This is a genomic window from Qipengyuania sp. Mu-71 (assembly GCF_036867055.1).
Taxonomy (GTDB): domain Bacteria; phylum Pseudomonadota; class Alphaproteobacteria; order Sphingomonadales; family Sphingomonadaceae; genus Qipengyuania; species Qipengyuania profunda.
The window spans coordinates 942,442-1,389,996 of the sequence record NZ_JBAJHR010000001.1; the positions used below are offsets into that span (position 1 = coordinate 942,442).

Annotated in this window: 435 protein-coding genes, 6 tRNA genes and 1 pseudogene (2 of these 442 cut by a window edge); 254 read left to right on the plus strand and 188 right to left on the minus strand. The window is 64.7% G+C overall.

What is annotated here, in order from left to right; translation table 11 throughout:
• On the minus strand, positions 1 to 855 hold the 5' portion of the coding sequence (locus V6B15_RS04700) for an ATP-dependent helicase (RefSeq protein WP_334200214.1). It extends 1,458 nt beyond the left edge of the window; the window shows 855 of its 2,313 coding nt (coding positions 1–855); the start codon lies at positions 853 to 855; the stop codon falls past the left edge of the window.
• Positions 856 to 981: 126 nt separating this feature from the next.
• Between V6B15_RS04700 and V6B15_RS04705 the strand changes: the two genes are divergently transcribed.
• Both V6B15_RS04705 and V6B15_RS04710 read left to right on the plus strand, forming a co-directional pair.
• Entirely contained in the window at positions 982 to 1,560 is a 579-nt protein-coding gene (locus V6B15_RS04705; protein WP_334200215.1) for a hypothetical protein, read from the plus strand.
• 263 nt (positions 1,561 to 1,823) lie between these two features.
• Complete coding sequence (locus tag V6B15_RS04710) at positions 1,824 to 2,255, plus strand: hypothetical protein (RefSeq protein ID WP_334200216.1); 432 nt, start codon at positions 1,824 to 1,826, stop codon at positions 2,253 to 2,255.
• 12 nt (positions 2,256 to 2,267) lie between these two features.
• Here the strand turns inward: V6B15_RS04710 and rsmD are convergent, their stop codons facing one another.
• From rsmD to V6B15_RS04725, 3 genes are read right to left on the minus strand one after another with little or no spacing between them, the layout of a single operon-like run.
• Positions 2,268 to 2,813, minus strand: coding sequence for a 16S rRNA (guanine(966)-N(2))-methyltransferase RsmD (gene rsmD / locus V6B15_RS04715; protein WP_334200217.1), 546 nt, complete (start codon positions 2,811 to 2,813; stop codon positions 2,268 to 2,270).
• On the minus strand, positions 2,810 to 3,577 hold the full coding sequence (locus V6B15_RS04720) for a pseudouridine synthase (RefSeq protein ID WP_253515283.1): 768 nt from the start codon (positions 3,575 to 3,577) through the stop codon (positions 2,810 to 2,812). The genes rsmD and V6B15_RS04720 overlap by 4 nt, the downstream gene beginning before the upstream one ends.
• A gap of 54 nt (positions 3,578 to 3,631) precedes the next feature.
• Positions 3,632 to 4,795: an aromatic ring-hydroxylating oxygenase subunit alpha gene (locus V6B15_RS04725; RefSeq protein ID WP_334200218.1), complete on the minus strand. Its 1,164-nt coding sequence runs from the start codon at positions 4,793 to 4,795 to the stop codon at positions 3,632 to 3,634.
• A 71-nt stretch (positions 4,796 to 4,866) separates the two neighbouring features.
• On the opposite strand from V6B15_RS04725, the gene V6B15_RS04730 reads away from it, so the two are divergent.
• Positions 4,867 to 6,594, plus strand: a complete 1,728-nt coding sequence (locus V6B15_RS04730; RefSeq protein ID WP_334200219.1) for an AmpG family muropeptide MFS transporter — start codon at positions 4,867 to 4,869, stop codon at positions 6,592 to 6,594.
• Positions 6,595 to 6,601: 7 nt separating this feature from the next.
• Here the strand turns inward: V6B15_RS04730 and V6B15_RS04735 are convergent, their stop codons facing one another.
• The 9 genes from V6B15_RS04735 to purB form a co-directional block, all read right to left on the minus strand.
• Positions 6,602 to 7,894, minus strand: coding sequence for a bifunctional folylpolyglutamate synthase/dihydrofolate synthase (locus V6B15_RS04735; RefSeq protein ID WP_334200220.1), 1,293 nt, complete (start codon positions 7,892 to 7,894; stop codon positions 6,602 to 6,604).
• Between the two features lie 8 nt (positions 7,895 to 7,902).
• Positions 7,903 to 8,751 carry an acetyl-CoA carboxylase, carboxyltransferase subunit beta gene (accD, locus tag V6B15_RS04740; RefSeq protein WP_334200221.1) on the minus strand — a complete coding sequence of 283 codons (849 nt, stop codon included), beginning with the start codon at positions 8,749 to 8,751 and terminating at the stop codon, positions 7,903 to 7,905.
• Positions 8,752 to 8,900: 149 nt separating this feature from the next.
• A complete protein-coding gene (gene trpA / locus V6B15_RS04745; RefSeq protein WP_334200222.1) occupies positions 8,901 to 9,680 on the minus strand; it encodes a tryptophan synthase subunit alpha in 780 nt (259 codons plus the stop codon).
• Positions 9,677 to 9,883 (minus strand): hypothetical protein, encoded by a 207-nt coding sequence (locus tag V6B15_RS04750; protein WP_334200223.1) that lies wholly within the window; start codon positions 9,881 to 9,883, stop codon positions 9,677 to 9,679. The genes trpA and V6B15_RS04750 overlap by 4 nt, the downstream gene beginning before the upstream one ends.
• On the minus strand, positions 9,880 to 11,097 hold the full coding sequence (gene trpB, locus V6B15_RS04755) for a tryptophan synthase subunit beta (RefSeq protein WP_334200224.1): 1,218 nt from the start codon (positions 11,095 to 11,097) through the stop codon (positions 9,880 to 9,882). Before trpB ends, V6B15_RS04750 begins: the two co-directional genes overlap by 4 nt.
• Positions 11,098 to 11,193: 96 nt before the next feature.
• The gene (locus V6B15_RS04760) at positions 11,194 to 11,826 is read right to left on the minus strand and encodes a phosphoribosylanthranilate isomerase (RefSeq protein WP_334200225.1); all 633 of its coding nucleotides are present in this window, start codon (positions 11,824 to 11,826) and stop codon (positions 11,194 to 11,196) included.
• Positions 11,827 to 11,834: 8 nt separating this feature from the next.
• Positions 11,835 to 12,509, minus strand: coding sequence for an orotidine-5'-phosphate decarboxylase (gene pyrF, locus V6B15_RS04765; protein WP_253515292.1), 675 nt, complete (start codon positions 12,507 to 12,509; stop codon positions 11,835 to 11,837).
• Positions 12,506 to 12,871 carry a LapA family protein gene (locus tag V6B15_RS04770; protein ID WP_253515293.1) on the minus strand — a complete coding sequence of 122 codons (366 nt, stop codon included), beginning with the start codon at positions 12,869 to 12,871 and terminating at the stop codon, positions 12,506 to 12,508. Before V6B15_RS04770 ends, pyrF begins: the two co-directional genes overlap by 4 nt.
• A 58-nt stretch (positions 12,872 to 12,929) precedes the next feature.
• Complete coding sequence (gene purB, locus V6B15_RS04775; protein ID WP_334200226.1) at positions 12,930 to 14,240, minus strand: adenylosuccinate lyase; 1,311 nt, start codon at positions 14,238 to 14,240, stop codon at positions 12,930 to 12,932.
• A 227-nt stretch (positions 14,241 to 14,467) separates the two neighbouring features.
• On the opposite strand from purB, the gene V6B15_RS04780 reads away from it, so the two are divergent.
• Positions 14,468 to 17,218, plus strand: a complete 2,751-nt coding sequence (locus tag V6B15_RS04780) for a DUF3857 domain-containing protein (protein ID WP_334200227.1) — start codon at positions 14,468 to 14,470, stop codon at positions 17,216 to 17,218.
• On the opposite strand, the gene radC is transcribed toward V6B15_RS04780, so the two are convergent.
• On the minus strand, positions 17,219 to 17,929 hold the full coding sequence (radC, locus tag V6B15_RS04785) for a RadC family protein (RefSeq protein ID WP_334201326.1): 711 nt from the start codon (positions 17,927 to 17,929) through the stop codon (positions 17,219 to 17,221).
• 60 nt (positions 17,930 to 17,989) lie between these two features.
• On the opposite strand from radC, the gene V6B15_RS04790 reads away from it, so the two are divergent.
• From V6B15_RS04790 to V6B15_RS04825, 8 genes are all read left to right on the plus strand, one after another.
• Entirely contained in the window at positions 17,990 to 21,214 is a 3,225-nt protein-coding gene (locus tag V6B15_RS04790; protein WP_334200228.1) for an intermembrane phospholipid transport protein YdbH family protein, read from the plus strand.
• 5 nt (positions 21,215 to 21,219) lie between these two features.
• Entirely contained in the window at positions 21,220 to 21,414 is a 195-nt protein-coding gene (locus tag V6B15_RS04795) for a YnbE family lipoprotein (protein WP_334200229.1), read from the plus strand.
• Between the two features lie 20 nt (positions 21,415 to 21,434).
• Positions 21,435 to 21,815 (plus strand): YdbL family protein, encoded by a 381-nt coding sequence (locus V6B15_RS04800; RefSeq protein WP_334200230.1) that lies wholly within the window; start codon positions 21,435 to 21,437, stop codon positions 21,813 to 21,815.
• A gap of 142 nt (positions 21,816 to 21,957) precedes the next feature.
• On the plus strand, positions 21,958 to 22,278 hold the full coding sequence (locus V6B15_RS04805) for an AtpZ/AtpI family protein (protein ID WP_253515299.1): 321 nt from the start codon (positions 21,958 to 21,960) through the stop codon (positions 22,276 to 22,278).
• Positions 22,279 to 22,332: 54 nt separating this feature from the next.
• Positions 22,333 to 23,121, plus strand: a complete 789-nt coding sequence (locus tag V6B15_RS04810) for a F0F1 ATP synthase subunit A (protein WP_320180020.1) — start codon at positions 22,333 to 22,335, stop codon at positions 23,119 to 23,121.
• Positions 23,122 to 23,157: 36 nt separating this feature from the next.
• The gene (locus V6B15_RS04815; protein WP_160726388.1) at positions 23,158 to 23,385 is read left to right on the plus strand and encodes a F0F1 ATP synthase subunit C; all 228 of its coding nucleotides are present in this window, start codon (positions 23,158 to 23,160) and stop codon (positions 23,383 to 23,385) included.
• A gap of 83 nt (positions 23,386 to 23,468) precedes the next feature.
• Positions 23,469 to 23,963 carry a F0F1 ATP synthase subunit B family protein gene (locus V6B15_RS04820; protein ID WP_334200231.1) on the plus strand — a complete coding sequence of 165 codons (495 nt, stop codon included), beginning with the start codon at positions 23,469 to 23,471 and terminating at the stop codon, positions 23,961 to 23,963.
• On the plus strand, positions 23,956 to 24,528 hold the full coding sequence (locus tag V6B15_RS04825; protein ID WP_334200232.1) for a F0F1 ATP synthase subunit B family protein: 573 nt from the start codon (positions 23,956 to 23,958) through the stop codon (positions 24,526 to 24,528). The genes V6B15_RS04820 and V6B15_RS04825 overlap by 8 nt, the downstream gene beginning before the upstream one ends.
• Before the next feature lie 70 nt (positions 24,529 to 24,598).
• Here the strand turns inward: V6B15_RS04825 and V6B15_RS04830 are convergent, their stop codons facing one another.
• From V6B15_RS04830 to aroA, 6 genes are all read right to left on the minus strand, one after another.
• On the minus strand, positions 24,599 to 25,564 hold the full coding sequence (locus V6B15_RS04830; protein ID WP_334200233.1) for an NADPH:quinone oxidoreductase family protein: 966 nt from the start codon (positions 25,562 to 25,564) through the stop codon (positions 24,599 to 24,601).
• 5 nt (positions 25,565 to 25,569) lie between these two features.
• Positions 25,570 to 26,325: a hydroxyacylglutathione hydrolase gene (gene gloB / locus V6B15_RS04835; protein WP_334200234.1), complete on the minus strand. Its 756-nt coding sequence runs from the start codon at positions 26,323 to 26,325 to the stop codon at positions 25,570 to 25,572.
• Positions 26,326 to 26,422: 97 nt separating this feature from the next.
• A complete protein-coding gene (rpsA, locus tag V6B15_RS04840) occupies positions 26,423 to 28,126 on the minus strand; it encodes a 30S ribosomal protein S1 (protein ID WP_253515304.1) in 1,704 nt (567 codons plus the stop codon).
• Positions 28,127 to 28,434: 308 nt separating this feature from the next.
• Positions 28,435 to 29,055: a (d)CMP kinase gene (locus V6B15_RS04845; RefSeq protein WP_334200235.1), complete on the minus strand. Its 621-nt coding sequence runs from the start codon at positions 29,053 to 29,055 to the stop codon at positions 28,435 to 28,437.
• A complete protein-coding gene (locus tag V6B15_RS04850; protein ID WP_334200236.1) occupies positions 29,052 to 29,309 on the minus strand; it encodes a CBU_0592 family membrane protein in 258 nt (85 codons plus the stop codon). The genes V6B15_RS04845 and V6B15_RS04850 overlap by 4 nt, the downstream gene beginning before the upstream one ends.
• On the minus strand, positions 29,306 to 30,640 hold the full coding sequence (gene aroA / locus V6B15_RS04855; protein WP_334200237.1) for a 3-phosphoshikimate 1-carboxyvinyltransferase: 1,335 nt from the start codon (positions 30,638 to 30,640) through the stop codon (positions 29,306 to 29,308). Before aroA ends, V6B15_RS04850 begins: the two co-directional genes overlap by 4 nt.
• 145 nt (positions 30,641 to 30,785) lie before the next feature.
• On the opposite strand from aroA, the gene V6B15_RS04860 reads away from it, so the two are divergent.
• The 5 genes from V6B15_RS04860 (at position 30,786) to rimM (ending at position 34,005) form a co-directional block, all read left to right on the plus strand.
• Positions 30,786 to 31,133, plus strand: a complete 348-nt coding sequence (locus tag V6B15_RS04860) for a TIGR02300 family protein (protein WP_253515313.1) — start codon at positions 30,786 to 30,788, stop codon at positions 31,131 to 31,133.
• Between the two features lie 91 nt (positions 31,134 to 31,224).
• Positions 31,225 to 31,300, plus strand: a tRNA-Ala gene (locus V6B15_RS04865).
• Between the two features lie 179 nt (positions 31,301 to 31,479).
• A complete protein-coding gene (ffh, locus tag V6B15_RS04870; protein ID WP_334200238.1) occupies positions 31,480 to 32,961 on the plus strand; it encodes a signal recognition particle protein in 1,482 nt (493 codons plus the stop codon).
• A 34-nt stretch (positions 32,962 to 32,995) separates the two neighbouring features.
• A complete protein-coding gene (gene rpsP / locus V6B15_RS04875) occupies positions 32,996 to 33,496 on the plus strand; it encodes a 30S ribosomal protein S16 (RefSeq protein ID WP_334200239.1) in 501 nt (166 codons plus the stop codon).
• 8 nt (positions 33,497 to 33,504) lie between these two features.
• Positions 33,505 to 34,005 (plus strand): ribosome maturation factor RimM, encoded by a 501-nt coding sequence (rimM, locus tag V6B15_RS04880; RefSeq protein WP_334200240.1) that lies wholly within the window; start codon positions 33,505 to 33,507, stop codon positions 34,003 to 34,005.
• A 23-nt stretch (positions 34,006 to 34,028) separates the two neighbouring features.
• Here the strand turns inward: rimM and V6B15_RS04885 are convergent, their stop codons facing one another.
• Positions 34,029 to 34,943: an NAD(P)/FAD-dependent oxidoreductase gene (locus V6B15_RS04885; RefSeq protein WP_334200241.1), complete on the minus strand. Its 915-nt coding sequence runs from the start codon at positions 34,941 to 34,943 to the stop codon at positions 34,029 to 34,031.
• A 131-nt stretch (positions 34,944 to 35,074) separates the two neighbouring features.
• On the opposite strand from V6B15_RS04885, the gene V6B15_RS04890 reads away from it, so the two are divergent.
• The 14 genes from V6B15_RS04890 to V6B15_RS04955 all read left to right on the plus strand — a co-directional run bounded on the left by V6B15_RS04890 (position 35,075) and on the right by V6B15_RS04955 (position 48,238).
• Positions 35,075 to 35,389: a hypothetical protein gene (locus V6B15_RS04890; protein ID WP_334200242.1), complete on the plus strand. Its 315-nt coding sequence runs from the start codon at positions 35,075 to 35,077 to the stop codon at positions 35,387 to 35,389.
• 51 nt (positions 35,390 to 35,440) lie between these two features.
• Positions 35,441 to 36,304 carry a tRNA (guanosine(37)-N1)-methyltransferase TrmD gene (gene trmD / locus V6B15_RS04895; RefSeq protein WP_334200243.1) on the plus strand — a complete coding sequence of 288 codons (864 nt, stop codon included), beginning with the start codon at positions 35,441 to 35,443 and terminating at the stop codon, positions 36,302 to 36,304.
• Complete coding sequence (rplS, locus tag V6B15_RS04900; protein ID WP_301298458.1) at positions 36,301 to 36,669, plus strand: 50S ribosomal protein L19; 369 nt, start codon at positions 36,301 to 36,303, stop codon at positions 36,667 to 36,669. Before trmD ends, rplS begins: the two co-directional genes overlap by 4 nt.
• Positions 36,670 to 36,975: 306 nt before the next feature.
• Positions 36,976 to 39,222 carry a S9 family peptidase gene (locus V6B15_RS04905; RefSeq protein ID WP_334200244.1) on the plus strand — a complete coding sequence of 749 codons (2,247 nt, stop codon included), beginning with the start codon at positions 36,976 to 36,978 and terminating at the stop codon, positions 39,220 to 39,222.
• Positions 39,223 to 39,307: 85 nt separating this feature from the next.
• A complete protein-coding gene (locus tag V6B15_RS04910; protein ID WP_334200245.1) occupies positions 39,308 to 40,333 on the plus strand; it encodes an aspartate-semialdehyde dehydrogenase in 1,026 nt (341 codons plus the stop codon).
• The gene (locus V6B15_RS04915; RefSeq protein WP_334200246.1) at positions 40,330 to 40,887 is read left to right on the plus strand and encodes a hypothetical protein; all 558 of its coding nucleotides are present in this window, start codon (positions 40,330 to 40,332) and stop codon (positions 40,885 to 40,887) included. The genes V6B15_RS04910 and V6B15_RS04915 overlap by 4 nt, the downstream gene beginning before the upstream one ends.
• 98 nt (positions 40,888 to 40,985) lie before the next feature.
• Positions 40,986 to 41,633 (plus strand): 2-hydroxychromene-2-carboxylate isomerase, encoded by a 648-nt coding sequence (locus V6B15_RS04920; protein WP_334200247.1) that lies wholly within the window; start codon positions 40,986 to 40,988, stop codon positions 41,631 to 41,633.
• Entirely contained in the window at positions 41,630 to 42,385 is a 756-nt protein-coding gene (locus tag V6B15_RS04925) for an alpha/beta fold hydrolase (protein WP_334200248.1), read from the plus strand. The genes V6B15_RS04920 and V6B15_RS04925 overlap by 4 nt, the downstream gene beginning before the upstream one ends.
• Positions 42,382 to 42,897: a hypothetical protein gene (locus tag V6B15_RS04930; protein ID WP_334200249.1), complete on the plus strand. Its 516-nt coding sequence runs from the start codon at positions 42,382 to 42,384 to the stop codon at positions 42,895 to 42,897. The genes V6B15_RS04925 and V6B15_RS04930 overlap by 4 nt, the downstream gene beginning before the upstream one ends.
• 69 nt (positions 42,898 to 42,966) lie before the next feature.
• Positions 42,967 to 44,814 (plus strand): M2 family metallopeptidase, encoded by a 1,848-nt coding sequence (locus V6B15_RS04935; protein WP_334200250.1) that lies wholly within the window; start codon positions 42,967 to 42,969, stop codon positions 44,812 to 44,814.
• Positions 44,808 to 45,824: a YncE family protein gene (locus V6B15_RS04940; RefSeq protein WP_334200251.1), complete on the plus strand. Its 1,017-nt coding sequence runs from the start codon at positions 44,808 to 44,810 to the stop codon at positions 45,822 to 45,824. The genes V6B15_RS04935 and V6B15_RS04940 overlap by 7 nt, the downstream gene beginning before the upstream one ends.
• The gene (locus tag V6B15_RS04945; RefSeq protein ID WP_253515332.1) at positions 45,821 to 46,285 is read left to right on the plus strand and encodes an ATP-dependent zinc protease family protein; all 465 of its coding nucleotides are present in this window, start codon (positions 45,821 to 45,823) and stop codon (positions 46,283 to 46,285) included. The genes V6B15_RS04940 and V6B15_RS04945 overlap by 4 nt, the downstream gene beginning before the upstream one ends.
• 10 nt (positions 46,286 to 46,295) lie before the next feature.
• On the plus strand, positions 46,296 to 47,201 hold the full coding sequence (gene rimK, locus V6B15_RS04950) for a 30S ribosomal protein S6--L-glutamate ligase (protein ID WP_253515334.1): 906 nt from the start codon (positions 46,296 to 46,298) through the stop codon (positions 47,199 to 47,201).
• 71 nt (positions 47,202 to 47,272) lie between these two features.
• Entirely contained in the window at positions 47,273 to 48,238 is a 966-nt protein-coding gene (locus V6B15_RS04955; protein WP_334200252.1) for a sensor histidine kinase, read from the plus strand.
• Positions 48,239 to 48,252: 14 nt separating this feature from the next.
• On the opposite strand, the gene V6B15_RS04960 is transcribed toward V6B15_RS04955, so the two are convergent.
• From V6B15_RS04960 to rpsF, 5 genes are all read right to left on the minus strand, one after another.
• Complete coding sequence (locus V6B15_RS04960; protein WP_334200253.1) at positions 48,253 to 49,026, minus strand: SDR family NAD(P)-dependent oxidoreductase; 774 nt, start codon at positions 49,024 to 49,026, stop codon at positions 48,253 to 48,255.
• A 26-nt stretch (positions 49,027 to 49,052) separates the two neighbouring features.
• Positions 49,053 to 50,492 (minus strand): AMP nucleosidase, encoded by a 1,440-nt coding sequence (locus tag V6B15_RS04965; RefSeq protein ID WP_334200254.1) that lies wholly within the window; start codon positions 50,490 to 50,492, stop codon positions 49,053 to 49,055.
• Between the two features lie 132 nt (positions 50,493 to 50,624).
• Positions 50,625 to 51,293: a 50S ribosomal protein L9 gene (rplI, locus tag V6B15_RS04970; RefSeq protein ID WP_334200255.1), complete on the minus strand. Its 669-nt coding sequence runs from the start codon at positions 51,291 to 51,293 to the stop codon at positions 50,625 to 50,627.
• A gap of 10 nt (positions 51,294 to 51,303) precedes the next feature.
• Positions 51,304 to 51,528, minus strand: coding sequence for a 30S ribosomal protein S18 (gene rpsR, locus V6B15_RS04975; RefSeq protein ID WP_094062939.1), 225 nt, complete (start codon positions 51,526 to 51,528; stop codon positions 51,304 to 51,306).
• Positions 51,528 to 51,893, minus strand: coding sequence for a 30S ribosomal protein S6 (gene rpsF / locus V6B15_RS04980; RefSeq protein ID WP_253515345.1), 366 nt, complete (start codon positions 51,891 to 51,893; stop codon positions 51,528 to 51,530). The genes rpsR and rpsF overlap by 1 nt, the downstream gene beginning before the upstream one ends.
• 214 nt (positions 51,894 to 52,107) lie before the next feature.
• Between rpsF and V6B15_RS04985 the strand changes: the two genes are divergently transcribed.
• Positions 52,108 to 53,058, plus strand: coding sequence for a DUF808 domain-containing protein (locus V6B15_RS04985; protein WP_334200256.1), 951 nt, complete (start codon positions 52,108 to 52,110; stop codon positions 53,056 to 53,058).
• Positions 53,051 to 53,689 carry a glutathione S-transferase family protein gene (locus V6B15_RS04990; protein ID WP_334200257.1) on the plus strand — a complete coding sequence of 213 codons (639 nt, stop codon included), beginning with the start codon at positions 53,051 to 53,053 and terminating at the stop codon, positions 53,687 to 53,689. Before V6B15_RS04985 ends, V6B15_RS04990 begins: the two co-directional genes overlap by 8 nt.
• Here V6B15_RS04990 and V6B15_RS04995 read toward each other — a convergent pair.
• The gene (locus V6B15_RS04995) at positions 53,686 to 55,113 is read right to left on the minus strand and encodes a glutamate ligase domain-containing protein (protein ID WP_334200258.1); all 1,428 of its coding nucleotides are present in this window, start codon (positions 55,111 to 55,113) and stop codon (positions 53,686 to 53,688) included. The two genes, V6B15_RS04990 and V6B15_RS04995, sit on opposite strands and share 4 nt — an antisense overlap.
• A 53-nt stretch (positions 55,114 to 55,166) precedes the next feature.
• On the opposite strand from V6B15_RS04995, the gene V6B15_RS05000 reads away from it, so the two are divergent.
• From V6B15_RS05000 to V6B15_RS05020, 5 genes are all read left to right on the plus strand, one after another.
• Entirely contained in the window at positions 55,167 to 55,991 is an 825-nt protein-coding gene (locus V6B15_RS05000) for an LD-carboxypeptidase (RefSeq protein ID WP_334200259.1), read from the plus strand.
• A 22-nt stretch (positions 55,992 to 56,013) separates the two neighbouring features.
• Positions 56,014 to 56,952 carry an ACP S-malonyltransferase gene (fabD, locus tag V6B15_RS05005; protein WP_334200260.1) on the plus strand — a complete coding sequence of 313 codons (939 nt, stop codon included), beginning with the start codon at positions 56,014 to 56,016 and terminating at the stop codon, positions 56,950 to 56,952.
• Positions 56,952 to 57,704, plus strand: coding sequence for a 3-oxoacyl-[acyl-carrier-protein] reductase (gene fabG, locus V6B15_RS05010; RefSeq protein WP_334200261.1), 753 nt, complete (start codon positions 56,952 to 56,954; stop codon positions 57,702 to 57,704). Before fabD ends, fabG begins: the two co-directional genes overlap by 1 nt.
• Positions 57,705 to 57,851: 147 nt before the next feature.
• On the plus strand, positions 57,852 to 58,976 hold the full coding sequence (gene dnaN / locus V6B15_RS05015) for a DNA polymerase III subunit beta (protein ID WP_334200262.1): 1,125 nt from the start codon (positions 57,852 to 57,854) through the stop codon (positions 58,974 to 58,976).
• A 54-nt stretch (positions 58,977 to 59,030) separates the two neighbouring features.
• Entirely contained in the window at positions 59,031 to 60,101 is a 1,071-nt protein-coding gene (locus tag V6B15_RS05020; RefSeq protein ID WP_334200263.1) for a DUF2855 family protein, read from the plus strand.
• Here V6B15_RS05020 and V6B15_RS05025 read toward each other — a convergent pair.
• From V6B15_RS05025 to V6B15_RS05040, 4 genes are all read right to left on the minus strand, one after another.
• Positions 60,098 to 61,108, minus strand: a complete 1,011-nt coding sequence (locus tag V6B15_RS05025) for a zinc-dependent alcohol dehydrogenase family protein (protein WP_334200264.1) — start codon at positions 61,106 to 61,108, stop codon at positions 60,098 to 60,100. The two genes, V6B15_RS05020 and V6B15_RS05025, sit on opposite strands and share 4 nt — an antisense overlap.
• Before the next feature lie 274 nt (positions 61,109 to 61,382).
• A complete protein-coding gene (locus V6B15_RS05030) occupies positions 61,383 to 63,134 on the minus strand; it encodes an N-acyl-D-amino-acid deacylase family protein (protein WP_334200265.1) in 1,752 nt (583 codons plus the stop codon).
• Positions 63,135 to 63,195: 61 nt separating this feature from the next.
• Positions 63,196 to 64,683, minus strand: coding sequence for an MFS transporter (locus V6B15_RS05035; protein ID WP_334200266.1), 1,488 nt, complete (start codon positions 64,681 to 64,683; stop codon positions 63,196 to 63,198).
• Between the two features lie 212 nt (positions 64,684 to 64,895).
• Entirely contained in the window at positions 64,896 to 66,206 is a 1,311-nt protein-coding gene (locus V6B15_RS05040; protein WP_334200267.1) for an FAD-dependent oxidoreductase, read from the minus strand.
• A 183-nt stretch (positions 66,207 to 66,389) separates the two neighbouring features.
• On the opposite strand from V6B15_RS05040, the gene V6B15_RS05045 reads away from it, so the two are divergent.
• The 7 genes and pseudogenes from V6B15_RS05045 (at position 66,390) to V6B15_RS05075 (ending at position 74,314) form a co-directional block, all read left to right on the plus strand.
• A complete protein-coding gene (locus tag V6B15_RS05045) occupies positions 66,390 to 68,609 on the plus strand; it encodes an EAL domain-containing protein (protein WP_334200268.1) in 2,220 nt (739 codons plus the stop codon).
• Between the two features lie 95 nt (positions 68,610 to 68,704).
• Positions 68,705 to 70,540 (plus strand): translation elongation factor 4, encoded by a 1,836-nt coding sequence (gene lepA / locus V6B15_RS05050; RefSeq protein ID WP_334200269.1) that lies wholly within the window; start codon positions 68,705 to 68,707, stop codon positions 70,538 to 70,540.
• 83 nt (positions 70,541 to 70,623) lie between these two features.
• Positions 70,624 to 70,950, plus strand: coding sequence for a DUF6481 family protein (locus V6B15_RS05055; protein ID WP_320180054.1), 327 nt, complete (start codon positions 70,624 to 70,626; stop codon positions 70,948 to 70,950).
• Between the two features lie 22 nt (positions 70,951 to 70,972).
• Positions 70,973 to 71,137: pseudogene (locus V6B15_RS05060) on the plus strand (hypothetical protein); the annotation flags it as partial.
• Between the two features lie 58 nt (positions 71,138 to 71,195).
• On the plus strand, positions 71,196 to 72,554 hold the full coding sequence (locus tag V6B15_RS05065) for a hypothetical protein (RefSeq protein ID WP_334200270.1): 1,359 nt from the start codon (positions 71,196 to 71,198) through the stop codon (positions 72,552 to 72,554).
• Positions 72,551 to 73,405 carry a DNA adenine methylase gene (locus V6B15_RS05070; protein WP_334200271.1) on the plus strand — a complete coding sequence of 285 codons (855 nt, stop codon included), beginning with the start codon at positions 72,551 to 72,553 and terminating at the stop codon, positions 73,403 to 73,405. Before V6B15_RS05065 ends, V6B15_RS05070 begins: the two co-directional genes overlap by 4 nt.
• Positions 73,406 to 73,435: 30 nt before the next feature.
• Positions 73,436 to 74,314, plus strand: a complete 879-nt coding sequence (locus V6B15_RS05075; RefSeq protein WP_334200272.1) for an HNH endonuclease — start codon at positions 73,436 to 73,438, stop codon at positions 74,312 to 74,314.
• Positions 74,315 to 74,515: 201 nt separating this feature from the next.
• Here V6B15_RS05075 and V6B15_RS05080 read toward each other — a convergent pair whose 3' ends face one another.
• On the minus strand, positions 74,516 to 75,370 hold the full coding sequence (locus V6B15_RS05080) for a hypothetical protein (protein ID WP_334200273.1): 855 nt from the start codon (positions 75,368 to 75,370) through the stop codon (positions 74,516 to 74,518).
• A gap of 443 nt (positions 75,371 to 75,813) precedes the next feature.
• Here V6B15_RS05080 and V6B15_RS05085 point away from each other — a divergent pair, with 443 nt between their 5' ends.
• From V6B15_RS05085 to V6B15_RS05100, 4 genes are read left to right on the plus strand one after another with little or no spacing between them, the layout of a single operon-like run.
• A complete protein-coding gene (locus V6B15_RS05085) occupies positions 75,814 to 77,754 on the plus strand; it encodes a TadE/TadG family type IV pilus assembly protein (protein ID WP_334200274.1) in 1,941 nt (646 codons plus the stop codon).
• Entirely contained in the window at positions 77,751 to 78,356 is a 606-nt protein-coding gene (locus tag V6B15_RS05090; RefSeq protein ID WP_320180060.1) for a TadE/TadG family type IV pilus assembly protein, read from the plus strand. Before V6B15_RS05085 ends, V6B15_RS05090 begins: the two co-directional genes overlap by 4 nt.
• Positions 78,353 to 79,003 (plus strand): TadE/TadG family type IV pilus assembly protein, encoded by a 651-nt coding sequence (locus V6B15_RS05095; protein ID WP_334200275.1) that lies wholly within the window; start codon positions 78,353 to 78,355, stop codon positions 79,001 to 79,003. The genes V6B15_RS05090 and V6B15_RS05095 overlap by 4 nt, the downstream gene beginning before the upstream one ends.
• A 32-nt stretch (positions 79,004 to 79,035) precedes the next feature.
• The gene (locus V6B15_RS05100; RefSeq protein ID WP_334200276.1) at positions 79,036 to 79,350 is read left to right on the plus strand and encodes a hypothetical protein; all 315 of its coding nucleotides are present in this window, start codon (positions 79,036 to 79,038) and stop codon (positions 79,348 to 79,350) included.
• 86 nt (positions 79,351 to 79,436) lie between these two features.
• Here the strand turns inward: V6B15_RS05100 and V6B15_RS05105 are convergent, their stop codons facing one another.
• Together V6B15_RS05105 and V6B15_RS05110 are read right to left on the minus strand one after the other, a co-directional pair.
• Positions 79,437 to 80,702, minus strand: a complete 1,266-nt coding sequence (locus V6B15_RS05105; RefSeq protein ID WP_334200277.1) for a glutamate-5-semialdehyde dehydrogenase — start codon at positions 80,700 to 80,702, stop codon at positions 79,437 to 79,439.
• Positions 80,703 to 80,746: 44 nt separating this feature from the next.
• Positions 80,747 to 81,541 carry a pyrroline-5-carboxylate reductase family protein gene (locus V6B15_RS05110; protein ID WP_334201327.1) on the minus strand — a complete coding sequence of 265 codons (795 nt, stop codon included), beginning with the start codon at positions 81,539 to 81,541 and terminating at the stop codon, positions 80,747 to 80,749.
• Between the two features lie 203 nt (positions 81,542 to 81,744).
• Between V6B15_RS05110 and proB the strand changes: the two genes are divergently transcribed.
• On the plus strand, positions 81,745 to 82,893 hold the full coding sequence (proB, locus tag V6B15_RS05115; RefSeq protein WP_334200278.1) for a glutamate 5-kinase: 1,149 nt from the start codon (positions 81,745 to 81,747) through the stop codon (positions 82,891 to 82,893).
• 67 nt (positions 82,894 to 82,960) lie between these two features.
• The gene (locus V6B15_RS05120; protein WP_334200279.1) at positions 82,961 to 83,764 is read left to right on the plus strand and encodes an outer membrane protein assembly factor BamD; all 804 of its coding nucleotides are present in this window, start codon (positions 82,961 to 82,963) and stop codon (positions 83,762 to 83,764) included.
• 15 nt (positions 83,765 to 83,779) lie between these two features.
• On the opposite strand, the gene V6B15_RS05125 is transcribed toward V6B15_RS05120, so the two are convergent.
• A complete protein-coding gene (locus tag V6B15_RS05125) occupies positions 83,780 to 84,940 on the minus strand; it encodes a GGDEF domain-containing protein (protein WP_334200280.1) in 1,161 nt (386 codons plus the stop codon).
• Between the two features lie 130 nt (positions 84,941 to 85,070).
• Between V6B15_RS05125 and recN the strand changes: the two genes are divergently transcribed.
• The 4 genes from recN (at position 85,071) to V6B15_RS05145 (ending at position 89,874) form a co-directional block, all read left to right on the plus strand.
• The gene (recN, locus tag V6B15_RS05130) at positions 85,071 to 86,735 is read left to right on the plus strand and encodes a DNA repair protein RecN (protein ID WP_334200281.1); all 1,665 of its coding nucleotides are present in this window, start codon (positions 85,071 to 85,073) and stop codon (positions 86,733 to 86,735) included.
• Between the two features lie 101 nt (positions 86,736 to 86,836).
• Positions 86,837 to 87,196 (plus strand): endonuclease domain-containing protein, encoded by a 360-nt coding sequence (locus V6B15_RS05135; RefSeq protein ID WP_442969005.1) that lies wholly within the window; start codon positions 86,837 to 86,839, stop codon positions 87,194 to 87,196.
• A gap of 1 nt (position 87,197) precedes the next feature.
• Positions 87,198 to 89,381: an NAD-dependent DNA ligase LigA gene (gene ligA, locus V6B15_RS05140; RefSeq protein ID WP_334200283.1), complete on the plus strand. Its 2,184-nt coding sequence runs from the start codon at positions 87,198 to 87,200 to the stop codon at positions 89,379 to 89,381.
• A gap of 1 nt (position 89,382) precedes the next feature.
• Positions 89,383 to 89,874, plus strand: coding sequence for a CinA family protein (locus V6B15_RS05145; protein ID WP_334200284.1), 492 nt, complete (start codon positions 89,383 to 89,385; stop codon positions 89,872 to 89,874).
• Here the strand turns inward: V6B15_RS05145 and V6B15_RS05150 are convergent, their stop codons facing one another.
• The gene (locus V6B15_RS05150; RefSeq protein WP_334200285.1) at positions 89,875 to 90,546 is read right to left on the minus strand and encodes an SDR family oxidoreductase; all 672 of its coding nucleotides are present in this window, start codon (positions 90,544 to 90,546) and stop codon (positions 89,875 to 89,877) included.
• 140 nt (positions 90,547 to 90,686) lie between these two features.
• Here V6B15_RS05150 and V6B15_RS05155 point away from each other — a divergent pair, with 140 nt between their 5' ends.
• Positions 90,687 to 92,156, plus strand: coding sequence for an FAD-binding protein (locus V6B15_RS05155; protein ID WP_334200286.1), 1,470 nt, complete (start codon positions 90,687 to 90,689; stop codon positions 92,154 to 92,156).
• A gap of 9 nt (positions 92,157 to 92,165) precedes the next feature.
• On the opposite strand, the gene V6B15_RS05160 is transcribed toward V6B15_RS05155, so the two are convergent.
• From V6B15_RS05160 to V6B15_RS05180, 5 genes are read right to left on the minus strand one after another with little or no spacing between them, the layout of a single operon-like run.
• Positions 92,166 to 92,762: a DUF2061 domain-containing protein gene (locus V6B15_RS05160; protein ID WP_253515393.1), complete on the minus strand. Its 597-nt coding sequence runs from the start codon at positions 92,760 to 92,762 to the stop codon at positions 92,166 to 92,168.
• Between the two features lie 19 nt (positions 92,763 to 92,781).
• On the minus strand, positions 92,782 to 93,489 hold the full coding sequence (locus tag V6B15_RS05165; RefSeq protein WP_334200287.1) for a DUF2459 domain-containing protein: 708 nt from the start codon (positions 93,487 to 93,489) through the stop codon (positions 92,782 to 92,784).
• Positions 93,462 to 94,412 carry a 50S ribosomal protein L11 methyltransferase gene (locus V6B15_RS05170; RefSeq protein ID WP_334200288.1) on the minus strand — a complete coding sequence of 317 codons (951 nt, stop codon included), beginning with the start codon at positions 94,410 to 94,412 and terminating at the stop codon, positions 93,462 to 93,464. The genes V6B15_RS05165 and V6B15_RS05170 overlap by 28 nt, the downstream gene beginning before the upstream one ends.
• The gene (gene bla / locus V6B15_RS05175) at positions 94,360 to 95,268 is read right to left on the minus strand and encodes a subclass B3 metallo-beta-lactamase (protein WP_334200289.1); all 909 of its coding nucleotides are present in this window, start codon (positions 95,266 to 95,268) and stop codon (positions 94,360 to 94,362) included. Before bla ends, V6B15_RS05170 begins: the two co-directional genes overlap by 53 nt.
• Positions 95,258 to 95,968: an SDR family NAD(P)-dependent oxidoreductase gene (locus V6B15_RS05180; RefSeq protein ID WP_334200290.1), complete on the minus strand. Its 711-nt coding sequence runs from the start codon at positions 95,966 to 95,968 to the stop codon at positions 95,258 to 95,260. Before V6B15_RS05180 ends, bla begins: the two co-directional genes overlap by 11 nt.
• 108 nt (positions 95,969 to 96,076) lie before the next feature.
• On the opposite strand from V6B15_RS05180, the gene sdhC reads away from it, so the two are divergent.
• Genes sdhC through sdhA form a run of 3 tightly spaced genes read left to right on the plus strand, consistent with a single transcriptional unit; the run spans position 96,077 to position 98,685 of the window.
• Positions 96,077 to 96,457, plus strand: a complete 381-nt coding sequence (gene sdhC, locus V6B15_RS05185) for a succinate dehydrogenase, cytochrome b556 subunit (RefSeq protein ID WP_334201328.1) — start codon at positions 96,077 to 96,079, stop codon at positions 96,455 to 96,457.
• Between the two features lie 12 nt (positions 96,458 to 96,469).
• Positions 96,470 to 96,856: a succinate dehydrogenase, hydrophobic membrane anchor protein gene (sdhD, locus tag V6B15_RS05190; RefSeq protein WP_334200291.1), complete on the plus strand. Its 387-nt coding sequence runs from the start codon at positions 96,470 to 96,472 to the stop codon at positions 96,854 to 96,856.
• Positions 96,856 to 98,685, plus strand: a complete 1,830-nt coding sequence (sdhA, locus tag V6B15_RS05195) for a succinate dehydrogenase flavoprotein subunit (protein WP_334200292.1) — start codon at positions 96,856 to 96,858, stop codon at positions 98,683 to 98,685. The genes sdhD and sdhA overlap by 1 nt, the downstream gene beginning before the upstream one ends.
• A 61-nt stretch (positions 98,686 to 98,746) precedes the next feature.
• On the opposite strand, the gene V6B15_RS05200 is transcribed toward sdhA, so the two are convergent.
• Both V6B15_RS05200 and V6B15_RS05205 read right to left on the minus strand, forming a co-directional pair.
• Positions 98,747 to 99,034 carry a type II toxin-antitoxin system RelE/ParE family toxin gene (locus tag V6B15_RS05200; protein ID WP_334200293.1) on the minus strand — a complete coding sequence of 96 codons (288 nt, stop codon included), beginning with the start codon at positions 99,032 to 99,034 and terminating at the stop codon, positions 98,747 to 98,749.
• Entirely contained in the window at positions 99,034 to 99,285 is a 252-nt protein-coding gene (locus V6B15_RS05205; protein ID WP_334200294.1) for a type II toxin-antitoxin system ParD family antitoxin, read from the minus strand. Before V6B15_RS05205 ends, V6B15_RS05200 begins: the two co-directional genes overlap by 1 nt.
• Positions 99,286 to 99,361: 76 nt before the next feature.
• Between V6B15_RS05205 and V6B15_RS05210 the strand changes: the two genes are divergently transcribed.
• Both V6B15_RS05210 and V6B15_RS05215 read left to right on the plus strand, forming a co-directional pair.
• Complete coding sequence (locus V6B15_RS05210; protein ID WP_334200295.1) at positions 99,362 to 100,663, plus strand: M20/M25/M40 family metallo-hydrolase; 1,302 nt, start codon at positions 99,362 to 99,364, stop codon at positions 100,661 to 100,663.
• A 108-nt stretch (positions 100,664 to 100,771) separates the two neighbouring features.
• Positions 100,772 to 102,040, plus strand: coding sequence for an adenylate/guanylate cyclase domain-containing protein (locus tag V6B15_RS05215; protein ID WP_334200296.1), 1,269 nt, complete (start codon positions 100,772 to 100,774; stop codon positions 102,038 to 102,040).
• A 15-nt stretch (positions 102,041 to 102,055) separates the two neighbouring features.
• Here the strand turns inward: V6B15_RS05215 and V6B15_RS05220 are convergent, their stop codons facing one another.
• Positions 102,056 to 102,706 (minus strand): peptidylprolyl isomerase, encoded by a 651-nt coding sequence (locus tag V6B15_RS05220; RefSeq protein ID WP_334200297.1) that lies wholly within the window; start codon positions 102,704 to 102,706, stop codon positions 102,056 to 102,058.
• A 147-nt stretch (positions 102,707 to 102,853) separates the two neighbouring features.
• Here V6B15_RS05220 and V6B15_RS05225 point away from each other — a divergent pair, with 147 nt between their 5' ends.
• Both V6B15_RS05225 and V6B15_RS05230 read left to right on the plus strand, forming a co-directional pair.
• Positions 102,854 to 103,243, plus strand: a complete 390-nt coding sequence (locus V6B15_RS05225; RefSeq protein WP_253515408.1) for a BlaI/MecI/CopY family transcriptional regulator — start codon at positions 102,854 to 102,856, stop codon at positions 103,241 to 103,243.
• Positions 103,240 to 104,973, plus strand: coding sequence for a M56 family metallopeptidase (locus V6B15_RS05230; RefSeq protein ID WP_334200298.1), 1,734 nt, complete (start codon positions 103,240 to 103,242; stop codon positions 104,971 to 104,973). The genes V6B15_RS05225 and V6B15_RS05230 overlap by 4 nt, the downstream gene beginning before the upstream one ends.
• Before the next feature lie 72 nt (positions 104,974 to 105,045).
• Here the strand turns inward: V6B15_RS05230 and ypfJ are convergent, their stop codons facing one another.
• Positions 105,046 to 105,903 carry a KPN_02809 family neutral zinc metallopeptidase gene (gene ypfJ / locus V6B15_RS05235; RefSeq protein WP_253515410.1) on the minus strand — a complete coding sequence of 286 codons (858 nt, stop codon included), beginning with the start codon at positions 105,901 to 105,903 and terminating at the stop codon, positions 105,046 to 105,048.
• Between the two features lie 88 nt (positions 105,904 to 105,991).
• On the opposite strand from ypfJ, the gene V6B15_RS05240 reads away from it, so the two are divergent.
• The 6 genes from V6B15_RS05240 (at position 105,992) to V6B15_RS05265 (ending at position 111,007) form a co-directional block, all read left to right on the plus strand.
• A complete protein-coding gene (locus V6B15_RS05240; protein ID WP_334200299.1) occupies positions 105,992 to 106,759 on the plus strand; it encodes a 3-hydroxybutyrate dehydrogenase in 768 nt (255 codons plus the stop codon).
• A gap of 6 nt (positions 106,760 to 106,765) precedes the next feature.
• On the plus strand, positions 106,766 to 107,098 hold the full coding sequence (locus V6B15_RS05245; protein WP_334200300.1) for a hypothetical protein: 333 nt from the start codon (positions 106,766 to 106,768) through the stop codon (positions 107,096 to 107,098).
• 146 nt (positions 107,099 to 107,244) lie between these two features.
• Complete coding sequence (guaB, locus tag V6B15_RS05250; protein WP_334200301.1) at positions 107,245 to 108,708, plus strand: IMP dehydrogenase; 1,464 nt, start codon at positions 107,245 to 107,247, stop codon at positions 108,706 to 108,708.
• 3 nt (positions 108,709 to 108,711) lie between these two features.
• A complete protein-coding gene (locus V6B15_RS05255) occupies positions 108,712 to 109,902 on the plus strand; it encodes an RsmB/NOP family class I SAM-dependent RNA methyltransferase (RefSeq protein ID WP_334200302.1) in 1,191 nt (396 codons plus the stop codon).
• Positions 109,903 to 110,005: 103 nt separating this feature from the next.
• Positions 110,006 to 110,512, plus strand: a complete 507-nt coding sequence (locus tag V6B15_RS05260; RefSeq protein WP_253515417.1) for a tetratricopeptide repeat protein — start codon at positions 110,006 to 110,008, stop codon at positions 110,510 to 110,512.
• Between the two features lie 18 nt (positions 110,513 to 110,530).
• Positions 110,531 to 111,007, plus strand: coding sequence for a hypothetical protein (locus tag V6B15_RS05265; protein WP_334200303.1), 477 nt, complete (start codon positions 110,531 to 110,533; stop codon positions 111,005 to 111,007).
• On the opposite strand, the gene V6B15_RS05270 is transcribed toward V6B15_RS05265, so the two are convergent.
• Both V6B15_RS05270 and V6B15_RS05275 read right to left on the minus strand, forming a co-directional pair.
• A complete protein-coding gene (locus tag V6B15_RS05270) occupies positions 110,968 to 111,405 on the minus strand; it encodes an RNA pyrophosphohydrolase (protein WP_334201329.1) in 438 nt (145 codons plus the stop codon). The genes V6B15_RS05265 and V6B15_RS05270 overlap by 40 nt on opposite strands.
• 35 nt (positions 111,406 to 111,440) lie before the next feature.
• The gene (locus V6B15_RS05275) at positions 111,441 to 112,391 is read right to left on the minus strand and encodes an alpha/beta hydrolase (protein ID WP_334200304.1); all 951 of its coding nucleotides are present in this window, start codon (positions 112,389 to 112,391) and stop codon (positions 111,441 to 111,443) included.
• Between the two features lie 175 nt (positions 112,392 to 112,566).
• On the opposite strand from V6B15_RS05275, the gene V6B15_RS05280 reads away from it, so the two are divergent.
• The 7 genes from V6B15_RS05280 to V6B15_RS05310 all read left to right on the plus strand — a co-directional run bounded on the left by V6B15_RS05280 (position 112,567) and on the right by V6B15_RS05310 (position 121,249).
• Positions 112,567 to 114,570, plus strand: coding sequence for a 2-oxoacid:acceptor oxidoreductase subunit alpha (locus V6B15_RS05280; protein WP_253515420.1), 2,004 nt, complete (start codon positions 112,567 to 112,569; stop codon positions 114,568 to 114,570).
• A complete protein-coding gene (locus V6B15_RS05285; protein WP_253515421.1) occupies positions 114,567 to 115,601 on the plus strand; it encodes a 2-oxoacid:ferredoxin oxidoreductase subunit beta in 1,035 nt (344 codons plus the stop codon). The genes V6B15_RS05280 and V6B15_RS05285 overlap by 4 nt, the downstream gene beginning before the upstream one ends.
• A gap of 103 nt (positions 115,602 to 115,704) precedes the next feature.
• On the plus strand, positions 115,705 to 116,319 hold the full coding sequence (locus V6B15_RS05290; protein WP_334200305.1) for a hypothetical protein: 615 nt from the start codon (positions 115,705 to 115,707) through the stop codon (positions 116,317 to 116,319).
• Between the two features lie 84 nt (positions 116,320 to 116,403).
• Positions 116,404 to 117,348: a metal-dependent hydrolase gene (locus V6B15_RS05295; protein ID WP_334200306.1), complete on the plus strand. Its 945-nt coding sequence runs from the start codon at positions 116,404 to 116,406 to the stop codon at positions 117,346 to 117,348.
• Positions 117,349 to 117,354: 6 nt separating this feature from the next.
• On the plus strand, positions 117,355 to 118,761 hold the full coding sequence (locus V6B15_RS05300) for a cryptochrome/photolyase family protein (protein ID WP_334200307.1): 1,407 nt from the start codon (positions 117,355 to 117,357) through the stop codon (positions 118,759 to 118,761).
• A 38-nt stretch (positions 118,762 to 118,799) separates the two neighbouring features.
• Entirely contained in the window at positions 118,800 to 120,047 is a 1,248-nt protein-coding gene (locus V6B15_RS05305; protein ID WP_442969006.1) for a class I SAM-dependent methyltransferase, read from the plus strand.
• A complete protein-coding gene (locus V6B15_RS05310) occupies positions 120,047 to 121,249 on the plus strand; it encodes a serine hydrolase domain-containing protein (RefSeq protein WP_334200309.1) in 1,203 nt (400 codons plus the stop codon). The genes V6B15_RS05305 and V6B15_RS05310 overlap by 1 nt, the downstream gene beginning before the upstream one ends.
• Positions 121,250 to 121,308: 59 nt before the next feature.
• On the opposite strand, the gene V6B15_RS05315 is transcribed toward V6B15_RS05310, so the two are convergent.
• The 3 genes from V6B15_RS05315 to purF all read right to left on the minus strand — a co-directional run bounded on the left by V6B15_RS05315 (position 121,309) and on the right by purF (position 123,955).
• A complete protein-coding gene (locus V6B15_RS05315; RefSeq protein ID WP_253515427.1) occupies positions 121,309 to 121,659 on the minus strand; it encodes a PilZ domain-containing protein in 351 nt (116 codons plus the stop codon).
• Between the two features lie 113 nt (positions 121,660 to 121,772).
• The gene (locus V6B15_RS05320; protein WP_334200310.1) at positions 121,773 to 122,483 is read right to left on the minus strand and encodes an SDR family NAD(P)-dependent oxidoreductase; all 711 of its coding nucleotides are present in this window, start codon (positions 122,481 to 122,483) and stop codon (positions 121,773 to 121,775) included.
• A complete protein-coding gene (gene purF, locus V6B15_RS05325; protein ID WP_334200311.1) occupies positions 122,483 to 123,955 on the minus strand; it encodes an amidophosphoribosyltransferase in 1,473 nt (490 codons plus the stop codon). Before purF ends, V6B15_RS05320 begins: the two co-directional genes overlap by 1 nt.
• A 169-nt stretch (positions 123,956 to 124,124) precedes the next feature.
• Here purF and V6B15_RS05330 point away from each other — a divergent pair, with 169 nt between their 5' ends.
• The 7 genes from V6B15_RS05330 to V6B15_RS05360 all read left to right on the plus strand — a co-directional run bounded on the left by V6B15_RS05330 (position 124,125) and on the right by V6B15_RS05360 (position 132,705).
• Positions 124,125 to 125,366 carry a lipoprotein-releasing ABC transporter permease subunit gene (locus tag V6B15_RS05330; RefSeq protein WP_334200312.1) on the plus strand — a complete coding sequence of 414 codons (1,242 nt, stop codon included), beginning with the start codon at positions 124,125 to 124,127 and terminating at the stop codon, positions 125,364 to 125,366.
• On the plus strand, positions 125,359 to 126,045 hold the full coding sequence (locus V6B15_RS05335; protein WP_334200313.1) for an ABC transporter ATP-binding protein: 687 nt from the start codon (positions 125,359 to 125,361) through the stop codon (positions 126,043 to 126,045). Before V6B15_RS05330 ends, V6B15_RS05335 begins: the two co-directional genes overlap by 8 nt.
• 47 nt (positions 126,046 to 126,092) lie before the next feature.
• Positions 126,093 to 126,371 (plus strand): hypothetical protein, encoded by a 279-nt coding sequence (locus tag V6B15_RS05340; protein WP_334200314.1) that lies wholly within the window; start codon positions 126,093 to 126,095, stop codon positions 126,369 to 126,371.
• A 99-nt stretch (positions 126,372 to 126,470) separates the two neighbouring features.
• Complete coding sequence (locus tag V6B15_RS05345) at positions 126,471 to 126,950, plus strand: glutathione peroxidase (protein WP_253515433.1); 480 nt, start codon at positions 126,471 to 126,473, stop codon at positions 126,948 to 126,950.
• Positions 126,951 to 127,048: 98 nt separating this feature from the next.
• On the plus strand, positions 127,049 to 130,540 hold the full coding sequence (gene dnaE / locus V6B15_RS05350; RefSeq protein ID WP_334200315.1) for a DNA polymerase III subunit alpha: 3,492 nt from the start codon (positions 127,049 to 127,051) through the stop codon (positions 130,538 to 130,540).
• A gap of 129 nt (positions 130,541 to 130,669) precedes the next feature.
• Positions 130,670 to 132,271, plus strand: a complete 1,602-nt coding sequence (locus V6B15_RS05355) for a long-chain fatty acid--CoA ligase (protein ID WP_334200316.1) — start codon at positions 130,670 to 130,672, stop codon at positions 132,269 to 132,271.
• 2 nt (positions 132,272 to 132,273) lie between these two features.
• Entirely contained in the window at positions 132,274 to 132,705 is a 432-nt protein-coding gene (locus tag V6B15_RS05360) for a DUF1330 domain-containing protein (protein WP_334200317.1), read from the plus strand.
• Between the two features lie 47 nt (positions 132,706 to 132,752).
• Here V6B15_RS05360 and V6B15_RS05365 read toward each other — a convergent pair whose 3' ends face one another.
• From V6B15_RS05365 to V6B15_RS05385, 5 genes are all read right to left on the minus strand, one after another.
• Positions 132,753 to 133,127, minus strand: a complete 375-nt coding sequence (locus V6B15_RS05365) for an endonuclease domain-containing protein (protein WP_334200318.1) — start codon at positions 133,125 to 133,127, stop codon at positions 132,753 to 132,755.
• A 55-nt stretch (positions 133,128 to 133,182) separates the two neighbouring features.
• Positions 133,183 to 134,292 (minus strand): PA0069 family radical SAM protein, encoded by a 1,110-nt coding sequence (locus V6B15_RS05370; protein WP_442969007.1) that lies wholly within the window; start codon positions 134,290 to 134,292, stop codon positions 133,183 to 133,185.
• Positions 134,293 to 134,428: 136 nt separating this feature from the next.
• The gene (gene moaB, locus V6B15_RS05375) at positions 134,429 to 134,956 is read right to left on the minus strand and encodes a molybdenum cofactor biosynthesis protein B (protein ID WP_334200320.1); all 528 of its coding nucleotides are present in this window, start codon (positions 134,954 to 134,956) and stop codon (positions 134,429 to 134,431) included.
• Positions 134,956 to 136,680, minus strand: a complete 1,725-nt coding sequence (locus tag V6B15_RS05380; protein WP_334200321.1) for a lytic transglycosylase domain-containing protein — start codon at positions 136,678 to 136,680, stop codon at positions 134,956 to 134,958. Before V6B15_RS05380 ends, moaB begins: the two co-directional genes overlap by 1 nt.
• Positions 136,677 to 137,462: a hypothetical protein gene (locus V6B15_RS05385; RefSeq protein WP_334200322.1), complete on the minus strand. Its 786-nt coding sequence runs from the start codon at positions 137,460 to 137,462 to the stop codon at positions 136,677 to 136,679. Before V6B15_RS05385 ends, V6B15_RS05380 begins: the two co-directional genes overlap by 4 nt.
• 80 nt (positions 137,463 to 137,542) lie before the next feature.
• Here V6B15_RS05385 and V6B15_RS05390 point away from each other — a divergent pair, with 80 nt between their 5' ends.
• The 7 genes from V6B15_RS05390 to V6B15_RS05420 all read left to right on the plus strand — a co-directional run bounded on the left by V6B15_RS05390 (position 137,543) and on the right by V6B15_RS05420 (position 145,960).
• A complete protein-coding gene (locus tag V6B15_RS05390; RefSeq protein ID WP_334200323.1) occupies positions 137,543 to 139,192 on the plus strand; it encodes an electron transfer flavoprotein-ubiquinone oxidoreductase in 1,650 nt (549 codons plus the stop codon).
• A 107-nt stretch (positions 139,193 to 139,299) separates the two neighbouring features.
• Entirely contained in the window at positions 139,300 to 140,112 is an 813-nt protein-coding gene (locus V6B15_RS05395; RefSeq protein ID WP_334200324.1) for a 4-(cytidine 5'-diphospho)-2-C-methyl-D-erythritol kinase, read from the plus strand.
• Positions 140,112 to 140,837, plus strand: a complete 726-nt coding sequence (locus V6B15_RS05400) for an N-formylglutamate amidohydrolase (RefSeq protein ID WP_334201330.1) — start codon at positions 140,112 to 140,114, stop codon at positions 140,835 to 140,837. Before V6B15_RS05395 ends, V6B15_RS05400 begins: the two co-directional genes overlap by 1 nt.
• A gap of 309 nt (positions 140,838 to 141,146) precedes the next feature.
• Positions 141,147 to 142,994 (plus strand): dihydroxy-acid dehydratase, encoded by a 1,848-nt coding sequence (gene ilvD, locus V6B15_RS05405; protein ID WP_334200325.1) that lies wholly within the window; start codon positions 141,147 to 141,149, stop codon positions 142,992 to 142,994.
• A gap of 38 nt (positions 142,995 to 143,032) precedes the next feature.
• Positions 143,033 to 143,389, plus strand: coding sequence for a hypothetical protein (locus V6B15_RS05410; protein WP_334200326.1), 357 nt, complete (start codon positions 143,033 to 143,035; stop codon positions 143,387 to 143,389).
• The gene (locus tag V6B15_RS05415) at positions 143,382 to 144,767 is read left to right on the plus strand and encodes an NAD(P)H-hydrate dehydratase (RefSeq protein WP_334200327.1); all 1,386 of its coding nucleotides are present in this window, start codon (positions 143,382 to 143,384) and stop codon (positions 144,765 to 144,767) included. The genes V6B15_RS05410 and V6B15_RS05415 overlap by 8 nt, the downstream gene beginning before the upstream one ends.
• Entirely contained in the window at positions 144,764 to 145,960 is a 1,197-nt protein-coding gene (locus tag V6B15_RS05420; RefSeq protein WP_334200328.1) for a class I SAM-dependent RNA methyltransferase, read from the plus strand. The genes V6B15_RS05415 and V6B15_RS05420 overlap by 4 nt, the downstream gene beginning before the upstream one ends.
• Here the strand turns inward: V6B15_RS05420 and V6B15_RS05425 are convergent.
• Genes V6B15_RS05425 through V6B15_RS05440 form a run of 4 tightly spaced genes read right to left on the minus strand, consistent with a single transcriptional unit; the run spans position 145,957 to position 148,745 of the window.
• Positions 145,957 to 146,733: a hydrolase 1, exosortase A system-associated gene (locus tag V6B15_RS05425; protein ID WP_334200329.1), complete on the minus strand. Its 777-nt coding sequence runs from the start codon at positions 146,731 to 146,733 to the stop codon at positions 145,957 to 145,959. The two genes, V6B15_RS05420 and V6B15_RS05425, sit on opposite strands and share 4 nt — an antisense overlap.
• A complete protein-coding gene (locus tag V6B15_RS05430; RefSeq protein ID WP_334200330.1) occupies positions 146,730 to 147,410 on the minus strand; it encodes a hypothetical protein in 681 nt (226 codons plus the stop codon). The genes V6B15_RS05425 and V6B15_RS05430 overlap by 4 nt, the downstream gene beginning before the upstream one ends.
• An 8-nt stretch (positions 147,411 to 147,418) precedes the next feature.
• A complete protein-coding gene (locus V6B15_RS05435; RefSeq protein ID WP_253515457.1) occupies positions 147,419 to 147,721 on the minus strand; it encodes a phosphopantetheine-binding protein in 303 nt (100 codons plus the stop codon).
• A 46-nt stretch (positions 147,722 to 147,767) separates the two neighbouring features.
• Positions 147,768 to 148,745: a GNAT family N-acetyltransferase gene (locus tag V6B15_RS05440; RefSeq protein WP_334200331.1), complete on the minus strand. Its 978-nt coding sequence runs from the start codon at positions 148,743 to 148,745 to the stop codon at positions 147,768 to 147,770.
• Between the two features lie 26 nt (positions 148,746 to 148,771).
• Between V6B15_RS05440 and V6B15_RS05445 the strand changes: the two genes are divergently transcribed.
• From V6B15_RS05445 to V6B15_RS05500, 12 genes are all read left to right on the plus strand, one after another.
• Entirely contained in the window at positions 148,772 to 150,286 is a 1,515-nt protein-coding gene (locus V6B15_RS05445; protein ID WP_334200332.1) for an acyl-CoA ligase (AMP-forming), exosortase A system-associated, read from the plus strand.
• On the plus strand, positions 150,283 to 151,509 hold the full coding sequence (locus V6B15_RS05450; protein WP_334200333.1) for a pyridoxal-dependent decarboxylase, exosortase A system-associated: 1,227 nt from the start codon (positions 150,283 to 150,285) through the stop codon (positions 151,507 to 151,509). The genes V6B15_RS05445 and V6B15_RS05450 overlap by 4 nt, the downstream gene beginning before the upstream one ends.
• Before the next feature lie 162 nt (positions 151,510 to 151,671).
• On the plus strand, positions 151,672 to 152,316 hold the full coding sequence (locus tag V6B15_RS05455; RefSeq protein ID WP_334200334.1) for an XrtA/PEP-CTERM system exopolysaccharide export protein: 645 nt from the start codon (positions 151,672 to 151,674) through the stop codon (positions 152,314 to 152,316).
• 14 nt (positions 152,317 to 152,330) lie between these two features.
• Complete coding sequence (locus tag V6B15_RS05460) at positions 152,331 to 153,848, plus strand: XrtA system polysaccharide chain length determinant (RefSeq protein ID WP_334200335.1); 1,518 nt, start codon at positions 152,331 to 152,333, stop codon at positions 153,846 to 153,848.
• Positions 153,849 to 153,863: 15 nt separating this feature from the next.
• Positions 153,864 to 154,904 (plus strand): capsular biosynthesis protein, encoded by a 1,041-nt coding sequence (locus tag V6B15_RS05465; protein WP_334200336.1) that lies wholly within the window; start codon positions 153,864 to 153,866, stop codon positions 154,902 to 154,904.
• Between the two features lie 4 nt (positions 154,905 to 154,908).
• Complete coding sequence (locus tag V6B15_RS05470; protein ID WP_334200337.1) at positions 154,909 to 156,579, plus strand: preprotein translocase subunit YajC; 1,671 nt, start codon at positions 154,909 to 154,911, stop codon at positions 156,577 to 156,579.
• Between the two features lie 13 nt (positions 156,580 to 156,592).
• A complete protein-coding gene (locus tag V6B15_RS05475) occupies positions 156,593 to 157,822 on the plus strand; it encodes an XrtA/PEP-CTERM system-associated ATPase (RefSeq protein WP_334200338.1) in 1,230 nt (409 codons plus the stop codon).
• A 16-nt stretch (positions 157,823 to 157,838) separates the two neighbouring features.
• Positions 157,839 to 158,708, plus strand: coding sequence for an XrtA system polysaccharide deacetylase (locus V6B15_RS05480; RefSeq protein ID WP_334200339.1), 870 nt, complete (start codon positions 157,839 to 157,841; stop codon positions 158,706 to 158,708).
• Positions 158,705 to 159,766: a FemAB family XrtA/PEP-CTERM system-associated protein gene (locus V6B15_RS05485; RefSeq protein ID WP_334200340.1), complete on the plus strand. Its 1,062-nt coding sequence runs from the start codon at positions 158,705 to 158,707 to the stop codon at positions 159,764 to 159,766. The genes V6B15_RS05480 and V6B15_RS05485 overlap by 4 nt, the downstream gene beginning before the upstream one ends.
• A 1-nt stretch (position 159,767) precedes the next feature.
• Positions 159,768 to 160,991 (plus strand): TIGR03087 family PEP-CTERM/XrtA system glycosyltransferase, encoded by a 1,224-nt coding sequence (locus tag V6B15_RS05490; RefSeq protein ID WP_334200341.1) that lies wholly within the window; start codon positions 159,768 to 159,770, stop codon positions 160,989 to 160,991.
• A complete protein-coding gene (gene xrtA / locus V6B15_RS05495) occupies positions 160,981 to 161,964 on the plus strand; it encodes an exosortase A (RefSeq protein WP_334200342.1) in 984 nt (327 codons plus the stop codon). The genes V6B15_RS05490 and xrtA overlap by 11 nt, the downstream gene beginning before the upstream one ends.
• 12 nt (positions 161,965 to 161,976) lie before the next feature.
• Positions 161,977 to 163,875, plus strand: a complete 1,899-nt coding sequence (locus V6B15_RS05500; RefSeq protein ID WP_334200343.1) for an XrtA/PEP-CTERM system amidotransferase — start codon at positions 161,977 to 161,979, stop codon at positions 163,873 to 163,875.
• Here V6B15_RS05500 and V6B15_RS05505 read toward each other — a convergent pair.
• From V6B15_RS05505 to V6B15_RS05520, 4 genes are all read right to left on the minus strand, one after another.
• Entirely contained in the window at positions 163,872 to 164,570 is a 699-nt protein-coding gene (locus V6B15_RS05505; RefSeq protein ID WP_334200344.1) for a pirin family protein, read from the minus strand. The two genes, V6B15_RS05500 and V6B15_RS05505, sit on opposite strands and share 4 nt — an antisense overlap.
• Positions 164,571 to 164,673: 103 nt before the next feature.
• The gene (zapE, locus tag V6B15_RS05510) at positions 164,674 to 165,786 is read right to left on the minus strand and encodes a cell division protein ZapE (RefSeq protein ID WP_334200345.1); all 1,113 of its coding nucleotides are present in this window, start codon (positions 165,784 to 165,786) and stop codon (positions 164,674 to 164,676) included.
• Complete coding sequence (locus V6B15_RS05515) at positions 165,783 to 166,250, minus strand: PaaI family thioesterase (RefSeq protein WP_063511146.1); 468 nt, start codon at positions 166,248 to 166,250, stop codon at positions 165,783 to 165,785. The genes zapE and V6B15_RS05515 overlap by 4 nt, the downstream gene beginning before the upstream one ends.
• Positions 166,250 to 167,032 (minus strand): succinate dehydrogenase iron-sulfur subunit, encoded by a 783-nt coding sequence (locus V6B15_RS05520; protein WP_301298487.1) that lies wholly within the window; start codon positions 167,030 to 167,032, stop codon positions 166,250 to 166,252. The genes V6B15_RS05515 and V6B15_RS05520 overlap by 1 nt, the downstream gene beginning before the upstream one ends.
• A gap of 213 nt (positions 167,033 to 167,245) precedes the next feature.
• Between V6B15_RS05520 and V6B15_RS05525 the strand changes: the two genes are divergently transcribed.
• A complete protein-coding gene (locus V6B15_RS05525; RefSeq protein WP_334200346.1) occupies positions 167,246 to 167,971 on the plus strand; it encodes an SDR family NAD(P)-dependent oxidoreductase in 726 nt (241 codons plus the stop codon).
• Here V6B15_RS05525 and V6B15_RS05530 read toward each other — a convergent pair.
• Positions 167,968 to 169,155 (minus strand): sugar-transfer associated ATP-grasp domain-containing protein, encoded by a 1,188-nt coding sequence (locus tag V6B15_RS05530; protein ID WP_334200347.1) that lies wholly within the window; start codon positions 169,153 to 169,155, stop codon positions 167,968 to 167,970. The genes V6B15_RS05525 and V6B15_RS05530 overlap by 4 nt on opposite strands.
• Before the next feature lie 6 nt (positions 169,156 to 169,161).
• Complete coding sequence (locus V6B15_RS05535) at positions 169,162 to 170,232, minus strand: phosphoribosylglycinamide synthetase (protein WP_334200348.1); 1,071 nt, start codon at positions 170,230 to 170,232, stop codon at positions 169,162 to 169,164.
• A 106-nt stretch (positions 170,233 to 170,338) separates the two neighbouring features.
• Here V6B15_RS05535 and V6B15_RS05540 point away from each other — a divergent pair, with 106 nt between their 5' ends.
• The gene (locus V6B15_RS05540; RefSeq protein WP_334200349.1) at positions 170,339 to 170,968 is read left to right on the plus strand and encodes a class I SAM-dependent methyltransferase; all 630 of its coding nucleotides are present in this window, start codon (positions 170,339 to 170,341) and stop codon (positions 170,966 to 170,968) included.
• Positions 170,969 to 171,007: 39 nt separating this feature from the next.
• Here V6B15_RS05540 and V6B15_RS05545 read toward each other — a convergent pair whose 3' ends face one another.
• Positions 171,008 to 173,779 (minus strand): Rne/Rng family ribonuclease, encoded by a 2,772-nt coding sequence (locus V6B15_RS05545; RefSeq protein ID WP_334200350.1) that lies wholly within the window; start codon positions 173,777 to 173,779, stop codon positions 171,008 to 171,010.
• 449 nt (positions 173,780 to 174,228) lie between these two features.
• On the opposite strand from V6B15_RS05545, the gene V6B15_RS05550 reads away from it, so the two are divergent.
• The 9 genes from V6B15_RS05550 to V6B15_RS05590 all read left to right on the plus strand — a co-directional run bounded on the left by V6B15_RS05550 (position 174,229) and on the right by V6B15_RS05590 (position 184,035).
• The gene (locus V6B15_RS05550; protein WP_334200351.1) at positions 174,229 to 175,092 is read left to right on the plus strand and encodes an N-acetylmuramoyl-L-alanine amidase family protein; all 864 of its coding nucleotides are present in this window, start codon (positions 174,229 to 174,231) and stop codon (positions 175,090 to 175,092) included.
• A 63-nt stretch (positions 175,093 to 175,155) separates the two neighbouring features.
• On the plus strand, positions 175,156 to 177,654 hold the full coding sequence (locus V6B15_RS05555) for a penicillin-binding protein 1A (RefSeq protein WP_334200352.1): 2,499 nt from the start codon (positions 175,156 to 175,158) through the stop codon (positions 177,652 to 177,654).
• A 43-nt stretch (positions 177,655 to 177,697) separates the two neighbouring features.
• Positions 177,698 to 178,243 (plus strand): peroxiredoxin, encoded by a 546-nt coding sequence (locus V6B15_RS05560; protein ID WP_334200353.1) that lies wholly within the window; start codon positions 177,698 to 177,700, stop codon positions 178,241 to 178,243.
• A gap of 77 nt (positions 178,244 to 178,320) precedes the next feature.
• Positions 178,321 to 179,448: a peptide chain release factor 2 gene (gene prfB / locus V6B15_RS05565; protein WP_334200354.1), complete on the plus strand. Its 1,128-nt coding sequence runs from the start codon at positions 178,321 to 178,323 to the stop codon at positions 179,446 to 179,448.
• A 1-nt stretch (position 179,449) separates the two neighbouring features.
• Positions 179,450 to 180,484 carry a hypothetical protein gene (locus V6B15_RS05570; protein ID WP_334200355.1) on the plus strand — a complete coding sequence of 345 codons (1,035 nt, stop codon included), beginning with the start codon at positions 179,450 to 179,452 and terminating at the stop codon, positions 180,482 to 180,484.
• A gap of 17 nt (positions 180,485 to 180,501) precedes the next feature.
• On the plus strand, positions 180,502 to 181,332 hold the full coding sequence (locus tag V6B15_RS05575; RefSeq protein ID WP_320180143.1) for a caspase family protein: 831 nt from the start codon (positions 180,502 to 180,504) through the stop codon (positions 181,330 to 181,332).
• 20 nt (positions 181,333 to 181,352) lie between these two features.
• On the plus strand, positions 181,353 to 182,099 hold the full coding sequence (locus V6B15_RS05580) for a class I SAM-dependent methyltransferase (RefSeq protein ID WP_320180144.1): 747 nt from the start codon (positions 181,353 to 181,355) through the stop codon (positions 182,097 to 182,099).
• Between the two features lie 5 nt (positions 182,100 to 182,104).
• Positions 182,105 to 183,511, plus strand: a complete 1,407-nt coding sequence (locus V6B15_RS05585; protein ID WP_253515495.1) for an NAD(P)H-dependent flavin oxidoreductase — start codon at positions 182,105 to 182,107, stop codon at positions 183,509 to 183,511.
• Between the two features lie 65 nt (positions 183,512 to 183,576).
• Positions 183,577 to 184,035 (plus strand): GNAT family N-acetyltransferase, encoded by a 459-nt coding sequence (locus V6B15_RS05590; RefSeq protein WP_334200356.1) that lies wholly within the window; start codon positions 183,577 to 183,579, stop codon positions 184,033 to 184,035.
• A 4-nt stretch (positions 184,036 to 184,039) separates the two neighbouring features.
• On the opposite strand, the gene V6B15_RS05595 is transcribed toward V6B15_RS05590, so the two are convergent.
• Complete coding sequence (locus tag V6B15_RS05595; RefSeq protein WP_334200357.1) at positions 184,040 to 185,056, minus strand: 2-hydroxyacid dehydrogenase; 1,017 nt, start codon at positions 185,054 to 185,056, stop codon at positions 184,040 to 184,042.
• Between the two features lie 108 nt (positions 185,057 to 185,164).
• Here V6B15_RS05595 and V6B15_RS05600 point away from each other — a divergent pair, with 108 nt between their 5' ends.
• Complete coding sequence (locus V6B15_RS05600; RefSeq protein WP_334200358.1) at positions 185,165 to 185,632, plus strand: SH3 domain-containing protein; 468 nt, start codon at positions 185,165 to 185,167, stop codon at positions 185,630 to 185,632.
• Between the two features lie 65 nt (positions 185,633 to 185,697).
• Here V6B15_RS05600 and V6B15_RS05605 read toward each other — a convergent pair whose 3' ends face one another.
• Both V6B15_RS05605 and V6B15_RS05610 read right to left on the minus strand, forming a co-directional pair.
• Positions 185,698 to 186,126, minus strand: coding sequence for a hypothetical protein (locus V6B15_RS05605; protein WP_334200359.1), 429 nt, complete (start codon positions 186,124 to 186,126; stop codon positions 185,698 to 185,700).
• A gap of 70 nt (positions 186,127 to 186,196) precedes the next feature.
• Positions 186,197 to 187,393: a thiolase family protein gene (locus V6B15_RS05610; RefSeq protein ID WP_334200360.1), complete on the minus strand. Its 1,197-nt coding sequence runs from the start codon at positions 187,391 to 187,393 to the stop codon at positions 186,197 to 186,199.
• Positions 187,394 to 187,497: 104 nt separating this feature from the next.
• On the opposite strand from V6B15_RS05610, the gene V6B15_RS05615 reads away from it, so the two are divergent.
• From V6B15_RS05615 to V6B15_RS05715, 21 genes are all read left to right on the plus strand, one after another.
• Positions 187,498 to 188,928 (plus strand): coniferyl aldehyde dehydrogenase, encoded by a 1,431-nt coding sequence (locus V6B15_RS05615; protein WP_334200361.1) that lies wholly within the window; start codon positions 187,498 to 187,500, stop codon positions 188,926 to 188,928.
• Positions 188,929 to 189,059: 131 nt separating this feature from the next.
• On the plus strand, positions 189,060 to 189,434 hold the full coding sequence (locus tag V6B15_RS05620) for an NADH-quinone oxidoreductase subunit A (protein ID WP_253515502.1): 375 nt from the start codon (positions 189,060 to 189,062) through the stop codon (positions 189,432 to 189,434).
• Positions 189,435 to 189,499: 65 nt separating this feature from the next.
• Positions 189,500 to 190,042, plus strand: a complete 543-nt coding sequence (locus V6B15_RS05625; protein ID WP_253522875.1) for a NuoB/complex I 20 kDa subunit family protein — start codon at positions 189,500 to 189,502, stop codon at positions 190,040 to 190,042.
• Between the two features lie 6 nt (positions 190,043 to 190,048).
• Entirely contained in the window at positions 190,049 to 190,936 is an 888-nt protein-coding gene (locus V6B15_RS05630; protein ID WP_334200362.1) for an NADH-quinone oxidoreductase subunit C, read from the plus strand.
• On the plus strand, positions 190,936 to 191,469 hold the full coding sequence (locus tag V6B15_RS05635) for a hypothetical protein (protein ID WP_334200363.1): 534 nt from the start codon (positions 190,936 to 190,938) through the stop codon (positions 191,467 to 191,469). The genes V6B15_RS05630 and V6B15_RS05635 overlap by 1 nt, the downstream gene beginning before the upstream one ends.
• Positions 191,466 to 192,683: an NADH-quinone oxidoreductase subunit D gene (locus V6B15_RS05640; RefSeq protein ID WP_253515505.1), complete on the plus strand. Its 1,218-nt coding sequence runs from the start codon at positions 191,466 to 191,468 to the stop codon at positions 192,681 to 192,683. Before V6B15_RS05635 ends, V6B15_RS05640 begins: the two co-directional genes overlap by 4 nt.
• Complete coding sequence (locus tag V6B15_RS05645; RefSeq protein WP_334200364.1) at positions 192,683 to 193,351, plus strand: complex I 24 kDa subunit family protein; 669 nt, start codon at positions 192,683 to 192,685, stop codon at positions 193,349 to 193,351. Before V6B15_RS05640 ends, V6B15_RS05645 begins: the two co-directional genes overlap by 1 nt.
• Positions 193,351 to 193,491 carry a hypothetical protein gene (locus V6B15_RS05650; RefSeq protein WP_320180154.1) on the plus strand — a complete coding sequence of 47 codons (141 nt, stop codon included), beginning with the start codon at positions 193,351 to 193,353 and terminating at the stop codon, positions 193,489 to 193,491. The genes V6B15_RS05645 and V6B15_RS05650 overlap by 1 nt, the downstream gene beginning before the upstream one ends.
• Positions 193,492 to 193,609: 118 nt before the next feature.
• Positions 193,610 to 194,905, plus strand: coding sequence for an NADH-quinone oxidoreductase subunit NuoF (nuoF, locus tag V6B15_RS05655; RefSeq protein ID WP_253515511.1), 1,296 nt, complete (start codon positions 193,610 to 193,612; stop codon positions 194,903 to 194,905).
• Entirely contained in the window at positions 194,905 to 196,914 is a 2,010-nt protein-coding gene (gene nuoG, locus V6B15_RS05660; RefSeq protein ID WP_334200365.1) for an NADH-quinone oxidoreductase subunit NuoG, read from the plus strand. The genes nuoF and nuoG overlap by 1 nt, the downstream gene beginning before the upstream one ends.
• Entirely contained in the window at positions 196,911 to 197,957 is a 1,047-nt protein-coding gene (gene nuoH, locus V6B15_RS05665) for an NADH-quinone oxidoreductase subunit NuoH (RefSeq protein WP_253515515.1), read from the plus strand. Before nuoG ends, nuoH begins: the two co-directional genes overlap by 4 nt.
• A complete protein-coding gene (gene nuoI, locus V6B15_RS05670; protein WP_050601230.1) occupies positions 197,954 to 198,439 on the plus strand; it encodes an NADH-quinone oxidoreductase subunit NuoI in 486 nt (161 codons plus the stop codon). The genes nuoH and nuoI overlap by 4 nt, the downstream gene beginning before the upstream one ends.
• A 145-nt stretch (positions 198,440 to 198,584) precedes the next feature.
• Complete coding sequence (locus V6B15_RS05675; RefSeq protein WP_334200366.1) at positions 198,585 to 199,208, plus strand: NADH-quinone oxidoreductase subunit J; 624 nt, start codon at positions 198,585 to 198,587, stop codon at positions 199,206 to 199,208.
• The gene (nuoK, locus tag V6B15_RS05680) at positions 199,205 to 199,510 is read left to right on the plus strand and encodes an NADH-quinone oxidoreductase subunit NuoK (protein ID WP_253515517.1); all 306 of its coding nucleotides are present in this window, start codon (positions 199,205 to 199,207) and stop codon (positions 199,508 to 199,510) included. Before V6B15_RS05675 ends, nuoK begins: the two co-directional genes overlap by 4 nt.
• A 6-nt stretch (positions 199,511 to 199,516) precedes the next feature.
• Positions 199,517 to 201,505, plus strand: a complete 1,989-nt coding sequence (gene nuoL / locus V6B15_RS05685) for an NADH-quinone oxidoreductase subunit L (protein WP_334200367.1) — start codon at positions 199,517 to 199,519, stop codon at positions 201,503 to 201,505.
• On the plus strand, positions 201,505 to 203,061 hold the full coding sequence (locus tag V6B15_RS05690; protein ID WP_334200368.1) for an NADH-quinone oxidoreductase subunit M: 1,557 nt from the start codon (positions 201,505 to 201,507) through the stop codon (positions 203,059 to 203,061). The genes nuoL and V6B15_RS05690 overlap by 1 nt, the downstream gene beginning before the upstream one ends.
• Positions 203,061 to 204,524, plus strand: a complete 1,464-nt coding sequence (nuoN, locus tag V6B15_RS05695; protein WP_334200369.1) for an NADH-quinone oxidoreductase subunit NuoN — start codon at positions 203,061 to 203,063, stop codon at positions 204,522 to 204,524. The genes V6B15_RS05690 and nuoN overlap by 1 nt, the downstream gene beginning before the upstream one ends.
• Positions 204,521 to 205,243, plus strand: a complete 723-nt coding sequence (locus V6B15_RS05700; protein WP_334201331.1) for a biotin--[acetyl-CoA-carboxylase] ligase — start codon at positions 204,521 to 204,523, stop codon at positions 205,241 to 205,243. The genes nuoN and V6B15_RS05700 overlap by 4 nt, the downstream gene beginning before the upstream one ends.
• Before the next feature lie 3 nt (positions 205,244 to 205,246).
• On the plus strand, positions 205,247 to 206,020 hold the full coding sequence (locus tag V6B15_RS05705; RefSeq protein ID WP_334200370.1) for a type III pantothenate kinase: 774 nt from the start codon (positions 205,247 to 205,249) through the stop codon (positions 206,018 to 206,020).
• The gene (locus tag V6B15_RS05710; RefSeq protein ID WP_334200371.1) at positions 206,017 to 207,666 is read left to right on the plus strand and encodes a ribonuclease J; all 1,650 of its coding nucleotides are present in this window, start codon (positions 206,017 to 206,019) and stop codon (positions 207,664 to 207,666) included. Before V6B15_RS05705 ends, V6B15_RS05710 begins: the two co-directional genes overlap by 4 nt.
• An 11-nt stretch (positions 207,667 to 207,677) precedes the next feature.
• Positions 207,678 to 207,950: a DUF1467 family protein gene (locus V6B15_RS05715; protein ID WP_320180165.1), complete on the plus strand. Its 273-nt coding sequence runs from the start codon at positions 207,678 to 207,680 to the stop codon at positions 207,948 to 207,950.
• Here V6B15_RS05715 and V6B15_RS05720 read toward each other — a convergent pair whose 3' ends face one another.
• A complete protein-coding gene (locus V6B15_RS05720; RefSeq protein ID WP_334200372.1) occupies positions 207,951 to 210,575 on the minus strand; it encodes an ATPase in 2,625 nt (874 codons plus the stop codon). It lies immediately after the preceding gene.
• 266 nt (positions 210,576 to 210,841) lie between these two features.
• Between V6B15_RS05720 and V6B15_RS05725 the strand changes: the two genes are divergently transcribed.
• Genes V6B15_RS05725 through V6B15_RS05735 form a run of 3 tightly spaced genes read left to right on the plus strand, consistent with a single transcriptional unit; the run spans position 210,842 to position 214,421 of the window.
• A complete protein-coding gene (locus V6B15_RS05725; protein WP_334200373.1) occupies positions 210,842 to 212,020 on the plus strand; it encodes a hypothetical protein in 1,179 nt (392 codons plus the stop codon).
• A 41-nt stretch (positions 212,021 to 212,061) separates the two neighbouring features.
• Positions 212,062 to 213,018: a hypothetical protein gene (locus V6B15_RS05730; RefSeq protein ID WP_334200374.1), complete on the plus strand. Its 957-nt coding sequence runs from the start codon at positions 212,062 to 212,064 to the stop codon at positions 213,016 to 213,018.
• Between the two features lie 2 nt (positions 213,019 to 213,020).
• Positions 213,021 to 214,421 (plus strand): sensor histidine kinase, encoded by a 1,401-nt coding sequence (locus tag V6B15_RS05735; RefSeq protein WP_334200375.1) that lies wholly within the window; start codon positions 213,021 to 213,023, stop codon positions 214,419 to 214,421.
• 194 nt (positions 214,422 to 214,615) lie between these two features.
• On the opposite strand, the gene V6B15_RS05740 is transcribed toward V6B15_RS05735, so the two are convergent.
• Positions 214,616 to 215,902 carry a citrate synthase gene (locus V6B15_RS05740; RefSeq protein ID WP_253515533.1) on the minus strand — a complete coding sequence of 429 codons (1,287 nt, stop codon included), beginning with the start codon at positions 215,900 to 215,902 and terminating at the stop codon, positions 214,616 to 214,618.
• Positions 215,903 to 215,912: 10 nt separating this feature from the next.
• Positions 215,913 to 217,364 carry a glutamate--tRNA ligase gene (gltX, locus tag V6B15_RS05745; protein ID WP_334200376.1) on the minus strand — a complete coding sequence of 484 codons (1,452 nt, stop codon included), beginning with the start codon at positions 217,362 to 217,364 and terminating at the stop codon, positions 215,913 to 215,915.
• 28 nt (positions 217,365 to 217,392) lie between these two features.
• On the opposite strand from gltX, the gene V6B15_RS05750 reads away from it, so the two are divergent.
• Positions 217,393 to 219,597, plus strand: a complete 2,205-nt coding sequence (locus V6B15_RS05750; RefSeq protein ID WP_334200377.1) for a ComEC/Rec2 family competence protein — start codon at positions 217,393 to 217,395, stop codon at positions 219,595 to 219,597.
• On the opposite strand, the gene lexA is transcribed toward V6B15_RS05750, so the two are convergent.
• The 8 genes from lexA to V6B15_RS05790 form a co-directional block, all read right to left on the minus strand.
• Positions 219,591 to 220,280: a transcriptional repressor LexA gene (lexA, locus tag V6B15_RS05755; RefSeq protein ID WP_253515538.1), complete on the minus strand. Its 690-nt coding sequence runs from the start codon at positions 220,278 to 220,280 to the stop codon at positions 219,591 to 219,593. The genes V6B15_RS05750 and lexA overlap by 7 nt on opposite strands.
• 147 nt (positions 220,281 to 220,427) lie before the next feature.
• Positions 220,428 to 221,213, minus strand: coding sequence for an indole-3-glycerol phosphate synthase TrpC (gene trpC, locus V6B15_RS05760; protein WP_334200378.1), 786 nt, complete (start codon positions 221,211 to 221,213; stop codon positions 220,428 to 220,430).
• A 1-nt stretch (position 221,214) separates the two neighbouring features.
• Positions 221,215 to 222,207, minus strand: coding sequence for an anthranilate phosphoribosyltransferase (gene trpD / locus V6B15_RS05765; protein ID WP_334200379.1), 993 nt, complete (start codon positions 222,205 to 222,207; stop codon positions 221,215 to 221,217).
• Positions 222,204 to 222,818 carry an anthranilate synthase component II gene (locus V6B15_RS05770; protein ID WP_334200380.1) on the minus strand — a complete coding sequence of 205 codons (615 nt, stop codon included), beginning with the start codon at positions 222,816 to 222,818 and terminating at the stop codon, positions 222,204 to 222,206. Before V6B15_RS05770 ends, trpD begins: the two co-directional genes overlap by 4 nt.
• 75 nt (positions 222,819 to 222,893) lie before the next feature.
• Positions 222,894 to 223,856, minus strand: coding sequence for a prolyl aminopeptidase (gene pip, locus V6B15_RS05775; protein WP_334200381.1), 963 nt, complete (start codon positions 223,854 to 223,856; stop codon positions 222,894 to 222,896).
• Positions 223,853 to 224,686, minus strand: a complete 834-nt coding sequence (locus V6B15_RS05780; protein WP_334200382.1) for a phosphodiester glycosidase family protein — start codon at positions 224,684 to 224,686, stop codon at positions 223,853 to 223,855. The genes pip and V6B15_RS05780 overlap by 4 nt, the downstream gene beginning before the upstream one ends.
• A complete protein-coding gene (gene trpE, locus V6B15_RS05785; RefSeq protein WP_334200383.1) occupies positions 224,683 to 226,182 on the minus strand; it encodes an anthranilate synthase component I in 1,500 nt (499 codons plus the stop codon). The genes V6B15_RS05780 and trpE overlap by 4 nt, the downstream gene beginning before the upstream one ends.
• A gap of 7 nt (positions 226,183 to 226,189) precedes the next feature.
• A complete protein-coding gene (locus V6B15_RS05790) occupies positions 226,190 to 228,124 on the minus strand; it encodes a peptidylprolyl isomerase (protein WP_334200384.1) in 1,935 nt (644 codons plus the stop codon).
• 194 nt (positions 228,125 to 228,318) lie between these two features.
• Between V6B15_RS05790 and tpiA the strand changes: the two genes are divergently transcribed.
• The 3 genes from tpiA to V6B15_RS05805 all read left to right on the plus strand — a co-directional run bounded on the left by tpiA (position 228,319) and on the right by V6B15_RS05805 (position 231,254).
• Positions 228,319 to 229,080, plus strand: coding sequence for a triose-phosphate isomerase (tpiA, locus tag V6B15_RS05795; protein WP_253515547.1), 762 nt, complete (start codon positions 228,319 to 228,321; stop codon positions 229,078 to 229,080).
• 78 nt (positions 229,081 to 229,158) lie between these two features.
• Entirely contained in the window at positions 229,159 to 229,515 is a 357-nt protein-coding gene (gene secG / locus V6B15_RS05800; RefSeq protein ID WP_334200385.1) for a preprotein translocase subunit SecG, read from the plus strand.
• A 104-nt stretch (positions 229,516 to 229,619) separates the two neighbouring features.
• Positions 229,620 to 231,254 (plus strand): CTP synthase, encoded by a 1,635-nt coding sequence (locus V6B15_RS05805; protein ID WP_334200386.1) that lies wholly within the window; start codon positions 229,620 to 229,622, stop codon positions 231,252 to 231,254.
• A gap of 329 nt (positions 231,255 to 231,583) precedes the next feature.
• Here the strand turns inward: V6B15_RS05805 and V6B15_RS05810 are convergent, their stop codons facing one another.
• Positions 231,584 to 232,057 carry an Hsp20 family protein gene (locus V6B15_RS05810; protein ID WP_320180182.1) on the minus strand — a complete coding sequence of 158 codons (474 nt, stop codon included), beginning with the start codon at positions 232,055 to 232,057 and terminating at the stop codon, positions 231,584 to 231,586.
• Between the two features lie 165 nt (positions 232,058 to 232,222).
• Here V6B15_RS05810 and grxC point away from each other — a divergent pair, with 165 nt between their 5' ends.
• The 4 genes from grxC to V6B15_RS05830 all read left to right on the plus strand — a co-directional run bounded on the left by grxC (position 232,223) and on the right by V6B15_RS05830 (position 233,890).
• Positions 232,223 to 232,486: a glutaredoxin 3 gene (gene grxC / locus V6B15_RS05815; RefSeq protein ID WP_334200387.1), complete on the plus strand. Its 264-nt coding sequence runs from the start codon at positions 232,223 to 232,225 to the stop codon at positions 232,484 to 232,486.
• Positions 232,486 to 233,304 (plus strand): carbon-nitrogen hydrolase family protein, encoded by an 819-nt coding sequence (locus tag V6B15_RS05820; protein WP_334200388.1) that lies wholly within the window; start codon positions 232,486 to 232,488, stop codon positions 233,302 to 233,304. The genes grxC and V6B15_RS05820 overlap by 1 nt, the downstream gene beginning before the upstream one ends.
• Before the next feature lie 9 nt (positions 233,305 to 233,313).
• Positions 233,314 to 233,775 carry a DUF1178 family protein gene (locus V6B15_RS05825; RefSeq protein ID WP_334200389.1) on the plus strand — a complete coding sequence of 154 codons (462 nt, stop codon included), beginning with the start codon at positions 233,314 to 233,316 and terminating at the stop codon, positions 233,773 to 233,775.
• A gap of 38 nt (positions 233,776 to 233,813) precedes the next feature.
• Positions 233,814 to 233,890: transfer RNA gene (locus V6B15_RS05830), tRNA-Arg, on the plus strand.
• 119 nt (positions 233,891 to 234,009) lie between these two features.
• Here the strand turns inward: V6B15_RS05830 and V6B15_RS05835 are convergent.
• From V6B15_RS05835 to hppD, 5 genes are all read right to left on the minus strand, one after another.
• Positions 234,010 to 235,188 carry an MFS transporter gene (locus V6B15_RS05835; protein ID WP_334200390.1) on the minus strand — a complete coding sequence of 393 codons (1,179 nt, stop codon included), beginning with the start codon at positions 235,186 to 235,188 and terminating at the stop codon, positions 234,010 to 234,012.
• A complete protein-coding gene (locus V6B15_RS05840; RefSeq protein ID WP_334200391.1) occupies positions 235,185 to 236,099 on the minus strand; it encodes a haloalkane dehalogenase in 915 nt (304 codons plus the stop codon). The genes V6B15_RS05835 and V6B15_RS05840 overlap by 4 nt, the downstream gene beginning before the upstream one ends.
• Positions 236,100 to 236,147: 48 nt before the next feature.
• Positions 236,148 to 237,026 carry a mechanosensitive ion channel family protein gene (locus V6B15_RS05845; protein WP_253515559.1) on the minus strand — a complete coding sequence of 293 codons (879 nt, stop codon included), beginning with the start codon at positions 237,024 to 237,026 and terminating at the stop codon, positions 236,148 to 236,150.
• A gap of 63 nt (positions 237,027 to 237,089) precedes the next feature.
• Positions 237,090 to 237,662 (minus strand): VOC family protein, encoded by a 573-nt coding sequence (locus V6B15_RS05850; protein ID WP_253515560.1) that lies wholly within the window; start codon positions 237,660 to 237,662, stop codon positions 237,090 to 237,092.
• Positions 237,659 to 238,780: a 4-hydroxyphenylpyruvate dioxygenase gene (gene hppD / locus V6B15_RS05855; RefSeq protein WP_334200392.1), complete on the minus strand. Its 1,122-nt coding sequence runs from the start codon at positions 238,778 to 238,780 to the stop codon at positions 237,659 to 237,661. Before hppD ends, V6B15_RS05850 begins: the two co-directional genes overlap by 4 nt.
• 190 nt (positions 238,781 to 238,970) lie before the next feature.
• Here hppD and V6B15_RS05860 point away from each other — a divergent pair, with 190 nt between their 5' ends.
• The 5 genes from V6B15_RS05860 (at position 238,971) to V6B15_RS05880 (ending at position 243,030) form a co-directional block, all read left to right on the plus strand.
• A complete protein-coding gene (locus V6B15_RS05860; RefSeq protein WP_253515562.1) occupies positions 238,971 to 239,267 on the plus strand; it encodes an FtsB family cell division protein in 297 nt (98 codons plus the stop codon).
• Positions 239,268 to 239,393: 126 nt separating this feature from the next.
• Entirely contained in the window at positions 239,394 to 240,470 is a 1,077-nt protein-coding gene (gene pdhA, locus V6B15_RS05865; RefSeq protein WP_334200393.1) for a pyruvate dehydrogenase (acetyl-transferring) E1 component subunit alpha, read from the plus strand.
• 3 nt (positions 240,471 to 240,473) lie between these two features.
• Positions 240,474 to 241,859, plus strand: coding sequence for a pyruvate dehydrogenase complex E1 component subunit beta (locus V6B15_RS05870; RefSeq protein ID WP_334200394.1), 1,386 nt, complete (start codon positions 240,474 to 240,476; stop codon positions 241,857 to 241,859).
• A gap of 1 nt (position 241,860) precedes the next feature.
• A complete protein-coding gene (locus tag V6B15_RS05875) occupies positions 241,861 to 242,538 on the plus strand; it encodes a hypothetical protein (RefSeq protein ID WP_334200395.1) in 678 nt (225 codons plus the stop codon).
• Between the two features lie 33 nt (positions 242,539 to 242,571).
• Positions 242,572 to 243,030, plus strand: a complete 459-nt coding sequence (locus tag V6B15_RS05880; RefSeq protein ID WP_334200396.1) for an EF-hand domain-containing protein — start codon at positions 242,572 to 242,574, stop codon at positions 243,028 to 243,030.
• Here the strand turns inward: V6B15_RS05880 and trmFO are convergent.
• Positions 243,027 to 244,394 carry a methylenetetrahydrofolate--tRNA-(uracil(54)-C(5))-methyltransferase (FADH(2)-oxidizing) TrmFO gene (gene trmFO, locus V6B15_RS05885; protein ID WP_334200397.1) on the minus strand — a complete coding sequence of 456 codons (1,368 nt, stop codon included), beginning with the start codon at positions 244,392 to 244,394 and terminating at the stop codon, positions 243,027 to 243,029. The genes V6B15_RS05880 and trmFO overlap by 4 nt on opposite strands.
• 53 nt (positions 244,395 to 244,447) lie before the next feature.
• On the opposite strand from trmFO, the gene V6B15_RS05890 reads away from it, so the two are divergent.
• Positions 244,448 to 245,116 (plus strand): lysoplasmalogenase, encoded by a 669-nt coding sequence (locus tag V6B15_RS05890; protein ID WP_334200398.1) that lies wholly within the window; start codon positions 244,448 to 244,450, stop codon positions 245,114 to 245,116.
• A 77-nt stretch (positions 245,117 to 245,193) separates the two neighbouring features.
• Here the strand turns inward: V6B15_RS05890 and gyrA are convergent, their stop codons facing one another.
• On the minus strand, positions 245,194 to 248,031 hold the full coding sequence (gyrA, locus tag V6B15_RS05895; protein WP_334200399.1) for a DNA gyrase subunit A: 2,838 nt from the start codon (positions 248,029 to 248,031) through the stop codon (positions 245,194 to 245,196).
• A gap of 303 nt (positions 248,032 to 248,334) precedes the next feature.
• Between gyrA and V6B15_RS05900 the strand changes: the two genes are divergently transcribed.
• Complete coding sequence (locus V6B15_RS05900) at positions 248,335 to 249,615, plus strand: hypothetical protein (RefSeq protein WP_334200400.1); 1,281 nt, start codon at positions 248,335 to 248,337, stop codon at positions 249,613 to 249,615.
• 59 nt (positions 249,616 to 249,674) lie between these two features.
• On the opposite strand, the gene V6B15_RS05905 is transcribed toward V6B15_RS05900, so the two are convergent.
• Together V6B15_RS05905 and V6B15_RS05910 are read right to left on the minus strand one after the other, a co-directional pair.
• Entirely contained in the window at positions 249,675 to 250,394 is a 720-nt protein-coding gene (locus tag V6B15_RS05905) for an NYN domain-containing protein (protein ID WP_253515577.1), read from the minus strand.
• A 36-nt stretch (positions 250,395 to 250,430) separates the two neighbouring features.
• Positions 250,431 to 251,069, minus strand: a complete 639-nt coding sequence (locus V6B15_RS05910) for a carbonic anhydrase (protein ID WP_253515578.1) — start codon at positions 251,067 to 251,069, stop codon at positions 250,431 to 250,433.
• Positions 251,070 to 251,166: 97 nt separating this feature from the next.
• On the opposite strand from V6B15_RS05910, the gene lipA reads away from it, so the two are divergent.
• Both lipA and V6B15_RS05920 read left to right on the plus strand, forming a co-directional pair.
• Positions 251,167 to 252,108 (plus strand): lipoyl synthase, encoded by a 942-nt coding sequence (gene lipA, locus V6B15_RS05915; RefSeq protein WP_253515579.1) that lies wholly within the window; start codon positions 251,167 to 251,169, stop codon positions 252,106 to 252,108.
• Entirely contained in the window at positions 252,108 to 252,563 is a 456-nt protein-coding gene (locus tag V6B15_RS05920) for a type II toxin-antitoxin system RatA family toxin (protein ID WP_253515580.1), read from the plus strand. The genes lipA and V6B15_RS05920 overlap by 1 nt, the downstream gene beginning before the upstream one ends.
• Here V6B15_RS05920 and V6B15_RS05925 read toward each other — a convergent pair.
• Genes V6B15_RS05925 through V6B15_RS05935 form a run of 3 tightly spaced genes read right to left on the minus strand, consistent with a single transcriptional unit; the run spans position 252,560 to position 254,751 of the window.
• On the minus strand, positions 252,560 to 253,060 hold the full coding sequence (locus tag V6B15_RS05925) for a CinA family protein (protein WP_334200401.1): 501 nt from the start codon (positions 253,058 to 253,060) through the stop codon (positions 252,560 to 252,562). The two genes, V6B15_RS05920 and V6B15_RS05925, sit on opposite strands and share 4 nt — an antisense overlap.
• The gene (locus tag V6B15_RS05930; RefSeq protein WP_334200402.1) at positions 253,057 to 253,605 is read right to left on the minus strand and encodes a hypothetical protein; all 549 of its coding nucleotides are present in this window, start codon (positions 253,603 to 253,605) and stop codon (positions 253,057 to 253,059) included. The genes V6B15_RS05925 and V6B15_RS05930 overlap by 4 nt, the downstream gene beginning before the upstream one ends.
• A 3-nt stretch (positions 253,606 to 253,608) precedes the next feature.
• The gene (locus V6B15_RS05935) at positions 253,609 to 254,751 is read right to left on the minus strand and encodes a bifunctional 2-C-methyl-D-erythritol 4-phosphate cytidylyltransferase/2-C-methyl-D-erythritol 2,4-cyclodiphosphate synthase (RefSeq protein WP_334200403.1); all 1,143 of its coding nucleotides are present in this window, start codon (positions 254,749 to 254,751) and stop codon (positions 253,609 to 253,611) included.
• 82 nt (positions 254,752 to 254,833) lie between these two features.
• On the opposite strand from V6B15_RS05935, the gene dusB reads away from it, so the two are divergent.
• The 7 genes from dusB to hflX all read left to right on the plus strand — a co-directional run bounded on the left by dusB (position 254,834) and on the right by hflX (position 264,059).
• On the plus strand, positions 254,834 to 255,853 hold the full coding sequence (dusB, locus tag V6B15_RS05940; RefSeq protein ID WP_334200404.1) for a tRNA dihydrouridine synthase DusB: 1,020 nt from the start codon (positions 254,834 to 254,836) through the stop codon (positions 255,851 to 255,853).
• Positions 255,850 to 256,911, plus strand: a complete 1,062-nt coding sequence (locus tag V6B15_RS05945; RefSeq protein ID WP_334200405.1) for a two-component system sensor histidine kinase NtrB — start codon at positions 255,850 to 255,852, stop codon at positions 256,909 to 256,911. The genes dusB and V6B15_RS05945 overlap by 4 nt, the downstream gene beginning before the upstream one ends.
• An 8-nt stretch (positions 256,912 to 256,919) precedes the next feature.
• Positions 256,920 to 258,332 (plus strand): sigma-54-dependent transcriptional regulator, encoded by a 1,413-nt coding sequence (locus V6B15_RS05950; RefSeq protein ID WP_334200406.1) that lies wholly within the window; start codon positions 256,920 to 256,922, stop codon positions 258,330 to 258,332.
• An 83-nt stretch (positions 258,333 to 258,415) separates the two neighbouring features.
• Positions 258,416 to 260,647 (plus strand): sensor histidine kinase, encoded by a 2,232-nt coding sequence (locus V6B15_RS05955; RefSeq protein WP_334200407.1) that lies wholly within the window; start codon positions 258,416 to 258,418, stop codon positions 260,645 to 260,647.
• Positions 260,648 to 260,653: 6 nt separating this feature from the next.
• A complete protein-coding gene (gene ntrX, locus V6B15_RS05960) occupies positions 260,654 to 262,039 on the plus strand; it encodes a nitrogen assimilation response regulator NtrX (protein WP_334200408.1) in 1,386 nt (461 codons plus the stop codon).
• 167 nt (positions 262,040 to 262,206) lie between these two features.
• Complete coding sequence (hfq, locus tag V6B15_RS05965) at positions 262,207 to 262,746, plus strand: RNA chaperone Hfq (protein ID WP_334200409.1); 540 nt, start codon at positions 262,207 to 262,209, stop codon at positions 262,744 to 262,746.
• A gap of 17 nt (positions 262,747 to 262,763) precedes the next feature.
• Positions 262,764 to 264,059, plus strand: coding sequence for a GTPase HflX (gene hflX / locus V6B15_RS05970; protein WP_334201332.1), 1,296 nt, complete (start codon positions 262,764 to 262,766; stop codon positions 264,057 to 264,059).
• Here the strand turns inward: hflX and mazG are convergent.
• From mazG to V6B15_RS06020, 10 genes are all read right to left on the minus strand, one after another.
• Complete coding sequence (gene mazG / locus V6B15_RS05975) at positions 264,056 to 264,820, minus strand: nucleoside triphosphate pyrophosphohydrolase (protein ID WP_334200410.1); 765 nt, start codon at positions 264,818 to 264,820, stop codon at positions 264,056 to 264,058. The two genes, hflX and mazG, sit on opposite strands and share 4 nt — an antisense overlap.
• Positions 264,821 to 264,926: 106 nt before the next feature.
• Positions 264,927 to 265,094 carry a hypothetical protein gene (locus tag V6B15_RS05980; protein ID WP_320180208.1) on the minus strand — a complete coding sequence of 56 codons (168 nt, stop codon included), beginning with the start codon at positions 265,092 to 265,094 and terminating at the stop codon, positions 264,927 to 264,929.
• Entirely contained in the window at positions 265,091 to 265,858 is a 768-nt protein-coding gene (locus tag V6B15_RS05985; RefSeq protein ID WP_334200411.1) for an MBL fold metallo-hydrolase, read from the minus strand. Before V6B15_RS05985 ends, V6B15_RS05980 begins: the two co-directional genes overlap by 4 nt.
• The gene (locus V6B15_RS05990; protein ID WP_334200412.1) at positions 265,855 to 266,631 is read right to left on the minus strand and encodes a TatD family hydrolase; all 777 of its coding nucleotides are present in this window, start codon (positions 266,629 to 266,631) and stop codon (positions 265,855 to 265,857) included. The genes V6B15_RS05985 and V6B15_RS05990 overlap by 4 nt, the downstream gene beginning before the upstream one ends.
• Positions 266,631 to 268,190, minus strand: a complete 1,560-nt coding sequence (gene metG / locus V6B15_RS05995; RefSeq protein WP_334200413.1) for a methionine--tRNA ligase — start codon at positions 268,188 to 268,190, stop codon at positions 266,631 to 266,633. The genes V6B15_RS05990 and metG overlap by 1 nt, the downstream gene beginning before the upstream one ends.
• Positions 268,183 to 269,133 carry a DNA polymerase III subunit delta' gene (locus V6B15_RS06000; RefSeq protein ID WP_334200414.1) on the minus strand — a complete coding sequence of 317 codons (951 nt, stop codon included), beginning with the start codon at positions 269,131 to 269,133 and terminating at the stop codon, positions 268,183 to 268,185. Before V6B15_RS06000 ends, metG begins: the two co-directional genes overlap by 8 nt.
• A complete protein-coding gene (gene tmk / locus V6B15_RS06005; protein WP_334200415.1) occupies positions 269,133 to 269,771 on the minus strand; it encodes a dTMP kinase in 639 nt (212 codons plus the stop codon). The genes V6B15_RS06000 and tmk overlap by 1 nt, the downstream gene beginning before the upstream one ends.
• Positions 269,768 to 270,898 (minus strand): D-alanyl-D-alanine carboxypeptidase family protein, encoded by a 1,131-nt coding sequence (locus V6B15_RS06010; protein WP_334200416.1) that lies wholly within the window; start codon positions 270,896 to 270,898, stop codon positions 269,768 to 269,770. Before V6B15_RS06010 ends, tmk begins: the two co-directional genes overlap by 4 nt.
• A gap of 64 nt (positions 270,899 to 270,962) precedes the next feature.
• The gene (locus V6B15_RS06015; RefSeq protein WP_334200417.1) at positions 270,963 to 271,958 is read right to left on the minus strand and encodes an SPOR domain-containing protein; all 996 of its coding nucleotides are present in this window, start codon (positions 271,956 to 271,958) and stop codon (positions 270,963 to 270,965) included.
• Positions 271,942 to 272,964, minus strand: coding sequence for a lytic murein transglycosylase (locus V6B15_RS06020; protein ID WP_334200418.1), 1,023 nt, complete (start codon positions 272,962 to 272,964; stop codon positions 271,942 to 271,944). Before V6B15_RS06020 ends, V6B15_RS06015 begins: the two co-directional genes overlap by 17 nt.
• Positions 272,965 to 273,090: 126 nt before the next feature.
• Here V6B15_RS06020 and V6B15_RS06025 point away from each other — a divergent pair.
• Positions 273,091 to 273,180, plus strand: a tRNA-Ser gene (locus V6B15_RS06025).
• A gap of 10 nt (positions 273,181 to 273,190) precedes the next feature.
• Here V6B15_RS06025 and V6B15_RS06030 read toward each other — a convergent pair.
• The 6 genes from V6B15_RS06030 to V6B15_RS06055 all read right to left on the minus strand — a co-directional run bounded on the left by V6B15_RS06030 (position 273,191) and on the right by V6B15_RS06055 (position 279,510).
• Positions 273,191 to 273,373, minus strand: a complete 183-nt coding sequence (locus tag V6B15_RS06030) for a hypothetical protein (protein ID WP_334200419.1) — start codon at positions 273,371 to 273,373, stop codon at positions 273,191 to 273,193.
• Between the two features lie 47 nt (positions 273,374 to 273,420).
• Positions 273,421 to 275,280 carry a cation:proton antiporter domain-containing protein gene (locus tag V6B15_RS06035; protein WP_334200420.1) on the minus strand — a complete coding sequence of 620 codons (1,860 nt, stop codon included), beginning with the start codon at positions 275,278 to 275,280 and terminating at the stop codon, positions 273,421 to 273,423.
• Between the two features lie 37 nt (positions 275,281 to 275,317).
• Positions 275,318 to 276,733: a dihydrolipoyl dehydrogenase gene (lpdA, locus tag V6B15_RS06040; protein ID WP_334200421.1), complete on the minus strand. Its 1,416-nt coding sequence runs from the start codon at positions 276,731 to 276,733 to the stop codon at positions 275,318 to 275,320.
• Positions 276,734 to 276,904: 171 nt separating this feature from the next.
• Positions 276,905 to 277,246 carry an endonuclease domain-containing protein gene (locus V6B15_RS06045; RefSeq protein ID WP_334200422.1) on the minus strand — a complete coding sequence of 114 codons (342 nt, stop codon included), beginning with the start codon at positions 277,244 to 277,246 and terminating at the stop codon, positions 276,905 to 276,907.
• A 152-nt stretch (positions 277,247 to 277,398) separates the two neighbouring features.
• Complete coding sequence (locus tag V6B15_RS06050) at positions 277,399 to 277,776, minus strand: acyl-CoA thioesterase (protein WP_334200423.1); 378 nt, start codon at positions 277,774 to 277,776, stop codon at positions 277,399 to 277,401.
• 411 nt (positions 277,777 to 278,187) lie between these two features.
• Entirely contained in the window at positions 278,188 to 279,510 is a 1,323-nt protein-coding gene (locus V6B15_RS06055) for a pyruvate dehydrogenase complex dihydrolipoamide acetyltransferase (RefSeq protein WP_334200424.1), read from the minus strand.
• Positions 279,511 to 279,641: 131 nt separating this feature from the next.
• Between V6B15_RS06055 and V6B15_RS06060 the strand changes: the two genes are divergently transcribed.
• Positions 279,642 to 280,094 (plus strand): universal stress protein, encoded by a 453-nt coding sequence (locus V6B15_RS06060; RefSeq protein ID WP_334200425.1) that lies wholly within the window; start codon positions 279,642 to 279,644, stop codon positions 280,092 to 280,094.
• A 4-nt stretch (positions 280,095 to 280,098) separates the two neighbouring features.
• Here V6B15_RS06060 and V6B15_RS06065 read toward each other — a convergent pair whose 3' ends face one another.
• The 9 genes from V6B15_RS06065 to radA form a co-directional block, all read right to left on the minus strand.
• A complete protein-coding gene (locus V6B15_RS06065) occupies positions 280,099 to 280,620 on the minus strand; it encodes a peroxiredoxin-like family protein (protein ID WP_334200426.1) in 522 nt (173 codons plus the stop codon).
• Positions 280,621 to 280,666: 46 nt separating this feature from the next.
• Positions 280,667 to 282,985, minus strand: coding sequence for a ribonuclease R (rnr, locus tag V6B15_RS06070; protein WP_334200427.1), 2,319 nt, complete (start codon positions 282,983 to 282,985; stop codon positions 280,667 to 280,669).
• Positions 282,986 to 283,018: 33 nt separating this feature from the next.
• Complete coding sequence (gene proS, locus V6B15_RS06075) at positions 283,019 to 284,560, minus strand: proline--tRNA ligase (RefSeq protein ID WP_334200428.1); 1,542 nt, start codon at positions 284,558 to 284,560, stop codon at positions 283,019 to 283,021.
• A gap of 49 nt (positions 284,561 to 284,609) precedes the next feature.
• Positions 284,610 to 285,152, minus strand: a complete 543-nt coding sequence (phaR, locus tag V6B15_RS06080) for a polyhydroxyalkanoate synthesis repressor PhaR (protein ID WP_334200429.1) — start codon at positions 285,150 to 285,152, stop codon at positions 284,610 to 284,612.
• Positions 285,153 to 285,227: 75 nt separating this feature from the next.
• Entirely contained in the window at positions 285,228 to 286,262 is a 1,035-nt protein-coding gene (locus V6B15_RS06085) for an alanine racemase (protein ID WP_334200430.1), read from the minus strand.
• A 7-nt stretch (positions 286,263 to 286,269) separates the two neighbouring features.
• Positions 286,270 to 287,916, minus strand: a complete 1,647-nt coding sequence (locus V6B15_RS06090) for an MFS transporter (RefSeq protein ID WP_334200431.1) — start codon at positions 287,914 to 287,916, stop codon at positions 286,270 to 286,272.
• A gap of 44 nt (positions 287,917 to 287,960) precedes the next feature.
• Positions 287,961 to 288,395: an iron-sulfur cluster assembly scaffold protein gene (locus V6B15_RS06095; protein ID WP_334200432.1), complete on the minus strand. Its 435-nt coding sequence runs from the start codon at positions 288,393 to 288,395 to the stop codon at positions 287,961 to 287,963.
• Positions 288,395 to 288,916, minus strand: coding sequence for a CvpA family protein (locus tag V6B15_RS06100; RefSeq protein WP_334200433.1), 522 nt, complete (start codon positions 288,914 to 288,916; stop codon positions 288,395 to 288,397). Before V6B15_RS06100 ends, V6B15_RS06095 begins: the two co-directional genes overlap by 1 nt.
• Positions 288,917 to 288,937: 21 nt before the next feature.
• Positions 288,938 to 290,305: a DNA repair protein RadA gene (gene radA / locus V6B15_RS06105; RefSeq protein ID WP_334200434.1), complete on the minus strand. Its 1,368-nt coding sequence runs from the start codon at positions 290,303 to 290,305 to the stop codon at positions 288,938 to 288,940.
• A gap of 72 nt (positions 290,306 to 290,377) precedes the next feature.
• Between radA and V6B15_RS06110 the strand changes: the two genes are divergently transcribed.
• Positions 290,378 to 292,690 carry a patatin-like protein gene (locus tag V6B15_RS06110; protein ID WP_334200435.1) on the plus strand — a complete coding sequence of 771 codons (2,313 nt, stop codon included), beginning with the start codon at positions 290,378 to 290,380 and terminating at the stop codon, positions 292,688 to 292,690.
• Here the strand turns inward: V6B15_RS06110 and V6B15_RS06115 are convergent.
• From V6B15_RS06115 to dnaK, 3 genes are all read right to left on the minus strand, one after another.
• Positions 292,687 to 293,310, minus strand: a complete 624-nt coding sequence (locus tag V6B15_RS06115; protein WP_334200436.1) for a DUF6445 family protein — start codon at positions 293,308 to 293,310, stop codon at positions 292,687 to 292,689. The genes V6B15_RS06110 and V6B15_RS06115 overlap by 4 nt on opposite strands.
• Before the next feature lie 37 nt (positions 293,311 to 293,347).
• The gene (dnaJ, locus tag V6B15_RS06120) at positions 293,348 to 294,469 is read right to left on the minus strand and encodes a molecular chaperone DnaJ (protein WP_334200437.1); all 1,122 of its coding nucleotides are present in this window, start codon (positions 294,467 to 294,469) and stop codon (positions 293,348 to 293,350) included.
• Positions 294,470 to 294,537: 68 nt separating this feature from the next.
• Positions 294,538 to 296,466, minus strand: a complete 1,929-nt coding sequence (gene dnaK / locus V6B15_RS06125; protein ID WP_334200438.1) for a molecular chaperone DnaK — start codon at positions 296,464 to 296,466, stop codon at positions 294,538 to 294,540.
• A gap of 177 nt (positions 296,467 to 296,643) precedes the next feature.
• Here dnaK and V6B15_RS06130 point away from each other — a divergent pair, with 177 nt between their 5' ends.
• On the plus strand, positions 296,644 to 297,123 hold the full coding sequence (locus V6B15_RS06130) for a copper chaperone PCu(A)C (protein ID WP_334200439.1): 480 nt from the start codon (positions 296,644 to 296,646) through the stop codon (positions 297,121 to 297,123).
• 17 nt (positions 297,124 to 297,140) lie between these two features.
• Positions 297,141 to 297,659, plus strand: a complete 519-nt coding sequence (locus V6B15_RS06135; RefSeq protein WP_334201333.1) for a vgr related protein — start codon at positions 297,141 to 297,143, stop codon at positions 297,657 to 297,659.
• 85 nt (positions 297,660 to 297,744) lie between these two features.
• Here V6B15_RS06135 and V6B15_RS06140 read toward each other — a convergent pair whose 3' ends face one another.
• Genes V6B15_RS06140 through hrcA form a run of 4 tightly spaced genes read right to left on the minus strand, consistent with a single transcriptional unit; the run spans position 297,745 to position 301,525 of the window.
• Positions 297,745 to 298,038 (minus strand): YMGG-like glycine zipper-containing protein, encoded by a 294-nt coding sequence (locus tag V6B15_RS06140; protein ID WP_050600536.1) that lies wholly within the window; start codon positions 298,036 to 298,038, stop codon positions 297,745 to 297,747.
• A 59-nt stretch (positions 298,039 to 298,097) separates the two neighbouring features.
• Complete coding sequence (locus V6B15_RS06145) at positions 298,098 to 299,849, minus strand: DUF885 domain-containing protein (RefSeq protein WP_442969008.1); 1,752 nt, start codon at positions 299,847 to 299,849, stop codon at positions 298,098 to 298,100.
• 23 nt (positions 299,850 to 299,872) lie between these two features.
• Positions 299,873 to 300,469, minus strand: coding sequence for a nucleotide exchange factor GrpE (gene grpE / locus V6B15_RS06150; protein ID WP_320180238.1), 597 nt, complete (start codon positions 300,467 to 300,469; stop codon positions 299,873 to 299,875).
• A gap of 12 nt (positions 300,470 to 300,481) precedes the next feature.
• Positions 300,482 to 301,525 (minus strand): heat-inducible transcriptional repressor HrcA, encoded by a 1,044-nt coding sequence (hrcA, locus tag V6B15_RS06155; RefSeq protein ID WP_334200441.1) that lies wholly within the window; start codon positions 301,523 to 301,525, stop codon positions 300,482 to 300,484.
• 84 nt (positions 301,526 to 301,609) lie between these two features.
• Between hrcA and rph the strand changes: the two genes are divergently transcribed.
• Both rph and rdgB read left to right on the plus strand, forming a co-directional pair.
• On the plus strand, positions 301,610 to 302,326 hold the full coding sequence (rph, locus tag V6B15_RS06160; RefSeq protein ID WP_067466735.1) for a ribonuclease PH: 717 nt from the start codon (positions 301,610 to 301,612) through the stop codon (positions 302,324 to 302,326).
• Positions 302,323 to 302,949 carry an RdgB/HAM1 family non-canonical purine NTP pyrophosphatase gene (rdgB, locus tag V6B15_RS06165; RefSeq protein ID WP_334200442.1) on the plus strand — a complete coding sequence of 209 codons (627 nt, stop codon included), beginning with the start codon at positions 302,323 to 302,325 and terminating at the stop codon, positions 302,947 to 302,949. The genes rph and rdgB overlap by 4 nt, the downstream gene beginning before the upstream one ends.
• 4 nt (positions 302,950 to 302,953) lie before the next feature.
• Here the strand turns inward: rdgB and V6B15_RS06170 are convergent, their stop codons facing one another.
• Positions 302,954 to 303,550, minus strand: a complete 597-nt coding sequence (locus V6B15_RS06170) for a CAP domain-containing protein (RefSeq protein WP_334200443.1) — start codon at positions 303,548 to 303,550, stop codon at positions 302,954 to 302,956.
• Between the two features lie 47 nt (positions 303,551 to 303,597).
• Here V6B15_RS06170 and hemW point away from each other — a divergent pair, with 47 nt between their 5' ends.
• Together hemW and V6B15_RS06180 are read left to right on the plus strand one after the other, a co-directional pair.
• A complete protein-coding gene (gene hemW, locus V6B15_RS06175; protein WP_334200444.1) occupies positions 303,598 to 304,752 on the plus strand; it encodes a radical SAM family heme chaperone HemW in 1,155 nt (384 codons plus the stop codon).
• Complete coding sequence (locus V6B15_RS06180) at positions 304,749 to 305,645, plus strand: tyrosine recombinase XerC (protein WP_334200445.1); 897 nt, start codon at positions 304,749 to 304,751, stop codon at positions 305,643 to 305,645. The genes hemW and V6B15_RS06180 overlap by 4 nt, the downstream gene beginning before the upstream one ends.
• On the opposite strand, the gene V6B15_RS06185 is transcribed toward V6B15_RS06180, so the two are convergent.
• The 4 genes from V6B15_RS06185 to rsmI are packed head-to-tail and all read right to left on the minus strand — an operon-like array spanning position 305,642 to position 308,490.
• Entirely contained in the window at positions 305,642 to 306,247 is a 606-nt protein-coding gene (locus V6B15_RS06185) for a DedA family protein (RefSeq protein ID WP_253515658.1), read from the minus strand. The genes V6B15_RS06180 and V6B15_RS06185 overlap by 4 nt on opposite strands.
• Before the next feature lie 32 nt (positions 306,248 to 306,279).
• A complete protein-coding gene (gene gshB / locus V6B15_RS06190) occupies positions 306,280 to 307,248 on the minus strand; it encodes a glutathione synthase (RefSeq protein ID WP_334200446.1) in 969 nt (322 codons plus the stop codon).
• 43 nt (positions 307,249 to 307,291) lie between these two features.
• On the minus strand, positions 307,292 to 307,642 hold the full coding sequence (locus V6B15_RS06195; protein ID WP_320180245.1) for a YraN family protein: 351 nt from the start codon (positions 307,640 to 307,642) through the stop codon (positions 307,292 to 307,294).
• Complete coding sequence (gene rsmI / locus V6B15_RS06200; protein ID WP_334200447.1) at positions 307,639 to 308,490, minus strand: 16S rRNA (cytidine(1402)-2'-O)-methyltransferase; 852 nt, start codon at positions 308,488 to 308,490, stop codon at positions 307,639 to 307,641. The genes V6B15_RS06195 and rsmI overlap by 4 nt, the downstream gene beginning before the upstream one ends.
• A gap of 37 nt (positions 308,491 to 308,527) precedes the next feature.
• Between rsmI and V6B15_RS06205 the strand changes: the two genes are divergently transcribed.
• The 3 genes from V6B15_RS06205 (at position 308,528) to V6B15_RS06215 (ending at position 312,927) form a co-directional block, all read left to right on the plus strand.
• The gene (locus V6B15_RS06205) at positions 308,528 to 309,685 is read left to right on the plus strand and encodes a penicillin-binding protein activator (protein WP_334200448.1); all 1,158 of its coding nucleotides are present in this window, start codon (positions 308,528 to 308,530) and stop codon (positions 309,683 to 309,685) included.
• A 63-nt stretch (positions 309,686 to 309,748) separates the two neighbouring features.
• The gene (gene parE / locus V6B15_RS06210; RefSeq protein WP_334200449.1) at positions 309,749 to 311,725 is read left to right on the plus strand and encodes a DNA topoisomerase IV subunit B; all 1,977 of its coding nucleotides are present in this window, start codon (positions 309,749 to 309,751) and stop codon (positions 311,723 to 311,725) included.
• Positions 311,726 to 311,796: 71 nt separating this feature from the next.
• Positions 311,797 to 312,927, plus strand: coding sequence for an alpha/beta hydrolase (locus V6B15_RS06215; RefSeq protein WP_334200450.1), 1,131 nt, complete (start codon positions 311,797 to 311,799; stop codon positions 312,925 to 312,927).
• Here the strand turns inward: V6B15_RS06215 and V6B15_RS06220 are convergent.
• Positions 312,924 to 314,141 carry a bifunctional alpha/beta hydrolase/OsmC family protein gene (locus V6B15_RS06220; protein ID WP_334200451.1) on the minus strand — a complete coding sequence of 406 codons (1,218 nt, stop codon included), beginning with the start codon at positions 314,139 to 314,141 and terminating at the stop codon, positions 312,924 to 312,926. The two genes, V6B15_RS06215 and V6B15_RS06220, sit on opposite strands and share 4 nt — an antisense overlap.
• Before the next feature lie 90 nt (positions 314,142 to 314,231).
• Between V6B15_RS06220 and V6B15_RS06225 the strand changes: the two genes are divergently transcribed.
• Positions 314,232 to 315,086 (plus strand): AAA family ATPase, encoded by an 855-nt coding sequence (locus V6B15_RS06225; protein WP_253515678.1) that lies wholly within the window; start codon positions 314,232 to 314,234, stop codon positions 315,084 to 315,086.
• Positions 315,087 to 315,166: 80 nt separating this feature from the next.
• Here V6B15_RS06225 and V6B15_RS06230 read toward each other — a convergent pair whose 3' ends face one another.
• Positions 315,167 to 316,567 (minus strand): methyl-accepting chemotaxis protein, encoded by a 1,401-nt coding sequence (locus V6B15_RS06230; RefSeq protein WP_334200452.1) that lies wholly within the window; start codon positions 316,565 to 316,567, stop codon positions 315,167 to 315,169.
• A 125-nt stretch (positions 316,568 to 316,692) separates the two neighbouring features.
• Between V6B15_RS06230 and V6B15_RS06235 the strand changes: the two genes are divergently transcribed.
• Entirely contained in the window at positions 316,693 to 317,877 is a 1,185-nt protein-coding gene (locus tag V6B15_RS06235) for a vWA domain-containing protein (RefSeq protein ID WP_334200453.1), read from the plus strand.
• Between the two features lies 1 nt (position 317,878).
• Entirely contained in the window at positions 317,879 to 318,712 is an 834-nt protein-coding gene (locus V6B15_RS06240; RefSeq protein ID WP_334200454.1) for a DUF817 domain-containing protein, read from the plus strand.
• On the opposite strand, the gene V6B15_RS06245 is transcribed toward V6B15_RS06240, so the two are convergent.
• The 5 genes from V6B15_RS06245 to V6B15_RS06265 all read right to left on the minus strand — a co-directional run bounded on the left by V6B15_RS06245 (position 318,709) and on the right by V6B15_RS06265 (position 324,377).
• Positions 318,709 to 319,995: a spinster family MFS transporter gene (locus tag V6B15_RS06245; protein WP_334200455.1), complete on the minus strand. Its 1,287-nt coding sequence runs from the start codon at positions 319,993 to 319,995 to the stop codon at positions 318,709 to 318,711. The two genes, V6B15_RS06240 and V6B15_RS06245, sit on opposite strands and share 4 nt — an antisense overlap.
• A gap of 68 nt (positions 319,996 to 320,063) precedes the next feature.
• Positions 320,064 to 321,104, minus strand: a complete 1,041-nt coding sequence (locus V6B15_RS06250) for an aspartyl/asparaginyl beta-hydroxylase domain-containing protein (protein ID WP_334200456.1) — start codon at positions 321,102 to 321,104, stop codon at positions 320,064 to 320,066.
• Positions 321,105 to 321,181: 77 nt separating this feature from the next.
• On the minus strand, positions 321,182 to 322,636 hold the full coding sequence (locus V6B15_RS06255; RefSeq protein WP_334200457.1) for a tetratricopeptide repeat-containing sulfotransferase family protein: 1,455 nt from the start codon (positions 322,634 to 322,636) through the stop codon (positions 321,182 to 321,184).
• On the minus strand, positions 322,636 to 323,838 hold the full coding sequence (locus V6B15_RS06260) for an exo-beta-N-acetylmuramidase NamZ family protein (RefSeq protein ID WP_334200458.1): 1,203 nt from the start codon (positions 323,836 to 323,838) through the stop codon (positions 322,636 to 322,638). The genes V6B15_RS06255 and V6B15_RS06260 overlap by 1 nt, the downstream gene beginning before the upstream one ends.
• Positions 323,835 to 324,377 (minus strand): DOMON-like domain-containing protein, encoded by a 543-nt coding sequence (locus tag V6B15_RS06265; protein WP_334200459.1) that lies wholly within the window; start codon positions 324,375 to 324,377, stop codon positions 323,835 to 323,837. Before V6B15_RS06265 ends, V6B15_RS06260 begins: the two co-directional genes overlap by 4 nt.
• A 32-nt stretch (positions 324,378 to 324,409) precedes the next feature.
• Here V6B15_RS06265 and tyrS point away from each other — a divergent pair, with 32 nt between their 5' ends.
• The 5 genes from tyrS to V6B15_RS06290 all read left to right on the plus strand — a co-directional run bounded on the left by tyrS (position 324,410) and on the right by V6B15_RS06290 (position 329,104).
• Positions 324,410 to 325,639: a tyrosine--tRNA ligase gene (gene tyrS / locus V6B15_RS06270; protein ID WP_334200460.1), complete on the plus strand. Its 1,230-nt coding sequence runs from the start codon at positions 324,410 to 324,412 to the stop codon at positions 325,637 to 325,639.
• A 135-nt stretch (positions 325,640 to 325,774) separates the two neighbouring features.
• The gene (locus V6B15_RS06275) at positions 325,775 to 326,113 is read left to right on the plus strand and encodes a PilZ domain-containing protein (protein ID WP_334201334.1); all 339 of its coding nucleotides are present in this window, start codon (positions 325,775 to 325,777) and stop codon (positions 326,111 to 326,113) included.
• Between the two features lie 74 nt (positions 326,114 to 326,187).
• On the plus strand, positions 326,188 to 327,498 hold the full coding sequence (locus V6B15_RS06280; RefSeq protein WP_320180260.1) for an MFS transporter: 1,311 nt from the start codon (positions 326,188 to 326,190) through the stop codon (positions 327,496 to 327,498).
• Positions 327,495 to 328,412: a cysteine synthase A gene (gene cysK, locus V6B15_RS06285; RefSeq protein ID WP_334200461.1), complete on the plus strand. Its 918-nt coding sequence runs from the start codon at positions 327,495 to 327,497 to the stop codon at positions 328,410 to 328,412. The genes V6B15_RS06280 and cysK overlap by 4 nt, the downstream gene beginning before the upstream one ends.
• On the plus strand, positions 328,409 to 329,104 hold the full coding sequence (locus V6B15_RS06290; RefSeq protein ID WP_334200462.1) for a dienelactone hydrolase family protein: 696 nt from the start codon (positions 328,409 to 328,411) through the stop codon (positions 329,102 to 329,104). Before cysK ends, V6B15_RS06290 begins: the two co-directional genes overlap by 4 nt.
• Positions 329,105 to 329,158: 54 nt before the next feature.
• On the opposite strand, the gene V6B15_RS06295 is transcribed toward V6B15_RS06290, so the two are convergent.
• The 4 genes from V6B15_RS06295 to V6B15_RS06310 form a co-directional block, all read right to left on the minus strand.
• Entirely contained in the window at positions 329,159 to 330,964 is a 1,806-nt protein-coding gene (locus tag V6B15_RS06295; RefSeq protein ID WP_334200463.1) for an acyl-CoA dehydrogenase C-terminal domain-containing protein, read from the minus strand.
• Between the two features lie 51 nt (positions 330,965 to 331,015).
• Positions 331,016 to 331,480, minus strand: coding sequence for a MerR family transcriptional regulator (locus V6B15_RS06300; protein WP_253515716.1), 465 nt, complete (start codon positions 331,478 to 331,480; stop codon positions 331,016 to 331,018).
• Positions 331,481 to 331,513: 33 nt separating this feature from the next.
• Complete coding sequence (gene hisI, locus V6B15_RS06305) at positions 331,514 to 331,885, minus strand: phosphoribosyl-AMP cyclohydrolase (protein WP_334200464.1); 372 nt, start codon at positions 331,883 to 331,885, stop codon at positions 331,514 to 331,516.
• A 453-nt stretch (positions 331,886 to 332,338) separates the two neighbouring features.
• A complete protein-coding gene (locus tag V6B15_RS06310) occupies positions 332,339 to 333,091 on the minus strand; it encodes a ComF family protein (RefSeq protein WP_334200465.1) in 753 nt (250 codons plus the stop codon).
• 55 nt (positions 333,092 to 333,146) lie between these two features.
• On the opposite strand from V6B15_RS06310, the gene V6B15_RS06315 reads away from it, so the two are divergent.
• Entirely contained in the window at positions 333,147 to 333,905 is a 759-nt protein-coding gene (locus tag V6B15_RS06315) for a methyltransferase domain-containing protein (RefSeq protein ID WP_334200466.1), read from the plus strand.
• Here V6B15_RS06315 and ppdK read toward each other — a convergent pair.
• The 3 genes from ppdK to V6B15_RS06330 form a co-directional block, all read right to left on the minus strand.
• Positions 333,902 to 336,574, minus strand: a complete 2,673-nt coding sequence (gene ppdK / locus V6B15_RS06320) for a pyruvate, phosphate dikinase (RefSeq protein WP_334200467.1) — start codon at positions 336,572 to 336,574, stop codon at positions 333,902 to 333,904. The genes V6B15_RS06315 and ppdK overlap by 4 nt on opposite strands.
• 57 nt (positions 336,575 to 336,631) lie before the next feature.
• A complete protein-coding gene (gene glyS / locus V6B15_RS06325) occupies positions 336,632 to 339,067 on the minus strand; it encodes a glycine--tRNA ligase subunit beta (RefSeq protein WP_334200468.1) in 2,436 nt (811 codons plus the stop codon).
• A 123-nt stretch (positions 339,068 to 339,190) separates the two neighbouring features.
• Positions 339,191 to 340,090: a glycine--tRNA ligase subunit alpha gene (locus V6B15_RS06330; protein ID WP_263606786.1), complete on the minus strand. Its 900-nt coding sequence runs from the start codon at positions 340,088 to 340,090 to the stop codon at positions 339,191 to 339,193.
• A 139-nt stretch (positions 340,091 to 340,229) separates the two neighbouring features.
• On the opposite strand from V6B15_RS06330, the gene V6B15_RS06335 reads away from it, so the two are divergent.
• The 11 genes from V6B15_RS06335 (at position 340,230) to V6B15_RS06385 (ending at position 349,675) form a co-directional block, all read left to right on the plus strand.
• Positions 340,230 to 341,159: a TraB/GumN family protein gene (locus tag V6B15_RS06335; RefSeq protein WP_334200469.1), complete on the plus strand. Its 930-nt coding sequence runs from the start codon at positions 340,230 to 340,232 to the stop codon at positions 341,157 to 341,159.
• 67 nt (positions 341,160 to 341,226) lie between these two features.
• The gene (locus tag V6B15_RS06340; RefSeq protein ID WP_334200470.1) at positions 341,227 to 342,114 is read left to right on the plus strand and encodes a TraB/GumN family protein; all 888 of its coding nucleotides are present in this window, start codon (positions 341,227 to 341,229) and stop codon (positions 342,112 to 342,114) included.
• Positions 342,115 to 342,244: 130 nt separating this feature from the next.
• Complete coding sequence (locus tag V6B15_RS06345; protein ID WP_334200471.1) at positions 342,245 to 342,934, plus strand: 50S ribosomal protein L25/general stress protein Ctc; 690 nt, start codon at positions 342,245 to 342,247, stop codon at positions 342,932 to 342,934.
• 87 nt (positions 342,935 to 343,021) lie between these two features.
• Positions 343,022 to 343,591, plus strand: a complete 570-nt coding sequence (pth, locus tag V6B15_RS06350; RefSeq protein WP_334200472.1) for an aminoacyl-tRNA hydrolase — start codon at positions 343,022 to 343,024, stop codon at positions 343,589 to 343,591.
• 16 nt (positions 343,592 to 343,607) lie between these two features.
• Positions 343,608 to 344,102, plus strand: a complete 495-nt coding sequence (locus V6B15_RS06355) for a topology modulation protein (RefSeq protein ID WP_334201335.1) — start codon at positions 343,608 to 343,610, stop codon at positions 344,100 to 344,102.
• Positions 344,103 to 344,132: 30 nt separating this feature from the next.
• Positions 344,133 to 345,128 (plus strand): SDR family oxidoreductase, encoded by a 996-nt coding sequence (locus V6B15_RS06360; RefSeq protein ID WP_334200473.1) that lies wholly within the window; start codon positions 344,133 to 344,135, stop codon positions 345,126 to 345,128.
• A 64-nt stretch (positions 345,129 to 345,192) separates the two neighbouring features.
• A complete protein-coding gene (gene ychF / locus V6B15_RS06365) occupies positions 345,193 to 346,293 on the plus strand; it encodes a redox-regulated ATPase YchF (protein WP_334200474.1) in 1,101 nt (366 codons plus the stop codon).
• Positions 346,294 to 346,303: 10 nt separating this feature from the next.
• Positions 346,304 to 347,575 (plus strand): alkaline phosphatase family protein, encoded by a 1,272-nt coding sequence (locus tag V6B15_RS06370; protein WP_334200475.1) that lies wholly within the window; start codon positions 346,304 to 346,306, stop codon positions 347,573 to 347,575.
• A 63-nt stretch (positions 347,576 to 347,638) separates the two neighbouring features.
• The gene (locus V6B15_RS06375; protein WP_334200476.1) at positions 347,639 to 348,436 is read left to right on the plus strand and encodes a DUF1206 domain-containing protein; all 798 of its coding nucleotides are present in this window, start codon (positions 347,639 to 347,641) and stop codon (positions 348,434 to 348,436) included.
• A complete protein-coding gene (locus V6B15_RS06380; RefSeq protein WP_334200477.1) occupies positions 348,433 to 349,200 on the plus strand; it encodes a glutaredoxin in 768 nt (255 codons plus the stop codon). Before V6B15_RS06375 ends, V6B15_RS06380 begins: the two co-directional genes overlap by 4 nt.
• Before the next feature lie 16 nt (positions 349,201 to 349,216).
• Positions 349,217 to 349,675 (plus strand): MaoC family dehydratase, encoded by a 459-nt coding sequence (locus V6B15_RS06385; RefSeq protein ID WP_253515788.1) that lies wholly within the window; start codon positions 349,217 to 349,219, stop codon positions 349,673 to 349,675.
• A 1-nt stretch (position 349,676) separates the two neighbouring features.
• Here the strand turns inward: V6B15_RS06385 and V6B15_RS06390 are convergent, their stop codons facing one another.
• Together V6B15_RS06390 and mutL are read right to left on the minus strand one after the other, a co-directional pair.
• On the minus strand, positions 349,677 to 350,162 hold the full coding sequence (locus tag V6B15_RS06390; RefSeq protein ID WP_334200478.1) for a hypothetical protein: 486 nt from the start codon (positions 350,160 to 350,162) through the stop codon (positions 349,677 to 349,679).
• Between the two features lie 602 nt (positions 350,163 to 350,764).
• The gene (gene mutL, locus V6B15_RS06395; protein ID WP_334201336.1) at positions 350,765 to 352,567 is read right to left on the minus strand and encodes a DNA mismatch repair endonuclease MutL; all 1,803 of its coding nucleotides are present in this window, start codon (positions 352,565 to 352,567) and stop codon (positions 350,765 to 350,767) included.
• A gap of 195 nt (positions 352,568 to 352,762) precedes the next feature.
• Here mutL and V6B15_RS06400 point away from each other — a divergent pair, with 195 nt between their 5' ends.
• From V6B15_RS06400 to rodA, 5 genes are read left to right on the plus strand one after another with little or no spacing between them, the layout of a single operon-like run.
• On the plus strand, positions 352,763 to 353,806 hold the full coding sequence (locus V6B15_RS06400; protein WP_253515794.1) for a rod shape-determining protein: 1,044 nt from the start codon (positions 352,763 to 352,765) through the stop codon (positions 353,804 to 353,806).
• Positions 353,807 to 353,819: 13 nt separating this feature from the next.
• On the plus strand, positions 353,820 to 354,710 hold the full coding sequence (gene mreC, locus V6B15_RS06405) for a rod shape-determining protein MreC (protein ID WP_334200479.1): 891 nt from the start codon (positions 353,820 to 353,822) through the stop codon (positions 354,708 to 354,710).
• A complete protein-coding gene (locus tag V6B15_RS06410; RefSeq protein ID WP_334200480.1) occupies positions 354,710 to 355,261 on the plus strand; it encodes a rod shape-determining protein MreD in 552 nt (183 codons plus the stop codon). The genes mreC and V6B15_RS06410 overlap by 1 nt, the downstream gene beginning before the upstream one ends.
• Positions 355,261 to 357,378, plus strand: coding sequence for a penicillin-binding protein 2 (gene mrdA / locus V6B15_RS06415; protein WP_320180285.1), 2,118 nt, complete (start codon positions 355,261 to 355,263; stop codon positions 357,376 to 357,378). The genes V6B15_RS06410 and mrdA overlap by 1 nt, the downstream gene beginning before the upstream one ends.
• Positions 357,375 to 358,493, plus strand: a complete 1,119-nt coding sequence (gene rodA, locus V6B15_RS06420; protein ID WP_334200481.1) for a rod shape-determining protein RodA — start codon at positions 357,375 to 357,377, stop codon at positions 358,491 to 358,493. Before mrdA ends, rodA begins: the two co-directional genes overlap by 4 nt.
• Here the strand turns inward: rodA and V6B15_RS06425 are convergent.
• Positions 358,490 to 359,200, minus strand: a complete 711-nt coding sequence (locus V6B15_RS06425) for a helix-turn-helix transcriptional regulator (protein ID WP_334200482.1) — start codon at positions 359,198 to 359,200, stop codon at positions 358,490 to 358,492. The two genes, rodA and V6B15_RS06425, sit on opposite strands and share 4 nt — an antisense overlap.
• 132 nt (positions 359,201 to 359,332) lie before the next feature.
• Between V6B15_RS06425 and V6B15_RS06430 the strand changes: the two genes are divergently transcribed.
• Both V6B15_RS06430 and V6B15_RS06435 read left to right on the plus strand, forming a co-directional pair.
• The gene (locus V6B15_RS06430; RefSeq protein WP_334200483.1) at positions 359,333 to 359,653 is read left to right on the plus strand and encodes a hypothetical protein; all 321 of its coding nucleotides are present in this window, start codon (positions 359,333 to 359,335) and stop codon (positions 359,651 to 359,653) included.
• A gap of 98 nt (positions 359,654 to 359,751) precedes the next feature.
• Positions 359,752 to 359,827: transfer RNA gene (locus V6B15_RS06435), tRNA-Lys, on the plus strand.
• A 272-nt stretch (positions 359,828 to 360,099) separates the two neighbouring features.
• On the opposite strand, the gene V6B15_RS06440 is transcribed toward V6B15_RS06435, so the two are convergent.
• From V6B15_RS06440 to V6B15_RS06460, 5 genes are all read right to left on the minus strand, one after another.
• Positions 360,100 to 360,525 carry a hypothetical protein gene (locus V6B15_RS06440; RefSeq protein ID WP_334200484.1) on the minus strand — a complete coding sequence of 142 codons (426 nt, stop codon included), beginning with the start codon at positions 360,523 to 360,525 and terminating at the stop codon, positions 360,100 to 360,102.
• A 66-nt stretch (positions 360,526 to 360,591) separates the two neighbouring features.
• Positions 360,592 to 360,918: a hypothetical protein gene (locus tag V6B15_RS06445; RefSeq protein ID WP_334200485.1), complete on the minus strand. Its 327-nt coding sequence runs from the start codon at positions 360,916 to 360,918 to the stop codon at positions 360,592 to 360,594.
• Entirely contained in the window at positions 360,915 to 361,343 is a 429-nt protein-coding gene (locus tag V6B15_RS06450; RefSeq protein WP_334200486.1) for a hypothetical protein, read from the minus strand. Before V6B15_RS06450 ends, V6B15_RS06445 begins: the two co-directional genes overlap by 4 nt.
• Positions 361,340 to 361,582, minus strand: a complete 243-nt coding sequence (locus tag V6B15_RS06455; protein WP_334200487.1) for a hypothetical protein — start codon at positions 361,580 to 361,582, stop codon at positions 361,340 to 361,342. The genes V6B15_RS06450 and V6B15_RS06455 overlap by 4 nt, the downstream gene beginning before the upstream one ends.
• Entirely contained in the window at positions 361,579 to 362,343 is a 765-nt protein-coding gene (locus V6B15_RS06460) for a hypothetical protein (protein ID WP_334200488.1), read from the minus strand. Before V6B15_RS06460 ends, V6B15_RS06455 begins: the two co-directional genes overlap by 4 nt.
• Positions 362,344 to 362,498: 155 nt before the next feature.
• On the opposite strand from V6B15_RS06460, the gene V6B15_RS06465 reads away from it, so the two are divergent.
• A complete protein-coding gene (locus tag V6B15_RS06465) occupies positions 362,499 to 363,155 on the plus strand; it encodes a DUF3800 domain-containing protein (RefSeq protein WP_334200489.1) in 657 nt (218 codons plus the stop codon).
• A gap of 264 nt (positions 363,156 to 363,419) precedes the next feature.
• On the opposite strand, the gene V6B15_RS06470 is transcribed toward V6B15_RS06465, so the two are convergent.
• The 4 genes from V6B15_RS06470 to V6B15_RS06485 all read right to left on the minus strand — a co-directional run bounded on the left by V6B15_RS06470 (position 363,420) and on the right by V6B15_RS06485 (position 367,036).
• Positions 363,420 to 364,925 (minus strand): DUF3987 domain-containing protein, encoded by a 1,506-nt coding sequence (locus tag V6B15_RS06470; protein ID WP_334200490.1) that lies wholly within the window; start codon positions 364,923 to 364,925, stop codon positions 363,420 to 363,422.
• Positions 364,926 to 364,984: 59 nt separating this feature from the next.
• Positions 364,985 to 365,167 carry a helix-turn-helix transcriptional regulator gene (locus V6B15_RS06475; protein ID WP_334200491.1) on the minus strand — a complete coding sequence of 61 codons (183 nt, stop codon included), beginning with the start codon at positions 365,165 to 365,167 and terminating at the stop codon, positions 364,985 to 364,987.
• A gap of 91 nt (positions 365,168 to 365,258) precedes the next feature.
• Positions 365,259 to 365,633 carry a hypothetical protein gene (locus V6B15_RS06480; protein ID WP_334200492.1) on the minus strand — a complete coding sequence of 125 codons (375 nt, stop codon included), beginning with the start codon at positions 365,631 to 365,633 and terminating at the stop codon, positions 365,259 to 365,261.
• Positions 365,630 to 367,036 carry a tyrosine-type recombinase/integrase gene (locus tag V6B15_RS06485; RefSeq protein ID WP_334200493.1) on the minus strand — a complete coding sequence of 469 codons (1,407 nt, stop codon included), beginning with the start codon at positions 367,034 to 367,036 and terminating at the stop codon, positions 365,630 to 365,632. Before V6B15_RS06485 ends, V6B15_RS06480 begins: the two co-directional genes overlap by 4 nt.
• A gap of 323 nt (positions 367,037 to 367,359) precedes the next feature.
• On the opposite strand from V6B15_RS06485, the gene ribB reads away from it, so the two are divergent.
• Together ribB and ribH are read left to right on the plus strand one after the other, a co-directional pair.
• Positions 367,360 to 368,604: a 3,4-dihydroxy-2-butanone-4-phosphate synthase gene (gene ribB, locus V6B15_RS06490; RefSeq protein WP_253515824.1), complete on the plus strand. Its 1,245-nt coding sequence runs from the start codon at positions 367,360 to 367,362 to the stop codon at positions 368,602 to 368,604.
• Positions 368,605 to 368,609: 5 nt separating this feature from the next.
• Positions 368,610 to 369,032: a 6,7-dimethyl-8-ribityllumazine synthase gene (gene ribH, locus V6B15_RS06495; RefSeq protein WP_320180289.1), complete on the plus strand. Its 423-nt coding sequence runs from the start codon at positions 368,610 to 368,612 to the stop codon at positions 369,030 to 369,032.
• Here the strand turns inward: ribH and V6B15_RS06500 are convergent.
• Together V6B15_RS06500 and V6B15_RS06505 are read right to left on the minus strand one after the other, a co-directional pair.
• Positions 369,029 to 370,117, minus strand: coding sequence for a hypothetical protein (locus V6B15_RS06500; protein ID WP_334200494.1), 1,089 nt, complete (start codon positions 370,115 to 370,117; stop codon positions 369,029 to 369,031). The two genes, ribH and V6B15_RS06500, sit on opposite strands and share 4 nt — an antisense overlap.
• Positions 370,117 to 371,166, minus strand: a complete 1,050-nt coding sequence (locus V6B15_RS06505) for a phosphotransferase family protein (RefSeq protein ID WP_334200495.1) — start codon at positions 371,164 to 371,166, stop codon at positions 370,117 to 370,119. The genes V6B15_RS06500 and V6B15_RS06505 overlap by 1 nt, the downstream gene beginning before the upstream one ends.
• A gap of 78 nt (positions 371,167 to 371,244) precedes the next feature.
• Between V6B15_RS06505 and V6B15_RS06510 the strand changes: the two genes are divergently transcribed.
• Positions 371,245 to 371,490, plus strand: a complete 246-nt coding sequence (locus tag V6B15_RS06510; RefSeq protein WP_253515836.1) for a hypothetical protein — start codon at positions 371,245 to 371,247, stop codon at positions 371,488 to 371,490.
• Positions 371,491 to 371,548: 58 nt separating this feature from the next.
• Here the strand turns inward: V6B15_RS06510 and eno are convergent, their stop codons facing one another.
• Entirely contained in the window at positions 371,549 to 372,838 is a 1,290-nt protein-coding gene (gene eno / locus V6B15_RS06515; protein WP_334200496.1) for a phosphopyruvate hydratase, read from the minus strand.
• Positions 372,839 to 372,998: 160 nt separating this feature from the next.
• On the opposite strand from eno, the gene V6B15_RS06520 reads away from it, so the two are divergent.
• From V6B15_RS06520 to V6B15_RS06545, 6 genes are all read left to right on the plus strand, one after another.
• Complete coding sequence (locus V6B15_RS06520; protein ID WP_334200497.1) at positions 372,999 to 373,646, plus strand: hypothetical protein; 648 nt, start codon at positions 372,999 to 373,001, stop codon at positions 373,644 to 373,646.
• Positions 373,647 to 373,668: 22 nt separating this feature from the next.
• Positions 373,669 to 374,103: a phage holin family protein gene (locus V6B15_RS06525; RefSeq protein WP_334200498.1), complete on the plus strand. Its 435-nt coding sequence runs from the start codon at positions 373,669 to 373,671 to the stop codon at positions 374,101 to 374,103.
• Positions 374,100 to 374,423 (plus strand): hypothetical protein, encoded by a 324-nt coding sequence (locus tag V6B15_RS06530; protein ID WP_334200499.1) that lies wholly within the window; start codon positions 374,100 to 374,102, stop codon positions 374,421 to 374,423. The genes V6B15_RS06525 and V6B15_RS06530 overlap by 4 nt, the downstream gene beginning before the upstream one ends.
• A 48-nt stretch (positions 374,424 to 374,471) precedes the next feature.
• On the plus strand, positions 374,472 to 375,002 hold the full coding sequence (locus tag V6B15_RS06535; RefSeq protein ID WP_253515863.1) for a hypothetical protein: 531 nt from the start codon (positions 374,472 to 374,474) through the stop codon (positions 375,000 to 375,002).
• Positions 375,003 to 375,112: 110 nt separating this feature from the next.
• On the plus strand, positions 375,113 to 375,343 hold the full coding sequence (locus V6B15_RS06540) for a DUF4170 domain-containing protein (protein ID WP_253515866.1): 231 nt from the start codon (positions 375,113 to 375,115) through the stop codon (positions 375,341 to 375,343).
• 7 nt (positions 375,344 to 375,350) lie between these two features.
• Positions 375,351 to 375,839 carry a GNAT family N-acetyltransferase gene (locus V6B15_RS06545; RefSeq protein ID WP_334200500.1) on the plus strand — a complete coding sequence of 163 codons (489 nt, stop codon included), beginning with the start codon at positions 375,351 to 375,353 and terminating at the stop codon, positions 375,837 to 375,839.
• Positions 375,840 to 375,866: 27 nt separating this feature from the next.
• On the opposite strand, the gene greA is transcribed toward V6B15_RS06545, so the two are convergent.
• The 4 genes from greA to carA form a co-directional block, all read right to left on the minus strand.
• The gene (greA, locus tag V6B15_RS06550) at positions 375,867 to 376,334 is read right to left on the minus strand and encodes a transcription elongation factor GreA (protein WP_253515871.1); all 468 of its coding nucleotides are present in this window, start codon (positions 376,332 to 376,334) and stop codon (positions 375,867 to 375,869) included.
• Positions 376,335 to 376,446: 112 nt separating this feature from the next.
• Entirely contained in the window at positions 376,447 to 379,770 is a 3,324-nt protein-coding gene (gene carB, locus V6B15_RS06555) for a carbamoyl-phosphate synthase large subunit (protein WP_334200501.1), read from the minus strand.
• Positions 379,771 to 380,418, minus strand: a complete 648-nt coding sequence (locus V6B15_RS06560; RefSeq protein ID WP_219148766.1) for a hypothetical protein — start codon at positions 380,416 to 380,418, stop codon at positions 379,771 to 379,773.
• The gene (gene carA, locus V6B15_RS06565) at positions 380,418 to 381,593 is read right to left on the minus strand and encodes a glutamine-hydrolyzing carbamoyl-phosphate synthase small subunit (RefSeq protein WP_334200502.1); all 1,176 of its coding nucleotides are present in this window, start codon (positions 381,591 to 381,593) and stop codon (positions 380,418 to 380,420) included. Before carA ends, V6B15_RS06560 begins: the two co-directional genes overlap by 1 nt.
• A gap of 149 nt (positions 381,594 to 381,742) precedes the next feature.
• Here carA and V6B15_RS06570 point away from each other — a divergent pair, with 149 nt between their 5' ends.
• The 14 genes from V6B15_RS06570 (at position 381,743) to V6B15_RS06635 (ending at position 393,646) form a co-directional block, all read left to right on the plus strand.
• Complete coding sequence (locus V6B15_RS06570) at positions 381,743 to 382,264, plus strand: GatB/YqeY domain-containing protein (RefSeq protein WP_334200503.1); 522 nt, start codon at positions 381,743 to 381,745, stop codon at positions 382,262 to 382,264.
• Positions 382,261 to 383,004 carry a hypothetical protein gene (locus V6B15_RS06575; protein ID WP_334200504.1) on the plus strand — a complete coding sequence of 248 codons (744 nt, stop codon included), beginning with the start codon at positions 382,261 to 382,263 and terminating at the stop codon, positions 383,002 to 383,004. Before V6B15_RS06570 ends, V6B15_RS06575 begins: the two co-directional genes overlap by 4 nt.
• A gap of 4 nt (positions 383,005 to 383,008) precedes the next feature.
• Complete coding sequence (locus tag V6B15_RS06580; protein WP_334200505.1) at positions 383,009 to 383,710, plus strand: hypothetical protein; 702 nt, start codon at positions 383,009 to 383,011, stop codon at positions 383,708 to 383,710.
• Between the two features lie 36 nt (positions 383,711 to 383,746).
• Positions 383,747 to 385,603 carry a DNA primase gene (gene dnaG / locus V6B15_RS06585; RefSeq protein ID WP_334200506.1) on the plus strand — a complete coding sequence of 619 codons (1,857 nt, stop codon included), beginning with the start codon at positions 383,747 to 383,749 and terminating at the stop codon, positions 385,601 to 385,603.
• A 52-nt stretch (positions 385,604 to 385,655) separates the two neighbouring features.
• Positions 385,656 to 387,674 carry an RNA polymerase sigma factor RpoD gene (gene rpoD / locus V6B15_RS06590; RefSeq protein ID WP_334200507.1) on the plus strand — a complete coding sequence of 673 codons (2,019 nt, stop codon included), beginning with the start codon at positions 385,656 to 385,658 and terminating at the stop codon, positions 387,672 to 387,674.
• A gap of 161 nt (positions 387,675 to 387,835) precedes the next feature.
• Entirely contained in the window at positions 387,836 to 389,248 is a 1,413-nt protein-coding gene (locus V6B15_RS06595) for a sensor histidine kinase (protein ID WP_334200508.1), read from the plus strand.
• Positions 389,239 to 389,586, plus strand: coding sequence for a response regulator (locus V6B15_RS06600; RefSeq protein ID WP_334200509.1), 348 nt, complete (start codon positions 389,239 to 389,241; stop codon positions 389,584 to 389,586). Before V6B15_RS06595 ends, V6B15_RS06600 begins: the two co-directional genes overlap by 10 nt.
• Before the next feature lie 72 nt (positions 389,587 to 389,658).
• Entirely contained in the window at positions 389,659 to 390,096 is a 438-nt protein-coding gene (rpiB, locus tag V6B15_RS06605) for a ribose 5-phosphate isomerase B (protein ID WP_320180309.1), read from the plus strand.
• A gap of 3 nt (positions 390,097 to 390,099) precedes the next feature.
• The gene (glyA, locus tag V6B15_RS06610; RefSeq protein ID WP_334200510.1) at positions 390,100 to 391,413 is read left to right on the plus strand and encodes a serine hydroxymethyltransferase; all 1,314 of its coding nucleotides are present in this window, start codon (positions 390,100 to 390,102) and stop codon (positions 391,411 to 391,413) included.
• Between the two features lie 11 nt (positions 391,414 to 391,424).
• Complete coding sequence (locus V6B15_RS06615; protein WP_334200511.1) at positions 391,425 to 391,649, plus strand: hypothetical protein; 225 nt, start codon at positions 391,425 to 391,427, stop codon at positions 391,647 to 391,649.
• Positions 391,650 to 392,120, plus strand: a complete 471-nt coding sequence (gene nrdR / locus V6B15_RS06620) for a transcriptional regulator NrdR (RefSeq protein WP_253515924.1) — start codon at positions 391,650 to 391,652, stop codon at positions 392,118 to 392,120.
• Positions 392,107 to 392,835, plus strand: coding sequence for an RNA methyltransferase (locus V6B15_RS06625; protein ID WP_334200512.1), 729 nt, complete (start codon positions 392,107 to 392,109; stop codon positions 392,833 to 392,835). The genes nrdR and V6B15_RS06625 overlap by 14 nt, the downstream gene beginning before the upstream one ends.
• An 85-nt stretch (positions 392,836 to 392,920) precedes the next feature.
• Positions 392,921 to 393,229 carry a hypothetical protein gene (locus V6B15_RS06630; RefSeq protein ID WP_334200513.1) on the plus strand — a complete coding sequence of 103 codons (309 nt, stop codon included), beginning with the start codon at positions 392,921 to 392,923 and terminating at the stop codon, positions 393,227 to 393,229.
• Between the two features lie 123 nt (positions 393,230 to 393,352).
• The gene (locus V6B15_RS06635; protein ID WP_334200514.1) at positions 393,353 to 393,646 is read left to right on the plus strand and encodes a hypothetical protein; all 294 of its coding nucleotides are present in this window, start codon (positions 393,353 to 393,355) and stop codon (positions 393,644 to 393,646) included.
• Here V6B15_RS06635 and V6B15_RS06640 read toward each other — a convergent pair.
• A complete protein-coding gene (locus V6B15_RS06640; protein ID WP_334200515.1) occupies positions 393,643 to 393,960 on the minus strand; it encodes a chorismate mutase in 318 nt (105 codons plus the stop codon). The genes V6B15_RS06635 and V6B15_RS06640 overlap by 4 nt on opposite strands.
• A gap of 205 nt (positions 393,961 to 394,165) precedes the next feature.
• Here V6B15_RS06640 and rpsD point away from each other — a divergent pair, with 205 nt between their 5' ends.
• The gene (rpsD, locus tag V6B15_RS06645; protein WP_253515954.1) at positions 394,166 to 394,780 is read left to right on the plus strand and encodes a 30S ribosomal protein S4; all 615 of its coding nucleotides are present in this window, start codon (positions 394,166 to 394,168) and stop codon (positions 394,778 to 394,780) included.
• Positions 394,781 to 394,857: 77 nt separating this feature from the next.
• Here the strand turns inward: rpsD and V6B15_RS06650 are convergent, their stop codons facing one another.
• The 7 genes from V6B15_RS06650 to V6B15_RS06680 all read right to left on the minus strand — a co-directional run bounded on the left by V6B15_RS06650 (position 394,858) and on the right by V6B15_RS06680 (position 403,021).
• Positions 394,858 to 396,852 (minus strand): alpha/beta hydrolase family protein, encoded by a 1,995-nt coding sequence (locus tag V6B15_RS06650; RefSeq protein WP_334200516.1) that lies wholly within the window; start codon positions 396,850 to 396,852, stop codon positions 394,858 to 394,860.
• A gap of 114 nt (positions 396,853 to 396,966) precedes the next feature.
• Positions 396,967 to 397,728: a M50 family metallopeptidase gene (locus tag V6B15_RS06655; protein ID WP_334200517.1), complete on the minus strand. Its 762-nt coding sequence runs from the start codon at positions 397,726 to 397,728 to the stop codon at positions 396,967 to 396,969.
• A gap of 25 nt (positions 397,729 to 397,753) precedes the next feature.
• Positions 397,754 to 398,878, minus strand: coding sequence for a tRNA guanosine(34) transglycosylase Tgt (gene tgt, locus V6B15_RS06660; RefSeq protein WP_334200518.1), 1,125 nt, complete (start codon positions 398,876 to 398,878; stop codon positions 397,754 to 397,756).
• Between the two features lie 2 nt (positions 398,879 to 398,880).
• Positions 398,881 to 399,828 (minus strand): DUF481 domain-containing protein, encoded by a 948-nt coding sequence (locus tag V6B15_RS06665; RefSeq protein WP_334200519.1) that lies wholly within the window; start codon positions 399,826 to 399,828, stop codon positions 398,881 to 398,883.
• Positions 399,829 to 399,884: 56 nt separating this feature from the next.
• The gene (locus V6B15_RS06670) at positions 399,885 to 400,649 is read right to left on the minus strand and encodes an ABC transporter permease (protein ID WP_253515970.1); all 765 of its coding nucleotides are present in this window, start codon (positions 400,647 to 400,649) and stop codon (positions 399,885 to 399,887) included.
• On the minus strand, positions 400,646 to 401,584 hold the full coding sequence (locus V6B15_RS06675; RefSeq protein ID WP_334200520.1) for an ABC transporter ATP-binding protein: 939 nt from the start codon (positions 401,582 to 401,584) through the stop codon (positions 400,646 to 400,648). Before V6B15_RS06675 ends, V6B15_RS06670 begins: the two co-directional genes overlap by 4 nt.
• A 6-nt stretch (positions 401,585 to 401,590) precedes the next feature.
• The gene (locus V6B15_RS06680) at positions 401,591 to 403,021 is read right to left on the minus strand and encodes an 8'-apo-carotenoid 13,14-cleaving dioxygenase (RefSeq protein WP_334200521.1); all 1,431 of its coding nucleotides are present in this window, start codon (positions 403,019 to 403,021) and stop codon (positions 401,591 to 401,593) included.
• Positions 403,022 to 403,066: 45 nt separating this feature from the next.
• Between V6B15_RS06680 and V6B15_RS06685 the strand changes: the two genes are divergently transcribed.
• Positions 403,067 to 403,633 (plus strand): TetR/AcrR family transcriptional regulator, encoded by a 567-nt coding sequence (locus tag V6B15_RS06685; RefSeq protein WP_334200522.1) that lies wholly within the window; start codon positions 403,067 to 403,069, stop codon positions 403,631 to 403,633.
• Position 403,634: 1 nt separating this feature from the next.
• Here the strand turns inward: V6B15_RS06685 and queA are convergent, their stop codons facing one another.
• From queA to V6B15_RS06710, 5 genes are all read right to left on the minus strand, one after another.
• Positions 403,635 to 404,663 carry a tRNA preQ1(34) S-adenosylmethionine ribosyltransferase-isomerase QueA gene (queA, locus tag V6B15_RS06690; protein WP_334200523.1) on the minus strand — a complete coding sequence of 343 codons (1,029 nt, stop codon included), beginning with the start codon at positions 404,661 to 404,663 and terminating at the stop codon, positions 403,635 to 403,637.
• A 37-nt stretch (positions 404,664 to 404,700) separates the two neighbouring features.
• Positions 404,701 to 405,393, minus strand: a complete 693-nt coding sequence (locus V6B15_RS06695) for a peptidylprolyl isomerase (RefSeq protein WP_334200524.1) — start codon at positions 405,391 to 405,393, stop codon at positions 404,701 to 404,703.
• Between the two features lie 83 nt (positions 405,394 to 405,476).
• Positions 405,477 to 405,986 carry a pantetheine-phosphate adenylyltransferase gene (gene coaD, locus V6B15_RS06700; RefSeq protein WP_253516010.1) on the minus strand — a complete coding sequence of 170 codons (510 nt, stop codon included), beginning with the start codon at positions 405,984 to 405,986 and terminating at the stop codon, positions 405,477 to 405,479.
• Complete coding sequence (locus V6B15_RS06705; protein WP_334200525.1) at positions 405,986 to 406,894, minus strand: polyprenyl synthetase family protein; 909 nt, start codon at positions 406,892 to 406,894, stop codon at positions 405,986 to 405,988. Before V6B15_RS06705 ends, coaD begins: the two co-directional genes overlap by 1 nt.
• A complete protein-coding gene (locus V6B15_RS06710; RefSeq protein WP_253516016.1) occupies positions 406,891 to 407,148 on the minus strand; it encodes an exodeoxyribonuclease VII small subunit in 258 nt (85 codons plus the stop codon). The genes V6B15_RS06705 and V6B15_RS06710 overlap by 4 nt, the downstream gene beginning before the upstream one ends.
• Positions 407,149 to 407,210: 62 nt before the next feature.
• Between V6B15_RS06710 and V6B15_RS06715 the strand changes: the two genes are divergently transcribed.
• The 5 genes from V6B15_RS06715 to V6B15_RS06735 are packed head-to-tail and all read left to right on the plus strand — an operon-like array spanning position 407,211 to position 411,657.
• Positions 407,211 to 407,606 carry a DUF2177 family protein gene (locus V6B15_RS06715; RefSeq protein ID WP_334200526.1) on the plus strand — a complete coding sequence of 132 codons (396 nt, stop codon included), beginning with the start codon at positions 407,211 to 407,213 and terminating at the stop codon, positions 407,604 to 407,606.
• 3 nt (positions 407,607 to 407,609) lie between these two features.
• Positions 407,610 to 408,281 carry a hypothetical protein gene (locus V6B15_RS06720; RefSeq protein ID WP_334200527.1) on the plus strand — a complete coding sequence of 224 codons (672 nt, stop codon included), beginning with the start codon at positions 407,610 to 407,612 and terminating at the stop codon, positions 408,279 to 408,281.
• A 19-nt stretch (positions 408,282 to 408,300) separates the two neighbouring features.
• Complete coding sequence (purL, locus tag V6B15_RS06725; RefSeq protein ID WP_334200528.1) at positions 408,301 to 410,547, plus strand: phosphoribosylformylglycinamidine synthase subunit PurL; 2,247 nt, start codon at positions 408,301 to 408,303, stop codon at positions 410,545 to 410,547.
• A gap of 4 nt (positions 410,548 to 410,551) precedes the next feature.
• Positions 410,552 to 410,959, plus strand: coding sequence for a DUF3052 family protein (locus V6B15_RS06730; protein ID WP_334200529.1), 408 nt, complete (start codon positions 410,552 to 410,554; stop codon positions 410,957 to 410,959).
• A 26-nt stretch (positions 410,960 to 410,985) separates the two neighbouring features.
• The gene (locus V6B15_RS06735) at positions 410,986 to 411,657 is read left to right on the plus strand and encodes a nitroreductase family protein (protein ID WP_334200530.1); all 672 of its coding nucleotides are present in this window, start codon (positions 410,986 to 410,988) and stop codon (positions 411,655 to 411,657) included.
• A 2-nt stretch (positions 411,658 to 411,659) separates the two neighbouring features.
• Here V6B15_RS06735 and V6B15_RS06740 read toward each other — a convergent pair whose 3' ends face one another.
• The gene (locus tag V6B15_RS06740) at positions 411,660 to 412,295 is read right to left on the minus strand and encodes a Coq4 family protein (RefSeq protein ID WP_334200531.1); all 636 of its coding nucleotides are present in this window, start codon (positions 412,293 to 412,295) and stop codon (positions 411,660 to 411,662) included.
• Between the two features lie 267 nt (positions 412,296 to 412,562).
• A complete protein-coding gene (serB, locus tag V6B15_RS06745) occupies positions 412,563 to 413,495 on the minus strand; it encodes a phosphoserine phosphatase SerB (RefSeq protein WP_334200532.1) in 933 nt (310 codons plus the stop codon).
• Here serB and miaA point away from each other — a divergent pair.
• The 8 genes from miaA to V6B15_RS06785 all read left to right on the plus strand — a co-directional run bounded on the left by miaA (position 413,452) and on the right by V6B15_RS06785 (position 420,771).
• Positions 413,452 to 414,405, plus strand: coding sequence for a tRNA (adenosine(37)-N6)-dimethylallyltransferase MiaA (miaA, locus tag V6B15_RS06750; protein ID WP_334200533.1), 954 nt, complete (start codon positions 413,452 to 413,454; stop codon positions 414,403 to 414,405). The genes serB and miaA overlap by 44 nt on opposite strands.
• Before the next feature lie 107 nt (positions 414,406 to 414,512).
• Positions 414,513 to 416,264, plus strand: a complete 1,752-nt coding sequence (gene ilvB, locus V6B15_RS06755) for a biosynthetic-type acetolactate synthase large subunit (RefSeq protein WP_334200534.1) — start codon at positions 414,513 to 414,515, stop codon at positions 416,262 to 416,264.
• A gap of 5 nt (positions 416,265 to 416,269) precedes the next feature.
• Positions 416,270 to 416,563 carry a hypothetical protein gene (locus tag V6B15_RS06760; protein ID WP_334200535.1) on the plus strand — a complete coding sequence of 98 codons (294 nt, stop codon included), beginning with the start codon at positions 416,270 to 416,272 and terminating at the stop codon, positions 416,561 to 416,563.
• The gene (gene ilvN / locus V6B15_RS06765) at positions 416,560 to 417,075 is read left to right on the plus strand and encodes an acetolactate synthase small subunit (protein ID WP_334200536.1); all 516 of its coding nucleotides are present in this window, start codon (positions 416,560 to 416,562) and stop codon (positions 417,073 to 417,075) included. The genes V6B15_RS06760 and ilvN overlap by 4 nt, the downstream gene beginning before the upstream one ends.
• 109 nt (positions 417,076 to 417,184) lie before the next feature.
• Positions 417,185 to 418,219 carry a ketol-acid reductoisomerase gene (gene ilvC, locus V6B15_RS06770; RefSeq protein ID WP_334200537.1) on the plus strand — a complete coding sequence of 345 codons (1,035 nt, stop codon included), beginning with the start codon at positions 417,185 to 417,187 and terminating at the stop codon, positions 418,217 to 418,219.
• Between the two features lie 37 nt (positions 418,220 to 418,256).
• Positions 418,257 to 418,856 (plus strand): DUF6151 family protein, encoded by a 600-nt coding sequence (locus V6B15_RS06775; protein WP_334200538.1) that lies wholly within the window; start codon positions 418,257 to 418,259, stop codon positions 418,854 to 418,856.
• 78 nt (positions 418,857 to 418,934) lie between these two features.
• Complete coding sequence (locus tag V6B15_RS06780) at positions 418,935 to 419,579, plus strand: YceI family protein (RefSeq protein WP_334200539.1); 645 nt, start codon at positions 418,935 to 418,937, stop codon at positions 419,577 to 419,579.
• A gap of 43 nt (positions 419,580 to 419,622) precedes the next feature.
• Positions 419,623 to 420,771, plus strand: a complete 1,149-nt coding sequence (locus V6B15_RS06785) for an alpha-hydroxy acid oxidase (RefSeq protein ID WP_334200540.1) — start codon at positions 419,623 to 419,625, stop codon at positions 420,769 to 420,771.
• Positions 420,772 to 420,890: 119 nt separating this feature from the next.
• Here V6B15_RS06785 and V6B15_RS06790 read toward each other — a convergent pair whose 3' ends face one another.
• Together V6B15_RS06790 and V6B15_RS06795 are read right to left on the minus strand one after the other, a co-directional pair.
• On the minus strand, positions 420,891 to 422,018 hold the full coding sequence (locus tag V6B15_RS06790; RefSeq protein ID WP_334200541.1) for an epoxide hydrolase family protein: 1,128 nt from the start codon (positions 422,016 to 422,018) through the stop codon (positions 420,891 to 420,893).
• Positions 422,015 to 422,443, minus strand: coding sequence for a PaaI family thioesterase (locus tag V6B15_RS06795; protein ID WP_253516076.1), 429 nt, complete (start codon positions 422,441 to 422,443; stop codon positions 422,015 to 422,017). Before V6B15_RS06795 ends, V6B15_RS06790 begins: the two co-directional genes overlap by 4 nt.
• A gap of 227 nt (positions 422,444 to 422,670) precedes the next feature.
• On the opposite strand from V6B15_RS06795, the gene leuA reads away from it, so the two are divergent.
• Positions 422,671 to 424,353 (plus strand): 2-isopropylmalate synthase, encoded by a 1,683-nt coding sequence (gene leuA, locus V6B15_RS06800; RefSeq protein WP_334200542.1) that lies wholly within the window; start codon positions 422,671 to 422,673, stop codon positions 424,351 to 424,353.
• Here leuA and V6B15_RS06805 read toward each other — a convergent pair.
• Entirely contained in the window at positions 424,350 to 426,185 is a 1,836-nt protein-coding gene (locus tag V6B15_RS06805) for a sensor domain-containing diguanylate cyclase (RefSeq protein ID WP_334200543.1), read from the minus strand. The two genes, leuA and V6B15_RS06805, sit on opposite strands and share 4 nt — an antisense overlap.
• A gap of 211 nt (positions 426,186 to 426,396) precedes the next feature.
• On the opposite strand from V6B15_RS06805, the gene V6B15_RS06810 reads away from it, so the two are divergent.
• Both V6B15_RS06810 and V6B15_RS06815 read left to right on the plus strand, forming a co-directional pair.
• On the plus strand, positions 426,397 to 427,446 hold the full coding sequence (locus V6B15_RS06810; RefSeq protein ID WP_334200544.1) for an amidohydrolase family protein: 1,050 nt from the start codon (positions 426,397 to 426,399) through the stop codon (positions 427,444 to 427,446).
• Between the two features lie 83 nt (positions 427,447 to 427,529).
• On the plus strand, positions 427,530 to 428,498 hold the full coding sequence (locus tag V6B15_RS06815) for an NAD(P)H-dependent flavin oxidoreductase (protein ID WP_334200545.1): 969 nt from the start codon (positions 427,530 to 427,532) through the stop codon (positions 428,496 to 428,498).
• Here the strand turns inward: V6B15_RS06815 and V6B15_RS06820 are convergent.
• The 3 genes from V6B15_RS06820 to V6B15_RS06830 form a co-directional block, all read right to left on the minus strand.
• A complete protein-coding gene (locus V6B15_RS06820) occupies positions 428,495 to 428,995 on the minus strand; it encodes an AHH domain-containing protein (protein WP_334200546.1) in 501 nt (166 codons plus the stop codon). The two genes, V6B15_RS06815 and V6B15_RS06820, sit on opposite strands and share 4 nt — an antisense overlap.
• 40 nt (positions 428,996 to 429,035) lie before the next feature.
• Entirely contained in the window at positions 429,036 to 429,842 is an 807-nt protein-coding gene (locus tag V6B15_RS06825; RefSeq protein ID WP_334200547.1) for a hypothetical protein, read from the minus strand.
• Positions 429,843 to 429,938: 96 nt separating this feature from the next.
• Positions 429,939 to 430,424: a flavodoxin family protein gene (locus tag V6B15_RS06830; protein ID WP_334200548.1), complete on the minus strand. Its 486-nt coding sequence runs from the start codon at positions 430,422 to 430,424 to the stop codon at positions 429,939 to 429,941.
• A 79-nt stretch (positions 430,425 to 430,503) separates the two neighbouring features.
• Between V6B15_RS06830 and recJ the strand changes: the two genes are divergently transcribed.
• The 11 genes from recJ to phoB all read left to right on the plus strand — a co-directional run bounded on the left by recJ (position 430,504) and on the right by phoB (position 441,288).
• Entirely contained in the window at positions 430,504 to 432,282 is a 1,779-nt protein-coding gene (gene recJ, locus V6B15_RS06835; protein ID WP_330768328.1) for a single-stranded-DNA-specific exonuclease RecJ, read from the plus strand.
• Positions 432,283 to 432,366: 84 nt separating this feature from the next.
• Positions 432,367 to 432,441 (plus strand) — tRNA-Glu (locus V6B15_RS06840).
• A 45-nt stretch (positions 432,442 to 432,486) separates the two neighbouring features.
• Positions 432,487 to 432,561 (plus strand) — tRNA-Glu (locus tag V6B15_RS06845).
• 64 nt (positions 432,562 to 432,625) lie between these two features.
• The gene (locus V6B15_RS06850) at positions 432,626 to 433,813 is read left to right on the plus strand and encodes a sensor histidine kinase (protein ID WP_253516107.1); all 1,188 of its coding nucleotides are present in this window, start codon (positions 432,626 to 432,628) and stop codon (positions 433,811 to 433,813) included.
• 194 nt (positions 433,814 to 434,007) lie between these two features.
• Positions 434,008 to 435,255, plus strand: coding sequence for an OprO/OprP family phosphate-selective porin (locus V6B15_RS06855; RefSeq protein WP_334200549.1), 1,248 nt, complete (start codon positions 434,008 to 434,010; stop codon positions 435,253 to 435,255).
• A 114-nt stretch (positions 435,256 to 435,369) separates the two neighbouring features.
• Positions 435,370 to 436,416 (plus strand): substrate-binding domain-containing protein, encoded by a 1,047-nt coding sequence (locus V6B15_RS06860; protein WP_253516113.1) that lies wholly within the window; start codon positions 435,370 to 435,372, stop codon positions 436,414 to 436,416.
• Positions 436,417 to 436,432: 16 nt separating this feature from the next.
• Positions 436,433 to 437,818, plus strand: coding sequence for a phosphate ABC transporter permease subunit PstC (gene pstC, locus V6B15_RS06865; RefSeq protein WP_334200550.1), 1,386 nt, complete (start codon positions 436,433 to 436,435; stop codon positions 437,816 to 437,818).
• Positions 437,811 to 439,061, plus strand: a complete 1,251-nt coding sequence (gene pstA / locus V6B15_RS06870) for a phosphate ABC transporter permease PstA (protein WP_334200551.1) — start codon at positions 437,811 to 437,813, stop codon at positions 439,059 to 439,061. The genes pstC and pstA overlap by 8 nt, the downstream gene beginning before the upstream one ends.
• A 38-nt stretch (positions 439,062 to 439,099) precedes the next feature.
• A complete protein-coding gene (gene pstB / locus V6B15_RS06875) occupies positions 439,100 to 439,846 on the plus strand; it encodes a phosphate ABC transporter ATP-binding protein PstB (protein ID WP_253522903.1) in 747 nt (248 codons plus the stop codon).
• Positions 439,847 to 439,859: 13 nt separating this feature from the next.
• Entirely contained in the window at positions 439,860 to 440,531 is a 672-nt protein-coding gene (phoU, locus tag V6B15_RS06880) for a phosphate signaling complex protein PhoU (protein WP_253516140.1), read from the plus strand.
• 70 nt (positions 440,532 to 440,601) lie between these two features.
• On the plus strand, positions 440,602 to 441,288 hold the full coding sequence (gene phoB, locus V6B15_RS06885) for a phosphate regulon transcriptional regulator PhoB (protein WP_253522905.1): 687 nt from the start codon (positions 440,602 to 440,604) through the stop codon (positions 441,286 to 441,288).
• Position 441,289: 1 nt separating this feature from the next.
• Here phoB and V6B15_RS06890 read toward each other — a convergent pair whose 3' ends face one another.
• The 4 genes from V6B15_RS06890 to V6B15_RS06905 form a co-directional block, all read right to left on the minus strand.
• Complete coding sequence (locus V6B15_RS06890; protein ID WP_334200552.1) at positions 441,290 to 442,006, minus strand: extensin-like domain-containing protein; 717 nt, start codon at positions 442,004 to 442,006, stop codon at positions 441,290 to 441,292.
• Positions 442,007 to 442,011: 5 nt separating this feature from the next.
• Positions 442,012 to 442,647, minus strand: a complete 636-nt coding sequence (locus V6B15_RS06895; protein WP_334200553.1) for a LysE family translocator — start codon at positions 442,645 to 442,647, stop codon at positions 442,012 to 442,014.
• 9 nt (positions 442,648 to 442,656) lie between these two features.
• Positions 442,657 to 446,241: an error-prone DNA polymerase gene (locus V6B15_RS06900; protein ID WP_334200554.1), complete on the minus strand. Its 3,585-nt coding sequence runs from the start codon at positions 446,239 to 446,241 to the stop codon at positions 442,657 to 442,659.
• Positions 446,242 to 446,363: 122 nt separating this feature from the next.
• A protein-coding gene (locus V6B15_RS06905) for a UdgX family uracil-DNA binding protein (RefSeq protein WP_334200555.1) crosses the window boundary here: on the minus strand, positions 446,364 to 447,555 show its 3' portion. Its footprint extends 278 nt past the window's final position; only the last 1,192 of its 1,470 coding nucleotides appear in the window; the start codon falls outside the window, past its right edge — the gene reads right to left on this strand; the stop codon is at positions 446,364 to 446,366.

Consider the following 447,555-nt stretch of genomic DNA (forward strand, 5'->3'; position numbering starts at 1 on the left):
CTTTTCGAACTTGAGGATATTGGCGACTTCTGCGCCGCGCCATGAATAGATCGACTGGTCGTCGTCGCCCACCACGCAGATGTTCTTGCGGGCCTGGGCAAGCAGGCGCAGCCACAGATACTGGACCTGGTTGGTGTCCTGATATTCGTCGACGAGGATGTATTTGAAGCGCTGCTGATACTGCGCAAGTACATCGTGATGCTCGCGGAAGATGTTGAGCATATGCAGCAGCAGATCGCCGAAGTCGCAGGCGTTGAGCGCTTTCAGGCGGTCCTGGTAGAGATTGTAGAACTGCGCGCCGCGGCCATTGGCGTAGCTTTCATTCTCCACCGCATCGAGATCGCCGGGATTGAGCCCGCGGTTCTTCCAGCGGTCGAGCAGGCCGGCGAGCTGGCGCGCAGGCCAGCGCTTCTCGTCGAGATCGTTTTCCTGGATCAGCTGCTTGAGCAGCCGCAGCTGGTCGTCGGGATCGATGATCGTGTAATTGCTCTTAAGCCCGACCAGTTCGGCATGACGGCGCAGCATGCGCGCGCCGATCGAGTGGAAGGTGCCGAGCCAGGGCATGCTCTCGACCGCATCACCGATATGCCGGCCCACGCGCTCGCGCATTTCGCGTGCGGCCTTGTTGGTAAAGGTGACGCAGAGGATTTCGCTGGGCCATGCGCGGCGCGTTGCGATGAGATGTGCCAGCCGTGCGGTCAGTGCCGCGGTCTTGCCGGTGCCGGCTCCAGCCAGCATCAGCACAGGCCCTTCAGTGGTTAGAACGGCTTCGCGCTGGGGGGCGTTCAAGCGCGCTGCATAGGCGGGAAGCTGCGCATTCTCGGGCGCGTCGGACGGGGTGGGGAGATCGGTCATGAGGGTTCGGAACAGCTAGGGAACGCAGGGTCGCAAGACAAGCCCCGCGCGCAGGCATCCACCGGAACCGATAACCCTTTCGCTGCGTAAATTGGACGATGACAACGACGAATGGAGCAATCTCCGATGCGTAATCTTATCCTTGCCGGCGCCGCTGCGCTGGCCTTCACCGCCGCTCCGGCGCTGGCAGATCACCATATGGATGGCGAGGCCTATGCATGGTCGGCAGACCAGCAAGCCATGTACGATGCCTGGCCTGCCGACCGCCAAAGCGCCTATGATCGCTGGCCCGGCGATGTGCAGCAATATTACTGGACCCTCACCCCCGCGCAGACCGAGGGCTGGTGGGTGCTCACCGATGCCCAGCGTGTGAGCATTTACGAAATGACGCCCGAAGCGCGCGCACAGGCTTGGGCACAAGTGGCCGCGCAGATCGGTCCCGACGCCACGCCGGTGGCCCCTAGCGCAAGCGCCTCGGCCTCGACCGCACCGCGGTTCGTGAGCAAGGAAGTCAGTCAGTCCACCCCGGCCGGATACACCGCCGCCTCGGGAGAAAATTTGCCCGTGTGCGACAGCATGCAGCAGGACGGCTGCATCAACAGCTGGGCCAAGAATAAGACGGGCAATCGCCCGCTTGAATACTGGCCGGGTCAGCCCGCGAGCGAGATTCCTGGCAAGCTGCCGGCCAAAAAGCCGGGTTCGTAAACGCATTCAAAGTCCGCGCAGCGATCGAAATTGCCGCGCACAATGCTTGGAAGGGGCGGGACTGCCGAGGCGGTCCCGCCCCTTTTTGCGTGCGTGCTCGCAGGTTGCCGCATTTTGGGCACATTTGGCGACCGGACGTGTCGGGGACGGGTCTGGCGCCGGGGCGGTCCAGCGGGAGCGGCGTTGGTTCGGTATCCGGCGAGCGCATCTTCCGATGTGCCGGTGGACGGGCCTCGTCACGCCCCCACGTGAAAGGACTTATGATGCGTAAGACATTCTATTTTATCGCTGGCGGCGCGCTCGCCTCGCTGTCGATCCCCGCGATTGCCCAAGACGTGTCGGCCGACGCGGCTGCCGATGAAGCGGTGACTGCAGAGGCGGACCTTGGTCTCTCCGCGGAGCAACAGGCATCCTACGATTCCTGGCCGGCCGAGATGCAGGGACAGTTCGACGCCTGGCCCGCCGAAGTGCAGACCTACTACTGGTCGCTCACTCCCGAACGCCGGGAACTGTTCTGGCGCGTCTCGGACGCCAACAAGCTGACCCTGAGCGGGTTGCCTGCCGAGCAGCAGGCGCAAGCCTGGATGCAGATCGAGGCCCAAGCCGCGACCCAGGTGGCACCGAGCGCAGGTGAACCGATGGCGGAGCCCGATCCGGCGACCGATATGGACTCCGGTGCCGCCGATCCGATGTAATCGTGTCGTGAACTATCCGGCGAGGCGGAACAGCGAAATCTTCGCCTTGCCGGTCTTTCGCTCGGCAACCAGTTCGAGCGTGCGCATGGCGCTGGCTTCCTTCGCGCCAGTTTCCAGCGCAATCCATGTCGCGGATCCGATCCAGCCAAGCCGGGTGAGGCGCTCGAGCGCGACATAGCCGGCTCCCGTTTCATAGGGCGGATCGAGCAGGATCAAATCATGTGGTGCCTTGGCAGGGCCCAGGCTCATGACCGAGGCTTGCTGCACCACACAGCGCGACCGTGCATCGAAGGTGTCGATATTCGTGCGGATGGCTTTCACCGCCTGGGCGTCCTGTTCGACGAACAGGCAGGATGCAGCGCCGCGCGACAGCGCTTCGAGCCCCAATGCGCCAGAACCGGCGAACAGGTCGAGCACCGCCAGGCCTTCGAAACTGCCGATGCGGCTGGCGAGCATATTGAACAGCGTCTCGCGCGTCCGGTCGGCGGTCGGGCGGGTCAGGTCTCCCGGCGGCGCAACCAGTTTGCGTCCGCGCCATTCGCCCGCGATGATCCTCAAAGCTGGCCCCCGCGCTTGAGCTGCTTGCGGAACCGTTCGACGTCGGCCTGGCGGATTTCGACCGCCTGGCCGCGCGGCAGATCGGCGAGTTCGAACGGGCCATAGGCGGTGCGCAGCAAGCGGTTCACCTTGAGGCCGAGATGTTCGAGCACGCGCCGGACTTCGCGGTTCTTGCCTTCGGTCAGCGTCAGCTGAATCCAGCGGTTCTTGCCCGATCCGCGCTCGAGATCGGCTTCGATCCGGCCATAGCGCAGGCCGTCGACCTCGACGCCTTCGATCAGATCGTCGAGCTGCGCCTGCGTCACATCGCCAAAGGCCCGCGCACGATAGGTCCGCGGGATCGCAGATGAGGGCAGTTCCATCGCCCGCTTCAACTCGCCATCATTGGTCAGCAGCAGCAGGCCTTCGGTGGTGAAGTCGAGACGACCGACCGGCATTACGCGGCCCGTTTCGCGGGGCAGGGCATTGCGCAAGGCGGTGTAGATCGTCGGGCGGCCGGCAGGATCGCGCTCGGCGGTGATCAGGCCGGACGGTTTGTGGAAGGCGAACAGCCGCGCTGCTTCGGCCTGTCCGACCGGCTTGCCGTCGACGGTAACGCCGTTGAGATTCGCCAGCTTGACCGCCGGCGTGTCGAGCACCTTGCCCGCGATTGCGATGCGTCCGTCGGCGATCATCCGCTCGATCTCTCGGCGACTGGCGATGCCCGCACGGGCGAGCAGTTTGGCGATCCGGTCGCCTTCTTCGGGTAGTCGATTGTCGGCCATGGCCGCGCCAATACACACAAGTGCAATGCAGCGGAAGCGCTAGCTGTCCGGCACCTAGGTCGCGGCGCGCAGGGCGTCCTCGACGGTCTCGTGATAGCGCCGGATGCCGCCTTCCATCGTGCCCAGCGTCAGCTGGGGTACGGCGCCCGTCGCAAGACCCTGCTGGCCCAGTTCCGCAGCGCGGAAATCCTCGCCCGCGAAGACCCCGCCATCGAGCAGCGCCCAGCTGCGTTCCCAGTGATCGCGCGCCTTGTCGGTCGAGGGATGTTCGGGGATCAGCATGAAATCCTCGACCAGCGTGCGATCATGCGCCTGCGGCATCATCACCATGACATTGATATAGTCGGGGCTGGGGATGATCAGCGCGCCGGGCAGCAGTTGGTAGGCATAGGTCACCACGCGGCGCAGCGCGGCCATGTCCTCGAGGTCGACATCGGCCATTTCCTCCAGCCGCCCCACCGCGCTGCGCGCATGCGGGCCGATCATGTCGCCGCTGGTTGCGCCATCCTTGAAGAAAGGTCCGATGGTCTTCGCGTGCAGGCGGGTGACATGATAGCTTTCGAGGAAGGCATCCATGATGAGCTTCCAGTTCCCCGCGACCTCATGCGTCTTGCGGCGGAACAGCACCTGTTCGCCCATACCCAGCGCGTCGAAGTCCTTGCCGATGGTTTCGGCCACCGCGAAGTCGGCGGTCTCTTCCTGCGGGCAGAACCAGATCAGCCCGCCGGTCTCCCTGCTGGGCAATTCGACAAGGCCGTATTCGCCCTTGTCGAGACCAGGAAAGGTATCGGGCCGGGGCAGGGCGAGCAGCCTTCCGTCTACCGCATAAGTCCAGGCATGGTAGGGGCAGACGAGCTTCTTGGTGCACTGCACCTCGCTGCCTTCGACCAGCCGCGTACCCCGGTGGCGGCAAACGTTGAGGAAGACATGCGCTTCGCCTGCGGCATCGCGCGTGATCAGCAGCGGGCGTCCGGTGGCATCATGCGGCACTGCCATGCCCGGATCGGGTAGCAGCGCGGAGGGGCACAGGATCTGCGGCAGGCGGTCGTATATCGCGGCCTTTTCGCGGGCCCAGTAATCAGGATCGATATAGACGCTTGCAGGGACGGTGGTCGCCTCCGACGCATCGCGCTTGCAGCCCGCGGCGATATCCTTCGCCAGCGCCAGCATCCCTTCGGTCGGACGGCGCTGCGAATGTTTGGTGTCGACATCGTTCATGACGCCTGTTCCTCGCTCTCTCTCGTCGCTAGTGTCGCAAAAAATACGTCGAATTGGAAGGACGCTAGGGAATGGCCGCGGTCGCCGAAGAAACAAAGAAAATCTCCGCCTGGCGCGCGCTGGGCATGGCCCTGGGCAATCGCAAGACCGGTTTCATGCTGCTGTTCGGCTTCGCCAGCGGGCTTCCCTTTGCGCTGTTCCTCGGCACGTTGTTCGCCTGGCTGACCGAGGCCGAGGTAGATCTCGAGACGATGGGCATCTTCTCGCTCATCGGGCTGGCCTATGCCTTCCAGTTCCTGTGGTCGCCGCTGATCGACAAGGTCGACATCCCGCTGCTGCGCCGGCTCGGCAAACGCAAGCAATGGATCGTCCCGATGCAATTGCTGCTCGGGGCGATACTGGTCACTATGAGCCTGCTCGAACCGCGCACCCAGCTGGGCATGTTTTCGCTGCTGGCGGGGATCGGCGCCTTCGCCAGTGCGACGCAGGACATCGCGATCAATGCGTGGCGTATCGACGTGGCGGACGAGGTGGCGACGATCGATATTCTCTCGACCGTCTATCAGATGGGCTATCGGCTGTCGTCGCTGGTTGGCGGCGCGCTGGGCCTGATCATCGCCGCGCGGATCGGCTGGCCCGAAACCTATATGATGATGGGCGGGATCCTGCTGGCAGTGGGCGCCGTCGGCCTGTTCGCTCCCAATGCCGAGGGCGCGGCCGAACTCACGGAGAACGACGAACAGGTTCGCGCGCTGCGCATGGCGGGCGAGCTTGCTCCGGAAATCCGCAACCGGGCATTGGCAGCGGTCGGTCTGCTGTGGGCCGCCGCAATCGGCGCAGTGCTGGCCTTTATGATCATGTCGATGACCTATGCGCCCGCAGACCGTCCCAATCCGACCGAGTTCACCCTCACCTGGGGGCCGTGGATCATTGTCGCGACGATCATCCTCCCCTCGCTCATCGCGGGGTGGCTGTCGGGGCAGAAGAAAACCGGCAAGCACCTGCTGACCCGGGATGCGCCTCCCGTTAGCGGAGGGTCCTATGTGCTCGATCACCTCTACCGCGCGCTGGTGCTGCCGCTCGTGGAACTGGTCGGGCGAATGGGTTGGTCGCTGGTGCTGATCTTTGCGGTCGTGCTCACCTATCGCATCTGCGATGCGATCTGGGGGACGTTCGCCTATCCCTTCTATCTGGGCGAGCTCGAATACACGAATGACGACGTGGCGTTTGCGTCCAAGTTCTTCGGCATCGGGGCAATCATCGCAGGGCTCGCGCTGGGCGGGCTGCTGCTCACCACGATCGGGCGTATGGCGACGCTGCTGATCGGCGGGATCCTCGCGGCGCTGACGAACCTGCTCTATGCCGACATGGCGATCGGCGGACACGCCATGCAGGCGTTCAGCGATGCGGTCGGTTTCACCTATCTCATCGAACAGGTCCCGGGCATCGGCGACGCTGCGCTTGCCAAGTTGACGATCACGATCGGCTTCGAAAACCTCGCCATCGGGATTGCGGGTGCGGCCTATATCGCGTGGCTGTCTTCGATCGTGTCGAAGAAGTTCAGCGCGGTACAATATGCGCTGCTGTCCTCGCTTACCCTGCTGGTCGGCACGCTGGGCCGCGGGGCATTGGGCGAGATGATCGAGAACCAGGGCTATTACGACGTCTTCATCCTGACCACCTGGATCGGGCTTGGTGCGGCGGTGCTGGTGTGCGTCGAATGGTACCGCGAAAGCCGCGGGAAGGCTTCGGCCGGGATCGTCGCGCCCGAAGCGGGCGAAGCCGTTCCCGCCGAATGACGCGGCGCTAGTCGGGCAGTTCGGCGTTGAACCGGAGGACCTCGCCCGCGAGATAGAGCGAGCCTGCGATCAGCACGGGCAGGCCGTCTGCAGGCAGGTCGGCAAGCGCGGTCGTGATGTCCGGCTTGCTCACTGCCCGTGCCCCGAAAGCCGCCGCCGCGTGCCACTCATGACCGGGGACGGGGACAACCGAAAGGCTGACGATATTGGACGCGAGCGGTTCGGTCAGTGCCGCGGGGTCCTTGGCGTCGAGCATGCCGATGACGAGGTGGAGCCGTCGTCCGGCGAAATGCTCGCCCAGCATCCTGCCCGCGTCGGGATTGTGCCCGCCGTCGAGCCAGACTTCGCGCATTCCCGCCAGGGGGCCATCCGCCAGCCGCTGGAGCCGCGCGGGCCAGCGCGCACGCGCCAAGCCCTGCGCAATGGCAGGGGGCGAGACGGGAAGCCTGTCCTGATGGCGGAGCAGGGCCACTGCAAGCGCCGCATTCTGCGTCTGGTGCAGGCCTGGCAGCGCGGGGAGCGGCAGGATGAGTTCGCCGCGCTCGTCGCGGTAGCGAAGCGCTTCGGCGACCTCGGTGTCCCATTCCTCGCCGTGCATCGCCAGCGGCGCCCCAACGCGCGCAGCGGCGGCCATAACCTCGCCGCGTGCGTCGCCCGGATAGGACAGGCACACCAGCGGGGTGCCCGGCTTGGCAATACCCGCTTTCTCGAAGGCAATCCGCGCCAGTGGCTCTGCCGGTACACCAGCCTCGGGCACCAGCAGGAAGCGCTCGTGATCGATCCCCAGCGCGGCAATTCCGCACGCGGCAAGCACTTCCGGCCCCAGCACATTGGTGGCATCGAAACGCCCGCCGAGCCCCACCTCGACCACGCAGGCATCGGCGGGTACCCGCGCGAATTCGGTGAAGGCGGCGGCGATGGTCACTTCAAAGAAACTGGGATTGAGGTCTTCGCCGCTGTCGAGGACCTCGCCCAGCAGCTCGGCCAGCCGCCCGTCCTCGATCAGCTTCCCGGCCAGCCGGATACGTTCGTTATAGCGCACCAGATGCGGGCTGGTGGTGACATGGACGCGGTACCCTTGCGCCTCCAGCATCGCGCGCAGGAAGGCACAGGTCGAGCCTTTGCCATTGGTCCCGGCGACGTGGAACACCGGGGGCAGCCGCAAATGCGGATTCCCAAGCCGGTCGAGCAGCGCGCGGATCGTCTCGAGGCCGAGCCGGCCGTCGGGCACGGACAGGCGGCCCAGCCGGTCGAGCTGGCGCTGCACTGCGGGGCTGTCGGAGCGGGCGAAATCCCGCATGCCGCGCGTCAGGCTGCCTCGGCGGGCGCCAGGTAATCGAGCAGCGTCGCCAGCGTATCGGTCAGGTCGTGACGGTGCACCACCATGTCGACCATGCCGTGCTTGTGCAGGTATTCGGCGCGCTGGAAGCCATCGGGGAGCTGTTCGCGAATCGTGTCCTGGATCACGCGCTGGCCGGCAAAACCGATCAGTGCGCCGGGTTCGGCGATATGCACGTCGCCCAGCATCGCATAGCTGGCAGTGACGCCGCCCGTCGTCGGATCGGTCAGCACCACGATATAGGGCAGTCTGGCTTCCTTCAGCCGCCGCGTCATCACGGTCGCCTTGGGCATCTGCATCAGGCTGAGAATGCCTTCCTGCATCCGCGCGCCGCCGGCAGCGGTAACGACGATATAGGGGCAGTGCCGCGACAGCGCGCGCTCGGCGCCCTGGCAGAAGGCCGTGCCCACCGCCATGCCCATCGATCCGCCCATGAAGCCGAAATCCTGCACACCGACGACCGCGGGCTTGCCCTCGATCGCGCCCGAACCGACGAGGAAGGCATCCTTGTGCGGGCTCTTGGCGCGCGCCTTCTTGAGGCGGTCGGTGTATTTCGCCGTATCGCGGAACTTGAGCGGGTCTTCCTTAACCTCGGGGATCGGAAGGACGTCGTAGCCTTCATCGAGCAGCTGGCGCAGGCGCTCGTCGGCGCCGATGCGGCCGTGGTGGTCGCAGCGCGGGCAGACGTAGGAATTTTCCTCATATTCCTGCGCGAACACCATCTGCTGGCAGCTGGGGCACTTGACCCACAGGTCCTTCTCGGTGCTGCGCTTGGACAGCGAGGTGATCGAATTGCGGACGCGCGTGAACCAGTTCATGCGTTGGGCCTATAGTCGGGTTGTCACAAAGCTCAAATAGTCAGCGAACTGCTAGAGCGTCATCCCGCGCAGGCGGGGGGATCCAGCTGAGCGATCGTCGGGCACACCGCATGCCTTATCTGAGCCCCAGCCTGCGCAGGGGCGACGGGTTAGCGGGCGGCGTGAACGGCTTCTGCCAGCGACGCGGTAAGTTCGCGCAGTTTGGCAGGCGCGGCGGTGCCATGCTCGGCCACCAGTTCGACCAGCGCCGAACCCACGACCACGCCATCGGCCACGCGCGCGATCTCGCCAGCCTGCTCGGGCGTGCGCACACCGAAGCCGACCGCAACGGGAATATCGGTCGCCGCCTTGATGCGCGACACATTCGCCTCGATCGATTCGATCGCCGCTTGCTGCATCCCGGTGATCCCCGCGACCGCGACGTAATAGAGGAAGCCCTCGCTCCCCTCGACCACCGCGGGCAGGCGCTTGTCGTCGGTGGTGGGAGTGGCGAGCCGGATGGGGGCGATCCCCGCAGCACGCAGTTGGGGGCCGAGCGCGTCGTCTTCCTCGGGTGGGATATCGACGCAGATCACGCCGTCGACGCCCGCATTCTTCGCGGCTTGCGCGAACCATTCGGGCCCCCGGCGGATCATCGGATTGGCATAGCCCATCAGCACCAGCGGGACGTCGGGGTGGCGCTGGCGAAACCCGGTCGCGATGTGCAGGACATCGGCTGTAGTAGTACCCGCACCGAGCGAGCGGATATTGGCCTTCTGGATCGCAGGCCCGTCGGCCATCGGATCGGTGAAGGGCATGCCCAGTTCGATTACGTCCGCGCCGCCTTCGACCATTGCGTCGAGATTGGCTGCGGTGTCACCGTCGCCCGCCGTGAGGAAGCAGACGAGCGCTGGGTGGGGCTTGGCGAAGGCGGTAGAGAGGCGGGTCATTTTTTCTCGAGATTTCGCGGGGCTAGCGGGATGAAGAACCCAACCAAAAACATCACCGGCGCCGTTTCAATCCAAAAGTCCTGGTTCAAAGTCAGCGGTCGACCTAGCGTCAGCATGAGCATGAGCATGAACTTGAGTGCCAGAGAGAGAATGATGGCGATCAGCCCGGTGAGCACGCAGCGCCGAAGCAGGGTCCACGTCACATCTCCACTCCCAGCCGCTCCGCCACGGTGAAAATGTCCTTGTCGCCGCGTCCGCACAGATTGGCGAGGATCACGCTGTCCTTGGGCATGTCCTTGGCGACCTTCGCCACTGCCGCGATGGCGTGGCTGGGTTCGAGCGCGGGGATGATGCCTTCAGTGCGGCAAAGCAGCTGGAAGGCTTCGAGCGCCTCTTCGTCCGTGACGGCGGTATACTCGACCCGCTCCATGTCCTTGAGCCACGCGTGTTCGGGGCCGATGCCGGGATAGTCGAGACCCGCGCTGATCGAGTGGCCTTCGGTGATCTGGCCGTCCTCGTCCTGCAACAGATAGGTCTTGTTGCCATGGAGCACGCCGGGGAAGCCGCCGAGCAGGCTGGCAGCGTGCTGGTCGCCGTCGAGGCCGTATCCCGCCGCTTCGACGCCGAGCATTTTGACGTCGGGATCGTCGAGGAAGGGGTGGAACAGGCCGAGCGCGTTGGAACCGCCGCCGATCGCCGCGACCAGCAAATCGGGCAGGCGGCCGATACGGTCCTGCATCTGCTGGCGCGCTTCCTTGCCGATCACGCTCTGGAAGTCGCGAACAAGCTCGGGGTAGGGATGCGGCCCCGCGGCGGTACCGATGATGTAGAACGTGTCGTGGACATTGGCGACCCAGTCGCGCAGCCCTTCGTTCATCGCGTCCTTGAGCGTGCCGCGCCCGCTGGTCACGGGTACCACCTCGGCGCCGAGCAGCTTCATGCGGAAGACGTTGGGCGACTGCCGCCGGACATCTTCCGCGCCCATATAGACCACGCAGGGCAGGCCGAAGCGCGCGCAGACGGTGGCGGTGGCAACGCCGTGCTGGCCCGCGCCGGTTTCGGCGATGATGCGCGTCTTGCCCATGCGGATCGCGAGCAGGATCTGCCCGATGCAATTGTTGATCTTGTGCGCGCCGGTATGGTTCAATTCGTCGCGCTTGAACCAGATCTGCGCACCCCCGACCGCCTCGGTCAGCCGCTCGGCGAAATAGAGCGGGCTGGGGCGGCCGACATAATGTTCGAGCAAATCGTCGAATTCGCGCTGGAATTCGGGATCGGCCTGCGCCGCGCGATATTCGCGCTCGAGATCGAGCACCAGCGGCATCAGCGTTTCGGCGACATAGCGCCCGCCGTAATCGCCGAAATGCCCGCGCTCGTCGGGCTGGGTGCGGTAGGAGTTGGGATTGATTTCGGTCATCGCTTTCCCCTTGCCGTTGCCAAGAGGCGAAGTCGAGACAGCTTTGCTATTTTGCAGAGCATCAGGACTGCGGACCGCAGGTATTCAGGCGGTGCGTCAGGCGCTCCGTACGGCGCGGCAGAAGTCGGCGATACGCTGCGGATCCTTGACCCCGGGCGCACTTTCCACCCCGCTCGAGGTATCGACCAGCGGCGCTTGGGTCGCGCGGATCGCCTCGGCGACATTGTCCGCCGTGAGGCCACCCGCCAGCGCCCAGTCGATCTTGTGGTCGTGCCCGGCGAGCAGCGACCAGTCGAAGGCCGTGCCATTGCCACCCGGCAGCTTCTTGGCGGGGGCATCGAACAGCAGGCGATCGACCATGCCGATATATTTCTCGCTGCGGGTCAGCGTGCCCGCGTCTTTCAGCCCGACCGCCTTCCACACTTCATAGGGCAGGCTCCGGCGTATGCCGCCGATCCACTGGGGCGTCTCGGTACCGTGGAACTGGATGACGTCGGGCTGGATCGCGTTGAGCGCGCGCCCGGTCAGCTCGGGATCGGCATTGACCAGCAGCAGCACCGTCTTGGCTTTGCCGCGGGCCCGCTCACGCAGTTCCCGGGCCTGGTCGAGCGCAACATGCCGCGGAGAGGGTTCGTAATGCACGAGCCCGATATGCGTCGCGCCCGCTTCGATCGCGGCGTCCACGGTTTCGGGCGTCGAGAGCCCGCAAATCTTGATCTGAACCGACATGGAGTGTCCTAGAGCGTCGCTTCGATATCGCGCGCGGCCTGCGCGGGATCCTCGGCGCGGCTGATCGGGCGGCCGATCACCAGCACGCTGGCGCCATCGTCGCGCGCCTGACGCGGGGTGACGACGCGTTTCTGGTCGCCCACGGCGCTGCCCGCCGGGCGCAGGCCGGGAACGACGAAGAAACCGTCCTTCCACTGGTCGTGGACCGCCTTCATTTCCTGACCCGAGCAAACGATGCCGTCGAGGCCCGCTTCGTGCGATAGTTCGGCGAGGCGCTTCACATGATCGTGCGCGCTGCCCCTGATGCCGGTGCGTTCGAGGTCGCGATCGTCCATGCTGGTGAGCATCGTGACGCCGACGACCCTGGTATTCTCCCCCGCCGCGGCCTTGGCATCTTCCAGCATCGCGCGCCCGCCGCTGGCATGCACCGTGACGATGCTCGGTTCGAGCACGTGGATCGCCTGCATCGCGCCGGCAACGGTGTTGGGAATGTCGTAGAGCTTGAGGTCGAGGAATATCGGCAGCCCCAGCTGGCCGATCATGTGCACCCCGTGCGCGCCATGTGCGCAGAAGAATTCGAGCCCCAGCTTGATCCCGCCGACATGGCCCTTGACCTTCTTGGCGAGATCGAGACCGTCGCGCAGGTGCGGAACGTCGAGTGCAAGATAGATAGGGTTGGTCATGCGGGCTTCGACGGCTCGGGGTCGACCGGATTGACCGGTTCGGGCGGCAGGTCGCTGGCGGGTGTCTCGGCGGTGGGCGTTTGCGTCGGCGCGGGCGCGGGTGCCGCAGCCGGGGTTGCCAGGCGGGTGGTCGCAGCCTCGAGCGCATTGATGCGGCGCTGCGCGCGCCATTTGCTGGCGCGGTGAACCAGCCACATCGGCACCAGGCCGAGCAGGAAGGAAATGATCACCAGCGCGGGCAGCTTGGTCTCGAGCACGAGGTTCGACCAGATCTGCACTTCGACCGGCTTCCAGTTGAAAAAGCTGAAGGCCAGCAGCGAGAACAGCAGCAGGACCCAACCGATGGTGCGCACGATTTGCATGAAGTGAAGCCCCTCTTGTGTCTTGTCGGGCGATGCTAGGCCGGGACCCGTCCCGCGTCTAGCCGAAGACCCGCGCGAAGATCGTGTCGACGTGCTTGAAGTGGTACTCGAGGTCGAATTTCTCTTCGAGCTGCTGGGCGCCGAGCGCGGCGGTGACATCCTCGTCGCGCTTGAGCAGGTCGAGCAGCGTCAGCTGGCCATCCGATTCCCACACCTTCATCGCGTTGCGCTGGACGAGGCGGTAGGCATCCTCGCGGCTGACCCCGTTCTGGGTCAGCGCCAGCAGCACGCGCTGCGAATGGATCAACCCGCCCATGCGGTCCATGTTCGCCTGCATGCGCTCGGGATAGACCAGCAGCTTGTCGACCACGCCGGTCAGCCGCGCTAGCGCGAAATCGAGCGTGATGCAGGCATCGGGACCGATGAACCGCTCGACCGAGGAATGCGAGATATCGCGCTCGTGCCACAGCGCGACGTTTTCCAGCGCGGGCAGGGCATAGGCGCGGATCATGCGGGCCTGGCCGGTAAGGTTCTCGGTCAGGATCGGGTTACGCTTGTGCGGCATCGCGCTCGACCCCTTCTGGCCGGGCGAGAAATATTCTTCCGCCTCGAGCACTTCGGTGCGCTGGAGGTGGCGAACCTCGACCGCCAGCCGCTCGACCGAACCGGCGATGACGGCCAGCGTCGAGAAGAACATTGCGTGCCGGTCGCGCGGGATAACCTGCGTCGAGACCGGCTCCACGGTCAGGCCGAGCTTGTCGGCGACATGCTCTTCCACCTGCGGGTCGATATTGGCGAAGGTGCCGACAGCACCCGAAATCGCGCAGGTCGCGATTTCCGCGCGCGCCGCGACCAGGCGGGTCTTGCAGCGGTCGAATTCGGCATAGGCCTGCGCCAGCTTGAGCCCGAAGGTCACCGGTTCGGCATGGATACCGTGGCTGCGCCCGATGGTGGGCGTGTATTTGTGTTCTTCCGCGCGGCGCTTGATCGCTTCGAGCAGCGCATCCAGATCGGCCAGCAGGATATCGGCGGAGCGGGCCAGCTGGACCGCCAGCGTCGTGTCGAGCACGTCGCTGCTGGTCATGCCCTGGTGCATGAAGCGCGCCTCGTCGCCGACATTCTCGGCGACCCAGGTAAGGAAGGCGATGACATCGTGCTTGGTGACCGCCTCGATCGCATCGATCGCCTCGACGTCGATCTCGGGATCGGTCGCCCACCAGTCCCACAGCGCCTTGGCCGCGCTCGGCGGGACCACGCCCAGTTCGCCGAGCTTTTCGGTCGCATGCGCCTCGATTTCGAACCAGATGCGATACTTCGCCTCGGCCTCCCACAAAGCGGTCATTTCGGGACGGGCGTAGCGGGGGACCATGGTGAGCTCCGGATGCGATAGGGGCTGAAACGTGGCGCTGCCGCTAGGCGGAGCGCAGCCGAATAGCAAGATTCGCGCGAGCCGGTCCGCAGTGTGGTGCGCGCGGCACGCGCGGCGCGAAACAACAGCTTTCGGGCGGCGAAATATTGGCAGGCCGCCGCTTATCGCATAGATGCGCAGGAATTAGGGGGAGTTCCAAAGACTTGTCGTACCGTTCGCTTGTTGCCGTGCCGCTGTTTGTCCTCGCCGCTCCCGTGTTGGCGGGTGAGGATGTCCGTTATGTCGAACCGCCCGCCTGGGTCGAACCGCTGTATGACGGCGGCCTTGCGGAATCGCGCGACAATATTCCGCTTTACGACCGGCAGGTCCGGCTGGAGGACGGGACCGTCACGCGCTACACCGATATCGCCTATTGGCTCGATACCACGCAGACATTGCAGCAGGCGGGAACGATCCAGCTTGCCTGGCTGCCCGACAAGGGCGACCTGGCGGTGCACCGGCTCGAGATCCTGCGCGATGGCGCGGTCATCGATCTCCTCGCCGGGGGGCTGCGGCCCGAAATCCTGCGCCGCGAACGCGAACTCGAGCGGCGCTCGGTCGATGGTGTCCTGACCGCCGCTTTCGCCATTCCGGGACTGAAGATCGGCGATGTGCTGCGGGTAACGTCGTCGAGCAGCCTGCGCGACCAGGCGCTGGCGGGCGAAATGCAGTTTGCCGAAGGAATTGTTGCCGAGCCGACCAAGATCGGGCTGGGACGCCTGCGGCTGTCATGGCCCGAATCGGCGCCAATCCAGTGGAAGACGCTGGGCGATGTCGCTGCGCCCGAGAGCTGGAACGAGAGCGGGTATACCGTGCTTGATTTCAGCCTGCCGATGGCCGAGCCCGACCCCATGCCCGAGGATGCGCCGGGCCGGTTTACGGTGGGGCCGCAAATCCAGGTCGGCAGCTTTACGGACTGGGCCCACGTCTCGCAGTCGATGAGCCGCTATTTCACGACCGAGGGCACCATTGCGCCCGGCGGCGCGATCGCCAGCGAGGTGGCGCGGATCGAACAGGCCACCGACGTGCCGCTCGAACGCGCGGCGATGGCATTGCGGATGGTGCAGGACGAGGTCAGCTACCTGCTCAATGGCATGGACGGCGGCAATTACCTGCCCCAGGCGCCCGAACTGACCTGGGCGAACCGCTATGGCGACTGCAAGGCCAAGAGCCTGCTGCTGCTGGCCATGCTGCGCGCGATGGGGATCGAGGCCGAAGCGGTACTGGTCGATAGCGACAATGGCGATGCGGTGGCGATTTCGCAGCCGATCCCGGGCGCCTTCGACCATATGATTGTGCGCGCGCATATCGCCGGCACGGACTATTGGCTCGACGGGACCAATGCCGGGTCGCGGCTGGCGACGATCGACGAAGTGCCCGACTTCGGCTGGGCCCTGCCGATCCGCAGCGAAGGCGCCGACCTGATCCCGGTTACGCAGCGCTGGCCCCAAGCGCCCGACCGGCTGCTGAAAGTGACCTATGACATGTCGGCAGGGGTCGACATGCCCGTGCTGTATACCGCCGACATCGAATTTCGCGGCTCGATGGGTGCGCGTTGGCGCACGGAGGCTGCGCTGGACGATCAGATGATCGTGGTCGGGGCGGCGACCAAGTATCTCGAAGACGTCATCGGGGGCGTCGTTTACGACGCGCGCATTACCTATGACGACGAGGCCGGGGTTGCCCGGCTGGTCGCCGAGGGCATGGCCTTCGACCAGTTCGAATTCGATCGCGGCGTCGCCAGCCATTATGTGACCGGGGCGACCACCAATTGGAGCTTCCAGCCAGATCGTGCGCGCTCGGCATGGCGCGAGATCCCCTATCGCACCGGTGGCCCGCTGACGATGGCGGAACAGTGGACCTACCAGCTGCCCGAAAACAGCGACGCTGTTCAACTGAGCGGGATCGACAGACTCGACGAGCTCGCAGCGGGGACACGCTTCACCCGCGCCGCCGAACTGGGCGAGGAGACGTTCGAATTCCGCGATTTCACATCCTATGTTCCCACCGAGATTCCGGCTGCCGAACTCGGCGATGCGCGCCGTGCCATTCGCCGGATCGCCAGCGGGGACCCGGTGCTGCGCATCGAGGGTCCCGTGCGGCTGTGGGAGCTTGACGACAAGACCATCGCCCGGCGGCTCCAGCCGCATATCGACGGCGCGTCGAAACTGATCGAGCTCAAGTCCGATATGGCGGCCTTCCACGCCTTTCGCGGGACCCTGTTGACCCTGGCGCGCGACTACGAGGATGCGATCGCCGATTTGGATCGCGCGATCGATCTGGAAGGCAGCGCAGAGCTGTATCTGCTGCGCGGCGAGGCCTACAACGCCATGGGCGAATACGATTTGGCGCTGGCGGATGCGCAGACCGCTTTCGATTTGCAGGGCGATTTCGAATATGCCTCGAACCTCGCGCTGCGACTGTCGCTGGCGGGCCGCGCGGACGAGGCGCTCGATCTGCTCGACCGGCTTGGGCTGTCGGGGGACGAAGGCGTTGACGTCGACACCGCGTGGGCCGAAATGTCCGGCCATGCGGACCGCGCCGCCGAGGCGTGGGACCGGCTCCAGGTCGCTCTCGACCGCCAGCCCGACGACGTATCACTGCTCAATTCGCAGTGTTGGACCGCGGGTATCTGGAGCTACCAGCTCGAACTGGCCGAGGAGGTCTGCGACCGGGCGGTTGCGGTCTCGGGCAATGCGCCCGGCGTGCTCGATAGCCGCGCGCTTGCCTATTACCGTCTTGGCCGCAAGGACGAGGCGATGGCGGATCTGGAGGCGGCACTGGCGCAGGAGCCAGGGCAAGCGGCGAGCCTGTTCCTGCGCGGCCTGATCCGGCTGGAGAGCGGTGACAAGAGCGGGCGCGAGGATCTGGTTTACGCGCGGCGGATCGAACCGGGTATCGATCGCCAGTACAAGGGCTACGGCCTGGTCCCGCGCTGATCAGATCAGGCCCTTCGCGCGCAGCGAGACATTGCCCTCGCGGCCGATGATCACATGGTCGTGCACGGTCACGCCAAGCAGGCGGCCGGCCTCGGCAATCCGCGCGGTGATCGCGATATCGGCACGGCTGGGTTCGGGATTTCCGCTGGGGTGGTTGTGCACCAGGATCAGCGCGGTCGCGCCAATATCGAACGCCTTGCGGATCACTTCGCGCGGGTGGATCGCCGCCTCGTCGATCGACCCCTCGCCAAGCAGGTGGTCGAGGATCAGCCGGTTCTGCGCATTCAGGTAAAGCACGCGGACGCGCTCGTGAGCGAGATGCGCCATGTCGATTGCGAGATAATCGAGCAGCGCCTGCCAGCTCGCCAGCACCGGCTTGTCCTGGACCGCGCCGCGCGCCATCCGCCGGGCGGCCAGGCTGCAGGCGTAAAGCGCGGCGGCGCTGGCTTCGCCCATGCCCTTGACCCGTTGCAGCGCCTGCGGATCGGCGGCGAGTACGCCCGAGAACGACCCGAAATGGGCAATCAGCGCCTTGGCCAGCGGCTTGGTATCGCCCTGGCGGATCGCGGCGAACAGCAGGAATTCGAGCAATTCGTAATCGGCAAGCGCTTCGGCACCGCCCGACAGCAGGCGTTTGCGCAGACGCTGGCGGTGCCCGGCACCGGCATGCGTCGCCGATTTATTCGTATCCCCCGGCAACCATTCCCCCATGCGCCGCGTTTGACGCACTTGCATTGCCTTTAGCAGGCAATACGCGCAAGTGTGGGATCGATGGAGCGGGCCGCGAGCGACGATGACATGACGGCCGCCGATTCCGTGCGGCGGGCAGGCTGGCGCCGCAAGCGCTGGGCAATTGCGCTTGCCTTCCTTGCGTTGTTGCTGGGCGCCGCGCTGGCGGTCTGGATGTCGCGCGAGCAGATTGTCGACGACATCATCCGTGACCAGCTCGATGCGAATGGTATCCCCGCCAGTTACACGATCGACCGCGTCGGCGGCCAGACGCAGGTGCTGTCGCAGGTCGTGCTCGGCGATCCCGATGCGCCCGATTTTACTGCCGAACGGGTGATCGTGACGCTGCGGCACCGCTTCGGCGTGCCCGAGATCGGCGGGGTCACGCTGGTCGAACCGCGACTCTATGGAACCTATCGTGACGGCAAGTTCAGCCTGGGAAGCCTCGACCCGCTGGTTTTCGGGCCGAGCGAAAGCCCTGCCGGCCTGCCCAACCTCAATCTGACCATCCGCGACGGGCGCGGCTTGATCGAAACCGATTACGGCCCGGTCGGACTCAAGATCGCCGGCGCCGGACTGGTCAGCCATGGCTGGGACGGGACGCTGGCCGCGCTTGCGCCCGGGCTCGCGCTGCCGGGGTGTGAAGCCGGCCGGACGAGCGCCTATGGCAAGCTCACCTCGACCTCGGGCGAACCGCAATTCTCCGGCCCGATGCGTCTCGCCTCGCTGGCGTGCGAAGACCAGGCGCTCACGCTCGACGACTATGCGCTGGACCTCACGATCGCGGCCGACACGCGATTGGCAAACCCCGCGATCGAGGCCCGCCTCGAGGGCGGCGAAACGCATTATGCAGGCAACACCGCTTCCGCCATCATGGGCACGGTACGCGCGCAGATGCGCGACCGGCTGACCACCGCGAAATATTCGCTCGCAGCACGCGGGGTCGATACCCCGCAGGTGCTGGCGGCGGTGCTGACCGCCGAAGGGCAGTTGCGTGCCAACGACGGGGGCGAGCGGCTCCAGCTCGAAGGCAGCCTGGAAGGCAATGGATTGCGGCTCGGGCGCGGATTGGTGGCGACGGTGGAATCGCTCGCGCGGACGGGCGAGGGGACGCTCATTGCACCGCTGACCCGCAAGATGGCGAACGCCTTGCAGGCGGAGACCCGCGGCAGTGCGCTCGATGCCGATATCCGTTTGCGGTTCGATCCCGAGGGGTATTCGCTGCTCACCCCGCGCGCCGAATTGCGCGGCGGCAGCGGCGCACGGCTGGTGTCGCTATCGCGCGTCGAAATCGCCGCGCGTACCGGCGAAATGCCGCGCATCGTTGGCAATATCGCCACCGGCGGCGCGGACATGCCACGGATCAGCGGGCGGATGGAACGCAGCGATTCGGGTGGGTCGATCTTCCGCCTGGCGATGGAACGGTATGCTGCGGGCAGTTCGGTGCTTGCCGTGCCGCAGATCATGATCGCGCAGGGGCCGGGCGGGGCGCTTGGCTTTGCGGGCCGGGTCGAGGCCAGCGGCGCGCTGCCGGGCGGCTCGGCGACCAATCTGCAATTGCCGGTCGAGGGGCGGTACGGCAATGGGCAGCTCGCGCTGTGGCGCTCGTGCACCGATGTCCGCTTTGATCGCCTCGAACTCGCCAATCTCGCCTTCGAGAAGCGCGGCCTGACGCTGTGCCCGCCGCGTGGGCGCGCGATTCTGAACAGCGGGCCCGGCGGCCTGCGGATCGCAGCCGGAACCTCGGCGCTCGATCTCGAGGGATATCTGGGCGAAACGCCGATCCGTATCGCGTCGGGTCCGGTCGGCTTCGCCTATCCGGGCGTGATGACCGCCAAGGCGATCGATGTCGCGCTCGGCCCGGCGGATACCGCCAGCCGGTTCCGCGTGTCGGGGCTGGAAGCGCGGCTGGGCGACGACATCGCGGGGACGTTCAGCGATGCGGATATCGCGCTCGCGGCGGTGCCGATGAACCTGACGCAGGCCAGCGGCCAGTGGCGTTTCGCCAATGGCCAGCTGGCGATCGAGGAAGGCGAGTTCACGCTGGTCGACCGCGACGAACCCGCACGGTTCGAGCCCCTGGTCGCGCGCGGTGCGGTGCTTGCGCTGATCGATAATGTCATCGCTGCGCAGGCCGATTTGCGCCATCCGGCGAGCGACCGGCTCGTCACCGCGGTCGATATTCGCCACGATCTGGCCAGTGGTGCGGGCTTTGCCGATCTTGCGGTGCCCGGCCTGCAATTCGATGCCGGACTGCAGCCGATGGAGCTGTCGAGCCTCACCAAGGGCGTGGTCGCCAATACCGACGGAACCGTCACCGGGCGGGGCCGGATCGACTGGGCAGCAGACGGGACCGTGACCAGTACCGGGCGCTTTACCACCGACGACCTCGATTTCGCGGCTGCTTTTGGCCCGGTGAAGGGCGCCAGCGGGACGATCGAGTTTACCGATCTGCTCAATTTGACGACTGCGCCCGGGCAGACGATTCGTGTCGCCTCGGTCAATCCCGGGGTCGAGGTGTTCGACGGCGAAGTCGGCTTTGCGCTGCAAAACGGCGAATTGCTCGCGGTTTCGGGTGGCACCTGGCCGTTCATGGGCGGGCAGCTGATCCTGCGCGATGTCGATCTCAATCTCGGCGTCAGCGAGGAACGGCGCTACATCTTCGAGATCGTCGGTCTGGATGCCGGGACCTTCGTGACCGAGATGGAACTGGAGAACATCACCGCGACGGGGCTGTTCGACGGGACCGTGCCGATCGTGTTCGACGAACGCGGCAATGGCCGGATCGATACCGGCGTCCTTATCTCGCGCCCGCCGGGCGGCACCGTCTCCTATGTCGGCGGGCTGACCTATGAAGACCTCTCGCCGATCGCGAATTTTGCCTTCGATGCGCTGAAAAGCCTCGATTATTCGCAGATGCGGGTGATCATGGAAGGCCCGCTGACCGGCGAGATCGTCACCCGTGTCCGCTTCGACGGAATCCGGCAGGGGGAGGGCGCCAAGTCCAACTTCGTCACCAAGCGCCTCGCCTCGTTGCCGCTGCAGTTCCGCATCAACATCAAAGCCCAGTTCTACCAGCTATTGAACAATCTCAAATCGCTGTACGATCCGGCATCGGTGCGCGATCCCCGTTCACTGGGATTGCTGTCCGACGATGGCACGCGATTGCTGCGCCGTTCGATCACCGGCGCCGAGGCCGAACCAATTATCGACCCGGACGACATCATTCCGGACGAAATCCCTATTCAGGAGCAGGAAAGCGAGTGAGGGCTATGAATTACCCCAAATTGACCGGGAGGGTGGCGACCGCCATGCTGGCCACAGTCGCGCTGGGCGGATGCATTACCGTAAATGCGCCCGAAGAGCCGATCGTGATCGAGCTGAACGTCAACATCCGCCAGGAAGTGATCTACCGGCTCGCCGAGGATGCGGGCAATACGATCGAGGACAATGCGGATATCTTCTGATGGGTGACATTATGAACAAGATGACGAAACCGGTTCTGGTGGCTGCGGCCATGGCCACCGCGCTGGGCGGCTTCGCCGCGCCGGCCTTCGCGCAGCGCGATCCCGCCTATGCCGCTGCCCGTTCGTCGGGCCAGGTCGGCGAGCGGATGGATGGCTATCTGGGTATCGTGGTCGGCGAAACGCCCACGCTGCGCCGGATCGTCAACGACATCAACATCAAGCGCCGCGCGGTCTATTCCGAACGCGCCAAGGCGAACAATGCGACGATCGAGGAATATGCCCTGACCGCCGGGTGCCAGGCGATCCTCGCCACCGAACCGGGCGAGAAATACCAGGCGCCCGATGGCAGCTGGCAGACCCGCGGTACCGGCGCCCCGCTTCGCGATCCGCGCTGCCCGTAAGGAAAGCGGGTTTTTTGCGATACTTCGGTCGCCGCTAGCTCCGCGCCGTGTTGACTCGCCACGACCCCCCTTCTAAGGGGTCGGCGCCCTCGGCGGGCAAGTCCGTGCCCGTGCCGCGCAACCCCCTTAGAAGGAGCAAGGCATGAGCGACGACGAACCCGCACGGGAACCTATCGAGGAGGATGCGCGGATCGACGCGCTGGAGAAGCGGCTCTCGGCCGCCCAGCAGCGCGAAGAGCAGCGTAACCGTCCCACGGCTTCGGGTGCCGATGCGAATTATCGCAGCGGCAACCGGGTTCTGGCGGACCTTCTCGGCGGGCTTCTTGGCGGTGCGGTCATCGGTTATGCCATCGGCTATTTTACCGGTACCAATCCCTGGGGTCTGTTGATCGGCCTGTTCCTCGGAATAGTGGTCGCCTTCAGAAACATTTTCCGTGCGGCAAACAAGCGCCCCGACGAGTGATCCCCGCGCGGGATTTCCGGGGCGTTCGTTACAGGTTCTAGGGACGAGACAGACGTGGCAGCCGAGCAGGCCAAAGTCGATCCGATGTACCAGTTCACCATCGAACCGCTTGGCGGTTCGGGCGGTTGGGAACTGGCCGGCTACAACATCGCCTTCACCAACAGCGCAATGTGGATGCTGATCACCACCGTGGTGCTCTTCCTCTTCGTGCTGGGCGGGATGAAGCGCGAACTGGTGCCCGGGCGCTGGCAGATGACGGTGGAGACCTTCACCGGGTTCATCGACAACATGCTGGAAGCCAATATCGGCAAGGCGGGGCGCAAATACGTGCCCTATGTCTTCAGCCTGTTCATGTTCATCCTGTTCGCCAACCTCCTCGGCCTGCTGCCGCTGGGCATATTCGGGCTGCACCCGTTCACCTTTACCAGCCACTTCACCGTTACCGGCGTGCTGGCGATCATCAGTTTCTCGATCGTGCTGCTGGTCGGCTTCTGGAAGCACGGCTTCCACTTCTTCAGCCTGTTCGTGCCGCAGGGCACGCCGCTGCCGATGATCCCGATCATCGCGCCGATCGAGTTCATCTCGTTCATGGTGCGTCCGTTCAGCCTCGGCCTGCGCCTGTTCGTCGCCATGATGGCCGGCCACGTCCTGCTCGAAGTGCTGTCGAGCTTCGTGATCGACGGCACCAATGCCGGCGCCACTTTCGGCCTGATGGTCGGCCTGCCCAGCTTTATCCTGATGATCGGCATCTGCGCTCTCGAGCTGCTGGTCGCCGGTATCCAGGCCTATGTTTTTGCTCTTCTGACGTCGCTGTATATCAACGACGCCGAGAACCTTCACTAAGTCATCTATCAATCAGATTTTTCAAAGGAGTTTGTCATGGAAATGGAAGCTGCAAAGCTCATCGGTGCAGGCCTCGCAGCGATCGGTGCCGGTATGGCCGCGATCGGTGTGGGTAACGTCTTCGGTTCGTTCCTCGAAAGCGCGCTGCGCAATCCGGGTGCTGCCGACGGCCAGCAGGGCCGTCTGTTCATCGGCTTCGCCGCTGCCGAACTTCTCGGCCTGCTGGCGTTCGTCGTGTCGATGATCCTGATCTTCGTCGCCTAAACGCGACTGCCGATATCGCACCGGCCGGGGACATGCCCTGGCCGGTGCCGTGAATTTTTCGTACCCGCCTTTCGAGAGCTGCCATGCCCCAGATCGCACAGCTTGCCGAAACATGGTCCAGCCAGGTCTTCTGGCTGCTGGTCTTTTTCGGCATCACCTTCTTCGTCATCGGCCGCGGCATGGTGCCGAGGGTGATGGAAACCGTCGCCCAGCGTGACGGCCAGATCGCCGCCGATCTCGCTGCAGCCAAGGCTGTGCGCGATGCCGCCGACGCCGAGGAAGAAGCCTGGCGGGTCCGCGAGAACGAGAACCGCGCTGCGGCGCAGGCAATCGTCGCCGGGGCCAAGGACGAGGCTGCGGCCAAGTCCGAAAAGAAGCTGAAGGCGGCACAGGCGCGGCTCGACAAGAAACTTGCCGAAGCCGAAGACCGTATCGCCGAAGCCCGCACTGCGGCGCTGACCGAAGTCGAAGCGGTTGCTGCCGAAGCGGCGCAGGACATCGTCTCGCGTCTCGCCGGCGTCAGCGTGACCAAGCCCGTGGCCACTAAGGCCGTCAAGGAGGCCCTAAGCCATGGCTAACGCCGCGCCCGAAGTCTTCGCCACCGAAGCGGCCCAGGTCCTCGTCGAGGACGGCCACGGCGGTGCCGGAACGCATTCCGAACCCGAACTGTGGGGCCTGGCGCCGTTCCAGATCGTCTCGCTTTCGATGCTCGTCCTCCTGTTGATCGCGCTCTTCGGGGCCAAGGTCCACAAGACCATCGCCGGCGGGCTCGACGGCAAGATTGCCGCGATCAAGGATCAGCTCGACGAAGCCAAGCAACTGCGCGCCGAAGCCGAAGCGCTGCGCCAGGAATATACCGCCAAGATTGCCGGTGCCGAAAAGGACGCCGAAGCGATGCTGGTCAATGCCCGGCACGAAGCCGACGCGCTGCTCGAAAAGGCGGAAGCCGACAGCAAGGCCATGATCGAGCGCCGCAAGCGGATGGCCGAAGACAAGATCGCTGCAGCCGAGCGCGAGGCGGTCGATGATGTCCGCAATCGCGCGGTCAATGCCGCGACCGATGCCAGCCGCAAGCTGATTGCCGAAAAGCACGATGCCGCGGCCGACAAGGCGCTGGCCGATACGGTGATCGCCGGGATCTGATTTTGGCTGTCATGGAGATTTCGAAAGGGCGGTCCTGCGGGGCCGCCCTTTTGCGTTTGAGCGGTGAAGCTTACGGTTCGAGGACGAGCTTGCCGATGATCCCGCCGCGCGCCATCGCTTCGAAAGCCTCGCGCCAGGAGGTGAGGGGGAGGGTACGCTCGACATAGGGCGTGATCCGCCCCTCGCTGGCGAGCTGGTCGATCGCCTCTGCGATGCGGGCGCCGCGCTCGGGGAAACGGCGGGCATATTCGCCCGCGCGGACACCCACGACCGAGAACCCCTTGATCAGCGGGATATTGACCGCGATTTCGGGGATGCGCCCGGCGACGAAGCCGACCACAAGCAGCTTGCCGCCGAAAGTGACACAGCGGGTGCTCTCGTCGAACACATCGCCGCCGACGGGATCGAAGACGAGGTCGCACAGGCGCCCGCCGGTCAATTCGCCGACCAAGTCACGGAAGCGGTCGGTGTTGAGGATCGCCGCATCGGGTTTGGCAATCGCGCGCAAGCGGTCGAGCTTGTCCTCGCGGTGCGTGGCAGCGATGACTTTCGCGCCCATGGCCCGCGCCAGGTCGCAGGCGGCAAGACCCACACCGCCGCTGGCGCCATGGACCAGCACCGTCTGTCCGGCCTCCAGCCCGCCGATCTCCACGAGCGCAACATAGGCGGTGTGATAGGCCGCGCCCATCGCGGCAGCGTGCGCGAAGTCCATCGCCTCGGGGACCTTGCGCAGCGCGGCGGCGGGCAGGGCGACATATTCGGCAAAGGCGCCGGTCTTGGCCCCGCCGCGGACCCGGTCGCCCGGGACGAAGCCGCTATCGGCAGGGGCTGCCACCACTTCACCGGCCATCTCGAGGCCGGAAACGAAGGGCGGTTCGGGCTTGAACTGGTAGGTGCCCTGCGTCATCAGCAGGTCGGGATAGTTGAGCGAGGCGGCGCGCACGCGGACCAGCACCTCTCCGTCAGGCTGGGCGATCTCGGCCAGATCGACCCCCGACAGGTCAGGTGACAGTTCGCGGACGAGAACGGCCTTCATCGCGGTTAGAAACTGTCCTTTGCGGCGCGCAATGCGGCGAAGGTGTCCGCCGGGCTCGATCCGCCCCAGCGATCGCGCAGATCGGCATCATCGGCGCGCAGGAAGGGGTTGGTCGCCAGTTCGCGCGACAGCAGCGTGGGGACGGTCGGTTCGCCCTTGGCGCGCTTTTCCTCGATCCGCGCGGCATAGAGCGCGAGCTCGGCATTGTCGGGATCAGCATGAAGCGCGAACTTGGCATTCGCGGCGGTATATTCATGCGCGCAATAGAGCAGCGTATTGTCGGGCAGCTGGCGGATCCGGTCGAGGCTGTTCCAGAACTGCTCGGGCTCGCCTTCGAACATCCGCCCGCAGCCCAGCGCGAAAACGCTGTCGCCGACGAAGGCCATGTCCGCTTCGGCAAGGTGATAGGCGATGTGGCCGTTGGTGTGGCCCGAGACATCGATCACGCGCGCCTGCCACTCGCCCAGCATCACGCTGTCGCCATTGCCGACCACGCGGTCGATCGGCGTAAGCCGTTCGACTTCACGCGGTGCGATGACGGTGGCGCCGGTGGCTTCGACGATGGCCTTGTTCCCACCCGCATGGTCGGGGTGCCAATGCGTGTTCCAGATCTGGGTGATGCGCCAGCCCTTGGCATCGGCCTGCTTGAGATATTCGGCGCCATCGGGCGTGTCGATCGCCGCGGTTTCGCCGCTGGCGGGATCGTGGAGCAGGAAACCGTAATTGTCGGACAGGCAGGGGAACTGGTGGACGTCTAGCATGCCGCGCAGCCTACGCGTCTCGGCCCCTATAGGAAAGGCCCGCCTGCCGGTGTGGCAAGCGGGCCTTCCTGATTACCCTTGAGAAGGGTGGAAGAGCTTAGTCTTCCTTCTTCTTCAGCGCTTCGCCGAGGATGTCGCCAAGCGAGGCACCCGAGTCGGATGAACCGAACTGCTGCACCGCTTCCTTCTCTTCGGCGATTTGACGCGCCTTGATCGAGAAGTTGGGCTTCTTCGAACGGTCGAAACCGGTGACCATCGCGTCGACCTTGCCACCGACCTGGAAGCGGTCGGGGCGCTGTTCGTCGCGGTCGCGACCGAGGTCGCTGCGCTTGATGAAGCCGGTCGCGCCGTCTTCGCCAACCTGCACTTCGAGGCCGCCATCGCGAACTTCGAGAACGGTGACGGTGACGGTTTCGCCCTTGCGGACCGAACCGGCGGCACCGGCTTCGGTCGGAGCGCCCTTTTCGAGCTGCTTCATGCCGAGGCTGATGCGTTCCTTGTCGGTGTCGACATCGAGCACGACGGCTTCGACTTCTTCACCCTTGCGGTGCAGGGCGAGGGCGTCTTCACCCGAGATGCCCCAGGCGATGTCCGACATGTGGACCATGCCGTCGACGTCGCCATCGAGACCGATGAACAGGCCGAATTCGGTGGCGTTCTTGACTTCGCCAGCGACCTTCGAGCCAACCGGATGCTTCTCGGCGAACTCTTCCCACGGATTGCGCTGGGCCTGCTTGAGGCCGAGGCTGATGCGACGCTTTTCGCTGTCGACCTCGAGGACCATGACTTCGACTTCCTGCGAGGTCGAGACGATCTTGCCCGGGTGGACGTTCTTCTTGGTCCAGCTCATTTCCGAAACGTGGACTAGGCCTTCGATGCCCGGCTCGATTTCGACGAAGGCGCCGTATTCGGTGATGTTGGTCACGGTACCGGTCATCTTCATGCCGACCGGGTACTTCGCGGCAACGCCATCCCACGGATCGCTTTCCAGCTGCTTCATGCCGAGGCTGATGCGCTGGGTTTCTTCGTTGATGCGGATGATCTGGACGGTCACCGTGGCGCCGATTTCGATCATTTCGCTGGGGTGGTTGACCCGCTTGTAGCTCATGTCGGTGACGTGCAGCAGGCCGTCGATACCGCCGAGGTCGACGAAGGCGCCGTAATCGGTGATGTTCTTGACCACGCCGTCGATCACCTGGCCTTCGGCCAGCTTGTCGATCAGCTCGCTGCGCTGTTCAGCGCGGGTTTCTTCAAGCACGGCGCGGCGCGACACGACGATATTGCCGCGGCGACGGTCCATCTTGAGGATCTGGAAGGGCTGGGCCATGTCCATCAGCGGGGTGACGTCGCGCACGGGGCGGATGTCGACCTGGCTGCCGGGCAGGAAGGCCACGGCGCCGTCGAGGTCGACGGTGAAGCCGCCCTTGACGCGGCCGAAGATGCGGCCTTCGACGCGCTTGCCTTCACCGAATTCGTTTTCGAGCTTGTCCCAGGCGGCTTCGCGGCGGGCGCGGTCGCGGCTGAGCATCGCTTCGCCTTCGGCGTTTTCGACGCGGTCGACATAGACTTCGACTTCATCGCCGACGCCGGGCGCGGTTTCGGTTTCGGAGCGCTGGAATTCCTTGAGGTCGACGCGGCCTTCGCTTTTGAGGCCGACATCGATGTGCGCCATGCCGTTTTCGATGGCAGTGACGGTGCCCTTGACGACGCGGCCTTCGAAGCCGCCGTCATCGGCGCCACCGAGCTGCTCGTCGAGCATGGCCGCGAAATCGTCGCGGGTGGGATTGGCTGAAGTTGCCATGTGTGAGTAGTCCTAACTTACGTTTGCTACCGGCCACCGGTTTTCCCGGGGTCTTTACCCGTCTCTGCGCACGATTGCGCAGGCCAACGGGGCAAGAGGGCCGCTGTACTCCCGCGAGGCCGGATGCCGCCGCGGAAGTCCTTTCAATCGGGGATTGAGAGAACGGGCGCGCGCCTAGGCGAAACAGGGGCAAAAGGCAAGCGAATTGCGGGGCGCCGCCGGTGTTCGCGAAGCGCGTTGAGCGAAGGCCGGGCAGGCGTATCGATCGCGTGCGGCGCCCAGTTCGCAGGCACACCGCGGCTCACCGGCTAGGACGTGGCCTCCATGACCGCTTCGATTGCCGCCTCGATCGATTGCTCGCGGCTCAGCGGGCTGGTGTCGATGACCATTGCATCGGGGGCGGGGGCCAGCGGGGCGACCGCGCGATTGCGATCGCGTTCGTCGCGACGGCGCAGGTCGTCGGCGATCTCGAGCTTGGTGACATGCACGCCGCGCTCGCGCATTTCGAGGAAGCGGCGCTGCGCGCGCGCTTCGACGCTGGCGATGATGAAGAGCTTGGCATCTGCCTCGGGCGCGATGACGGTGCCGATATCGCGCCCGTCGAGCACGGCGCCGCCAGCCTGCGTGGCGAAGCGGCGCTGGCGGTCATACAGCGCCTGACGCACTGCGGGATGGACCGATACCCGGCTCGCCAGCCCGCCGGTTTCCTCGTTGCGCAGATGCGGATCGAGCAGCAGCGCGTCGGGAAAGGCACAGCCCGCGAGCGCGTCACCGCCATTATCGGGGTCGCCGCCGTCGAGGAAGACCTGCCGCCCGACCGCACGATAGAGCAGCCCGGTATCGAGATGCGGCAGGCCGAAATGTTCGGCCAGCGCTTGCGCAATAGTGCCCTTGCCCGAGGCAGTCGGTCCGTCGACGGCGATAATCATCGTGCCTGTTTGCGCCCGCGGACCGCCTTGGCCAAGCCCCACACCGCAATCGCTGCCCAGAATCCTTCGAGCACGAGACTCGGCCAATTGGTGTGAAACACCAGCGAGACGGTCAGCAGTGCGGCGCCCGCCAGATTGGTGCCATGCAGGATGAAGGGGTTCGGCTTGTCGGTGGAGGTCAAATAGGCATAAGCGCCGATGACGCAGGCGGTGCCGATAAAACCGACCCATGCTGCCCAGTCGAGTTCGGTCATGCCGCCGCGTCCGCCAACAGGCCGACGAAACCGGGGAAGCTGGTCGCGATGGGGTCGACCGTGTCGAGCGCAACACCTTCGCGGCTCGCAAGGCCGGCAATCGCCATGCTCATCGCAATGCGATGATCGAGATGGGTGGTAACCGGTCCGCCGCCCGCCAGCGGTGCGCCGCCAGTGCCTTCGATGATCAGGCCATTGTCGGTTTCTTCCAGCGTGACGCCCGCCGTGCGCAGTGCCTGCGCCATGGCGGACAGGCGGTCGCTTTCTTTGACGCGCAATTCCTCGAGGCCGCTGGTGACTGTGGTGCCTTCGGCCAGCGCGGCGGCGACGAACAGGACGGGGAACTCGTCGATCATGCGCGGGGCAATCGCGGGGTCGACCGTGACACCGGTCAGCGGAGCATGGCGGACACGCAGGTCGGCCACCGGTTCGCCGCCGACTTCGCGCGCGTCCTGGTAATCGATCCGCGCGCCCATCTGCCCGAGCACTTCGAAAATGCCGTTGCGGGTCGGATTGAGACCGACGTTTGCGATCACCAGGTCGCTGCCCGGCACGATGCTGGCCGCAACCGCGAAGAACGCCGCCGAGGACGGATCGCCCGGGACTTCGATATCGCAGGGGTGCAGGTCGGCGGGGCCGTGGATACGGATGATCCGCGCGCCATCGGCCTCTTCGACGCTGAGTTCGGCGCCGAAGCCGCGCAGCATGCGCTCGGTATGGTCGCGCGTCGGGACGGGCTCGATCACCGTGGTGATCCCCGGCGTGTTGAGGCCTGCCAGCAGCACTGCGCTCTTCACCTGCGCGCTGGCGACGGGCAGGCGGTATTCGATCGGCACTGCGGGCTCGATGCCCTCCATCATCAGCGGCAGCGTGCCGCCGGGCGAGGGGGTGAAGCTGGCCCCCATCAGGGACAGCGGATCGATGACCCGCCCCATCGGGCGCTTCGAAAGGCTGGCATCGCCGGTAAAGGCGGCAGTGATCGCGTGGCTTGCGAGCAGGCCCAGCAGCAGGCGGGTGGAGGTGCCCGAATTGCCCATCTCCAGCGCTTCGTCCGGTTGCAGCAGCCCGCCCACACCGACACCGTCGACCACCCAATCGTCGCCATCGCGTTCGATCTGCGCGCCCATCGCGCGCAGCGCGGCGGCGGTGGCGAGCACGTCTTCGCCTTCGAGCAGCCCCGAAATGCGGCTGCGGCCGACCGCCAGCGCACCGAACATCAGCGCACGGTGGCTGATCGATTTGTCGCCGGGCACGCGAATGCGTCCGGTCAGCGGTCCTGCGGGCGTGAAGCGGTGGGCGGTCAAGCGGGGGTTTCCGTATCGGCGGTTCATTCGGATGCGGCGCTTTGACAGTGGCAGGTGCTTCTGGCAAGGCGCGCGCGCTGTTGATTCCTGCGCTGCAGGTTCCCATCAATACGATTACGAATTCACGGCCCCTGCGCAGTTCGCCAGGGGCGGCAAAGCCTAAGGATTACACATGGTCAAACCGGAATGGGGCACCAAGCGGACCTGCCCGAACTGTGGCACCCGCTTCTACGATCTTAACAAGGACGATCCCGTCGCCTGCATCGAATGCGGCGAAGAATGGTCGCCCGAACCCGTGCTGAAGTCGAAGCAGCCGATTCTTGCCGAGGAAGAAAGCAAGAAGAAGAAGGACGCCGAGCCGGATAGCGATCTGAGCGGCGATGACGATGACGACGATCTCGATCTCGACATCGATGAAGATAACGATTCGCCCGACAATGAAGTCGATCTTGGCGGCGACGACGACCTCGGTGTCGAAACCAAGGCCAAGGGCGACGACGACGACGCGGACGAGAGCTGATTTTTTCGCTTGCCTTGCGCGGGGCGGCCTCATAAAGGGCTGCCTCCGCAAGGCTGGCGCGCCTCCCAGGGCGTGCCGAATGAAATGGCTCGGGGCCTTAGCTCAGCTGGGAGAGCGCTACAATGGCATTGTAGAGGTCAGCGGTTCGATCCCGCTAGGCTCCACCATTTCAACCACCGAGTGCGCTGGTAGCAGGCCGTGGCGACGGTTACGGCTTGCTTCCACCTCACCCGGGCACAGGTTTGGGTTTTATCGGGGATTTCCCCACGCTGACCGACGAGTTTTCGTCCGTCGGCGTTTTTCGCGTATTCGGGCCCTGTAGGGTTCGAAAGGAGTTTAGGCCGGTATGTTCGACAATCTGTCCGACCGCCTCGGTAATGTCTTCGACCGCCTGAAGGGGCGCGGCGCGCTGAGCGAAAGCGACGTGCGCGAGGCGATGCGCGAAATCCGCATCGCGCTGCTCGAAGCCGATGTCGCGCTGCCCGTCGTGCGCCGCTTTATCGATGCGGTCACCGAAAAGGCGATCGGCCAGGACGTCCTCAAATCGGTCACTCCGGGCCAGCAGGTCGTCAAGATCGTCGATGACGAGCTGGTCGACATGCTCGGCGGGACCGAGGTCGAGGGGCTCAATTTCGCCGCCAAGCCGCCGGTCGTAATCATGATGGTCGGCCTGCAGGGTTCGGGCAAGACCACCACCACCGCCAAGCTCGGCAAGCTGATCCGCCAGAAGCACGGCAAGAAGGCGCTGATGGCGTCGCTCGACGTCAACCGCCCGGCCGCGCAGGAGCAGCTCAAGGTGCTCGGCGAGCAGGTCGAGGTCGCCACGCTGCCGATCATCGAAGGCCAGCAGCCGGTCGATATCGCGCGCCGCGCGATGGAAAGCGCCAAGCTGCAGGCTGCCGACGTGCTGCTGCTCGATACCGCGGGCCGCCTGCATGTCGATGAAGCGCTGATGGCCGAAATGAAGGCCATCGCGGGTGTCTCGACGCCGACCGAAGTCCTGCTGGTGGTCGACAGCCTGACCGGCCAGGACGCGGTCAATGTCGCGCAGAGCTTTACCGGCGAAGTGCCGCTGACCGGTGTGGTGCTGACCCGCATGGACGGCGATGCGCGCGGCGGTGCGGCGCTGTCGATGCGTTATGTCACCGGCAAGCCGATCAAGTTCGCCGGCACGGGCGAAAAGCTCGACGCGATCGAGGCGTTCGATCCCCGGCGCGTGGCGGGCCGCATTCTCGGCATGGGCGATGTCGTCAGCCTAGTCGAAAAGGCCGCCGAGAGCATCAAGCAGGACGAGGCCGAAGCGCTCGCCAAGAAGATGGCGCAGGGCCAGTTCGACCTCGACGACCTGCGCATGCAATTGAAGCAGATGCAGAACATGGGCGGGCTGGGCATGCTCGCCGGAATGCTGCCGGGCATGAAGAAGGCCAAGGCGGCGATGGCGGCGTCGACCATGGACGACCGGGTGCTGCTGCATATGGATGCGATCATCGGGTCGATGACGCCCAAGGAACGCACCAAGCCCGCGCTGCTCAACGCCAAGCGCAAGAAGCGCGTTGCGGCGGGTTCGGGCACCGACGTGCAGACCGTCAACAAGGTGCTCAAGATGCACCAGGAGATGGGCCGCGCCATGAAGCAGATCAAGAAAATGGGCGGTATGAAGGGCCTCGGCGCGCTGTTCGGCGGAGGCGGCATGGGTGCCGCGATGCCGGGCCTCGGCGGACCGGGAAGCGGCGCTGGCGGCCTGCCCGGAATGGGCGGCGGCAAGGGCCCCGGCGTGGATCCCTCCACGCTTCCCTCCGACCTCCAGAACCTGCTCAAGAAGAAATAAGTTTCAAACGTTTACATTCGAAAGGTAATACACAATGGCAGTTGCAATCCGGCTTTCGCGTGGTGGTGCCAAGAAGCGCCCCTACTACCGCATCGTCGTCGCCGATTCGCGCGCAGCGCGTGACGGCAAATATCTCGAGCAGATCGGCACCTATAACCCGATGCTGCCCAAGGATTCGGGCGAGCGCGTCAAGCTCGACGAAGACCGCGCCCGCCACTGGCTGAGCGTTGGCGCCACGCCGAGCGACCGCGTCCACCGTTTCTTCGACGCCGCGGGCATCCTCGAGCGCGAACAGCGCAACAACCCGAAGAAGGGTGAGCCGGGCGAAGCCGCTAAGGAACGCGCTGAAGAAAAGGCCGCCAAGGTCGCCGAAGCCGAAGAAGCCGCCAAGGCTGCCGAGGAAGAAGCCAAGACCGCTGCTGCAGCGCCTGCTGAAGAAGCCCCCGCTGAAGAAGCACCCGCCGAAGACGCCGCTGCCGCAGACGCTCCCGCCGAGGAAGCTGCGGCAGACGACGCCGAAGCCAAGGCCGAGTAAGCGGCTGCATGTCGGACAAACCCGTCACGCTTGCCGCCGTCACCGGTGCGCATGGGGTGACGGGCGAGGTCCGGCTGAAGCTGTTCGGCGAGGGGGTGGATGCCCTCAAGCCACACAAGCGCTTCAATGCGGGTGATACCGGGGGCACGCTGACCCTCGTGAAAATCCGCAGCGACAACAAGGGCGGTGCCATTGCACGCTTTACCGAGGTTGCGGATCGCACCTCGGCGGAGCGCTTGCGGGGCACCGCCCTGTCCGTCTCGCGCGAGGCGTTGCCCGCGCTGGAAGAGGGCGAATTCTATTTCTCCGACCTGCTCGGGCTTGCGGTGGTTACCGACCAGGGCGAGCCGGTCGGACAGGTCTGCGCGGTCGAGAATTACGGCGCCACCGACATCGTCGAGATCGAACAGGCCGACGGCAAGAAATTCATGGTCCCGCTGACCGAGCAGGCCGTCCTGGGATGGACCGCCGACACGCTGACCATCGCCGACGATTTCTGGGAGCGGTAACGGCCGTCTAAAAACTGGCTTGGCTAGCGCCTGAGCGGTCGCTCCGCCGCGAGGTGGTTGCGGATCGTGGTCGCTGCGACACCCGCCTGGCCCATCGCATGGCTGATCTGGTCGAGCCCGAGCACCACGTCCCCTGCAGCGAACAGCCCCGGCACGCTGGTTTCGAGGTGGTCGTCGACGATGATGCAGTCGCCTTCGGTTACTTCCGCGCCGCATCTCACCGCCAGCCCTGAGCGAACCACCGAGCCAAGCGCGGGATAGACCGTGTCAAAGGTCTTGCGCCCTTCGGCGGTGTCGAAGGCAATCCGCCCGTTCTCGATCGCATAGCCGCCGCAGGGGCCGGCAATCCGCGCGATCCCCGCCTCCTCGAGCGCGCGCGAACACTGCGGCGATAGATCGTGGTCGCCATCCGGCGAAACCAGCGTCAGATCGCTGGTATAGGTGCGGATGAACTGCGCCTCCGCCGTGCCATGGTCGCCGGTGCCGATCACCGCGACGCGCTGGTCGGTGACTTCATAGCCGTCGCACACCGGGCAATAGCGGATCAGCCCGCGCTGCATCGCTTCGGCGTGGAACTGCTCGTCGATTCCCTCGGGCCGGTTGTTGACCACGCCGGTGGCGAGCAGGACGGTGCGCGCGCGAAATTCCTCCTCCTCGCAGCACACCACGAAGTGGCAGTCTTCGCGCTTGAGGTCGGTGACCCGCTTCGGCTCGCGCAATGCGCCATATCGGGCGGCCTGGTCGCGCATCCTCTCGAGCAGGTCATTGCCGTTGATGCCCTCGGGAAAGCCTGCATGGTTGTGGCTGGTCGGGATCCAGCTCGCGCGGCTGGTCCCGCAGTCGAACATGCGGATCGAGAGGTGGTAGCGCGCGAGATAGATCGCGGCGGTCAGCCCGGCGGGCCCCGCACCCACGATGATGCAATCGTCGACATCCATGGCCCACCTACGCACCAAGCCCCGAAGTGTGCCGTTCGCAGAGGGATAATGGCTGCCCGACCGGCCCGCGCTTTGCACCGGGCGACGGTCATGCCACAACGTTGCCCCACCAAACGGAGGGCTGCAGACCAATGATCGACAATGTTGTATTTCTCGCCGGGTCCTATGCTGCGATGGCAGCGGGGCTCAGCGCGGTCGTCGCCAAGGTTTCGCCTTCGATCGGACCGCGCCTGCGCCATCTCTTCGCGGGCGGCGCGCCGCTGGCCGCTGTGCTGGGCGCGCGACTGGCAGAAGCCGATAGCGTCACCCTGCAGGGCATGGACCTGCTCGGCGCCGGAGGACTGGTGGTGCTTGGCGTGGTAACATCGACCATGGTCGGTAAAGTTGTGCCGACAGCCCCGCGCGTGCGCGCCAAACCCGCGGATCAGCGCCTGCCGATCCGCTGATCGCAGTTCGCGCTATGGTGCTGGTCGCGATTGGCCGCTAGGGCGCGCGCCATGGGTTTCGCCGCCACCATCCTGACGCTCTATCCCGAGATGTTTCCGGGGCCCCTCGGGGTCTCGCTGGCAGGCCGTGCGCTCGAGCGCGGCGACTGGTCGTGCGAAACCGTGCAGATCCGTGATTTCGCCACGGACAAGCACCGCACCGTCGACGATACGCCTGCGGGCGGCGGCGCGGGGATGGTGCTCAAGCCCGATGTGCTCGGCGCGGCGCTGGCAAGCATCCTCCCCGGAACGGGGAGGGGGACCGTCGCAGACGGGGGAGGGGCGCCTCCGGTTGATCATGACCGTGCCGAATATTCGACCGTGCCCCTCCACCATCCTGCGGATGGTCCCCCTCCCCCGATGGGGGAGGCCATCCCGATCCTCGCCATGACGCCGCGCGGCAAGCCGATATCGCAGGCGCGCATCCGCGCCATCGCGCAGGGGCCCGGCGTGGCCATTGTGTGCGGGCGTTTCGAAGGCTTCGACGAGCGCATTTTCGAGGCCTATCCGCAGATCGAGCAGATCAGCCTCGCCGATATCGTCCTGTCGGGCGGCGAGACCGCCGCGCTGGCCATTCTCGACGCTTGCATTCGCCTGCTTCCCGGAGTAATGGGCGCGCCCGATAGCGGAGTCGAGGAGTCCTACGAAAACGGGCTCATCGAGTATCCGCAATATACCCGACCTCAACAATGGGAAGGGCGCACGATCCCTGAAGTGCTGCGATCGGGGGATCATGCGAAAATCGCTGCTTGGCGCAAGGCAAGGAGCGAAGACGATACTCGGTTACGCAGGCCGGACCTTTGGGAGCGTTACTGTGACGCTCGGGACCGACCTGCCTCTGGCGCGCGGCGAAAAAACCAGGAAGACCAGGCATGAACCTGATCCAGCAGCTCGAAGCCGAAGCGATTGAAAACCTCGGCAAGGACATTCCCGAATTCCGTGCGGGCGACACCGTTCGCGTCGGCGTGAAGGTTGTCGAAGGCACTCGCGAGCGTGTCCAGAATTTCGAAGGCGTTGTCATTGCCCGCTCGAACCGGGGCATGGGCAGCAACTTCACCGTCCGTAAGATGAGCTTCGGCGAAGGCGTGGAACGCGTGTTCCCGCTCTACTCGCCGATCGTCGACAGCCTCACCGTGGTCCGCCGCGGCATCGTGCGTCGCGCCAAGCTCTATTACCTGCGCGGCCGCACCGGCAAGCGCGCTCGTATCGCCGAGCGCCGCGACAACGCGCCCAAGGCGTAAGAAACACCAAATCGTTTCTCTTCGCGAGAAGATCGAGGGCGGCCTCCCGTTGGGGAAGCCGCCCTTTTTCGTGGGAAGTGTCACGGACGCCGCAAGCGGCCGCCTGTGTTTGACCCCGCGGGGCCGGTGAACCGGAATGGGCCGCCCGGGGTCCTGACCATTGTCGCTTCGAGGTCTTAGCCGAATTTCAACGCTCGCGCTTAAGCTGAAATTAGGTGTGTTTGCGCGGCACGCGCTTGCTTTCGCACCCGGTCGTTGCGAGGAGCCGCAGTCGATGTGTCCCTGCCTGCACCCACCGGAGAGATGATGAGGCCGTTGAAATTCGCCGCCGCGCTGGCGCTGGGCACTTGCCTCGCTGCGCCGCTTGCCGCCCAGACCACCCCGCAAACCACGGAGACCGCGCCGATGGAGCTGAGTTTCGAACGCGTCTTCGCGTCGCCCGACCTCGACGGGCCGAGCCCGCGCAAGGTCAAGCTGTCGCCCGATGGTCGCTATCTCACGTTGCTGCGCAACCGCGAGGAGGATCGCCAGCGCTACGATTTGTGGGCCTATGACCGTGAGAGCGCGGCATGGGCGATGCTGGTCGATAGCGAGGCGCTGGGAACGGGGCGTGAGTTGTCCGAAGATGAGAAGATGCAGCGCGAACGTGCGCGCGTCGGCAACCTTGCGGGCATTATCGACTATCAATGGACCGAGGACGCCGCGGGCGTGCTGGTCCCACTCGACGGCGATCTCTACCTCGCGCGGCTGAGCGGCGAGGTCGTGCGGTTGACCGATACCGAGGAAAGCGAGCTCAATCCCGCGCTGAGCAGCACGGGCACCCATGTCTCCTTCGTCCGCGACCGTCGGCTGTGGGTCGGCGAAGTGGGCGGCGAAGCCCGGCCGGTGACCCCGCAGGAAGGCGAGGCGATCCGTTGGGGCGAAGCCGAGTTCGTCGCGCAGGAGGAAATGGGCCGGATGACCGGCTATTGGTGGGGTCCCGACGACCGCCGCATCGCGGTCGAGCGGTTCGACGAGAGCATGGTCGGCGTGGTGACGCGCGCGGCGATCGGCGCCACCGGCACCAAGGTGTTCGACCAGCGCTACCCGCTTGCGGGCAGCGCCAATGCCGAAGTCGCGCTTTATGTCATGGACCCTGATGGCCAGAACCGCGTGCAGGTCGATCTGGGAGAGGACACCGACATCTATCTCGCCCGGGTCGACTGGGCGCCCGATGGCAGCGCGCTCTATGTCCAGCGCCAGAACCGCGCGCAGACCGTGCTTGATATGCTGAAGGTCGATCCGGCGACGGGGACAAGCGAAGTGCTGTTCACCGAGCGCGCCGCGGTGGACGATTACTGGATCAATCTGTCGGACGATTACAAATGGCTCGATGACGGCAGCCTGATCTGGTGGTCCGAACGCGACGGCTATGGCCATCTCTATCGCTATGCCGATGGCGCATGGACACAGCTGACCCGGGGCGAATGGGTCGTGACCAAGCTGGTCGGGATCGACCAGGAAGCCGGACGGGTGTTTTTCCAGGGCACGAAGGACGATGTCCTCGCGCAGCAGGTCTATGCCTTCGATCTCGCCGATCCGTCGCAAATCACGCGGCTGACCGATCCCGCCTATGCCAATTTGGCGAGCATGGACGGCAAGGCGCAAACGCTGGTCGTCAGCCGTTCGAACGACGACACGCCGCCGCAAAGCTATATCGCCGACCAGCAGGGCCAGCGCCTCGCCTGGATCGAGGAAAACGCGCTCGACGGCGCGCATCCCTATGCGCCTTTCCTCGCCAGCCATCGCCCAGTGCAATATGGCACGCTTCCGGCAGAAGACGGCACGCCGCTCTATTGGGAAATGGTCACGCCCGAACTGGAGCCGGGCAAGCGCTACCCGGTGTATTTCTATCATTATGGCGGACCGGGGCCGCAGATCGTCACCAAGGGCTGGAACGGCGCCCTGCAGCAGGCCATCGTCGACCGGGGCTATATCTGGTTCGCGCTCGACAATCGCGGGTCGGCCAATCGCGGTGTCGCTTTCGAACAGCCGATCTTCCGCGCGATGGGCGGGGTCGAGGTGCGCGACCAGAAGGCGGGGGCGGAGTATCTCAAGACGCTCGACTTCGTCGATCCGGCCAAGATCGCAATCGATGGCTGGTCCTATGGCGGCTATATGACGCTCAAGCAGTTGCAGGCCGATCCGGGGTATTATGCAGCGGGCATCAGCGGCGCGCCGGTGACGCGCTGGGAGCTTTACGATACGCATTATACCGAGCGCTACATGGGCACGCCGCAAGCCGACGGGGCTGCCTATGCCGCGACAAGCGCGATCCCCGACGCGGCCAAGATCACCGATCCGCTGCTGATCATCCATGGCATGGCCGATGACAATGTCGTGTTCGAAAATGCGACCGAGATCATCTCCGCGATGCAGGAAGCCAATGTGCCGTTCGAGATGATGCTCTATCCCGGATACACCCACCGCGTGTCGGGCGAGCGGATTTCGCCGCACCGCTACAACACCGTGTTCCGTTTTCTCGAAAGCCACGGCGTGACCCCGCCCGAATGACGCTTTAGCCCGTGCAATCGAATGTGCGCTTGCGGGTGCGTAGCTAATCGCTATCTCGGCGGCCTAGAGATACTGGAGACGTAATTTGGGTTATCGTGTTGCCGTGGTCGGCGCGACCGGGAATGTCGGGCGTGAAATCATGCAGGTCCTCGCCGAGCGCGGGTTCCCCTGCGACGAGGTGGCGGCTGTCGCCAGTTCGCGTTCGCATGGCACCGAGGTCGAATTCGGCGACACGGGCAAGATGCTCAAATGCAAGAATATCGAGCATTTTGACTGGGCCGGCTGGGACATCGCGCTGTTCGCTGCGGGCAGCGGTCCGGCCAAGGAATTCGCCCCCAAGGCGGCCGCCGCGGGCTGCGTGGTGATCGACAACAGCTCGCTCTACCGCATGGACCCCGACGTGCCGCTGATCGTGCCCGAGGTGAACCCCGAGGCGATCCACGATTATGCCAAGCGCAATATCATCGCCAATCCGAACTGCTCGACCGCGCAGCTCGTCGTGGCGCTCAAGCCGCTGCACGATGCCGCCACGATCAAGCGCGTCGTCGTCTCGACCTACCAGTCGGTTTCGGGCGCGGGGAAGGCGGGGATGGACGAATTGTTCCAGCAGAGCCGCGCGATCTTCGTCGGCGACCAGGTCGAGCCGGTGACGTTTACCAAGCAGATCGCCTTCAACGTGATCCCGCATATCGATGTCTTCCTCGACGATGGGTCGACCAAGGAAGAATGGAAGATGGTGGTCGAGATCAAGAAGATCCTCGACCCGAAGATCAAGCTCACCGCGACCTGCGTGCGCGTGCCGGTCTTCGTCGGGCATTCCGAAGCGGTCAGCATCGAGTTCGAGAACGAGATTTCCGCTGTCGAGGCGCAGGACATCCTGCGCGAGGCGCCGGGCTGCATGCTGGTCGATAAGCGCGAGGACGGCGGCTACATCACCGCGGTCGAAGCCGCGGGCGACAGCGCGACCTATATCAGCCGCGTGCGCGAGGATCCGACAGTCGAAAACGGACTCAACCTGTGGTGCGTATCGGACAATCTGCGCAAGGGCGCGGCGCTCAACGCAGTGCAGATCGCCGAATTGCTGGGCCGCGAATGCCTCAAGAAGGGATGATCCGCCGCGCGCTCCTGCTTGCGCTGCCGCTGGCGCTCGCCGCCTGCGGCCAGTCCGAACCCGCGCCCGAGCCGGTCGAGACCGCGTCGTCTGCTGCGAGCGTCGATCTGAGCGACGTCTTGATCGTCGTCGATGCCAATGGCCTTGGCGCGAAAGACGCGCAACCGCTGCGCTTTGGTGCGCCGCGTGCCGAGGTCGACCAGGCGATCGAGACCGCCTTCGGCGCCGCGCCCGGAACCTCGAGCAATGAGGAATGCGGGGCCGGACCGATGGAGTTCAGCCAGTTCGGTCCGCTCCAGATCGCCTATATGGACGGCAGCTTTGCCGGCTGGTTCCTGCGCGAGGGCGAGGGCATGGCCACGTCGGACGGCGTGCGTCCGGGTGAGACCACCTTCGCGGATCTCAAGCGCGAACGACAGGTCCGCGAACTCGACACCACGCTGCCGGGCGAATTCCAGTATACCACCGCGGATTATGGCACGATCACCGGCTTTGCCGAGGATGGCGAGACGGTGACCGCGCTGCAGGCGGGGATAAGCTGCTTCTTCCGCTGACCGTCCTCCCGGCGCATGCCGGGATCGCTCTCGATCCACCGCAACGCTGATAGCGGTCCCAGCTTCCGCTGGGACGACGGAGATGTATAAGTCTCTGCATGACCCTGACCGCAGAGCTCTATTTCAGCTTCCGTTCGCCCTACAGCTATCTTTCGGTCGGCCGGTACCGCGCCATGGCCGAGGAACACGATCTCGCCATCGCGCTGCGCCCCGTCTGGCCGCTGGCGATCCGCGAACCCGGTTTTTTCGAGCGCAACCATCCCAATTGGCTGGCCTATACGCTGCGCGACATGATGCGCGTGGCGCAGTTCCACGGCATTGCCTTCGGACCGCCGCGTCCCGATCCGATCGTGCAGGATGCGGCGACGCGCAAAATTGCCGCCGAGCAGCCCTATATCCGCCGCGTCACGCGGATGGGTCAGGCTGCGGCACGAAGAGGCAAGGGCCTCGTCTTCGCGCATGAGGCAGGCCAGTTGATCTGGGGCGGGCAGGAAAACTGGCACGAGGGCGACCATCTCGCCGCCGCGCTCGAACGCGCCGGGCTCGACGCGGCGGAGATCGATCGCGAAGTCGCTGCCGAGGAAGACACGCTCGACGCCGAAATCGCCGCCAACCAGGACGCGCTCGAGGCCTCGGGTCACTGGGGCGTTCCGACGCTGGTATTCGAGGGCGAACCGTTCTTCGGCCAGGACCGTATCGAAATGGCGCGCTGGCGGATGGAACAGCAGGGGCTGGCGAAGCGATGACCACCGAGTTTTTCGACAGTTTCGACGGCACGCGGCTGGCGCTGCATCGGCATGGGGCAGGGCGGCCGCTCGTCCTCCTGCACGGCCTGTTTTCCAGCGCGCAGATGAACTGGATCAAATGGGGGCACCACGAGGCGATCGCGGCGCAGGGGTTCGAGGTGCTCATGCTCGATTTCCGCGTGCATGGCGACAGCGCCGCGCCGCATGATCCCGACAGCTATCCGAGCAATGTGCTGGTGCGCGACGTGGCTGCGCTCGTCGATCATCTCGGGCTCGACGATTACGACCTCGGCGGCTTCTCGCTCGGCGCGCGCACATCGCTGCACGGCGCGGCGCACGGCGTGCTGACGCCTGCGCATCTGGTGATCGGCGGGATGGGGACCGCAGGGCTGGGCGAATGGCAGCGCCGCGCGGCCAAGTTCCGCCGCGTGATCGACGAGTTTGATGCCATTCCCAAGGGCGATCCCGACTATTTCTCGATGCAGTTCCTCAAATCGCAGGGGGTCGACCGGGTCGCGGCGCGGCTGCTGCTTGACACCATGCCCGATCTCGATCTCGCCTTGCTCGACAATATCACCATGCCAACGCTGGTGGTCTGCGGTGACGAGGACCGCGACAATGGCTCGGCCGCCGATCTGGCGAGACTGTTGCCCGATGCCGATTTCGCCGAAGTACCCGGGACGCATATGAGCAGTGTGACCAAGCCCGACCTCGGGCAGGCGATCGCCGACTGGCTGGGAGACAAGACATGAGCAGCACGCGCCCCGAATTGGGTTGGTGGATGTGGGGCCTCGTGGCCTTTGCCGTGGTGGTCGCGCTCAGTCTCGCGGTGACCGCTCCTGCAGACGTGACGCTCGGTATTGCCGAACACCAGGCGGCCGCGACGGCCGCGCGGGTCGATGAAATCCATGCGCAATGGCACGCGGGCGGCGTGCGGCCACTGGCGATCTTCGCCATGATCGGCGATCTGGTGTTCATCGCCATCTATGGCTGGGGTAGCTGGCTCGCCGGGCGCAGCTTCGTGGCGATGGGCGGCGTCGTCCGGATCACCGGGGCGGTCGTGGCCGCAGCGGCGGTGGTATTCGTGCTGACCGACTATACCGAAACGCTGCTGCAATTGGCGCAATTGCTGCGCGATGAGGGGTCGGACCAGTTGGCGGGCATTGCTGCCACCGCGCGTCCGGTCAAGGTCGCCGCCTGGATCGTGACCTTCCTTGGCGTAATCGCGGCATGGATCATCCGCCGGTTTGCGCCAACCGCTTGATTAAGCTGCGCGGCAGGTGCAATCCGGTAGCACGTGAATCCACATCATTCCGATCCTGAGAGGACCCGCATGAAATTCGCATCCGTCGCGCTCTCCGCGCTTGCCGTCTCGCTCGCCGCCCCGGCCATGGCCGATCATCATGCGGAGACATCCGAAGCGGCCGTATCCGCCTATCCGATGACGCCGCAGGGCGCCGCCGACTGGGTCGCGATGGTCGAGCAGGACATGTTCGATTTCTCGGTCGAATACGGCCGGGTGCTGTGGCTCAACAACACCTATATCGTCCATGACAGCAACCAGCTGGCAGCGAAATACGGCGCGCAGGCGACCGAGAAATCGGTGACCTACGCCAATGAAGCGGCACAATATGCGCGCGTTGCGGGGCTCGATCCCGAAGTCGCCCGCAAGCTCGATATCCTGCGCAACGGCATCGTCATGCCCGCGCCAGTCCGCGACGGCGCGGCAACCGAACTCAACGAAATCGCGACCAAGCTCGGCGCGGCCTATGGCCAGGGCACGGGCACGCTCAATGGCGAGGAAATCAACGGCAGCGATATCGAAGCCGAGATGGGCAATCTCGAGCGCACGCCTGCCGAACTCGCCGAAATGTGGACCAGCTGGCACGACAATGTCGGTGCACCCATGCGCGGCGATTACCAGCGCATGATCGCCATCGCCAACGAAGGCTCGAAGGAACTCGGCTTTGCCGATCTGGGCGCGATGTGGCGTTCGAACTACGACATGGACCCCGACCAGTTCGCCGGCGAGACCGAGCGGATGTGGCAGGAAGTGAAGCCGCTCTACATGGCGCTGCACACCTATGTCCGCAGCAAGCTCAACGAGAAATACGGCGACGATGTGCAGCCGGCCACCGGCGCGATCCGCGCCGATCTGCTCGGCAATATGTGGGCGCAGGAATGGGGCAATATCTACCCGCTGGTCGCGCCCGAAGGGGCGGGCGACATCGGGTACGACCTCACCGACCTGATTACCGCCAAGGGCCTCGACGAAATCCAGATGGTGCGCACGGGCGAGCAGTTCTTCTCCTCGCTCGGCTTCGACCCGCTGCCGGGCACCTTCTGGGAACGCAGCCAGTTCGTGAAGCCGGAGGACCGCGATGTCGTCTGCCATGCCAGCGCCTGGGACGTCGACAATATCGACGATCTGCGCATCAAGATGTGCATCAAGAAGAATGCCGACGATTTCGTCACCATCCATCACGAGCTCGGCCACAATTACTACCAGCGCGCCTACAACCAGCAAGACTACCTGCACCTCAACGGCGCCAACGACGGCTTCCACGAGGCGATCGGCGACATGATCGCGCTGTCGATCACGCCCGAATATCTCGTCCAGATCGACATGCTCGATGAGGCCGACGTGCCCAGCGCCGACAAGGACATCGGCCTGCTGCTGCGCCAGGCGATGGACAAGGTCGCCTTCCTGCCCTTCGGCCTGATGGTCGACCGCTATCGCTGGGGCCTGTTCGACGGGTCGATCCCCGCCGACCAGCTCAACACCGGCTGGAATGCGCTGCGTCTGGAATACCAGGGCATCACGCCGCCGGTCGCGCGCGACGAAAGCGGGTTCGATGCGGGCGCCAAATACCACATCCCGGGCAATGTGCCTTACACGCGCTACTTCCTCGCCCGGATCCTGCAGTTCCAGTTCTACAAGGCGGCCTGCGACCAGGCGGGCTGGGACGGGCCGCTGCACCGCTGTTCGTTCTACGGCAATGAAGAGGTCGGCAAGAACCTCGATGCAATGCTCGAAATGGGCGCCAGCAAGCCGTGGCCCGATGCGCTCGAAGCCTTTACTGGCGAGCGCCAGATGAGCGGTGCCGCGATGGTCGAATATTTCGCGCCGCTCAAGGCGTGGCTTGACGAGCAGAATGCGGGCAAGACCGAAGGGTGGTAAGCCGCTTCGCCTCGTTCCTCGCGCTCCCGCTGGCGGTCGCCTGTGCGCCCGTCGCGGGGGGCGGGGATGCTCCCTCGCTTCCCACCGCTGCGGATGTCGATGGCGCGCTGTTCGTGGCGGGCAAGTTCGGCAATACGCTGTCGAAGGTCGATCTGGAGAGCGGCGCGGTGGTCGCTTCGGTCGCCAGCTGTGCCAACCCGCATGAACTGGCGACCGCCCCCGGCGGAGCGCATGTCGCGCTTGCCTGTTACGGCGGGCAGACGGTCGATATTTTCCGCACTGCGGATCTCGAACGCGTCACGAGCATCGATCTGGGCGAGAATGCGCGCCCGCACGGGATCGTATGGCACGCCAATGGCGACCTCTACGCCACCGCCGAGGGCCGGCAGTCGATTGTCTGGATTCGCGACCCGCTGGGCGCAGCGCAAACCTTCGAATATGCCTCGAGCCAGCAAGGCACGCATATGCTCGCCATCGCGCCCGATGCCTTGCACGCCTGGACCACCAATCTGGGGTCGCGCACGGTCAGCCTGATCGACCTCAAGACCCGGCGCGCACCGCGTTCGGTCGAGATTGGCGAGGAACCCGAAGGCATCTGGCTGTCTCCGGACGGTGACACGCTGTGGGTGTCCGCGCGCGGCTCCAACGCGGCCTTCGCGCTCGACCCGCAGACGCTCGCGATCCGCCAGCGGGTCGAAACGGGCGCCTTTCCCTTGCGCATCATCCTGCGTCCGCAGGGCGATTACGCGGTCACCTCCGATCTCGCCGATGGCGGGCTGAGCGTGATCGATACCGCCAGCGGTGAAGTCGTGCGCAGTATCGCCGTGTCGAGCCCGGCCGAGGCGGAGGCGCGCACGCAGGTGACGATCCTGTTCTCGCCCGATGGTGAGCGGATATACGTCGCCGAAACCACCGCGAACACGATCGCCGAGGTCGATTTCGCCAGCGGCACAGTGCTGCGCCGGCTGCCGGGCGAAGGCGGCGGTGACGGGATCGCGATCGTCGAATGAGCGCGAAACGCAACGCATTGCCCGTCGTCGGCTGGCGCGAGCTGGTCCACCTGCCCGAATTGGGGCTGCATGCCATGCCGGCCAAGATCGATACCGGCGCGCGCACGTCCTCGCTGCATGGCACGGTGCTGGAGGAATTCGAACGCGACGGCGAGAAATTCGTCCGCTTCGCCGTCGATTTCGACCAGCAGCACGTGCGCCAGGTGTGCGAGGCGGTGCATGTCGATATCCGCGGCATCACCAGCTCCAATGGCGAGACGCAGCGGCGCTATGTCATCAAGACGCCCATGCGGATCGGGGACCTGGAATTCCGCGCCGAAATCAGCCTCGCCGACCGCCGGGATATGAAATTCCCGATGCTGATCGGCCGTTCGTCGCTGCGCCGGCGTTTTGTAGTCGACAGCGGCTATTCCTGGTTGCAGACGCCCGAGCGCAAAACGACGAAGGGGCACAAGCCCTGAGGAGCCTACGATGAAGATCGCCATGCTGGCGCGGAACGCCAATCTCTATTCGCACCAGCGCCTGCAACAGGCGGCGGAGGAACGCGGGCACCAGTTCGATATTCTTAACACGACGCGCTGCACGGTGCATATCGCCAGCCACAAGCCCGAAGTGTTCTACAATGGCGAGCCCTGCATCGGCTACGATGCGGTGATCCCGCGGATCGGGGCGTCGATCACCAATTACGGCCTCGCGATCCTGCGCCAGTTCGAGATGCGCGGCTGCTGGCCGCTCAACGAAAGCGTGGCGATCGGGCGCAGCCGCGACAAGCTGCGCAGCATGCAGATCCTCGCCAAGCACGGGCTGGGCCTGCCGCTGACCGCCTATGCCAACGATCCCAAGGCCGCCGAAGAGATCATCCGTGCGGTAAAGGGGCCGCCGGTGGTGATCAAGCTGCTCGAAGGCACGCAGGGCATCGGGGTGGTGCTGGCCGAAACCATGAGCAGCGCCAAGTCGGTGATCGAGGCCTTCCGCGGTGCCAACGTCAACATATTGGTGCAGGAATTCATCAAGGAAGCGGGCGGCACCGATATCCGCGCGCTGGTGGTCGGGGGCAAGGTGGTCGCGGCGATGAAGCGCACCGGCGCGCCCGACGATTTCCGCAGCAATTTGCACCGTGGTGGCAGCGCGCAGCTGATCAAGATCACTCCCGAGGAACGCAGCACCGCCGTCCGTGCGGCGGGGCGTATGGGTCTCAATGTCTGCGGCGTCGACATGCTGCGGTCCAATCACGGCCCGGTGATCATGGAAGTCAATTCCTCGCCTGGGCTCGAAGGGATCGAGAATGCGACCGGCAAGGATATCGCCGGGATGATCATCGAATTCATCGAGAAGCGCGCGAGGGACGGGAAGACCAAGACCAAGGGGCAGGGGTGATCTTCCCCGCGCCGCATGGCGCTTTGCGAAAAATATTTGGGCGCCGCCCGCAACGTGGATAGATTGGTCGCATGCCCGAGCTTGAGCACCTTGCCGAATCGTCGCTCGATCACCTGAGGCTGGTCCTTGCGGCCGGCCAGATCGGCATTTGGGAGCTCGATCTGGAAACCGGCACCGCATGGCGCAATTTCCGGCATGACGAGATATTCGGTTACGATGAATTACTCCCGCAATGGACCTATGAGCAATTCCTCGACCATGTGATCCCTGCGGATCGGGGGGAGGTCGATGATCGCCAGAAGCAAGCGCTGGAACGCGGCGAGGACTGGGTTTTCCAGTGCCGCATCACCCAGGCCGACGGCGAAGAACGCTGGATCAGCGGCGCGGGGCGGCCGCTGATAGTCGATGGCGCGCCGACCAAGATCATTGGCCATGTGATCGATATCACCGATACCAAGCGCAACGAGACGCGGCTCGAAACCCTTACCGCGGAACTCAACCACCGCGTCCGCAACATGCTCGCCACGATCCGCGCGATGATTTCGATGTCGTCACGCAAGGCAAGCGATGTCGGCCGGTTTGGCAGGGCGCTGGAGGGGCGCGTCGCCGCCTTGTCGCGCACGCATGACCTGCTGGTGGAGAATGCCGACCAGCTGTTCAGCCCGCGAACGATCATCGAAGGCGAACTTGCGGCGTTCGAGGATGTCGCGGACAGGGTGACGGTGAAAGTGAGCGGCAGACCCAGACTGGAGGGGAATGTCGCCGAGGGCTTCACGCTGGTGGTGCACGAGCTCCTGACCAATGCCATCGCCCATGGCGCGCTCGCCAGCCCGGCAGGACGCGTGGCGATGGATATCGAGAAAACCGCTGGCGGGATGCAGCTGGTCTGGGAAGAAAGCGGCGGTCCTCCGGTCGAGCCGGATATACAGCCCGGCTTCGGCACCCGCATGATGTCGATCGTGCTCGGCGGCGCGGGACAGGTCGAGTTCGACTACCGCCCCGAAGGGCTGCGCTGCGTGGTGACTATCACCGGCTGAGCGGGGCGCAGGGCCTACGCGTTGCGCGCCATCAACCCGCCATCGACCGGGATGACCGCCCCGGTGATATAGCTTGCCGCGGGCAGCACCAGCGACAGCGTCATATGCGCGACCTCCTCGGGTTCGCCATAGCGTTTGAGCGCGGTGCGGCGCTTGGCGTAGATCGTCTTGTGTTCGTCGGGCACGGCGGCGGTCATCGCGGTGCGGATCGGGCCGGGGCAGATGCAGTTGACGGTAATACCCTCCGGCCCGAGATCGACCGCAAGGCCACGGGTGAGGCCGGTCACGCCGGTCTTGGCGGCGACATAGGGCGTATCGCCGGGCGTCGCGCCGAGCCCTTCAGTGCTGGCGATATTGACGATCCGCGCGGCATCGCTGGCGCGCAGATGCGGGAGCGCGGCGCGGACCATGCGTTGATGCGCGGTCAGCATGACCGCCAGCGCGCGGTGCCAGACCTCTTCATAGGCATCGCCGTCATCGAGTGGGGCGAAGCTCGACACGCCGGCATTGTTGACGAGGATATCGATCCGCCCGAAATCCGCCGCGATCTGCGCCACGGTACCGGCGATTGCCTGCTTGTCGGCAACATCAAGCGCGTAGGCACGCGCGCCATTGCCGCACTCTGCCGCCAGTTTTTCGCATGACGGCAGATCGAGGTCGGTCACCGCGACCTGCGCGCCTTCGGCGGCGAACAGCCTGGCGGTGGCTGCGCCCATGCCGCTTGCGGCGCCGGTCACCACGGCCACCCGCCCCGCAATCGAGCGCGAGCGGTCCACTGTCTCGGTCATGCATCTCTCCCTTGCCGGGAGCGAGCTTACCTGAACGGCGGTTCGTTGAAAGCGCGCAATTTGCGGCTGTGGAGGCGCGGGCCTTCCGCCTTCAGCAGCTTGCACGCGGTCACGCCGATCTGGAGATGCGCCGCAATGGCTTCCTCGTAGAAGGCATTGGCCTGGCCGGGCAGCTTGATCTCGCCATGCAGCGGCTTGTCGGACACGCACAGCAGCGTGCCATAGGGCACACGGAAGCGGTATCCCTGGCCGGCGATCGTCGCGCTTTCCATATCGACCCCGACCGCTCGGCTCAGGCTCATGCGATGCGCCGAACTGGTATAGCGCAGTTCCCAGTTGCGATCGTCGGTGGTGACGACCGTGCCGGTGCGCATGCGCCGTTTGAGATCGGCGCCATGCGTCCCCGACACCTCTTGCGCGGCGCCGGCGAGCGCCTGCTGGACCTCGGCAATTGCGGGGAGGGGGATTTCCGGCGGCAGCACCGAATCGAGCACGTGATCGTCGCGCAGATAGGCATGGGCGAGCACGTAGTCGCCGATCTTCTGGCTCGGGCGCAGGCCGCCGCAATGGCCGATCATCAGCCACGCTTCGGGACGCAGCACTGCCAGGTGGTCGCAGATCGTCTTCGCATTGCTCGGGCCGACACCGATATTGACCAGCGTGATGCCTTCGCGGTTGGGACCAACCAGGTGATAGGCGGGCATCTGGTGCCGGCGCCATGCAGTGTCGGACAATTGCGCGCGGGCCTTGTCGGTCTGCTCGGTCAGCATCATGCCGCCCGCACCGGCCAGCGCGGTATACCCGTCCTTGCCGAGCTGCGAACCGGCCCAGTCAACGAATTCATCGACATAGCGGTGATAGTTCGTGAACAGGATGAAGCGCTGGAAATGCTCGGTGCTGGTGCCGGTGTAGTGCGCCAGCCGCGCGAGGCTGAAATCGGTCCGTAAACCGTCGAACAGCGACAGCGGGATGGGATCGTCGGCATTCTCGAGCATGATGCCGTCGGCCAGCTCGTCACCGATATCGGCCAGCTCGGTCGAGGGGAAATGCCGCGCGATGAGGTTGGGGTCGACACCGACCAGCTCCGCGCCGGCCTGGCCGTCGAGGACATAGGGGAAGGGGATTTCCTGCTTCGACGATCCGACCTCGATCTCGACTTCGTAATTCTCGTCGATCAGTTCGAGCTGCTCGCGCAGGTAGTCGCGGAACAGCGCGGGGCGGGTGACGGTGGTGGTGTAGAGGCCCGGCGCGTTGAGCCGTCCAAAGGCGCGGTTGCGATCCTCGGGCTGGTCGCCCCCGCGAAAACGCAGCCGCAGTTCGGGATAGGCATAGCTGCCGTCGCTGCGCCGTTCGGGGGCGGGAATCTCGCGTTCGCGGCCGAAGGCGATCACATCCTCGCGCAGCCGTTCCACCGCGGCGTCGTAGATCTTCTCAAGCCGGTCGAGGGTCTGTTCGATCGAATCCATGGGCGTTCCTCCTGCCTCTTGTTGTTTTCGCTTTCGCGTCTCGTGCCTGCACATAGGGTGTGCGGGCGGTACTTACAAAAAGGGCGCGGTGACCGAAGCCGCCGCGCCCTGTTTTGATCGTGATCGCCAGGATCAGCCTTCGTCGCCGTCCGGCGCCGTGGCTTCGATCTTCGCTTCGGTCTCGCTCACGCCGTCTTCAGTGCTGACACCGTCTTCGAGCATGTCGGCGGGAATTTCGCCGGGCTCGAGAGTCGGGTCGGTCCGGTTGGCTTCGGCAGCTTCTTCGATCTCGCGCTGTTCGTCTTCGAACATCTGCGCCATCACGTCGATACCCTGGCTCTGCAGTTCGGCTTCGTCGTCGCTGCGGGCGACGTTGGCCTTCACCGTGACCGAGACTTCGGGGTGGAGGTCGATGCGGACTTCATGCATGCCGATCGCCTTGATCGGATCACCCATGATGACCTGCTTCTTGTCGATCTCGTGGCCCTTTTCGCCCAGCGATGCAGCGATGTCGCGCACGTTGACCGAGCCGTAGAGCTGGCCGGTGTTCGACGCAGCGCGGATCAGGACGATTTCTTCGCCCTGGACCTTTTCGCCGGCCTTCTCGGCTTCGCCGCGACGTTCCGCATTTTCCTTTTCCAGGCGGTCGCGGTTCGCTTCGAAAACCTTCTTGTTCGATTCGTTGGCGCGCAGGGCCTTCTTCTGCGGAAGCAGGAAGTTGCGGGCATAGCCGTCCTTCACGGTGACCACGTCACCGATCGAGCCGAGCTTTTCGATCCTCTGAAGGAGAATGATATCCATGGTTATTCCCCTACTTCACGATGTACGGCAGCAGGCCGATGTGGCGAGCGCGCTTGATGGCCTTGGCCAGTTCACGCTGCTTCTTCGCGCTGACGGCGGTGATGCGGCTGGGGACGATCTTGCCACGCTCGGACATGAAGCCCTGCAGCAGGCGCACATCCTTGTAGTCGATCGCGGGGGCGTTCTTGCCCGAGAAGGGGCAGGACTTGCGGCGGCGGAAAAACGGGCGGGCCATCAGTTACGCTCCTCGCGGTCGCGGCGCTTCTTCGCATCGCGCTCGTTCTTGCGCATCATCACGCTGGGACCTTCTTCGTGCTCTTCGACACGGATGGTCATGTAGCGGATGACGTCTTCATTGATGCGGGTCTGGCGTTCGAGCTCCTGCACGACGGCGCCGGGGCCCTCGATGTTGAGCATCACGAAATGCGCCTTGCGGTTGCGGTCGATCTTGTAGGCGAGGTTCTTGAGGCCCCAGGTCTCCGTCTTGGTGACCTTGCCTTCGTTCTGCTCGACAATCTCGGTAGCGGTGGCGGCGAGCTGGTCGACCTGAGCCTGGCTCAGGTCCTGTCGCGCCAGGAAAACATGCTCGTATAGAGCCATGCCCTTGTCCTTTCACATATGGCCGATCGCTGGCTGATCCGCGGGATTGCGGGGCCCCTCCGGCTTTCTTCGTCATCCCCGAATCCGGTATCGCCGGACATGAGGGATGCGCGCACATAGCGGGATTGGCCGCGAATGCAAGCGACGTTCGGGGCTTGGCAGCGCGGAACCGGGAGGGCAGGGCGGCATTGCGTCTGCAACAAAGGAGTATTGCGTGCCCGGTGGATTAGTAGCCCTGCTCGACGACGTTTCGATCATCGCCCGCGCGGCGGCCGCCTCGGTCGACGATATCGGGGTGGCGGCCAGCCGCGCCGGCACGAAGACGGCGGGCGTCGTGATCGACGATGCGGCGGTCACGCCGAGCTATGTCACCGGCCTCAGCCCCGCGCGCGAGCTGCCGATCATCTGGAACATCACCAAGGGCAGCTTGAAGAACAAGCTGATCATCCTGTTGCCCGGCGCCTTGTTGCTGAGCTGGCTGCTACCCAGCGCGATCATCTTCATCCTCATGCTCGGGGGCGGCTACCTGTCCTACGAAGGGGCGGAAAAGGTAATGGAGAAACTGGGTAGCGAAAAACATGGCCTGACGGTGGACGACGAGATCGCCGATCCCGTCGCCTTCGAGAAACAGCGGGTCGCGGGCGCGATCCGTACCGATCTGATCCTGTCGGCGGAGATCATGGCGATCACGCTCAACGAAGTGGCCTCGGAGGATTTCATCGTCCGCGCGGGCGTGCTGGCGATCGTCGGGATAGCGGTGACGCTGTTCGTCTATGGCGCGGTGGCGCTGATCGTGAAGCTCGACGACATCGGCCTGCACCTGCGCGAAAAGAGCTCCGAGCTGGCGCAGACCTTCGGCCAGTTCCTCGTCACCTCGGTGCCCTATCTGCTGACCACGCTGTCCTTCGTCGGCACGATCGCGATGCTGTGGGTCGGCGGCGGGATCATCCTGCACAGCCTCCACGAGCTCGGCCTGCATGGGCCCTCGGACTGGGCGCATGGCGTGCAGCACATGGTCGAGGGTGTCACTGGCGGCCTTTCGGGCATCCTCGGCTGGACGACCTACGCCGGCCTGTCCGCACTGGCCGGGCTGGGGCTGGGTTTCGTGCTCGCGATCGTGATCCACAAGGTGTTCAAGATCGGGAAGACGCACGGTCATGGCTGAGCGGCCGGTTCTCTACACCTGCGCGGGTTCGCGCGGGCTTCGCGCAACCTGGGCGGCCGAGGAGGCCGAAGTCGATGTCGAGCTGAAGCTGCTGCCGTTCCCGCCGCGCTTTACCGCGCCCGACTATCTCGAGATCAATCCGCTGGGTACGGTGCCCATGCTGGTCGAGGGCGAGGTGCAGATGACCGAAAGCTGCGCCATCGCGCATTATCTGGCGACCAAAGGCGCGGACCAATCGCTGGTCGTGGCACCGGGGGAGCCGGATTATCCCGCCTATCTCGACTTCACCTATCACGCCGATGCAACGATCACCTTCCCGCAGACCGTCTATATGCGCTTTGCCCTGTTCGAGAAGGACAAGGGCTGGGGCGAGGCGGGCGAGGCCTATGCCAAGTGGTTCTGGAAGCGGCTCGTCAAGCTCGAGCAGCGCCTCGAAACGCGCGAATTCCTGTGCGCGGATCGCTTTACCGTGGCGGATATCTGCTGCGGTTATGCGCTGATCCTGGCGGGCCGGGTGGGCTTGGACGAGGGCGTACCGCAATCGCTCAGGGACTACCGCGACCGGTTGACCGCACGCGAGGGATATCGCCGCGCAGTGGCGCGTGAGGCCGCGGGCCCCGCCGCGCTTTAGGGCAGCCGGTCGAACAGGCCGCGGGCAAATCCGCTCAGCGTATCGTCGCGCGCGCCCATGATCACGATCCGGTCCCCCGGCTGCGCGATTTCGGCCAGCCGGTCACCGACCGCCTCGCGTGTGGGGATGTGTTCCGCATGGCCGCCCGCTTCCTCGATCAGCCGCACGATCCGCTCGCTGCCTTCGCTGCGATCGACCGAGCCGCCGAAATAAACCGGATCGCACAGGATCACGCGGTCGCCGTCGCCCAATTCTTGCGCGAAGGTCTGGGCCAGTTCCTCGCCCATCTGGCGCAAGGGCCCGTAGCCATGCGGCTGGAAGAAGGCGAGCACGCGGCCCGGATGCGCCTTGAGCGTGCGCAGCGTGGCGGCGCATTTCTCGGGATTGTGGCCGAAATCGTCGATCACGGTGATGGCCGAGGCGCTGGTGCCGATAATGTCGAAGCGGCGCGCGAGCCCTGCGAAGCCCGCCAGCGCGGCGACCGCCTTGGCCACCGGGATGCCCGCGGCGGCGGCCCCGGCGATGGCCGCCAGCGCATTGGACAGGTTGTGCCGTCCGGGCAGGTCGAGCGTCAGCGCATGCTCGCTCCCGTCATCCCGGTCGATGATCAGAGCGGCCTGGCGCATCGGGCCTTCCGCGATCGAGCCCGGGACGACGCCGATCTGCGCCTTCTCCTGCTCGATGCCGAAGGTGACGACTTCCTTCGCATGCGGCAGCAGCGCCAGTGCCTCGGGGTCGTCGGCATTGATCACCGAAATGCGGCTGCGCGACAGGTAATCGCCGAACAACTGGCGCAGCTCTTCCATGCTCTTGTGGTCGAGGCTGACATTGAGCAGCACGCCGACCGCCGGACGATAGAGCGCGATCGAGCCGTCGCTCTCGTCGACTTCGCTGACATAGAGGCTCTGCCCGCCGACCACCGCGCTGGCGTAGGGACGTTCGGGCGAGACGAAGTTCTTCATCACCGCGCCGTTCATGATCGTCGGTTCGCGTCCGCAGGCGTGGAGAATCCAGCCGAGCATGCCGGTGACGGTCGACTTGCCGCTGGTCCCGGCCACCGCCAGCCCCGCACCGCTGGTGTTGAAGAGGATCGAATTGAGCTCGGCGCGGGTCAGTCGCAGGCAATCCAGTTCGCTGGCGCGCTTGGCATCGGGTACGGTGTCCTCCACCGCCGCGCTGGCAACGAGGATCTGCCCGGCCGAGACGATCCCGCTGCCGTCTTGGGGATGCAGCGTGAAACCCTGTTGTTCGAGCGCGGCGAACTTGTCGGGCGTGCGGCCCTGATCGCGGCTGCGGTCAGATCCTTCGACCGTACAGCCGCGACCTTTGAGGATCTGCGCCAGCGGCAGCATTCCCGATCCGCCGATCCCGCAGAAGAAGAAGGGACGGGCGAACAATTCATCTGGAGTGGGCATATCGCTCATGCGCGTGCAGCTATTGAGTTGTGCCGCGCGATACAAGCACGCTAGCAGGGCGCATGGTCAGAATTGCGATCTGCGCCCCCGGAAAGCGGTTGAAGCGCGAACGGGCAGAGGCGGTCGAAGCGCTGGTGGCGGGGCGCAGCGACGTATCGTTGCAGTTCCACGAACAATGCTTTGCCGAAGACGGGCATTTCGCCGGTAGCGACGCGGTGCGGCTCGCCGCCTTGCTCGATTGCGCCAACGATCCCGGCTTCGATGCGGTGTGGTTCGCGATGGGCGGCTATGGTTCGAACCGCATCGCCCCGCAGGCGGTGGCGCAAATGAACGCGGCAGCGCGGGACAAGTCCTATCTCGGCTATTCCGACACCGGCTTCCTGCTCGCCGCGCTGTACAGGCATGGCATCGGGCGCGTCGCGCACGGGCCGCTGGCGGGCGACGTCCGGCGCGAGGGCGGCGGCAAGGCGATCGAGCGCGCGCTCGGCTGGTTCAAGGGCGGGGAGGACGGTCTCGAACCCGGTCTCGATACGCGCCCCGCGGTGGCTTTCAACCTCGCCACGCTGGCGATGCTGGTCGGGACCGAGCTTGCCCCCGACCTGTCGGGCCATGTCGTCATGGTCGAGGAAGTGGCGGAGCATCTCTATGCGGTGGACCGGCTGCTGTTTCATGTGACGCAGCACCTTGGCGGCATCGCGGGCCTGCGCCTCGGCCGGATCAGCGATATCCCCGACAACGACCGCCCCTTTGGCAGCGACGAGGTCGCGATCGCGCAGGACTGGTGCCGGCGCAGCGGCATACCCTATCTCGGCAGGGCGGATATCGGGCACGATGCTGCCAACAAGATTGTCCCCTTCGGGCTTGAGGCGCGCGCCGCGCGCGACTAGGCGCGGCGGCGAGGAGACTTACATGACTGCATTCATCTTTCCCGGGCAGGGAAGCCAGAAAGTCGGCATGGGCGCCGACCTCGCCGACGCCAGCGCGCATGCCCGTGCGGTGTTCGAAGAGGTTGACGAAGCGCTCAAGCAGAAGCTCTCGGCGCTGATGAAGGACGGGCCGGAGAGCGAGTTGACCATGACTGCCAACGCCCAGCCCGCGATCATGGCCAATTCGGTGGCCACCGCACGCGTACTCGAAAAGGAATTCGGGATCGCTCTCGCCCAGAGCGCCGATTGCGTCGCGGGTCATTCGCTCGGCGAATACAGTGCGCTGTGCGCCGCCGGGGCTTTCTCGCTGACCGACACCGCCAAGCTGCTGCGCCTGCGCGGCATCGCCATGCAGGATGCCGTGCCCATCGGGGTCGGCGCGATGGCCGCGCTGCTCGGCGCGGATATCGAGAAGGCCACCGCGCTGGCCGAAGCGGCTGCCGAAGGCCAGGTCTGCGAAGTCGCCAATGACAACGACCCGACGCAGGTGGTTATCTCGGGCCATGCCGAGGCGATCGACCGCGCGATCGAAATGGCCAAGGATCACGGGATCAAGCGCGGTATCAAGCTGCCCGTCTCGGCGCCGTTCCACTGTTCGCTGATGGGCCCCGCTGCACTGCGCATGAAGAACGCGCTCGAAGCGACGCCGCCGCAGGCTTTCACCGTACCGCTGTTCGCCAATGTCACCGCGGCGCGTGTCACCGATCCGGCGCAAGAACAGGCACTGCTGGTCGAGCAGATCACCGGCCGCGTCCGCTGGCGCGAAAGCGTACTGGCGATGCGCGAAGCCGGCATCGAACGCTTCGTCGAAGTGGGCGGCAAGGTGCTTGCCCCGATGGTGGGCCGCATCGACAAGGAGGCGACCACGGTCAGCCTCGTGACCATGGAAGACCTCGAAAACTTCGCCAAGGAGAACGCGTGATGTTCAGCCTCGAAGGCAAGACCGCCCTTGTCACCGGTGCCAGCGGCGGGATCGGTTCGTCGATCGCCTATGCGCTGGCCAAGCAGGGCGCGCGCCTCGCGCTGTCGGGCTCTAACGGCGACAAGCTGCGTGCCTTTCGCGAACAGCTCAACGACGAATTTGGCCACGACCATGTCGAGATCACCTGCGATCTGTCGAACACGACGCAGGTCGAGGAACTGATCCCGGCCACCGTCGATACGCTCGGGCGCATGGACATCCTCGTCAACAATGCCGGTATCACGCGCGACAATCTGGCGATGCGGATGAAGGATGACGAATGGGACCAGGTCATCCGCATCAATCTCGAGGCGAGCTTCCGCCTGATGCGCGCCAGCGCGCGGCCGATGATGAAGGCCAAGGGCGGTCGGATTATCTCGATCACCAGCGTCGTCGGGCATACCGGCAATCCGGGGCAGATGAACTATGTCGCTGCCAAATCGGGCCTGACCGGCATGTCGAAGAGCCTCGCGCAGGAACTGGCCAGTCGCAACATCACCGTGAACTGCGTCGCTCCGGGGTTCATCCGCACTGCGATGACCGAATCGCTGACCGACGACCAGAAGGCGGCGATCAACGGCCGCATTCCGATGGGCCGGATGGGCGAGGGCGACGAGATCGGCGCCGCGGTCGCCTACCTTGCCAGCGACGAGGCAGCCTATGTCACGGGGCAGACGCTCCATGTGAACGGCGGCATGGCGATGATGGGCTGATCCCGCCCACTTTTCCCCAAGGAATTGCGGCGCCGCGGCGTCCGGCCTTGCCCCCCAAGCCCGCCCCGCTAGGGTGACTATCCGTATTCCGGCGCTGGTGGGGCGATTCCGGCCTGCCAGGCGCCCAAAAGGGACGAAAGTAGGACCATGAAGGCCACCATCGAACGCGCGACGCTGCTGCGTTGTCTCAGCCACGTGCAGTCGGTCGTAGAACGCCGCAATACCATCCCCATCCTCTCCAATGTGCTGATCGAGGCCGAAGGCGACAATTCGCTGAAGGTCATGGCGACCGACCTCGATCTGCAGGTTGTCGAGCATATGGATGCCAGCGTCGACAGCGCGGGCGCGATTACGGTTTCGGCGCATCTGCTGTTCGATATCGCGCGCAAGCTGCCCGAAGGGTCGCAGGTCAGCCTCGAGGCGGCGGATAACCGCATGGCGATCAACGCCGGACGCAGCCGCTTCTCGCTGCCCACGCTGCCGCGCGACGATTTCCCCGTGATCGTGGAAGGCGATCTGCCGACCAGCTTCGAACTGCCCGCCAAGACGCTGTCCGAACTGATCGACCGCACCCGCTTCGCGATCTCGACCGAAGAAACCCGGTACTATCTCAACGGTATCTTCTTCCACGTCTCGGACGACAATGAACCCGTGCTCAGGGCTGCCGCCACCGATGGCCACCGCCTCGCACGCTTCACCCTGCCGCGCCCCGCCGGTGCGGAAGGCATGCCCGATGTCATCGTGCCGCGCAAAGCGGTGGCCGAATTGCGCAAGCTGCTCGACGAATCGCTCGACGGCAATGTCCAGATCGACCTGTCGGCCAGCAAGGTCCGCTTCAAGCTTGGCGGGACGGGCGGGGTGGTCCTGACCAGCAAGCTGATCGACGGCACCTTCCCGGATTATTCGCGCGTTATTCCAACGGGTAACGACAAGCTGTTGAGGCTCGATCCGAAGAGCTTCCACGAAGGCGTGGACCGTGTCGCAACGATCGCCACCGAGAAGACCCGTGCGGTCAAGATGGGGCTCGACAAGGACAAGGTCACGCTGACGGTTACCAGCCCCGACAACGGCACCGCGACCGAGGAAGTGCCCGCCGAATATTCGTCCGACGGGTTCGAGATCGGCTTCAACGCTGGCTATCTCAAGGACATCCTCAACCAGATCGATGCCGACATGGTGGAGATCCACCTGGCCGATGCCGGCGCCCCGACGCTGATCCGCAAGGACGAGAATTCGCCCGCGCTCTACGTCCTCATGCCGATGCGGGTTTAATTGCTCGCATTCGCACCGGCAGGTCGGTAGCCTGCTCCGTAAGGAGAGGTGCGAATGCAGCAGGTTCATGTCCGCAAGGATGCCATTGCCACGGCCGAGCTGGTCGAGTGTGAGCAGGGGGATTTGGCCGCAGGCGCCATTCGCCTCGCGATCGAGAGCTTCTCGGTCACCGCCAACAATGTGACCTACGCCGTCGTTGGCGACGGTTTCGGCTATTGGAACTTCTTCCCCGCTCCCGAAGGCATGGGCATCGTGCCCATGTGGGGGCACGCGCGGGTGATCGAGAGCAATCATCCCGAAATCGCGGTGGGCGAGCGGGTCTATGGCTACCTGCCCATGGCGACGCATCTCGATGTCGTGCCGGGCAAGGTTTCGGCGGGCGGTTTCACCGACATGGCCGACCACCGCCAGCCGATGAGCCCGATCTACAACCAGTATTCGCGGCTCGCCGCCGACACCGAGCATGACCCGGCGCGCGAGGGCGAACGGATGATCTTCGGGCCGCTGTTCAAGACCGGTTTTCTGATCGAATATTTCATGCGCTCGCAAGACTGGTTCGGTGCGCGGCAATTGGTCATCACCAGCGCCTCGTCAAAGACCGCGATGGGGCTGGCGAGCGTGGCCAAGCATCGTTCGCCACAAGTGCGGCGGGTGGGACTAACCTCGGCGGGCAATGTCGCATTTGTCGAGGCGAGCGGGCTGTACGACGAGGTAATCGCCTATGATCGCGTCGCCGAGCTGGAACAGGCACCTAGCGTGGCGGTCGACTTCGCGGGCAATGCGGGGCTCCTGCGCGAGATTCACGAGCGGTTGGACGAGGTGTTGCAGTATTCCTGCCTCGTCGGGGCGACACATATCGACGAACGCGGCGGGGGCACCGCAGAGCTTCCCGGGCCCACCCCGACGCTGTTCTTCGCCCCCGATCACGCGGTCGCGCGGTTCAAGGACCTCGGTCCCGAAGAAGCGGGCAAGCAGATGGCGGCCAGCTGGCGCGCGTTTCTCGCCGATGCGGGCGACAGCGTGACCATCGAACGGCTCGCGGGCCTCGTCGCCGCGCGCGACACCTTTGCCGCCATGGCCGGCGGCAGCGTCGATCCCGCAAGGGGGATCGTGATCGAGCCCTAGATCTCGATCGCGATCTTGCCGAAGTGACCGCCGCTTTCCTGGTGGCGGAAGGCATCGGCCAGGTTTTCCAGCGCGAAGGTATCGCTGATTTCGGGTTTCAGCCCGTTCGCCTCGATCGCGGCGACCATATCCTGCTGCATCTTGCGGCTGCCCACGGTCAGGCCCTGAACCTTGAGGTTCTTGGAGAACAGCAGCGCGGTCTGCACCGGACCGGCAAAACCCGCGAGTACGCCGATCAGCGCGACATGCCCGCCGACGCGGCTTGCCAGCATCGACTGGTCGAGCGTGCCCGCACCGCCGATCTCGACCACGCAATCGACCCCGCGGCCGCCAGTGATCTCCAGCGCCTTTGGCCCCCAGGCCTGCACTTCCCTGTAATTGATCAGATGGTCGGCACCGAGGGCCTTCACCCGCTTGAGCTTCTCGTCCGAGGAAGAGGTGGCAATCACCGTCGCGCCGGCCGCCTTGGCGAATTGCAGCGCGAAGATGGACACGCCGCCGGTGCCCTGGACCAGCACCGTGTCACCCGGCTTGAGCGCGTAATCCACGAACAAGGCGCGCCACGCGGTCAGTCCGGCGCAGGTCAGCGTGGCCGCTTCGGCATGGCTGAAGCCCTTGGGCGCGCGGGTGAACCAATGCGTCGGCGCGGTGACCGCTTCGCGCGCATAGCCATCGATGCCGTCACCCGGCACGCGGGTGAAGGCACTGGTGGGCGGAGAGCCGTCGAGCCAGTCGGGAAAGAAGGTGCTGACGACGTGATCGCCCACGGCGAATTCGGTCACGCCTTCGCCCACCGCGGTGACTACCCCCGCACCATCGGACATCGGGATGCGGCCTGGCGGGGAGGGGATCATGCCTTTGACCACCGCATAGTCGTGATAGTTGAGCGAGCTTGCCTTCAACCCGACCGTAATCTCGCCGGGACCGGGCGCGGCGGCATCGTCGATGTCGCAATATTCCAGCGCGTCGAGCGTGGAGGGCGTCGCGCCCGTACGGATCGCTTTCATTTTAGACCATTCCATTTTGAAAGAGGTTTCTCGGAGCGAAGGCAAGTTCCGCAAAGCTCGACGTCGTTAAACCCTTTGTCTTGCCAAGATCTAGCTCGCTCCAGAGCTCCAACCCAATCCAGCATCTCTGACCACCCAGTAGGGCCACCTTCCGTACGATCTTGCCCGATCTGACCATGACCGTCGTTGCAGTTCCCGCACGAGCCTTTGTGAATACGCGCCCTCCCGATGGGAGGCATGTGCGAGACGTAGAACCCGCGGTGATGAGTTGGATTCATTCGGCTGCCTCCAGCAGTTCGACCCGCTGCGGGCCGCGGATCAGCCCCCCGGGTGCCGCGCCGGTCCATTCGCCTTCGCGGAAAGTCACCTTGCCGTTCTTGATCGTGGCGACATAGCCCTCGGCCTTCTGCAGCAGGCGCTTGCCGCCGGCGGGCAGGTCGAAGGCGAGCCACGGCTTGCCCAGCCTGAGCCGGTCCATGTCGATGATGTTGATGTCCGCGAGATAGCCCGGCGCGAGCACGCCGCGATCCTCCAGCCCGTAGAGCCGCGCAGTATCGTTGCACTGGCGCTTGATCGCGTTTTCCAGGCCGATCGTGCCGCGCGCCCGGTCGCGCACCCAGTGCTGCAGCATGAAGGTGGGTGAGGCGGCATCGCAGATCGTCCCGCAATGCGCGCCGCCATCGGACAGCGAATTCACCGTGTCGTCGGCATGTTGCAGGTCTTTCAGGAAATCGAGATTGCCGTCGGCATAATTAAGGATCGGCAGATAGATGAAGCCCTTGCCCTCGTCGCGGCAGAGCAGGTCGTAGGCATATTCATCGCCCGACAGCCCGGCTGCCTTGGCGCGTTCGAGAATGCTCTCTTCCGCGGTCGGTTCGTAATTGAAGTCGGGGTCCATCTCGAACTGCATGTTCCAGCCGCCGCAGACCACCATGATCAGGCCCATGATGTCCTGATTGACCTCGGAGAAATCATGCTGTTCGGCGATCAGGCGCGCCTTGAACTCGGGATCGAACAGCTTGGCCTTCTGCTCCTCCCACGGCAGGTCCTCGATCTCGCGCCAGCTCGGCTTGAGGCGGAAGGGGTGGACGGTGCCCTGCCACGCCATCACGATGCCGTTGCCGCGTAGCGCGATCTGCGCGACGATATTGGCGCCATTGTCGTTTTCGGCGCGCATGCTTGCGATCTGCTCGTCGAGCGGCATTTCCTTGGCGATCGACTGGAGCGCGGCGAAGGTGACGGGCAGGCCGGTTTCGCGGCTCATCTGCCCCATCCAGCCGAACTCGTCCCATTCGCGCATCATGTCGCTCGCCATTTCGAATACGCCGTGCCCGGCGCGGCCCATCGCGCGGCCGATTTCGACCAGTTCCTCGGCGGTCGCAGTGGTGCCGGGGACGACTTCGCCGCCGATATCGCGGTGCAGCACGGTGCGCGAGGTGGAGAAACCCAGCGCGCCCGCGCGGACGCCGTCTTCGACGATGCGGCTCATGGCGGCAATGTCTTCGGCGGTCGGCACGGCACCGGGACGCTCGCGATCGCCCAGCACATAGGCGCGCACCGAACCGTGGGGCACATGCGTTCCCACATCGACGGTGCGCGGCAGTATCTCGAGCGCGTCGAGATATTCGGGGAAGGTCTCCCAGTCCCAATTCATGCCTTCGGCCAGCGCGGTGCCGGGAATATCCTCGACCCCTTCCATCAGGCCGATCAGCCATTCGTGCTTGTCGGGCTTGGCGGGCGCGAAGCCGACGCCGCAATTGCCCATCACCACGGTGGTGACGCCGTGCCAGCTCGACGGGGCCATTTCCTGGTCCCAGGTGGCCTGGCCGTCATAATGCGTATGGATGTCGACGAAGCCGGGCGTGACCAGATGCCCCTGCGCGTCGATTTCCTCGGCAGCATCACCGCTAACCTCGCCCACCTGGGCGATCAGGCCATCCTTGACGGCGATATCGCCGGTAAAGCGGTCCTGGCCGGTGCCATCGACGATGGTCCCGTTGCGAATGATCAGATCATATGCGGGCATGTTTGTGCTCCTCTCTCCACGGAGGAAGGTTCCACAATGCAACCGATGAGTCCAGCGCAGACTAGGCGGCCCGGTCGGGCATCCTCACTGTCAGCAGTGCAGCGAGGCCGATGACGAACAGCAGGTGGATTGACGTCATCCCGATCCGCTGGTCGCCCGACCACAGCGTGAACTGTTCGACCAGCAGCGGCCCCATCCACACGGTAATCGTCCCGGCGATCGCATAGAGGCCGAAGAATTCACCGCTGCGCCCCGGCGGGGCGAGGGTGACGAGCATGCTCCGGCTCGACGAAATGCTGGCCGTGGCGGTCACCGCGATGACGCTGATCAGCCCGAGATAGACGAGGTCGGACAGCGTGCGGAAGACCAGCCCGTCCCACACCACGACATTCTCGACCAGCCCGAGAAACAGGCTGTCGCGCGTAATGCTGAGCTGGACCAACCCGACGACGATCATCGCGAGGATTTCCAGCGCCAGCGCGCGCTTCACGCCGACCTTGCCCTCGAGCCAGCCGCCGAAAATCCCGCCGCAAAAGGCGCAGGCGCTGGCAAAGATCGCGTAGCAAAGCATTTCGAGGAAATTCCAGCCGAGGAACAGCGCGACATAGACCGCGCCAAGCGCCAGCAGCGCGGCCATGGCATCGGCATAGAACATGCGCGCGACGAGGAATGTCATCAGCTGGCGGTATTGCGCCGCCTCGCGCACCGTGCGCCAGACGCTGCGCGCGCCATCGCGGAACGCCGCGATCCAGCTTGCCCCCGGGACGCCCGTATCGCGGGCGTTGCGGAAGAAGGGGATCGAAAACAGCACCAGCCAGACCGCGCAGATCGGGCCGACCATGCGGGCATGCTCGAAGCTCGCCAGATCGACGCCGAATTGCGGAACCGCGAAGGGCCAGCCGATCATCGCGGGCAGCACGAACAACAGCGCAATCGCGATGAAGATCAACGTCGCGGCGAGATTGCCCAGGCCCAGGCCGAGCCCCGAGATCATGGCCAGCCGCCGCGGCTCCCCGGCGACGCTGAGCATCGCGTTATGGGTGACCTCCGAATAGGTGAAGCTGACATAGGCAATGACCAGCAGCGCCATGATCATCGGCACCGGCAGGCCCGCACCGCCCGGCATGGCGAACCACAGCAGCGCCGAGCAGATTGCGATCGAGCCGAGGAAAATGACCAGTATCGGCTTGAGCCGTCCCCCGCGATCGAGCGCCGCGCCCAGGAAGGGTGCGGTCAGCGCGGCGATGATCCCGGCCCATTTGGTGACCGAGGCGATCGTTGCCTGGCCTTGCGCATTGGCCGCAGCCAGCGCCGCCTCGGGCTCCATCGTGTCGAGCGTCCCGCTGGCCAGCAAATCCGCACCGATGATGTCGCGCGCGAAATAGGGCGCGAAAATGTAGATGACGACGAGGACGTAATAGGGATTGCGGGCCCATTCGAAGACCGCCCACGCAAAGCCGGTTCGGCCCAGTGCGCCGCCTTCGCCGGAGGTCGGGCGAATATGTTGATGCGAGAGCGGATTGGCAGCCAGCGCCGGGTCGCCGGCCACCTAGCTGGGGCTCCCCGACGATCTGTCCTTGGGGCGCAAGGAGACCGAAATCTCCCGCACCGATTGGTCACGGTGGCCGCAGCCGCCGGAGTGCCGGGCAGCTTTGCTGTCGAGCCTGGTCATGTTCGAGGGTCTCTCCGCTGATATTCTTATCGTTATAGTTGCGACCGCGGTGGTTCATGCTGCGGCGAGGTGAATTAGGCAAGCGCGGCTTATTCTCCGCGCGCAGCGATCATACTGGCGATATCGACGAACTTCTCGCGCGGCGCACCGGCACGGGCGGCCGCGATCTCGGCTTCCTCGATCTTCTGCCAGTCGCGGAAGGTCACCACGTCGAGTTCGCGCTCGCGGGCGAGCTGGTCGAACCCGTCGCGTCCGGCTCTGTCCGAGCCAGCGCCGATGTCCGCGTCCACCACATCGATCACCGCATAGCCATCGGGCCGGTTGGTGCCGATCGTGCCGCTGGGTCCGCGCTTGGCCCAGCCGACGCAGTAAAGGCCGGGTCCGATCCGCCCCTCGTCATTGGCGAAGCGGCCGGCGCGCTCGTCGAAGGGCACCCCCGGTATCGGGGAGGTCTGGTAGCCGATACAGGTCACCACCAAATCAGCGGGCAGGCGGTAGGTCTCGCCCGTGCCCACCGCGCGGCCGGCTTCGATCGTCGTCCGCTCGACCTCGACACCGGCGACCTTGCCATCGTCGCTCAGGATCGCCTGCGGGCTGGCATAGAAATCGAACGCGATGGTGAGCGGTTTTTCCTCCGCAGCCTCGGCGGGGAGGGCGGCGAATTCGCGTAGCAGGGTAACCGATTTGCGCTGGCCCGGCTCGAGCACGGCGTCGTCATCGACCGGCGGCAGGTCAGCCTCATCGACCCGCGGCCGCGCGCGCTCGAGATGCAGGAGTTCGCCCAGCTCCTTGGGCGTCATCATGATCTGGTGCGGGCCGCGGCGCCCGAGGATGGTGATCGTCTCGATACTGCTGGTGCGCAGGGTGTCGAGCGCATGGGTGACGATATCCGACCCGGCAAACTCGCTCGCGGTCTTGGCCAGGATCCGCGCGACGTCGAGTGCGACATTGCCCATGCCAATCACGACTGCATGCTTGCCCGATAGCTGCGGGCCGAGCGCGGCGAATTCGGGATGGCCATTGTACCAGCCGACGAAGGCCGCGCTGCCGATAACGTTGTCCGCTTCGGCCCCGGCAATCGGTAGCGCGCGGTCGACCGGCGCGCCGGTGGCCAGCACCACCGCATCGTAAAGCTCGCCCAGTTCGGCAATGGTGATGTCTTCGCCCACCGCGACATTGCCGACAAAACGTACCGTATCGCCGATCGCAGTCTTCTCGTAGCGCCGCGCGACGGCCTTGATCGACTGGTGGTCGGGGGCGACCCCGGTGCGGATCAGTCCGAAGGGCACGGGGAGTTTGTCGAACACATCGATGCGGGCGTCCTCGCCCCATTTCTTGACCGCCGCTTCGGCCGTGTAATAGCCCGCCGGGCCCGACCCCACGATCGCGATGTGCCGCATGTCCTTCTCCCACAAGACCGCCAATCCATGCACGCGCGCCCGCTGGCTGGCAACCCGATGTGGGCGGCCATAATCCCCCGAAAACTATGGTTAGCCGCCTGTTAAGGTACATTTGGTATGATTGACCTTCGCCGGGGGGCGCCGGACTGCACCCGTGGGCAATCAATCGGAGCATCAATACACATGGCAGGGTTCTTCTCGCGATCGGTGCGGGCAACGGCGGATGAGGATGCAGCGTCGGACGAGGCACCGCTGCGCCCAATCGCCGCTTCCGATGCCGTCCGCCGGGTCGAACTGCTCGACAGTTTCGAGGCCGCGGGACTCGGCTGGTTCTGGGCCACCGACGCGCAGGGACGCCTGATCTATCTGTCCGATAATGCCGCCGAGAAGCTCGGCTGGTCCGATGGCGAGGCGATCGGCAAACCGCTGGGCGAATTGTTCATTCCCGAACGGGCCGACGACCCCAACAAGCCCCAGCGCCCGCTCGCCTTCCTGCTGAGCGCGCGCAACTCGATCAGCCAGCTCAATGTCCGCCTGGCCTTTACCAAGGACGAAGTCTGGTGGGAAATCGCCGGTAAACCCCAATTCGACGACAAGGGCCGTTTCACAGGGTACCGCGGCAGCGCCAAGGACATCTCTACCAGTCGCGAAAGCCGGCTCGACGCCGAACGGCTGGCGCAATTCGATCCCGTGACCGGACTGGCCAATCGCCATCGCCTGACCACGCGCCTGACCGAGACGCTCAAGGCCTATCGCAACTCCAAACGCGCTTGTGCGCTGCTGACGCTCGACCTCGACCGGTTCAAGCAGGTCAGCGACACACTGGGCCATCAGGCCGGCGACGAGCTGCTCAAGCAGGTCGCGTCGCGGCTTGAGCGGATTGTCGCTAGCGCGGGTGAAATCGGTCATCTGGGCAGTGACGAATTCCAGATTGTGATGCCCGATGTCGATGATCGCGGCGCGCTCGGCGAACTTGGCCAACGGCTTATCCAGATGCTGTCGCAGCCTTATTCGATCAATGGCGCGCGCGCGATCATCGGGGCCTCGATCGGCATCGCGATCGCGCCCTATGACGGGCTCGATACTGAGGAACTGGTCACCGCGGCCGATCTGGCGCTCTATGCAGCCAAGGGCGGCGGGCGCGGCCAGTACCGGTTCTATTCGAGCGATCTGAAGGATGGGGCGAGACATCGCCGCCAGGTCGAGGAGGATCTGCGCGACGCGATCTCCAATGGCCAGATTTCGATGCACTACCAACCGCTCGTCTGCGCCAAGACCCACAAGGTCGAGAGCTGCGAGGCGCTGATGCGCTGGGATCACCCCGAGCATGGCGATATCCCGCCCGCGGTCTTTATCCCGGTCGCCGAGGATATGGGCATCATCAGGGATATGGGTGAGTGGGCGCTCAACGAGGTTTGCCGCGACGCCAAGCAATGGCCCGTCGATCTGCGTGTCGCAGCGAATGTCTCGGCAATGCAGTTCGCGCATGACGATTTTGCGCAGACCGTCCGGAATGCGCTGACCAACAGCGGACTGGATCCAGCGCGGCTCGAACTCGAGATCACCGAAAGCGTATTCCTCGGCGATACTGGGCGCGTCCAGGCGATGTTCGCCGAACTCAAGGAACTGGGCGTCAAACTCGCGCTCGACGATTTCGGTACCGGCTACAGCTCGCTGAGCTACCTGCGCACTGCGCCGTTCGACAAAATCAAGATCGACCAGAGCTTCGTTCGCGGTGCGACCGAGGAAGGCAACAACAACGCCGCTATCCTGACCGCAATTGTCGGGCTTGCCGATGCGCTGGGTATGGAAACGGTGGCCGAGGGGGTCGAGGCAAAGGACGAGCTCGAACTCGTCACCCAGCGCGGCGCAACGCTGGTCCAGGGCTTTATCTTCGCCCGCGCGATGCCGAACGAGGATTTCCTCGAGCGGCTGGCCGATGGGCAACTGACCTACGAAGCGCGGGGGCCGGCCAAATATCGCGCTGCGCGCAAGACGGTATTCCGCCGGATCGGGCTGATCCATGAAGACAATCGCTACAAGGTCGTGATGCGCAACCTGTCGAAGACGGGGGCGATGATCGAGGGCCTGCTCGACGTCCCGCTGGGCACGCAGGTGGTGCTCGATCTCGGCGGCGGGCAGCTGGCGGTGGCAACGGTGCGGCGTTCGAAGGGAGCGCTGCAGGGCGTCGAGTTCGAGAACCCGCTGATCAGCGACGGGGCCGAGGGGCTATGTACGCGTCACCGCGTGTCGCCCTATCAGATCGAAGCCGCCGGGCGTCCGCTGGCCGCGCTGCCGGACGATCCCTATTCGCTGATCATGGGCGAGCAGGAGGGTGCGGGGACGCCGAAGCAGTTCGTCGAGGTCGAGGTGGGGACTCCCAAACCGGGCACCGGTTACTGACCCCGCGAGGATACGGTGCTTGGCGAGTTAGCCTCCCACGGCTAAGGCGCGCGCAAGGCACTGCGTGTGCCGCCTTTTCCGTTTAAGCAGTTTGTATGACCGATCTCACAAAAATACGCAATTTCAGTATCATCGCCCATATCGACCATGGCAAGTCGACGCTTGCCGACCGGCTGATCCAGCATTGCGGTGGGCTGACCGATCGCGAGATGTCCGAGCAAGTCCTTGATAACATGGACATTGAGAAGGAACGCGGGATCACGATCAAGGCGCAGACGGTGCGCCTCAACTACACCGCCAAGGATGGCGAGACCTATGAGCTCAACCTCATGGACACGCCCGGCCATGTCGATTTCGCCTATGAAGTCTCGCGCAGCCTCGCCGCGTGCGAAGGCGCACTGCTGGTGGTCGACGCGGCGCAAGGGGTCGAGGCGCAGACGCTCGCCAATGTCTACCAGTCGATCGAGCACGACCACGAGATCCTCCCCGTCATCAACAAGATCGACCTCCCCGCCGCCGAACCGCAGCGCGTCGCGGAGGAAATCGAGGAAATCGTCGGCATCGAGGCCACCGGCACCTGGCAGGAGGGCGGCGCGGTGCTCACCAGCGCCAAATCGGGCATCGGCATCGAGGACACGCTCGAGGCGCTCGTCGCGCGCATCCCGCCCCCCACGGGCGACCGCGACGCGCCGCTCAAGGCCATGCTGGTCGACTCCTGGTACGACCCCTATCTCGGCGTGGTCATCCTCGTGCGCGTGATCGACGGCGCGATCAAAAAGGGCCTCAATGTCAAATTCATGCAGGGCGGCACGCAGCACCTGATCGACCGCGTCGGCTGCTTCACCCCCAAGCGCACCGACCTGCCCGAACTGGGTCCGGGCGAGATCGGTTTCATCACCGCGCAGATCAAGGAAGTCGAGCAGGCGCGCGTCGGCGACACGATCACCACGGTGAAGGGCGGGGCGGACAAGGCGCTGCCCGGCTACAAGGAAGTCCAGCCGGTGGTGTTCTGCGGGCTGTTCCCCGTCGATGCCGCCGATTTCGAGAAACTGCGCGAAAGCATCGGCAAGCTGCGGCTCAACGATGCCAGCTTCAGCTTCGAGGCCGAAAGCAGCGCCGCACTTGGCTTCGGTTTCCGCGCGGGCTTCCTCGGTCTGCTGCATCTGGAGATCATCCAGGAACGCCTCACGCGCGAATACGATCTCGACCTGATCACCACCGCCCCTTCGGTGGTCTACCGCATCCAGCTCAACAAGTCGCGGACCGACCCGGCGCAGGAGCTGATGCTGCACAACCCCGCCGACTATCCCGATCCCAGCCGCATCGAGCAGATCGAGGAGCCGTGGATCAAGGCGGTGATCTACACGCCCGACGAATATCTCGGTTCGATCCTCAAGCTGTGCCAGGACCGCCGCGGCATCCAGGTCGACCTGACCTATGTCGGCGGCCGCGCGCAGGTGACCTACGAACTCCCGCTCAACGAAGTGGTGTTCGATTTCTACGACCGCCTCAAGTCGATCAGCCGCGGCTATGCCAGCTTCGACTATGAACAGATCGGCCTGCGCGAGGGCGACCTCGTCAAGATGAGCATCCTGGTGAACAACGAACCGGTCGATGCGCTGTCGATGATCGTCCACCGCGATGTCGCCGAAAGCCGCGGGCGCGGCATGTGCGAACGGCTCAAGGACCTCATCCCGCGGCACCTGTTCAAGGTGCCCATCCAGGCCGCGATCGGCGGCAAGGTGATCGCGCGCGAAACCATCGCCGCGATGCGCAAGGACGTGACCGCCAAATGCTATGGCGGCGACATCAGCCGCAAGAAAAAGCTGCTCGAAAAGCAGAAGAAGGGCAAGGCCCGAATGCGCGAGTATGGCAATGTGAGTATCCCGCAGGAGGCGTTTATCGCCGCGCTGCGCATGGGCGAGGAATAGGCCCGCGCCCCCGGCGCCAGTGCTGTCCAGCCCCCATCAGCTCGCGGCTCACCCCGCCGGCCAACCAGAAAAGATTACCGCTTATGTCCGGATACAAGGACCCCAATCTGCAAGACCGCCTCGCCCTGGCGCAGAAGGCGCGCGAGCAGGCGCTGAAGAAGCTGGCCGACGCGCCCAAGCTCGACGAGGCGACGATTGCCAAGCGCAAGGCCGCGCAGGAAGCGCGCGAAGCCGCCATCGCCGAAAAGAGCGCCGCCAAGCGCGCCGCGATCGCGCAGGCCAAGGCCGACAAGCAGGCCGCCGCCAAGGCCAAGGCCGAAGCCGACGCGGTGCCCGCCCCGACCGAAGCCGAACTGAAGGCCGCGCGCGATGCGAAATATGCGGCGCGGAAGAAGCGGAAGAAGGGGTAGGGTCGGGGGCCTTGCGAGGCCCATCGCCGCGATGCCCAAGGACGTGAGCGCCAAGTGCGACGGCGGCATGCGCAAGAAAAAGCTGCTCGAGAAACAGAAGAAGGGTAAGGTCCGGATGCGCGAGTACGGCAACGTATCGATCTCACAGAAAGCCTTCATCGCCGCGCTGCGGATGGGAGAGAATTGAATGTTTGACTTCACTTGAAATATCTGGACATTGCCTTTGACGGGCGGGGGGTCCAAGAATGTTTTCAAAATTCTCCTATGAACAATTGCCGCTGGCATCCATAGATTTGGATAGTCAGAACCCACGTCTTGTGGGCGACGCTGATTTCACATCTGAAACCGAAATAGTAGACTATCTCTTCGAGCACGAGGCACTTGCGGATTTAATCAGTAAGATCGTCGCTGAGGGGAAAAACCGTGGCGCCGAGCAGCCGTATGTAATCAAAGCAAAATCAAAAAATCGATACATCGTAATCGAAGGCAATAGAAGAGTTGCCTCATACAAGCTCCTGACAGGTGAGCTAACTGCCCCGGCTGAGTATGCCGATAAGGTTCCTGACATCTCAGATGAATTTGCGGATACGTTGCGCGTCGTCGATGTTACGATAGCTCCATCTCGATCATCACTCGACAAGATAGTCGCGCGAGCTCATTTCGGCCGTGGCGAAAAAGAACGCTGGAAGTATCTTGGAAATCGCCAAGCGATATACAAGCGGTGGAAGGACGGAGAGAAACTCCTTTCCCTGTCGCGAACCTTTGAAATATCGAAGTCGGATGTTCGAGACTATCTGATTGAATATTTGATATATCTCGAAGCACTGAAGCTGGACTGGACGCCTTCTGAGCGAGAAAAGCTTACGGACCCAAAGCTACAGTTCAATCCGCCGATCAGGTTTCTCCAGACAAGCGGCCACCGTAGCGCAATCGGAATGACTATCGACCGAACCAACGTTTCCGTTGATTTTAAAGATTCTGAATCGAAGAGCAAATTTAAACATCTAATATGGAAAATGCTTCTAGATGAAGACGCGAATGTGAAAGCCACATCCGATTGGGATGCCGTATTCTCCGACTATCAGTCGAATGATGAGGCAGGTGAAGAGGAGGGAGGACAATCGTCCGATAGTGGTAACGAAGCCTCGGACGAGAATGGTCAGGACAAAGAGGGCGATGACCCTTCCGAAGATTCGAAATCGAAGTATTCACCAAAAAAGTATGCTCTTTTTGAGTACGATGTCACAATCAAGAGCGGCCTTCTTGAGCAGCTAATGTACGAGGCTGGCCGACTAAGTGCAAATTCTTATCCGGCTTCTGCAACATCTCTCCTTCGGAGCGTTGTTGAGGCCTTGTTAAAGCACATAATTGATGAGAACGATGCAAACAAAAACGACGTTCAGCTAAGTTTGGAAAAGTCGCTTGACCTATGTTTGAGTAATGCAGTTCAGCTATCAAAACCAGACAAAAAAATACTCAAAAATTTCAAGAAAGATCATTTGGACTATTTGAACCTCGGCGTACATGGTAACGTAATTCCTCATCGCGACAGAACTCTAGCCGCTCGAAACTCAATTGATCCGTTTGTTAAGAAGCACATATGAAGATCGTCTCCCCACTACGCTATCCTGGCGGAAAGGCGAAATTCTTCACTGCTTTTACAGCACTTATCGAGGATAATAGTTTGCTCGGCTGCGGTTATCGTGAGCCGTTTGCCGGCGGCGCTGGACTGGCAATCTTGCTCCTTTGCCACGGTTACGTCGATAAAATTGTCTTGAACGATATCGATGCTGGTGTTGCCAGCTTTTGGAAGCAGTTGGTTTCGGATCCGGATGATCTGTGCCGTCGAATTGCCAGTTGTTCCATGTCGGTTGAGGAATGGCAGAGACAGCGTCGTATTTATGATGACGCCACAGGCTTTGGAAATCCAGAGCTCGCTTTCGCGACATTCTTCTTAAATCGAACCAGCCGTTCGGGAATTATTGCAGGTGCGGGCCCGATTGGCGGCTATGCTCAAACCGGGAAATGGAAGATCGATGCGCGGTTCAACGCGGATGCGTTGATAGCGAACATCATGCGGCTTGCGCGCTTTTCAGAAAAAATTGAAGTTACGAATGAGGATGCACTTGATTGCCTGACCAAGTCGACTCGGGGAGAACTCATTTACATAGATCCACCATATTACGAAAAAGGTCAGCGGCTTTATAGAAACTTCTATAATCATTCTGATCATGTTGAGATTCAAAATGCGATATTGAAATGTAAGACTAAGAATTGGGTCGTATCATACGATGCTGTTGATGAAATTCGTAACATTTACAAAGATTTTTCGCCACACGTCGTAGAGCTTTTGTATAGTGCAGGTAAGCATCGAACTGCAAAAGAACTTGTTTATCTAAGTGAGAACTTGAATGTACCAAAGCTTTGGGATAGTTCTTCGCAATGTGCCGCTTAGCGTAAATTGAAGGTGGCTTTCGGAGTTTTCATGCACAAGGATGGGTCAATTTATGACGACATCCCAGAAGTGCACTACCAGTTTCCGAAAAGCTATCTCAGCCGAGCACAGCAAATGGTCGGCGACTGGATCGTCTATCGCGAGCCGGTCAAGATTCCGAACTCCAAGGGCTTTTTCGCCGTGGCTAAGGTCGAGCGGATCATTCCTGATCCGGATGAATCAGACCGCTATCGCGCGATTATCGAAGCGGGCAGCTATCTGCCATTCGAGCCGACCGTTCCGCATATCGTGAATGGCGAACAGGTTGAGCAGGGCATTCTTAATGAGGCCGGCAACATCTCTGGTCGCGCCCAAGCAGCCGTCCGACCGCTTTCGCATTCGGACTTTGCGCGCATCTTATCGCTCGGCTTGCCGGATGAGGACTTCCTGCCTCGCAGCGATGACGAGATTGTCGAAGATAAGCTTCTCCATGAGCCGCAAACCCCGTTCGAAATCGAACGGCCCATCGTTCAGTCACTCGTTTCCAAGCCATTCCGCGACCGCGCGTTCCGCCGCGCGGTGATGCACGCCTATGATGGCCGCTGCGCGGTGACTGGCTGGAAGCTGGTCAATGGCGGTGGCCGCTTGGAAGCACAGGCTGCGCATATCCGCCCGGTCGAGCATGGCGGCCCTGATAGCGTGCGCAATGGCCTTGCGCTGTCAGGCACGGCGCATTGGATGTTAGACCGTGGGTTGATTGGTTTCAGGGATGATCTTGAGATCATCGTACACCGCAAGGTCAATGATCGCGAGGGTGTCGAGGCGATCATCAATCCCACGGGCAAGCTCAAGGCGCCGGAGATCGAGTCCTATCGTCCGCATCCTAAGTTCCTGTCGTGGCATCGGGAGTTTCACGGGTTCGATGCGTAGCTTCAGCCCTGTTCCGTGAAGTCATTCCGAGTGACGCGTTTTTTGTTTGCGCCCTCAAGCGCCGGGCGGGGCGCATCCGCGCCCCTTGGCTACGCGGCATAAGCCGCGGCGCGCGGTCACGCTTGCACTCGGCTGCGCCTCGCGTGCTAGCGCAAGGTTGTTAGCACGTGGCGAACCGCAGGAAGTGCGGGATATGCGCCCTCAATCCCACCCTTCATCCTTGATCGACCGACAGCGAGGCCCCGTGTCCTCGGCTGGCTCCTCCGGCGCCTCCCGCGCGCTCCTCTCCGGCGACGGTAACGGCATCGCCTCGTCCACCTCGTCCCACTGCGCCTCGGGGTCCTGGTAGAGCTCGTGCTCGGGGTCGTCGTAGCAGAGGTAGCCTTCCTCGCGGTCGAGCGCCTCCAGCCGCCGGTACTCCTTCCACGCGGCGCGGGTGCGGGGGCTTAGCTGGGCGTACCAGTTCTCGTAGGACGCGTTCAGCTTGGTGTTGAGCGAGCGCAGCGTCTCGGCCTCTTCCTCGCCCGCGGCGGCGTTGCGCTCGGCCTCCCATTCCTTGCGCCATTGCTTCTTGAGCCGCTCGAGCTCCATCTTGCCCACCGCATTGAGGCCCTTGGGCTTGCCTTCGGCAAAACGCTCGGGCGCGCGGTTGCGCAGCATGAACATCAGCAGCCGGTCGTTATGCACCGTGCGGCTGCCGACGAGCTTGCCATAGGAATAGACCGGCACCTCGACCCCGTTCAGCGCGCGGTCCATCGCGACATCCTCGATCCGCTGCATGCCGAGATCGAGCGCGGCCTGCCATGCGGCGCGGAAGCTGGCGGCCTCGGGATGGCGGCGCAGGAGATAGGCGCCGACCTCGGCGCGGCCGACCTGGCGGCAGGCGCTGGCGACGCTGCCGGTATCCGCCAGCGCCTCGATAAAGGCGCGCTGGACCTGCGGCTTCCACCCGTTCGACCGCTCGCGCAGGCGCGGGACGGGGGTGAATGCGGGCAACGTGCCGCGCGCGGTGTGGGGGTGTTGGGTGGGGTTGGGGTCGGGGTTCGGGTCGTCCATCTGCGGGGATGGAGCAGATTTGGCGCGTGTAGGAAAATTCGGGGAGGGGGGAGAGGGGGAGGGGGAGGAGGAGGAGTTTTTGCTTTGCGAACCCGCATCCGCGGGTTCGTCCTCGCTAGATGTGCAGCAAGCTGCACCCGCTGCGGGCGGGCGGTCGCCCTTGCCGCTCGCTGGTCGCGACCGGGACTTGCGCGGTAAGATAGCGGATCGCGATGATCCCGAGCCGCAGGCGAGGCAAGGCCGACTGGCCGCCCGCAGCGATGCGACCTTCAGGTCGCGTGAGCGAGGATAGCCTAAGGCTGCGAATGCAGCCGCCGGCGCCTGAGGCTCAAAAGAAACAAAATCCTCCTCCCGCTTACCGAATCTTAACCTCGTCACGATAACGATCAGGCGGGGGCGGTACATCGGTGCCGGGTCCAACCCCATTTCGAAAGTGTTGACCGATGGCCTTGCTGTGTCGTCTGCTCGCGCAATTGTCGCGGGATACACGGGGTAACGTCCTGCCCATCGTCGGCGCGGCGCTGGTGCCGCTGACCATCATGATCGGCAGCGGGGTCGACCTCAGCCGCGCCTATATGGCCAAGAGCAAGATGCAGAGCGCGTGCGACGCCGCCAGCCTCGCCGCGCGGCGGGTGATGAAGGACGACGCGCTGTCGAGCGAGGTCGAGGCCACCGGCAAGGACTTCTTCGGCTTCAACTTCCCGCAGGGGCTGTACGGCACCGCCGGGTTCACGCCCGTGATCAGCCGCTCGGGCCCCGGCGTGGTCCGCGTGGCGGCGGAGACGACGATCCCGACGGTGGTGATGAACCTGTTCGGCTTCGGCTCGCTCCCCGTCTCGGTCAGCTGCGATGCCTCGCTCAATTTCGTCAACACCGATATCGTGCTGGTGCTCGATGTCACCGGCTCGATGGCCGAAAGCATCAGCGGCTCGACCAAGATCGCGGCGCTGCAGGACGCGGTGCTGGCGCTGTATGACGAACTCGCGCCGACGCAGGCGCAGCTCCAGGCGCAGGGTCTGCGGCTGCGCTACGGCGTGGTGCCCTATTCGAGCACGGTCAATGTCGGCCGGCTCGTCTATGGCCAGAACGCGGGCTACATGCGCTCGAACGTGACTGTCCCCTCGCGCGTGGCGAACTTCAACCAGGCGGTCTATACCAGCAATGCCCCGACGCAGAGCGGGTCGTGGGAGGTCTATAACGGCAGCCTGTCGAACAGCGAATGCCAGAATTACGTGGGTGCGCCCAACACCAGCGGAGGGGGGCCGCCGCCCAGCGCGACGACGGTGACCCGCTACCAGGGGACGTCGTCGAGCAACAGCTACAACCAGTCGCAGAACTGGGGCTGGTCGAATGCGCCCGACACCTCGGGCACCAATCGCAGCTGCCGCCGCTGGAAAAGCGTCGAGACCACGACCTACAAGGACAGCGGCACCAAGGCCTTCAGCAACTGGACCTATCGCCAGGTGGAGTACGACACGTCGGACTATATCCGGCCGGGCGGCAAGCTGACCTTCGCCACCAGCGCGGCGGGCACCGTGCCCGCGCCGGGCGGGAGCTACAATGCGCAGCAGCTCGCCGCAGTGGGTACCGGGGTGAGCACGGCCGATGCGGTGTGGAACGGCTGTATCGAGGAACGCGACACCACCACCGGCATCGACGGCGGGACCAGCATGACGATCCCGTCTGGCGCGAAGGATCTCGACATCGACCTGATCCCCGGCAGCGACGCGACGCGCTGGCGCCCGATGTTGCCCGACCTGATCTTCACCCGCAGTGCGGGCACCGCCTCGACCACTTCCAATGCCGATGCCGCCAACACCACCGGCTGGATCAAGAACTATGCCTATAGCCAGGGCTACTGGGCTTGCCCGACCGAGGCGCGCCGGCTCGCCGAATGGGACCGCACCGCGCTCGACACTTACGTCAAGGGCCTGCAGACCGTCGGCGGGACCTATCACGACATCGGCATGATCTGGGGCGCGCGGTTCATCTCCACCGGCGGCGTGTTCGGCGATGGCTGCGACTATTACAACTCGATGCCCTGCAACCGCCATGTGATCTTCATGACCGATGGCGCGCAGACCGCCTATTGCAACGTCTATACCGCTTATGGGGTCGAGCAGAACGACATGCGCACGACCGGTTCGGGCACTTGTTCGAACCAGCTGGCGCGCCATGAGCAGCGCTTCCGCATGGCCTGCAACGCGGCCAAGAACCTCGGCGCCTCGCTGTGGGTCATCGGTTTCGACACCGCGCTCACTGCCAATCTGAGCGGCTGTGCCAGCAGCCCCGGACAGGCGTCGACCGTCGCCGACCGCGCCGCGCTGATCAGCAAGTTCCGCCAGATCGGCAACCAGATCGGCGCGCTGAGGCTGACCCAATGAGGGGCCTCGTCAAACGCTTGCGGCGGGACGAGCAGGGCGCGGCGATCGTCGAGTTCGCGCTGGTGCTGACGCCGCTGCTGCTGTTCCTGATCGGCGGGCTGGACCTCGGCTACCAGGCCTATCTCCGCTCGGTCATCCAGGGTGCACTCAACGATGTCGCGCGGACCGGTTCGCTCGAGGGGCCGACCTTCAACTGCACGGGCGACACAGTAGAGGAGCAGATCGGCTGCGCGATCCAGACGCGTTCGGACGTGATCGCGCGCGGCGCCACCTACCAGATCACCATGCGCAATTTCTACGATTTCTCAGGCATCGGCCGCAGCGAGAAGCTGGTCACCGATTACAATTCGAACGGCCAATACGACCTGGGCGATTGCTTCGTCGATCTCAATGCCAACGGGGCCTACGATACCAGCGCGGGCCGGACCGGCGTCGGCGGGGCGGACGATGTGGTGTTCTACGAAGTGCGGCTGAGCATGCCCCGGCTGTTCCCGATCCACAAATTCATCGACACGACGCCCGACTATCACATCTATGCCACCGCGGCGGTCCGCAACCAGCCTTATGCGGCGCAGAAAGTGCCTTCGACGGTGTGCGTATGAGCCGGAAAACACCCTCTTCGGCGCGGCGCTTCATCCGCGCCCTGATCCGTTCGCGGCGCGGGATCGCCTTGACCGAATTCGCCTTCGCCCTGCCGATCTTCGTCACGCTGCTGTTCGGCGGGCTCGAGGTAATCAATCTGGTGATGGCCCACATGCGCATCAGCCAGATCGCGATTTCGGTGGCCGACAATGCCGGACGCGTGCGCCAGGGGATCGACGAGGCCGATATCTACGAAGTGTTCGCGGGTGCCGACCAGGTCGGGCGCGGAGTCGATTTCGCCACCAATGGGCGCGTGATCCTGTCCTCGCTCGAACCGAACGGCAGGACCGGCGGCCAGGCAGGCCAGATGATCAACTGGCAGCGCTGCTACGGCTCGCTGTCTGCCGCGCCGCGTTACGGCGCACAGGATGCGGGACGCACCAACGGCTCGCTGCGCGATGGGCTGGGCTCGACGGCGAGCAAGATCAAGGCCGCCGAAGGCAGCGCGGTGATGTTTGCCGAAGTGTCCTACCGCTACACGCCGCGGATCCTCCCGAGCATCGTCGCCAACGGTCTCGAGCTGCGTTACGAAAGCGCGTTCAACGTGCGCGAACGGACCAACCAGAACCTGACCAATACGCAGAATCTGGCGGCCAATTCCTGTTAGGCGAGGGGCAACCCTACGGCTTGAAAGCACCCATGATGGACAAGAAATTCGCGCTGTGCATGGCAGGCGGCATATTGCTGGTCGTCGCTTCGACGATGGGCGAGGACGGGCCGGTCACGCGGCTGGCGGGGATGGATGCAAACGGCGCGCGGCAGGGCCAGCAAATCCTGCGCGAACGGACCGGCGCGGCGCCCGCGGCACCGGCGGCGAACAGCGCTGATTGGTACGCGCCCGACCCGGGACCCGTGCAACCGGCGATCCCCGTTTACCGCTATGAGAATGTCGAGGTGCACGTGCCGCAGGAAGTGTTCGACCCGGCGGTCGCCGCAGCCAGCGAGATCCGGTAGGCGGTCCAAACGCAAACCTCCCCGGATACCGACAAGGGCACCGGGGAGGCTTTAATTCGACGCAGCCGCCGGAGCGGCCGGGATGTTTACGGACGGATCTGGCCGTCGCCGTGGACGAGATATTTGAAGCTGCACAATTGTTCGAGGCCGACCGGCCCGCGCGCGTGCATCTTGCCCGTCGCAATGCCGATTTCCGCGCCCATGCCGAACTCGCCGCCATCGGCGAACTGCGTGCTGGCATTGTGCATCACGATGGCGCTGTCGATGCTGGTCATGAACTTGCGCGCGGCATCATCGTCTTCTGTCAGGATCGCATCGGTATGGTGGCTCGAATGCGCTTCCACCCAGGCGATACCTTCATCGAGCCCATCGACGATCTTCACGCTCGCGATGGGGTCGAGATATTCGGTATTCCAGTCTTCCTCGGTCGCCTGCTTCAAGCGGCCGTCGATTGCCACCGCATCGGCATCGCCGCGCAGTTCGCAATCCGCCCCCATCGTGTCGGCGAATTTGGGAATAAAATCCGCTGCCACGGCACGGTCGACGACCACGCTTTCGGTCGCGCCGCACACGCCGGTCCGGCGCAGCTTGGCATTGCGGATCACCTTGACCGCCTTGTCGAGATCGGCGGCGGCGTGGACATAGCTGTGACAATTGCCGTCGAGGTGGAGCAGCGTGGGCACGCTGGCCTGGTCGCGGACCAGTTCGACCAGCCCGCGTCCGCCGCGCGGGATCACCAGATCAACGAATTCATCGGCCTTGAGCAGCGCGGCGACGGCATTGCGGTCGGTCGTGCCGACCGTCTGCACCGCGTCCTCGGGCAGTCCGGCAGCTTTCAGCCCGGCGCGCATGCAATCGACGATCACGCGCGTCGAATAGCGGCTTTCGCTGCCGCCGCGCAGGATAACCGCATTGCCCGATTTGAGGCAGAGCGCGCTGGCATCGGCGCCGACATTGGGGCGCGATTCGTAAATCATGCCGATCACGCCGATTGGCACGGCGACGCGTTCGATGGTGAGGCCGTTGGGCCGCTCGAACGTCGCCAGCTGGCGACCGACGGGGTCGGGCAGTTCGGCGATTTCCTCGAGCGCGCCGGCCATGCCCGCAATCCGCTCCTCGGTCAGGCGCAGACGGTCGATGAAGCTTTCGGGCTTGCTGCCTTCGACGCTCTTCACATCCTTGGCATTGGCTTCGAGCAGATCGGGCGTGCGGTCGCGCAGCGCCTTGGCGGCTTCGCGCAGCGCGGTGTTTTTCGCCTCGGTGCTGGCCGACAGCAGGCCGCGAGCTGCCTTGCGCGCGCGCTGGCCGAGGTCGTGGATATGCAATTGCGGGTCGAGTGTCTGGTCGGTCATAGTATCTCTCATATATCGCGTTTCGGGGCGGGAGTCGCTGGCGTTCAGCGCAACTCGACCGCCCGGTCGTAGGCTGCCTGCAAGGTATCATGCAGGCGCTTGGAAAGGCCACCATCTGCATTGAGCGCGCCGAGACCGGCGGCAGTGGTGCCACCCTTGCTGGTCACCGAATTGCGCAATTCCTCAAGGCTGGGCGCCGACGGTTCGCTGGCCATGGCGATCGCGCCGCCGATCGTGCCGAGCACCATGTCGCGCGCTTCGTCCTCGTCGAAACCCTGCGCCATGGCCGCTTCGGCATAAGCGCGGGCAATCTCGAAGACGTAGCCGGGGCCCGAACCAGCCACGGCGGTCACCTTGTCGAGCTTGTCTTCGCTGCCGACCGTAATGGTTGCGCCTGCGCGGCGCATGAACGCTTCTGCATGGGTGACATGGATCGAACTGGCATGCGGGCCGGGGCAGATGCCGCTGACGCCGCGGCCGATCGCGGCGGGCAGGTTGGGCATCGTGCGGATGACCGGCGCATCACCCATCAGCTTGGAGAGGCGAGGCCCCGAATAGCCGGCGGCGATCGAGAGGACATATCCTCCCGGCGCCAGATGCTCGATATAATCGGCCATGATGTCATCGATCAGCTGTGGCTTCACCGCGGCAACGATGCAGTCGAATCGCTTGTCGGCGATCTGTTCGCGGTCGGTGACGAGAGTGACCTCTTCGGGCACATCGCTACCCGCTGGATCGACCACGGTGATCCTTTCGGGCCCCTCGACCCATTGCGAAAGTAAAGCGGAGCCCATTTTTCCGCATCCGACAATGCAAACAGTTTTTATAATGACTAAAATCCGTTTCCGAGCGCCATGGCTCTTGTGTAATCTTGTGCTTACTTGACTATAAGAAGAGCTTCCTGGAAGCTTACTGCCTTAACTATACCAAATACGATCTTATTCTTGTTAGGCCGGTATTTTCAAAAAGGCGGTTGTGCAGTGCACAACCACTATCTATATTGTGCTCGAGAAATTTCAAGCCTACGCAACATTCGAAAAATATGACCCAAAAACGAAACATCGTCGTCAAAATCGGTTCGGCCCTCCTCGCCAACCAACAGCTCCTTACTCCGCGTTATGGCTTCCTCCAGCGCCTGCTGGAAGACATTGCCCAGTTGCGCGCCGAAGGTACCAATGTGATCCTGTGCTCGTCGGGCTCGGTCGCACTGGGACTGCGCATCATCGGGGAAACGCCCGAAAGCGCCGGAGTATCCGACAAGCAGGCCGCCGCCGCCTGCGGTATGCCGCTGCTGCTCAATGCCTATAAGCAGGTCGGGCACGAGTTTGGCTTCGAGATTGCCCAGGTGCTGCTCACGCTGGGCGATTTCGAGGATCACCGCCGGTTCCTAAACACGCGCAACACCGTGCACCGCCTGCTCCAGTCCAACGTGGTCCCGATCGTCAACGAGAACGATACCATCACCACCGAGGAAATCCGTGTCGGCGACAACGACCGGCTGGCGGCCAAGGTCGCGCAGATGGTCGGCGCGGACGATTTCGTGATTCTCACTGGCGTCGACGGCCTCTACGACCGCAATCCCGACGATCCCGAGGCGCAATTCGTGCCCGAAGTCGAGGATGTCAGCCTGTATATGGACGCGACCAAAGGCAAGAGTACGCTCGGCACGGGCGGGATGGAGACCAAGCTGCTGGCCGCCAACATGGCGCAGGAAGCGGGCGTCACCACCTGGATCGCGCAGGGCGAGGCGGATCGTCCGGTTTCTAGCGTGCTGGCGCAGACGCGCCGCTCGACCAAGATTCTCCCGCATCCCAATCCGCTGTCGGGCTGGGACAGCTGGATCGCCAACCGCCTGCAGATGGCGGGCAGCCTGGTGATTTCCGACACCACCGCCTCGGGGCTGGGGGGCGATCGCCCGATCCGCCGCGGCGACGTGATCTCGATGACCGGAGATTTCTCGCGCGGCGACGTGCTCCATATCTACGACAGTAAGGGCATCGAACGTGCCCGCGGGCTGAGCGATTTCACCTCGGAGGAATTGCGCGTTCTGACGAGCAATCCCGATACGCAGGCCGAACAATTGCTCGGTTATCGCACCAAGGGCGAAGTGATCCGCAGCGCCAATCTGGTGATGCTCGAAAACCGCCACCTGTTGTGGGATGCGCCCGAAGAAATTTCCAGCGCACAATAGCCCTCGGGGGACAGCGGCGCGAACTTCACTTGGCGTTCATCGGGACGCTGGTTATAGGCTGCTTCCCATGACAACCCAGACCCGCTCCACCCCCAAGCTCATCCTCGGCGCCGCGCTCGCGGGTGCGACGCTCCTCACCGCCGGATGTGCGGGCCGCGACAACGGCCCCCGCGACACCGCCTATGTCGCGCGCGACGTGGAAACGCTGTACTGGGAGGCCAAGCGCCGGCTCGACAACGGCCAGGCCGAAATGGCCGCCGCGCTGTTCGACGAGGTCGAGCGCCAGCATCCCTATTCGCCCTGGGCGCGCCGGGCGCAGCTGATGGGTTCGTTCAGCTATTACGTCGCGCAGGATTACAACAAGGCGATCCAGGCGGCGCAGCGCTTCCTGCAGATCCACCCGGGCAACAAGGACGCGCCTTACGCCTTCTACCTGATCGCGCTCAGCTATTACGAGCAGATCAGCGACGTGCAGCGCGACCAGAAGATCACCGACCAGGCGCTGACCGCGCTCAACGAGATCAACCGCCGTTTCCCCACCAGCGATTACGCCGCCGACGCGCGGCTCAAGATCGACCTCGTGCGCGATCACCTCGCGGGCAAGGAAATGGAGATCGGCCGGCATTACGAACGCTCGGGCAAGTGGATCGCGGCGCAGATCCGCTTCCAGAACGTGGTCGACAATTACGAGACCACCAGCCACGCGCCCGAAGCGCTGTACCGGCTGACCGAAACCAGCCTTGCGCTGGGGATTCCGGCCGAAGCGGTGAAATATGCCGCGGTGCTCGGGGCGAACTATCCGGGCAACGACTGGTACGACAAGGCGTATGAGCTGGTCCAGGACCACGCAGCGGGCGTGAACCCCAGCTGATCGGCGCCCCCCGAGTCAGGCGCGGCGTGCGCGCAAGGCCTCGACCTGGGCGCTGGACGCCGCCTCTGCATCGAATGACATGACCCGGTTGCGGCCTTCGTTCTTGGCGCGATAAAGCGCGCGATCGGCCTCGCCATAGAGCGCGGTCCAGTCCTCGGGACCGGCCACCACCGCATCCGCCACCCCGATGCTCGCAGTGATCTGTTCGCCATGCGGCATGTAGGCGCCGCGGATTTCGCCCAGCACCTGCAGCGCGATCGCCGGGTCGAGCGTGTCGGCGCTGGCGAGCAGCGCGAACTCCTCGCCCCCCAGCCGTGCGGCGCAGATCTCGCCGCGCGCATGAATCGCCAGCAGTTCGGCGAAAGCGCGTAGCACATCGTCGCCCATATCGTGCCCGAAGCGGTCGTTGATATTCTTGAAGCGGTCGATATCGACCACCATCAGCCGCACTGCGCGGCCGCGCTCGGCAAAGCCTTCGAAATGCTCCATCAGCGCGCGGCGATTGGCGAGGCCGGTGAGCGGATCGTGCCGCGCCAGCTCGGCCGATCTGTAGCGTTCCTCGACCAGGCTCAGCAGCAAATGGTGGTGCCGCCGCATCATCAGCAGCTGGAATCCCACCGCGATGACCACTGCGGTGGCCAGCACCGCGTCCATCACCTGACCCGTGCTCGCCAGCGCGGCGGCCACCGGGCCCAGCGTCACCAGCAGCACCGACAGGCCGATGCCGCGCACCGCGGTCAGGCAATAGCCGAGCATCAGCGCGCCGAGCGACATGATCGCGGGGTAGTAGATCCGCGTTTCGACCGGCGCGCTTGCCCAGCTGGCGATGCACCAAACACTGCCGACCGCGGCTGAGAGCAGGCACAGCTTCCACACCGTGGCGATGACCCGCCGCGCATCTTGCGTGGTCGAGGTGTCGAAATCGATCGGGCGCGCCAGCAGGATCAGGCAGAGCGTGGCAAGCGCCAGCACCACCAGCGGCAGCCCGTAGGCGACCAGCGGCCCCGCACCCGGGCTCGCCCCATAGGCGACCACCGGCAGGCTGAGGATGAAGCCGGCGAACAGCAGCCGCGCCTGGCCGATCATGTGGTGGGCAGTGAGCATGGTGAAGTCGTCCCGCAGATGCGCGGGAATGCCCGGCCCGCCAAGGCCGTTCAGGATGCTTCGCCAAAACACCCCTATGCCATAATATAGCATTTGCTAATTCGACGTTTACGGATGCGCCGGATCGTGCGGCTCTCAAGCTTGTCGATTGCGCGCAAAGGCTTGCTGACTTGGCTGGCGGCAGCGGCTAACAGGGCCTGGCATGCTGACCCGGCTATCCATCCGCAATATCGTGCTGATCGAGGCGCTCGACCTCGCCTTCGGGCGCGGGCTCGGCGTGCTCACCGGCGAAACAGGTGCGGGCAAGTCGATCCTGCTCGATGCGCTGGGGCTGGTGCTGGGCAATCGCGCCGACAGCGGGCTGGTGCGCGGCGGTGAGGACAAGGCCAGCGTTTCGGCCACCTTCGACTTCAACACCCTGCCGCGCGGGCTTACCCGATTGCTCGACGATGCGGATATCGAATTGGAGGACGGCGAACCGCTGATCGTGCGGCGCCAGCTCAAACCCGACGGCAAGAGCCGCGCCTTCGTCAACGACCAGCCGGTCAGCGTCGGCCTGCTGCGCGACATGGCGGGCTTCCTCGTCGAACTGCATGGCCAGCATGACGATCGCGGGCTGGTCAATCCGCGCGGACACCGGGCGCTGCTCGACCGGTTCGCCGGGGCGGACACCGCGCGGGTCGCGGAGGCGTGGAGCAAATGGCGCAGCGCCGAGGAGGCGCTGGCCGAAGCGCGCGGCGCGGTGGAAACCGCCAAGGCCGACCAGGATTTGCTGCTCGCGCATCTCGCCGAACTGACCGCGCTCGAACCGCAGGCGGGCGAAGAGGCACGGCTCGCCGCAACCCGCGCGGACATGCAGAAGGGCGAGAAGCTGTCGGGCGATCTCGAGGAACTGCGGCATTTGTGGGAAGGCTCGGATTCGCCGCTCGCCTCGCTGCGCGTGGCGGCGCGGCGGCTCGACCGCATCGCGCCCGAACACCCGCTGCTGGCCGAAGCGCTGGGCGCGCTTGACCGCGCGGTGATCGAGGCGGGCGAGGCGGAAGAGAAGCTGCAGGCCGCCGCCGAGGCGCTGGTCCACGACCCCGCCGCGCTTGATGCCGCCGAAACCCGGCTGTTCGAACTGCGTGCGCTAGCGCGCAAGCACCGCTGCGAGGTCGACGAACTGCCCGAACTGATGCGAACGATGCGCGGCCAGCTCGAAAGCATCGAGGGCGGCGAGGCCGAGCTCGATGCGCTCGAAGCGGCTGCGAAGGATGCCGGCGCGGGCTACCGCGCGGCGGCCGAAGCGCTGCACGCCAGCCGCATTGCCGCCGCGCTGCGGCTCGACGAGGCGGTGACGCGCGAACTGGCGCCGCTCAAGCTCGACGCTGCGCGTTTCCGCACTGCGGTGACGGCCTTGCCCGAGGACAAATGGGGCGCGAGCGGCATGGATGCGGTCGAATTCCTCATCGCCACCAATCCCGGCGCCGATTTCGCGCCGCTCACCAAGATTGCCAGCGGCGGCGAACTGTCGCGCTTCATCCTCGCGCTCAAGGTCGCGCTGGCCGAGCAGGGCGGGGCGGCGACGGTGATCTTCGACGAGATCGACCGCGGCGTCGGCGGAGCGGTCGCCAGCGCGATCGGCGAACGGCTCGCGCGGCTCTCCGCCGACGGGCAATTGCTCGCGGTAACGCACAGCCCGCAGGTCGCCGCACGCGGGCGCATGCATTACATGATCGCCAAATCGAGCGACGGCACGGTGACCAAGACCAGCGTCGCGCTGCTCGACGAAGGCGGGCGGCAGGAAGAGATCGCGCGCATGCTCTCGGGAGCCGAGGTTACGCCTGAAGCGAGGGCGCAGGCCGATCGGCTGCTGGAGGGCGTGTGATGCCCGCGCCAAAAGCCCCCTCTTCTTCAGAGGAGGGGGTTGGGGGTGGTGGCGTCTCGCCAGAGACGCTTCGTGTTCGCGCCGCCCGAATGCGCCGCGATATGCCCGAACCCGAACGGCGGTTGTGGAACGAGGTGCGCGGCAGGCGTCTGGATGGTTTCAAGTTCCGGCGACAGGTCGTGATCGGGCACCGGATCGTGGATTTCTTCTGTCCGGCGAAAGGGCTGGTGGTGGAAGTGGATGGCGATACACATGACCCGGTGACCGATGCGGACCGCGATGGAACGATGCTTCGGGACCATGGATTTACGACCGTGCGTTTCACCAATCACCAGATCATGCGCAATCTGGACGGGGTGCTGGAGAAGTTGACGAGCGTGCTTGAAGAAACAGCGGATCGCTGGCCGAAAGGTCGCGAACACCACCCCCAAACCCCCTCCTCTGAAGAAGAGGGGGCCTAGAATGGCAATCGACATTACCGAAGCCGAAGCCGCCAATGAATTGATGCGGCTGGCGAAGCAGATCGCGCATCATGACCGGCTCTACCATGCCGAAGACGCCCCCGAGATAAGCGATCCGGAATATGACGCGCTGGTGCGGCGCAATGCCGCGCTGGAGGCGGCGTTTCCGCACCTCGTGCGCGAGGATTCGCCCAGCCGCAAGGTTGGGCACACGGCCACCACCTCGCCGCTGAGCAAGGTGACGCACGAGGTTCGCATGATGAGCCTCGACAACGCCTTCAACGCCGAGGAGGTCGAGGAATGGGTCGCGCGCGTGCGACGGTTCCTGTCGCTGGCGGCGGACGATCCGGTGGCATTTACGGCCGAGGACAAGATCGACGGCCTGTCGTGCTCGCTGCGTTACGAAAAGGGCGCTCTGGTGCGCGCGGCGACGCGCGGCGATGGGCAGGTGGGCGAGGACGTGACGCCCAATGTCGCGCATATCGCCGACATTCCGCAGCAGCTTGGCGGCGATGCGCCCGACGTGTTCGAGATCCGCGGCGAGGTCTATATGGGGCGCGCCGATTTCGAGGCGCTCAACGCGCGGTTGATGGATGACGCGCGCGCCGCAGCGGAGGAGAAGGGCGAGGAGCTCGACGCCGCCAAGGTCCGCCAGTTCGCCAACCCGCGCAATGCCGCTGCCGGATCGCTGCGACAGAAGGACGCCGAGGTCACCGCGCAGCGCCCGCTCAAGTTCTGGGCGCATGGCTGGGGTGCGGCCTCCGATGTGCCGGGCGACACGCAGGAAGAGGTGGTCCGCGTGATCGAGCGCTGGGGCGTGCCCGTCTCGCCGCTGTTCGCGCGGTTCGACGATGCCGCCGCGATCCTCGCGCATTACGAGACCATCGCCGCCGCGCGGCCCGACCTGCCGTATGAAATCGACGGCGTGGCCTACAAGGTCGACCGGCTCGACTACCAGCAGCGGCTCGGCTTCGTCGCCAAGGCGCCGCGCTGGGCGCTGGCGCACAAATTCCCCGCCGAACAGGCCGAGACCACGCTCGAGAGCATCGACATCCAGGTCGGGCGGACGGGCAAGTTGACCCCGGTCGGGCGGCTTGCCCCCGTGTTGGTGGGTGGTGTCACCGTGACCAATGTCACGCTGCACAATCGCGACGAGATCGCGCGGCTGGGCGTGCGGCCGGGCGACCGCGTGGTGGTCCAACGCGCGGGCGACGTTATTCCACAGCTTGTGGATAACCTCACGTCCGAGGCGGAGCGCGATGCCTTCCACTTCCCCGACCATTGCCCCGAATGCGGCAGCGAGGCGGTGGCGGAAGAGGGCGAGGTCGATGTGCGCTGCACAGGCGGTCTCATATGTCCTGCACAACGCACGGAAAGGCTTAAGCATTTCGTCAGCCGCGGGGCGCTGGACATCGACGGTCTGGGCGAGAAGACGATCGACCAGTTCTTTGCGCTCGACTGGCTCGAAAGCCCCGCCGACATCTTCCGCCTGAAGCAGCGGCGCGCGGACATTCTCGCGCTCGACGGGTGGAAGGAGCGCTCTGTGGATAATTTGTTGGAATCTGTGGAAGCGCGCCGTGAACCCGATGCCGCGCGGCTGCTGTTCGGACTGGGGATCCGCCATGTCGGCGCGGTCACCGCGCGCGACCTGATGAAGGGGCTGGGCGATATCCGCCTGCTGCCCCGGAAGGCCGCCGAATTCCGGACCTACTGCCTCGAACACCCGCGCGCCGAGGGCGAGAAGGAAAGCCCGTTCAACACGCGCATGGTCGAGGCGGTGAAACGCATTTTCGAAGTCCGCACCGACGGGATCGGCACTGCGGTGGGCCATGCACTGGCCGACTTCTTCCATGAAGAGCACAACCGCAGCGTGTGGAACGATTTGATCGGCGAGGCACCGGGCGAAGGGGTGGTCGAACCGCAGCGCTACGAGGTCGAGACACGCGACAGCCCGGTCAGCGGCAAGACGGTGGTGTTCACCGGCAAGCTCGAGACGATGAGCCGCGACGAGGCCAAGGCGCAGGCCGAACGGCTCGGCGCCAAGGCCAGCGGCTCGGTCAGCGCCAAGACCGATTTGCTGGTCGCGGGGCCGGGCGCGGGCAGCAAGCTGAAGAAGGCCGCCGAACTGGGGATCGAGGTGGTGGACGAGGCCGGCTGGGCCGAAATCGTCAAGGCGGCCGGCTGACATGCTCGAGCAGACCCACGAACAGGCGCTGCGCATTGCCGATCTGCTGCGCCAGCGCGGCGAGAAGGTCGCGGTGGCCGACGGAGCGACCGGCGGGCTGGTCGCGGCATCGCTGCTCACCGTGCCCGGCGCGCTCGATTTCTTCGTCGGGGGCGGGGTGGTCTATTCCTTCCGCGCCCGCGACATCTTGTTCGACCTGCCGCGCGACGCCTATGCCGGCATGCGCGGCGCGAGCGAGGATTACGCGCTGCTGCAGGCGCGCGCGATCCGCGACAATTTCGGCGCGCAATGGGGGCTGGCGGAAAGCGGTTCGGTCGGCGGGTCGAGCCACCCCAGCGGTGCACCCGCGGGGCGCAGCTGCGCGGCGGTGGCGGGGCCCGGCGGGTTCGAATTCACCCGCCGGACCGAGACCGGCAGCGACGACCGCATCGCCAATATGGAAGCCTTTGCGCGCGCCGCCCTCCAGACGCTGGAAGACGCGCTGCGCGGCTGATCAGCCGCCCGGCATGATGTGGATCTCGCGCACATCCGCGCTGCGCGGCTGCGACAGCGCGAAGACCACCGCATTGGCGACATCGTCGGGCTGGATCTTGTCGGGCTTGGGTTCGTCGAAGAACGGCGTGTCGACCATGCCGGGGGTGATCAGCGTGCAGCGGCCGCCCCATTCGCGCATTTCCTCCGCCAGATTGCCCGCGAAGCCCTGCACGAACCATTTGGTCGCGCCATAGACCGAGCCCTTCATGTGGTCGCGTCCGGCCTTCGACCCGGTGACCACGAAATGCCCCCTGGTCTTGCGCAGGTGCGGCAGCGTGGCATGCGCGGTGGTGAGCACCGCGAGCACGTTGAGATGGATCATCGCGTGCCAATCGTCCGGATCGCCCTGCTCGATACCGGGAGTGGAGGTGCCCTTGCCGGCATTGGCATAGACCGCGTCGAGCCCGCCGAAATGCGCCACTGCCTGCGCCACCGCCTCGTCCAGCTCGTCGCGCCTGGTCACATCGCAGGGCAATGCGAGCGCCTGCTCGCCGATGTCCCCGGCAAGGTCTTCCAATGTATCTTTCGAGCGCGCGAGCAGCGCGACGTTCCAGCCCGCCTGTGCCGCAGCGCGGGCGGTGGCGGCGCCGATGCCGGTCGAGGCGCCGGTGATGAGCAGCGTCTTGGTCATGGGGTCTCCTGGTTCCGAATGCTCCTCCAACAGCGGTCCGGCCGGGCGGAGGTTCCGGTGCGTATTGTCGTTCCTGTCCTCGATTCCCGGCGCGCAGCGGGTTATGGCGTGCGCACAAGGGGTTGGCAGGGGGAAACGCCATGATGGGGTATTATCGTCGCTATTGCGAACGGCGCGCGGACGCGCGGGCCGTGGGCACGAATGGCAAACGCTGGATTCGCACGTGGATCAATGTCTTTCGCACCGAAACCGAGGCGCGGGTGCCGCAGGACGAGGCGCAGCTGGCCCAGCTGATCTGCGAGGGCGAGTTCAGCTGCGTGGGCAAGTCGCATTCCTATAACGGCGTGCAGGTGGTCCCCAGCGTCACCGCGATGATGATGCGCGAGGGCGGGCTGACGACGCTGGCCTATGACCCGGCGAGCGAGACCGTGCGCGTGGGCGCCTCGGTCTCGGTGCGCGACCTCAAGGTATATCTGCGCGACGAGCATCGCCGCGGGTTGCACAATGCGGGCAATTACATGGAGCAATCGGTGATCGGCGCGCTGGCGACCGGGACGCATGGCTTCGGCCCGCGCGCGGTGATGGCCGATGCGATCGTCGAGCTGACCTTCCTCGACGGCGGCGGGCAGCGCGTCACGCTGAAGCGCGGCGATCCGGAGTTCGCCTATGTCGCGCTGTCCTTCGGGACGATCGCGCCGATCGTGGAACTGGTGCTCGAGACCAAGCCGCTCGAATCCTACGTCTCGGTGAGCTCGATGAGCCGGCTGTCCAAGCTTGAAGAGCTCAAGCAGGGCGCGCTGGCGGTGAACTGGGCGGTGATGCCCTATACCAACCCCGAAGACCCGGTGATCATGCTCCACGCGCTGGCCGAATGCGACCAGGCGGGGGCCATCGCCACGCACCCTAAGGCCAGCGGCGGCAGCGGCAAGTTCGCCGCCTGGTTCCTGCGGCGCTATTACAAGCTCGACCGGTTCCTGCCCAAGCTGCGCCGCCCGATGCAACGGATCATCGACTGGCTCGACCTGAAGCAGAGCGAGCGGGTGATCACCGATCCCGACGATCTCGACTATCTCTACGATCCGCAGCCGGGGCTGAAGGAAAACCGCGCGCCGAGCATTACGCGCGGGCTGTTCTCGACCACCTATACCGGTTATAATCTCGCCTTCTTCGTCCCGCTCGAGAAAGCGCCCGCGGTGGTCAAGTTCATCATCCGCGAGGCCGACGGGCTGCGCGATCTCGGCTTCTTCCTCAAGGGGATCATCTCGGTGCGCGAGATGCCGGGCGAGGCGGGGCCGCATTTCGCCGCCAATGCCGAGCGCCCGATGGCCGCGATCGACCTGTTCGCTGATCCGCGCGATTATGCCTGGCTCGAACGGCTCCAGCGGCTGGTGATGCATTACGAACCCGACACGCGCCCGCATTTCGGCAAGAGCGCGCTGGGCCCCGAGTTCTGCAAGACGCTGGACACTGCGCATCTGGCCGAGCTGATGCGGATCCACCGCCGCTATTATCCGCAAGGCCAGCTGATGTTCTCCGAACGGGTGCGCGCGATGCTCGATGTCGGGCGCCCGGTGGCGGGTGTGCCCGCGGCGGATGCGGGCCTCGCCTGAGGCGGTGCGCTAGGAGGCGGCGCTTTCGGACAGCCGCGCGTCGAGCGGATCGTTTGCCATGCGGGCCGCTGGCGCGCCTGCGACGATGCCGTAGCCGATGTTCGCCCACACGCGCTCGTGAAAGAAATAGAGCACCAGCTTGGTTGCCACTTCGAGCCCGCCGATCGAGAGCGCGGTGGCCACGCTGCCGGTAAACAGCCACGCCAGCAGCGTCGTGTCGAGCGAGGCAAGTACACGCCATGTCGCGGTTTTCGTCGTGCTGCGGCGGTAGCTTTCGCGGCGCCGGGTCCCCAGCAGCTCGGTGCCCCAGCGGTTCCATTCCCAGAATCGTTCATGGAGATAATAGAGCACCATCTTGGTCGCCACTTCGGTCAGCGCGATCAGGCTGGCCGCACCCATCGCCTCGCGCGGGCTGTGTTCGAGCCCGAACATCGGCCCGAGATAGGTGATCAGCAGGAAGGACAGGAGCAGCGTGTCGAGCGAGCCGACCACGCGCCACGAGACCGCCTTGGCGAGCGAGCGGCGGCGGGTGATCAGCGGATGGACGGGTGAGGCGGAAGAACCGGTCTCGGGCCCGGATATCGAAGGCTCGGGAGCGTCTTGCATGGCGGCCACCTAGCCGCGCCTAGCGGGCGCTGTCGAGCGTTTCATACGGAATCCAGCGCATCACGCCGCCCGCCAGCGGGGTCCAGCGGCCCGTGCGGATACCCGCTTCGGCCAGCGTGTCGCTGGTCCACTGGTTGCAGGTGTTGCCCAGATGATAGGTCCCCGGCGCGTCGTAGAAGACGTCATTGGCGTAATATCCGCGATAGGATCTGCGGACAGCGGGCGGCAGGACCTGGCGCTCGATCGCCGCAACCAGCCGGGCGTATTGCCTCCGCGTTATCCGCAGCGGGCGGATCGTGTAGCTGCGTGCGGGGCGGGTGTAATGCGCGATATGGAGCAGGCTGTCGCCGCCCACTGCCGCGCCCAGGATCGTGGCGGGCGTGATATCGCCCCAAGTCGGCGTGTTGAGGAAAACCTCGCGCTCGCCCCAGCTAACCGACACATGCGTATAGGGGCGATAGGGTGCGCCAAGATCGCCCACGGGAAAGGCGGGCCGCCAATCCTTCTGCGCGGTCACCAGCGGCATGACGATTGCAGTGTGCATGCCGTTGGTTTCGATCATGATCTCGACGCCGGTGGCGGGCTCGACCCAGTCGCCATTGCGCGGGAGCGCGCTGCCGATCCACGCGGCGAGGAGGAACAGCGTCAGCAGGGAAAACGGCACCGCGATCGCCCAGGCGGCCCATTTCGCCGCGCGGTTCACCGCACGCGGCTTTTGCGCAGCCACAGGATCGACCAGTCGCCGCGCACCAGCCGCCGTGCCAGCCGGAAGCCCCGTGCGCGGTAGGCACGGCGCACCCGCGCCTCCTGCGTTTCGAGCAGCCCTGCGAGCAGCAGATTCCCGCCCGGCGCGATGGCGGCGGCGAAGGACGGCGCAAGTTCGACCAGCGGCCCGGCCAGGATGTTGGCGATGAACAGGTCGTAGGGACCGCGCAGCGCCAGCAGCGGATCGTCCATTCCATCGGCGATGACCATGGTCAGTTCGCCGGGACCGTGGCCTTGGCGGACAGCGTTGGTCGCCATGTTGTCGCGCACCACGCCCGCGCAAACCGGGTCGATATCCGATGCGGTGGCCGTGGCGTGCGGCCACAGATGGATCGCGGCAAAGGCGAGCAGGCCGGTGCCGGTGCCGATATCGGCATGGTTGCGCGCGACCACGCCCTCGCGCTTCATCAGGTCGAGCATGGCGAGACAGCCCGCAGTGGTCTGGTGCTGCCCCGTCCCGAAGGCCTGGCTGGCCGGAACGACGAAATCGACCATTGCCGGATCGGCCGGATGTTCGGGCGTGCGGACATGGAACCGGCCCGCACGGATCGGGTCGACGCCTTTTTGGCTTTCGGTCACCCAGTCGGTATCGGGCAACTTCTCGACCACGAAAGCGGGCGGCTTGCCTTCAAATAGCGCCGCCACACGTTGCAGGTCGGAGGATTTCGGCTGGCGATCGAGATAGACTTCGACAGTCCAGTCATCGGGCAAATGGTCGGCGATCTCCATTCCGGTGACCACCCATTCGACCGGCCAGTCGAGCGCGTCCTCATGCGCGACCAGCGCGGCCTTGGCGACGGGCTTCGACACTTCGGCGAGGATCTTCCACGCATCAGCCACCGGCTTCATCCGCCAGCCGCTTGTCGAGCCGGGCTTCGACCGCATCGGCATAGTCGGCGCAGGACATCCCGCCGACCAGCGAACCGCTGGCCGCGCGCGCGACCATGTCGCTGGCCGAGGGATGCGGTGTGAGCAGGAGATCGCATTTCCGGTCGCGCAGGCGTTGCAGGCCCGCGCGATAGGCGGCGACATAATCGGGATGGTCGCCGAAGCGGTAGTCGTCGCGGCTCACCGGCGAAAGCGAATCGGCATAGACGATGCCAATGCACTCGCCTGCCGCATCGCAGGAGTCCCACGCCCAGCTCAGCGCGCCCGGTGTATGCCCCGGCGTGGCGATCGCGGTCAGCGTCGCGGTTTCGCTGCGCACGGTTTCGCCATCATGCACCACGACATCGACTGCGACCGGTTCCATCGGATCGTGCATGCCATATTGCGGGTCGTCGGGATCGTCCTGGCTGCTGCGCAAGACCGCGGCGGCGCGCGGCGAGGCGACGACATGTGCGCCGCTCGCCCGCTTGATCGCCGCATGCCCGCCGACATGGTCGAAATGCTCGTGGCTGTGCAGCAGGCTGGCGATCTCGTTGGGGCGGAAGCCGAGCTTGCCGATATTGTCGAGCACCACCTGCGCGCCCGCCTCGGTGCCGCTGTCGATCAACACGTGTCCCTGCGCCCCCGCGACGAGGATGGCGGAGATACCGCAAGTGCCGACGTAATAGGTCGAACCATGGATGCGATAGGGCGGGGCGGGCTTGTCCCATTCGTCCCATTCGGAACAGGTCGCCGCCCATTGCTGCGGGGTGACCTGTTCGGGCTGAGGCAGTGGGGCCAGCGTCTGGATCGGCGGCGCGCAGGCGGAGGCCAGCAGCACCGGGGCGAGGGCGGACAACAGTCTAGCGGACATAGCTGGCTCCATTGGCATCGAGCGTGGCGCCCGTCATGCTGGGCGGCGCATCGAGTGCGCAGAATTCGACCAGCCTGGCAATCTCTTCGGGCTCGGCCACGCGCCCCAGCGGAATATCCGCGAGCAGGCCGGGCCCGCCGCGGCTGTCGAGGTAATCGCCCGCCATCGAGGTATCGGTAAAGCCGGGGGTAATGGCGAAGCTCAGGATACCCTCGCGCGCATATTGGCGGGCGATGGTCTTGTGCATCGCCAGCATCCCGCCCTTGCTCGCCGCATAATGCCAATGCGCGGGCGAATCGCCGCGGTGCCCGGCGCGGCTGGCGACATGGACGATCCGGCCCGCAGAGCCGCGCTCCTGCCAGTGCCGGACCGCGAACCGGCTGAGCTGTGCTGCGGCGGTCAGGTTGATCCGCATGGTATCCTCCCATGCATCGAGCCAGGCGATATCCGAACGGTCGATCGGATTGGGATCGAACAGCCCGGCATTGTTGACCAGCACGTCGATCTGCCCGCCCGACCGCGCGAGCGCGGCCTGCCACACTTCCTGCGGCGCCCCCGGTTCGCAGAAATCGGCGGGGATGGTGTCGATCGAATTGCTCCGCGTGGCCTGGCCGATGACCTGGGCACCGCGGGCTTCGAGCGCGGTTTTTGCCGCCGCCCCGATTCCGCGGCTGGAGCCGGTAAGAAGAATGCATGTCATGCAAACCCTATTCGAAAAATTTGCGCAACTTGTCGAGGCCGCGCGCCTTGTCACACACGCCCATATCGCTAAGGGAAGCACTCCAATTGTCTCAACCGGAAGATGACCATGGCCAACCGCCCGATGGCGCCGCACCTGCAAATCTGGAAATGGGGTCCGCATATGGCGGTCTCGATCCTCCACCGCGTGACCGGCGACGGCATGGCGTTGGTCGGTCTCGGCGTGCTGCTGTGGTGGCTGGGCGCGATGGCCGCGGGACCCGAAGCCTATGGCCAGTTCGAAACCCTGATGGGTTCGCCGCTGGGCATGGTCGTGCTGGTCGGGCTGAGCTGGGCGTTTTTCAGTCATATGATGAGCGGCCTACGTCATTTCGTGCTCGATATCGGGGCCGGCTACGAGCTCGATACGAACAAGACCTGGTCGATCCTCGCGCCGCTGCTCGGCATTCTTCTCACTGCGGGCTTCTGGGCCCTCATCCTGCTTCGCTAAAGGCTTAGACCCATGGGAAACGGAACCTCGATCGGACGCGTGCGCGGGCTCGGCTCGGCGCATGAAGGCGCGCATCACTGGCTGCTGCAGCGCTTCACCGCCATCGGCAATTTGGTGCTGATGCTGTTTCTCGCGGTCAGTCTCGCACTGCTGCCCGACTATTCCTACGGCACGGTCGCCGGCTGGGCCGCGCAGACGGTTCCCGCCACTGCGCTGGCGCTGCTGATCATTTCGGTCTTCTGGCACGCACGGCTTGGGCTGCAGGTGCTGATCGAAGACTATGTCCACGACGCCGGGACCAAATTCGGTGTCATCGCCCTTCTCAACCTTGCAACCATCGGCGGCGGCGCCTTCGGCCTCGTTTCGATCGCACGTCTCGCCTTTGGAGGAGCCGCCTGATGGCCCGTACCGAAACCTTCAGCATCAATGGCCGCGAATATCCGATCACCGACCATACCTATGACGTGGTCGTCGTCGGCGCCGGCGGTTCGGGCCTGCGCGCCACGATGGGCGCCGCCGAAAGCGGTCTCAAGACCGCCAACATCACCAAGGTTTTCCCGACCCGTTCGCACACCGTCGCGGCGCAGGGCGGTATCGCCGCCAGCCTCGGCAACAACACGCCTGACCACTGGCAGTGGCACATGTACGATACGGTCAAGGGATCCGACTGGCTCGGCGACCAGGACGCGATCGAATATCTGGTACGCGAAGCACCGCAGGCGGTTTACGAGCTGGAGCACGCCGGCGTGCCCTTCAGCCGCAATGACGACGGCACGATCTACCAGCGCCCGTTCGGCGGGCACATGCAGAACATGGGCGAAGGCCCGCCGGTGCAGCGCACCTGCGCCGCGGCCGACCGGACCGGTCACGCCATGCTCCACGCGCTCTACCAGCAGAGCCTGAAGTACGACGCCGACTTCTTCATCGAGTATTTCGCGCTCGACCTGATCATGAAGGACGGTGTCTGCGTCGGCGTCATCGCCATGTGCCTCGACGATGGCACGATCCACCGCTTCCGTTCGAAGGCGGTGGTGCTGGCGACCGGCGGCTATGGCCGCTGCTACTTCACCGCCACCAGCGCCCACACCTGCACCGGCGATGGCGGCGGCATGGTGCTGCGCGCCGGCCTGCCGCTGCAGGACATGGAATTCGTCCAGTTCCACCCCACCGGCATCTACGGCGCGGGCGTGCTCATCACCGAGGGCGCACGCGGCGAGGGCGGCTACCTCACCAATTCGGAAGGTGAGCGGTTCATGGAACGCTATGCGCCGAGCGCGAAGGACCTCGCCAGCCGCGACGTCGTCAGCCGCTCGATGGCGCTGGAAATGCGCGAAGGCCGCGGCGTGGGTCCGGAAAAGGACCACATCTACCTCCATCTCGACCACATCGATCCGACCGTGCTCGGCCAGCGCCTGCCGGGGATCACCGAGAGCGGCAAGATCTTCGCCGGGGTCGACCTGACCCGCGAACCGCTGCCCGTCACCCCGACGGTGCATTACAACATGGGCGGCATCCCCTGTAACTATCACGGCGAAGTGATGGCGGGCGACAAGACCGATCCCGAAAAGATCGTCCCCGGCCTGTTCGCGGTGGGCGAGGCTGCCTGCGTCTCGGTGCACGGTGCCAACCGCCTCGGTTCGAACTCGCTGATCGACCTCGTGGTGTTTGGCCGCGCGACCGGGCACCGGCTCAAGGAACTGATCAAGCCGGGCACCAGCCATGACGAACTGCCCAAGGACAGCGCCGAACTGTCGCTCAGCCGGCTCGACCATTTCCGCTATGCCGATGGCGGCACGCCGACGGCGGAGCTGCGCGCGGACATGCAGAAGACCATGACCCGCCATGCGGCGGTGTTCCGCGACAGCAAGCTGATGGCCGAAGGCGTCGAAAACCTGAAGCAGATCAACAAGCGCATGGAGGACGTGAAGGTCTTCGACCGCTCGCTGATCTGGAACAGCGATTTGATCGAGACGCTCGAGCTCGACAATCTGATGGCGCAGGCCAATGTCACCATGGCTTCGGCAGAAAACCGCAAGGAAAGCCGCGGCGCGCATGCGCATGAGGATTTCCCCGATCGCAACGACGCCGAATGGATGAAGCACACCATCGCCTGGTTCGACGGCTGGGGCGGCAATGGCGGCGGCGTGAAGATCGATTACCGCCCGGTCCACGAATACACGCTGACCGACGACGCGAAGTACATCGAGCCGAAGAAGCGGGTTTACTGATGCGGGCGGGGCGCCCGCCGGTTTGCGGCCGGCGCCTGACGCGTTCCCGACAGGTCCTGCGCTAGAGGCTGTCGTCCGCGTCCATGCGATTGTGCAGGATGCGGACGATGTCGACCATTCGGCCTTCGACCACGTAGAAAATCAGATGCTCGCCGCTCGGGGCCTTGCGGAAGGTGTCCGACGGTCCCTCGTAATCGGAATAGCTTTCCGGGTAGTCGCATATACGCCCGATGCGGGTCTCGATGGCGCGGACATAGGCATCGGCCTGGTCGACACCCCAACGATCCGCCGTATCAAGCCAGATGGTGGCCAGATCGACCTTCGCGGCATCGCGCAGGCGGAACGGCATCAGTCGGCCTTGTAGTTGGCGCGCATCTCGCGAAGGAAATCGTCAAAGTCGAATGGCCGGGCCGGGCCGCTGTCGAGCCCTTCCTTGAGCGCGCGGTCGAGTGCTTCGCGCTTCGCATCCTTCGCAATGTAATGCCGCATGGCTTCGCGCACGACCTCGCTCGTGGTCGCAAAATCGCCGCTTTCCACCTTTTTGCGCGCGAAATCGGTATAGGGTTTGCCGAGGGCGATCGAAGTGTTCTTGCTGGCCATGTGTTTGACGATACCAAAATTTGGTAACCTCGGCAATCGCGTTGACTTTGTCCGTCCGGCTTGGCCAAGTCGGGCAATGCGTTTCGTTCTTCCCGCGCTGGCTTTCGCGGTCGCAATCGCCAGCCCTCTCGCCGCGCAGCTCACTGCGCCCGAACAGGCCATTGTCGCTACCGTCGAGGAAGGGTTCGAGCACGATGTCGCGCTGCTCGAGGAAATCACGCTCATCAATTCGGGTTCGCACAACCATGCGGGCGTGATGGCGGTGGCCGATGTGTTGGCGCCCGAATTCGCGGCGCTCGGCTTTGACGTCGAATGGATCGACCAGTCGGCGCAGGGGCGCGCAGGCCACCTGTTTGCGCGGCACGAGGGCGTGCCGGGCACCACGAAGATGCTGCTGATCGGGCATCTCGATACGGTGTTCGAACCGGACTCTCCCTTCACCGGATTCGTCCGCGATGGCGACAGCGCGACCGGCCCCGGCGTGGTTGATGACAAGGGCGGCATCGTGGTCATCCTCGCTGCGCTGCGCGCAATGCAGGCGGCAGGTACGCTGGAAGGCGCGAATATCGTTGTCGCGCTGACCGGCGACGAGGAAGATGCGGGCGAACCGCTGGACGCCGCGCGCCGCGACCTGGTCGAGGCGGGCAAATGGGCCGATGTCGCGCTCGGCTACGAGGGACTGTCGCAGCTCGATGGCGTGGACGCAGGCGTGATCGCGCGGCGTTCGTCGGGCAGCTGGACGCTGACCACGCGCGCGGGCAGCGGGCACAGCTCGGGCATATTCTCCGACCATGCGGGCTATGGCGCGATCTACGAATTGGCGCGCATACTCGACGCCTTCCGGCGCGAATTGCCCGAGGAAAACCTCACCTACAACGTCGGTTTCATGGCGGGCGGAACCCCGGCGGAGCTGGGCGAAGACGGCCTGTCCGCCACCACCAGCGGCAAGACCAACATCATCCCCTCACAGGCGGTGGCACGCGGCGATTTGCGCGCGTTGACCCCGGCACAGAACGAGGTGACCGCCGAGCGGATGCGCGCCATCGTCGCGCAGCACCTGCCGGGCACCGAGGCGACCATCGCGATCGAGTTCCGCTATCCTCCGATGGCGCCGACCGCGGGCAATGCCGCGCTGCTCGACCGGCTCAATGCGATCAACGCCGATCTCGGGCGCGAGGCGATGCAGCCCTATCCCCCGTCGCGCCGCGGGGCAGCCGATATCAGCTTCGTCGCGCCCTATGTCGACGGGCTGGCCGGGATGGGGCCGGCGGGCAGCGGGAGCCATGCCGAGGGCGAGACGATCGACTTGCGCTCGATCGTGCGGCAGGCGCAGCGCTCGGCCATCCTGATGAGCCGGCTGGCGCGCGAAACCCGCTGATATTCGCACTGCGCCCGGCCGGGCCGGGCACCTGCCTGCGCCAGCCGCTGGTCTTGCCGCGCGGCATTGGGTAGGTTCGCCGATGCAGGGGGCATTGGGGGGCAATCGATGCTGGGGCGTTTCGAAGATCCAAACACTGAGCGCGCCTATGTCGAGGGCGAGCGGCTGGCGCGCATTCCCGGTACGCGCTTCCTTGCCGGGATCGGCATTGTTACGCTGCTTTCCTATATCGGGTTCAATCCGCTGCATTTCCCGCGCGAGGGCGTGATCGCCTACAATCTCGCGGCGGGCATCTTCATCGCCGCGCTGGTCGGGATCATCGCGCTCACCTTCACGCGGTTCTATGTCGAGCGGGGATGGGTCGACATGCTCATCTTCACCGCGCTGGGCGTGGCGATGATCATGCTGATCGACGCGCTGGGCGACCAAGCCGCGATCACCGGCATTTCGCGCTTCGGCATGGCGATCATCAACCTGGGCATATTGATGGTTTTCGCCAGCGTCGGCTTCGTCGCGACCACCCGCTATTACCTGGCCTGGGCCGGGATCGTGCTGGTGATCTATCTCGCCTTCCTGGTGCAGGCCGATCGGGGGATCGTGAACAAGGTCTATACCTTCACCAATTTCACCACCTTCTTCACTTTCGCCACCTTCGTGAACTGGGACATCGACCGCCGCGCGCGCAAGACCTTCGCCGCGGGGCAGGCGCTCGAACTCGAACGCCGCAAGACCGAGGAACTGCTGTTCAACGTGCTCCCGCCCGAAGTCGCCGCACGGCTGCGCGAAGGGCAGGCGGTGGCCGATTCCTTCTCCGACGTATCGGTGATCTTCATCGATATCGTCGGCTTCTCCAAGCTGGCGCGCAGGCTGTCGCCCGGCATGCTGGTCAAGGTACTCAACGAAGTCTTCTCGATCGCCGACGAGTGCGCCGACCGCACCGGGGTGGAGAAGGTCAAGACCATCGGCGATGCCTATCTGGCGGTTTCGGGCGGGCAGGCCTCAGGCGATCGCGGCGCTGGCGAAGCGATCGCCTTTGCCTGCGACGTCATCCGCAGCATCCGCGTCTTCGCGCAGGAAACCGACCTCGACGTCCAGGTCCGCGTCGGCATCCACACCGGCCCGGTGGTTGGCGGCGTGGTTGGCAGCCGCCGCTATGCCTATGATTACTGGGGCGACACGATGAATGTCGCCAGCCGGGTTGAAGGCATTGCCGAACCCGGCGGTATCGCGGTGAGCGAATCCACCTATCTCTCGGCGCGGACCGCGATGCCCTTTTCGGGCGCGGAAGTGCACACGCTGAAAGGGGTGGGGGAGGTCAAGATCTTCCGCATCGACCGAGCCAGCGTATGCGGCGAGGACGAGGGGCCAATCGCCTAGTCGCCGGATCTCCAGTCAGTCCGTGCCAGCCGGCGCATCCACCCGGCGCATATCGATGATTTCGACCGGATCGGCCAGCAATTGCCCCTTCATCCAGCCTTCGCCCTTGTGGGGATCGGGCGGGAGCGCGTGGATCGCATGGACCACGTCCATCCCGGCGACGACTTGGCCGAACACCGCGAAGCCCGCCTGCAGGCTCGGGTCGGACGAGGCCGGGGTCGCATCGAGCCCGGTCTGGTCCTTGATCATGATCGAGAAATCGCCCGTCGCGCTGCCCGGATCGTAACGTGCCATCGACAGCGCGCCATTGGTATGGCTGAGGCCGGTCTGGGTCGTCGGTTCATGCGCGATCGGGTCGAGCACGCGGTCGGGGTGCATCTGCGTGCCGCCCTGCAGCAACCCGTTGGGAGGTTCGCCCCAATCGAGATGCATCGCGCGGTAGAAAGTGGTGCCGTCGAACCGGTCCTCGTCGACGTAGCGCAGGAAATTACCCGCGGTCACCGGCGCGCGCTCGGTCTCGATTTCCACCGTGATATCGCCCATGGTGGTTTCGATCACGACCAGCTGGGTCGCGTAGATATCCGCCTCGGGCAGCGAGTCGTCCTGCGCGGCGATCGGCGTGGCGAAAAGGGTGAGCGGGGCCAGCGCGGCCAGGATCCGTGTCATTGATCCAGAGTGATATGTCGTTGGTCGAGAAGCAAGGACCTTTCCCGCGCATTCATCCACGCTTCAGGTTTACATTCGTAGTCGATGTGGCTACAGACGTAATCGAAGAATTACGCGTGACGATCAGATGACGATCAGGAGGTGGGAATGAGCAAGCGCAAGGACGCCCCGGGCGAGCGGATCAGCGAAGCCGAGCACGCCGTTATGGAAGTGCTGTGGGACCGCAATCCGATCTCCGCCGCCGAAGTGTGCGAGGCGATCTGCGCCCGGCGCGACTGGTCGATCCCGACCGTCAAGACGCTACTCAGCCGTCTCGTCCAGAAACAGGTGGTCAGCACCGAGCCCCAGGGTCGCAAATTCCTGTATCGCCCGCTGATCGAGCGGTCCGACTATGTCGGTGGTGAGAGCCGCCGACTGGTCGACCGGCTGTTCGGCGGCCGCGCCGCCCCGCTTTTTGCCCAACTGGCCGAGAGCGAGGCGCTCACCGACGACGACCTCGTCGAAATCGAAGCGCTCTTGAGGGAGATGCGCAAATGACCGAGCTAATCCGCGAATATTGGAGCCTGTTCCTGCTCGATACGCTGGTGTGGACTGGCGTGCTGATCGGCGTTGCGCTGCTGCTGCGCCGCCCGGTGGCCAAATATCTCGGCGCGGGCGCGGCTTATGCGCTATGGTTCCTGCCGCTTATCCGGATGCTGTTCCCGCCGGTGACACTGCCTGCATGGATGCGTCCCGACCTTTCGGGTGGTGGCGACGCCGGCAGCGAGGTGATTGCCGCCGATCTGGCGTTTGCGCCGAGTGCCGAGAGCGGGTTTTCCTATAGTGAATTCGTCTCCCCCGCCGGGACTGCGCCGCTCGACACACCCATCGACCTGCTCACTCCGCTGGTGATCGTCTGGCTGGTCGGCGCGGCAATCTTCATGGGCCGCCGGTTCTGGCTGTATGGCGAGCTGCGCCGCGAATTGCTCGAGGATGCGCGCCCCGTCGGCGAGGTCGGCCCGATCCGCCTGATCGAGACCACTGCAATCTCGGGTCCGATGGCCTTCGGGGTGTTCGACAAGGTTGTGGCATTGCCCGATGGCTTCATGGCCAGCCGCGAACGCCAGGTGCGCGATCTCGCGATTGCGCATGAGCTAGCCCATCACCGCGGGCACGACATCCTCGTTAATGTGCTGGTCCAGCCGCTGTTCGCGATCCACTGGTTCAACCCGCTGGGCTGGATGGGCTGGTCCGCCATGCGCCGCGACCAGGAAGCCGCCTGCGATGCGCGCGTGGTCGCCAGCCGCAGCCGCGAAGAACGCGCCGCCTATGCCGCGATCATCGCCGATTTCGCCCGCCGTCCGCAGATCGCGCCGCGGCCCGCGCTGGCGGCGCCGATGGCCTGTCCCGTGCTCGGCGACAAGTCGATCATCCATCGGCTGCGCAGCCTGCCGATGACCGACCATTCGCGCCGCCGCCGCTTTGCCGTACGCGGCGCGGTGGCCGCTGCCGTGTTCGCGCTGCCGATGACCGCGAGCATCGGGTATGCCGAAGGGATTGCCGCCCACGTGCCGGGAGAGCCCTTTGCGCTGCAAACGCCCGTCGCGCCGCTGTCGCCGCTCACGCCGGAAGCGCCGGATGCCCCGCAAGCGCCCGAACCGCCCAGCGACCGCGAATTCGTCGCCGCGATGGAGCGCACGATCGAGCGTGAGTTTGACCGCGCCGAACGCGATATCGAGCGCGCCGAACGCGAGCTCGAACGGGCACGCGAATCCATGGCACGGGTCGAGCGCGACCCGGCGCGCCATGCCCGCTGGGACGGCCGCAACTGGGACCAGATGAGCGACAAGGAAAAGCGCGCCTTCAAGAAGGAAATGGCGCAATTGCGCGAGGACCTGGCCGACGGCGGCAAGGTGCAGCGCGAACTGCAGCAGATCGAAGCGCGGCAGGTCGACCGCGCTGAGAGCCGCCGGGAGGTCCAGCTTGCCCTGGCCGAAGCGCATGCCGAAGTGGCACAGGTCCGCGCCGAGGCAGTGGCGGAAAAGGCCATCGCCAGCGCGCCGAAAGTGGTGATGAAATGCCTCGACAAGGACCGCGCGGTCACCACCAAGGTCGATGCCAAGGGCCGCACCACCATGTATGTGTGCGAAAGCTATGGCGATACGGTGGCGCTGAAGGCGCTCAAGCACACGCGCGAGTCGCTCGCAGCGGATCGGAACTGGTCCGATGAGATGCGTGCCGAGATCCTTGCGGATATCGACGCGGAGATCGAGCGGCTGTCGCGCTGAGCCCCTGCAGCGTGAGCCAAACGGACGCGGGCGACGGGAGCGCGCCCTTTTTCGCGCCCGCGGGCGCGCCGATTAGCCGATATTGGTAATCCGGTCGCAGGCGCGGTCATCGCCCTGCAGGCCCAGCCGCAAGGCATCGCTGCGCTGCTGCGACGTGCCGTGGGTGAAGTTCTCCGACGAGACCCGCCCGCCGGTCAGCCGGTCGTCGCCGATCGCGGCGGCGGCCTGCATGCCTTCCTCGATATCCCCCGGCTCGATCAGATTGCGGTTCTTGCCCGCCCAGACCCCGGCATAGCAATCCGCCTGCAATTCCATCAGCACCTGCAGCTGGTTCGCCCGGCTCGGGTTCTGCTGCTGCGCGCTGCGGATCTGGCTAGAAATCCCGGTAATCGTCTGGATGTGGTGGCCATATTCATGCGCGAGCACGTAGTAGCGCGCAAAATCGCCGCCCGCGCCAAGCTGGCGTTCGAGCGTGTCGTAGAAGCTGGTATCGATATAGATCGTCTGGTCGGCGGGGCAGTAGAACGGTCCCATCGCCGAGGTCCCGCTGCCGCAGCCGGTGTTCACCCCGCCGCCGCCGTAAAGGTCGAGCGTGGGCTGGCGGAACTGGTCACCATAACCCTGCGCCTCGAAGGTGCCCGCCCAGGTCTGGTTGAGCGATTGCAGGCCGTTGCACGCCTCGCGCGCGAATTCGCTGCTGGTGCACACTTCCTGTTCGTTGGTGTTCGCCGGGCCCGCCTGCTGCTGGCCCTGCTGCACGCCTTCGACCATGCCCGCGGTCTGCATCGGGTCGAGCCCGAAGACGAAATAGCCCACTGCGGCGATCACGATCGTGCCGCAGCCGATCCCGCCCGCCTTGCCGCCGGGGACACCGCCGCCACCGCTCGATCGTACGTTGATATTGCCGGTATTGAACGGATTGAGCCGCATGTCTTCCCCCGATGTCTGGCCGCTTTACAGCCGCTAGTATGTGCGCGATGGCCGAAATCGACCATTCCTACAATGTCCGGAGAGCCAAATGTTTCACGCCCAATTCCTCGAAGGCAAGCGCGCACTGGTCACCGGATCGACCAGCGGCATCGGCCTCGCCATTGCGCGCGCGCTGGCGGGTGCGGGGGCGCAGGTGGTCCTCAACGGCTTTGGCGATGCGGGTGAGATCGCCGGATTGTGCAAGGAACTGGGCGCGACGCATAGCGGTGCGGATCTGACCGATGTCGCGCAAATCGAGGCGATGATGGCAGAGGCGGGCGAGATCGACGTGCTCGTCAACAATGCCGGGATGCAGCATGTCGCGCCTGTTGAGGATTTCCCGGTCGAAAAATGGGACACGATCATCGCGCTCAACCTGACCGCTGCGTTCCACACCACGCGGCTCGCCGCGCCCGCGATGAAGCGCAAGGGGTGGGGGCGGATCATCAATACCGCCAGCGCGCATTCCAAGGTCGCCAGCCCGTTCAAGTCGGCGTATAATTCGGCCAAGCACGGGCTCGACGGCCTGACCAAGACCGTCGCGCTCGAACTCGCCGAATTCGGCGTAACCGCCAATTGCATCAGCCCGGGCTATGTGTGGACCCCGCTGGTCGAAAACCAGATCCCCGACACGATGGCGGCGCGCGGGCTGACCCGCGAGCAGGTCATCAACGATGTGCTGCTGGTCAAGCAGGCGACCAAGAAGTTCGTCCAGCCCGACGAAATCGGCGCGCTTGCCGTGTTCCTGTGCCGCGACGAGGCGCAGAACGTCAACGGCGCCAACTGGAGCGTCGATGGCGGCTGGACCGCGGAATAAGCGCGTATGCCGGGTTTGCTGGTACCCTTCCTCGTGGCTGCGGCCGCAAGTCTCCTCGTCAGCGTGGGGGTTGCCATTGCGGCGCTGCGCGAACCCGGCCTGGCGCTGAAACCCCTGTGGGTGATCCTCGCCTTCGTCGGCGTGGGCGGTGCGGCGCTGGTCTCGCATGCGCCGGACCATTTGTACTGGTTCCTCGGTGTGGCGGCTCCGACCGTATCGTTCAGCGCCGCGGCGGGGAGCTGGGAACCGGAGGTGATGCGCGCCTTGTTTCCGCTCGGCGCGATCGGAGTGATCGGCCGGATTTACCTGCATCGCAATCGGCGGCGGCCGGTGCGGTGAGCCCGGGATGGCGCGCTGTCCGGAAGGGGGTAGCCGGCCGGTGCAAAAGCGACCAGGCCGCAGAGCGCGGTTATGGGCACTAGCTAGTTTCACCATCCGTCGTTACATGGGCCGCCACATTTCTCCCCCGGCAGGCGATTCTCCACGTGGCACATTTCGACATTCCCCTCGGCCTTACTTTCGACGACGTTCTCCTGCGTCCGGCCGAGAGCGATATCCTGCCGTCGATGGCGCGGACCGCCAGTCGGCTGACGCGCGACATCGGCCTCAGCATCCCGGTGGTGTCCAGCGCGATGGACACGGTAACCGAAGCCGACATGGCGATCGCCATGGCGCAGCTGGGCGGGATCGGCGTACTGCACCGCAATCTCGAAGTCGACGAACAGGTCGCCGCGGTGCGCGCGGTCAAGCGCTATGAAAGCGGCATGGTGGTCAATCCGATCACCATCCACCCCGAAGCCACGCTGGGCGAGGCGCAGGACATCATGTCCGTCAACCGCATCAGCGGCATCCCGGTGACCGATCGCGACGGCAAGCTGGTCGGGATACTGACCAATCGCGACGTCCGCTTTGCCGAGAACCCGCGCCAGCCCATCGGCGAACTGATGACGACCGAGAACCTCGCCACCGTACCGCTCGGCACCGGGCAGGAAGAGGCGCGCCGGCTGCTGCACCAGCGGCGGATCGAAAAGCTGCTGGTGGTCGATGACGCCGGACGCTGCGTCGGGCTGATCACGGTCAAGGATATCGAGAAGGCGGTCGCCTATCCCGATGCCACCAAGGACCCCACCGGGCGCCTGCGCGTCGCTGCCGCGACCACCGTGGGCGACAAGGGCTTCGAACGCACCGAGGCACTGATCGACGCCGAGGTCGATGTGGTGGTGATCGACACCGCGCATGGCCACAACATGGATGTCGCGCGCGCGGTCGAACGGGTGAAGAAGCTGTCGAACAGCGTGCAGGTGATCGCGGGCAATGTCGCCACTGCCGAAGCGACCAAGGCGCTGGCCGGGGCAGGCGCCGATGCGGTCAAGGTCGGGATCGGCCCGGGCTCGATCTGCACCACGCGCGTGGTCGCGGGCGTCGGCGTGCCGCAGCTGACCGCGGTGATGGACAGCGCCGAGGCGGCCGAGGAATATGGCATCCCCGTCATCGCCGATGGCGGCCTGCGCACCAGCGGCGATGCCGCCAAGGCGCTGGCGGCGGGCGCAAGCACGGTGATGATCGGCTCGATGTTGGCCGGGACCGAGGAAGCGCCGGGCGAAACCTTCATCTACCAAGGCCGCAGCTACAAGGCCTATCGCGGCATGGGCAGCGTCAGCGCGATGGCGCGCGGCAGCGCCGACCGCTATTTCCAGGCCGATATCAGCCAGCAGAAACTGGTCCCCGAGGGGATCGAGGGACAGGTGCCCTACAAGGGCCCGGCCAGCGCGGTGGTTCACCAGCTCGTCGGCGGGATCAAGGCGGCGATGGGCTATACCGGCAGCGCCACGATCGAGGATCTGCGCAAGCGCGCGCAATTCGTCCGGATCACCAATGCCGGGCTGGCCGAAAGCCATGTCCATGACGTGGCGATCACCCGCGAAGCGCCCAACTATCCGACGCGTTAGGTCATGACGCCCGCCGCCCGGGTCCAGACTGCGATCGAGCTGCTCGACCGGATCGTCGAGGCCGCGCGCGCGAAAGCCGCGCCCGCCGACCGGATCCTCGCCGAATGGTTCCGCAACAACCGCTTTGCCGGGTCGAAGGACCGGCGCGCGATCCGCGAGCTGGTCTATGCCGCGATCCGCGCTTGCGGTCCGGTGCCCGCCAGCGGCCGCGCGGCGATGCTGCGGCTGGCCGAGACCGATCCGGCGATTGCGCCGCTGTTCGATGGTTCCAATTACGGCGCCGCGCCGATCGCCGAGGGGGAGCCGGTCGCCGAAGGCGGCGTCGCGCCGTCCTGGCTGATCGCGCGCCTGGCGGCGTCGGGTGTCGAAGGCGGCGAGGCCGAGGCCCTGCTCGACCGCGCGCCGCTCGATCTGCGCGTCAACACGCTCAAGGCCGAACGCGCCACGGTGACGCTGCCCGAAACCGCCGAACCCACCGCCGCCCCGCACGGGCTGCGGCTGGCCACCGGTACGCCGGTCGAACAATGGCCGGCATTCCGCGCGGGTGAGATCGAGGTGCAGGACACCGGCTCGCAGCTCGCCTGCCTCGCGGTGGGCGCGCAGCCGGGGGAAACCGTGATCGATTTGTGCGCGGGCGGGGGCGGCAAGACGCTCGCGCTGGCCGCGGCGATGGACAACCAGGGGCGGCTGATCGCCTCGGACACCGATCGTAACCGCCTCTCGCGGCTGGCCCCGCGCGCCGAACGCGCGGGCGCGGCGGATATCGCCACCATCCTGCTCAACCCGCAGCGCGAGATGGAGGCGCTGGCCGCGTTCGCCGACCAGGCCGATGCGGTGCTGGTCGACGCGCCCTGTTCGGGCACCGGCACCTGGCGCCGCAATCCCGAAGCGCGCTGGCGGCTCGACGAACAGGAACTGTCCCGGTTAACCACGCTGCAGGCCTATCTGCTCGATGTGGCGGCGCGTCTGGTCAAGCCCGGCGGGCGGATCGTCTATGTCACCTGCTCGCTGCTCGACGAGGAAGGGGCGGGGCAGTTCGACGCCCTGCTCGCCCGCCACCCCGACCTGCAGCCGCGCGCGCTTGCGCTGCCGCTGGGGCGCCCGCGCGGGCAGGGTATCCGCCTGTCGCCGGGGCCCGATTCCACCGACGGGTTCTTCATTGCCTGTGCAGCGCGGGTTCAGCCCGCCGCGTGAAGACCGGGATTATCACGCTTGGGCCTGACCACTTCCCGTGTTAGCCATAAGAATTATGGCTGACCCGCCACCTATTCGACGGACGACCCCGCTGGAGACGATTATGCGTTTTGCCCCCGCCGCCGCCGCCCTTTCGCTGGCGCTTGCCATGACATCGAGCGTTGGCTGGGCCGGGGACGACGCACCGACGCCGCGCGCGGCCGTGTTGATCGCCGAGGGCGAAGCGGCGCTGGCGCAAGGCGATACGCAGGGCGCAATCGACGCGTTCGAGGCGGCGCTGGCGGTCGATCCGGGGCATACGCCGATCTTCCTGCGGCTCGCCGAAGCCGCCCGTGCCGACAGCCTGCAGGGCAAGGCGATCCGCTATTACCGCGAAGCGCTGACGCGCGAGCCGCGCAACCTGGCCGCGATCGCGGGCGAGGGCGAGGCGCTGGTCGAGAAGGGCGCGATCGAAAAGGCGCGCGGCAGCCTGGCCAAGCTGGAATCGCTGTGCGGCCAGAGCTGCGCCGAAACGCAGCAGCTCAATGCCCGTATCGCCGCCGGACCCCCGGCGCGCGTACAGACGGCCGAGGCAAGTTTACCGAACGGTATTACCTCGCAGGCTAACTGACCTCCGCAAGGAGGTCGCATGCAGCCACAAAGAGTTTCGAAATCCGCCGAGATCATGTGGGTCTTGGCGATTACCGCGGGCGTGTTTAGTAGCATTGGGCTGCTAAGCTTTCTCATCCTTCAGGGAGCATCCGTCGCGGGCTTCGAAAACTCTGTGACGCGCGTGCGTGAATATCAATATCCTTGGTGGCTGTACTGGTTTGTCTCGGTTCTATTATCGGTGATCGGAGCATTGCCGAACATGGTTGCCGCACTGGCGCTGGCCTTGCTCTCCCGGCGCTGGAGCTGGGCTAACCATCCGGTGGTATGGGTGCTGGTGGCTGCAGGCGCAATTCAGGTGCTTTACGTTTTCGTTGGCATTGATGAACGGCGCACTCTGGGCGAGTGGCTGATCATAACCAGTTCCGCAATGATCGCCGGTGTCGCCGGCTGGCACGGGCTGCGTTTGGCGCGGCGTCAGACCAATTCGCGAAACGCGTCCACCACGGCGCGGTAAACGCGTTTCTTGAAGGGCACGATCAGGTCGGGCAGCTGCTCCGCCTCGACCCATTTCCAGTCGCAGAATTCGGGCGGATCATGCGCTTCGAGGTCGATGTCGGTATCCGCGCCGGCAAACCGCGCCAGATACCACACCTGTTCCTGCCCGCGGTACTTGCCGCCCCATAACTTGCCGATCAGTTCTTCGGGAAGGTCGTAGCGGATCGGCTCGTCCATCGCCTTGAGGATGGTTACGTGCTCGGGACGAACCCCGGTTTCCTCGCCCAGCTCGCGCAGCGCGGCGTCACGCAGGTCTTCCCCTTCGTCGACACCGCCCTGCGGCATCTGCCACCAATCGCCTTCCTTATTGTCGATCCGGCGCCCGACGAACACCTTGCCGTCACCGTTAACCAGCATCACACCCACACACGGGCGGTATCCCAGCGTTTCGCTCACCTGTATCGCTCCACCATCAGTTTCGTCGCGTCGAGGAACGCTTCGAGATCCCTCTGACCGCTCGGTATCGCTTTTCTCAGCGTGGTAAACCCGTGAATGATCCCGGGAAACTCGAGATAGACCACTTCCGTGCCGAGTTGCACCAGATGTGCGGCGTATTCCCGGCCGGAATCGCGCAAGGGATCGAGACCCGCGGTGCACACGACGGTCGGCGGGGTGTTCGTGCAATCGCCAACCATCGGCGTGTGGCGCGGATCGCCCGCATCCCCGCCATATTGATCGTTGAACCAGGCCATCGCCGCGCCGGTCAGCAGGAAGCCTTCGGTGAACATCGCGAAGCTGCTGTGCTGCGAGGTGTCGCTGGCGACCGGATAGATGGGGGCCTGCACGATTACCGGTACGTCGGCGGGCTCGTTCATCAGCTGGTTGGTGGTGACGATGGTCAGATTGCCGCCCGCGCTGTCGCCGGTGATGACGAGACCGGTGATCGTCCGGTCAAGCTCGGCGGGCGATGCGGCGAGCCAGCGCGCCACCGCCTCGCAATCGTCGGGCGCGGCGGGGAAGGGGTGTTCGGGCGCGAGCCGGTAGTCGACCGAGATTACCGGGAGGTCGAGATGGTGCGAAATCTCGGTGCACAGCGCGTGATAGACTTCGAGGTCGCCGATCACGAAACCGCCGCCGTGGATGAAAATCACGCAGGGGCCGGGCGCGCGCTCGGCCTTGACGTCGTAGAAGCGCAGCGGGATCGGGCCCGCGGGACCGGGGCACGTCAGATCGCGTTGCACCGCCATCGTCCGCGGCGCGGCCTCGGCCACCGCGCCCATAGCGCGCATCTGCTGGCGTGCTTCTTCGGCACCGACTTCCTCGACCCCCTTGCTGCCCATCGCTTCGAGCATGTCGAGGAACCCGCGTACATCGTCGCGGACATAATGTTCGGTATCGGCCATCGTGTTCTCTCCCATATGCGTTTCTTTTTGGGACTTAGCGTGTTCGCAGCGCTTTTCCATGCGGCTTTTTTGGCCTAGCAGAGAAACTTCATTGCGAGAGGATGGGGCGCGCCCTAGGTGGCGCTTCCCATTGGAAACGGCGCCGCAAGCGATGGCGCAGACAAGGAATATCCGGATGGCAACAGCCGCCACCGCCCCGCAGGACGGCCTCCCCGCAACCCCCGAAAGCGTCGTTGTGCGCTTCGCCGGCGATTCCGGCGATGGCATGCAGCTGACGGGTGGGCAGTTCACCCTGTCGACCGCGCTGGCCGGCAATGACCTGGCCACCTTCCCCGATTTCCCCGCCGAAATCCGCGCGCCGCAGGGCACGCTGTTCGGCGTCTCGGCCTTCCAGATCAATTTCGGTAGCCGCGAAATCAACACCGCGGGCGATGCGCCCGATGTGCTGGTGGCGATGAACCCGGCGGCGCTCAAGACCAATATCGCGGCGTTGAAGCCCGGCGGGCTGGTGATTGCCGACACCGGCGCTTTCACCAAGCGCAATCTCGACAAGGCGCATTACGAGGCCAATCCGCTCGAGGATGACAGCCTCGCCAAGTACGACCTGCTTGCCTTCGACATCAGCGAAAAGACGATCGAGGCGGTCAAGCCCTACGGCCTGGGCAACAAGGATGCGCTGCGGTCCAAGAACATGTGGACGCTGGGCCTCGCGCTGTGGATGTTCGACCGTCCGCGCGAACCGATCCATGACTGGCTCAAGGCCAAGTTCAAGTCCAAGCCCGAAATCGCCGATGCCAATATCGCCGCGCTCGATGCGGGCCATGCCTATGGCGAAACCGCCGAGCTCGCGGGGCCGCTCAAGCAGGTCCATATCGATCCGGTGCCCAGCGCGCCGGGGCTTTATCGCACCGTCACCGGCGCCGAAGCGGTCAGCCTGGGCCTGGTCGCGGGCGCACAGCTGGCGAGCCTGCCGATGTTCTTCGGTGGCTATCCGATCACCCCCGCCAGCGCGATCCTGCACCATCTCGCGCGGCTCAAGGAATTCGACGTCACCACCTTCCAGGCGGAAGACGAAATTGCCGCGATCTGCGCCGCCATCGGTGCCAGCTATGCGGGTAGCCTCGGCATCACCAGTTCTTCGGGTCCGGGCATTGCGCTCAAGGGCGAGGCGATGGGTCTCGCGATCATGACCGAATTGCCACTGGTGATCGTCAACTCGCAGCGCGGGGGCCCCTCGACCGGCCTGCCGACCAAGACCGAGCAGAGCGATCTCTACCAGGCGGTCTATGGCCGCAATGGCGATGCGCCGATGCCGGTGATTGCCGCCAGCAGCCCGGGCGATGCCTTCGAGGTGGCGATCGAGGCCTGCCGCATCGCGGTGCAATACATGACCCCCGTCATGCTGCTCACCGATGGCTATATCGCCAATGCCGCCGAGCCGTGGAAAGTGCCCGATCCGGCCACGTTCGAACCGTTCCCGGCGCAGTTCCTGACCGAGAAGAACGCGGTCGACGATCAGGGGGCCGAGACCTTCCTGCCGTACAAGCGCGACGAGAAGGGCGCGCGGCCCTGGGTCAAGCCCGGGACGCCCGGCCTGATGCACCGCATCGGCGGGATCGAGAAGCACGAGCTGAGCGGCAATATCGACTATTCGCCCGACAACCACCAGCGCATGACCGACCTGCGCAAGGGCAAGATCGACGGCATCGCCGTACCCGACCAGGAAGTGTGTCTCGGCAACACCTCGGGCAAGCTCGCGGTCGTCGGCTGGGGCAGCACGTTCGGCCCGATCCACCGCGCGGTCGACAATGCGCGCCGTCAGGGGCGCGACGTGAGCCACATCCATGTGCGCCACATCTGGCCGCTGCCGAAGAACCTCGGCGACCTGCTGCGCGGGTTCGAGCATGTGCTGGTGCCCGAAATGAACACCGGCCAGTTCAAGACCGTGCTGCGCGACCAGTTCCTCGTCGATGCGACACCGCTGACCAAGACCAGCGGCCAGCCCTTCCAGATCGCCGAGATGGAAGAAGCGATCGGCAAGTATTTCGACGGCGTCGAAGGCAATGAAGGCGGCGAGGTCCCGGTCAATGACGACCAGTTGCCGCATCTGGAATCCGGACATGACGACGGATCGCTCAAGAACCAGTCGTCACCGCAATCGCAGGAGCTCGGCTCGTGAACGCACCCGTAAAGATCGAAACCACGCTCAAGGACTGGGAAACCGACCAGGAGGTCCGCTGGTGCCCGGGTTGCGGCGACTACGCGATCCTCAAGGCGGTGCAGCGCACGCTGCCGCAGCTGGGCGCGGACCCGGCCAACACCGTGTTCATCAGCGGCATCGGCTGTTCGAGCCGCTTCCCCTATTACGTCGAGAGCTACGGCTTCCACACGATCCACGGCCGCGCGCCCGCGTTCGCCACGGGCGCGAAGCTGGCCAATCCCGATCTCGATATCTGGCTGGTGACCGGTGACGGCGATGGTCTGTCGATCGGCGGCAATCACCTGATGCATGTCCTGCGCCGGAACGTGAACATGCAGATCATGCTGTTCAACAACGAGATCTACGGCCTCACCAAGGGCCAGGCCTCGCCCACCAGCCGCGAGGGCACCAAGTCGCCCTCGACCCCGATTGGCAGCTACGACCATCCCGCGCGCCCCGCCGCTTTCGCGCTGGGCGCCGGCGCGCGCTTCGTCGGCCGCGGGTTCGACGTGTCGAAGCACCTGCCCGATGTGCTCAAAGCCGCGCATGCGCACCAGGGTGCCGCCTTCATCGAGATCTTCCAGAACTGCATCGTCTACAACAAGGACGTGTTCAACGATTTCGCTGCGCCCAAGGGCGCCGAGGACCAGCAGCTGTGGCTCGAAAACGGCAAGCCGATGCTGTTCGCGAAGGATGCCAAGGGCATCGCGCTCGACCGCGACAAGCTCGAGCTCAAGGTGGTCGATGTGGTCGATGGCGACTGGGAGGCCGCGGGCGTGATCGTCCACGATGTCACCAACCGCTCGATCGCGCATATGCTCGTCGAAATGCCCTTCGGGCCGTTCCCGATGGCGCTGGGCGTGCTCTATGACGATCCGCGCCCGACCTTCGAAGCCGCCGCGATGGCCGAAAAGGCCGCCGCGAGCCAGGGCAAGGAGGCCAATCTCGCCAAGCTGCTCGGCAAGGGCCAGACCTGGACCGTCGACGGCACCGCGCAGGATCCCGTCTGACGCGCTGACAGCATTTCGCAGTTTTTCGGACCGATCGCGGTTCGGCTCCGTTGGTTGGACATATCCCTGCCGCTGCAGGGTCCGTTCAACCAATGGAGAAGACATGAATATTTCGATCAAGACGACCGCACTGTCCACGCTTGCGCTGGCGCTTGCCGCCTGCGGCGACGACGTGGCCGAGGACCCGGTAGTCGGCAGCGAAATGGCCGATACCGAAACCGCCATAGTGGACGAATACGATCCCATGACGCGCGATTACATGCTGGGCGACGATGCGCAGACGCGCCGCGATGCGTTCGATTCCGACGCCTTCCGCAGCGAATATCGCACCTATCGCGACGAGGTGGTGAACGAGCAGGTCGCACAGGCCGATGCTACCGACGCCTCGCAGGACATGACCGATGACGAGCGCGAGGAAATGGATGCCGCGTCGCAGGAACGCGATGGCGAGACCAATATGCGCCTGCGCCAGAACATGACCTGGGGCTATCTCGACCGTAATGACGACGACCAGCTCTCGGTCGCCGAATATGCGATCTGGGCGATCCCGCTCAATCCGCAGCACGAGGCGATCAACGACCAGGGCGAGCCCGAGCTGAAGGCCGACACGATCAACAAAGCCGCTGACAGCTTCTTCTATTACGACATGGACGGCGACACCTATCTCGACCGCCGCGAATTCACTGCGGCACGCCGCGGCGAGACGTCCGATTCCTGATCGAGGCTGAACCGATGGGACAAGGGCGGCGGGCTGACCTGCCGCCCTTTTCTTTTGGGCGGGGCGAGCTAACACTCGCGCGCAATGGACAATCTCACACACAGCCTCGTCGGGGCATTGATCGGGCAGGCGGGGCTCAAGCGGAAGACCGGGCTGGCGATGCCCGCGCTGATCATCGGCGCGAACCTTCCCGATGTCGATGCGGCCTGCCTGTTCTGGCTCGACGGGGTGGAACACCTCGGCTTCCGCCGCGGGATCACGCATGGACCGATCGCCTGGGTGCTGCTGCCGCTGGTGCTGGCGGGGCTGATCTACGGCTTCGACCGCTGGCAGGCGAGGCGCGGTAAGCGGCCTGCGGACAGGCTACCGGTCAGGTTCAAGTGGCTCTACGCGCTAGCGCTGCTCGGCTGCCTGACGCATCCCGCGCTCGACTGGCTCAATGTCTACGGCATCCGCCTGCTCGAGCCGTTTTCCTCGCGCTGGTTCTACGGCGACACGCTGTTCATCATCGATATCTGGCTGTGGCTGCTGATGGGCTTCGCCACATGGTTCTCGCTCCGGCGGCAAAAGCGGGGTGGGGAGTGGCGCAGGCCGGCACGCGCGGCGCTCGCGGCGGCGCTCGCCTATATCGGGCTCAACGCCGTGATCACCGCAGCCGACCAAAACGCGCTCACGGCCAGCCCGACCGGCACCGCAACCGTGATCGCCAGCCCGGTGCCGTTCAACCCGCTCGCGCGCGAGATGATCAGCGGCGGCAACGGGCTGTACACGCTCGGCGAAAACACCACGCTGCCCGGGGTCCCGCTCGACCGGTGCGATCTGGCAGCGGCGCGGGCAGGCGATAGCGCGGTCGACGCCTTTCTGTTCTGGGCACGCACCCCGCTGATCGAGCCGCGCGAGGATGGCTCGTTGTGGCTGCGTGATGCGCGCTTCTACGATCCGCGGGTAGGCGATCGCTTTTCGGTCGAACTGCCCGCGGGGGTCTGCCCCGGCGTGCAAACGGAACCCACGCCAGCACCCGGCGGTTAGAACGGCATGACTGCACCCCACATCGTCTGGCTGCGGCGCGATTTGCGCATGGCCGATCAGCCCGCGCTTCATGCCGCGGCGCAGGCCGGGCCGGTCATTCCCGTGTTCGTGTATGACGACCAGCGCGGCGGCGATCATGCCTATGGAGGGGCGTCAAAGGTCTGGCTGCATCATTCGCTCGAATGCCTCGGCAAGAGCTACGGCGGCCGCAATTCGCGGATCGTGCTGCGCCGGGGCGACGCCCCGCAGGTGCTCGCCGCGCTCGCCGACGAAACCGGCGCCATCTGCATCCACGCGATGCGCCATTACGAGCCGTGGTGGAAGGAAGCCGAGGACGAATTGCGCGATGCGCTTGCGGGTTCGGGGGGCGAGGAGCGCAGGCTGTGCCTCTACGACGGCAATTACCTGCTTCCGCCCGGCAGCGTGACCACCGGTTCGGGCGATCCGTACAAGATCTACAGCCCGTTTGCGAAATCCATGCTGGAGGTGATGCCCCCGCGCGACCCGCTGCCCGAGCCCGAGACGCTGTCCTCACCCGGTCGCTGGCCCGACAGCGACGACCTTGGCGACTGGGACCTGCTGCCGACCAATCCCGACTGGGCGGACGGCATCCGCGATTTCTGGGACTTCGGCGAGGACGCCGCGCATGACCGGCTCGACTGGTGGGCCGCTGTGGTGGGAGATTACGACGAGGGCCGCAATCTGCCGTCCGAAGACACCACCTCGCGCCTCTCGCCGCATTTGCATTGGGGCGAGATCAGTCCCGCGCAGGTGTGGCACGCATTGAAGGACAAGCGCAGCGACGGCTGGAACACCTTCGCCAAGGAGGTGATCTGGCGCGATTATGCGCAGAATGTGATCGACCAGTTCCCCGACTACCCGCGCGAAAGCTACCGCGACTATGACGAACGCACGCTGTGGCGAAACCCCAATGCGGGCCATCTGATCGCGCAGGACCTCGAATGCTGGCAGAAGGGCATGACCGGCTATCCGGTGGTCGATGCGGGGATGCGCCAGCTATGGCGCACCGGCTGGATGCACAACCGCGTGCGGATGATCTGCGCCAGCTTCCTCGTAAAGCATCTGCTGATCGACTGGCGCTTCGGCGAACAATGGTATTGGGACTGCCTGGTCGATGCCGATTTCGGCAATAACGGCGTCAACTGGCAGTGGATTTCGGGCACCGGGGTCGACAGCAACATGTTCGTGCGGATCATGGCCCCGCTGACGCAGAGCGAGAAGTTCTGCGCCGCCGATTACATCCGCGAATATGTCCCCGAACTGGCCGATCTGGGCGACGATTGCATCCACGACCCGCCCGACGAGAAGCGCGGCGACTATCCGGTCAAGATGATCGGTCATAGGGAAGCGCGCGAGCGGGCACTGGCGGCGTACCGGTCGGCCAAAGGCTAGCTTGCGTCCGCCGCCGCGCCGCGCAATAGGAGCGCGAGATGGATATGCCGACTACCCCCCGCACGCACGACCTTATCGCCGGATCACAGCGCTTTGCGCGCCGGCCCGGTTGGTTCGCGCGGTTGGTGGCACCCGGTTTCGAGAGGATCCTTGGAAGGATCGACGCAGCGCTGACATCGGGGACCATCCACGGTGTCCTGCCCGATGGCAGCCGCCGCACTTTGGGCGGTCATGCACCGGGATTCGAATGCGAGGTCGAGCTGCGCAGCTGGAATGCGCTGATCCGGCTGGCGAGCAATGGCTCGGTCGGCTGGTACCAGGCCTGGGAGGCGGGCGAATGGTGGAGCCCCGACCCGGTCCCGCTGTTCGCGCTGTTCATGCAGCACGCGTCGCGGCTGGGCGATACCGCCCGCGCCAAGGGTCCGTTCCGCCACGCGCTCAAACTGGCGCATCTGGTCAACCGCAACACGCATGAAGGCGCGCGGAAGAATATCAGCGCGCATTACGACCTCGGCAATGATTTCTACGAGGCGTGGCTCGATCCGACGATGAGCTATTCCTCGGCGCTGGAGCCTGGCGAGGATGGCCTCGAGGCGGCGCAGCGGCGCAAGTGGGACGCGCTGGCCGCGCGTATCGGCGCAGCGCCCAAGGTGCTCGAGATCGGCTGCGGCTGGGGCGGGTTGGCAGGCTTCCTCGCCGCGCGCGGGGCAAACGTCACAGCGATCAGCCTGTCCGACGAACAATTGGCCTGGGCCGCCGCGCACCACGGTGCGGGGGCCGATTTCCGCAAGCAGGACTACCGCGATTGCGAAGGCCAGTTCGACGCCATCGTCAGCGTCGAGATGGTCGAGGCGCTGGGGCGCGAATACTGGCCGACCTTCATGGACTGCATCGCGCGCAATCTGAAACCGGGCGGGCGCGCGGCGATCCAGTATATCGCGATGCGCGACGATCTGTTCGATGCCTATGCCAAGAGCGCCGATTTCATCCAGGCTTACATCTTCCCCGGTGGGCTGCTGATCCGCACGAGCGAATTTCGCCGGCTGGCGGAGGAACGCGGGCTCGCGTGGCAGGACCAGCGCGATTTCGGCGGCGACTATGCCGCCACTCTCGAACACTGGCGGCACAATTTCGACGCGGCGGCTGCCGCAGGACACCTGCCCGAAGGATTCGACGAGCAGTTCTGCGATTTATGGCGCTATTACCTGATGTATTGCGAAGGCGGGTTTCGCGGTGGCGGGATCGACGTCCACCAGGTTACACTGGTGAAAGAGGGAGAGATGTAATGCGTGGATTATTGATTTCGGCGGCGGCCTTGGCGCTGGTCGGTTGCGCGACGGCTTATGGCGATGTCGCGACCGCACCCCCGGCACCGCCGGCCGTAACCCAGTCGATGCCCGCGCAAATGGCGAGCCTGGATCCGGGCGATTCGATCCTGTTCTGGAACGACGCGCGCCGCTCGGCTGCGTTCCGCGATATGGAATCTGCCTTCCCCGGGCTCGAAGTGGCACCTGCCAATACGGTCCGCACGCTGCCGCGGCAGGAAGGCCGCGTGCCCGCCGCGCTGCAGGCGGATATCCGTGCCTATATGGCCGAAACGCAGGCGGCCGGTGTCATGGTCCTCAAGGACGGTGCGATCGTGTTCGAGGATTACGGTCTGGGTTTCGGGCCGACCGGGCGGTGGACCAGCTTCTCGGTGGCCAAGAGCTTTACCTCGACCCTGCTGGGGGCGGCAATCGAGGATGGTGCGATCGCCAGCGTCGATACGCCGGTCACCGACATCATTCCCGCGCTGGCAGGCACCGCCTATGACGGGGTGAGCGTCGGCCAGATCGCCACGATGACCTCGGGCGTGGCATGGAACGAGGATTATACCGATCCCGACAGCGATGTCGCGCGGATGCTTGGCGTGGCCCCGGTGGCGGGCGAATCGCAGGCCGTGACCTATGCCCGCACGCTGACGCGCGAGGCCCCCGCGGGCGAGAAATGGGTCTACAAGACGCTCGAGACCAATCTGCTCGGCCTGATCGTCGAACAGGCGACCGGCCAGTCGCTCGCGGCCTATGCGGCCGAGAAGATCGTCGAGCCCGCCGGGTTCGAGGGCGGGCTGTTCTGGATGCAGGACCTGACCGGCGGCAATATCGGTGGCTGCTGCCTCTCGCTGCGATTGTCGGACTATGCCCGCATGGGCCAGTTCGCGCTCGAGGGCGGGGAGGGCGTGGTGCCCGCAGGCTGGTTCGCCAAGGCGGGCTCGCCGCTGGTCGACTTCGCGCCCGAGGCCCCCGGCTTCGGTTACGGCTACCAGTGGTGGACCTATCCCGGCGACATGTACGGCGCACAGGGGATTTTCGGGCAGGCGATAACCATCGTACCCGAAGAGCAATTGGTCGTGGCCGTGGTAAGCAATTGGCCGACCGCGACCAGCCGCGCACATCGTGACGGGTTCCGCGCGCTGGTGGGCAGGTTGGTCGAAACGCTGGAGGACTAGGGACGGGCAGGGTGGCGGTGCCCGGGTAACGGCGCACCGTCCCCGGGTCGTCTCGCCGCTCAGTAGGGCCGGTAGGCGGCGCCTTCGCTGGTGTAGCGGGCGAGAATGTTGTCGTGGACGATCGAGCCCAGCAATTCGCTGAAGGCGCAGCCGACCATCGAGTTTTCCCACCACACGACCTGCGCCTGCAGCGATTCAAGCCCGGGCAGGGTGAGCCAGCACAGCTGGCCTTCATGCATGCGGTTGAGCGCGGCGGCGGAAAAGCCCGATACCGACAGGTCGTGGATCACGGTCTGGAAAGCGCGTCCGCCACTGGCGCGCAATTGGCCGGGGATGGCCAATTTGGCGCGCGGTGCACAGCGGTCTTCCTGCGCGGCCAGCGTGTATGGATCTTGCGAATGTTGGATCATGACGGGCGCCCCTCCTCGATCAATCCGGATGAAGTGTGACCCGGCGTATGCGCAACGGGATTTAACGAGTATCGCGGATCAGGGTTTAGCATTCGTCGCCGAAGCTGGTTAATTCACCCGTCGACGCGCTCGCGGTGGAAGCCGGTGAAATCGTTAACAAGCAATTCGACAAGACGGTCGGCGACCGTGGCCGGATCCTTGACCGATTGCGGGTCTTCGCCCGGGTAGGCCTTGGCGCGCATGGCAGTGCGCGTTGCGCCCGGATCGACCAGCGCGACGCGAACCTTGGAGATCTTCTCGACCTCCTGCGCATAACTTTCGAGCAGATTGTCGAACGCCGCCTTGGTCGCGCCATAGGCGGACCAATAGGCGCGCGGGCTGGCACCCACGCTGCTGGTCAGGCCGATCACCCGGCCTGCCTCGGCGCGTTTGAGAAGCGGGTCGAAATTGGCCAGCAGCGCCTGCGTGGCGAGGAAATTGACGGTCAGCGCCTGGCTGAGCTGCTTGCCGTCGATCTGCGTAACCGGTGTGAGGGCCGGCAGATAGGCTGCGGAAATCACGAGATAATCGAGCTTGTCCCAGCGGGCTGCAATGGCCGAGGCAAGCCGCGCCAGCCCGTCGCTTTCGGCAAGGTCCACCGGGGCGATGGTCGATGCCCCGCCGACTGCGTGGATCGCATCCTCGACCGCTTCTAGCGCGGGAACGTCGCGCCCGGTCAGCACCACATGCGCCCCGGCGGCGGCCAGCGCGCGCGCGGTGGCGGCGCCGATCCCCTTGCTTGCCCCGGTGACGAGCGCGAGGCGATTGGCGAGCGGCTGGTCCATCAGGCGACCTGTTCGGAAGTGAAGGAGAGCTGCTGCTGCTTGTCCTCGCGCCGCATCAGATCGGTGAGCGAAGTGGGATAGTCGCCGGTGAAACAGGCGTCGCAGAACTGCGGGCAGGCCGAATTGCGCGGTTTTTCGCCGACCGCGCGATAGAGACCGTCGATCGAGACGAAGGCGAGGCTGTCGGCCTTGATGAATTCGCGCATCGGTTCGACATCCATCCGCGCGGCGAGCAGCTTGCTGCGCTCGGGCGTATCGACGCCGTAGAAGCAGCTGTGCGCGGTGGGCGGGCTGGCGACGCGGAAGTGCACTTCGGTGGCCCCGGCCTCGCGCATCATCTCGACGATCTGCAGGCTGGTCGTGCCGCGCACGATGCTGTCGTCGATCAGGACGATGCGCTTGCCTTCGACCAGCGCGCGGTTGGCATTGTGCTTGCGCTTGACGCCGGCATGGCGCGCGCCGTCGCTGGGCTGGATGAAGGTGCGCCCGACATAATGCGAGCGGATAATGCCCAGTTCGAACGGGATCCCCGCTTCCTGCGCATAGCCGATCGCTGCGGGGACGCCGCTGTCGGGCACGGGAATGACCAGATCGGCCTCGACTGGAGTCTCGCGCGCAAGCTCGGCGCCGATCGCCTTGCGTGCGGCATAGATACTGCGCCCGTCGAACACCGAATCCGGACGGCTGAAATAGACATGCTCGAAGATGCAGGGCCGCGCCGAATGGTTGCCGAACGGGTGCAGCGAATCGACATTGCCATCGAAATCGACCTTGATCACTTCGCCCGGTTCGACCTGGCGGACGAATTCGGCGCCGACGACGTCGAAGGCGACGGTTTCCGAGGCGAACAGCGTGGCATCGCCGATCCGGCCCATCTGCAGCGGACGGATGCCCAGCGGATCGCGGCAGGCGATCATGCCCTCGGGCGTCATGACGATCAGCGCATAGGCGCCTTCGAGCAGCCGCAGCGCATCGATCAGCCGGTCCATGATCGTGGGGTAGCGGCTGGTGGCGACGAGGTGGATGATGACCTCGGTGTCGCTGGTCGACTGGAAGATCGACCCGCGCCGCACGAGGTCCTCGCGCAGCACGCCTGCGTTCGAGATATTGCCATTATGCGCCACCGCGAAGCCGCCGCTGGCAAGATCGGCATAGAGCGGCTGGATATTGCGCAGGCCCGACCCGCCGGTGGTCGAATAGCGGACATGGCCTGCGGCCATCATGCCGGGCAGTTCGGCGATCGCTTCCTGGCTGGAGAAATTGTCCGCCACATGGCCCAGCCCGCGCAGCGTGAAGAATTCGGTGCCGTTGAAACTCGTGATACCCGCGGCTTCCTGGCCGCGGTGCTGCAGCGCGTGGAGGCCCAGGGCGGTGACGGCGGAAGCATCGGTCGCGTTGACTGCGCCGAACACGCCGCACTCTTCGCGCAACTTGTCGCCATCCTCGTCTAGAAACGGGTGCGTGAGGTTCATCGAAAGGCCTGTCCGCCGCGGCTGATCGGGATGCGCGCCCAATGGCGGTGTTACGAACCGATTACAAGGGCAGTGCGACCAATGCCCGCCCATCCGACACGATTTCATTGCGCAGCAAGGATTGCCTGCCTAAACGCGCTGCACTCCGCAGCCATAAACCAGGGCCGTCTTGATCCTCTCCCCATTCGAATGGACTATCGCCAAACGCTATTTGCTTCCAGGCAAGGGCGAGGCCTTCATTGCCCTGGTGGCAAGCATCTCGATCGGCGTGGTGATGCTGTCGGTCGCCATGCTGGTGGTGGTGATGAGCGTGATGAACGGATTTCGCGCCGAACTGCTCGACAAGATCGTCGGCCTCAACGGCCATGCCATCGTCCAGGCCTATGGCGGACGGATGGACGATTGGGAGAACATCCTCGAGGAAGTGCGCCAGACGCCGGGCGTGGTCGATGCGAGCCCGCTGATCGAACAGCCGCTGCTGACGAGCTTCAACGGACGCGTCGAGGCGATCATCGTGCGCGGCAACACTGCCGAAGATATCGACGAACTCGCGAGCAAGGCGGTCAGCGGCAATTTCGATGCGCTGCAAGCGGGCGCGAGCAAGGTCGCGATCGGGATTCGGCTGGCCGAGAACATCGGCGCCCGCGTCGGCGACACGATCACGATCATCAACCCGCAGGGTCGTTCGACTCCTTTCGGCACGGTCCCGCGCCAGGTCGGCTACGAAGTCGCGGCGATTTTCGAGGTCGGCGTCTATGATTATGACGGGGCCTTCGTCGTCATGCCGATGCAGGACGCGCAGACGTTGATGCTGATCGGCGATACGGTCGGCATGATCGAGGTAACGGTGGAGGATGCCGACGAGGTCGGCGAGATCCTCGAGCCGGTCCAGCGCGCGGTCGAGGGCAGGGCGGTGGTTGCCGACTGGAAGACCATCAACGCGACACTGTTCGAGGCGCTGCAGGTCGAACGCGCGGCGATGGCCTTCGCGCTCAGTTTCATGGTGCTGGTGGCGGCATTCAACATCCTCTCCAGCCTCGTCATGCTGGTGCGTGCCAAGACGCGCGACATTGCGATCATGCGGACCATGGGCGCCTCGCGGCAAAGCCTGATGAAAATCTTCGTCACCACCGGATTTACCGTGGGCGCGATCGGTACAGTCGTTGGGCTTGCGCTGGGCTTCTCGATCCTCGCCGGGCGGCAACAGATCGTGCAGGCGATCGGCGCGCTGACGGGACAGAATCTGTGGGACCCGCAATATCGCTTTCTCACCACGATCCCGTCGAAGGTCGATGGCAGCGAAGTGACCATGATCGCCTTGCTCGCGCTGGGCCTCAGCTTCCTCGCCACGCTCTACCCCGCGTGGAAGGCGGCGAACACCGATCCCGTGCAGGTGCTGCGTTATGAGTAATATGGGCGTGAAACCGGTGGTCGAGCTCAAGCAGCTTACCCGCAGCTTCGAGCAGGGCGGCGAGCGGATCGACGTGCTGCGCGGGGTCGACCTCGCGATCCGCCCGGGCGAGATCGTCGCGCTGCTCGGGCCTTCGGGGTCGGGCAAGTCGACGCTGCTCCAGGCGGTCGGCCTGCTCGAGGGGGGGTTCGGCGGCGAGATCGTCATTGGCGGTCATTCGGCGGAAAAATCGAACTCGCGCGCGCGCACCGTGCTGCGCCGCGACCATCTCGGCTTCGTCTACCAGTTCCATCACCTGCTCCCCGATTTCGATGCGCGCGAGAATGTCGTCCTGCCCCAGCTTGTCGCCGGCCGCTCGCATGGCGAGGCAGAGGCCCGCGCCGAACAATTGCTTATCGCGCTGGGGCTCGGGCATCGGCTCGATCATCGCCCGAGCCAGCTATCGGGCGGCGAACAGCAACGTGTCGCGGTTGCCCGCGGGCTGGCGAACAAGCCCGATCTCGTGCTCGCCGATGAACCGACTGGCAATCTCGACGAGGCCACCGCAGACAAGGTGCTCGCCGAATTCCTCGGGCTGGTGCGCGGCGAAGGCAGCGCAGCACTGATCGCGACGCATAACGAACGCCTGGCGCAGAGGATGGACCGCGTGGTCCGGCTGCACGACGGCGTGCTGGCTTAGCGGACCCGCAAGCCGCTTCGGTCGTTGGTCTCGCGAAGGAGATTTCAATGACCGACCACCCCAGCACTTTCAAAGGCGACGACAACCACCGCCACGGCATCGAATGGGACGACCGTGCCAGCCTGCACCGCGTGGATGACGGCGACGGCGTGCTCGACGCGGCCAAGGGGCTGCGCAGCGGGACTTTCGCCGAACTGATCCGCCACATGATGCTGATGCCCGAAGACGAACGCGCGCAATATTGCATCGAGAAGGCGGGCGACCGCGAATATCACGCTGCCGAGGTAGCGGGCCTGTCGCAGCGTCCGGATTTCCCTGCCGGCTGAATAGGCGCTCTGCGCGCCGGCGATGGCCGCCCTTGTGCGGCCAGCGCCGCGCGTGCAGACCCTGTCCCACTTGTTCGTCGCTGCAAGGAATAGCCCCGCATGACCACTATCGCCGATTTCGCCGTCACCACGAACAAGGGCGACGAGCTCGCCCTTTCGGAAAAGCTGGGTAAGGTCCTGCTGGTGGTCAACACTGCCAGCAAATGCGGTTTCACTCCGCAATATGACGGGCTGGAAGAACTCTACCAGGACTACCGCGACAAGGGCTTCGAAGTGCTTGCCTTCCCCTGCAACCAGTTCGGCGGCCAGGAGCCGGGCGATGCGGGCGAGATCGCCGAGTTCTGCAAGGTCAATTTCGGCCTCACCTTCCCGCTGATGGCCAAGGTCGACGTCAATGGCGACAATGCCAGCCCGCTGTTCGACTGGATGAAGCGCGAAAAGCCCGGCGTGATGGGATCGAAGGCGATCAAGTGGAACTTCACCAAATTCCTGATCGACCGTTCAGGCCAGGTCGCGAAGCGATATGGCCCGACCGACGCGCCCAAGACGATCGCCAAGGATATTGAGAAGCTGCTCTAGGCGGCGGCGAACCCGTCATCCGGACCGGGGTGACGGAACGGAGGAAAGCGCGGCGCGCGCGGGTTGGCGAATCCCCTCCCGCACCGCATATTGGCTTGATGTCCTTCAAGCCCTTCGTCCCGTTCCGTATCCTGTCGGCCTATACGATGCTCGAAGGCGCGATCGACCCCAAGGCGATGGCCAAGCTGGCGAAGGAACGCGGCTTTCCCGCTATCGCGATTGCCGACCGTAACGGCCTGTATGGCGCGGTCATGTTCGCCAATGCCTGCAAGGCCGAAGGCGTGCAGCCGATCATCGGCGCCCTGCTGGGCGTGGCGCGCCCAAGCCGCGACGAAGGGGCGGAAGGCAAGCAGGTCGATTACCTGCCGCTCTACGCGCAGGACGAGGCGGGGTACGACAATCTGTGCCACCTCGTGTCGAAGGCGCATCTCGAACGCCCGCTCGAATTCGAACCGCATGTCCGGATCGGCGACCTCGATGGCCGTACCGACGGCCTGATCGCCTTCACCGGTGCGAGCGAAGGCGCGGTCACGCGGCTGCTTGCCGAAGGCCAACAGAGCCATGCCGATGCCTTGCTGAGTCGTCTGCAGGCGCTGTTCCCCGACCGGCTCTACATCGAACTGGCACGGCGCGGCGATCCGATCGAGGAGCGCGCCGAAGCCGCGCTGGTCGATCTCGCCTATGCGCGCGATCTGCCGCTGGTGGCGACCAATCCCGCCAATTTCGCCGAACCGCACATGCACAAGGCGCATGACGCAATGCTGTGCATCGCCGGCTCGACGCATGTCGATGCGGAGGAACGCGCGCGGTCGAACCCCGAAAGCTATGTGAAGACCTACCACATGATGGAGGAGGCTTTCGCTGACCTACCCGAAGCGGTGCAAAACACCGTGGTGGTGGCGCAGCGCTGCGCCTATGCGCCGCCCTATCGCAAGCCGATCCTGCCCAGCCTCGCGGGCGACCTCGAAGGCGAGGCGCGCGCGCTGGAGGAAGATGCGCGCGCGGGTCTGGAGGCGCGGCTCGCACCCTATGGCGAGATGAGCGAGGAGGACCGCAAGGTCTATTTCGACCGGTTGCAGTTCGAAGTCGACATCATCAACCAGATGGGTTTCCCGGGCTACTTCCTGATCGTTGCCGACTTCATCAAATGGGCCAAGGACCACGACATTCCCGTGGGGCCGGGGCGTGGTTCGGGTGCGGGCAGCCTCGTCGCCTGGTCGCTGACGATCACCGATCTCGACCCGATCCAGCTGGGCCTGCTGTTCGAACGCTTCCTCAATCCCGAGCGCGTCTCGATGCCCGACTTCGACATCGACTTCTGTGAAACCCGCCGCGGCGAGGTGATCCGCTACGTCCAGCAGAAATACGGCCACGACCACGTCGCGCAGATCATTACCTTCGGCAAGCTCAAGGCGCGCGCGGTGCTGCGCGATACGGGGCGCATCCTGCAAATGAGCTACGGCCATGTCGACCGGCTGTGCAAGATGGTGCCCAATCACCCGACCGACCCGTGGACGCTGCCACGCGCGCTCAATGGAGCGGCCGATTTCAAGAACGAATACGACAACGACAACGAGGTGAAGCGTCTCGTCGACCTGGCGATGCAACTCGAAGGCTTCCCGCGCAACAGCTCGACCCATGCGGCGGGGGTGGTGATCGGCGACCGGCCGCTGGCCAAGCTCGTGCCGCTCTACCGCGACCCGCGCTCGGACATGCCGGTGACGCAATATGACATGAAGAATGTCGAGAGCTCGGGACTGGTCAAGTTCGACTTCCTCGGGCTGAAAACGCTGTCGGTGCTCAAGAAGGCGGTCGACCTGCTCAAGCGGCGCGAGATCGATATCGACCTGTCGCAGCTGCCGCTCGACGATCCCAAGGTCTACGAACTGATGAAGGCGGGCAACACGGTGGGCGTGTTCCAGCTGGAATCGGAAGGCATGCGGCGCACGCTGACTGCAGTGAAGCCGACCAATTTCGGCGATATCATCGCGCTCGTCTCGCTCTACCGCCCGGGCCCGATGGACAACATCCCACTGTTCGGCAAGCGCAAGGCAGGCGAGGTCGCGATCGAGTTTCCGCATGCCAAGCTCGAAGGCATATTGGCCGAGACCTACGGCATCTTCGTCTACCAGGAACAGGTGATGCAGGCGGCGCAGATCCTTGCCGGCTATTCGCTCGGCGACGCCGATCTGCTGCGCCGCGCGATGGGCAAGAAGGTCCAGGCCGAAATGGACATCCAGCGCGAACGCTTCGTCACCGGATGCAAGGAAGTCAGCGGGATCGAGAAGGCCGAGGCCAATGCGCTGTTCGATTTGATCGACAAGTTTGCCGGCTACGGTTTCAACAAGTCGCACGCCGCCGCCTATGCGCTGCTCGCCTACCAGACTGCGTGGCTCAAGGCGCATTACCCGGAAGAATTCTACGCCGCCTCGATGTGTTTCGACATGCACCAGTCCGAAAAGCTGGCGATCTTCGTCGACGACGCGCGCCGCGGCGGGATCACGGTGCTGCCGCCCTCGCTCAATCACTCGGAGGCCGAATATACCGTCGAGCAGACCGACGATGGTTACGCCGTGCGCTATGCGCTGGCGGGGATCCGCAATGTCGGCGAACGCGCGATGGAAGCGATCGTCGAGGAACGCGAGACTGCCGGCCGGTTCGAAAGCCTCAAGGACCTGTTCGAACGCCTGCCCAAGGGATCGATGAATTCGCGCCAGCTCGAGGCATTGATCAGCGCGGGCGCGCTCGACGAATTCGAAGCCAACCGCGCCAAGCTGATGGCCAATGCGGACATGCTCTTGGCCGTGGCCGACGCGGCCGAGCGCGAGCGATCGAGCGGCCAGGCGGGCCTGTTCGGCGGCGAGGACGCTGCGGTCGATGACGATCTGCGATTGAAGGACGCGGAAGACTGGTCGCTCAGCGAGGCGCGCGCCCGCGAGAAGGAGAACATGGGCTTCTCCTTCAAGCAGCACGCGACCGCCGCCTATCGCGAGATTGCCAGCGCGCAGGGCGCGCGTTCGCACGCCTCGCTGATGTCCGGCGGCGTGCCCGGTGGCGGCCGCATGGGCGCGGTGATGGCGGTGCAGGTCGAAAGCGCCAGCAAGGGCACGACCAAGCGCGGCAAGCCCTTCATCCGCGCCGATTTCTCCGACGCCTCCGGCCAGTTCAGCGCCGCCTGTTTCGAAGAGGGGCTGGTCGAGAAGTTCCTCGAATGGGCCAGGAATGGCACCTGCGTGAAGCTCGATGTCGAGCTCGACAGCCCGAGCCCCGACGAACCGCCGCGCATCACTGTGCGCGGGGCGGTCCCGCTCGACGCAGTGCGCGGGAGCATGGCGATGCTGCTGACGCTGGAGGTCGAGAGTGTCGAGGCGGTGACGCAGCTGGCGCTGGCGCTGGGCGAAGGCGGGCAGGGGGGCGACGAGGCGGTCGCCACGTTGCTCACCGGCGACCCCACCCCGCCTGTCGTGCGGCTGGGCCGAACATTTTCTATCGACGGCGAGCTCGCCGAACGCTTGGCAAGCGTGCCCGGCCTTGCCAAGGTGCAGTTAACCGCGCGACGGGGGAAGGCAAACCTGCGCCTCGTCGCTTGAGAACAAAGTCATTGCGAGCCGCAGGCGAAGCAATCCATTTCCCGCCGTCGCTCCGATTTGCGACGTGTGAAGCTGGATTGCCGCGCCGCCTTCGGCGCCTCGCAATGACCAGAATGGAGAGGAATACATATGTCGCTTGGCGCGATGCAGGACTGGAGCATGCGGATCTCGCATGTGATCGATCACGCAGCCCGGGAAGCCCCGAACCGTGAAATCGTCACCCGCTGGGCGGATGGCAGCGAGACCCGCACCGACTGGGCGGGCGTGCGCCGGGATGCGAAGAAGATGAGCCAGGCGCTGCAGGCGCTGGGCCTCGGCAAGGGCGACAAGGTCGCCAGCCTCGCCATGAACCACGCGCGCCACCTGGTCAGCTGGTTCGGCGTCGCGGGGATGGGCGGCGTGCTGCACACCTGCAATCCGCGCCTGTTCGAAGACCAGCTCGAATACATCGTCAATCACGCCGAAGACAAGGTGATGATCTATGATGCGGCGTTCCAGCCGATCGTGGACAAGATGCGCGACAAATGGCCCACGGTCGAACATTACATCTGCTTCGACAGCGGCGAGCACACGACCAGCTTCGAAGACTGGATCGGCGAACAGGACGGCGACTTCGAATGGGTCGATGGCGACGAGCGCGATCCCTGCATGATTTGCTATACCAGCGGCACCACGGGCAATCCCAAGGGCGTGCAGTACGAACATCGCTCGACCCTGCTGCATGCGCTGGCCGGACTGCAGCCGTCGACCTTCAACTTTACCGCGTCATCGGTGATGCTCCCAGTGGTGCCGATGTTCCACGCGGCCAGCTGGGGCCTGCCCTATGCCGGAGCGATGGCGGGGATCAAATTCGTCTTCAGCGCGGTCAACGACCCGGCGGTACTCGACGAGGTGATGAAGACCGAAAAGGTCACCGATTCCGCAGGCGTGCCCACGGTGTGGCTGGCGCATTTCCAGTATTGCGACGCCAACAATCTCGAACTGCCCAAGCTGCGCGCGGCGACTATCGGGGGTTCGGCCGCGCCGCGCTTCATGATCGAACGGCTGATGAAGAACGGCACGCGCGTCCAGCATGCCTGGGGGATGACCGAAACCTCGCCGATCGGCACCGTTGGCGGACCGACGACCGACTGGGACCAGCTGACCTTCGACCAGAAGGTCGAGAAGACGATGAAGCAGGGCCGCCCGATCTTCGGTGTCGAACTGCGCACGGTCGATCTCGACGATCCGACCAAGGTGCTGCCGCGTGACGGAGAAAGCTCGGGCGCGCTGCATATTCGCGGGCCGTGGGTGGTGAAGCGCTATTTCAAGGCCGAGGAAGACGCGATCGATGCGGACGGCTGGTTCAACACCGGTGACGTGGCGATCCTGCATCCCGACGGCACGATGCAGATCACCGACCGGACCAAGGACGTGATCAAGTCGGGCGGCGAATGGATCAGCTCGGTCGAACTCGAAAATGCCGCGGTGGGTCACCCGGCGGTCGCCGAAGCCGCCGCCATCGGCATGATGCATCCCAAGTGGGACGAACGGCCGGTGCTGTTCGTGGTCAAGCAGGAAGGCAAGGAAGTCACCGCGGAAGAGGTGATCAACTTCCTGTCCGACAAGGTCGCCAAGTGGTGGCTGCCCGATGCGGTCGAATTCGTCGACGACATCCCGCACACCGCGACGGGCAAGATCAGCAAGAAGGACCTGCGCGAACGGTTCAGCGATTACGCGCTGGAGATCTGACCATGGCCGACAGCTATATCGATCCGAGCCCCGCGAACTTCCAGGCGTTCAAGGACCTGCCGCGCGACGAGCCGATCCACATGCTCAACCTGCTCGAATATCGCGAGCAGGCGGAATATCCGGAAGGTCACGAACACGCCGGCAAGGGCTGGAGCGGGCGGCGCGCCTATGAGGAATACGGCAAGACCAGCGGCCCGATCTTCCGCCGCGTGGGCGGCACGATGGTCTGGCGCGGCAGCTTCCAGACCATGGTGACCGGCCCCGACGCCAAGCGCTGGCACGACGGTTTCGTCGCGCAATACCCAAACTCGGGTGCCTTCTTCGCAATGATCAAGGATCCCGAATACCAGCAGGCAGTGGTCAACCGCACCGCCGCGCTCGCGGACAGCCGCCTGATGCGCTTTGCGCCGGGCGAAGCGGGTGAGGGCTTCTAGCCTCCCCGGTACGGGGAGGGGGACCACGAAGTGGTGGAGGGGCACCTTCACCGCTCAGGCATGTCGCTCGCTCGGGCGTCGCAGATTTCCAGCAAGCGCGTCATCGTCGCTTCGATATCGTCCATCACTGCCGCGGCTGGGATCCGCGTGGTTGCGATTCCCTGCGAGCGCAGGAACGCCGATTTGGCCCGGTCCCTTTTTATCGTTTCCGCGCTGTCATGCGCCCAGCCGTCGATCTCGATGGCGAGCCGCAGCCGCGCGCAATAGAAGTCGATGATGTAAACGCCGGCAGGATGCTGGCGTCGGAACTTGTGACCGCGCTGGCGGCCGCGAAGGTGTTGCCAAAGAATTCGTTCGGGCACCGACATTTCGCTGCGTAACTGCCGTGAACGTTTGACCGTTTCCCGTGGCCCTGTGATCATAGGATGTGCCCCTCCACCGCCTTCGGCGGTCCCCCTCCCCAGGGTGGGGAGGCTGTCATAGCAACCGCATCTGACCGCCCAACGTGGGCGGCCTGAACTGCGTGCAATCCAGCTCGAACTTCGCCTTGCCCATTCCGGCGCGCTTGCAGGCCAGGCGGAAGCGCGCGCGGAAGAGGTCGGCCCACACGCCGGTGGGTTTCATGCGGGTGTTGAAATCGGGATCGTTGTCGCGCCCGCCGCGGATCGAGCGGACGATGCCCATCACCTTGTCGCCGCGCTCGGGATAATGGACCGAGAGCCATTCGCGGAACAGCGGGGCGACTTCGTGCGGCAGCCGCAGCGGGATCCAGCCGACGCTGTCGACCCCGAGCGCAGCCGCGCGCTGGACGATTTCCTCCATGAACTCATCGGTGATCGCGGGAATGATCGGCGAGACCGAGCAATGCGTCGGCACCCCCGCGGCGGCCAGTGTCCCCAGCGCCTGCAGCCGCTTGGCCGGCGCCGCCGCGCGCGGTTCGAGCTTGCCCGAGAGATTCGGGTCGAGCGAGGTGACCGAGATCGCCACTGCTACCAGCCGCCGCTCGGCCAGTTCGGCCAGCAGGTCGAGATCGGCGAGCACGCGGTCGGACTTGGTGGTGATGGTCACCGGGTGGCGCGCGTCGAGGCACACTTCGAGCACCTGCCGCGTGATCCGGTAGCGCGCCTCGATCGGCTGGTAGGGATCGGTATTGGTCCCCATCGCCAGCGGGCGCGGGCGGTATTTGGGCTTGGCCAGCGTGGCGCGCAGCAGTTCCGCCGCATTGGGCTTGGCGAACAGCTTGGTTTCGAAATCGAGCCCGGGCGAGAGGTCGTGATAGGCATGGGTGGGCCGCGCAAAGCAATAGACGCAGCCATGCTCGCAGCCGCGATAGACGTTGACCGAGCGGTCGAAGGGCACGTCGGGCGACTGGTTGAAACTGAGGATGGTCTTGGGGAATTCCTCGGTCACTTCGGTGCGCAGTTTTACCGGCGGGCCTTCACCGGGGGCGACCAACTGTTCCATATAGTCGCGCCAGTCGCCGTCTTCTTCGCACGTGGCGAGACCGAAGCGCGTGGGCACCGCTGCGCCCTGCGCACCACGTCCTTGTATGGCGGGAGCGAGTCGTCGTTCCATGCGGGAGAACATACACGGAACAAAGCTGGCGTTCCATAGTCATTGCGAGCAAAGCGAAGCAATCCATCGCTCCGCTTTCCGAGTAGCGCAAAGATGGAAGGTGGATTGCCGCGGAGCCTTCGGCTCCTCGCAATGACTGGCTGGCGAATTACCGCTCGCGCAGCCGCGGCATCAGTTCGACGAAATTGCAGGGGCGGAAGCGGCTGTCGAGCTGGTGGAGGAGGATCTTGTCCCAGCCGTCCTTCACCGCGCCGTTCGATCCGGGGAGCGCGAAGATATAGGTGCCGCGCGCGAGCACGGCGCAGGCGCGGCTCTGGATCGTGCTGGTGCCGATGGTTTCGAAGCTGAGCCAGCGGAACAGCTCGCCGAAGCCGGGAATGTCCTTGTCCTTCACGCGGTCGAGCGCTTCGGGCGTGATGTCGCGTCCGGTGAGCCCGGTGCCGCCGGTGGTGATTACGCAATCGACCATTTCATCGTCGATCCAGCGGTGCAGGTGTGCGGCGATCTCGTTCTTGCTGTCGCGGCTGATCTCGCGCGCGGCGAGGGTGTGCCCCGCTTCGACTATCCGTCCGCTGAGGATATCGCCCGAGCTGTCGTCGGCCAACGTGCGCGTGTCGGATACGGTCAGCAGCGCGATACGGACCGGTTTGAACGGGCGGCTTTCGTCGATCGCCATCAGCGTACCCCCGGGAACATCGGCCAGTCGTTTTCGGCCAGTTCCACCCGGCTGGGCGCCGCGGCATCCGCCTGGCGCAGATACATCCAGTAATTGCGCATCACGATGGCGACATAGCCGCGCGTCTCCCAATAGGGGATCGATTCCATATACAGCAGCGGATCGCCCTGGTCACGGATCTCGCTTTCCCAGCGCGAAACCGGCGAAGGCCCGGCGTTATAGGCAGCCATGACCTTGGGCAGACGGCCCTGCGTGTAGCTCGAACTGCCCAGCGATTCGAGCGTGCGTTGCCCGAAGGCGAGATTGACTGCCGGGTCCTTGAGATCGGCGCCGCTGCTCATGTTGATCGAGGCGGCATATTCGCGCTGCGTGATCGGCATGATCTGCATTAGCCCGATCGCGCCCGCGGGGCTGACCACGCGTTCGCGGAAATTCGATTCCTGCAGCGCATGCGCGAAGGCCAGCGCCGGGTCGACGCGCCAGCCGCCCACCGGCGTGCGGAAGGTAACGGGATAGCGCAGGCTGGGATGCGCGCCTTCGCCGCGCGGCGCGTTATAGGCCATGAAGGTCTGTGCGCCGGTCAGCCCGAGTGCGCGCGCGAGCCGCGAAAGCGCGGGGTAATCGTCGGGATCGCCCGTGCGGACCAGCCAGGTCAGGTCGCGCTCGGCCTCTTCGCGCCGGCCGATCTCGGCCAGCATGACTGCCTGCCGCGCGGCTTCCTCGTCGCGCAGGCGCCGCCAGTCGGCTTCGGTCAGATCGGGCTGCGCATGCGTGCGCGGCAGGTCGCGGCCCATCTGTTCATGCGCGAGCATGCCGTAGAGCGTTTCGGGAAAGCGGGCCGCACCGCGCAATTGTTCGTCGGCTTTTTCAGGAAAGCGGCAGCGGATCAGCGCGCGGCTGGCCCAGTAATGCGCCGCGGCGGCGAGATTGGGGCTGACCGCACTCGCTGCGCTGCGCTGGAACGCTTCGGCGGCCTTGTCGCAATCGCCCAGCCGCCAGGCGGCGAGGCCTGCGGCCCAATCGCCTTCCGCGACCCAGGCCCCGCTGCCGCCGTCGCGCACGGTATCGGCCAGCGCCCAGGCCTGCGCGTCCTGGTTCTCGATGTAATAGCTCCACGCGACCCGGTAGCGCCATTCGGCGCGCGCCTGCGAACTCAGCGTCGCGTCCACCCCGTCGAGCAGCAGGCGGGCACCGTCGGGATCGTCATTGGTGATCCGTTCGAGGATCGCCGCCTTGATGCTTTCGGGCATCGTCCCGTCCTGGATCGCGCTGGGCCGGATCCGCTTGGTCGAGCCGGGCTGGCGCACCAGATCGCGCGCGCGCGGCAGGCTGGGCGGATTTTCGAGACCGCGGGTTAGCCCGAGCCGGACGATCGCCTCGGCCTCGGGGAGGCGCGCATAGCGGTCGAGCCAGCTTTCGATCCGCCCGAGTTCGATCCGCGGGCTTTCGGGGTGGAGATAATAGCTTGCCAGCGCCGCGCCGTGCAGCGGCCCGTCCGCGCGGCCCGCCAGCATGACCTCGACCCGGTCCCAATTGCGGCTGTCGATCGCTTCGAACAGCGAGCCGTAAAAGGCGCGGTCGTCGCTCGACAGCAATTGCGGCAGCGCGGCGGAATGCGAGCGGGTGAAATATTCGACGCTGCTCTGCTGCGCGAGCGCGGGCGCGGCGGGCAGCGCGGCGGCGAGGATGGCGGCGAGGGCGAGGGGGAGGGGGCGAATGGTCATTGGGTCCAGTCCAGCCAGCGGTTCCAGAAATTCTCGCGCCGCGCAGCCGAGCGCGCGAGGTTGCGCAGATCGGGCGCGGCGAGCAGCGGATGGGGCTTGCCCGCACAATCGAGCGACAGGGGCTCGCGCGCGCGTTCACGCGCAATGCCGAACAGTTCGAGCTGTGCGCGTCCGAACAGGAGCACGCGCTGCGGCGCGGCCAGCGCAATATGATGCCGCGCTACCTCACCCAGTCCGCTGGCGGCCAGCCGCGTCCAGTCGGGCATGGCCGTGGGCACGGGGAGCGCGCTGGCGACATAGACCTCATGCGCTGCCAGCCCCATCGCGCGCAGCATTGCTTCGGCGAAGGCGCGCGCACCGCCGCTCAGCAGGCCGTCGGCATCGTCGTCGAACGGCTGGGGCAGCAGCACCATCAGCGCGGCACCCGCGACCCCGCGCGGCGGGACGCGCCGGTCGAGCGCGCCATCCGCCAGCGAGGGCGCGCTCATCCACCATTCGCGAAATTTTTCGAGCGTGTCGGGCAGTTCGGTCCGATCGATGCCCGAGGCCGTCCCGTCCGGCTGGTCGAGCGCGCGCTCGAGCGCGGTCTTGCGTTTGACCGGCGGCGGGGCGGGCGGCGGGGGAGCCGCTACGGCATCGTCGCTCTTGGGTTCGGCCAGCCAGCCGCTTGCCTCGTCGGCGAAATCGGCATCGACGCCGGCCTCGCGCCACCAGTCGAGCGCGCCTTCGAGGCTCGCGAGCGCTGTAAAATCGCGCGGGTTCGGCGGGTCGGCGTGCATCATTCCTCGAAGCGCAGGTCTTGACCTCAATAGCGCCACCAATCAAGGCACTCGCACAAGTTACGCGACGAAAAGAGAGAGTCATGAGCGAACGCGAATCGATGCCCTGCGACGTGGTCATCATCGGCGGCGGTGTCGCCGGCCTGGCGGCGGCAATCCGGTTGAAGCAGATCAACGAGGACCTCGAGGTCGTGGTGCTCGAAAAGGGCAGCGAAATCGGTGCGCACGTGCTGTCGGGCGCGGTGGTCGACCCCCGGGCGCTGGACGAACTGCTGCCCGAATGGCGCGACATGGACTGCCCGATGGCGGAAACCCCGGTGACCGAGAACCACCACTGGGTGCTGTCGGCAACCGGCCAGTCGGACCTGCCCGAATTCCTCCTGCCGCCCTTCATGGGCAATCACGGCAATTACACCGGTTCGCTGGGCAATCTGGCGCGCTGGCTGGGCGAACAGGCCGAGGGCCTGGGCGTGATGGTCTTCCCCGGCTTCCCGGCTGCCGAAGTGCTGTTCGACGAGCAGGGCGCGGTTACCGGCGTGGTAACGCAGGATATGGGCATCGCCGAGAACGGTTCGCAGAAGGGCGATTACCAGCCGGGGATGGAAATCCACGCGAAATACACGCTCTTCGCGGAGGGGGCGCGCGGCAATCTCACGAAGAAGATGAAGGCGAAGTACGACCTCGAGGCCGATTGCGAGCCGCAGGTCTACGGCCTCGGCATCAAGGAACTGTGGGATATCGACCCCGCCAAGCACGAGCCGGGCCGCGTGATCCACACGCAGGGCTGGCCGCTGAGCGAGAGCGGCACCTGGGGCGGCGGCTTCCTCTACCACCAGGCCAATGGCCAGGTCGCGCTCGGCTTCGTCACCGCGCTCGATTACAAGAACCCCTATGTCTCGCCCTACCAGGAATTCCAGCGCTGGAAGCACCATCCGGCGATCGCGGCGATCCTCGAGGACGGCAAGCGTGTCGCCTATGGCGGCCGCGTCATCAATGAGGGTGGCTGGCAGTCGGTCCCCAAGCTGGCGTTCCCCGGCGGCGCGCTGATCGGTTGCGCGGCGGGCTTCGTCAACGTCCCGCGGATCAAGGGCAGCCACACCGCGATGAAGAGCGGCATGCTGGCAGCCGAGAGCATCGCCGCGGCGATCGCCGGCGGCGCCGAGCATAGCGAGCTGATGGATTATGACGACGCGGTCCGGTCCAGCTGGATCGCCGAAGAGCTCAAGAAGGTGAAGAACGCGCAGCCCGCGGTGGCCAAATGGGGCGAAGACCTCGGCACCGTGCTGGCGGGCATCGACATGTGGATGCGTACGCTCAAGATCGGCCTGCCGATCACGATGAAGCACCACCGCGACCACGAAATGCTGCAGCGCGCCGACCTGCACCAGAAGATCGCCTATCCCAAGCCCGACGGGAAGCTGAGCTTCGACAAGCTGACCAATGTCGCTTTCAGCTACACCAACCACGCCGAGGACCAGCCGGTCCATCTGAAAGTGTGCGACTGGGAGCTCCAGAAGACCAGCGAACTGGCCGAATACGATGGCCCGTCGAACCGCTATTGCCCTGCCGGCGTCTACGAATGGCTCGCCGACGAGGACACCGGCGAAATGAAGTTCCAGATCAACTCGCAGAACTGCATCCACTGCAAGACCTGCGACATCAAGGACCCGAACCAGAACATCGAATGGACCACCCCCGAAGGCGGCGGCGGCCCGAACTATCCGAATATGTGATCGCCGGCGTCGCTTGCTCTGTCATTGCGAGGAGCGAAGCGACGCGGCAATCCACGGTAGCGCCCTGGATTGCTTCGCTTCGCTCGCAATGACGAGGGAGCCTATGGGTGGCCATTGCTGAGACCGCATACGCCAAGATCAACCTCGCGCTGCATGTCCGCAACCGGCGCGAGGACGGCTATCACGAGCTCGAGACGCTGTTCGCCTTCGTCGATGCGGGCGATGTGCTGACGGCGCGCAGTGCGGCGCAGGACAGCGTGCGGGTGCTCGGGGAATTTTCCGGCGGGCTCGACAATCCCTTCGACAACCTCGTCGCCAAGGCGCTGGGCAAGCTGCCCCGTGCCGAGGGGCTGGCGGTGACGCTCGAAAAGAACCTGCCCGTCGCGGCAGGGCTGGGGGGCGGGTCGGCCGATGCGGGCGCGGTCTTCCGCATGGTACGCGAGCGCTACGGACTGCCCGAGGACTGGCATGCACGCGCCGCCGCGCTCGGCGCCGATGTGCCCGCGTGTGTCGAGAGCCGCACCTGTATCGGCCGCGGGACCGGAACCGAGCTCGAAGCGGTGGACGACAGCCTTGCGGGCACCCCCGTGCTGCTGGTCAATCCCCGCGTCCCGCTCGCCACCGGTCCGGTGTTTGCGCATTGGGACGGCACCGACCGCGGCGCGCTGCCCCAGGGCGATGCCCTCACCATTGCGCTGGAGGGGCGCAACGACCTCGAAATTCCGGCCATTTCGCTGTGTCCGCAGATCGCCGGCGTGCTCGCCGCATTGCGCGGAACCTCGCCCGTGCTCGCCCGTATGTCAGGCTCCGGCGCAACGTGTTTTGCGCTGTTCGACAGTGACGCCGTGCGTGACGAAGCCGCGGCACGCATCGCCGCCGAGCATTCGGGATGGTGGCAGCTGAAGGGATCCCTGCGATGATGATCGACAATCTGCCCTACCGCCAGGTCGGCACCGAGGACCTGCGGCCCGGCGGCCTGCTGTGCGTTGCCGATCACGCGTCCAACTTCGTTCCCGAAGACATCGAACTGGGCATCGATCGCAAACTGCTCACCGAGCATATCGCGGTCGATATCGGGGTCGAAGGGATCGCCGACCGTCTGGCGCGCCGCCATGGCATGCCCGCGCATATCGCCTGCGTCAGCCGGCTGGTGTGCGACATGCACCGCAAGGAAGATGACGCCCCGGTCGTCCCGGCGACCAGCGACGGCCATCTGATCCCGGGCAATATCGGCGCCAATATCGAGGCGCGTCTCGACCGCTTCCACCGTCCCTATCACGCGGCGCTCGCCGATCTGATCGCGGAGGCGAAGCCCAAGCTGCTGGTCGCGCTGCACAGCTTCACCCCCAGCCTCGCCACCAGCGACGAGGAGCGGCCATGGGAAGTCGCGCTGCTGTATAACCAAGACGATCGCGCGGCGCGCCATGCGATCCGCCTGTTCGGTGAGCAGGGCCTCAATGTGGGCGACAACCAGCCCTATTCGGGCAAGCAGCTCAATGCGACGATGGACCGCCATGCCGAAGCGCATGGCATCCCCTATTGCACCATCGAGATCCGCCAGGACCAGATAGCCAACGAGGCCGGTCAAGCGCGCTGGGCGGTGATGATTGCCGACGTCATGGGCCGCCTCGCGCTGGAGTTCTGAGGAGGCCGTTTCGTCGCGGGTGGGCGATTGCAGTGCTTCGGTTTCGGGCGCCAAGGCGCGAAGACAGGTTTCCTTCCGCTTTCCCGTCATCCCTGCAAAGGCGGGGATCCAGCTGACGTGGCTTTACAGAACGAAGGTCATCTGGGCCCCTGCCTGCGCAGGGGCGACGCGGCGGTTGCGGGCCCGAAGGTTCCTCCGCGCCTCAGCGTGCAAATCCCGCATCTAGCTTCGCGTAAAGATTTTCCGCTTCGACCCGCACCCGCGATCCTCTAGTCTGTCATCCTCCACGAAGCCGACCGGACCAATATCATGCCCGCCTATCGTTCCCGCACCACCACCCACGGCCGCAACATGGCCGGCGCGCGCGGATTGTGGCGCGCGACGGGCATGAAGGATGGCGATTTCGGCAAGCCGATCATCGCGGTCGTGAACAGCTTCACGCAGTTCGTCCCGGGCCATGTCCACCTCAAGGACCTCGGCCAGCTGGTCGCGCGCGAGATCGAGGCAGCGGGCGGCGTGGCCAAGGAATTCAACACCATCGCGGTCGATGACGGGATCGCCATGGGGCATGACGGCATGCTCTATTCGCTGCCCAGCCGCGACCTCATCGCCGACAGCGTCGAATATATGGTCAATGCGCATTGCGCCGACGCGATGGTCTGCATCTCGAACTGCGACAAGATTACGCCGGGCATGCTGATGGCCTCGATGCGGCTCAACATCCCCAGCGTGTTCGTTTCGGGCGGGCCGATGGAAGCGGGCAAGGTCGTGCTCAAGGGCAAGGAAGTCGCGCTTGACCTCGTCGATGCGATGGTCGCCGCTGCGGACGAAAGCTACACCGACGAGGAAGTGACCGCGATCGAGCAGAATGCCTGCCCGACCTGCGGCTCGTGCAGCGGCATGTTCACTGCCAATTCGATGAACTGCCTGACCGAAGCGCTCGGGCTGTCGCTGCCCGGCAATGGTTCGACGCTGGCGACGCATGCCGACCGCAAGGGCCTGTTCGAACGCGCCGGGCGGCTCGTGGTGACGCTGGCCAAGCGCTATTACGAAGAGGATGACGAAAGCGTCCTGCCGCGCACGATCGCCGGGTTCGAAGCGTTCGAAAACGCGATGAGCCTCGACATTGCGATGGGCGGATCGACCAACACCGTGCTCCACTTGCTCGCCGCCGCGCATGAAGCGGGGGTGGATTTCACCATGAAGGATATCGACCGGTTGAGCCGGCGGGTGCCCTGCCTGTCCAAGGTCGCACCCGCCAAGAGCGATGTCCATATGGAGGACGTTCACCGCGCGGGCGGGATCATGTCGATCCTCGGCGAGCTCGAGAAAGCGGGGCTGCTGCATACCGCGCTTCCCACTGTGCATAGTCCGACGATGGGCGATGCGCTCGACGATTGGGATATCGGCCGCACGCATAACAACAAGGTGCGCGAATTCTTTGCTGCCGCGCCGGGCGGGGTGCCCACGCAAACCGCCTTCAACCAGGCGCGCCGGTGGGACGAACTCGATCTCGACCGCGAAAACGGGGTGATCCGCAGCGCCGAGCACGCCTTCAGCAAGGATGGCGGGCTCGCAGTGCTTTACGGCAATATCGCGCGCGACGGCTGCATCGTGAAGACCGCGGGCGTCGACGAGAGCATTCTGAACTTCTCGGGCCCGGCGAAGGTTTATGAGAGCCAGGACGACGCGGTCACTGCGATCCTGACCGGGCAGGTGGTCGAAGGCGACGTGGTGGTGATCCGCTACGAAGGGCCGCGCGGCGGGCCGGGCATGCAGGAAATGCTTTATCCGACCAGCTATCTCAAATCGAAGGGGCTGGGCGCGGCCTGCGCGCTGCTCACCGACGGGCGTTTCTCGGGGGGCACGTCGGGCCTGTCGATCGGCCATGTCTCGCCCGAGGCGGCCGAAGGCGGGGCCATCGGACTGGTCGAGACTGGCGACAGGATCGAGATTTCGATCCCCGAGCGCAGCATCACGCTTGCGGTATCCGACGAAGTGCTGGCCGAACGCCGCGCCGCGATGGAGGCCAGGGGCTGGCAACCGGCCAAGCCGCGCGAGCGCCGCGTCTCGCCCGCGCTCGAAGCCTATGCCGCGATGACCACCTCTGCTGCGCGCGGCGCGATCCGCGACGTTTCGCAGATCAAGCGCGGCTGAGGCTTGCTCCGCGCCCCCGCGCATGGCAGCGGCGGGGCATGGCAATTCTACGGCGCTTCCTCCCTGTGCCGGTGCTGGCGCTGATGGCGCTCGGCGCCTGCGACCTTTCACCCCCTATCGATACCGAGGGCGGCACGCCCGTCGCCTGCGCGCTACGCGGGGCGAGCGATTTTGCGAGCGAGTGCCGCCTTGTCGAAATGGACGAGGGCGTCGAACGCTATTTCGTCATGCGCCATCCCGATGGCGGCTTCCGCAAGCTTGCCCCCGCCGATACCCCGGCGGGGCTGGTCGAATTCGACGGAGCGCAGCGCGCCGAGAGCCAGCGGGTAGGCGATGAGATCGTCCTCTCCATTGGCGACGACCACTATCGCTGGGAGGCATCAGGCGATGAATGAGCCGATCCTCACCGTCGCGCAGATGCGCGCCACCGAACGCGCGGCGATGGACACCGGGACCAGCGAATGGGAATTGATGCAGCGCGCGGGCGAAGGTGCGGCGCAATGGGTCATGCGGGTCGCCGCGGGACGACCGGTGACCGTGCTGTGCGGGCCGGGCAACAATGGCGGTGACGGCTATGTGATCGCCGAAACCCTTTTGCGAAACGGGAACACGGTGCAGGTGATTGCACCGGTCGAGCCTGCCACCGATACCGCGCGCAAGGCGCGGGCGGAGTTTGGCGGGGACATTTCGGCCGATGCGGCGCCGCGCCATCCGGTCGTGGTCGATTGCCTGTTCGGTTACGGTCTGACGCGGCAGGTCGAAGGCGTCTTTGCCGCTTTGCTCGAACAAATCGCCGCAAGAGACTGTTATAGAATAGCAATCGATGTTCCCAGCGCGCTGGCAAGCGATAGCGGCGAAGTGCTGGGGCCGCTGCCGCGCTATGACCTGACGCTGGCCCTTGGCGCATGGAAGCAGGCGCATGGGCTGATGCCCGCGATGGCGGCCATGGGCACGCGGCGGCTGGTCCCGATCGGCCTCGACCTCGGACCGGGCTCGACCGCCTTCTCCTCCCGCCCGCGCCTGGCATCGCCCGCGCCGGAGGCGCACAAATACCGCCGCGGACTGCTCGCGATCGTTGCGGGTGCGATGCCCGGCGCACCGCTGCTGGCCGCCGAAGCGGCGATGCGCGCCGGGGCGGGCTATGTGAAGCTCCTCAGCGAGCATTCGCACCCCGATGCGCCCGCCGACTTGGTGATCGAACAGGGCAGGTTCGGAGAGAGCCTTTGCGATGAGCGGATATCGGCCTTGCTGGTGGGTCCGGGATTGGGGCGCGATGGGGACGCGCGGGGGCGCCTCGCCAAGGCCCTCCAGCAGCGGCGGCCTATCGTCCTCGATGCCGATGCGCTGCACGTGCTCGGGCCGGATATGCTCGGGGGAGCCGACGTCACGACGGTTTGCCTCACCCCGCATGAAGGCGAACTCACCAAGCTCTGCGACGCTTTCGGCGTGAGTGCTGACGGCAAGCTTGCACGCACGCGACGCCTTCGTGACGTCACCGGCATGACCGTGCTCGCCAAGGGCCCCGACACGATCCTCGCAAGTGACGTCATGACGCACTTCTTCCCGCGCGGGTCGAGCTGGCTTTCGGTCGCCGGCACGGGCGATGTCCTTGCGGGCATCGTCGCCTCGCGCCTCGCGGCGCATGGCGACGCGCAGCGTGCCTGCGCCGAAGGCGTATGGCTCCATCAGGAGGCGGCGCGGATCGCATCACCCGCTTTTTCGGCCGGGGACCTTGCCCATGCGGTCAAACCGGCCATGGCGTCGTTCCTGTGAGCGAGATCGAAATCATCCAGCGCATCGCCGCGCGCGGCGACGGCATCACCGCCTCGGGCCGCCATGTCGCGGGCGGCGTCCCCGGCGACCGTATCGCGCCCGACGGGACGCTGACGCCGGGGCCGCATCATGTCGCCCCGCCGTGCCGACATTTCCCGACCTGCGGCGGCTGCCAGCTGCAGCATGCCGACGAGGAGGCGCTGCGCCAGTTCGTCACCGACCGCGTGGTCCATGCCGCCGAGGGGCAGGGCATCGCGCCGGAAACGCTGCTCGAAACGCATTTGTCGCCGCCCCGGTCGCGCCGCCGGGCAACGCTCCACGGCATGCGCACGGGGCGCAGTGCGGTGCTGGGCTTTCGTGAGGGCGGCTCGCACCGCATCGTCGATATGCGCGAATGCCATATCCTGACGCCCGAACTCTTCGCGCTCGTCACTCCGCTCAAGACCCTGATCGCCGCGCATGGCGGACGCCAGGCGGTCGATGTCGAGCTGACGCTGGCGGACCAGGGTATCGATTGCCTGCTCAAGGGCATTGCAGCCGAGGGACTGGCGGCGACCGAGGCGCTGCTCGATTTCGCGCGTGATCACGCGCTCGCGCGCCTCTCGCTCGATAGTGGCTTTGGGCCCGAGACGCTGTGGGAACCCGAACCGCTGACGGTTACGCTCGGCACGGTCCCCGTCCCGTTTCCGCAGGGCAGTTTCCTCCAACCAACCTCCGATGGCGAGGCCGTGCTGATCGAGGATGCACGCCGGTATCTTGCCGGGGCGGAGACGATAGCCGACCTCTTTTCCGGCCTCGGCACCTTCGCCTTCGCGCTGGCCGGTCCGCGCAAGGTCCTCGCGGTCGAAGCGGCGCGCGAGCCACATCTCGCGTGCAAGACCGCGGCCAATATGCGCGGGCTCCCGGTGCAGACGCTGCACCGTGACCTGTTCCGCAACCCGCTGCAAAGCGACGAGGTGAGCCGGTTTGGCGCGGTCCTGCTCGATCCGCCGCGCGCAGGCGCACGCGAGCAGGTGGCGCAGATCGCCGCGAGCACGGCCTCGCGGGTGGTCTATGTCAGTTGCAACCCGGCAAGCTGGGCGCGCGATGCCAAGCTACTGGCCGAGGCCGGGTTCCGGCTCGAAACGCTGCGTCCGGTCGGCCAGTTCCGCTGGTCGACACATGTCGAGGTGACGAGCTACTTCACCCGCTAGCGGCGCAACGTCTCGAGGATGCGGCTCCGCAGCCAGGCACGCGCTTCCACGCTTGAATAGGCATGGTCGGCACCGGGGCAGCGCGCGATCCGCGTATCGTCGGCGTCCCAGCGTTCGGCAAAGACCTGCGCGGTCCGGTCGCCATCGGCGAGGAGGAATTTCACCGGACCCGTGAATCCGGCCAGCCCGGTCCGCATCTTGTCTGCGAGCGACGAGGACTTGCTGCGGGGCCGTGCGGCCCGGACCATACCCCTGGCGAGCTTGCCGAGGTCGACCCGGCCTGAAACAAGCCGTGCAAGTTCGCGTGGATTCTTGAGTTTTTCGGCATAGCGCGAACGGACTGCGGCGGGAGGCGGGATGTCGTCCTCACTGTCTTCCATGGTCCAGGGGTTGCTCAGCACCAGCGCATCGCATTCGGCGCCGCTCGCCAGCATCAGCGCCGATGCGGCATCGCAATTGCCAAACCCGGTCACCCGCTGGACCTGCGGCGCAATGGCACGAAACGCGAGAAGAGCGGCCGCTATATCCTTGCTCGACTTGCGGAAATCCCGATTGTCGCCCTCACTATCGCCGATCCCGCGGCGGTCGAAGCGGAACACGGGAAAACCCGCCGCGGCGATCGTCGCCGCCAGCCGTGCCTGGCCGTTGAAAGCGCCCGCGCGGATCTCGTTGCCGCCGCTGACCATGAGAAGTCCGGTCGTTCCCGGTGCGCTGTCGAGCGTCGCAGCGCAGCGCACGCCCTGGCATTCGAAGGTGAGGTGGAGGCGAGTCACAGGCCGTGGATGCCAATCGCGACGATCGCCGCGAGCGCATCGGCTTGTTCGGGGTCATCGTCGTTTTCGGCGCGCAGCCACAGCGGTTGGCCGCCGACATCGGAGTGTTCGATCACGATCTGCGCGCCGGTGGGCGTCGCTTCCTCCGCTTCGAGCTCGCGGACAAGTTGTGCGCCGAGTGGCCATCCGGCCAGCTCGATGCCTTCGGTCCGCGCGGCCTCGAGCAGCCCGTCGGAGGTCTCGTCACGCCCCGCTTCGCGCGCCGCGATAATCCGCGCGCGCAGCAGGCTGCGCAGGACCTGCCGGGGTTTGACCGGGGCATAGAGCCATCCCGGAATATCGCCGGGTACCAGCCACCCGCCGGAGCGGATCGCGAGGACGTGCGTCGCGCGAAAATGCGTCGCTGCTGCGGCCACGGCGGCGCGCCATTGGCCCAACGTCTGCTGCGTCAGATCCGCCGTGCTTTCATTGCAGCCGGGCAGGTCGGGGAGGAAGCAATCCACCTCGCGGGTATCGATCCTGCGCATGATTTCAAATATTTGGTGGCGGAACTTGTTGGCTTCATCGAAGAACGGAGGGATCACCAGCAGGCGCTGCGCCCGTGCGGCATCGAAGCCGAGCACCATTTCCTCGCCCAAGCGGCCATTCGGCAGCGGACAAGGCCATGTGGCATACATGGTCGAGGTCAGGCCCCGATGGCCTTGGCTTCGGCAAAGACGAGCAGGCCGCCGTAGCTTTCGAGCATTTCGCCATCGACGTCTTCATCGTCGATAACGATGTCGAGCCGGTCTTCCATTTCGGTGAACAGGCCCGCGACAGCCATTGAATCGAGTTCGGGGAGATGACCGAACAGGCCGGTGTCATTGTCGAAACCGTCGACCTGTGCCTGGTCCAGCCCGAGGACGTCGCGCAGGATCCCGCGCAGCGTCTGATCGATCTCGCTGCGGCTCGGCCCGGTCGGCGCGGCATGTGCGGTCTCGGCGGTCATTCCTGCGGCTTCCCCTGCGTTTGGCCTGTGCATAAAGGCGATGCCCTTAGCTGGGGCGATTGTGCGGTGCAAGGTGGCGCGCCCAGGCCTTGGCCGCGGCCGGCCAGGCGCGTGGCTGGCGCCAGTCGAGACAGGTCAGGCGATAGCGCGGGCGGTTCGCCTCCATCCAGTCGCGTTTATAGGCATCGGTGCCGGTGCCGAAATCGACCAGATCGACCTTATCGGTGTCGATCACCTGTTCGAACAGCGCGGCGCTGAGCGTCGTCCCGGCAGAGAGCGGCTTGGCCGCTTCGACATGCGCCAGCTTATGAATATAGGCGGTGCCGTTCTCGACCGTCCAGAACTGCGCTGCCACGGGGACTCCATCGGCGCGCGCGATACCCAGCCGGAGGCGACCGGCCGCGCCCTCCGCCCGGGCAAATTGCTCCAGGATGTCGGCGCGTTCTTCCGCGGGCTTCCAGCTTTCGGCATAGACAGACTGATAGTCGCGCCAGGCGGTCTCGTCGAAACGGTCGAGGATATCCACGTCCACCTTCTTCGCCTTGCGCTTGAGCGTGGTGCGCATCTTGCCGGGGCGCTGCGCCCAGTAGTCGGCGAAACTGCGCCCTGCGACGGGGAGCACGTGGTTCTCGTCGCATTGCGTGCGCCAGACCCACCAGCCAGCCTCGCGAAAGGCGCGTTCGAGAGCCGCGGTGCTGCCGTCTTCCGCGGGAAGGGGAGCCATATCGATCCGGTGCGTTCTGCTGCGCAGGTCGCGGGCGAGCGCGGTAAGCAGGTCGGTATTTTGTCCCAGCGGCCGCCAGGTGAAGGAAAACCAGTTTGCCAGGCTGGCAAGCCCGGCAGGCTGGTGCTGCAGCGGCAGGGCCAGCTGCTCGCCACCCCGTTCGGCAAGCGCGATCAGCGGGCGGATGTCGCCCGTCTCCAGCAATTCAAACCATGCGAGCCTGTCGAAAGGACCCGCACCGGTCCCATCCAGCCCTTGCAGTTTGGTAACCGTGTCGTGATAGCTGACCGCGATGCCCACCGGAATTCCCTCGCCTCGGAGCGTTAATGCCTGATCCCACGCCCTATCCGCTCGATCAACTGGCCGAGCGCGGGGATGCACAGGCGCCTGCGCTGGTGCTGCGCGATCGCACGCTTAGCTTCGAGGAGTTGAGAAACCGTGTGGCGCTGCTCGCCGGATGGCTGGCAGGCCGCGCAGGGAAGGGCGCCCGCGTTGCCAGCTGGGCGGCGAAGGGCGAGCTGACCTGCCTGCTGCCGTTGGCCGCAGCGCGCGCGGGGCTGGTGCATGTCCCGATCAATCCGCTGCTCAAGCGGGCGCAGGTCGCGCATATCCTCGGCGATAGCGGCGCAGTCCTGCTGGTGGGGACCAAGGCGCGGCTGGCGTCGCTCGGCGAGGGCGACGTGCCGCCGGGGTGCGATGTCGTGGACGAGAATGACGTCTTTGCGGCGGCCGAGGCAGAGGGCGCGTCACTGGCTGCATCGACGCACGACCCCGACGATCTGGCGGCAATCCTCTATACCAGCGGCTCGACCGGCAAACCCAAGGGGGTGATGCTGAGCCACGCCAATATGTGGCTGGGTGCCGTCAGTGTGGCGGATTATCTCGGGCTCGCCAGCGACGACGTCACGCTCGCCGTGCTCCCGCTCAGCTTCGACTATGGCCAGAGCCAGCTGCTGTCGACCTGGTATGCGGGCGGCTGCGTGGTCCCGCTCGATTATCTCTTCCCGCGCGATGTCGCCAAGGCCTGCGCCAGGCACGGCGTGACGACGCTGGCAGCGGTTCCCCCGCTATGGGTCCAGCTGACCGAGGTCGAATGGCCGGGCGACGCCATTGCAGGCATGCGCCGACTGACCAATTCGGGCGGCGCGCTGACCGTCGAACTCGTGCGCGATTTGCGCGCTATGTTCCCGCAAACACGCCTGTTTCCCATGTATGGCCTGACCGAGGCCTTCCGCTCGACCTTTCTCGATCCCGAGTGTGTCGATCATCACCCCACATCGATGGGCCGCGCCATTCCCTTAGCCGAGATCCTCGTCATCGCCGATGACGGAACGCTCGCCGAACCGGGCGAGGAAGGCGAACTGGTCCATTGCGGGCCGCTGGTGGCGCAAGGCTATTGGCAGGACGCTGAACGCACGGCGGAGCGCTTCCGCCCTGCACCCGCAATGTCCGCATATGGCGGGACCGCGGTGTGGTCGGGCGACCGCGTCCGGCGCGACGAGGATGGCCTGCTCTATTTCGTCGGGCGGCGCGATGCGATGATCAAGAGCGCGGGCAATAGGATCAGTCCGCAGGAAGTCGAAAGCGCGGCGCTCGCCACCGCCCTGGTCGCCGAAGCGGTTGCGCTGGGTGTTCCGGACGAGCGGCTCGGCCATGCGATCCACCTCGTCGTACGTCCCGCGGCGGATGCCGCAGACCCCGAGACCGCGCTGCCCAAGGCGCTGCAAAAGGAGCTACCCAATTTCATGCAGCCGCATGCGATCCACTGGCGCGATACGCTGCCGCTCAATCCCAATGGCAAGCTCGACCGGACCGCGATTGCGGCGGAGCTGGGCGCATGAAGCCGCTGGGCCCCATACCCGCCGGCTATGCGGCGATCGGCGGCGAGCTGGCCATCGGCGACAAGCCGGTGAGCCATTGGGTGGAACAGGCGGGCTGGACCCCGTTGTTCGTCTATTCGCGTGACCGCATTGCGCAGCGTTTCGAAACGCTGCGCGCTGCCATGCCCGACCGCCTCAAGATCAATTATGCGATAAAGGCCAACAGCTTCGACCCGCTTCTTTCCTTTGTTTCAACGCTGGCCGACGGGCTCGATATCGCGTCGGGCGGCGAGCTGGAACTGGTTCGGGCGACCGGGTTCGACCTGGGCAGGGTGAGCTTCGCCGGGCCGGGCAAACGGGACATCGAACTCGAAGCCGCGATCGCCGCGGGCGTCACGCTCAATCTCGAAAGCGAAGCCGAAGCGGGCCGCGCGCTGGCCATCGCCGAGCGACTTGGCATGACGCCGCGCCTCGCGGTTCGCGTCAATCCCGATTTCGAGCTCAAGGGATCGGGGATGAAGATGGGCGGCGGGCCCAAGCCCTTCGGGATCGACGCCGCGCGGGTCCCCGCGCTGGTCCGGCACATCGCCGCCGCGGGATGCGACTTTCGCGGCCTGCACATCTTCACCGGCAGCCAGGCACTCTCGGCTGAAGCGGTGATCGACATGCAGGCCAAGGTGCTCGACTGCGCGCATCGCATCGCGGTCGACGCCGGGGTCACGCTGCCCAAGCTCAACATGGGGGGCGGTTTCGGTATTCCCTATTTCCCGGGCGACGAACCGCTGGATATTGCGGCTGTCGGAGCCGCGCTGGAAGAGCGTTTCCGCGATTTGCCCGACACGCTGGCCGACGCCGAACTGTTCATCGAGCTCGGCCGCTACCTCGTGGGCGAGGCGGGCGTTTACCTGACGCGGATCATCGATCGCAAGGAAAGCTACGGCGAAACCTATCTCGTCACCGACGGCGGATTGCACCACCAGCTCGCCGCATCGGGCAATTTCGGGACGGTGGTGCGCCGCAATTACCCCGTCGCCATCGCCAGCCGCTTTGCCGCCGAGCCCGCCGAGGAGGCCAATGTCGTCGGGTGCCTGTGTACCCCGCTCGACCGGCTGGCCGACAAGGCGCACCTGCCGCGCGCCGAGGTCGGCGATCTGGTCGCGGTGTTCTGCGCCGGGGCCTATGGCGCCAGCGCCTCGCCCAGTGCCTTTTTGGGACAGGGGCCTGCCGCCGAAATGCTAGTCTGAACCCGATCTGCTAAATCCCGCGAATCCTTCGATTTCTGCGGGTGCCAGCCGCCATGGCTAACCGTCTGTTCACCTTTTTCGGGCAATAGTTCGCCCAAACACGGGGGTATCGGGCGCAGCATGCGGCCCGCGCATCCCCTGACACAACCAGGAAACCGACCTATGCGCTTCACCCGTATTGCCTCTCTTGTCGCCGGATGCGCTGCCAGTACGCTCGTGCTTGGCGGGTGCGCGGGCGGCGGTGGCACGGAACTGCCCCCGGCGACCTTCGTCGCGATGCAGGAAGGTCCGGGCGAGGAATATGTCATCGGCCCGCTCGACGAGCTGACGATCCATGTCTGGCGCAACCCCGAACTGGGCGCGGAGAAAATCCAGGTGCGCCCCGATGGCCGCATCACCATTCCGCTGGTCAAGGATATGCCGGCGGTGGGCAAGACGCCCTCGATGCTGGAGGAGGATATCCGCCTCCAGCTCAGCCAGTATATCGAGGACCCGCTGGTCTCGGTGATCGTCAATGAGTTTGCCGGTACCTTCAGCCAGCAGGTCCGCATCGTCGGTGCGACGGCGCAGCCGGCTTCGCTGCCTTACCGCGCGAACATGACCGTGCTCGACGCGATGATCGCGGTGGGCGGCCTGTCCGAATTTGCTGCGGGCAACCGCGCCAAGCTGATCCGCTTCGACAAACAGCTCGGCCGCCAGCGTGAATACGCCTTGCGCCTGACCGATCTGCTCAAGCGCGGCGACAGCAAGGCCAATGTCCTTCTCCAGCCGGGCGATGTGATCATCATCCCCGAGAGCACGTTCTAGGGGGCTGCGGGGGCATGCAGGAAGTCTTCGACGAACTTCGCAGCGCGCTGCATACGGTGTGGAACCGCCGTTGGCTTGCGCTCGCCGTGGCCTGGGGGGTCTGCATCCTCGGCTGGCTTGCGGTTGCCTTCATCCCCAACAGCTATGAAAGCCGGGCACGGATCTACGTCGAGCTCGAGGATGTCCTGTCCGAACAGCTCGAAATTTCCGGCGACGGCAAGCAGGCAATCACCAAGGTCCGCCAGACGCTGGTCAGCGTGGTCAATCTCGAACGCGTGGTGCGCACGACCAAGCTCGGCGAGAAAATTGCCACCGACAACGAGATGCAGAGCGCGGTAGCCAGCCTGACCGAGAATATCGTCGTCGAAAGCGAGCAGGACAATCTGTTCGAGATCACCGCCACGGTTGGCAAGTCGAACCTCAGCGACGCGGAAAACGCGGTACTGGCCAAGGACGTCGTCCAGAGCCTGATCGATATCTTCCGCGAATCCAACATTGCCGGCAATCGCGGAGACGTCGCCGATACCATCGTCTTTCTCGACGAGCAGCTCGAAGACCGCAAACGCGAACTCGAAGCCGCCGAACAGCGTCGCCTGATCTTCGAGGCGAAGCATCCCGATCTGATCGGTGGCACCGGCACGGTAACCGGACGGCTGCAGACGATGCGCACCGAAATGCGCGGGATCGATGCCGATATCGCCGCCGCGCAGAGCGCCCTGGCAGCGATCAACGGCCAGCTCGCCAGCACACCGCGCAGCATCATGACCGCCGAAAGCGGCGGGGCACGCGGCGCGCTGATGGCGGCGCAGTCGCAGCTTGCCGCGATGCGCTCGCGCGGCCTGACCGACAGCCACCCCGATATCCAGTCGCAGCGGCGCCAGATCGATGCGCTGCGCGAACAGGCGGCGAATGAACCCGCCGGGTCCAGCGGCACGCCCAATCCGGCCTATACCTCGCTGACTTCGATCCGCGCCGAGCGGCAGGCCAATGTGCAGGCGCTCCAGGCGCGCAAGGCAGCGCTGCAATCGGACATTTCCGGCCTGATCGCCGCGCAGGCCGACGAGCCCGCCGTGGCCGCCGAGGCCAACCGCATCAGCCGCGATTACGAAGTCCTCAAGGACAAATATGACGACCTGCTCAACGATCGCGAGGAAATGCGCCTGCGCGGACAGGTCGAAACCGAGCGCAGTGCCTTCCAGTTCGAAGTCATCGACCCGCCGACCGCGCCGCGTAATCCAGCGGCACCCAATCGGCCGCTCCTGCTACTCGGGGTGCTCATCGTCGGTCTTGGCGCGGGCGCCGGGGTGGCCTTCGTGATGGGCCAGCTCAAATCCAGCTTTACTACAGCCGACAAGCTCGAGCGCACGCTCGACCTGCCGGTCATCGGCACCATTTCGCGTTCGATGACCACGGCTGCGCGCAAGCACGAGAAGCTGCGGCTCAAACAGTTCGTCGCGGGCGTCGGAGCGTTGGGAGCGGTCTGCTTCCTCCTGCTGGTCGTCGAAATGGTCCAGGTCGGCTCGGTCGCCTGAGGGGGGAATGTGTCAGTGAACAAGCCCACCAATATCGAACCGCCCAAATCGGGCGATGCGAAGCCCAAGCGCACTTCGCTGCTCGAACGTGCGAGCGGCGCCTTCGGCCTCGACCGGCTTGCCCCGGCGGCGGTGCCCGACAAGCTCGAAGACGAGAAGGCCAAGAAGTTTGCGCCCAAGCGCAAACCGGAGCCCTCGACGCCGCCCGAAATGCCCCGGCGCCGCGCATCCGACCGCTTCGCCCAGCCGCAGCCGACTGGCGCGGCCACGCCTGTGCCACCTGTGCCGCCTGCGGCACCGTCGGAGCCGGACAAACCGGTGGTCACGCTGGCCGGGCCCAAGCAGCATGTCGTCCGCTCGCTGCTGCGCGAGCAGGGGCTGATCGATCCCGATGGCGGCGCGTCGATGCTGCTCGAGGAGTTCCGCATCGTGAAGCGGCAGGTCCTCGCGACTGCCAAGGCCAAGCCGGGCCCGCAGGCGCGCCGCGTGCTCGTCTGCTCGCCGCATTCGAACGAAGGCAAGACCTTCTGCGCGCTCAATCTGGCGATCGCCCTGGCGGGTGAACGCGATATGGAAGTCGTGCTGGTCGATGCCGATTTCGGCAAGCCCTCGATCATGGCCAAACTCGGTCTCGAACACGGCAAGGGCTTCATGGATGTGCTCGCCGATCCCACCGCGAAGGTCGAGGACGTCGTGGTCGGCACCGATATTCCGGGCCTGTGGGTGCTCCCCGCGGGCCAGCGGACGGGGCGCGACAGCGAATATCTCGCCAGCGAGCGGACCTGGAAGGTGCTCGACAATCTGACGCTCGGCGCACGCAACCGGATCATCGTGTTCGACAGCCCGCCCGCACTCGCGGCAACGCCCGCAGCCGATCTGGCCAAGCACGCCGGCCAGGCGCTGCTCGTGGCACGCGCGGATATGAGCGGACACGCTGCGTTGGAAGACGCTGTGGATCTGCTGTCAGCCTGCCCCGACATCAAGCTGCTGCTCAACGATGCGACGTTCAGCCCGAGCGGTCGCAAGTTCGGCAGCTATTACGGATATGGGGAGTAAGCACATGAGCTATCGTGTGAAATTCCGTCATCTCGCCACAACGGCTGCGGCCTTGGCGCTTCTGCATGGCGCGCCGCTGCAGGCGCAATCCTACCAAGGCGCCGATGCCGGCGAATCCAGCGGCGAGGGCTTTTCCTCCGACCGTGGCCGCACCAGCATCGATCCCTATATCGAAGCCAATTCGCTCGCCAGCTGGCAAATCTCGCCCGGCAGCGACGTGGTCACCTATACGCAGCTCGCCGCCGGCGTCGACGCATCGATCGCCGGGCGCAACAATGGCGGCAGCGTGTCGCTGCGTTACGAACGCAATTTCGCGCATCAGTCGGAGGGGTCGGATTCGGACACGATCACCGGCCTCGCGCGCGGCTATGCGACGATCATCCCGCGGGTCCTGACCTTCGAGGCGGGCGGGCTGGCAAGCAGCACGCGGGTCGATGCGCAGGGCCGTTCGGTGATCAATCCGCTGGTCGATGACAATCTCTCCACCCAGACCTATTCGGCCTATGCCGGGCCCAATCTGCAAACCCGCATGGGCGCTGTCGATGTGAGTGCGAATTACCGCATCGGTTACACGCGCGTTGATGGCCCCGATTTCCTCACCCAGTCGGGAACGCAGGCCGACCTGTTCGACGAAAGCGTTACGCATAGCGCGACCGTGCGGGCCGGGACGCGACCGGGCGACCCGCTGCCAGTCGGCATCGGTGTCGGCGCCGGATATTACCAGGAAGACGTCTCCAACCTCGATCAGCGCGTCCGCGACGCCTATGTCCGCGGCGATGTAACCGTTCCGATCACCCCCACGCTGGCCTTCGTCGCCGGGGCGGGGGTCGAGGATGTCGAAGTGTCGAGCCGCGACGCGGTGCGCGACGCGGATGGCAACCCGGTCATTGGCGACAACGGCCGTTATGTGACCGACACCGCCAGCCCGCGCATCATCGCCTATGAGGCGAGCGGGCTGATCTGGGATGTCGGCGTGGTCTGGACGCCGAGCAGCCGTACCCAGCTCGAAGCACATTTCGGTCGCCGCTACGATAGCGAGACCTTTTACGGCAATTTCAGCTGGCGTCCCAGCAGCCGGAGCAACCTTTCGATCGGCGTCTATGACGGGATCCAGGGCTTCGGCGGGCGGCTCAACAATGCGCTGGCCGCATTGCCCACCGATTTCACCGTCACGCGCGACCCGGTCACGGGTGAGTTGACCGGCTGTGTCAGCACGCTCGACGGTAGCGGCTGTCTCGACGGCCTGCTTGGCTCGGTGCGCTCCTCGGTCTTCCGCGGACGCGGGGTTGTCGCCAGCTACAGCCGCCAGATCGGCCGGATGACCGCTGCGATCGGCGCAGGATACGACCGGCGCAAGTTCATCGGCGCACCGGGTACGGTGCTGGAACTGGCCGACGGGATCGTCGACGAAAGCTACTACGTCGCGGCGGGGGTCTCGGGCCCGGTCGGACAGCGTGGCAGCTTCTCGCTCAACAGCTACGCCAACTGGTTCGACAGCGGCACTGCCGGATCCGGCGATGTTCGTGTACTCGGCAGTTCGGCGAGCTATTCGGAAGAGGTTGTCCGCAACCTTTCGGCTCGCGCCGCTGTCGCCATTTCGATGCTCGACAGCGATATCGCGCCCGACAATTTCACGACCGCATCGGCCCTGCTCGGCCTGCGCTACGATTTCTGATAGGATCGGTTCGATGTACGAAGAATATTATGGATTCAGCGAGCGGCCGTTCCAGCTCACGCCCGATCCGGCGTTCTATTACGAGAGCGTTACGCACAAGAAGGCGCTGAGCTATCTCGGCTATGGCCTCAATCAGGGCGAAGGCTTCGTGGTCATTACCGGCGAGGTCGGTGCGGGCAAGTCGACGCTGGTCGCGCATCTCAAGCAGAAACTCGACGATGATCGCATGACCGTGGGCGAAGTGGTCACCAGCGCGCTCGACGGCGAGGAAATGATCCATGTCGCGGCGCGCAGCTTCGGGCTCGACGTCAGTGGCGGCGACAAGGCTGCCGATCTCGCGGCGATCGAGCTGTTCCTGCACGAGGAAGCCCGCAACGGGCGCCGCACCCTGCTGATCGTCGACGAGGCGCAGAACCTGTCGATCGGCGCGCTCGAAGAATTGCGCATGCTGTCGAACTTCCAGCTCGGTTCGCATCCGCTGCTGCAGACGCTGCTGCTCGGCCAGCCCGAATTCAAGCAATTGCTCGCGCATTCGGACGAACTCGAACAGCTGCGCCAGCGCGTGATCGCCGCGCATCATCTTGAACCGATGCAGCCGGGCGAAATCGAACCCTATGTCATGCACCGCCTGTCGCGCGTCGGCTGGAATGAGAATCCGGAAATCGATGGCGGTATCTGGGTCAAGCTGCACAAGGCCACCGGGGGTATCCCGCGCAAGGTCAACCAGGTGATGACTCGCCTGCTGTTGCTCGGCGCGGTCGAAGAGCAATCGGTGCTCGAAGCCGACATGCTCGAAGCGGTGGTCGAGGAAATGACCGGCGATGCCGCCCCTGCGGACGCAGCGGCCGCCAAGCCGCGCCCCGATCGCGAAGGTCCGGCGGCAGACGCAATCGCGCGCGCCAAGGACGAGGCACGGCAGGCGTCGAGCGAACTTCCCGCGGCACCGGTCCCGGCTCCCGAGGCCCCGGCTGCGGCTGGCCAGGCGCCCGACAAGGGCCTGCTCGACCATCAGATCGAAGCCATCGAAGCGGCCTTTGCCGAGCGCGACAAGCATATGTCGGCACTGCGCCGCGAGGTCGAGAAGCTGAGCCAGGAGCGCGCGACAGACGATCTGCCCGCGGATGTCGACCAGCGGCTCACGTCGATCGAGGCGCGTCTCGACGAGCAGGAGCGTTCGCTGCGCCACGTGCTGACCATGATGATCGACTATTTCGAATCGCAGGGTTCGCGCGCTGCCGCGTAACATCGGGGAGAGCGCGTTGAGCGATAACACGATCGTCAACGGCCTCTCGGTCGATGTCGAGGACTGGTTCCAGGTGGGCGCGTTCGAGAACACCATTGCGCGCGAGGACTGGGACGGGCTAAAATTGCGTGTGGGCGACAATGTCGCGCGCATTCTCGACCTGTTCGATGCCGCGGGGGTCAAGGCGACCTTCTTCACGCTGGGCTGGGTGGCCGAGCGTAACAAGCCGGCGATGCGCGCCATCGTCGAACGCGGGCACGAGCTGGCCAGCCACGGCTATGACCACACCCGCGTGTTCACCTTCACGCGCGAGGAGTTCGCCGCCGATATCGCCAAGGCGCGCGCCATCCTCGAGGATGTCGGAGGCGCGCCAGTCACCGGCTATCGCGCGCCGAGCTTTTCGATCGATGCGCGCAACCTTTGGGCGCATGAAGTGCTGGCCCAGCATGGCTATGACTATTCCTCTTCTGTCGCGCCGGTGGTTCACGACCATTACGGCTGGCGCGAAGCACCACGCTTTGCGTTCAGCCCGGTTGCGGGCAGCGACCTCATCGAAATCCCTGTAACGACCGCGCTGCTGCGCGGCAGGCGGCTGGCCGCGGGTGGGGGCGGGTTCTTCCGTGTGCTGCCCTACGGCTTCAGCCGCTGGGCGATCAGGCAGGTGAACCGCGATGGGCGGCCCGCTGTGTTCTATTTCCACCCGTGGGAAGTCGATCCAAACCAGCCGCGGGTCGCGGGGGCACCGCTGCGTTCGCGGCTGCGGCATTACACCAACCTATCCAGGATGGCGGACAAGCTCACCGGATTGCTCGGCGATTTCGCGTGGGGCCGGATGGATGCGCTGGCCGCGCAGGAAAAGCCGCGTAGCCTCGATTGGGCAGCATGAACCCGCCGCTCTCCCATAGCGTTGCGATCCGCCAGGCCGATCTGCACGACCCGGCCGAATCCGCGCGGATCGAGGCGTTCGTGGCGGAGCATGGGGCGACGCCTTTTCACCGCCCGGCGTGGTTGCTCGCAATCGAACAGGGGACGGGCCAGCGCGCGCTCGGCCTCGTCGCCGAACGCGCGGGCGTGCTCGAAGGCTGGCTGCCACTGACCGAAATACGCTCGCCGCTGTTCGCGTCCGCACTGGTGTCCAGTGCCTTTGGCGTGGCGGGCGGTCCGCTGGCCGATAGCGAAGCCACTTTGCTGCTCCTGTGCCGTGCGGCCGAAGAGCTGGCGCAGCGCCATGCGGTAAGCTCGGTCGAGATCCGCGGCGGCAGCGCGCCCGAAGGCTGGCAGACGATTACCGGCAAGCACGCAAATTTCTCGCGTCCGCTGGCAGCGGATCGCGAAGCCGAACTGCTCGCCATCCCGCGCAAGGCCCGCGCCGAGGTCCGCAAATCTCTGCAGTCGCCGCTGAAAATTGTCACCGGACGAAGCGCGAACGATCTTGCGGCTTTCTACCCCTGCTATGCCGCCAGTGTGCACAATCTCGGTACGCCGGTGTTTCCGCGGCGGCTGTTCGCAGCCGTGCTCGATCATTTCGGCGAGAATGCCGACATCATCACCGCGCTGCATGACGGGCAAGCGGTGTCGAGCGTGCTGTCGCTCTACCATGATGGCGCGGTCATGCCCTTCTGGGGCGGGGGCGGGTTCGGCGCGCGCGCGCTCAAGGCCAACGAGCGGTGCTATTTCGAGCTGATGGACCATGGCCGCGCGCGCGGATGCTCGCATTATGACTATGGCCGCTCGAAAATCGGCAGCGGGCCGTACAAGTTCAAGAAATGGCAGGGGTTCGAACCCGAACCGCTAACCTATTGGACATGGACCGCGCAGGGCAGGACCGCGCGCAATATCGACCCGAGCGACCAGGGCTATTCATCGAGCATCGCGCTGTGGAAGAAGCTGCCACTCTCGGTCGCGACGCGCGTCGGGCCGTGGATTGCGCGGGGGCTCGGCTGACATGGGCGAAGTGCTATTCCTCGCACACCGCGTGCCCTTTCCACCCGATCGCGGCGACAAGATCCGCTCGCATCACCTGCTGGCAGGGCTAGCAAAGCTTGGCCCCGTACATGTCGGCACCTTTGGTGAAACCGTGCAGGACATGGCGCAGAAACCGCTGCTGGTGGAAATGGCCCGCACGCATGCGCTGATCGAACGGAGCAAGCCGCTTCACCTTGCGGGTGTAGAAGCGCTGCTGAAGGGCAGGGCGGTTAGCCTGACCGCGTTCGATGACGAAGCGATGCACCGCTATGTCGCCAAGACGCTGGGCAATCACCGGATCGACACCATCTTCGTTTTCTCCGGCCAGATGGGGCAATATATCCCCGACAGCTTCGACGGGCGTGTCGTGTTCGACATGTGCGATGTCGATAGCGCCAAGTTCGCCGCCTATGCCGAGGCCGGCCAGCGCAAATGGATCAACCGCCGCGAAGGACGCTTGCTCGCCCGCGAGGAAGAACGGCTTGCCGCGCGCGCCGATGCCACCTTGCTGATCAGCGACAACGAGGCGGACCTGTTCAGATCCCGCCTCACCCGGCCCGATGCGGTCAGCCTGCACGCGCTGGGCAATGGCATCGACGCGCAATTCTTCGACCCGGGGCGCGTGACCTCGCATCCCGATCTCGACGAGGGCGAAGGACCGCAGATCGTCTTTACCGGACAGATGGATTACGCGCCCAATATCGCGGCCGCCGAGTGGATGATCGCGCATGTCATGCCCGCCCTGCGCAAGACGCATGCGCGCGCGCGCTTTCATATCGTCGGCCGCGCGCCGGTGCGCGCCTTGCGGGACCGCCATGGCGAGCACGGAGTGCGCGTCTGGGGCGAGGTAGAGGATGTGCGACCGTTCCTCAAATCCGCCGATCTGGTGGTCGCGCCGCTGCTGATCGCGCGCGGGGTGCAGAACAAGGTGCTCGAGGCGATGGCGATGGCGCGCCCGGTGGTGGCGACCCCCGGGGCGGCCACCGGGATCGACGCGACCCACGGCGAGCATCTGGTCATCTCCTCGCCCGACCCGCAGCAATTGCTCGCTGCGATCGATCGCCTGCTCGCCGATCCGCTGCACGCGCGCGCGATGGGTGAAGCGGCCCGGCGGTTCGTCATCGAGCGGATGAGCTGGGACCAGGTCGAAACGGAGCTTGCCGAACTGGTCCGCGGCGCCGAGTTGCCTATCGATGCAGCGTGACCTGCCACTACCGCGCACCGCTGGACGTAGCGCTTCGGGTGTGATGCTCGCAATCGCGTGGGCGGCGCTGTTCGCGCTGACCTTCGCCGAATGGCGCGCGATGGCGCATCAGTGGTGGGATATCGACACTTACAGCCATATCCTGCTTGTCCCCCCGATCATCGCCTGGCTGGCCTGGATCCGCCGCGACGAACTGGCGCGCGCCGGCGCAGCCGGATGGTGGCCGGGGCTGGGGTGGCTCGTCTTCGGGCTCGTCCTCTGGCTGGTGGGGCGAAGCCTCGATATCAACACGATCGGGCAAGGCGGCGCATTGGTCGCCATGCAGGGCGCGGTCCTCGCGCTGTTCGGATTGCGCGCGGCCCTGATCCTCGCCTTTCCGCTCGTCTACGGCTTTCTGATGGTCCCCATCGGGGGAGAGATCATCCCGCAATTGCAGATGATTACCGCCCAGATTGCGAGTGCACTGACGCGGCTGAGCGGGATCGAGATGGTCGCGCAGGGCATCCATATCGACACCCCCGCGGGGCTGTTTATCGTCGCTGAGGAATGTGCCGGCGTGAAATTCCTGATCGCCATGCTCGCGCTTGGCTTGCTGGTCGCACATACCTGTTTTACCAGCTGGAACAGGCGTGCGTGGTTCCTCCTCGCCTGCGTCGTTGTCCCGGTGATCGCCAACGGCATCCGCGCCTGGGCGACGATCTTCCTCGCGCAATATGTCGGGGCAGAGACCGCCGGCGGGTTCGACCATCTCGTTTATGGCTGGCTGTTCTTCGGGATCGTCATCGCGCTGGTCCTGGGCGCGGCATGGCGCTGGTTCGAGCGTGAGCCTGAAGACGCGGGCTGGACCGCCGACGAGGTGGCTGCCCTTCCGCTGGTTGCGCGCTGGGAAGGCCGCGCTGGCAACCCGGCTCTCGTCCTTGGTGCGATACTGCTGGCCGCAGGAAGCTTTGCCGTGCTCGCGCAGCTGGGCTAGGCACGCTCGCATATGTGCGGAATTGCGGGGATTTTCCATTACGAGACGGTGAAACCGGTCGATCCCCGACGGGTCGAGCGGATGACCGATGCGCTCGGCCATCGCGGTCCCGACGGCAGCGGCGTGTGGACCGCGCCGGGTGTGGGCCTCGGGCATCGCAGGCTGTCGATCATCGACCTCGAAGGTTCGCCGCAGCCGATGCACGCCGCCGATGGCCGCGCGGTGATCTCTTTCAATGGCGAGATCTACAATTACCGCGAATTGCGCCGCGAGCTCGAACAGGGCGGCGCGCAGTTCCGCACCCATGGCGATACCGAAGTGATCCTCGCCGCATGGCAGAGATGGGGCCCCGACTGCCTCGCGCGGCTCGATGGCATGTTCGCCTTCGCGCTTTACGATCTCGACCGGCGGCAGCTGTTCCTCGCGCGCGACCGGCTGGGGGTGAAACCGCTCTACCTTGCGCGGCTCGAAGGCGGGGCGCTGGCCTTTTCCAGCGAAATGAAGGGGCTGCTCGCCAACCCCCTGATGCGGCGCGAAGTCGATCCGCTGGCGATCGAGGATTACATGACCTGGGGCTATGTCCCCGATCACCGCGCGATCCTCAAGGGCGTCGAAAAATTGCCCGCGGGTCATTTCCTGCTGCTCGAACATGGCCGCGAACCGGGGCCGCCGCGCCAATGGTGGGATGTCGATTTCACCCGGCGCGAGAAGGGACGGACCCAGGACCTTTCGGCGCAATTGCTCCATCTGATGCGCGAAGGCGTGACCAGCCGGATGGTTGCCGACGTGCCGCTGGGAGCCTTCCTTTCGGGCGGGGTCGACAGTTCCTCGGTCGTCGCGTTGATGAGCGAGGCGAGCGCGCAACCCGTCACCAGCTGTTCGATCGGCTTCGATGTCGCGAGCGTCGACGAAACGCGCCATGCGCGGCAGGTCGCCGAGCTGTTCGGCACCGACCACCACGAGCGGATCGTCTCGTCCGACCAGTTCGGCGAGATAGACCGGATTGCTGCGATTTTCGACGAGCCGTTCGCCGATGCCAGCGCGCTGCCCACCTTACGGGTGTGCGAACTCGCGCGCGAGCAGGTCACCGTGGCGCTGTCGGGCGATGGCGCGGACGAGGCTTTCGCCGGCTATCGCCGCCAGCTGTTCCATGCGCGCGAGGAACAGGCGCGCTCGGTCCTGCCGCGTGCCTTGCGCGAACCGGTGTTCGGCGCGCTCGGGCGGGTCTGGCCCAAGGCCGACTGGGCGCCGCGCCCGCTGCGCGCGAAGACGACCCTGCTGTCGTTGGCCGAGAGCGGCGAGGCGGGCTATGCGCGTGCGCTGGCAATCCTCGCGCCCGAGCAGCGGCAGGCGCTTTATGGCGAGGTCCTGCTGAGGGAACGCGGCACCTATCGCGCCGAACAGCCGTTTGAAAAGCTGATGCGCGAGGCACCTGCAAGGAGCGGCCTCGACCGCGCGCAATATGCCGATCTCAAGTTCTGGCTGCCCGGCGATATCCTGACCAAGACCGACCGCACGAGCATGGCGGTCGGGCTTGAGGCGCGCGAGCCGCTGCTCGATCATCGGCTGATCGAATTCGGCGCCCGCTTGCCGCAACGCCAGCGCCTGCGCGGCACCACCGGCAAATGGCTGATGAAGCACACGATGGAGCGCTATCTGCCCGAAGACATACTCTATCGCCGCAAACAGGGCTTCGTGACCCCGCTGGCGGAGTGGTTCCGCGGTCCGCTGGCGGGCGAGGCGAGGGCAGTCGCCGCGAGCGAACTGCTTACCGGCAGCGGGTGGTTCGCCCGCAAGGCGCTGTCACGCCTCGCGGACGACCATATTTCCGGCCGCAGCGACCATGGCCGGGTGCTGTGGCAGCTGCTGATGCTGGAGCGATCGCTCCGGCAATTGAAGCCCAGCGCCTAGCGCGCGTCGACCAAGACGATCTCGGCGTCGTCGAGCGCTTCGACCACGATTTCGCTCTCGCCGGTCACGGCGATCCCGTCGCGCGGCTGCGCTTCGTGCCCGTTGACCGTGACCCGGCCCTTGGGCGCGACCAGATACTGGTGGCGTTCGCCCGAGGTGTTCCAGACCGCGCTCTGGCCTTTCGCCAGCGTCGCCGCGGCGACCTTCGCATCCGTCCGGATCGGCAGCGCATCATCGGCTTCGGCATCGCCGCTGGCGAGCACTTCGAAGCCGCCTTCGCGCGTAGCCTTGGGAAACTCGCGCTGGCCCCAGCCGGGCTGCTCGCCCTGGCGATCGGGAATGATCCAGATCTGGAACAGCGTGGTCGCTTCGTCCTGGCGATTCATTTCGGCATGGGTGATGCCGGTGCCTGCGCTCATCACTTGCACATCGCCCGCGGCGGTGCGGCCTTCATTGCCCAAGCTGTCGCGGTGCGTGATCGCGCCGCTGCGCACGAAGGTTACTATTTCCATGTCGCGGTGCGGGTGCGGGGGAAAGCCGCTCTGCGCCGCGATGGTGTCGTCGTTCCACACGCGGATGCTGCCCCAGCCCATCCGCTCGGGGTCGTGGTAATTGGCGAAGCTGAAGTGGTGCCGCGCGTCGAGCCAGCCGTGGTCGGCGTGGCCAAGCGTGGCGAAGGGTCGGATATCGATCATGGTTCAGTCTCACATCGGCGGGGTGTTGACGCCGGTATGCGGCCGATGTGGGGCCGGCGCGAAAGCCGTCAAGAAACACCGATGTAACTGCCTCGCAGCGTGGCTAGTGGGCGCCGTGACCGCGGGCCATGTAGTCCGCGCTCTGCATTTCCTTGAGGCGGCTGACCGTGCGCTCGAACTCGAACGCGCCATCGCCGGCGGTGTAGAGGTCTTCCGGTTCGGCTGCCGCCGCGACGAAGAGCTTCACATTGTTCTCGTACAGCGCATCGACCAGCTTGGTGAAGCGGATCGCCTCGTTGCGATTGTCGGGCGACATCGCGGGCACGCCGACCACGATTACGGTGTGATAGGCATGCGCGATCGCCAGATAGTCCGCCGCCCCGCGGTTCTCGCCGCACAATCGCTTGAAGCTGAACACGCCCACGCCCTTGAGGCTCTTGGGCACATGGATCGTCCGCCCGCCGCCCAGCTCCAGTTCGGCGCTGGGAACGTGTTCGGCATCCTCGGGCGCGTAATCGGTGAGGCGGAAGAAAGCCTCGCGCACCTGTGCGGTCGTCTCCTCGCCCAGCGGGGCGTGCCACGTCTCGATATCGCCCAGCCGATCGAGCCGGTAATCGGTCGGACCGTTGAGCGGCAGCACGTCCATTTCGTCTTCGACAAGGTCGATGAAGGGCAGGAACAGCGAGCGGTTGAGCCCGTCCTTGTAGAGATCGCGCGGCGGGCGGTTGCTGGTGGTGACCACGGTCACGCCCTCGTCGCGGATCAGCGCGGTGAACAGCCGTGCCATGATCGCCGCATCGGCGGTGTTGTTCACCACCATCTCGTCGAAGGCGAGACAGCGCACATCGGCGGCGATATCGCGCGCAACCTTGCCGGTGGGATCGCCGGGATCGCTTTCCCGCCGCTCGCGCATGCGCCGGTCGACCTCGAGCATGAACTCGTGGAAATGTGCGCGGCGTTTCTCGGCGATCCCCAGTGTCTCGACGAACAGGTCCATCAGCATCGACTTGCCGCGCCCGACGCCGCCCCACATGTAGACGCCCTCGGGCCGCGCCTTCTTCGGCTTGAACAGCTGTGCGAGCAGCCCGCCCGAACTCTCCGCCTCGAGTTCCTTCTGCAGCCGGTCGAGACGCTGTGCGGCACGGCGCTGGTCGGGATCGGCCTGCAATTCGCCCGCCGAGACGAGTCGCTCATAGCGGGCGAGCATTCCGGTCACGCGGCGGCGCGGGGCTTGATCTTCTTGACGATGCCCGAAAAGCTGGCGACCGCGTGATCTTCCTGGACCACCGTGCCGCGCACGAACACCATGCTGCCCGTCTCGCGGACGATCTCGCACACCGCGTCGAGCGGCATGTCGGGCTTGCCGCCGCCCACGAACTGGGTCGACAGCTCGACCGTCACCGAGGGTCCGGCATTGCCGCTGCCGATATTGTGCATCGTGGTGAACAGCGAAATGTCGATCAGCGACAGCGTCACCGCGCCGTGGATGATGCCCTGCAGGTTCTGGTGGCGCCGTTCGGGGAACATGCGCAGCCGCGCCTTCCCGTCATCGTCCACCCGGGTGATGAGCTTGCCCATCACCGCGCCGTTGAACAGCGTTTCGTCCTTCAGGTTCCAGTGCCGCCAGCCGGGGTTTTCCGGGTCGGGGCCATGGTCGAATACCTCGTCGCGCAGAGCCATCAGATCGCGCGTTCGGCGATCATCTTCTTGGTTTCGGCGATTGCCTTGGCCGGGCTCAGGCCCTTGGGGCAGACATTCGCGCAGTTCATGATCGTGTGGCAGCGATAGAGGCGGAAGGGGTCTTCCAGCTGGTCGAGCCGTTCACCGGTCATCTCGTCGCGGCTGTCGGCCAGCCAGCGATAGGCCTGCAGCAGGATCGCCGGGCCGAGGAACTTGTCCGAATTCCACCAATAGCTGGGGCAGGCGGTCGAGCAGCAGGCGCACAGGATGCATTCGTAGAGCCCGTCGAGCTTCTCGCGCTGTTCGGGCGACTGCAGCCGTTCCTTGCCGCTGGGCGTGGTCGAGACGGTCTGCAGCCAGGGACGGATGCTGGCGTATTGCGCATAGAAGTGCGTGAAGTCGGGCACGAGGTCCTTGATCACGTCCATGCTCGGCAGCGGGGTGATGCGGATCTCGCCCTTGAGATCTTCGATCGCGGTGGTGCAGGCGAGACCGTTCTTGCCGTTGAGGTTCATCGAGCACGAACCGCAAATACCTTCGCGGCACGAACGGCGGAAGGTCAGCGTCGGGTCGATCTCGTTCTTGATCTTGAACAGCGCATCGAGAACCATCGGGCCGCATTCGTCGAGGTCGAGCTCGAACGTGTCGTAGCGCGGGTTCTCGCCACTGTCGGGATCGTAGCGGTAGACCTTGAACTTGCGGATGCGCGTACCGCCGGTCGCCGTATGGGCGCGGCTCTTGCCGGTGATCTTCGAATTCTTGGGAAGGGTGAAGGTCGCCATTACGCTGTCAGTCCTGTTTCTTTGCGCAACCCATCTAGCGGTTCGGGCGCTTGGCGCAAGGCCATGTGTGACGCATTTCCTGCAACGGGTGTCCTACAACATGGACCGGGTGTTACACGGTTCAGGGCAAAAACAGCTTCTGGCGCCAAAAGCCCGGTAATCGGGTGAATTCGGGGGCACCACGAGGCGCTATCGGAGGTCTAGAGCGGTAGGATGAATGTAGGAAAGCCCTTTCGGCGAGCCGCGATCTTCGGCGCCAGCGGCGGTATCGGCGCCGCACTGGCCACGAGGCTGGCGGAGCGCGGCGTCGAGGTATGGGCGGGAAGCCGTTCGAGCACGGCAGCCGACCCCGCCCTGCGCGCCTTTCGCTTCGATCTGTCCGACGAAGCCTCGATCGCCGCTGCCGCTGGCGCGATGGCCGACGCGCCCCCCGATCTGGTGGTGGTCGCCAGCGGTGTGCTGTCACTGGCCGATGGCTCGGGCCCCGAACGCAGTTACAAGCAGATCGACGGCGCGGCGATGAACGAGGTGTTCCGGCTCAACACCATCGGCCCCGCGCTGGTGGCCAAGCACGTGCTGCCCCTCCTACCGCGCGACCGCCGCAGCGTCTTCGCCGCGCTGTCGGCGCGGGTCGGATCGATCGGCGACAACCGCATCGGCGGGTGGCACAGCTACCGTGCCAGCAAGGCCGCGCTCAACATGCTGCTCAAGAATTTCGCGATCGAGCTGGGCCGGACGCACAAGCAGGCGATCGTGGCAGGCCTGCATCCGGGCACGGTGGATTCGGCCCTGTCCGAACCCTTCCAGGCCAATCTGCCCGCGGGGCAGCTGACCCGGCCCGCCGATGCGGCGGACAACCTGCTGAATGTCATCGACGGGCTGACGGTGGCGGACAGCGGCGGCGTGTTCGACTGGAAGGGCGAAGCCGTTCCGGCCTAGGCGGCCAAAGCGCCCGCTCGCCCGGTTTCGGCACGCTCAAGATTGAAGGCGAGCAATTCGCCATAGCGCTGGCCTGCCAGACCCTTGCGGCCGCTGCGCTGCGGCATCAGCACCCCCGGCTTGGCATTGCCTTCGACCACCATCGGCCCGTCGGGCGTGAACGCGATATCCCAGCCGATGAGCGTATATTCGGGGAACGCCGCGGCATGCGCATGGCAGGCGAGCGCTACCGCCTTTTCCCAATCGGGCAGCTGCAGATCGGCAAAGGCCGCGCCGCTGACCGGATGGCATGCGTAATCGCCGCCGCCATAGCCCTTGCAGGCGGTATCCGCCCGTCCGGTTTCGAAATCGACCGGCATGATCAGTCCGCCCGCTTTCATGTTATCGATCACCGGGCCGCGCAGCGAAGGCACGCGAAGCACGGTGCTGACCAGTTCGGGTTCGCCCGTTTCGTCCCGCATCGTGGTGAGCCGCGCGGTCGCCAGCGCATCCATCGCATAATCCGCCAGCGCTGCGTGGTTGCCCAGCGCGCGCTGGATTACCCACACCTGCCGGTCATCGACATAGGGCGCGATCGCCTGGGCGAAGGCGGCCTGGTCGGTGATATCGGACACGGTATGGGGGAGCAGCGCGACACCGCGGCCGCCTTCGCCATGGGTGGGCTTGGCAATCAGCGGGTGTCCGCGGGCGGGGCGAAAATCGCGCAATCCGCGATCGTAGACCGCGTGCACGGCGGGGTGGGGCAGGCCGTGCGCCGCGCAGCGGCGATAGAACGCCGCCTTGTCGACCAGCACGCAGGCGCGGCTCCATCCTTGGGGGTTGATGATCTTGTTGAAACCCGCATCCTCGAACCGCCGGATATAGTGATCGAGCTCCTCGGCCCGCTCGATCCGGAACAGCGCGATGTCGTTGGGATCGACGAAGCGTTCGCGCGCGATTGCCAGCGCCTGCCGTTCCCACTGCGCATCCATGCCGTACTTGCGCGCGACAGCGCGGGTTCGTGATGGCAGCCACGCGGCAAAGCCCCGCGCAATGCCCTTGTCCAGCGCGGCGCGCGCCAGTGACCGGTTGCGGCGGCGGCGCTCGTAATGCGCAGCGAAGGCAGGGGCGCTGGCGGCTTTGGCCCCGCCGGGGAACAGCGCGAACGCCTTCTTGGCGTAATAGGCGAGTTCGGCGGGGTGCATAGCGGGTCAGACTTCGATCGTTTCGCCGCCGACATCCTCGGGCATCATCGCCAGGTCGAACGGCACCCGTTTGGCCGTGATCACGCCCTGCCGGTCCATGCTGTAGGCCGCGATATGCTCGATCAGCTGGGCATGCGTCAGCCCGGCAAGTTGCGCCGCGCCCGAGACGGTCTTCTTCGACCACAGATTGCACGACAAATTGACTTCCATGAACAGCACTTCGCCCGACGTGGGGGTATAGCGGAACTCGAACCGCCCATAATCGAACGGCCACAGTTCGGGCAGCATGGCCCGCGTATATTCGCGGATCTTGCGCGTCATGACCGGGTTCTTCATCGCGACCAGACGCTCCTTCGGACCTTCGGACAGCCCACGCTTTTCCTCGTAGGAGCGGAAATTGCCTTCATCGCCCGGCATTTCGAAGCGCATTGTCGACAGCAGGATCGGCTCGGCTCCGCCAAGGACGGGGACCACCACGTCATAGGCGCCCTCATAGCGTTCGACGATCACGTCGTGGCCTTCCTCATGGAGCCTTGCGATATCGCGTTTCGCATCGTCCCAATTGGTCGGCATGCTCACGCCCCAGCTGGCGGAGGAGGCATTGGGTTTGACCACCAGGCGTTCGAAGGCAAAATCGGGCGTGGGTATCCACTGGCACCCCCGCCGCGCGATCAGCCAGGGGGCGACGGGTACGCCCCGCGCGACCGCCACGGTCTTCATCAGATGCTTGTCGTCCGACAGGCCGCGCAGGATGGGCGAGGCGCCGAGCGCGGGCAGTCCGATGCGCTGCGCTAGCAGCGGGCCGAGCATTTCGCTCATCGGGTATCCCGCGCGGTTGAGCAGGGTGAAGACGTAATCGAAATCGGTCTTTTCGAACAAGGCGGTGAAATCGGCCGCCGGGGTCACATCGAGGCCGATGGCGCGCAGGGTGTCGAGCACCTCGTGGTGATAGACCGCGTGATTGCCGTCTTCGCCATGCAGCTGGCCGCCAGCGGTGGCGTGCTTGGCAAGGAACAGGACGCGCAGCCGATCCTTGTCGGCGGCGGGTATCGTGAACAGGTCGATCGTGTGGCTCATGCGCGCGCCTTTACCTGCGGGCCAAGACAGGGTCACGAATTTTGTGCTTGTCGCAAATCCGAAAACGGATAGCTTTCCAAAACGAGCGCCGGTCAAGGAGAGCGCGATGGGGCTAAGGGCCTGGTACGATCGTCACGTGATGCCGCGGTTGATCACCGCAGCCTGCGGGCAGGACGGTATCGAGAAACGCCGCCGCCAGCTGATCCCGCTTGCCGAGGGCCGCGTGTTCGAACTTGGCTGCGGAGGCGGGCTCAACCAGGCGCTTTACGACAGCGACAAGATCACTTCATTTGCCGGGATCGATCCGCATGAAAAGCTGCTCGATGGCGCGCGCGAACGTGCGCGGGCGAAGGGGTGGGAGACCGACATCCGTGCGGGCGTGGGCGAGGATATTCCCTTTCCCTCGGGATCGTTCGATACGGTGGTGTGCACCTATACGCTGTGCTCGGTCGACGATCCGGACAGAGTGCTGTCGGAACTGCGCCGGATACTGGCCCCGCGCGGACAACTGCTGTTTCTCGAACATGGCCGCGCGCCCGATGCGAGCGTCGCGCAGTGGCAGGACCGCCTGGAGCCGCTGTGGAAACCGCTGGCGGGTGGGTGCCATCTGACGCGGCCGGTGGGCGCATCCCTGCGCCGTGCGGGCTTCGCGGTCGAACCGCTCGGCCAGGCCTATCTCAAGCAGGCGCCCAAGGTGCTGGGCTGGATGGAATGGGGTGTGGCGCGCAAGGCCTGAGGGCCGGCGAGCGCAAGACCCGCCGACCCCCTAAGCTTGTTATTCGTCGCCGAAGGTGCGCTGCCACCAGCCACGCTTGGGCTTGGCCGGCTCGGCAGAAGCCGCGCTGTCTTCCGTCACCGGTTTAGGTGCCGCAGGCTCGGGAGCAGGCGGCGTAGCGGGTTCGGCTGCGGCTTCGACCGGTGCTGCTGCGGGAGCAGCTTCGGCCTCGACCTTCTTCTTGCGCGGCGCGCGCTTCTTGGGCGCGGGCTTGGCTTCGGCTTCACCCTCCGCCGGTGCATCAGCAACGGCTTCGGTCTCGGCCTTTTTCTTGCGCGGTGCGCGCTTCTTGGGCGCGGGCTTGGCTTCGGCCTCGGCCTGAGCGTCCCCCTCTACCGGTGCGTCTGCAGCGGGTGCGGCTTCGGCGTCGGCCTTCTTCTTGCGCGGGGCGCGCTTGCGCGGCTTGGGCTTTTCTTCCGTCTCGGCGGCAGCCTCGGCGGTTTCGGGCGAATCCTCGGGACCCGCGACCACGGCCATGTCCTCGACCACCGCGTCCGAAACCCCTTCGAGTTTCTCGGCGTCTTCGGACGTTACCTCGTCCGAGGTCCGACCGCGACCACGGCCACCCCGGCGGCGACCACCCCGGCGGCGGCGCTTCTTCGGCCGGTCATCGCCGTCGTCGCTTTCGCTATCGGCGTCGGTATCCGTGTCCGTGTCGTCGTCGCTGTCATCGCCATTGTCGTCGTCATCCGAATCGTCGCGATCGTCATCGTCGGAATGCTGGCGATTCTTGTTGCGTCCGCGACCGCCCCGGCGGCGGCGGCGCTTCTTGCGCGGACGATCGTCGTCCTCGCCGCCATTGCTGTCGTCGCGTTCGCTGTCGTCGTCGTTCTCGTCGAGGATTTCTTCATCGTCCTCGTCATCGACAATGGTGTCGAACCGCGGCGCGTCCTTGGGCTTGGGCCCATGGCTCGACACCGACATCTTCGCGCCTTCGTCTTCGCCTTCGGGCACGACCTCGACGGTCACATGGTAACGCTGTTCGATCTCCATGAGATCGGCGCGTTTTTCGTTGAGCAAATAGACCGCGGCTTCGGTGCTGGCTGCCAGGCGGATGGTCGAACCCTTGCCCTTGGCGGCTTCGTCCTCGATCTGGCGCAGCGCCGACAGGCCCGCGCTCGACGCGGTGCGCACCAGGCCGGTGCCGTCGCAATGCGGGCATTCGCGGGTGGTCGCTTCGAGCACGCCGGTGCGCAGGCGCTGGCGGCTCATTTCCATCAGGCCGAAGCTAGAGATGCGGCCGACCTGGATACGGGCACGGTCGGTCTTGAGCGCGTCCTTCATCGCCTTTTCGACCTTGCGCGTGTTGGAGTGGTGCTCCTGGTCGATGAAGTCGATCACCACGAGACCGGCCATGTCGCGCAGGCGCAACTGGCGGGCGATCTCGCGCGCGGCTTCGAGATTGGTGTGCAGCGCGGTCTGCTCGATATTGTGCTCCTTGGTGGAGCGGCCCGAGTTGATGTCGATCGACACCAGCGCCTCGGTCGGATTGATGACCAGATAGCCACCCGATTTGAGCTGGACGACCGGGTCGTACATCGCCTTGAGCTGGTCTTCGGCGCCATAGCGCTGGAACAGCGGCACGGGGTCCGAATACTGCTTCACCCGGCGGGCATGGCTGGGCATCAGCAACTTCATGAACTGCTTGGCCAGCTTATAGCCTTCTTCGCCCTCGACCACGACTTCCTCGATGTCGCGATTGTAGATGTCGCGGATCGCGCGCTTGATCAGGTCGCTGTCCGAATGGATCAGCGCGGGCGCGCTCGAATCCAGCGTGCGTTCGCGGATCTCGTCCCACAGGCGGGCGAGATAATCGAAGTCGCGCTTGATTTCGGTCTTGGTGCGGCTGAGCCCGGCGGTGCGGACGATCAGCCCCATGGTGCGCGGCAGGGTGAGGTCGCTGACGACCTGCTTCAGGCGCTTGCGGTCCGCCGCGCTGGAGATCTTGCGCGAAATGCCCCCGCCGTGGCTGCTGTTGGGCATCAGCACGGTGTAACGGCCGGCGAGGCTGAGGTAGCTGGTCAGCGCAGCGCCCTTGTTGCCGCGTTCTTCCTTGACGACCTGGACGAGCAGCACCTGGCGGCGCTGGATGACGTCCTGGATCTTGTAGCGGCGACGCAGCGCCATGCGTTTGGCACGTGCTTCGTCGACTTCCTTGGCGCGGGTGCGGCCCTTGCCCTGGCCCTGACGGCGACCGCGGCCACGACGGCCCTGGTTGCGGCCCTTGCGGCGATTGTCGCCATCCGTTTCCTCGTCGTCGGAATCGTCGCCGCCATCGTCATCATCGTCGTCGTCGTCGCGGTCGAGATGACCTTCCTCGATCGTCGCGACATCATCCTTGTCGGACGTGTCGACTTCCTCGAGGCCGTCTTCGGCGAGGTCTTCGGCGAGGGCGCCGGAGCTTTCGTCATCGGCGTCGTATTCGTCGCCGGGCATTTCGCCGCGGTCTTCTTCCTCGTCGCGCAGACGGGCTTCTTCCTCGGCCGCTTCGGCCTCGGCAGCGAGCAGTTCGTCGCGGTCTTCCTTGGGGATCTGGTAATAATCGGGGTGGATTTCGCTGAAGGCGAGAAAGCCGTGGCGATTACCGCCGAAATCCACGAACGCCGCCTGCAGCGACGGTTCGACCCTGGTTACCTTGGCAAGATAGATATTGCCCTTGATTTGCTTGTGGTCGGCGGATTCGAAATCGAATTCTTCAATCCGGTTGCCTTTGAGCACCGCCACCCGGGTTTCTTCCGAGTGGCGCGCATCGATAAGCATGCGCGTTGCCATTGATATGTCTCCAGCCGCGCCGGGGCAGGAGTGATCCTGCTGGGGCGCGGCGTATTCTGTTGGAAAGTCCGCGGCCCTGTCGGGGCGTCGCGGTGTTTGCGAACCGGCCGTGTCCTGCATGTGCGAGGGGCCGGGTATTCGTGACTGCGGGACTGGCCTCGCGCAGGGTCTGCGCTGTCCGGCCCGACGCAGCGGCAAAGGCGGGTGCCTGTGCTGCCAATGTCGGGGAGTAACGGGCCATGTCCGGCATCAACCTGTATTGCATTGGACCGGAACGAAACGAACGCTGCGGTCTGAAAGTTAACGGTTTTCTTCGATGACCCTCTTCGTCGCGGATTGTTCGCGCCGATCGGAGGCACCGGAAAACCGATATGGTGTCGCTAGCACCGTGGGTTTCACACGGCAACCATATTGCGTCATCTGACAACAACGCCGTAACCATGCATGCCATGTCGATCCGGACGCACATCCTCCTGCTGGTCCTGCTGCCGCTCGCAGTGGTGGCCGCGCTGGTGGTGACAGCCCAGCGCATTCCCGTGCCCGAGATTGGGCGCGCCTATGTGCTGCGCGTCGACTTGCCCGCGGCGGATGTGCCGGGCGCCTTGCCCGATGTGGCGGGCCGCGAGGGGTTGCCGCTGGTGGTGATCGATGCCGGTCATGGCGGACATGATCCCGGGGCATCGGGGCAGGGCTACCGAGAGAAGACAGTCGTCCTTGGGCTCGCCCGGGCACTGCGCGCCGAGCTGGAGAAGGAAGGCAATGTCCGCGTCGCCATGACCCGCGAGGACGATCGCTATCTGGTCCATGCCGAGCGGGTGGCGATCGCGCGGCGGCTCGATGCCGACCTGTTCCTCTCGATCCATGCCGACAGCGCGGGCGATGCGGCCGAAGTCACCGGGGCGAGCATCTATACGCTGTCCAACCAGGCCTCGAGCGAGGCCGCCGCGCGCTTTGCCGAGCGCGAGAATGCTTCCGACCGGCTCAACGGCGTCGATGTCGGCGGGCGGAGCGATGTGGTGAATACGATACTGGTCGAGTTGTCGCAGCGGCGTACGCAGGAGCAATCGGACGAATTCGCGCGGTTAATCCGCCGCGAGGGCGAGGACGCAATCCGGTTCCATCCGCAGGCACGCCGGTCGGCCGCGCTCAAGGTGCTGCGTGCACCCGATGTGCCCTCGGTCCTGTTCGAAAGCGGCTTCATCACCAACGAGGCCGATGCGCAGCGGCTCGCCTCGCCCGAAGGCCGCGCGCGTTTTGCCGAGGTGATGGCGCGCGCCATCCGCATCTATTTCGCCCGCCAGCAAGAAAGCTGACGGCGAGGCGCTAATCCTTCTGGCGAATTGCCAAATTGGCGTGCTAGAGGCTCATCCGACACCATGCCCGACCAGCCAGCCCTGCAATATTACCGTTACCGCATCAGCCGCGATCCCAAGCGGCTGATCGCGTGGTTCGACGACAATTGGTCGCGCAACCGCAAGCTGCGGCTCGCGAGCTATGTCACCGGTTTCGCAGTGGTGATGATCGTGCTCGCCTGGGCGACGCTCGGGCGCAACCTGCCCGATGCCGAATCGCTGCTCGAATACGAGACCCCGCTGCCCAGCGTGGTACGCGGGATCGATGGCGAGATCGTCAACACCTACGCCCGCGAACGCCGCGTGCAGCTGCAATATGTGGATTTTCCCGAACAGCTGGTCGAAGCTTTCCTCTCGGCCGAGGACAAGACCTTCTTCAGCCATGGCGGCGTCGACGTCACCGGCACCGCCAATGCGGTGATCGATTACGCGACCAAGTTCAGCTCGGGCGAACGCGCGGTCGGCGGTTCGACCATCACCCAGCAGGTCGCCAAGAACCTGCTGCTAGGCGATGAATATTCGGTGACCCGCAAGCTGAAGGAAATGATCCTCGCCACGCGCATCGAAAGCGTGCTGACCAAGGAGGAAATCCTCGAGCTCTATCTCAACGAGATCCCGCTGGGTCGGCGCAGCTTCGGCGTGCAGGCGGCGTCGCGCGCCTATTTCGATAGGGATGTCGGCGATCTCGATCTGCACCAGATCGCCTTTCTCGCGATCCTGCCCAAGGCGCCCGAACGCTATGGCCGCGAGCGCTATCACGACCTTGCCATCGCGCGGCGCAATTTCGTGCTCGACCAGATGGTCGCCAACGACTTCATCACCGCGAGCGCTGGCGAAGCGGCCAAGCGGATGGATCTGGGACTGGTCGAGCAGCGCGGCACGCGCTCGGCCGATGCGGGCTATTTCCTCGAGGAAGTGCGCCGCCAGCTGATCGACCGCTTTGGCGAAACCGCCGATGACGGGCGCAACAGCGTCTATTCGGGTGGGCTGTGGGTGCGCACCTCGCTCGACCTCGAACTCCAGGAGGCGGCGCGCGATGCGCTGCGCGCGCAGCTCATCAGCTATCACGGCAATCGCGGCTTCACCGGGCCGATCGCCACGCTCAATCCGGACAATGGCGATCTCACCGCGCAGCTCGCTTCCTCGAACATCGGGATCAACTACCGCGACTGGCGCGTGGGCGTGGTCACCGCACCGGGCCGGATCGGCTTCTCCGATGGCGAGGAATTCGCGCTGTCGGGCGGACCATCGTCGCTCAAGCCCGGCGATGTCGTGGCGGCGGCGCGTTCGGGCGCAGGCTATGCCATTCGCGGCGTACCCGAAGTGTCGGGTGCCTTCCTCGCCGAAGCGCCGCAGACGGGCCGTATCCTCGCCATGCAGGGCGGGTTCGACAGCCGCCTGGGCAGTTTCAACCGCGCCACGCAGGCGCTGCGCCAGCCGGGTTCGACGATCAAGCCGTTCGTCTATGCCGCCGCGCTCGACCAGGGGATGACCCCGGCGACGCAGGTTCCCGATCAGACCTTCTGCGTGTGGCAGGGGGCCAATCTGGGCGAGAAATGCTTCCGCAATTTCGGCGGCGGCGGGGGCGGGATCCACACGCTGCGTTGGGGCCTCGAACAGAGCCGCAATCTGATGACCGTCCATATCGCCGACGATACCGGGATGGACAATGTCATCCAGACCATCGACCGGCTGGGGATCGGGTCCTACGAACCCTATTATTCCTTCGCGCTGGGCGCCGGCGACACCACCGTGGCACGGATGGTCAATGGCTATGCCGCGCTCGCCAATTGGGGCCGCCAGAATGCCGGATCGGTGATCGATTACGTGCAGGACCGCGATGGCAAGGTCATCTTCCGCACCGACACGCGCGATTGTACCGGCTGCAACCTCGAAGAATGGGACGGACAGCCGATGCCGCGCTTCGACGTGTCGGGCAAGCAGGTGCTCGACCCGCGCACCGCGTTCCAGATGGTCCATATGCTGCAGGGCGTGGTCACCCGCGGTACCGCGGTCCGCCTACGCAGCCTCGACCTGCCGCTGTTCGGCAAGACCGGCACCACCAACGGCCCGACCAATGCCTGGTTCGTCGGCGGCTCGCCCGAAATCATCGCCGGCATGTATGTCGGCTTCGACCAGCCGCGCAATCTTGGCGGCTGGGTGCAGGGCGGCAATACCGCGGCCACGATCATGAAGCGCTTCATCGAAGCGACCAAGGATCGCTGGACGGCAGAGGATTTCGTCGCCCCGCCGGGAGTGCGGATGGTCAAGATCGACCGTCGCAGCGGCAAGCGCGTGTTCGAGGGAACGCCGTCGGACGAACCCACCGCGACGATCATCTGGGAAGCCTTCAAGCCCGACACCGAACCGCCGCGCGCGACGCGTAGTGACGCCATCGCCGCCAAGCGCAACGAGATTCTCGAACTGATCCGCCGCGGCCGCCTCGAGGCACAGCAGGCCGCCGCGAACGATCGCGGCGACCAGGCCAACGACTTCGTCGAGGACCAGGGCGGAATTTACTGATCGCGGCTTGGCAGCGGCGGCGGTGCGGTTCATGATGCGGGGCATGAAGATGCTCCACACCCTGTTCGCCGCCGCTGCGCTCGGCCTTGCTGCAACACCGGTGCTTGCAGCGCTCGACCAGGGGGCGCAGGCACCAGGGTTCACGGCGCAGGGTGCCCTCGCGGGCAAACCGATCCGCGTCGATTTGGGCACGTCGCTCAAGCAGGGCCCGGTGGTGCTCTATTTCTTCCCCGCGGCCTTTACCTCGGGATGCAATCTCGAGGCGCAGGCCTTCGCCGTCGCTATCGACGAGTTCCGCGCGGCCGGGGCCACGGTCATCGGCATGACCGGCGGGAATATCGACCAGCTGCGCGAGTTTTCCGCCAAGCATTGTGCGGGCGAGTTTCCCGTCGCTGCGGCGACGCCCGAGCTGATTGCGCAGTACGACGTCTCGCTCGGCGCAACAGGCGGCGCCCGTGCCGGGTGGAGCGACCGCACGACCTATGTGATCGATACCGATGGAACGATCGCCTTCGTCTATTCCAACCTGAAGCCGAATGAACATATCACGCGTAGCCTGGCCGCGGTGCGCTCGCTGAAGCACAAGTAACCACGCCGCAGCACCTTTCCCGCGCCGCGCGTCTGCGCTAGGCGGCGCGCCCGCACACCTTTTCTCAGGAGAGTTCCATGCGTGCCGAAGGGCAGGCCCATATCGAACGGATCGAAGCCGCACTGGCGCTGGTCCGCCAGTCGCTCGACTGGGACCGCGCGCTGCGCCAGCTCGAGGAACTCGACGCGCGCGTACAGGACCCCACCCTGTGGGATGATCCCAAGCAGGCGCAGGCGATCACGCAGGAGCAGAAGCGGCTCAAAACCGCGATCAACACCGTGCGCGAAATCGAAAGTGAGATGCGCGACGCGGTGGAATTCGTCGACATGGGCGAGGCCGAAGGCGATGCCGAGGTCGAGCGCGAGGGACTGGACACGCTGTCCCGGCTGGCCGAGCGCGCCGATCGCGACAAGGTGCAGGCGCTGCTCTCGGGCGAGGCGGATGGCGCCGATACCTATCTGCAGATCAATGCCGGTGCCGGCGGGACCGAGAGCCAGGACTGGGCCGAGATGCTGCTGCGCATGTATGCGCGCTGGGCCGAACGGCGCGGGTTCAAGGTCGAGACGGTCGAATATGCCGCGGGCGACCAGGCCGGGATCAAGAGCGCGACGCTGCTGATCAAGGGCGAGAACGCCTATGGCTATGCCAAGACCGAGAGCGGCGTCCACCGGTTGGTACGTATAAGCCCTTATGACAGCTCGGCGCGGCGTCACACCAGCTTCAGCTCGGTCTGGGTCTATCCGGTGATCGACGACGATATCGACATCGAGATCAACCCGTCCGATCTCAAGATCGACACCTATCGCGCGTCGGGTGCGGGCGGGCAGCACGTCAACACGACCGATTCCGCGGTCCGGATCACCCACCAGCCGACCGGCATTGTGGTGGCGAGCCAGAACGACCGCAGCCAGCACAAGAACCGCGCAACCGCGATGAACATGCTCAAGGCGCGTCTGTTCGAACGCGAGATGGCCGAACGCGAAGCCGCCGCTTCGGGCGAATATCAGGAGAAGAGCGAGATCGGGTGGGGGCACCAGATCCGCTCCTATGTCCTCCAGCCGTACCAGATGGTGAAGGATTTGCGTACCGGCGTGCAGTCGCCTACGCCTGACGACGTGCTCGACGGCGCGCTGGACCCGTTCATTTCCGCCGCTCTGGCCCAGCGCGTGACCGGCGAAACGGTCGAGGTGGAGGATACCGAATAGGATGCGCACACAGCTTGCCCTGGCCAGTCTCGCGGTACTGGCCGCGGCAACTGCAACTCCGGCCCGCGCCGATGTCGTCATCGGCCCGCGCGTGTCCTATTATTTCGACAATTCGAACCTGCGCACATCGGGCATCGATCCCGGGCTGGACGAGGGCGATGCGCTCGAGCCGGCGGATATCGCGGTGCTGCGCACCGCTTTCGGCGTCGAACCGCAGCTGACCACGGTGAGCGAGGGCGAAGGCGTCCTGTCCGACCAGGTCGGCTATCCGATGATCGGCGCGATGGTCAATTTCGGCGACGATCGCGACCGGTTCACGCTTACCGCCATGTATGGCAGCGGCGAGGGCGATGCCGCGCTGTCGGCGACTGTGTCGCGCACGCTGACGCTGGGGGCCACCGAATTCATCGACCTCGTCAATTTCGATGCCGACACGGTCAGCAGCACCGACCGCATTGATATCGAACTGACCTGGCAGCGCCGGCAGAGTGAAAGTTTCGCGCTGCTCGGCGGTATTCGCTACGAGCGGCTCGATACCGCCTTCGTCGGCGACCTGCGGATCGTGCAAAGCGTCGCGATCCCCACGGTCATCGCGCTGTCGCGGGCTGCGATCGAGGGCGATCCCGCACCGCCGGTCATTCCTTCGGTCCCGCCGCTGATCGCGGGCGTGCGGCAGGACGGCACTATCCAGACCTTCAGCGCGCGTGGCGGCGCGACCGCCTTCGTGCCGTTCGGCGAGAATGCAGTGGCCTTCTTCAACGGCATGCTGCAGGCCAGCTATCGTCCCGATTACGATGTGCTGACCGTCATCGAAGATCCCTCGGGACTGTTCAGCGACAGCATCGCCGGGCGCGAGGAGGGCGAGTTCAGCATCGGACCCGATTTTGCGGTCGGCGCGCAATTCATCCTGTCGGAGAACCTCGCGCTCGACCTGCGCTATCGCGCGGTGCTGTTCTTCCCGCTGACCGGGGTGCAGGATTTTAGCGATGCGCGGGTCAGCCACGGGGTCAATCTCGGATTGTCGCTGCGGCTTTGATCCGATACCTTCGGGCCATGTCTATGGGTCGTATTCTCCTGCCCTTGCTGGGACTTCTGGCGGCGCTTGCGCCAACTGCGCTGCATGCCGAGATCAAGGCACTGGTGGTCGCTTCGGATTATTCGTCGGCGCGGTTGGCGGGTTTGCAGCTGGCCAATCCGGTCGTCGATGCGCGGATGATCGAGGCGGCGCTCAAACGCAGCGCCGTGGCCGAGGTCGCTCTGGTCGAGGAACCCGATGCGCGGGAGTGGGACGAAGCTTTCGACCTGTTCGCCAATTCGCTCAATGGCGACGATGTCGCGCTGATGTATTTCGCAGGTCATGGTTTCCAGATCGACGGGGCCAATTATTTCCTCGCTTCGGATGGCTATTCGCTGATCGGGCTCGATCCCATCCTCCAACGACTGACCAAGCAGGCGCGCGGGGTAGTGTTCGTGGTCGATGCCTGCCGCAACAATCCGGTCAGCGAGGCGGTGGACGATGCGGCGTTCCAGGTGATCGAGGTCGAGGGCGGGCAGCGCGGGCTGGCGCGGGTCACGCTCGACGATATCGTCTATGCGGACAAGGGGCTGGCGCAGGTCGGCAATCTGCGCGGGCTGTCGGCGCTGGTGTTCTTCTCGACCGAGCCGGGCAATACCGCCGAAGATGGCGCCACGCCGGGCAAGGGCAGCCCCTTCGCCAAGGAATTCGCCCGCCAGCTGCCGCGGCGCCAGTCGCTCGACGAGCTGGTCCGCAAGACCGCGGTGGCAGTGAACGAGCGCACCGAAGGCCGGCAATCGCCCTGGCGGCAGGGCGATCTGGCGTTCGACGTGTTCATCGGCGGCATGCGGGCATTGCCCATCCCCTGACGGAACGGCATAGGCGCTGCATGACACGGATTGCTGCCATCGCCCTGCTCGGGCTTGCGCTGGGTGCCTGCGACGCGCCGACGGAACCGGGTGCGCGTTTTCCCGCTCCGGACCGCCCGGTATCCGAAATCGGCTCGAACCAGTTTTCCACCGAAGACCAGCGCGACAGCCGCGGCGAGGCGCAGACGGTGATGGACCTCGCGGAGATCGAACCCGGCATGACCGTTGCCGATATCGGCGCGGGCAATGGCTATTACACCGTCCGCCTGGCGGAGCGCGTGGGCGAGGGCGGGCGCGTGCTGGCGCAGGATATCGATCGCGATGCGCTCAGCCGGCTTGGCCAGCGGATCGAGCGCCAGCGGCTCGAAAACGTCTCGATCCGGCTTGGCGAAACCGGCGATCCCAAATTGCCGGACAACAGCTTCGACCGCATCTTCATGGTCCATATGTACCACGAGATCGAAAGCCCGTATGAATTCCTCTGGCGGATGTGGCCCGCGCTGGACAAGGGCGGCCAGGTGGTCGTCGTCGACATCGACCGGCCGACCGACCAGCACGGGATCGACCCGCTGCTGCTGAGCTGCGAATTCGAAGCGGTCGGTTACGAACTGGTGGCGTTCAAGGACGCGCCCGAACTGGCCGGGTACTATGCACAGTTCAAGGCAGCCGCTACGAGGCCCGCTCCCGGAGAGATAGAGCGCTGCCGCGGCGACCGTGCCGCGATGGACGCTGGGGCCCAGCACCCCGCCAAAAAAGAGAAAGCGTAGAATATATGAGTTTCAAGGGTCTCAAGCCGATCAGCTATGGCGGCAAGGAAGTCTGGCCGCTGGTCGAAGGCGGCAAGGGTGTTTCCGCCACCAATCACATGAGCTCCGGCGCCTGGGCTGCTGCTGGCGGCATCGGTACCGTCAGCGCGGTCAATGCCGACAGCTATGACGAGGACGGCAACCCGATCCCGCAGATCTACCCGCAGGCGACCCGCGTCGAACGCTTCGAACAGCTGGTGCGCTACGGCATCGAGGGCGGCACCGAGCAGGTCAAGCGCGCGCACGAAATCTCGGGCGGCAAAGGCGCGATCAACATCAACGTGCTGTGGGAAATGGGCGGCGCGCAGCAGGTGCTCGAAGGCATTCTCGAGAACTGCCCCGGCCTCGTTACCGGCGTCACCTGCGGCGCGGGCATGCCCTACAAGCTCGCGGAAATCGCCGCGAAGCACAATGTCCATTACCTGCCCATCGTCAGCTCGGCGCGTGCGTTCCGTGCGCTGTGGAAGCGCAGCTATTCCAAGGTCCCCGACCTGATGGCGGCAGTCGTCTATGAAGACCCCTGGCTCGCGGGTGGCCACAACGGCCTGTCCAACGCCGAGGACCCGACCAAGCCCGAAGATCCATATCCGCGCGTTGCCGCGCTGCGCGAGACGATGCGCAAGGAAGGCGTCTCCGAAGACACCGCCATCGTCATGGCGGGCGGCGTGTGGTTCCTGCGCGAATGGAACGACTGGATCGACAATCCCGAGCTGGGCAAGATCATGTTCCAGTTCGGCACCCGCCCGCTGCTGACGCAGGAAAGCCCGATCCCCAATGTGTGGAAGGACATGCTGCGCACGGTCGAGCCAGGCGATGTGTTGCTGCACAAGTTCAGCCCCACCGGGTTCTATTCGAGCGCGGTGAAGACACCGTTCCTCTACGATCTGATGCATCGCAGCGAACGCCAGATTCCGATCTTCAAGCGCGACGAGGAAGAGGGCACGATCCCGCTGGCCGATCACGGCAAGGCGAAATATTTCTTCGTCCATCCCGGCGACCAGCGCAAGGCGCAGGCGTGGATGCACGAAGGCTTCACCGAAGCGCTCAAGACGCCCGACGACACGGTTGTGTTCGCCACGCCCGAAAGCGCCGAGCAGATCCGCGCCGACCAGCAAGCCTGCATGGGCTGCCTGTCGCATTGCCAGTTCTCGAGCTGGAAGGATCACGACAACCACACCACCGGGCGGCTCGCCGATCCGCGCAGCTTCTGCATCCAGAAGACGCTGCAGGACATTGCGCATGGCGGCGACCCGGACGAGAACCTCGCCTTTGCCGGTCACGCGGCCTACCGCTTCAAGCAGGACCCGTTCTATTCGAACAACTACACCCCCACGGTGCAGGAACTGGTCGAGCGGATCCTGACCGGGGACTGATCGCAGGGACGCTTCCCTTCGGGCGACGAAATTCGGTGCGGGGGATGGCAGGTTAGGGGCGAGAGATGGTGCAGGTTTCAGCTGCCAACTTGGCCGATGACGACGTTCGCAGCCTCATCACGCTGCACCAACGGCGGATGTACGATGCTTCACCGCCGGGAACCTCGTTCGCGCTCGACTTGAGCGGGCTCGAGGATGCTGCTGTGATCGTCCTTGAAGCCCGCGACGCCGACGCCTTGCTGGGGGTCGGTGCCTTGCTCGAACTTTCGGCAACCGAAGGCGAAATCAAGTCGATGCGCACCGCCGATGGCGCGCTTCGGCGGGGTGTCGGGCAGGCACTGCTCGACCGGATCGTGGATATTGCACGGGAGCGCGGCTACCGCCGAGTGCTGCTGGAAACCGGCACGGGCGAGACCTTCGAACCCGCCAACCGGCTCTATCTTCGCAACGGCTTCACACGCTGCGCGCCGTTCGGCGCTTATACCGAAACGGATTTCAACATCTTTTACGAATTGGCGCTCTAGCGGCTCAGCCCAGGCCCGAGAGCACCTGGTCAGGCGGGCGGTGGCCGTCGGCCCACATGCGGATATTGGCGATCACCTTGAGGCCGCTGTCCTCGCGGCCCTCGCGGGTGGCGCTGCCGATATGAGGCAGGGTCATCACATTGGGATGGCGGATCAGCCGCGTGTCGACATTTGGTTCGTCGGGATAGACGTCGAGCCCGGCCCCGGCGAGCTTGCCACTCTCCAGCGCCGCCACCAGCGCTTCCTGCTCGACGAGATCACCACGCGCGGTGTTGATCAGGCTGGCACCGTCCTTCATCAGCGCGATCCGGCGCGCGTCGATCATGTGATTCGTGTTGGGCCCGGCGGGGCAGTGGAGCGAGAGGATGTCCGCTTCGCCCATGAGCCCATCGAGGCTGTCCACCCAGCGCGCCTGGAACATGCGTTCGACCGCTTCGGGCAGCCGCTTGCGATTGTGATAGGCGATCTCCAGCCCGAAGGCGCGCGCGCGGTGCGCGACCGCCTGGCCGATCCGCCCCATGCCGACGATGCCGAGCACCTTGCCCGCGAGCTTGGTGCCGAGCAGCGCAGTCGGCGTCCAGCCGGTCCATTTGCCGCTGCGGATCAGTTCAACGCCTTCGCGGATGCGGCGCGGCACGCCGATGATCCCGGCCATCGCAAGATCGGCGGTGTCGTCGGTGAAGACGCCCGGCGTGTTGGTGACGAGGATATGGCGATCGGCGGCCGCGTGAAGATCGAGATGCTCGGTCCCCGCGCCGAAATTGGCGATCAGCCCTAAGTCCTTGCCCGCGCCCGCGATCATCTCGGCATCGATCCGGTCGGTGACGGTGGGAACGAGCACGTCGCAGTCCTGCATCGCGGCGACGAGCTGGTCGCGCGTCAGCGGCACATCCGTGGTGTTGAGGCGGGCATCGAACAGCTCGCTCATCCGCTCCTCGACTGATGGCATCAGATGGCGCGTGACGAAAACGCGCGGCGTGCGTTCGAGACGTTTGGCGGGGCGGGTGTCGGTGCTTTCCATGCGGGCAGTAGCGCTAGGACGCGCGGTGGGGAGCGGTCAAGGATTCGGACGGGAATTGCCCCGTTAACGGCGTTGACTGTTCGCGCGCGATCCCCGATTCAGGCGCGCATGTTCACACGGCTTTTCATACTCTTCCTGCTGCTCGCCGGAATCACCGGGACGGCGCGGGCGCAGGAGCGCGAAACGCCCTATTGGGCGACCATCCGGGCCAGCGTGCTCAACATGCGGGTCGGCCCCAGCGCCGATTACAAGATCGACTGGGTCTATCGCCGGCCCGGCCTGCCGGTGAAGGTCGTGCGGCTGATGGAGGGATGGCGGCTGATCGAGGATCCGGACGGCACGCGCGGCTGGGTGGTCGCGCGCCTGCTCAGCCCCGATCGCGGTGCCATCGTCATCGGCGACGGGGTAGCCGATTTGCGCGCCAGCGACAGCGACGATGCCGAACTCAAGTGGCGCGTCGAGCCGGGCGTGGTTGGCGTGCTGGGCGATTGCGACGAAGGCTGGTGCGAATTCGCCGTGGGCGAACGCTACGGGCTGATCCGCGAAACGCGCCTGTGGGGCGTGGGCGAACCGTGAAGCGACAGGCCTGACCGGTCGGGGCGGACCGATTGGGCCCGCCCCGCCGATTTCAGAACGTTGGTCTATTCGGCCGGAGCCATCGCGGCCTCGGCCTGCGCGTCGATCTTGCGGACGGTCGACTGGACGGTGCCGTCTTCGCCGCGCATTTCGAACGCGCCGTCTTCGCCGGGGGCACCGCCGGAATAGCATTCCTCAGCCGTGTCGCCTTCGGGATCGAAGCACATCGCGCCGTCGTCGCCCGCACGCCAGGTGCCGCCGCCGGTGCGCGTGCCATCGGGCGTGGCCTCGACATAGGTGCCGTCGGCATTGATCGTCTGCATGGTGACGCTGCCGTCAGCCAGCTGGACTTCATAGGTCCCGGTCATGTCGCCGGTGGCGGTGCTGTCGAGCGTGGTTTCGGCGGTGTCGACCGGTTCGATCGGTTCTTCGGCCTCGTTCGAACCGCATGCGGCGAGCGCGGCACAGGCCGCGATAATGGCAAATTTCTTCATGGACACTTCCCCTTTTCCGGGCGCGCCAGAACGCGCTGCCAGGGGAAGTGCCCTGAAAAACGGTGCCCGTCTAGACGAGTTCGACCGCCACGGCGGTGGCTTCACCGCCGCCGATGCACAGGCTGGCGATACCGCGTGTCTTGCCCTGCTGCTTGAGCGCATTGAGCAGCGTCACGATGATGCGCGTGCCGCTGGCACCGATCGGGTGGCCCAGCGCGGTGCCGCCGCCGTTGATGTTGATCCGGTCGTGCGGGATGCCGATGTCGCGCATGGCGAACATGGCGACGCAGGCGAAGGCTTCGTTGACTTCCCACAGTTCGACCTCGTCCGCGCTCCAGCCGGCCTTTTCCAGCACCTTCTCGATCGCGCCGATCGGGGCGACGGTGAACTGCGCGGGTTCCTGCGCATGCGCGGCCATGGCGACGATCTTCGCCACCGGCTGCTGGCCATTGGCCTTGGCGACGCTTTCGCGGCTCAGAACCACGGCGGCTGCGCCGTCGGAGATCGAGGAGGAGGTCGCTGCGGTGATCGTGCCGTCCTTGGCGAAGGCGGGGCGCAGCTGGGGGATCTTGTCGGGACGGCCCTTGCCGGGCTGTTCGTCATGCTCGACAGTGACTTCGCCCTTGCGGCTCGAGAAGGTGACCGGGACGACTTCGTCGGCAAAGGCACCGCTGTCGATCGCGGCGTTCGCGCGGCGCAGCGATTCGATGGAGTATTCATCCATTTCCTCGCGCGTCATCTGGTAGTCATTGGCGGTTTCCTGCGCGAAGGTGCCCATCGCGCGGCCTTCTTCGTACGCGTCCTCGAGCCCGTCGAGGAACATGTGGTCATAGGCGGTGTCGTGTCCCAGGCGCGCGCCGCTGCGGTGCTTCTTGAGCAAATACGGGGCATTGGTCATGCTTTCCATCCCGCCCGCGACGACATAATCCACCGTTCCGCTGGCCAGCGCCTCGGCGCCCATGATGACCGTCTGCATGCCGCTGCCGCAGACCTTGTTGACCGTGGTCGCCTGCACCGACTTGGGCAGGCCCGCCTTGATCGATGCCTGGCGGGCAGGGGCCTGGCCAAGGCCGGCGGGCAGCACACAGCCCATATAGGTGCGGTCGAAACTGTCCACGGGCACACCCGAACGCTCGACCGCGGCCTTCACTGCCGTGGCCCCGAGATCGGTGGCCGAGACGTCGGCAAGCGCGCCCTGCATGCCGCCCATCGGCGTGCGGGCGTAAGACAGGATGACGACGGGATCGGATGCGCTGAACTGGGTCATGCTTGTGTATGTCCTTCGGTTCTGGAATATCGGTTGCCAATGGCGACCTATTATGTGGTCCATAATCTAGTGCTGCGTTGCAGCAATATCAAACGGAGAGAGCAATGGCGGACGACCGGAAAACCGAAATGGAAGCCGTATTGCGCAAGCAGCGCGCCGCGCACCACCAGATGCGCCCCGAACCGATGGCGCTGCGCAAGGACCGCATCCAGCGCGCGATGAAGCTGCTCACCGATCATGCCGACGACCTGTGCAAGGTGATGGCGGCCGATTTCGGCAACCGCTCGCCGCACCAGTCGATGATTACCGACATCGCGGGCACGGTGAATTTCGGCAAATACTGCCTCAAGCACATGGACAAGTGGTCGCGCCCCGAAAAGCGCCATGTCCAGTTCCCGCTCGGCCTGCTGGGTGCGAAGGCCGAGGTGCGCTACGAGCCCAAGGGCGTGGTGGGCATCCTCAGCCCGTGGAACTTCCCCGTCAATCTCAGCTTCGGCCCGCTGATGCAGATCTTCGCGGCGGGTAATCGCGCGATGATCAAGCCGAGCGAATTCACCGAGAAGACCAGTCTGCTGACGAAGGAACTGGTGGAAGAATATTTCACCCCCGACGAATGCGCGGTGTTCACCGGCGGCCCCGAAGTCGCCGCGGCGTTCAGCGAACTGCCGTTCGACCATTTGATCTTCACCGGTTCGACCGCGACCGGGCGCAAGGTGATGGAATCGGCGGCCAAGAACCTCGTCCCCGTCACGCTCGAACTGGGCGGTAAGAGCCCGGTGTTCCTCGGCGAAAGTGCCGATTTCGCCAAGGCGGGCGAGCGCGTGGCACTGGGCAAGATGCTCAATGCGGGCCAGATATGTCTCGCCCCCGATTACCTCTATGTGCCCGAAAGCAAGCAGGACGAGGCGATCCACGGCGTGTGGCAGGGCACGGCCAACATGTACCCCACGCTGCTCGATAACGAAGACTACGCCAGCGTCGTCACCGACCGCCATTTCGACCGCTTGCAGGAGCTGGTTGCCGATGCGCGCGACAAGGGCGCCGAAGTGATCGAGGTCAATCCCGGGAACGAGGATTTCTCCAACACCAATGCGCGCAAGATGCCGCTGACGATCCTCAAGAACGTCAATGACGACATGCGCGCGATGCAGGAGGAAATCTTCGGGCCGGTCCTGCCGGTGAAGACCTATCGCCATATCGACGAAGCGATCGACTATGTGAACGAGCACGATCGCCCGCTCGGTCTCTACTACTTTGGGCAGGATTCGAACGAGCGCGAGAAGGTGCTGACCAAGACCATCAGCGGCGGCGTGACCGTCAACGACGTGATCTTCCACGTGTCGATGGAGGACCTGCCCTTCGGCGGGGTCGGACCCAGCGGCATGGGCAGCTATCACGGGGTCGAGGGCTTCCGCGAATTCAGCCATGCGCGCAGCTTCTATACACAGCCCAAAATCGACGTGGCCAAACTTGGCGGATTCAAGCCGCCCTATGGCCCGGCAACCGAAAAAGCGGTCAAATCGATGATGAAATAGCGGGTGTCTGCAAGGGTGCGCCGCATAAGGCGGTTTTGTTGCGAATTGTTCGCATTTCTGCACCCTTGCACCATCTGGGCGAGCGGCCTAGAGGCGGGCGCGAACCAAGCCTGACGCCTTAGGAATCATTCGTGGTCGACCTCGAACAATACCTGCCCATCCTGATCTTTCTGTTTGTCGCCGTCGGTCTGTCGGCGCTCTTCGTGTTCCTCCCGATGGGCGTCTCGCGCCTGACCGGGACACACCAGCCGGATGCGGAAAAGAACAGCGAATATGAATGCGGCTTCCCCGCCTTCGAGGATCCGCGCAGTCAGTTCGATGTGCGCTTCTACCTCATCGCCATCCTGTTCATCATCTTCGATCTCGAAGCGGCCTTCCTGTTTCCGTGGGCGGTCAGTCTCGACCTGACGGGCTGGCCGGGCTGGATCACGATGATGGTGTTCCTTGGCGAACTCGCCGTCGGGCTGGCCTATGCCTGGAAAGTTGGAGCGCTGGAATGGGAGTAGATCGTACGCGAGACGACGTGCCGCGGGTCGACCATTATCGTCCGCTGGCACCGGCGCATAACCAGATGCTGCACGACAGCGCGACCGCGCTCGCCGGCGAAACCCGCCAGCCCGAGGCGGATTATTTCAACGCGCTCCAGTCCGAGGTGAACGACAAGGGCTTCCTCGTCACCAGCACCGAGGACCTGTTCCAGTGGGCGCGCACCGGATCGCTGTGGTGGATGACCTTCGGGCTCGCCTGCTGCGCGGTCGAGATGATCCACGTCAACATGCCGCGCTACGACATGGAACGCTTCGGCGTCGCCCCGCGCGCCTCGCCGCGGCAAAGCGACGTGATGATCGTCGCGGGTACGCTGTGCAACAAGATGGCGCCCGCGCTGCGCAAGGTTTACGACCAGATGTCGGAGCCCAAATACGTCATCTCGATGGGCAGCTGTGCCAATGGCGGCGGTTATTACCATTACAGCTATTCGGTGGTGCGCGGCTGTGACCGCATCGTGCCGGTCGACATCTATGTCCCCGGCTGCCCGCCGACGGCCGAGGCGCTGCTCTACGGCGTGATGCAGCTGCAGCGGAAGATCCGCCGCGCGGGCACGATCGAGAGGTAGGGCGCAATGGCTACGCTACATTCCGCACCCCGCTTCACGCAGATCGACGGGCTGAAGGGCACGCTCGCCAATGCGCTGGGCGGTCACCTGCTCGAAGCGCATGAGGAGCATGGCGAGCTGTTGCTCACCGTGAAGCGCGACAGCATCGAAGATGTGCTGCGCATCCTGCGCGACGATCACAAATACCAGCAGCTGATGGAAATCGCCGGCGTCGACTATCCGAGCCGCGCGGAGCGGTTCGAAGTCGTTTACATGCTGCTGTCGCTGACGACCAACAGCCGCATCATGGTCAAATGCTCGGCGGCCGAGGACACGCCCGTGCCGACGGTGACGACGCTGTGGCCCAATGCGGGCTGGCTCGAACGCGAAGTGTTCGACATGTACGGCGTGCTGTTCGCGGGCAATCCCGACCTGCGCCGGATCCTCACCGATTACGGCTTCGAAGGGCATCCCTTCCGCAAGGATTTCCCGCTCACCGGCTATCACGAATTGCGCTATTCCGAAGATGAGAAGCGCGTGGTGTATGAGCCGGTCGAACTGGCGCAGGACCTGCGGCAATTCGATTTCATGAGCCCGTGGGAGGGCGCGGATTATGTCCTGCCGGGCGACGAGAAGGCCGAGACGCCGCCCGTCGCCGATCCCAAGACCACCGAGAAACCCTCGGACACCGGTGCGGGCGAGAAGACCGACAAGCATGCCGCAGACAAGGTCAGCGCGGGCGCGCCGGCCGAGGAAGACGGCGGCGACGAGGCCCCGGCGCCCGAACCGACCGAGGACCAGCCCGCGCGTGCCAAGCGCAAGGGCAAGACCACCGATACCGCGAGCGCGACCGAGCCCAAGACCAAGGCCCGCGCCAAGCGCAAGCCCGCGACCAAGAAGAAAGAAGCCGAGTGATGCGAAAGGTGCTCCTCCTTGCTCTTCCGCTTGCCCTGGCAGCCTGTTCCTCCGAACCGGCCGAGCCCGAAAGCGCGGACGATTTCGCCAGCCGTATCGGCCAGAACGGCGAAGCGCTCGATCCTGCGCAGCGTGATCCCGATGCGCCGAACACCGCCAATCCCGCGCCGCCTTCGGGCGCCGACCTGACGCAGCTGCAGAAGCTGGGCGATATCGGCGGTGTCGACCTCGGCCCGCGCGATGGCGGTTGCACGCTGATGGTCGGCAAGGACGAGATGATCATCGCCGGCGCGATGAATGACGGGGCGATCCCCGGGAAAGCCGTGGTCCGCGTTGGTGACAGCCTGACCATGGTCGACGCCGAGGTAGGCGGACTGGACGCGATCCGGAACGGCACCACCTTCACCGGCGAGGGCTTCACCATCTCGGTCGCCCCGGCAGCGGGCGACCAGCAGCGCCGTCCGGCCAATGTCACCGTGCGCGACGCCGCCGGCCAGACACAGAGCTATAGCGGCAATTGGATCTGCTCATGAGCCACGCCATGCATCTTGAAGAATCGCCCACCACCGGCGACGAAGTGATCACCAACTACACGATCAATTTCGGCCCGCAGCATCCGGCGGCGCACGGCGTGCTGCGGATGGTGATGGAGCTCGACGGCGAGATCATCGAACGGATCGATCCGCATGTCGGCCTGCTCCACCGCGGCACCGAAAAGCTGATCGAGCACAAGACCTATCTGCAGGCGCTGCCCTATTTCGACCGGCTCGATTATTGCAGCCCGCTGGCGCAGGAATACAGCTACGTTCTCGCGATCGAGAAGCTGCTCAATATCGCCGTGCCCGAACGGGCGCAGTATCTGCGCGTGCTGTTCGCCGAGCTGACGCGGATTTCCAACCACATGCTCAACATCGGTGCGCATGTCATGGATGTCGGCGCGATGACGCCGAACCTGTGGGTCTTCGAGCTGCGCGAAGACTGCATGAACTTCTTCGAGCGGGCTTCGGGCGCGCGCATGCACAGCGCCTATTTCCGCCCCGGCGGGGTCCATCAGGACGTACCCGAAAAGCTGCTCGTCGATATCGGCGAATGGCTCGACAACCGCCTGCCCGAACTGTTCGGCGATGCGATGAGCCTCGTGCTCGACAACCGCATCTTCAAGCAGCGCAATGTCGATATTGCCGTGGTCAGCAAGGACGATGCGGTGGCCTGGGGTTTCTCCGGCCCGATGATCCGCGCTGCGGGCATCCCGTGGGACCTGCGCAAGTCGCAGCCCTACGACGTTTACGAGCGGATGGAATTCGACATTCCCGTGGGCACCAATTCCGACTGCTACGACCGCTTCGTCGTGCGCGTGAAGGAAGTCTACGAGAGCGCCAAGATCATCAAGCAGTGCCTGGCGCAGATGCCGGGCGGCCCGATCGCCAGCGACGACCGCAAGGTCGCACCGCCCAAGCGCGCCGAGATGAAGCAGTCGATGGAAGCGCTGATCCACCACTTCAAGCTCTATACCGAAGGCTTCCACGTGCCCGCGGGCGAAGTTTACGTGGCGACCGAAAGCCCGAAGGGCGAATTCGGCGTCTATCTCGTCAGCGACGGGTCGAACAAACCCTACCGCTGCAAGATCCGCCCGACCGCTTTCAGCCATCTACAAGCAATGGATTTCATGAGCAAAGGCCACATGCTGCCTGATGCCACCGCCATCCTCGGCGCCATCGATGTCGTATTCGGGGAGTGTGACCGCTAATGGCCGACCGTTCCCCCGCACCCGATACTCCCGAACTGCGCGAGCGCTGGGGTGCTTTCGAGTTTACCGAGAGCTACCGCGAACGTGCCGACACCGCGATCGCGCGCTATCCCGAGGGGCGCCAGCGTTCGGCGGTGATGCCGCTGCTCGACCTTGCCCAGCGCCAGGTCGGTGAAGAAACCTCGACGCAGGGCTGGTTGCCGCTGCCGGTCATCGAATATGTCGCCGACTATCTCGACATGCCGGTTATCCGCGTTCTCGAGGTCGCGACCTTCTACTTCATGTATAATCTGAAGCCGGTTGGTAAGTACCACGTGCAGGTCTGCGGCACGACGCCATGTATGCTGCGCGGTTCGGACGGCCTGTTCGAAACCTGCAAGAAGCGCGGGATGGAAAAGGGCCACGTTTCCGCAGACGGTCTGTGGACGCTGACCGAAGTCGAATGCATGGGCAATTGCGCCACCGCGCCGATGGTCCAGATCAATGACGACAATTACGAAGATTTGACGCCCGAGCGGCTCGACACGATCCTCGACGCGCTGGCCAAGGGCGAAAGCCCCAAGACAGGCACGCAGGAGCCGGGCCGCCACACCAGCGAACCGGCGAATGCGCTGAGCACGCTGCCCGAAATGGTCGACGCCAACCACGATTTCCGGAAAGAATGGTGATGAGCATCGCCACCATCCTCATCGCGCTGGTCGTCGGCTTTATCGCGTGGAAGCTGCTCGTCGGCCTCGTGAAGTTCGGCGCGCTCGCGCTGATCGCGGTCGCGGCCATCTATTTCCTCTCGCAGGGAGGCTTCGCATGAGCATTTCCCTCACCCGTCGTCCTGAACCTGTTTCAGGATCCATTTCTCAACCCGCATCGTCCGCTCGTGGGGCGCGATGGATGCTGAAACAAGTTCAGCATGACGAAGGGGGCAGGTCGTGAGCCTTCAAGACAAGGATCGCATCTTCACCAATCTCTACGGCTTCCAGGACTGGGGCCTGAAGGCGGCGCAGCAGCGCGGCGATTGGGACGATACCAAGGCGCTGATCGCGCGCGGGCATGACAGCATCATCGACGAGATGAAGGCTTCGGGCCTGCGCGGCCGGGGCGGGGCGGGCTTCCCGACGGGACTCAAATGGTCGTTCATGCCGAAGGAAAGCAAGGACGGCCGTCCCAGCTTTCTCGTCATCAATGCCGACGAGAGCGAACCCGGCAGCTGCAAGGATCGCGAGATCATCCGCCACGATCCGCACAAGCTGATCGAAGGCGCGCTGGTCGCGGGCTACGCGATGCGGGCGCGGGCGGCCTATATCTATATCCGCGGCGAATATATCCGCGAGGCCGAGACGCTGCAGGCGGCGATCGACGAGGCCTATTCCGCGGGCCTGATCGGCAGGAACGCCTCGAAGTCGGGCTATGATTTCGACGTCTTCCTGCACCGCGGCGCAGGCGCTTACATCTGCGGCGAAGAAACCGCGATGATCGAAAGCCTTGAAGGCAAGAAGGGCCAGCCGCGGCTCAAGCCGCCGTTCCCGGCGGGCGCGGGCCTCTATGGCTGCCCGACCACGGTCAACAATGTCGAATCGATCGCAGTGGTGCCGACGATCCTGCGGCGCGGTGCGAGCTGGTTCTCCAGCTTCGGACGCGAGAACAACAAGGGCACCAAGCTCTTCCAGATCAGCGGCCATGTGAACAAGCCCTGCGTGGTCGAGGAAGCGCTGTCGATCCCGTTCAGCGAGCTGATCGAGAAGCATTGCGGCGGCATCATCGGCGGCAAGGACAACCTGCTCGCGGTGATCCCCGGCGGTTCGTCGGTTCCGCTGGTCCCGGCCGAGCAGATCTGGGACGCGCCGATGGATTTCGATGGTCTCAAGGACCTTGGCTCGGGCCTCGGCACGGCGGGGGTGATCGTGATGGACAAGTCGACCGACATCGTCCGCGCGATCAGCCGGTTGAGCTATTTCTACAAGCATGAGAGCTGTGGCCAGTGCACGCCCTGCCGCGAAGGCACGGGCTGGATGTGGCGCATGATGGAACGCCTGCGCACCGGCGATGCCGCGATCGAGGAAATCGACATGCTGCAGCAGGTCACCAAGCAGGTCGAAGGCCACACCATCTGCGCGCTGGGCGATGCGGCGGCTTGGCCGATCCAGGGCCTGATCCGCCACTTCCGCCCCGAGCTCGAACGGCGGATCGAAGAACACAACGCCAAGTTTGCCGAGGCAGCCGAATAATGCCCAAAGTCACCGTAGACGGACAGGAAATCGAGGTTCCCGAGGGGGCGACCGTGTTGCAGGCCTGCGAGCTTGCAGGCAAGGAAATCCCGCGCTTCTGCTATCATGAGCGGCTGTCGATCGCCGGCAATTGCCGCATGTGCCTGGTCGAGGTGAAGCCCGGACCGCCCAAGCCGCAGGCGAGCTGTGCGCTGCCCGCCACCGACGGGCAGGAAATCCGCACCGACAGCGAAATGGTCAAGACCGCGCGCGAAGGCGTGATGGAATTCCTGCTGATCAACCACCCGCTCGATTGCCCGATCTGCGACCAGGGCGGCGAATGCGATCTGCAGGACCAGTCGGTCGCCTATGGCCGCGGCGCGACGCGCTATGACGAAAACAAGCGCGCGGTGACCGAGAAATACATGGGCCCGCTGATCAAGACGGTCATGACCCGCTGCATCCACTGCACCCGCTGCGTGCGCTTCTCCGAAGAGATCGCCGGCGTGGACGAAATCGGCGCGCTGGGGCGCGGCGAGGACATGCAGATCACCACTTATCTCGAGCAGGCGGCCGAGCACGAGCTGTCTGCCAATGTGATCGATTTGTGCCCGGTCGGTGCGCTGACCAGCCGCCCCTATGCCTTCGAAGCGCGTCCGTGGGAGCTCAAGAAGACGCTCAGCATCGATGTGTCCGACGCGGTTGGGGCGAACATCCGTCTCGACAGCCGCGGGCGCGAAGTCATGCGCGCGCTTCCGCGCATCAATGACGACGTCAACGAGGAATGGATCTCGGACAAGGCGCGCTACCAGGTCGATGGCCTGTCGAAGCGCCGCCTCGATAAGGTCTTCATGCGCAAGCGCGGCAAATTGCAGCCGGCGAGCTGGGACGAGGCGTTCAAGGCGATCGCCAAGGCCAAGCCCGGTAACAGCATTGCCGCCATCGCGGGCGACATGGTCGATTGCGAAACCATGTTCGCGGCCAAGACGCTGCTCAATGCCTGCGGTTCGACGCTGATCGAGGGCCGCCAAACCGGCATGGATTACGACGTGTCGAACCTGGCCGCGGTCAATTTCAATTCGACCTTCGCCGGGATCGAGACGGCCGATGCGATCCTGATCGTGGGCAGCCACATCCGCTGGGAAGCGCCGCTGGTCAACGCGCGGATCCGCAAGGCGGTCAAGCGCGGTGCGCAGGTGTTTGTGGTCGGATCGTTCTGGGATACGACATACCCTGCGCATTTCCTCGGTGACGAGCTTTCGGTCCTCGGCGATGTGCCGCAGGAAATCGCCGATGTGTTCGCCAAGGCCGAGCGGCCCGCGATCATCATGGGCGGCGCGGCGCTGGCCAAGGGCGCGCTGGGCGCAGGTCTTGCCTTCGCCGAGCGCTTCGGACTGGTGAAGGATGGCTGGAACGGTTTCAACGTGCTGCATTTCTCGGCCGCGCGCATGGGCGGGCTGATGCTCGGCTTCGCGCAGCAGGGCGGCATGGCGGATATCGCTCGGGCAAAGCCCAAGGTCGTCATCAGCTTGGGTGCGGACGAGATGGATTTCGAACCCTACGCCGATAGCCTCAAGGTCTATATCGGCCATCACGGCGACAAGGGCGCGCATGCGGCGGATATCATCCTGCCCGGCGCGAGCTATGCCGAAAAGGATGGCACCTACGTCAATACCGAAGGCCGCGTGCAGTTTGCCGAGAAGGCCGTCTTCGCACCGGGTGATGCGCGCGAGGACTGGACGATCCTGCGCGCGCTTGCCGATGCGCTGAAGGTCGAAGTCGGCTTCGACAGCTTTGCCGAACTGCAGGCCGCAATGGTCCGCGAAGTCCCCGCACTGGGCGAGGAAGGCCTGGCTGCCTATGGCGACCTGCCCAAGGCGGATGCCGGTGCACAGGCCGAGGGCACAATCAGCGGCTATCCGATCCAGGACTTCTACCTCACCAATCCGATCGCCCGCGCCAGCGCGGTGATGCAGCAGTGCTCGAGCGAATTGCTCGGCGGCGGCGAACTGGCGGAGGCCGCGGAATGACCGAATTCTTCCAGTCCCTCGGCATGAGTTACGAATGGGCGTGGTTCACCGCGACCTTCGCGGGCATCCTGCTGATCGCGTTGCCGCTGATGCTGGCCGTGGCAATGATCATCTATGTCGACCGCAAGGTCTGGGCGGCGATCAATCTGCGCCGCGGCCCCAATGTGGTCGGCCCCTTCGGCCTGCTGCAGAGCTTCGCCGACGGGTTGAAGGTATTCCTCCAGGAAACCATCATTCCCTCGGCCGCGAACAAGGGCATCTTCATCCTGGCGCCGATCGTCACCTTCACCGTGGCGCTCGCGGCATGGGCGGTGGTTCCCTTCAGCGCCACGGCGGTGCTGGCGGATATCAATATCGGCCTGCTCTACATCCTCGCGATCAGCTCGCTGTCGGTGTACGGCGTGGTGATGAGCGGGTGGGCGAGTAACTCGAAATACCCGTTCTTCTCGGCCATGCGCGCCGCCGCGCAGATGATCAGCTACGAAGTCTCGATCGGCTTCATCCTGATTTGCGTCGTGCTGTTCGCAGGCACGTTCAATCTCAATGACATCGTGCGCGCGCAGGAAGGCTTCGGCCTCGGCGTCATCAACGCCTATGTCATCCACCCGCTGCTGTTCCCGATGTGGGTGATGTTCTTCATCAGCTCGCTCGCCGAAACCCAGCGCGTCCCGTTCGACCTGACCGAGGCCGAGAGCGAGCTCGTCGCCGGGTACCAGACCGAATACAGCTCGATGAGCTTCGCGCTGTTCTGGCTCGGCGAATATGCCAACATCCTGCTGATGTGCATTCTCAATGCGCTGCTGTTCTGGGGTGGCTGGCTGCCGCCGTTCGACTGGGCGCCGCTCTATTACGTGCCCGGGATCGTCTGGCTGCTGCTCAAGACGTTCTTCTTCTTCTTCATGTTCAGCTGGGTGATGGCGACCGTACCGCGCTATCGCTACGACCAGCTGATGCGCCTGGGCTGGAAGGTGTTCCTTCCGATCAGCCTCGGCTTTGTCGTCGTCATTTCGGGCTATCTGATGGCCACGGGACATTACGGATGAGTATCGCGCAAACCATCAAGGCGTTCACCCTGTGGGAGTTCGTGAAGGCGCATGCCCTCACGCTGAAGTACTTCTTCAAACCCAAGGTGACGATCAACTATCCGTTCGAGAAGAACCCGATCTCGCCCCGCTTCCGCGGCGAGCATGCGCTGCGCCGCTATCCCAATGGCGAAGAGCGCTGCATCGCCTGCAAGCTGTGCGAGGCCGTGTGCCCCGCGCAGGCGATCACCATCGAGAGTGAACCGCGCGAGGACGGCAGCCGCCGCACGACGCGCTACGACATCGACATGACCAAGTGCATCTATTGCGGCTTCTGCCAGGAAGCCTGCCCGGTGGATGCCGTGGTCGAGGGGCCGAACTTCGAATATGCGACCGAAACGCGCGAGGAACTGCTCTACGACAAGGCCAAACTGCTCGCCAACGGGGACAAGTGGGAGCGGGCCATCGCCGCGAACCTTGAAGCCGATGCACCGTACCGATAGGGGCCGCGCGTGACTGGGGCATACCAAATCACCACCACCTCCGTCGTCCCCGCGCAGGCGGGGATCCATCCGGCGGAAGTGGCGCCAAGCAATGTTATCAGGACCCCCGCCTTCGCGGGGATGACCAAAGAGGTTTGAGGGAAAAGTGATACAGACTCTCGCCTTTTATCTGTTCGCCGCGCTCGTCATCGCCAGCGCCGTCATGGTCATCATGGCGCGCAACCCGGTGCATTCGGTGCTGTGGCTGATCCTCGCCTTCTTCAACGCCGCGGGCCTGATGGTCCTCGTCGGGGCGGAGTTCATCGCCGCGCTGCTGGTGATCGTCTATGTCGGCGCGGTCGCGGTGTTGTTCCTGTTCGTGGTAATGATGCTCGACATCGATTTTACCGAACTGCGCGCCGGTTTCGTCAAGAATTTCCCGTTCGGCATCGCGATTGCGCTGGTGCTTGCGGCCGAGCTGATCTTCGGTATCGGAGCCTACCAGGCGGGCCGGATCGAGCTGGGCGTGGCAAGCGGGGCGGCAGCTCCGATCCTCGGTGCCTCGAACACCGCCAGCATCGGCGCGGTGCTGTATCGCGACTATCTGTTCCTGTTCGAAGCGGCGGGCCTCATCCTGCTCGTCGCCATGGTCGGCGCGATCGTGTTGACCCACCGCCAGCGCCCCGATGGCGCGCGCGGGCACCAGAACATCACCAAGCAGGTCCGCCGCAATCCCGACGAGGCGACCGTCATGAAGCAGCCCGAAGTGGGCAAGGGGATCGAGCTGTGATCGGCATCGAGCATTATATCGTCGTCAGCGCGATCCTGTTCGTACTCGGCGTGCTGGGCATCTTCCTCAACCGCAAGAACATCATCGTCATCCTGATGGCGATCGAGCTGATCCTGCTGAGCGTGAACATCCAGCTGGTGGCCTTCAGTGCCTATCTTGGCGATCTCGTCGGACAGGTCTTCGCGATGTTCGTGCTTACCGTGGCGGCGGGCGAGGCCGCGGTCGGACTGGCCATTCTCGTCATCTATTTCCGTGGCCGCGGTACGATCGCGGTCGACGACGTCGACCGGCTGAAGGGGTAAGCCACGGTGGAAATTCTCGTCATCGTCTTCCTGCCGCTGATCGCGGCGATCGTCGCCGGCCTGACCAACAAGGCCGCGCCGAGCGTGTTCGCCAAGTCGATCACAACCGGCGCGCTGTTCATCAGCGCGGCGCTCAGCTGGCCGATCTTCCTCGGCTTCGTCAACGGCACTGCCGAACCGACTGTGGTGCCGGTGCTGACCTGGGTCCAGTCGGGCACGCTTGCCTTCGACTGGGCACTGCGCGTCGATACGCTCACCGCGATCATGCTGGTGGTGATCAACACCGTCTCCGCGCTCGTCCACCTCTATAGCTGGGGCTATATGGACGAGGACCCGGACCAGCCGCGGTTCTTCGCCTATCTCTCGCTGTTCACCTTCGCCATGCTGATGCTGGTGACCGCCGACAATCTCGTCCAGATGTTCTTCGGATGGGAAGGGGTGGGGCTGGCGTCCTACCTGCTGATCGGCTTCTGGTTCCGCAAGCCGTCGGCCAATGCCGCCGCGATCAAGGCCTTCGTGGTCAACCGCGTGGGCGACCTCGGCTTCATGCTCGGCATCTTCGGCACCTATCTGGTGTTCGACACCGTCTCGATCAGCGAGATCCTCGCTGCCGCACCGGGCATGAGCGGGGCGACCATCGGGTTCCTCGGTTACAGCGTGCAGACGATGGATGCGCTGTGCATCCTGCTGTTCATCGGCGCGATGGGCAAATCGGCGCAGCTCGGCCTGCACACCTGGCTGCCCGATGCGATGGAAGGCCCGACGCCGGTGTCCGCGCTGATCCATGCCGCGACCATGGTGACCGCGGGCGTGTTCATGGTCTGCCGCCTTTCGCCCATGTTCGAGACCGCCCCGGTTGCGCTGGCCATGGTGACCTTCGTCGGCGCCGCCACCTGCATCTTTGCCGCCACCGTCGGCACGGTGCAGTGGGACATCAAGCGCGTGATCGCCTATTCGACCTGTTCGCAGCTCGGCTACATGTTCTTCGCGGCAGGCGTCGGTGCCTATGGCGGTGCGATGTTCCACCTGTTCACGCATGCCTTCTTCAAGGCGCTGCTGTTCCTGGGTGCGGGCTCGGTCATCCATGCGATGCACCACGAACAGGACATGCGCTATTACGGCCAACTGCGGAAACACATCCCGCTGACCTTCTGGGCGATGATGATGGGGACGCTGGCGATCACCGGCGTCGGCATCTATCACCTCGGTGCGGGCTTCGCCGGTTTCTGGTCGAAGGATGCGATCCTCGAAGTGGCGTATGGCCGCGGGACCGAGCTGGGCAATTTCGCTTTCTGGATGGGCACTTTCGCCGCGCTGCTGACCAGCTTCTACAGCTGGCGCCTGATGTTCCTCACCTTCTGGGGCAAGCCGCGCTGGATCGAGAGCGAGCATATCCAGCACAGCGTCCACAAGACCCCGGCGGAAGCGGGCGAGGACACCACCGGCGGCTATCATCCGCATGAAAGCCCGCTGACGATGCTGATCCCGCTTGGCGTGCTGTCGATCGGGGCAGTGCTGGCAGGACAGCTGTTCGCGCCGACATTCCTCGACGATGCCGCATTCTGGGGCAGCTCGATTTTCTATAACGAGCCGCTGATCCACGCGATGCACGGCGTGCCCTATCTGGTGAAGTACGCCGCTTTCATCGTGATGGTGATCGGCCTGTTCGTTGCCTGGCTGGCCTATATCAAGGACACCAGCATTCCGGGCAAAACGGCCGAGCAACTCGGCCCGATCTACCGCTTCCTCTACAACAAGTGGTATTTCGACGAGCTCTATCACTACCTCTTCGTGGTGCCGGCCTTCTGGCTCGGCCGCCAGTTCTGGAAGCTTGGCGATGTCGGCACGATCGACCGCTTCGGCCCCAATGGCATCGCCTGGGTGGTCGAGAAGGGCGCGGTGGGTGCCCGCCGGTTCCAGACCGGTTACCTCTATAGCTATGCGCTGGTGATGCTCCTCGGGCTCGTCGCCGCGATCACCTGGGTGCTGTTCTGATGGAGTTTCCCATCCTTTCGCTGATGCTCGCCGTGCCGCTGGCCGGCGCAATTGCCTGCCTGTTCCTCGGGGCGCACACCGCGCGCATGGTCGCACTGGTAGCCACGCTGATCGATCTCGCGCTCGGCGTGTTGCTGTGGCTCAATTACGATATCGGCGGCGCGCAGTGGCAGTTCACCGAGCGCGCGGAGATCTTCGCGGGCTTCAGCTATGCGCTGGGGATCGACGGGATCGCGCTGATGCTGATCATGCTCAGCGTGTTCCTGATGCCGATCTGCATCCTCGCGAGCTGGGATTCGATCAGCAAGCGCGTCGGCGAATACATGAGCGCCTTCCTGTTCATGGAAGTGCTGATGATCGGCGTGTTTGCCGCGCAGGACATGTTCCTGTTCTACATCTTCTTCGAAGCCGGCCTGATCCCGATGTATCTGATCATCGGCGTATGGGGCGGCGATAACCGGATCTACGCGTCGTATAAGTTCTTCCTCTACACGCTGCTCGGCTCGGTGCTGATGCTGATCGCCATGATGTGGATGGTGAACGAAGCGGGCACGACCGACATCCCGACGCTGCTGAACTACGATTTCGCCCCGCAGGCGCAGACCTGGCTGTGGCTCGCCTTCTTTGCCAGCTTCGCGGTCAAGATGCCGATGTGGCCGGTGCATACCTGGCTGCCCGATGCCCACGTGCAGGCCCCGACTGCCGGGTCGGTCATCCTCGCGGGTGTGCTGCTCAAGCTGGGCGGCTACGGTTTCATCCGCTTCAGCCTGCCGATGTTCCCCGAAGCGAGCGCACAGTTCACCTGGTTCGTTTTCGTGCTGTCGATGATCGCGGTAATCTACACCTCGCTCGTCGCGCTGGTGCAGAGCGACATGAAGAAGCTCATCGCCTATTCCTCGGTCGCGCATATGGCGATCGTGACTGCGGGCATCTTCGCGTTCAACGCGCAGGGCATCGAGGGCGCGGTGATGGTGATGCTGGGCCACGGGCTGGTCTCGGGCGCGCTGTTTCTGTGCGTCGGCGTCATCTACGACCGGCTGCACACGCGCGAGATCGCGCGCTATGGCGGTCTGGCGATCAACATGCCGCGCTATGCGCTGTTCTTCCTGCTGTTCACCATGGCCTCGATCGGCCTGCCGGGCACCAGCAACTTCGTCGGCGAATTCCTCGCGTTGGCGGGCCTCTACAAGGTCTCCACGCTGGTCACGCTGGTGTGCACCACGGGGATCATCCTCGGCGCCGCCTACATGCTGTATCTCTACCGCCGCGTCGTCTTCGGGCTGCAGGTCAATGAAGATGCCGCCCGCATGCCCGACCTCAACGCCCGCGAATGGGCCATGCTCGCGCCGATCGCAGCCGCCGTGCTGTGGATGGGCGTCTATCCGGAAAGCTTCCTAGCCCCCATGCGTCAGGATATTGCCGCTCTTGAGGCGCGCGTGGCGCGCGCCGCCCCCGATTTCGACGCCGATAACGTCGTCGGTACGCCGCGCGAGCACAGTGCGAACTATGTCGCGGCGACCCATGGCGAAAGCCATGGTGAGGAGGGAGCGCACTGATGTCCTACGCCACCTCGCTTTATCTCACCGGCGCCGAAGTCGGCCTGTCGCTCACCGGGCTGGTCATGCTGCTGGTGGCCGCCTGGACCGGAACCCGGTCTGCGCGCATGCTCACGATCGTCACGGTTGCCGCGCTGGTCGGTGCGGCGCTCTTCAGCATGAGCCTGTTCGATCGCGCCACCGGTGAAGTCGCCGGCCGTGCCTTCGGCGATCTCTACCGCGCGGATGCCTTTGGCAGTTTCGCCAAGATCCTGATCTATCTCGCCTCGGCGGCCGTGCTGGTGGTCACCCCGCGCTTCTTCGCGCAGACGGGCAGCTACCGCGCCGAATATCCCGTGCTGATGATCTTCAACGCGGTCGGGATGGGCATGATGGTGTCCGCCACCGATCTGATGACGCTCTATATCGGTCTCGAGATGTCGAGCCTGTCGAGCTACGTCCTCGCCAGCTTCCTACGTCAGGACGGCCGATCGAGCGAAGCGGGCCTCAAGTATTTCGTGCTCGGCGCGCTGGCTTCGGGGATCATCCTTTACGGCGTGAGCCTCGTCTACGGCTTTACCGGTTCGACCAATTACGACGGTATCCGCGCCGCCTTCGAAGCCGATTTCTCGACCGGTGCGTTGTTCGGGGTGGTCTTTGTGCTTGCGGGTCTGGCCTTCAAGATCAGCGCGGTGCCGTTCCACATGTGGACGCCCGACGTCTATGAAGGCGCGCCCACGCCGGTCACCGCGTTCTTCGCCACGGCCCCCAAGGTCGCGGCGATGGGCATGCTGGTGCGCATCGCGATGGACCCGTTTGCGGGTGAGGTCGACAGCTGGCGCCAGATCGTGATCTTCGCCGCGCTCGCTTCGGTCGTGGTCGGCGCGCTTGGCGCGATCGGGCAGCAGAACCTCAAGCGTTTGCTCGCCTATTCCTCGATCAACAATGTCGGCTTCATCCTGATCGGCCTGGCCGCAGCCACCCCTGCGGGTGTGGCGAGCGTGCTGACCTATCTCGCGATCTATGTCGCGATGACCGTCGGCAGCTTTACCGCGCTGCTGATGCTGCGCGATCCCGAAGGCCAGAATCTCGAAACCTTCGCGGACATCGCCGGCCTGTCGACCATGCGCCCGGCATTGGCCTGGTCGCTGCTCGTGATGATGTTCAGCCTTGCCGGCATCCCGCCGCTGTTCGGTTTCTGGGGCAAGTTCGTGGTCTTCCAGGCCGCGGTGCAGGCCGATCTGGTCGCGCTGGCCGCGATCGGGATCGCTGCCAGCGTGATCGGGGCGTTCTACTACCTCAAGTTCATCAAGGTGATGTTCTTCGACGAGCCCACGCGCGCGGTCGAAAGCAAGAGTCCGCTGAGCCACTGGGTGGTGCTGGGACTGTGCGTGGCGATCCTCTCGCCGCTCGGCTATCTGCTGACCATCCCGCTGGGTGAGTGGACCGCCCAGGCCGCCGCCTCGTTCATCGCGGCTGCGTGATCCGCTTCGTCGCCGAAACCGGCTCGACCAATTCGGACCTCGCCGCGCAACTGCGCGCCGGCGAGACCGTGCCCGAGGGCCACTGGTTGGTCGCCGACCGGCAGTTCGCCGGACGCGGGCGGCAGGCGCGCAGCTGGTTCGACAGCACGGGCAATTTCATGGGATCGACGCTGGTGCGCATGTCACCGCGCGATCCGAGCCCGGCCACGCTAGCGCTCGTCGCAGCCGTGGCGGCCTACGAGGCGGTGGCCGCGCTGCTGGCGGAGCCCGCGAAGCTGCGGCTCAAATGGCCCAACGACCTGATGCTCGATAGCGCCAAATTGTCGGGCATCCTGCTCGAGCGCGAAGGCGATGCAATCATCGTCGGCATGGGCGTGAACCTGGCGGCGGCTCCCGATCTGCCCGATCGCAAGACCGCGTCGCTGGCCGATTACGGGCCCGCTCCCGATCGCGACATGTTTGCCCATTCGCTGGCGGCCGCTTTCGCGCGCGAACTCGACCGGTGGCGGACCTACGGCCTCGAACCGCTTGCGCGGCGCTGGGAAAGCGTCGCCCATCCGCTCGGTACGCCGCTGGTGGTCCAGCCTCCGGGCGAGGAGCGGATCGAAGGCGCGTTTGGCGGGCTTACACCCGACGGGGCCCTCTCGCTGCGCTTGGCGGATGGTTCGACCCGTGTCATCCATGCAGGTGACGTTATGCTCCAGAACGAGGAAAGTTGAGCCATGCTGCTCGCCGCCGATGTCGGAAACACCAATGTGGTCTTCGCCCTGATCGATGGACGCGAGATCAAGGCCCGGTGGCGGATCGCCTCGGACCCGCGCCGGACGGGCGATGAATACGCGGTCTGGCTGCTGCAACTGGCCGAGTTCCAGGGGTTCAGCAGCGGCGATATCGACCAGGTCATCATCGGTTCGGTCGTTCCGCGCGCGGTCCACAACCTCACCGTCCTGTCCGAAAAGTACCTCGGCATCACGCCGCTGATCGCGGGGCAGGGGGCGGCCGACTGGGGCTTCGAGCTCGACATCGAACAGCCCAGTTCGCTCGGCGCCGATCGCGCGCTCAACACGATCGCTGCGCACCGGAAGTATGACGGCGACCTGATCGTCATCGATTTCGGCACCGCCACCACATTCGACGCGGTAGATTTCACCGGCGCCTACAAGGGCGGGATCATCGCGCCCGGGATCAATTTGTCGCTCGACGCGCTGGTCGGCAACACCGCCAAACTGCCGCGCATTGCAATCGAGAAGCCGGCCAGCGACAGCGTCATCGGGCGCAATACCGAAGACCAGATGCTGATTGGCGTGTTCTGGGGCTATGTCGGGCTTATCGAAGGCCTGATTGCACGGATGAAGAAGGAAATCGGGCGGCCCGTCAAAGTAGTCGCCACCGGCGGGCTGGCGATCCTGTTCGACGAACATACCGAGCTGTTCGATGCGGTCGATTCCGACCTGACTCTCGACGGACTCGCCATACTTGCGGAGCGTGCAGCGTGAAGAAGGATTTCACTCCCGAAGACGAACTGCTGTTCCTCGCGCTTGGCGGCTCGGGCGAAATCGGCATGAACGTCAACCTCTACGGTTGCCAGGGCCGGTGGCTGATGGTCGATCTGGGCATGACCTTTTCGGGGGACCAGTATCCGGGGGTCGACCTGGTCTTCGCCGATCTGGAATTCATCGAAGAACGCAGCAAGCAACTCGACGCGATCGTGCTGACCCATGCGCATGAGGATCATATCGGCGCAGTGCCTTACTTCGCGGCCGATCTGGGCGTGCCGATCTATGCCACGCCGTTCACTGCCGACCTTGTCCGCCGCAAACTGTCCGAGGCGGGACTGGTCGACGAGGTCGAACTGCATGTGATCCCCGACGACCACGGCAGCTTCGAAGTCGGCCCGTTCGAGATCACCTATCTCCCGCTTGCGCATTCGATCGCCGAGGGCAATGCGCTGCTGATCGACACGCCGCACGGACGCATTTTCCATACGGGCGACTGGAAGCTCGACGAAGATCCGATCATCGGCGAGCCGACGACCGAGGCAGAGCTGACCGAGATCGGCGACGAGGGCGTGCTCGCACTGGTCTGCGACAGCACCAATGTCTTCAATCCCGCGCCCAGCGGATCCGAAGGCGCGGTCCACAAGGGGCTGCTCGAAGAAGTCCAGCGGCATGCAGGCAAGCGCGTGCTGGTGACGACTTTCGCCAGCAATGTCGCGCGGCTGCAGACGCTGGGCGATGTCGCACGCGAAACCGGGCGCCAGGTGTGCGTTGCAGGGCGTTCGCTCGACCGCATCATCGAGGTGGCGCAGGACAATGGCTATCTCGAGGATTTCCCTGAGCCGGTCGATTTTGATACCGCCATGGGATTGCCGCGGGGCGAGATACTCATCCTCGCCACCGGCGGCCAGGGCGAACCCCGCGCTGCGCTGGCCCGGGTGGCGGACGAAAACCACCCGATCGAGCTGGTCGCCGGCGATGTCGTGCTGTTTTCGAGCCGGCAGATCCCGGGCAATGAACTGTCCATCGGGATCGTGCAGAACAAGCTCGCGGCGCGCGGCATCACCATGGTCACCGACCGACAGAGCATGATCCACGTATCGGGCCATCCCGGGCGTCCCGAACTCGAAGCGCTCTATGGCTGGCTGCGGCCCGAAATCCTTGTCCCCGTCCATGGCGAGATGCGGCACATGCAGGAACAGGGCCGCGTCGGGGAGGCCAGCGGCATCCCCGAACAGGTCGTGCAGCAGAATGGCGACCTTGTCCGCCTCGCGCCCGGCGCACCGGGGAAGATTGCCGAGGTCAAGGCGGGGCGTCTCGTCCTCGACGGCGACATCATCGTACCTGCCAATGGCGAGGCGATTGCCATGCGCCGCCGGATCATGCGCGAAGGCGTGGTGATCGTGGCGCTCGACGGCGATCTCAACCCCCGCATCGACAGTCTCGGACTTCCGCTCGACGAGGATTACGAGAGCTTCGTCGCCGAGGCGGTCAGCGATATCCGCGCGGCCATCGGCAAGCTGCGCGGCGCCGACCGGCGCAATGAAGCCAGCGTGCACGAAGCGGCGCGTCTGGCTGCACGGCGCGCGGCGCAGCGCTGGTCGGGCAAGCGCCCGCAGGTCCGCGTGATCGTGCCCAACCTGTAGGAGACCGGTCGATGCAATGGACCAGCATAGTCGCGATCTATTTCCTGTTCTTCGTCTTCAGCGCCTTCGTGCTGCTGCCCTTCGGCGTGCGCACGCATGACGAGGCGGGGGTGGCGAAGATCCCCGGTCAGGCCGACAGCGCCCCGGTCGAATTTCGTGGGTGGCGGCTCCTGGGACGCGCGGCGATCCTCGCGGCCATCGTCACCGCCGCCTATGTGCTGAACTACATCAATGGCTGGATCACCATCGACGACCTCGCCGTTTGGGGGCCATCCTTCGAGTGATTACTGCCGCAGGCGTTCCAGCGCCTGTGCGAGCACCACGTAGAGCTTGCCCATATCGCTGCTGAGCAGCGTAACGCTGACCGCATTGCCGTCGCGGGTCGACAGCATGGTCCGCAACATAGCCTCGAAATCGTGGATGTAACGACTGACATGCTCGCGGAAATCGTGGTCGGCGTCGTAGAGTTCGGCGATCTCGCGCGCTTCGGTATTGTCGAGCAGCCGCACCGCGCGCCGGGTGAAGATACCGCGGTCGCCGCGCAGATAGCTGGCCCAGGCGGTATCGGTGACCTCGGTCGACAGCACCTTGGCGATGTCGATGGCGTTCGAATTCAGGCTCTCGGTGATCAGCGCGACCCGGCGGGAGAAATCGTTGTCGACATCCTCGGTCGCGCGCTCGCGCGCATGCGAGATGCGGTTTTCCAGATTGCCGGTCAGCTCGTTGACCTTGGCCAGCTGGTCGCGCAGTTGGCGCATGACTTCGCGGCCGCCCTCGGCCGAGCGTTCGGTAGCCAGATCGAGTGAGCTGATCGCTTCCACGGTGTGCTCGCGTAGCGCCTCGTCGATGGCCTGGGCGCTTTGTTCGCCGACTTTACTGGCGATATGCGCGATCCGTTCGGCCTGCTCGGTCTCGATTGCGGCGAGCGCGTCGCGCGCACTTGTTTCCAGCGCACCGATCGCATCGCGCAATTCGCCCTGTGCGCGGGCCGAGATTGCCGCGCTTTCCTCGCCCAGCTCGGCGAGGCTACCGCGCAGGCGCTCGATCCCTTCGACCTGCGAGGCGGAAGTGTCGCCGAAGCGCGTATGGAAGTCCTCGACCCCGGCCATCGCCTCGCGGCTGCGCAGGTCGGCGGTGTCCATGCTCGCGGTGAGCGCTTCGCCCGCCGATTTGGCCTGGTCGAGCAGGTTTTTGACGTCTTCGGCCCGCCGTTCGATTTCGGCAAGGCGCGCCTCGCTCGCTTCCATCGCCACGGGCAAATCGTCACGGCTGTGCTTGGCGCTCGCCTGGATAAGCTCGAGCAGGCGGACGCTGGCATCGGTCAGGTCGGAGACCGCACCATCGGTGTCGTCGAGCGCGCCGCGACTTTCGTCGAGCTTGGCGGTCAGCGCCGCAATGCCGGCGGTAAGCTCCACGCGCGCCTCGCGTCCCTGTGCCGAAATGGCCTGAAACATCGGGCCGAGCGCGGCGATCCGTTCGCCCAGCTCGTCTCCTTCGGCGGCCATCAGCGCCAGCTGTTCGGCCTGCGCCGCACGACGTTCGGCGATCGCTTCGTCGAGCACCGCAAGACGCTCGGTCAGCTGCGCATGCGCGGCTTCCTCCGCCTGTGACAATTCGGACTGCCGGCGCCCGGTCTCTTCGGCGAACAGGCGATTGCGCTCGATCAGGCGGGCATCGACCGTCTCGGCCTGCCCGAACAGATCGGTCAGCCGCGAATTGGCGGCGTCCAGCGCGGCATCGTCGATCCGCGTTACTTCGCCGATCGCTTCGCGTAGCCGTTCCTGCATCTCCTCGATCTGGTTGCGCCACGCGGTCAGCGCATGCGCCTCGCCGTCGCGGATCGCAGTGGCGGCTTCGGCGGTTTCCCGGCGCATGGTGTCGAGACGGTCGCGCAGGCTGTCCATCGCCGCGTCGCGTTCGCTGGCGGTGACGGCATCGGCCTCGGCCATCTCGTCGCGCAGGGTTTCGAAGCGCGCACGGATCGAGGCCAGCGCGGCGACCTCGCGGCTGTCGAGTTCGCCGCGGAAGCTTTCGCTGTTGTCGCGCAGTTCGGCAAAGCGCTGCGTGGTGATCGTGCCGAGCTGGTCGGCCTGCGCAGAGAAGGCCTCGAGCGCTTCGTCGATCCGCTTGCGCAGCGATCCGACCTGGCGTTCGCTCGCCGAACCGAATTCGTTGAGCCGTTCGAAACCCTGGACCAGTTCGTCGAGCTGGCTTTGGGCCTCGCGCCCGGCACCGCCGATCTGGTTCGAGACGTCCTTGGCGGAATTTGCGATGACGGGCAGGTTGTCGCGCAGTTTATCCATGTTTTCCAGCGCAGTAACGCTGACACGGGCGATCGCGTCGACCTGTTCGCCATTCTCGCCGACAAGCGCCTGCAGGCGTTCGGCATGTTCGGACAAACGCTCGGTCGCGGTGCGTCCGAGATAGTCGAGTTCCTTGGTCTGAGTCGCGAGGAATTCGCGTGCCAGGCTCAACTCGCGATTGACGGTGACGAGACGCGTTTCGAGTTCGGCGGATTGCGCCGACAGCGTCTGCGCAACATCGGAAAAACGCCGCGCCTCGCGGGTGGAATTGCGCAAGGCAAGCAGCCACAGCGAGACGATAAGCAGCACCGGTACCGCCCACTGCGTAACGAGGCCGGTCCAGGCGGCCGGGGCAGGGGCGGCGATAATTTCGGCCTGATGGGCCCAGCCAAAGAAACCGGTCCAGCCAAGGATCGCGAGAATGGCAAGCGCCGGGACCACCCACCCAAAACTGCGCACCGGTTCGGGCTCCGCATACCATTCTTCTTCGAAGACCTCTTCAGTCTCGTTCGAAATTGGTTGGGTAACCCCCGCGGAACCTTCGGTTTCCGTGGCGGTGTCATCGGTCGTCTGGTCGACGGCCTGGATCAGCGAGCGCTTTCTCATCGCATGAAATCTACCACCAAAGGTGTTGGCCATAAACCAAAATTAACCACAACGGCGCGCGCCTGTGGCTATTGCGTATCACCTTGGACCTTTCCTTGCCGCATCGGCGACGCGTTCCCGCGCGGAGGGGCCGTTCGGGCGGACAGGCCTGATCCATCCATGCACCGTCGTTCGCGCCTGAGGGAAACCGGCATGAGCGACTTGGCGAGGAGGGGCTGTCGCCCCTAGAAGCAGGTTCGTTCCACCAGTCGCAACGGGAGTTTAGCGTGCGCGTCGCCCTGCTGTCCGTGCTCGATAGCCAAGCCGATCCGCGCCGGGTGCCGGCCCCGTTCCGGATGCTCGCCGGTGCGCGCCTCGTTGACCGGCAGCTCGACATCGCGCTGGCGGCGGGATGCGAGACCATCGCCTGCCTCGCCAATACGGTGGGGCGCGAGGTCATCGACCTTCAGCACCGCGCCGAAGCGGCGGGTGCGCGTTTCATCGCCATCCGCGAACCGCGCAAGCTTTCGGGTATCGTCACGGCAAACGATGAGATGCTGGTGCTCGGGCCCGGCGTCCTCCCCGATGAGGACGCGGTGATGCGGCATCTGGCCAAACCGTGCGTGCTGGTCTTCCCTGCGGATCCGGCGGTCCAGCGCGGCTATGAGCGTATCGACCTGCATTTCGCCTGGGCGGGCGCGTTGGTGGTGCGCGGCACTGCGGTCGAGCAGCTCGCGCAGCTGCCGGGGGATGTCGATACGCCCTCCGCGCTGCTGCGGATCGCGCTGCAATCGGGCGTCCGTACGCACCCGCTCGAAACGCGCCTGCTCGACGAGCTCAGCTGGCTGCGCGATCCGACGCCCGAGGAACTCGTCACGCGCGAGCGGAACTGGGTTGCGGGCCATGCCGATGTCGCTCCGTTCTCCGCACCGGGTCTCGCGATTGCCGAGCGCATGGGTGCGCGCCTTGCGCAGGACACGATGGGCGGAACGCTGCCGCGCGCGTTGGCGCTGGGGTCGGCGGTCGCGGCGCTGGTCGCGCTGACGCTGGCGATGACCGGATGGGCGGTGCCGGGCTTCGGTTTCGCCGCGCTCGCCGCATTGCTGTTCGCAATGGAAGGGGTGGTCCGCCGCGTGGCCAGTGCGGGGCAATTGCGCCCGCGCGTGCCCATGCTGGTGCAGGCGCTGACCGTCCTGCTCGATCCGCTGTACCTGATCCTGATCGCCCGCGCGTCTGCCGAGGACACCGGATGGCTACGGCTGTTCGTCCCCGCCGTTTTGTTCGGCCTGCTGCACCTGGGCGAGCGGCTGAGCGTGAGGCGCTGGCGGCGCAGCTATGCCGATCGGGTCATCCTGACGCTGGTCCTGCTCCCCGCGGTCGTTCTGGGAATTACGCTGCCGGTGGTGGCGGTGCTGGCGCTGGCGGTTCTGGTGACGCTTTTTCTCACTCTGGAACCGCGGGACTAACCGGCGCTTAACCATGTCGATGATATCCGCGATCCATGTCGATGCCTGACACTGTATCCCCCGAACCCGCCGCCGGGCAGGAGAGCCTGCGCGAGGCGCTTGCGCGGGGAAATACCACGCTTGCGCGGATCGGCCCGATCCTCTCGCATTTGCTCGCCACACCCGACCATTCGCTGTTCAGCGACGAGCTGGTCGCGCGCATTCGCGGCATGTGTCACCACCTCGCCTGGCAGGTTCTGCGTGCGCAGGCCGAAGCCGGCGGGCAGAGTGGACGTGAGGCGTTTGCCGATCGCCATGGCGAAGCGCTGGCGGAACATTTCTTCGGCAGTCCGGCGCTGCTTGCCCATTGCCATGCGCTCGCGCTCGAATGGCAGCTGACCGAAAGGCTCGAGAGCCAATTTGGCCTCGACCCGGTGCTGTCGCCGCTGGTGCAGGAACTGATCGCTGCCGAGGACAGCGGACTTGCCAGCACCGCCATGGCTGCACTCACCGCGCAGGCGCGCTTTGCCCAGACCCAGCGCCGCATGGAATTGCCGCTCAGCGAATTGCCCGGCGACCTGTTCCACGACCTGCTGATGGGCTGGCGCGCATTTAGCGGCCAGTTGCGGTCCGATGCCATGATCCGCGCCGAGACCAAGCTGCGCAATGTCTTCGACGAGGGCGCGGGCCGCATTTCGCTGCTGTCGCGCGTGGTCGTCGGCATGGGCGGCTCCGCCTTGCAGGCGCTCGATATCGACCGCGCGGGTGCGGCGCTGTTTCTGTCTGCGCTGGCGGCGCGGTCGGGCCAGACGCGCGTTGCCGCGGTGCTGTCAACCAACCACCAGCAGACCGCGCGCCTCGCGCTGTGCCTGCGGAGCACGGGGCTCGATAGCGCCGAGGTCGAAAGGCAGGTCCTGCGCCTCGATCCGCAGGCGGTCCCGCCGCGTGAAATCTCAGCGCTCCCGTCCGAGGATGCCCGCCGGCTGCTCGCCGAACCCGGTTTGGGGGGGGCGGCCTGACCATGACCACTGTCGGAACCCGCTATATCGCCCATGCGAAGACTGATGCCGAAGCCAGGCTGGTCGAAGCCGATGACCTGCTGACCGAGCTTCAGCAGGCCTGCGGTGGTTCGATCGGGACGCGTATAGCGATCCCCGAACTGCTTGCTTTGGTCGAGAAAGCGCAGACCTATGGGCTACGCCTTGCGCGGCAATTCGAAGCCGTGGACGGCGAACACCGGATTACCGCCTGGGTCGAAATCGCACCGCAGACGAATGACGAGGGCGAGGCCGAGGGCTGCGCAATCGATGTCGTCAACTGGCATACCGAGGCATTGCCGCCGGAGAACGACATCGAAGCGGCGCGGCGGCGCATGGAGATAAACCGGCACCTGGCCGACTGCACTGCACGGCTCGATTCGCAGCAGCGGTTGCTCTCGGTCGATACCGAGGCGGCCGATCTGGCCGAATTTGTTCAGAAGGCGCTGGCCCATGTCGGCAAGCCCTGGACCGATTTTGTTATCCTGCCGGGCAATACGCACCAGCAACCGCTGCACTGGCGCCTGCTCGACGGGACGACATGCGAGATCGAGGGGTCGGCGCGCCGCTGGACGGCACATCTCGAACCGCTTGGCCAACCGCAACCCGGTAGCGCGGGCTTTGTGCTCTACCTGACCGCCGAACGACCCTTGTCCAGTGCCGGCGATGAGGACGAGTCCGGCGACCGCGAGGGGCCGTCTTTCGGACGCGACCTGACCCCTGTCCTGCGTCAGCCGATCAACCGGATCATCGCCAATGCGGAGACGATCCGCACCAAGCTCGCCGGGCCGCTGGCGGATGAATACAGTTCCTACGCCGCAGATATCGCCACCGCAGCGCAGCATCTGCTCGCGCTGATCGACGACCTGTCCGATCTCGAAGTGGTCGAATCGGAGGATTTCGCGACCGCGCCCGACCGCATTGAACTCGCCGATGTCGCGCGCCGTGCCTGCGGGATCCTTGGCGTGAGGGCACGCGAGAAAGGGATTGCGCTGGTCGCACCGCCCGAAGGCGAAAGCCAGCTAGCAATCGCCGAATTTCGCCGGGTGTTGCAGATCCTGCTCAATCTGGTGGGCAATGCGATCCGCTATTCGCCTGCCGACAGTCAGGTATGGATCCGCCTCGACCGGATCGGCAACCGGGCGCTGATTACCGTCGCCGATCAGGGCCACGGGCTGGGCGAAGACCAGCAGGAACGCGTGTTCGAGAAGTTCGAGCGTCTTGGCCGCAGCGGTGACGGGGGGTCGGGTCTCGGCCTGTATATCTCGCGCCGGATCGCGCGCGCGATGGATGGCGATCTGACGGTCGAAAGTGCGCCGGGGCAGGGCGCGCGCTTTACCCTATCGGTGCCCGCCGCGGAAGATCTGCGCGAAAAACCGCGCTGATCAGCGCCGCCGCGCGGCCCTCCAGAACAGCAGAAGTCCGATGAGGAAGGTGATGGTGCCATAAAGCGCCCAGCGCTGCTCGGCGAGCATGAAGCTCTCCCGCCGGCCACATCACCAAGCCCAGCCCTTGGAGCGCCCACAGGCCTCCGGAGAGCATCAAAGCCACTCCGAAGACCTGAAGAACGAAGCGCATATCAGCGCTGGCTGATGGAGACGTAGTCGCGTTCGGTCGGGCCGGTGTAAAGCTGGCGCGGACGGCCGATGACCTGTGCGGGGTCGGAGATCATTTCGTTCCACTGCGCGACCCAGCCGACGGTGCGGGCAAGCGCGAAGAGCGCGGTGAACATCGTCGTCGGGAAGCCGATCGCGTTGAGGATGATGCCCGAGTAGAAGTCGACGTTCGGGAAAAGCTTCTTTTCCTTGAAGTAGTCGTCGTTGAGCGCGAGTTCCTCGAGCTTGAGCGCGGTCTCGAACACCGGGTCCTTGACGTTCAGCGCCTCGAACACTTCGCGCAGCGTCTGCTGCATCACGGTCGCGCGCGGATCGTAGTTCTTGTACACGCGGTGGCCGAAACCCATCAGGCGGAACGGGTCGTTCTTGTCCTTGGCGCGCTCGATGTAATGCGGGATGCGATCGGGCGTGCCGATTTCCTGCAGCATGTTGAGCGCGGCTTCGTTGGCGCCGCCATGCGCGGGGCCCCACAGGCAGGCGATGCCCGCCGCGATGCAGGCGAACGGATTGGCGCCCGACGAACCGGCAAGGCGCACGGTCGAGGTCGAGGCGTTCTGTTCGTGGTCGGCATGGAGGATGAAAATGCGATCCATCGCGCGCTCGATGGCGGGGTGAATTTCATATTCCTCGGCCGGGACGCCGAAAGTCATGCGCAGGAAATTGCCCGTGTAGCTCAGCGAGTTGTCGGGCTGCATCATCGGCTGACCGACCGAATACTTATACGCCATGGCGGCGATGGTCGGCATCTTGGCGATCAGCCGGTGGCTGGCGATCTTGCGCTGCTCGGGGTCCGAGATGTCGGTGCTGTCGTGATAGAAGGCCGACAGCGCGCCGACAACGCCGCACATGATCGCCATAGGGTGCGCGTCGCGGCGGAAACCCTGATAGAACTGGCGCAGCTGGTCGTGCAGCATGGTGTGCCGCGTGATCGTGTAGGTGAAGTCGTCGAGCTCGCTCTGCTGCGGCAGTTCGCCGTTAAGCAGCAGGTAGGAGACTTCCATGAAGGAGGAATTTTCCGCCAGCTGGCCGATCGGATACCCGCGGTGCAGCAGGATGCCTTCTTCACCGTCGATATAGGTCAGCGCGCTTTCGCAGCTGGCGGTCGACTTGTAGCCCGGGTCGTAGGTGAACTTGCCGGTGGTGCCATATAGCTTACGGATATCGACCACATCGGGGCCGACGCTTCCCTGCAGCACGGGGAATTCCTGGGTCTGACCGCCCAGATCGAGGGTTGCCTGCTTGTCGGCCACGCGTGTCTCCTCACTCGTTCTCTTCGGTGCCTGCGGGCGAGGCGGCCTGCGCATCGATACGCAAGAGCGACTCTTCCTTGCCCAACAGGACCAGCACATCGAAAATGCCGGGTGACGTTGTCGTCCCCGTCAGCGCTGCGCGCATGGGTTGCGCGAGCTTGCCAAGACCCAGTTCGAGTTGCTCGGCATAGGCCTTCGTAGTGGCTTCCAGCGCCTCGATTGTCCAGTCATTTTGCACATGCAGCATTTTGGACAATCCGGCGAGGCGCGCGCGCGCTTCGTCGTCCAGCAAGCCCGCGGCTTTTTCGGTCATGTCGAGCGGATGTTTGGCAAATAGAAATGCAGCCCCGTCAACAAGTTCGTTGACGGACTTCGCGCGCGTTTTGAGCACCGGCATCGCCTCGGCAAGCAGCGCTTCATCGGCCTGTTCGCCGATCCGCTCCGCGACGATTTTCGCCAGCCGGGCATCGTCCGCTTCGCGGATGTAATGGCCGTTGAGGTTCTGCAGCTTCTTGATGTCGAACCGCGCGGGCCCCTTGCCGACGCCGCCGAGGTCGAACAGCTCGATCGCTTCCTCGCGCGAGATCTCTTCGCGGTCGCCATGGCCCCAGCCGAGACGGAGAAGATAGTTGAACAGCGCTTCGGGCAGGACGCCTTCGTCATCGCGATAGGCGGCGACCCCGACAGCGCCGTGGCGCTTGGACATCTTCGCGCCGTCCGGCCCGTGGATCAGCGGGACATGCGCATAGACCGGATCGGGCCAGTTACCTTCGACCTGGTCCATCGCGCGGACCACCGGCAGCTGGCGAAAGGCGTTGTTGAGGTGATCGTCGCCGCGGATCACATGCGTCACGCCCATATCGTGATCATCGACCACCACCGCGAGCATATAGGTGGGGGTGCCATCGGCACGCAGCAGGACATAGTCGTCGATCTCGGCATTCTTCACCGTGACCTTGCCCTGGACCTGGTCCTGGATCGTGGTTTCGCCATCGGTCGGAACCTTGAGGCGGACTACATAGGGCGCGCCCTCGGGCGCTTCGCTTGCGTCGCGATCGCGCCACCGGCGGTCGTAGCGCATCGGCTGCTTGTTGGCGCGCTGCTCGGCGCGCATTGCCTCGAGCTCTTCGGGCGTGGCGAAGCATTTGTAGGCGTGTCCCGCGTCGAGCAGCTTGTGCGCGACCTCGGCGTGGCGTTCGGCGCGGTCGGACTGGAAGATCGGCGGTTCGTCGAAGTCGAGGCCGAGCCAGTCGAGCCCCTCGATGATCTTGTCGATGGCGTCCTGCGTGCTGCGTTTGCGATCAGTATCCTCGATGCGCAGCAAGGTGCGACCGCCATGGTGCCGCGCATAGAGCCAGTTGAACAGTGCCGTACGCGCGCCGCCGATATGGAGATATCCGGTGGGCGAGGGAGCGAAGCGGGTGACGACCGGAGGGGTCTCGCTGCCACTATCGCTTGCCATTGTCACTCGCTTCCTTTCAAACACTTGCATGGCGACGCAGGGGACGCCTTCGGTACCGATGGGGGAGGCGGACGAAGCGGCCCGCCCCGCAGTGCCGCGCCCTTGGCGCATGCGCGATCTCTTGTCCAGTTTCGCCGGGCGATCCGAAGCATTTCTGGAAGGCGCGCAATTCGACCGAGGACCGTGGCTGGCGGTCGCGTTCGCCGCGGGCATCGGGCTGTGGTTCTATCTCGGTGCGCCATGGCAGTGGCTGGCGACAATCGGCGGCGCGTTAGCCGCTGCGGCCATGGCCTTCGCGCGGTGGCGCGGCAGGGACGGACGTGCCTACTTGCTGGCCGCAAGCCTGTCGGTCCTGATCGCCCTGGCGCTCGGCATGTCGCTGGTATGGGCGCGCTCGGCGATGGTGGGGGCGGAGCCGATTGCGTATCCGCGGTTCGAGCGGATCGACGGGCGTGTCCTCGAGCGCGAGGAGCAACCGGCGGAGGACCGCGTCCGGCTTGTCCTCGCCGCGCGCGATGCGGAGACCGGGCGGGCGGTCGCCTATCGCGTGAACCTGCCGCTGGCGAAGGACCGGCCCGGCTTGCGCGAGGGCGCGCGGGTGCGGCTGTCGGCGCGGCTGATGCCGCCGTCCCCGCCAATCGTCCCCGGAGCGTATAATTTCGCGCGTCGGGCCTGGTTCGACGGGCTGTCGGCTACGGGATCGGTCGTGGGAGAAGTCGAGCTGGTCACGCCGCCGCCGCAGTCGCGCCTGACCGTGGCCTCTATCCAGCGGCGGCTGTCGGCGCATGTGCGCAGCCGGCTCGACAGCACGGCGGGGGCGATTGCCGCGACACTGGCGAGCGGCGACCGCGGCGCCATTCCCGAACGCGACGAGGAGGCCATGCGCGACGCGGGGCTGACCCATCTGCTGTCGATCAGCGGGCTGCATGTCAGCGCGATCATCGCGGCGAGCTATATCGTGGTCCTGAAGCTGCTGGCGCTGTGGCCGTGGCTGGCCCTGCGGGTGCGGCTGCCGCTGGTCGCTGCGGGTGCAGCGGCGCTGGCGGGGATCGCCTATACGCTGCTGACGGGCGCGCAGGTGCCGACCGTGCGCAGCTGTATCGGCGCGTTGCTGGTGCTGGTTGCGCTGGCCTTGGGGCGAGAACCGCTTTCGCTGCGGATGGTCGCGATTGCCGCAGGCGTGGTGCTTGCGCTGTGGCCGGAATCTTTGGTCGGACCGAGCTTCCAGATGAGCTTTGCGGCCGTCATCGCGATCGTCTCGCTGCACAATGTCCAGGCGGTGCGCGATTTTCTCGCGCCGCGCGAGGAAAGCGGGCTGCGCCGGTTCCTGCGGCGAACCGCGATCCTGTTCCTGACCGGACTGGTCATCGAACTCGCGCTGATGCCGATCGTGCTTTTCCACTTCCATCGTGCGGGCGTTTACGGCGCGGCGGCCAATCTGGTTGCCATTCCGCTGGTGACCTTCGTGTCGATGCCGCTGGTGGCACTGGCGTTGGCGCTCGACCTGATCGGCGCGGGTGCGCCCGTGTGGTGGCTGGTCGGGCATTCGCTCGACCTGTTGCTGGGTATTGCGCATCTGTTTGCCGAGCAGCCGGGTTCGGTCAAGCTGGCCCCGCGGATCGGGATGGGTGCTATCACGCTCTATCTGTGCGGCGCGCTGTGGCTGGCGCTGTGGCAGGGCAGGGCGCGCCTGTGGGGGCTTGGGCCCGTCGTGATGGCTGCCATCCTGATGATTCAGGCCCCGGTGCCCGATATCCTGATCACGCGCGACGGGCGCGATATCGGCATCGCAAACGAGGCCGAACGGCTGCTGGTGCTACGCGATAGCGAGGGTGGATATGCGCAGGAGAACCTGCTCGAACTCGCGGGGACCGATCGGCAACCGCTGGCTATCGCGGAGTGGCCGCACAGCCGCTGCAGCGCCGAATTCTGTTCGCTGACCGTCACGCGCGAGGGCCGTGCCTGGTCGCTCCTGATCGCACGTAGCCGGGACCTGGTGGAGGAGCGCGCGCTGGCCGCAGCCTGCCGGAACGCCGACATCGTCATCGCCGATCGCTTCCTGCCCCGCAGTTGCCGCCCGCGATGGCTCAAGGCCGACCGGCGTTTCCTCGAGCGAGAGGGCGGGGTCGCGCTCTATCTGGGCGCACGGCGTATCGACACCGTGGCGCAGGATCAGGGCGAGCATGGCTGGTGGCGCGCGCCGGAGGACAGGCGCGCGCCCCGGGGTCAGTGATACCGGCGCAGCAGACCGGCCAGCTTGCCTTGCACCTGGACACGGTGCGAATCGTAGACTTGCGGTTCGTAAGAGCCATTGGCGGGGTCGAGGATGACGCGCCCGGCGTCCTTGCGCAGATATTTGAGCGTGGCTTCCTCATTGTCGACCAGCGCGACCACGATTTCGCCGTCGCGGGCGCTATCGGTGCGCTTCACCAAGGCAAAATCGCCATCGAAAATGCCTGCTTCGATCATCGAATCGCCCGACACCTCGAGTGCGTAATGTTCACCCGGGCCGAGCAGAGCGGCGGGGACCGGCATGCTCGACTGGCCTTCGATCGCTTCGATCGGCGCGCCTGCGGCGATACGGCCGTGCAGCGGCACATCGATAATGTCATTGGCCGGTGCGGGCGCGACGGGCTTGGGCGTGATCGCCGATACCACGGAGTCGTTCGCAGGGGCGGGCTGTGCCGCGCCCATCACTGCGTTCTCGGGCAGCTTGACCACTTCGAGCGCGCGCGCTCGGTTGGGCAGGCGGCGGATGAAGCCGCGCTCTTCAAGCGCCGAGATCAGGCGATGCACGCCCGACTTGCTCTTGAGGTCGAGCGCTTCCTTCATCTCCTCGAAACTCGGCGAGATGCCGGTCTCTTCCAGACGCTGCTGGATAAAGCGGATCAATTCGTGCTGCTTGGCGGTCAGCATTGTGCGAACTCCCGTATCGCCTGTTCACAAAGCTGTGAACGAATACGGAACAATTAAGCAACCTGATTCGCCAAGTCAAGCAATCCCGCCATTTTCGAGTGATTTACACAGGAACACTTGTTCCCGATTTGCTCCACCGTTGCTGCGTCAGCGGCCGAGCAAGGCGCGGGTCGCCGCGGCAACATCCGCCTGACGCATCAGGCTTTCACCGACCAGGAAGGTGCGGACGCCCGAACGCGCGAGCCGCACACAATCATCGTGCGTCGTGATGCCGCTTTCGCCGACCAGCAGCGCGCCTTCGGGTGCGACCGGGGCCAGCATCTCGGTGGTAGCGAGGTCAGTGGTGAAGCTGCGCAAATCGCGGTTGTTGACGCCGATCAGGCGCGACCTGAGCTGCGCGGCGCGGTCCATCTCGGTGCGATCATGGACTTCGACCAGCACATCCATGCCGTGGTCCAGCGCCGCCGCCTCGATCTCGGCCATGAGGCCGTCTTCGAGCGCCGCGACAATGATCAGGATAGCGTCGGCCCCGATCGCGCGTGCTTCGGCAACCTGCCACGGATCGACCATGAAATCCTTGCGCAGTGCAGGCAAATCACAGGCTGCGCGCGCGGCAACCAGGTAATCTTCATGGCCCTGGAAATAGGGCGCATCGGTGAGCACCGAAAGGCAGGCAGCTCCGCCCGCAGCATAGGCGCGGGCATGCTCTGTGGGTTGGAAATCTTGGCGAATCAGACCCTTGGAGGGGGAAGCTTTCTTGATTTCCGCTATCAGGCCGAAGCCGTCCTGCTGTGCCCGAGCGAGGGCAGAATGGAACCCACGGGGCGCCGACTGCTCCTTCGCGAGCGCTTCGAGATCGGCGAGCGTGTGATCGCGCTTGCGTGCGGCCACCTCGTCGCGCTTGGTCGCACAGATTTGTTCCAGCTTGTTCATGTCAGGCGGTCATCGCGATCCAGTTTTCGAGCAGCGCCCTGGCCTTGCCCGAGTCCAGCGCTTCGGCAGCGATCTCCGCGCCCTCGGTCCATTCGTCGGTGCGACCGGCGATAATCAGCGTTGCCGCCGCGTTGAACAGCACCGCATCGCGGTAGGCGCCCGGGCTCCCGCCGAGCAGCGCCTCGAGCGCGCGGGCGTTATACGCCGGATCGCCGCCGCGGATCGCCTCGACCGGGGAATGCGGCAGGTTGGCTTCCACCGCGACCACGCGGCGCATTTCGAAATCATTGCCCTGGACATCGGCCAGTTCGTTACCGCCGGCGAGGCTCAGTTCGTCGAGTCCTTCGTCTCCCGAGGCAATGAAGGTGCGCTCGGTTCCCAGCTTGGCCTTTGCCGCGGCATAGATGGGCACATAGGCGGGCCGGGCGATGCCAATCAGCTGGCGTCTGACGCCAGCGGGGTTCGACAAAGGCCCCATCAGATTGAAGATCGTGCGCACGCCGAGCTTTTGCCGGATCGGCTGAATGCGGCCCATCGCAGGATGGTGGTTCTTGGCGAACAGGAAGCAAATTCCCAATTCGGCCAAAGTCTTCTCCGCGCTTCTTCCCGCTGCTTCCATGTCGAGACCGAGCGCTTCGAGCGTGTCGGCGGCGCCCGCCTTGCTGCTGGCCGCGCGATTGCCATGCTTGGCCACGGGCACACCGCAGGCGGCGACCACCAGGCTCACTGCGGTGGAGACATTGAGCGTGTGATGGCCATCGCCGCCCGTGCCGCAGCAATCGACCGTCCCCTCGGGGGCAGCGATCGGGATCAGCCGTGCCCGCAGCGCGCGCGCCGCGCCGGCGATTTCGTCGGAGGTTTCGCTGCGCGCCGACATGTCGACCAGGAAACGCGCGATATCCTCGTCGCCCGTCTCACCATCGAGGATCCAGCCAAAGACCTCTTCGGCCTCGGCCTCTCCAAGGTGTTGCCTGGCGTCGGGGAGCGTCTTCATGCGGGGACCTTGGCGGGAATACCGCAGAGGGCGAGGAAATTGGCCAGCAAGGCATGGCCATGTTCGGTCGCGATGCTTTCGGGATGGAACTGGACGCCGTGGATCGGCAGGTCGCGGTGGCGGAAGCCCATCACGCTGGTGCCGTCGAGGCCGGGGGTTTCGCTGGTGGCGTTGATCGCGAGGCAGTCCAGATTGTCCTCGACTACCAGCGAGTGATAGCGGGTCGCGGTGAAGGGCGAGGGCAGCTCGGCGAACACGCCGCTGGAATCGTGGGTGACCGGCGAGGTCTTGCCATGCATCAGCCCGCCGCGCACCACGCGGCCACCGAAATGCTGGCCGATCGCCTGGTGACCGAGGCACACGCCGAGCAGCGGCGCCCCGGCATCGGCGCAGGCTGCCACGAGGTCGAGGCTGACGCCTGCCTCGTTGGGGGTACAGGGGCCGGGCGATATGAGATAGCCCGCATGGCCCGCCGCCAGCGCCTCGCGTGCCGAGATGGCGTCGTTGCGCACCACCTCCACGCCTGCACCCAGTTCCATCAGGTAATGGACCAGGTTGAAGGTGAAGCTGTCGTAATTGTCGATTACGAGGATGGAGCTGCTGTCGGTCATTCGTGGCGTCAATGGCGGGGTAGCGCGGTGCTTTCAAGCAAGGAAAGCTGCGAGACGCGAAACGTCAGCGTGACGTCACGCCGTTTTGCCCGCGAGCTTGTCGGTCGCCCGCACGAGCCCGTCGACGATCCCCGGTTCGCTGGCGCTGTGACCGGCATCGTGGACGATCCATAGCTCGGCCTCGGGCCAGGCCTTCTTGAGCGCCCATGCCGCGCCCGGCGGGGTGCAGATGTCATGCCGGCCCTGGATGATAATCCCGGGAATGCCCGCCAGTTTGTCGACATTGGCCAGCAACTCGTTCTCGTCGAGGAAGAAGTCCTCGAGAAAGAACTTGGCGCAAATCCGCGCGAAGGGCACCGCCTTGGCCGGATCGCCGAAGCTTTCGAGCAGGTCCTCGTTCGGCAGCAGCGTGGCGACATGGCCTTCCCACAGTGACCATTCGCGCGCCGCGGCAAGCCGCGTGGCTTCATCATCGCTGGTCAGCCGTTCGTAATAGGCGCGAACGAGATCGCCCTGTTCGGCTTCGGGAATAAGGCCGGTGAACTGGTCCCATTGCTCGGCCATGATCTCGCTGGCACCATAGCCGTAGAGCCACGACTTTTCCTGCTTCCGCGCGAGGAAGACGCCGCGCAGCACCAATTCGCTCACCCGGTCGGGATACTTCTGCGCATAGGCCAGCGCGAGAGTCGAACCCCAGCTGCCGCCGAAGGCCTGCCATTTCTCGTGGCCGCACATCTGGCGCAGCCGCTCGATATCCTCGACGATGCGCCAGGTGTCGTTGTACTCGATCTCGGCGAAGGGCAGCGACCTGCCGCACCCGCGCTGGTCGAACAGCAGCACGTCATAGGCTTCGGGATCCCACAGGCGCCGGTGGTCGGGCGCGATGCCCCCGCCGGGTCCGCCATGGAGGAAAACCGCGGGCTTGGCGCCCGGGGTCCCGACGCGTTCCCAATAGAGCGAATGCCCTTCGCCGACATCGAGCATGCCGGTTTCATAGGGTTCGATCTCGGGATAAAGCTGGCGGCGGGTTTCGGTCATTCGGAAGCTTTCTTGCTGACGACGACAATCGGGCCGATCGGCGCGCCGGTATCTAGCCGCTCGGTCACCGGGTTCCACAGCAGCGAAACGGTATCGTCGAGGAACAGTGCGTTCTTCACTTCGAGCTCGTCCTTGTAGAAGCGGGCGAGCTTGCCGAAGGATATCGGCGCATTGGAAATCACGAAATGCGCGCGGCCTTCGTCATCGACACCCACCGCATTGCGGATCAAGCGCGAGGGGCCGTCCTGCGTGATCTGCGGATGGATACGGCCATCGCTCACCAGCATCGGGCCCGATTGCGTGCCGAATTGCGGCCGTTCGGAGACATTGGCGAGGAACCAGGCGCTGTCGCGGACCATCCATTCGCCCCCGCTGCCGTAGAACACGCCATTGGGCTTCATATAGAAATTGCCCGAGCCCGTCCCGGTGTCGAGCTCCTGCAACCGTTGCGAACGCTGGACGAAATAGCCGACCGGCGTGCCGTCACTGTCGAAGATGCCGGCGTTCATCGCGAAAGCGATGGTCTCGCTATCGCTGGCAGCGGCGAAGTCCTTGAGGCTGCGATATCGTTTGTCACCGTCGCCGAGCGCCATCGCAATAGTGTGGCGCGCGGGCACCGCGAGGCAATGGGTCAGCGGGGTGTCTTCGAAAATGATCGAGCGGCACGCGCTTTCGACCTGGCTGGCCAGTGTTTCGCTCGGGCTGGGCGTCGACGTGGGGGCGGCCTGCGCCTTGCCGTCGATCCGTGCGCGGGCGACGGGCTCTCCTTCGGGCTGGGCTTCGCAGGCTGTCAGCGCGAGCAAGGCCAGCGCGGCAAGTATATGTCTCATTGACCGAACCCGGGCTCCTTAGCGAGGCGCACGGCTTCCCTGGCCGCAGCGAGCAGCGCGCTCGCCTTTGCTTCGCATTCTCTCTGTTCATAAGCGGGATCGCTGTCCGCGACTATCCCTGCGCCTGCCTGGACGTGCATGGTGCCGTCCTTCACCACCGCGGTGCGCAGGACGATGCAGCTGTCGACCGACCCGTCGGGCGCGAAATAGCCCACACCGCCGGCATAGGGACCACGCGTGGCAGGCTCGAGCTCGGCAATGATTTCGCAGGCTCGCACCTTGGGCGCGCCGCTGACCGTCCCGGCGGGGAAGCCTGCAAACAGCGCATCGATAGCGTCTTTCGAGCTATCGAGCTGGCCGGTAACGTTGCTGACGATATGCATGACGTGGCTGTAGCGCTCGACGGTGAAACTCTCGGTCACGGTGACGCTGCCCGACTGCGCGACCCGGCCGACATCGTTGCGCCCGAGATCGAGCAGCATCAGATGTTCGGCGCGTTCCTTGGGATCGGCGAGCAGGGTCTGTTCGGCAAGCCGGTCCTCTGCCGCAGAGGTGCCGCGCGGCCGGGTCCCTGCGATGGGCCGGATCGTCACCTCGCCATCGCGCACGCGGACGAGGATCTCGGGGCTCGATCCGACGATGGCGAAGCCGGGCATGTCGAGGAAATAGAGGAAGGGCGAGGGGTTCACCCGCCGCAGCGCGCGATAGAGCGCCATCGGGGGCAGCGTGAAGGGCGAGGTAAAACGCTGCGACAGCACCACCTGAAAGATGTCGCCTGCCTCGATATATTCCTTGGCGCGCAGCACCATGGCTTCGTAATCGGCGGCGGGCATGGTCGGTGCCAGCGCGGGCTCAGGGTGCTGGTCGGCCGAATAGCGTGCGCTGCCTGCCGAATGCGACAGTTTGCGGAGAACTTCGTCGATCCGTTCCTCGGCCTGCGGGATGGATCCGTCCTGCCAGACCGGCGCGATGCAGAACAGGGCATCGCTGAGCCGATCGAGCACCAGCAGCACGGTGGGCCGGACGAAGAGCATGTCGGGAAGGCCGAGTTCGCCCTCGGGCGGGCGCGGCAGTTTTTCGACGAGGCCGATGGTCTCATAGCCGAAATGACCGACGAGGCAGGCGAGGGCGGGCGGCAGTTCCGCGGGTACGTCGCAGCGGCAGGATTCGACCAGCGCACGCAGGCTGGCGAGCGTGCCGTCCTCGCTGGGTTCGAAAGCGCTGCGCGAATGCTGCCACTGCGCGTTGATCTCTGCACGGTCGCCCGTGGCGCGGAACACCAGATCGGGGTCCAGCCCGATCAGGCTGTAGCGCCCGCGAACTTCGCCGCCTTCGACCGATTCGAGCAGGAAGTCGCCGCGGCCTTCCTCGAACAGCTTGACGGCGGCGCCTACCGGCGTTTCGATATCGGCGACCACTTCGCGCCATACCAGCGCGGGCCGGCCCTGCGCCAGCGCCGCGCGTGCCCGGTCGGTGCCTTTCAGCGCGGTGCTCAACTGCGCCTCAGCTACCGGTAAGCTGCGTGCGCACGGCCTCGATCGCCGAAGGATTGCGCGATACGCCCAGTTCTTCGCGCATCGCACGGCGGAACTGGTCGGCATATTCCTCGCCCAGCAGCGGGCCCATCTGGCGCCGTGCCTGCGCGATCAGCGGATCGTCGGCGGCGATATCGTCCATCGCGATATCGTTGACCCGGACCACGAAGAAACCGGCATTGCCGCCCGCTTCGAGCTTCTTGGCCGTGCCTTCGGCCATGCTGAAGAGCAGTGCGAGCGGCGGCGGGATGCGGCGCTCGCGCTGACGGGCGAGATCTTCGCGCGTCATGTCGACCGACTGGGCCGGGGGGACGCGGCGCTCTTCGGCAGCCAATGCCTGCGCGATCGACTGGCCCTCGCGCAGACGGGCCATGACGCGGTCCGCGGCGGCCTGCGCGGCTTTCATGCCTTCGGTCGCGCGCCAGCGGGCTTCGACCATGTCCTCGATCTCGGCAAAGGGCGCAGCGGCAGCGGTGACGATATCGCCGACTTCGTAGACGAGGTAGGTCTGCCCGCTTTCGACCGGCGCGATCTCGGGCTCTTCCTCATCCATCTGGAAGGCGGTGGCCAGCGCGGGACGCAGGACATCGGGCAGCGTACGCTGCGGCGTATCGTAGAGGCGGCCATCGGCGAGCGCGGGGCCGACCGTGCTGAGATCGAGCCCGAGGTCTTCGGCGACTTCGGCCAGCGTTGCGCCATCCTCGAGCTGTTCCTCGATCTCGCTGGCGAGGTCGGCCATGCCGCGCACGCGCTTTTCCTCGCGCAGCGTATCGGTCAGTTCACTGCGGACCTGCGCGAGCGTGCGCGCGGGGGTGGTGTCGATCGCGTCGATACGCGCGACGTGCCAGCCGAGCGGGCTGCGCGCAGGTGTAGTCATCGCTCCGCGCGCTGCGGAGAAATAGGCCGAGGCAACCGCGGGCGATGCTTGCGCGGACAAGCCTTCGCGCAGGACATCGACGACCGGGGAGGCGCGCAGGCCCGCTTCACGGGCAACCGTTTCGAACGAGGCGCCGCCGGCAACGCGGTCGCGGATCGACTTGGCTGCGGCTTCGGTGGGCACGATCAGCTGAGTGACATCGCGCGTTTCGCTGGCCGCATACTGCGCGGCGTCGCGTTCATAGCGCGCGGCGATTTCGGCATCGGTCGGCTCGATACGGTCGCCGAGCGCACTCGAATCGAAAGTCGCATACCGGATCGTCCGGCGTTCGGGGCGGACGAAGACATCGCGGTTGCTGTCATAATAGGCGCGCAGCACCTTGGGGTCGGCCTTGCCGCTGGGGGCATAGGTTGCCGCGGGCAGGAGAGCGATCGAACCGCGGCGACGTTCCTTGAACAATTGCGCATAGCGATAGGCGAGCTTGTCGGGTACGGTTGCGCCGAAGCCGGCCGGGATCAGCAATTGCTGCGACAGCAGGCCGGTCCCGAGGTCTTCGCGGACCTGCGCATCGGTCACCCGCTGCTGGGCCAGCGCCTGGCGATAGGTGTCCTCGCTGAAATTGCCATCGGGCCCGCGGAAGGCGGGGATCATGCGAATCTCGCTGTTGATGAGATTGTCGCCCGCGCGGATGCCGTGCTTCTGCGCGAAGCCCATGATGGCCGCGCGGTTGATCAGCGCTTCGAGCGATCCGTCCAGCCCGCCTTCGCGCAGGAATGCCTGCATCGTCGCCGTCGGCTGGTCCTGGCGGAACGAGTCGAGCCCGTTATTGGTGGCGCGGACGAGATCGGATGTGGAAATCTTCTCGTCGCCGACCACTGCCACGCGGTCTCCGCCGGCTATTCCCCCGAAAGTTCCGGTGCTCGAAACATCCGCGCTGGCGAAGGCGAGAGCGATCAGGCCGAGGAACGCCAGCGAGATGGCCAGACCGAGCTTGGTCTTGAAGAAGTTACGAAAAAACTGGAACATGGCGTGCGGGCAATCCCGTTAATGGCTGCGATCTTCCGGGGTCACCCGGATGGGTTGGGGCGCTTTATCCCCCATGCGACCGCGCGGCAACAGGTTGCAAAGGGTTTTGACGCGCGAAGAAACCTTCTCTAGCGGAGCGCATCCCAAGCCCCATATAGCGGGCCACCCATTCAGACAATTCGCAGGACCTACCCATGGCCGAACGGCCCTACATCGTCGGAAACTGGAAAATGAACGGCACGCGCGCAATGCTTTCCGAAGCACGCGCCATCGACCGTGCCGCGCAGCGTTACATGAAGGTCGAGGTCGCCGTTGCGCCTCCCTACACGCTGATCCATGCGGTCCATAAGGAAGCCGAGCAGATCGGGGTCGGCGCGCAGGATTGCCACCCGGGTGCCGAAGGCGCGCACACGGGCGACATCAACGCCTCGATGATTGCTGATGCTGGGGCGAAGTTCGTGATCCTCGGCCATAGCGAGCGGCGCCAGGACCATAGCGAGACCAAGGACCTCATCAATGCCAAGATCGAATCGGCGCTCGAAGCCGGGCTGCGAGTGATCCTGTGCTGCGGCGAACCGCTCGAGACTCGCGATGCCGGGAAGGCGGAACGCTATGTCCTCGACCAGCTCAAGGCGGCGCTGCCCTTGTTCGAGGACCCCGCCGAGCGCCTGACCATCGCCTATGAGCCGATCTGGGCGATCGGAACCGGACGCACTGCGACCAGCGAGGACATCGCGGCAATGCACGCCGCGATCCGCGCGCTGCTCAACGAGACCTATGGCGAAGAGGCATCGTCGCTGGTGCGCATTCTCTATGGCGGTTCGGTCAAGCCCGACAATGCCCGCGACATCCTCGCCACGCCCGAAGTGGGCGGGGCACTGGTTGGCGGGGCCAGCCTCTCGGCCGAAAGCTTCCTCGGCATCGTGGTCGGCGCGTCGGAGGCCGAAGACGCCTGATCCCGGCACGCTTGCCGTTTGCCCTGCGCGCGCCTAGATGCGCGTGAGCCCAGCAATACCAGTTCCAAGAGTATCCGCATGTTCCTGTTTCTCACTGTCGTCCAGGCGATCGTCGCAGCCGCGCTTGTCGGCGTCATCCTGATGCAGCGCTCCGAAGGGGGCGGCCTCGGCATCGGCGGCAGCCCGTCGGGCATGCTGAGCGCGCGCGGGGCAGCGGACTTCCTCACCCGGTCGACCAAATGGCTCGCGGTCTTGTTCGTCATCCTGTCGATCGCGCTGGCCGCGGTCGCGGTCGAGACGACCGGCAGCGATGCGATCGAATCGACGCTCGACCGCTCGGTTGCCCCGGCCGCGCCCGCAGATCCGCTCGGTCCGGCAACCACCGGCGAAGCCGCACCGACCAGCACCGATCCGCTCGGCGACGCGACCGAATAACGAACGTTACATCGCAGGACTGTGGATTGCGCCGTGCCAGCGGCGCGATTTGCACCTGTTTGCGCTTGCCCCGACTCACCCCCTCAGCTTAAGGCCCGACACCCATGGCGCGGTATATATTTATCACCGGCGGCGTGGTCTCCTCGCTTGGCAAAGGTCTCATGGCAGCATCGCTTGCCGGCCTGCTCCAGGCGCGTGGCTACAAGGTCCGTATCCGGAAATTCGACCCCTATCTCAATGTCGATCCGGGGACGATGTCCCCTTATCAGCACGGCGAGGTCTATGTGACCGACGACGGGGCCGAAACCGACCTCGACCTCGGCCATTACGAACGCTTCACCGGCGTGTCGGCGCACCAGGGCGACAACATCACCTCGGGCCGGATCTACCAGGACATCATCGCCAAGGAGCGCCGCGGCGACTATCTCGGCGCTACGGTGCAGGTGGTTCCGCACGTCACCGACGAGATCAAGGATTTCGCGCTCGCGGGGCAGGACGATCACGATTTCATCCTGTGCGAGATCGGCGGGACGGTCGGCGATATCGAGGGCCTGCCGTTCATGGAGGCGATCCGCCAGCTGCGCAACGAGCTCGAGCCGTGGCAGACGCTCAGCGTCCATGTGACGCTGGTGCCCTATATCGCCGCTGCCGGCGAGCTGAAGACCAAGCCCACCCAGCACTCGGTCCGCGAGCTCGCCAGCCTCGGGATCAAGCCCGACGTTCTGCTGTGCCGCGCCGAACATCCGATCCCCGAATCCGACCGGCGCAAGATCGCGCAGTTCTGCAACGTGCGGCAGGAAGCGGTCATTCCCGCGCTGGATGCGCCGTCGATCTATGCCGTGCCGCTGCAATATCACGGCGAGGGGCTCGATACCGAGGTCCTGCGCGCCTTCGGTATCACCGATGCACCCGATCCCGACCTGTCGCGCTGGTATGATGTGGTCGACCGCCATTCGAACCCCGACGGCGAAGTCACCATCGGCGTGATCGGCAAGTATGTCGGCCTGCAGGACGCCTACAAGTCGCTCAACGAAGCGCTGGTGCACGGCGGCATGGCGCACCGGGTCAAGGTCAACATCAAGTGGATCGATGCCGAAGTGTTCGAGGGCGACGATGCGGACATCGCGGCGCGGCTCGAGCCGATGCACGCGATCCTCGTCCCCGGCGGTTTCGGCGAACGCGGAAGCGAGGGCAAGATCGCCGCGGTGCGCTTTGCGCGCGAACGCAAGGTGCCCTTCTTCGGGATTTGTCTCGGCATGCAGATGGCCTGCATCGAAGCGGCCCGCACGGCAGGACACAGCGCTGCATCATCGACCGAATTCGGCGAAACCGACGAGCCGGTGGTGGGGATCATCACCGAATGGATGAGCGAAGAGGGCCTGCAGACGCGCGAAGCGGGCGGGGACCTTGGCGGGACCATGCGGCTTGGTGCCTATGAGGCCAAGCTGGCGGCCAACAGCCATGTGTCGAGTATCTATGGCGGTGCGACCAGCATTTCCGAGCGGCATCGTCACCGCTACGAGGTCAATGGCGCCTATATCGAGCCGCTGGAGAAGCAGGGTCTGATCTTCTCGGGCATGTCGCCCGACGGCTTGCTGCCCGAAATCGTCGAACGGCCCGATCATCCGTGGTTCGTCGGGGTCCAGTTCCACCCGGAATTGAAGTCCCGGCCGTTCGATCCGCACCCGCTGTTTGCCGGATTTGTCGGTGCAGCGCTCGAGCAGGCGCGCCTCGTCTGAATTACCCAAAACGGGGGTTTCGGGGCAAGTCTCTGAATTCCTTGAACTATGATTTTCAAGCGCTTGTAAAAACGCGACAAAATCATTTCGCCTCCGCGAGGCGGGTTTATCTTTTGATATATTTGTTGCAGAATAACGGTCTTCCGCGCCCTCGGGTGCGGCTCTTCGAGATATGCGCTTCGCTAGCAAGCGATGGGGCTTGCCTCGATGACGGCTGTCTTCTGCGACCCGGACGGTCGATTTCGAGGTAGGGCGGCGTTTACGTCGCGGGGGCGGAACCCAAGTTCCGCCCCCTATACCGCTGCTATACGTCTTGTCCGATCACGGGATCAGGCGGCCCTGCTGTCGCCGTCCTCGTCATCCTTGACCACTTCGAGCGGCTTCTGCGCGCCGATCGCGATCTTCTTGGGCTTCATCGCATCGGGCACTTCGCGCACGAGGTCGATTACCAGTAGGCCATCGGCCAGGTCGGCATTGTCGACACGCACGTAGTCGGCCAGTTCGAAACGCCGTTCGAAGCCGCGGTTGGCGATGCCGAGATGCAGCATCTCGCCCTCGTTCAGCTCGTCGCGCTTCTTGCCGGTCACGACCAGCAGGTTCTGCTGTGCGACGATATCGAGATCGCCCGAGCGAAAGCCGGCCACGGCCAGCGTGATGCGGTATTCATCGTCACCGCGCCGCTCGATATTGAAGGGGGGGTAATTGTCGCCGCCGGCATTGCGTGCCTGGCGTTCCATCAGGTCGAACACGCGGTCGAAGCCGACGGTGGAGCGACGAAAGGGAGTAAGGTCCATACGGTTCATCGAAACAAATCCTCTGTTGAGCGATTCTATGATGGCGGGGCCCGCATTCGGCACCCCGTCGCCGCCCCGGACATCGTGGCGGCACATTCGAGATAGGCACGCCGATTTGGCTTTCAAGTCTCTCCGGCGCGCGCTAGCTTCGACGCTGAAAACAAGAGGATTTCCATGACCCAGCCGCAAGTCGACATCTATACCAAATTCGGGTGCGGATATTGCTATCGGGCCAAGCGCCTGCTCGATGAGAAGGGCGTGGATTATGCCGAATTCGACATCACCATGGGCGGGCCCAAGCGCGACGAAATGCGCGAGCGGGCGCCCAATGCGATGACCGTGCCGCAGATTTTCATCGGCGATACGCATGTCGGCGGCTCCGACGAACTCGCCGCGCTCGAACGCCAGGGCAAGCTCGACGCGCTGCTGGGCAGCTGATGCCGCGGATCGCCCTGTTGCAGATGACCTCGGGCGTGGATCCCGTGGCCAATGCGGCCACGCTCGATCACGCCGTGACACAGGCGGCGGGCGAGGGTGCCGCGATGCTGTTCACTCCCGAAATGTCGGGCCTGCTCGACCGCGACCGCAAGCGTGCCGCGCACAGCATCGCTGCGGAAGAGGAGACAGTGGCACTTGCGCGGGTGCGCGATGCGGCAAGCCGCGCGGGCATCTGGGTCTCGCTCGGCTCGCTGGCCGTGGATGCCGGTGGCGGCCGCTGGGCCAATCGCGCTTTCGTGATCGATCCGCAGGGTCAGATCGCAGCCCGCTATGACAAGATCCACATGTTCGATGTCGATCTCGCCAGCGGCGAAAGCTGGCGGGAATCGAACGCCTATCAGGCAGGCAATGGCGTGACGACCGTCGGGGACACGCCGGTCGGCCGGCTTGGCCTGACGGTCTGCTACGACATCCGCTTTCCCGCGCTGTTCGATGCCCTCGGACAGGCGCGCTGCGACTGCATCGCCATCCCGGCAGCCTTCACCGTTCCCACGGGCACCGCACATTGGCACGTCCTCCAACGCGCCCGGGCGATCGAAGCGAGCGCTTTCGTGGTTGCGGCGGCACAGGTCGGCGATCATGAGGACGGGCGGCGGACCTATGGCCACAGCCTGGTGGTCGATCCCTGGGGCGAAGTGCTGCTCGATATGGGCGGCGAGGAGCCGGGACTGGGCTTTGCCGACATCGATCTTGCCCGGATCGCCGAGGTCCGCGCGCAGGTGCCAAGCCTTGCCAACCGCCGTGAAATCGCCAAATAGGCCGGCATCATGATCGTTTTCGACCTTTCCTGCAGCGAAGGCCACCGGTTCGAAGGCTGGTTCGGCTCATCGGACGACTATGCCGCACAGCAGGCCGAGGGGCTGCTCACCTGTCCGCAGTGTGGGAGCGCAGAGATCGGCAAGGCCCCGATGGCCCCCTCGGTGCCGGCAAAGTCCAGCATGCGCGAGGCGGCCGGTGAGGCTGGCACGCAACTGGCCAAGGGCGATATGCCGGTGGAGGTCAAGAAGGCCTTCGAAACGCTTGCGCGGGCGCAGAGCAAGGCGCTCGAAAGCAGCACCTGGGTAGGCGACCAATTCGCCGAGAAGGCCCGCGAGATGCACTACGGTGAGACCGACGAGGTGCCGATCCACGGCCGCGCCACGCGCGACGAGGCCGAAGACATGGTCGCCGAGGGCATTTCGGTGGCACCGCTGCTGGTGCCGGTCGCGCCGCCCGACGAACTCAACTGATTGCACCGCGAGTCCGAGCCGCTATACGGGGCCTGGCCGCGCCCGTAGCTCAGTCGGATAGAGCATCAGATTCCTAATCTGGGGGCCACAGGTTCGAATCCTGTCGGGCGCACCACATGAGGCGGTCCGGTGACGGGCCGCCTCATGTGGTTCGGCGCATCGGGAGCGAGCCTCGTTCGGAGTCGGAGCGCAGCGGAGACGGCGCCGCAGGCGCCTATCCTGTCGGGCGCACCACTACCTGCCGTAGCGGCGGGTCAGCATTGTCAAACCGGTCAGCGCGACCGAGCACAGCCCGAGCAAGGCACAAGTTCCAGCCCAGCCATAGGCGTCATAGGCAACGGTGCCGGCATAGCTGCCCAATCCGCCGCCGATGAACATGATGACGACATAGATCGTGGTCAGCCGCGTGCGGATCGCCGGGTCGAGCGCGAGGAAGGTCATCCTGCCCGTCACATCGATCCCCGGGCCGACGAGGTTGGTGACGAACAGCGGGACGAGTAGGCCCCACAAGGTTCCGCCAAGCGGCCACAACAGCGCGATCCCGCCAAGCTGGATGATGGCGAAGATCGTGCGCGCCTTGCGCGGGCCGACCGCGTCCGACCAGCGCCCCAGCCGCGGGGTTGAAAAGATGCTCACCGCGGCAAGTCCGGCAAGATAGCCGACCGTATCGGTACCATAGCCCATCGCGGGCGAGGTCAGGTACAGTGCAAGGCCCAGCCAGAGCGCGATGAACTGCGCGAAATTGAGCCCCTGGATCGCGCCGGCGAGCAGGATTTCGCGATGTTTGCCGATCAGCGGGAAAACCGAAAAGAGCAGGCTGGGGTAGGATTGGCGGGAACTGGCAGAGCGTTCGCCGCCCTCCATCAGGCGCGGCAGAGCGACCGTGATGGCCAGCATCAGCCCGGTGGCGATCCAGTAGACTGCGCGCCAGCCGAAATGTTCGGCGATCACCCCCGCACCGACCCGCGCCACGAGAATGCCGAGGATGACCCCCGCGGTCAGCTTGGCGGTCACCTGTCCGAGCCGCTCGGGCGCAACCCGCTTGGAGGCGTAAGCGGGCAGCAGATAGGGCGCGATGGTGAAATAGCCGAGCAGGGTCGACCCGATCACGAACAGGGTAAAATCCTGCGCCAGCGTCATGATCGCCAAGCAGACGGTTTGCCCGGTGGCGAAGGCGATCGTCAGCCGGCGGTTGGAGATCCGGTCGCCCAGTGGCAGCAGCATGAAGATGCCCACCGCAAGTGCCAATTGGTTGAGCGCGGGTACGAGCCCGATCCGCGCATGGCTCACACCGAAATGATCGGCGACCAGCGCAATGATCGGATGGATGTAATAGGCGTTCGCCGTCACCACCGCCGCCACAATGGCGAGCGAGGTTTCCTGGGCGCCGGTCAGTCGCGCGGTTTGGTTCAAGCGATGCGACCCGCCGTGCGCGCCATGTCGATGACCCCTTGTGCCAGTAACTCGGGCTGGTCTTCCTGGCAGAAATGGCCGCAGGTCGGCAGCGTGCGGTGGGGCTGGTCTTGCGCGCCCGCGATCCGCTCGATCAGGAACTGCTCGCTACCCCTGGTGATCGGATCGTCTTCGCCGAACAGGGTCAGGAACGGCTTGTCGTAAGCGGCAAGGGCGGGCCAGGCGCGCTTGTTGTCCTCGACCCCAGGCATGCCGTCCGCGGCCGGGACCAGCGCGGGAAAGGCGCGTGCGCCTGCTTTGGAGGGTTCGTCGGGGAAGGGCGCGTCATAGGCGGCAATTTCGGCTTCGCTGCGCGTGGTCGCCGTGGCCCGGTCAAGCAGGGCGCCGATGCGGAAATCGGGCGAGCTGCGGGCGAATTCGCGCCATGCGAGGAAGGCCTCGCTGGCCGTACCGCCCGCGGGAAGGAAAGTGTTGCTGGCGACCACGCAGGCGAACAGGTCGGGGTCGTGCGCGACCATGCGCAGGCCCAGCAGTCCGCCCCAGTCCTGGCAGAACAGCGCCGCCGGGCGCGGTTCGACTGCGGCGCGCCACTGTTTCAGCCAGTCGACATGGCGCGCATAGGTGTAGAAGTCGATATCGTCGGGCTTGTCGCTCTTGCCGAAGCCGATGAGGTCGGGCGCGAGCACGCGAAACCCCGCATCCACCAGGATCGGGATCATCTTGCGATAGAGGAACGACCAGCTCGGCTCGCCATGGAACAGCAGCACCGGCGGGGCATCGCGCGGCCCCTCGTCGACATAATGCTGGCGCGCGCTCAGCCCGTCGCCGAGATCGACCTCGAACCAATGCTCGGCGAAGGGATAATCGGGAATGTCGGCAAAGCGTTCGGCGGGCGTACGCAGGATCTGCATCGGTCTCTCCTCCAGAGGCGACCGACAACCCGGTCTTGATTCGAAACCTTAAGGCGTCTTGCGGCGGGTGTCACCCAAGTGGCTCACCGGCACGGTTTCCTTGAAAGTGTGCGTGACATAGGGGAAGGGGATCTCGATCCCCGCCTCATCCAGCGCAGCCTTGATTGCGCGCACGACCTTGTCCTTGCTTTCCCAGCCATCGCGCGGGGTCGATCCGGCCCACCAGCGGACGAGGAAATCGACCGAGCTCGAATTGAATTCCTGCGCGAAGATGTCGACCCCCTTGCTCGCCAGCACGTCCTCGAGCCCCTCGACCGCGCGGCGGATCACATTTGCGGCATGGTCGAGCTGGGTATCGTAGGAAACCCCGACCACGACCTCGTGACGACGCTCGTCGCGGTCGGTTATGATTTCCACCGGGTTCTTGAACAGGATCGAGTTGGGAACGACGGTCAGTTCGCCCGACAGCTTGCGGATATGCGTTTCGCGCAGGGTGATATGCTCGACCTTGCCGGTGATGTCCTCGCATTCGATGACATCGCCGATGCGCATTTTCTCGCGCACCATGATGAGCACGCCGGCAAGGAAATTCTCGAAAATGTCCTGGAAGGCGAACCCGATCGCCACCGCGCCGATCCCCAGCCCGGCGAGCAGGCTGGCGAAAGTCAGGTCCGGCATCACCACGATCGCGGCGATGAACAGGCCGATGATCCAGATGGCCAGCTTGACCAGCGTGTCGATCAGCGTCTTGAGGCTGGTGCGCAATTCGGTGCGCCCCACGATCACATCGGAAATGCGCGCGGCGAAGCGCGCGATGATCCAGGTGAGAAAGACGATGAAAACCGCGATCGCGAGGGTGGGGAGGGCTTCGACGAAACCCTGACCCATTTCCTGCAGCTGTTCGCGCAGCGTAGCGATGTAATTCACGAAAGCGGAACTCCCTTTGCGCTGCAACGCAACACAAAGGGTGAGGTTCCGGTCTGGCAGGGGTCAGCCGACCCCGTGTTCCTTGCGGGCAAGCTCGTGCAACCAGTCGGCGTGGCGCGGCGCTTTCTTGGTTTGGCTCCACTCGTCGAGCATCATCGGCGCCACGCGCTTGAGCTCGGCATATTGCTCGTCCGTACCGATATCGGTGGCGAGTTCGACGCGGTGCCCGTTCGGGTCGAAGAAATAGATCGACTTGAAGATCCCGTGATGCGTCGGTCCGAGCACTTCGATACCGAGGCTCTCGACATGGGCCTTGGCGGCGAGCAGCTCGGCTTCGCTGCCGACCTTGAACGCAAGGTGCTGGACCCAGGCGGGGGTGTTCTCGTCGCGGCCCATGTCCTGCTGGTTGGGCAGTTCGAAGAAGGCGAGGATATTGCCGTTACCCGCGTCGAGGAACACGTGCATGTAGGGGTCGTATTCGCCGGTCGAAGGCACGTGGTCTTCGGCAAAGGCGGTGGTGTAGTCCATGCCGAGGACCTTGCCATACCACTCGACGGTCTCTTTGGCGTCCTTGCAGCGGTAGGCGGCGTGATGGACTCCGCCCAGCTTGACGGGGTGTTCGGTGACTTCGCTCATTCGGCCGGCTCCGTCTCGGCGGTCTGCGCCTCGTCCACGCTCAGCACGCCGCGCTTGATCTGGTCACGCTCCATGCTTTCGAAGAGCGCCTTGAAATTGCCTTCGCCAAAGCCTTCGTCACCCTTGCGCTGGATGAATTCGAAGAACACCGGCCCGACCTGCGCTTCGGCAAAGATCTGCAGCAGCAGGCGCGGCTGGCCGCCCTCGGTGGTGCCATCGAGCAGGATGCCGCGCATCTTGAGCGCATCGACGTCCTCGCCATGGTCGGGCAGGCGCTCGGCGAGCATGTCGTAATAGGTCTCGGGCGGCGCGGTCATGAAGGGTACGCCGAGCTCTTTCAGATTGTCCCAGCAGGCGAGCAGATCGTCGCAAATCAGCGCGATATGCTGGATGCCTTCGCCGTTGAACTCGCGCAGGAACTCCTCGATCTGGCCCTTGCCGCCTTCGCCTTCCTCATTGAGCGGAATGCGGATCTTGCCATCGGGCGCGGTGAGCGCCTTCGAGGTCAGCCCGGTATATTCGCCCTTGATATCGAAAAAGCGGATCTCGCGGAAGTTGAACAGCGTCTCGTAATAGTCCGCCCAATACTTCATGCGGCCGTTGTAGACGTTGTGCGTCAGGTGATCGATCACGTTGAAACCGGCCCCGACCGGGTGGCGGTCGACGCCCTCGAGGTAGTCGAAGTCGATGTCGTAGATCGAAAGCCCTTCGCCATTCTCGTCTTCGTAGCGGTCGATCAGATAGACGATCGCGCCGCCGATCCCGCGGATCGCAGGGATGCGCAGTTCCATCGCGCCGGTTTCGACCGCGACGGGCTCCGCGCCGCGCGCCAGCAATTCGTCATAGGCCTTCTTCGCATCGCGGACGCGGAAGCCCATGCCGCAGGCGGAGGGACCATGCTCGCGGGCAAAGAACCATGCCGCGCTACGCGGTTCGTAATTGAGGATCAGGTTGATCCGGCCCTGGCGCCACAGATGCACATCCTTGGCGCGGTGCGTGGCAATGTGGGTAAAGCCCATCGCTTTGAAAACCGGTTCCACCACGCCCTTTTCGGGCGCGCAGAATTCGACGAATTCGAAGCCGTCGAGGCCGATGGGGTTTTCGAAGAGATCGGGCATTGCAATCCTCTGCATTTACGTTTGGTTTCAATGGAAACTAGTTACGCCTCTAGGCGGGTTGAGTCAAGGAACGAACCTGCCTGTGCCGTGCGCAGTTCTGCAGGTGGGACGAGCAGTTTGCGCCCATGCGAATTGCCTTGCGCGCGGCGGTTAACTGTGATTCTGTGAAATTATGCGACGTATGAGTTCCATGGCAGCGATTCAGAAGGCGAAGGTCACGCAGCATGCTGCGCTGGCGGCGCTGCTGGTCATGGGCGGCCTCGCAATCGCCGGTCCCTCGGGCCTGCTCGCGTGGAGCGAAAACCTGCGCCTGCTGGACAAGCGGGAAGCCCAGCTGGCGACCCTGCAGGCAGAGCGGACGGCACTCGAGAATCGCGTTGCGCTGCTGCATCCCGATCATGCCGATCCGGACATGGTCGGCGAATTGCTGCGCAGCCAGCTCAACGTCGTCCACCCCGATGAAGTGGTGATCAAGCTCGACGACTAAGCGAGCGGAAACGCTTGCATTCCGTAAGGGCTACGTATGCATACGCGCTGCCCCGTTGCGCGGGTCGCGTGCCTGTGCCTATAGGCGCAACGATATTCCTCCCCGGAAGAACAAGGATCCGAAGTCTTGGCAAAAGCCCCCCGGAGCAAGAAGACCGCTACGAAGTCGCCCGCAGAGGATAACGACTTCATTCTCCATTCGCTGCAGGAAGCGCTCGAGGAGAACAAGCATTTCGCGGCGAGCAAGGAGCAGATGCTCCACTTCTACGAGCAGATGCTGCTGATCCGCCGTTTCGAGGAGCGCGCGGGGCAGCTCTATGGCCTCGGCCTCATCGGCGGGTTCTGCCATCTCTATATCGGCCAGGAAGCGGTCGCGATCGGTCTCCAGTCGGCGCTCGACGGCGACAAGGACAGCGTCATCACCGGCTACCGCGATCATGGGCACATGCTCGCCTACGGCCTCGACCCCAAGGTCATCATGGCCGAACTGACCGGCCGCGAAGCGGGCATTTCCAAGGGCAAGGGCGGGTCGATGCACATGTTCTCGACCGAGCATAAATTCTACGGCGGCCACGGTATCGTCGGCGCCCAGGTGGCGCTTGGGGGCGGGTTGGCGCTTGCGCATCAGTACAATGCCGATGGCGGCCTGTGTCTCGCCTATTTCGGCGACGGCGCGGCCAACCAGGGCCAGGTCTACGAGACCATGAACATGGCAGCGCTGTGGAAACTGCCGATCGTCTTCGTGGTCGAGAACAACCAATACGCGATGGGTACGGCGGTCGGGCGCAGCTCGGCCGAGACCGAGTTCCACCGCCGCGGCACCGCGTTCCGCATTCCCGGCATGGAAGTGAACGGCATGGATGTGCTCGAAGTGCGCCAGGCGGCCGAAATCGCCTTCCAGCATGTGCGCGAGGGCAAGGGCCCGGTGCTTATGGAATGCAACACCTATCGTTATCGCGGGCATTCGATGTCCGACCCGGCGAAATATCGCACGCGCGAGGAAGTGCAGGACGTGCGCGAGCACAAGGACCCGATCGAGGGGATCAAGAAGCTGCTGCTCGAAAACGGTTCGACCGAGGACGAGCTCAAGGCGATCGACAAGGATATCCGCAAAACCGTGACCCAGGCCGCCGATTTTGCCGAAAGCTCGCCCGAACCCGAAGCGGGCGAACTCTACACCGATGTTCTGGTGGGGGAGTATTGAGCCATGGCGATCGAACTCAAAATGCCCGCACTGTCGCCCACGATGGAAGAAGGCACGCTGGCCAAATGGCTCAAGGCCGAAGGTGACGAAATCGTCGCCGGCGACATCATTGCCGAGATCGAAACCGACAAGGCGACGATGGAATTCGAAGCGGTCGATGAAGGCACGCTCGGCAAGATCCTGATCGAAGAAGGCACCGAAGGCGTGAAGGTCGGCGCGGTCATCGCCATGCTGGCCGTCGAGGGTGAGGACGCAGCCGATGTCGAAGCGCCCGCCGCCACCGCACCGGTCGAGGATGAGCCGGGGGAAGGCAAGGACGTCGGCCGCGAGCCGAGCGAGGCCGAAATCACCAAGCCCGTCCGCAAGACCGATGTGAAGGATCCCGAGGTTCCCGAGGGTACCGAGTTTACTTCCACGACCGTGCGCGAAGCGCTGCGCGATGGCATGGCCGAGGAAATGCGCGCGGATGAGCGCGTCTTCGTGATGGGCGAGGAAGTTGCCGAGTACCAGGGGGCCTATAAGGTCACGCAGGGGTTGCTCGATGAATTCGGCCCCAAGCGCGTAATCGACACGCCGATCACCGAATATGGTTTTGCCGGTATCGGGACGGGCGCGGCCATGGGCGGCCTGCGCCCGATCGTCGAGTTCATGACCTTCAACTTCGCCATGCAAGCGATCGACCACATCATCAATTCGGCCGCCAAGACCAATTACATGTCGGGCGGACAGATGCGCTGCCCGGTGGTCTTCCGCGGCCCCAATGGCGCGGCCAGCCGCGTCGGCGCGCAGCACAGCCAGAACTTCGGCCCGTGGTACGCCAGCGTCCCGGGGCTGATCGTGATCGCGCCCTATGACGCCGCCGATGCCAAGGGCCTGATGAAGGCGGCGATCCGCTGCGAAGACCCGGTGGTCTTCCTCGAGAACGAGCTAGTATACGGGCGCAGCTTCGACGTGCCCGATCTCGACGATTACGTCCTGCCGATCGGCAAGGCACGGATCATGCGCGAGGGCGCGGATGTCACCATCGTCGCCTATTCGATCGCGGTCGGGCTCGCGCTCGAAGCGGCCGAGCAGCTCGCCGAGGAGGGTATCGACGCCGAGGTCATCGACCTGCGCACGCTCCGCCCGCTCGACAAGGAGGCGGTGCTCGCCTCGCTGGCCAAGACCAATCGCCTGGTCATCGCCGAGGAAGGCTGGCCGACCTGTTCGATCGCATCCGAAGTGATTGCGATCTGCATGGACGAGGGCTTCGACCATCTTGATGCACCCGTCACCCGTGTGTGCAACGAAGACGTTCCGCTGCCCTACGCGGCCAATCTCGAGAAGCTGGCGCTGATCGATACGCCGCGGATCGTGCAGGCGGTGAAGAAGGTCTGCTATCGCGACTGAGGTGAGCAGGCGCTCCCCCGGGATGGACGATCTGCAGGAAGAACTGCCGGAGGTGTCGCGGATCGCTTTTGCCAGCACCGGCAGGAACCGCGATCCGTGGCTTGCCGCGCTGGCTCTCGACGGGCGGATCGGGCGCATGGTGCTCGGCGCGAGCGAACCGATGCTCGGGCAGGTCCGGCTCGCGTGGTGGCGCGACCAATTGGGCAAACCGATCGACGATCGGCCACGCGGCGACCCGCTGCTCGACCTGATCGGGCAGTGCTGGCATGGCCGCGAGGCAGCATTGCTGGCGCTGGTCGATGGCTGGGAAGCGCTGCTCGGCGACCGTCCACTTGCCGAAGCGGATATGATGCGCTTCGTCGCGGGGCGGGGGGATCTGGCGAGGGGGCTCGTCGATCTGCTCTCGCACCCGGATCACGCGCTGGAAGCTGCAAGAGCAGGCGAGCTCTGGGCTCTGGCAGACCTTGCGATCCATGCGCAGGGAGAGGACGAGCGTTCCTATGCGCTCGAGCAGGGCGCCCACCGCGCTAACAGACCTCTCTCTCTACCCCGAACCACGCGACCGCTCGCGGTTATCGGCGGGCTAGCGCGGCGGTCGCTGCGTGCCGATGGCGCTGCGATGCTGGGCGATCGCTTCAGCCCCTTGGTAGCCTTGCGGTTGGGCATGGTTGGACGCTAGGCAGAGGCCAGCGGTCGAAGGAGGTGCGTTTCCATGAGCCGGATGGTCCTCGGAGCCCTGGTGGCGCTGGCCCTTGTCGGGCTGGGCGCGTTCTGGTGGCAGGGCAGGGCGCAGGTCGAACGCGGAGCACCGCCGCCGCAGCCGGTGGAGACATCGGAACCGCTACCCGAGATCCCGGCGTCCGACCCCGGCGATCTGGTGGGGCCCGCACCACCGGAGTCGACCGAACTGACCAAGGAACAGCGCCGCTTCTTCCGCTATGACCGCAATCGCGACTGGCGGATCACGCGGACCGAAATGCTGTCGAGCCGGACCGACGGGTTCCGCAAGCTCGATACCGATGGCAACAATCTGCTCGATTTCGAGGAATGGGCAGTGGCCACGGTGACCAAGTTCGAGGGGGCTGATGCCGATGGCGACAACCAACTGACCCCGGGCGAGTTTGCCACCACCGCACCGAAGCCGACCAAGACACGCCGCTGCGCCTGCTAGGCAGGCACGGTTTCCATCGCGCCGAGCCACTGCCCGAAGTCTTCCTTCGCCCGGTTGGTATAGGCTTCCTTGCGGACCTTCTTGCCGACATCGTGAAGCGGCGGGAACAGCCCGAAATTGACATTCATGGGCTGGAAGGTGGCAGCCTCGGCATCACCGGTGATATGCGACAGCAGCGCGCCGAATGCCGAAGTTCGCGGCGGGGCGGTCCAGTCACGGCCCGCCAGTTCGGCCGCGGCCATCAATCCCGCCAACAGCCCGACTGCCGAACTTTCGACATAGCCTTCGCAGCCGGTGATCTGTCCGGCGAAGCGGATGTGCTCGCCGCCCTTCAGCCGCAGCTGGCGATCGAGCACCAGCGGCGAATTGATGAAGGTGTTGCGGTGCAGCCCGCCCAGCCGCGCAAATTCGGCATTCTCGAGGCCCGGGATGGTGCGGAACAGCTCGATCTGCGCGCCATATTTGAGCTTGGTCTGGAAGCCGACCATGTTCCACAGCGTGCCCAGCTTGTTGTCCTGCCGCAGCTGCACCACTGCATAGGGCCAGCGTCCCTGCGGGTGTTCCTCGCTGGTGTCGTAGGGATTGTCGAGCCCGACACCCTTCATCGGGCCATAGCGCAGCGTTTCGACCCCGCGCGCGGCCATCACCTCGATCGGCATGCAGCCATCGAAATAGGGCGTGTCGGCTTCCCACTCCTTGAACTCGGTCTTGTCGCCGTCGATCAGGCCCTGGTGGAAGGCGAGATACTGCTCCCTGGTCATCGGGCAGTTGATGTAATCGCCGTCCTCGTTGCTGGCCGCGGTCCGCTTGTTCCAGCGCGACTGGATCCAGCATTTGCTCATGTCGATGCTGTCGCGGTGAATGATCGGCGCGATGGCATCGAAGAACGCGAGCCGGTCCTGCCCGGTCGCGCCAACAATACTTTCTGCCAGCGTCTGCGCGGTCAGCGGCCCGGTGGCGACGATCGTCGGCCCCTCGGCGGGCAGAGCGTCGACCCTTTCGCGCACAACGGTGACATTGGGATGCTCCTCTAGCGTGCGCTGTACCTCGGCGGAAAAGACATCGCGATCGACCGCCATCGCCGAACCCGCGGGGACACGGGCAACTTCGCCCGCGCGCATGACGATACTGTCGAGCCGGCGCATCTCGTGATGCAACAGGCCGACCGCGTTCTTGGTATCGTCGTCCGAGCGGAAGCTGTTCGAGCACACGAGCTCGGCGAGGCCGTCGGTCTGGTGCGCGGGCGTCATCTCGCCGCTGCCGCGCATTTCGGACAGGCGGACGCGGTAGCCGCGGCGTGCGAGCTGCCATGCAGCTTCGCTCCCCGCGAGGCCGCCGCCGATTATGTGGATATCATGGGTCATCGCGCGCGCCCTAATGCTTGCATGGGCGGTTCGACAAGGCCTAACGTCTCGCCATGCCGCACCGTGCCCTCGTCGATCATCGCCCCTGGTTACTTATCAGCCTGATCGCCGGGATCAGCTATTTCTTCGTGAGCGACGCGCCGATCGGCGGCATCTGGTTGATGCTGTGGAAGGGGGCGGGGGTCGCTTTCCTCGCCGTCTATGCCGCTTTTCGCGGGCGCGGGTCCGACGGGGCGCTGATCGCGGCGGCCCTGGCGTTTGGTGCGATGGGCGACATTGCGCTGGAAACCAGCTTCCTGATCGGCGGCGCGCTGTTCGCCATCGGGCATGCCATCGCGATCGTGCTCTATCTGCGCAACCGGCGCGCCAATGCCAGTCCGAGCCAGGCGCTCGCGGGGCTGAGCCTGCTGGTGCTGACGCCGCTGATCGCGGCGCTGATGACCTATCCCATCGAGAACTGGCTGGTGGCGACGGGCTATTCGGCGATTGTCGGCGCGATGGCAGCGGCGGCGTGGACCAGCCGCTTTCCGCGCTATCGGGTGGGCCTGGGCGCGGTCATGTTCGTCGTCAGCGACTTGCTGATCTTCGCCCGCGAGGCCGCTGTGCTACCCGATGTGGTCACCGGCTGGCTGATCTGGCCGCTCTATTACGGCGCCCAGTTCCTCATCGCGGTGGGCGTGGTCCAGACGCTCCGCAAGGATCATGACAGCGCGATAGGCTGACCCGCGAAACCGAACAGCCCGCGCACGGCGCTGGGCCGGGCGCGGGCTGGAAGGTGGATCGATAGAGGGGCGTGCGACTAGCCGCCCGGTTCCTCGTCGATGTTCTTGTCCGAATGCACAGTGGTGTAAGGCTCGGTCTTGTCGAGCCCGCCGCGATCGGCGATTTCGTCCGCCACCGCCTCTTCCGCCTCGTTCTCGGGTTCCTCGGTCTCGTCGATGCGCGCGGCGCCGACGATCTGCTCGCCCTTGGCGACGTTGAAGATACGCACGCCCGACGATCCGCGTCCCGAGATCGAATAGCCTTCATGCGTCTCGAAGCCGTCTTCGAGCATGTGGCGGAATTGCAGCGGCAGGCGGATCAGTTTCGCCCGGTCGGTCACCAGCATCAACTGCATCCCGTGGCGTACGGGGAAGCTGGCGACGACCGGACCATTGCGATCCGGATTGCTCGTCGGTTCGCCGATATTGGTCAGGCCCTGACCGCCGCGCCCGGTGGTGCGATATTCGTACGCGGTCGAGATCTTGCCATAGCCATTGGCGGTCAGCGTCAGGATGAATTCTTCCGCCTCGGCCATCTCGGCAACCTTCGCCTCGTCGAGCGTCGGGGTGTTCTCGTTGTTCTTCCAGTCGGCGGCGCGGAGATAGGCATCGCGCACATCGGTATCGCGTTCGCCGGTTTCGAGCACTGCCATCGAGACGACCTTCTGGCCATCCTTGAGCTTCATGCCGCGTACGCCGATCCCGGTCCGGCTCTTGGTTTCGCGCGCGTCGGTGGCGGAGAAGCGGATCGCCTTGCCGGCATCCGACGCAAGGAAGATTTCCTGGTCTTCCTTGAGCAGCCGTACGCCGATGAGCCGGTCACCGCTGCCTTCGACGAAGCCCATCGCGTATTTGCCATTGCTGGGCACGTTGGTGAAGGCATCCATCGAATTGCGCCGGACCATCCCCTGTTCGGTGGCGAAAACGATGTTGAGCGTGCTCCACTCGCTTTCGTCCTCGGGCAGGGGCAGGACGTTGGTAACGCGTTCCTCGTCGCCCAGCGGAAGCAGATTGACCATCGGACGGCCCTTGGTCTGCGGTCCGCCTTCGGGCAGCTTCCACACCTTCATGCGATAGACACGGCCGGTATTGGTGAAGAAAAGCACGGGGTTGTGCGTCGAAGTGACGAACATTTCGACGACCGCGTCTTCTTCCTTGGTGGCCATTCCGCTGCGGCCCTTGCCGCCGCGCGCCTGGGCGCGGAAGGCATCGAGCGGGGTGCGCTTGATATAGCCGCCATGCGTGACCGTAACGACCATCTCTTCGCGCTCGATCAGGTCTTCGTCCTCGATCCCGTCCCACGCGGGGGCGATTTCGCTGATTCGAGGCGTGGCATAGGTGTTGCGGATCTCTTCGAGCTCTTCGCGCAGCACGGCGTAGAGCTTCACGCGGTCGGCGAGGATCGAGAGGTATTCTTCGATCGCGAGGCTGAGTTCCTTGAGCTCGTCGCCGATCTCGTCGCGGCCCAGTGCGGTCAGGCGGTGCAGACGCAGATCGAGGATCGCTTTGACCTGTCGTTCGGACAGGCGATAGGTCCCGCCCGATTGTTCGTCGGTCGGTTCGATCGCTTCGACGAGCGCGATATATTGCGCGATATCGCCGATCGGCCATTCCTTGACGAGCAGCTTGGCGCGCGCCTCCGCCGGATTGGGCGAACTGCGGATCATCGCCACGACCTCGTCGAGATTGGACACTGCGACGACCAGGCCAAGCAAGATATGCGCGCGTTCGCGGGCCTTGTTCAGTTCGAACTTGGTCCGCCGCGTGATGACCTCTTCGCGGAAGGTGATGAAAGCCTGGATGAAGTCGCGCAGCGTCAGCACTTCCGGGCGGCCGCCGCGGATTGCCAGCATGTTGGCGGGGAAGCTCGCCTGCGCCGGGGTATAGCGCCAGATCTGGTTGAGCACGACTTCGGGCGAGGCATCGCGCTTGAGGTCGACGACCATCCGCACGCCTTCGCGGCTCGATTCGTCGCGGATGTCGGAGACACCTTCGATCCGCTTCTCCTTCGCGGCTTCGGCGATCTTCTCGACCAATGCGTTTTTGCCGACCTGATAGGGGATCGACGTCAGCACGATCGACTGGCGGTTGCCCTTGGTCTCGATCTCGTGGCGGGCACGCTGGAGGATCGACCCGCGACCGGTGGTATAGGCCGAGCGCGCGCCCGATTTGCCGAGGATAAGCGGGGCAGTGGGGAAATCCGGCCCCGGAATGATCTCGAACAGTTCTTCGGAGGTAATCGCGGGGTTTTCGATAAAGGCGAGACAGCCGTCGATCACTTCGCCCAGATTATGCGGCGGGATATTGGTCGCCATGCCGACCGCGATGCCGCCCGCGCCATTGACCAGCAGGTTCGGGAAACGCGCCGGGAGCACCGTGGGTTCGCGCCGCGAGCCATCGTAATTGTCGGTGAAATCGACGGTGTCCTTGTCGAGATCGTCGAGCAGCGAGTTGGCGACCCGCGCCAGTCGCGCTTCGGTATAACGCATGCTGGCCGGCGGATCGGGATCCATCGAGCCGAAATTGCCCTGGCCATCGATCAGCGGGACCCGCAGCGACCAGTCTTGCGTCATGCGCGCCAGCGCATCGTAGATCGCGGAATCGCCGTGCGGGTGATAGTTACCCATTACGTCGCCAACGATCTTGGCGCTCTTGCGATAGGCTCGTCCGGCGACGAAGCCGCCTTCCTGGCTCGCAAAAAGAATGCGCCGGTGGACCGGCTTGAGGCCGTCACGCACATCGGGGAGCGCCCGGCTCACGATCACGCTCATCGCGTAATCGAGATAGCTGGTTTTCATTTCATCGACGATGTCGATGCGCGCGTATTCTTCACCGCCGGGAGCGGGAATATCGAGAAGATCGGTATCGTCGGACAAGATGTGTTTCCGTACTGCGAAATGCTTATGTTCTGATGGTTTGGAGCCTAGGCGAAAGGGCGCGCTAGCGCCACTCGCGAGCGGGAACCAAAGCCCGGTTTCGCGCGCTTTTTCCACATATGGGTGGTGCAGTCGCGAATAGTAACCATGAACCGGGGGGCGGAGGCGCATTCAATGCGCGTTCAGCCCCGTTCCGGTAGAAGAATTTGCAATGAGCGCCCGCACGCGGCATGTGCCGCCCAGTCCTTTTCATACCGGCGCCCGGCGCGCTCAGCCCCCTTTTCACTCTTGGGAGTTTACCACATGATTTTCACTCGTCTCGCCCGCAAGAACGGCGCAGCTTCGACCTTCGCTCTGGCCATCGCTCTGGCGACCGGCGGCGTGATCGGCGCCGCGGCAATCGAAACTCCGGCATTCGCGCAGAAGAAGTCGAAGCCGAAATATTCGAAGGCCTTCATCGCGACCTACCAGCCGCTCGAAGTCATCGCGACTACCGAGCCGCTCGACTATCCCGCGCTCAAGGCGGGCTTTCCCGGCCTGATCGCAGCGACCGAGAACAATGACGACCGCTATGCGGCGGGCAGCTTCATCTATTCCAACGCTGCCAAGCAGCAGGACCAGGCGGTCGCGCTGCAGGGCATGGAACTGATGCTGCAGAGCGGCAATGTGCCCGAAGAAAACATCGGCCAGTTCAACTTCGTTGCCGGGCAGCTCGCCTATGCGGCGGAGGATTATGCCAAGGCACGGCCCTACTTCCAGGCTTCGGCAGACGCCGGCTATACCGACAATGATCCGCTGATCTTCGTCGCGGAAAGCTACTTCGCGGAAGACCAGGCGCAGCAGGGTCTTACCTATCTGAGCGACCTCATCAACGCCAAGGTCGCTGCCGGTGAACCGGTCGACGAGGCATGGCTGAAGCGCGGTCTGGCGCAGGCTTACAACAACAACCTCAACGCCGAGGCCAACAAGTATTCGAGCTGGTACGTGACCCAGTACCCGGGCGAGGACAGCTGGGGCGATGCGGTCGCCATCCTGCTGAACACCGGTGGTTACGAGAACCCCGAGATCCTCGACCTTCTGCGTCTCGGCAAGCGGGTTGGCGTCCTGCGCGACGGCAAGCTGTATCTCGAATATGTCGACGCCGCCGACTATCGCCGCCTTCCCGCGGAAGTGGTTTCGGTAATCGACGAGGGCTATGAGAAGGGCTTCCTCGACCGGACCGATCCCTATGTCACCGACACCCGCCGCCAGGCCGCCGAGCGCACGGCAGCCGACCGGGCCGATATGGACGGGCTGATTGCCGACGCGAACAAGGCGGGTGCGACTATCAACACCGTTCTCGCTGCCGGTGACACCCTGCTCAGCCACGATCGTCCGGCGGATGCGGAAACCTTCTACACGAAGGCGCTGGCCATTCCGGGTGCCAATACGGCGATGATCATGACCCGCCTTGGGATCGCCCAGTTCGACCAGGGCAAATTCGCCGAAGCCGAAGCGACCTTCAATAAGGTCGAAGGTGCGCGCAAGCCGATCGCTAATCTGTGGGCGATCTACACCGCACAGCAGGCTGCAGATACGATGTAAGAGCGTTTAGCTCGGACCGAATGAGAAGGGCGCGGACTGCGGTTCGCGCCCTTTTTTCGTCAGCGCAACCGCTTGACGAAGCTCTGGCCGTTCCCGCGGCGTTCGACCGAGAAATTGGGGATCGTCTCGATCAGATCAGTGAGCCGCGCAAACCCGTAGTTGCGGGTGTCGAAGCTCGACCGGTTGCCCGCCCGCTGACCGACTTCGGACAAATTCGCGTAACCCTTGTCGTCGCGCTTGCTGGCGGCATAGGCATCGAACAAGAGGTCGAGCAGTTCCTTGTCGAGAACGTTCGATTCCTTGCTCGGTCCGCCTTCCTTGCGGCTGCCCTTTTCGGCCTTGATCAGCGCATTCACGTCGATGAAACGGGTGCAGGCCTGGCGGAATGCTTCGGGGGTCTTCGCGCCGCCGAAACCGTACACCGGCAGGCCGTCCTGCCGGATACGCATGGCAAGCGGCATGAAATCGCTGTCCGAACTCATGATCCCGAAGCCGTGGACGCGGCCGCGATAGAGCAGGTCCATCGCATCGATCGTCATCTTCATGTCGGTGGCGTTCTTGCCCTTGGTCATGTCGAACTGCTGCTGCGGTTCGATGCCATAGCGGTGCATCAGGTCGATCCAGCCCTTGAGGCTGGTCTTGCGCCAATTGCCATAGGCCCGGCGGATATTCACCTGGCCCAGCTCGGCGAGGACGGTCAGGACCGGATCGATCCCCGAGGGGCTCGCATTATCCGAATCGATGAGAAGGGCGATGTTGCGCTGTTCGAATTCCGACATGCCCGCTCCATGACCGCAGGACCCGCGCGGCGCAAGTCACGAGGCGGGCAGGAACTCCCCGCTGGCTTCGTCGAGTAGGTGCAGGATGCCATCCGAAATCGCGAAATAGGCGCCGCGCACGGCCAGCGATCCGTCGGCTTCCTTCTCCCGCACGCAGGGGAAGGTGCGCAGGTTTTCCAGGCTGACCTTGACCGCAGCCAGCTCCATCGCGCGCTCTGCCGCGCGTCCGCTGGTGCCCTGCGTGGCGGCGATCGGGCCCCGTACCGTATCGAGCATGTCGATCCAATGCGCGACGAAGCCGCCTTCACCGAGCTCATTGCCATGCAAGTCCTGCGTCAGCGCGGCCTTGCAGCCGCCGCACATGCCGTGGCCCATGACGACCACTTCGCGCACCTTGAGGAACTGGACGGCAAATTCGAGCGCGGCCGATACGCCGTGACGCCCGGGGGTGGTCTCGAATGGCGGGACCAGTGCCGCGACATTGCGCACGACGAATATCTCGCCCGGGTCGACGTCGAAAATCTGCGCCGGATCGACCCGGCTGTCCGAACAGGCAATGACCATGACCTGCGGCGACTGGCCGCCCTTGAGCTGTTCCCAGCGATCGTGCTGACGCTGCCAGTCGCCTTCGCGGAAACGGCCATATCCTTCGATCATATCGGCAAATGTCTTCATGCGCCCTCCGCTGCCCCGAAACGTGGTGCGAAGCAAGTACCGGTGCGACTGGCGGTGGGTTGCCGTGGGCGGGGAGGGGGCCTAGATGGGCGGCGACATGAACGACCTCTCTTCCGCACCCCAGCCTGAGGGCGAACGCCCCAAGATGCAACGCAAGCCCGACTGGATCAGGGTCAAGGCGCCTGTCAGCAAGGGCTATCAGGAAACGCGCAAGCTGATGCGCGAACTCAATTTGCACACGGTGTGCGAGGAAGCGGCCTGTCCGAACATCGGCGAATGCTGGACCAAGAAGCACGCCACAGTGATGATCCTCGGCGATACCTGCACGCGCGCCTGCCGGTTCTGCAACATCAAGACGGGCATGCCGATGCCGGTCGACCCGCTCGAGCCCGAGCACACTGCGACCGCTGCGGCGGCCATGGGGCTGGAGCATATCGTGATCACCAGCGTCGACCGTGACGATCTTCCCGATCGCGGTGCGGGACAGTTCGTCAAGGTCATCAACGCGCTGCGCCGCGAAACGCCGAATACGACGATCGAAATCCTCACGCCCGACTTCAAGGGACGGATGAAGGAGTCGATCGCGGAAATCTGCGAGGCCGGACCCGATGTGTTCAATCACAATCTTGAAACCGTGCCGCGGCTCTATCCCACGATCCGCCCGGGTGCGCGCTATTACGCTTCGCTGCGCCTGCTCGAAGAGGCAAAGGCGAACAATCCGCTGATCTTCACCAAGTCGGGCATCATGCTCGGCCTTGGCGAGGGGCGGCTCGAAGTGCATCAGGTGATGGACGACATGCGCAGTGCGGGCATCGATTTCATCACCATGGGCCAATATCTCCAGCCGACGCCCAAGCATGCCAAGGTCGAGGATTTCGTCACGCCGAAGCAGTTCGCTGCCTATGGTTCGATCGCCCGCGCCAAGGGCTTCCTGCAGGTCGCCTCGAGCCCGCTGACCCGGTCGAGTTACCATGCGGGTGACGATTTCGCCGAAATGCGCGCAGCGCGCGAAGCAAAGCTAGCCAAGCAGGGCGCCTGATGCCCGGCATCCGTGAGAAACGGCGGCTGCCCTACAGCCAGGAGCAGATGTTCGACCTCGTCGCCGATGTCGGCAGCTATGGCGAGTTCCTGCCGTGGGTCGTCGCGACCCGCGTGCGCAGCGACAGCGAAACCGAAATGACCGCCGACATGCTGGTCGGGTTCAAGGCAATCCGCGAGAAATTTACCTCGCGCGTCGTCAAGCAGCGGCCCGAGCATCTCGAAGTGTTCTACGTCGACGGGCCGCTCAAGGATCTCGACAACAACTGGACCTTCACGCCCACCGAAGACGGCGGATGCGAGATCGATTTCTGCGTCGATTTCACCTTTCGCAACGCCGTGTTCGAGGCGCTGGCCGGGCAGTATTTCGACCGCGCGTTCCGCAAGATGGTGCAGGCCTTCGAAGACCGCGCAGATGCACTCTATGGCCGGGAAAACGCCGCCGCCAACCTCTAGGGCAGCAATAGTTCGAGCGCGCAAATCGTCGCGGCGCGGCGGATATCCGCACGCGAGGTCGGTTCGAAGAGCTTGAGCTCGCCCTCGGGTTCGCCCTCATCGCCGCGCACCACCCGCGCGAACACAACCGTACCGACAGGCTTGAGATCGGTGCCGCCGCCGGGTCCGGCAACGCCGCTGATCGCGACCGCGACATCAGCCTTGCTCTTCTCCAGCGCGCCCTTGGCCATCGCCCAGGCACAAGCGATGGACACCGCGCCGAAGGTTTCGATGATCTCGAGCGGGACGCCGAGCGTTTCCATCTTCGATTCGTTGGAATAGGTTACAAAGCCGCGATCGAACATGGCGGACGATCCGGGAATCTCGGTCAAGGCCGCGGCGACCAGGCCACCGGTGCAACTTTCCGCCACGGCGACCTGTCGGCCGGCGGCGGAATTGGCTTCGACGACCTTGCGCGCGAGGTCTTCGATATCCGGTGGGAGAAGGGCGGTGGTCATGGCCGGTCGGGATCGCATACCTGCGGATCCCTCACCTTGGAGACATCCAGCACGAAGGCCAACAAGCCGCCGAAATTCTCGGGCGGCAGCGGGGCGAGCAATTCCATCGCGCGTTCGATCTTCGCGCAATCGTCGGGTTTGATCTCCTCGCCGATTTTCTGCGCGAGGAAAGCATCCACGAACGGACGCAGCGCTTCGGGCGGCAGGCTCCTGAACATCTCCGACCGCTCGCTCGCGGTCCCGTCTTCCTGCCCGCTGGTAGCGAAGCTCATGAATAAGCGCAGGGTTCCGGGCCAGCTTTCGGTCTGCATCGCGGCATAAGGCGCGACGAACTCCCCGCCGCGGGACGCGAAGAACCCGTCCGATTCGAGATAGGGGGTGCAGGATGCCGCGAAGCCTTCGGCAATTACCGGAACCGCGTAAATTCCGGCATCGGTCAGATCTTCAGGCGCGATGCACTGCTGCGCGAACGCCGCTTGTGCATGCAGCAGCCCAATACTCGCCACTGCTCCTGCAGCGATCTTGCCGTAGTTCGATTTGCTCACCCGTTACTCCCTGATAATCGTTGCGACGGCCTGCGCCGCGATCCCTTCACCGCGTCCGGCAAACCCCAGCCGTTCGGTGGTGGTGGCCTTTACCGATATGGCCTGGATGTCAACGCCGAGCAGTTCGGCGATCCGGGTCCGTATGGCTTCACGGTGCGGGCCGATCTTGGGTGCCTCGCAGATGAGCGTCAGGTCGATATTGCCGATCGCGTAACCGGCATCGCCAACGAGCTGCGCGGCATGGGTCAGGAACCGATCGCTGCTGGCACCCTTCCATTGCGGGTCGCTGGGCGGGAAATGGCTACCGATGTCGCCATTGCCGATCGCGCCGAGCAGGGCATCGACGATGGCGTGAAGGCCGACATCGGCATCGCTATGCCCCGCCAGCCCCTTGTCATGCTCGATGCGGATACCGCCGAGCCAGAGTTCCTCACCTACGGCAAGGCGGTGGACGTCGTATCCCATCCCGGTCCGTACGGGTGGCAGTCGGGTCATGAAATCCTCCGCGAAAGTCAGCTTGGCCAGCCGTTCGTCACCCGTCACATGCGCGACCTCGCCGCCGGCCGCGCGCAAGACCTGTGCATCGTCTCCGGCGGGGGCATCGCCTTGCCAGGCATTGTGAGCGGCGAGGATCGCCGCGAAGCGAAACGCCTGCGGGGTCTGCACCCGGCGCAATTGCTCGCGCGGGGCCGTCCCGCTCATCATACCGCCTGTATCAAGTGACAGGCTGTCGACTACGGGTAGCACGGGGATCGCTCCCGCATGGTCATCGAGAGCAGCAAGCAGGCGCGCGATGACGGGACGGGGGAGATCGGGCCGCGCCGCATCATGGATGAGCACGCGTTCGGCCGCGCCTACCGCTCGCAGCGCGTGGGCAACCGATTGCTGGCGCGTCTCGCCGCCAGGCACCAGTCGATATCCCTCGAGCCCCGACAGCGCCGCCTGCGCCGCCTGCTCACCATTCTCGGGCACTGCGATGACCAGGGGGCTGGCACCCGCCGCAAGCAGGCTTTCCACCGAGTGCCGCAGCACCGGCTTGCCACGCCAGCGCGCGAATTGCTTGGGCAGGGGTTGTCCTGCGCGCAGGCCCTGACCGGCCGCGACCACGATCGCGGCGAAGCCGGGGAGGGGAGCTGGATCCTGCATACGAAAGCAGCGCGCTAGCGGCTTGCCGTTTGCGCTGCAACGCACTATGTGCCTGCCCAATATTTAGGCAATGAACCCCGGCATGACCTTGCATCCCCTTCCTCCGGCTCCGCCGCAGCCGATCCTCGTCGGCGATGTGTCGATCGACACGCCGGTGGTGCTCGCGCCGATGACCGGCGTGACCGACCTCCCGTTCCGCCGCCTGGTGCGGCGCTATGGTTCGGGCCTCAACGTGACCGAGATGATCGCCAGCGAGGCGGCCATCCGCGAAACGCGCCAGAGCGTCCAGAAGGCCGCGTGGGACGCGACCGAGGAGCCGGTTTCGATGCAGCTCGTCGGCTGCGACCCGGTGAGTATGGGCGACGCGGCGAAACTCCAGCAAGACAATGGCGCGGCGATCATCGACATCAATTTCGGCTGTCCGGTGCGCAAGGTCGTCGGCCAGCTCGCCGGCTCGGCGCTGATGCGCGAGGTGCCGCTGGCGACGAAGCTCATGGAAGCGACGGTCAAGGCGGTTGATGTACCGGTGACCGTCAAGATGCGGATGGGCTGGGATCATGCCGATCTCAACGCCCCCGAACTTGCGCGCATTGCCGAGGACCTGGGGGTCAAGATGATCACCGTCCACGGCCGCACGCGCAACCAGATGTACAAGGGCCACGCCGACTGGGCGTTTATCCGCAAGGTAAAGGACGCGGTCTCGATCCCGGTAATTGCCAATGGCGATATCTGCACGATCGCCGATGCCGCGGCCGCGCTCGAACAATCGGGTGCCGACGGGATCATGATCGGGCGCGGGGCTTACGGCAAACCGTGGCTGCTGGGCCAGATCATGCATTGGTGGCGCACGGGCGAAGTGCTTGAAACCCCCTCATTCGACGAGCAATACGACGTGCTGGTTGAGCACTACGAGTCGATGCTCGACCATTACGGCGAAGGGGTCGGCACCAAGATCGCGCGCAAGCATCTGGGTTGGTATACCAAGGGCATGCACGGCTCCGCCGAATTCCGCAATTTCGTCAATTTCATCGACGATCCGCGCAAGGTGCTCGAGGAAATCGAGACCTTCTACGAACCCTTCCTGCGGCGCCGCGCCGCGTGAGCACACTCGCCGGCGCACCCGATGCGCGCGCCCAGCTCGCCGCGCTGATTTTCGCGGTCCTGCTGCTCGACGAGGATGACAATATCGTCGAGGCCAACCACGCGGCCGAGGAGATGCTTGGCCGCAGCGCACGCAAGCTGTGCGAGAAGCGCTTCTGGGACGTCATCGGCATTTCCGACGAACGCTTGAGCGAAAGGCTGGCGACCGTCGATGCGCAGGTTATCGCGCGCGGCGTCACGATCGCCACGGCCATCGGCGACCGGCGCGTCAACATCAGCAGCTCCCCCATGCATGGCGAGGCAGGGTGGCGGGTGATCACGCTTTCCGATGCGGGACAACCGGCGAATGACGAAGATGAGAACGAGCGCGTGGAATTGCGCGCGCCGGCGGTTCTCGCCCACGAAATCAAGAACCCGTTGTCGGCCATTCGCGGGGCGAGCCAGCTGCTGGCCCGGCGGATTGCCGGCAAGGACAAGCCGCTGGCGCAGATGATTTCCGCCGAAGTGGACCGGATCGCCCAGCTGATCGACCGGATGCAGCAGCTCGGCGCGAAACCGGTAGAGATCACCGGACCGTGCAATTTGCACGAGGCGATCCGCAATGCCATGGCCACGGTACGCACCGGGCGCAGCGCCCCTTGCGAACTGGTCGAGGAATTCGATCCCTCGCTGCCCCCCGTGGCCGCCGATCAGGGCGCGCTGGAGCAAGTGCTGATCAATCTGATCGCCAATGCCTGCGACGCGAGCGCGGGCATGGACAATCCCCGCGTCAGCGTGCGGACGCGTTTCGTCAGCGGGCTGGTATTCAATACGATCCGGCTGGGCAAGGCGACGCGCCTCCCGATCGAGATCACCGTGACCGATGGCGGTGCGGGGATCGATCCGGCGCTGCGTGACCACGTGTTCGAACCCTTCGTATCGAGCAAGCCGCATGGCCAGGGCCTCGGGCTCGCGCTCGTACGCAAGCTGCTGCGCGACATGGGCGGGCGCATCTCGCATGCGCGTGACGAGCGGGCGGGCGAAACCCATTTCCGCATCAACCTGCCGGTGGCGGGCTAGGGAGAACGATGGCGCATAGTGTTCTGCTGGTCGAGGACGACAAAGGCATCGCGACGGTGATTACCGAGGCGCTGCGCGAGGACGGCTTCGATGTTACCGCCTGCGAGAGCATAGCGCGGCGCGATGCCTTGCTGGCCGACAACCGGTTCGACGTGATGCTCACCGACGTGATGCTGGAAGATGGCGACGGACTGGCATCGATCGACACCGTGCGCAGGCTGGCCCCAGCCATGCCGGTCATCGTATTGTCCGCGCAGAACACGCTCGATACGGCGGTGCGTGCGAGCGATAGCGATGCGTTCGAATATTTCCCCAAGCCCTTCGACCTCGACGAACTGACGCAGGCGGTGGCGCAGGCGGTCGCCAATCGTCCATCGAGCGAGCGTGAGGAGGAGGTAAAGGACAGCGCGCTCCCTCTGATCGGGCGCAGTCCTGCGATGCAGGGCGTCTACCGCATGATCACCCGCGTGCTGCGCAACGATCTCACCGTGCTGATCACCGGCGAAAGCGGGACGGGCAAGGAACTGGTTGCCGAGGCGATCCATCAATTGGGCTCGCGCAAGACCGGACCCTTCGTTGCGGTCAATATGGCGGCGATCCCGCATGATCTGCTCGAAAGCGAACTGTTCGGGCACGAGCGCGGCGCGTTTACCGGCGCAGTGAGCCAGCAGATCGGCAAGTTCGAGCAGGCCAATGGCGGCACGCTGTTTCTCGACGAGATCGGCGATATGCCCGCTGAAGCGCAGACCCGCCTGCTGCGCGCGCTCCAATCGGGTCGGATCCGGCGGGTTGGCGGACGGCAGGAAATCGGCGTCGATGTGCGCATCGTCGCAGCGACCAATCGCGACCTTGCCCCCATGATTGCCGACGGGCGGTTTCGCGAAGACCTTTATTACCGGCTCAACGTCGTTCCGATCCATTTGCCGCCGCTGCGCGAACGCCCGGAAGACATCGGCGCTTTGGTGCGTCACTTCCTCGGCCAGGCGGCGGGCGAGGGGCTTCCGCTTCGTCAGGCGAGTGCCGATGGGATCGAAGCGCTCAAGGCACGGGCATGGCGCGGCAACGTCCGCGAATTGCGCAATGCGGCGTTCCGGCTTGCGCTGATGGCGCGCGACGACACGATCGACCGCGCGGCCGTTGAAGACGTGCTCCCGGCGGCCCGGACCGATGCGGACAATGGCGCCAAGCATGGTTTCGATGCCGCGGTCGAGGCATGGGTCGACACGGCCCGCCCGGCGGATGGCGCGGTCTATCACGCCGCGCTTGCTGCCTTCGAGAAGCCCTTGTTCGAATTGGCGCTCGAACGGACGGAGGGCAATCAGCTTCGCGCGGCGCGCTTGCTGGGCATCAACCGCAACACTCTGCGCAAACGACTTTCAGAGCTCGACATCGCGCCGGAAACCTTCACCCGCAGGCGATAGCATCGACATCCATCCGCTGCCGTCCACAACTGATCGAATTTGCACTTGCAACTTTGCAACAGTCCCGTTGTATGTGCGCCACGATGACGGCAAGCATAGCAGGAACAAGGCGGCAGATACCGCGCTGGTGGCGCAGGTTCGTGGTTACCTCGCGGCGGCAGAACCTGTTTGGCTATATCGAAGTCACTGCAGCGGTTACTTTCCTGATCATGGTGGCCAGCACCTGGGCCACCTTCACCAATGCGCCGCCCGATGGTGCATTGCTGCCATCGCGCCAGGTCGCAGGTCTGCTTATCGGCACGCTTATTCCCGCCATGGCGCTGCTGGTGCTGGCGGGCCGGCGCGTGGCGCTGAAGCGTGCAGCCGGAAGCACGGCGCGGCTGCATGTCAGGCTGGTGTTCTTCTTCTCGCTGATTGCGGCGGTGCCGACGCTGCTGGTCGCGGGCTTTGCTGCCTTCCTGTTCCAGTCGGGGGTGGATTTCTGGTTCTCGGACAATTCGCGCGGGCTGATGGAGAATGCCAACCAGCTGGCCGAAGGATATTACGAGGAAAACCAGCTCGATCTCGGCAATGAGACGATCTCGATGGCGATGGACATGCGCGCCATCCTCGGCCGCGTCGAAGTGACCGATCCCAATTTTGCGCTCGTCTATCAATACCAGGCCGAACCGCGCGATGTGATAGAGAGCGCCATCCTCCAGGCGATGCCCGATGGTTCGATGCGCACTGCGGTGGTTTACGGTCTCAATGAAACCAGCGATCCACGCGCCTTCGCGCAGAACTCGCTGGAACGGTTGTCTAGCGGCGAACAGGTGGCGGTGCGCGGCAGCGCCGAGCGGATCGAAGCGGTCGCGCCGATCGATCGCGCCGCCGGGATCTATCTCTATACTGCGCGTAATGCGGAAGCGGGCTCGTTCCGCAGCTGGCAATCGGCGCGCTCGATCTCGACCGCCTATGACGAATTGACCAAACGGGCGCGCGCGCTGCAGTTGCGGTTCAATCTGGCGCTGTTCTTCGTTTCGCTCGCATTGGTTGGTCTGGCGGTGTGGTTTGCGCTGCGCTTTGCCGACCGCCAGGTCGAGCCGCTGACCGAGCTGGTGGCGGCGGCACATAAGGTGGGGGCGGGCAATTTCGCGCTGCGAGTCGAAGGGCGCACCGGGGCGGATGAAATCGGCCTGCTCAACCGTGCTTTCAACCGCATGACCGCGCAGCTCGAAAAGCAGACCGACGCGCTGCTCTCAGCCAATACCGAGCTGGAAGAGCGCCGCAGCTTCATCGAGGCGGTGCTGGAATCGGTCAGTGCGGGGATCATCTCGGTCGATGCCGATCTCAATGTCCTGCTGATGAATGCCGGTGCGCAGGCGATGCTCGGCAACGAGACCGGGGAAGGGCATCTGCCCGAGACACTCGACGAGCTTGCCCCGCAGATCGGTGCGATGGTCCGCGCGGGTCTCTTGCGAGGGGTCATCTCGCACAGTCGCAATGGCGAACTGCTCACGCTGGCGGTCAAGATCGGCCCCGAAAGCGATGGCCATGTGATCACCTTCGAGGACATTACCCGCCAATTGCTCGACCAGCGGCAGGCCGCCTGGTCCGATGTGGCGCGGCGGATCGCGCATGAGATCAAGAATCCGCTGACGCCGATCCAGCTCGCGACCGAACGCCTCAAGCGGCGCTATCGCAAGCAGATCGAAATCGATGGCGAGCTGTTCGACGAGCTTACCAATACGATCGTGCGGCAGGTCGGCGACCTGCGGAAGATGGTCGATGAGTTTTCCAGCTTCGCGCGGCTACCCAAGCCGACCTTCCGCACCGAGGATGCGATCGACCTTATCCGCCAGTCGCTGTTCCTGCAGGAAGTGGCGCATCAGAACGTGGATTACCGCTTCCACACCACCGCAGTTCCTCCGGTGCGGATCCAGTGTGACCGGCATCAATTGGGGCAGGCGCTGACCAATACGCTCAAGAACGCCTATGAGGCGATCGAGGCGAAGGCGCATACTGCCGATGTCGATTACCGCGGCAAGATCACGGTCGAGGTCGAGCCCGGCGACGAGGACGTCACCGTGTCGATCGAGGACAATGGCATCGGCCTGCCGCAGGACCGCGTGAACATCCTCGAACCCTATGTGACGACGCGCGAGAAGGGCACCGGCCTCGGGCTCGCGATCGTCAACAAGATCGTCGAGGAACACGGCGGCGAAATGACATTCACCTCGGTCGACACCGGGGGCACGCGCGTGACCATGCGGTTCGCGCGCGATCCGCTCGCCCTCGATGGCGACGCGCAGACAAGCATGAAAAAAGAAGGATAGGGACGCATGGCGCTGGATATTCTCATCGTCGACGACGAACGCGACATCCGCGAACTGGTTGCCGGAGTGCTCAGCGACGAGGGCTATGAATGCCGCACCGCGGGCGACAGCACTTCGGCGCTCGAGGCGATCGACGACAAGCGGCCGAGCCTGGTCCTGCTCGACGTGTGGCTGCACGGCAGCCCGATGGACGGGCTGGAAGTGCTCGACGCGATCAAGGCGCGCGAGCCCGACCTGCCGGTGATCATCTTTTCGGGCCACGGCAATATCGACACTGCGGTCAGCGCGGTCAGCCGCGGTGCGGTCGATTTCATCGAGAAGCCGTTCGAGGCCGAGCGCCTCCTGCATCTGGTCGAGCGTGCCACCGAGACCGAACGCCTGCGCCGCGAGAACACCCGGTTGCGCGAGAACCAGGGGCAGGGCGACGAGTTCACCGGCAACTCGGCAGTCATCAACGCCGTGCGCGCCACGCTCAAGCGGGTCGCCAGCACCGGAAGCCGGGTACTGGTGACCGGTCCGGCCGGCGCGGGGAAAGAAGTCGCCGCGCGCCTGCTCCACAGCTGGAGCGCGCGGACGGACAAGGCTTTCGTCATCGTCAATTCTGCGCGGATTACGCCCGAGCGGTTCGAAGAGGAACTGTTCGGCGAGGAAGCCGATGGCAAGCTGGTCCGCCCGGGACTGCTGGAAACCGCGGATGGGGGCACGCTGTATCTCGACGAAGTGGCCGACATGCCGCTGTCGACCCAGGCCCGCATCCTGCGCGTGCTGACCGAGCAGAGCTTCGTCCGTGTCGGCGGGACACGCCAGATCGGCGTCGATGTGCGCGTCGTTTCCTCCACCTCGCGCGATCTGGCCGGTGAGATGGAGGAGAAGCGCTTTCGCGAGGATCTGTTCTACCGGCTCAACGTCGTTCCAGTCGAAGTCCCCTCGCTCGCCGCGCGGCGCGACGATATCCCCGCGCTCGCCGACAGCTTTTTTGCCCGCTATGCGACCGAGCAGGGCCTGCGGCCGCCCACGATCAGCGAAGAGGCGATGGCCGCACTTCAGGCCTATGACTGGCCTGGAAATGTGCGCCAGCTGCGCAATGTGGTCGAGCGCACGATCATCCTGACCCCGCGCGACAGCCTCGAACGGATCGAGGTCGACATGCTTCCCGAAGAAGTGCTTGGCGGCAAGGCCAGCGGCAGCGGCGGCGTGGGGGCGATGATGGGCGCCCCGCTACGCGAAGCGCGCGAGAACTTCGAACGCGAATATCTGACCGTGCAGATCCGCCGGTTTTCGGGGAATATCTCGAAGACCGCGAACTTCATCGGGATGGAACGCTCGGCGCTGCACCGCAAACTCAAGCTGCTGGGTATGGTCGAGCGCAAGGGGCCGGAGCGGAAGAACTGACGCGTCCCGCGAAAGTAGGGCATTGTCTGACAAAACAAGGAATCCGTTGCGCTACTTGGGATTGTCTTCCACAATAGGCAGGTCCGCGAAGATTTGCGGATACACTCGGGCGTGGTGGGCGCCCAGATTGCGGCCTTTCCACGGGCTGCCAAAAATGGGAAAAGTACATGTCCGGCGATCGAACACTTTCGGCACGACCGCGCCCAAAATCGCCCGAAACGGGCCCGGCAAGCCGCCCTGCCAACCTGCAGGACGCCTTCCTCAACCTGCTCCGCAAGAACAAGGCTCCGGTGACCATGTTTCTGGTCAAGGGCGTCAAGCTTCAGGGCATCGTCACGTGGTTCGACAATTTCTCGATCCTGCTGCGCCGCGATGGCCAGTCGCAGCTTGTCTACAAGCATGCGATCAGCACGATCATGCCTTCGCAGCCGGTCGATACCACGCAATTCGCCAGCCAGGGTTCGTCCGCCAAGCAGCGCCTGTTGCAGGACGTTTTCCTCAGCCGGGTGCGCCAGGCCGAAGCCCAGGTGACCATGTTCCTCGTGAATGGGGTCATGCTGCAGGGGCGGATCGCCGCATACGACCTCTTCTGCATGCTGCTCGAGCGCGACGGCTACGTCCAGCTGGCCTATAAGCACGCCGTGTCGACGATCCAGCCAGCCACTCCGGTCGATTTGACCGAGGAGTGGGAAGAAGACGAAAGCTGAGCTTCGACGATGACCTGATGGGCGAGGTTTCGCGCGGGGCGCGGGCACTAATTGTGTGCCCGGATATCCGCGGGATGGCCTATGATCTCGACGCGCAGTCGCGGCTTGCCGAAGCCGAGGGGCTGGCGCTGGCGATCGGCATTGCCATTGCCGACAGCTTCGTGCTGCCGGTGCGCGAAGTGCGCCCGAACCTGCTGTTCGGGGCAGGGCAGGTCGACAATATCCGCATCGCCTGCGAGCAGAACGAGGCCGAGCTTGTCGTCGTGGACGGCGCTTTGAGCCCGATCCAGCAGCGCAATCTGGAAGAAAAGCTCGCCCGCAAGGTCATCGACCGGACCGGACTGATCCTCGAGATATTCGGCGAGCGTGCGGCGACTGCCGAAGGCCGGTTGCAGGTCGAGCTCGCGCATCTCGATTACCAGCAAAGCCGCCTCGTGCGCAGCTGGACTCACCTCGAACGCCAACGCGGTGGCTTCGGCTTCCTCGGCGGTCCGGGTGAAACCCAGATCGAGGCCGACCGCCGGATGATCCGCCAGCGCATGGGGCGGCTGCGCAAGGAACTCGAACAGGTCCGCAAGACGCGCGGGTTGCATCGCGAACGCCGCGAACGTGCGCCATGGCCGGTGGTGGCGCTGGTCGGCTACACCAATGCGGGCAAATCGACGCTGTTCAACCGCCTGACCGGGGCTGCGGTGATGGCGGAAGACCTGCTGTTCGCCACGCTCGACCCGACCATGCGCGCGATCACCCTGCCGGGGGTGGAGAAGGCGATCCTGTCGGATACGGTGGGCTTCATCTCCGATCTCCCGACACAGCTGGTCGCCGCTTTTCGCGCGACGCTGGAGGAAGTCACCTCGGCCGACGTCATCTGCCACATTCGCGATATTTCCAACCCCTCGACCGCTGCGCAAAAAGCGCAGGTGCTGCAGATCCTGCGCGATCTCGATGTGATCGAGGGGGAAGGGGAGGCATCCTCGATCCCGATCCTCGAAGTGTGGAACAAATGGGACCAGCTTGAGCCGGCGCTGGCCGAGGAATTGGCCGCCCAGGCCGAGGCGAACGAGGATATCGTCACCACATCGGCGCTGACCGGCGAGGGGGTGGATATGCTACTCGAACGCTTGGGCGAGATGCTGACGCGTAACGCCGCGCTGCGGACCTTCGAGGTTCCGGCGGGCGATGGACGCCGGATCGCCTGGCTGCACGCGCATGGTGAAGTGATCGAGGATATCGAGAGCGAGGACGGCGGTTCGCGGCAGATCACCGTAAGGCTAAACCCCAAGGAACTGGGGCAGTACGAGGCGCTGGCCTAGCCGGTTTCGCGCTTGGCGCGCTGCCAGTATTCTTCCTGCCGATCGAGGTCGAGCGCGGCGAAATCCTCACCTTCGTTCTCGGATAGCTGTTCCATCATCTTGAAACGGCGTTCGAATTTGGCATTGGAGGCGCGCAAGGCCTGCTCCGGGTCGACGCCGTAGCGGCGCACGATATTGACTGCGACGAAGAGGACATCGCCAGCTTCGAGCAGGCGCTCCTCGTCGGTTTGGGCCTCGTCGAGTTCCGCCAGTTCTTCTTTCAGTTTTTCGAGCGGGCCGACGTTATCGGGCCATTCGAACCCGACGCGCGCCGCGCGTTTCTGTAGCTTGTGCGAGCGGAGCAAGGCGGGCAGCGCCTTGGCGACGCCGTCCATCGCGCTGGTCGCGCCCGATGCTTCACGCTCGGCCGCCTTGAGATCTTCCCACCGGCTGTCTTCCATCACGCCGCCTTCATTGCCGAAGATATGCGGATGCCGCGCTTCCATCTTGTCGCAGATATCGCGCGCGACATCGGCATAAGTGAAGGCGCCGGCTTCCTCGGCCATGCGGGCGTGAAAGACGACCTGGAACAGCAGGTCGCCAAGCTCTCCACGCAGATCGTCCATGTCGCTGCGTTCGATCGCGTCGGCGACCTCATACGCTTCCTCGATCGTATACGGCGCGATGGTCGCGAAATTTTGCGCCGCGTCCCATTCGCACCCGGTTTGCGGATCGCGCAGGCGCGCCATGATGGCGAGGAGTCGGTCGGTTTGTTTGGACATGACCAAGACTTACCGCCGAGGGGTAGCAATCGGAAGGGCTACCCAAGCGGCATCCACGGCGCGAATGTGAGTGTGATAATATATAATATGTTAAATGAAGACCGGTCTAGCGAGCCAGATCGATGAACAGGATCACCACCGCGAATATGCCGGCCCACGCGCCCGCCATGAAGAAACCCTTCCTCCAGCCGACCTCGCGCGCCCGAAACCCGGCGGCAACCAGAACCAGGAAGCCTGTCAGCGAGATCAGCGAGACAATCTGGTGTTCGTTCACGCGGTCATCTCCAGTCCGTCGAAGCCGACCGTCACATGGTCCGGCACGTCCGCGCACAGGCTGCGGTAATCCATGCTCTTGTCCATATGCGTCAGCACGGTTCGTTTGACCTTCGCCTTGCGCGCGAGGTCGATTGCCATGTCGAGATGCGCATGCGTGGGATGCGGTCGCCTGCGCAGGCAATCGACCACGAGGATATCCGCGCCCGCGAAGCAGCGGACCATCGCAGGCGTTATCTCGCTGAAATCAGTCGCATAAACGATCGACTTGCCGTCGGCATCGAAGCGAAAACCCGTGCTCGTCACCGGTCCGTGCGGCATTTCGACATGGTCGAAGGAAAACCCCGCAACCAGTTGAACATCCTTGATATCTTTGAGCGATACCATTGTCGGATAGCCGAACTGGCCTTCGAAGACATAGTCGAACCGCCGCCGCAGCCGCTCGCAGGTCACGCTGCTGGCGAAGCCCGGCAAGGGATTGCTGCGGTCGTAGCGCATGACCCGCAAATCGTCGATTCCATGGCAGTGATCGGCATGGTCATGCGTCCAGAACACCGCATCGACCTTCTCGATATTGTTGCCGAGCAATTGTGCCCGCAAATCGGTCGAGGTGTCGACAAGGATCTTCTGCCCGGCGTCGTTTTCGACGATCACCGACACGCGCGAGCGCCGGTTGCGCGGCTCGGCGGGATCGCACTCGCCCCAGTCATTGCCAATCCGCGGCACCCCGGTGGACGTGCCGGACCCGAGCATCAGTACCTTCACGCGGCCGCCTTGCTGAAGAGCGCGTAGAAGTTGCGTGTCGTATAGGCCGCCAGGCTCTCAAGGCTTTCCCCGCGCAGACCGGCAAGGAACTGCGCAGTGTCGCGCACGAATCCTGGCTCGCACGGCCGGCCGCGGTGCGGAACGGGCGCGAGGAACGGGCTGTCGGTTTCGACCAGCAGCCGATCTTGCGGGATATCCTTGGCGAATGCCTGCAAGTCCTTCGCATTCTTGAAGGTCACGATGCCGGAGATCGAAACCGACAGGCCGAGTTCGAGCACCCGCTCGCCGAATTCTGCCGAAGCGGTAAAGCAGTGGATCAGCGCGGGGAAGGCCCCCTTCCCCAGCTCGTCCTCGAGGATCGCCAGCGTATCCTGCTCCGCATCGCGCGTATGGATGATGACGGGCAACTGCACTTCGCGCGCGACGTCGATGTGCAGGCGGAACAGGCGCTGCTGTGCTACGCGGTCGGAATGGTCGTAATAATAATCGAGCCCGGTCTCGCCGATCCCGATGACATTGGGATCGCGCGTGGCTTCGAGCAATTCGGCGCGCGTCAGGTCGAGGTGGTCGTCGGCGTTATGCGGATGGATACCCACGCTGGCGAAGACATCTGCCTTTGCCTGCGCGGTCCCGACGACCTGATCCCATTCGGCCCGCTTGGTGGAGATGTTGAGAAAGGCCTCGACCCCTGCCCCGCGCGCACGGTCGAGCGCTGCGGACTGATCTTCGACCAGACCTTCGTATTCGAGATGGCAATGGCTATCGACAAGCATCAGGCTGCCTCCTCTTGCACCAGCTCGAGCCGCGGGAAGACGGGAGTCGGCTTGTCGATCGTGTGGCCCGTAGCCGCGAGCCCTTCGAACCATGCCGTATCGGCGAGATCGGCGTAGTTCCGCCGGTCACCCGCAATCCCCAATTGATCGAGCACCGCGCCGGCCTTTTCGGGGACCACGGGCTGGATAGCGATGGCGAGGTCGCGAATGGCGATGAACAGCGTTTGCAGTACGGCTTTCATGCGTTCGGGATCGGTCTTCTTGAGCGCCCAGGGCGCCTGTTCGTCGACATAGGCATTGCAGGCGTAAACCGCATTGAGCCAGGCTTCGATCCCGACCGAGAAGTTGAGGCTCTCAAACTCGCGCGGCAGAATTTCGGCGCAGGCTTCGCTGACCTTGGCCAGCAACGTTTTGTCGTCCGCTGCCGGGCTGAAACTCTCGAGCTTGCCGTCCATATTCTTGGCAATCATCGACAGCGTGCGCTGCGCGAGGTTACCGAAGCTGTTCGCGAGTTCGGCATTTACCTTGTTTACAAGCGCTTCCGCCGAATAGCTACCATCCTGCCCGAAGGTGACCTCGGCCATCAGGAAGTACCGCAGCGCATCGACGCCGAAGGTCTCTGCGAGTGCCATCGGGTCGGTGACATTGCCCGCCGATTTCGATTCCTTAACCCCGCGATTGAGCAGGAAGCCGTGCCCGAACACCTTTTTCGGCAGCGGCAGGTCGGCGCTCATCAGGAAGGCGGGCCAGTAGATCGTGTGGAAACGGACGATGTCCTTACCGATCAGGTGCAAATCGACGGGCCAGAATTTCTCCCACATCTCGCCGCCATCGGGATAGCCGACACCGGTGATGTAATTGGTCAGCGCATCGACCCAGACATACATCACATGCGCGTCGTCGCCGGGGACCTTCACGCCCCAGTCGAAGCTCGTCCGGCTGACCGATAGGTCCTGCAGTCCGCGTTCGACGAACGCGATCATTTCATTGCGGCGGCTCGCCGGCTCGATGAAGCCTGGCTTGGCGAGCAATTCGAGCAGGGGCTCGGCATAGTTCGACAGGCGGAAGAACCAGGTTTCTTCCTCGGTCCATTCGACCGGCGTGCCCTGCGGCGACAGTTTTTGTCCGCCCTCGCCTTCGACCAGTTCCTTCTCGTCGTAATACGCCTCGTCGCGGATCGAGTACCACCCCTCGTAGCGATCCAGGTAGAGATCACCCTTGGCCTCCATCGCCTGCCAGATCGCCTGGCTCGCGCGGTGGTGGTCGGCATCGGTGGTGCGGATGAAGCGATCATAGGAAATGTTCAACATATCGAACAATTCCCTGAAATGTCCGGACATTTCATCGGCCAGTTCGCGCGGCGTAACGTCCAGGTCGCGCGCCTTCTGCGCCATCTTCAGCCCGTGTTCGTCGGTGCCGGTCTGGAAGCGTACTTCGCGCCCTTGCAGGCGCTGGAAGCGGGCGATTACGTCGGCCGCGATCGTCTCATAGGCATGGCCGATATGCGGCTTGCCATTGGGATAGTGGATCGCGGTCGTCAGATAATAGGGTTCAGCCATCGGCCCGCTCGCTAGCCGTAGCGGCGTTGGCGAGCAAGGTGCCGATTTCCATCGCGAGCAATCCGGCGTCGAAATTATAGGTTGGCTGTTCGCCCGTGAGCCGGACCAGCTCGCTATGCGTATCGATCACCGGACGCGGATCGGCGAGGCTGGGGTCGAGCCGCTGCGCGACGACCGAGCGCGCCAGTTCGAGCACGGCACGGATCCGGTCGCGGTCGGGCCGGGCGCCGATCAGCCCGGCGAGCGTGCCGCGCAGCTGGAAGTCGGGGTCGCCGCGGTCGAGAATATTGCGCATCGCCTGTGCGACCTTGCCGAGCTCCATGTCGACGAACTGGAGTGCTGCGCCGGGCGATCCGGCTGCGGCGGCGATGGCCGCCGCGCGTGTCAGATCGTCTGCGTTGGGGGCAAGATCCGCGAGCAGCCGATCCATGTCCATGTCCGGAATCGTCGGGAAGCGCAGCACCCGGCAGCGCGAGCGGATTGTCGGGAGCAAGCGTGCGGGACTGTGCGCAACCAAGAGGAAGAACGTGCCCACCGGTGGTTCCTCGAGGCTCTTGAGGAGCGCATTTGCTGCGTTCCGCTCGAGGTCGTCGGCGGGATCGATGATGATCGCGCGGCGCTCGCCCAGGGTCGGCCGGGTGCTGAGGCGGGTCTGCATGGCGCGGATTTGCGCAATCCGGATACTGCGTGCCTGCTCGAAAGGCTTGCCATCGGCGCGCTTACGCTCTTCCTTGTCGTCCTTGGGTCCGTAGGTCAGCGTATGGATGTCGGGATGATGCGCTGGGTCCCCCTCGCCGGCGCGGACCAGCGCGCGGGCTGCGGCCAGCGCGAAGGTGGCTTTGCCAAGTCCACGGCGGCCGGCGAGCAGCCAGGCATGATGCATCCGCTCCCCGCCGAGCGCCTCGCGCCATTCGCGCCAGGCGGTCTCGTGACCGAGCAGCATCAGGAAGCCGTCCCGAAGTGCCGCTTAACGGCACCGAGAACACGCTGGTGGACCTCATCGACCGTCCCACTGCCATCGACGATCGCGAAGCGTCCGGGTTCGCTGCGCGCAAACTCGAGAAAGGCGGCATTGACCGACGCGTGATAGTCGGCCGCGCGCCCGCCGATCGCATCGCTGGTTGCCCCATCGCGCTGCACAAGCCGTGCTGCGACATCTGCCGGCGGGACGTCGATGACGATCGTCAGATCGGGCAGCAGGCCCGCGCTGCCGATGTCGTGGAGCGCGGTCACGCTGGCGTCGCCCAGTCCTCCGGCCATGCCCTGGTAGGCGCGGCTCGAATCGAGAAAACGGTCGCACACCACCCAGGCGCCGGCATCGAGCGCAGGGCTGATCCGGCGTGCGACATGGTCGGCGCGCGCGGCGGCGAACAGCAGCGCTTCCGCCTCCAACGTCCATCCCTCGCCCGGCGGTGCCAGAAGCAGGGCGCGGATCGCTTCGGCACCCGGCGTACCCCCCGGTTCGCGCGTCAGCTCGACCTCATGGCCCTGTTCGCGCAGGTGCTCGGCGAGCAGGCGCGCCTGGGTGGATTTGCCCATGCCCTCCCCGCCCTCGAAGGCGATGAATGTCCCGCGGCTCAAGCGACCCAGCTCCGCATGGCATTGAAGACGCGCTGGAGCATGGTTGCCTCGAGCACCTCCTCGCTGGCGACGAGCGGGACGCGGTGGTCGGGCATGCCCTCGATCGAGACGATCAGCTCGGCGACTTCCTCGCCCTTGGCGATCGGCGCCTGCAACGGGCCTTCATAGCGCAGCGCCAGCGAAACCTCGGGCTCGGTTCCCTTGGGCACCGATATCCGCACCGGCCCCGCCGCGGTGAGCCCAACTTCGCCCGCGCCGCCCTGCTGCACGCGGGCGCTGGCGATGCGCGCACCATTGGTGAACAGCACACGGCTGTCGAAATGCTGGAAACCCCATTCGATGAATTGGCGCGAGGCTGCATTGCGCTCCCGCCCACCCGGGCTGCCGGCAACGACCATGACCAGCCGCCGCCCGTCGCGCTGCGCCGAGCCGAGGAAGCCGAACCCCGCCTGGTTGGTGTAGCCGGTCTTGATCCCGTCCGCTCCCGGCACCACCCCGATGATGGGGTCGTGATTGCGTTGCTCGATCCCGTTGTACTTGAGGCCCTTCGCGCCCACGAAATGGCGGTATTTCGTCGGATGGCGGGTCACCATGGCCTGCGCCAGTGTCCCCAGATCGCGCGCCGTGACGAAGGTCTTGCCGTCGTCCATCCAGCCATTGGGATTGCCAAAATGGCTATCCGCCATGCCGATATCGCGCGCCTTGGCATTCATCGCGGCAACCCAGTCGTCGACCGATCCGGCAGCGCCTTCGGCAAGAACGACGGCGCCATCATTGGCGGAGACGGTGGTTACGCCGTGGAGCAGATCGTCAACCGTCACCCGCGCATCGGCAGGCAGGAACATGGTCGATCCCTTGCGGTGCCACTTGCCAAAGGTGTCGGGCCGGACGCCATAGACCTGCTGCGGGAACAGTCGCCCCTCCTCCATCCATTCGAAGGCGAGGAAGGTCGTCATGACCTTCGTGATCGAGGCGGGCATGAAGCGGCGGTCGATATCGCGCGCGTAGAGGATCTGCCCGCTCGACGCGTCGAGCAGGTAGGCGATCGGCGCATTCTCTGCGGGCGGGATCCGCGCGCCCGGTGCGCTTTGTGCACCGAGCGGTGAAGCGACGAGGGCTGTTGCCAATACAGCCAGCGAATTCAGGCAATTACGCAAGTTTGCTCCCGTGCCGGGCGAGAGCCGCGGCGTATCAGTCGAGTGAACGTATTTCCGCGTCGCTATAACCGCGCTCGCGCAGCTTGGCGAGCGCCTGCTCCGCCTGTCCACGGGTGGCGTAGGGGCCGACCCGAACAAGCGCGAGATTGCCGCTGGTCTCGACATAGCCCTGGACCTCGCGCGCCAGCCGGTCGGCATTGGCGCGAACCGAAAAGGCGCCGAGCTGGACCGTGTAAGTCCCATCCGCGGTCACCGGGACCATCAGCGGTGCACGCGCTGGGCCGCCCTCGACCGCCATCGGCAGTTCGGGGCGGGTAACCGCACTATCTTCGGCGGGAGCCGGCGGGCTATCGGGATCGTCCTGGGTCGGGGCCAGCGCAGCTTCCTCGTCGGGGTCGAGCGTGGCGATAGCACCGGGAACCGGCGCGGTGCCACTGACCTGTGCCTGCCTTGCATCGCCCAGCGGCGCCGAACCGCGTTCGGGCAAGCGCCGCTTGAGCACTTCGAGCAGGCCCGCAGGCGTATCCATCTTCGGCGGTGCCTCGCCCCCGGCGCGCAGCTGCGCGCGTTGCTCTTCGGGCGGATTGACCCGGCGCATCCGCACCGGCGCACCTTCGCCAACGCCCAGCTGCGCCAAGGCCGCTTCGGAAAGCGAGACGAGGCGGTCGTTGGTCATCGGTCCGCGCCGTTCGATCCGGACGAGCACGGTGCGTCCCGTGTCGAGCGCAGTGACTTCGACATAGCTGGGCAGCGGCAATGTGCGGTGCGCGCCCGTGACGCCCGCAGCGCCGGGCTCGTCGATGGTGGCATAGCCGACCTGGTCGTAATTCATCGTGTCGACGGGGGTGTAGGTGATACCGTCCACCGTGAATGGATCGCCGACCACCACCGGATAATCCGCCGCCGGTCCGTTTGCGATCGAGCGCTCCACCGGACCGGAAGCGGTCTGCGCGGTGCTGGCGCAGGCGCCGAGGCTGAGCAGCCCGAGACCCGCGACCGAGGCGAACGATATCCTAATTGGCAATTTCATCGGCCAGCAGCCCTACACTCATCGCGTAATAGTTCGAGCAATTATACTCGAGGATCACCCGATAATTCGAGGTTAAGAGCCAGGCCGGTGTTCCCGGACCGTCGGGCTGGAACAGTGTGACGAGCGTATTCTCGTCGAGCGCACGCTGGGGCTGGACGCCCAATGCGCGCCATTCGGCGACCGACCTGTAGACACTGTGCCGCTCGTGGACGCGTGAACACACCGGGGCGACGATGCGCGTGCGATGCGCAGCGACATCGAAGCCCGAGGGCAGGTAAGCGCGCACGCCCCAGGGCTGGCCAGTGCGCCAGCCGGCATCGCGGAAGTAGTTCGCGATCGATGCCAGCGCATCGGCGCCGTTGTTCATGATATCGGCGCGTCCGTCGCCATTCCCGTCGGTAGCGAGCCGCAGATAGACCGACGGCAGGAATTGCGGATTGCCGAAGGCGCCCGCCCAGCTGCCCTTGAGCTCGCCGCGCGAATAACCCTTGTCGGCCACTTTCATCAGCGCGACCCACTCACTCGAGAAGAGCTCGCGGCGGCGCCCTTCCCAGGCGAGCGTTGCCAGCGCCTGCGACAGGTCGAACCCGCCCTTCACCGCGCCATAGGCGGTTTCATGCCCCCAGATCGCGACGAGCACCTCGCTGGGGACGCCATATTCACGCTCTATCGCGCGCAACGATCCCGACCAGCTTGCCCGCGCGTCACGGCCGCCGCGAATGCGCGCCGCATCGACATGCGAAGCGATGTAGGGCGCGAGCGGCGGATAGCCCGTGCTGGTGGGCGCGCCGGGCTGGCCGCGGTCGAGTTCGATCACCCGGTAATTGGGCGCGAGCCCTGCGGTCATCCGCTGGAGCGTGCCCTCGCCCACCCCTTCGGCCCTCGCCCGCGCCATGAGCAGCTGGAGGTACGCGTCGAAGCTCAACCCCTCCTGCGCCTGGGCGGGGATAGCGGGGAGCGAGAGGGCGATGGCCCCGAGGGCAGCGAGCAAGCGTCGGAAAATCATGCGCTGATTGTCGCAGAGCGAAGCTGAACGGCAAGTGTCATTCGTCGTTTACGGGAAACCTCCCGCCCCTGTTCCTGGAAATGCGTGACAAGCCGCGGCGATTTGACTAGCTAGCGCCGCGCTCGCGGAGAGGTGGCAGAGCGGTTGAATGCACCGGTCTTGAAAACCGGCAAGGGTGCAAGCCCTTCGTGGGTTCGAATCCCACCCTCTCCGCCACGATCTCCGGTCAGTCCTCGTCGCCCGGTTTGCGGACCAGCGACTGGGCCTTGCGATCGCCCTTCGGATAGTCCTCCGGATCGATCGATGACTGGTTCTGCAACGCCTTGTGATCCTTGATCGTCTTGCTGTCATCGGCGTCCTGTGCCACGTCGTCCTGGGCTTGCGGCGTATCGCGTTCGGTAATGGTCATCATGGTCTCCTTTCCCCCTCAACGCCCGTCATGCCGACAAGTTGCGTCTAGCGGCCGCGCGCAGCGATCTCGTCCATCGCCTCGCGCAGCTTGGGGTCCCATTCGGCCTTGAGTTCCCTGATCTTGGCGAGCAGTTCCTCGTTCTCGTAGGCAGGGATGTCGAGCCGATAGGTATCGGCCACATCGCGCATCGAGGTCCGGTCCATGGTCTCGAAGGCCTCGACCATGGCGATGGCGGACTGGCGATCGAAGCCCAGCGCCTCATAGACCGAACGGCCCATCCGCAGGCTGCTGTCGTAGGTTTCGCGGACGATGTCGCGGCAACCCATCGCCCACAGGTGATAGACATGGTCGCGGTCCTTGGCGCGCGCGACCACGTGCAATTGCGGGAAGTTGGCGCAGGCATAGCGCACCAGCTTGTCGATCTGCTCGCGCTCGTCGAGCGCCACCACGAGGATACGCGCGCGTTCGATCCCCGCGCTGGCGAGCAGGTCGGGCCGGGTGGCATCGCCGTAATAGGTCGAGACGCCGAACTTTTTCAGGACCTCGAGATGCTCGCTGTTGTAGTCGATCACCGTGGCGCGGTGGCCCGAGGCATCGAGCATCCGGTCGACGATCCCGCCGACCCGTCCGCGCCCGGCGATGATGATCGGATTATCCTCGTCGATGGCATCGGCTTCGCGGTCGCCCTGCCCCGCGCAATAGGCATGCGCGATCAGCTTGTCATAGGCGATGAACAGCAGCGGGGTGACGAGCATGGTCAACGCGACGATGAGCAAGAGCTGCGCGGCGAACTCGGGGGCGAAGACCGCATTGGCGACGCCGAAGGCGATCAGTACGAAGGCGAACTCGCCCGCCTGCGGGAGGCTGAGGCAGAACAGCCACAGCGCCTGATGCCGCAGCCCGTAGAGCCAGCCGACGACCAGCAGCACCGCCATCTTGGCAGCGATGGTGACCGCGGCCCAGAACAGCACCGAATCCCAGATCGTCGCGGCGAGGCCGAAGTCGATCCCCGCCCCCACGGTGATGAAGAACAGGCCCAGCAGCAGCCCCTTGAACGGGTTGATGTCGCTTTCGAGCTCGTGCCGGTACTCGCTGGTCGCGAGCACCACGCCGGCAATGAAGGCGCCGAGCGCGGGCGACAGGCCGACCAGCGACATCAGCAGCGCGATCCCGATCACCACCACCAGTGCGGCGGCGGTGAACAGTTCGCGCAGATTGGCGCGCGCGATGTAGCGGAACAGCGGGCGGATCGCGAAGATGCCGATGGCGATCACCGCCGCCACCGCGCCTACGCGCGTCGCCGCCGCGATCCAGATCGACATGGGCGCGGTAAGGTCGATCCCGCCATGCGCCCCGCCCTCGCCGTGACTTGTGGCCAGTGATGCAAGCTCGGGCAGCGCGAGCAGCGGCACCAGCGCGAGGATCGGGATGACTGCGACATCCTGGACCAGCAGCACCGAGAAGCTGGCCTCGCCGCCCTGCGTGCGCATCAGCCCCTTTTCGGTCAGCGTCTGGACGATGATCGCGGTCGAGCTGAGCGCGAGGACCATGCCGACCGCCAGCGCGGTCTGCCAGGGCTGGTCGGCGAGCAGCGCGATACCGGTCAGCACCAGCGTGGTCAGCACCACCTGCCCGCCGCCGAGCCCGGCAAGCTTGCCGCGCATCGCCCACAGCCGCTTGGGTTCCATTTCGAGCCCGATGATGAACAGCATCATCACCACACCGAATTCGGCGAAGACCTGCAGCGCCTCGACATCGACCGACAGCGCTGCGAGCAGCGGCGCTATCGCCATGCCTGCAAGCAGGTAGCCGAGCACCGAGCCAAGCCCGAGGCGGGTGGCCAGCGGCACCGCGAGGACCCCGGCCAGGAGGATCAGGAAAGCCAGGATCAGGAAACCGGTCACGCTGTCATCCCCCTCGCGCCGCGGCGCGTGTCAGGCCTCAGATATGGAGCGCGCGGCCATAGCTCGCAAGCACGCTCTCATGCATCGATTCGCTGATCGTGGGATGCGGGAACACCGTCTGCATCAACTCGGCCTCGGTGGTCTCGAGCGTCTTGCCCACGACGAAGCCCTGGATCATCTCGGTGACCTCGGCGCCAATCATATGCGCGCCGAGCAGTTCGCCGGTCTTCGCATCGAACACGGTCTTCACGAAGCCCTCGGCCTCGCCCAGCGCGATGGCCTTGCCGTTGCCGATGAAAGGGAAGGTGCCCGCCTTCACTGCGCGGCCCGCTTCCTTCGCCTTCGCCTCGGTCAGCCCGACACTGGCGATCTGCGGGCGGCAATAGGTGCAGCCCGGGATGTTGGCGCGGTCGAGCGGGTGCGGGTGGACGTCCTTGTTGCCCAGTTCCTTGGCGATGGCTTCGGCAGTGGTGACGCCCTCGTGGCTCGCCTTATGCGCCAGCCACGGTCCGGGCGTGCAGTCGCCGATCGCCCACAGGCCCTTCGACTTGGTGCGCCCGTAATCGTCGATCTGGATGAAACCGCGGTCCATTTCGGCCAGCTTTTCCAGCCCGACATTCTCGGTATTCGGGACGATGCCGATAGCGGTAATGCAATGGCTGAATTCGGTCTCGCTTACCTTGCCCTTGCTGTCCTTGATCTTGGCGGTCACGCCCTTGGCGGTGACCTTGAGGTCCTCGACGCCAGCGCCGGTTATGATCGTCATGCCCTGCTTGGTGAGGCTCTTCTCGAGGAAGGCCGAGACCTCCGCGTCCTCGACCGGCACCACGCGGTCGAGCATTTCGACCACGGTCACATCGACGCCCATGTCGTTGTAGAAGCTGGCGAACTCGATCCCGATCGCACCGCTGCCGATCACCAGCAGCTTCTTCGGCATTTCCTTGGGCGTCATCGCGTGCCGATAGGTCCACACGCGCTTGCCGTCGGCAGGGGCGAAGGGCAGGTCACGCGCGCGCGCGCCGGTGGCGACGATCACATGGCTGGCGGTGAGCTTTTCCTCGCCCTTCTCGCCTTTCACGGTGAGGCTGGTCGGGCCGGTCAGCGTGCCCTCGCCCATATGCACCGCGATCTTGTTCTTCTTCATCAGGTGCGTGACGCCCTGGTTGAGCTGATTGGCGACCCCGCGGCTGCGCTTCACCACCGCTTCGAGATCGGCCTCGATCGCGCCCGCGATCTTGAGCCCGTAATCCTTGGCATGCTGCGCATAATGCAGGATCTCGGCCGAACGCAGCAGCGCCTTGGTCGGGATGCAGCCCCAGTTGAGGCAAATCCCGCCAAGCAGTTCGCGCTCGACGATGGCGGTCTTGAGCCCCAGCTGCGCGCAGCGGATCGCCGCGACATAGCCGCCCGGGCCGCTGCCGAGCACGATGACGTCGTATTTGGTGTCAGCCATGATTCGTCTCTGTAGTCTCTCGTTTGGTCGCAGACATGGACCGGGCGTTACACGGTCCAAGCGAAGAAAATCCGGTTCGCGCGGGACCGCGATGTGCGGCGGTCCGGAGCGGGGAATGCGTGCGGGTCATGCGGGTGCGTATCGCATGGGCCCGGGCCTGTAGGACAGCGCTCATAGCCCCTCTCCCCTCGCGGGAGAGGGGTTGGGGAGTGGGGGCCGAAGCGCAGCAAGGATCGCTTCGCCCGCCGCATCGGTGTCGCGCAGGATATCGTTGTTCCACAACCGCAGAATGCGAAAGCCCTGCGATTTCAGCCACGCATCGCGCGCCTGATCAGCGGCGTTCTCGACATGCTGAGACCCGTCCGCCTCGACGATCAGCCTCTCGGCGAAGCACACGAAGTCGACGATATAGTCGCCGATCTGCTCCTGGCGCTTGAATTTGGCGCCGTCCATCCGACCCGCGCGCAGGATAGACCATAGCCGGGTCTCCGCCTCGGTCGGCTCGCGCCGCATGCGTTTGGCCAGGGGAAGAAGGTCACGCTTGCCCCCTCTCCTTCCCACCGCTGCGCGGCGGGCCCCTTCCTCTCCCGCAAGGGGAGAGGCGTTCACCGTCCCCCTCTCCCCTTGCGGGAGAGGGTCGGGGAGAGGGGGCTGCGACATTCCTATCAAGCCCACCGCTCCGCCACCGCGCGGGGCCGGTCGTTTTCGTCGAGCAGGACGAATTTGAACGTGCCCTGCGCCACTCGGGTTTCGGCTTCGCCATTGCGCTCGCGGGCGATGGCTTCGGCGGTGATGGTGAGCGAGGTGTTACCGGTCGCGGCGATATCGCAATAGACCGACAGCTCGTCACCCACCTGCATCGCACCGGGAAAGGCGAAATCACTTGCCGAGACGACCACCGCCTTGCCCTGCCCCTCGCGGCTTGCGAGCGAACCGGCGCCGAGCGCCATCTGACTCATCAGCCACCCGCCGAACACCCCGCCATAGGGGTTGAGGTCGGTGGGCATTGCGGTGACGCGGATCATGGGGGAGCGGTCAGGCATCTTCGAGATACCTTTCGACGCTTAGATACCACGCGGCAGCTGACATGACGCCTCCGAGGGCGCCAAAGAGTCCTCCGGTGCCCCCAGTTTCTGGACCCAGCCATAGCCCAAAAAAAATGAGGCCTGTCACGCCCCCGGAAATCAGACCGACGGGAATGAGCCAGCGAGGGTTAGTAGAGCGTCCCGTGCTCCGTAATACGCCCAAGGCAGGCAAACCGACTAACAGACCACCGAGAACAAGAAAAATTGCATAAAAGGGAGCCAGATAGATCGGTCCAAAAGCGAGATATTCCCAAGCGAAATTCGACCCTACTGAACCATCCATGACCGACCAAAAACCGCCGATGTAAGCAAGCGCTGCTGAAACACCGATCGCTATGAAAAAGAAGGAGAGGAGCTGCCTAGTGTTGCTCAAACCACCAGCCCCATCGGGTTTTCGCACAGTTGCTGGAAAGCCTCCATCAGTCGCGCGCCGTCGGCGCCGTCGATGGCGCGGTGGTCGAAGCTGCCGGTTGCGCTCATTACGGTGGCGACGCCCAATGCGCCGTCGATCACATGCGGGCGCTGTTCGCCCGCGCCGACCGCGAGGATCATCGCTTGCGGCGGGTTGATCACCGCGTCGAACTGCTTGGTGCCAAACATGCCGAGATTGGACAGGCTGGCGGTGCCGCCCTGGTATTCCTGCGGCTGCAGCTTGTTGTCCTTCGCCTTGGTCGCCAGTTCCTTCATCTCGGTGCTGATCTGCGCGAGACCCTTCCTGCCCGCATCGCGGATGATCGGGGTGATCAGACCCGAGGGCGCGGCGACCGCGACCGAGATATCCTCGCGGGAATATTGGTACAGCTCGTCGCCCTGGAAGCTGACATTGCATGCGGGCACGCGCTGGAGCGCGCGGGCGAGCGCCTTGATCAGCAGATCGTTGACCGAGAGCTTGACGCCGTCCGCCTCGAGGCTGGCATTGAGCTGCTTGCGCAGGTCGAGCAGCGCATCGAGCCGCACGTCGACGGTGAGGTAGATATGCGGGATCGTCTGCTTGGCTTCGGTCAGGCGGCGCGCGATGACCTTGCGGACATTGTTGAGCTTGGTCGCTTCATAAGGCGCATCGAGATCGCCGCCGAGCGTCGCGGGCCTGGGCGGCGCGCTGGCCGCGGGCGCAGACGCTTCGGCCTTCGCGGGGGCCGCCCCGGCTTCGAGCCCTTCGACATCGGCCCTGATGATCCGGCCGCGCGGGCCGGAGCCGGTCACGCCCGCAAGATCAACGCCCTTCTGTTCGGCGATCCGGCGCGCGAGCGGCGAGGCGATGATGCGATCCTTGCCCGTCGCCCCAGCGGAAGCCGGGGTCGCTTTCGGCTGCGCGGACCCGTTGGCGGTCCCAGCTTGCGCTGGGACGACGTCCTTTTCTTCGGACTTAGCGGGGGTGGCTTCTGGCTCGCTTTCCGCTTCGCTCGTCGTATCAGCCGGCGCCGCAGCGGCCGCTTCGTCGAGATCCTCGCCTTCCTCGGCGAGCATCGCGATCACGGTGCCGACCTTTACGCCCTCGCTGCCTTCCTCGACTGCGATGCTGGCAATCGTGCCTTCATCGACGGCCTCGAATTCCATCGTCGCCTTGTCGGTTTCGATCTCGGCCATGATGTCGCCGGCCTCGACCTTGTCCCCCGGCTTTACCAGCCATTTGGCGAGCGTGCCCTCCTCCATGGTGGGCGACAGGGCGGGCATCTTGATCGGCGTGGGCATGGTCTGACGTTACGTCCTCGCTGGGGAGAGAGTTGTGCCGCGACCTCTGCCGAAGATGCCCCTGCGCTGCAAGGTCCTTGCGCAGAATACGAATTTACGGGTAACCCGCGCGCAAGGATCGGGGAGCAATTATGCGCACATACCTTGTCGTGATGGACGAGACCGAGGAGGCCAAGCAGGCGCTGCGGTTTGCCTCGCTGCGCGCGCAGAAGACCGGCGGATCGGTGCATATCCTCGCGCTCGTGCCGCAGCAGACCTTCAACGCCTTCGGCGGGGTCCAGGCGACGATCGAACAGGAAGCGCGCGAACGCGCCGAGGTGATGGCCAATTCCGCCGCGGGCAACATCTTTGCCGAAAGCGGCAAGATGCCCACCATCGCGGTGCGGCCGGGATCACCCGCCGATGTCATCCGCAAATATATCGACGAGCCCGGCAATATCGCCGCGCTGGTGCTGGCGACGCATGCCGAGGGCGGCTCGGGCCCGCTGGTGACGCATTTCGCGGCGCATGCGGGGCAATTGCCCTGCCCGCTCTACCTCGTCCCCGGCGGGCTGAGCCGCGAAGACATCGACCGACTCGCCTGAGCGATCAGCTCAGCGTGCCGCGCGTCGGATAATCCTTGTCCAGCGTGAAGCTGATACCGCTCAGCAGGTCATCGAGATCGGGCCGCGTGAACGGCGCGTTCTGGACCACGGCGAAATGCAGCGTGCCATCGGGCTTTACCAGGAACAGCCCCGGTTCGGAGAAGATGTCGGGTTCCTCGCTGCCGTCACGCTTTTCGCTGATGTAGAGGCCCCATTCGCGGGCCTTGTCCTCGCTCAGCGAATGCGCCAGCGGGACATCGCCCGTGTCCCATTCCTCATGGCTGACCGCGGCGCGTTCGGGGCTGTCCATCGACACGGCAAAGACATTGATGCCCTTGTCGGTGAACTGGTCGAGCTTGCCGCTCAGCTCGGTAAGGTACTTCCTGCAGATCGGGCAATGCTTGCCGCGGTAGAACACCAGCATGGTGAACGCCTCGGGCTGCTGCTTCGACAGTTCGAAGCGCGCATCGATGGTGAGCGGCAGGTCGAGATCGGGGACGGGCTGGCCGGGGGTAAGCTGGGTCATGAAGGCTCCTTCACCAACCCAATGAGCCGCCCCCCGGCGCGTTCCGTTACTTCTTCTTGCGCCCCTGATGGCGGATGTTCCCCGGCCGCCCGCGCTTGCCTGCGGGGTGCGACTGGCGCGGGGCACCCTGCCCCTTCTTCGGGCCCTTGTTCTGGTGCGTCCGCTTCTTTTCCGGGGCGCGGTTGCCGCGTGGTTCGATCCCCGCGCCATCGCTGTCGGGCACTTCGAACTTGAGCGCGCCGGTCAGCGCATTGGCTTCGGCGAGCTTGAGCTTGAGCCGGTCGCCCACGGCATATTCGGTGCCGCTGCGTTCGCCGACGAGCTTGCGCGCGCCTTCGTCATAGCTGAAATATTCTCGCCCCAGCGTGCTGACCGGGACCAGCCCGTCGCCGCCGAGTTTCTCGATCGTGGCGAAGAAGCCGAAGCCCTGCACCCCGGTGATGCGCGTGTCGAAGGTCTCGCCCACGCGGCCCGAGAGCCAGGCCGCGACATAGCGGTCGATCGTGTCGCGTTCGGCCTCCATCGCGCGGCGTTCGGTCTGGCTGATCGCGTCGGTGATCTGGTGCAGCGCGGTCTTGTCGCGGTCGGACAGACCCGAGCTTTCGGGCAGGTCGACCTTGGGTTTGGGCTGTTCGAGCTTGTAGGCATCGACCAGCGCGCGGTGCACCAGCAGGTCGGCATACCGCCGGATCGGCGAGGTGAAATGCGCATAGCTGCCGAGCGAGAGGCCGAAGTGGCCCGCGTTCTGCGGCCCGTAGAACGCCTGCGTCTGGCTGCGCAGCACCGCTTCCATGATCAGCGCTTTTTCCGCTGGTTCGGAAATGTCCTTGAGCATGCGGTTGAACAGCCCCGGCGTGATCACCTGGCCCAGCGCGAACTTCTTGCCCTGCGTGGCGAGATATTCGCGGAAGGCGAGCAGCTTCTCGCGGCTCGGCTGTTCGTGGACGCGGTAGACCACCGGCGCGGACTTGGCCTCGAGCGCCTTGGCCGCCGCGACATTGGCGGCGATCATGAAGTCCTCGACCACGCGATGCGCGTCCAGCCGTTCCCGGATCGCGATTTCCTCGATCACGCCCTCGTCATTGAGGCGGACCTGCCGTTCGGGCAGTTCGAGATCGAGCGGGTCGCGTGCCTGCCGCGCCTTGAACAGCAGCTTCCACGCACCCCACAGGTTCTGCAGATATTCGGGCGCATCGCCCGCATCGATTGCGGCCTGCGCGTCTTCATAGGCGATGTTCTGGGCGAGGCGGACGATGGCGCGGGTGAAGCGCCATTCGGTGACCTTGCCGTGTTTGTCGATGCTTATGTGGCAGGCCATCGCCGCGCGGTCGACATCCTGTTTGAGGCTGCAGACATCGGCGCTGAGCACTTCGGGCAGCATCGGCACGACGCGGTCGGGGAAATAGACCGAATTGCCGCGCTTGCGCGCCTCGCGGTCCAGCTCGCCGCCGGGGCGGACGTAATAGCTGACATCGGCGATGGCGATGATCGCGCGGTAACCGCCCTTCCCGTCGGGCTCGGCCCAGATCGCATCGTCATGATCGCGTGCATCGGCAGGATCGATCGCGACGATGGGGATGTCGCGCAAGTCTTCGCGATGGTCGGGCGAGAGCGGCAGGTCGACCACGCGTTCCGCCTCTGCGATGGTTTCGCTTGAGAAGACATGCGGGATGCCATGCTTGGCGATGGCGATCAGGCTGAACGCCTTGGGTGCCAGCGGATCGCCGATCACCTCGACCACCTCGACCTTCGCGCGGGCGGATTTGCCCATGCGTTCGGCCAGCACCAGCTCGCCTTCCTGCGCTTCGCCCAGATCGCCGATCGGCGCACTTTCGCGCACGCGCTTGTCGACCGGAGCGAGCCATGGCTTGCCCGCGCCATCGAATTCGACGACGCCCATCATGCCTTCGGTGCGCGCGGGAAGCTTCTTCATCGGCGTAGCGCGCCAGCCGTCACTGGTTTCCTCGTTGCGCGCGAGGATCCGGTCGCCACGCTTCAGCGCCGCCATCTTGGTCGTTTCGCGCACCACCAGCCGCGGCGGCTTTTCCTTGCTGTCGGGGGCCCAGTTCTCGGGCTCGGCAATTACTTCGCCATCCTCGATCGCGACGACCTTGAGCACGGTCACCTTGGGCACGCCGCCCATCCGGTGATAGGCAGTGCGCTTGCCGTCGATGAGGCCTTCTTCGGCCATGTCCTTGAGACGCTTTTTCAGCGTGATCTTTTCCTGACCCTTGAGGCCGAAGGCCTTGGCGATTTCGCGCTTGCCCGCGGGCGTGTCGGAGGTCTGGATAAATTCGAGTATCTGTTCTTTCGACGGCATCCCCTGACGCCGCCGGTTCGTGTTCTGTTTTGTCATGCGCGCCATATGGGGACGGCAAGCCCCCATGTCACGGGGTGCCTAATACGCCTTGGCCAGCAGCACGCGTTCCACTGCGGGTTCGCCGGTGAAGATGCACGCGCCATCGACCGCCTCGGCCCCGATCGGCACATTGCGGATGGTGAGCTTGTGGTCCTTCAGCCGCTCGACGACCCTTTCCAGCGCGGCGCCGGTCGGCTTCGACCATTGCACCTCGACCCAGCCGGGATAGCGCGAGGCGGAGAAATGCTTTTCCACCTCGGCGAAATCGGTGACCCCGTGGGTGATGTTCGCATCGCGGCGCTCGGCAGCCTGGGCTAGCAGCACTGCCTGCATGTCGGCGAGGATTGCGGGGATGGCCTCCCCTGCGGCTTCACGCGTCGGGTTCTCGAAGGCGGGCTTGCCCGTCTCCGCGTCCCACAAACGGTCGCGGCGCAGCATGCTGACGACGCCATTGTCCATGTCGCGCCCGCCCACCTCGACGATCACCGGCGCGCCCTTGCGGACATAGTCCCAGCGCTTCTGCGCCGCCTTGCCGGGCCGCGTGTCGAGCAGCACGCGCAGCGGTTCGCCAAGCACGCTCTGGCCGGCCAGCGTGGCGCGCAGCACCTCGCAATAATCGATCAGCGCCTGGTCTTCGGGCTTGTCGCGCAGCATCGGCAAGATCACCACCTGCTGCGGCGCGATCTTGGGCGGCAGGCGCAGGCCGTCGTCGTCGCCATGCGTCATGATCACACCGCCGACCATTCGCGTCGATACGCCCCAGCTGGTGGTATGCGCGAGGCTCTCGCCGCCTTCGCGGTTCTGGTACTTGATGCCCGAAGCCTGCGCGAAATTGGTGCCGAGATAATGGCTGGTGCCCGCCTGCAGCGCCTTGCCGTCCTGCATCATCGCCTCGATCGACCAGGTCTCGACCGCGCCCGGAAAACGCTCGTTCTCGGGCTTTTCACCGGGCACCACCGCCAGCGCGAGGTCCTCGTCGGCGAAAGCGCGATAGACCTCGAGCATGGTCAGCGTGTGGTCCTTCGCCTCGGCTTCGTCGGCATGCGCGGTATGGCCTTCCTGCCACAGGAATTCGCTGGTCCGAAGGAACATGCGCGTGCGCATTTCCCAGCGCACGACATTGGCCCATTGATTGAGCTTGAGCGGCAAGTCGCGCCAGCTCTGGATCCAGCGCGCCATGGCATCGCCGATGATCGTTTCCGAGGTTGGGCGCACGACCAGCGGTTCTTCCAGCTTGGCTTCGGGATCGGGGATCAGCCCGCCGTCCTTGCCCGCGATCAGCCGGTGGTGCGTGACCACCGCCATTTCCTTGGCAAAGCCTTCGACATGCTCAGCCTCGCGCTCGAAGTTCGACAGCGGGATGAAGATCGGGAAATAGGCGTTTTCATGCCCCGTCGCCTTGATCCGGTCGTCGAGCAGGCGCTGCATGCGCTCCCAGATGCCGAAGCCCCACGGGCGGATCACCATGCACCCGCGCACGCCCGATTCCTCGGCCATTTCGGCGGAGCTGATAACGTCCTGGTACCAGGCGGCGAAATCATCGTCGCGGCGCGTGTTCAAAGCATGGCGGATCTGGGCCACGGTCAATATCCCGTAATTGCTGGTCGGAGCGGCGCGCGGGCCGATGCCGTCATTTGCTCATCTCGTCCAGCTTCTTCTGCATCGCGGCCATCTGCGCGCGCATCTCGGCAAGGTCATCGGGCTGTTCGGGCCTGGGGGACTTGGACGCGGCGGGGATGAACGCCTCGGCGGCATTCTGCATCATCTTGAAATTGGCCTCGGCCATTTTCGCGAGCGGATTGGCTTCGATGCCCTTGGCGAAGGCCGACTGGATCTGTTCGCGGTTGCGGTGCAAATTCGCCATGCTGGCTTCGAGATAGCTCGGCATCATCGCCTGCATCGAATTGCCATACATGCTGATCAGGTCGCGCAGGAAGCTGACCGGGAGCATGTGCGTGCCGTGGCTTTCTTCCTCGACGATGATCTGGGTCAGGATGGTATGCGTGATATCGTCGCCCGACTTGGCATCGAGGACATTGAAGTCGACATTCTCGCGGACCATCTTCGCCAGATCGTCCAGCGTGATGTAGCTGCTCGTATCGGTGTTGTAGAGCCGCCTGTTGGCGTACTTCTTGATGATGATCGGTTCGCCCTCGGCGGTCCGCTTGGCCATTCTCGCATGCTCCCCAATTGTGCAATGCGAGACGTTTAGCACGTGCACAAAGTGCGATGCAACACAGCGCGCCGGTCAGCCGAAGCGGTGACCGAGAATTGTCAGCAATTCATATTGCGAAAGAGTGGTTTGCCGCGCAGCATCGGGGAGATGATATGGCAGCGCGACCCAATCGCCCTCCCCCACGTCCGGCGCATCGGACAGGTCGAGGACGATCATGTCCATCGACACCTTGCCAAGGATCGGCAGCCTGCGCTCGCCGTGCGTGAAATGCGCCTCTGCCCAGCTGCGCAGGATGCCGTCGGCATAGCCCAGCGACACCACGCCGATGCGCATGGCGCCGGGCGCGGTGAAGGTGGCGTTGTAGCCGACCGTTTCCCCCGCCCCGATCTCGCGGCACTGGATCACCCGCGCTTCGGGATAGGCCACCTGGCGGATATCGCCCGCCAGTTCGCTGCGCGGGATGCCGCCATAGAGCGACAGTCCGGGCCGGGTCAGATCGAAGGCATAGTCGCGGCCCAGGGCGATGCCGGCGCTGTTGGCGAGGCTGGCCTCCTTGTGGCGGACGGCAGAGCGGCATGAGCGGAAGGCGTTCAGCTGGCGCGCGTTCATGGCGCTGTCCTCGTCGGCGCAGGCCAAATGGCTCATCAGCACCTCGATCTCGAGCTGCTGGACATCCGGGTCGGACAGGTCGGCGGGAGATATGCCGAGGCGGTTGATCCCGGTGTCGATCATCAGATTGCACGGTCCGCCGCCGCTCTCGAGCCATAGGAGCGCCTGGCGCAGGCTGTCGATGACCGGCCTGACCCCTACCGACCGCGCATAGGCGGCTTCCCCGGCGTCGACCGGGCCGTGCAGCACCGCGACCTGTCCGGGCGGGACATGGCGCAGCACGGCGGGCACTTCGCTCCAATGCGCGACGAAGAAATCACGGCACCCGGCATCGCGCAGCACCGGCAGGCAGCTCTCGACGCCCAGACCATAGCAATTCGCCTTTACCGCCGCGCCGGCGCGCGCGCTGCCCGACAGCGTGTCGAGCGCGCGCCAGTTATGCGCGAGGGCATCGGAATCGATACGCAGCCGCAGGGTCGGCGGCGGGAGCGTGGTCATCGGCGGCTCACGGAAGGACGGGAGACGCGGGCGGATCCTGCCCGCTATCCTCAAAATCGCGCGGCGGACCCTCGGGCAGGCCCCACCAGGCCACGACCAGTCCGAAGCCGACCACCACCATCGTGTACCACAGCCCCGAATAGGCATTGCCGGTCATCGCCACGATATAGCCCGCGATCAACGGCAGGAAGCCGCCGAGATAACCCGCCCCGATATGATAGGGGATCGACATCGAGCTGTAGCGGATCCGCGCGGGGAACATCTCCGACAATAGCGCGGCGACCGAGCCATAGGTCAGCGCCGACAACAGACCGAGCACCAGCAGCAGGCCGATGATCCCGGCGATGCTTGCGAGTGGCGGGGTCTGGCGTTCGAAGGAATAGCCATTGGCTTCTAGCCAGCTCTGGATGATCGCGCGGCGCGTATCCTCGGGCAGGGCCTCGTAGCCATTGGTCGCGCTACCGATCGCCAGCTCGGTGCGGGTGTCTTCGGTAATGGCATAGGGAACGCCGAGCGCGGTCAGATCCTGCAACGCGCGGCCGCAGGCACTGGCCTGGACCTCGGCGAAGGGATCGTATTCGCACTCGGCTCCGCTGATCGTGACGGGCGCCGCGCGGGCGCTGTCCTGCAGGCCCGGATTGGCGAGCGCGCCGATCCCCCAGAACACGGGGAACAGCAGCGCAAGCGCGGCGATCGCCCCGATAATGATCGGCTTCTTGCGCCCGACGCGGTCGGACCATTTGCCGACCACGATGTAGAACCCCATCGACAGCGTGCCCGCGATCAGCAGCATCCATTCGACCACGCCCTCGTCCACGCGCATCGGTCCGCGCAGGAACGACAGGCCCGAGAAGAAGGCGGTGTACCAGATCGTGGTCAGCACGCCGGTGATGCCGAACAGCGCCACGAAGATGCGCTTGGGATTGCCCGGATAAGTCAGGCTTTCCTTGAACGGATTGGCCGAGGTTTCGCCTGCGGCCTTCATCGCCTGGAACACCGGACTTTCGGACAGCTTGAGCCGCATCCAGAGCGAGATGAACAGCAGCACGATCGACAGCAGGAAGGGAATGCGCCAGCCCCACGCGGCGAAATCGTCGGCCGGGATCAGCGCGCGGCAGGCGATCACCACCGCGATCGACAGCACGAAACCGCCGACCACGCTGGCCTGGATGAAGCTGGTGTAGAAGCCGCGCTTTTCGGGCGGGGCATGCTCGGCGACATAGATCGCCGCGCCGCCATATTCGCCGCCCAGCGCCAGCCCCTGCAGGATGCGCAGGCCGATCACGATCAGCGGTGCAGCGATACCAATGCTCGCCGCGCTCGGGATCAGGCCGACGCCCGCGGTGGCGATCCCCATCAGCGTCACGGTGACGAGAAAAGTGTATTTGCGGCCCAACCGGTCGCCGAGGAAGCCGAACAGGATTGCACCGAGCGGGCGGAAGCCGAAACCGACTGCGAAACCCGCCCAGACCAGCAGGATTTCCAGCGTCTCGTTATCGCTCGGGAAGAAGGCTGCGCCGATCAGCGCGGCGAGCGTGCCGTAGATGAAGAAATCGTACCATTCGAAGATCGTCCCCGCGCTGCTCGCGGCGATGACCAGGCGGATTTCCTTTTCGGACGGCTCCCTGTGCGGTGTGACGGCACCCTCGGGCATGTCGCGCTCCCTCCCTCGCGATTGTTCTTGGCGTGAACGCGGGTCTAGCGGGGGTCGCGGGGCTTGGAAAGCGCGTCCAGCGCGGCTCTCCACGGCAAGAGAATCGCCTCGTGACGCCCGCGGTGCGGACGGGCCGGTTCCAGCAGCGTGAGCCGCGGCAGAAACGCGCTTGGTGCCTCGCCCTCGAGCCATTTGGTCAGCGACTGCAGGGTGCGCTCGATCGCCGCTGTATCCATGCCGCGCGCCTCGCGCGCGAAAATCGCCGCGGAGGCCTGGCCCACCGCGCAGGCGGTGACCTTGAGGCCGATGGTTTCGAGCTGCCCGGTATGGGTGGACGACAGATCGATCACGCTGCCGCAACTGCGCGAGCGAGCAGTGCCGCAGGCAATGGCCGCATGGTCGTAGGGATAATCGGCCAGCTCCACCGCCAGCGCGAGCAGCTCGGGCGAATAGAGCGCGGGCGCGCGGGGTGCCGCCATCACTCGGGCGCGGCGGCCTGCTCGCGCAGGATGGCGCGGCGGTCGGCCAGCACTTCGACCAGCGCGCGCGAGCTGGCATCGACGAGTTCGTAGCTGCGCGCCGTGGTGATCCAGGTGGGCCGTCCCTTGAAGCCCCACACCGTATCGTAGCCCAGCACCAGCAGCGAGAAGGCGATCACCACGATGACCATGCCCTTGAGCGCTCCGAAACCGAAGCCGAGGACGCGGTCGACCGGCCCCAGCACCGAGCCGCGCGAAGCGGTCCCGACATTGTTGGCGATGACTTTCATCGCGGCATAGGGGATCAGCAGCAGTAGGGTGAACGACAGCAGCGAGGTGGTGATGTGCGAACCGATGTACTCCTGCAGCGCAGTCGTCAGCGGCGTATGCAGGAACCGGATCGCAAAAGCGGCCAGCACCCAAGCGGCGAGCGAAAGCACTTCCTGCAAGAACCCGCGCAGGAAACCGCCCACGGCTGCGATGCCGACGATCAGCAGGACAATGTAATCGAAACCCGTCATTTCTCTACCATGGACCGGGACTTATGAATTCCCGATTATCCGGTCAACGAGATTGGCCAATTGTCCCAAGCCATCATAGATCAGCGCCTCCGACCCACCCTTCACATCCGCCGGTCCAAAGCCGCGGTCGAAGCCGAGCTTGGCGGCTTCGCGCAGGCGCAGTCCGCCATGCGCGACCGGGCGGATTTCCCCGGCGAGCGAGACTTCGCCCAGCCACACGCTGCGCGGCGGCAACGGCTTGTCGGCCATCGCGCTGACCAGCGCCGCGGCCACCGCGAGGTCGGCTGCGGGATCGGACAGGCGATAACCGCCCGCGACATTGAGATAGACCTCGGCCGAAGAGAAATTGAGCCCGCAACGCGATTCGAGCACGGCGAGCAGCATGGCGAGCCGGCCGCTGTCCCACCCGACCACCGCGCGGCGCGGTGTGGCGCCCGATTGCAGCCGCACGATCAGCGCCTGGATTTCGACCAGCACCGGGCGCGTCCCCTCGATCGCGGGGAAGACCGCGCTGCCCGCCATCGGCTCGTCGCGACCCGAGAGGAACAGCATCGAGGGATTGTCGACTTCCTCCAGCCCCTCCCCCGCCATGGCGAAGACGCCGATTTCGTCGACTGCGCCGAATCGGTTCTTCAGCGCGCGCAGGATGCGGTACTGGTGGCTGCGTTCGCCCTCGAAGCTCATCACGACGTCGACCATGTGCTCGAGCACGCGCGGCCCGGCGATGCTGCCGTCCTTGGTCACATGCCCGACCAGCACCAGCCCGACGCCGTTTTCCTTGGCGTAGCGGATCAGCTCGAAGGCGCAGCCGCGCACCTGGCTGACCGTGCCCGGCGCGCCTTCGATCGTGTCCGAATGCATCGTCTGGATCGAATCGATCACCAGCAGCTTGGGCGCGTCCATCGAACCCAGCGTGGTCAGGATATCGCGCACCCCGGTGGCGGCGGCGAGCTTGATCGGCGCGTCGGACAGCCCGAGGCGCGCGGCGCGCATGCGGATTTGCCCGGCAGCTTCCTCGCCGCTGACATAGACGACGCCGTGCCCGCCGCGCGCGATCTTGGCCGCGGCCTGAAGCAGCAATGTCGATTTGCCGATGCCCGGATCGCCGCCCAGCAGGATTGCCGACCCCGGGACCAGTCCGCCGCCCAGCGCGCGATCGAATTCGGCGAGGCCGGTGGGCTGGCGCGTCGGCAAGGCGCCGGGCTTGTCGAGCTCGACGAACTCGACCGCGCGCCCCCCGCTCGACAGATCGTGTTTCATCGAGAACACCGTCGCCGGAGTATCCTCCGCCAGCGTGTTCCATTCGGCGCAATCGGGGCATTGCCCCTGCCAGCGATTGGATACGCCGCCACAGGCCTGGCAGACATAGCGTTTCTTGGGTTTCGCCATGCGCGCTTGCTAACCGGAACATTTAGCGAACGCAATTGCCTTTGTCGGTTTATCCCGTCATGAGGTCCGGCAATGCGTCAAAAGGAATTGCGGATAGCGCTGGTCTGCTACGGCGGAGTGAGCTTGGCCATCTATATGCATGGCGTGACGCGCGAGCTGTGGCAGCTGGCCCGCGCCAGTCGCGATTTCCATGCGCAGGGGCCCGCGCGCGGCGGGGTGGAAGCGGTCTATCGCGGTCTGCTCGAACGGATCGCCGACGAACATGACCTGCGGTTGCGCGTGCTGCCCGATATCATGAGCGGGGCCAGCGCGGGCGGGATCAATGCCGTATTCCTCGCGCAAGCGGTCCATTCGGGCCAATCGCTCGAACCGCTGACCGACCTGTGGCTTGAACTGGCCGATGTCGACGAACTGGTCGACCCGGCGGCGCGCCTCAAATGGCGTTTCTCGAAGATGTGGGCGCAGCCCTTCGCCACCTGGCTGCTCAGCCGGCCCGGCAGCAATCTGGCCGATGCGGTGGCCCCCGAGACGCAGGCCGAGGTCGAGCGCAAAGTGTCGCACCTGATTCGCGGTCGGTGGTTCGAACCGCCGTTTTCGGGCCTCGGCTTCTCGCGAATGCTCGAACGCGCCTTCTCGGCCATGGCTGCGAGCCCGGTGGAAGAGCCGCTCCTGCCGCCCGGCCATCCGCTCGACCTTTATGTCACCGCGACCGATTTTCACGGCTATCTCGAATTGCTGCGGCTGCACAGCCCGCCGGTGGTCGAGGATACCGAACACCGCATGCCGATTTCCTTCCGGACGCGCACGCCGATGACCGGTGGCATCGATATCGCCAATCCGCTCGAGCTGGTGTTCGCTGCCCGCGCGACAGCCAGTTTCCCCGGGGCCTTCCCGCCGCTGCGGATCGAGGAAATCGACCAATTGTCCGACCTCACCGAACGCAGGTGGCCGGAGAGGGAGGCGTTTCTCGAACGGATCATGCCGGTGCATGTCGCGCGGGAAACAATTGATAATGTGTCGCTTATCGACGGGTCGGTGCTGGTCAACAAGCCGTTCGCCGGGGCCATCGCCGCCTTGCACGAACGCCCCGCACAGCGCGAAGTCGACCGCCGGTTCCTCTATGTCGATCCGCGCCCCGACCGCTATGGCGATGATGGCGGCAAGCGCGAGCCGGTGGGATTCTTCTCGGCCATTTTCGGATCGCTGTCGACGCTTCCGCGCGAACAGCCGATCCGCGACAATCTGGAACAGCTCGAAGAGCAAAGCCGCGAGGCCGAGCGGCTCAGCCGCATGGTCGCCGCGCTGCGCCCCGAAGTCGATGCCGCGGTCGATCGCCTGTTCGGGCGAACACTGTTTCTCGACCGGCCCACTCCGGCGCGGCTGAAAGCGTGGCGGCAGAAGGCGCAGCAGGCCGCCGCCGAGCGTGCGGGTTATGCCTTCCACGCCTATGCGCAAGCGAAGTTCACCGGTATCGTCGTCCGCCTCGCGCGGTTGGCATTGGCCGCTGCGCCCAAGCTGGGGTTCGACGATTCCGCCCCGATCGAGGCGGTGCTGCGCGAGGAGTTGATCCGGCGCGGGCTGAGCACGCTGGCTGCGCCCTCGGGCGGTGCATCGCCCGAAGCGATCGCCTTCTTCCGCGAACACGACATCGGCTTCCGCATTCGCCGGTTGCGTCTGCTCGCGCGGCGGCTCGCGCGTGACTGGGAGGCCGATCCAGACATTTCCGACGAGGCGCTCGAACAGGGGCGCGACACGGTCTACCGGATCCTCGCGCTCTATTTCGAACGCGAAGGCGTTGCCGCTCTGGGCGCGGATTTCGTGCCATTGGCGGAGGGTGTGATGCGCGATCCGGGATCGCTGCTCGACATGATCGAGGCGAAGCGCCTGCTACCCGGGCTCGACGACCGCGCCGAGGAAATGCTCGCTGCCGCGCTGGAGCAGATGCCCAAGAACCTGCGCCGCCGGATGCTGCTGAGCTATCTGGGCTTTCCCTTTTACGATGTCGCGACACTGCCGCTGCTGCGCAATGAAGGACTGACCGAATTCGACCCGGTCAAGGTCGACCGCATCAGCCCCGACGATGCGCGCAGCATCCGCGAAGGCGGAACGCCGGCCACGCTGCGCGGGGTCGAGTTCTATAATTTCGGTGCTTTCTTCAGCCGGGCTTACCGCGAGAACGATTATCTGTGGGGCCGGCTACACGGGGCGGAGCGGATGATCGACCTCGTCTGTTCGACGCTGGAAAAGCCCTTCGCCGCCGAAACCTGCCGCCACTTCAAGCGCGCGGCCTTTCATGCGATCCTCGACGAAGAGCAGATGGCACAGCGCTGTACACAGCGCCTCATCGACGAGATCCGCGCCGAGCTTGTCGAGCGGATGCCCTAGCCCGCGGCGCGGCCGAAGAAGAGCAGCATTACCAGCCGCGCGCTTTCGGCGTCGGTGCCGAAGCCGGGCGCGGCGTTGTGGAACTGCCAGGGTGAAAACAGCACGAGCCGGTTGAAGCGCATCGGGACGCGCATCACGCGCTCCCATTTGCCTGGCTGCGCGGTATCCTTGTTGACCACGTCGCCGACCAGCGTGTCCAGATCGGCATAGCCCGACGCCGCGAGCTCGGCGCCATTGGCGGGCACGCGTTCAAGGCCGGTACGCTTGTGGCGGAAGAAATCGGTCCCGCCGGCCCCCGGTCTGGCGCAATCTTCGGGGCGCGAGAGATAGAGGATGCCCGAGTAGAAAGCCGGGTCGATATGCACCCCGCTGCGGCCCTTGTCCGCTTTCAGCGTCATCCGGCAATGGCCATGCTCGGTCTTGTCCGCCCCCTTGAGCGGGAGGCCAAGATGCCGCGAGACCGAGGCGTTAATCCCGTCCATCGGCAATGCGGTAGTCGAATCGCGGCCCGGATAATTCCCCCCCGTTCCCTGCGGCGCATAGTCGAGCGCGAGCGCAGCCCGCCGCGCGGCCCAGGGGTCGGACAGGAAATCGTCGATGATCGTCAGCGAAGGCAGCATGGGCCGCGCTTATCGCCAGCGCGGCCCTGCTTGGCAATCACCCGCCGATCACATCCTTGAGCTTGTTGAAGAAGCCGCGGCTTTCAGGGCATTCGTCGCCGGTTTCCAGCTCGCGGAACTGTTCGAGCAGCGCGCGCTGTTCCTTGCTGAGCTTGGTCGGGGTCTCGACCGCGATTTCGACCACCAGGTCACCGCGTCCGCGGCCCTGCAGCACGGGCATGCCCGCGCCGCGATGGCGCAACTGCTTGCCCGACTGGATCCCCGCCGGAATTTCGATCGTCACATCCTCGCCATCGAGGTTGGGAATATCGATCGACCCGCCCAGCGCAGCGGCGGTGAAGCTGATCGGCACGCGCGTGGCGAGCGTGGTGCCTTCGCGCTGGAAGATCGCATGCGGTTTCACATGGAGGAAAATATAGAGATCGCCCGGAGGCGCGCCGCGCGGTCCGGCCTCGCCCTTGCCCGACAGGCGGATGCGGGTGCCGGTATCGACACCGGGCGGGATTTCGACCTCGAGCGACTGCGCCTTGTCCACGCGTCCCTCGCCGCGGCAATCGCGGCATGGCGAGCTGATGACTTCGCCGCTGCCGTGGCAATTGGGGCACGGACGTTCGACGACGAAGAAGCCCTGCTTGGCACGGACCTGGCCCTGGCCGTGGCACAGGTTGCAGGTGCGTGCGCGCGTTCCGGGCGTTGCCCCCGAGCCGTGGCAGGTTTCGCAATTCTGCGAGACTTCGATCTCGATTTCGGTCGATTTGCCGTGGAAGGCTTCCTCGAGTTCGATCTGCAGATCGTAACGCAGATCGGCACCGCGGCGCGGACGGGCACGCCCACCGCCGCCAAATGCGCTACCGAAGATGGTCTCGAAAATATCCCCGATATCACCGAAATCGGCGCTGGGATGGCCGCCGCCACCGGGGCCGCCCTGCTGGAAAGCGGCATGCCCGAAGCGGTCGTAGGCGGCGCGCTTCTGCGGGTCCTTGAGCACTTCATAGGCGGCGCTGAGCGCCTTGAACTTGCCCTCGCTCTCGGTGCAGCCGGGGTTGCGGTCGGGATGGTGCTTCATCGCGAGCTTGCGATAGGCCGACTTGATCGTCGCCCCGTCGGCATCGCGGCTCACTCCGAGCAATTCGTATAGTTCGGTTTCGGTAGTCGACATGGCTTCCCAATGACTAATCGCCACCGGTGCGCGGGGGCACCGGTGGCGATTGGTTTTTCATCGTCCGATCAGTTCTTCGCGTCTTCGTCGACTTCGGAGAACTCGGCGTCGACCACGTCGTCCTCGGCCGCGCTATCCGCTGCTTCGGCATCTCCGGCAGGCGCGTCGGCAGCATTGGCCTGCTCCTGCTCGTAGATCGACTGGCCCATCTTCATCGCGCTCTGCGAAAGGTCCTGGGCCTTGGCGTTGATGTCGGTAGCGTCATCACCTTCGAGCGCGGTCTTGAGCGCCGCGACTTTCTCTTCGACTTCGCTCTTCAGCGAAGCGTCGATCTTGTCGCCATGCTCTTCGAGCTGCTTCTCGGTTGCGTGGACGAGGCTGTCGGCTTGGTTGCGCGCCTCGGCGCTTTCGCGGCGCTTCTTGTCCTCGTCGGCGAACTTCTCGGCATCCTGGACCATCTGGTCGATATCGTCATCGGACAGGCCGCCCGATGCCTGGATGCGGATCTGCTGTTCCTTGCCGGTCCCCTTGTCCTTGGCACTGACGTTGACGATGCCGTTGGCGTCGATGTCGAAAGTGACCTCGATCTGCGGCACGCCGCGCGGGGCAGCCGGGATACCGACCAGGTCGAACTGGCCGAGCATCTTGTTGTCCGCGGCCATTTCGCGTTCGCCCTGGAAAACGCGGATCGTCACCGCGTTCTGATTGTCCTCGGCGGTCGAATAGGTCTGCGTCTTCTTGGTCGGGATCGTCGTGTTGCGATCGATCATCTTGGTCATGATGCCGCCCAGCGTTTCGATGCCCAGCGAAAGCGGGGTCACGTCGAGCAGCAGGACGTCCTTGACGTCGCCCTGGAGGACGCCGGCCTGGATTGCGGCGCCCATGGCGACGACTTCATCGGGGTTCACACCGGTATGCGGCTTCGAACCGAAGAATTCTTCGACGACTTCGCGAACCTTGGGCATGCGGGTCATGCCGCCGACGAGGATGACCTCGTCGATCTCGTCCTTCGAGACACCGGCATCGGCCAGCGCCTTCTTGCACGGTTCGAGCGTACGCTTGATCAGGTCGCCGACGAGCTGTTCGAGCTTCGAGCGGCTGAGCGTTTCGACGAGGTGCAGCGGGGTCGAGCTGCCGCCTTCCATACGCGCGGTGATGAAGGGCAGGTTGACTTCGGTCGAGGCCGAGCTCGAGAGTTCGATCTTGGCCTTTTCGGCGGCTTCCTTGAGGCGCTGCAGCGCGAGCTTGTCGGTCCGGAGATCCATGTTCTCCTTCTTTTTGAACTCGTCCGCGAGATATTCGACGATCGTGCTGTCGAAATCTTCGCCGCCCAGGAAAGTGTCGCCATTGGTCGACTTCACTTCGAACACGCCGTCACCGATTTCGAGCACCGAGACGTCGAAGGTACCGCCACCAAGGTCGTAAACGGCGATGGTCTTGCCGTCTTCCTTGTCCATGCCATAGGCGAGCGCCGCGGCGGTCGGTTCGTTGATGATGCGCAGCACTTCGAGACCGGCAATCTGGCCGGCGTCCTTGGTCGCCTGCCGCTGCGCGTCGTTGAAGTATGCGGGAACGGTGATGACCGCCTGGGTGACGGTTTCGCCAAGATAGCTCTCGGCGGTTTCCTTCATCTTCTGCAGGATGAAGGCGGAAACCTGGCTGGGCGAATAGTCTTCGCCGCCGGCTTCGACCCATGCGTCGCCGTTCTTGCCCTTGACGATGTCGTAGGGAACCAGGCCCATGTCCTTCTTGGTCAGCGGGTCATCGAACCGGCGACCGATCAGGCGCTTGATCGCGAACAGCGTGTTGTCGGGATTGGTCACCGCCTGGCGCTTGGCCGGCTGACCGATCAGACGTTCGCTGTCCTTGGTGAAGGCCACGATCGATGGTGTGGTCCGTGCGCCTTCCGAATTCTCAATGACCTTGGGCTTGCCGCCGTCCATCAAGGCGACACAGCTGTTGGTGGTGCCGAGGTCGATACCGATAACTTTGCTCATGGTTTCCCCATCTGTTTCAAGTCGTTGGACACCGCACTTTGGGTTCCCCAAAGCTGGCGGAACCGGTTGGCGGCTCTATCCGGTGGTGTGTTACCCGCGTGATATAGGTGCGGTTTTCCTTGGCACAAGGGAGAGCGCGCGCTAGTTTTTGCGCATGACGAAGAGGGGATGAAATCCATGAAATTCACGTATTTCACACCAGCAGCGCTGGCTTTCGCTACGGTTACACTGGCCGGTTGTTCGGGCGGCACCGAGGAAGCGGCGGCACCCGCGGTCGACGAGGTGGCACTGGAACTGAGCGACGCGCGGCTGATGCTGCCGGCGGTGTCGGGCAATCCGGGCGCGATCTATTTCACCGTCGCCAATAGGGGCGAGCGCAATTACGCGATCCGCCGCGCCGATGTCGCCGGCGCCGGCCGCGCAGAACTGCATGCATCGATGCAGATGGACGGCGAAATGACCATGGACAGCGTGGGCCAGGTATTGGTCAATGCGGGCGATGAAGAGACCTTCGAACCCGGCGGCTACCACGTCATGGTGTTCGATCTCGACCCGGCAATCGCGGCGGGCGACACGGCCGAGATGACGCTGACCGTGGTGGGCGGCAAGCAGAAGAGCTTCCCGGTCGAAGTCCGCGCCGCGGGTGACGAACGCTGAACGATGGGCGCGACACGCTGGGGGTTGCTGCCCATGACGAAGCGGTCGCGCCAACCTGCCCCGTAGGAGGGGAACGTCCGCTGACAGCGGGCGAGATCGCGCTCGCCCGATCGGTTTTCGGGCACGCGATCGATTATGCCAAGGTGACGATCTGGCGGCGGAAGTGGTTTCCGTTCCAGCCCCGCCGGATCACCATGGCGCCGCGCGGTCACGTCCATTTCCACCCGCGGGGCGATGCCTATTGCGATGATTTTTCGACCACGCATGTGCTGCGCCAGGGGTTGCTGATCCATGAGCTGGTGCATGTGTGGCAGGTCCAGACCAGGGGCGACTGGTTCCTGCTCACCCGGCGGATGCCCTGGGCGCGCTATGATTATTCGCTCAAGCCGGGCTGGCCGCTCGAACGCTATGGCATCGAGCAGCAGGCCGAGATCGTGAAGCACGCCTTCTGGCTGCGCAATGGTGTCAAGGTCGCGGGCATCGCCGATTCCGCAGCATACGACCTGCTGGTCCGCTTCCCGGGGGCCGAGCGCTAGGAACCGCGGGCAGCCGATGCGAAGAGGGCCGCCCCATGGGGGACGGCCCTTGTTCGTTCGGTCAGATGTTCATCCGGCCAGGCGATCAGCGCCAGTAGCGGGCGTAGCGATCGTCATCGCGACAGTCGTCGTCGACATAGCGGCCATCGCCGTAATAGCCGTCGCAATCGTCGTCCTTGTCGCTAACATAGCCGATCACCCCGCCGATCGCGGCACCAGCTAGCGCGTAGGTTTCGAGGTCTTCGCCCAGCAATGCGCTCAGCCCGGCACCGGCAGCCGCACCGGCAGCTGCGCCCTCGACCGCGTAATTCTGCGCGCAGGCGCCCAGTCCGAGGCTCGAGGCGAGTAGCGCGGGTGCGAGTAACAGCTTGGTGTTCATGGTATCTCTCCGTTTGCGTCCCTGTCGGATCACATACGGACGAGCGGCCTCGCCGTTCCTCAGTCGTAGGTCACGCCGGGCAGACCCTGCCCGCCATCAGCGATAAAGGCATCGATCCGCGCTTCGAGCGCGGGCAGCGGCACCGAACCGAGCGACAGCACCACATCGTGGAACTTGCGGATATCGAACGCTTCGCCGAGTTCCTCTTCCGCCTTCGCGCGGACGCGGCGTATCGTCATCTCGCCCAGCTTGTAGGCCAGCGCCTGACCCGGCCAGCTGATGTAGCGATCGATCTCGGTGCCCACTTCGCGGTCGGACAGGGCGGTATGGCTCGACAGGTAATCGACCGCCTGTTCGCGGTTCCAGCCATAGTGGTGGATGCCGGTGTCGATCACCAGCCGCGCCGCGCGCCACATCTCGTAGGACAGCCGCCCGAACTTCTCATAGGGCGTGCGATAGATCCCCATCTCCTCGCCGAGATATTCGACATAAAGCCCCCAGCCCTCGCCGAAGCCGGAGAAATAGGTCTGCCGGCGGAAGCGCGGGGCCTCCTCCTGCTCGAGCGCGACCGCGCCCTGGAAACTGTGCCCGGGCGCGCATTCGTGCAGCGTCAGCGCGGGGATGTTGTAGAGCGGGCGCGAAGGCAGGTCGTAGGTATTCATCTGGCACGCATCGAGCCCGCCGCGCCCCGCGGTGTAGAATGGCGCGATGGCGGGATCGACCGGACGGATCGTGAACCGGTGACGCGGCAGGAAGCCGAAATAATCGGCCAGCTTTCCATCGACGCGCTTGGCGACATAGGAGGAAACCCCCATCAGCTCGTCACCGCTGCGCGCCACGAATTGCGGGTCGGTGCGCAGGAAGGTGACGAATTCGGCCAGCGTGCCGTCGAAGCCCGCCTCGTCCTTCACCTGCTCCATTTCGGCGGTGATCCGCGCGACTTCGTCGAGCCCGATGCGGTGGATCTCCTCGGCGGTCAGGTCGAGCGTGGTGTATTGGCGGATCTGCTGCGCGTAATAGGCCGCGCCATCGGGGAACTCGCTCGCGCCAAGGGTCGTGCGCGTATTGGGCAGATATTCCTCGCGGAAGAAGGCGAGCCATTCGGAATAGGCGGGCGTTACCTGCTCAGCGATTGCCGCGCGCCCGGTTTCGCGCAGGCGCTCCTGCTCGTCCGCGGGAATGCTGCGCGGTATGTCGGCGAACGGCGTCCAGAAGGGGCTCTGCTCGGGATCGTCGACGACATAGAATGCGATCGACACATCGCGTCCGTCCAACGTCACCCGCGGAACCGAAAACCCGCGCGCCAGACCGGCCCGCGCATTGGCGGTCTGCTCGGCGAAATAACGCGGAATATCGCGCATCCGGCCGATGTAGTTGTGATATTCTTCGGCCGTGGTGAAGCCGCCGCGCGGGGCCAGGTAGGACCAGAAATTGCTGTCGCTGTCGAAGGGCATTTCCCATTCGGCAAAGCGCGCATCGCCGATATCGGCCTCGAGCAGCGTGTGAAGGACCAGCGCATTGGTCCGCCCCTTGGCACCCAGCGCCGTCCGGTCGATGGCCTCCAGCTCACTAAGGTATTCTACGTAGCGTGCCGCCCGTGCCCGCTGCGCTTCGGGCGTGACCGACCACAGGCTGGCGCTGCGCTCGGTGCTGCCATTGGCGTTTTCGGTCAGCCCGAATTGCTCGAGCTGGTAATCGTAATAGCTGTCCGCCACCGCCGCGAGGCGATCATCGGCGCTGTCCTGCGCCGCCAGCGGAACGGATAGGGCGGATGCGACGAGGACCGCCGCTCCGTGAATGGCAGTCCTCATCATCACTCCCCGTGTCCGGACAATCAGTCCGGCTTTTTCGCCACGCCGACCATGGCCGGGCGCAGCAAGCGGTCCTTGATCATGTAGCCGGCCTGCATTTCCTGCACGATGGTGCCCGGTTCGACCTCGTCGCTCGGCACTTCCATCATCGCCTGATGCTGGTTGGGATCGAGCGGCATGCCCTTGGCGGCGATGCGCGTGATGCCATTGCCGGCAAACACCTTCTCCAGCTCGCGCTGGGTCGCCTCGATACCCGAAATGAAGTTCTTGGCCTTCTCGTGTTCGCGCAATTCATCGGGCACATGGTCGAGTGCGCGCGCCAGGTTGTCCGCCACGCTGAGGATATCGCGCGCGAAGTTGGTCGCGGCATAATTGCGCGCGTCCTGGACGTCCTTTTCGAGGCGGCGGCGCACGTTCTGCGTCTCGGCGCGCGCGTAGAGCACGTCCTGCATGGCGGTTTCGAGATCGCCCTTGAGCTTGCCGAGTGCATCGTCGAGCGAACTTTCCTCACTGTCCTCATCGGTATCGCCACGCAGGTGTTCAGGCACGCCTTCCATTTCGCGTAGCACTTCGTCGTCGACCGCCTTTTTCTGCGGTTCGTTGTTGTTTTCGTCGGTCACGTAATAACCCTGTCAGCCTATGCGTTTGCCCAAGGATCGGGCGGTGAAATCAACCATGGGGACGACCCGCGCGTAATTCAACCGAGTTGGGCCGATCACCCCCAGTACGCCGACCACCCTGCCCTCGCGGTCGCGATAGGGCGAGGCGATGACCGACGAGCCCGAAAGTGAGAACAGCCGGTTCTCGGCGCCGATAAATATCCGCATGGCTTCGGCGCGGCGTGCGCGTTCGAGCAGGCTGGCGACCGATTGCTTGCTTTCGAGATCGTCGAGCAGCGAGCGGACGCGTTCGACATCGCCCAGCGCGGCTTCGTCGAGCAAATTGGCCTGCCCGCGCACGATCATGACCGGGCGCTTGGCCGCATCCTCGCTCCATGTCGCGAGCCCGCGCCGCACCAGATCACTGCTGGCTTCGTCGAGCGCGGACTTCCCGCTGGCGATCTCCGCTTCGACCGTGCTGGCCGCCTCGGCGAGGGTGCGACCGGAGCTGCGTGCGGTAAGGTAATTGCTCGCCTGTTCGAGCGAGGTGCCGAGTGCTTCGGCGGGAAGCGTGATGATGCGGTTTTCGATCTGGCCGTCTTCGCCGACCAGCACCGCCAGCACGCGGTGCGTGTCGAGTGCGGTCAATGAGACCTGCGCCAGACGCGGCTCGCGCGTCGGGACCATGACCATGCCCGCTGCCCCCGAAAGGTCGGACAGCAGCGCGCTGGTTTCCTCGAGCGCGCGTTCGATCGGACCAGGTTCGCCCAACCGCTGCTCGATGGCGTCGCGTTCCTCCCGCGTCGGTTCGGCCACCTGCATCATTGCATCGACGAACAGCCGCAATCCCGTATCGGTGGGCATCCGCCCCGCGCTCGTATGCGGCGCCGCCAGCAGCCCGCGCGCCTCGAGATCGGCCAGCACGTTGCGGATCGAAGCGGGGGAGAGATTGACCTGCCCGCCGCCCGCCAGCGCTTTCGATCCCACCGGCGAACCGCTGTCGAGATAACCTTCGACCACGAGTCGGAAGATCTCGCGAGCGCGGTCGGACAGATCGTTGAGCGGCGGAGAATTCATGCCCCCTATCTAACCACTCCCCTTGCGGCCTCAAGGGGCTTGCGCCACAGGCACTCGCGAGATTCGACTGCAATGGAGAACCCCATGCGACCTTCCGGCCGGGCGCCCGACGAAATGCGCGCCATCACTATCGAAACCGGTTACACCAAGCACGCCGAAGGCAGCTGCCTGATCAGCTTCGGCGAAACGCGCGTATTGTGCACCGCCAGCGTCGAAGAACGCATCCCGCCGTGGCTGCGCGGCAAGGGCGAAGGCTGGGTCACCGGCGAATATTCGATGCTCCCGCGCGCCACGCATACGCGCGGCCAGCGCGAGGCGGCCAAGGGCAAGCAGAGCGGCCGGACGCAGGAAATCCAGCGACTTATCGGGCGCAGCTTGCGCGCGGTGGTCGATCACAAGAAGCTCGGCGAACGGCAGATCACGCTCGATTGCGACGTTATCCAGGCCGATGGCGGCACGCGCACGGCGTCGATCTCCGGCGCCTGGGTGGCCCTGCGCCTCGCAGTCGACGGGCTGATGAAGTCGGGCGATATCACGCAGGACCCGATCACCGCGAAAGTGGCGGCGGTTTCCTGCGGGGTCTACCAGGGCACGCCCGTGCTCGACCTCGACTATCCCGAGGACAGCAATGCCGATGCCGATGCCAATTTCGTGCTGATCGAAGGCGGCAAGATCGCCGAGGCGCAGGCGACCGCCGAAGGCGCGCCCTATGACGAGGAAGCCTTCCTCCGCCTGCTGCGGCTGGCGCAGATGGGCTGCGCGCAGATCTTCAAGGCGCAGGACGAGGCCACGCGCAAATGACGCGCCGGCTCGGTTCGGGCTCTCTGGTGATTGCCACGCATAACGCCGGCAAGCTGAAAGAGATTTCCGCGCTGCTCGAACCGCATGGCATGAAATGCCTGTCGGCCGGGTCGCTGGGCCTGCCCGAACCGGCCGAAACCGGCACCACCTTCGTCCAGAACGCGCTGCTCAAGGCGCGGGCTGCGGCGGAGGCGTCGGGCATCGTCGCGCTGGCCGACGACAGCGGCCTGTCGGTCGCTGCGCTCGGCGGGCGACCGGGCGTCTATACCGCCGACTGGGCCGAGCGGCAGTGGTTCGAAGGCGATCCGGGCCGCGACTGGTACATGGCGATGGGCAAGGTCGAGGGGCTGTTGCAGGAACAGGGCGCGGATGCGGACCGGTCCTGCGCGTTCCATTGCGTGCTGGCGTTGGCATGGCCCGATGGCGAGCACGCGGTCTACGAAGGCACCGCTCCCGGCAGCCTCACCTGGCCGCCGCGTGGCGAAATGGGCTTCGGTTACGATCCGGTGTTCGTGCCCGAGGGCAGCGAGCAGACCTTTGCCGAGATCGAACCGGCGCAGAAACACGCGATCAGTCACCGCGCCGATGCGTTTGCGAAGCTGGTCTCCGAACAGTTCGGCTAAAAGCTTAGTAGGCTTTCTGGCCCCAGACATTTCCGGCGGGCCAGTAGCGGCAGACCAGCACGTCGTTGCCCGCGGCGGTGGCCACCGCGCAGCCGACTTCCTGCGTGTCGCGCCAGACCACCTGCGAGTAATGCCCGACGTCGGCCCAGTTCCCCGTTTTCGAGATGTTGGGGAAGTGCGCGTGGCGGTAATGCTTTTTCTCGGCGATGAACATGCCGACCATGGTTTCGACCTGCCAGTGTCCGGCGGTGCCCATCCAGAGGTTTTCGCCCGTCTGGTTGCGGCCCTTCTGGCTGGCGTGCTGCAACATGCCTTTGCGCGACAAGTGACGCGCCCAGTCCTGTGCTTCGCGCTCGAGATGGGTGTTCCACTTGAGGGGTTGCAGACGCAGGCGCAGGCGTTCGTCATTGTGCGTCCGCAGGATGCGTGCGGCCAGATGGACGTCCGAGCTTCCCCGGCCATCGATCGACCGTGATGCGGGAATCGGCTTGTCCTGCGAAAACCAGCGCGACGATCCGCTTGCGGCCACGGCAGTCCCCGTGGCACAGAGTAGAGCAACAGCGCCCATCAGCGGCGCGATCCAGTTCTTCGTCCCATTCATGGGTCCGGCTCTTCAGCCGATATAGTTAAGAATGATTGAAGGCACTTTTGGCCCGCGCACTCTACATCCATTGGCCCTATTGCATCGCCAAATGCCCCTATTGCGATTTCAACAGCCATGTCCGCAAGACCGCCGATATGGCGGAATGGAAGACAGCGTTGCTGGCGGATATGCGCCACGAATTCGACGGGACCGGGTCTGAGGAACGCCTCGCAAGTATCTTTTTCGGCGGCGGAACTCCGTCGCTGATGCCGCCGTCTCTCGTGGCAGATCTGCTGGGCGGGGCGGAGCGCCTGTGGGGCTTCGATCCGGCGATCGAGATCACGCTGGAGGCCAATCCGAGCAGCGTCGAGGCTGCGAAATTCGCCGATCTGGCAGCGGTCGGGGTCAATCGCGTGTCGCTGGGCGTGCAAAGCCTGCGCGATGAAGCGTTGCGTTTTCTCGGCCGGTTGCACGGAGTCGAGGAGGCACTGACCGCGCTCGAGCTGGCGCAGAGCCACTTTCAGCGCGTGTCGCTCGACCTGATCTATGCCCGGCCCGGACAGAGCATGGCCGATTGGCGCACCGAACTTGGCGAAGCACTGGCGCTCGGCACCGATCACATGTCGCTCTACCAGCTGACCATCGAACCCGCGACGCGCTTCGCGACCGATGTCCGCCGCGGGATGTTCGAGCCGCTCGACGATGACAATGCCGCCGACCTGTTCGCGCTGACCCGCGAGATGACCGTTGCCGCGGGCCTGCCCGCCTACGAGATCAGCAACCATGCCCGCCCCGGCGAGGAAAGCCGGCACAATCTGACCTATTGGCGCTACCAGGACTATATCGGGATCGGCCCGGGCGCGCATGGGCGGCGCGGTGACGTGGCCACGACCCGGCATCGCAAGCCCGAGAACTATATTGCCGCGGTGGCCGAGACGGGTCACGGGATCGCCGAAGCGCGCCCGCTCGACCGGAGCGAACAGGCAAGCGAAGCGCTGCTGATGGGTCTGCGTTTGGCCGAAGGCGTCGATCTGGCCGCCCTCGCCCGCCGGTTCGCTGTCCCGCCCACCGGATTGGTCGACCCTGCCAAGCTCGCGCTTTACCGCGACCTCGGGTTGGTGCGGACCGATGCCGACTGGATCGGCGTCACACCGCAGGGCATGCCGCTGCTCGATGCGCTGCTGGGCGAGCTGGTCCAGGCCGATCTCGTCGCTTCATGAGCCGGGCGGACCTGCTCGAAGCGTGGCACGGCCATCTCGCGCTCGGGCTGCGGCGTTCGCCGCATACGGTGCGCGCCTATGGCAAGGCCGCCGAGCGGCTGCTGACCCGGCTGGACCTGGCGGAATGGGACGATGTCGCCGAGCTGTCGACCGCGGCGCTGCGCACCCATCTCGCGTCACGCCGCGCCGACGGCCTGTCGAACGCCTCGACCGCACGCGAACTCTCCGCGCTCAAGGGGTTCATCGGTTTTGCGCGGACGCAGGCGGGGCACGCGGTATCCGACCCCCCGCGCCTGCGCGGCCCGCGGATCAAGAAAGGCCTCCCGCGGCCGGTCACCCCCGATGATGCATTGGGCTTGGCGGATACGGTCGAAGCGCTCGCCGCCGACGACTGGATCGGTGCGCGCGACCGCGCGGTGCTGCTGCTGCTCTATGGTGCGGGCATGCGGATTGCCGAGGCGCTGTCGCTGACCGCATCCGCGCTGCCGCTGGGCGAGCGGCTGACCGTGACCGGCAAGGGCGGCAAGCAGCGCGTCGTTCCCCTCATTCCCATCGTGCGCGAGGCGGTGGCGGACTATGCCGCGCGCTGCCCCTGGCCCCTTCCCGCGCAGGAGCCGCTGTTCCGCGGTGCCAAGGGCGGGCCGCTCGTACAAGGCGTCGTGCAGCGGACCACCGCCCGCGCGCGCAAGGCGCTGGGCCTGCCCGACAGCGCCACCCCCCATGCGCTGCGGCACAGCTTCGCCACGCATCTGCTGGGTGCGGGCGCAGATTTGCGCAGCCTGCAGGAATTGCTCGGCCATGCCAGCCTTGGGTCGACGCAGATCTATACCAAGGTCGATGCGGCCAGCCTGCTCGAAACCTATCGCAGCGCCCATCCGCGTGAACGGGACTAGCGTTCGGCGCGCGGTTTCCAGCTGACGACCCGCCACAAATAGCCGGCGAGCGTCAGCCCGAGCAGGCCAAGCGTGATCCAACCGAGCACTTCCTGGGATTCGGCGAGCCATACCGCCAGCCGCCGACCGCTTTCGACCAGCAACAGGTTCCAGATAAATGCCCCGGCAAAGGTAAAGCCGAGGAACCGCCAGAGGCCCATATGCGCGAGCCCTGCGGGGAGCGAGATCATCGTGCGGAAGACCGGGGTGAAGCGGAACACGAAGACCACCCAGGGGCCATGCCGCTGGAAGAAGCGCTGTGCGCGCTCGACGTCTTCCCATTCCATCGTCAGCCAGCGCGCCCAGCGGTTCACGAAGGGTTCGAGCCGGGTCCGCCCCCAATGGTCGCCGAGCCAGTACCAGACGTAATTGCCCGCGGTCGATCCGATGGTGCCGACGATCATCAGCGGCCAGAAATCGATCGTACCGCGCGATACCGCCACTCCGCCCAGCCCCATGATCACTTCGGACGGAATCGGCGGAAAGATGTTCTCGACCGCCATGAGCAGGAAAATGCCCAGCAGCCCGCCCTGCTCGATCGCGCGGATAATGAGTTCGTGCATGAAACCGTAACCAGCGGGCCCGCGAAGCGGTCCTAGAGCTCCGCGTGGCGGCGCTTGATCGCATCCCAGATCAGCCCGGCGGTGTCGGTGCCGTTGAACTGGTCGATCGCGACGATGCCCGTCGGCGAGGTGACGTTGATCTCGGTCAGCCACTTGCCGCCGATCACGTCGATCCCGACGAACACCAGCCCGCGGCGCTTCAATTCGGGGCCCATCGCGGCGCAGATCTCTTCCTCGCGCGCGGTCAGCGTCGTCGCCTCGGCATGGCCGCCCTGGGCAAGGTTCGAACGGAACTCACCTTCACCCGGGAAGCGGTTAATCGCCCCGGCAAATTCGCCGTCGACCAGCACGATACGCTTGTCGCCCTCGCTCACCTCGGGGAGGAAGGGCTGGACCATATGCGGTTCGGGCCAGGTCTGGTCGAAGACTTCCGACAGCGCCGACAGATTGGTCCCGTGCTTGTCGATACGGAAAATCGCCTTGCCGCCATTGCCGTGCAGCGGTTTGACCACGACCGAGCCGTGCTTCTTCTGGAATTCGCGCAGATCGTCGAGATGCCGCGCGACCAGCGTCGGCGGCATGTATTGCGCGTAGTCGAGCACGAACATCTTTTCCGGCGCGTTGACCACTTCGCGCGGATCGTTGGCCACCAGCGTGGTGCCCTTGAGCCGGTCGAGCAGCAGAGCAGAGCTGATATAGCCCAGGTGGAACGGCGGATCCTGCCGCATCAGCACCACGTCGATGTCGCGCGCAAGGTCGATCCGGCGCCGGTCGCCGGCGTGGAAATGGTCGCCCTCGACCCGCTGGACGGTGACGGGCGCGGCATGCGCGGTGATGCGGCCATGCGGGGTGCCGTCGCTTTCATAGGCGAGGGTCGCGACATCGTAGTGCCATACCTCGAACCCGCGCGCCTGCGCCGACAGCATCAGCGCAAAAGAGCTGTCGCCCGCGATATTGATGTTTTCGAGCGGGTCCATCTGGACGGCGACGCGTAGGGACATTCCTATTCCTCGTAGTCAGGCGAGCGGCGGGAAGAAGCGAAGATTACGGCTGCCAGGCATTGGGGATGTGGCGAGGGAAGCTGCCCGGTGCAAGCAGGATCACGTCGATCCGGATATCCTCGCCGTTTTCGGCATAGCGATGCGCCACCGCTTCCGCTGCCGCAGCGACGCGCGAAAGCCGGTATTCGTCGATCGCATGGTCGAGATCGGCGCGCTTGCGGCGCCATTTCACTTCGACGAACGCGACCACCCCGCCCCGCCTGGCGACCAGGTCGATTTCACCCGCGGGCGTCCTGACCCGCCGGTCGAGCACTTGCCAGCCCTTGGCGCGCAACCACACTGCTGCGCGTGTCTCGCCCTCGCGGCCGCTTTTCTCGGCCAGCTGGCGGGTCATTCGGAGCGCAGCGCCATGGCCCGCGCATACAGCGCCTTGCGGTCCATCCCGGTGGCCTTGGCGACCTGCCCCGCAGCCTGCGAAGCTTTCATCGTGCGCAGGGCGGCGACCAGCATGATCTCCGCCTCTTCCTCGCTTGCCACGCTTTCGGGCGGCGGGCCTATCAGCAGGACGATTTCGCCGCGCGGGGGATTGGCATCGAAATAGGCGCGCACGCCCGCGGGCAGGCCGCGGCGCATTTCTTCGTGCAGCTTGGTCAATTCTCGCGCCACCGCCACTTCGCGTTCGGGAAGAACCTCCTCGATCGCTGCCAGCGATTTCGCCAGGCGCGGCGCGGTTTCGTAGAAGATCAGCGTGCTATCGACCCCGGCCAGTTCCGCGAGCGTTTCGCGGCGGGCCTTGTCCTTGCTGGGCAGGAAACCGGCGAACAGGAAGCGGTCGTTGGGCAGGCCCGACAGCGCCAGCCCGGTCACGGCCGCGCAGGCCCCGGGCAGCGCGGTAACGGGAATGCCTTCCGCCCGGCAATCGTTGACCAGCCGGTAACCGGGATCGGAGACCATCGGGGTGCCCGCATCGCTGACCAGCGCCACTGCCCTGTCGCGCATGGAATCGACCAACCGGGTGCGGTCGCGATGTTCGCTGTGATCGTCATAGCGCCACATCGGCTTGGAGATGCCGAGATGCTTGAGCAGCTTGCCGGTGACCCGCGTATCCTCGCAGGCGACCCCGTCGCAGCGGCGCAACACATCGACCGCGCGCAGTGTGATATCCCCAAGGTTGCCGATCGGGGTGGCGACGATATAGAGCCCCGGTGTAAGGGAATCTTCGGAAGGGGTCGCATCAGTCACCCTTCCCCCATGAACCAATATTGAGGGACGCGGCAAGATGAAGCGCTGGACTTTCGACCGTCGGGCAATGGTAACCCTCGGGCTGGCAGCCCTGCTGGGCGCCTGCTCGGTCATTCCCAAGGCCCCCGAACGCGCGGGGCCGGTAACACCGACGCCTTCAGCCGAACCGACGCAGAGCCTGCCGACCGACGAGACGCGGCACCGGATCGCGCTGCTGGTCCCGATGTCGGGCCGCAACGGGCCGGTTGGCCAGTCGATCGCCAATGCCACCACCATGGCGCTGCTCGACACCAATGCCGGCAATCTGCGCATTACCACCTACGACACCGCCAAGGGTCCCGAAGCCGCGGCGCGGCAGGCGATCGCGGAAGGCAACAAGCTTATCCTCGGCCCCTTGCTCGGATCGAACATCCCTTCGGTCACCGCCCCGGCGCGTGCGGCGGATGTGCCGGTGATTTCCTTCTCCAACGATACCGGCGCCGCGGGGCCCGACGTGTTCATCATGGGCCACATCCCCGAACAGTCGATCACGCGCACGGTCCAGTATGCCCGCAGCCAGGGCGCGCAGAATTTCGCCATTATCGCCCCCGATGGGGAATATGGTTCGCGCGCGGAAGACGCGGTGCGGCGCGCTGTGGCAGCCTATGGCGGCGCGGTCGTGTGGACCGAACGCTTCGCCCGCGGCAACACCTCGATCGTCAGCGCGGCGGAACGGCTGAAAGCGCATGGCGGCTATGACACCGTGCTGGTCGCGGATGGCGCGCGCCTTGCGGCGCAGGCCGCTGGCGTGCTCAACCCGGGCGGCACCATGACCACCCGGCTGCTGGGCACCGAATTGTGGAGCGGCGAAGGGTCGGTCACGCGCGCATCTGCTCTGACGGGGGCGTGGTTCTCCGCCGTGTCGGACGATCGCTACAAGCGCTTTACCGACAGCTATGAGGCACGCTTCGGCAGCCAGCCCTATCGCATAGCGACGCTGGGTTATGACGCGGTTCTGCTGACCTTGCGCGTGGCGCGCGACTGGCGTCCGGGCCGCGATTTCCCCGCTGGCGCGCTGCGCAGCGAAGACGGCTTCCTCGGGCTCGACGGGGCTTTTCGCTTCGGGCGCAACGGGCTCGTCGAACGCGCCTTCGAAGTCCGCGAAGTGCGCGATGGCGCGGTTGTCGTGGTGGAGAATGCACCCAGCCGCTTCTGAGCAGGGCGGATAACCCCGCCGGCGCGCTTGTAGCGGCGGGAAACCGCACGATATAGCACCTGCATGTCCGACGATCTGTTCGAAAACACGCCGACCTCCAGCGGCGACTATGACGCTTCCTCGATCGAGGTCCTCGAAGGGCTCGAGCCGGTGCGGCGCCGCCCCGGCATGTATATCGGCGGGACCGACGACCGCGCGCTCCATCATCTGGTTGCCGAAGTGCTCGACAACTCGATGGACGAGGCGGTCGCGGGCCATGCCACGCGGATCGAGGTGCGGCTCGAGGAAGGCAACCGCATCACCATCGCGGATAACGGCCGCGGCATGCCGGTGGACGAGCATCCCAAGTTTCCGGGCAAGTCCACGCTCGAGGTCATCCTCTCCACGTTGCATTCGGGCGGCAAGTTCTCGGGCAAGGCCTACGCCACCAGCGGCGGCCTGCACGGTGTCGGCATCTCGGTGGTGAACGCGCTGTCGAGCGATACGCGGGTCGAAGTGGCGCGCGACAAGCAGCTGTTCGCGCAGAGCTTTGCCAAGGGGCAGACGCTTGGCCCGCTCGAACAACTCGGCCCGACGCCCAATCGCCGCGGCACCACGGTCAGCTTCGTCCCCGACACCGAAATTTTCGGCGACCGCCAGTTCAGCCCCAAGCGGTTGTTCAAACTGGCGCGGTCGAAGGCCTATCTCTTCGCCGGGGTCGAAATCCGCTGGAAATGCGCGGACAGCCTCGCGAGTGATGAGGTCCCCACCGAAGCGGTGTTCAAATTCCCCGGCGGCCTTGCCGATCATCTGGCCGAGCAGATCGGGTCGCGCGAATGCGTCACCGCGGAGCCCTTTGCCGGCAGCCAGGATTTTCCCGATGAGGCCGGGCGCGTCGAATGGGCGATTGCCTGGCCGCTCTATTCGGACGGTTCGACGAGCTGGTATTGCAACACCGTGCCGACGCCCGATGGCGGGACGCATGAGCAGGGCCTGCGCGCGGCGCTGACCAAGGGCCTGCGCGCTTTCGCCGAACTGACGGGGGTGAAAAAGGCGAAAGAACTGACTGCCGACGACGTGATGGTCGGCGCCGAGGTCATGCTCAGCGTCTTCATCCGCGATCCGCAGTTCCAGTCGCAGACCAAGGACCGGCTGACCTCGCCCGAAGCCGCGCGGCTCGTCGAGAATGCGGTGCGCGACCATTTCGACCATTTTCTCGCGGATAATATGGACCGCGGCAAGGCGCTGCTTGGCCAGGTGATGGAGCGGATGGACGAGCGGCTGCGCAGGAAGCAGGAACGCGAGATCAAGCGCAAGACCGCGACCAATGCCAAGAAGCTGCGCCTGCCGGGCAAGCTCACCGATTGTTCGGGCGAAGGCGAGGCGGAAACCGAACTGTTCATCGTCGAAGGCGATTCGGCGGGTGGCAGCGCCAAGCAGGCGCGCGCGCGCAAGAGCCAGGCGATCCTGCCGATCCGCGGCAAGATCCTCAACGTCGCCAGTGCCACCGCCGACAAGATCCGCGCAAATAGCGAAATCGCCGACCTCACGCTCGCCATGGGCTGCGGCACGCGCAAAGATTGCGACCCCGAGAACCTGCGCTACGACCGCATCATCATCATGACCGATGCCGATGTCGACGGCGCGCATATCGCGACGCTGCTGATGACGTTCTTCTTCCAGGAGATGACCGAGGTGGTGCGCGGCGGACACCTCTACCTCGCGCAGCCCCCGCTCTACCGCCTGACCGCGGGCAAGGAGAGCCGCTATGCCCGCGACGACGCGCACCGTGCCGAGCTTGAAGCCACCGTGTTCAAGGGCAAGAAGGTCGATGTCGGCCGCTTCAAGGGCCTGGGCGAGATGAACCCCGCACAGCTGCGCGAAACCACGATGAACCCGGCGACCCGCAGCCTCATCCGGATCACGCTCCCGCCCGAGTTCGAGGACCGCGCGAAGGTCAAGGAACTGGTCGACCAGCTGATGGGCCGCAATCCCGAACACCGGTTCAACTTCATCCAGAACAATGCCGGCGACATGGACCGCGAGATGATCGACGCGTGACGGCTGTGCCGAACGCCTTGGATCGATAGCGGTTGGGCTGTAGTGTCCCCCTGCACCGCGGGAGACAGCCGATGAACAGGATCGCCTTGGGACTGCTGACCGTGGCCGCCGGATTGCTCGGTGCGTGCAGCCTCCCCTCGCCCAGCCTGTCGCTGCTGGCGAGCGATTGCGGGGGCCAGTTCGGCGCACCGGGGGACGTCGCGCCAAGCGATGTCTTCTTCATGGCCAGCAATATGGCCGACTGCCGTGAGGATTCGCTCCAATTCGCCATCTTCCGCTCGGACGAGCTGTCCTACGGCTTCGTCACACCGTCCGACCACGGTGAAGAGCCATCGGACGCGCACCGCGCCAAGCTGCTGGCCGAAGACCAATGGCTGGCCGCGCTGAGCGACCAGATCGAGCAACCCGGGAACGAGAACCGCGTGCTGCTCTATATCCACGGCTACCGCAGCGATTTCGACGATGCGCTCGATCGCACGGTCACGGTGCGCAACCTCAATGCCTTTTCGGTCCCGACGGTGTCGGTGGTGTGGCCCTCTCGCAAACGCTATCTCAGCTATCTCTACGATGCGTCGAGCATCGCCTGGTCGCAGGGCTATATCGACAGCCTGCTGCTGACGCTGGTCGAGAAGAGCGACAACATCACGCTGGTGGCACACAGTATGGGAGGGCGCGCGCTGGTCGGGGCGATCGGGCGGCTCAATCTCGCCAAGCCCGACAAGGCCGGGCATGTGCACCGGCTGATCCTCGTGTCGCCCGATATCGACCGCCACCAGGTCCTGCGCGACGATGGTTCGATTACCGAACTGCTGAAGGGCGGGCGTTCGGTGACGATCTATTCCTCACAGGAAGACCTCGCGCTGCGAACCTCGCGCTCGCTCCACGGATACAGCCGGCTCGGCAGCTCGGATTGCAGCTATTCGGTCGACTATGCGGAGCGCCGCCTGGGCCGTGACGGCAATTGCCACCTCGGCCCGGACCTGCCGGGATTGAGCATGGTGGATACCTCGGCCGCGGTAGCCGAGGGCGGGCTGCGGCATGCCGACGTGTTCGATACCTGCGTCGGCCGTGCCGATCTGGCGGCGGTACTGAATGGCGAACCCACCCCGTGGCGCGAAACGGTGGCGCCGCGTGGGGGCCGCACGGGCTACCGCCTCACCCACGCATCCTACGCCGCGCAGCGGGACGACTGTCCCGCCTAGACCCCGGTGGTATGCACGTGGAGATCGCTTTCCAGCGTCCGGTGCACCGGGCACTTGTCGGCGATGGCGATGATCCGGCTGCGCTGGTCGTCGGAGAGCTTGTCGCCATGCAGTTCGATCCGGCGGACCAGCGCCTGCATCGGGCGCCCCTCCTCCATCGCCTCGACATGATCGCACTCTTCCTGGTGCTTGCGCTCATGCGTCACCTCGACCGTCGCCCCCTCGAGCGGCCAGCCCTTGCCATCGGCATACATCTTCATCGTCATCGCGGTGCAAGTGCCGAGCGCGGCGTTGAGCAGATCGTACGGCGTCGGCCCGCTGTCGTCGCCGCCATAGCTCTTGGGCTCGTCGGCGATGAAACGGTGGGTGCGGGTGTGGACCTCGGTGCCGAACTTGCCATGGCCGGTTTTCACCACGACGCCCTTGGCGGGCATCGGCCAGTCGTCGCGAAGCGGGAGATACCGGCTGGCCCAGGCGGCGATCATGCTGGCGGCAAAACGCGCATCGGCCTCGTCGAGCAGCAAATGGTCTGCGCCCTCGAGGCTGACGAAACTCTTGGGATGTTTGGCAGCGCGGAACAGCGCGCTGGCGTTCTCGATCCCGACGATCGCATCGGTGGGGGAATGGAGGAACAGCAGCGGGCGCTTCAGTCGCCCAACCTCCTCCAGCAGATCGATATTCTCGACCCGTTCGAGGAAATCGCGGCTGAGCGCGAAATCGCGTCCGCCGATCGTGACCTCGCCCTCGCCTTCCTTGCGAATCGCCTCGAGATCGCCGTCGATCCGCTGGAGCACATGCGGCACATCGCTGGGCGCGCCGATGGTGGCGATCGCGGCGACCTTGTCGAAACCCAGATCATCGGCCGCCGCCAGCACCGCCGCACCGCCGAGGCTGTGTCCGACCAGCAGGATCGGCTGCGCAAAACGCACCAGCAGTTCTTCCGCTGCCGCAACCAGATCGGCGACATCGGTGGCGAAACCCGCGCGCCCGAATTCGCCATCGCTCCCGCCCAGCCCGGTGAAGTCGAACCGCAGGCAGGCGATGCCTTCCTGCGCCAGCGCACGCGCCACGCTGACCGCCGCGCGGCTCTGCTTGGTGCAAGTGAAGCAATGCGCGAACAGCGCCGCCCCACGCACCAGCCCGGTGGGCAGTTCGAGCGAACCGGTCAGTTCGTGGCCTGCATCGGTGGCGATAGTGATCTTTTCGGTCGGCATGATTTCTTCCTCGCGTCTGAAGCGATAACGCACCCTTGCACGAGCGGTGCCCGGTCCCTAACGCTAACGTAAAGTTGCAAGGGAAAACCGATGACAGAACCGACCCGTTTTGAAGGCACGCAGGCCTATATCGCCACCGAAGACCTGAAGGTCGCAGTCAATGCAGCGGTCACGCTGCGGCGTCCGCTGCTGGTCAAGGGCGAACCGGGCACGGGCAAGACGGTTCTGGCGCACGAGATTTCCAAGGCGCTCGACGCGCCGCTGATCGAGTGGAACGTCAAATCGACCACCAAGGCGCAGCAGGGCCTGTATGAATATGACGCGGTGGCCCGCCTGCGCGACGGCCAGCTGGGCGACGAGCGCGTCCATGACATCTCGAACTACATCCGGCGCGGCAAATTGTGGGAGGCGTTCACCGCCGAACAGCTGCCCGTGCTGCTGATCGACGAGATCGACAAGGCCGACATCGAGTTTCCGAACGACCTGTTGCAGGAACTCGATCGCATGAGCTTCGATGTCTATGAGACGCATGAGCGGATCGAGGCGAAGGAACGCCCGATCGTGGTCATCACCTCGAACAACGAGAAGGAACTGCCCGACGCCTTCCTGCGCCGCTGCTTCTTCCACTATATCAAGTTCCCCGACACCGAGACGATGCGCGAGATCATCGAGGTGCACTTCCCCGGCATCCAGAAGACGCTGGTCACCAAGGCAATGGAAATCTTCTACGAAATCCGCGACGTGCCGGGCCTGAAGAAGAAGCCCTCGACCAGCGAGCTGCTCGACTGGCTCAAGCTGCTGCTCAATGAGGACATGCCGATCGAAGTGCTGCAGGATGCCAATCCCAACGCCGCGATCCCGCCGCTGCATGGCGCCTTGCTCAAGAACGAGCAGGACGTGATGATGTTCGAACGCCTCGCCTTCATGGCGCGCCGGCAGAGCTGACGCTCTCCTCCCAAAGGAACAACGAACAGGGGCGCGAACCACATTCGGTTCGCGCCCCTTTTTCATTATCCGCTCGCGGATTAGTCCAGGCTGTAGGCCAGTTCGAAATCGCCCCAGCGGCGGCCGTTGATGACCAGCGGCACATAGACATTGCGCACGACGAGATAGTTCTTGCCGTCGCCTTCTTGGCGATAGACCGCCATCATATAGGGTTCGGTCTGCGTCTTGGCGGTCTTGTCGATCGCGTAGAGCATGATGCGGCCATTGCGGCAGTGCTGCGTGTCATGCGCCAGATCGCCGGTCGGCGGGCGCGAATGTTCGCTGACATGTGTCGGCAGGAACCCGTTGGTGTCCGATTGCGAACACATGATCACCGGGCGGCCTTCGCTGCTCACCGCGTCATTGATCGGGCGCCAATTGGCATCGGCCCAATCGCTTAGCCCGGTACGGTAAAGCTGCGGGTTGGTGCCGGGTACCTCGCGGTAGTCGCGGTCGAACAATTGCTCCATGGTCAGCTCGCCCGCGGCGATCGCGGCTTCGGCCGCCGCGACGACCTGTGCGGCATGACCCTGCGCCTTCTCGACCATGACGCTGTCCTGCGGGGACAGGCCGGCCTTGACCAGCTTGTCGAACATGTCGCTGGCGATCAGTTCGAGCCCTTCCATCCGGTCATGCGCGGTCGCCAGCTTGTTCTCATTGTCGCTGACCGCGCCGTCGAAATCGCCGAGCACGTCCTGCACGCGGTGGACATGGTCCGAAATCTTGGCGGTGTTGCGCGCGATCAGATCCTGCTGGCCGTCGACCTCGGTCAGCAATTCGGTCACGCTGCGCATCGTATCCTCGATCGAGCCGACCGAATCCTTCGCATGGACACTTGCCTGGGCGCCGCTTTCGATCTTCTCAATTACCTGTTCGGCTTCATTGCCGAGCGTGTCGATGGTGCGGCCGATTTCCTCGGTCGCCTTGCGCGTTTCGCTGGCGAGCGTCTTCACTTCATTGGCGACCACCGCAAAGGTGCGGCCCTGCTCGCCCGCGCGCATCGCCTCGATCGTCGCATTGAGTGCAAGGATATTGGTGGTCTCGGCAATCTGGTCGATTTCCTGGCTCGACCGGCGCACCTGGTCCATCGCCGCGGCGAAACCGGTGACGTGCTGCGACAGCGTTTCGACGAGGCTGAGGAGGTTGCCGATTTCGTTCAGCGAATTGCTGATCAGCATCGACCCGTCGTTGAGCCGCTCGATCGCGCGTTCGGACAGCAGCCGGGCCTCGTCGCTGGCTTCGAGGACCTTGCGCTGGTCTTCATCGAGCGCGGTGACAGTGCCCTGCAGCTCGACATATTCGCTGCGCAGGTGACCGAAGGAATCGATGACCCCCTGGACGATCCCCGCCACGTCCGAACAGCCCACGGTTACCTTGCCGCAAGCTGCCGGTATCTGGTCCAGAGCCGACGCCCCCCTGGCATCGATCGCGCTGAGTTCCATTGCCTGTGTGACCCCCTTTTTGGTCTTGTTCTGCGTAGCTTACGCCGCGTTGGTTAGTGGGCAGTTAAAAAATACGCGCGATAAGTAACTGGTGCGGCGCAAACGCACGCGCTAGGCTGCCGGCCATGTTCTTCAATTTCGTCGACGAGCTTCGCTCTGCGGGCATTTCCGCAAGCTTCAAGGAACACCTCACGCTGATCGAGGCGCTCGACCGCGACGTGATCGAGCAATCGCCCGAGGCGTTCTATTATCTCAGCCGGGCGACCTTCGTGAAAGACGAAGGCCTGCTCGACCGGTTCGACCAGGTATTCCAGAAGGTCTTCAAGGGCATACTGACCGATTACGGCCAGAACCCGGTGGAGATTCCGGAGGATTGGCTAAAGTCGGTGGCGGAGAAATTCCTCTCCGAAGAAGAGATGGAAAAGATCAAGAGCCTGGGCGACTGGGACGAGATCATGGAGACGCTCAAGAAGCGCCTCGAGGAGCAGGAAAAGCGCCACCAGGGCGGCAACAAATGGATCGGCACCGGGGGAACCTCGCCCTTCGGCAATTCGGGCTACAATCCCGAAGGCGTGCGGATCGGCGGCGAAAGCAAGCACAAGCGTGCGGTGAAGGTGTGGGACAAGCGCGAGTTCAAGAACCTCGACAACACCAAGGAACTGGGCACGCGCAACATCAAGATGGCGCTGCGCCGCCTGCGCCGGTTTGCGCGCGAAGGTGCTGCCGACGAGCTCGACCTCGATGCAACGATCGACGGCACCGCCAAGCAGGGCTGGCTCGACATTCAGATGCGGCCCGAACGGCACAATGCGGTCAAGCTGTTGCTGTTCCTCGATGTCGGCGGGTCGATGGATCCGTTCATCAAGGTCACCGAGGAACTGTTCAGCGCGGCGACGGCGGAGTTCAAGAACCTCGAATTCTTCTACTTCCACAACTGCCTTTATGAAGGTGTGTGGAAGGACAACCGCCGCCGCTGGCAGGAACGCACCAAGACCTGGGACGTGCTTCACAAATACGGGCATGACTACAAGATCGTGTTCGTCGGCGACGCCGCGATGAGCCCCTACGAGATCACGCATCCGGGCGGCAGCGTCGAGCATATGAACGAGGAAGCGGGCGCAACCTGGATGCAGCGCGTGACCAATACCTATCCCGCGACCGTCTGGCTCAATCCGGTGCCCGAGAAGCAGTGGTCCTATTCGCAATCGACCAAGGTGATGAAGCAGCTGGTCAACGACCGGATGTATCCGCTGACGCTCGACGGGCTCGACGATGCGATGCGCGAGCTGAGCCGCAAGACCGGGGCCTGATTTGCGCCATTCGCGGTTCGCCGCGGTTCGCGCGCGGCTCGAAAGCTACGATCCGGGTTCCGGTTGGCGGCTGTGGCTGTACGAATTCCTGCTGTTCGGTTTCAAACAGGCCTGGGCGTGCCTGTTCGGCGGGATGCTGCTCCCGCTGCTGCTCGGCACGCATTTCTTCTATCCCGAAGATGCGCTGCTACATCGCTATGATTTCCTGACGCTGGCAGCGCTGGCGATCCAGGGGGCGATGCTGGCCTTCCGGCTCGAGACCTGGGCGGAGGCCAAGGTCATCCTGATCTTCCATGTCGTCGGCACGGTGATGGAGCTGTTCAAGACCGCCGCGGGATCGTGGATCTATCCCGAGGCAAGCGTGCTCCATATCGGCGCGGTGCCGCTGTTTTCGGGGTTCATGTACGCCGCGGTCGGCAGCTATATCGCGCGCGTCTGGCGGATCTTCGACTTTCGCTACAGCACCTATCCGCCGCGCTGGGCGACATGGGTTCTGGCGGGGGCGATCTACGTCAATTTCTTCGCGCATCACTGGTTGCCGGACATCCGCCTGGTGCTGTTCGCGGCAACCATCCTGCTCTTCGCACGCACGCGCGTTCACTTCCGCAACTGGCGCGTGCATCGCTGGATGCCGCTGCTGGTCGGATTCCTACTGGTGGCGCTGTTCATCTGGGGGGCGGAGAATATCGGCACCTTCGCGCAGGCCTGGACCTATCCCGGGCAGGAGCATGGCTGGCGCATGGTCAGCCCCGCCAAGCTCGGCAGCTGGTTCCTGCTGATGCTGATCAGCTTCGTGCTGGTCGAACTGGTCGCCCCGGTGCGCGAACCCGACTAGTCCTTCTGGTCGAGTTCCTCGTTGAGGCGTAGCGAACAGCGCCAGAAGAAGAACGCCGGCACCAGCCCGAGGAAGGTTGCACCGTAGAGCACGTAGCGCACGCTTTCCTCGCCATAGGCCGGTTGCAACAGGTCGGACATCATTCCGAAAAACAGCGGTCCGAGGCCAAGCCCGATGAGGTTCTGGAAGAACAGCAGCACCGCGGCCGCAATCGCACGGGCGCGCAGCGGCACCAGCCCCTGCACGCTCGAATAGGTCGGGCCGTAATAGAGCGAATTGCAGATCGTCGGCACGATCAGCAGGAACAGCGCCATCAGCCAGTTATCGCTCATGAAGGCGAACAAGGCGAAGGGAATGGTGACGACCATGCCCACCGCGGGGGCAGTGAGCACGTGGCGGCGGTTCTTCGAACCCCAGCGATCGGCGATATAGCCGCCGAGCACGGTCCCGGCGATGCCTGCTCCGCCATTGACCAAGCCGAACCACAGCCCGGTCTCGCCCGGGCTCAGCCCGTGGGTGCGCTGGAAGAAAATCGTGATCCAGGTCACCTTGCCATAGGCGAGGAAGGCGGCCGCCGAACCCGCCGCCACCAGCAGGATAAAAGCGCGCGAACTGAACATCGCCTTGAGCGCGGTCTTCATCGGCATCTGTTCGGTCGATTGCTGCGCCCCGCCCTGCATCATGCCGGTGCGGCGCGGGTCCTTCAGAAACATGAAAACGACCACTGCGAGCGCCAGCCCCGGCAGGCCCACGATCAGGAAGGCATTGCGCCAGCCCACCGAATCGGCAAGCAGCCCGCCGATCAGCATCCCCAGCAGCGTACCGATCGGAATACCGAGCGCGTAGAAGGCGAGCGCGGAGGATCGCTTGGCGGGTTCGACCATATCCGCGATCAGCGAATGCGCGGGCGGCGTGCAGCCGGCCTCCCCCACCCCGACCCCGATCCGCGCGAGCAGCAGCTGGACGAAGTTCTGCGCCAGGCCGCAGAGCGCGGTCATGGCGGACCAGATCGCCAGCGCCCCGCCGATCAGCCACGGCCGATTGGTCGTCGACCGGTCGGAGAAGCGCGCGATCGGCAAGCCGAGCACGGTATAGAACAGGGCGAAGGCCAGCCCCGTCATCAGGCCGATCTGCGTATCGCTCAGCCCCAGCTCGAGCCGGATCGGTTCGGCAAGGATATTGACGATCTGCCGATCGATGAAATTGAAGATGTAGACAATCAGCAGGATCCACAGGGTCACCCTGACCGATCCACCCGTTTGCCGTGCTGCCACAGTCGCCATTCAAACCTCTCCCGAAGCGCGGGTATGCCCGTCGCTTTGGGCCAAGCTCCCTTTCTTGGGGTAGTTCGTCAAGGCCGTTGGTCGAAAATCGAACAGACGGTTGGGGACTTGTCCGGTCGGCCCGCGCTATCCACGGCGGCGAACAGCGCGGCGATCTGCGCGTGTTCGATCGGCTCGAGTTCGGGGCGCCAGACATCGAACAGCAGGACGAGGCGGTCTTTGCCCGCATTGTTCCACGCCTCGTGCTCGATCGTATCGTCGAACGCGATGAGTTCTCCCTTCCGCCATTCGCGCTTTTGCGAACCCAGACGCAGCGCTCCATTGCCTGGGACGATTAGCGGGAGGTGGCAGATATAGCGCGGGTTGAGCATGCCGTGATGCGGCGGGATTTTCTTGCCCGCCTTGAGCAGCGAGAGCAGCAGCGTCGGCGCGCGATTGGAGATGGTGCAGACGGGCACTTCCCGAGTGATCGTCTGGTAGGCCACGGGAGCATGGGCAATATGCTCGGCAACCGGCTCGCCCTTCTCGATCAGATCGAGCGAACTCCAGTCGTCATTGCCAAGCATGCCGTGCATATCGCCCTGCGGCCGGTCGGCCTCGGCCTCGACATAGGGCTTGAACGTGCCCGATCCGGCCAACAGTTTGCGCGCTTCCTCGGCGATGTTCTCGGTGCGCGCCTCGACCGCCTCGCGCCACTCGAACTGGTGCGTATCGGCGAATTCGACATGCGGCAGGCCGGGGTAGTAATAGACATTCGGCATCGCCGGAAAGGAGCGCGATTCCGGCGCGCGCTGGGCTGCACCCACCATCATCGCCAGCGAGTTGGCGAAGCGTGGGTGCCAGTCCTGCTGCGGGTGCCCCGCCTCGGCCAGCGAGGTGACGAGATACCGCACGAATTGCTGCTGGATGTCCTGCATCGCCTGCGCCGCACGCGCCGCTTCGCGTCCGTCCGCCGGACGCCCGCTCTGCGCGACCGAGACCGCCATTCCGTAGAACGAACCGGCCGCGCGCAATTCGCCGCGAGCGTAATGATGGTCGCCCTTCGCCATGAGCGCTGGAAAATCATACTGATCCTGGGCCAGCCGGAAATTGGCTTGTGCGGGGGACATCCTCGGAGGCTGTATCACCGGCATAGTCAGTCCCACGTTGATCAGGTGAACAACTGTCACCCAGCGGGACACGAACGTCAAGCGCGTCCGGGCTCTCCGAAAATGGCAACGAGATTGTCGAGATGGGCTGCATAGTTTCGCCAGCGGTTCCGCGATCTTGTGTAGAGCGGCTCGCGCACCTGCCACGCGCTTGCGGTTCGGACCTGGGCGGTGCCGCGGTGCGGGGTAAGGCAGGCATCCTCCCACTCCAGATCGAGGAACGAGAGAAGCCCGGCGATTTCGGCTTCAGGATCGCTAACCAGCGCATCGTAATCCGCGACACGGACATCATCGGGGTAGAGCTCCAGCCAGTGCGCCGCCAGACGCTCATATTGCCGATACCAATGCGCGGCGCTGTCGAGCGCGGCGGCATAGGTCAGCGCCGGATCGAGATGCGCGAAGTAGATCGACAGGCAATTGTCGAGCGGGTTGCGCCGGGTGAGCACGATCTTCGCCTTCGGGAAGATGCGTTTGATCAGACCGACATGGAGGGAATTGTCGGGTCGCTTGTCGGTGAGGCCAGCGGTGGGCAGATCCATCTCGCCCAGCCCCTTCAGATAGCGCTGCCTCAGGTCGGTGTAGAAATCGGCGTCGCGGCCAACCAGCGATTCGGGATAGGGCTGTAACTGCTCGCGCACGATGCGCGGCAGGATCGGCAGTTCGCCGCCCGCGGTCACCCGGCTGTGTGATGCCAGAATGCGCTCCACCAGCGTCGACCCCGAACGAAACATGCCGCAGATGAAGACGGGCGCAGGTTCCGGCCCCGCTTCCGTTCCCACCGCGTCGGGAAAGGCCGCTATCAGCCGGTCGATAAAGGCCTGCGCCCCTTGTGGATCGTAGGGATGCGCCGCGAGCGCCCGGCTGCCTTCATTGGCGGTGCGATAAGCGGCGAACGCCTCGTCGTAACGCGCGCATTGATCGAGCGCACGCCCCAGCGCGTACCCCAGGTCGGCCCGTTCCAGCGGGGCAAGATCGGTGCGAGCGGCAGCGCCCCGAAGCCGCTCGATCAGCGGGTGTGCGGGGTCATCGAACACGGTCACTTCGGCGAGACGCATCAGCGCAAGCGCGCTTCCGGGTTCGAGCTCCAGCGCCTGCGCGTAAACCGCGCGAGCCCGGTCGCGGTCACCCGCATCCTCGTGAAGATTGCCGAGATTGAGCAAGGCCGGGACATAGCCGGGCCGGATTGCGAGCGCCGCTTCGAGCGCCGCATGCGCTGCGGCGGGGTCGCCGAGGTCATCGGCGAGAACGACCGCACGGTTGAGATGGACCTCTTCGGGCCCGGTTACCTTGTGTTTCAGGGCACTGTCATAGGCGGCCAGCGCTTCGCGAAAGGCACCCTGCCGTTTGAGCAGCAGGCCGAAGTTTACCCAGTCATCGGATCGATCCGGATCAAGCGCGAGCAGGTGCCGATAGGCTTCGCGCGCCTCATCATAGCGCGCCGAGCGATACAGCGCGGCCGCCTTGCGAGCGAGCGCATCGGCCGTGTCCGCCATCAGCCGTAGATCAGATGCGGCGCAATCGTTTCGCGCCAGGCTGTTTCGTCCGCGGCGGCCAGTTCGTCGAGATCGTCGGGCACGGCTTCGCTGTCATCGACCCACTCGCGCAGGGCCGGGCCGCCGTTTATCACGTCGATCGCCAGCCGGTCGAGCTCGTATTCATAGGGGAAGTCGCGCCACAGCGGATAGTCGGGGTAGAGCTTGCGGATCGCCTTGAACGCCAGCGCCTGCAGGCGCCATGGCTGGAAGGCGTAATGATCGTAAAACTTGCCTTCGGCATGGATCATCAGGCCGTTGCACAGCGTGCCGACATGCTTGTGGAAGGTGGGTTCGAACCAGCATTCGCGGATCGCACAGCCGCGCATCCAGACCGGGGCAAGTGCGTGCATTTCGGCGAGCACTGCCTTGGCGTCGACATCGGGAGCGCCGAACAGCACTTCGAGCGGGCGGGTGGTCCCCCTGCCCTCGCTCAGCGTGGTTCCCTCGAGCATCACCGTGCCGGCATAGGCACGCGCCATGTTGAGGCTGGCGGCATTGGGGCTGGGATTGATCCATACGCGTTCGTCCGACCAGCCATAGCCGGGGGCCTTGCCGGGCTTCCACCCGCTCATCTCGATCACCTGGAGATCGACGTCGAGCTTGAAATGCGCGACGAACCAGCGTGCCATTTCGCCCATGGTGAGGCCGTGGCGCATGACCATCGGGCCCGCCCCGACAAAGCTTTCCTGGCCGGGTTTCAGCAAGGTGCCTTCCACCGGTCCGCCCGCGGGATTGGGCCGGTCGAGCACCCACACGCTCTTGCCCGCCTTGGCCGCTTCCTCGAGCAGGTAGAGCAGCGTGGTGACGAAGGTGTAGATGCGGCAGCCGAGGTCCTGCAGATCGAACAGGAAGATGTCCGCGCTGGCCATCATTTCCGCGGTCGGGCGGCGCACTTCGCCATAGAGGCTGAAGATCGGGATACCGTAATGCGGGTCGATCTCATCGACCGTCTCGACCATATTGTCCTGCTTGTCGCCCTTCAGCCCGTGCTGCGGGCCAAAGGCGGACGAGACGCTGATCCCGCGGCCGATCAGCGCGTCGAGCGAATGATCGAGACTGGCGGTAACCGAAGCCGGATGCGCGACCAGCGCCACGCGCTGCCCTTCGAGCGGGGCGCGCAACCCCTCCTCGGTGATGAGACGATCGATGCCGAATTTCATGCGCCGCTCGGTGCCGCAAGCCGCGCGGTGAAGCAAGCCGGATCGTGGAAATCGGGCTGCTCGCCGCGATGCTCCAGCGCCCAGAAGCTTTTGTGCCCCCCGGCCTCCTCGATCACGCAGGTGAGACCCATCGCGCAACCGGTGTCCGGCAAGGCGGCGGCAGGCAGTGCGGCATCGAAGATCGCGAAACTGCTACCCATGCGCATGGTGCAGACCGGTTCGCGCGGGATCGGGCGCTCCGCCATCCCGTCGCGGCGCGCGGCGAAGTCGTAGGCGTTCCAGCGTTCGGATGGAGACAGGTTGAATTCGCAATAGGCGGTCCCGCCATCGGGGCGCAGGAACATCTCGAAGCAGGTGGTCTGCCACAGCCCGTCGGCGCGCCCCTTGCCCGCGGATTTGGGCACCACCAACTCACCGCTGCCCTCGATCCGCCAGCGCAGGCGCAGCCAGTTGTCATCGCGCCCGATGACGCGGGCTTCGACCCCTGATACCGCGCGCGGCGGATGCCCCGGATGGGGCTGCAATCGATACGTTTCCATGCCGCCCCTTACCTGCTAGCGCGCGCTTCGTCATGAGCAACTACACCTCCGATCTCCTGCGCGTGCTCGACGAGCGCGGCTATATCCACCAGGTCACCGACGCCGAGGGCCTCGATGCGCTCGCCGCCAAGCAGATCGTGCCGGGCTATATCGGTTTCGATGCCACCGCGCCTTCGCTCCATATCGGCAGCCTCGTGCAGATCATGATGCTGCGGCGGTTGCAGCAGGCAGGGCACAAGCCGATCGTGCTGATGGGCGGCGGGACCACGCGGATCGGCGACCCCACGGGGCGCGACGAAAGCCGCAAGATGCTGACCGATGCCGCGATCGACGAGAATATCGCCGGGATCCGGACGGTGTTCGAGCGCCTGCTCGTTTTCGGCGACGGGCCGACCGATGCGGTGATGGTCAACAATCACGACTGGCTGAGCGGGCTTCGCTATATCGAGATGCTGCAGAAGGTCGGGACGCATTTCACCGTCAACCGGATGCTGACCTTCGATTCCGTGCGCCTGCGGCTCGAGCGCGAGCAGCCGATGACCTTCCTCGAATTCAACTACATGATCCTGCAGGGCTACGATTTCCGCCATCTGGCGCAGGAAATGGGTGTGCGGTTGCAGATGGGCGGCAGCGACCAGTGGGGCAATATCGTCAACGGCATGGAGCTGGGCCGCCGGATGGACGGGAGCGAGCTGTTCGGCCTCACGACCCCGCTGCTGACCACCGCCGATGGCGGCAAGATGGGCAAGACCGCGGCCGGCGCGGTATGGCTCAACGAAGCCCAGCTGCCGAATTACGACTTCTGGCAATATTGGCGCAATGTCGATGATCGCGATGTCGGGCGGTTCCTGCGGCTGTTCACCGATCTGCCGCTCGATGAGATCGCCCGTCTCGAAGCGCTCGGCGGGTCCGACATCAACCAGGCGAAGACAGTTCTTGCCAACCAGGTAACCACACTCGTTCGGGGTGAAGAAGCGGCTAGACTGGCTGCGCAAACGGCTGCGGAAACCTTCGCCGGCGGGGGTGCCGGCGCGGACCTTCCGACGCTCGATGTAGGCCCTGACGGCATGCGCATCGGGGCCGTGCTGACGGCGCTCGGATTCACGGCTTCCAACGGGGAGGCCAAGCGCAAACTGGCCGAAGGCGCGGTCAAGCTCGATGGCGAGACCGTCACCGATCCGGGCTATCTGGTGAGCCTTGCGGCGGACGCCGAGGCCAAGCTCAGCCTCGGCAAGAAGAAGCACGCGGTTATTCGCTGTTAACCAGCGACGAAACGCCCTTTTTTACCGTCGAAGCACCGGGCCGGTTTACCAATTGGCAGGCTTTTGCCGCCATAAGGAGCTTTGATGTCCGATACCCCCACTCCCCCCAACCCCAACCGCAAAGGGATCGCCAGCATGTCTGCCGGAGCACAACTGAGCGTCACCGACCAGCGGCGCATGACCCGCCACCCGGTCGACCATCCCGTCATTGCCGAGCATTTCGGCAAGGGCGACGTGCGGCTGCATATTGCGAATATCTCCGCCAACGGCTTCATGGTCGACAATGGCGACGGCATCGGCCGCGGCGAACGCGTGATCGTGCGCCTGCCGGTTATCGGCCGGATCGAAGCCTATTGTATCTGGGTGCGCGACAACCGTGCGGGCTTCCAGTTCGAACGCATCATCCGCGTCGACGACTTCCTCGCCATGATCGATACGCTGCAGCCCAACCCGCGGCTGCGCAAGCTGCGCTAAGCCGCAACAGCTTCTACTAGAACAAAAAGCAGGCCCGTCTTCACAACCGAAGGCGGGCCTGCCATGCGTCCGGCGTGAGTGAAACCGCCGCGCCCTCCCCCGACAGTTCGCCGCTCCGGATAGCGAATTTCCGCGCCTATTGGTTCAGCCGCCTGTCGATGACGCTCGCGCAATATGCGATGATGCTGATTATCGGTTGGCAGACCTATAACATCGCGCGCGACAGCGGGCTGGGGATCGCCGCCGCATCGGGCCAGTTGGCGCTGATCGGGCTGCTGCAATTCGTGCCGCTATTCCTGCTGACGCCCTTTTCGGGCTGGGCGGCGGATCATTTCGACCGGCGCAATCTGGCGCGGCTGACCGTTATAGCGCAGCTGGGCTGTGCGGGCGCGCTGGCGTGGCTGACCTGGAGCGGAAGTCTTACCCTGCCCGCCCTGTTCGGGGTGGCGATCGTGCTCGGTGTGGTCCGCTCGTTCAACGGCCCGGCGCTGTCCGCGCTCGCACCCAATCTCGTGCCCAGGGCGATCCTGCCGAACGCCATCGCACTGTCGAGCATCGCCTGGCAGGTCGGCATGATCGTGGGGCCCGCGATCGGCGGTTATACCTATGCGATCCTGCCGGCGCTGCCCTATTTCGTGGCCTGCGGGCTGTTCGCCGCAGCGCTGGTCGCGCTGTCTTTCATCGGCAAGGTGCCGCAGCCCCCGCGCGCGGCCAACAAGCGCCCCATCCACCAGATGGTCGAGGGCCTGCGCTACGTGGTGCGCAACAAGATGGTGCTCGGCGCGATCACGCTCGACCTGTTCGCGGTGTTCCTGGCCGGGGCAACCGCGCTCTTTCCCGTTTATGCGCGCGACATCCTGCAGGTTGGCGAGACAGGGTTGGCGCAGCTCGCCATGGCCCCAGCGGTCGGCGCGGCGCTTACCGCGCTGTGGTTCAGCTTCCGCCCGCTCAAGACCAACGTCGGCCCCAAGATGCTATGGGCAGTGGCGATCTTCGGCCTCGCCACCATGGTGTTCGGCCTCTCGCGCTGGATGCCGCTCAGCCTGGCGATGCTCTTCATCATCGGCGCGGCGGACATGTTCAGCGTCTATATCCGCCAGTCGCTGATCCAGCTGCACACGCCCGACGACAAGCGCGGGCGGGTGTCCTCGGTCAGCCTGCTGACCATCAGCGCCTCGAACGAATTCGGCGATTTCTTCTCCGGCAGCCTGGCCTACCTTGTCGGTCCCGCGCTGGCGGTGGTTGGCGGCGGGGCCGGCGCGATCGTGACCGTCGCCGTCTGGGCGCGTATTTTTCCCGTCCTGCGGACCACGCGGACCTTTGACCCGCCTGACGAATTGTTAGACACTCCCCCCGAAGAGAAATTGCAGGAGCAGATGCCATGAAAGCCGACTCCGTCCTCGCCACGATCGGCGATACCGCCCACATCCGCCTGTCGCGCCTGTTCCCCGACCACGAGGTCTGGGTAAAGAACGAGCGCGCTAATCCGGGCGGTTCGATCAAGGACCGCATCGGTCTCGCCATGATCGAGGATGCGGAGGCAGCGGGCCTGCTCAAGCCCGGCGGCACGATCGTCGAACCGACCAGCGGCAATACCGGAATCGGTCTGGCGATGACTGCCGCGGTCAAGGGCTACAAGCTGGTGCTGGTCATGCCCGAAAGCATGAGCGTCGAGCGGCGCCGGCTGATGCTCGCCTATGGCGCCAGTTTTGACCTGACCCCCAAGGAAAAAGGCATGAACGGCGCAATCGAGCGCGCGCAGGAACTGGTCGCACAGACGCCGGGCGCGTGGATGCCGAGCCAGTTCGACAATGCCAGCAACTGGAAGGTCCATGCGCGCACCACCGCGAAGGAAATCCTCGACGATTTCGCCGATACACCGATCGACGCGCTGATCACCGGCGTCGGCACCGGCGGCCACTTGACCGGCTGCGCCGAAGTGCTGAAACAGAGCTGGAGCGGCATGAAGGCCTATGCGGTCGAACCTACGCTTTCGCCCGTCATCAGCGGCGGCCAGCCCGGCCCGCACCCGATCCAGGGCATCGGCGCAGGCTTCGTGCCGCAGAACCTGCACACGCAGGCGATCGATGGCGCAATCCAGGTCGCTCCCGAGGACGCGAAGGAAATGGCGCGCCAGTGCGCGGCCAAGGAAGGCTTGCTGGTGGGTATCTCCAGCGGCGCCACGCTCGCCGCGATTAAGCAGAAGCTGGCCGACATGCCCGCGAATTCGCGCATTCTCGGCTTCAATTACGATACCGGCGAGCGGTATCTTTCCGTGCCCGACTTCCTGCCCGAATGATGGAGAAGGTCGGATATCGCGACGGCGCGGTCGAACTGGCCGGTCTTCATGCGCGCCCGGAAGGCCCGGTGCGCGCAGCGGTGGCGATCTATCCGACCTTCATGAACTCGACCGCGGTCGTCGAGGCCAAGGCCGCAGAGCTCGTCGAAGCCGGCTACGCGGTCCTGATCGGCGACTTCTATGGTCCGGAGACACCCGAAGACGGTGATGCTGCCTTTGCTGCAATGAGCCGGTTACGCAGCGATCCGGTGGCCATGCGCCAGCGGCTGCGCGCCACGCTCGACCTCCTGCGCCAGCTGGAGCCCGACCTCCCGCATCTCGCCATCGGGTTTTGCCTCGGCGGGATGGCGGTGCTCGAAATGGCGCGCGACGGGCAGGACCTCGCAGCAGTCGTCAGCTTTCATGGTTTGCTCGAAACCGCCCTGCCCGCCGACAAGCCGATCACGCCGCGTATCCTCGTCTGCCACGGCGATGCCGACGCGCTTGTGCCGCGTAGCCAGGTGACCGCGTTCTGGGAGGAAATGGACGCGGTGAAGGCCGACTGGCACTTCCACAGCTATGCGGGAGTCGAGCATGGCTTCACTGCCCCGCACCGGCCCACCGGGGCGGTTAATCCCGCCTATGATGCGAGTGCCGACCGCCAGAGCTGGGCGGCGATGCACAGCCTCTTCAACGAAGTGCTCGGCGGATAGCAAAAAGGCCCGGACGCGGGGTCCGGGCCTCCTCGTTTTCCTATCGCAGAACGATCAGGCGGCGGTGGCGAAAGCGTCTTCGCCCAGCGCCATCGTGCTGTCGCTGCCTGCCTCGAGCTTGCGGCGCAGCGCACCGGTATCGGGCAGATACCGATCCATGTAATAGCGCGCCGTGGCGAGCTTGGCTTCGTAGAACGCCTTGTCCTCGGTGCCCGCGGCCAGCGCAGCCTGCGCGACCTTGGCCATCCGCAGCCACATCCAGCCCAGCGTCACGATGCCCATCATGTGCATGTAGTGATGCGCGCCCGCACCGAGGTGGTTGGGGTTCTGCATGGCATTGTTCATGAACCACATGGTCGCCGCCTGCTGCTGGCCGAGCGCCTTTTCGAGCGCTTCGGCCAGCGGGCCGAGATCGTCATCGCCCTTGGCGGCACCGATATCGTCACCGACCACCTTGAAGAAGGCCTGGATTGCCGCGCCGCCCTTCTGTGCGAGCTTGCGGCCGCACAGATCCATCGCCTGCACGCCGTTGGTACCTTCGTAGATCTGCGCGATCCGGGCATCGCGGACAAACTGGCTCATGCCCCATTCCTCGATGTAGCCATGGCCGCCGAAGACCTGCTGCATGTTGGTGGCGATTTCATAGCCCTTGTCGGTGCCATAGCCCTTGATGACCGGGGTCAGCAGCCCGATCAGCATGTCGGCCTGTTCGCGCTCTTCCTCGGTCTTGGCCTTGTGAGTCAGGTCGACCTGCAGCGCGCCCCACAGGCACAGTGCACGCATGCCTTCGGTAAAGGCCTTGGCGTCCATCAGCATGCGGCGCACGTCGGGATGGACGAAGATCGGATCGGCCTGTTCGTCGGGCTCGGCCGGGCCGGTGAGCGCGCGGCCCTGGCGCCGGTCGAGCGCGTAGGCAACCGCGTTCTGATAGGCGACTTCGGCCTGGCTGAGACCCTGGATACCGACGCCGAGACGCGCCGCGTTCATCATGATGAACATGGCAGCGAGACCCTTGTTCTCCTCGCCGACGAGCCAGCCCTTGGCACCATCGTAATTGAGCACGCAGGTCGCATTGCCGTGGATGCCCATCTTGTGTTCGATCGAGCCGCAAGCGACGCCATTGCGCTCGCCCGGCGTACCGTCTTCATCGACGATGAACTTGGGCACGACGAACAGCGAGATGCCCTTGGTGCTGTCGGGTGCGCCCGGCGTCTTGGCCAGCACGAGGTGGATGATGTTGTCCGCCATGTCGTGTTCGCCGGCGGAGATGAAGATCTTGGTGCCGGTGATGGCGAAGCTGCCGTCGGCCTGCGGTTCGGCCTTGGTCCGGATCATGCCTAGATCGGTGCCGCAATGCGGCTCGGTCAGGTTCATCGTGCCGGTCCATTCGTTGGAGATCATCTTGGGAAGATACTTCTCCTTCTGCTCCTGGCTGCCCTTGGCGAGCAGCGCGGAGACCGCACCATTGGTCAGGCCGGGATACATGCCGAAGGCCTGGTTGGCGCTCGAGACGAATTCCTCGAAAGCGAAGCCGAGGACATGCGGCATGCCCTGCCCGCCGAATTCTTCGGGCTGCGACAGCGTGCCCCAGCCCGCTTCGCGGAACTGGTCGAAGGCTTCCTTGAAGCCTTTGGGCGTGGTGACCGAACCGTCTTCGTGGCGGGTGCAGCCTTCCTGGTCGCCCGACTGGTTGAGCGGGGCTAGCACTTCGGCGCAAAACTTGCCGCCCTCGTTGATCACCGCATCGGTGACATCGGGACTCGCCATTTCGAAGCCGGGCAGGTCCCCGTAGCTCGCGAGATCGAGCATCTCGTTGATGATGAAGCGAGTGTCGCGGGTAGGCGCGGAATAGCGGGGCATCAGTAAGTCCTTGGGTCTGGGGTCTGTCGGTTATCTCGCCGGGGAGGCAAATCAGTCGAGATCGACATCGAGCGTTTCGATATGCTCGATGAATTCGGTGAGGTCGGTGATCGAGCTGTCGATATCGTCACGCTGTTCTTTCAGCTTGGCGACATGCGCCTTGCATTTCTCGACCGTGACGCGGCGCTGCTCGACGCGGCCGTCACCGAGATCGTAGAGATCGATCATTTCGCGAATTTCGGTGAGCGAGAAGCCCACATTCTTGGCGCGCATGATCCATGCGAGCCGCGCACGATCGCGTTTGGAATAGATCCGCGTGAGGCCGATCCGCGAAGGCGCGATCAGCCCTTCGTCCTCGTAGAAACGTAGCGCGCGGGCGGTGCAGCCGAATTCGCTGGTGAGGTCGGAGATCGAATATTGTTCGCGGCCCAGTTCGTCCGGCCGTTCGATATGGGCACCGGCATGGCGGCGATCGCCATTCTCGGCACGGAAGTCCTTGGGCAGCGGCTGTGTCATGAGCCGACTCATACGCCCACGTTTACGTAAGCGTCAAGTCTTGACGGATTGGAGAACATCGCCCTCGAGTCGGCGGTAAAAGCAGCTCGGTGCGCCCGTGTGACAGGTCGGACCCGCAGGCCGGCAGGAGAGGACGAGGGCATCCTGGTCGCAATCGACGAGGATCTCCTCGACCTCGAGGACGTGGCCCGAACTTTCGCCCTTCTGCCAAAGCTTGCCGCGCGAACGCGAGTGGAAATGGGCGAGCCCGGTGGCGCGCGTCGCGGCCAGCGCCTCGGCATCCATGAAGGCCACCATCAGCACTGCGCGACTGGCGTGATCGACGACGACTGCGCACAGCAATCCCTTGTCGTCGAACTTGGGCATGAAACGCGTACCTGCCTCGCGCTCGGCCTGATCACTCACTGCGACACCTTTCAAATCCCATTCTCGGGCGGCTTTTGTTGCACGATAACCACAAAGTCGACCCAAAATCCGACATTCTTGCAAATGCCTGTTTGATGATGGCGCAGTTTCGGGAACAAACAGCCGCGCAGGCGAAAGTGAGGCCTGCCCACCGGAGCAGCGGTGCCAACAGAGCGCCAGGTTCAGGGGGTCAAACGGATTCGCAGCCGCGATAGAGGGTTTACGCGGCGCATCCGGTAACGATGAGGGATGGGCCAAGGTGCATGCTGGGGGGCTGCACCTGTGTCGCAAGGCAGGTCCGGTTATATTCGTCACGTGGCGCCCGGGATCGCAAGGTCCCGGGCGTTTCGTTTGTCGCCTAATAGGGACCTGCACCTGTGTCGCAAGGCAGGTCCGGTTATATTCGTCACGTGGCGCCCGGGATCGCAAGGTCCCGGGCGTTTCGTTTGTCGCCTAATAGGGAAGCGCTTCGTCGAGCACGCGGGAGAAGCAGGCGATCTGGACGCTCCTCGCCCCGCCCCGCTTCAGTGCCTTGACGCACGCAGTACTGGTCGCGCCGCTGGTGAGCACGTCGTCAACCAGTATGATGTCCGCACCTTTGACCTTGGCTGTCCGGCTGCTCCGCAACGTGATCGCGCCTTGCAGCGTGCGGGCCCGTGCCCGCTTGCCCAGACCGCCCAGCGCCGGGGTCGGCTTGGTCCGCACCAGGGCATCGACGCACATCGTGCCGTGCCCCATTTTCTGCAATTGCCGCCCGAGCAACGCCGCCTGGTTATAGCCCCGGTGCCACAGGCGGCTGCGATGCAGCGGCACCGGGACGATCACCCGCTCGCTGTCCGCGGCAGGCAGCCGCGCGGCGATCAGCTTTGCCAGCAGCGGCGCCAGCGCGATGCGGCGACCGTGCTTGAAGGCGAGCACCAGCCTGCGCGAGGTATCGGTATAGAGCGTCCCCGCCGCGATCCCGTCATGCCCCGGCGGATCGGCAAGGCAGGGCGCGCAGATTGCCCCCGCCTGCGGTCCGTGATCGCCAAAGGGACGCTGGCAGGCAGCACAGCAGGGCTCGGAGGGGATGACGAGGTCACTCCAGCAAGTGCTGCACAGGCCGCCCTGTTCGCCCACCCCGCACCCGCAGGCCGGGCAGCGCGGGGGATAGATGAAATCCAGCACCGGGGCGAAGCTTTCGGCGAGCAGGCGGCTTGTGGACATCTTCGCATGCTGCGCCGCTTGCGCGAGGCTGGCAAGCGCGGCAGGGCGATGCGCGATGGCTAGCCAGGCACCGCCCCGCATCTTCTCCCGCCAGCGCCGCATTGCCGGCCTGCGCCGCGCCCGGGTGCGGCAGGCCCACCGCGATGCGGCGCGCTATATCCTCGACGACATGGTCGAGGACGTGCTCGACCGGCTCGAATTCATCCGCCTGGCACCCAAGCGTGTGCTGGTGATCGGTGACTGGACCGGCACGCTGGCCTTGTCGCTGCGCGGCGCAGGCTCTGAGGTCGAGGAGCGCGATGTCGCCACGCTCGACGAGGAACAGCCGGTCGCGGGCGCGCCCTACGACCTCATCGTCAGCCTCGCCTCGCTCGACCGGGTCAACGACCTGCCGGGCGCGCTTCTCCACCTGCGCAATGCGCTGGGCGAGGACGGCATGCTGATCGCCAGCATCGTGGGTGCAGGCAGCCTGCCGCATCTGCGCAGCGCGATGCTCGCCGCCGAACCCGACAGGCCGGCTGCACGGATGCATCCGCTGGTCGATAACCAGGCCGCCTCCGCGCTGCTGCAGCGCGCGCTGTTCAAGCGGCAGGTGGTCGACAGCCGCTCGCTGACCGTTTCCTTCGGGACGCTCGAACGGCTGGTGTCGGACTTGCGCGATCAGGGCCTTGGCGGCACGCTGGCGAGTGCCCCGCCCCCGCTGGGGAAGGCCGCGCTGAAACGTGCCGAACAGGCCTTTCGCAAGGCGGCCAACGACAAGGGCCGCGTGCTCGAAAGCTTCGAGATCCTGACCCTTACCGGCTGGAAGGACTAAGCCGCGCGCAGGCTGGCCTGCGCCGCCGCGAGCCGCGCAATCGGCACACGGTAGGGCGAGGCGCTGACGTAATCGAGCCCGGTCTTCTCGCAGAAGGCGATGCTCGCCGGGTCGCCGCCATGTTCGCCGCAGATACCCAGCTTGAGCCCGTCGCGCGTCGCGCGCCCGCGTTCGGCGGCGAGTTCGACCAGCTGGCCGACGCCGTCGATGTCGAGGCTGACGAAGGGATCGCGCGCGAAGATGCCCTTGTCGACATAGGTCGTCAGGAAGCGGCCCGCATCGTCGCGGCTCACGCCCAGCGTGGTCTGCGTCAGATCGTTGGTCCCGAAGCTGAAGAATTCGCCCACCTCGGCGATTTCGCCCGCCATCAGCGCGGCGCGCGGCAGTTCGATCATCGTGCCGACGAGATATTCGAGCGTCGTGCCGGTGGCCGTGAACACTTCCTTGGCCACCCGGTCGACGACATCCTTGAGCAGTTCGAGCTCGCGCCGCGTGGCGACCAGCGGGATCATGATTTCGGGCACCGGCGCATCGCCGCTGTCCCTCGCGACCTGGCAGGCGGCCTCGAAGATGGCGCGCGCCTGCATTTCGTAGATCTCGGGATAAGTGATCCCGAGCCGGCAGCCGCGATGGCCCAGCATCGGGTTGAATTCATGCAGCTCGCCTGCGCGGCGGCGCAGCTTTTCGATATCGACCCCGGTGGCGCGCGCGAGGTCTTCGAACTCGGCATCGCCATGCGGCAGGAATTCGTGCAGCGGCGGGTCGAGCAGGCGGATCGTGCACGGCAGGCCCGCCATGACTTCGAAGATGGTCACGAAATCGCTGCGCTGTTCGGGCAGCAGCTTGTCGAGCGCGGCGCGGCGGCCGGCTTCGCTATCGGCGAGGATCATCTCGCGCACCGCGCTGATGCGGCCCGCGTCGAAGAACATGTGCTCGGTGCGGCACAGGCCGATGCCTTCGGCGCCGAACTGGCGCGCCATGCGGCATTCGGTCTCGGTTTCGGCATTGGTGCGCACGCGCATCCGGCGGTGCTTGTCGGCCCATTCCATCAGCGTGCCGAAGTCGCCCGCCAGTTCGGGTTCGATGGTGGCGACTTCGCCCGCCATGACCTGCCCGTTGGCGCCGTCGATAGTGATGACATCGCCCTCCTTGAGTTCGCGGTCGCCGATGGTGAGCGTGCGGCCTTCGCGCGCGATCGACACTTGCGATGCGCCCGACACGCAGGGGCGGCCCATGCCGCGCGCAACCACGGCCGCGTGGCTGGTCATCCCGCCGCGCGCGGTGAGGATGCCGGTGGCGGCATGCATGCCGTGAATGTCCTCGGGGCTGGTCTCGACCCGCACCAGCACGACCTTCTCGCCGCGTCCGGCCCACAGTTCGGCGGTGTCTGCATCGAGCACGATCTTGCCGCTGGCCGCGCCGGGCGAGGCCGGCAGGCCGGTGGTCAGCACATCGCGCGGCGCTTCGGGATCGAGCGTCGGGTGGAGCAGCTGGTCGAGCGCCATCGGGTCGACGCGCAGGATCGCGGTCTTCTCGTCGATCAGCCCTTCGCCGACCATGTCGACCGCCATCTTGAGCGCCGCCTTGGCAGTGCGCTTGCCATTGCGCGTCTGCAGCAGCCACAGCTTGCCCTGCTGAACGGTGAATTCGATGTCCTGCATGTCGGTGTAGTGTCGTTCGAGCAGGTCGAACACGCGCGCAAGCTCGGCGAAGGCCTCGGGCATGGCTTCTTCCATGCTCGGCTTGTCCGCCCCGGCCAGTTCGCGCCGCGCTTTGGTGAGGTATTGCGGCGTGCGGATGCCCGCGACCACGTCTTCGCCCTGCGCATTGACCAGCCATTCGCCGTAATAGGCCTTCTCGCCGGTCGAGGGATCGCGGGTGAAAGCGACGCCGGTGGCGCTGGTGTCACCCATATTGCCGAACACCATCGCCTGCACATTGACCGCGGTGCCCATGTCATGCGGGATGTCGTTGAGGCGGCGGTAGATCTTGGCGCGCTCGGTATCCCAGCTGTCGAACACGGCGCTGATCGCGCCCCATAGCTGCTCGACCGGGTCCTGCGGGAACGGCGAGCCGAGCTCGCGCTCAACGATCGCCTTGTATTCGGCGATCAGCACCTTCCATTCTTCGGCGCTCAGCTCGGTATCGGCGTAATAGCCCTGGTCTTCCTTGGCGATTTCGAGCGCTTCCTCGAACAGGCCGTGATCGACGCCGAGCACGACATCGCCATACATCTGGATGAAGCGGCGGTAGCTGTCCCAGGCGAAGCGTTCGTCGCCGCTGGTGTTCGCCAGCCCGGCCACCGTGTCGTCATTGAGGCCGAGGTTGAGCACGGTATCCATCATGCCGGGCATCGACACTGCGGCGCCCGAGCGCACCGAGACGAGCAGCGGATCGGCGGCATCGCCAAAGCCCTTGCCCACGGTCTTCTCGACATGGTTCAGCGCGGCGGCGACATCATTGCGCAGCTTGGCGGTGAAGTCGCTGCCGCCGGCGAGGTAGGTGAGGCATTCCTCGGTCGCGATGGTGAAGCCCGGCGGGACCGGCAGGCCAATGCTCGCCATTTCGGCGAGGTTGGCGCCCTTGCCGCCGGTCACGGTCTTGTCCTTCTGCCTTGCATTCGTATGCGGCGCGTTTCCGCCGAAGGTGAAGACCGTGTCGTTACTCATGAAGGCAATTCCTACAACTTGGACCACATGGACCACGGTCCATAGGGCAAAAATCCATCAGCCCTCGATGCGGCTGAAATCGGCGACTTTGTGCACTGCAGCACGGAAGCGCGCAAGCAGGTCGAGACGGTGCGCCCGCTTGTTTTCTTCATCCGCATTTACCGTCACTTCTTCAAAGAACCGGTCGATCGGTGCCCGCAATGCAGCCAGCGCGGCCATGGCGGCGGAAAAGTCTTCATCTTCAATGGCCCGGCTCGCTGCCGGTTCCGATTTCGCAAGCGCATCCATCAGCGCCTTCTCGGCAGGTTCGGGCGCGTAGGAAAGCTCTTTCGCATGGCGCTCGGCCATCTTGGCCTGGATCACCGCTGTCATATCGGGATCGTCGACCAGCGCGAGCGGGTCTTCCTCGCCCGTCCGCGCGATCTCGCCCTCGGCGCCGTGCCAGTCTTCCTTCTTGAGGATATTGGCGGCGCGCTTGTAGCCTGCGAGCAGGTTGGCGCCGTCTTCGGTTTCCATGAAGGACTGGAGCGCACGAACGCGGGCGAGCAGGCGGACGAGATCGTCCTCGCCGCCGAGCGCGAACACTGCATCGATGAGATCGTGGCGAACGCCTGCCTCGCGCTGTTGGACCTTCAGGCGGTCGGCAAGAAATGCGAGCAACTCGATGAGCCTCGCAGCATTTTCTCTGTCGCGCTGTTCAACGGGCACAGCCTCCTTAGAATCATCGGGAAGGCTCCCAGCCGGAAAAGCGCTCTGAAGAACCTGAGCCTTTAGCGTTTCATCACCAAGCAAGGGGAGAACCGCTGCGACGAGAGAAGCCTTCGCCGATTGCTCTTGCGCGTAGATATACTCAAGCGCTCCAAACATGGCTTTCATGACAAGCTGCGTCATCGAATAGCGCAGGTCATTTATGAGCAAGATACGGATCAATCCGATTCCCGCGCGCCGCAATGCAAACGGATCTTTTGAACCAGTTGGCTTTTCATCGACAACAAAGAACCCAGCAATCGTATCGAGCTTATCTGCCAAGCTCACCGCCACCGTCACCGGTGCGGTCGGAACATCGTCGCCCTGCCCCACCGGCTTGTAGTGATCGCGGATCGCGTCGGCGACGGCATCGGGCAGGCTCTCGGCGCGGGCGTAATAGCCGCCCATCAGCCCCTGCAGTTCGGGAAACTCGCCGACCATTTCGGTGACCAGATCGGCCTTGGCGAGCCGCCCGGCCTGTTCGGCCATGTCGGCGAGGTCTTCCCGGCTTAATCCGTCACCCCCGCGCAGGCGGGGGTCCAGCTGACCCGAGTTGCCTGTACCACCGCCGTTATCTGGATTCCCGCCTTCGCGGGAATGACGGGTGTTGGGTTTGACGATTTCTTCCTCGACCAACCAGCGCGCCAGCTTGGCCACGCGTTCGACCTTGTCGGCCACGGTTCCCAGCTTTTCGTGGAAGGTGATCCGCTCCAGCCCCTTGGCGTGTTCGGCGAGCGTTTTCTTGCGGTCAACGTCCCAGAAGAAGCGGGCGTCGGACAGTCGTGCGGCGAGGACCTTGCGGTTGCCGTCGACCACGCGCGCGCCGCCATCCTCTGCTTCGATATTGGCAGTGCAGATGAAGGCGTTGGCGAGCTCGCCCTTTTCGTCCTCGCAGACGAAGTACTTCTGGTTGACGCGCGCGGTCAGCTGGATGGTCTCGGGCGGGACCTCGAGGAAATCCTCCTCGAACCGACCGAGCAGCGGAACGGGCCATTCGGTCAGGCCTGCGTTCTCGATCACCAGCCCTTCATCCTCGACCAGGCGGAGGCCGGCTTCTTTGGCGACCTTGGCGGCGCCCGAGCGGATCAGGTCCTGCCGTTCCTCATGGTCGACGATGACGTGCCCCGCGCGCAGCTTCATCGCGTAGTCGTCGGCATTGCCGATGGTGATGTCGCCCGAATGGTGGAAGCGGTGTCCCAGCGTGACCGCACCGCTGGTGACGCCGTGCACTTCGCACTCGACCACTTCATCGCCCAGCAGCGCGACGATGCCCGACAGCGGGCGCACCCAGCGCAAGGATTCGGTGCTGATCGAGGCACCACCCCAGCGCATCGACTTGGGCCAGCTGAAGTCGCGGATAATCGCCGGAATCGCTTCGGCGAGCAGGTCCGCTGTCGCGCGACCGGGTACGTTCTTCACTGCGAAATAGGTTTCGCGGCCCTTGACCTCGCGCGTTTCGAGATCGGCCTTGTCGACCCCCGCCTTGCGGCAGAACCCTTCGATCGCCGGATCGGGCGCGCCGACGGGCGGACCCTTCAATTCTTCGCTGACAGCCTCGGTCGCCAGCGGGAGCCCGCGCGCGATCAGCGCAAGGCGGCGCGGGGTCGACCAGACGGTGATCTCGCCCGCCTGGACACCGGCGGCGTCCATCTCGCGGCGGAACAGCTTTTCGAGTTCGGCGCGCGCGCCCGCCTGCATGCGGGCGGGGATTTCTTCACTGCGCAGTTCGAGGAGGAAATCAGACATTCGCCACCTCCGTCGCCCCTGCGCAGGCAGGGGCCCAGATAAGGGCTGTGGCGCGCGCAAGGGAGGTTATCTGGACCCCCGCCTGCGCGGGTGTGACGGAGTACCGTTTAGGACTGGCAGAGATCATTTCGACCACTCCGGATATTTCTCGGCCCAGGCGGGCGCTTCCTTGGCCATATGCGCTTCGCAGCTGCCGCGCGCGAGGTCGCGGACGCGGCCCATGTAGCTGGCGCGTTCCTGCACGCTGATCACGCCGCGCGCCTGCAACAGGTTGAAGATGTGGCTGGCCTCGACCGCCTGCTCGTAGGCAGCGATCGGCACGTCATTGGCGAGCGCGTTCTGGCACTCGGCCTCGGCCTTGTTGAACAGGTCGAACAGCGCATCGGTCTCGGCGACCTCGAAGTTCCACTTCGACATCTGCTTCTCGTTCTCGAGGAAGACGTCGCCGTAGGATACGCCGCGATCGTTGAAGGCGAGATCGTAGACGCTATCGACGCCCTGGATATACATCGCCAGGCGTTCGAGCCCGTAAGTCAGTTCGCCCGCCACCGGCTTGCAGTCGAACCCGCCCATCTGCTGGAAATAGGTGAACTGGGTGACTTCCATCCCGTCGCACCAGACTTCCCAGCCTAGCCCCCAGGCCCCCAGCGTCGGGCTTTCCCAGTCGTCCTCGACGAAGCGGATATCGTGCTTGAGCGGATCGATGCCGATCACCTCGAGGCTCTTGAGATAGAGGTCCTGGATGTCGGGCGGGCTCGGCTTGAGGATCACCTGGTACTGGTAATAATGCTGCAGCCGGTTGGGGTTTTCGCCATAGCGGCCGTCGGTCGGGCGGCGGCAGGGCTGCACGAAGGCGGCGTTCCACGGTTCGGGGCCGAGCGCCCGCAGTGTCGTCGCGGTGTGGAAGGTGCCTGCGCCCATGCGCATGTCGTAGGGTTGCAGGATGAGGCAGCCCTGCGCGCTCCAGAAATCGTGCAGCGCGAGGATCATGTCCTGGAAGGAATTTTGCGGATTGCGGTCCATGGCGCGGGGCAATGGCGCAAGCGTCAAACAGGGTCAATGCCGCAGCGCAGCGCGGCTTGCACCGCAATATCCACCGGCGACTTGGCAATTCGTCGCAATGCTCGGTATCGCGGCCTTCCACGACAGGGAATCACACCGCATGAACCGCATCTCGATCCGCCCGGCGCTCGCCTGCCTCGCCCCGCTCGGGCTGGCGCTGCAGGGCTGCGCCGCGCTGCCCGAAGCCGACGTTGCGACCGCCCCGGCTACGGCCGAGGCACCCGTCGCTGCGGGTCCCGGCCTGTGGCAGGTCGCGGATGCGGATACCACGATCTACCTGTTCGGCACCGTCCATGCGCTTCCCGAAAGCATCGAATGGTACAAGGGGCCGATCGAGACCGCGCTCGCCGTCTCGCAGGAACTGGTCACCGAGATCCCCAGCAATGCGGCGCATGACCCCGCCGCGCAGCAGATGGTGATGACCAGTGCGCTGCTGCCCGCCGACGAGTCGCTGCGCGACATGCTCTCCGAACCCGATCGGACGAGCTATGAACTCGCGCTCACCAAGCTGGCCATGCCGCCCGCGGCCTTCGACCGCTTCGAGCCATGGTTTGCCGGGATGACGCTGGCCGTCGTCCCGCTGCTGCAGGCTGGCTATGCCGCCGAAAGCGGCGTCGAGGCGAAGCTCGAGGAACTGGCCCCCGCCGACGTCGCGCGCGGTGCGCTCGAGACGCTCGAATGGCAGATCGAACTGTTCGACACGCTGCCGGTCGAATCGCAGATCGCCTTCCTGATGGTGTCGGCGGACAATATCGACCAGGTCGTGCCGATGATGGACGACATGGTCGCAGAATGGCTCGAAGGCGACGCCGATGGCCTCGCCGCGCTGATGAACGACGGGCTGACCGACCCGGTGCTGGCGCATGCGCTCCTCTATGACCGCAACGAGCGCTGGGCCGAGTGGATCCACGGCCGCCTTGCCGAACCGGGCACCGTCTTCGTCGCGGTCGGCGCGGGCCATCTGGCCGGGCGTGGCAGCGTGCAGGATTACCTCGCCGGACGCGGGCTGTCCGTCACGCGCATCCAGTAATCGTCCCGCGACCGGGCACGGGGAATTCCCGACTTGCCACGGTGGGTAAACCATGCAGGGAGGAGGCGTGACCCGCCGCTTTCTTCCTTCGCTGTGCATCGCACTCGTGCTGCTGCTCTCCGCCTGCGGGAAGCAGGCCGATCCGGCCAAGCCCGAAGGACCCTACCCCGCGCTGTGGGAGATCGCCGACAGCAGGGGCGCGGTCGAAGGCTGGTTGTTCGGGACCATCCATGCGCTGCCCGACGGCGCCAAATGGCGCTCGCCCCAGCTCGACGCGGTGCTGGCTGAGGCCGACATGCTGGTGGTCGAGGTCGCCAATCTGGAAAATGGCGACGAGTTGTCGACGCTGTTCGAGGAAATGGCCTTCGATCGCCCCGCCGGGCCGCTGGCGCAGCGGATCGATCCGGCCTTGCGCGACGAGTTCGAGACGTTGCTGGTCAAGGCCAAGGTCCGCCGCGGCTATTTCGACCCGATGGAAAGCTGGGCCGCCGCGCTGGCGCTGGCGCAGGTGGCGCAATCCTCCAAGTCGGAAAATGGCGCCGACCGCGCGCTGCTGGCCGTGTTCGACAAACGCGAGGTGGTCGAGCTCGAAGGCGCGCGCAAGCAGCTGGCGATCTTCGATACGCTCCCCGAGAGCGAGCAGCGCGACCTGCTGAATGCCGTGCTCGAGGAAGCGCGCGCCAATGAGGGCGAAATCTCCGCGCTCGCTACCGCCTGGCTCGAAGGCGATACCGAACAGCTCACGCAGCTCACGAGGCGCGGCATCCTGGCCGATCCCGAACTGGCGCAGGCGCTGCTGCGCGACCGCAATGCCGATTGGGCGGCGCAGATCGAGAACCTGCTGTCGGCGCGCGACAAGCCGATGATCGCGGTGGGCGCGGGCCATCTGCTGGGTGCGGACGGCTTGCCGACCATGCTCGAAGCGCGCGGTTTCACCATTCGCCGGGTCGAATAAGCCCACCTCACCCGGGCGTTCTTACTTGCCTTTCGGCCCCGCCCTGCTATGCGCGCGGCCTTCGGCACCATGGTCATCCCTGGAGGCGTGGTGGACCGAGCAACCAAATAGCATTCGAAAGGTAAGTGCCATGAGCGACGCTCTGACCCTGCCGGCCGAGGCGCGCGAACGGGCTGGCAAGGGAGCCTCCCGTCAACTGCGCCGTCAAGGCCGTGTCCCCGCCGTGATCTACGGCGGCAAGGAAGAACCCACGATGATTCACGTGGAAGAAAAGGAGCTGATCAAGCAGCTCGACACCGGCCACTTCATGAACTCGATCGTCGAGCTCGAAGTGGACGGCAAGAAGCTGCGCACGCTCCCCAAGGACGTCGCTCTGCACCCCGTCACCGACCGCCCCGAGCATGTCGATTTCCTGCGCCTCGCCAAGGGCGGCAAGATCGAAGTCTCGGTTCCGGTCGTGTTCCTCAACGAGGAAGCCAGCCCCGGCCTCAAGAAGGGCGGCGTTCTGAACGTTGTCCGTCACGAGCTCGAACTGGTCTGCGAAAACGACAAGATCCCGGGCGAGATCGAAGTCGACGTCACCGGCAAGGAAGTCGGCGATTCGATCCACATCAGCGAAGTGAAGCTGCCTGCGGGTAGCGAGAGCGCGATCACCGATCGCGACTTCACCATCGCCACGCTGGTTGCTCCCTCGGCGCTCAAGAAGGCCGAAGGCGATACCTCGCAGGATGACGGCGAAACCGATCCGCAGGATGTCCCCGCCACCGAACAGGGTGTCGACGAGGACGCGGCACAGGAACAGGCAGACAAGAGCGCATAATCGCCTCTTGCCTTACCGCAACGAAGCGCCGGTCCCGCAAGGGGCCGGCGTTTTGCGTTTGGCCCCACCATCGCTAGAGGACCCCGCATGCAGATCTGGACAGGCCTTGGAAATCCCGGACCGAAATATGCGATGAACCGGCACAATGTCGGCTTCATGGCGGTCGACGTTATCGCGGCGATGTACGATTTCGGCCCGGTCCAGAAGAAGTTTTCCGGCTGGGCGCAGGAAGGCCGGATCGGCACGCACAAGGTGCTACTGCTCAAGCCCGCGACCTTCATGAACGAAAGCGGCCGCGCGGTAGGCGAAGCGCTGCGGTTCTACAAGCTCGACCCCGATGCCCTGACGGTGTTCCACGACGAGCTCGACCTCGCCGCCTTCAAGGTCAAGGTCCGTATGGGCGGCGGGCTGGCAGGCCATAACGGGCTGCGGTCGATCAACCAGCACCTCGGCCCCGATTTCCGCCGCGTGCGGATCGGCATCGGCCACCCCGGATCGAAAGAGCGCGTCCACGGCCATGTGCTGGGCAATTACGCCAAGAGCGAAATGGAGCCGCTGGCCGACATGCTGGCGGCGATGGCGGCCGAAGCCGAATGGCTGGCCAAGGGCGACGACGCCCGCTTCATGAACGATATCGCGCTGCGCCTGCAGGACTGAGCCTGTGAACCGGATCATGATCCTGGGGCCGTGCGGGAGCGGGAAATCGACCCTCGCGCGCAGGCTTGGCCAAATGCTCGATCTGTCATCCTACCATCTCGACCAGCTGATGTGGTCGGCAGGATGGGTCGAGCGTGACGAGCGTGACTGGCGCCCCGAACTGGAAGCGATCGTCCAGTCACCGCGCTGGGTCATCGACGGCAATGACGCCAGCACGATGGAACTGCGGCTCGCACGCGCCGACCAGGTGGTGTTTCTGGACTTTTCGGCCGCGCGCTGCCTGTCGCGGGTGATCCGGCGCATCTGGTCGGCGCGCGGCACCACGCGGCCGGACATGGCCCCCGATTGCCCCGAGCGCTTCGATGCGGGCTTCCTCTGGTATGTGGCGACATGGCATAATCGACCGCGCAAGCGGATCGAGCGGGCTCTCGCGGGACATGAAGCCAAGCTGCTGTACATCCGCTCTCCGCGCGAACTCGAACGCTGGCTCGCTTCGCTTTCGGCGCGGTAATTGCTAGGATGCGGGCAAAGGGAGACTGCCATGCCTGATCTGACTCGCCGCACCCTGCTTGCCGGAGCCGCAGCCACCGGAGCACTTGCCGCCACTGCCGTCCGGGCGCAGGACGACAAGCTGATCCCCGCGCCCGACCTGACGGGCAAGGCGATCCTCATCACCGGGTGTTCCTCCGGTTTCGGGCGCCTCGCTGCCGAACATTTCGCCCGCGCCGGAGCAACCGTATTTGCGACCATGCGCAACACGCCGCGGCCCGAGGCCGAGGAGCTGATGCAGCTGGCGCGTGACGAATCGCTCGATATCCGCGTGATGCGGCTCGACGTACTGCTCGACCACGAAGTGGCCGATGCCGTCGCCAAAGCCGAGCGCGAAATCGGCCGCGGGCTCGACGTGCTGGTCAACAATGCCGGGATCGGCATCACCGGGCCGGTCGAGGTCCAGGACATGGAAGCGACCAAGCTCGCCTTCGATACCAATGTGCTGGGCTACCACCGGCTGGCCCGCGCGGTGCTGCCAGGAATGCGCGCACGCAAACAGGGACATATCTTTGCCGTGTCGAGCCAGCTGGGCCGCGTCATCGTTCCCTATGCGGGTCACTATTCGGCGACCAAGTTCGCGGTCGAGGCGATGTTCGAACAGCTCGCCTACGAACTGGTGCCGCACAATATCGGGGTCACGATAATCGAACCGGGCGGGTATCCCACCAAGGTCTGGGTCAATCGCAACCGCTATTCGCAAGAGCTGAGGGAGCGCGCCGACCAGATCCATCTTGGCGGATATCCGCAAGTGGTCGCGCGAATGGGCGAGGAGGACGGATCGGGCCGCAGCGCCGATCCGATGGACATTCCGCACGCGATGGAAAGGGTCCTCGGCATGGCCCCGGGGACCCGCCCCCTCCGCTTGCCCGTCAGCGCCGGGAGCATCCCGCAGACCGCGATTAACGAGGTCAGCGCAAAGACGCAGGTCGGCTGGCTGGGCGAAAGCGGTTACGGCCCGCTGATCAAGGCGGTGCACAACGTCTGACGCTCTGGCTATTCGCGTGCGGCGCGGCTAAGGCGCGCGCCACACACATATACCGGAGTTTCTGATGGGTTTCCGCTGCGGGATCGTCGGCCTGCCGAATGTCGGCAAGTCCACCCTGTTCAACGCATTGACCGAGACGCAGGCCGCACAGGCCGCGAACTATCCGTTCTGCACGATCGAGCCGAATGTCGGCCAGGTCGCGGTGCCGGACGAGCGGCTCGACAAGATTGCCGCGATCGCCAAGTCGGCCAAGACCCTGCCGACGCAGCTGGCCTTCGTCGACATCGCCGGACTGGTCAAAGGCGCGAGCCAGGGCGAAGGGCTGGGCAACCAGTTCCTCGGCAATATACGCGAAGTCGATGCGATCGTGCATGTGCTGCGCTGCTTCGAGGATGACGACATCCAGCACGTCGCCAACAAGGTCGATCCACTGGCCGATGCCGAAGTGGTCGAGACCGAACTGCTGCTGGCCGACCTCGAAAGCCTCGAGAAGCGCGTTCCCGCTGCCGCCAAGCGTGCCACCAGCGGCGACAAGGAAGCCAAGCTGATGGCCAGCGTGCTCGGCCAGGCACTCGAGCTGCTCAAGGAAGGCAAGCCCGCGCGGTTGACCGAACCCAAGGACGAGGAAGAAGCCCGCGTCTTCCAGCAAGCACAGCTGCTGACTGCCAAGCCGGTGCTCTATGTCTGCAACGTCGCCGAAGAAGATGCTGCGAGCGGCAATGCGCTGTCCGAACTGGTTTTCGCCAAGGCCAGGGCCGAGGGCGCCGAGGCCGTGGTGGTCTCCGCGGCCATCGAAGCCGAATTGGTCACGATGCCTCCCGAAGACCGGACCGAATTCCTCGCCGAACTGGGGCTGGAAGAATCGGGACTGAGCCGCGTCATCCGCGCCGGCTACAAATTGCTCGGCCTGCAGACCTTCTTCACTGCGGGTCCGAAGGAAACGCGCGCCTGGACTTTTCCCACCGGGGCCAAGGCACCGCAGGCCGCGGGCGAAATCCACACCGATTTCGAGCGCGGGTTTATTCGCGCTGAAACAATTGCCTACGATGATTACCTTGCGCTTGGCGGGGAAAGCGGTGCGCGCGAAGCGGGCAAACTGCGCCAGGAAGGTAAGGAATATCTCGTGCAGGACGGCGACGTCCTGCTGTTCAAGTTCAACGTCTGAGGACTTCCAGATGAACCGGATCGCCGCCGCCCTCGCCCTTGGCCTTGCCAGCGTTCTCGGCGGTTGCGCTGGCTATGCCGATGCACCTGTTGCCAGCACGGCAGTAGCCCAGCAGCGCGAAGCGGTAACGATCCTGGTATCGATCGACGGGTTCCATCCGGACTATCTGGCACGCGGGCTGACCCCGACGCTCTCGCAGCTGGCCAGCGAAGGTACGCGCGCGGCGATGCGGCCGTCCTTCCCGACCAAGACTTTCCCCAATCACTGGACGCTGGTGACCGGGCTGGTGCCTGATCATCACGGCATCACCGCCAACCGCATGGAAGACAAGACGCGGCCCGACGATGTCTTCACCATGGCCACCGTCGATCCCTATTGGTGGAGCGAGGCCAAGCCGGTCTGGGTAGAGGCCGAGGAAGCGGGCATCCGCAGCGCGGCGATGTTCTGGCCCGGCTCTGCGGTCGCCTGGGGCGGAACGGCAGTGCGCTACGGCCCGGTGACCGATGGGACGATGGCCAGCGACTGGCAGGCGTTCAGCATGCAGGTCACCAACACACAGCGCGTCAATTCGGTGCTCGACTGGCTGCGCCGCCCGGCGGATATCCGCCCCGAATTCGTGACCCTCTATTTCGATACGGTCGATAGTGCGGGACACGGCGGCGGGCCGGTGGGCGAGGAGATCGACGAGGCGCTGCGCGACGTCGACAGCCATATCGCCGATCTGCTTGCGGGGCTCGAGAGCCTCGGCCAGCCTACCAATCTGGTGCTCGTGTCGGACCACGGGATGGCAGCGACCGGATCGGACAGGATGATCGTGCTCGACGAAATCGTCGACGCGTCGCTCTACCGCGCGGTCGAAACCGGGGCCTATGCGACTTTCGAAGCCACAGAGGAGCACACGGCAGCGCTTGAAGCGGCACTGCTGCGCGAACACGAGCACATGGAATGCTGGCGCAAGGGCGAGATCCCCGCGCGCTTCCAATATGGCACACACCCGCGCATCCCGCCCTATCTGTGCCTGCCCGATACCGGCTGGACCATCACCGCCCGCGCTTCCGACACGGCGTGGAGCGGCGGCAGTCATGGCTACGACCCGTTTGCCCCCGAAATGGCATCCTTGTTCATCGCCCATGGCCCCGCCTTTCGTAGCGGCGTGACGATCGAGTCGTTCCAGAACACCGCGATAACGCCCTTGCTGCGCCACCTGATCGGCCTGCCGCAGGCGGCGCGTTCGGATGGAGATCTGGCCGACGTCGCGGATGCGCTCGCCGCGCAAAATTAGGCGGCCCGCGGAACGAGCACGCCTCTACCCCGTTGCCATGCAAAGCTCAACGGGGAGACATTCGTGGTCGATAAATCGGAAAAATTCAGCACGCTGGTGCGCGTCGGCTATTTCAGCCGAGCAATTCTCTATTCGGTACTCGGCCTGATTGCGCTGACCAGCGCGGGCCGTATCGGCAAGGGTACCAACGGTATTTTCCAGGCCATCCAGGATTTCCCGCTCGGCACCGGCATCCTCTGGCTGATGGTCGTCGGCCTGCTCGCCTATGCGCTGTTCCGCTTCGCCTCGACATTCCTCGATGTCGAACACCACGGCACCGACAAGACCGGCTGGGCCACCCGGATCGGACATGCGGGGAGCGCGATCGGCCACCTCGCGCTCGCCTATTCGGCGTATAAGTTCGCCACGACGGGCAGCGACACTGGCGGCGGCGCGCAGGAAGCGGCGTCGGGCGTGCTGGCAATCGAGTTCGGCGGCGTCGTGCTCGGCCTGCTGGGGATCGCCTTCTTCGCCACCGCGGCTTTCCAGGCCAAGAAGGGCCTGACCGGCAGCTTCATGAACCGCATCAGCCCGCGCGCGCCCTCGCAAACCCGCTGGATCGGCGGCGCAGGCTATCTGGCACGCGCGGTCGTTTTCCTGATCATCGGCTGGTCGCTGTTCCAGGCCGGTTTCATGAGCGGCGGATCGGACCAGGTGAAGACGCTGGGCGATGCCGTTGCCAGTCTCGCGGGTGAAGGCATCGTCTTCAAGCTCGTCGCGATCGGCCTGCTCGCCTTCGGTCTCTTCAGCCTCGTCCTCGCACGCTATCGCATCATCCCCGATCTGGGCACCGAAGGACGCGTGCCCCGCTTCCGCGCATGAGCGCGGCGGACGCAGCTTCCCGCGGGGCCAAGACCGCGCGGCTGTACCGCATGGTGATGGACAAGCATGTCTGTCCCTATGGCACGAAGTACAAATGGCTGCTCGAGCGCGAGGGCTTCGCGGTCGAGGACCATTGGCTGACCACTCGCGAACAGACCGACGCGTTCAAGGCGCAGCACGGCGTCGACACGACACCGCAGGCCTTTATCGGGGACGAGCGGATCGGCGGTTACAGCGAATTGCGGACCCATTTCGGTTACGATGATCCAGGCGCTGGCGACACCAGCTACACGCCGGTTATCGCAGTGTTCGCCGTCGGCGCGGCGCTGGCAGTCGCGCTCAGCCTGTTCGTCTATGAAGCCGCCTTCACCGGGCGGACCGCCGAATGGTTCGTAGCCTTTTCGATGGCGATGCTCGCCATGCTCAAGCTGCAGGATGTCGAACAGTTCTCGACCATGTTCGTGGGCTACGACCTGCTCGGCCAGCGCTGGGTGCCCTACGCCTATGCCTATCCCTTCCTCGAGGCCGGCGCGGCGGTGCTGATGGCGGGACGGCAATTGCCCTGGCTCTCGATCCCGGTAGCACTGACCATCGGCACGATCGGCGCGGTCAGCGTTTTCTACGCGGTCTATATCCAGAAACGCAGCATCAAATGCGCCTGCGTCGGCGGAAGCGGCAACGTCCCGCTCGGCTTCGTATCGCTCACCGAGAACCTCGCGATGATCGGCATGGGGATTTGGATGTTGCTTCGCCCCGCGCTTTGATACATTGCATTTTGCAATGCAGTTCTACGAAGACATCGCCATCGGGCACAAGCAGGCCTTCGGCCGTTACGAGGTCACGCGCGAAGAGGTGATCGACTTCGCCTCGAAATACGATCCGCAGCCGTTCCACCTCGATGACGAGGCCGCGGCGCAGACCCATTTCGGCCGCATCTCCGCCAGCGGCTGGCACACCTGCGCGATGACCATGTCGATGCTGGTCGAGAATTTGACCAAGCACAAGCAGGCGGGCCTGGGTTCGCCGGGCGTCGACCAGCTACGCTGGAAAAAGCCGGTCTATCCGGGCGACACGCTCCGGTGCGAAAGCGAAGTGATCGAGAAACGCCGCAGCGCCTCTCGCCCCGAAATGGGCATCTTCAAGAGCCATCTCACCGTCTTCAACCAGAATGACGAGCCGGTCATGGAGATGGTATCGAACGGGCTGATCCGCACACGCGACCCGGAAGGGACGGACTAGCTCAGACGCCGCATTGCGCGATGCCGGTCTTGCGATAGACCACGGCCTCATGCGCATCGCGAATGGTCAGCGTGGCGGAATAATCGCTGACTTCCTCGCCGACCTGCTCGCCCGTTTCCTCGTCGAGCTCGAGCGTCATCGAAAACGCGGTCCCGTCATACTTGCGGCGCGCCAGATAGGGCAGTTCGGCGCTACCCTTGTCCGCGGCCAGCGTGACCAGTTCGCCATTGTGGAGGAAATGCCCGGTCTCCGCCATTGCGAGCGCGGTCGCCGCAAGGCCCCCGCCCTCGGGCGCGAAGCTGCAGCCTGCGCCGTACAGATCCTGCTGTTCGATCTCGCGATAACGGATGGGGTCGAGCACCAGCGGTTGCGGCGGCGGGGTCTGATGCGCCTCGACCTCGGCGACCGCGGCGGCGCGTTCCTCCTCGGTCGGTTCGCTGGAACAGGCGGCCAGCACCAACGTCACCAGCAGAGCAATCTTGCGCATCAATGTCTCCCGAACAGTTTCTCGAAGTCTTGCATCGACAGTTTGACCCATGTCGAGACATAGAACGCACGGTCTGGTCCAGCGTTTCCCGTGTTCGTTCAACGTCTGATTTGGGGCAATGCGACGCGGATTCGCTACGTCCGACTTTGGGGTGGGAACGAGATGTTAGCAGTCTAATCGTCGCCGGCCTCCCCCCTCTTTTTTTGAAGGTCTTCTGCGGCACCGAGCATTTGTATCCTCTTATGCTCTGCCCAAACATAGCGCCAAGCACGCCACATGCCGAGGCTTCCGAATATCACGGTGGGTGCAAGCATCAATGCGAACAAATGACTAGGCGCATCGGCTGGCTTGTCCCCTGTGATTAGCGACCAAACGACCATGGGTATGCAGCTAACGATTACGGTTGCGAGGGGATTGCCATTCCAACGCGCTACGTCGCGATCAATCCATGCAATGACTGGCTGTAGCATTATCGCCTGAAGGCCTCCCGAGTATCGATGTAAAGGATCGCCCGAACGACCGCAAACGGGTCGCAACCTGACAGTCCGCTTTTGGCCTCTACAGCGTAAGAGTTGTCGAGCAGAGGCGGAGGCCAGCCCAGCCTAATGTCTGCCAAACAGTTTCTCGACGTCTTCCATCGACAGTTTCACCCAGGTCGGGCGGCCGTGGTTGCATTGGCCTGAACGCGGGGTGCGTTCCATTTCCCGGAGCAGCGCGTTCATTTCGTCGACGCGCAGCACGCGGCCCGCGCGGACCGAGCCGTGGCAGGCCATCGTGGCGAGGACGAGGTCGAGCTTTTCACCCAGCAGCAGCGCTTCGCCATTGAGCGCGAGATCGTCATCGATATCGCGCAGCAGCTTTTCCGGGTCCGTCCGCGCGATCGCATGCGGCAGGCTGCGGACGAGCATGGCGGAGGGGCCGAAACGTTCGAGCGCGAGACCGTGCTCGGCGAGCTTGGGCGCCGCCTCCTCGAGCCGGTCGCAGCTGGTTTCGTCGAGTTCGACCACTTCGGGGATCAGCAGCGCCTGGCTGCGCGCGACCGCTTCTTCCGCCCCTGCTGCACGCAGGCGCTCGAGCACTAGGCGTTCATGCGCCGCGTGCTGGTCGACCAGCACCAGCCCGTCCTGCGCCTCGGCCACGATATAGGTATTGGCGACCTGCCCGCGGGCGATGCCCAGCGGATAGTTCTGCGCGGATTCCGCCACCGGGGCTGCTTCCTCCGCCCTTCCGCGCGGTTCGGCCATGATGTCGCCCTCGGCCGCACGCCAGGTGCCGCCGGGTTCGGCGACGCGTTGCTGCGGCGCGGACCAGTCACGCCCCTCGAAGATCGAGCGCAGCGCGGGTGATGGTTCCTCGCGCGCCGGTTCCTGCTGCCAGCGCGACATGGCACCCGCATCGGGGCTTTGCGCGCTGCGCTTGTCACCCGTCGCCAGTGCCTGACGCAGGCCCGAAACGATAAAGCCGCGGACACTCTGCGCATCGCGAAAGCGCACCTCGGTCTTGGCCGGGTGGACGTTCACATCGACATCTTCGCACGGCAGTTCGAGAAACAGCGCGAGCACCGCGTGGCGATCGCGAGCGAGCATGTCGGCATAGGCGCCGCGCACTGCGCCGGTCAGCAGGCGGTCCTTTACCGGGCGGCCATTGACGAACAGATACTGGTGATCGGCGACGCCGCGATTGTAGGTCGGCAGGCCCGCGATCCCGGTCAGCCGCATCGCGCCGCGTTCCATGTCGAGCACGACGCCATTGTCCTTGAGTTCGCGTGCGATCAGCTGCGCCACGCGATTGGCCAGCCCTTCCCCGCCCTGCAGGCCGAAGATCCGCCGGTCGCCATGATCGAGCGTGATCGCCACGTCGGGCCGCGCCATGGCAAGCCGCAGGACGACATCCTTGCACGCGGCATATTCGCTGCGCGGCGTGCGCAGGAACTTGCGCCGTGCGGGGATCTTGCCGAACAGGTTTTCGACCCGCACCCGCGTGCCCGGCGGCAGCGCGGCGGGGCCCTCGGCAGCGATCTCGCCGTGATCGACCACCCGTTTCCAGCCCTGCTGGGCCCCGGACGGGCGGCTCTCGATCGTGAAGCGGGCGACGCTGGCGATGCTCGGCAGCGCTTCGCCGCGAAAGCCCAGCGTCGCCACCTGTTCGATCGCTTCGTCGGGCAGTTTGGAGGTTGCGTGACGTTCGAGCGCCAGCGCCATTTCGTCGGGCGTCATCCCGCAACCATCGTCGGTCACCTCGACGCTCGTCAGCCCGCCTTCGACCAGCTTGACCGCGATCCGCGTAGCGCCCGCGTCGATCGCATTTTCGACCAGTTCCTTGAGCGCCGAAGAGGGCCGTTCGACCACCTCTCCGGCGGCGATACGGTTGACCAGATTCTCGGGCAGGCGACGGATTTGCGGCATGGTCGCGCGGTTGTAGCGGTGAAGCGCCACGAATCCGAGACGGCGCGTTCAGCTATCCCCCGCAGCCATAGCGGAAATTTTTGGCATTCCATTCGTATTATCGCTAAGGCTCCGCCACCATTTCCGCCCGGAGAGGTGCGAGCGGGTCGCATCCCTCTCGTCGGACCACGCGACAACATGGAAAATCGAATAAACATGGGCTTCTGGAACAATCTCTTCAAATTCGGCGTGCAGAATATGGCGATCGACCTCGGGACCGCCAACACGCTGGTTTATGTGCAGGATCAGGGCATTGTCCTGAACGAGCCGAGCGTGGTCGCACTCGAGACGATCAATGGCATGAAACGCGTCAAGGCCGTAGGTGACGATGCCAAGATGATGATGGGCAAGACGCCCGACAGCATCGAAGCCATCCGCCCGCTGCGCGACGGTGTGATCGCGGACCTCGACGTGGCCGAGGAGATGATCAAGCACTTCATCCGCAAGGTGAACGGGCGCAAGAGCCTGATGCGGTATCCTGAAATCACCATCTGCGTGCCGTCGGGGTCGACCTCGGTCGAGCGCCGCGCGATCCGCGATGCCGCGTCGAACGCGGGCGCCAGCCAGGTCTATCTGATTCTCGAACCCATGGCCGCGGCGATCGGCGCCGACATGCCGGTGACAGAGCCGGTCGGCAGCATGGTCGTCGATATCGGCGGCGGGACCACCGAAGTCGCCGTGCTGTCGCTGCGCGGCCTCGCCTATACCACCTCGGTCCGCACCGGCGGCGACAAGATGGACGAAGCGATCGTGTCCTACGTCCGCCGACACCACAATCTGCTGATCGGCGACAGCACGGCTGAACGGATCAAGAAGGATTTCGGCGTCGCTCGCCCGCCTGAAGACGGTGTGGGCGAAAGCATCACGCTGAAGGGCCGCGACCTCGTCAACGGCGTGCCCAAGGAAATCACCATCAACCAGGGGCACCTCGCCGAAGCCTTGTCCGAACCGATCGGGGCCATCGTCGAAGGCGTGCGTATCGCGCTGGAAAACACCGCGCCCGAACTGGCCGCCGACATCGTCGACCAGGGCATCGTGCTCACCGGCGGCGGCGCGCTGATCGGCGGGCTGGACGAATATCTGCGCGAGGAAACCGGCCTGCCGGTGACCATCGCGGAAGATCCGCTGTCCTGCGTCGCTCTCGGCACGGGCCGCGCAATGGAGGACCCGATCTATCGCGGCGTCCTGATGACGGCTTAAGAAAGGCAGGGGAATGGCGCCGACAGGCTCACGGCGCTCGGGGTTTTCTCGCAGGGCGCAATACAACCTCTTCACCGGCTATCTGATCGCGGGCGCTGGCGCGCTTATCGGCGCCATCCTCCTCACCCTGTCCTTCTTCCAGCCCCAATTGTTCGGGGGGCTGCGCGGGGCGGCGCAGACCGGTGTCTCGCCCGCGACCGAGACCGCGGCCACGGTGAGGACCGGCAGCAAGGGCTTCTGGGAAACCGTCAGCGGCTATTACCGCGCGGGGTCGAAGAATGCCGATCTCAAGCGCGAGATGGAAATCGCGCGTATCCGCCTGGCCGAAGCCGAGGCGGTGAAGCAGGAAAACCGGCGACTGAAGGGCCTGCTCGATCTGCGCGACAAGGAGATCGAGCCTGTTGCCGTCGCGCGGCTGGTCGGCTCCTCCGCCTCGAGCACCCGCCGCTTCGCCTATCTTGGCGCCGGGTCGAACGACGGAGTGGCGATCGGCATGCCGGTCCGCTCGCCCCGCGGCGTGGTCGGACGCATTCTCGAAGTCGGCAGCGACAGCGCGCGCGTGCTGCTTCTCACCGATACCGAGAGCATCCTCCCGGTGCGCCGGGCCAAGGACGAAGTCGTGGCCTTTGCCGAAGGGCGCGGCGATGGCCTGCTGCGCATCAGGCTGATCAATCTCGGGATCAATCCGCTCAGCCCCGGCGATGTCTTCGTGACCAGCGGCGCGGGGGGTTACTACCCCCCCGGAATCGCGGTCGCCATCCTCACCGAGACCACCGATGACGGCGGTCTGGCGCGCATCGTCAGCGACCCCGCCGCGACCGACTACGTCAGCGTCGAGCCGATCTACGAACCCGACGCGGCGCTCGGCGCGGCCACCCCGATCGAGCGCGAGCTGACCGACTGATGGAGCGCAACGACCCGCGGGCGCGCAGCGATGCCTATGGCAGCCGGATCAACCGCTCGCACTCGCCACTGCTCGCCAATAGCGTGCCGTGGATCTCGATCGTCATCGGGTCGGTTTTGCCGATTTTCCCGATTGCCGCCGGCCTCCCGATGATGCCGCCGTTCGGCCTGCTCATGCTGCTGGCGTGGCGGTTGGTGCGGCCCGGATTGATGCCCGTATGGGCTGGCATTCCGCTGGGCCTGGTCGACGATCTCTACAGCGGGCAACCCTTTGGCTTCGCGATCATGACATGGTCGCTGATCATGCTCGGCATCGAGCTGATCGAGGCGCGCATGCCCTGGCGCGCCTTCTGGCAGGATTGGTTCACCGCGGGTATACTGATACTCGGGTACCTCACCGCCGGGTGGCTGTTCTCCGGCGGCCAACCGACCTTCCATTCGCTCATGGCCCTGGTTCCGCAGCTCGTGCTCACCATCCTCTTCTTCCCCATCGCAGCGCGGCTGGTCGCGGTCCTCGACCGGACCCGCCTCAAGCGCTGGAGGGCACGCTGATGCGGTTGCGCAAGCGCGCGCGCCCGCGCGAAGTGGTCACCCAGTCGACGCTCGAGAACGCCTTCGACCGGCGGACCTTCGTCATCGGCACCGCGATGGGCGGGCTCGGCGTGCTGCTGGCTGCGCGGATGGGCTATATCGCCATCGCCGAGAACGAGAAATACGAGCTCGAGAGCGAGAGCAACCGGGTCAACCTCTCGCTGATCCCGCCCCGGCGCGGCTGGATCCTCGACCGCAACGGGGCGCCGCTGGCATCGAACCGCGCGGACTTCCGCGTCGATATCATTCCCGAACGCACACCCGACCCCGATGCCACGCTCCTCGCGCTTACCGATATCCTCAAGCTCGACGAGAACCAGGCGGCGGACATCCGCAAGCGGATCGACGACGGTCCCGGCTACCAGCCCGTCGAGATCGCCTCGGGTATCAGCTATGACGAGTTCGCCGCGGTCAGCGTGCGCCTGCCCGACCTGCCAGGAGTGGTCCCGCAGCGCGGCTTCTCGCGCTTTTATCCCACGGGGCCGACGGTCGGCCATCTGCTCGGCTATGTCGGCCCGGCGAATGCCGAGGAATATGAGGAGCAGGATCGCAATCCGCTACTGATCACGCCGGGGTACAAGATCGGCAAGGATGCGCTGGAGCGCCAGTTCGAACTCGATCTGCGCGGTATCCCAGGCGCGCGCCGGGTCGAGGTCACCGCATCGGGACGGATCGTCCGCGATCTGGAAACGCGCGAGGACGTCCAGGGCGATCCCGTCCGGCTGACGATCGACGGTCCGCTGCAGGATTACGCCGCACGCCGGATCGGGCTCGAGAGCGGCTCGGCGGTGGTGATGGATTGCGAGACGGGCGACATATTGTGCATGGCCTCGATGCCCAGTTTCGATCCCAACAGCTTTTCGCAAGGGATCGGGCGCGTCGAATACGGCATGCTGCGCGACGACGAGCGCGTACCGCTGCGCAACAAGGTTCTGAAGGGCCTCTATCCCCCCGGATCGACGATCAAGCCGATGCACTGCATGGCGTTCCTCGATGCGGGCATCAAGCCGGACGAAGCGATCATGTGCGGCGGCGGGCGCCGCATCGGCAATCGCTTCTTCAATTGCTGGAGCAACCATGGCCGGGTCGACATGGCCAAGGCGATCTACCAGAGCTGCGACAGCTATTTCTACCATTTCGCCCAGCAGGTGGGGTTCGCCAAGGTGGCCGAATGGGCGCACAAGATGGGTCTGGGCGAAGAATTCCCGCTCCCAGTCACCAGCCAGTTCTACGGGACGGTGCCGTCGCCCGAGTGGAAACAGCGACGGCACGATAGCGCATGGCAGCCCTATGACACGGTCAATTCCTCGATCGGCCAGGGCTATTACCTGACCAACCCGCTCCAGCTGGCGGTGATGAGCGCGCGCATGGCGACCGGGTACAAGGTCATGCCGCGGCTGCAACTGGGGGGAGACAAGCCCCAATTCGAGCATTTCGATTTCAGCCCGGAGGAAATCGGCTACGTCCGGCAGGCGATGAGCGATGTCGTGAACGGCCCCGGCACGGCGGGCCGCGCGCGCCTGCCGTTCGACGATATCAAGATGGCGGGCAAGACGGGCACCGCGCAAGTCGTTTCGCTCAGCGTCTCCAACGGCAAGACCGGCCCTTGGAAATATCGCGATCACGGCCTGTTCGTGTTCTTCGCCCCGTTCGACAAACCGAAATACGCCGGCGCGGTGGTCATCGAACATGGCGGCGGGTCGGGCGCAGCCTATCCGATCGCGCGCGATGTGATGACCTTCCTGTTCGATCCGGCCAAGGGCATGGACGCGCTGCGCCCGCTCGAAGAGCAATGGGGCGGCACTGCGCAGCAGCGGCTGAATGCGAAATATCGCGCCTATGCCGCAGCGCAGGGCGAGACCGTGCCCCCCGCCCCGTCACGCGACGAGGATATCTTCGACCAGGTCGAAGCCGAAGCGCGCGTGGCCGCCCGCCAGCCTGAAGGCATCGCCGAAGAGGCCAGCCCTTCGCGCATCGACACGCGCTCGCCCGAGGAAGTGTCGCAAGCCTCCGCCTCGGCCAGGCCGACCTCCGCCCGGAGCACTCCCGCGCCGGATGCCACAGACACGCCCGAATGACCGGTCTCGTCCCCGCCCCGATCGCGCGTCAGCCGTGGCAGATGCTGTTTCCGCTGTTCGTGCTGATCGGCTTCGGCGCGCTGGTGCTGTATTCCGCCGCGGGCGGGAACTGGGATCCCTATGCGTCCTCGCATGTCATCCGCTTCGGCGTGTTCCTTGTCATGGCCTTCGTGCTCAGCCGGTTCTCACGCGATCTAGTGATGCTGTTAGCCATCCCGATTTATGGGGTGGTGCTGCTGATGCTGGTCGCGGTGGAAGCGATCGGCTTCGTCGGGGGCGGCAGCCAGCGCTGGCTCGATCTGGGCTTCATGCAATTGCAGCCCTCGGAGCTGATGAAGCCGGCAATCGTGCTGGTCCTCGCGCGCTATTACGCGACCTTGCCGGTCGGCATGGTGCCCACCGTGCGCGCCCTGATCGCGCCGGGGGCGCTGATCCTCGCCCCGGTGGCGCTGGTGCTGCTGCAGCCCGATCTGGGCACCTCACTGGCAATCGTGTTCGGTGGTGCAGTCATCATGTTTTCCGCAGGTCTGCCGCTGCGTTGGTTCGTCGGAGCGGGGGTGGCTGCCGCCGTGCTTGCACCGGTGGCCTTCTTCTTTGGCTTGCAAGACTACCAGCAGAAGCGGGTGTTCACCTTCCTCGACCCGGCAAGCGATCCGCTGGGCGATGGCTACCACATCACCCAGTCCAAAATCGCGATTGGATCGGGGGGCTTTTCAGGCAAGGGCTTCAACGAAGGCTCGCAGAGCCATCTGCATTATCTGCCCGAACCGCACACCGATTTCATCTTCGCCACCATGGCCGAGGAATGGGGCTTTATTGGCGGGCTGGTCGTGCTTGGCGCTTTCGCCATGATTTTCGGCTGGGGCCTGGCCGTGTCGCGCGCGAGCACCGACCGGTTCGGCAAGCTCGTGGCGCTCGGTATGACCGCCACGATCTTCTTCTATGTCGCGATCAATCTGATGATGGTCATGGGCCTGGCGCCGGTGGTCGGCATTCCGCTGCCCTTCATGAGCCATGGCGGCAGTTCGATGCTCACCAACATGATCTGCATCGGGTCGTTGATGATGGTCCACCGCTGGAACCGCAAGGCCCCCCGCACCGGCCTGATCCGCTAGAGTTCGATCAGTCCCAGCTTGAGCGCACGCACGGTTGCCGTAACGCGGTCGTTGGTCTGCAGCTTGTCATAGACACGGCGCGTATAGGTACGCACGGTTTCGGGCGAGATCTCGAGGATCGCGGCAATATCGCCCGCCGACTTGCCCCGCCCCATCCATTCGACGACCTCGCGTTCGCGGTCCGACAAGGCGACCGATGCCCGGCCCTCGTCCATGACCTTGCAGAGCTGCAGATGCGCGGCGAGGATTAGCGAGTGGATTTTCTGCAGGCGCTTCTTGGAGAAGCCGTCGGGATCCTCGGCAAACCGCATCGTCGCATAACCGTCGCGATTGCGCGGACCGAACAACGCGAAGACCACCCAGTTGTCGACGTCAAGCTCCTCCAGATCGTCGAGAAAGCTTGTGACATCCGGTATCGACTTTCCACGTGCGCGCACCTCGGTCCAGGTCAGTACGGGACCGTGCTCAAAAGCGAGTTGGGGGATCGGGTCGCGTCCACGGAAATCGTCGCTAATGTAACGTTTCTGGTATTCGACGGGAAAATCGCGCGTCCAGATAAATGTGTTTCGCGAGGTGGGCGATTCGAACACCGGCGTGAAGTGATAGCTTAACCAGGTAGCGCCTTGTTCTAGGCACGCCGCGTAAAGGTATTCGAGAATTGCCTCGCAATCCTCCATCTTGACGATATGTTTCGTGGGGTCGGGCATCGCTACTCTAGCTAGTTTTACTGTCCCCCCGTTGAGGGACTGCTTTTACCACCGATAGACACTACTGAACAGTATGACGATTGTTGGCGGACCGGGGGGTTAGTCGCTGGCGCAGTTGGGACGCTGTTGACGATGACCTCTATGGACCGCCGACTTCCGATCGGTAACCGAACCAAGTATGATCCGGGCCAGCGGGTGCAGCGGAGGGATCTCGAGACTTGCGACAAAGTACTGCTCGAAGTTGCTCGCGCCAATCGGCGCGGCAGCAAGATTACGATCTGGGATCTTCCGCAAGTTACCGGCATGCCACTGCATCAGGCATTCGCCGCTGTTCGGTCGTTGGAATTCGGCCGCCTGATCACGGTAGGTGACGACCTGGCCGACCCATTTGGCGCTACACTAGAGCTTCGCGAGGCAGGATCGCATCGGCTGCGCCGGCGCCGCGACGCCTAATTTGCCAATGGGGGCTTTTCATCGCGAGAAAGCCCGCTATATGGGCGCCTCCCGAGTCGGGAACGCCTCTTCCACGAGGCCGCGGTACGCCGCAGTGTGGACGCATAGCTCAGTTGGTAGAGCAGCTGACTCTTAATCAGCGGGTCCTAGGTTCGAGCCCTAGTGCGTCCACCAAATTCTTCAGGTACTTAGCGACGAATTGATCGATCCGCCCTGCCCTTGGGGTAACGTACGGGGTAACAGGATCGGGAGGTTTTTATCCATCTCACTTTCGGACGGCGTTCATTGTCCGGCTCGATTGGGGGTCGGGGGGGTGTCTGACGGGCCGGACGTACCGGATCGTTACCCATGCGTTACCCTCGCGCCGATCGGCACCGCCTATCGCGTTGCAATCATTGGATGATCGTGCGCGCGGCTCGCTGATACTCAATCAGTGTGTCACAATCCTACAGTGCAACGCGTTCCAGTTCACAGCCCATTCGTTCCGCCAGTCGCGCCGCCGCGTCCGCAGCTTCGCGCGCGATCCAGCCCCGATTGCCGAATAGGTCCGCCATTTGATCGTCCATGAATCGATCGGACTCGTCGCGCACCGAATGCAGCAACGCAACGCGCGGCCCGATAATCAGTATGTCACGCCCGATCTCATCGCGCCCCACGTGCCAGCGCCGTTCGATCGGATCGAATTGCACACTATGGACGCTGCGCAGGAATCCCTTGCGCCGTGCTTTGATCATTTGCTTCGCGCCACCACACCACGCGTCCCTGTACTGACTCCATCGCACACGTAGCGCACCGGCCTCGCCGCCCAGGATGAGAACGCATTGCGGTTCGTGGATTTCAAAAGCGACCATGCGCATGTGACTTTCCGGCATGTCAGTTTCCCTATTGATCGCCAGCACTTGGGCCGGGAGTTTTTCGAGCGCGCCGTTTGGTCGGCATTAGGCGTCCACCATTGCGGTCCAAACCTCTGCTACGTCCCGCACGGTCATGTCGACTGACAGGAACGGTGCGCCCTGCAATTTCAGCGCCGCAGCAACGTCACGCGGCGGATCAGGTGTGCCCCAAGTTCCGCTATCGAGATACGCTTCGTATGCCGCAGCCGGATCGCCCGCTTCATCCATGATACGCGCGCATTCGGAGCGCCACGCTTCGTAACGAGCGCGCAACGCGGGTGGCAGGCGATGAATGCGCACGGCCATCGGATCGATACTTTCCGCCGCTTCCATGATCGCCGCAATACGTGCCGAGATTCCAATCTTGCTCATCGCTTCATCGCCGATACGAGCGTTTCGAGTTCCGCAATCTGCGCTTTGATATCGGCAAGGTCCGCAGCCTCCGCAGCCGTTTTCCAACCTTGCGCGATGCGTGCAAATTCGTCTGGTGAGATTTCGCCGGAGGTTACGCTTGCGATTAGCTCATTCGGATCAGCGGTGCCATCCAGGTCCACAGTACGCCCACCGCGTGGCAGCGTGTATTCGAGTACAAGCCGGATCGCTGCGAAGTTCTTTTCGCGTACAAGTGTCGCAAGTTGCGCGAGTGCCTCATCCGATAGCGACTGAATCGCAGCAAGTGCGCCGGACGGTTTCTTGTTCCGCACGCCGGGAGGTCGACCGCCCTGCCCCGGCTTGAACCGGCCCACGTTGTCGCGCTCTGGCGACCATGCGGCGGGTGTGACGTTTGATGTACTCATCGCACTGTTACCATTTGCACTTCGACCCCCCGCTCCCGCAACCAATCGGCAACGGCGTGAGTCGACGTGTACGATTGCGCGCCTTCCATGTGGCACGGCGGGAATTTCTGCCGAGCGCGCCACAACGACAGCACTTGTTTCGACGCCTGCAACGTCATCCGCAGGTGCCAGGCAGGCAACAGCGGTTGATCGGGCAACAGCACGCGCGACGGCAGGCGTGGGCCGTTTTGGCGTGTCATGCGGCGAGCCTTTCCAGTGCCTTTTGCCGTGTCGCATCGGTCATTAAGGCAACCGCACTGATGACGCTGGACAGCAACGCCGGAACGCGACCGATCAGCGCACGCTCATTGTCCAAGCGGTCGAGCCGCCCAGCTGCGTTCGCACGTGCCGTTTCAAGATCAGGCGCGCCACCTAACGGATTCTCCAATGTCGGTTCAGTCCGCAGTGCGGCATCGCGAACGATGCGCTGTGCCAGCCCCTCGACCGCAACGTCCTTTTGCAGCCGTTCGAAAATGTCAGTCGGCAGGCCGCTCAAACCTTGCCCGCCTTCGACGATTGCCGCGCCAAGGCCTAGTAGATCGCCTTGAGCGGCTGCTAGTGCGTCGGGCAGCTTTCGCGAACGCACATGCTCGCGTTGTTCGACGCGGGCAGCTGGCGCGACTGAATCAGGAAAGCGCGGTGTCATGATGTCGGACCACTCGGCTTCAAGAGCACGTTGAGCGGCGAGCGTACTGGCCACCACGTCGCGATATGCGGGCCGCACGGTCGTATCGATCGCCACGCCCGCTGCATCGGATAGGCCCGCTGGCGAGAGTAGCGGACCGCGCTTTTGCAGGCCTTCACCGACGTTGGCGAGACTGGCTTGCAATGCCGTGACGGCAGTGCCGATACGCTCATTCGCAGCCAAGTCGGTTTCGATTGACAGGACGTGGCGAGTTTCGCCGCGTGCCATGTGGATCGCAAGTGCGCGAGGGGACGGGTTGAGTAGAAATTCGAACATGATCGGCTCCTAGTGGTCGAGCCGAGATTTTGACGGTTGCGGCTGAAGGCGTAAATTGCCTCACTGCCTCACTATGCCTAACGTCAATTCGTTTCGTCGGTGAAATCGCGACAACTTCGATTGACGGGGACGCTCGCCCCCGATGAAAAGGCTGTATGAGAAGGCTCTACGTTTTTGCCGATGAAGCTGGGGATTTCGCGTTTAAGCGACATGAGGGTGCGAGCCAGTATTACATAGTTTGCACGGTCGCTATGGAAGACTGCCAAGTGGCGGCTGACCTGTTGGAATTGCGCCGTGAACTTATCTGGAATGGATCGCCCGTCCGGGATTATTTCCATTGCACAAACGAAAGACAAGAGACGCGCGACCGTGTTTTCGCTACGATACTAGAGCGCGACTTCACCGTTCAAGCGACCATCTTAGAGAAGTCGAAAGCACAGCCGCAGTTACGCACGAGCGACCAACGCTTCTATCAATACGCTTGGCTTTATCATCTGCGATACGCCATAGGTCGCCACCTGCAACCGGAAGACGAAATTCAGATCACGGCTGCAACCATCGGAACGAAAAAGATTCGAACGGCTTTCGAAGATTCGGTGCGCGACGTTTGTCGGCAGACCATCAAAAGCCGTCAATTCAAAACGGCTTTTTGCCCTTGCTCGCACGATCCATGCTTGCAGGTCGCTGACTATTGCACTTGGGCGATTCAGCGTAAATTTGAACGTGGGGACGATCGATCATTCGAGTTGATCAAAGATCGCATCACGTACCAATACAACCTATTCGGTCGCGGCGCGACGCACTACTATTGAAATGAAAATGCGGCCGCACTCCTAGCTATCTTTCGAAGTGCCCAGGGGCCCTTATCGCTAGGTGCCAACCGCACGTATCAGGTATGCAAAATGCATCATCATGTCAATGTGAATCGCATCTCGCACACGGGCGCATCACGTCGACAATGTCGCTTGCGCGCGCGTCGCGGTGAAAAAATCTAAGGACCGCAGCGTCGCTATAAATAATAGAAAAGAACGATGATCTTTTACGTCTCACGCGCGCAAGCGACATTGTCGACATAGCTATCCAGCCTGTCCTGATATCTCCAAGATTGTAGCGCGCGCCTGCAACCGTCGGGCTTCCTCCCGTTCGGCACGCTCGGCAAAGAGCGCGTATACATTTGGATTGACGAACCATCGCGGCTCACCGTTTCGCTTGTCCGGGTCGTCCACCGCATAAAGCCAGTTCATCGCTGCCAGCGTTTCAAAAAGCGGACGCGTGTTGAACCTATCCATCTTGCGGCATGATCGAACGCTTCGCTGTATGGTCCGATGATCGATCTCTTGCAGCTTGTGGGCCAGGATGTAGCCAGCAACCGCTTCCAAATGCTCTTGATCGTCCGACATGCCCAATACGCCGGAATAAAAGGCGAATGCATGCGGTAGCAAAAAAGTAGCGATGAACCTTGCTACTCGCTCTGCCGTGTCTGCCGATATGATCGGATCGACCGACAAGGTGCACGGCTTCTCTGCGACATGCCATACGATGCACAAGCGGGCGAAAAGGCCGTCGAGTTTGCCAATATGCGCTGCCAGCTTCTTATTGATCATCTCAAACGATCCGAACCGATGGTGGCGCGCTTGGACTTCCCTAAAGATTACCTGCGCTTCGGGTGAAAACCGTAATGGAACCGGAGCGGCAATCTGGTGCGCCAGCCTCACAGCCCACTCATAGACCCCAGCCTCGGCAGGGATTGGGATGTCTTCCCCCAGACCTGCTGTGCGCAGCACTACAGGAAAGAACCGCTGTAACAGGCCATCATCAACGCTATCGCCAGCAATCCGCCTGATTGCATCAGGCTGAATACCCCCGATGATCGAGGCTGACAGGTTAGGCAGCAGGAAACTCCCCCGCCCTACCCGATTGATCGCATAAGGACCGCCATTAAAAGACTGCAGCCAAAAGGCACGATCCGCCGATGCGCCCTTGCTGCCGCCGTACTTGTCGAGCGCGCCAAACCAACCGGACAACTCATCAGACGTGATAGCCAACCCGTTTGCAGTTCCGCGATAAATCTCTTGGGCCGCTTCCACGGTCGTATCGGACAATCGCAGCCGCTCTTGCAGCGGTTCCGGCGTCAATTTCCTTTCATCCGCAGGAAGTGCCTTCCACGCGGAGTATCTAGCCTGCCAGCCTTCAAATAGCTGCTGATCGATTGCGTTGATCGGGCGAAGCGCACTGGACAGTATCGGGCTTTTCTTAGTGGACGGCGGACCTACAAGCGCCACCCATATTCGCGCGCATTCCAACCAAGCTGGATCGTGTTCTTTGACCTGCAAACGCACCGCGTCCGGGATCGCCGCAGCAAAAGCTACGAGTCCGGCCATCGCCAATCCGGCAGGGTCCGCTCCCATACGATCGGCAGTTGGCCAGACATAGTCATCCAGGACCTTCGGCAATAAGCCGCGCTGCAGCGGGGTCGGTTCGAATTGTCCCCATAAGTCGACTGGGCGCTCATCCTCGGCACGTTTGACTGGCCAAGGCGGCGGCACTTGCGGCACCGCGCCGTTTCCATTATTTACATTCATGTCAGTAATTCCCCGGCCCGCTCGCGCACGATCCCCGCGAGCGGGTCATTTTTGTGCGATCAGGCGTCCGCCATTGAGCGGCTTTCCCACCACGCCCGCACTTCACCTGCTCGCCAGTATCGGCGGCGGTTCTGATATACGGGCTGCGGAAATTCGGAGTCTTTGAGCCAGCGCCAAAGCGTCATGTCGCTTACGTTGCCGCAGACTTCGCGCACTTGTGCGCTAGAGAGCATCGGGTCCATTGCTTGCCACCTTTCAAGTTCTAACGTGGTGGCACGTCATTAATCACATGATCGGGCGGACCTCAAAATAATCACGCTCCAGAAAAAGGACCTATTTTTCTGGAAATGCACTGTGTTTGCGAATTTCGGCCTCCCGTTCGCGGGTCATCTTATCCCACTCCCGAATTGTCGATTTCGAGCGGCCCATTGAATTGGCGACCTCTGCCGCCGCCGCTTCTTCGCCAAACGTTTCCTTCCGGTTACGGTACAGGAGAATTGCCGCCGCAATATGTGGCGCGCCTGGACCGACCGCTGGGCGGCCTGCCGGTCTTGCGAGTTCGCCTTCGATGAGCAATGCGAGCAAGTCTCGTTCGCCTGTGCCCATTTGCACGTCCGATCGCAGCAGTTCGGCCAGCGGTGTAGGATGGCCTTGCGCTGCGCGCCGGACTGCATCGGCGAATTTCTTATCATATGCGTCCGCCATCATGACGCCTCCCGTTCATCCGCAGGCCGGTCCAACTCGGCAAGATATTCTGCCCACGCGTCCGCGCCTCCCTGCAACGCCGCAGCGCACGGCTTCCAGCCTTCGTCACTGCCGTGGATCGCCTCTTTAACCCGCCTCGTGTCATCAAGCCGCATGAACGTATCGCGCGCCGAGTCATGGGCCACCACGTCAAGCACGAACCGCGCCCACGCGGTGAGCGCATGGCCGCGTTCCTCTCGGTATTTGTGCCGCGAGTAGATGCCCGCAACGCCCGCCTTTTTGCCGCTGGTGTGATTTAGAAGCGCCTCGGTTACTTCCTGCGGGACGCCTAGCGATTCCAGCCCCGTTGCAAATGTCCGCCGTAGATCATGCAAGCGCCACGGCTCCGCAACTTCGACCTTTGAGTCGAGCCGCGCCTTAGCCTTCCCGAAACCGGAAAACGGAGTCGTGCCCGTAGTGGTGAAAATCAGACCGTCTTTGCCGACGCGCGGTAACGCATCGATTTCAGACAACACCGGCGCTGTGAGCGGGACGGGATTAGGCTCGCCATTCTTTGCCCTGTCCGCTGGCACGGTCCACACCCCTTGCCGCCGATCGATTTCCGCCTCGCGCATTCCAGCGACTTCCTCGCGCCGCTGCCCCGTGAGTATCAGGACGCGCACGATCGGTCCAAACGGTGCGCCGATGCCCGCCGCCTCGGTCCAGATCGTCGCGAGTTCATCCCATAACAGGACTCGGTCGCGAGACTTCACCCTATTAGGCATTTCAAATCCGGCGTATGGATTGGCCGCGACGATCTTGCGCTCTTTCGACGCGCACCACTTCCAGAATTTGGACAGGGTGCGGTGCAAGGCATTCGCCATGCTCGGCTTGCCGTCCGCCGTCAGCTTGTCGACCGGCGCGCGGATTTCATCATCTCGCAACTCGGCAATCGGACGGTCCCCTAGATCGGACAACAGGTGCCGTTCCAACTGCCGCTCGGTTTCGGCCCATGATCGATTGTTCGGCTTGGCATACTCGGCAATGAATCGGTCCACCGCTTGCCGCAGTGTGAGCCGATCGGCGCGCACAGCCCGCGCTGTAGGATCGTCGCCGGTTGCCGCCCTGTTGCGCGCCCTGTCCGCTGCGATACGTGCCTCTGCCAGCGTGTGCGGCTCGCCTAGCGGTAGATCGTCGACCGGATGCTCGCGAACGTCCAGCACGGGACCGATTGTGAGTTTTTTTGGCTTGCCGTCGAAGCGAAACCGCAGTGCCCATGATTTTGCGCCGGACGGTTGCACCACCAGGAACAAGCCGCGCGATTTCCCATCGGGGATTTCGGTGCGTACAAGTGGACCGTTCGGATCGGTTTTCGCAGGTAGCGCTTTGGCATTGCGGACCGCCGTTGCCGTTAAATCTCTAGCCATCATCCCTCCGGGGTAACGCTAGGGTAACGAGATAGGCGCGATTGCCACTGTTACCCCATGTGAATAACTTTGCCTCACATGCGGCACAAAGCGCAGGAATACAAGCGTTTCTAGAGTTCGGGACATTCTAACATGTGGTGCAATGTTAGACCTCAATTTTTAACTCTTAATCAGCGGGTCCTAGGTTCGAGCCCTAGTGCGTCCACCATTTTCCTCCCAATCTGCTCGTCGGCCCTGGCGCGTGCGTGCTCAATTGCGTGCGCATCACATCGAATGTGATGCGCGGGATTGGCAATCACATTATGCTGTGATACCCGTCCGGTATGAACACGATCGAAAAAGTTCGCACGCTCGTTTCGCAGGGTCTCATGACCCGCGCCGGCCTTGCCCGCGCTGCCGGGCTTCATGCCAATACGCTGCGCGAGTGCGGCGAGGATAGCTGGAACCCTACGGCCGATACGCTCGCCAAGCTCGAAGCCTTCCTCGAGGCCAATGACGAGACCCCGGTCATCGTCGGCGCCGAGGAGATCATCGACGAGGCGCGCAACGGCCGGATGTACATCCTTGTCGACGACGAAGACCGCGAGAACGAAGGCGATCTGATCATTCCCGCGCAGATGGCGACACCCAGCGCGATCAATTTCATGGCGACGCATGGCCGCGGCCTCATCTGCCTGTCGCTCGACCGCAAGCGCGTCGAAGCGCTCGGCCTCGAACCGATGAGCCGCGACAATCGCGAGAGCATGCAGACCGCCTTCACCACCTCGATCGAGGCCAAGGACGGCGTCACCACTGGTATCAGCGCCGCCGACCGCGCGCGCACCGTTTCGGTCGCCATCGATTCGACCCGCGGGCCCGACGATATCGTCACCCCGGGCCATGTCTTCCCGCTGGCGGCGCGCGATGGCGGCGTGCTGGTCCGCGCCGGCCATACCGAAGCGGCGGTCGATATCTCGCGCCTTGCAGGCCTCAATCCCTCGGGCGTGATCTGCGAGATCATGAACGAGGACGGCACCATGGCGCGGCTCGACGATTTGATCGGCTTTGCACGCCGCCACGACATGAAGATCGGCACGATCCGGGACCTGATCGAATACCGGATGCGTCACGACCATCTGGTCGAGCGCGTCGCCGAGGACAGTTTCGATTCCGACTATGGCGGCGACTGGCGTCTGCTGACCTACCGCAACACTGTCGACGGCAGCGAAAGCTACGTCCTGCAGAAGGGCCATGTGGTCGAGGACCAGCCCACCCTTGCCCGCGTTCACCCGATTTCGATCTTCGACGATGTGCTCGGCAAGCCCGGTCCGCGCAAGCGCACGCTGCAGCGCGCGATGCAGGCGGTGGGCGAACATGGCGCGGGCGTGATCGTGCTCATCACCGGGCGTCCGGCGTCGAACCGCGGCTACAGCGAAAGCGACGCGCAGCGCAATGTCGGTATCGGCTCGCAAATCCTTGCCGATCTCGGCATCGAGGACATGATCCTGCTCAGCAATTCGCAGCCCAATGTCGTGGCGATCGAAGGCTACGGCCTCAATATCGTCGACCACAAACCCATTCCGGAGTGACCCGCATGGCCCGTTTCCTGATCGTCGAAGCCCGTTTCTACGACCACCTCAATGACATGCTGGTAGCAGGCGCGCGCGCCGCGCTCGAAGCTGCCGGGCATGAAGTGGAAGTGCTCACCGTCCCCGGCGCGCTCGAAGTGCCCGGCGCGATCGCCCTCGCCTCCGAAAGCGGCCGCTACGACGGCTATGTCGGCATCGGCGTGGTGATCCGCGGCGAGACCTATCACTTCGAAATCGTCGCCGGTGAAAGCGCGCGCGGGATCATGGCGCTGACGATGGACGGGATGGCCATCGGCAACGGCATACTGACGGTCGAGAACGAGGCGCAGGCACTGGTCCGCGCCGACCCGGCCCAGAACGACAAGGGCGGCGAAGCGGCCAAGGCGGCGATGGCGCTGCTCGATCTGCAGGGCCGGTTCGCCGGCTAATCGGCCGCGTCGAGGAACTCCTTGAGCCCGAGCGGCGCGAACGGCCCGATTACCAGCTGTTCGAACACGCCGATGCCTTCGGACCCGTCGTTGCCCGACACACGTACGGGTACCTGGACGTGGAGATTCTCGGGCGCCAGCGGGTCGATATCGTCGAGTTCGATGTCCTCGCGCACGACTTCAAGCGGGCCGTGGTGGAGACCGTGGCCCCAATTCGGATCGGTATAGCCCAGCCCGCGCATCTGGAAGCGTCCGAGCGGCTCGAAGGTCACCTGTTCGGGGGCGCCGCGTAGCGCAAGCGAGAGCGTGCCGCCCGACGGCCAGCGGGTGCCCTGTTCGAGCCGGGTGCGCATGCTGCCATGCCCCTCGATGATCTCATCGGCAGAGGCCCCCTCGCCCGCCCATGCGGCGCGCGTGTTCCAGGCATTGCCCTGCGCGTCGTTGTTGACGTGGAAGAACAGGCTGCCGCCGGGGAAGTTGATCGGGGTCCATTGCCAAAAGAAGCCCGGCAGCGGCGCCCCCGGCATCGGCTGCGTATCGCGCGCGCCAATCGGGCGCACGCCCCAGCTGCGGTCGCGCGTCCCCATGGTCCCGGCCAGGTCCTGCTTGTCGCCATCGACCTCGATCCAGCCCTCGTACCCGCCGTTCTGCGTCAGCCGGGTATAGTCCATGAAGGCGCGCGGTCCGATCCGGTGCGTGAAACGCGGCTCCTCGATCGGGAAGGCACGACCGGTGAAAGTGATGTCTGCGGCCATGCCTTCGAACGGTTCGAGGCGGATACGCAGGATGTTGAGCGCCTCGATGATCTCGACCGAGATCGGCCCGGCGGCCATCGCCATGCGCTCCATCCCCAGTTCGGCGCTGGCGTGGACGCAGTGCTGCACCCCGTCGCGCACGACGTTGAAATGCGCATCGATAATGTCGAGATGCGGATAGATGCCCAGCGCGACGGCGAAAAAGCCGCTCCCGTCGGGCGCGTAGCCGTTGAAGAAATAGCGGTCGTAGAAATTGCGGTCGGTGCCGGCGAAGGCCACCGGTTCCGGCGTCTGGTGGATCGGATAGTCGTCTCCGCGGCTCAGAACCACTAGGTCGCCTCCTTCAATATCTGGATACTATCGCGCTCGAGGGCCAGCGAACAGGCCCCGCGCGCCATCGACAGGAAATTCGCGTCGCCGCGCTCGGTGCGTTCGACAAAGGCCGCGCTGAACACCGCGGTGGATACGCCATGGAGGATGCCGAGCCGGTAGTCGCGCTCGATTTCCTCATGGGTCAGATCGATACCGCGGACGCGCATCTCCGCGCGCCACAGATCGAGCAATTCGCGTTCGTGATCCCGCCACAATGCCGCACCGATGCCGCAGCCGATGAAATACCCGACATCGGTCATCGGCCTGCCCACGGCTACCGTCTGCCAGTCGAGAACGGCGATCGGCTCGCTTCCGTCACGGACATCGAACAGCATGTTGTCGAGCCGAAAATCGCCGTGGACGAGGCATTGCGGGGGCTCGTCGCGCTCGAACCACACCGCGCTCGCTTCGCGCAATTGCTCGCAGATCGCCATGAATTCGGGCTCTAGCATTTCGCCGTAGCGCTCACGGAAGACTGCCTGCGCCTGTGGATACATCACTCCGAGCTGCTGGCGCAGGTCAGCGAGCGGCGCGATCCATTCGGCATCGAGCAGTTCGCGGCGACCCCAGCTGGGCGCATGGATCGCGGCCGCCTGCCGGATGGCGGCGCGCGCATCCTCGATCCCGCACCCCGCGATCTGATCGCCTTGGCGCGCGGGGCCCATGTCCTCGCACAGCAGGATAAAGGCGCCGCCCGTCTCGTCGACCTCGGTGAAATAGACCTGCGGCACCCGCACATCGAGCAGCGGCGCGGCGTGGCGGTAGAATTCGACTTCCTTGCGGTAAAGCCCGAACAGCGCGGCGGTGCCCCGGCTGCTGGCATCCTCTGCCGGGAACTTCCCTGCAAGCGTTGGCGGTACGTCCTCACCCGTCAGGAAGAAACGCACGCTGTCGCCCACCTGCCCGGTGCCGATCGGCTCCCAGCGGACGGAATCGACACGCGCGTTCAGCTGCGCGCCAAGCCACGCAGCGCTGACCTCGTCCGGATGCGCCGGAAATTTTCCCATAGCCCCCCCCACAAAGAGCAATTTTGCGGAACGCTAGCTGCCCTTATGCGTCCTGACAATCATGCAGGACAGACAATCATGAACGGTGCCCTCGAATGGATCACTTCGATTGGCACCGTCCTCGCAGCATCGATGATCGCCTTCGACATGGGACGCCGCGCCACCGCCTGGGGGTTCGTACTGTTCTGCGTGGTTTCCGCGCTCTGGATTTACATCGGGCTGACCGAGGACGCGATCCCGCTCGCCGCGATGAACGGCATCCTCCTGCTGATCAACGCCTGGGGCGTATGGCAGTATTGGTTCCACCCGAAGAACCGGACCTAGACCACTCGCCCGCACCGGCAGCGATCGCGGTCGACCGAGATCGCCTAGGCCGGGATTACTAAGCTCCGATGCCGCCGAAGCACTCACGCCCGGCATAGATCGCGCTGTCACCCAGCTCTTCCTCGATCCGGATCAGCTGGTTGTATTTCGCAAGCCGGTCCGAACGCGCGAGGCTGCCGGTCTTGATCTGCCCGCAATTGGTGGCGACCGCGAGATCGGCAATCGTCGCATCCTCGGTTTCGCCCGAACGATGCGACATGACCGCGGTGTAGCCCGCGCGGTTTGCAATACTCACCGCATCGAGCGTTTCGGACAAAGTGCCGATCTGGTTGACCTTCACCAGCAGCGAATTGGCCAGACCTTGCTCGATCCCGTCGCGCAGCCGTTCGGGATTGGTGACGAACAGGTCGTCGCCCACCAGCTGGACGCCGTTGCCGATACGGTCGGTGAGCGCTTTCCAACCGGCGAAATCGTCTTCGGCCATGCCGTCTTCGATCGAACGGATCGGATAGTCGCGGCACAGCTTGTCGAGATATTCGGCCATCTCGTCACCCGAGAGCGAGAGCTTCTCGCCCGAGATCTCGTATTTGCCGTCCTTGAAAAATTCGGTCGAAGCGCAATCGAGTGCGAGCGCGATGTCCTCGCCCGGCTTGAACCCGGCCTGCTCGACCGAGGCCATGATGAAATCGAGCGCATCGCGCGTGCTGGCGAGATCGGGGGCGAAGCCGCCTTCGTCGCCGACCGCGGTGGCAAGACCCTTTTCATGCAACTTCTTCTTGAGCGTGTGGAAGACCTCCGCGCCCCACCGGACCGCTTCGGCCAGACTGTCGGCGCCGATCGGCATGACCATGAATTCCTGGATATCGATCGGGTTGTCGGCATGTTCGCCGCCATTGATGATGTTCATCATCGGCACCGGCAGGACATGCGCCGAAACGCCGCCGATATAACTATAGAGCGGCAGGCCGCGCGCACTTGCCGCTGCCTTGGCCACCGCCATGCTGGTGCCGAGGATCGCATTCGCGCCGATGCGGCCCTTGTTCGGCGTACCGTCGAGCGCGATCATCGAGAGGTCGATATCGCGCTGGTCCTCGGCATCGAACGCGCCGACCAGCATGTCGCGGATTTCGGTATTTACCGCGTTCACTGCGTTGATCACACCCTTGCCGAGATAGCGGGCTTTGTCGCCATCGCGGAGTTCGACGGCTTCATGCGCTCCGGTCGAGGCGCCGCTGGGAACCGCGGCGCGGCCAAAGCTGCCATCGTCGAGCAAAACATCGACCTCGACCGTGGGATTACCCCGCGAATCGAGAATTTCGCGGGCGTGGATATCGATGATCGCGGTCATGGTGCTGGCGCTCCGGGAAAAGGTGTTGTAATCGGATAAAACACCCCCAGATGGGGAGTCAGCAGCGCTCTATTCGCCGGAACATTGGTGTGCAAGTTGCGTTGCAACATTGAAGGCGGAAACGCCGGACGACAACCAAGTGAGGGCAAGGACCAGCATCATGGCAGAAACCACCGCAGGCGGCGCACCCAAGAAGCGCAAAAGTCCTGCCACCCAGAAACCCGCAGCCAAGAAATCCGCCACCGCCGCCAAGCCGCGCAAACCCGCGGCGAAGCAAGGCGCCGCGAAGGAGACAACAATGACCAATACCGCAACACCGGGAACTGCCACCGATAACCGCACCGAAGCCAAGTCGCGCTTCAATGCCGCGCTCGAAGAAGCCAAGGCCGGCGCCGCCGCGCTCAAAGCCGAAGGCAAGGACCGCGCCACCGCTTATCGCGAGCAGGCCAAGGGCAAGGGTGACGACTGGGTCGCCGAAGCCCGCACCTATGGCGAAGACGCCAAGGTCAAGGGCCGCGAACTGGCGACCGAAGGCAAGGTGAAGGCGGGCGAAGGCCTGCGCTCGCTCAGCAAGCTGGTCGATGAAAACGCCTATCAGGTCGACGAGAAGCTCGGCGCGAAATATGGCGATTATGCCCGCACCGCTTCGAAATCGCTCGATGGCTATGCCAGCAAGCTCGACGAAAAGAGCGTCGACGACCTCGTCGAAGACGGTCGCGAATTCGTCCGCAAGAGCCCGGGCAAGGCAATCGGCATAGCCGCAATTGTCGGCTTCATGCTTTCGCGCCTGTTCCGCGGTTCGCGCTAAGCGACCGATTACGGGGGACTGCATGCGCGACGATGACACCGAACGGGCCGACGAATATCCCGGCCCGTTCGATTTGCCTGACGAACACGAAGCTTCCGAACCGGAGGGCGAGGACGCTCAGCCATTTTCGCTGACCGATGATGTCCTCGCGCTGATCGAGGATGGCAAGAGCTATGCCGAGGCCGAACTGCGGTTTCAGAAAAGCCGCGCTGGTTATATCGGCAATCGGACCAAGGGTGCCATTGCATTCGCCCTGGGCGCATTCGGCGTGTTCCACCTTGCCCTGATTGCGGCGACGGTGGGAATAGTGATCGCACTGGCGCCCGTCATCGGCCCATGGGCCGCAACCGCGGTTGTCACGCTGGCGCTGATCATCGCCGGAGTTGTCATGTTGCGCTTTCTCAAGGGACGGCTCGACGATATCCGCGACGCGTTCGATGATGGGGATGGCGAATGAGTGATCGTCGTACACGCATGCTCGAAGACAAATATCTGCGCGAATCCGCCCGCGCGCTCGTCGAGGCGGATATCGAGCATCTCAAATCCGATTTTTCGCACAAGAGCCTGGGCGAGCGTGCGTTCGACCGGGTCCGCGAAGGCGCCGCCGATCTCTATGAAGAGGCTATCGATGTCGCCGATGACAACCGCGGGGCGCTCGCCGCGCTGGTCGCGGCCATTGTCGTCTGGTTCGCACGCAATCCGATCCTCGATGTGCTCGGCTTCGATCGCGAAGCCAATGACGAGCACGAGGAATATCACGGAGAATCGGAACGTTAGGCCTGCTCGATCCGTTGACTTTACGAACGCAAATTCCGGAGATTTACCATGGCCGATGCAGCCGAGAACAACGTCACCCCGATCAGCGCCGACAGCAAGTTGAGCGACGAGCAGAAGCGCGAGCAATTGCGCGACCGGATCGAAGCGGGTGAGAAGCGCAACGAAGCGCGTAGCCTGGCCGACCAGGCCAAGGACGCTGCCGACAGCGCAGTCGAATTCACCAAGAAGCACCCCTTCGCCGTTATCGGCGGTGTACTCGTCGCGGGCCTCGCGATCGGCGCGATGACGCGGCCGGGCCGCCGGCTTGGTCGTCGCGGCGGTACCATTGCAGCAATCGCCGCCGATGCCGCGCTCGCCTATGGCGCGCGAATGATCGACAGCATGGCCGACGGCGCGCAGTTCGCCGGAGACCGGCTCGAGGATCTGGGCGACAGCGCTGCCACTACCGCACGCGGGCTTCGCCGCGATGCGGCCTACAAGCTCGACGTGGCCGGTGATGCGCTGCGTAGCTCAAGCCGCAAGGCCGGACGCAAGAGCAGCCGCGCCTATCGCGCGCTGCGGACCGGCATCAAGCACTAGGCACAAGCATCGCAAGGATGCCGTAGCGGCGCGACGGGCTTGCCTGTCGCGCCGCTTTCGCTATGTGCCGCAGCCATTCCTCTCCCCTCCCCTTCGAGAAAGACGATTCCATGGAAGAAACCGAGAGCAAGCAGACGCTCTACCTCGTGATGGGCGGCCGGGTGACCGATCCGCGCAGCGTGACCTTTGCCGATCCCGAAAGCATCCACGTCGCCGGTGTGTTCAGCAGCAACGAAGCTGCGGTAGATGCCTGGCGCTCCAACGCGCAGCGTACTGTGGACGATGCCGAGATGAAGTATGTGATCGTCCACCTGCACAAGTTGCTCGATCCGAGCGCCTAATTTCGCGATGGCCTATGTCATCAGGCCGTATCGCGACGATGATGCCGAGGTGCTGGCCGAAATCCTCGCCTTGGCGATCACCGATATCGGGCCGCATGCCTATTCGCCCGCGCAGGTTGCTGCGTGGGCCGCACGCCACCCCGGTGCCCGGCGGTACCGGGAGCGGGTTGCCGCTGGCGATGTGATCTTTGTCGCGGCCGATGTCGATGACCGGCCGGTCGCCTATGTCCTTCTCGAGCAGGACGGGCATATCGACCATCTCTACAACCATCCCGAGCATACACGGCGCGGCCTGGCCACGCAGCTGCTGGCAACAGCGGCGACCTATGCGCGCAAACACGGAATGGAGCGCCTCTACGCCGAAGCCAGCGATCTTGCCCGCCCCGCTTTCCAGCGGGCCGGCTTCACCGCGACGCACAAGCGCGAATTCACCATTCCGCACGGGGATCGGGACGTCCCGATCCACAATTGGGGAATGGAGAAACCCCTGTCGTGAGGCCCCGCATACGCGGGACCCCGACGATCAGATGAATTCGATCTTGTTGATCAGGTAGAACTTGTCGCCCGAGGGAACGGTCACTTCGACCTCTTCGTCAAGCTGCTTGCCGATCAGCGCGCGCCCGATCGGCGAATTGTAACTGATCCGGCCCTTCGCGGCATCGGCTTCGGTCTGGCCCACGATCTGGTAACGCACCGGCTTGTCATTCTCGTCGAGCAGCGTGACCGTTGCCCCGAAGATCACCTTGTCGCCCGACAGCGTGGTGGGATCGATGATCTGCGCGCGGGTAATCTTGTCCTCAAGGTCGGCGATCTGCGTTTCAACATGGCCCTGGCGTTCCTTGGCCGCGTGATATTCGGCATTCTCCGACAGGTCGCCATGCGCACGTGCTTCCTCGATCGCATCGACGATCAGGGGACGCTCGGCACGCAGGACCTTGAGTTCCGCCGTGAGCTGTTCGTAGCCCTCGGCCAGCATCGGCACTTTTTCCATAGGGCTCTTGTCCTTCCTGTTCCGGCTGCCCCCCCGGGGACAATTCGAACCCGGTCCGCCGGATTGCGGAACACAAGCGGTTCGAATGTCGGGAGGGGGAGCGTGTTTTTCGTCAGCTATAATAGTCTTGCAACGAACGTACTTCAAGCTGGTCCGGCGAAACCTCTGCGATTGCTTGCGCAACGGCCAGCGAAGCGGCGGCCGTGGTGTAGTAGGGCAGCTTCTTTTCCAGCGCCGCTTCGCGGATCGATTTGCTGTCGAGCAGCGACTGCCAGCCCTCGGTGGTGTTGAAGATCAGCTGCACCGCGCCGTCGATGATCGCATCGACGATATGCGGGCGCCCTTCGGCCACCTTGTTGACCGGTTCGACCGCGAGACCCTGCTGCGCCAGATACTGCTGCGTGCCGCCGGTGGCGATTACGCGGAAGCCCTTGTCGAGCAGTGTTTTCACGGCCGGCAGGATCAGCGGCTTGTCGGTATCCTTGACCGACACGAACAGCGTGCCCGACTGTGGCGGGGTCATGCCCGCGCCCAGCTGCGACTTGAGGAAGGCCGCGGCAAACCCGCGATCGATCCCCATCACCTCGCCGGTCGATTTCATCTCGGGCGACAGCGCCGGGTCGGCACCGGGGAAGCGCGCGAAGGGGAACACCGCTTCCTTCACCGCCATGTGGTTGGGATTGAGGTCGAAGGGTTCGAACGCGCTCAGCGGCTCGCCCGCCATGACGCGCGCGGCGACCTTGGCGATGGGCCGGCCGATCGCCTTGGCGACGAAGGGCACCGTGCGGCTGGCGCGCGGATTGACCTCGATCAGATAGACCTCGCCATCCTTGACCGCGAACTGCACGTTCATCAGTCCGCGCACTTCCAGCGCCACGGCCAGTTCGGTTGCCTGGCGTTCCATCTCGGCGATGATGTCCTGCGGCAGGCTGTAGGGCGGCAGCGTACAGGCGCTGTCGCCCGAATGGACGCCGGCCTCCTCGATATGCTGCATCACGCCCGCGATCCGCACTTCGGTGCCGTCGGAAACGACATCGACATCGCATTCCACCGCATCGCGCAGATATTGGTCGACCAGGACCGGGCTGTCGCCGCTGACATTGACCGCGGTGGCGATGTAGTCGTCGAGCTGCGCTTCGCTGTCGACGATTTCCATCGCGCGCCCGCCCAGCACGTAGCTCGGGCGCAGCAGCACCGGATAGCCGATCCGCGCCGCCACTGCGGCGGCCTCGTCGCGGCTCTTGGCGATGCCGTTCAGCGGCTGCTTGAGCTTGAGCTTGTTGATCAGCTTGGCAAAGCGTTCGCGGTCTTCGGCCAGGTCGATCGCATCGGGGCTGGTGCCGAGGATCGGGATGCCTTCGCGTTCGAGCGCGGCGGCCAGCTTGAGCGGGGTCTGCCCGCCGAACTGCACGATGACGCCGACCACTTCGCCCTTCGACATCTCGACGCGCATGATCTCGAGCACGTCTTCCTCGGTCAGCGGCTCGAAATAGAGCCGGTCCGAGGTGTCGTAATCGGTCGAAACGGTTTCCGGATTGCAATTGACCATGATCGTTTCGAATCCGGCCTCGGCCAGCGCGAAACAGGCGTGGACGCAGCAATAGTCGAACTCGATACCCTGCCCGATGCGGTTGGGTCCGCCGCCCAGAATCACGATCTTCCTGCGATCGGACGGGTCCGCCTCGTCCTCGGGCTCGCCAAAGCTGGGGGCCTCGTAGGTCGAATACATATAGGGCGTGATCGCCTCGAATTCGGCGGCGCAGCTGTCGATCCGCTTGTACACCGGATAGACGCCGAGCTTGCGGCGCAGATTGCGCACTTCCTGCTCGCTCGTCGCGCCGGCCATGGCGCGCAGTGCATCGTGCAGCAGGCCCGACCGCTTGGCCTGCGTTTCGCCCAGCCCGCCCGCGACGCCGACAGAACGCACCGCCAGCGTGGCAAGCCGCTTGTCCGAAAAGCCCATCGCCTTGAGGCGGCGCATCTCGGTCTCGGTATTGGGCAGGCCGTTATGCGCGATCATGTTCTCTTCGTAGATGATCGCTTCGATCTGGCGCAGGAACCACGGGTCGTACCCGGTGATCGGCTGGATATCCTCGACGCTCAGCCCCTCGCGGAAGGCCTGCGCGATCTTGAGGATGCGCTCGGGGGTCCGCTGGCTGAGCGAGGCGACGATCTTGTCGCGCGACACGCCTTCCAGCTCGGTCACCCGGTTGAACCCGTCGAGATCGGTTTCGAGACCGCGCAGCGCCTTCTGCATCGATTCGGCAAAGCAGCGACCGATCGCCATGACCTCGCCGACCGATTTCATCGCGGTCGACAGCTCGTTCTTGGCGCCCTTGAACTTCTCGAACGCGAAGCGCGGGATCTTGGTCACGACATAGTCGATCGTCGGTTCGAAACTGGCGGGCGTCGCGCCGGTGATCTCGTTCTGGATCTCGTCGAGCGTATAGCCCACCGCCAGCTTGGCGGCGACGCGCGCGATCGGGAAGCCGGTCGCCTTCGATGCCAGTGCGGAGGACCGCGACACGCGCGGGTTCATCTCGATCACGATCAGGCGGCCGTCTTCCGGATTGACCGCGAACTGGACGTTCGAGCCGCCGGTTTCGACCCCGATCTCGCGCAGCACGTTGATGCTTGCGGTGCGCATGATCTGGTATTCCTTGTCGGTCAGCGTCAGCGCAGGCGCCACGGTGATGCTGTCGCCGGTATGCACGCCCATCGGATCGACATTCTCGATCGAACAGATGATGATGCAATTGTCCTTGCGGTCGCGCACCACCTCCATCTCGAATTCCTTCCACCCGAGGAGCGATTCCTCGATCAGGACTTCGGTGGTGGGCGAGGCTTCGAGGCCTTCGCGCACGATCCGTTCGAACTCGGGCTTGTTATAGGCGATCCCGCCGCCGGTACCGCCCAGCGTGAAGCTGGGGCGGATGATCGACGGCAGGCCGGTGCGTTCGAGCACCGCAAGCGCCTCGTCCACCGTATTCGCGACGCCGCTGCGCGCGCTTTCGAGCCCGATCTTGTCCATCGCCTCGCGGAAACGCTGGCGGTTCTCGGCCTTGTCGATCGCATCGGCATCGGCGCCGATCATCTGCACGCCGTATTTCTCGAAAGTGCCATCGTTGAACAGCGCCAGCGCGCAATTGAGCGCGGTCTGCCCGCCCATCGTCGGCAGCACCGCGTCGGGGCGTTCCTTGGCGATGATCTTGGCGACGATCTCGGGCGTGATCGGCTCGACATAGGTCGCGTCGGCCATTTCCGGATCGGTCATGATCGTGGCCGGGTTGGAGTTGACCAGGATGACCCGGTAGCCCTCCTCCTTCAGCGCCTTAATCGCCTGCGTGCCCGAATAGTCGAACTCGCAGGCCTGGCCGATGATGATGGGACCTGCGCCAATGACGAGGATCGAGGAGATGTCAGTACGTTTGGGCATTTAGATCAACTTTAGAAGAGCTTCGATGAGATCGCTTGCTAGCTTTCCGATCGCGCCAGAGGAGAACTTGTCCGCGAGCTTTTTGAGCAGCGGCACGATCAAGGTAATCAACTTGCTAAGGCGGAATGACTCCCCCTTTAACATCGCCTCGCCAGCGTCTATTTCTGCCAGCATCGCGCCTTTGGGCTCATTCAGAAGCTCTTCAACCGAATTGCTTTTCTGAATTTCTGCCTCAAGCGCAGCCAACCGATCCTCGATCTCTTCAATTTGAGGGAGATTGTCGGCCCTAGTGACAATCCGGTCTGAAGCCGGGATGTAATTCAAGGTCGAAAGGGATAAGGTCTCCCCTTTGTTCAGCGCATATCTCGATAGGTAACTGCTAGGTTCGGCAAGCTGCTGCTCTACTTTGATATAACCTTTTCTAACGATGCTATATCCGTTGAGTTCGTAGTCGCTCGTTTCGTTATGAAGGAGAGACTGATTATCTAATTCAAGCAAAGCCATTTCGACGCGAACTGCTGACGATTTGACGGGGAGTCTTTCGCGCAAACCGTCAGCATTGATAGGATCATCACTATCCTGCGCATGTTCAAAAAGTTCAAATAGCAGAGCGTCTTCCAACGCCTTTTGAGAAATAAAGTTTGCCATCAGAGCATCCCCACGAATTTCTCGAACAGGTAGAAACTATCCTGCGGGCCGGGGCTCGCCTCGGGGTGGTATTGCACCCCGAACGCCCGCTTACCCGTGATCGCGATCCCGCAATTGGTGCCGTCGAACAGCGAGACGTGGGTTTGCTCCACGCCTTCGGGCAGGGTCTCGCCGTCGACCGCGAAGCCGTGGTTCATGCTGGTGATCTCGACGAGGCCGGTGCTCTCGCCCCAGCCCTCGCCCACCCGCTGGACAGGGTGATTGGCGCCGCGGTGGCCCTGGAACATCTTGGCGGTCTTCGCGCCTGCTGCGAGGCCGAGCATCTGGTGGCCGAGGCAGATGCCGAACAACGGGACGTCGCGTTCGAGCAGGCCCCTGATTACCGGCACCGCATATTCGCCCGTCGCCGCCGGGTCGCCCGGGCCGTTCGACAGGAACACGCCATCGGGCTGCAGCGCGAGTACTTCGTCGAGCGTAGTGCGCGCGGGCACCACGGTCACCTTGGCCCCTGCCTGCACGAGATTGCGGAAGATGTTGTCCTTCGCACCGTAATCGATCGCCACGACATGCGGCTTGGTGGCCTTGGCTTCGCCATAGCCGAAGCCGAGCTGCCAGTGGCCGCCGGTCCAGTCTTCATTGGCATCGCGGGTCACGCCGGGGACGAGGTCGAGCCCTTCGAGCCCGCTCCATTCGGCGGCCTGCGCCTTCAGTGCCGGAAGGTCGAATTCGCCGCGCGGGCTGTGCGCGATCACCGCATTGGGCGCGCCCGCCATGCGGATGCGGCGGGTCAGCGCGCGGGTGTCGACACCCGACAGGCCGATCTTGCCGTGATCCTTCATCCATTCGACGAATTCATTCTGCGCACGGAAGTTCGAATGCGGGGTCACTTCCTGCCGCACCACGCAGCCGACCGCGCCGAGGCCGCGGCTTTCGTGGTCTTCCTCGTTCGCGCCGACATTGCCGATATGCGGGAAGGTGAAGGTGACGATCTGGCTGTCGTAGGACGGATCGGTCATCACCTCCTGATAGCCGGTCATCGCGGTGTTGAAGCAGACTTCGCCCACCGCGCTGCCGGTGGCACCGAAGCCCTTGCCCCAGATGACGGTGCCGTCACCGAGCACGAGGACTCCCGTCGCGCCTGAGGGTTGCGCGTGCGAAGATGCGGACAGGGCCATGGGCGCTCCGGGTAAAAGTTTTCCAGCGATGTTGCTAAGCCTCAGCGGCTAGAGACGCGCAGCCTTTCCGTCAAGCGCAACGCTTGGCTTTGTGGCAGCTTGTTCTACAGGACGTATGAGCCATCCACAGCTTAGTGCAAAGAGGCGTCATGCTCCGCGAGAAAATCCAGTCCGAAACCGTTACCTCGATGAAGGCAAAGGACAAGGACCGCACCGCCGCGCTCCGCCTGATCGGCGCGAAGATCAAGGACCGCGACATTGAAGAGCGTGGTCTTAAGGCGAAGGCCGAAGGTCGCGCCGTCGACTACGATCAGGACCATAATCCCATTCCTGCCAGCGCCTACACACCGCCTGAGTCCGACGATAGCATGATCACAGAAGTTCTGCTCAAGATGGCCAAGCAGCGCCGCGAATCGATCGAGATGTACGAGGATGGCGGCCGCCAGGAGCTTGCCGACAAGGAAAAGGCCGAGCTGGCGGTGATCGAGGAATTCCTGCCGCAGCAGATGAGCGAGGACGAAACCCGCGCCGCGATCGCGCAGATCAAGACCGACCTTGGTGCCGATGGCATGAAGGACATGGGCCGCGTGATGGGGGAACTCAAAGGCCGCCACGGCGCTACTCTGGAGATGAGCAAGGCCAGCGGACTGGTGAAGGAAGCCCTATCATGAACAAGATCGTATTCGCCCTCCCCCTTTCGCTGGCGCTCGCCGCCTGCGGGTCCGCCGATGAACCGCCGACCGATCTGGAAAACGCGGAGAGCGATGGCGCGGCCGCGGCGCTCGCGCGCAATATCGAGGCAGGCGAATTCCTCGATCTCGATCTTGGTGCAAAGATCGTCGGACCGCAGGGTCCCGAAGTGACCAGCGCGCTGTCGAACGTCGAAGGCAATTTCGCCGACCTACGCAGCTTCGTCGCCTGTCCTGCGGACATGACCGAATGCGATCCCGCGACCGCGCCCGAAGGCACGATCTATACCTATGTCCATGTCGTCTATCCGGGCGAGGATAATGAGGCAGGGACCGGCAGCGGCGAAGGCAATGATTCGTCCGATGTCGAACGCGCGACCGCGTTTCGCATGACCCGCCCGGCGACCGGGTTCACCGGCGCGGCCGGTTATTCGAAAGACGAGGCGATGGCCGCGATCGGGGCCAAGGCCGATGTCGTCATCACCTGCGACGATGGCGCGCTGGTCTGGACCGTCAGTGCGGGCGACGGCGGCGACCAGTGGGAGCAGGCCGAACCGCTGACTTTCTGGTGGCAATCGACCGTCGCACCTGCGGGTCCGGCCGCCGCCTATGCGATCGACGCCAATTATGCGCAGGCGACGGGCAGCGGCCCCTACCCCGCCGATGCGCCCGGCGCAGCCAACGCCTGCAACGCACCCGCCGTAGCGGGCGCGGAAGGGTAATCGCATGATCCGCGCCGCAGGAATCGCGACCGTCATAGGGTGCCTGGCTTTGGCCGGGTGCGGGAACAGCGAGCCTGCGCCCGCGCCCTCCCCCACGCCGACCATCGCCGCCCCGCGCACGCTGGTCGGCGCGGATCTCGATCTGTCGACACTAGGCGCAAAGATCGTCGGACCGCAGGGATCCGAGGTGGAAACCGTGCTCAGCGCGGGCAATCGCCAGATCGGCACATTGGTGAGCTATGTCGCCTGCCCCGCGGGCACGCTTGTGTGCGAACCCGGCGAAATGCCTGCGGGCACTGTGTACACTTACGTCCACGCGATCACTCTGGTTGACGCCGAAGACGCCGCCGAAGATCCTGTCGCCGACGCCTCCGACCTGCGCGAAACCCCGCCCACGCTGTTCCGCACCCTCCGCGCCGCAACCGGGTTCAACCAGGCCGTCGGCTATTCGACCGCGGAGGCCGAAGCCGTACTGGGCGATCCCGATGCAATTTCGATCACCAATGACAATGGCAGCCTGATCTGGCGCGTGGTGCGCGGTTCGGGCTGGCAGCCGGGCGGCACGGTCACGCTGTGGTGGCAGTCCAACACTGCGCCGCAGGGTCCGGCGGAAGCCTATCTGTTCGAACTCGACGGTCAGCAGGTTGCAACCACTGGCCCGTTCCCGCCGGAGGATAAGCCTGTGGAGGGTTCCGCCGCGCGCTAGCGGTCGCCGCATCCCGGCGATAAGGTCTGCGACCTTATGGCCCTGTCACCCCAATGGTTAGACGAATTGCGCATGCGGACCACGCTGTCCGCGGTGATCGGTCGTACCCTGCGGCTGACCAAGGCGGGGCGCGAATTCAAGGCCTGTTGCCCGTTCCATAACGAGAAGACGCCGAGCTTCTACGTCAATGACGAGAAGGGCTTCTACCATTGCTTCGGCTGCGAGGCGCATGGCGATGCGATCCGCTGGCTCACTGATCAGCGCGGCCTGCCGTTCATGGATGCGGTGAAGGAATTGGCCGCGGAAGCCGGGATGGAAGTCCCCGCCCCCGATCCGCAGGCCGCCCGCCGCGCCGAACAACGCGCCAGCCTCCACGATGTGACCGCTGCGGCGCAGGACTGGTTCGAGGGCAATCTGCGCGGCGCAGACGGGGTGCAGGCGCGCAGCTATCTCGGGCGGCGCGGGTTTTCCGAAGCGACGGTGCGCGAATTCGGCTTCGGCTATGCCCCCGAGGACCGGCAGGCGCTCAAGCGCGCGCTGGACCGGTTCGAGGAGCCCATGCTGATCGAGGCGGGCATGCGGATCACGGTCGAGGACAAGGAACCCTACGACCGCTTCCGCAGCCGGTTGATGCTGCCGATCCACGATACGCGCGGGCGGGTGATCGCCTTTGGCGGCCGGATCCTCGACAGCGAAGCCAATCCCAACGCGCCCAAATATCTCAACAGCCCCGATACGCCGCTGTTCGACAAGGGCCGCACGCTTTACAATCTCCACCGCGCCGCCCCTGCCGCGCGGCAGAGCGGGCGGATGATCGTGGTCGAAGGCTATATGGATGCCATCGCGCTTGCCAATGCGGGCATCCGCGAAGCGGTCGCCCCGCTGGGGACCGCGCTGACCGAAAACCAGATCGAGCTGCTCTGGCGCCAGGTCGAACGGCCGATCCTGTGCTTCGATGGCGACAAGGCCGGCCAGCGCGCGGCGATGCGCGCCATTTCGCGCGCCCTGCCGATGCTGCGCCCTGCGCATTCGCTGGCGATCGTGCGCCTGCCCACGGGGATGGACCCCGACGATGTCATCCGCGACCAGGGCGTCGGCGCAATCGAGCAATTGCTTGCCGAACCTGCCAGCCTGCTCGACACGCTGTGGGACTTCGAGAAGGCCGCTTCCCCGCTCAATTCGCCCGAGGACAAGGCCGGGCTCAAAGCGCGGCTGCTCGACCATGTCGACAGCATCCAGCACCCCGATATTCGCGCGCTGTACAAACGCGAACTGCTCGAGCGGTTCTCCGCCTATGCGTTCCCCCCGCGCCCGCCGCGCGAATTCCGCCCACGCGGCGAATGGCAGAAGGGCGGCTTCAAGCCCCCCGCGCCCAGCTTGTCCCCCGAAGCCCGCGACAGCCTGACGCGGGCGATGGCGGGCGGTGCGCGCGATTCGCTGACCCGCGCGGTGATCGCGGGACTGGTCAAGTTTCCCGACCAGATCCTGCGCCACGAAGACGCGCTTTCCGACCTCGCGCGGCGTGACCAAAATGTCGGTCCGGCACTCGATTCGCTGCTTGAAGCTGCCGAGACGCTTGATTTGTCCGCGCAATCGACCATATCGCTCGAGCGAGGCCTTCCCGCCCCACCGGCAAAAACCTTATTCGCCTTCCTCGATGAAGGCATCGACCCGGGTGATGCGCGCGAGGATCTGGCCGAGGCCGTGTCGCTCCTGGTCGAAAGACCAGCGCTGGAATCCGCCCTGGCGGAGGCTACAGCGCGCTTTGAACGCGATCCGGAAGGCTCCATCGCCGAACAGGGCCGATTGCGCGAGCGATTGCTGGCCCTGAACGAGCATTTGAAGCGTTTTGGACGTAGGAAAGCTGCAGCAGACGGCGAATCGGACACATGATCTTGGCGGGAACGCGGCCCGCTGGAAGTTTTAGACTGGATTAGAAATCTTTATGGCCACCAAGTCGAAGACCACGGACGATGGCGACGCTCCCCTGATCGACCTCAACGAAGCCTCGATCAAGAAGCTGATCGCCAAGGCGAAGCGCAAGGGTTACGTCACCTATGACGAGCTCAACGACGCGCTGCCGCAGGGCGAGATGAGTTCGGACCAGATCGAGGATATCCAGTCAGCCCTGTCCGACATGGGTGTGCAGATCGTCGAAAGCGACGAGGAAGCCGAAGCTGCGGCCGAGGAAGATTCCGAAGTCGAGGAAATCGCAGCGGGTGCCAAGAAAGACACCAAGGCCGCAGCCAACAAGCCCACCGCCACGCGCAAGCTCGCCACCGGCGAACGCACCGATGACCCGGTCCGCATGTACCTGCGCGAAATGGGCGCGGTCGAACTGCTCAGCCGCGAAGGCGAAATCGCGATCGCCAAGCGCATCGAAGCCGGCCGCGACATGATGATCATGGGCCTGTGCCAGAGCCCGATCACCTTCCACGCCATCATCCAGTGGTCCGAAGCGCTCAATGCCGAGGAAATGCAGCTGCGCGAGATCCTCGATCTCGATGCCATGCTGTCGAAGGAACCCCCGCCCGAGAAGATGGAAGCGGGCGAGGATGAAGACGACGACGGCGAGATTTCCGAGGAAACCGCCGGTCCGACGATTCGCGACGACGATGAAGACGAGGATTCGGAAGAAGACGGCGAAGAGGGCGAGGAAGGTTCGTCCAAGAGCGACGACGAAGAGGAAGAGGACAACACCATGTCCCTTGCTCAGATGGAAGCCGCGCTCAAGCCGGATGCCATCGAACGCTTCGCGCGTATCGCCGACCTCTTCGGCAAGTTCGAAAAGCTCCAGAAGGAGCGCGTCGACCTGATGGCCAAGGGCGAGGTTTTTACCCGCGCCAAGGAAAAGAAATACGAAGCGCTTTCGGAACAGCTCACCGCCGAAGTCGAAAGCGTCCAGTTCCACGCGACCAAGATCGAATTTCTGGTCGACAATCTCTACGCCTTCAACCGCCGCCTGACCGCGCTGGGCGGCCAGATGCTGCGCCTTGCCGAGCGCCACAAGGTCAAGCGGATCGACTTCCTCGATGCCTATATCGGCAACGAGCTTGACGATAGCTGGCTCAAGGAACGCGCCAAGAAGGACAAGAAGTGGGCGGCCTTCGCGGAGAAGGAAGGCGATGCGGTCGAACGCATCCGTGCCGAGATCTCGGACATCGCCAGCCAGACCGGCATGGCGCTGGAAGAGTTCCGCCGTATTGTGAACATGGTCCAGAAGGGCGAGCGCGAGGCGCGTATCGCCAAGAAGGAAATGGTCGAGGCGAATTTGCGCCTGGTGATCTCGATCGCCAAGAAATACACCAACCGCGGCCTGCAGTTCCTGGATCTCATCCAAGAAGGGAACATCGGCCTGATGAAGGCGGTCGACAAATTCGAATACCGCCGCGGTTACAAGTTCAGCACCTATGCCACCTGGTGGATCCGTCAGGCAATTACCCGCTCGATCGCCGACCAGGCACGCACGATCCGCATCCCGGTCCACATGATCGAGACGATCAACAAGCTGGTGCGCTGCAGCCGCCAGTTCCTGCACGACCAAGGCCGCGAACCGACACCCGAAGAAATGGCCGAGAAGCTCTCCATGCCGCTCGAGAAGGTCCGCAAGGTGATGAAGATCGCCAAGGAACCGATCAGCCTCGAAACGCCGATCGGCGACGAGGAAGACAGCCACCTCGGCGATTTCATCGAGGACAAGAACGCGATCATCCCCGTCGATGCCGCGATCCAGGCCAACCTCAAGGAAACCGTGACCCGGGTTCTGGCCAGCCTTACCCCCCGCGAGGAGCGCGTGCTGCGCATGCGCTTCGGTATCGGCATGAACACCGATCATACGCTTGAGGAAGTCGGCCAGCAGTTCTCGGTCACCCGTGAACGTATCCGTCAGATCGAGGCCAAGGCTTTGCGCAAGCTCAAGCACCCGAGCCGTAGCCGGAAGATGCGTTCTTTCCTCGATCAGTAGACGCATGCGCAACCTGCGGGAGCGCATGCCCATCACTCCAACCGGCAAATTCTTTAAGGCTGCCGGGAACCGTTGGGCGCCCAATGCTTTAAGGCGCCATGCGGGGAGAAATACGAGGGGGCCCGGTCGCGAAATCGGCCGGTGTTCGGGGATCATCGACGTTGGATAGGGCTATCGACTTCAAGCTCGTGCTCGCGCACTCGCCGAACCCCTATCTGCTGCTCGATCACGAGCTGAATATACGTTGGGCAAACGATACCTATCTCAAGCTCATGGATCGCGAGCGCGACGACATTGTCGGCCGCCATGTATTCGATGCATTCCCGAGCGAAGGTGAGAGCCGCCAGCAACTCCAGACCTCTTTCGACCGGGTGCTCGAGACGGGCGAGCCGGACGAGATTGCGCATATAAAATACGATATTCCCAATGCCTCGGGCGGCATGGATGCGCATATTTGGAGCACGACCCAGGTTCCGATCCTCGACGATGGTGGGGCCGTCGAATACATTCTCCAGCATCCCATCCAGATCACGAAGATCGAACAGCGCGATACTGCGGGCGTTGTCCGCCGGGCCGAAGCGGTCGAAGAGCGGTGGCGCGGGGCATCGAAGGAATTGGACCGGCTGCGCGCCTTGCTGGAACAAGCGCCCGGTTTCGTGGCCGTACTTGCAGGCCCGGAACATCGCTTCGTCATGTCGAATGCCGCCTATCGCCGCCTGATCGGGGAGCGCGAACTGGAAGGCAAGAGTGTGGCGGAGGCGCTGCCCGAAATCGCCGAACAGGGCTTCGTCGAAGTGCTCGACAGGGTCATGAGTACCGGCGAACCCTATTTCGGACGCCGCGAAAAGATCCTGTTGAAAAGCAGCGATGACAATGAACTGCGCGAGCGGCATCTCGAATTCATTTTTCAGCCCATTCGCGGCCCGGATCGCTTCGAGGGCGTGCTGGTCCAGGGATATGATGTCACCGAGGAAGTGGTGGCCGAGGAAAGCCAGCGCATCCTGATCAACGAACTCAACCACCGCGTGAAAAACACGCTGGCTGTCGTTCAGGGCCTGGCGCAGCAATCGTTCAGGGGTGACAAGCAGAATCCCCAGCTCGACATCTTCGTCGAACGGCTGGCGGCCTTGGCCAGTGCGCACAGCCTGCTGACCGAACGGCGGTGGGAATCGGCCGATCTGGCAACCATTGTCCGGGGCGCGCTCGAAGCAACCGCGGGAACCCGGCAGTCCCGCTATACGCTCGACGGGCCAGATATCCGTCTCGAGCCGCAGCCCGCTGTCGCCTTGGCGATGGTCATCCATGAATTGTGCACCAATGCGGTGAAGTACGGCGCGTTTTCGACCGAGGGCGGCTCGGTCGATATTCACTGGTCGCTCGAACAGGACACCGACGGCAACCGGCTCGTTCTCGATTGGCGTGAAACCGGCGGCCCGACGGTCGCCAAGCCGGACAGGACCGGATTTGGATCGCGGCTCATAAAGCGTGGGCTCGGCACACCGGGGAGCCGCACCGAGATCGACTATGCACCCGCCGGCCTGCACTGCCGCCTCGAGGGCATTCTATGCCCCTGACCGGCAAACGTATCCTGGTGGTTGAGGACGAACCTATCATTGCCTTCTCGCTCGAGGACATGCTCCTCGAGGACGGCGCCGATGTGGTCGCCGTGGGCTCGCTTGAAGAAGGGCTCGATCAGGTCGAAGCCGGGGCGTTCGATTTTGCCATTCTCGACATCAACCTGCATGGCAAGAAAAGTTACCCCATCGCCTTCGAGCTTGTGCGCAAGGGCGTCCGCTTCGTCTTTGCCAGCGGCTATGGCGACGCCGAACACCCGGCAGAACTGGCGGATGTCACCACGCTGACCAAGCCCTATGTGCTGGACGACATCCGCGATATCGCGATCGACAACTGACCCTATCAATCCGGCGTGGGCAACCGCCACAAGGAGGTGGCGAGCCGCAGCGGAAACGACTATGGGGCGCGCATGCGTATCGCCATAGCATCCGACCACGCCGCGCTCGATCTCAAGACCGAGCTGCGCGACTGGTTGATCGAACAGGGCCACGAGGTCGCCGACCTTGGTCCCGAGACCGCCGACAGCGTCGATTATCCCGACTTCGGCTACAAGCTGGCCAGCGTCGTCGCCGATGGCACCGCCGAGCGCGGCGTTGCCCTGTGCGGGAGCGGGATCGGCATTTCGATGAGCGTCAACCGCAACCCCGCCATGCGCTGCGCGCTGGTGGGGGAACCCCTGTCGGCCACCCTCGCCCGCGAACATAATGATGCGAACTGCATCGCCATGGGTGCGCGCCTGACGGGCAGCGACATGGCCAAGGCGTGCCTTTCCGCCTTCCTCGAAACCCCCTTCGCCGGCGGCCGCCACCAGCGCCGCGTCGACAAGCTTTCCAACCCGGACATCTGATCTATGGCTACCCAGGCAAAAGACACCGCGCGCGACCCGATGGACCGTTTCTGGCACGATACGCTGGCCGAAGCAGATCCCGAGATCCATGCCGCGATCCGCAACGAGCTGGCCCGCCAGCAGGACAAGATCGAACTGATCGCCAGCGAAAACATCGCCTCCACCGCGGTTCTCGAAGCCACGGGTAGCGTGTTCACCAACAAATATGCCGAAGGCTATCCCGGCAAGCGCTATTACGGCGGCTGCGACTATGCCGACGTGATCGAAACGCTGGCGATCGACCGCGCCAAGAAGTTGTTCGGGTGCGAATTCGCCAACGTCCAGCCCAATTCGGGCAGCCAGATGAACCAGGCCGTGTTCCTTGCGCTGCTGCAGCCGGGCGACACTTTCATGGGGCTCGACCTCAATTCGGGTGGTCACCTCACGCATGGCTCGCCGGTCAATATGAGCGGCAAGTGGTTCAATCCGGTCAGCTATGGCGTGCGCCAGGATGACGAGCTGATCGACATGGACGAGGTCATGGCGATCGCTAGGGCCAACAAGCCCAAGCTTATCATTGCGGGCGGCACTGCCTATTCGCGCGTGTGGGACTGGGCCGCTTTCCGCAAGGTGGCGGATGAAGTCGGCGCCTATCTGATGGTCGACATGAGCCACATTTCGGGCCTCGTGGCGGGCGGCGCCCACCCCAATCCCTTCCCGGATGCGCATGTCGTGACCACCACCACGCACAAATCGCTGCGCGGCCCGCGTTCGGGCGTGATCCTGTGGAATGACGAGGCGCTGACCAAGCCGTTCAACATGGCGGTTTTCCCCGGCATGCAGGGCGGCCCGCTGATGCATGTCGTCGCCGCCAAGGCGGTGGCCTTTGGCGAGGCGCTGCGGCCCGACTTCAAGGATTATGCGCGGCGCGTCGTCGACAACGCCCGCGCGCTGGCCGAAGGCATCGAGGCCAATGGCTTGCGCGTCGTTTCCGGCGGGACGGACAACCACTCCATGCTGGTCGATCTCAGCGCCAAGGACGTGACCGGCAAGGCCGCCGAAGCCGGGCTCGACCGCGCCTGGCTGACCTGCAATAAGAACGGCATCCCCTACGACACACGCAGCCCCTTCGTGACCAGCGGTATCCGCCTCGGCACGCCCGCAGGGACCACGCGCGGTTTCGGGCCCGACGAGTTCAGAACCATTGGCGCGCTGATCTGCGAAGTGGTAGATGGGATGTCGCGCAATGGCCCCGAGGGCGACGGCCAGGTCGAAGAGCAGGTGCGCGGCAAGGTTGCCGAACTGTGCGCTGCCTTCCCCGTCTATCCGGGGCGCTGAGGAGACAAGCGATGGACGAGCAGGACCCCAAGCACCAGGATCACGAGCTCCTTTCCGACGCCAAGGACGAGGTGAAGAACATGGCTACCAAGGGCCTCGACCATCCTTCGACCAAACCGGTGCTGACCGGCGCGGCCGTCGGCGCGATTGCGGGCGGCCTGCTGCCGGTCGTGACCTGGCCGATCGGTCTCGTCGCAGGCGCGGGTTTCATGCTCTACAAACGTCTCCGACCGTAAATGCGCTGCCCTTTCTGCGCGCATGACGACAGCCAGGTAAAGGACAGTCGTCCGACCGAGGATTCCACCTCGATCCGGCGCCGCCGGCAATGTTCCAGCTGCGGCGCACGCTTCACCACCTTCGAACGCGTCCAGCTGCGCGAGGTCACCGTGCTTAAATCGGGCGACCGCCGCCAGCCCTTCGATCGCACCAAGCTCGAACAGTCGATTGCCCTCGCCTGCCGCAAGCGCGATGTTCCGCAGGAACGCATCGACCAGCTGGTCAGCGGGATCCAGCGCCAGGTCGAGACCGCGGGCGAGGCGGAGATTGCTTCGCAGCGTATCGGCGAAATGGTGATGGACGGGCTGCGCGGCCTGGACAGCGTCGCCTATATCCGCTTCGCCTCGGTCTATCGCGACTTCAGCGAAGCGCGCGATTTCGAGGAATTTGCCAGCACTGTGCAGGAAGCGGCCGCCAATGAGCGAAGCTGATACGCGCAAACCCGTAATCGTCCTCGTCCGCCCACAGCTGGGTGAGAATATCGGCAAGGCGGCGCGCGCGATGCTCAACTTCGGACTGGTCGAAATGCGGCTGGTCGAGCCGCGCGACGGCTGGCCCAACCCCGCGGCCGGTCCTGCCGCGGCGGGCGCGGACATCGTGCTCAATCAGGCGCAAGTGTCTGCCACCACTGCTGAAGCCGTCGCCGATTGCGCGCATGTCTTTGCCACGACAGTGCGCAAACGCGGTGTCACCAAGCCCGTTGTCACGCCCGAGCAAGCCAGCCAGGAAATCGCCGCAGCGCAGGGTCGCAGCGCGATCCTGTTCGGGCCCGAGCGTTCGGGTCTGGAAACCGAGGACGTAGCGCTGGCCCGCGCGATCCTGACCGTGCCGATCAACCCCGAATTCGGATCGCTCAACCTCGCGCAGGCGGTGATCCTGTGCGCCTATGAATGGTCGAAGCACGAACAATTGGTCCAGCCCACGCAGGAAGACCTCCTGCCCCCCGCCCCGCAGGAAGAGCTCGACGGGCTGGTGGCGCATCTCGAGGGCATGCTTGCACCCAAGGGCTATTTCCTTCCCGAGTCGCGCGCCGAAGCATCACGCCGGACCCTGCGCGGCGTGCTGACGAAGCCGGGCTGGAACCACCTCGAAGTCCGGACCCTGCGGGGGGTTTTGTCTTCCTTGGCCCGCCCCCCCAGAGACTAGGTCATTCTAATTTCTTGATTTCGCGATCTTGTGGTAGTCTTGCATTCCATTGCTTTTGCATGGGTTGATGGTGAGAGGACAAACCATGAGAAATACAGTCACTGTAGCGCTTTTCGCGGGTGCCCTATTCTTCGCTACCGCTGCGAATGCTCAGAACGACGCCGAAGACGGTGACACGGCCACCAAGGTTGCTCTCAGCGACGCGGCCGACGAAGGCACGGTCGAGCGCAACGACGAAACCATTGTTTGCCGCAATATGGCCCCCAAGGTCGGGACACGCATCCCGGGCCGAGAAGTGTGCCTGCCGGTCTATCAATGGGAAGAATGGGAACGGACGACACGCGAAACGGCGAACGATGTCGAAACGCGCGGGCTCATCAGAAATAATCCCTGACAATCTTCATCGCGCTCGATAGGCTGCGGCTTCATTTGGCGATCCGTACCTCGCGCTTGGGGCGAGTTGGTCCGGACCGTCTGCAGATGGCCCATCCCACGGGCTGTTCCACAGGAGGAAAACGTGAACACCAAGTATCTGACCATTGCTGCCGGTGCCGCCGCGCTCTTCATGCTTCCTGCCTCCGCATCGGCAGATGGCGAGAAGGGCGTGATCGCGGATGAGGACAGCGCGGCTGCAAACGATGCAGCGACGGTGGTCTGCAAGCGTCTGCCGCCGCCCGTCGGTTCGCGTCTGGGCAGCAAAAAGGTCTGCAAAACCAACGCAGCCTGGAAACTCGAGCGCGATGCTGCTGGCTCAGCCGCTCGTGAAAATCAGGATCGCAGCGGAACCGGCAACACCCGTACGTCTGGCTAGTTTCCTTCGCGGAGCCGGTCCCACTCGACCAGCTCGTAAGCGATTGAGGTTTCCACCAGATCTTCCCAGATCCGCATAAGCGGGTCTGCCGGAAGATTGCGGCGAACCGCATCGGAGCGCGCATTGCCGACCACTTCGGCTTTGCGCGCTTCGTCGCGCACGGCGTTGCGGTCGGATTTGATCCGTGCCGCCGCGCGCATGTAGCCGAACCGCCGCTCGAGCAAATCCATCAATTCGCGGTCGGTCGCATCGACCCCGCGGCGGACATCGCGCATATCGGTGCAGTCGTCGGGCAGTTTGTAATCCTGGGTCATGGCGCAGCGCCCTGCCCCGCTTGCTCCGCCTTGTCGAGCACCTATGTTACCGCTTGACGCGCAGCCCGATATTGATAAGAGCGCGCCTTCGCAAATTGGCTCCGCACCCCGGTGAAGCGGAAGCCGCGTCGAACCCCTGGTTCGGCGGTGTTATGCCGGGTTTGATGGCCGTCGATGGGATGGCCCAGCAAATTGGAGAATATCTATGACGAAGCGCACCAGCGCCAAGTACAAGCTCGACCGCCGGATGGGTGAAAACATCTGGGGTCGCCCGAACAGCCCGGTCAACAAGCGTTCCTACGGTCCCGGCCAGCACGGTCAGCGCCGCAAGAGCAAGATGAGCGACTTCGGCCTGCAGCTGCGCGCCAAGCAGAAGCTCAAGGGCTATTACGGCGACGTCACCGAGAAGCAGTTCAAGCGCACCTACAAGGAAGCGTCGGCCATGAAGGGCGACACGGGCCAGAACCTCGTCGGCCTGCTCGAACAGCGTCTCGACATGGTCGTCTATCGCGCCAAGTTCGCGCCGACCATCTTCGCCGCCCGCCAGATCGTGAGCCACGGCCACATTCTCCTCAACGGCGTGAAGACCAACATCGCCTCGGCGCGCGTCAAGGTCGGCGACGTTGTCGCACTCGGCAAGAAGGCGCAGGAAATGGCGCTGGTCATCGAAGCGCAGAGCCTGCCCGAGCGTGACATTCCCGACTACGTCGCGCCCGACGGCAACGACAAGGTGACCTTCACCCGCGTGCCCAAGCTCGACGAAGTGCCTTATCCGGTGACGATGGAACCGAACCTCGTGGTCGAATTCTACTCGCGCTAAGCCTCACCGGCAGCGACACAGAAAAAGGGCGGTCCCTCGCGGGGCCGCCCTTTTTCGTTCAACCTTGTCGGACCCGATCAGGATCCGAGGTTGGCCCCAAGGAAGCTGTCGATCTTCAACAGCATCTGTTTGCGGGCGGCGCTATCGTCGAGATCATGCGCGAGGTCTTCGAATTCCAGATAATCGACACTTTTGTTCGCGCGTTGCAACGCTTCACTCATGCGGCGGCCCTGCTCCACGTTGACGTTTTGGTCTGCATCGCCGTGGACGATCAGCACGGGCGCGGAAAAGCGGCCGACATTCTGCGCGGGACTGCCTTCGACGAGATGCGGACCGTCGCCCAATTCCTTCTCGACCAGGCGATAGCTGCTGAAGTTCCGGTCATCCTCGCGCAATTCGCGCAGATCGGTAACCGGAGCGATGGCCACCACAGCTTTGAACAACTGTGGGTCGAGAACCTGCGACTGCAGCGCTGCATATCCACCGTACGACCAGCCCAGGGTTGCAAGCCTGGCACCATCCGCGATCCCCTGATCGACCAGCCACCGGCCAGCAGCGTTGACGTCGCCGACAGCTGTTCGCCAGTTCTGGAAGCCGTTCTCGCCGAACCAGTTCGCGCCATAACCCGCGGATCCACGGAAGTTCGGCTGCAGCACCGCATAACCCCGCGCGGCAAAGAACTGCACGAGCCAATCGAAACCCCATTCATCGCGGGCCGACGGGCCGCCGTGGGGCATGACGATCGCTGCCAGGTTCTTGCCGTCCGAACCGGGCGGGAGCGTCAGGTAGGCCGGAACCTGATTTCCGTCCGAAGTCGTGTAGGTAACGGGCTGCATCGCCGCCAGAGTTCGCCCGACGGATTCCTCGCGGATCGGCAGGAGCGGGTTGAGCGCCTTGGCATTCTGGTCGAACAGATAGAGCATTCCCGGATCCGTATCGCTGGCGGCGATCACCAGAAGCTCGCTTTCGTCCGAACTGGCACCCGCAATGTCGATCGCGGGATTGCCGGGGAGTGCCTCGGTCAGGGCCGAAGCGAGGCCTTTCATGGCCGGATCGAAGTAACGAACATAGCGCTTTTCAGTGGCGTAGCTGGCGCCAATCACACGCCCGCGGCGCCCGAGCGTAACCACATCATCAACGTCGAAATCGCTGACCGAGAACACCCTGGTGCGGGTGGCGTTACCATCCAGGGTGACCGTGTACAGCGCGTAGTGCCCGCTCTCGTCGACATCGTAACCATAGGCAAGATTGCTGGCGGCATCGACGGCCTGCGGGCGAAAACCACTGGTGTACCCCCGGCCCACTTCGACGCGCGAGAGAGGCTGCCAGCGGTCCGAGTCCGCGGTCCGGTAGAAATAGGCAACCACGTCGTCGAGATAACCCGAAGGATTGTAATTCTGCGTGGCCTTTATCCGGATCCTGCCCTCGTCGTCGGCAAGGTAGAACCGGGCATTCTTGTCCGGACCCTCGACCGGCTTCTCCCTGCCACTCACCACGTCGCGCGCGATGACGCCAAGGCCACCTTCGCTATTCGCAAGGCGCGTATTGAGCGATTCCTCTTTGACGTACTCACGCGTCATCAGGATGGAGCTCTCGGAGGCATCCGAATTCAGCGACACGATCGAACCGCCGTTCCAGACCCCGCGCAATGCACGCAGATTGCGCGGCGCTTCGATCGATTTCGCGTTCTGCCCGTCATGATCAAGGGCGATCAGCCGGGTACCGCCAAGGAACTCGCCGAGCGCCGCATCGCGCGTGGTCATGTAAATGCGACAGATCAGGCGTTCATCGGTGACCCACTGGCATGACGTAAGATCGCTCGACACTTCATCGGACACGAGTGACCGCCGCGGCGGCGTGCCGACGGCCAGATCAACGGTATAGAGCGCCTCGCCGTGGGTGCCGAAGGGGGCCACATAGGCAAGCTTGTCGCCCGAAGGCGAAAGGCTCACATGCAGCACGGACTCCCGCGCACCGAACACGGACGCAATTTCCTCCGCGGTTTCGGCGTAAACCGGCGTACCCAGCGCGCACAGAGAAACGACGGCAGCACCGGTGAGTAGCTTTTTCATGAATTTCGACCCCTATTTTCCAAGTAGGTCGAAGACTAGCAAAGCCAAAACGTAGCGCAACCTCGCAGGGTGCCTAGTATTGGTTAACTGCGCACCCCTTGGCAGACCAGCAATTCAGTATCGCCCGGCCACCTGCAGCGATTTCCACACCATCGCGGCGATCGCGAGCGTGATCGCCCCGCCCCAGAACCAGTAGGGCAGGAACAGCGCATCGGCGATGCGGCCGGTGTCGGACAAGACCGCTTGCCCGCCAAGCTGGCCCCTAGGGCTGAAGAGATAGCCGAGGTCCTGATACACGCTCACCGCGCCCTGCACGCCGAGGAACTCGACCGCGACGCGTTGCCATTTCGCATTGCCGCGCAGCGCGATGTAACCCGCCGCGACGGCGAATAGCGGCAGCACGATCCACCCCGCAATCGAGCGCACCCATACCAGCGTCGTTACCGCCAGCGCAGCCGCAAGACCCAGCAGCACCCAGCGGGTGGCCCGCCGCGAACGCGAGGCGATAATCATCAGGCATCCCGCGATACTCGGACCCAGTAACCCTGCCGCCGCGACGATCGCCTGGCCGATGCCCCACATGCTCCCGGAATATTCGGCAAATCCCGAGCCATTGGCAAAGATCACCAGACGCTCGAACTCGGCGCCGAGCAGCATCGCGGTCAGCCCGTGCGCCATCTCGTGGAACCAGGTCGCCAATAGCGTAAACGGCATCAGCGCCAGCGTCCCAATCTCGGTCTGCCAAGCGATAATCGTCAGCACTGCGAAGGCGAGGATATAGCTCTGCTCGCGTTGGATGGCCGGCTGCATGTGGTCCTCCGCATAGGGCAGCCCCCATTTCGGGGGCGCGACAAGCGGCTGGGGGTTTTCCGTCATCCGGGGAGCCTATCGCCCGCGCGCCTCAACGCAAGTAGTCGCGGCGGAAATCGCTGGCGAACTGCGCGAATTGCCCTACCCTGATCGCATCGCGCATCGCCTGCATCAGCTGCTGGTAGAAGGCGATGTTATGCTCGGTCATCAGCATGGCGCCGAGGATTTCCTGCGACTTGACCAGATGGTGCAGATAGGCGCGCGTATAGGTGCCGCAGGTATCGCAGGTGCAGCGGCTGTCGAGCGGCTCCTGATCTTCGGCGAAGCGGGCATTGCGCAGATTGATCGGGCCGTTCCACGTAAAGGCCTGGCCGTTGCGACCCGACCGGCTGGGCAGGACGCAATCGAACATGTCGACCCCGCGCTCGACCGCGCCGACCAGATCGTCGGGTTTGCCTACGCCCATCAGGTAGCGCGGGCGATCCTCGGGCAACTGGCCAGGCGCGTAGTCGAGCGTGGCGAACATCGCTTCCTGCCCTTCGCCCACCGCGAGCCCGCCGATCGCGTATCCGTCAAAACCGATATCGGCGAGCTTGTCCGCGCTGATGCGGCGCAGGTCCTCGTCGAGCGCGCCCTGCTGGATTCCGAACAGCGCCGACCGCGCGGCATGCTCGCCGCCCGCGTCGAAGCCGTCGCGGCTGCGCTTCGCCCAGCGCATCGACATTTCCATGCTGGCCGCAATCTCGTCGCGCGGGCGATCGGCACGCGGGCATTCATCGAACGCCATCACGATATCGCTGCCCAGTAGGCGCTGGATTTCCATGCTGCGCTCGGGCGTGAGCATGTGTTTCGAGCCATCGATATGACTGCGAAATTCGACGCCCTGCTCGGTCAGCTTGCGCAGTTCGGACAGGCTCATCACCTGGTAGCCGCCGCTGTCGGTAAGGATCGGGCGCTGCCAGTTCATGAATTTATGCAGACCGCCCAGCCTCGCCACCCGCTCGGCCCCCGGGCGGAGCATCAGGTGGTAAGTATTGCCGAGAATAATGTCCGCGCCCGTCTTGCGGACGGTTTCGGGTTTCATCGCCTTGACCGTCGCCGCGGTGCCGACCGGCATGAAGGCGGGCGTGCGGACCGTGCCGCGCTGCATTGCGATGCTGCCGGTGCGCGCGGCGCCGTCGGTCGCATGGATGGTGAATGCGAAACGTTCGCTCATGATCAGAAGCCGTAAATCAGGGTGGCGCGGGTCAGCGTGTCGGTGTCTTCCGACCCCGCCGGCGGGTTGCTGTCGTACTCCACCTTGTACGACAGGCGCGAACGCAGCCGGTTGCTGACGTCGAAATCGAGACCCGTCACCAGATTGATCGTGGTGTTGGCCCCGTCGAAGATCAGCGTTGCCTCGGCGCCGGTTTCGGCCAGCGCCTCGACATCCTGCGTCAGCTTGAGGCGGTCGAGCATCTGCCAGTCGAAATCGAGCCCGACCAGTCCCGCGATCCGATCCGCGCTGGTTCCGTCGGTGAAATCCGTCACGCGGTAGGCGGGGCCCGCCTTGAGCGAGAGCTTGAGCTCCGGATTGTCGACCACACGATAACCGAGACCTCCCGAAACCGAATAGCGCGAGGAGAAGCCCTGGATCCGGTCGCGTTCGTATTGCGCGAGGCCATAGGCGAAGATGTTCTCGTCGAACTGCCAGCGCGGTTCGTAGGAAGCCGCGAACTGTTCGCGGCTGGTCGAGCCGTTCTGCCGCTGGTAATCGGCGCGCAACCTGATCGCATGGGTCCAGTCGATGCCTTCGCGATCGAGCCGCAACGCCGCCACCACCCCGACAGACTCTGTATTGCCGCTCGACTGGAAAGCACCCAGCTCGCCTTCGCCGCTCCAGCGCTCGAACATGCCTGCGTTGATCAGCGCGGTCTGCTCCGCCTCGGCCTCGGCCGCACGGCGCGCCGCCAGCGTGATCTTCCACTGGTCGTTGATCGCATCGATCATGCTGCGTTCTTCGGGCCATGTGCTGCGCGCGAGGTCGATAACCGCAGCGACCTTCTGCTCGTCGCCGCTGGCTATGGCTGCATCGATCATCGCGCGCGCGCCCTCGGGAAGCTCGGCCTGCACGGCCGTCCCGGCACAGCCCAGCAGGGTGGAAAAGATCAACGGGATAAAGCGCATGGGCTGCGCGTAGCGCCTAGTTTCGCGCCTCGCCACCCTCCAATCGATGGAACGTGTCAGGCGCGCAGGCGCCAACCGGTCTTGAAGATATAAGCGATCACCGCGACGCAGGTTGCGAGGAAGCCGAGCGTGATGCCGAAGCTGATCCCAATATCGACATCGCTCGATCCGTAGAAGGTCCAGCGCAAACCGCTGACCAGATAGACGATCGGATTGGCCAGCGCGATCGTGTCCCACGGTTCGGGCAGCATATCGATCGAATAGAAGGTCCCGCCGAGAAAGGTCAGCGGGGTCAGGAACAGCATCGGGATGATGCCCAGCTTCTCGAAATTGTCCGCCCAGATGCCGAGGATGAAGCCGAACAGGCTGAAAGCGGCGGCGACCAGCATGATGTAGCATACCGCGAGCAAGGGGTGCGCGATCGAATAATCGACGAACAATCGCGCGGTCAGCAGGATGATCGCGGCGAGCAGCAGGCTCTTGGTCATCGCGGCGCCCACGAAACCGATCAGAGTCTCGGCAACGCCCACCGGCGCGCTGAGCAGTTCGTAGATCGTCCCGGTAAAGCGCGGCATGTAGATGCCGAAGCTGGAATTGCTGGTGGTTTCGCCCAGCAGCGTGAGCATCAGCAGGCCGGGAATGATGAAGGCGCCATACTCCACCCCCCCGAGATCGGGCATGCGCCCGCCGATTGCCGCGCCGAACACGATGAAATAGAGCGAAGTGGTCAGCACCGGCGCAAGCACCGACTGGAACGCGGTGCGCAGGAACCGCATCAGTTCACGGGTGTAGATCGACCAGGTCGAACGCCAGGAGATCATGCCGCCTCCCCCTCGCCCAGCAGCGAGACGAAGATATCCTCGAGGCTGCTCTCGCGCGTTTCGATGCCGGTATAGTCGATCTCTGCGGCGATCAGTGCCTTGGTGAGCGCGGCCACCTCGGCCTTGCCCTTGCCGGTCCCGTCGCCGCCGCGATAGCAGAGCGAGGTTCCGCCCTGTTCCAGCTCGACCGGGAAACGGGCGATTGCCGGCGGCAGTACGGTCAGCGGCTGGGCCAGCGCAATATGCGCCTCGGTGCGGCCAAGCCGCGCCATCATGGCATCCTTCTGGTCTACCATCAGCAATTTGCCGCGATTGATGATCCCCACGCGGTCCGCCATCATCTCGGCTTCCTCGATATAATGCGTGGTGAGAATGATAGTCACGCCGCGGCTGCGCATGTCGTCGATGATCGCCCACATGCTCTTGCGGAGTTCGACATCGACGCCCGCGGTGGGCTCGTCGAGGAACAGCAGATCGGGCTCATGCGCCAGCGCCTTGGCAATCAGCACCCGGCGCTTCATCCCGCCCGACAGCGCCATTATACGCTCGTCGCGCTTGTCCCACAGGCTCAGGCTGCGCAGGATTTCCTCGATCCGCTCGCGGTCGGGGGCAAGACCGAACAGCCCGCGTGAATAGCTGACCGCGCGCTCGACCGGTTCGAACATGTCGGTGCTGAGCTCCTGCGGCACCAGACCGATACGGCTGCGCGCCCGGCGCCAGTTGCTGGCGAGGTCGTAGCCAAAGGCGTGGATCGTGCCCGAACTGGGCCGGACCAACCCGCAGACCGCACCGATCAGCGTGGTCTTGCCTGCCCCATTGGGACCGAGCAGCGCGAAGATCTCGCCCCTGCTGACCGTCAGATCGACATGGTCGAGCGCTTTCAGCCCGCCGGGATAGACCTTCGACAGGCCGCTGAGTTCGAGAATCGGATCCACAGCCTCCTAGCTAGCGGCGATCCAGTTGCCGTGGAAGCCCGGTGGGATGAGATGCGGGATATGGACCGCCGCGACCGGGGAAAGGCTCATAGCATCGAGGATCTCGAGTGCGCTGGTGCCGTGGTTGCGGTCGATCACATATCCCATCACCCAGCCATCGCCTTCGGGCGCGCCGGCCGAGCGCGGAACAAAGACGAATTCGCCGGGAATGCGCCCTTCGCCGAAAACATGCTGCACGCGTTCGCCAGTGGCGAGATCGTGGCGATAGAGCGGCATCGGCGCGACAAAATCCAGATCCCCGTCTTCGGGCATGCCCATCGACCAGAGATAGCGATGAGGCTTGGTAAAATAGCGCTCGTCCGGCCGGGGAAATTCTTGGCCTGCTGCGTCCATGGTGCGGCGGGTGACCTTCCCGCCCTGCCCGTCGACCGTCCAGCGTTCGAGCCCGAGCGCCTTGCCATAGGGCCCCGGCATCTCGCCGTCGAAAATGGTCTCATAGGGGCAGACGTCGATGATCACCTGGCCGGCTTCATCTTCGAAACTGTTGCCGACATGAAAGACATAGCAGGGATCGACCTCGTGCCACACGACCTCGTCGCCCGTGGCGCCGCGCGGCAGCAATCCGACCCGCGCCTTGTGGTCGCGATTCCAGCGATAGGGGAATTTGTGGCCGGACATGAGCGCCTGCATCGAGAAGGTGACCGGCAGATCGAGGATCACAACGAAGTTCTCGGTGAGCGCGCAATCATGGATCGAGGGACCATGCTTTACCGCGATCTCGGTTTCGCGCAGCACCTTGCCGTGCCGGTCCATGGCGACGTGGCGAATGGTGTCCTGCGACGGACCCTCGTAGCAAATCGCGTGATATTCGCCCGTATCGGGGCATTGATGCGGATGCGCGGTGAAGGAACCGGTCAGCCCGCCGCCGAAATCGGAATAGGCGACGCTGTCGAGATTGCCGTCGAGTTCGACCGGGAAGCTGTTGGCCTCGACCAGCGCCATGATCGTCCCGCCGATATCGAGGACATTGGTGTTGACGGTGTCGCCAAAGCCGCGGCGCGGGCCGCCCACGGCCGGCGGGCCGCCCTTGCCTTCAAGCTCGGCGGAGCGGATGAAGCGGTTGCGATACCATTCGGCCTTGCCATCCTTCAGTCGGACGCCGTGCACCATGCCATCACCCAAAAACCAGTGGTGGCCCTTGCCGGTTTCGCCGAAAGGATTGGGACCGATCCGGACATAGCGGCCATCGAGTTCGGCGGGAATGGTGCCGGTCACGGTCGGGTTATCGAGCGTGAATTCCTCGGTCAGCGGTGTATGGATGCCGTGCAGGAACGGATTGTCCTCCGCACCCGGCAGACGGGTGCGGTTGATGCTGGCAACCGCCTGTAGTGCGGGCGTAACTGCCTTGCTGATGGTTTTCTCGATGACGCTTGCCATGACCGACTCGCTCCGGTTAAAGTGAACGCTGTAAACATAGAGGTCATGCTAACAGTGTCAACATCGCCTGCCAGCTACCATCACGGCAATTTGCGCGACGCCCTGCTCGCCGCCGGGCTGGAAGCGCTCGAAGGGGCCGAGGGCAAGGCCCCCTCGCTGCGCGAACTGGCGCGCGAAGTCGGGGTTTCGGCGACTGCAGTGTATCGCCATTTTCCCGACAAACAGGCGCTCGACAAGGCGCTGGCGCAAGAGGGCCTCGCGCTACTTGGAAGCGAGCAGGCAAAAGCCGCGAAGAAAGCGGGCGGCGGTGCGGCGGGCTTTGCCGAGACGGGGCGGACCTATGTCCGCTTCGCGCTCGCGCATCCCGCGCTTTTCCGGATGATGTTCACGCAAGGCCATCCGGTCGGCGACCGCGATGCACCCGATCAGGCGCGCGAGTTACTGACCGCGCATACGCAGGCGCTCACCAGCGATCCCGAACGCGCCGAAACGCTCGCACTGCAGGCCTGGTCGATTGCGCACGGGATTGCGATGCTGATGCTCGACGGGCGCATTAGCGCCGACGATGCGCTGATCGACCGCTTGCTCGATACAGACAACGTGTTCCCCTAGGTCAGGGAAGCAGCAGCGAGGAATCGCCATAGCTGTAGAAGCGGTATTCCTGCGCAATGGCGTGCTCATAGGCGGCCATCATCCGGTCGCGCCCCATCAACGCGCTCACCAGCATCATCAGTGTCGATTTGGGCAGGTGGAAATTGGTCATCAGCCCGTCGATCGCGCGAAATCGGTAGCCCGGCGTGATGAAGATGGCCGTATCGCCCGCGAACGGCTGGATTACGCCGTCTTCGCCCGTCGCGCTTTCGAGCAGGCGCAGGCTGGTGGTGCCGACCGCGATGACCCTGCCGCCTGCCGCGCGAACCGCATTGAGCCGGGCGGCGACCGAAGGTTCGATCCGGCCCCATTCGGCATGCATCGCATGGTCGTCGGTGTCGTCCGCCTTGACCGGCAGGAAGGTCCCTGCCCCGACATGCAGCGTGAGTGTTTCGGTCCCAACCCCGGCCTCAGCCAGCGACGCCATTAGCTCGGGCGTGAAATGCAGCGCGGCGGTGGGTGCGGCGACCGCGCCGTCCTCCTGCGCGAACATGGTCTGGTAGTCTTCGCGGTCGCGCGCGTCGGTAGGGCGCTTGCCTGCGATATAGGGCGGCAGCGGCATCCGGCCTGCCCGCTCGAGCAGGACCTCGACCGGTTCATCGCCTGCGAAGGCGAGCACGAAGCTGCCATCGGGCAGCCGTTCTTCGGCGAGCGCGGTTACCCCGCCGCCGAACTCGGCGATATCGCCGACCCGCAATCTCTTGGCATTGCGCACGAAGGCCTGCCAGCGGCGCAAGTCGATCCGCTTGTGCAGCGTGGCGCCGATCGCGGCCTCGCCCCGGCGCCCTTCAAGCTGCGCCGGGATCACGCGCGTATCGTTGAACACCAGCACATCGCCCGCGCGCAGCATGTGCGGCAGGTCGCGCACGCCGCGATCCTCGAAGGGACCTTGCCCGCGGACGACGAGCATGCGCGCAGCATCGCGCGGACGCGCCGGGCGCAGCGCAATCCGTTCGGGCGGGAGTTCGAAATCGAAGAGGTCGACTTTCATCGCGCTGCCCCTAGTCCGGGTGCGGCGCGATGGAAAGTCAGTTGCCGATCGGCGCGTTAAGATCGCTGACCGAAATCTCCGCATCGGGCACGCTCGGCGCGGGCATGGCGGGGACCGGTTTATTGTCCGCAGCGATCGACGCCTGGAGGATCCGCGTGGGGTTAGCGGGCGGCTCGCCGCGCTCGATCGCATCGACGGCGGCCATATTGGCAATCACGCGACCGAAATTGGTATAATTCTCGTCGAGGTTGAAGCGCGGGTAGAAGACGAGGAAAAACTGGCTGTTCGCGCTGTCGGGGCTGGCCGAGCGTGCCATCGACACGCTTCCGCGGACATGCGGCATACGGTGGAATTCCTCCGCAATGTCGGGCAATTCCGAACCGCCGGTGCCAGTCCCGGTCGGATCTCCGGTCTGCGCCATGAAGCCGTCGATCACGCGGTGGAAAATGATCCCGTCATAGAACCCCTGCCGGGTCAGCGTCTTGACCCGCTCGACATGGTTGGGTGCCCAGTCGGGCTTCAGCCGGATCGACACGCGCTCGCCATTCGACAGGTCGAGCAGCAGGATGTTTTCGCGGTCCTCGGTCACGTCGAAATTGACCGGCGTGAATACGCGCGTATCGGCTTCCGCTTCGGCGGCAACCGTCGGGTCAGCTTCCTGCGCTTGGGCGGCAAAGGGGGCCGTGGCAAGCGAAAGCGTGGCAGCAATGGCAAGCGAAGTCTTGAGCATCGTCATTCCGTAGCAATGTCCTGGATGGCGGATCGTCTAGCGACCGGCGTCTGTCGGTTCAATGAATAGCTTGGGTAGCCGCGTCAGCCGCCGCGGGGGCCGAGCTTCTGCACCCGCGCCTCGACATCGGCGCGCACGGCGGGGGTCACGAATTTCCCGATCGGCCCGCCATAGAAAGCGATTTCCTTGACCAGACGGCTGGCGATCGGCTGGAGTTCGACATCGGCCATCAGGAAGACGGTTTCGATCTGGTCGTTGAGTTGCCTGTTCATGCCCGTGAGCTGGTATTCATATTCGAAATCGGTCACGCCGCGGATTCCGCGGATGACGATGCCCGCACCCATCTGCTGGGCAAAGTCCATCAGCAGCGAATTGAAGCCGACCACGCGGATGCTCTGGCTCTTGATGCCCGCCACTTCGCGTTCGACCATCGCGATACGCTCGTCATCGTCGAACATGGGCGACTTGGCGATATTGGTGGTGACACCGATGATCAGCTCGTCGACCAGCTTCGCGCCGCGCTCGATGATATCCATATGCCCGAGCGTGATCGGATCGAAAGTCCCCGGGTAAATGCCGATACGCTTGGCCATTAATGATCCCTCTTCACGATGAAACGCGCCAGCTCCACCAGCAGTCGCGCATCCTCGCCATGGTTGGCAAGGTGCCGTCCGGCCTGTTCGACCAGCATGGTCGCCTGCGCGCGCGCCTGCTCGACGCCCATCAGCGTGACGAATGTCTGCTTGCCCTGCACCTCGTCCTTGCGCAGCGCCTTGCCAGCCCGTTCCTCGTCGCCTTCGACGTCGAGCAGGTCGTCGGCGATCTGGAAGGCGAGACCGATATCGCGGGCATAGGCGCGCAAATGCGCCCGTCCTTCGGGTGGCACGCGGCCGAGTACGGCCCCCATCTCGACGCTGGCAGCAAGCAGTGCGCCCGTCTTGAGCTGCTGGAGGCGGGTGATCTGGCGCAGGTCGTAGGCCTGTTCTTCGGACATGATGTCCATCATCTGCCCACCTGCCATACCGTCATGACCGCTCGCGCGGGCGAGCGTGGCGACCAGTTCGGCGCGGACGAAGGGATCGGTGCTGGTATCGGGCTGGCTCAGGATATCGAAAGCCAAGGCATGCAGGCAATCGCCCGCGAGCACGGCGGTCGCTTCGTCGAAGGCGGTGTGCACGGTGGGTTTCCCGTGCCGCAATTCGTCATCGTCCATGCAGGGCAGATCATCGTGGATCAGCGAATAGGCATGGATTGCCTCGACTGCGCAGCCGGCATTGATCGCCGCGCTGCGGTTGACCCCGAACAGGTCGGCAGTCGCGACGAGCAGCAGCGGACGCACCCGCTTGCCGCCGCCGATCGCGGCATAGCGCATCGCCTCGATCAGCCGCGCGCGGGTATCGTCGGGAACGGGAAGAAACGCGTCGAACGCGCTGTCGATATCGGCCTGGACCCGCTCGAACGCCTCGCCAAGCAGGTCGGGCAGCGCGGTAACCACCGTCACGCGGCGCCGCCTGCATCGAAGGGCTCGGTGCCCGCCGGTTTGCCATCGGCCCCGGCCACGATCTTCTCGATCCGCGCCTGCGCCGCATCGAGCCGCGCCTGGCACGCCTTGCGCAGTTTTTCACCACGCTCGTAGAGATCGATGCTCTCGTCCAGCGGTACATCGCCGCTCTCAAGCCGGCGAACCACACCCTCGAGTTCGCGCAGTGCCTGCTCGAAGCTCAAATCCGAAATCTGTGACTGTTCCTCTGCCATCGCAGGCAAGCATTGACGGTCCGCCTGCGCGCGGTCAAGTAAACCCAAACGGGGGAGCCAATATGACGTGGATTGTCGCTGCCATCGCTGTGGCGTTGGTGTTCGGGGCCTTGGACGCGGTGTGGCTGAGCTGGGCCGGACCCAATTTCTATCGTCCCAAACTCGGCGATCTGCTGGCGGACAGTTTCCGCATGGCGCCGGCACTGGTGTTCTACGCTGCCTATGTCGCCGCAGTGGTCTGGTTCGCCGTTCGCCCGGGTCTCGCCAACGGGATCGCCTCCGCCGCGCTCAATGGCGCCCTGCTCGGCGCGATCTGTTATGCGACCTATGATTTGACCAACCAGGCCACGCTGCGGAGCTGGTCGACCACGGTTACCATCGCCGACATCGTCTGGGGCGCGTTCGCTACGGCAGTCGCGGCAAGCGCAGCCACTTTTGCCGCCGACAAGTTCGGCTAGACCATGTTCATCGGCCATTTTGCTCCCGCTTTGCTGGCCCGTGGAATCACCGAGGATGCGCCCAAGCTCGGCGTGCTGTTCATCGCCGCGCAGCTGGTCGACTGGGTATTCTTCACATTCGCGATATTCGGCATCGAGCAGCTTCGCATCGTCCCCGGCATCACTGCCATGAACCCGCTTGATCTGGTCTTCATGCCCTATTCGCACAGCCTCCTCGCGACCGCCGGCTGGGCACTGGTCTTCGGCGTGGTCGTCGGGATCGTCCTGCGCAACATCGTCGCAGCCGCCTGGGGCGCGATCGTGGTGCTCAGCCATTGGCTGCTCGACCTGCTGGCACATCGCCCGGACCTGACCATCGCGGGCGGCGAGGAGAAATACGGGTTTGGCCTGTGGAACACGCCCAGTATCGAAATGCCGCTGGAGATCGGCCTCGTCCTGCTTGCCTACTGGTTCTATATCAGCCGGACCAAGGGGCCCGTAATCCCCCCGCTGATCTTGCTCGCGGCGATGCTGCTGTTCCAGGCGATCAACTGGTTCGGACCGCAGCCCGAAACCGCGGGCGTCGGCATGTATCTCTCGGTCTTCCTGTCCTACGGGATCCTGACCGCCATGGCCTTCTGGGTGCAATCGACACGGTGGCATAAAAACCAGCGGGGTCTGGCGGTCGCGGGCTAGCGGGGCTAAGCGCGCGCGCATGGCAACAGTCGAATCCGCGATCACCCCCGAAGTCGTCGAACAGCACGGCCTCAGCCCCGCAGAATACGAACGCGTCCTGCACGCGCTGGGCCGCGAGCCCAATCTGGTGGAGCTGGGCATCTTCTCGGTCATGTGGTCCGAGCATTGCAGCTACAAGAGCTCGCGGCTGCATCTCAAGAAACTGCCGACCGAGGCACCCTGGGTGATCTGCGGCCCCGGCGAAAATGCCGGCGTCATCGACATCGGCGACGGACAGGCCGCCATCTTCAAGATGGAGAGCCACAACCACCCGAGCTATATCGAGCCCTACCAAGGCGCGGCGACCGGCGTGGGCGGCATCCTGCGCGATGTCTTCACCATGGGTGCGCGCCCGGTGGCGAATGCCAATGCGCTGCGTTTCGGGCGGCCCGAGCATCCCAAGATGCAGCACCTGGTCAAGGGCGTCGTCTCCGGCATCGGCGGCTATGGCAATTGCGTCGGCGTGCCCACCGTATGCGGCGAGACCAATTTCCATCCCGCCTATGACGGCAATATCCTCGTCAATGCGATGACCGTGGGCGTCGCCGATCAGGACAAGATCTTCTATTCCGCCGCCACCGGCGTGGGCAATCCGATCGTCTATGTCGGATCGAAGACCGGCCGCGACGGAATTCATGGCGCGACCATGGCCAGCGCCGATTTCGAGGAAGACGCCGATGCCAAGCGCCCCACCGTGCAGGTGGGCGACCCCTTCACCGAAAAGCTGCTGATCGAGGCTTGCCTCGAGCTCATGGCGACCGACGCGATCGTCGCGATCCAGGATATGGGCGCCGCGGGCCTGACCTCTTCCAGCGTCGAAATGGCGACCAATGGCAAGGCCGGCATCCGTCTCGACATGAACAAGGTGCCGTGCCGCGAAGACGGGATGACGCCCTACGAGATGATGCTGAGCGAAAGCCAGGAGCGGATGCTCATGGTCCTCAAGCCCGGCAAGGAAGCCATGGCGCAGGCCATCTTCGACAAGTGGGAGCTCGATTTCGCGATCATCGGCGAGGTCACCGATACGCAGCACATGGTGCTCGAATTCGATGGCGAAGTCGTCTGCGACATTCCACTCGGCCCGCTGGCAGCCGACGCACCCGAATACGACCGGCCCTACCTGTCCAAGGAAGACTACACCACCTGGGCGGGCATTACGCCGATGCGCGAGCGTCCGGACACCGACGATGTGGGCGGTGACGTGATGAAGCTGCTCGCCTCGCCCAACCTCTCCTCGCGCCGCTGGATCGCCGAGCAATACGACAGCCAGGTCGGCGCGGATACGCTGCAGACCGGCGGAGATGCCGGTGTCGTCCGCGTGCATGGAACGAAGAAGGCGCTCGCGATCACCACCGATTGCACGCCGCGCTATGTCCATGCCGATCCCTATGAAGGCGGCAAACAGGCGATTGCCGAGGCCTACCGCAATCTGTGCGCGGTCGGCGCGCGGCCGCTGGCGGTGACCAATTGCCTCAATTTCGCCAACCCGCAGCGCCCCGAGATCATGAGCCAGTTCGTCCACGCGCTCGAAGGGATGGGCGCCGCCTGCCGCGTGCTCGACTTCCCCATCGTGTCGGGCAATGTCTCGCTCTATAATGAAAGCAAGGCGACCGGGGGTGGCAGCGCGATCCTGCCCACGCCCGCGATTGGCGGCGTCGGCCTGATCGACGACTACGACCGCATGATGACCATGCCTTTCAAGGCAGCGGGCGAGGCGATCTACCTGATCCGCGCCGAACACTGGGCGACGCCCGATCCCGAACGCTCGCACTTGGGCAAATCGCTGTGGCTGTCCGAAATCCATGGCCGCGACGAAGGCCGCACCCCGCCGACCGACCTCACCGTCGAGAAGAACGCGGGCCGGATCGTGCGCCAGCTGATTGCCGATGGGCTGGTCAGCGCCGTGCATGATGTGTCCGATGGCGGACTGGCGATCGCGCTGGCCGAAATGGCGATGGCGGGCGGGATCGGCGCCGAGGTCGAATGGCATCAGGACTACACGCAGGCGCAGTGGTGGTTCGGCGAGGATCAGGGCCGGTATGTGGTGACCGTGCCCGATACCGAGGCGCTCAACCGCGCGCTGGCCAAGGGGACCGAGAGCGATGAAACCGCCTCGATCGGGTTCCGCCGCATCGGCAAGACCGGCGGCAGCACGCTGTTCGGCAAGAGCGTCGACGACATGCGCGCCGCGCACCAGAGCTTCTTCGCCGACTGGATGGAAGGCTGACGCGGTGGCGGCGGGCTATTCCAATACGCCGCTGGCGAAAAAACTCAGCCTGCGCGACGGCCAACGGGTGTGGTTCGATGGCATGCCCGAGGCCATCCAGGACGATATTGGCGAATACGCGCTCGAGCTGACCTTCGTCGGCGGACCGGAGGAAGGCCCGGACGCTGCGCATATCTTCGTTACCGAACGGGCGCAGCTGGAGGCGAAGCTGGTGACGCTGCGCGACCACATGGCGCGCGACGGGCATGTCTGGGTCAGCTGGCCCAAGCAGGCGGCAAAGCTGCCGACTGACATCACCGAGGACACCATCCGCGAGGTTGCACTGCCGCTGGGACTGGTCGATACCAAGGTCTGCGCGGTGGACGAGACCTGGTCGGGCCTCAAGCTGGTCATCCGCAAGGAATTGCGCTGACCCCTGCATGGGCTAGAACATCGCCCATGCGCGACCACGACACCGTCCCCTATTCGCTGCCCGACCTGCCCGACGAGGACCGCATCGCCCGCGCCCGGGCCCTGCGCGACCGGTTGAAACACCGCCGTAGTTGCCGCTATTTCTCCGACCGGCCGGTTCCGCGCGCGATTATCGAGGCGGCGATCGAGGCCGCTGGCAGCGCTCCCAATGGCGCGAACCACCAGCCCTGGCATTTCGCGGTGGTCTCGTCCCCTGACAAGAAACGCGCAATCCGCGAGGCGGCGGAAGCCGAAGAACGCAATTTCTATGCCGGCAAGGCAAGCGGTGAATGGCTCGACGCGCTGGCCCCGCTCGGAACCGATGCGGACAAGCCCTTTCTCGAAACCGCCCCCTGGCTGATCGTGGTCTTCGCCCAGCGCAAGGGCGGGATCGAGGAAGACGGCACCACCCAGAACTATTACGTCAACGAAAGCGTCGGGATCGCCTGCGGTATGCTCATTGCGACACTGCATGAAGCAGGGCTCGCCACGCTGACGCACACACCCTCGCCCATGGGATTCCTGCGCGAATTATGCGGTCGGCCCGATCACGAGAAACCGCTGATGGTGGTGGTGGTCGGACACCCGGCTCAAGGCGCCACCGTCCCCGCGCATGCGCTGAGGAAGAAACCGCTGGAACAGATTTCCAGCTGGCTGTGATCTCAGGCGGCTGCCGCCATTTCACGCTCGGACTGCTGCGCTAGCAAATCGTAGGGGTCGATCCCCTCTGCGCGCCAGACGCGGTGGCATTCCCGATACCAATTGGGCTCAGGGATGTTCAGTTCGGCGCGCGCTTCTTCGAGATCCTTGGTCAATAGCTCGCGGATCGAGAGGCCGACCAGCGTGGGACAGGCCGCGCCGGTACGGTGGGCCTGGCGTACCGCCTTCAGGATCGGCGCCGCGCTCTTCACCTGCTGTTTCAGATGGAATGAGCCCGCATAGCCGAGCAGCAAGTGCCCCTGGCTGGGCGCCTGGCCATGGGTGAACAGCAGCACGCACTGTTCACCCAGCGCATCGCGGCCATAGCCGGTCAACACATGCATCAAATCGTGCGTGTCGCGCTGGCGGTAGCCGAACCACTGGACCAGATCGTCATAGCTGGGACGGCCGGTCTTGTTCGATTCCTCGACCAGTCCGGCAGCGGAGAGACCTTCGCGCTCCATGAAATCGCAATAGGCCTGCGCGACCGAACCTTGGGGGAGCCGTCGCAGGGCCTCGTGATCGTCGAGGATCGGCGGGAGAAAGGGTTCGCTCGCCCGCAACGCCTCGCCATGCGGACTCAGCGTCAGCGCGCGCACGCGGGGTAGGAATTTGGCGGAAGGAAGCGCGTCGTAGATCCTGAAGACCTCGGCGGTATTTTCCTTGTCCTTGAGCAGCCTGCGAGTGTTTCACCGCCGTAAATGGCCGATAGCGAGCCTTGGGTCGGCGCGGGTGCCGCAGCGGCGTGCCATCGCGGGCGGCATCGAGATCGGCGGAATTGAAGGCGCTGCTGGTCATGGATCTATTCATATCAGATCGGTCTTTAACGGAAACCGACCTCCCACGATTGGAAATGCTCGCCACGCCTATGCCGGGCTGAATTCCTCGACCCACTCGCTCTCGGGGATGCCGAACAGCTTGAGGATGGGGGTCAGTCCCGCGCTGGCGATTCGGCCATTGGCGGCATCGCGCGCCTTGGGCTTGGCGCGGTAGGCAATTCCGTAATCGGCTGCCTGCAGCATGGGGATGTCGTTCGCGCCGTCGCCGGTTGCCAGCACCCGCGCGCCGTCGCCCAGGCCGGTCCGCTCCTCCTCCAGCGTCGCCAGCTTGGTCGAGGCATCGCTGACCGGTCCGGCAAGCAGGCCCGTCAACTTGCCCCCCGCCACGCCGAGACGATTGCCGACCACGCGTTCGAAGCCAAGATCCCGCGCCACCGGGTCGGCGAAATGATGGAAGCCGCCCGTTACCAGCACGGTCCGGCAGCCTTTGCTGCGCAGGGTCGCGGCCAGCGTGCGGGCACCTTCGACCGGGCGAATCCGCTCGCGCAGGCAGCGGTCGATCGCGCTTTCCTCAAGACCCTCGAGCAGCCCCACCCGCTCTTTCAGCGCGCTGGTGAAGTCGAGTTCGCCTTGCATTGCGCGCTCGGTGATCGCGGCGACCTGGTCCTTGATCCCCGCATAGTCGGCAAGCTCGTCGATGCATTCCTGGCCGATCATCGTCGAATCCATGTCAGACACGAACAGACGCGGGATCTCGATTTCGTGATCCGCCACGAGAAGGTCGCATTCGCCGAACTGCTCGACGAGGATCGCGGTAAGCTGCGCGCGGTCGCCATGCGGGAGCGAGAGCTGGAGCACATCGCCGCAGAAGTCGAGCAGCCCGGCCATCGCCACCGGCATATCCGCTGCAGCGCAAGCCTGCATTGCTGCATCGAGGCGTGTTTCCACCCCCTCCATGTCTGCTATCAGCCGCGCAATGAGCACCTTGAACCCTCCCGAGAAAAAGCCGGTCGCGCTCATTGCAGGGCCGACCGCGAGCGGCAAGAGCCAACTCGCGGTCGAGCTGGCGCAGCGACTGGCGCGTGCCGGGCGGCGCGGGGTCATTATCAATGCCGATAGCCAGCAGGTCTATCGCGACCTCACGATCCTCTCCGCGCGTCCAACCGTTGGCGAGATGGGCGGTATAGAACACCGATTGTTCGGCACCTGGGACGGGGCAGAGGCGTGCTCGGCTGCCGATTGGGCCGCTGCCGCGAAAGACGTCGTCGCCGAAATTCATGGCGCGGGGGATGTGCCGATCCTGTGCGGGGGAACCGGTCTTTACCTGCGCACGCTGCTCGACGGGATCGCGCCGGTGCCAGAAATTGATCCCGAAATCCGCGAGGCCGTGCGCGCCTTGCCGCAAGCCGATGCGCGTAGCTCGCTCGAAAGCGAGGATCCTGCCGCCGCTGCCCGCCTCGCCCCCGCCGATACCACGCGCACGACCCGCGCACTCGAAGTAGTGCGATCGACGGGTCGCACATTGGCCGAATGGCAGGCGCAGAAGACCGGCGGGATTGCCGGGGACATCGCGCTGCACCCGCTCATCCTGCTCCCCGATCGCGACTGGCTGAACGCGCGCTGCGAACTGCGTTTCGAACGCATGCTGGACACGGGCGCGATTGCCGAGGTCGAGGCGCTGCTTGCGCGTGACCTCGATCCAGACCTGCCGGTCATGCGCGCCATCGGCGTGCGCGAGATCGCGGGGATGCTCCAAGGCGAACTATCGCGTGCTCAAGCTATCGCCGCTGGCCAGACCGCGACCCGTCAGTATGCCAAACGGCAATATACGTGGTTCCGCAACCAGCCCCCGGATGAGTGGCCGCGCGCGGATAACAAAACTATTGTCGAGTGCGATTATTTTGTTTCATTGTTTCACGATAACGGTTGACCACGCAATTCAAGGCCCCTATTGGGTGCCTGTCGGCCCGGCGCTATAGACCCCAGCGCCGGGTCGATTTGTGTCTTGCAAGCACCGGAAACGGGCCGGAGGTTAGTGTGAATACCGAGCGCAGCGGCGCTGCAATCCTGATCGAATGCCTCAAGCGGCAGGATGTCGAATTCGTTTTCGGCTATCCCGGCGGCGCGGTCCTGCCGATCTATGACGAGCTGTTCGCCGACGACGGCATCCGCCACATCCTCGTGCGGCACGAGGCCGGCGCCGCGCATGCCGCCGAAGGCTATGCCCGCTCGACCGGCAAGCCCGGCGTGGTGCTCGTCACCAGCGGACCGGGTGCGACCAATGCGGTCACCGGTATTGCCGATGCCTATATGGATTCGATTCCGCTGGTGGTGATCACCGGACAGGTCCCGACGGCGCTGATCGGAACCGACGCGTTCCAGGAAGCGGACACCGTCGGCCTCACGCGTCATTGCACCAAGCACAATTACCTCGTGAAGGACCCCGAGCGCCTGCAGGCGACGATCGAGGAAGCCTTCCGCATTGCCACCACCGGCCGTCCCGGCCCGGTGGTGGTCGACATTCCCAAGGACGTCCAGATCGCCCTCGCCAATTGGGGCGAACAGGACGACACCCCCCTCCCCTCGCACCGCTATCAGCCGCGCATGGTCGGTGCGGCGGATGAGATCGCCGAAGCCATCGACATGCTCGCTGCGGCGGAACGTCCGGTTTTCTATACCGGTGGCGGCGTGATCAATGCCGGGCCGCATGCCAGCGCGATGCTGCGCCGCCTGCAGCATGCCACCGGCGCGCCCGTCACCAGTACGCTGATGGGCCTGGGTGCCTTTCCCGCCGATCATCCCGACTGGCTCGGCATGCTCGGCATGCACGGCACCTATGAAGCCAATATGGCGATGAACCGCGCCGACCTGATCGTCGCGATCGGGGCGCGGTTCGACGACCGGGTGACCGGGCGGCTCGATGCCTTCGCGCCCGAGGCGAAGAAGATCCACATCGACATCGACCGTGCGAGCATCAACAAGATCGTCCCCGTCGATCTCGGCATCGTCGGCGATTGCGGGCATGTGCTCGAGCAGATGCTCGAAGCCTGGGGCGGCCGCAAGCCGCGCGACCTGTCCGAATGGAACGCCCGCATCCTCGGCTGGAAGGCGCGCGACTGCCTCGCGTACCCCGAGCGTGGCAGTGAACAGATCATGCCGCAGAAGAGCATCGAGCGGCTGTTCGCCCTGACGCAGGACCGCGATCCGATCATCACTACCGAGGTCGGCCAGCACCAGATGTGGGCGGCGCAGTATTTCCGGTTCTTCGGACCGAACAAATGGCTCACCAGCGGCGGTCTGGGAACGATGGGTTACGGCCTGCCCGCCGCAATCGGTGCGCAGCTTGGCAATCCGGACAGCCTCGTGATCGACATCGCGGGCGAGGCCAGCATCCAGATGAACATCCAGGAGCTGGGCACGGCGAGCCAGTACCGCCTGCCGGTCAAGGTGTTCATCCTCAACAACGAATACATGGGCATGGTTCGCCAGTGGCAGGAACTGACCTATGAAAGCCGCTATTCGAACAGCTATTCGGACAGCCTGCCCGATTTCGTGAAGCTGGCCGAAGCATACGGCTGGAAGGGCATCCGCATCGAGGATGAAAGCCAGCTCGACGCCGGGATCGAAGCGATGCTCGCGCATGACGGCCCGGTGATGGTCGATTGCCAGGTGGCGAAGGAAGCCAACTGCTTCCCGATGATCCCCAGCGGCGCCGCGCATACCGAAATGCTGCTCTATGGCGACCAGGTGGGCGGCACGATGGACGACGAAGCGAAGGCATTGGTGTGATGGGCATGATGGCGAAAATTCCGCAGGGCTTCGAAACGCGCGCCGAGCGCCGCAGCTGGTATTCGCGCGCGGATGCGGAAAGCCTGCTCGACTGGCTCGAAGACAATGGACACCGCTTCGTGGGCATGGATGTGGCGCAGAAGCAGGACGACGGGAACTGGACGCTGCTGTCCGACGGGCTCGACCTGACGCGGCAGACCGAGAATTTCGAAGCGGTGCGCATGGGCCGCGTTTTTCTGGCCGAGTATGATGGCGATGGCCGGATGTTCGAACCCGTGTGGCAGGATCGCGCGCGATGAAGATCACCCAGGAGGCGAACGAACGGCACGTCCTCAATGTCATCGTCGATAACGAACCGGGCATCCTCGCCAAGATCACCGGCATGTTCACCGCGCGCGGGTACAATATCGACAGCCTGACCGTGGCCGATATTTCCGAAGATCACGCGATCAGCCGCATCACTATCGTGACGCGCGGGCCCGAACCGGTGATCGACCAGATTCGCGCACAGCTCGAACGGCTGGTGCCTGTCCACAAGGTCATCGATCTCACCGAAAGTGGTGAGCATGTCGAGCGCGAGCTGGCGCTGGTCAAGGTCGCCGGCAAGGGCGACGACCGGGTCGAGGCGCTGCGGATCGCGGAACTGTTCCGCGCCAATGTTGTCGATACCACCACCAGCAGTTTCGTATTCGAACTGACCGGCTCGCCCGACAAGATCGACAGCTTTATCGTCCTGATGCGCGAGCTCGGCCTGGTCGAGGTTGGCCGCTCGGGGATCGTGGGAATGATGCGCGGGGCCCGGCCCGACTAAGCGAGACAATTTCATCGCTCCGGCATAAGCGGGAGCCTATCCAACCTATCGCCAGCGGGCGACCTTATCTGGGCCCCTGCTTCCGCAGGGGCGACGCGAGGGAAAAACAATGCAAGTTTATTACGACGCCGATTGCGACCAGCAGCTGATCAAGGACAAGAAGGTCGCGATCGTCGGCTATGGTAGCCAGGGCCATGCCCATGCCCAGAACCTGCGCGACAGCGGGGTCGGCGAGATCGCCGTGGCGCTGCGTGAAGGCTCGGCCAGTGCCAAGAAAGCCGCCGATGCGGGCTTCACCGTCAAGACCGTTGCCGACGCCGCCGCATGGGCCGATGTCCTGATGATCCTCGCACCCGACGAGCACCAGGCGGCGATCTATGCCGATGAAGTTGCCGGCCAGATGAAGCCGGGCAGCGCGCTGGCCTTTGCGCATGGCCTCAACATCCATTTCGGCCTGATCGACCCGCCCGCGGATGTCGACGTGATCATGATCGCCCCCAAGGGCCCGGGCCACACCGTGCGCGGCGAATATATCAAGGGCGGCGGCGTGCCCTGCCTCATCGCCATCCACCGGGAATCGAGCCAGTCCGGCGGCAATGGCTTCGCCAAGCAGCTCGCGCTGTCCTATGCCAGCGCGGTCGGCGGTGGCCGGTCGGGCATCATCGAAACCGATTTCAAGGAAGAATGCGAAACCGATCTGTTCGGTGAGCAGGCGGTGCTGTGCGGCGGGATCACCCATCTGATCCAGGCCGGGTTCGAAACGCTGGTCGAGGCCGGCTATGCGCCCGAAATGGCATATTTCGAATGCCTCCACGAAACCAAGCTGATCGTCGACCTGCTGTATGAAGGCGGCATCGCCAACATGCGCTATTCGATCTCGAACACGGCCGAATATGGCGACATCAAGACCGGCCCGCGCATCATCACCGACGAGACCAAGGCCGAGATGAAGCGCGTGCTGAAGGACATCCAGTCGGGCCGGTTCGTCAAGGACTTCGTGCTCGACAACCAGGCCGGCCAGCCCGAACTCAAGGCCAGTCGCAAGGCCGCCGCGGCGCATCCGATCGAACAGACCGGTGCCCAGCTGCGTGCGATGATGCCCTGGATCGGCGCCAACAAGCTGGTCGACAAGGACCGGAACTGATCGTTACTGTCGGCATCCGTCGAGAGGGGACTCGCCGATGGATGCCGACAACCGACTGAACTTTGCCTGCGCCTGCGGGACGTTCGCGGGGACGATCCACCGGGCGACCCCCGACCAGGGCGACCATGTCGTCTGCCATTGCACGGATTGCCAGGCCCTCCCGGCTTTTCTCGGAGCCGCCGAGCATATTCTCGATGATGCGGGAGGCACGGCGCTCTACCAGTCGCGCTGCGCCCGGCTCGAATTCGCGCGCGGCAGCGAGCGGCTCGCCTGCCTGCACCTGACCGACAAGCCGACGCTGCGCTGGTATGCGATGTGTTGCGACACGCCGATGTTCAACACCTATGCCACCGGCCGGATCCCCTACGTCACCACCATTCTCGCCAATTGCGAAGCGGCGGGGCGCGAACGCCTCGGCACGCCGCTCGGGCATCTGTTTCTCGAGGATGCACCGGGTTCGACAGAGGGGCTCAAGCCACTGTCGATGACCACGCTGATGCGGCGTTTTCTGGTGCGGATGGTAAAGGATTACGTGTCGGGCGACCACCGCCGCAATCCGCTGTTCGATCCCAAGACCTTGCAACCAATCGTCACGCCACGGCGGCTCACACCCGAACAGCGCCTCGCGCTCTCGTAGCGTAGGAACGGGTGCCGCACACGGGAACGGGTACTTGCCGACGATCATTCAGAACTAAGCATCAACAGGAGGCCGACCATGAAGAAATCGATCCTTGCCCTCGCGCTCGCCGCCAGCGGCACGCTCGCCGTGACCGCAATTTCTGCGCAGGAACAGCCGCAGGTGCCCGGCGCACCCGATGTCAGCCGGGTCCAGGCAGGCGACTATACGCTCGATGCTTCGCATACGCTGGTCAGCTGGCAGATCGGTCATTTCGGCTTCAACGACTATTTCGGTCTGTTCGGCCAGATCGAAGGGACGATGGCGCTCGACCCGGCCAATATCGGAGCAACCGAGTTCGACATTACAGTGCCGATCACCAGCGTCTCGGTGCCGAGCGAAGGTTTGCGTGGCCATCTGCTGCGACCGGGCAAGGATGGAGCGGCCCCCGACTTCTTCGGCCCCGAACCTGAAGCGGCGCGCTTCGTTTCCACCTCGGTCCGGCGCACGAGTGAGACGACCGCGGTCGCGACCGGGCAGTTGACGATGAATGGCAAGACCGGTTCGGTCACGATGCTGGTCGAATTCTCCGGAGCCGGCGAAAACCCCATGAGCAAGGCACAGACCGTCGGCTTCCACGCCCGCGCACAGATCGACCGTACGGCGTGGGGCATCAGCTATGCCGCGCCGCTGGTCGACCCCATGGTCGACCTTGAAATCAGCGCTGCCTTCGAACGCGACTAAAGCCCTCTCGACAAGCGCATAACGAGCGGCCACGGTCCGCCGCATGCGCTTGTCAGACTGCCACAATATCGACGATTTCCGCCGCCTGGCGCGGCGACGGCTGCCGTGGCCTGTGTTCGACTACATCGACGGTGCCGCCGATGACGAGATCACCAAGACGCGCAATACTAGCGCCTTCGACGAGGTCGACCTCGTCCCCGATGTGCTGGCCGGGGTCGGCGAGATCGACACCGGCTGCACGATCATGGGTCGCCGCAGCGCGCTACCGCTGATGCTCAGCCCGACCGCGCTGCAGCGGGCCTTCCACAAGGACGGCGAGCGGGCGGTCGCGAGGGCGGCGGCAAAGTTCGGCATCTGGTTCGGAATCTCCAGCCTCGCCACCCATTCGATCGAGGAAATCGCCGCGCTCACCAGCGGCCCGAAGCTGTTCCAGCTCTACGTTCACAAGGACAGGGGGCTCAATGCCTCGATGATCGAACGCTGCCGCGACGCGCAATTCGACGCGCTGGCGCTGACAGTCGACACGATCGTTTCGGGCAAGCGCGAGCGTTGCCTGCGATCGGGCTTCACCACCCCGCCCCGCTTCAGCGCTTCTTCGCTGTGGAGCTATGCGACGCGCCCGCGCTGGACGCTCGAATATGTGTTCGGGCCCAAATTCCGCCTGCCCAATCTCGATGGGCATGTGCAGCAAGGCAGCGGGAAATCGGTCAGCATCCAGGACTATTTCAACACCATGCTCGATACGAACATGGATTGGGACACTGCCGCGCGGATCCGGCAGGACTGGGGCGGCACTTTCGCGCTGAAGGGCGTGATGAGCGCCGCCGACGCACGCCGCGCAGTCGAGATCGGCGCCGATGCGATCTGGATATCCAACCATGGCGGCCGCCAGCTCGATGGCAGCCGCGCCCCCTTCGACCAATTGCGCGAGATCGTCGATGCAGTCGGCGGCGAGATCGAGATCGTTCTCGATGGCGGGGTCCGGCGGGGCACGCATGCGCTCAAGGGCCTCGCGGCGGGCGCCACCGCAGCCTCGGGTGGCCGCCTCTACCTCTATGCGCTTGCCGCGGCGGGGCAGGAAGGCGTCGAACGCGCGATCGAAATCCTCAAGGAAGAGATCGAACGCGGCATGCGGTTGATGGGTGTGACGTCGATCGACCAGCTCACAGCCGACCGGCTGCGCTGGCGGTAAGCGCTCACCCAGTCATTGCGGGCGCAGCGAAGCAATCCAGTCCCGCGCTTGGCTGCCAGTCCCGCACCTTCTGGATTGCCGCGTCGCCTGCGGCGCCTCGCAATGACTGGGTTCGGAATTCAAACCATCTTGGCGAAACAGGCGCGCAATTCCTGCACGAACAGCTCGGGCTGCTCCCATGCGGCGAAATGCCCGCCGCGCTCGACCTCGTTCCAATAGACCAGCTTGGTCAGCGTCCGCTCCGCCCATTCGCGCGGTGCGGGGAGGATTTCTCCGGGAAACGCGCTCGCGCCGGCAGGGATCGCGACGATGCCTTCGCCGAAACTGCCGAAGCTTTCCCAATACAGCCGCGCCGCCGAGGCTCCCGTCGCGGGCAGCCAATAGAGCATGATGTCGTCGATCACCTGGTCCATCGACAGGACATCCCACGGCGAACCGTCATTATCGGTCCAGAAATAGATCTTCTCGAGCATCCAGGCCGCGAGGCCCACCGGGGAATCGACCAGCGCATAGCCGATCGTTTGCGGGCGCGTGCTCTGCTGCTTAGAGTACCCCGAATCCCACTGCTGATAGAATCCCAGCCGCTGCAGCGCCTTGAGCACTTTGGGATCCTTGCTTTCCATATCGCCGGGTCCGGGACGACCGATCGGCATGTTGAGATGGATGCCGCGGCACCCGTCCGGCGCAAGCTGGCCGATAGCGGTGGTTACTGCGGCGCCCCAGTCGCCTCCTTGCGCGACCCAGTGGCCGTAGCCAAGCCGCTGCATCAGTTCGGCCCAGGCGCGCGCAATACGCTCGACCCCCCAGCCCGTTTGCCCCGGCTTGCCCGAAAAACCGTACCCGGGCAGCGATGGCGCGACGACATGGAAGGCGGGCGCCGCCGGATCCGAAGGCTCGACCAATTCGTCGATCACGCCAAGGAATTCGACAACCGACCCCGGCCAGCCATGGGTGATGATCAGCGGCAGCGCATCCTCGCGCGACGAGCGCTTGTGGAGGAAATGGATATCGAGCCCGTCGATCTCGGTGATAAACTGGCCGATGGAATTGAGACGCGCTTCGCAGCGCCGCCAGTCATATTCGATCCGCCAATAGGCGACCAGTTCCCTGAGCGCCGCCAGCCGCATGCCCTGCGACCAGTCGTCGACCGGTTCTTCCTCGGGCCAGCGGGTCTGGTCGTGCCGGTCGGCCAGCGCCACCAGCTGGTCTTCGGGAATGGCGAGTTCGAACGGGCGGATCGCGGTCATGCCGGCTCGCCCGTTGCTTTCTTCGAGGCTGCCACCACCCGGCTCATATCCGCGAGCAGGATCGTGCTTGTCGCTTTGGCGAGCACGTTACCTTCCGCATCCTTGAGATGGCCTTCGTAGAAGCTCGTCCGCTTGCCATGCCGCTCGACCCATGCCTCGGCCACGACCAGCCCAGGCCTCGTCGGAGCGAAATAGCTGACCTTGAGTTCCAGCGTCATCGGGACGATGCCCGGCCCGTTCTTCGCCATCGCCGCATGCGCCATCGCCGCATCGATCCATCCGCTGATGAAGCCGCCCTGCACTACGCCGCCCGAATGGCATTGCTCGCGCTTGGCCTCGTATTCGAGGCTCGCATGGCCCTCCGCGTCGGTCGATACGACCCGTATCAGTCCCAAAGTCTCGTTCAGCGAATGCCCCTCGGCCATGCTCTCTCCTGCGCAGCGTGAAATATAATTTCTCGCGATGCCCAAGACTGTTTTGCTTTACAACCCTGCCTGGCTTTCGCATAGCAATCGCCATGCACATTGCACTTGGCCTGACCCTGCGACTTACCCGCCCTTGGGCGTGATAGCTGGCGTACCTCTCCGGGTGCGCTAAGCGCCCAAGGGACCGACTTTCACCCAGCCAGTTACGCTACAGCCGAGTACATCCCATGCCCATGCTCCGCGATCCGAGCAGCAAATATTCGCCCTTTCCGCAGGTTCCCCTCGCCGACCGCCAGTGGCCGACGCGTACCGTCACTGCGCCGCCGCGCTGGCTCAGCACCGATCTGCGCGACGGCAACCAGGCGATCGTCGATCCGATGGATGCGCATAAGAAGAACCGGTTCTTCGACCTGCTGGTCGAAATCGGGGTGCGCGAGATCGAGGTCGGTTTCCCCAGCGCGGGCGCGACCGAATTCGATTTCATCTCCGGCCTCGTGCAATCGGACCGCATCCCCGACGATGTATTCGTCCAGGTACTCACCCAAAGCCGCGAGGATCTGATCCGCACCAGTTTCGCCAGCCTGACCGGCGCGAAGCAGGCGATCGTCCACCTCTACAACGCGGTCAGCCCGGCGTGGCGCGAAGTGGTCTTCGGGATGACCAAGGACCAGGTCCGCGACATCGCGGTTCACGGCGCCAGGGTCATGCGCGACGAGGCAGGCAAGCAGCCCGGTACCGACTGGCATTTCCAGTACAGCCCGGAAACCTTCTCCACCGCCGAGCTCGATTTCAGTCTCCAGGTCTGCGAGGCGGTGATGGAGGTGCTGGCCCCGACATCCGACCACCCGATCATCCTCAACCTGCCCGCCACGGTCGAGGCGGCGACGCCCAATATTTACGCCGACCAGGTCGAATATTTCATCCGCAATTTGCCCAACCGCGACAGCGCGGTGATCAGCCTGCATACGCATAATGACCGCGGCACGGGCGTCGCGGCGGCCGAACTCGCGCTGATGGCCGGCGCCGACCGTGTCGAAGGCTGCCTGTTCGGCAATGGCGAGCGCACGGGCAATTGCTGCCTCGTGACGATGGCGCTCAACATGTACACGCAGGGCGTCGACCCGGGGCTCGATTTTTCCGATATCGACCGCGTGATCGAGACGGTCGAATATTGCAACGAACTGCCCGTTCACCAGCGCCATCCCTATGGCGGCGAACTGGTCTACACGGCCTTTTCGGGTAGCCACCAGGACGCGATCCGGAAGGGTTTCGGCGCGCTCGAAACGCAGAACGACCCGCACTGGCGCGTTCCCTATCTGCCGATCGACCCCGCCGATCTCGGCCGCAGCTACGAAGCGGTGATCCGGGTCAATTCGCAATCCGGCAAGGGCGGCTTCGCCTGGGTGCTCGAACAGGACCAGGGGCTCAAGCTGCCCAAGAAGATGCAGGCCGATTTCGGCCCTCACGTCCAGCGCATGGCCGATGCGCTGGGCCGCGAACTCAACGCTGCCGATATCTGGGACGCGTTCAAGGCCGCCTATCACGTCCAGACGAGCGACAAGCATTTCCAGCTGGTTGATTACGAGGAACGCCGCGGGACCGACGGGACGCGGCTGTTCACGGGGACGATCGCGGTTGCAGGGCAGGAACAGACGGTTTCGGGTCGCGGCAACGGCCTGATTTCCTCGGTGCTGACAACGATCGAGGATGCCTTTGGCCTGCAACTGGAAGTGGTCGACTATACCGAACACGCGCTGACTGCCGGACGCGACAGCCGCGCGGCCGCCTATCTCGAATGCCGCGATGCCGCAGGGCGGACGATCTGGGGCTGCGGGATCGACGAAGACGTGGCGACTGCCAGCGTCAGGGCAGTGCTGAGTGCCGCGAATTCGGCGGTCGAAGACGCCTAGCTGACCACGGTCAGCGGTAGTTTCCTGACCGGCCCTTCGCGTGGCCCGAAACGGTCGATGTCCTGTGCGTGGCGGAGGCAATTGCGTCCCGAGGCCTTGGCCGAATAGAGCGGACCGTCCGCCGCCTGGAGGGCCATGGTCGAACTGCACCGCTCCGCAATCCGGGCGACGCCGACGCTGGCGGTGATCGAAAAGGTGCCGCCATCGCTGTCGGTCATGACCCGGCGCTGGATGGCGAGCCGTAGGCGTTCGCAAACCTTCGATACTGTCTCCAATGCCGGGCCGACCGCAACCATCCCGAACTCTTCCCCGCCCACCCGGGCGAAGAAGCAGTTTTCCGTGGCAGCCTCGCGCATGATCTGAGCGACCTGCTTCAACGCCATATCGCCCACGGTATGGCCATAGGTATCATTGACGCGCTTGAAGTGATCGAGATCGATCAGCGCCAGCGCGAAGGGATGGTCGTGGGCGCTCTGAAGATGGCCTTCGAGGACATCGAGGAAGGCCCTGCGATTGGGTAATCCGGTCAGCGCATCGGTCCGCGCTTCCAGCGTGGCCTGAAGCTCCTCTAGCTTGCGCTCCGTTACGTCGCGAATGGTCACGACGAAGGCCGAGGGCTGTTGCTTGGACGATTCGACCGCACGCAGCTTGGCTTCGAGCCAGATGGTCTGGCCGCCGCGCACGACGGACCGTTCGAAAATCTCCGTCCGGCCCGGATGCTGCGCGGCAGCGGCAAGCGCAGCGGAAACGATCTCCTTATCGGTATCGCTGAAAAACACCGCCAGATGTAGATTCATAACCTCCTCGAGACCGCTCAGGCGCTGCGATGAAGGCGATGCGAAGCGGATCGTCCCGTGCCGGTCGAGATGCAGCAGCGCATCGTCCGAATGGTCCGCGATGAGCCGCAGCATGGCTTCGCGATCGACCAGCTCCTGCATGACCCGCTCACGCTGGTTGAGTGCGACTGCAAGCGGGAAAGAGATCAGCAGTAATCCTGCGAGGTAGAATTGGAGGAACAATGCCTTCTGCCACAATGGCATGGCGAGTTCGGCAAGGATGCCCGCGTCCATCCCGAGCGATCCGGCAGCGGCTATCGAGATGGTCAGCACTGCGATGGAGGCACCGAAGCGCCCGAAACGGAAGCTGGCGAGCACCAGCGGGACGATCGGCAGGAATAGCAAAGGCAATGTCGACTGGAGGAAGGCGACCAGCGAAATGGCGATCGTCAGCACCACCATTCCGGCAAAGGACGCCACCCTCTCCCGCCGCTTCAACAACGCCTGCGGTCCAGAGCGGCTCGCGGACCCCAGCAACAATACCAGCGGCATGACCAGCAGGGTGCCGAGGCCATGCGCAACCGCCCACGAGAAGGCATGGTCGTGCCATTCGCCGCCGACAATCTGCATGACCACGATCCCGCCCGCTACCGAGGACGGCAGCGGGCCGACCAGTCCGGCGAGAAAGCCCAGCCAGACGATCCCGCTTTCGCGGTCGAGATAATCACGCTGAGGGCGGAAATGCAGCAGCAGCCGCGCAATGAACCAGGCCTCGAAAATATTGATCAGCCCCAGCGGGAAGGCCCATTCATGGCCGAAGCCGAACAGGCTTGTCGCCAGCGTGCTCAGCACGACCAGCACCGCGGCTGCCATGAGGTGGCGTGATCGCGGAAGGGAAAGGAACAGGGCCGCGGCAATCGCGGTTCCGGGCCACACCAGCGCCAACCCGCCGGCAAACCGCGTCCAAAAGATCGTGAACGAGGTCACGACAAAGAAAATCGCGCCGTAAAGAGCGATCTGCCACACCGGGTGCGTTCGAGGTAATGCCCGTCCCATAAGGCAGCGATAGAGCGGTAAGGTTAACGGCTGGAAAGGATTGCGTCAGGAAACGCCCCTACCATTTTACCGCGCGATTGCGGCAACTGCCAATGGAGCGAAGCCCGCCAATTTTCCTTGTCAGGACTGCGGTACATGTGTTCCATCGTCGCAGGCCCCGGAACGGGGGCCGTACGACACCTAAAGGGCAGCGAAGGGGAGAGAGCCGCCGATGACCGAAGAGATCCTCGAACCCGGTCTGCCGATCATCGATCCGCACCACCATCTGTGGGACCTGCGCGCACTGGTGCCCGCCTTTCCCGAACCGCGACACGATTTCATCGAAGCGATCGCGGGCGCTGCCTATTACACCTTCGACGCGCTACATGCCGATACGCATTCGGGCCACAACGTCGTGGGCACCGTGTTCATGGAATGCGGCGCCTTCTACGATGCCGCGCGTGACGAGGCGATGAAGCCGGTCGGCGAGGTCGAGTTCGTCAATGGCGTGGCGGCGCAGGGGGCAAGCGGCCTCTATGGCGATTACCGCCCCTGCGCGGCGATCGTCGGACATGCCGATCTGACATTGGGCGACGCGGTCAAGCCGGTGGTCGAAGCGCTGGTCGCGGCGGGCAATGGTCGCTTCAAGGGGATTCGCCACAGCGCCGCGTGGGATGCCGATCCCGCAGTGCTCGGCCCGCCGTTCCATGCACCCGAGGGCCTGTATGGCTCGGACGCCTTTCGCGCCGGGATGGCCGCCTATTCCGAATATGGCCTGACCTTCGATGCTTGGCTGCTGGAACCGCAGCTTGCCGATGTCCTCGCGCTCGCCAAGGCTTTCCCCGACCAGCAGATCGTGCTCGACCACTGCGGCACGCCGCTCAACATCGCCTGCTATCACGGCAAGTTGCACGACCGCTTCGACGGCTGGCGCCGGTCGATCCGGGCGATTGCCGAATGCCCCAATGTCGCGGTCAAGCTGGGCGGGCTGGCGATGGCCTTCTGCGGCCTGCCCGACACCGGCCCCGACAAGGGCCACGGTTCGGAGCATCTCGCAGGACTGTGGCGGCCCTATATCGAGACCTGCATCGAAGCCTTCGGCGCGGACCGGGCGATGTTCGAATCGAACTATCCCGTCGACCGCTGGGGCGCGAGCTATCCGGTGCTGTGGAACGCCTTCAAGCGGCTGGCCAGCGGGCATAGCGCGGCGGAGAAACACGCGCTGTTCGCTGGCACCGCAGCACGCATTTACGATATCGAGCACGTTCTCCCCGCCACTTGACGTTGACGTAACGTCACCCTCGACAAGCGCGGGAACGCGCCATACGCCCACGTCTCACGACACCAGCGAGGAGCCCGCCTACCATGACCCTGCCCGCCCCCTTCGACAAACTGCGCATCCCCGTCATCGGATCGCCGCTGTTCATCGTATCCGGGCCGGAACTGGTCATCGCGCAGTGCAAGGCGGGCATCGTCGGCAGCTTCCCCGCGCTGAATGCGCGGCCGCAAAGCCAGGTCGACGAATGGCTGCACCAGATCACCGAGGAACTGGCGGCGCATAACCGCGACAATCCCGAGCGCCCGGCCGCGCCCTATGCGGTCAACCAGATCGTCCACAAATCGAACGACCGGCTCGATGCCGACATGCAGACCTGCGCCAAATGGCAGGTGCCGATGGTCATCACCTCGCTCGGCGCGCGCGAGGAAGTGTTCAACGCGGTCAGCGGATGGGGCGGGATCACCATGCATGACGTGATCAACAACCGCTTCGCGCACAAGGCAATCGAAAAGGGTGCAACGGGGTTGATCCCCGTGGCTGCGGGGGCCGGCGGGCATGCCGGCGTGCTCAGCCCCTTCGCGCTGATGCAGGAAATCCGCGAATGGTTCGACGGGCTGGTCGCGCTCTCGGGTTCGATCGCGCATGGCCGCTCGATCCTTGCCGCGCAGGCACTCGGCGCGGACTTTGCCTATATCGGCTCGCCATGGATCGCGACCACCGAGGCCAATGCCGACGAAGCTTACAAGGAAGCGATCGTCGAAGGCGGCGCGGATGGCATCGTCTACACCAATCTGTTCACCGGAGTGCACGGCAATTACCTGCGCTCGAGCATCGAGAGCGCCGGGCTCGACCCCGACGATCTGCCCGTGAGCGACCCGACCAAGATGAACTTCGGCAGCGGCGGCAATACCAAGGCCAAGGCGTGGAAGGACGTATGGGGCTCGGGCCAGGGCATCGGCACGGTCACCGCCAGCGCACCGGTCGAGGACACCGTGGCGCGGCTCGAACGCGAATACACTGCGGCGAAAGAAGCGCTGGCGCGCGCGACTGCCTAGGGCGCGGTCGCGCCCCACAAGATTTCGGCCATCGCGTCGAGGTCGGTGAAATCCATCCCCTTGCCTACCGGGTCCTTGCGGTTGAGCCGCAAGGGCTGGCGCTCGTCGAGCAGCCGCCGACGTAGCGCCCGCTGGAGCAGCGAGAATCGCATCAGCGCGGTATCCGCCGCACCGCGTGGATCGGCCAGCGTCTGGCGTGACCAGCGCCGCTCGATCCGCCCGACGCGTTCGATGACCATTGCATTGTAATCGCGATGCGGTCCGCGGTGCAGCGGCAGCGCAAGTCGCCGCACCGCCTCCTCGCGCGCAGGCAGCAGCAGCCCGTTGCGCCGGAAGTCGTCGAATCCGATCCGGTCCTTGCCCAGCGTCTCGATCAGCGGGGCGAAACACCTTTTGCCGAGCAGCTCGCAGGGCAGCAGGTGATGCCTCTGAAGCGCCGGATCGTACTGCGGCGACCCCCGCCGGTTGACCGCGCGAAACGGCAAGCGACGGCGCATGTGCGAGGGAGTGTATTGCGTGCCCTCCACCATATCGCACCTAAGCTGGGCGGAGCTTGAGGAGCCCCATCGGAAGATCGGGTTCGAGCGTGAAGACCTCGCCGCCCTCGGTCGTGAACTCCTGCTGCCCGTCGGGTCGCTGGTAGCCGACCAATTCCTGAACGATGCGGACCGCCAGACGCGTAGCGGCCAAGCGATCGCGGCATGCCGCAGGATCGATAGCAAGTTCGCAGCCGATGAAGAATCGCAGACCCTCGCTCCGCAGTCCACCCTGTTCGTCGAAGTCGAACCCGAGCATTCCGAGCGCGGGAAACGGCCCCCCGCCGAGCCAGGCATCTACCGTCCGGGCAAAGAACCGGGGGGCAATCGCGGTGCGCGCGACCGGCCAGCAAACCGTCTGCACGCCCTCGAGCGCGTCGGTCAGCGCTGCCCCAAGGCCCAGCAGCGTGCGGATGATCGGCAAGGCACGCGCGCCTTGCGCGATATGGGGGCCGGGAACGAGCGCAAGCGCCTCGCTATCGAGCAGGCAGTCGATATCGCAATTGTACCGGTGGGCGACCTCGGGCGCGGACAGGCCCGGACCGGGGGAGAGTCCCAACAGGTCGAATGTCAGCCCGTCGGCGAGAAGCTCGAGCCAGTCCTCCCCCGCCGCGGCCCGCTGCGGCGGATCGGCGACATGATGAGCAGGATCGGCCCGTCCGGGATCATGGCTGACCACGGCGCGCGGAATAGTCGCCAGCGCTGCGGCCACGGCCGCGCGGTCGGGTCGCCGACCACGGTCGAACATCAGCATCAGGCCGGGTCGGGTGCCCCCGTCCTGGTCGCCGCCTTGCGCATCCACTGTCACCGAAATCGCCGTCCTTCTGCCCGCGGGGTGGTCTTGGCGGCTATCGGATAATCCGTCGAGTCTTCGCAGCCCAACCGCTCGGATGTGGAGCGAGTTCTAGAAAATGCCCTGCGCGATGCCCTCTGCCAGCGCCGCGCCGAGTTCGGCCGCGCGCGCACGCTCGCTGTCGCTCACGGCTTTCGGAGCGAGGATCTCCTCGGGCTCTTGCGCGTCGGTTTTGACGATCCACGGATCGGTCACGCGCTTCAGCCGCCAGCCTGTCGCGATCCGGTCGAGCTGCCGCTGCGCGCCCTCGCCATCCGATCCCGCCGCAATCACCGTCGCGTAAGGCCGCCCTTCGATACGCCCGAGGACGGGATAATAGCAGCGGTCGAACATCTCTTTCATCTCGCCGCTCATGCTGGCCAGGTTTTCGGGGCAGCAGAACAGATAGCCGCCCGCCGCGAGCAGATCGTCCGGCGCGGTATCGCAGGCACGCAACAACCGCGCGCCCTCGCCCGCGCCCTCGCAGGCGGCTGCGGCCAGTTGCTCGCTGGTGCCGGTGCGGCTGTGCCAGATGATGAGGAGCCGGCCGGTGGACATGCCCGAAGCATCGCCCACGCCTGTCGATTGTCAATCACCGGAACTTCCGCTGCCCACAAGCAGGGGCTATTGCCCGGTTATGGCATCGCAGGCCCTTTCGCACGTATTCGGCGTATCCTCGTCCCTCACCGGCCGCGCATGGCGCTGGCGCGGCGGCAATATGGAACTGGGTGCAAAGCCGACGCTGGGCGACGATATCGTCCGCCAGCTGCTGCTGTCGCGGGGCGTCGAGGCCGCCGATATCGAACGGCATCGCCAACCGACCCTGCGCAATTTCCTGCCCGATCCGTCGCTGTTCCGCGATATGGACGTCGCCGCCGACCGGATTGCCCAAGCGGTCATCGCGGGCGAAACGATCACCATCTATGGCGATTACGACGTCGATGGGGCGACCAGTTCCGCGCTGCTGATCCGTCTCTTGCGCGAACTGGGCGTCGAGGCGGGCTATTACATCCCCGACCGCCTGCTCGAAGGCTATGGTCCTTCGGGCGAAGCGCTGGTCAAGCTGGGCCAGGCGGGCTCCAGCCTGATCGTCACGGTCGATTGCGGCGCCATGGCGCACGAGGCGCTGGGTATGGCGCATGCGGCGGGGATCGACGTGATCGTGGTCGACCACCACAAATGCAGCCCCGATCTTCCGCAGACGGTCGCGCTGGTCAATCCCAACCGGCTCGACGAGGAAGACGAGGCCGCCGCGCATGGGCATCTCGCCGCGGTCGGCGTTGCATTCCTGCTGGCGATCGCGCTGGTCCGCACGCTGCGCCAGCGCGGCTTCTTCGCGGAGCGCAAGGAACCCGACCTGCTTGCGCTGCTCGATGTCGTCGCGCTGGGGACCGTCGCCGATGTCGCCGCGCTGCACGGTCTCAACCGCGCGTTCGTCGCGCAAGGGCTCAAGGTCATGGCGCGGCGCGACAATATCGGCATGGCGGCGCTGATCGACGCGAGTCGGTTGAAACGCTCGCCCGCTTGTTCGGACTTGGGCTTCGCGCTGGGGCCGCGGATCAATGCGGGCGGACGGGTCGGCGAATCGACCCTAGGCGTCCGCCTGCTGACAACGCGCGACCCCGAAGAGGCGCGGACCATTGCCGCGCAATTATCCGCGCTCAATGAAGAACGTCGGCTGATCGAGGCCGAGGTTCAGGAAGCGGCCGAACAGCAGCTGGCCGCCCAGCACAATCGCGCGGTCCACCTGGTGGCGGGTGAAGGCTGGCATCCGGGTGTGATCGGGATCGTTGCCGGACGGATCAAGGAAAAGACCGGCAAGCCCGCGCTGGTCATCGCGCTCGATGGCGAAACAGGCAAGGGATCGGGTCGCTCGATTTCCGGCGTCGATCTCGGCGCGGCGATCATCCGCGCGCGTGACGAAGGCCTGCTGGTCGCCGGTGGTGGCCATGCGATGGCTGCCGGTCTGACGGTGAGCGCCGACAAGGTCGATGCGCTTGCCGAATGGCTCGATCGCACGCTGGAGGGCCAGGTTGCCCGCGCCTCTGCCAGTCGCGAGATGGCGCTCGACCTCGCGGTGTCGCCCGGCGGGCTGACCTCCGAACTGGTCAATTCGCTCGAGGAGGCCGGTCCCTATGGTGTCGGCTGGCCAGGACCGCGCGTAGCGGTGGGACCGGTGCGCCTCGTCAAATGCGATATCGTGGGCACCGATCACGTCCGCCTGATCGCCGCAGGTGACGACGGCAAGAGCTTCAAGGGCATCGCGTTTCGCGCGGCCGACAGCGATATGGGCCAGGCGCTGCTGCATGGCTCGCGCGGGCGCAGGCTATGGCTGGCAGGCCGGGTGAAGATCGACGACTGGGGCAGCCGCCCGCAGGCCGAACTGCACCTCGAGGACGCCGCCTGGGCCGATTGACCGAAATGCGTGCATTGGAGGGTTGACGACCCGCACCCCCACGCCTAATTGGCCCGCCACGCCACCGACCCGCCATGCGGGCGTGGCCCGTTCGTCTAGCGGTTAGGACGCGGCCCTTTCACGGCTGAAACACGGGTTCGATTCCCGTACGGGTCACCACGGTGGTGTGTTGCATCTGCAATTTCTTGCCAGCGCCACATTTGTGGCCCGTTCGTCTAGCGGTTAGGACGCGGCCCTTTCACGGCTGAAACACGGGTTCGATTCCCGTACGGGTCACCATCACACCACATCATCGGGAAAAGCAGGTGGCGCGGCGAACCGCGCCCCGCTAAGCCGCGCAGCAATGAGCGAGCGTAGTTTTCCCTGGTCCGGATTCGTGCTGGCGCTGCTCGCCTGCATCATTCTCGCGACGCTCGGTACCAGCCTCGTCTATGCCGCCCTGATCTTCATCGTATGGATCGGCTCGCTCTATCTCGTTGCCGCACGCCCGCCCGAGGTCAAGGAAGCCCCCGTCGGGCCATCCTTCACCCGCGACAACATGGCCGATTTGTTCGAACATTCGGAAACCCCGGTGGTCATCACCGAACGCGACCGGGTGATCATTGCCAATCTGTCGGCGCGCAAGCTGCTGGGCGGCCATATCGTCGGGCAGGATGTCCGCATGGCGCTGCGGCAGCCCGAGGCGATTCGGCTGCTGGCACGCAATGCCGAAGGCGGCGCGGTGGTGCGCGGCCTCAACCGGCGGACCGATATCTGGCGGATCAACCGCAAGACGCTGCCGGGCGAGCTCGCGGTGATCGAATTCGTCAACAAGACCGCCGAGGCCGACATCGCCCGCGCGCATACCGATTTCGTTGCCAATGCCAGCCATGAACTGCGCACGCCGCTGGCCGCGATCATCGGCTATGTCGAAACGCTGCGCGAGGATGTCGAGAACCTCGATCCGAAAATGGCCGACAAGTTTCTCGCGATCATCCAGCGCGAGGGGAAACGGCTGCAGGATCTCGTCAGCGATCTCATGTCGCTCTCGCGGATCGAGGCGGAAAAGCACGATCTGCCCGATCGCACGCTCGAATTCTCCAAGCTTGCCGAACGCGCCGCGCATGACGCGGCCAGCGGAGACCGCGGCGAATTGCTCGATTTCAAGTCGGCAGGCGAATTCGTCATCCGCGGCGACCGGCAGCAGCTCGAACAGCTGGTCCGCAATCTGGTCGACAATGCCTTCAAATACGGGAAGCCGGGCCAACCGGTTACCGTCCGGCTGCATCCCAAGGGCCAGAACCGGCTGCGGCTGACCGTGACCGATCGCGGCGACGGGATTGCTCCCGAACACATCCCGCATCTCACCCGGCGTTTTTATCGCACGGATCCCGGACGCAGCCGCGCTTCGGGCGGCACCGGACTGGGCCTGGCGATCGTCAAGCATATCGTCGAACGCCATCGCGGCCGGCTCGATATCGACAGCACGCTTGGCGAAGGCACCCGTGTGACGGTCATCCTGCCGCTGGAAAAAGACGACAAGGAAAGCTGAACCGGGGCCCTGGCGGCCTGCTCGGCAGCTGGACGGTGGATGGGCCGCGCACGTTCGATGTCATATATCTGCAACATCATGGTCATAGTGGCGTCGTCGATCCGTAACCCTCCTTACAAGAGAATCGATTGATGCGCACCCGCTCACGCCTTTGTCTGGTGACCCTTGCACTTGGCTGCGCCTTGCCAACCCCATTGCTTGCCCAGGACGCTGCCGAAGATCTGGCCGCGCTACGCTTGCAGCTTGCAGCGATGAACGCGCGCATCGACCAACTTGAATCCGAGCTGGAGGCGACGCGCGCTGCCCCCGCAGTCGCAGCGCCCGCGCAACCGGCAGCAGACACACCGGTGGCTGCGCTGGGCAAGTCAGACGGATGGAGCTTCAAGCCCCGCGGTCGGCTGATGTTCGATGCGGGCTTTACCTCGGCCCCTGCTTCGACCGGCGCTGCCGACGGCTTTGGCAACGAAGTGCGCCGCGCGCGGCTGGGCGCTTCGGGCGATATGCCAGGCGGTTTCGGGTACAAGTTCGAAGTCGATTTTGCAGGCAACGAAATTTCGGTGGCCGACGCCATTCTGTCCTACGAAGACGGCCCGCTCGAAGTGAGCATCGGCCAGCACAACACCTTCCAGTCGCTCGAGGAATTGACCAGCAGCCTCCACACGACCTTTATCGAGCGCGCTGCCTTTACCGATGCCTTCGGTTTCGAGCGCCGCCTCGGTGCCTCGATCACCTACGCCCGCGGCGATTTCCTCGCCCAGGCCGGCGTCTTTACCGACAATATCGAGGATACGGACAGCAAGAACCGCGGCGTCGATGCGCGGCTCGTCTACATGCCGAAAGCCGGTGATGCGCAGCTGCATTTCGCGGGCTCGGTCCATTACAACGACCTCGATAATGCCGCTACGCAGCTGCGGTACCGCCAGCGCCCGCTGGTGCACTTCACCTCGCAGCGCTTCATCGACACCGGCAGCATGGAGGCCACCAGCGAAACCGGTTTCGGGCTCGAGGCCGCCGCGATCGCCGGACGCTTCCACGTGGCAGCCGAAGGATACTGGCAGACCGTCGCCATGCCCGCGCTGGCGAGCGATCCGACCTTCTTTGGCGGCTATGCCGAAGCGGGCGTTTTCCTGACCGACGATTCGCGCGGGTACAAAGGTGGCAAGTTCGATCGCACCAAACCGCAGCGCCCGGTTGGCGAAGGCGGCTTCGGATCGCTCCAGTTCACGCTTCGCTACGACCATCTCGATCTTAACGACGCGGGAATCCTGGGCGGACGCCAGGCGGGCTATCTCGCCTCGCTGATCTGGAAACCGACCGACTATACCGCGCTATTGGTCAATTACGGCCGTCTGCAGTACGAAGATGCCATCCTGCCCGCCGCCAATGACGATACCTCCTATGGCGTCGATGCCTTCGGCGTCCGTGCGCAAATCGATTTCTGACAGGCCGGGAAACGCGTTTATTTCCGCTCTGCGGACCACTGGTCAAAATATTGTCGCAACCATGTAACATTGGGGCGCTTTTGCGCCGCTAGCTAGACTTACAAGGGGTTATCCATGAGCAAGACCAAATCTTTCATCTTCGCCGCGGCATCGGCTGTCGCCCTCACCGCCTGCGGCGCCAATGGCGGCGACGGCGGATCGCGCGATTCGATCCGCGCGGTCGGCTCCTCGACGGTATTCCCCTTCGCCAAGGCCGTATCCGAAGCCTTCGTGCGCGCGCAGCCCGACTACCGCTCGCCGATCATCGAATCGACCGGCACCGGCGGCGGGATGAAACTGTTCTGCGCCGGCCTCGGGGCGGACACCCCCGACATGACGCATGCCTCGCGCCGCATGAAGGCGAGCGAATTCGCCGACTGCCAGGCCAATGGCGTGACCGACGTCATCGAAATCCAGGTCGGGCTCGACGGGATTGCCTTCGCCTCGGCCAAGGGCGGGATCACCATGAGCCTGACCCCCAAGCAGGTTTACGAGGCGATTGCCGCTTCGCCCTATGGCGGCGAACAGACCAACCAGACCTGGTCGGATGTTGATCCCTCGCTCCCCGACCAGCCCATCCTCGTCTACGGTCCGCCCAGCACCTCGGGCACGCGCGACGCGCTCAAGGAACTGGTGCTCGAAGTCGGCTGTGACACCAATGCCGAAATGGAAGCGCTGAAGGACAGCGACAAGGATCGCCACGCGCAGCTGTGCACCGAAGTGCGCTCGGACGGCGCCTATGTCGACCAGGGCGAGCAGGACAATCTCATCGTCCAGAAGATCGAGGGCAATCCCAACGCCGTCGGCATCTTCGGCTACAGCTATCTCGAGGAAAATGCCGACAAGGTGCAGGGTCTCGACATGAACGGCGTCGCGCCGACTTACGAGAACATCGCCAATTTCGACTATCCCGGTGCGCGGCCGCTCTATGTCTACGCGAAGAAGGCGCATCTCGATGCGATCCCCGGCCTGCGCGAATACCTGCTCCAGTGGACCAAGATGTGGGCCAAGGACGGGGAACTGGCCAAGATCGGTCTTGTCGCATCGCCCGAGGACGTTATGGCGACCAACCTGAAGGCAGCCACCGAGTACACCACGCTCGACGGCGCGCAGCTCAAGTAAGGTCTGAAAGCAACCCATGTCGCCAGCTATCCTGCTTCTCCTGGCCCTGGGGCTCGGGCTCGCCGGATGGCTGGCGGCCCGTGCCCGGGCATGGGCATTCCGGCGCGACAGCGCCGATGGCCGCTTGCCCAGCCTGCCGGTCTACCACGCGTGGTATGTCGCGCTGTGGGTCATCCTGCCCATGGTCGCCTTCATCGCGCTGTGGAGCGCAATTGCCCCGGGTCTCGTGACGCAGCAGGTGCTCGCCAGCCCGGCGGCGGCCGAACTGCCCGCCTTCGGGTTCCAGCGCCAGACCATCCTCAACGAAGCGCGCGCGGTCGCGACCGGGGCCGCATCCGCAGTGTTCAATCCGCAGGCCTCGGGCCTTGTCGAACCCTATCGCGAGGCCTTGTTCTACTACAACACGATCGGCATCGTCGTGGCGCTGCTGATAGCTTTTCTTGCTGGTACGTACGCCTTCCTCAAGCTGCGGCCCGACTTCGCCGCGCGCAGCAAGGTGGAGCGAATCGTCATGGCGATCCTGCTCGGCGCCTCGCTGGTCGCGATCCTGACGACCATCGGCATCCTCGCCAGCCTGGTGTTCGAAACCGTGCGGTTCTTCGGCATGGTCTCGCCCATCGACTTCCTGTTCGGCACGCATTGGGGCCCCGACCCGATGGCCAATCCCGACAATCCGGACGGCAGCCGCTACGGCGCTGTCCCGCTGTTCTGGGGCACGCTGTTCATCGGGGCGATCATCGCCATGATCGTCGCCATTCCGCTCGGACTGATGAGCGCGATTTACCTCACGCAATATGCCGACCCGGCCCTGCGACGCTGGGTCAAGCCCGCGCTGGAGATCCTCGCAGGCGTGCCGACGGTGGTCTATGGCTATTTCGCCGCGCTGACGATCGCCCCGGCGATCCGCGACCTTGCGATGAGCCTCGGGGTCTCGAACCCGTCCAGCGAAAGCGCGCTGGCGGCAGGTCTCGTGATGGGCGTGATGATCATTCCCTTCGTGTCCTCGATGGCCGACGATTCGATTGCCGCAGTGCCCGGCGCGATGCGCGACGGCAGCCTGGCGATGGGCGCCACGCGCTCGGAAACGATCAAGCGCGTGATGATCCCCGCCGCGCTGCCCGGTATCGTTGCCGGGATCATGCTGGCGATCAGCCGCGCCATCGGCGAGACGATGATCGTGGTGATGGCGGCATCGACCGCCGCCAATCTCTCAGCCAATCCACTCGAATCGATGACCACGGTGACCGTGCAGATCGTCGCCATGCTGACCGGCGAAGGCAGTTTCGACCATCCCGCCACCCTCAGCGCCTTTGCCCTGGGATTCGTCCTGTTCATGGTGACGCTGGGTCTGAACTTCGTCGCCCTGCGCGTCGTCAAAAGGTATCGCGAAGCTTATGAGTGAGCGCATCGCCCCCACGCGCACGCCCGAATTCGAAGCGCGGCTGAAAAAACGCTACGCCTCCGAGAAGCGCTTCCGTGCGCTCGGTCTCGGCGCGATCGTGTTCTCGATTGCGGTGCTGGTCTTCCTGCTTGGAACGATGACTTTCAACGGCATCGGCGGCTTCCAGCGCGTCGAGATGAAAGTCCCGATCGACTTCACCCAGGCCGGCATCGCCGCCAGTCCCGATACGATGGCGCAGCCGGGGGCTCTGGCTTCGCTCGAGGCGCAGGGCCTGCGCGATGTCGTGCAATATTTCGCAGCGGAAGAACTGGGCGAGGATGCCGCAGACGAACTCGGCGCGCAGGCCTGGCGCGATGTCGCCGCTGCGGTCATTGCCGATCCCGCGCTGCTCCAGCGCAGCGAAAGCTTCTGGCTGCCCGCCTCGGCCGACCTCGCGTCGGGCTATGAAGGCGAAGGCTCTTCGGACATGCAGGCGCTCGCCATCGGCCTCTATGAGGACGGGCGACTGTCGAAGAACTTCGATCCGGGATTCCTTGGCCGCTCGGATGCCACCAATCCTCAGCAGGCGGGTATCTGGGGCGCGCTCAAGGGCTCGCTGCTGACGATGGTCGTCACCCTGCTGCTGGCCTTCCCGATCGGCGTCCTCGCGGCGCTGTATCTTGAGGAATACGCCCCCAAGAATCGCTGGACCGATCTGATCGAACTGTCGATCAACAATCTCGCGGCGGTCCCGTCGATCATTTTCGGCCTGCTGGGGCTCGCGGTGTTCCTGACGCTGTTCCCCAATCTGCGATCCGCGCCGCTGATCGGCGGTATGACGCTGGCGCTGATGACCATGCCCGTCATCGTCATCGCCGGGCGCAATGCGATCAAGGCGGTCCCGCCGAGCATTCGCGATGGCGCGCTGGCCATCGGCGCATCGCCCGTGCAGGTCGTGTTCCACCATGTCCTTCCGCTCGCGCTGCCCGGGATCCTGACCGGCACGATCATCGGCATGGCACGCGCGCTGGGCGAAACTGCCCCGCTGCTGATGATCGGCATGCGCGCCTTCGTCGCCACCCCGCCCGATGGCTTCACCTCGCCCGCGACCGTGCTGCCGATGCAGATTTTCCTGTGGTCGGACGAAATCGACCGCGGCTTCGTGGAACGCACCAGCGCGGCGATTATCGTGCTATTGCTGTTCCTGCTCGTGATGAACGGGCTCGCCATTTACCTGCGTAACAAATTCGAGAAAACCTGGTGACCGTAGTCCACGACAACCTCGAGAAGACCGAAGCCAAGATGAGCGCCAATGCCGTCTCCGTGTTCTACGGCGACAAGAAGGCGATCGACGAGGTTTCGATCGACATCCCGACCGAATATGTGACCGCCTTCATCGGTCCCTCGGGCTGCGGCAAGTCGACTTTCCTGCGCACGCTCAACCGCATGAACGACACCATTCCTTCGGCGCGCGTCGAAGGGTGCATCGAACTCGACGGGGAAGACATCTATTCCTCGGGCATGGATGTCGTCCAGTTGCGCGCCCGCGTCGGGATGGTGTTCCAGAAGCCCAACCCCTTCCCCAAGTCGATCTACGACAACATCGCCTATGGCCCCAAGATCCACGGTCTTGCCGAGGGCAAGGACGAGCTCGACGCGATCGTCGAGAAGTCGCTCAAGCGCGCGGGGCTATGGGAAGAGGTGAAGGACCGGCTGCTGGACAGCGGCACGGCGCTTTCGGGCGGCCAGCAGCAACGCCTGTGCATTGCCCGCGCCATCGCGGTCGATCCAGAGGTTATCCTGATGGACGAGCCCTGCTCAGCCCTCGATCCGATCGCCACTGCGAAGATCGAGGAACTGATTGCCGAACTCAATGGTCGTTACGCCATCGTGATCGTTACCCATTCCATGCAGCAGGCTGCCCGCGTCAGCCAACGTACCGCCTTTTTCCATCTCGGGAAAATGGTAGAGTATGGCCGCACCTCAGACATTTTCACCAACCCGCACGAGCAGCGGACCCAGGATTACATCACGGGGCGTTACGGATAAGGCCATGAATCCGATGCAAGAACATACCGTTAAGGCCTTCGATGAGGACATCACCCGTCTGCGCGGGCTGATCGCCGAGATGGGCGGGCTGGCGGAAGCCGCCATCGCCCAGTCGCTCGAGGCGCTCGTCAAAGGCGACGACGAACTGGCCGACAAGGTCGTCAAGGGCGACAAGAAAATCGACGCGCTCGAAAGCGAGATCGACAAGCTCTCCGTGCGCATCATCGCACTGCGCGCCCCGATGGCCGACGACCTGCGCGAAGTGATCGCCGCGCTCAAGATCGCCGGCGTGGTCGAGCGGATCGGCGACTATTCGAAGAACATCGCCAAGGCGAGCAAGGAAATCGGCGGCAATCGCAAGCAGTTCGAACCGCTGACCCTGCTGCCCGCCATGGCCGAAGTCGCCGCGGAAATGGTCCATGACGTGCTGACCGCCTATGCCGCGCGTGACGCCGAACTGGCGCGCGAAGTGATCGCCGCCGACGAAAAGGTCGATGCCTTCTACAATTCGATCTTCCGCAACCTCGTCAGCCACATGGTCGAAAACCCCTCGACCATCTCGAGCGCGGCACAAATGCTATTCGTGGCGCGCAATCTCGAACGCATCGGCGACCATGCCACCAATGTGGCCGAAATGGTGCACTTTGCGGCTACCGGAAACTATCCTCTCGACGAGGACGGTTGACACAAAACCGTAGTGCGAAGGTCATAAAGCGGTGTCGACCGAGACTGAGTTTTCCCGGAAAGGCAAGAATTTGCACGCCGCCAAATTGCTCTTGGTAGAGGACGATCCCGCCCTCTCCGAACTGCTCGAGTACCGCTTTACCAATGAAGGCTATCAGGTCCGCACGACCTCCGATGGCGATGAAGCGCTGCTGCTTGCCACCGAAGATGTGCCCGATCTCGTCATTCTCGACTGGATGATCGAGGGGACCAGCGGGATCGAGGTCTGTCGCCGCCTGCGCCGCGACAAGGAAACCGCGCACGTCCCGATCATCATGCTGACCGCGCGCGAGGCTGAGGATGACCGCGTGCGCGGGCTCGATACGGGAGCCGACGATTACCTCACCAAGCCGTTTTCCCCGCGCGAATTGCTCGCCCGCGTGGCAGCGGTCATGCGCCGTATTCGCCCCGCGCTGGCCGGCGAAAGCATCGAGGTCGGCGATATCACGCTCGACCCGGTGGCGCACAAGGTCACCCGCCGCGGCCGCACCTTGCAACTCGGGCCGACCGAATACCGCCTGCTCAAATTCTTCATGGAAAGCCCGGGCCGCGTGTTCAGCCGCGGGCAGCTGCTCGACGGTGTCTGGGGCACCGAAAGCGAGATCGAGCTGCGCACGGTCGATGTCCATATCCGGCGCCTGCGCAAGGCGATCGAGATCGAAGGCGCAAAGGATCCGGTGCGCACGGTGCGCAGCGCGGGCTATTCGCTCGAGGCCTGACCTAGCGGCAGACGCCGCGCCAGCGCGGGCTCATGTCGAGATGGAAATGGTCCGCATGCGCGGCATTGTAATCGGGTGACAGCACGGTCGGGAAACCGTCGCAGGCGCCGTCGCGCACCGTGCGCAGGAACCGCGCCTTGTCCCCCTCCCCGTCCCAGTCGCGCAGCACGCTGATCCGCGTCCCATCGGTAAGGACGAAGCCCGCGATATCGATCGCATTGGCAGTCGCATGTTCGCTCCACGCTCCCGAATCGCGGCCATAGAGACGGCGGCAGGAATAGGCGCCAAGGTGTTCTATCCGCGCGATTCCCGATCCGAAGATCGCCTGCGCAGCGGGCCCGAGCACGTCACGCTCCCATAGCAGCAGCGCGATCGACGCAGGACAGGTGACCGGCGGCGTAGTGGGGCTGAGCGGATAGTCGGTGAGCCGCGTGCGGTCCTCTCGCCGACAGGCGCCCTCGCCCGCGGGTTCGAGCACATCATGCGCGATATCGCTGCGCTCGAGCACCGCCCGGCATGCTGGAGCATCCTCACGCAGCGCAAGCAGCTTGCGATCGGTCGCCCAGCCCACCGGATCGCGCAGGTCGAGCGGTGCCCAGGGATTGTGCTCGGGATGCTCGGCGAGCCAGACCCGGGCGCTCAGCAGAAGTCCCGCCGCGATCAGCAGCAGTGCCAACCGCCTATCACCGGCAAAGCGTCCGATCCGTCGCGAAATCATCCGTGTCACAGCTCCGTCCCCAATAATTCGGCCAGCACGAGGGCCGCTATCAGGAGGAAAACCGTTCCAATGCCGCGATCGATCCAGCGCCGCGTCGTAGCGCGCGCCATCAGGCGGGCGAGCCGTTGCCCGGCACCGATGTACAGCGCCCCGACCGGCACGTCGATCACGAGGGCGAGAACGGCCAGAAGGATGATCTGCGGCCCGATCGGCGATGCGGCATCGACGAAGGGCGGGATGATCGCGAGCATGTAGATCAGCGACTTGGGATTGCCGATGGCGATGAGGATGCCGTCGCGAAAGGCATGGCGCGAAGGCTCGCGGGCAGTTGGCGGTGCTTCCTCTCCCGCGTGGAAGGAGTGCCGGATCGCGGTAATGCCGAGCCATGCGAGATAGCCGATCCCCGCAAAGGCCAGCACGCGGAAGGCGAGCGGATAGGCCGCGGCGAGCGTGCCGAGCCCGAACGCGACCAGCACCCACCACACCAGGTACCCGATCTGCATGCCCAGCAGCGCCGCCCAGCCCGAGCGCGCACCGCGCCAGACCGCCTGCCCCATGACGAATAGCATCGATTGCCCCGGCACCAGGCTGGTGGTCGCAGTCACCAGCGCGAAGGCGGCGAGCTTTTCGGCATCGATCATGCAGCGCGCCTAGTGGAAGTCGCGGCTCGGGGGAATGATCCGCGCATCGCGCGGATGCCCGCCCGAATTGGGGCCGAACCACCCGCACTCGCGATTGCCCGGCGGGGGCTCCTCCCATGGCTCGACCGGCCGGTAGGGGTCGTCCCCGCCTTCCCTGAGATTGTCGCGCGGGTTGAACTTGGCGGGCAGCGGCGTCGTGACATGGTCCGCGCGCGCGACCGGCGCATTGAGCATGTCGTCGGACAGGCGGTAGAGCTGGTGCGTCGCATCTTCCATGTGATGTGCGATCACATGGATCACCTCGTCGTCATATTCGACCCGGCCGCGCACCTTCATCAGCCGTGAACCCATGACCACACGGCGTTGTTTTTCCTTCAGATCCGGCCAGACCACGAGGTTGATGACACCGGTCTCGTCTTCCAGCGTGATGAAGCAGACGCCCTTGGCGCTGCCCGGTCGCTGGCGGATCAGCACCACGCCCGCGACATGCACCATGCTGCGGAACTTGCGGCTGCGCAGATCGCTGGCGCGCACGAAGCCGCGTTCGGCCAGGCTGGCGCGCAGGAAGGCCATCGGATGCGCCTTCAGGCTCAGGCGCGTGGTCTGGTAATCCGCCACCACTTCCTCGCTCAGCGGCATGGCGGGCAATTGTGTCCGCGCGGTCTCGGCGCCCTCGTCGCGCGCTGCGGCGGCGGCGAACAGCGGCAGGTCCGCCCCGCCCACGATGCTGCGCGCATCCCACAGCGCCTGCCTGCGCGACAGCTGCATCGAACCGAAGCAGTCCCCGCTGGCCAGGCGTTCGATATGCGCCGGGCCGATCCGCGCGCGGTCCTTGAGCGCGGCGACATCGGCATAGGGGCCGCCCGCCTCGCGCTCGGCGATCAGCCGCGCCGCCACCGCCTCGGGCAGGCCGTCGACCTGCCGCAGGCCAAGGCGGAGCGCGATATTCCTGTCCTGCCGGCCCCGCCCCCGTTCTCGGCCGCTCGCGGGTGTCTCGCCGCCAATGTCCTCCAGCGTGCAATCCCATTGCGACAGATTGACGTCGGCGGGCAGCACGCTGACGCCATGCTCGCGCGCGTCGCGCACGATCTGCGCGGGGGCATAGAAGCCCATCGGCTGCGAATTGAGCAGCGCGCAGCCAAAGGCGGCGGGGAAATGGCATTTGAGCCAGCTCGAGACATAGACCAGATGCGCGAAGCTGGCGGCGTGGCTTTCGGGGAAACCGTATTCGCCGAAACCGCGGATCTGGTTGAAGCAGCGCTGCGCGAATTCGCGGTCGTAGCCGCGTTCGACCATGCGCTCGACCATCATGTCCTGCAATTCGTCGACCATGCCGCGGCTGCGGAAGGTCGCCATCGCCTTGCGCAGCCGGTTGGCTTCCTTGGAGGAAAACTGCGCCGCATCGAGCGCGATCTTCATCGCCTGTTCCTGGAAGATCGGTACGCCCAGCGTGCGTTCGAGAATGCTCGACAATTCGTCGGGCGGGCCATGCTCGGGGGCAGGCGCGGGAATGACGACCTGTTCGGCCCCGCGCCGGCGCTTGAGATAGGGATGCACCATGTCGCCCTGGATCGGCCCCGGGCGCACGATGGCGACCTGGATCACGAGATCGTAGAATTCGCGCGGGCGCAGCCGCGGCAGCATGTTCATCTGCGCGCGGCTTTCGACCTGGAACACGCCCAGCGAATCCCCCTTGCGCAGCATGGCATAGGTGTCCGGATCCTCGCGCGGGACGCTGGCAAGGCTGAGCGGGCGATTGTAGTGATCGTCGAGCAAGTCGAGGCACTTGCGGATGCAGGTCAGCATGCCCAGCGCGAGGACATCGACCTTGAGGATGCCAAGCGCCTCGATATCGTCCTTGTCCCATTCGATGAAACTGCGTTCGGGCATCGCGCCATTGCCGATCGGCACGGTTTCGGTCAGCGCGCTTTCAGTGAGGATGAACCCGCCGACATGCTGCGACAAATGCCGCGGCATACCAATCATTTGCTCGGTCAGTTTAAGAACCCGGCGCAAGTGCGGATCGCGCACATCCATGCCCGTCTCGGCAGCGTGTTTCTCGCTGATTTCGCGGCCCCACCCACCCCATACGGTCTTGGCCAGCGCAGCGGTGACATCCTCGGTCAGCCCCATCGCCTTGCCCACTTCGCGGATCGCCATGCGCGGGCGGTAATGGATCACCGTGGCGCACAGGCCGGCGCGGTGACGGCCGTATTTGCGATAGATGTACTGGATCACCTCTTCGCGCCGCTCGTGCTCGAAATCGACATCGATATCGGGCGGCTCCTTGCGTTCTTCCGAAATGAAGCGGTCGAACAGCAGCGCGTGCTTGGCCGGATCGACGCTGGTGATGCCGAGACAATAGCAGACCGCCGAATTGGCCGCGCTGCCGCGCCCCTGGCACAGGATCGGTGGATCGACCCCGCGCGCATAATCGACGATATCCTTGATGGTGAGGAAGTATCGCGCAAGGTCGAGCTTGCCGATCAGCGCCAGTTCGCGTTCGATCGTTTCGCGCACGGTCTCGGGCACGCCGCCGGGATAGCGCCAGGCGGCCCCTTTCCACGTTTCGCTGGTGAGATATTGCTGCGGCGCCTGCCCGTCGGGGTATATTTCCTCGGGATATTCATACGCCAGTTCGTCGAGACTGAAATCGCAGGCATCGGCCACTTCGCGCGTGGCGGCAATCGCATGCGGCCAGCGATCGAACAGCCTGATCATGGTCGCGGGCGGCTTGAGATAGCGTTCGCCATTGCTTTCCAGCAGGTGCCCCGCCGCCGCCACGGTGGTCTTGTGGCGGATCGCGGTCATCACGTCCTGCAACGGGCGCCTGTCGGGCGTGGCGTAATGCACGTCATTGGTGGCGAGGATGCCAAGGCCATGCGCCCTGGCGAGCGCATCGAGCCGTTCGATCCGCGCGATATCGCTGTCGGTATAGAGGAAGCTTGCGGCAAGGTGGCGAAGGGTGGGAAGCTGGGCTGCGATATGCGGCAGGATATCGGACAGCGTTCCTTCCACCCGCACCCGATCCGTTTGCCCGCCTTCGGATGCCTCTGTCCGGGAGCCCGGCGGAAAGGGGACGACATTGTTCGGCACCGTCACGGCGAAGCGCTGGTCGAGATCGCGCGGGGGCAGCAGGATCAGCTGCACATCCCCGGTATGCCCGGCCAGCATCGCGAGGCTGATGTCGCAGGCGCCCTTGGCCTGCCACTCCCCGTCGAGCGTGCGCATCCGCCCGGCCGAAATCAGACGGCACAATTGGCCATAGCCGGCGCGATTCCGCGGATAAGCCAGGAAGGCAAGACCTTCGACCGTTTCTATCCTGCAGCCGATAAGCGGCTTCAGTTTAAGCGTTTTTGCCTCGGTATGAATGCGCACCACGCCCGCCATCGTATTGGCATCGGCAATCCCGATCGCATCGTAACCCAGCGCCCGCGCCTCCAGCACCAGGTCGACCGCATCCGACGCCCCGCGCAGGAAGCTGAAGCAGGACACGAGTCCGAGCTCGACGAAGGGCGAACGCGGCGGCGCCTCGATGTTCGCGGGATCGAGCTCGATCGTCCGCTTGGGGATCTGGAGATCGTTTTCGGGCATAATGGATAGGCCGCAGGACCGCCGTTATCGCTGCGAAGGCAGGGATCCATCCACCTGCGCCGCTGGGCGAAAGCTTGGCTGGACCCCCGCCTTCGCGGGGGTGACGAGAGAAGTTGAGGGCATCATGGCGCGGCTAGTTCCGCGAGCCGTGTGCGCACCGCGGCAAGGTCGGCATCGAACAGGCGCGCCTGTTCCTCCCGCGCAGGCCCATCGAGCCGCAGCAGGTAGGACGGATGCGCGGTGACCCACAGTTCGCTGCCATCCTCGAGCGGGATGGGGCGGCCCCGCGCCTTCGTGATGCTGACCGTCTTGCCCAGCATCCCGCGCGCCGCACTGGCGCCCATGGCCAGCACCAGTTTGGGCTGCACGATCGCGCGTTCGCTTTCAATCCACCAGCGGCAGGTGTCGATTTCCTTTGCGCCCGGGTTCTGGTGCAGTCGCCGCTTGCCGCGCTGGACATATTTGAAATGCTTCACCGTATTGGTGACATAGGCGCCGCGCCGGTCGATCCCGGCCTTTTCCAGATGCACATCGAGCAATTGCCCGGCGGGACCGACGAAAGGCCGCCCCGCCAAATCCTCCTGGTCGCCCGGCTGTTCGCCCACGATCATGAGCGCGGCATCGTCCGGCCCCTCGCCCATCACCGCATGGTTATCGAGCTGGCCGATCGGGCATTTGCGGCAGGCATGAATCGCCTTGTCGATCGCCGCCAGCGTATCGGGCCGGTCCTCCAGCCCGTCCGCGAACAGCGATTTGCCCTTGTCGACCATCTGCGCCTCGCGGTTCTGCGCGCCCGCAACCAGTTCGGGGATGAGCGCGGCTTCGGGCATGTTCTTCCAGTATTTCTTGGGCATTTCCTTGAGCATCGCGCCGATCTTCAGCCGCGCGGGATTGAAGATCGAGGCGTAATAGCTGCGCCACAGATCTTCCGTCGGATCCCCTTCGGGCGCATCGGACCGCTCGGCCGGCGGGCCTTCGGACATGGTCGTCCCGTCCCAGTGCAGCGAACCGCGCGGGGTCAGGATCGACCAGCGCATGTTCGCAAAGCGCCGCATGAAGAAGCCCGCATTGGCGCGCAGGATATGGTGATCGGGTTCGAACCAGGCGACGTAATGCTCGCCGCCTTCCCCCTCTTCGTTCTCCACCAGCCGGAAGCGGACGAAGGCATGCATCTTGTGGCTGTCGCGGCGCACGTTCTTGGCCAGTTCCTCCACCCGGCGCACATCGGGATCGGCCTTGTCCTCCATGATCCGCCCGTTCGCCTGCAACCGCCACAGCAGGCGATAGAGCAGCGCGAACCGCTCGGGGTCGGAA

What these genes read in the sequence shown, in the direction of transcription:
- radA (WP_334200434.1), bottom strand. Translation starts at nt 290,305, where the DNA reads ATGGCGAAACCCAAGAAACGCTATGTCTGCCAGGCCTGTGGCGGCGTA.
- V6B15_RS04720 (WP_253515283.1), bottom strand. Translation starts at nt 3,577, where the DNA reads ATGGCCGACAATCGACTACCCGAAGAAGGCGACCGGATCGCCAAACTG.
- lipA (WP_253515579.1), top strand. Translation starts at nt 251,167, where the DNA reads ATGAACGACCTCTCTTCCGCACCCCAGCCTGAGGGCGAACGCCCCAAG.
- V6B15_RS06250 (WP_334200456.1), bottom strand. Translation starts at nt 321,104, where the DNA reads ATGTCCCCCGCACAAGCCAATTTCCGGCTGGCCCAGGATCAGTATGAT.
- V6B15_RS05120 (WP_334200279.1), top strand. Translation starts at nt 82,961, where the DNA reads ATGACAACCCAGACCCGCTCCACCCCCAAGCTCATCCTCGGCGCCGCG.
- rpoD (WP_334200507.1), top strand. Translation starts at nt 385,656, where the DNA reads ATGGCCACCAAGTCGAAGACCACGGACGATGGCGACGCTCCCCTGATC.
- nuoG (WP_334200365.1), top strand. Translation starts at nt 194,905, where the DNA reads ATGCCCAAAGTCACCGTAGACGGACAGGAAATCGAGGTTCCCGAGGGG.
- V6B15_RS06225 (WP_253515678.1), top strand. Translation starts at nt 314,232, where the DNA reads ATGACAGAACCGACCCGTTTTGAAGGCACGCAGGCCTATATCGCCACC.
- V6B15_RS05750 (WP_334200377.1), top strand. Translation starts at nt 217,393, where the DNA reads ATGGCGACGCAGGGGACGCCTTCGGTACCGATGGGGGAGGCGGACGAA.
- V6B15_RS06275 (WP_334201334.1), top strand. Translation starts at nt 325,775, where the DNA reads ATGTCTGCCGGAGCACAACTGAGCGTCACCGACCAGCGGCGCATGACC.
- V6B15_RS05925 (WP_334200401.1), bottom strand. Translation starts at nt 253,060, where the DNA reads ATGACCACCGCCCTTCTCCCACCGGATATCGAAGACCTCGCGCGCAAG.
- V6B15_RS05910 (WP_253515578.1), bottom strand. Translation starts at nt 251,069, where the DNA reads ATGAAGACATTTGCCGATATGATCGAAGGATATGGCCGTTTCCGCGAA.
- V6B15_RS05635 (WP_334200363.1), top strand. Translation starts at nt 190,936, where the DNA reads ATGCGAAAGGTGCTCCTCCTTGCTCTTCCGCTTGCCCTGGCAGCCTGT.
- V6B15_RS05105 (WP_334200277.1), bottom strand. Translation starts at nt 80,702, where the DNA reads ATGACCGACCAGACACTCGACCCGCAATTGCATATCCACGACCTCGGC.
- V6B15_RS06145 (WP_442969008.1), bottom strand. Translation starts at nt 299,849, where the DNA reads ATGAGGACTGCCATTCACGGAGCGGCGGTCCTCGTCGCATCCGCCCTA.
- V6B15_RS06430 (WP_334200483.1), top strand. Translation starts at nt 359,333, where the DNA reads ATGACCTCTATGGACCGCCGACTTCCGATCGGTAACCGAACCAAGTAT.
- V6B15_RS06820 (WP_334200546.1), bottom strand. Translation starts at nt 428,995, where the DNA reads ATGCGCCGTCGCTTGCCGTTTCGCGCGGTCAACCGGCGGGGGTCGCCG.
- V6B15_RS05370 (WP_442969007.1), bottom strand. Translation starts at nt 134,292, where the DNA reads ATGTTCTCCCGCATGGAACGACGACTCGCTCCCGCCATACAAGGACGT.
- nuoI (WP_050601230.1), top strand. Translation starts at nt 197,954, where the DNA reads ATGAGTATCGCGCAAACCATCAAGGCGTTCACCCTGTGGGAGTTCGTG.
- cysK (WP_334200461.1), top strand. Translation starts at nt 327,495, where the DNA reads ATGAAAGCCGACTCCGTCCTCGCCACGATCGGCGATACCGCCCACATC.
- V6B15_RS06385 (WP_253515788.1), top strand. Translation starts at nt 349,217, where the DNA reads ATGCAGTTCTACGAAGACATCGCCATCGGGCACAAGCAGGCCTTCGGC.
- ilvN (WP_334200536.1), top strand. Translation starts at nt 416,560, where the DNA reads ATGAAGATCACCCAGGAGGCGAACGAACGGCACGTCCTCAATGTCATC.
- V6B15_RS05415 (WP_334200327.1), top strand. Translation starts at nt 143,382, where the DNA reads ATGAATGAGCCGATCCTCACCGTCGCGCAGATGCGCGCCACCGAACGC.
- V6B15_RS05805 (WP_334200386.1), top strand. Translation starts at nt 229,620, where the DNA reads ATGGCGCGGTATATATTTATCACCGGCGGCGTGGTCTCCTCGCTTGGC.
- V6B15_RS05585 (WP_253515495.1), top strand. Translation starts at nt 182,105, where the DNA reads ATGAGTTTCAAGGGTCTCAAGCCGATCAGCTATGGCGGCAAGGAAGTC.
- V6B15_RS06775 (WP_334200538.1), top strand. Translation starts at nt 418,257, where the DNA reads ATGGATGCCGACAACCGACTGAACTTTGCCTGCGCCTGCGGGACGTTC.
- V6B15_RS06735 (WP_334200530.1), top strand. Translation starts at nt 410,986, where the DNA reads ATGCGCGACCACGACACCGTCCCCTATTCGCTGCCCGACCTGCCCGAC.
- V6B15_RS06860 (WP_253516113.1), top strand. Translation starts at nt 435,370, where the DNA reads ATGAGCAAGACCAAATCTTTCATCTTCGCCGCGGCATCGGCTGTCGCC.
- hfq (WP_334200409.1), top strand. Translation starts at nt 262,207, where the DNA reads ATGTCCGGCGATCGAACACTTTCGGCACGACCGCGCCCAAAATCGCCC.
- V6B15_RS06360 (WP_334200473.1), top strand. Translation starts at nt 344,133, where the DNA reads ATGCCTGATCTGACTCGCCGCACCCTGCTTGCCGGAGCCGCAGCCACC.
- V6B15_RS05570 (WP_334200355.1), top strand. Translation starts at nt 179,450, where the DNA reads ATGCGCACACAGCTTGCCCTGGCCAGTCTCGCGGTACTGGCCGCGGCA.
- ychF (WP_334200474.1), top strand. Translation starts at nt 345,193, where the DNA reads ATGGGTTTCCGCTGCGGGATCGTCGGCCTGCCGAATGTCGGCAAGTCC.
- V6B15_RS04850 (WP_334200236.1), bottom strand. Translation starts at nt 29,309, where the DNA reads ATGACCGAACTCGACTGGGCAGCATGGGTCGGTTTTATCGGCACCGCC.
- ppdK (WP_334200467.1), bottom strand. Translation starts at nt 336,574, where the DNA reads ATGAGTAACGACACGGTCTTCACCTTCGGCGGAAACGCGCCGCATACG.
- V6B15_RS05485 (WP_334200340.1), top strand. Translation starts at nt 158,705, where the DNA reads ATGAACCCGCCGCTCTCCCATAGCGTTGCGATCCGCCAGGCCGATCTG.
- V6B15_RS05575 (WP_320180143.1), top strand. Translation starts at nt 180,502, where the DNA reads ATGTCTATGGGTCGTATTCTCCTGCCCTTGCTGGGACTTCTGGCGGCG.
- hppD (WP_334200392.1), bottom strand. Translation starts at nt 238,780, where the DNA reads ATGCCCGATCTCTTCGAAAACCCCATCGGCCTCGACGGCTTCGAATTC.
- V6B15_RS06330 (WP_263606786.1), bottom strand. Translation starts at nt 340,090, where the DNA reads ATGGACCGCAATCCGCAAAATTCCTTCCAGGACATGATCCTCGCGCTG.
- V6B15_RS04710 (WP_334200216.1), top strand. Translation starts at nt 1,824, where the DNA reads ATGCGTAAGACATTCTATTTTATCGCTGGCGGCGCGCTCGCCTCGCTG.
- V6B15_RS06115 (WP_334200436.1), bottom strand. Translation starts at nt 293,310, where the DNA reads ATGCTGCCTTCGCTGACGATCATCGACGATTTCCTGTCCGACCCCTGG.
- lepA (WP_334200269.1), top strand. Translation starts at nt 68,705, where the DNA reads ATGACCGATCTCACAAAAATACGCAATTTCAGTATCATCGCCCATATC.
- glyA (WP_334200510.1), top strand. Translation starts at nt 390,100, where the DNA reads ATGGCTACCCAGGCAAAAGACACCGCGCGCGACCCGATGGACCGTTTC.
- V6B15_RS05535 (WP_334200348.1), bottom strand. Translation starts at nt 170,232, where the DNA reads ATGAGCCACACGATCGACCTGTTCACGATACCCGCCGCCGACAAGGAT.
- V6B15_RS05580 (WP_320180144.1), top strand. Translation starts at nt 181,353, where the DNA reads ATGACACGGATTGCTGCCATCGCCCTGCTCGGGCTTGCGCTGGGTGCC.
- V6B15_RS06680 (WP_334200521.1), bottom strand. Translation starts at nt 403,021, where the DNA reads ATGGCAAGCGTCATCGAGAAAACCATCAGCAAGGCAGTTACGCCCGCA.
- V6B15_RS06370 (WP_334200475.1), top strand. Translation starts at nt 346,304, where the DNA reads ATGAACCGGATCGCCGCCGCCCTCGCCCTTGGCCTTGCCAGCGTTCTC.
- gloB (WP_334200234.1), bottom strand. Translation starts at nt 26,325, where the DNA reads ATGCTAGACGTCCACCAGTTCCCCTGCCTGTCCGACAATTACGGTTTC.
- rimM (WP_334200240.1), top strand. Translation starts at nt 33,505, where the DNA reads ATGTCGGACAAACCCGTCACGCTTGCCGCCGTCACCGGTGCGCATGGG.
- V6B15_RS06805 (WP_334200543.1), bottom strand. Translation starts at nt 426,185, where the DNA reads ATGGGACGGGCATTACCTCGAACGCACCCGGTGTGGCAGATCGCTCTT.
- trpC (WP_334200378.1), bottom strand. Translation starts at nt 221,213, where the DNA reads ATGAACAAGCTGGAACAAATCTGTGCGACCAAGCGCGACGAGGTGGCC.
- V6B15_RS06760 (WP_334200535.1), top strand. Translation starts at nt 416,270, where the DNA reads ATGATGGCGAAAATTCCGCAGGGCTTCGAAACGCGCGCCGAGCGCCGC.
- V6B15_RS05540 (WP_334200349.1), top strand. Translation starts at nt 170,339, where the DNA reads ATGGGGCTAAGGGCCTGGTACGATCGTCACGTGATGCCGCGGTTGATC.
- dnaJ (WP_334200437.1), bottom strand. Translation starts at nt 294,469, where the DNA reads ATGTCGACTACCGAAACCGAACTATACGAATTGCTCGGAGTGAGCCGC.
- V6B15_RS06815 (WP_334200545.1), top strand. Translation starts at nt 427,530, where the DNA reads ATGACCCTGCCCGCCCCCTTCGACAAACTGCGCATCCCCGTCATCGGA.
- V6B15_RS05840 (WP_334200391.1), bottom strand. Translation starts at nt 236,099, where the DNA reads ATGCAGATCCTGCGTACGCCCGCCGAACGCTTTGCCGACATTCCCGAT.
- queA (WP_334200523.1), bottom strand. Translation starts at nt 404,663, where the DNA reads ATGAAAGTCGACCTCTTCGATTTCGAACTCCCGCCCGAACGGATTGCG.
- V6B15_RS05610 (WP_334200360.1), bottom strand. Translation starts at nt 187,393, where the DNA reads ATGACCCAGTTCAGCGCATCCGATCCCGTCGTCATCCTGTCTTACGCC.
- V6B15_RS06475 (WP_334200491.1), bottom strand. Translation starts at nt 365,167, where the DNA reads ATGGACCCGATGCTCTCTAGCGCACAAGTGCGCGAAGTCTGCGGCAAC.
- V6B15_RS05400 (WP_334201330.1), top strand. Translation starts at nt 140,112, where the DNA reads ATGATCGACAATCTGCCCTACCGCCAGGTCGGCACCGAGGACCTGCGG.
- V6B15_RS05880 (WP_334200396.1), top strand. Translation starts at nt 242,572, where the DNA reads ATGAGCCGGATGGTCCTCGGAGCCCTGGTGGCGCTGGCCCTTGTCGGG.
- V6B15_RS05935 (WP_334200403.1), bottom strand. Translation starts at nt 254,751, where the DNA reads ATGCAGGATCCAGCTCCCCTCCCCGGCTTCGCCGCGATCGTGGTCGCG.
- V6B15_RS06900 (WP_334200554.1), bottom strand. Translation starts at nt 446,241, where the DNA reads ATGCCCGAAAACGATCTCCAGATCCCCAAGCGGACGATCGAGCTCGAT.
- V6B15_RS05630 (WP_334200362.1), top strand. Translation starts at nt 190,049, where the DNA reads ATGGCTACGCTACATTCCGCACCCCGCTTCACGCAGATCGACGGGCTG.
- phoU (WP_253516140.1), top strand. Translation starts at nt 439,860, where the DNA reads ATGCAAGAACATACCGTTAAGGCCTTCGATGAGGACATCACCCGTCTG.
- V6B15_RS05720 (WP_334200372.1), bottom strand. Translation starts at nt 210,575, where the DNA reads ATGAGAAAGCGCTCGCTGATCCAGGCCGTCGACCAGACGACCGATGAC.
- V6B15_RS05550 (WP_334200351.1), top strand. Translation starts at nt 174,229, where the DNA reads ATGTCGATCCGGACGCACATCCTCCTGCTGGTCCTGCTGCCGCTCGCA.
- V6B15_RS06710 (WP_253516016.1), bottom strand. Translation starts at nt 407,148, where the DNA reads ATGGCAGAGGAACAGTCACAGATTTCGGATTTGAGCTTCGAGCAGGCA.
- sdhC (WP_334201328.1), top strand. Translation starts at nt 96,077, where the DNA reads ATGGCCAACCGCCCGATGGCGCCGCACCTGCAAATCTGGAAATGGGGT.
- V6B15_RS05090 (WP_320180060.1), top strand. Translation starts at nt 77,751, where the DNA reads ATGAGGGGCCTCGTCAAACGCTTGCGGCGGGACGAGCAGGGCGCGGCG.
- V6B15_RS06470 (WP_334200490.1), bottom strand. Translation starts at nt 364,925, where the DNA reads ATGAATGTAAATAATGGAAACGGCGCGGTGCCGCAAGTGCCGCCGCCT.
- recJ (WP_330768328.1), top strand. Translation starts at nt 430,504, where the DNA reads ATGGCATCGCAGGCCCTTTCGCACGTATTCGGCGTATCCTCGTCCCTC.
- V6B15_RS06260 (WP_334200458.1), bottom strand. Translation starts at nt 323,838, where the DNA reads ATGAAATTCGGCATCGATCGTCTCATCACCGAGGAGGGGTTGCGCGCC.
- V6B15_RS05180 (WP_334200290.1), bottom strand. Translation starts at nt 95,968, where the DNA reads ATGACATGCATTCTTCTTACCGGCTCCAGCCGCGGAATCGGGGCGGCG.
- pstC (WP_334200550.1), top strand. Translation starts at nt 436,433, where the DNA reads ATGTCGCCAGCTATCCTGCTTCTCCTGGCCCTGGGGCTCGGGCTCGCC.
- secG (WP_334200385.1), top strand. Translation starts at nt 229,159, where the DNA reads ATGTTCCTGTTTCTCACTGTCGTCCAGGCGATCGTCGCAGCCGCGCTT.
- V6B15_RS06065 (WP_334200426.1), bottom strand. Translation starts at nt 280,620, where the DNA reads ATGACCCAGCTTACCCCCGGCCAGCCCGTCCCCGATCTCGACCTGCCG.
- V6B15_RS06785 (WP_334200540.1), top strand. Translation starts at nt 419,623, where the DNA reads ATGCGCTTGTCAGACTGCCACAATATCGACGATTTCCGCCGCCTGGCG.
- greA (WP_253515871.1), bottom strand. Translation starts at nt 376,334, where the DNA reads ATGGAAAAAGTGCCGATGCTGGCCGAGGGCTACGAACAGCTCACGGCG.
- mreC (WP_334200479.1), top strand. Translation starts at nt 353,820, where the DNA reads ATGGCGCCGACAGGCTCACGGCGCTCGGGGTTTTCTCGCAGGGCGCAA.
- V6B15_RS05200 (WP_334200293.1), bottom strand. Translation starts at nt 99,034, where the DNA reads ATGCCGTTCCGCCTGCGCGATGCCGCGAAGGTCGATCTGGCCACCATC.
- V6B15_RS05870 (WP_334200394.1), top strand. Translation starts at nt 240,474, where the DNA reads ATGGCGATCGAACTCAAAATGCCCGCACTGTCGCCCACGATGGAAGAA.
- V6B15_RS06110 (WP_334200435.1), top strand. Translation starts at nt 290,378, where the DNA reads ATGCGTCAAAAGGAATTGCGGATAGCGCTGGTCTGCTACGGCGGAGTG.
- tyrS (WP_334200460.1), top strand. Translation starts at nt 324,410, where the DNA reads ATGAGCAACTACACCTCCGATCTCCTGCGCGTGCTCGACGAGCGCGGC.
- V6B15_RS05625 (WP_253522875.1), top strand. Translation starts at nt 189,500, where the DNA reads ATGCTGCACGACAGCGCGACCGCGCTCGCCGGCGAAACCCGCCAGCCC.
- V6B15_RS05340 (WP_334200314.1), top strand. Translation starts at nt 126,093, where the DNA reads ATGACCGACCACCCCAGCACTTTCAAAGGCGACGACAACCACCGCCAC.
- V6B15_RS05555 (WP_334200352.1), top strand. Translation starts at nt 175,156, where the DNA reads ATGCCCGACCAGCCAGCCCTGCAATATTACCGTTACCGCATCAGCCGC.
- mrdA (WP_320180285.1), top strand. Translation starts at nt 355,261, where the DNA reads ATGCGGTTGCGCAAGCGCGCGCGCCCGCGCGAAGTGGTCACCCAGTCG.
- V6B15_RS04735 (WP_334200220.1), bottom strand. Translation starts at nt 7,894, where the DNA reads ATGCGGGATTTCGCCCGCTCCGACAGCCCCGCAGTGCAGCGCCAGCTC.
- V6B15_RS06615 (WP_334200511.1), top strand. Translation starts at nt 391,425, where the DNA reads ATGGACGAGCAGGACCCCAAGCACCAGGATCACGAGCTCCTTTCCGAC.
- leuA (WP_334200542.1), top strand. Translation starts at nt 422,671, where the DNA reads ATGCCCATGCTCCGCGATCCGAGCAGCAAATATTCGCCCTTTCCGCAG.
- V6B15_RS06055 (WP_334200424.1), bottom strand. Translation starts at nt 279,510, where the DNA reads ATGCCCACGCCGATCAAGATGCCCGCCCTGTCGCCCACCATGGAGGAG.
- V6B15_RS05900 (WP_334200400.1), top strand. Translation starts at nt 248,335, where the DNA reads ATGATTTTCACTCGTCTCGCCCGCAAGAACGGCGCAGCTTCGACCTTC.
- coaD (WP_253516010.1), bottom strand. Translation starts at nt 405,986, where the DNA reads ATGGCCAAGCGTATCGGCATTTACCCGGGGACTTTCGATCCGATCACG.
- sdhA (WP_334200292.1), top strand. Translation starts at nt 96,856, where the DNA reads ATGGCCCGTACCGAAACCTTCAGCATCAATGGCCGCGAATATCCGATC.
- mutL (WP_334201336.1), bottom strand. Translation starts at nt 352,567, where the DNA reads ATGCCGCAAATCCGTCGCCTGCCCGAGAATCTGGTCAACCGTATCGCC.
- V6B15_RS06205 (WP_334200448.1), top strand. Translation starts at nt 308,528, where the DNA reads ATGAAGCGCTGGACTTTCGACCGTCGGGCAATGGTAACCCTCGGGCTG.
- V6B15_RS05615 (WP_334200361.1), top strand. Translation starts at nt 187,498, where the DNA reads ATGGCGGACGACCGGAAAACCGAAATGGAAGCCGTATTGCGCAAGCAG.
- pstB (WP_253522903.1), top strand. Translation starts at nt 439,100, where the DNA reads ATGAGCGCCAATGCCGTCTCCGTGTTCTACGGCGACAAGAAGGCGATC.
- rph (WP_067466735.1), top strand. Translation starts at nt 301,610, where the DNA reads ATGCGACCTTCCGGCCGGGCGCCCGACGAAATGCGCGCCATCACTATC.
- V6B15_RS06355 (WP_334201335.1), top strand. Translation starts at nt 343,608, where the DNA reads ATGATCCTGGGGCCGTGCGGGAGCGGGAAATCGACCCTCGCGCGCAGG.
- V6B15_RS05505 (WP_334200344.1), bottom strand. Translation starts at nt 164,570, where the DNA reads ATGATCGATATCCGACCCTTCGCCACGCTTGGCCACGCCGACCACGGC.
- V6B15_RS05490 (WP_334200341.1), top strand. Translation starts at nt 159,768, where the DNA reads ATGGGCGAAGTGCTATTCCTCGCACACCGCGTGCCCTTTCCACCCGAT.
- purB (WP_334200226.1), bottom strand. Translation starts at nt 14,240, where the DNA reads ATGGTCCCCCGCTACGCCCGTCCCGAAATGACCGCTTTGTGGGAGGCC.
- V6B15_RS05525 (WP_334200346.1), top strand. Translation starts at nt 167,246, where the DNA reads ATGAATGTAGGAAAGCCCTTTCGGCGAGCCGCGATCTTCGGCGCCAGC.
- V6B15_RS04955 (WP_334200252.1), top strand. Translation starts at nt 47,273, where the DNA reads ATGCCCGAGCTTGAGCACCTTGCCGAATCGTCGCTCGATCACCTGAGG.
- V6B15_RS04770 (WP_253515293.1), bottom strand. Translation starts at nt 12,871, where the DNA reads ATGCAAATCGTGCGCACCATCGGTTGGGTCCTGCTGCTGTTCTCGCTG.
- V6B15_RS05650 (WP_320180154.1), top strand. Translation starts at nt 193,351, where the DNA reads ATGAGCATCGCCACCATCCTCATCGCGCTGGTCGTCGGCTTTATCGCG.
- V6B15_RS04965 (WP_334200254.1), bottom strand. Translation starts at nt 50,492, where the DNA reads ATGGATTCGATCGAACAGACCCTCGACCGGCTTGAGAAGATCTACGAC.
- V6B15_RS05290 (WP_334200305.1), top strand. Translation starts at nt 115,705, where the DNA reads ATGAATATTTCGATCAAGACGACCGCACTGTCCACGCTTGCGCTGGCG.
- V6B15_RS05260 (WP_253515417.1), top strand. Translation starts at nt 110,006, where the DNA reads ATGCGTTTTGCCCCCGCCGCCGCCGCCCTTTCGCTGGCGCTTGCCATG.
- V6B15_RS05030 (WP_334200265.1), bottom strand. Translation starts at nt 63,134, where the DNA reads ATGCCCGCATATGATCTGATCATTCGCAACGGGACCATCGTCGATGGC.
- V6B15_RS05345 (WP_253515433.1), top strand. Translation starts at nt 126,471, where the DNA reads ATGACCACTATCGCCGATTTCGCCGTCACCACGAACAAGGGCGACGAG.
- V6B15_RS05145 (WP_334200284.1), top strand. Translation starts at nt 89,383, where the DNA reads ATGCTCGAGCAGACCCACGAACAGGCGCTGCGCATTGCCGATCTGCTG.
- V6B15_RS06300 (WP_253515716.1), bottom strand. Translation starts at nt 331,480, where the DNA reads ATGACACAGCCGCTGCCCAAGGACTTCCGTGCCGAGAATGGCGATCGC.
- V6B15_RS06655 (WP_334200517.1), bottom strand. Translation starts at nt 397,728, where the DNA reads ATGACGGAAAACCCCCAGCCGCTTGTCGCGCCCCCGAAATGGGGGCTG.
- V6B15_RS04820 (WP_334200231.1), top strand. Translation starts at nt 23,469, where the DNA reads ATGCCCCAGATCGCACAGCTTGCCGAAACATGGTCCAGCCAGGTCTTC.
- V6B15_RS06715 (WP_334200526.1), top strand. Translation starts at nt 407,211, where the DNA reads ATGACGTGGATTGTCGCTGCCATCGCTGTGGCGTTGGTGTTCGGGGCC.
- tgt (WP_334200518.1), bottom strand. Translation starts at nt 398,878, where the DNA reads ATGAGCGAACGTTTCGCATTCACCATCCATGCGACCGACGGCGCCGCG.
- purL (WP_334200528.1), top strand. Translation starts at nt 408,301, where the DNA reads ATGGCAACAGTCGAATCCGCGATCACCCCCGAAGTCGTCGAACAGCAC.
- accD (WP_334200221.1), bottom strand. Translation starts at nt 8,751, where the DNA reads ATGAACTGGTTCACGCGCGTCCGCAATTCGATCACCTCGCTGTCCAAG.
- V6B15_RS05450 (WP_334200333.1), top strand. Translation starts at nt 150,283, where the DNA reads ATGAAGCCGCTGGGCCCCATACCCGCCGGCTATGCGGCGATCGGCGGC.
- V6B15_RS05990 (WP_334200412.1), bottom strand. Translation starts at nt 266,631, where the DNA reads ATGCTTGTCGATAGCCATTGCCATCTCGAATACGAAGGTCTGGTCGAA.
- V6B15_RS05820 (WP_334200388.1), top strand. Translation starts at nt 232,486, where the DNA reads ATGCCGCGGATCGCCCTGTTGCAGATGACCTCGGGCGTGGATCCCGTG.
- V6B15_RS04795 (WP_334200229.1), top strand. Translation starts at nt 21,220, where the DNA reads ATGAATTACCCCAAATTGACCGGGAGGGTGGCGACCGCCATGCTGGCC.
- V6B15_RS05825 (WP_334200389.1), top strand. Translation starts at nt 233,314, where the DNA reads ATGATCGTTTTCGACCTTTCCTGCAGCGAAGGCCACCGGTTCGAAGGC.
- V6B15_RS06130 (WP_334200439.1), top strand. Translation starts at nt 296,644, where the DNA reads ATGAAATTCACGTATTTCACACCAGCAGCGCTGGCTTTCGCTACGGTT.
- hrcA (WP_334200441.1), bottom strand. Translation starts at nt 301,525, where the DNA reads ATGAATTCTCCGCCGCTCAACGATCTGTCCGACCGCGCTCGCGAGATC.
- mazG (WP_334200410.1), bottom strand. Translation starts at nt 264,820, where the DNA reads ATGTCCAAACAAACCGACCGACTCCTCGCCATCATGGCGCGCCTGCGC.
- V6B15_RS06335 (WP_334200469.1), top strand. Translation starts at nt 340,230, where the DNA reads ATGAACCGCATCTCGATCCGCCCGGCGCTCGCCTGCCTCGCCCCGCTC.
- purF (WP_334200311.1), bottom strand. Translation starts at nt 123,955, where the DNA reads ATGAACCTCACGCACCCGTTTCTAGACGAGGATGGCGACAAGTTGCGC.
- pstA (WP_334200551.1), top strand. Translation starts at nt 437,811, where the DNA reads ATGAGTGAGCGCATCGCCCCCACGCGCACGCCCGAATTCGAAGCGCGG.
- V6B15_RS05920 (WP_253515580.1), top strand. Translation starts at nt 252,108, where the DNA reads ATGCCCGGCATCCGTGAGAAACGGCGGCTGCCCTACAGCCAGGAGCAG.
- trpB (WP_334200224.1), bottom strand. Translation starts at nt 11,097, where the DNA reads ATGACCGAAATCAATCCCAACTCCTACCGCACCCAGCCCGACGAGCGC.
- V6B15_RS04760 (WP_334200225.1), bottom strand. Translation starts at nt 11,826, where the DNA reads ATGTCGGTTCAGATCAAGATTTGCGGGCTCTCGACGCCCGAAACCGTG.
- V6B15_RS04905 (WP_334200244.1), top strand. Translation starts at nt 36,976, where the DNA reads ATGAGGCCGTTGAAATTCGCCGCCGCGCTGGCGCTGGGCACTTGCCTC.
- V6B15_RS06520 (WP_334200497.1), top strand. Translation starts at nt 372,999, where the DNA reads ATGGCAGAAACCACCGCAGGCGGCGCACCCAAGAAGCGCAAAAGTCCT.
- V6B15_RS06720 (WP_334200527.1), top strand. Translation starts at nt 407,610, where the DNA reads ATGTTCATCGGCCATTTTGCTCCCGCTTTGCTGGCCCGTGGAATCACC.
- V6B15_RS05355 (WP_334200316.1), top strand. Translation starts at nt 130,670, where the DNA reads ATGTCGCTTGGCGCGATGCAGGACTGGAGCATGCGGATCTCGCATGTG.
- V6B15_RS05230 (WP_334200298.1), top strand. Translation starts at nt 103,240, where the DNA reads ATGACCGAGCTAATCCGCGAATATTGGAGCCTGTTCCTGCTCGATACG.
- V6B15_RS05000 (WP_334200259.1), top strand. Translation starts at nt 55,167, where the DNA reads ATGGTCAGAATTGCGATCTGCGCCCCCGGAAAGCGGTTGAAGCGCGAA.
- V6B15_RS06580 (WP_334200505.1), top strand. Translation starts at nt 383,009, where the DNA reads ATGATCCGCGCCGCAGGAATCGCGACCGTCATAGGGTGCCTGGCTTTG.
- V6B15_RS06665 (WP_334200519.1), bottom strand. Translation starts at nt 399,828, where the DNA reads ATGCGCTTTATCCCGTTGATCTTTTCCACCCTGCTGGGCTGTGCCGGG.
- V6B15_RS06380 (WP_334200477.1), top strand. Translation starts at nt 348,433, where the DNA reads ATGAGCGCGGCGGACGCAGCTTCCCGCGGGGCCAAGACCGCGCGGCTG.
- V6B15_RS06465 (WP_334200489.1), top strand. Translation starts at nt 362,499, where the DNA reads ATGAGAAGGCTCTACGTTTTTGCCGATGAAGCTGGGGATTTCGCGTTT.
- V6B15_RS04730 (WP_334200219.1), top strand. Translation starts at nt 4,867, where the DNA reads ATGGCCGCGGTCGCCGAAGAAACAAAGAAAATCTCCGCCTGGCGCGCG.
- V6B15_RS05075 (WP_334200272.1), top strand. Translation starts at nt 73,436, where the DNA reads ATGCACAAGGATGGGTCAATTTATGACGACATCCCAGAAGTGCACTAC.
- V6B15_RS05265 (WP_334200303.1), top strand. Translation starts at nt 110,531, where the DNA reads ATGCAGCCACAAAGAGTTTCGAAATCCGCCGAGATCATGTGGGTCTTG.
- hflX (WP_334201332.1), top strand. Translation starts at nt 262,764, where the DNA reads ATGGGCGAGGTTTCGCGCGGGGCGCGGGCACTAATTGTGTGCCCGGAT.
- V6B15_RS05065 (WP_334200270.1), top strand. Translation starts at nt 71,196, where the DNA reads ATGTTTTCAAAATTCTCCTATGAACAATTGCCGCTGGCATCCATAGAT.
- V6B15_RS05160 (WP_253515393.1), bottom strand. Translation starts at nt 92,762, where the DNA reads ATGCAAGACGCTCCCGAGCCTTCGATATCCGGGCCCGAGACCGGTTCT.
- V6B15_RS05070 (WP_334200271.1), top strand. Translation starts at nt 72,551, where the DNA reads ATGAAGATCGTCTCCCCACTACGCTATCCTGGCGGAAAGGCGAAATTC.
- rpsD (WP_253515954.1), top strand. Translation starts at nt 394,166, where the DNA reads ATGACGAAGCGCACCAGCGCCAAGTACAAGCTCGACCGCCGGATGGGT.
- V6B15_RS06485 (WP_334200493.1), bottom strand. Translation starts at nt 367,036, where the DNA reads ATGGCTAGAGATTTAACGGCAACGGCGGTCCGCAATGCCAAAGCGCTA.
- V6B15_RS06560 (WP_219148766.1), bottom strand. Translation starts at nt 380,418, where the DNA reads ATGGCAAACTTTATTTCTCAAAAGGCGTTGGAAGACGCTCTGCTATTT.
- V6B15_RS04885 (WP_334200241.1), bottom strand. Translation starts at nt 34,943, where the DNA reads ATGGATGTCGACGATTGCATCATCGTGGGTGCGGGGCCCGCCGGGCTG.
- gltX (WP_334200376.1), bottom strand. Translation starts at nt 217,364, where the DNA reads ATGGCAAGCGATAGTGGCAGCGAGACCCCTCCGGTCGTCACCCGCTTC.
- V6B15_RS06140 (WP_050600536.1), bottom strand. Translation starts at nt 298,038, where the DNA reads ATGAACACCAAGCTGTTACTCGCACCCGCGCTACTCGCCTCGAGCCTC.
- V6B15_RS05045 (WP_334200268.1), top strand. Translation starts at nt 66,390, where the DNA reads ATGGCAGGGTTCTTCTCGCGATCGGTGCGGGCAACGGCGGATGAGGAT.
- V6B15_RS06295 (WP_334200463.1), bottom strand. Translation starts at nt 330,964, where the DNA reads ATGCCCCGCTATTCCGCGCCTACCCGCGACACTCGCTTCATCATCAAC.
- V6B15_RS05595 (WP_334200357.1), bottom strand. Translation starts at nt 185,056, where the DNA reads ATGGAAAGCACCGACACCCGCCCCGCCAAACGTCTCGAACGCACGCCG.
- ligA (WP_334200283.1), top strand. Translation starts at nt 87,198, where the DNA reads ATGGCAATCGACATTACCGAAGCCGAAGCCGCCAATGAATTGATGCGG.
- V6B15_RS05860 (WP_253515562.1), top strand. Translation starts at nt 238,971, where the DNA reads ATGGCAGCGATTCAGAAGGCGAAGGTCACGCAGCATGCTGCGCTGGCG.
- carA (WP_334200502.1), bottom strand. Translation starts at nt 381,593, where the DNA reads ATGGCCCTGTCCGCATCTTCGCACGCGCAACCCTCAGGCGCGACGGGA.
- V6B15_RS05500 (WP_334200343.1), top strand. Translation starts at nt 161,977, where the DNA reads ATGTGCGGAATTGCGGGGATTTTCCATTACGAGACGGTGAAACCGGTC.
- V6B15_RS06230 (WP_334200452.1), bottom strand. Translation starts at nt 316,567, where the DNA reads ATGGAACTCAGCGCGATCGATGCCAGGGGGGCGTCGGCTCTGGACCAG.
- V6B15_RS06540 (WP_253515866.1), top strand. Translation starts at nt 375,113, where the DNA reads ATGGAAGAAACCGAGAGCAAGCAGACGCTCTACCTCGTGATGGGCGGC.
- V6B15_RS05300 (WP_334200307.1), top strand. Translation starts at nt 117,355, where the DNA reads ATGACTGCACCCCACATCGTCTGGCTGCGGCGCGATTTGCGCATGGCC.
- V6B15_RS06545 (WP_334200500.1), top strand. Translation starts at nt 375,351, where the DNA reads ATGGCCTATGTCATCAGGCCGTATCGCGACGATGATGCCGAGGTGCTG.
- grxC (WP_334200387.1), top strand. Translation starts at nt 232,223, where the DNA reads ATGACCCAGCCGCAAGTCGACATCTATACCAAATTCGGGTGCGGATAT.
- V6B15_RS06780 (WP_334200539.1), top strand. Translation starts at nt 418,935, where the DNA reads ATGAAGAAATCGATCCTTGCCCTCGCGCTCGCCGCCAGCGGCACGCTC.
- ffh (WP_334200238.1), top strand. Translation starts at nt 31,480, where the DNA reads ATGTTCGACAATCTGTCCGACCGCCTCGGTAATGTCTTCGACCGCCTG.
- V6B15_RS05085 (WP_334200274.1), top strand. Translation starts at nt 75,814, where the DNA reads ATGGCCTTGCTGTGTCGTCTGCTCGCGCAATTGTCGCGGGATACACGG.
- V6B15_RS05215 (WP_334200296.1), top strand. Translation starts at nt 100,772, where the DNA reads ATGCTGGGGCGTTTCGAAGATCCAAACACTGAGCGCGCCTATGTCGAG.
- recN (WP_334200281.1), top strand. Translation starts at nt 85,071, where the DNA reads ATGCTGACCCGGCTATCCATCCGCAATATCGTGCTGATCGAGGCGCTC.
- V6B15_RS05455 (WP_334200334.1), top strand. Translation starts at nt 151,672, where the DNA reads ATGCGCTTCACCCGTATTGCCTCTCTTGTCGCCGGATGCGCTGCCAGT.
- V6B15_RS06505 (WP_334200495.1), bottom strand. Translation starts at nt 371,166, where the DNA reads ATGGGAAAATTTCCGGCGCATCCGGACGAGGTCAGCGCTGCGTGGCTT.
- V6B15_RS05055 (WP_320180054.1), top strand. Translation starts at nt 70,624, where the DNA reads ATGTCCGGATACAAGGACCCCAATCTGCAAGACCGCCTCGCCCTGGCG.
- ilvD (WP_334200325.1), top strand. Translation starts at nt 141,147, where the DNA reads ATGCCCGCCTATCGTTCCCGCACCACCACCCACGGCCGCAACATGGCC.
- V6B15_RS04960 (WP_334200253.1), bottom strand. Translation starts at nt 49,026, where the DNA reads ATGACCGAGACAGTGGACCGCTCGCGCTCGATTGCGGGGCGGGTGGCC.
- parE (WP_334200449.1), top strand. Translation starts at nt 309,749, where the DNA reads ATGTCCGACGATCTGTTCGAAAACACGCCGACCTCCAGCGGCGACTAT.
- V6B15_RS05590 (WP_334200356.1), top strand. Translation starts at nt 183,577, where the DNA reads ATGGTGCAGGTTTCAGCTGCCAACTTGGCCGATGACGACGTTCGCAGC.
- V6B15_RS06440 (WP_334200484.1), bottom strand. Translation starts at nt 360,525, where the DNA reads ATGCCGGAAAGTCACATGCGCATGGTCGCTTTTGAAATCCACGAACCG.
- V6B15_RS04860 (WP_253515313.1), top strand. Translation starts at nt 30,786, where the DNA reads ATGGTCAAACCGGAATGGGGCACCAAGCGGACCTGCCCGAACTGTGGC.
- V6B15_RS05275 (WP_334200304.1), bottom strand. Translation starts at nt 112,391, where the DNA reads ATGGCCGATACCGAACATTATGTCCGCGACGATGTACGCGGGTTCCTC.
- V6B15_RS05410 (WP_334200326.1), top strand. Translation starts at nt 143,033, where the DNA reads ATGGCAATTCTACGGCGCTTCCTCCCTGTGCCGGTGCTGGCGCTGATG.
- V6B15_RS05320 (WP_334200310.1), bottom strand. Translation starts at nt 122,483, where the DNA reads ATGGACCAGCCGCTCGCCAATCGCCTCGCGCTCGTCACCGGGGCAAGC.
- trpA (WP_334200222.1), bottom strand. Translation starts at nt 9,680, where the DNA reads ATGACCCGCCTCTCTACCGCCTTCGCCAAGCCCCACCCAGCGCTCGTC.
- nuoN (WP_334200369.1), top strand. Translation starts at nt 203,061, where the DNA reads ATGTCCTACGCCACCTCGCTTTATCTCACCGGCGCCGAAGTCGGCCTG.
- V6B15_RS06085 (WP_334200430.1), bottom strand. Translation starts at nt 286,262, where the DNA reads ATGACCACGCTCCCGCCGCCGACCCTGCGGCTGCGTATCGATTCCGAT.
- V6B15_RS04930 (WP_334200249.1), top strand. Translation starts at nt 42,382, where the DNA reads ATGAGCAGCACGCGCCCCGAATTGGGTTGGTGGATGTGGGGCCTCGTG.
- nuoH (WP_253515515.1), top strand. Translation starts at nt 196,911, where the DNA reads ATGACCGAATTCTTCCAGTCCCTCGGCATGAGTTACGAATGGGCGTGG.
- V6B15_RS05155 (WP_334200286.1), top strand. Translation starts at nt 90,687, where the DNA reads ATGATGGGGTATTATCGTCGCTATTGCGAACGGCGCGCGGACGCGCGG.
- dnaK (WP_334200438.1), bottom strand. Translation starts at nt 296,466, where the DNA reads ATGAGCAAAGTTATCGGTATCGACCTCGGCACCACCAACAGCTGTGTC.
- V6B15_RS05385 (WP_334200322.1), bottom strand. Translation starts at nt 137,462, where the DNA reads ATGATGCACGCCGACCCGCCGAACCCGCGCGATTTTACAGCGCTCGCG.
- V6B15_RS06455 (WP_334200487.1), bottom strand. Translation starts at nt 361,582, where the DNA reads ATGACACGCCAAAACGGCCCACGCCTGCCGTCGCGCGTGCTGTTGCCC.
- nrdR (WP_253515924.1), top strand. Translation starts at nt 391,650, where the DNA reads ATGCGCTGCCCTTTCTGCGCGCATGACGACAGCCAGGTAAAGGACAGT.
- V6B15_RS05240 (WP_334200299.1), top strand. Translation starts at nt 105,992, where the DNA reads ATGTTTCACGCCCAATTCCTCGAAGGCAAGCGCGCACTGGTCACCGGA.
- V6B15_RS05435 (WP_253515457.1), bottom strand. Translation starts at nt 147,721, where the DNA reads ATGACCGCCGAGACCGCACATGCCGCGCCGACCGGGCCGAGCCGCAGC.
- V6B15_RS06575 (WP_334200504.1), top strand. Translation starts at nt 382,261, where the DNA reads ATGAACAAGATCGTATTCGCCCTCCCCCTTTCGCTGGCGCTCGCCGCC.
- ntrX (WP_334200408.1), top strand. Translation starts at nt 260,654, where the DNA reads ATGGCGCTGGATATTCTCATCGTCGACGACGAACGCGACATCCGCGAA.
- V6B15_RS05245 (WP_334200300.1), top strand. Translation starts at nt 106,766, where the DNA reads ATGCCGGGTTTGCTGGTACCCTTCCTCGTGGCTGCGGCCGCAAGTCTC.
- V6B15_RS05780 (WP_334200382.1), bottom strand. Translation starts at nt 224,686, where the DNA reads ATGAGACATATACTTGCCGCGCTGGCCTTGCTCGCGCTGACAGCCTGC.
- V6B15_RS06100 (WP_334200433.1), bottom strand. Translation starts at nt 288,916, where the DNA reads ATGACGGGTTTCGATTACATTGTCCTGCTGATCGTCGGCATCGCAGCC.
- ypfJ (WP_253515410.1), bottom strand. Translation starts at nt 105,903, where the DNA reads ATGCGGCTCAATCCGTTCAATACCGGCAATATCAACGTACGATCGAGC.
- V6B15_RS05315 (WP_253515427.1), bottom strand. Translation starts at nt 121,659, where the DNA reads ATGATCCAACATTCGCAAGATCCATACACGCTGGCCGCGCAGGAAGAC.
- V6B15_RS06795 (WP_253516076.1), bottom strand. Translation starts at nt 422,443, where the DNA reads ATGGCCGAGGGGCATTCGCTGAACGAGACTTTGGGACTGATACGGGTC.
- V6B15_RS06525 (WP_334200498.1), top strand. Translation starts at nt 373,669, where the DNA reads ATGCGCGACGATGACACCGAACGGGCCGACGAATATCCCGGCCCGTTC.
- miaA (WP_334200533.1), top strand. Translation starts at nt 413,452, where the DNA reads ATGAGCACCTTGAACCCTCCCGAGAAAAAGCCGGTCGCGCTCATTGCA.
- V6B15_RS04915 (WP_334200246.1), top strand. Translation starts at nt 40,330, where the DNA reads ATGATCCGCCGCGCGCTCCTGCTTGCGCTGCCGCTGGCGCTCGCCGCC.
- rpsP (WP_334200239.1), top strand. Translation starts at nt 32,996, where the DNA reads ATGGCAGTTGCAATCCGGCTTTCGCGTGGTGGTGCCAAGAAGCGCCCC.
- pth (WP_334200472.1), top strand. Translation starts at nt 343,022, where the DNA reads ATGCAGATCTGGACAGGCCTTGGAAATCCCGGACCGAAATATGCGATG.
- V6B15_RS06530 (WP_334200499.1), top strand. Translation starts at nt 374,100, where the DNA reads ATGAGTGATCGTCGTACACGCATGCTCGAAGACAAATATCTGCGCGAA.
- rpiB (WP_320180309.1), top strand. Translation starts at nt 389,659, where the DNA reads ATGCGTATCGCCATAGCATCCGACCACGCCGCGCTCGATCTCAAGACC.
- V6B15_RS04705 (WP_334200215.1), top strand. Translation starts at nt 982, where the DNA reads ATGCGTAATCTTATCCTTGCCGGCGCCGCTGCGCTGGCCTTCACCGCC.
- V6B15_RS05380 (WP_334200321.1), bottom strand. Translation starts at nt 136,680, where the DNA reads ATGACCATTCGCCCCCTCCCCCTCGCCCTCGCCGCCATCCTCGCCGCC.
- V6B15_RS06095 (WP_334200432.1), bottom strand. Translation starts at nt 288,395, where the DNA reads ATGGCGGCACCCCGCGCGCCCGCGCTCTATTCGCCCGAGCTGCTCGCG.
- V6B15_RS06050 (WP_334200423.1), bottom strand. Translation starts at nt 277,776, where the DNA reads ATGCCTGACCGCTCCCCCATGATCCGCGTCACCGCAATGCCCACCGAC.
- V6B15_RS05040 (WP_334200267.1), bottom strand. Translation starts at nt 66,206, where the DNA reads ATGCGGCACATCGCGATCGTGGGGTCGGGCCCGGCGGGCTATTACACG.
- V6B15_RS06425 (WP_334200482.1), bottom strand. Translation starts at nt 359,200, where the DNA reads ATGCCCGACCCCACGAAACATATCGTCAAGATGGAGGATTGCGAGGCA.
- V6B15_RS05205 (WP_334200294.1), bottom strand. Translation starts at nt 99,285, where the DNA reads ATGGCCAGCAAGAACACTTCGATCGCCCTCGGCAAACCCTATACCGAT.
- V6B15_RS05360 (WP_334200317.1), top strand. Translation starts at nt 132,274, where the DNA reads ATGGCCGACAGCTATATCGATCCGAGCCCCGCGAACTTCCAGGCGTTC.
- metG (WP_334200413.1), bottom strand. Translation starts at nt 268,190, where the DNA reads ATGGCTGAACCCTATTATCTGACGACCGCGATCCACTATCCCAATGGC.
- V6B15_RS05310 (WP_334200309.1), top strand. Translation starts at nt 120,047, where the DNA reads ATGCGTGGATTATTGATTTCGGCGGCGGCCTTGGCGCTGGTCGGTTGC.
- V6B15_RS06290 (WP_334200462.1), top strand. Translation starts at nt 328,409, where the DNA reads ATGATGGAGAAGGTCGGATATCGCGACGGCGCGGTCGAACTGGCCGGT.
- V6B15_RS06685 (WP_334200522.1), top strand. Translation starts at nt 403,067, where the DNA reads ATGCTAACAGTGTCAACATCGCCTGCCAGCTACCATCACGGCAATTTG.
- V6B15_RS06600 (WP_334200509.1), top strand. Translation starts at nt 389,239, where the DNA reads ATGCCCCTGACCGGCAAACGTATCCTGGTGGTTGAGGACGAACCTATC.
- V6B15_RS06235 (WP_334200453.1), top strand. Translation starts at nt 316,693, where the DNA reads ATGTTCTTCAATTTCGTCGACGAGCTTCGCTCTGCGGGCATTTCCGCA.
- trmFO (WP_334200397.1), bottom strand. Translation starts at nt 244,394, where the DNA reads ATGACCCATGATATCCACATAATCGGCGGCGGCCTCGCGGGGAGCGAA.
- V6B15_RS06000 (WP_334200414.1), bottom strand. Translation starts at nt 269,133, where the DNA reads ATGCTGCTCGGTCACGAGACCGCCTGGCGCGAATGGCGCGAGGCGCTC.
- moaB (WP_334200320.1), bottom strand. Translation starts at nt 134,956, where the DNA reads ATGGCGATCGACGAAAGCCGCCCGTTCAAACCGGTCCGTATCGCGCTG.
- ribB (WP_253515824.1), top strand. Translation starts at nt 367,360, where the DNA reads ATGAACACGATCGAAAAAGTTCGCACGCTCGTTTCGCAGGGTCTCATG.
- V6B15_RS05640 (WP_253515505.1), top strand. Translation starts at nt 191,466, where the DNA reads ATGAGCCACGCCATGCATCTTGAAGAATCGCCCACCACCGGCGACGAA.
- gshB (WP_334200446.1), bottom strand. Translation starts at nt 307,248, where the DNA reads ATGTCCCTACGCGTCGCCGTCCAGATGGACCCGCTCGAAAACATCAAT.
- lexA (WP_253515538.1), bottom strand. Translation starts at nt 220,280, where the DNA reads ATGCTGACCGCCAAGCAGCACGAATTGATCCGCTTTATCCAGCAGCGT.
- V6B15_RS06015 (WP_334200417.1), bottom strand. Translation starts at nt 271,958, where the DNA reads ATGAAATTGCCAATTAGGATATCGTTCGCCTCGGTCGCGGGTCTCGGG.
- V6B15_RS05280 (WP_253515420.1), top strand. Translation starts at nt 112,567, where the DNA reads ATGGCAACAGCCGCCACCGCCCCGCAGGACGGCCTCCCCGCAACCCCC.
- dusB (WP_334200404.1), top strand. Translation starts at nt 254,834, where the DNA reads ATGACCTTGCATCCCCTTCCTCCGGCTCCGCCGCAGCCGATCCTCGTC.
- V6B15_RS06650 (WP_334200516.1), bottom strand. Translation starts at nt 396,852, where the DNA reads ATGAAAAAGCTACTCACCGGTGCTGCCGTCGTTTCTCTGTGCGCGCTG.
- fabD (WP_334200260.1), top strand. Translation starts at nt 56,014, where the DNA reads ATGACTGCATTCATCTTTCCCGGGCAGGGAAGCCAGAAAGTCGGCATG.
- V6B15_RS06255 (WP_334200457.1), bottom strand. Translation starts at nt 322,636, where the DNA reads ATGGCGGACACGGCCGATGCGCTCGCTCGCAAGGCGGCCGCGCTGTAT.
- V6B15_RS06310 (WP_334200465.1), bottom strand. Translation starts at nt 333,091, where the DNA reads ATGTCCACAAGCCGCCTGCTCGCCGAAAGCTTCGCCCCGGTGCTGGAT.
- V6B15_RS05210 (WP_334200295.1), top strand. Translation starts at nt 99,362, where the DNA reads ATGCGTTTCGTTCTTCCCGCGCTGGCTTTCGCGGTCGCAATCGCCAGC.
- dnaE (WP_334200315.1), top strand. Translation starts at nt 127,049, where the DNA reads ATGTCCTTCAAGCCCTTCGTCCCGTTCCGTATCCTGTCGGCCTATACG.
- dnaN (WP_334200262.1), top strand. Translation starts at nt 57,852, where the DNA reads ATGAAGGCCACCATCGAACGCGCGACGCTGCTGCGTTGTCTCAGCCAC.
- V6B15_RS05270 (WP_334201329.1), bottom strand. Translation starts at nt 111,405, where the DNA reads ATGCTGGTTAACGGTGACGGCAAGGTGTTCGTCGGGCGCCGGATCGAC.
- V6B15_RS04995 (WP_334200258.1), bottom strand. Translation starts at nt 55,113, where the DNA reads ATGAGCGATATGCCCACTCCAGATGAATTGTTCGCCCGTCCCTTCTTC.
- V6B15_RS05150 (WP_334200285.1), bottom strand. Translation starts at nt 90,546, where the DNA reads ATGACCAAGACGCTGCTCATCACCGGCGCCTCGACCGGCATCGGCGCC.
- V6B15_RS06570 (WP_334200503.1), top strand. Translation starts at nt 381,743, where the DNA reads ATGCTCCGCGAGAAAATCCAGTCCGAAACCGTTACCTCGATGAAGGCA.
- V6B15_RS06640 (WP_334200515.1), bottom strand. Translation starts at nt 393,960, where the DNA reads ATGACCCAGGATTACAAACTGCCCGACGACTGCACCGATATGCGCGAT.
- V6B15_RS06170 (WP_334200443.1), bottom strand. Translation starts at nt 303,550, where the DNA reads ATGAATGGGACGAAGAACTGGATCGCGCCGCTGATGGGCGCTGTTGCT.
- V6B15_RS06450 (WP_334200486.1), bottom strand. Translation starts at nt 361,343, where the DNA reads ATGAGTACATCAAACGTCACACCCGCCGCATGGTCGCCAGAGCGCGAC.
- rimK (WP_253515334.1), top strand. Translation starts at nt 46,296, where the DNA reads ATGAAGATCGCCATGCTGGCGCGGAACGCCAATCTCTATTCGCACCAG.
- pip (WP_334200381.1), bottom strand. Translation starts at nt 223,856, where the DNA reads ATGACCGAAACCCGCCGCCAGCTTTATCCCGAGATCGAACCCTATGAA.
- V6B15_RS06625 (WP_334200512.1), top strand. Translation starts at nt 392,107, where the DNA reads ATGAGCGAAGCTGATACGCGCAAACCCGTAATCGTCCTCGTCCGCCCA.
- V6B15_RS06890 (WP_334200552.1), bottom strand. Translation starts at nt 442,006, where the DNA reads ATGATTTCGCGACGGATCGGACGCTTTGCCGGTGATAGGCGGTTGGCA.
- rplI (WP_334200255.1), bottom strand. Translation starts at nt 51,293, where the DNA reads ATGGATATCATTCTCCTTCAGAGGATCGAAAAGCTCGGCTCGATCGGT.
- V6B15_RS06220 (WP_334200451.1), bottom strand. Translation starts at nt 314,141, where the DNA reads ATGCCGACCGAAAAGATCACTATCGCCACCGATGCAGGCCACGAACTG.
- V6B15_RS04805 (WP_253515299.1), top strand. Translation starts at nt 21,958, where the DNA reads ATGAGCGACGACGAACCCGCACGGGAACCTATCGAGGAGGATGCGCGG.
- sdhD (WP_334200291.1), top strand. Translation starts at nt 96,470, where the DNA reads ATGGGAAACGGAACCTCGATCGGACGCGTGCGCGGGCTCGGCTCGGCG.
- ribH (WP_320180289.1), top strand. Translation starts at nt 368,610, where the DNA reads ATGGCCCGTTTCCTGATCGTCGAAGCCCGTTTCTACGACCACCTCAAT.
- V6B15_RS05520 (WP_301298487.1), bottom strand. Translation starts at nt 167,032, where the DNA reads ATGGCGACCTTCACCCTTCCCAAGAATTCGAAGATCACCGGCAAGAGC.
- V6B15_RS06215 (WP_334200450.1), top strand. Translation starts at nt 311,797, where the DNA reads ATGAACAGGATCGCCTTGGGACTGCTGACCGTGGCCGCCGGATTGCTC.
- V6B15_RS04990 (WP_334200257.1), top strand. Translation starts at nt 53,051, where the DNA reads ATGGCTGAGCGGCCGGTTCTCTACACCTGCGCGGGTTCGCGCGGGCTT.
- V6B15_RS05020 (WP_334200263.1), top strand. Translation starts at nt 59,031, where the DNA reads ATGCAGCAGGTTCATGTCCGCAAGGATGCCATTGCCACGGCCGAGCTG.
- V6B15_RS06195 (WP_320180245.1), bottom strand. Translation starts at nt 307,642, where the DNA reads ATGACCCGCCAGCTGGCCGAGAAAAGCGGCCGCGAGGGCGAGACACGC.
- V6B15_RS06060 (WP_334200425.1), top strand. Translation starts at nt 279,642, where the DNA reads ATGCGCACATACCTTGTCGTGATGGACGAGACCGAGGAGGCCAAGCAG.
- V6B15_RS06045 (WP_334200422.1), bottom strand. Translation starts at nt 277,246, where the DNA reads ATGCGGCGCGAGCCGACCGAGGCGGAGACCCGGCTATGGTCTATCCTG.
- V6B15_RS05905 (WP_253515577.1), bottom strand. Translation starts at nt 250,394, where the DNA reads ATGTCGGAATTCGAACAGCGCAACATCGCCCTTCTCATCGATTCGGAT.
- V6B15_RS06460 (WP_334200488.1), bottom strand. Translation starts at nt 362,343, where the DNA reads ATGTTCGAATTTCTACTCAACCCGTCCCCTCGCGCACTTGCGATCCAC.
- rpsF (WP_253515345.1), bottom strand. Translation starts at nt 51,893, where the DNA reads ATGGCTCTATACGAGCATGTTTTCCTGGCGCGACAGGACCTGAGCCAG.
- V6B15_RS05305 (WP_442969006.1), top strand. Translation starts at nt 118,800, where the DNA reads ATGGATATGCCGACTACCCCCCGCACGCACGACCTTATCGCCGGATCA.
- V6B15_RS06830 (WP_334200548.1), bottom strand. Translation starts at nt 430,424, where the DNA reads ATGTCCACCGGCCGGCTCCTCATCATCTGGCACAGCCGCACCGGCACC.
- V6B15_RS04725 (WP_334200218.1), bottom strand. Translation starts at nt 4,795, where the DNA reads ATGAACGATGTCGACACCAAACATTCGCAGCGCCGTCCGACCGAAGGG.
- V6B15_RS05225 (WP_253515408.1), top strand. Translation starts at nt 102,854, where the DNA reads ATGAGCAAGCGCAAGGACGCCCCGGGCGAGCGGATCAGCGAAGCCGAG.
- pyrF (WP_253515292.1), bottom strand. Translation starts at nt 12,509, where the DNA reads ATGACCAACCCTATCTATCTTGCACTCGACGTTCCGCACCTGCGCGAC.
- V6B15_RS05095 (WP_334200275.1), top strand. Translation starts at nt 78,353, where the DNA reads ATGAGCCGGAAAACACCCTCTTCGGCGCGGCGCTTCATCCGCGCCCTG.
- V6B15_RS06445 (WP_334200485.1), bottom strand. Translation starts at nt 360,918, where the DNA reads ATGAGCAAGATTGGAATCTCGGCACGTATTGCGGCGATCATGGAAGCG.
- prfB (WP_334200354.1), top strand. Translation starts at nt 178,321, where the DNA reads ATGCGTGCCGAAGGGCAGGCCCATATCGAACGGATCGAAGCCGCACTG.
- V6B15_RS05430 (WP_334200330.1), bottom strand. Translation starts at nt 147,410, where the DNA reads ATGTATGCCACATGGCCTTGTCCGCTGCCGAATGGCCGCTTGGGCGAG.
- V6B15_RS04815 (WP_160726388.1), top strand. Translation starts at nt 23,158, where the DNA reads ATGGAAATGGAAGCTGCAAAGCTCATCGGTGCAGGCCTCGCAGCGATC.
- V6B15_RS05545 (WP_334200350.1), bottom strand. Translation starts at nt 173,779, where the DNA reads ATGGCAACGCGCATGCTTATCGATGCGCGCCACTCGGAAGAAACCCGG.
- V6B15_RS05295 (WP_334200306.1), top strand. Translation starts at nt 116,404, where the DNA reads ATGGACAATCTCACACACAGCCTCGTCGGGGCATTGATCGGGCAGGCG.
- V6B15_RS06185 (WP_253515658.1), bottom strand. Translation starts at nt 306,247, where the DNA reads ATGCACGAACTCATTATCCGCGCGATCGAGCAGGGCGGGCTGCTGGGC.
- V6B15_RS04945 (WP_253515332.1), top strand. Translation starts at nt 45,821, where the DNA reads ATGAGCGCGAAACGCAACGCATTGCCCGTCGTCGGCTGGCGCGAGCTG.
- V6B15_RS06265 (WP_334200459.1), bottom strand. Translation starts at nt 324,377, where the DNA reads ATGGAAACGTATCGATTGCAGCCCCATCCGGGGCATCCGCCGCGCGCG.
- V6B15_RS05475 (WP_334200338.1), top strand. Translation starts at nt 156,593, where the DNA reads ATGTACGAAGAATATTATGGATTCAGCGAGCGGCCGTTCCAGCTCACG.
- V6B15_RS05080 (WP_334200273.1), bottom strand. Translation starts at nt 75,370, where the DNA reads ATGGACGACCCGAACCCCGACCCCAACCCCACCCAACACCCCCACACC.
- V6B15_RS06895 (WP_334200553.1), bottom strand. Translation starts at nt 442,647, where the DNA reads ATGATCGATGCCGAAAAGCTCGCCGCCTTCGCGCTGGTGACTGCGACC.
- lpdA (WP_334200421.1), bottom strand. Translation starts at nt 276,733, where the DNA reads ATGGCTGACACCAAATACGACGTCATCGTGCTCGGCAGCGGCCCGGGC.
- V6B15_RS06030 (WP_334200419.1), bottom strand. Translation starts at nt 273,373, where the DNA reads ATGACCATTACCGAACGCGATACGCCGCAAGCCCAGGACGACGTGGCA.
- V6B15_RS05560 (WP_334200353.1), top strand. Translation starts at nt 177,698, where the DNA reads ATGAAGATGCTCCACACCCTGTTCGCCGCCGCTGCGCTCGGCCTTGCT.
- V6B15_RS05715 (WP_320180165.1), top strand. Translation starts at nt 207,678, where the DNA reads ATGCAATGGACCAGCATAGTCGCGATCTATTTCCTGTTCTTCGTCTTC.
- phaR (WP_334200429.1), bottom strand. Translation starts at nt 285,152, where the DNA reads ATGGCCAAGCGGACCGCCGAGGGCGAACCGATCATCATCAAGAAGTAC.
- V6B15_RS06510 (WP_253515836.1), top strand. Translation starts at nt 371,245, where the DNA reads ATGAACGGTGCCCTCGAATGGATCACTTCGATTGGCACCGTCCTCGCA.
- V6B15_RS05770 (WP_334200380.1), bottom strand. Translation starts at nt 222,818, where the DNA reads ATGACCGACAGCAGCTCCATCCTCGTAATCGACAATTACGACAGCTTC.
- V6B15_RS04925 (WP_334200248.1), top strand. Translation starts at nt 41,630, where the DNA reads ATGACCACCGAGTTTTTCGACAGTTTCGACGGCACGCGGCTGGCGCTG.
- proB (WP_334200278.1), top strand. Translation starts at nt 81,745, where the DNA reads ATGACCCAAAAACGAAACATCGTCGTCAAAATCGGTTCGGCCCTCCTC.
- dnaG (WP_334200506.1), top strand. Translation starts at nt 383,747, where the DNA reads ATGGCCCTGTCACCCCAATGGTTAGACGAATTGCGCATGCGGACCACG.
- V6B15_RS04800 (WP_334200230.1), top strand. Translation starts at nt 21,435, where the DNA reads ATGACGAAACCGGTTCTGGTGGCTGCGGCCATGGCCACCGCGCTGGGC.
- fabG (WP_334200261.1), top strand. Translation starts at nt 56,952, where the DNA reads ATGTTCAGCCTCGAAGGCAAGACCGCCCTTGTCACCGGTGCCAGCGGC.
- V6B15_RS05390 (WP_334200323.1), top strand. Translation starts at nt 137,543, where the DNA reads ATGAGCGAACGCGAATCGATGCCCTGCGACGTGGTCATCATCGGCGGC.
- V6B15_RS06535 (WP_253515863.1), top strand. Translation starts at nt 374,472, where the DNA reads ATGGCCGATGCAGCCGAGAACAACGTCACCCCGATCAGCGCCGACAGC.
- V6B15_RS06480 (WP_334200492.1), bottom strand. Translation starts at nt 365,633, where the DNA reads ATGATGGCGGACGCATATGATAAGAAATTCGCCGATGCAGTCCGGCGC.
- V6B15_RS05460 (WP_334200335.1), top strand. Translation starts at nt 152,331, where the DNA reads ATGCAGGAAGTCTTCGACGAACTTCGCAGCGCGCTGCATACGGTGTGG.
- xrtA (WP_334200342.1), top strand. Translation starts at nt 160,981, where the DNA reads ATGCAGCGTGACCTGCCACTACCGCGCACCGCTGGACGTAGCGCTTCG.
- V6B15_RS05705 (WP_334200370.1), top strand. Translation starts at nt 205,247, where the DNA reads ATGCTGCTCGCCGCCGATGTCGGAAACACCAATGTGGTCTTCGCCCTG.
- V6B15_RS05365 (WP_334200318.1), bottom strand. Translation starts at nt 133,127, where the DNA reads ATGATCACAGGGCCACGGGAAACGGTCAAACGTTCACGGCAGTTACGC.
- V6B15_RS05170 (WP_334200288.1), bottom strand. Translation starts at nt 94,412, where the DNA reads ATGCGGTCGAAGCCCGGCTCGACAAGCGGCTGGCGGATGAAGCCGGTG.
- V6B15_RS05220 (WP_334200297.1), bottom strand. Translation starts at nt 102,706, where the DNA reads ATGACACGGATCCTGGCCGCGCTGGCCCCGCTCACCCTTTTCGCCACG.
- V6B15_RS05470 (WP_334200337.1), top strand. Translation starts at nt 154,909, where the DNA reads ATGAGCTATCGTGTGAAATTCCGTCATCTCGCCACAACGGCTGCGGCC.
- rpsA (WP_253515304.1), bottom strand. Translation starts at nt 28,126, where the DNA reads ATGGCAACTTCAGCCAATCCCACCCGCGACGATTTCGCGGCCATGCTC.
- V6B15_RS05890 (WP_334200398.1), top strand. Translation starts at nt 244,448, where the DNA reads ATGCCGCACCGTGCCCTCGTCGATCATCGCCCCTGGTTACTTATCAGC.
- rpsR (WP_094062939.1), bottom strand. Translation starts at nt 51,528, where the DNA reads ATGGCCCGCCCGTTTTTCCGCCGCCGCAAGTCCTGCCCCTTCTCGGGC.
- aroA (WP_334200237.1), bottom strand. Translation starts at nt 30,640, where the DNA reads ATGAACCGCCGATACGGAAACCCCCGCTTGACCGCCCACCGCTTCACG.
- glyS (WP_334200468.1), bottom strand. Translation starts at nt 339,067, where the DNA reads ATGTCTGATTTCCTCCTCGAACTGCGCAGTGAAGAAATCCCCGCCCGC.
- V6B15_RS05600 (WP_334200358.1), top strand. Translation starts at nt 185,165, where the DNA reads ATGTTCACACGGCTTTTCATACTCTTCCTGCTGCTCGCCGGAATCACC.
- V6B15_RS04790 (WP_334200228.1), top strand. Translation starts at nt 17,990, where the DNA reads ATGGAGCGGGCCGCGAGCGACGATGACATGACGGCCGCCGATTCCGTG.
- V6B15_RS06630 (WP_334200513.1), top strand. Translation starts at nt 392,921, where the DNA reads ATGAGAAATACAGTCACTGTAGCGCTTTTCGCGGGTGCCCTATTCTTC.
- carB (WP_334200501.1), bottom strand. Translation starts at nt 379,770, where the DNA reads ATGCCCAAACGTACTGACATCTCCTCGATCCTCGTCATTGGCGCAGGT.
- rodA (WP_334200481.1), top strand. Translation starts at nt 357,375, where the DNA reads ATGACCGGTCTCGTCCCCGCCCCGATCGCGCGTCAGCCGTGGCAGATG.
- V6B15_RS06670 (WP_253515970.1), bottom strand. Translation starts at nt 400,649, where the DNA reads ATGATCTCCTGGCGTTCGACCTGGTCGATCTACACCCGTGAACTGATG.
- V6B15_RS05730 (WP_334200374.1), top strand. Translation starts at nt 212,062, where the DNA reads ATGCCTGACACTGTATCCCCCGAACCCGCCGCCGGGCAGGAGAGCCTG.
- V6B15_RS05335 (WP_334200313.1), top strand. Translation starts at nt 125,359, where the DNA reads ATGAGTAATATGGGCGTGAAACCGGTGGTCGAGCTCAAGCAGCTTACC.
- V6B15_RS04920 (WP_334200247.1), top strand. Translation starts at nt 40,986, where the DNA reads ATGACCCTGACCGCAGAGCTCTATTTCAGCTTCCGTTCGCCCTACAGC.
- rdgB (WP_334200442.1), top strand. Translation starts at nt 302,323, where the DNA reads ATGACGCGCCGGCTCGGTTCGGGCTCTCTGGTGATTGCCACGCATAAC.
- V6B15_RS06695 (WP_334200524.1), bottom strand. Translation starts at nt 405,393, where the DNA reads ATGCTCAAGACTTCGCTTGCCATTGCTGCCACGCTTTCGCTTGCCACG.
- trpD (WP_334200379.1), bottom strand. Translation starts at nt 222,207, where the DNA reads ATGAAGACGCTCCCCGACGCCAGGCAACACCTTGGAGAGGCCGAGGCC.
- tpiA (WP_253515547.1), top strand. Translation starts at nt 228,319, where the DNA reads ATGGCCGAACGGCCCTACATCGTCGGAAACTGGAAAATGAACGGCACG.
- V6B15_RS05810 (WP_320180182.1), bottom strand. Translation starts at nt 232,057, where the DNA reads ATGAACCGTATGGACCTTACTCCCTTTCGTCGCTCCACCGTCGGCTTC.
- V6B15_RS05515 (WP_063511146.1), bottom strand. Translation starts at nt 166,250, where the DNA reads ATGGCTCTGCGCGACGAGGTATTCGACCATGGCCCCGACCCGGAAAAC.
- V6B15_RS05255 (WP_334200302.1), top strand. Translation starts at nt 108,712, where the DNA reads ATGACGCCCGCCGCCCGGGTCCAGACTGCGATCGAGCTGCTCGACCGG.
- V6B15_RS06410 (WP_334200480.1), top strand. Translation starts at nt 354,710, where the DNA reads ATGGAGCGCAACGACCCGCGGGCGCGCAGCGATGCCTATGGCAGCCGG.
- ilvC (WP_334200537.1), top strand. Translation starts at nt 417,185, where the DNA reads ATGCAAGTTTATTACGACGCCGATTGCGACCAGCAGCTGATCAAGGAC.
- V6B15_RS05690 (WP_334200368.1), top strand. Translation starts at nt 201,505, where the DNA reads ATGGAGTTTCCCATCCTTTCGCTGATGCTCGCCGTGCCGCTGGCCGGC.
- V6B15_RS05790 (WP_334200384.1), bottom strand. Translation starts at nt 228,124, where the DNA reads ATGTTCCAGTTTTTTCGTAACTTCTTCAAGACCAAGCTCGGTCTGGCC.
- serB (WP_334200532.1), bottom strand. Translation starts at nt 413,495, where the DNA reads ATGAGCGCGACCGGCTTTTTCTCGGGAGGGTTCAAGGTGCTCATTGCG.
- V6B15_RS05735 (WP_334200375.1), top strand. Translation starts at nt 213,021, where the DNA reads ATGACCACTGTCGGAACCCGCTATATCGCCCATGCGAAGACTGATGCC.
- V6B15_RS05950 (WP_334200406.1), top strand. Translation starts at nt 256,920, where the DNA reads ATGGCGCATAGTGTTCTGCTGGTCGAGGACGACAAAGGCATCGCGACG.
- V6B15_RS06245 (WP_334200455.1), bottom strand. Translation starts at nt 319,995, where the DNA reads ATGGCGACTGTGGCAGCACGGCAAACGGGTGGATCGGTCAGGGTGACC.
- V6B15_RS04830 (WP_334200233.1), bottom strand. Translation starts at nt 25,564, where the DNA reads ATGAAGGCCGTTCTCGTCCGCGAACTGTCACCTGACCTGTCGGGGGTC.
- V6B15_RS06810 (WP_334200544.1), top strand. Translation starts at nt 426,397, where the DNA reads ATGACCGAAGAGATCCTCGAACCCGGTCTGCCGATCATCGATCCGCAC.
- V6B15_RS05445 (WP_334200332.1), top strand. Translation starts at nt 148,772, where the DNA reads ATGCCTGATCCCACGCCCTATCCGCTCGATCAACTGGCCGAGCGCGGG.
- V6B15_RS06020 (WP_334200418.1), bottom strand. Translation starts at nt 272,964, where the DNA reads ATGATTTTCCGACGCTTGCTCGCTGCCCTCGGGGCCATCGCCCTCTCG.
- V6B15_RS04935 (WP_334200250.1), top strand. Translation starts at nt 42,967, where the DNA reads ATGAAATTCGCATCCGTCGCGCTCTCCGCGCTTGCCGTCTCGCTCGCC.
- V6B15_RS06090 (WP_334200431.1), bottom strand. Translation starts at nt 287,916, where the DNA reads ATGCCCGAGGGTGCCGTCACACCGCACAGGGAGCCGTCCGAAAAGGAA.
- bla (WP_334200289.1), bottom strand. Translation starts at nt 95,268, where the DNA reads ATGTCCGCTAGACTGTTGTCCGCCCTCGCCCCGGTGCTGCTGGCCTCC.
- V6B15_RS06390 (WP_334200478.1), bottom strand. Translation starts at nt 350,162, where the DNA reads ATGCGCAAGATTGCTCTGCTGGTGACGTTGGTGCTGGCCGCCTGTTCC.
- V6B15_RS06850 (WP_253516107.1), top strand. Translation starts at nt 432,626, where the DNA reads ATGAGCGAGCGTAGTTTTCCCTGGTCCGGATTCGTGCTGGCGCTGCTC.
- V6B15_RS06400 (WP_253515794.1), top strand. Translation starts at nt 352,763, where the DNA reads ATGGGCTTCTGGAACAATCTCTTCAAATTCGGCGTGCAGAATATGGCG.
- V6B15_RS05955 (WP_334200407.1), top strand. Translation starts at nt 258,416, where the DNA reads ATGACGGCAAGCATAGCAGGAACAAGGCGGCAGATACCGCGCTGGTGG.
- V6B15_RS05605 (WP_334200359.1), bottom strand. Translation starts at nt 186,126, where the DNA reads ATGAAGAAATTTGCCATTATCGCGGCCTGTGCCGCGCTCGCCGCATGC.
- V6B15_RS06180 (WP_334200445.1), top strand. Translation starts at nt 304,749, where the DNA reads ATGAGCCGGGCGGACCTGCTCGAAGCGTGGCACGGCCATCTCGCGCTC.
- trmD (WP_334200243.1), top strand. Translation starts at nt 35,441, where the DNA reads ATGGGTTTCGCCGCCACCATCCTGACGCTCTATCCCGAGATGTTTCCG.
- rnr (WP_334200427.1), bottom strand. Translation starts at nt 282,985, where the DNA reads ATGGCGCGCATGACAAAACAGAACACGAACCGGCGGCGTCAGGGGATG.
- V6B15_RS04845 (WP_334200235.1), bottom strand. Translation starts at nt 29,055, where the DNA reads ATGATTATCGCCGTCGACGGACCGACTGCCTCGGGCAAGGGCACTATT.
- V6B15_RS05850 (WP_253515560.1), bottom strand. Translation starts at nt 237,662, where the DNA reads ATGAGCGAAGTCACCGAACACCCCGTCAAGCTGGGCGGAGTCCATCAC.
- V6B15_RS05645 (WP_334200364.1), top strand. Translation starts at nt 192,683, where the DNA reads ATGGCCGACCGTTCCCCCGCACCCGATACTCCCGAACTGCGCGAGCGC.
- V6B15_RS04890 (WP_334200242.1), top strand. Translation starts at nt 35,075, where the DNA reads ATGATCGACAATGTTGTATTTCTCGCCGGGTCCTATGCTGCGATGGCA.
- V6B15_RS04825 (WP_334200232.1), top strand. Translation starts at nt 23,956, where the DNA reads ATGGCTAACGCCGCGCCCGAAGTCTTCGCCACCGAAGCGGCCCAGGTC.
- eno (WP_334200496.1), bottom strand. Translation starts at nt 372,838, where the DNA reads ATGACCGCGATCATCGATATCCACGCCCGCGAAATTCTCGATTCGCGG.
- radC (WP_334201326.1), bottom strand. Translation starts at nt 17,929, where the DNA reads ATGGGGGAATGGTTGCCGGGGGATACGAATAAATCGGCGACGCATGCC.
- rplS (WP_301298458.1), top strand. Translation starts at nt 36,301, where the DNA reads ATGAACCTGATCCAGCAGCTCGAAGCCGAAGCGATTGAAAACCTCGGC.
- V6B15_RS05025 (WP_334200264.1), bottom strand. Translation starts at nt 61,108, where the DNA reads ATGAAAGCGATCCGTACGGGCGCGACGCCCTCCACGCTCGACGCGCTG.
- V6B15_RS05530 (WP_334200347.1), bottom strand. Translation starts at nt 169,155, where the DNA reads ATGCACCCCGCCGAACTCGCCTATTACGCCAAGAAGGCGTTCGCGCTG.
- V6B15_RS06345 (WP_334200471.1), top strand. Translation starts at nt 342,245, where the DNA reads ATGAGCGACGCTCTGACCCTGCCGGCCGAGGCGCGCGAACGGGCTGGC.
- V6B15_RS05100 (WP_334200276.1), top strand. Translation starts at nt 79,036, where the DNA reads ATGATGGACAAGAAATTCGCGCTGTGCATGGCAGGCGGCATATTGCTG.
- V6B15_RS06315 (WP_334200466.1), top strand. Translation starts at nt 333,147, where the DNA reads ATGGCTAGCCAGGCACCGCCCCGCATCTTCTCCCGCCAGCGCCGCATT.
- V6B15_RS05135 (WP_442969005.1), top strand. Translation starts at nt 86,837, where the DNA reads ATGCCCGAACCCGAACGGCGGTTGTGGAACGAGGTGCGCGGCAGGCGT.
- V6B15_RS06790 (WP_334200541.1), bottom strand. Translation starts at nt 422,018, where the DNA reads ATGACCGCGATCCGCCCGTTCGAACTCGCCATTCCCGAAGACCAGCTG.